At 70.1% G+C, this 461,373-nt stretch carries 409 protein-coding genes, 1 tRNA gene, 11 pseudogenes and 1 riboswitch (2 of these 422 cut by a window edge); of the genes and pseudogenes, 210 read left to right on the top strand and 211 right to left on the bottom strand.

The features are described 5' to 3' along the window. The 8 genes from ACFMRZ_RS06640 to ACFMRZ_RS06605 all read right to left on the bottom strand — a co-directional run. Positions 1–2,931, bottom strand: partial view of a carboxyl transferase domain-containing protein gene (locus ACFMRZ_RS06640; RefSeq protein WP_400178335.1) — the 5' portion only. The gene continues 2,529 nt to the left of window position 1, outside the view; the window shows 2,931 of its 5,460 coding nt (coding positions 1–2,931); the start codon lies at positions 2,929–2,931; the stop codon falls past the left edge of the window. 148 nt (positions 2,932–3,079) lie between these two features. After that, a complete protein-coding gene (locus ACFMRZ_RS06635) occupies positions 3,080–3,754 on the bottom strand; it encodes a class I SAM-dependent methyltransferase (protein ID WP_400178334.1) in 675 nt (224 codons plus the stop codon). Between the two features lie 9 nt (positions 3,755–3,763). Continuing rightward, the gene (locus ACFMRZ_RS06630; protein ID WP_400178333.1) at positions 3,764–4,540 is read right to left on the bottom strand and encodes an ATP-binding protein; all 777 of its coding nucleotides are present in this window, start codon (positions 4,538–4,540) and stop codon (positions 3,764–3,766) included. Positions 4,541–4,573: 33 nt separating this feature from the next. After that, positions 4,574–5,536: an AvrD family protein gene (locus ACFMRZ_RS06625; protein WP_400178331.1), complete on the bottom strand. Its 963-nt coding sequence runs from the start codon at positions 5,534–5,536 to the stop codon at positions 4,574–4,576. Positions 5,537–5,546: 10 nt separating this feature from the next. Beyond that, positions 5,547–11,825, bottom strand: coding sequence for an SDR family NAD(P)-dependent oxidoreductase (locus tag ACFMRZ_RS06620; protein ID WP_400178330.1), 6,279 nt, complete (start codon positions 11,823–11,825; stop codon positions 5,547–5,549). A gap of 128 nt (positions 11,826–11,953) precedes the next feature. Then, on the bottom strand, positions 11,954–13,099 hold the full coding sequence (locus tag ACFMRZ_RS06615) for an LLM class flavin-dependent oxidoreductase (protein WP_400178329.1): 1,146 nt from the start codon (positions 13,097–13,099) through the stop codon (positions 11,954–11,956). Positions 13,100–13,104: 5 nt separating this feature from the next. Then, positions 13,105–15,330 carry an MMPL family transporter gene (locus ACFMRZ_RS06610; protein WP_400178328.1) on the bottom strand — a complete coding sequence of 742 codons (2,226 nt, stop codon included), beginning with the start codon at positions 15,328–15,330 and terminating at the stop codon, positions 13,105–13,107. An 11-nt stretch (positions 15,331–15,341) separates the two neighbouring features. Beyond that, complete coding sequence (locus ACFMRZ_RS06605; protein WP_400178327.1) at positions 15,342–16,310, bottom strand: ParB/RepB/Spo0J family partition protein; 969 nt, start codon at positions 16,308–16,310, stop codon at positions 15,342–15,344. Positions 16,311–16,467: 157 nt separating this feature from the next. On the opposite strand from ACFMRZ_RS06605, the gene ACFMRZ_RS06600 reads away from it, so the two are divergent. Beyond that, positions 16,468–17,040 carry a helix-turn-helix domain-containing protein gene (locus ACFMRZ_RS06600; protein ID WP_280271744.1) on the top strand — a complete coding sequence of 191 codons (573 nt, stop codon included), beginning with the start codon at positions 16,468–16,470 and terminating at the stop codon, positions 17,038–17,040. A gap of 73 nt (positions 17,041–17,113) precedes the next feature. Here ACFMRZ_RS06600 and mftE read toward each other — a convergent pair whose 3' ends face one another. The 7 genes from mftE to mftA form a co-directional block, all read right to left on the bottom strand. Next, complete coding sequence (gene mftE / locus ACFMRZ_RS06595) at positions 17,114–17,812, bottom strand: mycofactocin biosynthesis peptidyl-dipeptidase MftE (protein WP_400178326.1); 699 nt, start codon at positions 17,810–17,812, stop codon at positions 17,114–17,116. Between the two features lie 196 nt (positions 17,813–18,008). Next, on the bottom strand, positions 18,009–19,340 hold the full coding sequence (gene mftF, locus ACFMRZ_RS06590; RefSeq protein WP_400178325.1) for a mycofactocin biosynthesis glycosyltransferase MftF: 1,332 nt from the start codon (positions 19,338–19,340) through the stop codon (positions 18,009–18,011). After that, the gene (locus tag ACFMRZ_RS06585; RefSeq protein ID WP_400178323.1) at positions 19,337–20,128 is read right to left on the bottom strand and encodes a mycofactocin-coupled SDR family oxidoreductase; all 792 of its coding nucleotides are present in this window, start codon (positions 20,126–20,128) and stop codon (positions 19,337–19,339) included. The genes mftF and ACFMRZ_RS06585 overlap by 4 nt, the downstream gene beginning before the upstream one ends. Continuing rightward, positions 20,128–21,300: a pre-mycofactocin synthase MftD gene (mftD, locus tag ACFMRZ_RS06580; protein WP_280369166.1), complete on the bottom strand. Its 1,173-nt coding sequence runs from the start codon at positions 21,298–21,300 to the stop codon at positions 20,128–20,130. Before mftD ends, ACFMRZ_RS06585 begins: the two co-directional genes overlap by 1 nt. A 26-nt stretch (positions 21,301–21,326) precedes the next feature. Beyond that, positions 21,327–22,505, bottom strand: a complete 1,179-nt coding sequence (gene mftC, locus ACFMRZ_RS06575) for a mycofactocin radical SAM maturase (RefSeq protein WP_400178322.1) — start codon at positions 22,503–22,505, stop codon at positions 21,327–21,329. Between the two features lie 18 nt (positions 22,506–22,523). After that, the gene (gene mftB, locus ACFMRZ_RS06570; RefSeq protein ID WP_040753321.1) at positions 22,524–22,814 is read right to left on the bottom strand and encodes a mycofactocin biosynthesis chaperone MftB; all 291 of its coding nucleotides are present in this window, start codon (positions 22,812–22,814) and stop codon (positions 22,524–22,526) included. Then, on the bottom strand, positions 22,804–22,914 hold the full coding sequence (mftA, locus tag ACFMRZ_RS06565; RefSeq protein WP_280275547.1) for a mycofactocin precursor MftA: 111 nt from the start codon (positions 22,912–22,914) through the stop codon (positions 22,804–22,806). The genes mftB and mftA overlap by 11 nt, the downstream gene beginning before the upstream one ends. A 75-nt stretch (positions 22,915–22,989) precedes the next feature. Between mftA and mftR the strand changes: the two genes are divergently transcribed. Further along, positions 22,990–23,616, top strand: coding sequence for a mycofactocin system transcriptional regulator (gene mftR, locus ACFMRZ_RS06560; RefSeq protein WP_400178321.1), 627 nt, complete (start codon positions 22,990–22,992; stop codon positions 23,614–23,616). 3 nt (positions 23,617–23,619) lie between these two features. Here the strand turns inward: mftR and ACFMRZ_RS06555 are convergent, their stop codons facing one another. From ACFMRZ_RS06555 to ACFMRZ_RS06515, 9 genes are all read right to left on the bottom strand, one after another. Beyond that, a complete protein-coding gene (locus ACFMRZ_RS06555; protein WP_400178320.1) occupies positions 23,620–24,780 on the bottom strand; it encodes a phosphotransferase family protein in 1,161 nt (386 codons plus the stop codon). Positions 24,781–24,847: 67 nt separating this feature from the next. After that, the gene (locus tag ACFMRZ_RS06550; protein WP_400178319.1) at positions 24,848–25,282 is read right to left on the bottom strand and encodes a hypothetical protein; all 435 of its coding nucleotides are present in this window, start codon (positions 25,280–25,282) and stop codon (positions 24,848–24,850) included. A 37-nt stretch (positions 25,283–25,319) separates the two neighbouring features. Then, positions 25,320–26,000 (bottom strand): hypothetical protein, encoded by a 681-nt coding sequence (locus tag ACFMRZ_RS06545; protein ID WP_400182788.1) that lies wholly within the window; start codon positions 25,998–26,000, stop codon positions 25,320–25,322. A gap of 152 nt (positions 26,001–26,152) precedes the next feature. Continuing rightward, positions 26,153–26,950, bottom strand: coding sequence for a CbbQ/NirQ/NorQ/GpvN family protein (locus ACFMRZ_RS06540; protein WP_280369181.1), 798 nt, complete (start codon positions 26,948–26,950; stop codon positions 26,153–26,155). 22 nt (positions 26,951–26,972) lie between these two features. Further along, positions 26,973–28,496: a nitric oxide reductase activation protein NorD gene (locus tag ACFMRZ_RS06535; RefSeq protein ID WP_400178318.1), complete on the bottom strand. Its 1,524-nt coding sequence runs from the start codon at positions 28,494–28,496 to the stop codon at positions 26,973–26,975. Positions 28,497–28,665: 169 nt separating this feature from the next. Continuing rightward, on the bottom strand, positions 28,666–29,274 hold the full coding sequence (locus tag ACFMRZ_RS06530; RefSeq protein WP_400178317.1) for a TetR/AcrR family transcriptional regulator: 609 nt from the start codon (positions 29,272–29,274) through the stop codon (positions 28,666–28,668). A gap of 278 nt (positions 29,275–29,552) precedes the next feature. Beyond that, positions 29,553–29,999 (bottom strand): hypothetical protein, encoded by a 447-nt coding sequence (locus tag ACFMRZ_RS06525; protein WP_400178316.1) that lies wholly within the window; start codon positions 29,997–29,999, stop codon positions 29,553–29,555. 140 nt (positions 30,000–30,139) lie between these two features. Beyond that, a complete protein-coding gene (fabG, locus tag ACFMRZ_RS06520) occupies positions 30,140–30,868 on the bottom strand; it encodes a 3-oxoacyl-ACP reductase FabG (RefSeq protein WP_400178315.1) in 729 nt (242 codons plus the stop codon). Positions 30,869–30,880: 12 nt separating this feature from the next. Beyond that, positions 30,881–31,702 carry a mycofactocin-coupled SDR family oxidoreductase gene (locus ACFMRZ_RS06515; RefSeq protein WP_400182787.1) on the bottom strand — a complete coding sequence of 274 codons (822 nt, stop codon included), beginning with the start codon at positions 31,700–31,702 and terminating at the stop codon, positions 30,881–30,883. A 373-nt stretch (positions 31,703–32,075) separates the two neighbouring features. Between ACFMRZ_RS06515 and ACFMRZ_RS06510 the strand changes: the two are divergent. Next, positions 32,076–32,929 (top strand): annotated as a pseudogene (locus ACFMRZ_RS06510) (bifunctional 5,10-methylenetetrahydrofolate dehydrogenase/5,10-methenyltetrahydrofolate cyclohydrolase). Positions 32,930–33,016: 87 nt separating this feature from the next. Then, on the top strand, positions 33,017–34,090 hold the full coding sequence (locus ACFMRZ_RS06505) for a hypothetical protein (RefSeq protein WP_400178314.1): 1,074 nt from the start codon (positions 33,017–33,019) through the stop codon (positions 34,088–34,090). Positions 34,091–34,124: 34 nt separating this feature from the next. Here ACFMRZ_RS06505 and ACFMRZ_RS06500 read toward each other — a convergent pair whose 3' ends face one another. Next, positions 34,125–34,865, bottom strand: coding sequence for a L,D-transpeptidase family protein (locus ACFMRZ_RS06500; RefSeq protein ID WP_400178312.1), 741 nt, complete (start codon positions 34,863–34,865; stop codon positions 34,125–34,127). Positions 34,866–35,166: 301 nt separating this feature from the next. Between ACFMRZ_RS06500 and ACFMRZ_RS06495 the strand changes: the two genes are divergently transcribed. Continuing rightward, positions 35,167–36,345: an alpha/beta hydrolase fold domain-containing protein gene (locus ACFMRZ_RS06495; protein WP_400178311.1), complete on the top strand. Its 1,179-nt coding sequence runs from the start codon at positions 35,167–35,169 to the stop codon at positions 36,343–36,345. A 324-nt stretch (positions 36,346–36,669) separates the two neighbouring features. On the opposite strand, the gene ACFMRZ_RS06490 is transcribed toward ACFMRZ_RS06495, so the two are convergent. Then, a complete protein-coding gene (locus ACFMRZ_RS06490) occupies positions 36,670–37,326 on the bottom strand; it encodes a cyclodeaminase/cyclohydrolase family protein (RefSeq protein WP_400178310.1) in 657 nt (218 codons plus the stop codon). Positions 37,327–37,483: 157 nt separating this feature from the next. On the opposite strand from ACFMRZ_RS06490, the gene ACFMRZ_RS06485 reads away from it, so the two are divergent. Beyond that, a complete protein-coding gene (locus ACFMRZ_RS06485; protein WP_400178309.1) occupies positions 37,484–38,521 on the top strand; it encodes an LLM class F420-dependent oxidoreductase in 1,038 nt (345 codons plus the stop codon). Between the two features lie 28 nt (positions 38,522–38,549). On the opposite strand, the gene ACFMRZ_RS06480 is transcribed toward ACFMRZ_RS06485, so the two are convergent. The 7 genes from ACFMRZ_RS06480 to ACFMRZ_RS06450 form a co-directional block, all read right to left on the bottom strand. Beyond that, complete coding sequence (locus tag ACFMRZ_RS06480) at positions 38,550–38,888, bottom strand: STAS domain-containing protein (RefSeq protein WP_280273492.1); 339 nt, start codon at positions 38,886–38,888, stop codon at positions 38,550–38,552. A 202-nt stretch (positions 38,889–39,090) separates the two neighbouring features. Next, on the bottom strand, positions 39,091–41,391 hold the full coding sequence (locus ACFMRZ_RS06475; RefSeq protein ID WP_400178308.1) for a SpoIIE family protein phosphatase: 2,301 nt from the start codon (positions 41,389–41,391) through the stop codon (positions 39,091–39,093). Next, positions 41,388–42,020: a SpoIIE family protein phosphatase gene (locus ACFMRZ_RS06470; RefSeq protein ID WP_400178307.1), complete on the bottom strand. Its 633-nt coding sequence runs from the start codon at positions 42,018–42,020 to the stop codon at positions 41,388–41,390. Before ACFMRZ_RS06470 ends, ACFMRZ_RS06475 begins: the two co-directional genes overlap by 4 nt. Next, complete coding sequence (locus tag ACFMRZ_RS06465; protein ID WP_280273491.1) at positions 42,013–42,393, bottom strand: ATP-binding protein; 381 nt, start codon at positions 42,391–42,393, stop codon at positions 42,013–42,015. Before ACFMRZ_RS06465 ends, ACFMRZ_RS06470 begins: the two co-directional genes overlap by 8 nt. A 35-nt stretch (positions 42,394–42,428) precedes the next feature. Continuing rightward, entirely contained in the window at positions 42,429–42,803 is a 375-nt protein-coding gene (locus ACFMRZ_RS06460) for an STAS domain-containing protein (RefSeq protein WP_187688501.1), read from the bottom strand. 14 nt (positions 42,804–42,817) lie between these two features. Beyond that, a complete protein-coding gene (locus ACFMRZ_RS06455; RefSeq protein WP_280273487.1) occupies positions 42,818–43,711 on the bottom strand; it encodes an STAS domain-containing protein in 894 nt (297 codons plus the stop codon). Between the two features lie 140 nt (positions 43,712–43,851). Continuing rightward, positions 43,852–44,352, bottom strand: coding sequence for a MarR family winged helix-turn-helix transcriptional regulator (locus tag ACFMRZ_RS06450; RefSeq protein WP_400178306.1), 501 nt, complete (start codon positions 44,350–44,352; stop codon positions 43,852–43,854). Positions 44,353–44,586: 234 nt separating this feature from the next. Here ACFMRZ_RS06450 and ACFMRZ_RS06445 point away from each other — a divergent pair, with 234 nt between their 5' ends. After that, positions 44,587–46,263, top strand: a complete 1,677-nt coding sequence (locus ACFMRZ_RS06445) for a fumarate hydratase (protein WP_280370384.1) — start codon at positions 44,587–44,589, stop codon at positions 46,261–46,263. A gap of 7 nt (positions 46,264–46,270) precedes the next feature. On the opposite strand, the gene ACFMRZ_RS06440 is transcribed toward ACFMRZ_RS06445, so the two are convergent. After that, positions 46,271–46,423 (bottom strand): hypothetical protein, encoded by a 153-nt coding sequence (locus tag ACFMRZ_RS06440; protein WP_400178305.1) that lies wholly within the window; start codon positions 46,421–46,423, stop codon positions 46,271–46,273. Between the two features lie 177 nt (positions 46,424–46,600). Here ACFMRZ_RS06440 and ACFMRZ_RS06435 point away from each other — a divergent pair, with 177 nt between their 5' ends. The 3 genes from ACFMRZ_RS06435 to ACFMRZ_RS06425 all read left to right on the top strand — a co-directional run bounded on the left by ACFMRZ_RS06435 (position 46,601) and on the right by ACFMRZ_RS06425 (position 48,638). After that, on the top strand, positions 46,601–47,083 hold the full coding sequence (locus ACFMRZ_RS06435; RefSeq protein ID WP_400178304.1) for a M15 family metallopeptidase: 483 nt from the start codon (positions 46,601–46,603) through the stop codon (positions 47,081–47,083). A 196-nt stretch (positions 47,084–47,279) separates the two neighbouring features. Then, the gene (locus ACFMRZ_RS06430) at positions 47,280–47,537 is read left to right on the top strand and encodes a hypothetical protein (protein WP_400178303.1); all 258 of its coding nucleotides are present in this window, start codon (positions 47,280–47,282) and stop codon (positions 47,535–47,537) included. Positions 47,538–47,672: 135 nt separating this feature from the next. Further along, positions 47,673–48,638 (top strand): helix-turn-helix transcriptional regulator, encoded by a 966-nt coding sequence (locus ACFMRZ_RS06425; RefSeq protein WP_400178302.1) that lies wholly within the window; start codon positions 47,673–47,675, stop codon positions 48,636–48,638. Positions 48,639–48,651: 13 nt separating this feature from the next. On the opposite strand, the gene ACFMRZ_RS06420 is transcribed toward ACFMRZ_RS06425, so the two are convergent. The 5 genes from ACFMRZ_RS06420 to ACFMRZ_RS06400 form a co-directional block, all read right to left on the bottom strand. Then, positions 48,652–49,656, bottom strand: a complete 1,005-nt coding sequence (locus tag ACFMRZ_RS06420; RefSeq protein WP_400178301.1) for a hypothetical protein — start codon at positions 49,654–49,656, stop codon at positions 48,652–48,654. Then, the gene (locus ACFMRZ_RS06415) at positions 49,653–50,042 is read right to left on the bottom strand and encodes a RidA family protein (RefSeq protein WP_400178300.1); all 390 of its coding nucleotides are present in this window, start codon (positions 50,040–50,042) and stop codon (positions 49,653–49,655) included. The genes ACFMRZ_RS06420 and ACFMRZ_RS06415 overlap by 4 nt, the downstream gene beginning before the upstream one ends. Then, entirely contained in the window at positions 50,039–51,136 is a 1,098-nt protein-coding gene (locus ACFMRZ_RS06410) for an alpha-hydroxy acid oxidase (protein ID WP_400178299.1), read from the bottom strand. The genes ACFMRZ_RS06415 and ACFMRZ_RS06410 overlap by 4 nt, the downstream gene beginning before the upstream one ends. After that, entirely contained in the window at positions 51,133–52,569 is a 1,437-nt protein-coding gene (locus ACFMRZ_RS06405; protein WP_400178298.1) for an amino acid permease, read from the bottom strand. Before ACFMRZ_RS06405 ends, ACFMRZ_RS06410 begins: the two co-directional genes overlap by 4 nt. A gap of 297 nt (positions 52,570–52,866) precedes the next feature. Beyond that, positions 52,867–54,036: a hypothetical protein gene (locus ACFMRZ_RS06400; protein WP_400178297.1), complete on the bottom strand. Its 1,170-nt coding sequence runs from the start codon at positions 54,034–54,036 to the stop codon at positions 52,867–52,869. 143 nt (positions 54,037–54,179) lie between these two features. On the opposite strand from ACFMRZ_RS06400, the gene ACFMRZ_RS06395 reads away from it, so the two are divergent. After that, positions 54,180–54,767 carry a TetR/AcrR family transcriptional regulator gene (locus ACFMRZ_RS06395; RefSeq protein WP_400178296.1) on the top strand — a complete coding sequence of 196 codons (588 nt, stop codon included), beginning with the start codon at positions 54,180–54,182 and terminating at the stop codon, positions 54,765–54,767. A gap of 6 nt (positions 54,768–54,773) precedes the next feature. On the opposite strand, the gene ACFMRZ_RS06390 is transcribed toward ACFMRZ_RS06395, so the two are convergent. The 4 genes from ACFMRZ_RS06390 to ACFMRZ_RS06375 form a co-directional block, all read right to left on the bottom strand. Then, a complete protein-coding gene (locus ACFMRZ_RS06390; RefSeq protein WP_400178295.1) occupies positions 54,774–58,976 on the bottom strand; it encodes a TIGR02680 family protein in 4,203 nt (1,400 codons plus the stop codon). A gap of 46 nt (positions 58,977–59,022) precedes the next feature. After that, the gene (locus ACFMRZ_RS06385; protein ID WP_400182786.1) at positions 59,023–60,447 is read right to left on the bottom strand and encodes a TIGR02678 family protein; all 1,425 of its coding nucleotides are present in this window, start codon (positions 60,445–60,447) and stop codon (positions 59,023–59,025) included. After that, positions 60,447–61,949, bottom strand: coding sequence for a TIGR02677 family protein (locus ACFMRZ_RS06380; RefSeq protein WP_280362559.1), 1,503 nt, complete (start codon positions 61,947–61,949; stop codon positions 60,447–60,449). Before ACFMRZ_RS06380 ends, ACFMRZ_RS06385 begins: the two co-directional genes overlap by 1 nt. Positions 61,950–62,234: 285 nt before the next feature. Further along, complete coding sequence (locus ACFMRZ_RS06375; RefSeq protein ID WP_280271600.1) at positions 62,235–63,425, bottom strand: XRE family transcriptional regulator; 1,191 nt, start codon at positions 63,423–63,425, stop codon at positions 62,235–62,237. Between the two features lie 281 nt (positions 63,426–63,706). Between ACFMRZ_RS06375 and ACFMRZ_RS06370 the strand changes: the two genes are divergently transcribed. After that, positions 63,707–63,988, top strand: a complete 282-nt coding sequence (locus ACFMRZ_RS06370; RefSeq protein ID WP_280271601.1) for a hypothetical protein — start codon at positions 63,707–63,709, stop codon at positions 63,986–63,988. A 41-nt stretch (positions 63,989–64,029) separates the two neighbouring features. Here the strand turns inward: ACFMRZ_RS06370 and ACFMRZ_RS06365 are convergent, their stop codons facing one another. Beyond that, positions 64,030–64,914, bottom strand: a complete 885-nt coding sequence (locus ACFMRZ_RS06365) for a PAC2 family protein (protein ID WP_280271602.1) — start codon at positions 64,912–64,914, stop codon at positions 64,030–64,032. Positions 64,915–65,161: 247 nt separating this feature from the next. On the opposite strand from ACFMRZ_RS06365, the gene metH reads away from it, so the two are divergent. The 9 genes from metH (at position 65,162) to hisG (ending at position 76,940) form a co-directional block, all read left to right on the top strand. After that, a complete protein-coding gene (metH, locus tag ACFMRZ_RS06360) occupies positions 65,162–68,740 on the top strand; it encodes a methionine synthase (RefSeq protein WP_400178294.1) in 3,579 nt (1,192 codons plus the stop codon). A 141-nt stretch (positions 68,741–68,881) separates the two neighbouring features. Beyond that, positions 68,882–70,531 (top strand): serine/threonine-protein kinase, encoded by a 1,650-nt coding sequence (locus ACFMRZ_RS06355; protein WP_400178293.1) that lies wholly within the window; start codon positions 68,882–68,884, stop codon positions 70,529–70,531. 81 nt (positions 70,532–70,612) lie between these two features. Further along, the gene (locus ACFMRZ_RS06350) at positions 70,613–71,284 is read left to right on the top strand and encodes an HAD family hydrolase (RefSeq protein WP_400178292.1); all 672 of its coding nucleotides are present in this window, start codon (positions 70,613–70,615) and stop codon (positions 71,282–71,284) included. 303 nt (positions 71,285–71,587) lie between these two features. Next, entirely contained in the window at positions 71,588–72,364 is a 777-nt protein-coding gene (locus ACFMRZ_RS06345) for an arpA protein (RefSeq protein ID WP_400178291.1), read from the top strand. A gap of 12 nt (positions 72,365–72,376) precedes the next feature. Next, the gene (locus ACFMRZ_RS06340; protein ID WP_400178290.1) at positions 72,377–73,201 is read left to right on the top strand and encodes a class I SAM-dependent methyltransferase; all 825 of its coding nucleotides are present in this window, start codon (positions 72,377–72,379) and stop codon (positions 73,199–73,201) included. Beyond that, a complete protein-coding gene (locus ACFMRZ_RS06335) occupies positions 73,198–75,015 on the top strand; it encodes a choline/carnitine O-acyltransferase (RefSeq protein WP_400178289.1) in 1,818 nt (605 codons plus the stop codon). The genes ACFMRZ_RS06340 and ACFMRZ_RS06335 overlap by 4 nt, the downstream gene beginning before the upstream one ends. Before the next feature lie 114 nt (positions 75,016–75,129). Continuing rightward, positions 75,130–75,696, top strand: a complete 567-nt coding sequence (locus ACFMRZ_RS06330) for a GNAT family N-acetyltransferase (RefSeq protein ID WP_400178288.1) — start codon at positions 75,130–75,132, stop codon at positions 75,694–75,696. A gap of 46 nt (positions 75,697–75,742) precedes the next feature. Further along, complete coding sequence (locus ACFMRZ_RS06325) at positions 75,743–76,024, top strand: phosphoribosyl-ATP diphosphatase (RefSeq protein WP_187689188.1); 282 nt, start codon at positions 75,743–75,745, stop codon at positions 76,022–76,024. A 64-nt stretch (positions 76,025–76,088) separates the two neighbouring features. Further along, on the top strand, positions 76,089–76,940 hold the full coding sequence (hisG, locus tag ACFMRZ_RS06320) for an ATP phosphoribosyltransferase (RefSeq protein WP_280272058.1): 852 nt from the start codon (positions 76,089–76,091) through the stop codon (positions 76,938–76,940). Positions 76,941–77,051: 111 nt separating this feature from the next. Here hisG and ACFMRZ_RS06315 read toward each other — a convergent pair whose 3' ends face one another. Then, positions 77,052–77,942: a RecB family exonuclease gene (locus ACFMRZ_RS06315; RefSeq protein ID WP_400178287.1), complete on the bottom strand. Its 891-nt coding sequence runs from the start codon at positions 77,940–77,942 to the stop codon at positions 77,052–77,054. 52 nt (positions 77,943–77,994) lie between these two features. Between ACFMRZ_RS06315 and ACFMRZ_RS06310 the strand changes: the two genes are divergently transcribed. Then, entirely contained in the window at positions 77,995–78,828 is an 834-nt protein-coding gene (locus ACFMRZ_RS06310) for a tRNA (adenine-N1)-methyltransferase (protein ID WP_280272056.1), read from the top strand. A 70-nt stretch (positions 78,829–78,898) separates the two neighbouring features. Here the strand turns inward: ACFMRZ_RS06310 and ACFMRZ_RS06305 are convergent, their stop codons facing one another. Next, positions 78,899–79,384, bottom strand: a complete 486-nt coding sequence (locus tag ACFMRZ_RS06305; RefSeq protein ID WP_280272055.1) for a hypothetical protein — start codon at positions 79,382–79,384, stop codon at positions 78,899–78,901. Between the two features lie 270 nt (positions 79,385–79,654). Here ACFMRZ_RS06305 and arc point away from each other — a divergent pair, with 270 nt between their 5' ends. The 9 genes from arc (at position 79,655) to ACFMRZ_RS06260 (ending at position 92,292) form a co-directional block, all read left to right on the top strand. Beyond that, positions 79,655–81,415, top strand: a complete 1,761-nt coding sequence (gene arc, locus ACFMRZ_RS06300) for a proteasome ATPase (RefSeq protein WP_280272054.1) — start codon at positions 79,655–79,657, stop codon at positions 81,413–81,415. Positions 81,416–81,622: 207 nt separating this feature from the next. Beyond that, complete coding sequence (locus ACFMRZ_RS06295; RefSeq protein ID WP_400178286.1) at positions 81,623–83,101, top strand: serine/threonine-protein kinase; 1,479 nt, start codon at positions 81,623–81,625, stop codon at positions 83,099–83,101. Continuing rightward, the gene (locus ACFMRZ_RS06290; protein WP_400178285.1) at positions 83,098–84,324 is read left to right on the top strand and encodes a hypothetical protein; all 1,227 of its coding nucleotides are present in this window, start codon (positions 83,098–83,100) and stop codon (positions 84,322–84,324) included. Before ACFMRZ_RS06295 ends, ACFMRZ_RS06290 begins: the two co-directional genes overlap by 4 nt. A 3-nt stretch (positions 84,325–84,327) precedes the next feature. Then, positions 84,328–85,866, top strand: coding sequence for a protein kinase (locus ACFMRZ_RS06285; RefSeq protein WP_400178284.1), 1,539 nt, complete (start codon positions 84,328–84,330; stop codon positions 85,864–85,866). 30 nt (positions 85,867–85,896) lie between these two features. After that, the gene (locus tag ACFMRZ_RS06280) at positions 85,897–87,282 is read left to right on the top strand and encodes a serine/threonine-protein kinase (RefSeq protein ID WP_400178283.1); all 1,386 of its coding nucleotides are present in this window, start codon (positions 85,897–85,899) and stop codon (positions 87,280–87,282) included. A 35-nt stretch (positions 87,283–87,317) separates the two neighbouring features. Further along, complete coding sequence (locus ACFMRZ_RS06275) at positions 87,318–88,565, top strand: hypothetical protein (protein WP_400178282.1); 1,248 nt, start codon at positions 87,318–87,320, stop codon at positions 88,563–88,565. Then, on the top strand, positions 88,565–90,085 hold the full coding sequence (locus ACFMRZ_RS06270) for a serine/threonine-protein kinase (protein ID WP_400178281.1): 1,521 nt from the start codon (positions 88,565–88,567) through the stop codon (positions 90,083–90,085). The genes ACFMRZ_RS06275 and ACFMRZ_RS06270 overlap by 1 nt, the downstream gene beginning before the upstream one ends. A 54-nt stretch (positions 90,086–90,139) precedes the next feature. Further along, positions 90,140–90,772, top strand: coding sequence for a TetR/AcrR family transcriptional regulator (locus tag ACFMRZ_RS06265; RefSeq protein WP_400178280.1), 633 nt, complete (start codon positions 90,140–90,142; stop codon positions 90,770–90,772). After that, positions 90,769–92,292, top strand: a complete 1,524-nt coding sequence (locus ACFMRZ_RS06260; protein ID WP_400178279.1) for an ArnT family glycosyltransferase — start codon at positions 90,769–90,771, stop codon at positions 92,290–92,292. Before ACFMRZ_RS06265 ends, ACFMRZ_RS06260 begins: the two co-directional genes overlap by 4 nt. 41 nt (positions 92,293–92,333) lie before the next feature. On the opposite strand, the gene ACFMRZ_RS06255 is transcribed toward ACFMRZ_RS06260, so the two are convergent. Next, positions 92,334–93,062, bottom strand: a complete 729-nt coding sequence (locus tag ACFMRZ_RS06255) for a peptidylprolyl isomerase (RefSeq protein ID WP_400178278.1) — start codon at positions 93,060–93,062, stop codon at positions 92,334–92,336. 199 nt (positions 93,063–93,261) lie between these two features. Here ACFMRZ_RS06255 and ACFMRZ_RS06250 point away from each other — a divergent pair, with 199 nt between their 5' ends. Further along, positions 93,262–93,537 carry a hypothetical protein gene (locus ACFMRZ_RS06250; protein ID WP_400178277.1) on the top strand — a complete coding sequence of 92 codons (276 nt, stop codon included), beginning with the start codon at positions 93,262–93,264 and terminating at the stop codon, positions 93,535–93,537. A gap of 57 nt (positions 93,538–93,594) precedes the next feature. Here ACFMRZ_RS06250 and ACFMRZ_RS06245 read toward each other — a convergent pair whose 3' ends face one another. Further along, positions 93,595–94,113 (bottom strand): NUDIX domain-containing protein, encoded by a 519-nt coding sequence (locus ACFMRZ_RS06245; RefSeq protein ID WP_400178276.1) that lies wholly within the window; start codon positions 94,111–94,113, stop codon positions 93,595–93,597. Positions 94,114–94,120: 7 nt separating this feature from the next. Continuing rightward, entirely contained in the window at positions 94,121–94,825 is a 705-nt protein-coding gene (locus tag ACFMRZ_RS06240; RefSeq protein ID WP_400178275.1) for a GntR family transcriptional regulator, read from the bottom strand. A 167-nt stretch (positions 94,826–94,992) separates the two neighbouring features. Here ACFMRZ_RS06240 and ACFMRZ_RS06235 point away from each other — a divergent pair, with 167 nt between their 5' ends. From ACFMRZ_RS06235 to ACFMRZ_RS06215, 5 genes are all read left to right on the top strand, one after another. Then, positions 94,993–96,255 (top strand): MFS transporter, encoded by a 1,263-nt coding sequence (locus ACFMRZ_RS06235; protein WP_400178274.1) that lies wholly within the window; start codon positions 94,993–94,995, stop codon positions 96,253–96,255. Positions 96,256–96,280: 25 nt separating this feature from the next. Then, positions 96,281–97,030, top strand: a complete 750-nt coding sequence (locus tag ACFMRZ_RS06230) for a LamB/YcsF family protein (RefSeq protein ID WP_400178273.1) — start codon at positions 96,281–96,283, stop codon at positions 97,028–97,030. Continuing rightward, complete coding sequence (locus ACFMRZ_RS06225) at positions 97,027–97,659, top strand: allophanate hydrolase subunit 1 (RefSeq protein ID WP_400178272.1); 633 nt, start codon at positions 97,027–97,029, stop codon at positions 97,657–97,659. Before ACFMRZ_RS06230 ends, ACFMRZ_RS06225 begins: the two co-directional genes overlap by 4 nt. Positions 97,660–97,697: 38 nt before the next feature. After that, positions 97,698–98,570: a biotin-dependent carboxyltransferase family protein gene (locus ACFMRZ_RS06220; RefSeq protein WP_400182785.1), complete on the top strand. Its 873-nt coding sequence runs from the start codon at positions 97,698–97,700 to the stop codon at positions 98,568–98,570. A 116-nt stretch (positions 98,571–98,686) separates the two neighbouring features. Beyond that, the gene (locus tag ACFMRZ_RS06215) at positions 98,687–99,064 is read left to right on the top strand and encodes a nitroreductase family deazaflavin-dependent oxidoreductase (protein ID WP_400178271.1); all 378 of its coding nucleotides are present in this window, start codon (positions 98,687–98,689) and stop codon (positions 99,062–99,064) included. Positions 99,065–99,080: 16 nt separating this feature from the next. On the opposite strand, the gene ACFMRZ_RS06210 is transcribed toward ACFMRZ_RS06215, so the two are convergent. From ACFMRZ_RS06210 to ACFMRZ_RS06185, 6 genes are all read right to left on the bottom strand, one after another. Beyond that, positions 99,081–100,586 carry an alpha/beta fold hydrolase gene (locus tag ACFMRZ_RS06210; RefSeq protein WP_400178270.1) on the bottom strand — a complete coding sequence of 502 codons (1,506 nt, stop codon included), beginning with the start codon at positions 100,584–100,586 and terminating at the stop codon, positions 99,081–99,083. 98 nt (positions 100,587–100,684) lie between these two features. Continuing rightward, positions 100,685–102,058 carry a condensation domain-containing protein gene (locus tag ACFMRZ_RS06205; RefSeq protein ID WP_400178269.1) on the bottom strand — a complete coding sequence of 458 codons (1,374 nt, stop codon included), beginning with the start codon at positions 102,056–102,058 and terminating at the stop codon, positions 100,685–100,687. Beyond that, a complete protein-coding gene (locus ACFMRZ_RS06200) occupies positions 102,058–103,512 on the bottom strand; it encodes a condensation domain-containing protein (RefSeq protein ID WP_400178268.1) in 1,455 nt (484 codons plus the stop codon). Before ACFMRZ_RS06200 ends, ACFMRZ_RS06205 begins: the two co-directional genes overlap by 1 nt. Continuing rightward, positions 103,503–105,005, bottom strand: a complete 1,503-nt coding sequence (locus ACFMRZ_RS06195; protein ID WP_400178267.1) for a condensation domain-containing protein — start codon at positions 105,003–105,005, stop codon at positions 103,503–103,505. The genes ACFMRZ_RS06200 and ACFMRZ_RS06195 overlap by 10 nt, the downstream gene beginning before the upstream one ends. A 374-nt stretch (positions 105,006–105,379) precedes the next feature. Then, positions 105,380–106,561 carry a PucR family transcriptional regulator gene (locus ACFMRZ_RS06190; RefSeq protein WP_400178266.1) on the bottom strand — a complete coding sequence of 394 codons (1,182 nt, stop codon included), beginning with the start codon at positions 106,559–106,561 and terminating at the stop codon, positions 105,380–105,382. A gap of 18 nt (positions 106,562–106,579) precedes the next feature. After that, the gene (locus ACFMRZ_RS06185; RefSeq protein WP_400178265.1) at positions 106,580–108,391 is read right to left on the bottom strand and encodes an AMP-dependent synthetase/ligase; all 1,812 of its coding nucleotides are present in this window, start codon (positions 108,389–108,391) and stop codon (positions 106,580–106,582) included. 667 nt (positions 108,392–109,058) lie between these two features. On the opposite strand from ACFMRZ_RS06185, the gene ACFMRZ_RS06180 reads away from it, so the two are divergent. From ACFMRZ_RS06180 to ACFMRZ_RS06170, 3 genes are all read left to right on the top strand, one after another. Further along, positions 109,059–110,840, top strand: coding sequence for a DEAD/DEAH box helicase (locus tag ACFMRZ_RS06180; protein WP_400182784.1), 1,782 nt, complete (start codon positions 109,059–109,061; stop codon positions 110,838–110,840). A gap of 438 nt (positions 110,841–111,278) precedes the next feature. After that, on the top strand, positions 111,279–111,647 hold the full coding sequence (locus tag ACFMRZ_RS06175) for an arsenate reductase family protein (protein WP_400178264.1): 369 nt from the start codon (positions 111,279–111,281) through the stop codon (positions 111,645–111,647). Between the two features lie 94 nt (positions 111,648–111,741). After that, positions 111,742–112,116: a nuclear transport factor 2 family protein gene (locus ACFMRZ_RS06170; protein WP_280360719.1), complete on the top strand. Its 375-nt coding sequence runs from the start codon at positions 111,742–111,744 to the stop codon at positions 112,114–112,116. A 100-nt stretch (positions 112,117–112,216) separates the two neighbouring features. On the opposite strand, the gene ACFMRZ_RS06165 is transcribed toward ACFMRZ_RS06170, so the two are convergent. Together ACFMRZ_RS06165 and ACFMRZ_RS06160 are read right to left on the bottom strand one after the other, a co-directional pair. Continuing rightward, entirely contained in the window at positions 112,217–113,329 is a 1,113-nt protein-coding gene (locus ACFMRZ_RS06165) for an FAD-dependent oxidoreductase (protein WP_400178263.1), read from the bottom strand. Beyond that, positions 113,326–114,240, bottom strand: a complete 915-nt coding sequence (locus tag ACFMRZ_RS06160; protein ID WP_280270574.1) for a diiron oxygenase — start codon at positions 114,238–114,240, stop codon at positions 113,326–113,328. Before ACFMRZ_RS06160 ends, ACFMRZ_RS06165 begins: the two co-directional genes overlap by 4 nt. Before the next feature lie 99 nt (positions 114,241–114,339). On the opposite strand from ACFMRZ_RS06160, the gene ACFMRZ_RS06155 reads away from it, so the two are divergent. Next, entirely contained in the window at positions 114,340–115,077 is a 738-nt protein-coding gene (locus ACFMRZ_RS06155) for a TetR/AcrR family transcriptional regulator (RefSeq protein WP_280270573.1), read from the top strand. Positions 115,078–115,132: 55 nt separating this feature from the next. Beyond that, complete coding sequence (locus ACFMRZ_RS06150) at positions 115,133–115,849, top strand: DUF6882 domain-containing protein (protein ID WP_280270572.1); 717 nt, start codon at positions 115,133–115,135, stop codon at positions 115,847–115,849. 22 nt (positions 115,850–115,871) lie between these two features. Here the strand turns inward: ACFMRZ_RS06150 and ACFMRZ_RS06145 are convergent, their stop codons facing one another. The 3 genes from ACFMRZ_RS06145 to ACFMRZ_RS06135 form a co-directional block, all read right to left on the bottom strand. Then, positions 115,872–116,609 carry a TIGR03943 family putative permease subunit gene (locus ACFMRZ_RS06145; RefSeq protein ID WP_400178262.1) on the bottom strand — a complete coding sequence of 246 codons (738 nt, stop codon included), beginning with the start codon at positions 116,607–116,609 and terminating at the stop codon, positions 115,872–115,874. Between the two features lie 5 nt (positions 116,610–116,614). Next, the gene (locus tag ACFMRZ_RS06140; RefSeq protein WP_400178261.1) at positions 116,615–117,577 is read right to left on the bottom strand and encodes a permease; all 963 of its coding nucleotides are present in this window, start codon (positions 117,575–117,577) and stop codon (positions 116,615–116,617) included. Positions 117,578–117,897: 320 nt separating this feature from the next. Continuing rightward, positions 117,898–119,106: a DUF418 domain-containing protein gene (locus tag ACFMRZ_RS06135; protein ID WP_400178260.1), complete on the bottom strand. Its 1,209-nt coding sequence runs from the start codon at positions 119,104–119,106 to the stop codon at positions 117,898–117,900. Between the two features lie 141 nt (positions 119,107–119,247). Here ACFMRZ_RS06135 and dop point away from each other — a divergent pair, with 141 nt between their 5' ends. From dop to ACFMRZ_RS06075, 12 genes are all read left to right on the top strand, one after another. Next, on the top strand, positions 119,248–120,747 hold the full coding sequence (gene dop, locus ACFMRZ_RS06130; protein WP_400178259.1) for a depupylase/deamidase Dop: 1,500 nt from the start codon (positions 119,248–119,250) through the stop codon (positions 120,745–120,747). Positions 120,748–120,907: 160 nt separating this feature from the next. Continuing rightward, positions 120,908–121,102 (top strand): ubiquitin-like protein Pup, encoded by a 195-nt coding sequence (locus ACFMRZ_RS06125; RefSeq protein WP_187688556.1) that lies wholly within the window; start codon positions 120,908–120,910, stop codon positions 121,100–121,102. Next, entirely contained in the window at positions 121,078–121,959 is an 882-nt protein-coding gene (gene prcB / locus ACFMRZ_RS06120; RefSeq protein WP_400182783.1) for a proteasome subunit beta, read from the top strand. Before ACFMRZ_RS06125 ends, prcB begins: the two co-directional genes overlap by 25 nt. Continuing rightward, a complete protein-coding gene (gene prcA / locus ACFMRZ_RS06115) occupies positions 121,956–122,741 on the top strand; it encodes a proteasome subunit alpha (protein WP_280270566.1) in 786 nt (261 codons plus the stop codon). Before prcB ends, prcA begins: the two co-directional genes overlap by 4 nt. Before the next feature lie 298 nt (positions 122,742–123,039). Next, on the top strand, positions 123,040–124,398 hold the full coding sequence (pafA, locus tag ACFMRZ_RS06110; RefSeq protein ID WP_280276214.1) for a Pup--protein ligase: 1,359 nt from the start codon (positions 123,040–123,042) through the stop codon (positions 124,396–124,398). 67 nt (positions 124,399–124,465) lie between these two features. Continuing rightward, positions 124,466–125,464, top strand: coding sequence for a helix-turn-helix transcriptional regulator (locus ACFMRZ_RS06105; RefSeq protein ID WP_400178258.1), 999 nt, complete (start codon positions 124,466–124,468; stop codon positions 125,462–125,464). Next, complete coding sequence (locus ACFMRZ_RS06100; RefSeq protein ID WP_280276212.1) at positions 125,461–126,474, top strand: YafY family protein; 1,014 nt, start codon at positions 125,461–125,463, stop codon at positions 126,472–126,474. Before ACFMRZ_RS06105 ends, ACFMRZ_RS06100 begins: the two co-directional genes overlap by 4 nt. Then, positions 126,471–127,517, top strand: a complete 1,047-nt coding sequence (locus ACFMRZ_RS06095; protein ID WP_400178257.1) for a 2-dehydropantoate 2-reductase — start codon at positions 126,471–126,473, stop codon at positions 127,515–127,517. Before ACFMRZ_RS06100 ends, ACFMRZ_RS06095 begins: the two co-directional genes overlap by 4 nt. Positions 127,518–127,581: 64 nt before the next feature. Beyond that, positions 127,582–127,836 carry a Sec-independent protein translocase subunit TatA gene (gene tatA / locus ACFMRZ_RS06090; RefSeq protein ID WP_400178256.1) on the top strand — a complete coding sequence of 85 codons (255 nt, stop codon included), beginning with the start codon at positions 127,582–127,584 and terminating at the stop codon, positions 127,834–127,836. An 89-nt stretch (positions 127,837–127,925) separates the two neighbouring features. Then, the gene (gene tatC, locus ACFMRZ_RS06085) at positions 127,926–128,912 is read left to right on the top strand and encodes a twin-arginine translocase subunit TatC (RefSeq protein ID WP_400178255.1); all 987 of its coding nucleotides are present in this window, start codon (positions 127,926–127,928) and stop codon (positions 128,910–128,912) included. Between the two features lie 2 nt (positions 128,913–128,914). Beyond that, a complete protein-coding gene (locus tag ACFMRZ_RS06080; protein ID WP_400178254.1) occupies positions 128,915–131,608 on the top strand; it encodes a DEAD/DEAH box helicase in 2,694 nt (897 codons plus the stop codon). A gap of 164 nt (positions 131,609–131,772) precedes the next feature. After that, on the top strand, positions 131,773–132,540 hold the full coding sequence (locus tag ACFMRZ_RS06075; protein ID WP_400178253.1) for a DUF4333 domain-containing protein: 768 nt from the start codon (positions 131,773–131,775) through the stop codon (positions 132,538–132,540). Positions 132,541–132,906: 366 nt separating this feature from the next. Here ACFMRZ_RS06075 and ACFMRZ_RS06070 read toward each other — a convergent pair whose 3' ends face one another. Further along, positions 132,907–133,872, bottom strand: a complete 966-nt coding sequence (locus tag ACFMRZ_RS06070; protein WP_280275056.1) for a 5'-3' exonuclease — start codon at positions 133,870–133,872, stop codon at positions 132,907–132,909. A 112-nt stretch (positions 133,873–133,984) separates the two neighbouring features. Between ACFMRZ_RS06070 and ACFMRZ_RS06065 the strand changes: the two genes are divergently transcribed. Then, the gene (locus tag ACFMRZ_RS06065; RefSeq protein ID WP_400178252.1) at positions 133,985–135,112 is read left to right on the top strand and encodes a M24 family metallopeptidase; all 1,128 of its coding nucleotides are present in this window, start codon (positions 133,985–133,987) and stop codon (positions 135,110–135,112) included. 193 nt (positions 135,113–135,305) lie between these two features. Here ACFMRZ_RS06065 and ACFMRZ_RS06060 read toward each other — a convergent pair whose 3' ends face one another. Continuing rightward, entirely contained in the window at positions 135,306–135,713 is a 408-nt protein-coding gene (locus tag ACFMRZ_RS06060) for a pyridoxamine 5'-phosphate oxidase family protein (RefSeq protein WP_400178251.1), read from the bottom strand. A gap of 70 nt (positions 135,714–135,783) precedes the next feature. Here ACFMRZ_RS06060 and ACFMRZ_RS06055 point away from each other — a divergent pair, with 70 nt between their 5' ends. The 4 genes from ACFMRZ_RS06055 to ACFMRZ_RS06040 all read left to right on the top strand — a co-directional run bounded on the left by ACFMRZ_RS06055 (position 135,784) and on the right by ACFMRZ_RS06040 (position 139,526). Continuing rightward, on the top strand, positions 135,784–136,545 hold the full coding sequence (locus ACFMRZ_RS06055; protein WP_400178250.1) for an SDR family NAD(P)-dependent oxidoreductase: 762 nt from the start codon (positions 135,784–135,786) through the stop codon (positions 136,543–136,545). Between the two features lie 295 nt (positions 136,546–136,840). Then, on the top strand, positions 136,841–138,073 hold the full coding sequence (gene cbiE / locus ACFMRZ_RS06050) for a precorrin-6y C5,15-methyltransferase (decarboxylating) subunit CbiE (RefSeq protein ID WP_400182782.1): 1,233 nt from the start codon (positions 136,841–136,843) through the stop codon (positions 138,071–138,073). Positions 138,074–138,183: 110 nt separating this feature from the next. Then, positions 138,184–138,786: a DUF456 domain-containing protein gene (locus ACFMRZ_RS06045; protein WP_280275052.1), complete on the top strand. Its 603-nt coding sequence runs from the start codon at positions 138,184–138,186 to the stop codon at positions 138,784–138,786. Between the two features lie 2 nt (positions 138,787–138,788). Next, a complete protein-coding gene (locus ACFMRZ_RS06040) occupies positions 138,789–139,526 on the top strand; it encodes a cobalt-precorrin-6A reductase (protein WP_400182781.1) in 738 nt (245 codons plus the stop codon). Here the strand turns inward: ACFMRZ_RS06040 and ACFMRZ_RS06035 are convergent. From ACFMRZ_RS06035 to ACFMRZ_RS06015, 5 genes are all read right to left on the bottom strand, one after another. Then, a complete protein-coding gene (locus ACFMRZ_RS06035) occupies positions 139,517–140,059 on the bottom strand; it encodes a PadR family transcriptional regulator (RefSeq protein ID WP_280275051.1) in 543 nt (180 codons plus the stop codon). The two genes, ACFMRZ_RS06040 and ACFMRZ_RS06035, sit on opposite strands and share 10 nt — an antisense overlap. A gap of 414 nt (positions 140,060–140,473) precedes the next feature. Continuing rightward, positions 140,474–142,267 (bottom strand): precorrin-2 C(20)-methyltransferase, encoded by a 1,794-nt coding sequence (locus ACFMRZ_RS06030; protein ID WP_400178249.1) that lies wholly within the window; start codon positions 142,265–142,267, stop codon positions 140,474–140,476. After that, entirely contained in the window at positions 142,264–142,899 is a 636-nt protein-coding gene (locus ACFMRZ_RS06025; protein ID WP_400178248.1) for a precorrin-8X methylmutase, read from the bottom strand. Before ACFMRZ_RS06025 ends, ACFMRZ_RS06030 begins: the two co-directional genes overlap by 4 nt. Before the next feature lie 60 nt (positions 142,900–142,959). Beyond that, a complete protein-coding gene (cobG, locus tag ACFMRZ_RS06020) occupies positions 142,960–144,150 on the bottom strand; it encodes a precorrin-3B synthase (protein WP_400178247.1) in 1,191 nt (396 codons plus the stop codon). 125 nt (positions 144,151–144,275) lie between these two features. Continuing rightward, complete coding sequence (locus tag ACFMRZ_RS06015; RefSeq protein ID WP_280364813.1) at positions 144,276–144,512, bottom strand: hypothetical protein; 237 nt, start codon at positions 144,510–144,512, stop codon at positions 144,276–144,278. A gap of 229 nt (positions 144,513–144,741) precedes the next feature. Beyond that, positions 144,742–144,848: riboswitch (cobalamin riboswitch) on the top strand. Positions 144,849–144,880: 32 nt separating this feature from the next. On the opposite strand from ACFMRZ_RS06015, the gene ACFMRZ_RS06010 reads away from it, so the two are divergent. Together ACFMRZ_RS06010 and ACFMRZ_RS06005 are read left to right on the top strand one after the other, a co-directional pair. After that, positions 144,881–148,822, top strand: a complete 3,942-nt coding sequence (locus ACFMRZ_RS06010; RefSeq protein WP_400178246.1) for a cobaltochelatase subunit CobN — start codon at positions 144,881–144,883, stop codon at positions 148,820–148,822. A gap of 124 nt (positions 148,823–148,946) precedes the next feature. Further along, a complete protein-coding gene (locus tag ACFMRZ_RS06005) occupies positions 148,947–149,336 on the top strand; it encodes a PPOX class F420-dependent oxidoreductase (protein ID WP_280275045.1) in 390 nt (129 codons plus the stop codon). Between the two features lie 15 nt (positions 149,337–149,351). On the opposite strand, the gene ACFMRZ_RS06000 is transcribed toward ACFMRZ_RS06005, so the two are convergent. Both ACFMRZ_RS06000 and ACFMRZ_RS05995 read right to left on the bottom strand, forming a co-directional pair. Further along, complete coding sequence (locus tag ACFMRZ_RS06000; RefSeq protein ID WP_280275044.1) at positions 149,352–149,735, bottom strand: PPOX class F420-dependent oxidoreductase; 384 nt, start codon at positions 149,733–149,735, stop codon at positions 149,352–149,354. 9 nt (positions 149,736–149,744) lie between these two features. After that, positions 149,745–150,335, bottom strand: coding sequence for a PadR family transcriptional regulator (locus ACFMRZ_RS05995; RefSeq protein ID WP_400178245.1), 591 nt, complete (start codon positions 150,333–150,335; stop codon positions 149,745–149,747). Between the two features lie 107 nt (positions 150,336–150,442). On the opposite strand from ACFMRZ_RS05995, the gene ACFMRZ_RS05990 reads away from it, so the two are divergent. Then, positions 150,443–151,138: a glyoxalase gene (locus ACFMRZ_RS05990; RefSeq protein ID WP_400178244.1), complete on the top strand. Its 696-nt coding sequence runs from the start codon at positions 150,443–150,445 to the stop codon at positions 151,136–151,138. A gap of 11 nt (positions 151,139–151,149) precedes the next feature. Here the strand turns inward: ACFMRZ_RS05990 and map are convergent, their stop codons facing one another. After that, positions 151,150–151,917, bottom strand: a complete 768-nt coding sequence (gene map / locus ACFMRZ_RS05985) for a type I methionyl aminopeptidase (RefSeq protein ID WP_400178243.1) — start codon at positions 151,915–151,917, stop codon at positions 151,150–151,152. A gap of 76 nt (positions 151,918–151,993) precedes the next feature. Between map and ACFMRZ_RS05980 the strand changes: the two genes are divergently transcribed. Next, a complete protein-coding gene (locus ACFMRZ_RS05980) occupies positions 151,994–152,257 on the top strand; it encodes a helix-turn-helix domain-containing protein (protein ID WP_400178242.1) in 264 nt (87 codons plus the stop codon). 28 nt (positions 152,258–152,285) lie between these two features. Here ACFMRZ_RS05980 and ACFMRZ_RS05975 read toward each other — a convergent pair whose 3' ends face one another. The 6 genes from ACFMRZ_RS05975 to ACFMRZ_RS05950 form a co-directional block, all read right to left on the bottom strand. Further along, positions 152,286–153,326, bottom strand: a complete 1,041-nt coding sequence (locus ACFMRZ_RS05975; protein WP_400178241.1) for a S1C family serine protease — start codon at positions 153,324–153,326, stop codon at positions 152,286–152,288. 315 nt (positions 153,327–153,641) lie between these two features. After that, positions 153,642–154,466: an ESX secretion-associated protein EspG gene (locus tag ACFMRZ_RS05970; protein WP_400178240.1), complete on the bottom strand. Its 825-nt coding sequence runs from the start codon at positions 154,464–154,466 to the stop codon at positions 153,642–153,644. After that, positions 154,466–156,883 (bottom strand): hypothetical protein, encoded by a 2,418-nt coding sequence (locus ACFMRZ_RS05965; RefSeq protein ID WP_400178239.1) that lies wholly within the window; start codon positions 156,881–156,883, stop codon positions 154,466–154,468. The genes ACFMRZ_RS05970 and ACFMRZ_RS05965 overlap by 1 nt, the downstream gene beginning before the upstream one ends. Continuing rightward, the gene (locus ACFMRZ_RS05960) at positions 156,880–157,302 is read right to left on the bottom strand and encodes a hypothetical protein (protein ID WP_400178238.1); all 423 of its coding nucleotides are present in this window, start codon (positions 157,300–157,302) and stop codon (positions 156,880–156,882) included. The genes ACFMRZ_RS05965 and ACFMRZ_RS05960 overlap by 4 nt, the downstream gene beginning before the upstream one ends. 147 nt (positions 157,303–157,449) lie before the next feature. After that, positions 157,450–158,862: a metallopeptidase TldD-related protein gene (locus ACFMRZ_RS05955; protein WP_400178237.1), complete on the bottom strand. Its 1,413-nt coding sequence runs from the start codon at positions 158,860–158,862 to the stop codon at positions 157,450–157,452. Positions 158,863–158,917: 55 nt separating this feature from the next. Beyond that, the gene (locus ACFMRZ_RS05950) at positions 158,918–160,447 is read right to left on the bottom strand and encodes a TldD/PmbA family protein (protein ID WP_400178236.1); all 1,530 of its coding nucleotides are present in this window, start codon (positions 160,445–160,447) and stop codon (positions 158,918–158,920) included. Between the two features lie 196 nt (positions 160,448–160,643). Here ACFMRZ_RS05950 and ACFMRZ_RS05945 point away from each other — a divergent pair, with 196 nt between their 5' ends. Beyond that, complete coding sequence (locus ACFMRZ_RS05945) at positions 160,644–161,324, top strand: helix-turn-helix domain-containing protein (RefSeq protein WP_280371692.1); 681 nt, start codon at positions 160,644–160,646, stop codon at positions 161,322–161,324. 15 nt (positions 161,325–161,339) lie between these two features. Here the strand turns inward: ACFMRZ_RS05945 and ACFMRZ_RS05940 are convergent, their stop codons facing one another. Beyond that, complete coding sequence (locus ACFMRZ_RS05940) at positions 161,340–162,107, bottom strand: TSUP family transporter (RefSeq protein WP_280371690.1); 768 nt, start codon at positions 162,105–162,107, stop codon at positions 161,340–161,342. Between the two features lie 61 nt (positions 162,108–162,168). Here ACFMRZ_RS05940 and ACFMRZ_RS05935 point away from each other — a divergent pair, with 61 nt between their 5' ends. From ACFMRZ_RS05935 to ACFMRZ_RS05900, 8 genes are all read left to right on the top strand, one after another. Next, on the top strand, positions 162,169–163,377 hold the full coding sequence (locus ACFMRZ_RS05935) for a sensor histidine kinase (RefSeq protein ID WP_280275031.1): 1,209 nt from the start codon (positions 162,169–162,171) through the stop codon (positions 163,375–163,377). A 28-nt stretch (positions 163,378–163,405) separates the two neighbouring features. Next, positions 163,406–164,065: a response regulator transcription factor gene (locus ACFMRZ_RS05930; protein ID WP_280371688.1), complete on the top strand. Its 660-nt coding sequence runs from the start codon at positions 163,406–163,408 to the stop codon at positions 164,063–164,065. 97 nt (positions 164,066–164,162) lie between these two features. After that, positions 164,163–164,645 (top strand): FxsA family protein, encoded by a 483-nt coding sequence (locus ACFMRZ_RS05925; RefSeq protein ID WP_280275029.1) that lies wholly within the window; start codon positions 164,163–164,165, stop codon positions 164,643–164,645. Positions 164,646–164,702: 57 nt separating this feature from the next. Then, positions 164,703–166,298: an amidohydrolase gene (locus ACFMRZ_RS05920; protein ID WP_400178235.1), complete on the top strand. Its 1,596-nt coding sequence runs from the start codon at positions 164,703–164,705 to the stop codon at positions 166,296–166,298. A gap of 445 nt (positions 166,299–166,743) precedes the next feature. Beyond that, on the top strand, positions 166,744–168,447 hold the full coding sequence (gene lnt / locus ACFMRZ_RS05915) for an apolipoprotein N-acyltransferase (RefSeq protein WP_400182780.1): 1,704 nt from the start codon (positions 166,744–166,746) through the stop codon (positions 168,445–168,447). 350 nt (positions 168,448–168,797) lie between these two features. Next, entirely contained in the window at positions 168,798–182,462 is a 13,665-nt protein-coding gene (locus ACFMRZ_RS05910; protein ID WP_400178234.1) for an amino acid adenylation domain-containing protein, read from the top strand. Further along, positions 182,459–183,448: an ATP-binding cassette domain-containing protein gene (locus tag ACFMRZ_RS05905; RefSeq protein ID WP_400178233.1), complete on the top strand. Its 990-nt coding sequence runs from the start codon at positions 182,459–182,461 to the stop codon at positions 183,446–183,448. Before ACFMRZ_RS05910 ends, ACFMRZ_RS05905 begins: the two co-directional genes overlap by 4 nt. 113 nt (positions 183,449–183,561) lie before the next feature. Next, positions 183,562–184,344 (top strand): ABC transporter permease, encoded by a 783-nt coding sequence (locus ACFMRZ_RS05900; RefSeq protein ID WP_280272945.1) that lies wholly within the window; start codon positions 183,562–183,564, stop codon positions 184,342–184,344. Between the two features lie 65 nt (positions 184,345–184,409). Here the strand turns inward: ACFMRZ_RS05900 and ACFMRZ_RS05895 are convergent. Beyond that, positions 184,410–184,746, bottom strand: a pseudogene (locus ACFMRZ_RS05895) (RNA polymerase-binding protein RbpA). Between the two features lie 279 nt (positions 184,747–185,025). On the opposite strand from ACFMRZ_RS05895, the gene ACFMRZ_RS05890 reads away from it, so the two are divergent. Then, a complete protein-coding gene (locus tag ACFMRZ_RS05890) occupies positions 185,026–185,334 on the top strand; it encodes a hypothetical protein (RefSeq protein WP_280272941.1) in 309 nt (102 codons plus the stop codon). A 54-nt stretch (positions 185,335–185,388) separates the two neighbouring features. Here ACFMRZ_RS05890 and ACFMRZ_RS05885 read toward each other — a convergent pair whose 3' ends face one another. Continuing rightward, positions 185,389–186,435: a hypothetical protein gene (locus ACFMRZ_RS05885; RefSeq protein WP_400178232.1), complete on the bottom strand. Its 1,047-nt coding sequence runs from the start codon at positions 186,433–186,435 to the stop codon at positions 185,389–185,391. 202 nt (positions 186,436–186,637) lie between these two features. After that, positions 186,638–187,303, bottom strand: a complete 666-nt coding sequence (locus tag ACFMRZ_RS05880; RefSeq protein WP_400178231.1) for a M23 family metallopeptidase — start codon at positions 187,301–187,303, stop codon at positions 186,638–186,640. 182 nt (positions 187,304–187,485) lie between these two features. Between ACFMRZ_RS05880 and ACFMRZ_RS05875 the strand changes: the two genes are divergently transcribed. Next, complete coding sequence (locus tag ACFMRZ_RS05875) at positions 187,486–187,815, top strand: ArsR/SmtB family transcription factor (RefSeq protein ID WP_400178230.1); 330 nt, start codon at positions 187,486–187,488, stop codon at positions 187,813–187,815. On the opposite strand, the gene ACFMRZ_RS05870 is transcribed toward ACFMRZ_RS05875, so the two are convergent. Further along, entirely contained in the window at positions 187,797–188,783 is a 987-nt protein-coding gene (locus tag ACFMRZ_RS05870) for a glycosyltransferase family 9 protein (protein ID WP_280272938.1), read from the bottom strand. The two genes, ACFMRZ_RS05875 and ACFMRZ_RS05870, sit on opposite strands and share 19 nt — an antisense overlap. Before the next feature lie 342 nt (positions 188,784–189,125). On the opposite strand from ACFMRZ_RS05870, the gene ACFMRZ_RS05865 reads away from it, so the two are divergent. Both ACFMRZ_RS05865 and ACFMRZ_RS05860 read left to right on the top strand, forming a co-directional pair. Continuing rightward, positions 189,126–189,476, top strand: coding sequence for a hypothetical protein (locus tag ACFMRZ_RS05865; RefSeq protein ID WP_400178229.1), 351 nt, complete (start codon positions 189,126–189,128; stop codon positions 189,474–189,476). A gap of 187 nt (positions 189,477–189,663) precedes the next feature. Further along, on the top strand, positions 189,664–190,341 hold the full coding sequence (locus ACFMRZ_RS05860) for a diiron oxygenase (RefSeq protein ID WP_400178228.1): 678 nt from the start codon (positions 189,664–189,666) through the stop codon (positions 190,339–190,341). On the opposite strand, the gene ACFMRZ_RS05855 is transcribed toward ACFMRZ_RS05860, so the two are convergent. Further along, entirely contained in the window at positions 190,288–192,180 is a 1,893-nt protein-coding gene (locus tag ACFMRZ_RS05855) for a glycoside hydrolase family 15 protein (RefSeq protein WP_400178227.1), read from the bottom strand. The two genes, ACFMRZ_RS05860 and ACFMRZ_RS05855, sit on opposite strands and share 54 nt — an antisense overlap. 286 nt (positions 192,181–192,466) lie before the next feature. Here ACFMRZ_RS05855 and ACFMRZ_RS05850 point away from each other — a divergent pair, with 286 nt between their 5' ends. Beyond that, the gene (locus ACFMRZ_RS05850; protein WP_400182779.1) at positions 192,467–192,886 is read left to right on the top strand and encodes a hypothetical protein; all 420 of its coding nucleotides are present in this window, start codon (positions 192,467–192,469) and stop codon (positions 192,884–192,886) included. A gap of 5 nt (positions 192,887–192,891) precedes the next feature. Here ACFMRZ_RS05850 and ACFMRZ_RS05845 read toward each other — a convergent pair whose 3' ends face one another. Both ACFMRZ_RS05845 and ACFMRZ_RS05840 read right to left on the bottom strand, forming a co-directional pair. Continuing rightward, positions 192,892–195,447: a LuxR C-terminal-related transcriptional regulator gene (locus ACFMRZ_RS05845; RefSeq protein WP_400178226.1), complete on the bottom strand. Its 2,556-nt coding sequence runs from the start codon at positions 195,445–195,447 to the stop codon at positions 192,892–192,894. A 119-nt stretch (positions 195,448–195,566) separates the two neighbouring features. Next, complete coding sequence (locus ACFMRZ_RS05840; RefSeq protein ID WP_280360597.1) at positions 195,567–195,893, bottom strand: hypothetical protein; 327 nt, start codon at positions 195,891–195,893, stop codon at positions 195,567–195,569. Between the two features lie 160 nt (positions 195,894–196,053). Between ACFMRZ_RS05840 and ACFMRZ_RS05835 the strand changes: the two genes are divergently transcribed. The 3 genes and pseudogenes from ACFMRZ_RS05835 to ACFMRZ_RS05825 all read left to right on the top strand — a co-directional run bounded on the left by ACFMRZ_RS05835 (position 196,054) and on the right by ACFMRZ_RS05825 (position 200,038). Next, on the top strand, positions 196,054–196,476 hold the full coding sequence (locus tag ACFMRZ_RS05835) for a WhiB family transcriptional regulator (RefSeq protein WP_400178225.1): 423 nt from the start codon (positions 196,054–196,056) through the stop codon (positions 196,474–196,476). Positions 196,477–196,623: 147 nt separating this feature from the next. Next, positions 196,624–197,160 (top strand): annotated as a pseudogene (locus ACFMRZ_RS05830) (winged helix-turn-helix domain-containing protein); the annotation flags it as partial. Next, the gene (locus tag ACFMRZ_RS05825) at positions 197,126–200,038 is read left to right on the top strand and encodes an ATP-binding protein (protein ID WP_400182778.1); all 2,913 of its coding nucleotides are present in this window, start codon (positions 197,126–197,128) and stop codon (positions 200,036–200,038) included. The pseudogene ACFMRZ_RS05830 and the gene ACFMRZ_RS05825, both read left to right, overlap by 35 nt. A gap of 13 nt (positions 200,039–200,051) precedes the next feature. Here the strand turns inward: ACFMRZ_RS05825 and ACFMRZ_RS05820 are convergent, their stop codons facing one another. Continuing rightward, positions 200,052–200,510, bottom strand: a complete 459-nt coding sequence (locus tag ACFMRZ_RS05820; RefSeq protein ID WP_400178224.1) for a DUF1348 family protein — start codon at positions 200,508–200,510, stop codon at positions 200,052–200,054. A 135-nt stretch (positions 200,511–200,645) separates the two neighbouring features. Here ACFMRZ_RS05820 and ACFMRZ_RS05815 point away from each other — a divergent pair, with 135 nt between their 5' ends. Further along, on the top strand, positions 200,646–201,608 hold the full coding sequence (locus tag ACFMRZ_RS05815) for a GlxA family transcriptional regulator (protein WP_400178223.1): 963 nt from the start codon (positions 200,646–200,648) through the stop codon (positions 201,606–201,608). Positions 201,609–201,611: 3 nt separating this feature from the next. Here ACFMRZ_RS05815 and ACFMRZ_RS05810 read toward each other — a convergent pair whose 3' ends face one another. The 9 genes from ACFMRZ_RS05810 to ACFMRZ_RS05770 all read right to left on the bottom strand — a co-directional run bounded on the left by ACFMRZ_RS05810 (position 201,612) and on the right by ACFMRZ_RS05770 (position 207,971). Beyond that, positions 201,612–202,328 (bottom strand): 5-formyltetrahydrofolate cyclo-ligase, encoded by a 717-nt coding sequence (locus ACFMRZ_RS05810; protein ID WP_400178222.1) that lies wholly within the window; start codon positions 202,326–202,328, stop codon positions 201,612–201,614. 88 nt (positions 202,329–202,416) lie between these two features. Further along, complete coding sequence (locus ACFMRZ_RS05805; RefSeq protein WP_280270920.1) at positions 202,417–202,746, bottom strand: hypothetical protein; 330 nt, start codon at positions 202,744–202,746, stop codon at positions 202,417–202,419. Further along, entirely contained in the window at positions 202,746–203,021 is a 276-nt protein-coding gene (locus ACFMRZ_RS05800; protein WP_280270919.1) for a hypothetical protein, read from the bottom strand. Before ACFMRZ_RS05800 ends, ACFMRZ_RS05805 begins: the two co-directional genes overlap by 1 nt. A gap of 115 nt (positions 203,022–203,136) precedes the next feature. Next, a complete protein-coding gene (locus ACFMRZ_RS05795; RefSeq protein ID WP_400178221.1) occupies positions 203,137–204,336 on the bottom strand; it encodes a Dyp-type peroxidase in 1,200 nt (399 codons plus the stop codon). Next, on the bottom strand, positions 204,329–204,859 hold the full coding sequence (locus ACFMRZ_RS05790) for a copper chaperone PCu(A)C (protein WP_400178220.1): 531 nt from the start codon (positions 204,857–204,859) through the stop codon (positions 204,329–204,331). Before ACFMRZ_RS05790 ends, ACFMRZ_RS05795 begins: the two co-directional genes overlap by 8 nt. A gap of 185 nt (positions 204,860–205,044) precedes the next feature. Further along, positions 205,045–205,590 (bottom strand): hypothetical protein, encoded by a 546-nt coding sequence (locus ACFMRZ_RS05785; RefSeq protein ID WP_400178219.1) that lies wholly within the window; start codon positions 205,588–205,590, stop codon positions 205,045–205,047. 61 nt (positions 205,591–205,651) lie between these two features. After that, positions 205,652–206,440, bottom strand: coding sequence for an SGNH/GDSL hydrolase family protein (locus tag ACFMRZ_RS05780; protein ID WP_400178218.1), 789 nt, complete (start codon positions 206,438–206,440; stop codon positions 205,652–205,654). A gap of 94 nt (positions 206,441–206,534) precedes the next feature. Next, positions 206,535–207,047 (bottom strand): GtrA family protein, encoded by a 513-nt coding sequence (locus ACFMRZ_RS05775; RefSeq protein WP_280365709.1) that lies wholly within the window; start codon positions 207,045–207,047, stop codon positions 206,535–206,537. Between the two features lie 72 nt (positions 207,048–207,119). After that, positions 207,120–207,971, bottom strand: coding sequence for an SDR family oxidoreductase (locus ACFMRZ_RS05770; RefSeq protein ID WP_400178217.1), 852 nt, complete (start codon positions 207,969–207,971; stop codon positions 207,120–207,122). A gap of 119 nt (positions 207,972–208,090) precedes the next feature. Here ACFMRZ_RS05770 and ACFMRZ_RS05765 point away from each other — a divergent pair, with 119 nt between their 5' ends. The 5 genes from ACFMRZ_RS05765 (at position 208,091) to ACFMRZ_RS05745 (ending at position 212,004) form a co-directional block, all read left to right on the top strand. Next, positions 208,091–208,954 (top strand): NAD(P)H-binding protein, encoded by an 864-nt coding sequence (locus ACFMRZ_RS05765; RefSeq protein ID WP_400178216.1) that lies wholly within the window; start codon positions 208,091–208,093, stop codon positions 208,952–208,954. Positions 208,955–209,017: 63 nt separating this feature from the next. Continuing rightward, entirely contained in the window at positions 209,018–209,803 is a 786-nt protein-coding gene (locus tag ACFMRZ_RS05760) for a helix-turn-helix domain-containing protein (RefSeq protein ID WP_400178215.1), read from the top strand. 27 nt (positions 209,804–209,830) lie between these two features. Then, on the top strand, positions 209,831–210,697 hold the full coding sequence (locus ACFMRZ_RS05755) for a fructosamine kinase family protein (RefSeq protein WP_400178214.1): 867 nt from the start codon (positions 209,831–209,833) through the stop codon (positions 210,695–210,697). Between the two features lie 185 nt (positions 210,698–210,882). Continuing rightward, on the top strand, positions 210,883–211,281 hold the full coding sequence (locus ACFMRZ_RS05750; protein WP_400178213.1) for a VOC family protein: 399 nt from the start codon (positions 210,883–210,885) through the stop codon (positions 211,279–211,281). Between the two features lie 231 nt (positions 211,282–211,512). Then, the gene (locus ACFMRZ_RS05745) at positions 211,513–212,004 is read left to right on the top strand and encodes a peptidylprolyl isomerase (RefSeq protein ID WP_400178212.1); all 492 of its coding nucleotides are present in this window, start codon (positions 211,513–211,515) and stop codon (positions 212,002–212,004) included. A 69-nt stretch (positions 212,005–212,073) separates the two neighbouring features. Here ACFMRZ_RS05745 and ACFMRZ_RS05740 read toward each other — a convergent pair whose 3' ends face one another. Both ACFMRZ_RS05740 and ACFMRZ_RS05735 read right to left on the bottom strand, forming a co-directional pair. Then, positions 212,074–212,568, bottom strand: coding sequence for a phosphoribosyltransferase (locus ACFMRZ_RS05740; RefSeq protein ID WP_400178211.1), 495 nt, complete (start codon positions 212,566–212,568; stop codon positions 212,074–212,076). Between the two features lie 72 nt (positions 212,569–212,640). Further along, positions 212,641–213,351, bottom strand: a complete 711-nt coding sequence (locus tag ACFMRZ_RS05735; RefSeq protein ID WP_400178210.1) for an SDR family oxidoreductase — start codon at positions 213,349–213,351, stop codon at positions 212,641–212,643. 102 nt (positions 213,352–213,453) lie between these two features. Between ACFMRZ_RS05735 and ACFMRZ_RS05730 the strand changes: the two genes are divergently transcribed. Next, complete coding sequence (locus ACFMRZ_RS05730; protein ID WP_400178209.1) at positions 213,454–214,326, top strand: helix-turn-helix transcriptional regulator; 873 nt, start codon at positions 213,454–213,456, stop codon at positions 214,324–214,326. Here the strand turns inward: ACFMRZ_RS05730 and ACFMRZ_RS05725 are convergent. Both ACFMRZ_RS05725 and ACFMRZ_RS05720 read right to left on the bottom strand, forming a co-directional pair. Continuing rightward, positions 214,264–214,977, bottom strand: coding sequence for a metal-dependent hydrolase (locus tag ACFMRZ_RS05725; RefSeq protein ID WP_280275019.1), 714 nt, complete (start codon positions 214,975–214,977; stop codon positions 214,264–214,266). The genes ACFMRZ_RS05730 and ACFMRZ_RS05725 overlap by 63 nt on opposite strands. A 30-nt stretch (positions 214,978–215,007) precedes the next feature. Then, positions 215,008–217,257: a serine/threonine-protein kinase gene (locus ACFMRZ_RS05720; protein ID WP_400178208.1), complete on the bottom strand. Its 2,250-nt coding sequence runs from the start codon at positions 217,255–217,257 to the stop codon at positions 215,008–215,010. Between the two features lie 237 nt (positions 217,258–217,494). Here ACFMRZ_RS05720 and ACFMRZ_RS05715 point away from each other — a divergent pair, with 237 nt between their 5' ends. Then, a complete protein-coding gene (locus ACFMRZ_RS05715; protein WP_400178207.1) occupies positions 217,495–218,238 on the top strand; it encodes a hypothetical protein in 744 nt (247 codons plus the stop codon). A gap of 286 nt (positions 218,239–218,524) precedes the next feature. Then, a complete protein-coding gene (locus tag ACFMRZ_RS05710) occupies positions 218,525–219,382 on the top strand; it encodes a P1 family peptidase (RefSeq protein ID WP_400178206.1) in 858 nt (285 codons plus the stop codon). Between the two features lie 146 nt (positions 219,383–219,528). Here ACFMRZ_RS05710 and ACFMRZ_RS05705 read toward each other — a convergent pair whose 3' ends face one another. Beyond that, positions 219,529–220,827 carry an FAD-binding oxidoreductase gene (locus ACFMRZ_RS05705; RefSeq protein ID WP_400178205.1) on the bottom strand — a complete coding sequence of 433 codons (1,299 nt, stop codon included), beginning with the start codon at positions 220,825–220,827 and terminating at the stop codon, positions 219,529–219,531. A gap of 762 nt (positions 220,828–221,589) precedes the next feature. Here ACFMRZ_RS05705 and ACFMRZ_RS05700 point away from each other — a divergent pair. Beyond that, complete coding sequence (locus ACFMRZ_RS05700; protein ID WP_280367838.1) at positions 221,590–222,111, top strand: L,D-transpeptidase; 522 nt, start codon at positions 221,590–221,592, stop codon at positions 222,109–222,111. An 11-nt stretch (positions 222,112–222,122) separates the two neighbouring features. Here ACFMRZ_RS05700 and ACFMRZ_RS05695 read toward each other — a convergent pair whose 3' ends face one another. From ACFMRZ_RS05695 to ACFMRZ_RS05670, 6 genes are all read right to left on the bottom strand, one after another. Then, on the bottom strand, positions 222,123–223,793 hold the full coding sequence (locus ACFMRZ_RS05695) for a protein kinase (RefSeq protein ID WP_400178204.1): 1,671 nt from the start codon (positions 223,791–223,793) through the stop codon (positions 222,123–222,125). Between the two features lie 210 nt (positions 223,794–224,003). Next, the gene (locus ACFMRZ_RS05690; protein ID WP_400178203.1) at positions 224,004–224,918 is read right to left on the bottom strand and encodes a TAXI family TRAP transporter solute-binding subunit; all 915 of its coding nucleotides are present in this window, start codon (positions 224,916–224,918) and stop codon (positions 224,004–224,006) included. Next, positions 224,915–226,327 (bottom strand): sensor histidine kinase, encoded by a 1,413-nt coding sequence (locus ACFMRZ_RS05685; protein ID WP_400178202.1) that lies wholly within the window; start codon positions 226,325–226,327, stop codon positions 224,915–224,917. The genes ACFMRZ_RS05690 and ACFMRZ_RS05685 overlap by 4 nt, the downstream gene beginning before the upstream one ends. Before the next feature lie 4 nt (positions 226,328–226,331). Further along, complete coding sequence (locus ACFMRZ_RS05680) at positions 226,332–226,991, bottom strand: response regulator transcription factor (RefSeq protein WP_280275009.1); 660 nt, start codon at positions 226,989–226,991, stop codon at positions 226,332–226,334. Between the two features lie 90 nt (positions 226,992–227,081). After that, positions 227,082–228,452, bottom strand: coding sequence for an MFS transporter (locus tag ACFMRZ_RS05675; protein ID WP_400178201.1), 1,371 nt, complete (start codon positions 228,450–228,452; stop codon positions 227,082–227,084). A gap of 100 nt (positions 228,453–228,552) precedes the next feature. After that, the gene (locus tag ACFMRZ_RS05670; protein WP_400182777.1) at positions 228,553–229,821 is read right to left on the bottom strand and encodes an MFS transporter; all 1,269 of its coding nucleotides are present in this window, start codon (positions 229,819–229,821) and stop codon (positions 228,553–228,555) included. Between the two features lie 365 nt (positions 229,822–230,186). Here ACFMRZ_RS05670 and fadD11 point away from each other — a divergent pair. The 3 genes and pseudogenes from fadD11 (at position 230,187) to ACFMRZ_RS05655 (ending at position 233,653) form a co-directional block, all read left to right on the top strand. After that, positions 230,187–231,994, top strand: a pseudogene (gene fadD11 / locus ACFMRZ_RS05665) (fatty acid--CoA ligase FadD11). 193 nt (positions 231,995–232,187) lie between these two features. Next, the gene (locus ACFMRZ_RS05660; RefSeq protein WP_280275006.1) at positions 232,188–232,685 is read left to right on the top strand and encodes a DUF6069 family protein; all 498 of its coding nucleotides are present in this window, start codon (positions 232,188–232,190) and stop codon (positions 232,683–232,685) included. Between the two features lie 272 nt (positions 232,686–232,957). Then, positions 232,958–233,653: a Pr6Pr family membrane protein gene (locus ACFMRZ_RS05655; RefSeq protein ID WP_400178200.1), complete on the top strand. Its 696-nt coding sequence runs from the start codon at positions 232,958–232,960 to the stop codon at positions 233,651–233,653. Here the strand turns inward: ACFMRZ_RS05655 and ACFMRZ_RS05650 are convergent. After that, positions 233,584–234,426, bottom strand: a complete 843-nt coding sequence (locus ACFMRZ_RS05650; RefSeq protein ID WP_400178199.1) for a patatin-like phospholipase family protein — start codon at positions 234,424–234,426, stop codon at positions 233,584–233,586. The genes ACFMRZ_RS05655 and ACFMRZ_RS05650 overlap by 70 nt on opposite strands. Before the next feature lie 218 nt (positions 234,427–234,644). On the opposite strand from ACFMRZ_RS05650, the gene ACFMRZ_RS05645 reads away from it, so the two are divergent. Beyond that, positions 234,645–235,739, top strand: coding sequence for a methyltransferase (locus ACFMRZ_RS05645; RefSeq protein WP_400178198.1), 1,095 nt, complete (start codon positions 234,645–234,647; stop codon positions 235,737–235,739). Positions 235,740–235,812: 73 nt separating this feature from the next. On the opposite strand, the gene ACFMRZ_RS05640 is transcribed toward ACFMRZ_RS05645, so the two are convergent. From ACFMRZ_RS05640 to ACFMRZ_RS05615, 6 genes are all read right to left on the bottom strand, one after another. Next, positions 235,813–238,770, bottom strand: coding sequence for a crotonase/enoyl-CoA hydratase family protein (locus ACFMRZ_RS05640; protein WP_400178197.1), 2,958 nt, complete (start codon positions 238,768–238,770; stop codon positions 235,813–235,815). Positions 238,771–238,882: 112 nt separating this feature from the next. Continuing rightward, positions 238,883–240,121: a cysteine--1-D-myo-inosityl 2-amino-2-deoxy-alpha-D-glucopyranoside ligase gene (gene mshC / locus ACFMRZ_RS05635; protein ID WP_400178196.1), complete on the bottom strand. Its 1,239-nt coding sequence runs from the start codon at positions 240,119–240,121 to the stop codon at positions 238,883–238,885. A gap of 149 nt (positions 240,122–240,270) precedes the next feature. Further along, positions 240,271–241,131: an SCO1664 family protein gene (locus ACFMRZ_RS05630; protein WP_280275000.1), complete on the bottom strand. Its 861-nt coding sequence runs from the start codon at positions 241,129–241,131 to the stop codon at positions 240,271–240,273. A 4-nt stretch (positions 241,132–241,135) separates the two neighbouring features. Further along, entirely contained in the window at positions 241,136–241,720 is a 585-nt protein-coding gene (locus ACFMRZ_RS05625) for a DUF3090 domain-containing protein (RefSeq protein WP_280274999.1), read from the bottom strand. A 24-nt stretch (positions 241,721–241,744) separates the two neighbouring features. Next, positions 241,745–242,506 carry a histidine phosphatase family protein gene (locus tag ACFMRZ_RS05620; protein WP_280274998.1) on the bottom strand — a complete coding sequence of 254 codons (762 nt, stop codon included), beginning with the start codon at positions 242,504–242,506 and terminating at the stop codon, positions 241,745–241,747. A 52-nt stretch (positions 242,507–242,558) separates the two neighbouring features. After that, the gene (locus ACFMRZ_RS05615) at positions 242,559–243,506 is read right to left on the bottom strand and encodes an undecaprenyl-diphosphate phosphatase (RefSeq protein WP_280274997.1); all 948 of its coding nucleotides are present in this window, start codon (positions 243,504–243,506) and stop codon (positions 242,559–242,561) included. A 224-nt stretch (positions 243,507–243,730) separates the two neighbouring features. Between ACFMRZ_RS05615 and ACFMRZ_RS05610 the strand changes: the two genes are divergently transcribed. The 4 genes from ACFMRZ_RS05610 (at position 243,731) to ACFMRZ_RS05595 (ending at position 248,204) form a co-directional block, all read left to right on the top strand. After that, positions 243,731–244,693: an aldo/keto reductase gene (locus ACFMRZ_RS05610; protein ID WP_280364593.1), complete on the top strand. Its 963-nt coding sequence runs from the start codon at positions 243,731–243,733 to the stop codon at positions 244,691–244,693. A gap of 49 nt (positions 244,694–244,742) precedes the next feature. Next, on the top strand, positions 244,743–245,834 hold the full coding sequence (locus ACFMRZ_RS05605; RefSeq protein ID WP_400178195.1) for a hemin ABC transporter substrate-binding protein: 1,092 nt from the start codon (positions 244,743–244,745) through the stop codon (positions 245,832–245,834). 434 nt (positions 245,835–246,268) lie between these two features. Beyond that, positions 246,269–247,243 (top strand): FecCD family ABC transporter permease, encoded by a 975-nt coding sequence (locus tag ACFMRZ_RS05600; protein ID WP_400182776.1) that lies wholly within the window; start codon positions 246,269–246,271, stop codon positions 247,241–247,243. 112 nt (positions 247,244–247,355) lie between these two features. Beyond that, the gene (locus tag ACFMRZ_RS05595) at positions 247,356–248,204 is read left to right on the top strand and encodes a heme ABC transporter ATP-binding protein (RefSeq protein WP_400178194.1); all 849 of its coding nucleotides are present in this window, start codon (positions 247,356–247,358) and stop codon (positions 248,202–248,204) included. Between the two features lie 3 nt (positions 248,205–248,207). Here ACFMRZ_RS05595 and ACFMRZ_RS05590 read toward each other — a convergent pair whose 3' ends face one another. The 5 genes from ACFMRZ_RS05590 to ACFMRZ_RS05570 form a co-directional block, all read right to left on the bottom strand. After that, entirely contained in the window at positions 248,208–249,257 is a 1,050-nt protein-coding gene (locus ACFMRZ_RS05590) for a hypothetical protein (RefSeq protein WP_400178193.1), read from the bottom strand. Positions 249,258–249,425: 168 nt separating this feature from the next. Beyond that, the gene (locus ACFMRZ_RS05585; protein ID WP_280274993.1) at positions 249,426–249,587 is read right to left on the bottom strand and encodes a hypothetical protein; all 162 of its coding nucleotides are present in this window, start codon (positions 249,585–249,587) and stop codon (positions 249,426–249,428) included. 50 nt (positions 249,588–249,637) lie between these two features. Continuing rightward, complete coding sequence (locus tag ACFMRZ_RS05580) at positions 249,638–251,713, bottom strand: MMPL family transporter (RefSeq protein ID WP_400182775.1); 2,076 nt, start codon at positions 251,711–251,713, stop codon at positions 249,638–249,640. 26 nt (positions 251,714–251,739) lie between these two features. Next, the gene (locus ACFMRZ_RS05575; RefSeq protein ID WP_280274991.1) at positions 251,740–252,273 is read right to left on the bottom strand and encodes a hypothetical protein; all 534 of its coding nucleotides are present in this window, start codon (positions 252,271–252,273) and stop codon (positions 251,740–251,742) included. A 114-nt stretch (positions 252,274–252,387) separates the two neighbouring features. Next, the gene (locus ACFMRZ_RS05570; RefSeq protein WP_280364604.1) at positions 252,388–252,732 is read right to left on the bottom strand and encodes a hypothetical protein; all 345 of its coding nucleotides are present in this window, start codon (positions 252,730–252,732) and stop codon (positions 252,388–252,390) included. Positions 252,733–252,997: 265 nt separating this feature from the next. Here ACFMRZ_RS05570 and ACFMRZ_RS05565 point away from each other — a divergent pair, with 265 nt between their 5' ends. From ACFMRZ_RS05565 to ACFMRZ_RS05555, 3 genes and pseudogenes are all read left to right on the top strand, one after another. Then, positions 252,998–253,987 (top strand): YncE family protein, encoded by a 990-nt coding sequence (locus tag ACFMRZ_RS05565; protein ID WP_400178192.1) that lies wholly within the window; start codon positions 252,998–253,000, stop codon positions 253,985–253,987. Beyond that, positions 253,987–254,240: pseudogene (locus tag ACFMRZ_RS05560) on the top strand (DUF5703 family protein). The gene ACFMRZ_RS05565 and the pseudogene ACFMRZ_RS05560 overlap by 1 nt, the downstream one beginning before the upstream one ends. Positions 254,241–254,245: 5 nt before the next feature. After that, on the top strand, positions 254,246–255,325 hold the full coding sequence (locus ACFMRZ_RS05555; protein ID WP_400178191.1) for a quinone-dependent dihydroorotate dehydrogenase: 1,080 nt from the start codon (positions 254,246–254,248) through the stop codon (positions 255,323–255,325). Positions 255,326–255,343: 18 nt separating this feature from the next. On the opposite strand, the gene ACFMRZ_RS05550 is transcribed toward ACFMRZ_RS05555, so the two are convergent. After that, positions 255,344–255,742 carry a hypothetical protein gene (locus ACFMRZ_RS05550; RefSeq protein ID WP_400178190.1) on the bottom strand — a complete coding sequence of 133 codons (399 nt, stop codon included), beginning with the start codon at positions 255,740–255,742 and terminating at the stop codon, positions 255,344–255,346. Positions 255,743–256,328: 586 nt separating this feature from the next. Between ACFMRZ_RS05550 and ACFMRZ_RS05545 the strand changes: the two genes are divergently transcribed. The 3 genes from ACFMRZ_RS05545 (at position 256,329) to ACFMRZ_RS05535 (ending at position 260,771) form a co-directional block, all read left to right on the top strand. Further along, the gene (locus ACFMRZ_RS05545) at positions 256,329–257,834 is read left to right on the top strand and encodes a PfkB family carbohydrate kinase (RefSeq protein ID WP_400178189.1); all 1,506 of its coding nucleotides are present in this window, start codon (positions 256,329–256,331) and stop codon (positions 257,832–257,834) included. Between the two features lie 169 nt (positions 257,835–258,003). Next, positions 258,004–258,759, top strand: coding sequence for a GTP cyclohydrolase (locus ACFMRZ_RS05540; protein WP_400178188.1), 756 nt, complete (start codon positions 258,004–258,006; stop codon positions 258,757–258,759). Between the two features lie 179 nt (positions 258,760–258,938). Continuing rightward, positions 258,939–260,771 carry an AMP-dependent synthetase/ligase gene (locus tag ACFMRZ_RS05535; protein WP_400178187.1) on the top strand — a complete coding sequence of 611 codons (1,833 nt, stop codon included), beginning with the start codon at positions 258,939–258,941 and terminating at the stop codon, positions 260,769–260,771. Positions 260,772–260,874: 103 nt separating this feature from the next. On the opposite strand, the gene ACFMRZ_RS05530 is transcribed toward ACFMRZ_RS05535, so the two are convergent. From ACFMRZ_RS05530 to ACFMRZ_RS05520, 3 genes are all read right to left on the bottom strand, one after another. Further along, complete coding sequence (locus tag ACFMRZ_RS05530) at positions 260,875–261,411, bottom strand: YbhB/YbcL family Raf kinase inhibitor-like protein (RefSeq protein WP_400178186.1); 537 nt, start codon at positions 261,409–261,411, stop codon at positions 260,875–260,877. 21 nt (positions 261,412–261,432) lie between these two features. Beyond that, entirely contained in the window at positions 261,433–262,746 is a 1,314-nt protein-coding gene (locus tag ACFMRZ_RS05525) for a M20/M25/M40 family metallo-hydrolase (protein WP_400182774.1), read from the bottom strand. A 119-nt stretch (positions 262,747–262,865) separates the two neighbouring features. Continuing rightward, a complete protein-coding gene (locus ACFMRZ_RS05520) occupies positions 262,866–263,222 on the bottom strand; it encodes a winged helix-turn-helix transcriptional regulator (protein ID WP_400178185.1) in 357 nt (118 codons plus the stop codon). Positions 263,223–263,440: 218 nt separating this feature from the next. Between ACFMRZ_RS05520 and ACFMRZ_RS05515 the strand changes: the two genes are divergently transcribed. The 7 genes from ACFMRZ_RS05515 to ACFMRZ_RS05485 all read left to right on the top strand — a co-directional run bounded on the left by ACFMRZ_RS05515 (position 263,441) and on the right by ACFMRZ_RS05485 (position 271,211). Beyond that, the gene (locus tag ACFMRZ_RS05515) at positions 263,441–264,535 is read left to right on the top strand and encodes an alpha/beta hydrolase (protein WP_400178184.1); all 1,095 of its coding nucleotides are present in this window, start codon (positions 263,441–263,443) and stop codon (positions 264,533–264,535) included. Between the two features lie 193 nt (positions 264,536–264,728). Next, on the top strand, positions 264,729–265,346 hold the full coding sequence (locus ACFMRZ_RS05510) for a chemotaxis protein CheB (RefSeq protein WP_280276051.1): 618 nt from the start codon (positions 264,729–264,731) through the stop codon (positions 265,344–265,346). Beyond that, positions 265,343–267,217: a CheR family methyltransferase gene (locus tag ACFMRZ_RS05505; RefSeq protein WP_400178183.1), complete on the top strand. Its 1,875-nt coding sequence runs from the start codon at positions 265,343–265,345 to the stop codon at positions 267,215–267,217. Before ACFMRZ_RS05510 ends, ACFMRZ_RS05505 begins: the two co-directional genes overlap by 4 nt. A 50-nt stretch (positions 267,218–267,267) precedes the next feature. Next, complete coding sequence (locus tag ACFMRZ_RS05500; protein ID WP_400178182.1) at positions 267,268–268,158, top strand: GAF and ANTAR domain-containing protein; 891 nt, start codon at positions 267,268–267,270, stop codon at positions 268,156–268,158. Positions 268,159–268,195: 37 nt separating this feature from the next. Further along, positions 268,196–268,951, top strand: a complete 756-nt coding sequence (locus ACFMRZ_RS05495; protein WP_400178181.1) for a GAF and ANTAR domain-containing protein — start codon at positions 268,196–268,198, stop codon at positions 268,949–268,951. Positions 268,952–269,015: 64 nt separating this feature from the next. Next, positions 269,016–270,434 (top strand): amidase, encoded by a 1,419-nt coding sequence (locus ACFMRZ_RS05490; RefSeq protein WP_400178180.1) that lies wholly within the window; start codon positions 269,016–269,018, stop codon positions 270,432–270,434. Between the two features lie 27 nt (positions 270,435–270,461). Continuing rightward, positions 270,462–271,211 carry a glutamine amidotransferase gene (locus ACFMRZ_RS05485; protein ID WP_400178179.1) on the top strand — a complete coding sequence of 250 codons (750 nt, stop codon included), beginning with the start codon at positions 270,462–270,464 and terminating at the stop codon, positions 271,209–271,211. Between the two features lie 12 nt (positions 271,212–271,223). Here the strand turns inward: ACFMRZ_RS05485 and ACFMRZ_RS05480 are convergent, their stop codons facing one another. Beyond that, positions 271,224–271,520, bottom strand: a complete 297-nt coding sequence (locus tag ACFMRZ_RS05480; RefSeq protein WP_400178178.1) for a hypothetical protein — start codon at positions 271,518–271,520, stop codon at positions 271,224–271,226. Positions 271,521–271,765: 245 nt separating this feature from the next. Between ACFMRZ_RS05480 and ACFMRZ_RS05475 the strand changes: the two genes are divergently transcribed. Further along, complete coding sequence (locus tag ACFMRZ_RS05475; RefSeq protein WP_280272502.1) at positions 271,766–272,413, top strand: response regulator transcription factor; 648 nt, start codon at positions 271,766–271,768, stop codon at positions 272,411–272,413. Between the two features lie 16 nt (positions 272,414–272,429). On the opposite strand, the gene ACFMRZ_RS05470 is transcribed toward ACFMRZ_RS05475, so the two are convergent. Both ACFMRZ_RS05470 and ACFMRZ_RS05465 read right to left on the bottom strand, forming a co-directional pair. Beyond that, on the bottom strand, positions 272,430–273,797 hold the full coding sequence (locus tag ACFMRZ_RS05470) for an NtaA/DmoA family FMN-dependent monooxygenase (protein ID WP_400178177.1): 1,368 nt from the start codon (positions 273,795–273,797) through the stop codon (positions 272,430–272,432). An 11-nt stretch (positions 273,798–273,808) separates the two neighbouring features. Then, on the bottom strand, positions 273,809–275,023 hold the full coding sequence (locus tag ACFMRZ_RS05465; RefSeq protein WP_400178176.1) for an LLM class flavin-dependent oxidoreductase: 1,215 nt from the start codon (positions 275,021–275,023) through the stop codon (positions 273,809–273,811). A 350-nt stretch (positions 275,024–275,373) separates the two neighbouring features. On the opposite strand from ACFMRZ_RS05465, the gene ACFMRZ_RS05460 reads away from it, so the two are divergent. Further along, entirely contained in the window at positions 275,374–276,090 is a 717-nt protein-coding gene (locus ACFMRZ_RS05460; RefSeq protein WP_400178175.1) for a GNAT family N-acetyltransferase, read from the top strand. 180 nt (positions 276,091–276,270) lie between these two features. Here ACFMRZ_RS05460 and ACFMRZ_RS05455 read toward each other — a convergent pair whose 3' ends face one another. The 3 genes from ACFMRZ_RS05455 to ACFMRZ_RS05445 form a co-directional block, all read right to left on the bottom strand. Continuing rightward, positions 276,271–276,636: a metalloregulator ArsR/SmtB family transcription factor gene (locus ACFMRZ_RS05455; RefSeq protein WP_280272498.1), complete on the bottom strand. Its 366-nt coding sequence runs from the start codon at positions 276,634–276,636 to the stop codon at positions 276,271–276,273. Positions 276,637–276,640: 4 nt separating this feature from the next. After that, positions 276,641–277,885 carry an MFS transporter gene (locus ACFMRZ_RS05450; protein ID WP_400178174.1) on the bottom strand — a complete coding sequence of 415 codons (1,245 nt, stop codon included), beginning with the start codon at positions 277,883–277,885 and terminating at the stop codon, positions 276,641–276,643. Positions 277,886–278,197: 312 nt separating this feature from the next. Then, on the bottom strand, positions 278,198–278,833 hold the full coding sequence (locus tag ACFMRZ_RS05445) for a TetR/AcrR family transcriptional regulator (RefSeq protein WP_400178173.1): 636 nt from the start codon (positions 278,831–278,833) through the stop codon (positions 278,198–278,200). A gap of 146 nt (positions 278,834–278,979) precedes the next feature. On the opposite strand from ACFMRZ_RS05445, the gene ACFMRZ_RS05440 reads away from it, so the two are divergent. After that, the gene (locus tag ACFMRZ_RS05440; protein ID WP_400178172.1) at positions 278,980–279,738 is read left to right on the top strand and encodes an SDR family NAD(P)-dependent oxidoreductase; all 759 of its coding nucleotides are present in this window, start codon (positions 278,980–278,982) and stop codon (positions 279,736–279,738) included. A gap of 58 nt (positions 279,739–279,796) precedes the next feature. Here ACFMRZ_RS05440 and ACFMRZ_RS05435 read toward each other — a convergent pair whose 3' ends face one another. Next, the gene (locus tag ACFMRZ_RS05435; protein WP_400178171.1) at positions 279,797–280,159 is read right to left on the bottom strand and encodes an ArsR/SmtB family transcription factor; all 363 of its coding nucleotides are present in this window, start codon (positions 280,157–280,159) and stop codon (positions 279,797–279,799) included. 80 nt (positions 280,160–280,239) lie between these two features. Between ACFMRZ_RS05435 and ACFMRZ_RS05430 the strand changes: the two genes are divergently transcribed. Continuing rightward, positions 280,240–282,291: a heavy metal translocating P-type ATPase gene (locus ACFMRZ_RS05430; protein WP_400178170.1), complete on the top strand. Its 2,052-nt coding sequence runs from the start codon at positions 280,240–280,242 to the stop codon at positions 282,289–282,291. Here ACFMRZ_RS05430 and ACFMRZ_RS05425 read toward each other — a convergent pair. Together ACFMRZ_RS05425 and ACFMRZ_RS05420 are read right to left on the bottom strand one after the other, a co-directional pair. Further along, positions 282,276–283,142, bottom strand: a complete 867-nt coding sequence (locus ACFMRZ_RS05425; RefSeq protein WP_400178169.1) for an SGNH/GDSL hydrolase family protein — start codon at positions 283,140–283,142, stop codon at positions 282,276–282,278. The genes ACFMRZ_RS05430 and ACFMRZ_RS05425 overlap by 16 nt on opposite strands. Positions 283,143–283,449: 307 nt before the next feature. Then, a complete protein-coding gene (locus ACFMRZ_RS05420; protein ID WP_280272493.1) occupies positions 283,450–283,866 on the bottom strand; it encodes a TY-Chap domain-containing protein in 417 nt (138 codons plus the stop codon). A gap of 237 nt (positions 283,867–284,103) precedes the next feature. Here ACFMRZ_RS05420 and ACFMRZ_RS05415 point away from each other — a divergent pair, with 237 nt between their 5' ends. After that, positions 284,104–285,069 (top strand): TIGR03557 family F420-dependent LLM class oxidoreductase, encoded by a 966-nt coding sequence (locus ACFMRZ_RS05415; RefSeq protein WP_400178168.1) that lies wholly within the window; start codon positions 284,104–284,106, stop codon positions 285,067–285,069. Between the two features lie 21 nt (positions 285,070–285,090). Here ACFMRZ_RS05415 and ACFMRZ_RS05410 read toward each other — a convergent pair whose 3' ends face one another. From ACFMRZ_RS05410 to ACFMRZ_RS05400, 3 genes are read right to left on the bottom strand one after another with little or no spacing between them, the layout of a single operon-like run. Then, positions 285,091–285,918, bottom strand: coding sequence for an SDR family oxidoreductase (locus tag ACFMRZ_RS05410; RefSeq protein ID WP_400178167.1), 828 nt, complete (start codon positions 285,916–285,918; stop codon positions 285,091–285,093). 49 nt (positions 285,919–285,967) lie between these two features. After that, a complete protein-coding gene (locus ACFMRZ_RS05405; protein WP_400178166.1) occupies positions 285,968–286,969 on the bottom strand; it encodes a chemotaxis protein CheB in 1,002 nt (333 codons plus the stop codon). Then, positions 286,966–287,730, bottom strand: coding sequence for an ATP-binding protein (locus tag ACFMRZ_RS05400; RefSeq protein ID WP_400178165.1), 765 nt, complete (start codon positions 287,728–287,730; stop codon positions 286,966–286,968). The genes ACFMRZ_RS05405 and ACFMRZ_RS05400 overlap by 4 nt, the downstream gene beginning before the upstream one ends. 129 nt (positions 287,731–287,859) lie before the next feature. Between ACFMRZ_RS05400 and ACFMRZ_RS05395 the strand changes: the two genes are divergently transcribed. Continuing rightward, positions 287,860–288,075: a hypothetical protein gene (locus ACFMRZ_RS05395; protein ID WP_400178164.1), complete on the top strand. Its 216-nt coding sequence runs from the start codon at positions 287,860–287,862 to the stop codon at positions 288,073–288,075. 379 nt (positions 288,076–288,454) lie between these two features. Continuing rightward, positions 288,455–288,853: a hypothetical protein gene (locus ACFMRZ_RS05390; protein ID WP_400178163.1), complete on the top strand. Its 399-nt coding sequence runs from the start codon at positions 288,455–288,457 to the stop codon at positions 288,851–288,853. Positions 288,854–288,896: 43 nt separating this feature from the next. On the opposite strand, the gene ACFMRZ_RS05385 is transcribed toward ACFMRZ_RS05390, so the two are convergent. After that, entirely contained in the window at positions 288,897–289,835 is a 939-nt protein-coding gene (locus ACFMRZ_RS05385) for a TIGR03620 family F420-dependent LLM class oxidoreductase (protein WP_400178162.1), read from the bottom strand. Positions 289,836–289,907: 72 nt separating this feature from the next. On the opposite strand from ACFMRZ_RS05385, the gene ACFMRZ_RS05380 reads away from it, so the two are divergent. From ACFMRZ_RS05380 to ACFMRZ_RS05370, 3 genes are all read left to right on the top strand, one after another. Beyond that, positions 289,908–290,465 carry a TetR/AcrR family transcriptional regulator gene (locus ACFMRZ_RS05380; RefSeq protein WP_400178161.1) on the top strand — a complete coding sequence of 186 codons (558 nt, stop codon included), beginning with the start codon at positions 289,908–289,910 and terminating at the stop codon, positions 290,463–290,465. 54 nt (positions 290,466–290,519) lie between these two features. Further along, complete coding sequence (locus tag ACFMRZ_RS05375; protein WP_400178160.1) at positions 290,520–291,974, top strand: amidase; 1,455 nt, start codon at positions 290,520–290,522, stop codon at positions 291,972–291,974. Positions 291,975–292,163: 189 nt separating this feature from the next. Next, on the top strand, positions 292,164–292,682 hold the full coding sequence (locus tag ACFMRZ_RS05370; protein WP_400178159.1) for an RICIN domain-containing protein: 519 nt from the start codon (positions 292,164–292,166) through the stop codon (positions 292,680–292,682). A gap of 118 nt (positions 292,683–292,800) precedes the next feature. Here the strand turns inward: ACFMRZ_RS05370 and ACFMRZ_RS05365 are convergent, their stop codons facing one another. From ACFMRZ_RS05365 to ACFMRZ_RS05325, 9 genes are all read right to left on the bottom strand, one after another. Next, the gene (locus ACFMRZ_RS05365; RefSeq protein WP_400178158.1) at positions 292,801–292,980 is read right to left on the bottom strand and encodes a hypothetical protein; all 180 of its coding nucleotides are present in this window, start codon (positions 292,978–292,980) and stop codon (positions 292,801–292,803) included. A gap of 11 nt (positions 292,981–292,991) precedes the next feature. After that, positions 292,992–293,300, bottom strand: a complete 309-nt coding sequence (locus ACFMRZ_RS05360; RefSeq protein ID WP_280271645.1) for a DUF3467 domain-containing protein — start codon at positions 293,298–293,300, stop codon at positions 292,992–292,994. A gap of 72 nt (positions 293,301–293,372) precedes the next feature. Next, positions 293,373–293,867: a hypothetical protein gene (locus ACFMRZ_RS05355; protein ID WP_400178157.1), complete on the bottom strand. Its 495-nt coding sequence runs from the start codon at positions 293,865–293,867 to the stop codon at positions 293,373–293,375. A gap of 492 nt (positions 293,868–294,359) precedes the next feature. After that, on the bottom strand, positions 294,360–295,217 hold the full coding sequence (locus ACFMRZ_RS05350; RefSeq protein ID WP_400178156.1) for an alpha/beta fold hydrolase: 858 nt from the start codon (positions 295,215–295,217) through the stop codon (positions 294,360–294,362). Positions 295,218–295,317: 100 nt separating this feature from the next. Next, positions 295,318–295,695, bottom strand: a complete 378-nt coding sequence (locus tag ACFMRZ_RS05345; protein ID WP_400178155.1) for a hypothetical protein — start codon at positions 295,693–295,695, stop codon at positions 295,318–295,320. A gap of 71 nt (positions 295,696–295,766) precedes the next feature. After that, positions 295,767–296,309 carry a hypothetical protein gene (locus ACFMRZ_RS05340; protein ID WP_400178154.1) on the bottom strand — a complete coding sequence of 181 codons (543 nt, stop codon included), beginning with the start codon at positions 296,307–296,309 and terminating at the stop codon, positions 295,767–295,769. A gap of 687 nt (positions 296,310–296,996) precedes the next feature. Next, positions 296,997–297,203, bottom strand: coding sequence for a hypothetical protein (locus tag ACFMRZ_RS05335; RefSeq protein ID WP_400178153.1), 207 nt, complete (start codon positions 297,201–297,203; stop codon positions 296,997–296,999). A 340-nt stretch (positions 297,204–297,543) separates the two neighbouring features. Then, complete coding sequence (locus ACFMRZ_RS05330) at positions 297,544–297,987, bottom strand: hypothetical protein (protein WP_400178152.1); 444 nt, start codon at positions 297,985–297,987, stop codon at positions 297,544–297,546. Positions 297,988–298,042: 55 nt separating this feature from the next. Next, positions 298,043–298,324: a hypothetical protein gene (locus ACFMRZ_RS05325; protein WP_400178151.1), complete on the bottom strand. Its 282-nt coding sequence runs from the start codon at positions 298,322–298,324 to the stop codon at positions 298,043–298,045. 251 nt (positions 298,325–298,575) lie between these two features. On the opposite strand from ACFMRZ_RS05325, the gene ACFMRZ_RS05320 reads away from it, so the two are divergent. Genes ACFMRZ_RS05320 through ACFMRZ_RS05310 form a run of 3 tightly spaced genes read left to right on the top strand, consistent with a single transcriptional unit; the run spans position 298,576 to position 300,262 of the window. Further along, a complete protein-coding gene (locus ACFMRZ_RS05320; protein ID WP_280362154.1) occupies positions 298,576–298,890 on the top strand; it encodes a hypothetical protein in 315 nt (104 codons plus the stop codon). A gap of 2 nt (positions 298,891–298,892) precedes the next feature. Next, positions 298,893–299,423, top strand: coding sequence for a DUF6879 family protein (locus tag ACFMRZ_RS05315; RefSeq protein ID WP_400178150.1), 531 nt, complete (start codon positions 298,893–298,895; stop codon positions 299,421–299,423). Beyond that, complete coding sequence (locus ACFMRZ_RS05310; protein ID WP_400178149.1) at positions 299,420–300,262, top strand: helix-turn-helix domain-containing protein; 843 nt, start codon at positions 299,420–299,422, stop codon at positions 300,260–300,262. The genes ACFMRZ_RS05315 and ACFMRZ_RS05310 overlap by 4 nt, the downstream gene beginning before the upstream one ends. A 24-nt stretch (positions 300,263–300,286) precedes the next feature. On the opposite strand, the gene ACFMRZ_RS05305 is transcribed toward ACFMRZ_RS05310, so the two are convergent. Continuing rightward, positions 300,287–301,582, bottom strand: coding sequence for a helix-turn-helix domain-containing protein (locus tag ACFMRZ_RS05305; RefSeq protein ID WP_400178148.1), 1,296 nt, complete (start codon positions 301,580–301,582; stop codon positions 300,287–300,289). Positions 301,583–301,798: 216 nt separating this feature from the next. Between ACFMRZ_RS05305 and ACFMRZ_RS05300 the strand changes: the two genes are divergently transcribed. Genes ACFMRZ_RS05300 through ACFMRZ_RS05290 form a run of 3 tightly spaced genes read left to right on the top strand, consistent with a single transcriptional unit; the run spans position 301,799 to position 302,716 of the window. Further along, positions 301,799–302,008 (top strand): hypothetical protein, encoded by a 210-nt coding sequence (locus ACFMRZ_RS05300; protein WP_400178147.1) that lies wholly within the window; start codon positions 301,799–301,801, stop codon positions 302,006–302,008. A gap of 8 nt (positions 302,009–302,016) precedes the next feature. Next, a complete protein-coding gene (locus ACFMRZ_RS05295) occupies positions 302,017–302,484 on the top strand; it encodes a hypothetical protein (protein WP_400178146.1) in 468 nt (155 codons plus the stop codon). Positions 302,485–302,494: 10 nt separating this feature from the next. Continuing rightward, entirely contained in the window at positions 302,495–302,716 is a 222-nt protein-coding gene (locus tag ACFMRZ_RS05290; RefSeq protein ID WP_400178145.1) for a hypothetical protein, read from the top strand. Positions 302,717–302,804: 88 nt separating this feature from the next. Here the strand turns inward: ACFMRZ_RS05290 and ACFMRZ_RS05285 are convergent. Together ACFMRZ_RS05285 and mihF are read right to left on the bottom strand one after the other, a co-directional pair. Next, positions 302,805–302,890, bottom strand: a tRNA-Leu gene (locus ACFMRZ_RS05285). A gap of 101 nt (positions 302,891–302,991) precedes the next feature. Then, positions 302,992–303,306, bottom strand: a complete 315-nt coding sequence (gene mihF, locus ACFMRZ_RS05280) for an integration host factor, actinobacterial type (protein ID WP_187688667.1) — start codon at positions 303,304–303,306, stop codon at positions 302,992–302,994. 296 nt (positions 303,307–303,602) lie between these two features. On the opposite strand from mihF, the gene ACFMRZ_RS05275 reads away from it, so the two are divergent. Both ACFMRZ_RS05275 and ACFMRZ_RS05270 read left to right on the top strand, forming a co-directional pair. Beyond that, positions 303,603–304,595, top strand: a complete 993-nt coding sequence (locus tag ACFMRZ_RS05275; RefSeq protein ID WP_400178144.1) for an LLM class F420-dependent oxidoreductase — start codon at positions 303,603–303,605, stop codon at positions 304,593–304,595. A 41-nt stretch (positions 304,596–304,636) separates the two neighbouring features. Continuing rightward, positions 304,637–304,831 carry a hypothetical protein gene (locus ACFMRZ_RS05270; RefSeq protein ID WP_280276503.1) on the top strand — a complete coding sequence of 65 codons (195 nt, stop codon included), beginning with the start codon at positions 304,637–304,639 and terminating at the stop codon, positions 304,829–304,831. Positions 304,832–304,835: 4 nt separating this feature from the next. Here ACFMRZ_RS05270 and ACFMRZ_RS05265 read toward each other — a convergent pair whose 3' ends face one another. Next, positions 304,836–306,353 (bottom strand): FAD-dependent monooxygenase, encoded by a 1,518-nt coding sequence (locus ACFMRZ_RS05265; protein ID WP_400178143.1) that lies wholly within the window; start codon positions 306,351–306,353, stop codon positions 304,836–304,838. Positions 306,354–306,518: 165 nt separating this feature from the next. Between ACFMRZ_RS05265 and ACFMRZ_RS05260 the strand changes: the two genes are divergently transcribed. After that, a complete protein-coding gene (locus tag ACFMRZ_RS05260) occupies positions 306,519–307,331 on the top strand; it encodes a tetratricopeptide repeat protein (RefSeq protein WP_400178142.1) in 813 nt (270 codons plus the stop codon). Between the two features lie 35 nt (positions 307,332–307,366). Here ACFMRZ_RS05260 and ACFMRZ_RS05255 read toward each other — a convergent pair whose 3' ends face one another. The 3 genes from ACFMRZ_RS05255 to ACFMRZ_RS05245 form a co-directional block, all read right to left on the bottom strand. Next, complete coding sequence (locus ACFMRZ_RS05255) at positions 307,367–308,107, bottom strand: M50 family metallopeptidase (protein WP_280276500.1); 741 nt, start codon at positions 308,105–308,107, stop codon at positions 307,367–307,369. A gap of 52 nt (positions 308,108–308,159) precedes the next feature. Continuing rightward, positions 308,160–309,191, bottom strand: coding sequence for an aldo/keto reductase (locus ACFMRZ_RS05250; protein WP_400178141.1), 1,032 nt, complete (start codon positions 309,189–309,191; stop codon positions 308,160–308,162). Positions 309,192–309,487: 296 nt separating this feature from the next. After that, a complete protein-coding gene (locus tag ACFMRZ_RS05245) occupies positions 309,488–310,501 on the bottom strand; it encodes an NAD-dependent epimerase/dehydratase family protein (RefSeq protein ID WP_400178140.1) in 1,014 nt (337 codons plus the stop codon). Positions 310,502–310,586: 85 nt separating this feature from the next. Here ACFMRZ_RS05245 and ACFMRZ_RS05240 point away from each other — a divergent pair, with 85 nt between their 5' ends. Both ACFMRZ_RS05240 and ACFMRZ_RS05235 read left to right on the top strand, forming a co-directional pair. Then, positions 310,587–311,219 (top strand): TetR/AcrR family transcriptional regulator, encoded by a 633-nt coding sequence (locus tag ACFMRZ_RS05240; RefSeq protein WP_400178139.1) that lies wholly within the window; start codon positions 310,587–310,589, stop codon positions 311,217–311,219. Positions 311,220–311,347: 128 nt separating this feature from the next. Next, positions 311,348–311,668, top strand: a complete 321-nt coding sequence (locus ACFMRZ_RS05235; RefSeq protein WP_400178138.1) for a hypothetical protein — start codon at positions 311,348–311,350, stop codon at positions 311,666–311,668. 22 nt (positions 311,669–311,690) lie between these two features. Here ACFMRZ_RS05235 and ACFMRZ_RS05230 read toward each other — a convergent pair whose 3' ends face one another. Together ACFMRZ_RS05230 and ACFMRZ_RS05225 are read right to left on the bottom strand one after the other, a co-directional pair. Then, positions 311,691–311,945 carry a hypothetical protein gene (locus ACFMRZ_RS05230; protein WP_400178137.1) on the bottom strand — a complete coding sequence of 85 codons (255 nt, stop codon included), beginning with the start codon at positions 311,943–311,945 and terminating at the stop codon, positions 311,691–311,693. Between the two features lie 129 nt (positions 311,946–312,074). Then, positions 312,075–312,950 carry an LLM class F420-dependent oxidoreductase gene (locus ACFMRZ_RS05225; protein ID WP_400178136.1) on the bottom strand — a complete coding sequence of 292 codons (876 nt, stop codon included), beginning with the start codon at positions 312,948–312,950 and terminating at the stop codon, positions 312,075–312,077. A gap of 101 nt (positions 312,951–313,051) precedes the next feature. Between ACFMRZ_RS05225 and ACFMRZ_RS05220 the strand changes: the two genes are divergently transcribed. The 3 genes from ACFMRZ_RS05220 to ACFMRZ_RS05210 all read left to right on the top strand — a co-directional run bounded on the left by ACFMRZ_RS05220 (position 313,052) and on the right by ACFMRZ_RS05210 (position 316,379). Further along, entirely contained in the window at positions 313,052–314,266 is a 1,215-nt protein-coding gene (locus ACFMRZ_RS05220) for a transcriptional regulator (protein ID WP_400178135.1), read from the top strand. A 191-nt stretch (positions 314,267–314,457) separates the two neighbouring features. After that, complete coding sequence (locus ACFMRZ_RS05215) at positions 314,458–315,978, top strand: aldehyde dehydrogenase family protein (RefSeq protein ID WP_400182773.1); 1,521 nt, start codon at positions 314,458–314,460, stop codon at positions 315,976–315,978. Beyond that, on the top strand, positions 315,978–316,379 hold the full coding sequence (locus ACFMRZ_RS05210; RefSeq protein ID WP_400178134.1) for a DUF779 domain-containing protein: 402 nt from the start codon (positions 315,978–315,980) through the stop codon (positions 316,377–316,379). Before ACFMRZ_RS05215 ends, ACFMRZ_RS05210 begins: the two co-directional genes overlap by 1 nt. A 27-nt stretch (positions 316,380–316,406) precedes the next feature. Here ACFMRZ_RS05210 and ACFMRZ_RS05205 read toward each other — a convergent pair whose 3' ends face one another. Then, positions 316,407–317,219, bottom strand: coding sequence for an SDR family NAD(P)-dependent oxidoreductase (locus ACFMRZ_RS05205; protein WP_400182772.1), 813 nt, complete (start codon positions 317,217–317,219; stop codon positions 316,407–316,409). Positions 317,220–317,319: 100 nt separating this feature from the next. On the opposite strand from ACFMRZ_RS05205, the gene ACFMRZ_RS05200 reads away from it, so the two are divergent. Further along, positions 317,320–317,892 carry a TetR/AcrR family transcriptional regulator gene (locus ACFMRZ_RS05200; RefSeq protein ID WP_400178133.1) on the top strand — a complete coding sequence of 191 codons (573 nt, stop codon included), beginning with the start codon at positions 317,320–317,322 and terminating at the stop codon, positions 317,890–317,892. 27 nt (positions 317,893–317,919) lie between these two features. On the opposite strand, the gene ACFMRZ_RS05195 is transcribed toward ACFMRZ_RS05200, so the two are convergent. Then, positions 317,920–319,521: a putative glycoside hydrolase gene (locus ACFMRZ_RS05195; RefSeq protein WP_400178132.1), complete on the bottom strand. Its 1,602-nt coding sequence runs from the start codon at positions 319,519–319,521 to the stop codon at positions 317,920–317,922. A gap of 112 nt (positions 319,522–319,633) precedes the next feature. Between ACFMRZ_RS05195 and ACFMRZ_RS05190 the strand changes: the two genes are divergently transcribed. After that, a complete protein-coding gene (locus tag ACFMRZ_RS05190) occupies positions 319,634–320,623 on the top strand; it encodes a polysaccharide deacetylase family protein (protein ID WP_400178131.1) in 990 nt (329 codons plus the stop codon). A gap of 15 nt (positions 320,624–320,638) precedes the next feature. On the opposite strand, the gene ACFMRZ_RS05185 is transcribed toward ACFMRZ_RS05190, so the two are convergent. Further along, complete coding sequence (locus ACFMRZ_RS05185) at positions 320,639–322,192, bottom strand: succinic semialdehyde dehydrogenase (protein ID WP_400178130.1); 1,554 nt, start codon at positions 322,190–322,192, stop codon at positions 320,639–320,641. A gap of 343 nt (positions 322,193–322,535) precedes the next feature. On the opposite strand from ACFMRZ_RS05185, the gene ACFMRZ_RS05180 reads away from it, so the two are divergent. Genes ACFMRZ_RS05180 through ACFMRZ_RS05165 form a run of 4 tightly spaced genes read left to right on the top strand, consistent with a single transcriptional unit; the run spans position 322,536 to position 326,201 of the window. After that, positions 322,536–324,839 carry a nitrate- and nitrite sensing domain-containing protein gene (locus ACFMRZ_RS05180; protein ID WP_400178129.1) on the top strand — a complete coding sequence of 768 codons (2,304 nt, stop codon included), beginning with the start codon at positions 322,536–322,538 and terminating at the stop codon, positions 324,837–324,839. Continuing rightward, positions 324,817–325,233 carry a roadblock/LC7 domain-containing protein gene (locus ACFMRZ_RS05175; protein ID WP_280273539.1) on the top strand — a complete coding sequence of 139 codons (417 nt, stop codon included), beginning with the start codon at positions 324,817–324,819 and terminating at the stop codon, positions 325,231–325,233. The genes ACFMRZ_RS05180 and ACFMRZ_RS05175 overlap by 23 nt, the downstream gene beginning before the upstream one ends. Before the next feature lie 2 nt (positions 325,234–325,235). Continuing rightward, positions 325,236–325,610 (top strand): DUF742 domain-containing protein, encoded by a 375-nt coding sequence (locus tag ACFMRZ_RS05170; protein ID WP_400178128.1) that lies wholly within the window; start codon positions 325,236–325,238, stop codon positions 325,608–325,610. Between the two features lie 21 nt (positions 325,611–325,631). Continuing rightward, a complete protein-coding gene (locus ACFMRZ_RS05165; RefSeq protein ID WP_280273555.1) occupies positions 325,632–326,201 on the top strand; it encodes an ATP/GTP-binding protein in 570 nt (189 codons plus the stop codon). A 47-nt stretch (positions 326,202–326,248) separates the two neighbouring features. Here the strand turns inward: ACFMRZ_RS05165 and mtnC are convergent, their stop codons facing one another. The 3 genes from mtnC to mtnA are packed head-to-tail and all read right to left on the bottom strand — an operon-like array spanning position 326,249 to position 329,138. Next, the gene (gene mtnC / locus ACFMRZ_RS05160; protein WP_400178127.1) at positions 326,249–326,932 is read right to left on the bottom strand and encodes an acireductone synthase; all 684 of its coding nucleotides are present in this window, start codon (positions 326,930–326,932) and stop codon (positions 326,249–326,251) included. Between the two features lie 23 nt (positions 326,933–326,955). Next, positions 326,956–327,531 carry a 1,2-dihydroxy-3-keto-5-methylthiopentene dioxygenase gene (locus ACFMRZ_RS05155; RefSeq protein ID WP_400178126.1) on the bottom strand — a complete coding sequence of 192 codons (576 nt, stop codon included), beginning with the start codon at positions 327,529–327,531 and terminating at the stop codon, positions 326,956–326,958. A gap of 32 nt (positions 327,532–327,563) precedes the next feature. Then, positions 327,564–329,138 carry an S-methyl-5-thioribose-1-phosphate isomerase gene (gene mtnA / locus ACFMRZ_RS05150; RefSeq protein ID WP_400178125.1) on the bottom strand — a complete coding sequence of 525 codons (1,575 nt, stop codon included), beginning with the start codon at positions 329,136–329,138 and terminating at the stop codon, positions 327,564–327,566. Positions 329,139–329,445: 307 nt separating this feature from the next. Between mtnA and ACFMRZ_RS05145 the strand changes: the two genes are divergently transcribed. Together ACFMRZ_RS05145 and ACFMRZ_RS05140 are read left to right on the top strand one after the other, a co-directional pair. Then, positions 329,446–330,684 carry a DUF418 domain-containing protein gene (locus ACFMRZ_RS05145; RefSeq protein WP_400178124.1) on the top strand — a complete coding sequence of 413 codons (1,239 nt, stop codon included), beginning with the start codon at positions 329,446–329,448 and terminating at the stop codon, positions 330,682–330,684. 33 nt (positions 330,685–330,717) lie between these two features. Then, on the top strand, positions 330,718–331,566 hold the full coding sequence (locus ACFMRZ_RS05140) for an LLM class F420-dependent oxidoreductase (RefSeq protein ID WP_400178123.1): 849 nt from the start codon (positions 330,718–330,720) through the stop codon (positions 331,564–331,566). Positions 331,567–331,572: 6 nt separating this feature from the next. On the opposite strand, the gene ACFMRZ_RS05135 is transcribed toward ACFMRZ_RS05140, so the two are convergent. Next, positions 331,573–332,154: a TetR/AcrR family transcriptional regulator gene (locus tag ACFMRZ_RS05135; RefSeq protein WP_400178122.1), complete on the bottom strand. Its 582-nt coding sequence runs from the start codon at positions 332,152–332,154 to the stop codon at positions 331,573–331,575. A 40-nt stretch (positions 332,155–332,194) separates the two neighbouring features. Here ACFMRZ_RS05135 and ACFMRZ_RS05130 point away from each other — a divergent pair, with 40 nt between their 5' ends. Next, on the top strand, positions 332,195–333,439 hold the full coding sequence (locus ACFMRZ_RS05130; RefSeq protein WP_400178121.1) for a KasA/KasB family beta-ketoacyl-ACP synthase: 1,245 nt from the start codon (positions 332,195–332,197) through the stop codon (positions 333,437–333,439). A gap of 52 nt (positions 333,440–333,491) precedes the next feature. Here the strand turns inward: ACFMRZ_RS05130 and ACFMRZ_RS05125 are convergent, their stop codons facing one another. Genes ACFMRZ_RS05125 through ACFMRZ_RS05115 form a run of 3 tightly spaced genes read right to left on the bottom strand, consistent with a single transcriptional unit; the run spans position 333,492 to position 336,396 of the window. Then, positions 333,492–333,866, bottom strand: a complete 375-nt coding sequence (locus ACFMRZ_RS05125) for a hypothetical protein (protein ID WP_400178120.1) — start codon at positions 333,864–333,866, stop codon at positions 333,492–333,494. Between the two features lie 2 nt (positions 333,867–333,868). Then, positions 333,869–334,366 carry a hypothetical protein gene (locus tag ACFMRZ_RS05120; protein WP_400178119.1) on the bottom strand — a complete coding sequence of 166 codons (498 nt, stop codon included), beginning with the start codon at positions 334,364–334,366 and terminating at the stop codon, positions 333,869–333,871. Then, positions 334,366–336,396, bottom strand: coding sequence for a PEP/pyruvate-binding domain-containing protein (locus ACFMRZ_RS05115; protein WP_400178118.1), 2,031 nt, complete (start codon positions 336,394–336,396; stop codon positions 334,366–334,368). The genes ACFMRZ_RS05120 and ACFMRZ_RS05115 overlap by 1 nt, the downstream gene beginning before the upstream one ends. 275 nt (positions 336,397–336,671) lie before the next feature. On the opposite strand from ACFMRZ_RS05115, the gene ACFMRZ_RS05110 reads away from it, so the two are divergent. Continuing rightward, a complete protein-coding gene (locus ACFMRZ_RS05110; RefSeq protein WP_400178117.1) occupies positions 336,672–337,112 on the top strand; it encodes an SRPBCC family protein in 441 nt (146 codons plus the stop codon). A gap of 11 nt (positions 337,113–337,123) precedes the next feature. On the opposite strand, the gene ACFMRZ_RS05105 is transcribed toward ACFMRZ_RS05110, so the two are convergent. Both ACFMRZ_RS05105 and ACFMRZ_RS05100 read right to left on the bottom strand, forming a co-directional pair. Next, positions 337,124–337,348 carry a hypothetical protein gene (locus ACFMRZ_RS05105; RefSeq protein WP_280273552.1) on the bottom strand — a complete coding sequence of 75 codons (225 nt, stop codon included), beginning with the start codon at positions 337,346–337,348 and terminating at the stop codon, positions 337,124–337,126. 35 nt (positions 337,349–337,383) lie between these two features. Continuing rightward, positions 337,384–338,172 carry an HNH endonuclease family protein gene (locus ACFMRZ_RS05100; RefSeq protein WP_400178115.1) on the bottom strand — a complete coding sequence of 263 codons (789 nt, stop codon included), beginning with the start codon at positions 338,170–338,172 and terminating at the stop codon, positions 337,384–337,386. 400 nt (positions 338,173–338,572) lie between these two features. Here ACFMRZ_RS05100 and ACFMRZ_RS05095 point away from each other — a divergent pair, with 400 nt between their 5' ends. Continuing rightward, complete coding sequence (locus tag ACFMRZ_RS05095; protein WP_400178114.1) at positions 338,573–339,091, top strand: LppP/LprE family lipoprotein; 519 nt, start codon at positions 338,573–338,575, stop codon at positions 339,089–339,091. Positions 339,092–339,137: 46 nt separating this feature from the next. Here ACFMRZ_RS05095 and ACFMRZ_RS05090 read toward each other — a convergent pair whose 3' ends face one another. Next, positions 339,138–340,259 carry a nitronate monooxygenase family protein gene (locus tag ACFMRZ_RS05090; RefSeq protein WP_280275750.1) on the bottom strand — a complete coding sequence of 374 codons (1,122 nt, stop codon included), beginning with the start codon at positions 340,257–340,259 and terminating at the stop codon, positions 339,138–339,140. Between the two features lie 367 nt (positions 340,260–340,626). Here ACFMRZ_RS05090 and ACFMRZ_RS05085 point away from each other — a divergent pair, with 367 nt between their 5' ends. After that, positions 340,627–341,667, top strand: coding sequence for an NAD(P)-dependent alcohol dehydrogenase (locus ACFMRZ_RS05085; protein ID WP_400178113.1), 1,041 nt, complete (start codon positions 340,627–340,629; stop codon positions 341,665–341,667). Positions 341,668–341,673: 6 nt separating this feature from the next. Here ACFMRZ_RS05085 and ACFMRZ_RS05080 read toward each other — a convergent pair whose 3' ends face one another. Further along, the gene (locus ACFMRZ_RS05080; protein WP_400178112.1) at positions 341,674–342,117 is read right to left on the bottom strand and encodes a phage tail protein; all 444 of its coding nucleotides are present in this window, start codon (positions 342,115–342,117) and stop codon (positions 341,674–341,676) included. A 136-nt stretch (positions 342,118–342,253) separates the two neighbouring features. Here ACFMRZ_RS05080 and ACFMRZ_RS05075 point away from each other — a divergent pair, with 136 nt between their 5' ends. Further along, positions 342,254–343,435, top strand: coding sequence for an MFS transporter (locus ACFMRZ_RS05075; protein ID WP_400178111.1), 1,182 nt, complete (start codon positions 342,254–342,256; stop codon positions 343,433–343,435). Here ACFMRZ_RS05075 and ACFMRZ_RS05070 read toward each other — a convergent pair. Continuing rightward, complete coding sequence (locus tag ACFMRZ_RS05070) at positions 343,428–344,012, bottom strand: TetR/AcrR family transcriptional regulator (RefSeq protein WP_400178110.1); 585 nt, start codon at positions 344,010–344,012, stop codon at positions 343,428–343,430. The genes ACFMRZ_RS05075 and ACFMRZ_RS05070 overlap by 8 nt on opposite strands. Positions 344,013–344,097: 85 nt before the next feature. On the opposite strand from ACFMRZ_RS05070, the gene ACFMRZ_RS05065 reads away from it, so the two are divergent. Together ACFMRZ_RS05065 and ACFMRZ_RS05060 are read left to right on the top strand one after the other, a co-directional pair. Beyond that, complete coding sequence (locus tag ACFMRZ_RS05065) at positions 344,098–344,592, top strand: anthrone oxygenase family protein (protein ID WP_400178109.1); 495 nt, start codon at positions 344,098–344,100, stop codon at positions 344,590–344,592. 87 nt (positions 344,593–344,679) lie between these two features. After that, positions 344,680–345,225 (top strand): STAS domain-containing protein, encoded by a 546-nt coding sequence (locus ACFMRZ_RS05060; protein ID WP_400178108.1) that lies wholly within the window; start codon positions 344,680–344,682, stop codon positions 345,223–345,225. Here the strand turns inward: ACFMRZ_RS05060 and ACFMRZ_RS05055 are convergent. Then, complete coding sequence (locus tag ACFMRZ_RS05055) at positions 345,222–346,130, bottom strand: oxidoreductase (protein ID WP_400178107.1); 909 nt, start codon at positions 346,128–346,130, stop codon at positions 345,222–345,224. The genes ACFMRZ_RS05060 and ACFMRZ_RS05055 overlap by 4 nt on opposite strands. Positions 346,131–346,228: 98 nt before the next feature. Between ACFMRZ_RS05055 and ACFMRZ_RS05050 the strand changes: the two genes are divergently transcribed. Continuing rightward, complete coding sequence (locus tag ACFMRZ_RS05050; RefSeq protein ID WP_400178106.1) at positions 346,229–346,783, top strand: TetR family transcriptional regulator; 555 nt, start codon at positions 346,229–346,231, stop codon at positions 346,781–346,783. Here the strand turns inward: ACFMRZ_RS05050 and ACFMRZ_RS05045 are convergent. Beyond that, complete coding sequence (locus ACFMRZ_RS05045; RefSeq protein WP_400182771.1) at positions 346,780–347,472, bottom strand: MerR family transcriptional regulator; 693 nt, start codon at positions 347,470–347,472, stop codon at positions 346,780–346,782. The two genes, ACFMRZ_RS05050 and ACFMRZ_RS05045, sit on opposite strands and share 4 nt — an antisense overlap. Before the next feature lie 113 nt (positions 347,473–347,585). On the opposite strand from ACFMRZ_RS05045, the gene ACFMRZ_RS05040 reads away from it, so the two are divergent. Both ACFMRZ_RS05040 and ACFMRZ_RS05035 read left to right on the top strand, forming a co-directional pair. Beyond that, positions 347,586–348,785: an erythromycin esterase family protein gene (locus ACFMRZ_RS05040; protein ID WP_400178105.1), complete on the top strand. Its 1,200-nt coding sequence runs from the start codon at positions 347,586–347,588 to the stop codon at positions 348,783–348,785. A gap of 90 nt (positions 348,786–348,875) precedes the next feature. Next, a complete protein-coding gene (locus ACFMRZ_RS05035; protein ID WP_400178104.1) occupies positions 348,876–349,739 on the top strand; it encodes a helix-turn-helix domain-containing protein in 864 nt (287 codons plus the stop codon). Here the strand turns inward: ACFMRZ_RS05035 and ACFMRZ_RS05030 are convergent. Further along, positions 349,733–350,377, bottom strand: coding sequence for a nuclear transport factor 2 family protein (locus ACFMRZ_RS05030; protein ID WP_400178103.1), 645 nt, complete (start codon positions 350,375–350,377; stop codon positions 349,733–349,735). The genes ACFMRZ_RS05035 and ACFMRZ_RS05030 overlap by 7 nt on opposite strands. Before the next feature lie 137 nt (positions 350,378–350,514). Here ACFMRZ_RS05030 and dinB point away from each other — a divergent pair. Beyond that, a pseudogene (gene dinB, locus ACFMRZ_RS05025) lies at positions 350,515–351,771 on the top strand (DNA polymerase IV); the annotation flags it as partial. A 218-nt stretch (positions 351,772–351,989) separates the two neighbouring features. On the opposite strand, the gene ACFMRZ_RS05020 reads toward dinB, so the two are convergent. After that, complete coding sequence (locus ACFMRZ_RS05020; RefSeq protein ID WP_400178102.1) at positions 351,990–352,427, bottom strand: NUDIX domain-containing protein; 438 nt, start codon at positions 352,425–352,427, stop codon at positions 351,990–351,992. A gap of 212 nt (positions 352,428–352,639) precedes the next feature. Here ACFMRZ_RS05020 and ACFMRZ_RS05015 point away from each other — a divergent pair, with 212 nt between their 5' ends. Then, entirely contained in the window at positions 352,640–353,593 is a 954-nt protein-coding gene (locus ACFMRZ_RS05015) for a patatin family protein (RefSeq protein WP_400178101.1), read from the top strand. A gap of 7 nt (positions 353,594–353,600) precedes the next feature. Here the strand turns inward: ACFMRZ_RS05015 and ACFMRZ_RS05010 are convergent, their stop codons facing one another. After that, the gene (locus ACFMRZ_RS05010; protein WP_400178100.1) at positions 353,601–354,728 is read right to left on the bottom strand and encodes a DNA glycosylase AlkZ-like family protein; all 1,128 of its coding nucleotides are present in this window, start codon (positions 354,726–354,728) and stop codon (positions 353,601–353,603) included. A gap of 131 nt (positions 354,729–354,859) precedes the next feature. Here ACFMRZ_RS05010 and ACFMRZ_RS05005 point away from each other — a divergent pair, with 131 nt between their 5' ends. After that, the gene (locus ACFMRZ_RS05005) at positions 354,860–355,597 is read left to right on the top strand and encodes a YoaK family protein (RefSeq protein WP_400178099.1); all 738 of its coding nucleotides are present in this window, start codon (positions 354,860–354,862) and stop codon (positions 355,595–355,597) included. On the opposite strand, the gene ACFMRZ_RS05000 is transcribed toward ACFMRZ_RS05005, so the two are convergent. The 6 genes and pseudogenes from ACFMRZ_RS05000 to ACFMRZ_RS04975 form a co-directional block, all read right to left on the bottom strand. Further along, a complete protein-coding gene (locus tag ACFMRZ_RS05000; protein WP_400178098.1) occupies positions 355,598–356,476 on the bottom strand; it encodes a phosphoribulokinase in 879 nt (292 codons plus the stop codon). It lies immediately after the preceding gene. A gap of 41 nt (positions 356,477–356,517) precedes the next feature. Next, entirely contained in the window at positions 356,518–357,594 is a 1,077-nt protein-coding gene (locus ACFMRZ_RS04995) for a class 1 fructose-bisphosphatase (RefSeq protein ID WP_280275768.1), read from the bottom strand. Positions 357,595–357,610: 16 nt separating this feature from the next. After that, entirely contained in the window at positions 357,611–358,624 is a 1,014-nt protein-coding gene (locus ACFMRZ_RS04990; protein ID WP_400178097.1) for an AAA family ATPase, read from the bottom strand. A 10-nt stretch (positions 358,625–358,634) separates the two neighbouring features. After that, positions 358,635–358,871: a ribulose bisphosphate carboxylase small subunit gene (locus tag ACFMRZ_RS04985; RefSeq protein ID WP_400178096.1), complete on the bottom strand. Its 237-nt coding sequence runs from the start codon at positions 358,869–358,871 to the stop codon at positions 358,635–358,637. Positions 358,872–358,920: 49 nt separating this feature from the next. Beyond that, positions 358,921–359,058, bottom strand: a pseudogene (locus ACFMRZ_RS04980) (ribulose bisphosphate carboxylase small subunit); the annotation flags it as partial. Positions 359,059–359,072: 14 nt separating this feature from the next. Then, a complete protein-coding gene (locus ACFMRZ_RS04975; protein ID WP_280369558.1) occupies positions 359,073–360,515 on the bottom strand; it encodes a form I ribulose bisphosphate carboxylase large subunit in 1,443 nt (480 codons plus the stop codon). 124 nt (positions 360,516–360,639) lie between these two features. Between ACFMRZ_RS04975 and ACFMRZ_RS04970 the strand changes: the two genes are divergently transcribed. The 5 genes from ACFMRZ_RS04970 to ACFMRZ_RS04950 all read left to right on the top strand — a co-directional run bounded on the left by ACFMRZ_RS04970 (position 360,640) and on the right by ACFMRZ_RS04950 (position 365,453). Beyond that, positions 360,640–361,512 (top strand): LysR family transcriptional regulator, encoded by an 873-nt coding sequence (locus ACFMRZ_RS04970; protein WP_280369556.1) that lies wholly within the window; start codon positions 360,640–360,642, stop codon positions 361,510–361,512. A gap of 93 nt (positions 361,513–361,605) precedes the next feature. Then, complete coding sequence (locus ACFMRZ_RS04965) at positions 361,606–363,447, top strand: MFS transporter (protein ID WP_400178095.1); 1,842 nt, start codon at positions 361,606–361,608, stop codon at positions 363,445–363,447. Next, the gene (locus tag ACFMRZ_RS04960; RefSeq protein WP_280270159.1) at positions 363,444–363,890 is read left to right on the top strand and encodes a MarR family winged helix-turn-helix transcriptional regulator; all 447 of its coding nucleotides are present in this window, start codon (positions 363,444–363,446) and stop codon (positions 363,888–363,890) included. The genes ACFMRZ_RS04965 and ACFMRZ_RS04960 overlap by 4 nt, the downstream gene beginning before the upstream one ends. Before the next feature lie 192 nt (positions 363,891–364,082). Beyond that, positions 364,083–364,244 carry a hypothetical protein gene (locus ACFMRZ_RS04955; RefSeq protein WP_280270158.1) on the top strand — a complete coding sequence of 54 codons (162 nt, stop codon included), beginning with the start codon at positions 364,083–364,085 and terminating at the stop codon, positions 364,242–364,244. Positions 364,245–364,469: 225 nt separating this feature from the next. Further along, a complete protein-coding gene (locus ACFMRZ_RS04950; RefSeq protein ID WP_400178094.1) occupies positions 364,470–365,453 on the top strand; it encodes an aldo/keto reductase in 984 nt (327 codons plus the stop codon). 4 nt (positions 365,454–365,457) lie between these two features. On the opposite strand, the gene ACFMRZ_RS04945 is transcribed toward ACFMRZ_RS04950, so the two are convergent. Next, positions 365,458–366,576, bottom strand: coding sequence for a hypothetical protein (locus ACFMRZ_RS04945; protein WP_400178093.1), 1,119 nt, complete (start codon positions 366,574–366,576; stop codon positions 365,458–365,460). A gap of 109 nt (positions 366,577–366,685) precedes the next feature. Further along, on the bottom strand, positions 366,686–367,048 hold the full coding sequence (locus tag ACFMRZ_RS04940) for a PepSY domain-containing protein (RefSeq protein WP_400178092.1): 363 nt from the start codon (positions 367,046–367,048) through the stop codon (positions 366,686–366,688). A 121-nt stretch (positions 367,049–367,169) separates the two neighbouring features. Between ACFMRZ_RS04940 and ACFMRZ_RS04935 the strand changes: the two genes are divergently transcribed. Both ACFMRZ_RS04935 and ACFMRZ_RS04930 read left to right on the top strand, forming a co-directional pair. Next, entirely contained in the window at positions 367,170–367,847 is a 678-nt protein-coding gene (locus ACFMRZ_RS04935) for a response regulator transcription factor (protein ID WP_280276892.1), read from the top strand. Next, positions 367,840–369,327: an ATP-binding protein gene (locus ACFMRZ_RS04930; protein WP_400178091.1), complete on the top strand. Its 1,488-nt coding sequence runs from the start codon at positions 367,840–367,842 to the stop codon at positions 369,325–369,327. Before ACFMRZ_RS04935 ends, ACFMRZ_RS04930 begins: the two co-directional genes overlap by 8 nt. Positions 369,328–369,342: 15 nt before the next feature. On the opposite strand, the gene ACFMRZ_RS04925 is transcribed toward ACFMRZ_RS04930, so the two are convergent. Further along, positions 369,343–369,741: a PASTA domain-containing protein gene (locus tag ACFMRZ_RS04925; protein ID WP_280276894.1), complete on the bottom strand. Its 399-nt coding sequence runs from the start codon at positions 369,739–369,741 to the stop codon at positions 369,343–369,345. Positions 369,742–370,563: 822 nt separating this feature from the next. On the opposite strand from ACFMRZ_RS04925, the gene ACFMRZ_RS04920 reads away from it, so the two are divergent. Next, positions 370,564–370,926, top strand: coding sequence for a hypothetical protein (locus tag ACFMRZ_RS04920; protein WP_280371227.1), 363 nt, complete (start codon positions 370,564–370,566; stop codon positions 370,924–370,926). A gap of 3 nt (positions 370,927–370,929) precedes the next feature. Here ACFMRZ_RS04920 and ACFMRZ_RS04915 read toward each other — a convergent pair whose 3' ends face one another. Next, positions 370,930–371,358 carry a CBS domain-containing protein gene (locus ACFMRZ_RS04915; RefSeq protein ID WP_400178090.1) on the bottom strand — a complete coding sequence of 143 codons (429 nt, stop codon included), beginning with the start codon at positions 371,356–371,358 and terminating at the stop codon, positions 370,930–370,932. A gap of 169 nt (positions 371,359–371,527) precedes the next feature. Here ACFMRZ_RS04915 and ACFMRZ_RS04910 point away from each other — a divergent pair, with 169 nt between their 5' ends. Next, positions 371,528–371,947 (top strand): hypothetical protein, encoded by a 420-nt coding sequence (locus ACFMRZ_RS04910; RefSeq protein ID WP_400178089.1) that lies wholly within the window; start codon positions 371,528–371,530, stop codon positions 371,945–371,947. 9 nt (positions 371,948–371,956) lie between these two features. Here ACFMRZ_RS04910 and ACFMRZ_RS04905 read toward each other — a convergent pair whose 3' ends face one another. Beyond that, positions 371,957–373,153, bottom strand: coding sequence for an MFS transporter (locus ACFMRZ_RS04905; protein WP_400178088.1), 1,197 nt, complete (start codon positions 373,151–373,153; stop codon positions 371,957–371,959). A gap of 98 nt (positions 373,154–373,251) precedes the next feature. Between ACFMRZ_RS04905 and ACFMRZ_RS04900 the strand changes: the two are divergent. The 14 genes and pseudogenes from ACFMRZ_RS04900 to nuoN all read left to right on the top strand — a co-directional run. Beyond that, positions 373,252–374,094, top strand: a pseudogene (locus ACFMRZ_RS04900) (LysR family transcriptional regulator); the annotation flags it as partial. 303 nt (positions 374,095–374,397) lie between these two features. Then, positions 374,398–374,778, top strand: a complete 381-nt coding sequence (locus ACFMRZ_RS04895) for an NADH-quinone oxidoreductase subunit A (RefSeq protein ID WP_187688723.1) — start codon at positions 374,398–374,400, stop codon at positions 374,776–374,778. A gap of 38 nt (positions 374,779–374,816) precedes the next feature. Continuing rightward, a complete protein-coding gene (locus ACFMRZ_RS04890; RefSeq protein WP_280276900.1) occupies positions 374,817–375,371 on the top strand; it encodes an NADH-quinone oxidoreductase subunit B family protein in 555 nt (184 codons plus the stop codon). Next, complete coding sequence (locus tag ACFMRZ_RS04885; protein ID WP_400178087.1) at positions 375,368–376,144, top strand: NADH-quinone oxidoreductase subunit C; 777 nt, start codon at positions 375,368–375,370, stop codon at positions 376,142–376,144. The genes ACFMRZ_RS04890 and ACFMRZ_RS04885 overlap by 4 nt, the downstream gene beginning before the upstream one ends. Beyond that, positions 376,144–377,487, top strand: coding sequence for an NADH dehydrogenase (quinone) subunit D (nuoD, locus tag ACFMRZ_RS04880; protein ID WP_280371023.1), 1,344 nt, complete (start codon positions 376,144–376,146; stop codon positions 377,485–377,487). The genes ACFMRZ_RS04885 and nuoD overlap by 1 nt, the downstream gene beginning before the upstream one ends. Next, complete coding sequence (nuoE, locus tag ACFMRZ_RS04875; RefSeq protein ID WP_400178086.1) at positions 377,484–378,203, top strand: NADH-quinone oxidoreductase subunit NuoE; 720 nt, start codon at positions 377,484–377,486, stop codon at positions 378,201–378,203. Before nuoD ends, nuoE begins: the two co-directional genes overlap by 4 nt. Beyond that, entirely contained in the window at positions 378,200–379,522 is a 1,323-nt protein-coding gene (gene nuoF / locus ACFMRZ_RS04870) for an NADH-quinone oxidoreductase subunit NuoF (protein WP_400178085.1), read from the top strand. The genes nuoE and nuoF overlap by 4 nt, the downstream gene beginning before the upstream one ends. Before the next feature lie 31 nt (positions 379,523–379,553). Beyond that, complete coding sequence (locus ACFMRZ_RS04865; protein ID WP_400178084.1) at positions 379,554–382,016, top strand: NADH-quinone oxidoreductase subunit G; 2,463 nt, start codon at positions 379,554–379,556, stop codon at positions 382,014–382,016. Between the two features lie 7 nt (positions 382,017–382,023). After that, positions 382,024–383,859, top strand: a complete 1,836-nt coding sequence (nuoH, locus tag ACFMRZ_RS04860; protein ID WP_400182770.1) for an NADH-quinone oxidoreductase subunit NuoH — start codon at positions 382,024–382,026, stop codon at positions 383,857–383,859. Next, positions 383,856–384,668: an NADH-quinone oxidoreductase subunit J gene (locus ACFMRZ_RS04855; RefSeq protein WP_400178083.1), complete on the top strand. Its 813-nt coding sequence runs from the start codon at positions 383,856–383,858 to the stop codon at positions 384,666–384,668. Before nuoH ends, ACFMRZ_RS04855 begins: the two co-directional genes overlap by 4 nt. Positions 384,669–384,683: 15 nt before the next feature. Beyond that, a complete protein-coding gene (gene nuoK, locus ACFMRZ_RS04850; RefSeq protein WP_040748232.1) occupies positions 384,684–384,983 on the top strand; it encodes an NADH-quinone oxidoreductase subunit NuoK in 300 nt (99 codons plus the stop codon). A 1-nt stretch (position 384,984) separates the two neighbouring features. Next, positions 384,985–386,868, top strand: coding sequence for an NADH-quinone oxidoreductase subunit L (nuoL, locus tag ACFMRZ_RS04845; protein WP_400178082.1), 1,884 nt, complete (start codon positions 384,985–384,987; stop codon positions 386,866–386,868). After that, complete coding sequence (locus ACFMRZ_RS04840) at positions 386,865–388,484, top strand: NADH-quinone oxidoreductase subunit M (RefSeq protein WP_400178081.1); 1,620 nt, start codon at positions 386,865–386,867, stop codon at positions 388,482–388,484. The genes nuoL and ACFMRZ_RS04840 overlap by 4 nt, the downstream gene beginning before the upstream one ends. A 50-nt stretch (positions 388,485–388,534) precedes the next feature. Continuing rightward, complete coding sequence (gene nuoN / locus ACFMRZ_RS04835) at positions 388,535–390,154, top strand: NADH-quinone oxidoreductase subunit NuoN (protein WP_400178080.1); 1,620 nt, start codon at positions 388,535–388,537, stop codon at positions 390,152–390,154. 9 nt (positions 390,155–390,163) lie between these two features. Here the strand turns inward: nuoN and ACFMRZ_RS04830 are convergent, their stop codons facing one another. Then, positions 390,164–391,300 carry an epoxide hydrolase family protein gene (locus ACFMRZ_RS04830; RefSeq protein WP_400178079.1) on the bottom strand — a complete coding sequence of 379 codons (1,137 nt, stop codon included), beginning with the start codon at positions 391,298–391,300 and terminating at the stop codon, positions 390,164–390,166. A gap of 62 nt (positions 391,301–391,362) precedes the next feature. On the opposite strand from ACFMRZ_RS04830, the gene ACFMRZ_RS04825 reads away from it, so the two are divergent. The 4 genes from ACFMRZ_RS04825 (at position 391,363) to ACFMRZ_RS04810 (ending at position 394,549) form a co-directional block, all read left to right on the top strand. Next, positions 391,363–392,316 (top strand): helix-turn-helix transcriptional regulator, encoded by a 954-nt coding sequence (locus tag ACFMRZ_RS04825; RefSeq protein WP_400182769.1) that lies wholly within the window; start codon positions 391,363–391,365, stop codon positions 392,314–392,316. A gap of 101 nt (positions 392,317–392,417) precedes the next feature. Beyond that, a complete protein-coding gene (locus ACFMRZ_RS04820) occupies positions 392,418–393,242 on the top strand; it encodes an SAM-dependent methyltransferase (protein ID WP_400178078.1) in 825 nt (274 codons plus the stop codon). Positions 393,243–393,251: 9 nt separating this feature from the next. Then, positions 393,252–393,611, top strand: a complete 360-nt coding sequence (locus tag ACFMRZ_RS04815) for a VOC family protein (RefSeq protein ID WP_400178077.1) — start codon at positions 393,252–393,254, stop codon at positions 393,609–393,611. A gap of 224 nt (positions 393,612–393,835) precedes the next feature. After that, complete coding sequence (locus ACFMRZ_RS04810; protein ID WP_400178076.1) at positions 393,836–394,549, top strand: hypothetical protein; 714 nt, start codon at positions 393,836–393,838, stop codon at positions 394,547–394,549. A gap of 58 nt (positions 394,550–394,607) precedes the next feature. Here the strand turns inward: ACFMRZ_RS04810 and ACFMRZ_RS04805 are convergent, their stop codons facing one another. Next, on the bottom strand, positions 394,608–395,102 hold the full coding sequence (locus ACFMRZ_RS04805; protein ID WP_400178075.1) for a hypothetical protein: 495 nt from the start codon (positions 395,100–395,102) through the stop codon (positions 394,608–394,610). A 241-nt stretch (positions 395,103–395,343) separates the two neighbouring features. Continuing rightward, positions 395,344–396,297 (bottom strand): NADP-dependent oxidoreductase, encoded by a 954-nt coding sequence (locus ACFMRZ_RS04800; RefSeq protein ID WP_400178074.1) that lies wholly within the window; start codon positions 396,295–396,297, stop codon positions 395,344–395,346. Positions 396,298–396,425: 128 nt separating this feature from the next. Between ACFMRZ_RS04800 and ACFMRZ_RS04795 the strand changes: the two genes are divergently transcribed. Then, entirely contained in the window at positions 396,426–396,998 is a 573-nt protein-coding gene (locus ACFMRZ_RS04795; protein WP_400178073.1) for a TetR/AcrR family transcriptional regulator, read from the top strand. Here ACFMRZ_RS04795 and ACFMRZ_RS04790 read toward each other — a convergent pair. The 4 genes from ACFMRZ_RS04790 to ACFMRZ_RS04775 form a co-directional block, all read right to left on the bottom strand. After that, the gene (locus tag ACFMRZ_RS04790) at positions 396,981–397,580 is read right to left on the bottom strand and encodes a dihydrofolate reductase family protein (protein WP_400178072.1); all 600 of its coding nucleotides are present in this window, start codon (positions 397,578–397,580) and stop codon (positions 396,981–396,983) included. The two genes, ACFMRZ_RS04795 and ACFMRZ_RS04790, sit on opposite strands and share 18 nt — an antisense overlap. Positions 397,581–397,634: 54 nt before the next feature. After that, positions 397,635–398,372, bottom strand: a complete 738-nt coding sequence (locus ACFMRZ_RS04785; protein WP_400178071.1) for a sigma factor-like helix-turn-helix DNA-binding protein — start codon at positions 398,370–398,372, stop codon at positions 397,635–397,637. Positions 398,373–398,624: 252 nt separating this feature from the next. Next, positions 398,625–399,245, bottom strand: a complete 621-nt coding sequence (locus tag ACFMRZ_RS04780; protein WP_400178070.1) for a hypothetical protein — start codon at positions 399,243–399,245, stop codon at positions 398,625–398,627. A gap of 398 nt (positions 399,246–399,643) precedes the next feature. Next, positions 399,644–400,366, bottom strand: coding sequence for a 3-keto-5-aminohexanoate cleavage protein (locus ACFMRZ_RS04775; protein WP_400178069.1), 723 nt, complete (start codon positions 400,364–400,366; stop codon positions 399,644–399,646). A 234-nt stretch (positions 400,367–400,600) separates the two neighbouring features. Here ACFMRZ_RS04775 and ACFMRZ_RS04770 point away from each other — a divergent pair, with 234 nt between their 5' ends. Next, on the top strand, positions 400,601–401,230 hold the full coding sequence (locus ACFMRZ_RS04770; protein ID WP_400178068.1) for a hypothetical protein: 630 nt from the start codon (positions 400,601–400,603) through the stop codon (positions 401,228–401,230). A 50-nt stretch (positions 401,231–401,280) separates the two neighbouring features. After that, positions 401,281–402,066: an NAD(P)H-binding protein gene (locus ACFMRZ_RS04765; protein WP_400178067.1), complete on the top strand. Its 786-nt coding sequence runs from the start codon at positions 401,281–401,283 to the stop codon at positions 402,064–402,066. Between the two features lie 60 nt (positions 402,067–402,126). On the opposite strand, the gene ACFMRZ_RS04760 is transcribed toward ACFMRZ_RS04765, so the two are convergent. From ACFMRZ_RS04760 to ACFMRZ_RS04735, 6 genes are all read right to left on the bottom strand, one after another. Then, the gene (locus ACFMRZ_RS04760) at positions 402,127–403,695 is read right to left on the bottom strand and encodes an FAD-binding oxidoreductase (protein ID WP_400178066.1); all 1,569 of its coding nucleotides are present in this window, start codon (positions 403,693–403,695) and stop codon (positions 402,127–402,129) included. Positions 403,696–403,860: 165 nt separating this feature from the next. Then, complete coding sequence (narI, locus tag ACFMRZ_RS04755; protein ID WP_400178065.1) at positions 403,861–404,598, bottom strand: respiratory nitrate reductase subunit gamma; 738 nt, start codon at positions 404,596–404,598, stop codon at positions 403,861–403,863. Continuing rightward, entirely contained in the window at positions 404,595–405,233 is a 639-nt protein-coding gene (narJ, locus tag ACFMRZ_RS04750) for a nitrate reductase molybdenum cofactor assembly chaperone (RefSeq protein ID WP_400178064.1), read from the bottom strand. The genes narI and narJ overlap by 4 nt, the downstream gene beginning before the upstream one ends. Further along, a complete protein-coding gene (gene narH / locus ACFMRZ_RS04745) occupies positions 405,230–406,897 on the bottom strand; it encodes a nitrate reductase subunit beta (RefSeq protein WP_400178063.1) in 1,668 nt (555 codons plus the stop codon). The genes narJ and narH overlap by 4 nt, the downstream gene beginning before the upstream one ends. Before the next feature lie 43 nt (positions 406,898–406,940). Beyond that, on the bottom strand, positions 406,941–410,609 hold the full coding sequence (locus tag ACFMRZ_RS04740) for a nitrate reductase subunit alpha (RefSeq protein WP_400178062.1): 3,669 nt from the start codon (positions 410,607–410,609) through the stop codon (positions 406,941–406,943). A 144-nt stretch (positions 410,610–410,753) separates the two neighbouring features. After that, complete coding sequence (locus ACFMRZ_RS04735) at positions 410,754–411,365, bottom strand: HdeD family acid-resistance protein (protein ID WP_280276923.1); 612 nt, start codon at positions 411,363–411,365, stop codon at positions 410,754–410,756. A 164-nt stretch (positions 411,366–411,529) separates the two neighbouring features. Here ACFMRZ_RS04735 and ACFMRZ_RS04730 point away from each other — a divergent pair, with 164 nt between their 5' ends. Both ACFMRZ_RS04730 and ACFMRZ_RS04725 read left to right on the top strand, forming a co-directional pair. Beyond that, entirely contained in the window at positions 411,530–412,654 is a 1,125-nt protein-coding gene (locus tag ACFMRZ_RS04730; protein WP_400178061.1) for a serine hydrolase domain-containing protein, read from the top strand. A gap of 54 nt (positions 412,655–412,708) precedes the next feature. Continuing rightward, complete coding sequence (locus ACFMRZ_RS04725; protein ID WP_400178060.1) at positions 412,709–414,058, top strand: cytochrome P450; 1,350 nt, start codon at positions 412,709–412,711, stop codon at positions 414,056–414,058. Positions 414,059–414,247: 189 nt separating this feature from the next. Here the strand turns inward: ACFMRZ_RS04725 and ACFMRZ_RS04720 are convergent, their stop codons facing one another. Next, complete coding sequence (locus tag ACFMRZ_RS04720; protein ID WP_400178059.1) at positions 414,248–415,138, bottom strand: site-specific integrase; 891 nt, start codon at positions 415,136–415,138, stop codon at positions 414,248–414,250. A gap of 214 nt (positions 415,139–415,352) precedes the next feature. After that, the gene (locus ACFMRZ_RS04715) at positions 415,353–415,922 is read right to left on the bottom strand and encodes a TetR/AcrR family transcriptional regulator (RefSeq protein WP_400178058.1); all 570 of its coding nucleotides are present in this window, start codon (positions 415,920–415,922) and stop codon (positions 415,353–415,355) included. A gap of 59 nt (positions 415,923–415,981) precedes the next feature. On the opposite strand from ACFMRZ_RS04715, the gene ACFMRZ_RS04710 reads away from it, so the two are divergent. After that, positions 415,982–416,722: an SDR family oxidoreductase gene (locus tag ACFMRZ_RS04710; protein WP_400178057.1), complete on the top strand. Its 741-nt coding sequence runs from the start codon at positions 415,982–415,984 to the stop codon at positions 416,720–416,722. Positions 416,723–416,965: 243 nt separating this feature from the next. On the opposite strand, the pseudogene ACFMRZ_RS04705 reads toward ACFMRZ_RS04710, so the two are convergent. Then, positions 416,966–419,727 (bottom strand): annotated as a pseudogene (locus tag ACFMRZ_RS04705) (Tn3 family transposase). 392 nt (positions 419,728–420,119) lie between these two features. On the opposite strand from ACFMRZ_RS04705, the gene ACFMRZ_RS04700 reads away from it, so the two are divergent. Beyond that, on the top strand, positions 420,120–421,196 hold the full coding sequence (locus tag ACFMRZ_RS04700) for an esterase-like activity of phytase family protein (RefSeq protein ID WP_400178056.1): 1,077 nt from the start codon (positions 420,120–420,122) through the stop codon (positions 421,194–421,196). Positions 421,197–421,211: 15 nt separating this feature from the next. Here ACFMRZ_RS04700 and ACFMRZ_RS04695 read toward each other — a convergent pair whose 3' ends face one another. After that, a complete protein-coding gene (locus ACFMRZ_RS04695; RefSeq protein ID WP_400178055.1) occupies positions 421,212–421,730 on the bottom strand; it encodes a hypothetical protein in 519 nt (172 codons plus the stop codon). Between the two features lie 41 nt (positions 421,731–421,771). Between ACFMRZ_RS04695 and ACFMRZ_RS04690 the strand changes: the two are divergent. After that, positions 421,772–421,996 (top strand): annotated as a pseudogene (locus ACFMRZ_RS04690) (TetR/AcrR family transcriptional regulator C-terminal domain-containing protein); the annotation flags it as partial. A gap of 149 nt (positions 421,997–422,145) precedes the next feature. After that, the gene (locus ACFMRZ_RS04685) at positions 422,146–422,583 is read left to right on the top strand and encodes a VOC family protein (protein WP_400178054.1); all 438 of its coding nucleotides are present in this window, start codon (positions 422,146–422,148) and stop codon (positions 422,581–422,583) included. A gap of 94 nt (positions 422,584–422,677) precedes the next feature. Here ACFMRZ_RS04685 and ACFMRZ_RS04680 read toward each other — a convergent pair whose 3' ends face one another. Both ACFMRZ_RS04680 and ACFMRZ_RS04675 read right to left on the bottom strand, forming a co-directional pair. After that, positions 422,678–424,147, bottom strand: a complete 1,470-nt coding sequence (locus ACFMRZ_RS04680) for a S8 family peptidase (RefSeq protein WP_400178053.1) — start codon at positions 424,145–424,147, stop codon at positions 422,678–422,680. 43 nt (positions 424,148–424,190) lie between these two features. Beyond that, entirely contained in the window at positions 424,191–425,117 is a 927-nt protein-coding gene (locus tag ACFMRZ_RS04675) for a hypothetical protein (RefSeq protein ID WP_400178052.1), read from the bottom strand. A 493-nt stretch (positions 425,118–425,610) separates the two neighbouring features. On the opposite strand from ACFMRZ_RS04675, the gene ACFMRZ_RS04670 reads away from it, so the two are divergent. The 6 genes and pseudogenes from ACFMRZ_RS04670 to ACFMRZ_RS04645 all read left to right on the top strand — a co-directional run bounded on the left by ACFMRZ_RS04670 (position 425,611) and on the right by ACFMRZ_RS04645 (position 431,257). Further along, a complete protein-coding gene (locus ACFMRZ_RS04670) occupies positions 425,611–427,044 on the top strand; it encodes a carboxylesterase/lipase family protein (RefSeq protein WP_400178051.1) in 1,434 nt (477 codons plus the stop codon). A gap of 144 nt (positions 427,045–427,188) precedes the next feature. Continuing rightward, complete coding sequence (locus ACFMRZ_RS04665; RefSeq protein WP_400182768.1) at positions 427,189–427,917, top strand: MerR family transcriptional regulator; 729 nt, start codon at positions 427,189–427,191, stop codon at positions 427,915–427,917. Positions 427,918–427,933: 16 nt separating this feature from the next. Beyond that, positions 427,934–429,847, top strand: a pseudogene (locus ACFMRZ_RS04660) (S9 family peptidase). A 42-nt stretch (positions 429,848–429,889) separates the two neighbouring features. Next, positions 429,890–430,060: a CopG family transcriptional regulator gene (locus tag ACFMRZ_RS04655; protein WP_400178050.1), complete on the top strand. Its 171-nt coding sequence runs from the start codon at positions 429,890–429,892 to the stop codon at positions 430,058–430,060. 1 nt (position 430,061) lies between these two features. Beyond that, on the top strand, positions 430,062–430,403 hold the full coding sequence (locus ACFMRZ_RS04650; protein WP_400178049.1) for a VOC family protein: 342 nt from the start codon (positions 430,062–430,064) through the stop codon (positions 430,401–430,403). A gap of 38 nt (positions 430,404–430,441) precedes the next feature. Continuing rightward, the gene (locus ACFMRZ_RS04645; RefSeq protein WP_400182767.1) at positions 430,442–431,257 is read left to right on the top strand and encodes a class I SAM-dependent methyltransferase; all 816 of its coding nucleotides are present in this window, start codon (positions 430,442–430,444) and stop codon (positions 431,255–431,257) included. A 2-nt stretch (positions 431,258–431,259) separates the two neighbouring features. Here ACFMRZ_RS04645 and ACFMRZ_RS04640 read toward each other — a convergent pair whose 3' ends face one another. After that, positions 431,260–431,715 (bottom strand): PaaI family thioesterase, encoded by a 456-nt coding sequence (locus ACFMRZ_RS04640; RefSeq protein WP_400178048.1) that lies wholly within the window; start codon positions 431,713–431,715, stop codon positions 431,260–431,262. 182 nt (positions 431,716–431,897) lie between these two features. Here ACFMRZ_RS04640 and ACFMRZ_RS04635 point away from each other — a divergent pair, with 182 nt between their 5' ends. Together ACFMRZ_RS04635 and ACFMRZ_RS04630 are read left to right on the top strand one after the other, a co-directional pair. After that, positions 431,898–433,124, top strand: a complete 1,227-nt coding sequence (locus ACFMRZ_RS04635; RefSeq protein ID WP_280370605.1) for a site-specific integrase — start codon at positions 431,898–431,900, stop codon at positions 433,122–433,124. A 99-nt stretch (positions 433,125–433,223) separates the two neighbouring features. After that, positions 433,224–433,700 carry an SRPBCC family protein gene (locus ACFMRZ_RS04630; protein ID WP_400178047.1) on the top strand — a complete coding sequence of 159 codons (477 nt, stop codon included), beginning with the start codon at positions 433,224–433,226 and terminating at the stop codon, positions 433,698–433,700. Here ACFMRZ_RS04630 and ACFMRZ_RS04625 read toward each other — a convergent pair. From ACFMRZ_RS04625 to ACFMRZ_RS04615, 3 genes are all read right to left on the bottom strand, one after another. Then, entirely contained in the window at positions 433,697–434,698 is a 1,002-nt protein-coding gene (locus tag ACFMRZ_RS04625) for a hypothetical protein (RefSeq protein ID WP_400178046.1), read from the bottom strand. The genes ACFMRZ_RS04630 and ACFMRZ_RS04625 overlap by 4 nt on opposite strands. 136 nt (positions 434,699–434,834) lie before the next feature. Next, positions 434,835–436,322, bottom strand: coding sequence for an AMP nucleosidase (locus tag ACFMRZ_RS04620; RefSeq protein ID WP_400178045.1), 1,488 nt, complete (start codon positions 436,320–436,322; stop codon positions 434,835–434,837). Then, entirely contained in the window at positions 436,319–438,613 is a 2,295-nt protein-coding gene (locus ACFMRZ_RS04615; protein WP_400178044.1) for a molybdopterin guanine dinucleotide-containing S/N-oxide reductase, read from the bottom strand. The genes ACFMRZ_RS04620 and ACFMRZ_RS04615 overlap by 4 nt, the downstream gene beginning before the upstream one ends. 168 nt (positions 438,614–438,781) lie before the next feature. On the opposite strand from ACFMRZ_RS04615, the gene ACFMRZ_RS04610 reads away from it, so the two are divergent. Then, entirely contained in the window at positions 438,782–440,116 is a 1,335-nt protein-coding gene (locus tag ACFMRZ_RS04610) for a family 1 glycosylhydrolase (RefSeq protein WP_400178043.1), read from the top strand. Here the strand turns inward: ACFMRZ_RS04610 and ACFMRZ_RS04605 are convergent. Continuing rightward, positions 440,100–441,014 carry an SDR family NAD(P)-dependent oxidoreductase gene (locus tag ACFMRZ_RS04605; RefSeq protein ID WP_400178042.1) on the bottom strand — a complete coding sequence of 305 codons (915 nt, stop codon included), beginning with the start codon at positions 441,012–441,014 and terminating at the stop codon, positions 440,100–440,102. The genes ACFMRZ_RS04610 and ACFMRZ_RS04605 overlap by 17 nt on opposite strands. A gap of 153 nt (positions 441,015–441,167) precedes the next feature. Here ACFMRZ_RS04605 and ACFMRZ_RS04600 point away from each other — a divergent pair, with 153 nt between their 5' ends. Next, positions 441,168–442,259 (top strand): sigma-70 family RNA polymerase sigma factor, encoded by a 1,092-nt coding sequence (locus tag ACFMRZ_RS04600; protein WP_400178041.1) that lies wholly within the window; start codon positions 441,168–441,170, stop codon positions 442,257–442,259. Between the two features lie 36 nt (positions 442,260–442,295). Here the strand turns inward: ACFMRZ_RS04600 and ACFMRZ_RS04595 are convergent, their stop codons facing one another. Beyond that, a complete protein-coding gene (locus ACFMRZ_RS04595) occupies positions 442,296–443,795 on the bottom strand; it encodes a flavin-containing monooxygenase (RefSeq protein ID WP_400178040.1) in 1,500 nt (499 codons plus the stop codon). A gap of 155 nt (positions 443,796–443,950) precedes the next feature. Here ACFMRZ_RS04595 and ACFMRZ_RS04590 point away from each other — a divergent pair, with 155 nt between their 5' ends. After that, complete coding sequence (locus ACFMRZ_RS04590) at positions 443,951–444,553, top strand: UdgX family uracil-DNA binding protein (RefSeq protein WP_400178039.1); 603 nt, start codon at positions 443,951–443,953, stop codon at positions 444,551–444,553. Between the two features lie 11 nt (positions 444,554–444,564). On the opposite strand, the gene ACFMRZ_RS04585 is transcribed toward ACFMRZ_RS04590, so the two are convergent. Further along, positions 444,565–444,846, bottom strand: coding sequence for a hypothetical protein (locus tag ACFMRZ_RS04585; protein ID WP_280276950.1), 282 nt, complete (start codon positions 444,844–444,846; stop codon positions 444,565–444,567). Between the two features lie 318 nt (positions 444,847–445,164). Between ACFMRZ_RS04585 and ACFMRZ_RS04580 the strand changes: the two genes are divergently transcribed. Then, on the top strand, positions 445,165–446,424 hold the full coding sequence (locus ACFMRZ_RS04580) for a KasA/KasB family beta-ketoacyl-ACP synthase (RefSeq protein WP_280276993.1): 1,260 nt from the start codon (positions 445,165–445,167) through the stop codon (positions 446,422–446,424). A gap of 31 nt (positions 446,425–446,455) precedes the next feature. On the opposite strand, the gene ACFMRZ_RS04575 is transcribed toward ACFMRZ_RS04580, so the two are convergent. Continuing rightward, positions 446,456–447,856, bottom strand: a complete 1,401-nt coding sequence (locus ACFMRZ_RS04575; protein ID WP_400178038.1) for an ABC1 kinase family protein — start codon at positions 447,854–447,856, stop codon at positions 446,456–446,458. Between the two features lie 243 nt (positions 447,857–448,099). Between ACFMRZ_RS04575 and ACFMRZ_RS04570 the strand changes: the two genes are divergently transcribed. The 3 genes from ACFMRZ_RS04570 (at position 448,100) to ACFMRZ_RS04560 (ending at position 450,870) form a co-directional block, all read left to right on the top strand. Beyond that, the gene (locus tag ACFMRZ_RS04570) at positions 448,100–448,864 is read left to right on the top strand and encodes a GntR family transcriptional regulator (protein ID WP_400178037.1); all 765 of its coding nucleotides are present in this window, start codon (positions 448,100–448,102) and stop codon (positions 448,862–448,864) included. Positions 448,865–449,073: 209 nt separating this feature from the next. Continuing rightward, on the top strand, positions 449,074–449,985 hold the full coding sequence (locus tag ACFMRZ_RS04565; RefSeq protein ID WP_400178036.1) for a cutinase family protein: 912 nt from the start codon (positions 449,074–449,076) through the stop codon (positions 449,983–449,985). 174 nt (positions 449,986–450,159) lie between these two features. After that, on the top strand, positions 450,160–450,870 hold the full coding sequence (locus ACFMRZ_RS04560; protein WP_400178035.1) for a TetR/AcrR family transcriptional regulator: 711 nt from the start codon (positions 450,160–450,162) through the stop codon (positions 450,868–450,870). Positions 450,871–450,881: 11 nt separating this feature from the next. Here the strand turns inward: ACFMRZ_RS04560 and ACFMRZ_RS04555 are convergent, their stop codons facing one another. Continuing rightward, positions 450,882–451,427, bottom strand: coding sequence for a nuclear transport factor 2 family protein (locus tag ACFMRZ_RS04555; RefSeq protein ID WP_280276954.1), 546 nt, complete (start codon positions 451,425–451,427; stop codon positions 450,882–450,884). A 336-nt stretch (positions 451,428–451,763) separates the two neighbouring features. Here ACFMRZ_RS04555 and ACFMRZ_RS04550 point away from each other — a divergent pair, with 336 nt between their 5' ends. The 3 genes in view from ACFMRZ_RS04550 to ACFMRZ_RS04540 are tightly spaced (at most 10 nt apart) and all read left to right on the top strand, a layout consistent with a single transcriptional unit that may run on beyond the window. Beyond that, a complete protein-coding gene (locus ACFMRZ_RS04550; protein ID WP_400178034.1) occupies positions 451,764–458,171 on the top strand; it encodes an SDR family NAD(P)-dependent oxidoreductase in 6,408 nt (2,135 codons plus the stop codon). A 10-nt stretch (positions 458,172–458,181) separates the two neighbouring features. Next, positions 458,182–459,546 carry an aminotransferase class I/II-fold pyridoxal phosphate-dependent enzyme gene (locus tag ACFMRZ_RS04545; protein WP_400178033.1) on the top strand — a complete coding sequence of 455 codons (1,365 nt, stop codon included), beginning with the start codon at positions 458,182–458,184 and terminating at the stop codon, positions 459,544–459,546. Continuing rightward, a protein-coding gene (locus tag ACFMRZ_RS04540; RefSeq protein ID WP_400178032.1) for an ASPIC/UnbV domain-containing protein crosses the window boundary here: on the top strand, positions 459,543–461,373 show its 5' portion. Its footprint extends 170 nt past the window's final position; the window shows 1,831 of its 2,001 coding nt (coding positions 1–1,831); it begins with the start codon at positions 459,543–459,545; its stop codon lies off the right edge, out of view. The genes ACFMRZ_RS04545 and ACFMRZ_RS04540 overlap by 4 nt, the downstream gene beginning before the upstream one ends.

The raw sequence follows: 461,373 nt of genomic DNA, 5'->3' as shown, positions 1-461,373 counted from the left end.
TTCGGCGATGACGAAGCTGCAGCCGCCCGCCTCCCGGGCGCGCACGTCGGTGAGCCCCTTGTTGCCGTAGTACCGCCGGGTCAGCACCTCCAGCATCACCGTGTTGTCGGCGCTGCCGCGCACCAGCCGCTGGCCGAGCAGCCGCACCAGCGGCTCGGTGCTGCGCACCATCTCGGCGACGCGGTCGGTGCGGTCGGCGGCGTCCGGGTGAGTGTCCAAGTGCCGCAGGTGCTTTCGCACGGTGGTGTAGACCCGGGCGCGGTTGCGCCGCAGCAGCGGCTGGCCGAACCAGGCGTACACCACGCCGCGGGTGAGATCGGCGATCACGGGGAAGCGCACCTGGGTCGCCGCCACCAGCCGCTCCAGCGCCAGGCCGACGGGCTCGCGCAGGGCGCGGTCCGGCAGCGGCTCGCGCAGCCACTCGCGCAGCAGCGTCGTGACCACCGTGACGGTGTCGGACGGCCGCTGCTGGGCGAGGAAGATGCGGAACACCGCGGCCTCGAGGTCCGGGGTGCGGTCCAGTTCGGTGACGCCGTAGTGCTCGAGCGCCTTGGCCAGCTTGCCCTGGTACGACTCCGACAGCCCGGCCCGCTCCACGTCGAGGCTCTGCAGGTAGGTGTGGAAGTACTCGCGGGCGCTGTGCACGTGGCCGCGGCCGCCGTCGTCCTCCCACGAGCGGTTGTGGCTCAGTTCGGCGAGATCGGCGAAGACCTGCAGCAGTTCGAGTTCCTCGGCCAGCGGCCGCCGGTTGTCGGCGATGGCCGCCCGGCGGGCGGTGAGGTAGTCGTCGAGCACGCGGCGTTCGTCGTGCGGGTCGACGTCGAATCCGAGCAGCAGGCTGCGCAGATCCTGCAGCCCGCGAGTCAGCCGCACGTGCGACTGCACCTGGGCCTGCTCCCCGGGCAGGTCGAGTTCGACCGTCTCGACCGGGGCGGCGGCCGCCTCCTCGGTGTCGTCGGTGATCGGCTCCAGGCGCAGCAGCGGCGCGCCCGTCTCCACCTGGGTGCCGACCGAGACGCCGCATTCCTTGAGCCGGGCCCGGAACGGCGCGCGCAGCACCGTTTCCATCTTCATGCTCTCCAGCACCAGGACCGGCGCGCCGGCCTCGACCTCGGCGCCCACCTCCAGCGGAGTGGCGACGACCAGCGCGGGGGCGGGGGAGCGGACCACGCCGCCCTCGTCCCGGCTGATCCGATGCGTCACGCCGTCGACGTCGACGACGTGGATCGGGCCGTGCGTGCCCGTGGTCAGCCGGTACCGCAGGCCGTTGACCACGATCTGCCCCGTGTGGCGGTCGAACCGCTCCAGGTCGACATCGGCGGTGCGCAGGTCGGCGCCCGCCTCGATGCCGATGCGGAACCGGTGCGCGCCGATGCGGGCGACCCGCACCCGATAACCGACGCCGCGCAGCTTCAGATCCAGCGGCCGGCCGCTCTCGTGCTGTACCTGCGGGCGCCCGCCGGACGCCGTGGACAGCAGCCGCTGCCGCTCGACGTGCTCTTCTTCCTCGTAGGCGTCGATGGCCGCGGCGGCCAGCGCGATCGCCGAATGACGGTGCGAGACAAGGCGACCCTCGGCGCGCACCCGGTCGATCCAGCCCGTGTCCGCACTGGCGTCGATGACCTCGGGCTGGTTGAGCAGGTCCAGGACGAAGCTCTTGTTCGTCGCGCCGCCCTCGATGACCACCCGGGTCTGGGCCACGGCCCGGCGCAGGCGGCCCAGCGCCTGGTCCCGGTCGCGGCCGTAGGCGATGATCTTGGCGATCATCGAGTCGAAGTCGGCGGGGATGGTGTCGCCCTCGCTGACGCCCGTGTCGATGCGGATACCCGGACCGGCGGGCAGATCCAGCCGTGCGATGCGGCCGGGCGCCGGCGCGAAATCGCGATCGGGGTCCTCGGCGTTGAGCCGGGCCTCGATGGCGTGCCCGCGCTCCACCGGCGGCTCACCCTCCAGCCGGCCGCCCGAGGCCACGTGCAGCTGCGCCCGGACCAGGTCGAAACCGGTGGTGCACTCCGTGATCGGGTGCTCGACCTGCAGTCGCGTGTTGACCTCGAGGAAGGCGAACAACTCGTCACCGGGGTGGTACAGGAATTCGACCGTCGCCGCGCCGCGATAACCGACCGCGACCGCAAGCCGCTCCGCCGACGCCTTGAGCTCGCCGGCCTGCTCGGGCCGCAGCACGGGCGAGGCCGATTCCTCGATGATCTTCTGATTGCGCCGCTGCACCGAGCAGTCGCGGACGCCGAGCGCCCACGCGGTGCCCTGGCCGTCGGCGATCACCTGGACCTCGACGTGCCGGGCGCCGGTCACCAGCCGCTCCAGGAAGACCACGCCGCTGCCGAACGCGCGCGCGGCCTCCTGGCGGGTGCGCTCGTAGGCGTCGACCAGCTCGTCGGCGTTGGTGACCACGCGGATACCGCGCCCGCCGCCGCCCGCGGTCGCCTTGAGCATCAGCGGATAGCCGATCTCGGCCGCGGCCGCCAGCGCCGCCTCGACGGTCTCGACCGCGCCGCGGCTCCACGGCGCGACCGGCACGCCGACCTCCTCGGCGAGCAGCTTCGCGCCGATCTTGTCGCCGAGCTTGCGCATGGCCTCCGGGTCGGGGCCGATGAAGGTGATGCCGATCTGCTCGCAGAGTTCGGCGAACGCCGGATCCTCCGCGACGAAACCCCAACCGACCCAGGCGGCGTCGGCCTCCGTGGTCACCAGAGCCTGCTCGAGCGCCTTGAGATCCAGATACGGGCGGGCGGACGCCGGACCGAGGTCGTAGGCGATGTCGGCCTCCCGCACGAACGTCGCGTTCCGATCGACATCGGTGTGCAGGGCGACGGTTTCGATCCGCTGCCCGGTCTCCGCGGCCAGATCTCGGACGGCGTGGATGAGGCGCATGGCAGCCTCTCCCCGGTTCACGACGGCGATGCGGCTGAACACTCGCCAGCTCCTTTCACTTCTTTGCTAGGGCCCGGTCGGGCGCGGGGTTACGACTGCCGGTCCCGCGTAGTCTGCACCTATATCACGCCCAGGTACACAGCGTGGGCGGGTTACTCATGCGTAGTGCGGATTACGGCGGCGCGAAGTGTCAGTCCGCCTTCCGTGCGGTGATGCGAATTCCGGGTTCCCCCTCGATGCGTTCGACCGTCGCGCCGGTGAGCGCGAGGTCCTCGACCAGGCGACGGCCGTCGTCGAGATCGATGCCGTAGCCCGCGATGTAGGTGCGGAAGAACGGCAGGCAGAGCCGGGGCACCGGCTGCGGCAGCCGCCAGCGGTCGACGAAGGTTTGCGCGTCCTCGAACGTGCAGCCGCGGTCGGCCTCGATGATCACCAGCAGCCCGCCGGGCCGCAGCACGCGGATCATCTCCGCCAGGCCCCGGCGCTGATCGGGCCAGTGCTTGATGGAGCCGGAGCTGACGACGGCGTCGAAGGTGTCGTTCGGGAACGGCAGATCCATCGCCGAGCCCTCCCGGAACCGCACTCGATCGCCCAGCGGGGCGCCGCGTCTGCGGGCGCGCCGGACCTGCTGGGGCGACAGGTCGATGCCGGTCAGCCGCAGCTGCGCACCGGCGCTCGCCAGCCCGACGGCGAGTTGTCCACCGCCGCAACCGACATCGAGCACCTCGGCGTCGGGGTCGAGCAGCCCGGCGATGTCGTCGAACAGGGTGGGAGTCATCTCCCGCACCGCGTCGGAGATGAAGTTGTCGTAGAACCACGAGTCGATCGGGTTGTAGCGCTTCGTCTTGTCCAGCAGGACGGTCATGGCAGTCTCCTACACGCGGGTCGCGAACTTGATCTTGCGGGCCAGGGTGTGCGGCTGCTGCTGGGCGACGATCGCCTCCTGCACCCGCTCGCGGCTGGTGCGCACGATGTCCGCCGCCTTCCGCACCGCCACGTCGATGTCCATCACGGTCGGGATGTCGAGCATGTTCACGATCGCCTCCAGCCGCTCCTCGGGCGTGCCGCGCACGGTGACCACCGGCTGCCCGAGCTCGCTGATCGCGTGCAGCAGTTTTCGATCGGAGATCTGCCGGTACCGCTCGTCGACCGGGCGGTGCCCGTCGGGATCCATCGGAATCTCGACGGGCAGGTGGAAGAAGATGTCGTAGCCGTGCCGCGCCCGCTGGCGCGCCATGTCGCCGTAGGCGTTGAGATAGCGGCGATAGAAGGGCCGGCCGGGCAGGGTGAGGGTGTTCTTCAGCGCCTTGTGCCAGCGCGAGGAACCCGGGTTCGGCCCCGTGATCAGCCGGGTGACGCCGTAGATCCATTCGTTGAGCACGGACCCGTCGGCGACGAATCCGCCTTGTGCGTCCAGGATCGCCTCGGCCTGGACGCGCAGTTCCAGCCGGCGGAAGCCGAGCGCCATGAGTTCGGTGGTGCTCAGATCCTGGAACCGCATCCCTGGATACAGTTCGGTGACTACTTCCCGCGCGGACGACGCGTCGACGCGCGGCACCCCGGTCAGCAGCGACAGCGCGGTCGAGGTGGTGGTCTTCCCGGTGGAGTAGGTCCCGGAGACGCAGATGCGTCGAAAATCGTTTCCCGGCATGGATATGCCTTTCGGTAGCTGTTGTCGCGTGGATTACGTGGGAAGCCGGTGCGCCAGGTCGTAGGTGACCGTGCACCCGGCGAAGTCCGACGCCCAGCTGGAGATGCGCCAGTCGCCGCCGCCGAAGGTGAGGATCATCGACCGCACGATGCGCGTGGACACCGTGCCCGGGGCGTAGCGGGCCGGGGGAGCGGTGGCGCGCGTGGCCATCCGCCGCATCCACAGGGTCTCGCTGTCCGCGCGGGCGATGTTGTCCAGCTCGTACAGCACCACCTGGGACAGCTGCGCCAGCAGCACCGTCGCGTCGACCAGCGAGATCGACGGCTGGTAGGCGTCGGCCACGCCCTCCCCGGCGGCGGCTGTATCCAGGTGTGCCAGTTCGTATTCGGCCGTCGCGCCGGTGCCGTCGGCGGTGACGACGACATTGCGCAGGTATTGGGCGCGGCGGTACACCGCGTCGTGGAAGAAGCCGCCGCCGCGCTCGGTGGCGGTGGCGCGTTCGAGGTCGCGCGGCGCCGCGGGCACCGGCAGCGCGACGGTCGCCTCCAGCGTCATGCCGTGGCCCAATTCGCCGGTGACCGTGAGGGTGTGGCCCTCGAACGAGGTGACCCGCGCGGTCACCGGGAACCGGTCCAGCGATTCGGTCGCGGCGGTCCCGCTGCTGAACCGGATGGACGGCAGCCACGCCGAGCGGATGTCGTGCGCGGACAGCCCGAAGAACTCGCGCAGCACCACGTCGAGTAGGCGATGGCCGAAGATCGCGGCGTCGAGACTGCTCAGGTGCGGTTCCAGCACCCGGCTGCGCTTGCGCGACCAGTCGGCCGGATAGCGCACGCCCGCCGTGGCGGTCGCCCGCGGGCGACCCTGCTCGTCGTGGTCCAGGACGATCTCGTCCAAGTGATGGGTGAGGCGTTTGTAGCCCTCGCCGAAGAAACGTCCGGCGCGGTCGCCGAGCACCTCGTCGATGTCGGCGTAGGCGATCAGTTCGGTGGTCATGCGGTTCCTCTCAGGCGGCGGCGGGGGCGTCGTCGGCGACGGCCAGCTGGCCGGCGACCTTGCTGCCCAGTCCGCGCAGGGACAGTCCCCGGCCGAGTTCGAGTGCGGAGATCTTGATGTCCAGCGCCTTCTCGGTGCGGGCGCCGAACTCCATGGCCATCAGCGAGTCCATGCCGAGATCGGTGACCGGCTCGTCGATGTTGATGGTCTCGGCCGCCACCCCGAGCACCACCGCGAGCTGGTCGGCGAGGCGCTGGGCGACGAAGTCGGCGCGCTGTTCGGCGGGCAGGGCGAGGATGTCGTGGCGCAGGGTGCTACCCCCGCCGCCGCCGACCCCGGCCGCCGCGAGCAGTTCCCGGAAGCGCACCGTCTCGACCGACGGCCGGGCCCCGCGCGACCACACCTCCCAGTCGATGTCGGCGATCACCGCCTGGGCAGTGTCCAGCGACAGGCATTCCCGCAGCAGCGCGGTCGCCCGGTCCATGTCCAAGGGCAGGAAGCCGAGCATCTTGACGTAGTCGACCAGCGCCTCGCTGCCGTCGGCCATGCCGCCGCCGCTCATGAAACCCCAGTTCACCGCCAGCCCCGCGAGGCCGCGCCGGTGGCGGTCGGCCGCGAGCGCGTCGAGCGCGGAATTGGCTGCGGCATAACCGATCTGCGGCGTGATGCAGCCCAGCGCGCTGATCGAGGAGTAGAGCACGAACAGGTCCAGTTCGATGCCCGCGGCCGCGGTGGCCCGGTCGAGATTCTCCGCGCCCCGCACCTTCGTGAACAGGGCGCGCAACGAGTCGCGGGTGATCTGCGGGACGGGCAGGTTGTCGACCACACCGGCCGCGTGGAAGATGCCGCGCAGCGGCGCCGGTCCGGACTGACAGCGGGCGACCAGGTCGGCGACGGCGGCGTAATCGGAGATGTCCAGCCGTTCCGGCACGACGTCGACACCGGCCGCGGCGAATTCGGCGAGCTGCGCGCGGGCCCGGGACGTCGTCGCGCCGCCGCGCCCGGCGAGAATCAGCCGCCGTGCTCCCGCCCGCACCAGCCAGCGCGCCGTCGCGAGACCGAAACCGCCGAACCCGCCGGTGACCAGATAGCTCGCGCCGGGATCGATGCGCGGATGGTCGATGCGCGGCCGCACCCGGGGACGTTGCTCGCGCAGGTCCAGCACCACCCGCCCGATCTGGTCGGCCCGGGCCACCGCTTCGAAGGCCGCGGCCAGTTCGGACACCGGATACGCCTGGTACGGCAGGTAGCGGTAGGTGCCCTCGCGCAGCCGCTGCTGCGCGATGCGCAAGGGGGCGCGCAGGATTTCGGGATCGTGGGCCATGGCGCGGTCCATGTCCACGGCGAAGAAGGTGAGGTTGTGGTCGAACGGGCCCAGGTCGAGGACGCCGCCGTCGTAGATGTCGGCCTTGCCGATGTCGACGATGCGGCCGAACTCCGCCGCCACCCGGAAGTTCTGCTGCAGGATCTCGCCCGGCGCGGAGCTGTAGACGACGTCCACGCCGCGCCCGCCGGTGAGCCGGGCGATGTCGTCGACGAATCCGGCAGACCGCGAATTCAGCACGTCGCGCACGCCGAGCTGCCGCACGAATTCGCGCCGCTGCTCGGTACCGGCCGTGGCGATCACCTCGGCCCCGATGTCCAGCGCCACCTGCACCGCCGCCATGCCCATGCCGCCGGCCGCGCCGTGGATCAGCACGGTCTCGCCGGGCCGCAGCCGAGCGAGCGTGCGCAGCCCGAATTCGGCCGTCAGATACGGCAATCCGGAGCCGCAGGTGAGCGGGTCGTACGGTTCGTCCGGTCGCAGCGGGTGCGGGAGGGTGGCGCCGGCGTCCACCGGCATCGTCACGTACCGGCGCAGGATGTCACGGGCGCACACCATCATCCGATCGCCGACGGCCACCTGTGTCACACCCGGCCCGACGCGCGCGACGATCCCGGAGCCCTCCATGCCGACGGTCATCCCGAAATACGTGTCGCCCAGCTCCTTTTCGGTGAGGACGCCGATGACCTTCATGGCGTCCTTGTAGTTGAGCCCGACCGTCTCCATCCGGAGTTCGACCTCGCCCGGACCGGGCGCGACCCGATCGGTCTCGCGCAGGCCCAGATCCGATATCAGCCGCGACTGCGGGACCTCGAGTTCGAAGGAGCGCTCCGGATCGCGCAGCGGTGCGGCCTGCGCGCGCCGGTCCAGATGGGACCGCAGGCCCTGATCGATCCGCACGGCCCAGTGCTGCTCGCCCCGGACGGCGATCTCGTCGGCCGCATCGTCGGCGAAAAGTATTGCGACATCCGGCATTTCGCCGGTATCGCGGAGATCCACCAGCCGCCACGCGACGGCGGGTTGCTCGTTGCGCAGCGCCCGGCGGGCACCGATCAGCGCGGCGTGCGACGCCCGGACCGCGGAGTCGCCGGGCGGGCACAGCGCGTGCTCGGTGACGACGACGCCCCGGACCTGTGCCGCCGGATGGTCGGCGCGTAGCTCGTCGACGGCGTGAGCGACCCGCACCAGGCCGTAGACGTTGTCGGCGTCGCCGAAGTCGTCGCCCAGCACCACCAGCACCCGGATCCGCTCGCCCGCCGGTGCGTCCGCGCCGGAACGCAATGCCCGGCGCAGCATCTCGTCGGTGGCGGGCGCTGCCGGATCGGCCAGCGCCACCGGTCGGTAATCCAGGTCGCCGAGCAGCTCGGCAGCGCGCTCGGTCGCGCCGGAGCCCACGGCGACCGCCACGATCGCCTCGTCCGGCCGGGCCGCGGTGTCCGGCCGGGCGTCCAGGGTCTGCCAGACCTGTTGGTAGAACACTCGATCCAGCTGCCTGGTGATATCCGTCGCCGCGGCCACCGGCCGGAATTCGACCCCGAGCAGCCGCAGGGCCACCGCGCCGTGCTCGTCGACGAGTGCGATATCCGCGCGCAGCGGATCGGTGCCGCGCCGGGTCACCAGGGCCCGCGGGCGCGCCGGGAGCGGTCCGAGCAGGCGGACGCCCGCGATGGCGGCGGGCACCACCGCGGCCTCGCCGTCCGCTCCGGCGGCGAGGGCCGCGACGCATTGCAGCGCGGCGTCCACCAGCGCCGGATGGGCCAGGTGCCGGTGCCCCGGCTGGTCGGCCGCCGACAGTGACGCCAGCACGGCCTCGTCGCCCACCACCGCCGAGACGATGCGCTGGAAGGCCGGTCCGTACTCGAGTCCGCGAGCGGCCAAGGCGCGGTACAGGTCCGGGCCCGCGACCGCGGCGGCGTCCGGCGGTGCGGACACCTCCTCGACCGCGGGTTCGAACCCGGCCTCGATCAGCCGCCCGCGCGCGTTGAGGGTCCAGTTCTCGGCCGTGGCGGAGCGGGAGCGGATCAGGAACCGGCGAGTCGACTCCTCGACGGTGATCCGCAGTACCGGCACGTCGTGCTCGTCGACGACCAGCGGCGCGACGAACTCCACCGACTCCAGCCCGACGCTGGCGCGGCCGGTGCGCTGCACCGCGGCGCTGAGCGCGGCGTCGAGGTAGGCGGCCCCGGGGAGGACGACGTGGCCCTCCACCACATGGTCACGCAGCCACGGGAAGCTCGAAATCGACAGCTGCACTTCCCATTCCGACGATGCCGAGGATGTCGCGTCGCCCAGCATCGCGGGTCCGTCCGGCGTGCCGATCCGGTCGAGCACGGTGATCGGCTCGTCCTGCCAGAGGTACCGGCGCTGCCAGGGGTAGGCCGGGAGGTCCAGGTGCGGCGCCACCGATTCCGAGCGTCCGGGTATGCCGGTCCCGCCCAGAGCGCCGGCGGCGTACAGATCCGCCACGGCGCGCCGCACATTGTGGTGGTCGCGCAGATCCCGCGACAATGTGGCGACCGAGGTGCCGATCACTCCCCGTTGGATCAGCATCTCGCGAATGTTGCCGCCCAGCACCGGATGCGGGCCCACCTCGAGGAACACCCGGTGCCCGGCGTCGACCAGGGCGCCGATGGCGTCGGCGAAACGGACCGGCTCGCGCACGTTGCGGCACCAGTAGTCGCCGGTCCAGGTCTGGCCCGGGATCTCCGACGCGGTCACGGTGGAGTAGGTGGTGAGCTTCGCGTCGCGCGGGGCGAGATCGGCCAGTGCGCCGCGCAATTCGCCGAGGATCGGGTCCATGAGATGGCTGTGGTAGGGCACCTCCACCCGCAGTGCGCGCGCGAAGGTCCCGGTCGAGGCCAGGAGGTCACGCAGCATCTCGAGGTCGTCGCGGTCACCGGCCAGGGTGACCGAACTCGGGCTGTTGATCGCGGCGACCGAGATGCCCGCGGTGTTCGCGAGCATGGCGCGGGCGTCGGCCTCGGACATGCCGACGGCGAGCATCCCGCCGGTCCCCGCGGTGGTGGCCTGCAGCCGGGCGCGGTGATAGGCGACGGTGAGCGCGTCGCGCAGCGACAGCGCGCCGGAGACGTAGGCCGCCGCGACCTCGCCGACGCTGTGGCCGACGACCGCCGCCGGATGAATCCCGTATTCGGCCAGCTCGGCGGTGAGCGCCACCTGCACCAGGAAGTTGGCCGGCTGTGCGTAGGCGGTCCGCATGATCCGGGACTCGGCCTCGTCGGCCAGCAGCTCCGCCACGATCGACCAGCCGGCGATGGTGGTGAACTCCTGGTCTACCTCGCGCGCCACCCGCGCGAAAGTGCTGTCGCTGGTGAGCAGTTCGCGTCCCATGCCCCACCACTGCGGGCCCATGCCGCTGAAGACGAACACCGGCTCCGCCGCGCCCTCCCCGATGATCCGGCTCGGCGCCCGGCCGTCGCCGGCGGCGTAGGCGGTCAGTTGCGCCCGCAGGTCGGCGTCGTCCTCGTAGGCGAATCCGGCGCGCAGCGGGTGGTGGGCGCGGCGCGTCCACGCCGCGGCCGTCACCGTCGCGGCGGAGTGCTCGTCCAGCGTGGCGGCGAACCGGCCGGCCAGTTCGCGGACCGCGGCCTCGCTGCGACCGGAGACGGGCAGCATTCGCGGCGCCGGGCGCTGCTCGGGCACGGCCGCCGGGCGCGGCGCCTCGACCAGGATGGCGTGGGCATTGGTGCCGCCGTAGCCGAATCCGTTGATGGCCACCACGCCGGTGCCGGGCTCCCCGGGCAGCGGCTCCGGCCGCAGCGGCACCCGTAGTCGGAGATCGTCGAACGCGATGGCGGGATTCGGCGTCTCCAGCGAACTCTGCGGCGCCACGGTGCGGTGGTGCAGCGTGAGCGCCGCCTTGATGAGCCCCGCGACCCCGGCCGCGGCCTCGGTGTGGCCGAAGTTGTTCTTCACCGAGCCGACCGCCACCGGCTCGGTGCGCCCGTCCACGGCGCCGTACACCGCGCCCAGCGCCGCCAGCTCGATCGGGTCGCCGACGGCGGTGCCGGTGCCGTGCGCCTCCAGGTAGCTCACCTCGTGCCCGGCGATGCCCGCGTCCTCCCGCACCTGCCGCGCGAGTTGTTCCTGCGCAACAGGATTGGGGACCGGGATGGCCGCGGTGCGCCCGTCCTGGTTCACGCCGGTGGCCCGGATGACCGCGTAGATGCGGTCGCCGTCGCGCAGCGCCAGGTCCACCGGCTTGAGCAGCACGGCGCCCGCGCCCTCGGCCCGGCCGTAACCGTCGGCGGTGGCGTCGAACGACTTGCAGCGCCCGTCGGCCGAGAGGAACCGGCCCTTGCACATGGAGATGAACGTCTCCGGCTGCAGCAGCGCGTTGGCGCCCCCGGCCACCGCCATCTCGCACTCCCCGTGGGTGATGGCCTGTACGGCCAGATGCGTGGCGACCAGCGACGACGAGCACGCCGTGTCGACGGTCAGGCTGGGGCCGTGCAGGTCCAGCAGGTAGGAGATGCGGTTGGACAGCAGCGTGTGCGAGGAACTCATCGCGGTGTGGCTGGTGATGGCCGGCCGGACCAGTGGCCCGCTGCGGCCGAGCGCGTTGTCGAGAATGAACCCGCCGATGTAGACGCCGACCGCGTGCCCGGCCACCCGGCCCGCCATCCCCGCGTCGTCGAGCGCCTCCCAGGTCACCTCGAGCAGCAGCCGCTGCTGCGGATCCAGGATGGCGGCCTCGCGCTGTGCGATCCCGAAGAAGTCGGCATCGAAGTCCCACAGGGACTGGGTGAGGAAGCCGCCGCGGCGGGTGTACATGCGGCCCGGCGCGTCCGGGTCGGGGTCGTAGTACTTCTCGATGCTCCAGCGATCCGCGGGCACGTCCACGATGCCGTCGCCCTTGTCCAGCAGGAATTTCCAGTAACCGTCGGGGTCCGAAATGCCACCGGGAAAACGGCAGCCGATACCCACGATTGCAATGTCGACCATTGTTTCTCCTGGTCAGCCGAAATGCGAAAGACTGTGCCGGAAATATTTCCGGTACCATCGAATTCAAAGCATCGATGCTTTCCGGAACAGCCTATTGTGAACTCGGTGAGAACGTCAATTGTTGTGTGTCACAACCGCTTCGCGCGGCGTAGTACGGAAATCAGGGCGGCATTCGAGAACATGCCGTTCAATAATTTCGGGTGAATTGCGCTGAGGTTCATGAGAACCGCATAGCGCAGCCCGTGGTCCCGCCATTCCGCGAGCTGATCCACAATTTCGTCCGGTGTGCCGACGAGACAGAATTCGCGCACCAGCGACCGGGGGACACGATCGATGTATTCCAGCGTGGTGCGCTCGTCGAGCACCTGCGGCAGCAGGTCCTGCAACCCCGTGAATCCGGCGCCCATCGGGTGATCCACGCCGTGCCGCGCCCACATCTCCGCGGGCGCGCACAGCGTGAGCGCGCGGGCGCCCACGCTGTCGGTGAGCGCGTCCACGTCGGCGGCGCGCGTGGCGGTCAGGACGCTGAATACCGCGGCCGCGCCGACCGCCGCCGGATCGCGGCCCGCGTCCGAGGCCGCCGATCGCACGGTCTCCAGGCGTTGCCGATACTCCTTGGGGCGCTGGGCGAAACCCGGGAACCACACGTCGGCGTAGCGACCGGCTGCGCGCAGCATACGCGGGCCGCCCGCGGCCACCCAGATCTCCGGCCGGGTGCCCCGATACGGCGGGATGTCGAACACGGCGTCGCGCAGCGGGAAATGCGCCGAGTCCCGAGACACCAAGCGGCCGTGCGAATCCCACAGCGCCCGGATGGTGGCCAGCGCCTCCTCGAACCGCGCGACCGGCGTGCGCCAGTCGACGCCGTAGGGCTCGTTGTTGTCGCGGATGCCCGTGCCGATCCCGAGAATCGCGCGGCCGTGGCTCAAATGCTGCAGCGTGGCCGCGGCCTGCGCGGTGACCGCCGGATTGCGGCGACCGGCATCGGTGACCCCGACCCCGAGCCGCAGCCGGGCGAACCGGTTCTGCGCGGCCAGATAGCCCAGCGCGGTCCACGGTTCGTAGATGCCGTCCGCGTGCGGCGCGAGCCGGGTGATGCCGACATGCTCCGGCCGCCAGATCGACGCCGGGAGGATCGACGGCAGGTGATCGGTCACCCACAGCGAATCCGCCCCGCCCGCCACCGCGACCGAGCGGCTGCCGCGGAACTGCAGATCGGGCGAGAATCGGGTGTACACACCGGAATCCATGACGCCGGTTCGGAATTTCACCATGTCGCCTACTTCGCTCGGTCGGGTACGGGCACGGGTGGGGCGCTGTCCTCGGGCAGGCCGATGCGCCGGTGCAGGCGGGCGAGCCGGGGTGGCGCCCACCAGTTCGCGGCGCCCAGCAGCCGCATCAGCGCGGGCGCGAGCACGCCGCGAATGAGGGTGGCGTCGGTCAGCACCGCCAGGGCCAGGCCGAGCCCGAACAGCTGAATGAACGACACGTGCGCGGTCACCATGCCGGCGAAGGCGATCGCCATCAGGCACGCGGCCGCGGTGAACACCCGGGCAGTGCGCGCCACCCCGAGCGCGACGGCGCGGGTGTTGTCGCCGCGGTCCAGCCACTCCTCGCGAATCCGGGACAGCAGGAACACCTCGTAGTCCATCGAGACGCCGAAGGCCAGGCAGAACATCAGGATCGGCATAGTCGGCACCAGGTATCCGGTCGGGGTGAAGCCGAACAGCCCGGACAGATGACCCTCCTGGAAGATCCACACCATGGCCCCGAACGTCGCCGCCAGGGACAGCACGTTGAGCAGCAGCGCCTTGAGCGGCAGCAGCAAGCTCCCGGTGAAGACGAACAGCACCACCAGCGTGGCCAGGGCGATCACCGCCGCCGCGAACGGCAGCCGGGCCGAAAGCGCGTGCAGCGCATCGACATTCTCGGCCGCCGCGCCGCCGAACCGCGCCGGTCCGGGCGCCGCCACCGCGCGGACCCGATCCAGCTGGTCGATACCGGCGCCGCTGTACGGGTCGAGTCGGGTGCCGATCCGCAGATACGTTCCGGCCTCGGTGGCCGTGCCGGGCAGGGCCGACGCGACCCGGCTGCCGTTGGCGTAGGTGCCCGCGGCCGAGGCGACCGTGGTGACGTCGCCGACGCGGGACAGCCGGGCGGCGTACTCGCCGAGCGGTGCGCCGGAACCGGGAAAGCCGGGGAGCACCACGATGATCGCGGCGGTCGCGTCCTCCGCGAAATCGGTCCGCAGCGCGTCGCCGACGGTATGGCTGGACGCACCGGCGATGACCCGGTCGTCGGCGGCTCCGAACCGGATCGACAGGAACGGCCAGCCCAGCACCAGCAGCAGCGCGATCACGGCGGTCGCGGCGAGCACCGGGCGGCGCATGACCGCGCGGGTCAGCCGGTACCACCCGGTGTCGGCCGGATCGGGCACGATCGGCAGCGGACGGCGCGACAGGCGGCGCAGCGGGGCCCGCACATCCAGCAGATCGACCCGCGGGCCGAGCAGGGTGAGCGCGGCGGGCACCAGCAGCAGGGTCGTGAACACCGCGGCGGCGAGCACCGCCAGCCCGGCGTAGGCCAGCGAGCGCAGGAAATACAGCGGGAAGACCAGCAGCGTCGAGAGTGACAGCGCCACAACGACACCGGAGAACAGGACGGTCCGGCCCGCGGTCCGCGCGGTGCGCAGCACGGCCGCGGCGGTGTCGTGCCCGGCGGCGAGTTCCTCGCGGAACCGGCTGACCATGAACAGGCTCGAGTCGATGGCGACGGCGAAGCCGAGCGCGGTCATCATATTCAGCGCGAAGATCGACACCTCGCCCGTCTCGGCCAGCAGCCGCAGGATGGGCAGCGTCGCGAAGATGGTGAACACGCCCACGGCCAGCGGGATCAGCGACGCGACCACGCTGCCGAACACGACCATCAGGGCAAGCGCGGTGAGCGGCACGGCGATCGCCTCCGTGACGAGGAGATCCTTCACGATCACATCGCTCATCTGGTCCAGCGCCACGGCCTGGCCACCGGCCTCGACCGTGACGCCGTCGCGCTCGCCGATCAGCGGCTCGGTGATCTCGCCCGCCCGCCGCGGCGCCTCGGTGTCGTCGCCGGTGACGTGGGCCAGGATCAGCCCGCTGTGCCCGTCTCCACCGCGCAGCGCCTGCTTCAGATCGGCCGGCACCGTCCAGTACGACTCGACGGCGTCGATGTCGTGCCGGGCGCGCAGTTCGCCGGTCAGCCGGGCGCCGGCCGAACGCGCCGCGGGACTTTCGATTCCCTCCGGTGCGTCGATCAGCAGCACGATATTCGGCGCCGCGCTCGGAAAGCTTTTGTTCAGCAGCGCGGAAACCTCGGCCGATTCGGTGCCGGGTGGTGCGAAGCCGCCGGTTTTCAAATGCGCGGGCGCGGACCAGCCGACAGCGATGCAGAGAATTCCGATGAGCAATGCGCCGTACAGCACAGCCCTCGGCCGATTCGACGCGAATCGCGCAACACCAGCAAGCATGAGCGAATACCTTAGGCCCAATGGGCGGTCGGGCGAATTGTGTTCGGCGGCACCGGGTCTGCCGCGGCGGCGTCGATCCGGCCGGCCAGGATGCGCCATTCCTGTGCATTGCGATTCGCCAATTCCGCGACCGCGGCCGTGAGATGCGGAGGGACCGTGGTGGCGAGCGTCGTCCAGACCTCGCGCTGGATGGAATGGGTGTGCAGCCAGCGCAGCAGGGCCCGGCCCTGCTGGCTGAGCCGCATGGCCGGATCGCGGGTGAGCTGCTGCAGGATCGCCGCGGTGCCGTCCGCCTGCGCCGCAATGTCGGCGTCGTCGCCGATCGCGTTCTCGCGCAACTTCTTCCGGATGGCGTGCGCGGTGCTGATCGACACCTCGGCGGCTGCGGCGAGCGAGCGCAGCGGCATGTCGGGGGAGTCGGCGAGCAGGTCGGCGACCCGCTGCCGCCGCTGGGCGGAATCGAGCGGGCGGCGGCGGCCGTCGGCCCCGACCCGGGTGTTCGACTGCGGAAGTTCGGCGGTCGAACGATGGCGGATGCTCGCGACGGTCTTGGCGGCCAGTCCGGTGGTGTGCGCGATGGCCCGGTCGGACAGGTCCGGCATCGTCTCGATGAGGCGCTCGGCGGCGGCCTTCCGATCCGACAGCGTCAGGGGCAGGCCGTGGGCGGTGTTCAGCTCGACGCCGCGGCGGAAGGCCTCGGCGGTGCTGCCGTCGAAGAAGACGACCTCGATCCACTCCCGCCCCTGCGCCCGCGCCGCGCGCAGCCGGTGCATGCCGTCGATGACGCGCATTGTGCTGCGGTGCACCAGGATCGGCGGCAACGGCGATTCGCTCTCGGCCAACCGCGCGATATGCTGACGATCCTCCCCGTTCGAGCGCGGCGAATCCGCCGGCAGCAGCTGATCGATCGGAACCTGGTAGTGCGCGTTCGACGAGAGTGGAACTACTTCACCCTGTGCGACTGTGCGTTCGGCGGACATGAGACACCCCCACGGGTCGTCATGAATCGGACCGGTCCTCGATGACCGACGGTCGAATCGGAGGCGCTCGAGCGCCTGGTGACCGATCGGTCACAGCGTAGGCGGGTGGGATTGATGACACTAGGCTTTTCAGGTCGAGTGGGGAGAATGAGACACCATGGGAGTCATTACCGAGGCCGGCCGTACCGCCTTGCTCATCGCGGGCACTGTGGTGGCCGAACGTGAAGGGCTGCACCGTCTCTCGATCAACGCGGTGGTCGAAGAGGCGGGCATGGCGAAGGGCACCTTCTACAACCATTTCGTCAATCGCCGCAGCTATGTCATCGCCCTGCACCGCCGGTTCTTCGACGGCCTGGCGCAGCAGGTGGGTGCGGCCCTGGCGGGCGCCGCGCCGGGCGTGGAGCGGATCGCTCCGAGCATCGACGCCTTCCTGGACGCGTGCCTGACCGCGCGCGGCACGGAGGCGTTCATGGTGCAGGCGCGCACGGATCCGGATCTGCGCGAGGAGATCCGGGTCCGGCACGAGCGATTCATCGCGGTCGGGGTGCCCGATATGGCGGCCGCCGGATGGCCCGACCCGGCGGCCGTGGCCCGGATGAAGGTCGCCATGGTCTCCGAGATCTGCCTCGCCGAGATCGGCGAGCGCCGCCCCCGCCGCGACCTGCGCGCCGCCGCCGTCCGGCTGCTCACCGCCAACGCGGGCCGCGCGCTGGACAGCGCGAGTACCTGACGCGCGCTAGCTCGCCGGCAGGACCAGGCCGGCCGAGCCGGTCATGCGAGGCCGGGACGTGCAGGGCCGAAAGTCATTTCGTGGCAGCCGCCGGGGGTGGAAAACGCTGCGCCACATAGTCGATGAGGGAGGCGGCCCAGGCGTCGAGTTGCCGGTCACCGTCCGCGGCGGTGGCCGCTGTGGGGTCGCCGAGCACGCCGTCGGCGCTGACGGACGCCACGCCGCCACGACGCAAGCGGTCGATGAGGTTCGGCAGTGGATCGGTGTTGCCGCGCGCCGCGTGCCGCATGGACACGGCGTCGGGCCGGAGCCGGAGCATGACGGAGGTCTCCGCGTGCCCGGCGTGGCTGTCGTCCGCTCGGCCCGAGGGTGACCAGGCAAGTACGTGACGCCCCTCCGAACGCAACGTCCGCACGGCAGCACGCAGCGGAACCAGATTGCCGCCGTGCCCGTTGACCAGCACCACCCCGGCGAAACGATCGGCCCCACGGACGAGTTCGACCACCAGCAGCTCGAGCGCCGCCTGCCCGATCGACAGGGTCCCGGCGAAATCGGCATGCTCCCCACTGGACCCGTACGGGACCGCGGGACCGACCACCACCTCCGGCACGGCCTCCGCCAGCCGACGGCACAACTCGCTCGCGATCGCCGTATCGGTCCCCAACGGCAGATGCGGCCCGTGCTGCTCGGTCGCCCCCAACGGCACCGCCAACAGCATGCGACCCGCCCGCTCGGCCAGCACCGGCGACCGAAGATCCGCCAGATTCGTCACAACCGCCCCGCCCGTTCACAACGAATCCAGAGCAGCAGCACCGGGTTTCGGCGTGTGTCCCCAGCGAGCGTGCAACTGATGCCGTCGAGGTTGATCATCGCGTTGCCAACCGTTTGCGCCGGGGTTCGAAGCGGCCCGGGGCACAAGGATGTGGTGTGTAGTTTGGGTTCGGGGTGGAGTGGGTCGTGGGGGAACGTCATGGCTGGGCTGTCTGTGTGCGGCGGATTCGTGGCAGCAGGGGGATGAGGGTGCGGTGTCGTAGGCAACCTGCCCAGACGCCGAGACCGTAGGCGAGGTCGTCCGCCAAACGTAGTGTGACGTCGGTGTTTTCGAGGAGGGATGCGGCGGCGGCGAGGGCGGCGGCGGCGCGTAGTACGCGCCTGCCGCGTGCGGTGCAGAGTGCGAGCGGCCACCAGGTGCGGCGCACGGTGTCGGCGAGCTGTCGGGCGAGCCGCAGTTGGCCCGTGGCGGCGAGTGACACGGCCGCCGCCATCGGTACGTCGCGGCGTCGTAGCCGGTGCGCCGAGCGCGCGACATTCAGCGCCGCCGGGACGACCGCCGCCGCGAAATGGCCGGAGAGCAGCAACGCGGCCGCTGCGGCAGCGTCGGCCGGAAGTTGTGCCGCCGGAAGCAGTTCGGGATGCCTGCGCGCGAGCAGAGCGGCCGAGGTGCCGTAGGAGAAGCGCTGGCGCAGAAACGCGCCGAAGCTGCCGCGGGGCTCGTGGTGCACGATCGACAGCGGTTGATACCGCACCGAGTGGCCCGCCGCGACCAACCGCCAGATCAGGTCGACATCCTCGCCGAACCGCAGTGACTCGTCGAAACCGCCCACCGCGCACAGTGTCTCGGTCCGCACGACGAGCGCCGCGGTGGGAACGTACCGGACCCGCCCATCCGGCCGGACCGCCGCCGGATCGGGTCCCATATCGAGCGCCGAGCGCCGCGCCTCGTAGTGCCCGACCGGACCGCCCCGCAGCGACCGCACACGCGGCGCGACGGCCGCCACGGCCGGGTCCTCGAACAACGGGACGATACGGTCCAGCCACCCCGGCGCGGGAACGACATCGGAGTCGAGAAAAGCCACCAACGGTGTCGTAGCCCGCCGCCACCCCGCATTACGCGCAGCGGCCGGACCACGCGCGTGCTCATGGCGAACCAGCGTCATCCCCTTGCCGGTGGTGATCGGCGTGTGGGAGCCGTCGTCGACGACGATCCGGGTGGCGATTTCACTGGTCGCGGCGAGCAGCCGGGTCAGGCCGTGCGAGTTATTGCGGACCGGAACGACCAGTGTCACAACGGATGTGGAGGAGGAGGTGGGGTCGGTGGTGGGGTGCACGATTCCGGCGTCGAGGAGTTTGCGGGCCAGCGCGCGGGCGGGGGCGGCGGGTGGGACGGGTTCGCCGGTGAGCCAGGTATCGAGCAGCCGGGTGCCCGCGGCGCCCAGTCGCAGCAGCCGGGTCGGTGACCCGCCGAGCAGGAGCCGGCCGTCCGCGAAGCGCCGGACACCGGGATCCAGCCGCACCCTCATGGCATGAATCCCCCGTCGGCATGAACGACACTGCCTGTGACACAGGCGGATTCGGGTGCGCAGAGCCAGGCGACCACGGCCGCCACCTCCCGCGGCTCCAGAATCCGGTCGAGCAATTGGTGCCCGGCGAAGTCGTCGACGCTGTCGAGGTCGTAGAGCCGCGCGGATTCGGCCAGCAGATCGGTGCGAGTCGAACCGGGGGAGACGGCGACCGCGGTGACCCCGGTGCCTCGCAGATCGTGGGCGAGCCCCTTGACCAGCCCGACCACCGCGTGCTTGGCGGCGTTGTACCCCGCCAGCTGCCACATGCCGTGATGCGCCGCCGCCGAGGCGAGCGCGACGAATCGGCCCGTCCGCGGCGCGGGCCGCCGCAACAGCGCGGGCACCACGGCCCGAGCGAGATTCGCGACTCCGTGCACCCCGACCTCGAACATCGGCTCGAAGTCGCGACCGCCGGTCTCCCACAGCGGCCGCCCACCGCCGGTGACTACCGCCGCCGCCGCGACGGCCGCGTCGACGCGCCCGAACTCTTCTTCCGCCCGCCGCACGATCTCGATCAACGCGGCCCCGTCCCGCACGTCGGCCACCTCTTCGACCACGGCTCCGGAATGCGCTCCCGCCACCGCGCGCAACTGTTCCCGGGTGCCGAGCGGGTACGGCACCAGTGGATCGTCGGCACAGCGGTCGATCGCCACGACCCGCCAGCCCGCGCCCGCGAGCCGGTGCACGGTCGCCGCGCCGATCCCGCGAGCGGCGCCGGTGACGAGGGCGACGGGCGCGTCGGACATCAGAGTCCCCGGGTGAACCCGTCGGGAATCACGACGTCGTCCGGACCCAGGTCGTGTATCGACGAGTGCCCGAGGCCGTAGAGCGTCGAGTCGATGCCCTGGCGCAGCACCTCCAGCACGTTGTGCACCCCGTGCGACCCGGCAGCGGCCATGCCCCACAGGTAGGGACGGCCGATCATCACGGCGCGCGCGCCCAGGGCGAGCGCCTTGACGACGTCACCGCCGCGCCGGACGCCGCCGTCGAGCAGCACCTCCACCTGATCGCCGACGGCCCCGGCGATCCCGGGCAGCAGCCGGATGGTCGCGGGCGTGGAGTCGAGATTGTTGCCCCCGTGATTGGAGACCGAAATCGCGGTGGCGCCGATGTCGACGGCGCGCTTCGCGTCGTCGGGCCGGCCGATGCCCTTGACCAGGAACGGCCCGTCCCACTGCTGCCGCAGCCAGGCGAGGTCGTTCCAGGTGGGCGGCGGGGTGCCCATCCATTCGCCGTACGCGCCGAAGAAGGTCGGGCCCTGCTCACCGCGCGGCACCAGGTTCGGGGTGGTCAGATCGGGCAGACGCCCGGAGCGCGCGAACCGCCACAGCCAGCCGGGTCGCGCCAGTACCTGCGGTGCGAAGCTCAGCGCGGTCTTGACGTCGATCCGTTCCGGCAGCGCCGGGCTGCCCCAGTCGCGGGCCGAGGCGAAGACCCAGTCCAGGGTCACGATGACGCCCTTGGCTCCGGCCGCGCGGGCACGCTCGAGACGCGCGGTCATCGCGTCCTTGTCGCCGAGCCAGTACACCTGGAAGAACGTCTTGTCGTTGGCGGCGACGACCTCCTCCACCGGCTTGGAACCGAACGAGGACAGCCCCAGCGCGGTGCCCGACTGCGCCGCGCCGCGCGCCACGCCGACCTCGCCCTCCGGGTCGACGGCCTGCACGCCGGTCGGCGAGCAGATCACCGGCAGCGAGATCTCCTGTCCCAGTACGGTGGTGGACAGGTCGCGAGTGGCGGGCAGGTCGGCGATATGCGGCCGGAAGCCGAGTTCGGTGAAGGCCGCGGCATTGTCGTCGAGCGTGACGCCGGCCTCGGAACCCGCCAGCAGCGCCAGATATACCGATTTGGGGACGCGTTTCTTCGCCCGCCGCTGCGCCTCGGCAACGGACTCGAACCAGTCTTTCGTGCTTGCCATCGTGAAAGTCCTTGTCTGATAACGGCTTACCGGAGCCCGGCCAGCGGGCTGGTGTCGCAGGCCCGGTCGGGGGTAGCGACGGGACGAGTCGAGGGCATGCCGAGGGTGACCGCCCGCCGGGCGCCCGTGCGGGAGTGGTCCTTGTCGGGTTCGGGCCGCGCGCCGACCGCCGCGAGCGCGGATTCCGCGTTGCCGCGCACACATTCGGGGTCCGGGCCGTCGAGCGGGAGGCCGGTGAAGAATTTCGCGGCCATGCAGCCGCCGCGGCAGGAGTCGTAGGCCGAACACGACGCGCAGCTCCCGCCGGTCTGCGGGGCGCGCAGCCGGGTGAACAGTTCCGAGGTCCGCCAGACGCTCTCGAAACCGCCTGTGTCGCGGACATTTCCGGCGAGGAACTCGTCGTGGATGGCGAACGGGCAGGCGTAGACGTCGCCGACCGGGTCGATCAGGCAGACCACGCGGCCCGCGCCGCACAGGTTCAGACCCGGCAGCGGATCGGAGCCCAGCGCGTTGAGGTGGAAGAAGGAGTCCCCGGTGAGTACGCCCTCGCCGTTGGCGACCAGCCAGTCGTAGAGCTGCAACTGCTGTTCGGCGGTGGGGTGCAGATCGTTCCAGACGTCGGCGCCGCGTCCGGACGGGCGCAGGCGGGTGATGCGCAGCTGCGCGCCGAAACGGTCGGCGATGGCCTTGAATTCGTCCAGCTGGCCCACGTTGTGGCGGGTCATGACGACCGAGATCTTGAAGTTCTCGAATCCGGCGGCGGCGAGGTTCTCCATCGCGCGATAGGCCGTGGCGAACGATCCCGGCCCGCGGACCGCGTCGTTGACCTCGGCGGTCGCGCCGTCGATGGAGATCTGCACATCGATGTAGTCGGACCCGGCCAGCTTCCGCGCGCGCTCGGGGGTGAGGCGAACACCGTTGGTGGAGAACTTGACTCCGACCTGATGAGCGACGGCGTAGTCCACCAGTTCCCAGAAGTCCGAGCGGACGGTGGGCTCACCGCCGCCGATGTTGACGTAGAAGACCTGCATCCGCTGGAACTCGTCGATGACCGCCTTGCATTCGGCCGTGGTCAGCTCGCGCGGGTCGCGGCGGCCCGACGACGACAGGCAGTGTTCGCAGGCCAGGTTGCAGGCGTAGGTCAACTCCCACGTCAGGCAGATCGGTGAGTCGAGGCCGTATTCGAAGTGTTCCACCAGTTTCATGGGTCGTCCTGTTCGCGTTCAGCGGGCGGTACGGGAGCGGAGGATGCCCGATTCGCACAGACCGGCGAGGGCACGCAGATAGCGGTCGCGGTCGGCGGCGGGGACCTCGGCCGCGTCCAGGGTGCTCAGCACGTCGGGGTGCCGGTCGAGTTCGCGCACCACCGTGACCAGCAGTGGCGTCTTCAGAAAAGAGAGTCGCCGGGTCTCGAAGTCGTAGACCAGCGCTCCGAAGGGTTCGGGCCGCAGCGACACCGACCCCGCCAGACGGTAAGGCAGGGCCGGGTCGAACGCCGCCGGGTCAGTAGACACCGCACATGCCGTCGATCGAGACATCCTCGACGAGCAGGTCTTCCTCGACGAGGGCGTCGTTGTCGGCGACTACTGTTCGGTGGGCGGTCTGGTCGCTCATGGCTCCTCCTGTGGAGTCGGGTCGGACGGGTGTGACCGCCAGCATAATGACACCGGGTGACAAATTGGAAGGGTGATGGCGGAAAAAAGATCGGCCGGAAGCGGCGCACCCGCCAACCGCCCAGGTCGGCGGCGCTCGACGAATGCCGTCGAGCTGGAGCGGGCGGCCTTCGAGCTGTTCGAACGCGACGGGTTCGAGGCGACCACCGTGGAGGACATCGCGGCGGCGGTGGGCATCAGCAAGCGCACCTTCTTCCGCTACTTCGAGTCCAAGAACGACGTCGTGTGGGGCGACTTCGGCGGGCAATTGGAGGTGATGCGCGCCCATTTCGCGCGCTGCGCGGAGGAGCAGCCGCTCATGGAGGCGGTGCGGACGGTGGTCGTGGAGTTCAACCGGTTCGACCCCGCGCAGGTGCCCTGGCATCGCAAGCGGATGGAACTGATCCTGAAGGTCCCTGCCCTGCAAGCACATTCGACGTTGCGCTTCCGGGAGTGGGGCGAGGTGGTGGCGGATTTCGCCGCGGCGCGGCTCGGGGTGCCCGCGCGCGAACTGATTCCGCAGTCGATCGCGCACGTCGCTCTCGGGGTGGCGATCGCGGCGTACGAGTACTGGCTGACGCGGCCAGGGGCGGAACTCGCCGACATCATGGATCAGGCGTTCCGCGACCTGGCCGCGGGATTCGACGTGGGGGAGCGTCGTTAGCGATCAGCCGCGGGCGCCCTCGATCAGTGTGGTGAGCACCTCGAAACTGTCGTGCGCGGCGACACCGGCGACGGCCCGCTCCACGCCGACCCGCGACACCTCGAACGGCTGCATCCGGTCACCGGCCTCGGCGGTGCAGACGGCCGCCAGATAGAACTCGGTGATCGCGGCCCGGTACAGCGTCCAGAGCCGTTCGCCGTCGACGGCGACACCGGCGGCCTCGAGCCGGGACACGTACCGCCGCACCAGATCTCGCTCGATCGTGCGGAGCAGGCCGGGTTCCACCGAGGCCGTCGCGAAGTAGGCGACATCGCGGATTCCCGCGCCCGCCGTCGCGATCTGCCAGTCCAGGAACCCGGGGCCGTCGTCGGTGAAGAACAGGTTGCCCAGATGTGGGTCGGCGTGGATCAGCGTCCGTGGCTGCGCGGCCCAGAAGGCGTCGATGTCGGCGCTGCGCTGATAGAAGATCCGGCACTGGCGGCGCATCTCCGCCGGGACGAGATCGGCGCTGTGCCCGGTGATCTCGGCCAGGAACCGGCGGCGGATGAGGTCGCCGAGGCGGATGTCGGCGGTCGTGCGGGTGGCGAGCGGCCGCAGATCGCCTGCGAATCGGTCGGTGTCCCAGAACGCGGCGTGCAGATCGGCCAGCGCATCGATGACGGCCTCCGCCTCGGCCCGGGTGACGGTGTCGACGACCGTGCGGAACCGGGCCGTGGCCGAGAGGTCCTCGAGTACCAGGACGGTGCGCCGCCGGAACCGGTCGGACTGCGCGACATAGCATTTCGGGACCCGCACGGGCGGCTGTTCGCCCAGGGCGCGATAGGCCAGGATCTCGTGCAGCCCGAGACCGAAGACGTTCATCAGGACGTGCTGCAGATAGTTGCTGGGCGGCAGCTTCACGAACAGGTGCGCCGGGATATCGCCGGACTCGCTCTTGACTGCGATCCGGGCGCGCGCGGCCGTGCCGGAGTGCGCGTCGAGTACCTGCACCGAGGTGAGTGCGCCCGGCGGCAGGCCGAGCGCGTCGCCGAGCCAGCGCTCGGTCACCTCGTCGATGCGCAGCGGGATGGTCCCGCCGGGCAGGACGCGGTCGAGCCCGGCCCGGACCGCCTCCCGGGTAGCCATGCCCAGTGCGGACGCCGTCGCGAATACCTGCGAGACCACAATCCAGCCTTTCCGTGGTGCGGCACAACCGGTTCCGGTCGCGGCCGCGTGGATGTGATCCTCAGTTCTACCGCCCGCCGGTGTTCTGCGCTTGCTGACGGGCGATCCGCTCGTCGTGATTGCGGACCAATTCGCGGAATCCGATCCGCTTCCATTCCGGTTTCGGCTGCACGCCCCACTGGTCGCGGGCGGTGGTCTGGCCCGCGGCCTCGGGCTCGCCGCCCAGGGGTGGTGCGGTGAAATCGCCCCGTTCGCATTCGAGGGTGTCGTCGGAATAGCGGACCTTCATCATCTCGTCGCAGATCTCGCTGATCGACAGCGTCGGCCAGCCGTACCAGAGCGCGAGAGCGGGCACGGTCAGCGAGCCCTCGATGACGAGTGCGATCAGGCAGACGAGAATGCCGCGCCGCAGCCAGGTGTGCATGCGCGCGAACGGCGCCGTCGTCCCCAGCGGCAATTCCCGCTCCGCTGCCGTGTCGTCGGCCGGTGTCTGTTTACTCATGATGTTCTCCTGGAACACGGAGGATGCCGAAATTCGGTCAGTCGGAGAAGATTTCGCGATTGACGGTGTGGAGATAGGGAATCGCCAGGAACGGCGTGATGTAGAAGATGTCGTACAGCCACCAGCCGGTCACCGGCAGCACGACGCCGTGGAATCGCACGTCGGCGTACATGGTCATGTTCACGACGTAGCCGATCCAGATCACCACCCCGAACCAGCAGGTGAGGATCAGCCACTGATGTCCCCACCGCTTCATCTGCAGGAAGGCGATGGCCGCGGCGATGCGCATCGGGAAGACCGTGAGTATCAGCGCGACCTCCCACCCCTTCTCGCCCGGTGCGCCCGCGCCGCCGATGGCCAATTCGTTGTAGTGCCAGAAATATCCGGCGTCGACGAAATTGCCCCACGCGGTGAAGAACACGCGAGTCACCAGGGTGTGGTTGGCGAACAGATCCAGCACCCAGCCGATGCTGTTGAGAAAGGCGTCGAGAATGACGAGATAACCGATCAGGGTGACGATGATCGGCCGCACGGAGAGCCCCGCCCGCTGCGCCTTGCGTTGCAGCCACACGCCGCGCAGAAAGAACGGCAGGCCGATGAATCCGAAGATGAACGTCCCCATCAGCGCGGTGCCCGCGGTGAGCCATTGGTCGGCCCGGCGCTGGGCGCGGCGGCTCTCGTCGTGGTGTTCGTCGTAACCGACGGTGAATGCCGGCATATTCATGGCGCACCTACCAATCCCGGGTCATGTACATCTGCAATTGGATGAGGAACATCGCGAGCAGGAATCCGTAGATGACGATCTGGAAGACGATCAGGGCCCGGCGACGCCGGCGATCTTGTTCGTTCATGGGGACCTCCTGTGCTGAGTTACACCGGCGACTCGTCCGCGGCGGGCAGGGTGGCCGCCGCGATCTCCCGCAGGCCTTCATGGATGGCGCCGTCGCTGCTCAGCGGCGCCAGGACGCAGGCTTCGGCGGCCTCGCGCTCGCCGGCGCCGGCGGTGATCAGGCGCGCGGCGGCGACCAGCACGCGCGTGGACGGCGGTTCGAAGTGGAAGACGGCGTCCGCCTCGCGAATCATGGTGGCGCAGTGGACGAGTCGCCGCGCGACGGCGGAGTCGACGCCGGACTCCGCGACGACCACCTCGGCCTCCCGGTCCGGCGGCAGGTAGTTCATCGCGAGGGTGACGAACCGCTGCCGGAACGACGGCTTCAGCTCCTTGAGCGAGCCGCGGTAGGCCGGATTGTAGGAGCAGACCAGCTGGAACGGCTCGGGCGCGGGCACCACCTCGTCGGCGCGATCGAGGTACAGGGTGCGCCGGTGATCGGTGAGCGAGTGCAGGATCGCCAGCGAATCGTGGCGGGCCTCCGCGACCTCGTCGAGATAGCAGATCGCCCCGGCCTTGACCGCGCGGGTCAGCGGACCGTCGCGCCAGGCGACATCGCCGCCGGAGACCAGGAACCGGCCGACCAGATCCGAGCTGGTGAGGTCGTCGTGGCAGCTGATGGTGACCACCGGCCGGCCGAGTAGCCGGCCCATGTGCTCGACCAGGCGGGTCTTCCCGCAGCCGGTCGGTCCGGTGAGCATGACCGGCAGGCGCCTGCGATAGGCCTGTTCGAACAGCCGCACCTCGGTGCCGCCGGAGTAGTAGAGATCGGTGGCCATCTGCTCTCCTCGGTCGGTGTCGTCAGGGCGCGATCAGTTCGCGGTGGAGGTGCGCGAGCGCACGGGGTAGTTCCTCCACCCGCCGGATCCGGCGTGATCGGCGCGGCCCGAACACCTCGGGGAGCGGATCGACGCGGGTGGGTCCCACGCCCAGGTAGTAGATCGACACCCCGGCGTCGGCGGCCTCGGTCACGGCGTGCGCGACGTCGGCCCAGGCGTAGCGGCCCTCGTATCCTTCGTCGGACATCAGGCCGTCCCCGATCACCAGCAGCAGGCGGCGTTCGGCGGGCTGGTCGCGCAGGCGGTGGGTGAGGTGCCGCAGGGGTGCGCCGAGCCGGGTGTAGCCGCCGGTGCTCAGTCCCAGGCTGCCCGGGTCCACGAAGCCGGTGTCGTCGAAGTCCCGCAGGCAGCGCACCTCGACCCGGTGCCGGGTGTTACCGGTGAAGACGAACAGGCCGTGGGGTTCTCGCGCGAGGGTCATGGCGCGCGACAGGGCGTCCGCGCAGTCCAGTTCCAGCCGGAAGATCCGGCCCCCGTGCACGCCGAGGGAGGAACTGCCGTCCAGCAGCACGGCCGTGGCGACGTCGCGGAATCCCGGCAGCAGATCGCGGAACACGCGCGGCTCCGGGACCGGGCCGCAGCGGGCGTCGGCGAAATGCGTGACGTAGCGGTCGATGTCGAGATCGCAGCCGTCCTCCAGGCCGCCGCGCACGACGCGGTGCGTGCGCTGTTCGAACCAGCGGCGGATGTCGGGGGACACCGGCGCCACCGGCCGCGGCCGGGTGGGATGCCGCCGCTCCAACACGGCGACGTGATCACGCAGGAAGGTCTCGGTCCACAGATTCCATTCCGGATAGGGCAGCCCGGCGCGCTGGTCGGCGCGGATCTCCAGGTCCTCGTTCTCCGGCCGGCTCGGCGGGGGCAGGTTGGTGTTGCGGCTGCCGCCGTCGCCGCCGACGGGGACCGACATGACGCGGTAGGAGTCGCTGCGCGCGGAGGTCCACGGCATCCGGGCGTAGGTGCGCCGCGCGGCTACCGCCAGGGCGCCGCGGCCGGGCGCGGCCAGCGGCAGCGTGCCCAGCAGCGGGTCGCCGGGCAGCGGATCGCGAGATCGCGCCAGAACCATTGCGCGGTCCAGCATTTCGGAGCCGTCCAGGTCGCGCTCGGCGATCTCGAGGCGGGGCAGGCGGCGGCGCAGTTCGGGCAGCAGGCCCGGCAGCCGGTCGGCGATCCACGCCGCGGCCACCCCGCCCTCGACGAGTGACAGCGCGCTCAGTTCGCGCGGCGACAGCTCGTGCAGGCGGAACCGCGCGACGCGGTCCTTCGACGGCGCGCATTGCAGTGCCACACCGCAGGTCAGCGTCGTGCGGGTCCAGTCGGCCGCGACGGGCGGATAGGGAACGTGCACGACGCGCCGGGTCGAGTTCAGGCCGAACCCGCGACGTGCACCGGTGACGAGCCGGACGCCTTCGCGTCGACGTGCGGAGAAGGCGACAGCAGTCAGGGCGCAACTGCGTTCGATCCTCGCCCCGCCGCCCGCGGTCATCGCGTGCTCCGGGGCGCGGGAGAGCAGCGGATGTTCAGAAGGTGTTGATGTTCTTCATGACCCAATACCAGAAGGCGATGATCAGCAGTACCGCGCCCCACGCGAGGGCGATGCGAACGAGGTCGACGAGCATGGTGATGTCTCCGTGACTGTCGGTGTGCGGCGCGGCTCATCGGGGCTCCAGGCTGCGCAGCACGGTGATGAGATAATTGTCGAGCGCGTTGTCGCGCAACGACTTCGAGCCCGACGTGGTGGTCAGCATGGCGTAGAGGCCGAGCAGGAAGAACACGGCGCTGTGGAAGGGGTCGACGGCGATCTCGGCCTCGCCGGCGGCACGGGCGCGCTGGATCTCCTCGACCACCAGCACGATCACCCGGTGCCCGCGCCACTCGTCGTCCAGCGGCCGGCTGGGAGAGAAGTGGACCGCGAGGATCTCCTTGAACAGCACGCTGCCCAGCCGGCGCTCCAGCCCCAGGACCAGCTGAATCGTCTTCTCCAGCGCGGCTTTCAGATCGTGCGGCCCGGCCAGGAAGTCCGACAGTTCGTCGGCGATGCGGGCCTCCTCGCGCGCCTCCAGCTCCAGCAGCGCGTGCTCCTTGCTGGGGAAGTGGAAGTAGAAGGTGCCCCGCGCGACACCGGCCGCCTCGACGATCGCGCCGATATCGGCCTCGGCCACCCCGACGCTCTGGAACTCCGCGATGGCGGCGTCGAATACGCGGCGGCGGGTGCGCAGGCGCTGGGCCTCGCGGCCACGGGGCGCGTCCGATAGCTCGCTCATGAGCAGATTCCCATTCGATGGGCCGGAATCGATTCTCCGGCTTGGGGTTTCGATGCCGCGAGCGGAATTCGCGGCGCTGTACAGAACATACTGACAGATGTCACTGAACCGCGTCAACGAAATTCGCTAATCAGCTCACCGTGAGTTGCTGTAGCGGAGAATGGCATTTCCGCTCGTTGTCCGGCATGGTCCGCGCCACCCGCAGGCGGTGCCGGACATGGCACGACACCGCGCGACGATCGTCGCGCGGTGTGATCGGGGAATGCTCGCGAGGAGCCTCAGGCGACCAGGTCGTCCCGGCCCAAGGGGGCGAAGAAGGCGTTCACGCCGGGCCCTGTCAGCACGTCGGAGAGCGCGACGAAATCGTAGCGCGTGCCGGAATCGGCCGGGACACGGCCGATCTGGGCGAGTTCCTCGTGTGCGCGGCCGGGCAGCAGTGCGCGGTGCAGCCGGATCAGGTCGGGGTCGAGCGTCCCGCCGGTCTGCTCGGCGTGTGTGATCATCAGGTGCAGGCACAGTTGCTGCGCCGGGGTGGTCGGGCGGGGATCGAGACCGAGCGAGAACGTCCGCACCAGGGTGTCGAAGGTCTGCTCGACGTAGTGCAGGAACACCGGTCGCGGGCTGTGCAGCATCTTCCCCCGCACTTCGCGCGCGAGCTCGCCACCCGCCGTGACCAGCGCATCTACCGTTCGAGGGGTGAGACCGGCGATTTCGAGGCCACTCATGACGTCTCCTAGCGCGAAAAACTCCGAACGGTGACACGAATCCGGGCCCACGGAGTCCGTGCGCCCGGAAACGGCATTCTTGTCCTTGTAACTGTAATTTATTCAGTATTCGGCCACAAGGGTTCGCGTCGATTCCGGCCTCACATGAAGCGTCCGCCGGTGACCTCGAGCGTGGCGCCGGTCATGTACGACGACAGGTCGGAGGCCAGGAACAGCGCGACGCTCGCCACCTCTTCCGGCTCCCCGGCGCGCGCCATGGGAATCTCCGACATCTTCTGCTCCCAGACGGCGGCCGGCATGGCGGTGGTCATCGGCGTGCGGATCAGGCCGGGCTGGATCGCGTTGACCCGCACGCCGTGCCGGGCCGTCTCCTTCGCCGCGGCCTTGGTCAGCCCGACGATCCCGGCCTTGGCGGCCGAATAGTTGGTCTGGCCCGCCATCCCCACCTTGCCCGAGAGCGAGGAGAGGTTGACGATGCTGCCGCGCCCGCGTTCGCGCATGATGGCCGCCGCCAGCCGGGTGCCGTGCCAGGCGCCCTTCAGGTGCACGGCGATGACCTGGTCGAACTCGTCCTCGGTCATCGTGCGCAGGCCGGCGTCGCGGGTGATCCCGGCGTTGTTCACCATGATGTCGAGCGCGCCGAACTCGGTGACCGCCGTGGCCAGCAGCGCCTCGACGTCCGCGGCGCGGGTGACGTCGCAGCGCACCGCCCGTGCCACCTCCGGCCCGAGCTTGTCCCGCACGCCACCGGGCGTCAGGTCCCCGACGACGACCCGCGCGCCCGCGCGCACGAACGTCTCGGCGATGGCGAACCCGATGCCCTGGGCCCCGCCGGTGACGGCGGCGACCCGCCCGGTCAGTAGCGACACGGTGAATCCTCTTCAGTACTGGGTGGATCCGAGATCGACCGCGATCTGCGCGGCCGTGATGGACCGGGCGTCGTCACCGGCCAGCCAGCACACGGTCGCGGCCACGTCCTCCACCTGCGCGATGCCCTCGGGCAGGAACGGCGTGGTCATATGCGCCAGTTGCGGATTCGACTCGTACCCGCGGGTCAGCGCGGCCACCATCTCGCCGGTGCCCATCGGGGTCGCGACCGCGCCGGGATGCACGCTGTTGACCCGGATCGAGTGCTTGCCCAGTTCGGCGGCCAGCGCCCGGGCCATGCCGGTGAGGGCGTGCTTGCTGGCCGTGTAGTGCACCATGAACGGTTGCATCTTGATGCCCGCGGCCGAGCTGATCAGGATGATCGAGCCGCCGCGGCCGCCGTCGATGATGTGCCGGGCGCCCGCGACCACGGTGTTCCAGGTCCCGGTCACGTTGATGTCCATGACATCCCGGAACGAGTCGGGGGTAATGGCGTCCCAGGGCTCGGGGACGCAGATGCCGGCGTTGGCCACGATTGTGTCGAGTCGGCCCAGCGTCGCGACGCCGTCGTCCACCACCTTGCGCAGGCCGTCCAGGTCGCGGGTGTCGACGGCGGCGGCGAGGATGCGGCGGCCGGTCTGCTCGACCAGCCGCACCGTCTCGGCGAGGTCGTCGGGTGTCGCGGAATCGTAGGGCACCGACGGGGGCAGCGGCCCCGCCACGTCGATGGCGATGATGTCGGCGCCCTCGCTCGCCAGGCGCACGGCGTGCGCCCGCCCCTGCCCTCGCGCCGCGCCGGTGATGAATGCGACTTTGCCGGTGAGTCGGCCGCTCACGTGCCCCTCCTCGTATCGCCGTGCGCCGGAGCCGAGTCCCGCGCCCGTGGCCGGGCCGATGGGAGGCACTGTCGTACGGTATATCGTAAGCACAACGGTAGTTGTCTGTGAGTCACTCTATGGCCGCCGCGCCCCGCGCGCAAGAGCACTGTCTCGCATGCGCCGCCCGCCCGGTCCTCAAGGCGGACAACGTTATCGGGCACGGAGGAGTGGGCGCGCCGGCCGGGCGGCGGCTCACCTACCTCGGCGAGGGCGCCAACTCGCCCTGAGTTGTGAGTGGTCGGCATGGCCCACCCGGTATGAGCGAGGAAAGCGGGGACGCGCGGAACTGCCGCTGCGAGGCTCCGTCCGCCGACCGTTAAGGTGGGCATTCGTGGACACGACTTCGCTGACCGGCAAGGAACTCGCCGCCGCACTCAACGCCGACACCAAGCAGCGCGCCGCCGCGCTCACCGAGCGCGGGAGTGCGCCGCGGCTGGTGCTGGTGGTGGCCAACGACGATCCGGCCAGCGGCTGGTATGTGGGGTCCCTGCGGCGCGCCGCGGATCGCCTCGGAATCGCCTGCGACACCGTCGATCTCGGCGCCGACGCCACCGAGGACGCGATCCGGGCCGAACTGACGAAGCTGAGCGGCGATCCCGCCGTCGACGCGGTCATGCTGCAGACGCCCCTGCCCGCCGGGGTGGCCCTGGACGACGTCAGCTCCGCCATCGCCGCGGCCAAGGACGTCGACGGGGTGAGCCCGCTGTCGCTGGGCCTGCTCGCGGCCGGTCTGCCGACCTTCCCCCGGCCACGGCCGAGGCGGTCGTCGAACTGGCCAAGCACCACGAGATTCCGCTCGCCGGCCGGCACGTCGCGGTCGTGGGCCGCTCGAACGTGGTCGGTAAACCGCTGGCGCAGTTGCTGCTGGCCGAGAACGCGACCGTGACCGTATGCCATTCGCGCACGGTGGACCTGCCGTCGATCACCTCCGCCGCGGACATCGTGGTCGCGGCCGTCGGCCACGCGGGTCTGATCACCGGCGAGCACGTGCGCGAGGGCGCGGTGGTGATCGACGTCGGCACCAACGAAGGCCCGGACGGCGGCATCGTGGGCGATGTGGACGCGGCGTCGGTGCGGGGCCGAGCCGGTGCGCTGAGCCCGGTGCCGGGTGGTGTCGGGCCGGTGACCACGGCCGTGCTCATGCGGCACGTGGTGCGGGCGGCGGAGTCCGGGCGCGCGGAGTAGTCCGCGCGGCGCGGTCGGAAGGGCGGTATCCTCCGGTGGAATGAGGGCGAAAGTCCTTGCGCGCCGGTGTGATCCGAGGGGGAGCCGATGACCTTGCAGCAGTCTCGTCGCGGGTGGTTGCGCCGCGCGGCGCTCGTCACCGTGGTGATCGTGCTCGCGGTCGCCGGCGGCGTGGCGGGGGCCTCGCTCGGCGGTACGACGGCGGGCCGCGCGCAGCCGGTCGGGGCGGGCCACGACATCGACGGTGACAATTTCGACTGGGATCCGTGCGGTTACCTGAGCGCCGAGATGTACGGCGACCTGGCCGAGCGCGACAAGACCGGCCGGCCGCGCATCCAGATCAAGCCGCACAACTTCGACACCTGCGAGGCGTCGATCGACCTGCCCGACAGCCCGCGGCTGCTGACCGTGGTGGTGACCAAGCTTCAGCGCGGCACGGGCAACGATTTCGAACGCGACGACGAATACACCGTGCGCGCCGAGGGCGACTGGAAGGTGGCCGTGCAGCGCGCGCCGCAGCGCGGTGAGTGCGCGCGTGTGGTGTATTCGGCGGACACCTCGTTCTCGATCCGATCCCACGCCGACCGCCCCGCCGGCGACCGCGTCGACCCGTGCGCCGCCGCCGAGCGCGCTACCCGGTCGCTGCTGACCGTGCTGCACACCGGAGTCGTCGGCACACTGGATTTCCCGCCGCAATCGCAAGGCCACGGCGACCTGTGCGGCGCACTGACCGAGGCCGACGTCACCGCCGCCGTCGAGTTCCCCGGCGGGCGGTCACAGCGGCCGGGCCGCCGGGCGGCACACGAATGCGCGTGGCGATCCACCGCCGAGGACGGCCGGACCGCCGAGGTCCTGTTGCTGACCCATCTCGACGTGTCGCCACCGCGCGCGCTGGGCCCCACCTATACGCGCACGACGATCGCGGGCCGCGACACCCTCATACACCGGGTCACGACCGTAGGGACGTCCTGCGTCGCCGTGCTGGAGGGCTGGACCTGGCCGTCGTGGCCCGGCAACCAGCTGTTCCAACTGGACTATCCGGCGCCGAAAGCGTTGGTGGAGAACACTACTCTGCTGGTGCGCCCCGCGAACGGGAACATCGATGACGCCTGCCGCGCGGCCGAGGCGCTGGCCGCGAAGGCCTGGCCTCGGATGCCGTGACCCGGGCGGGCCAGGGCATCCGGCGGCCGGTCGATTACCAGTGCACCGTCACCGGGTCGCCCACGGCGACAGTGTTGTAGTACCACTGGGCGTCGTCGGGCGGCAGGTTGATGCAGCCGTGGCTGACATTGGAATTACCCTGCGAGTCCACCGACCACGGCGCCGAGTGGACGAAGACGCCGCCCCAGGTCAGCCGCTCCGCGAACTCACCTTTGAGCAGATAGCCGTCCGGATCGCTGAGCGGGATCCCGATGGTGCGGGAGTCGAAGGTGATACTCCGGAACTTCTCCATCACCGGGAACGTGCCGACGGGTGTCTCGTGACCGGGCTTGCCCATCGACGCGGGCATCACCCGCGGCGGTTGACCGGGCACGTACACGGTGAAGGTGTGCGCGGACATGTCGGCGTCGGCGGTGGTGCCGCCGCCGGTACGGAAGTCCGTGCGGGCGTTGCCGACGGTGACCGTCAGCGGAGTGTTAGCGGGCAGGAATCCGGCGGGATGCCAGACCAGCTCGCTGTCACCGTTCCATGTGAACGAGCCGTCCAGGCTGTCGACCCGAACCGCGTGCTCGGCGCGTGCTCGATCGGCGACCGGTGCGGCGAAACGCACGGTGACCGGATGCGCGATGCCGACGACCGCGCCGTCGGCCGGTGTAATGGATTGCACGGGTGTGAGCTGCGGTGCCACCCTCACCGCCGCCGCCGTACCGGATGTGATCGCGGCGAGCGCCGCGATCGTGATCGCCAGGAACAGATGCCTGATCATGTTCCGCATGGCTCCACCCCCTCAGGTGGTGTGGTTATGAGACGTTCATCCTAGATCTCCATGATCATGTTTGCCTCCGGAAGGTGTTCGGTTCGTAATCAAAACGCGGCCTGTCGCAACATGTCTCGCAGCGGACCGGATGTTATGGGCGTACCCGTTGTCCGGCTCGGTAACCGGACATAACAGACGGTTGCGCGGCGTGCGGCCGACCCGCTCCGTAGCATCGGGGATCGTGCTGCGAGGCGAGGCGGAGGCCGCAAGTGAGGGAACGGCGGAGGGGCCGCGGCCGCCGCGGCGGTGGTGGACGCCGGTGCGTGGCCTGTTGTTGTCCGTCGCGGTCCTGCTGGGTCTCTACACGCTGCTCGCACAGCTGTTCGCCCTGCTGCCGGTGCCGTGGACGCGCCCGCTACTGCGGGCGGGGTTCGCGCAGGTCTTCGTGCTGGGTCTGGGCTGGTTCCGCGACTGGCTCGGGTCGTGGAACGTCGTGCTCGCCGGCGCCGCGGTGCTCGCCGCGCTGCTGGCCGTCCGGCTGCGGGGGACGTGGCCGTCGGGGACGATCACCGCGATGACGGCCGTGGGAATGGTGATGTGCCTGGTCACTGCCGTCGGGCTGGCGTTGTCGGCGCACGCGGCGACCGGCAGATGGGTGCTTTTCGCGCCGATTCCGCTGGTTACGGCCGGAAAGTCGCCGAACGAGACGGTTACTTACGCGACTATCGACGGTGCGGCGTTGCGGGCGGATCTGTATTTGCCCGCCGGGCGGGCGGATCCGGCGCCGCTGGTGGTGAGCATTCACGGCGGGGGATTCGTGGGTGGTAGCAGGGGGCCGAGTCCCTATAATTACTGGCTCGCCGAGCAGGGGTACGCGGTTCTCGATGTGGATTACCGGCTGTCGGACGTGGATCATCCGCGCTGGGATACCGAGGATGCCGATGTCGGTTGCGCGTTGACCTGGGCGGTGGGGCATGCCCGGAAATACCGGTGGGATCCGGATCGGGTTGCGACGTTCGGGGGGTCGGCGGGGGGCAATCTTGCTGTCAATGTGGCGTTCAAGGCTAATGCGGGGCGGTTGCGGCCTAGTTGTGGGACTGCTGGGGAGGTGCCGAAGGTGCGGGCGGTGGTTGCTGTGTATCCGGCGGTGGATTTGAGTGGGTCTGCGGGGGATACCGCTCAGGGGGAATCGCTTTCTCGGCGGTATTTGGGTGGGCCTGTGGGGACGTATCCGGAGCGGTATGCTGCGACCGACTCCGGGGCGCAGATTACGCCGGGTGGTCCGCCTACTCTGCTGTTTCAGGGGCGGGGGGATCATCTTGTGTTCGCTTCGCGGACAAGGGGATTCGCGGATGAGTTGAGGGGGGCGGGGGTTGCGCATCGGTATGTTGAGCTGCCGTATCTTGACCATGGGTTTGATGCGGAGGTTCTCAATACCGGGGCTTTGGTTGGGCGTGTGATTGCGCTTGAATGGCTGGACCGCTATGTGAGGGGCTGAATTTTTGGGCTGTGTTTTTGGCCTCCGCTTCGCTCCGGCGGGTTTTCGGCGCCCTTGGTCTCGGTTTTCGGGTGCCGCTGCTGGCTCCTTCGTCGCTTCGCAGCGGCACCCGAAAACCGAGACGCGCCGAAAACCGTTGTTGTTGCGTGGGGAGGGATGGGTTAGCACCCCTGGTCGGCGGTCGGCGGTCGGCGGTCGGCGGTCGGCGGTCGGCGGTCGGCGGTCGGCGGTCAGCGATCAGCGGTCAGCGATCAGCCGTCAGTGGTCGGCGGTCAGCCGTCTGTGGTCAGCCGTCAGTGGTCGGCGGTCAGCCGTCATCAGCCGTCAGCGGGTTATGGCGGCGATGACGTCGGCGTGTAGGGCGTCGGCTCGGGCGATTAGTTCTTCGATGGTGCGTAGGGCGGGGGCGAACTCGGCGCCGTGGTTTTCTTGGAGGGAAGCCACGTTGATGGCGATGTTCAGTTGGGAGGTGGTGGCGGCGGCTCGGGCTGCTGCTGCGGCGGCGCCTATGTCGGTCACCACGTTGGGGTTGCCGATGGGGAGTAGATCGGTTGCGAGGGAGAGGATTTCGTCTGCTTCGGTGACTACGGCGGCGGGTACTCGGGCGGCCTGTAGCAGTGCGGCTGTGATCGCCTCGGTGCGGGCGGCGGTCTCGGTGTCGGTCGTCTTGGGCAGTTTGTAGGCCGCGCCGACTGCGGTGAATGCGGCTGCGTCGGCCTCGGCCAGGGCCAGTGCGCGGTCGCGGGCCGCGTCGGCGGCGGCGATGATGCGGTCGACGACGGGACGGTTGTCGGCGTCCTTGGCTCGGGTGGTGTAGCGCGCGACCATGGCCACCAGGGCGGCCCCTTGCGCGGCGTGCAGGGCGGCCACCGCGCCGCCGCCGGGCGCGGGGATCTTGGCCGCCAGATCCTCGAGATACCGCCCGATCGCCGCCTCCCCGAACGTCGTGGACTGCGGCGACGACGTGGTGTCCTGAGACATGCTGCGGGGCCTCCCGTTTCGAAGATCGGCATGCGGTTCGCCGACCACCGTACCGGGCGCGGCGGGTCCGGCCGACGCGAGCCCGGTGCGGGGGCGCGTCCGCCGCCATGACGGGCGGCCCGCGAGTGGTGCGGGGAGACTGGGTAGGTTCGGATCCATGCGTATCGGACTGGGCATCAACTATGCGGGCGGCTTCAAAGAGGTGGCGGCGGAGGTCGCCGATCTGGAGCGGGCGGGCCTCGACATCGCCTTCGTGCCCGAGGCGTACTCCTACGACGCCGTCAGCGGGCTGGGCTACCTCGCCGCCAAGACCGACCGCGTGCAGCTGGCGTCCGGCATCCTGCAGCTCTACACCCGCACCCCCACGCTGACCGCCATGACCGCCGCCGGACTGGACTACGTGTCCGACGGCCGCTACATCCTCGGCCTGGGCGCGTCCGGCCCGCAGGTGATCGAGGGCTTCCACGGCGTGCCCTACGACGCGCCGATCGGCCGCACCCGCGAGGTCGTCGAGATCTGCCGCCGGGTGTGGCGGCGCGAGCGCCTGGAATTCGAGGGCAAGTACTACACGATCCCGCTGCCCGCCGATCGGGGCACCGGACTCGGCAAGCCGCTCAAGCTGATCAATCACCCTGTGCGGGACCGGATTCCGGTGCTGCTGGCCGCGCTCGGCCCGAAGAACGTGGAACTCGCGGCCGAGATCGCCGAGGGCTGGCAGCCGATCTTCTTCCTGCCGGAGAAGGCACACGACGTCTGGGGTGACGCGCTGGCGGCCGGGAAGGCCAAGCGCGACCCGGCGCTGGGCGAGCTGGACGTGTACGCCGGCCCCGCCCTGGCCATCGGCGACAATGTCGAGGGCCTGCGCGAGTTCGTCAAGCCGCACCTGGCGCTGTACATCGGCGGCATGGGCGCCAAGGGCAAGAACTTCTACCACGCCCTCGCCACCAAGTACGGCTACGGCGCCGAGGCCGACCGCATCCAGGAGCTGTACCTGGCCGGTGAGAAGGACGCGGCGGCCGCGACGGTGCCCGACGAACTGGTCCGCGACATCTCCCTGATCGGTCCCGCCGGATTCGTCAAGGAACGCGTCGCGGCCTTCCGCGAGGCCGGTGTCACGGTGCTGAACGTGGTCCCGCTGGCGGGCACCCCCGCCGAGCGGGTCAAGCTGATCGAGCAGCTGCGCGAACTGGTCTGAGCCGCCGCGGGCCGGGCGGTGCGGGGCGTCAGCCTTCGCGCAGCCCGGCCAGGGCTTGGTCCAGGGTCGGATGCATTGCGAAGACCTGGTCCAGGTTGGTCATCTTGAGCTGGCGTCCCGTGGCGGGACCGTCGGCGACCACCGCGATGCGGGTCGCTTGCCCGGCTCGCTGGTGCGCGCCGACGAGCGCCGCCATGCCGGCGGAGGCCAGGAACGTCACCTGCAGCAGGTCGATGATCAAGGCCGCCGGGCTGCCGCTCAGCGCCGCCTCGATCGCGTTCTCCAGCGCGGGTGCGGTCGCCAGGTCGACCTCACCGGCCACCGTGAGGACGGTCGCTTCGTCGTGCACCGAGACCGAGGTGGTCATCGCGTCGGCGAGGGGATACGCGTCTCCGGAAGTGTTGGTCACATCAAGACAATCTGCCATGAACCCGCTCTCCGCGCTGCATCGTTGTCGTATTGGCCGGTGTTTCGTAGTTTTGCCCGCCGCGAAAACCGCAGGTGTACGGGTGTTCCGGACGTTGCGGAGCGGTCGCTGGCGGGAATGCGCCCCGTGTCACCTTCGCGCATCAGATCCGGCTGGCGGCCGAGAAGGTGACCGCGGGTAGCGTCACGACCATCCGCACCGAGGTACCCGCCCCGGTGTTGTCGATGACGAGTTCGTCGGTCAGCGCGCGCATCATGGCGATGCCGCGCCCGCGCGGGCCCGGATCCTCCGGCAGCGGCCGCCAGACGCCGGTATCGGTGACCTCAATGGTGACCTGATTGATCGCGCAGTCGGCGGTGAGCACCATGCGGCCCGGCGCACCGCCCAGATAGGCATGCTCGATGCTGTTGCTGCACGCCTCGTTGGCGGCGGCGACGAGATCGGCGGCCAGTTCCTGCGGGACCGCGGCCGCGCTCAGCCACGCCGCCAGTTCGCGGCGCACAGCGGCCAGCCGCCCCGCCTCGGCCGGCACGTCCACCCGCAGCGGCCGCGGCGGCTGCCGGTAGACCACCATGGCGACGTCGTCGTCGTAACCGCCGGCCGGGCGCAGCCGCGACAGCACCGCGTCGGCGACCTCGCGGGGCGGGTCGTCCGCGGCGCCGGACAATTCGTCGGCGAGTTCGTCGAAACGCATATTGATGTCGACGCCGCGCTGTTCGACGAGCCCGTCGGTGAACAGCACGAGGGTAGATCCGGGGGCGAGCGGCGTGGTGGCCTCCGGGCGCTGGGGCGGATCGAACGTGGCCAGCGGCACCGCGCGCCCGCCCTCGAGTAGTCGGCCCTTGCCGCCCGGATCGGCCAGCACCGGGGGCATGTGCCCGGCGCTGGAATAGCGGATCAGGCCACGCTCGGGATCGAGGATGGCCGCGCACACCGTCGTGCACATCGCGCCGGGGATGCTGGCGGCGACGGTGTCGAGTTCGCCGAGCAGCTGTGCCGGACCCGCGCCGCGCAGCAGCAGAGCCCGTGCGGCCGTGCGCAATTGACCCATCACCACCGCGGCCGACAGCCCACGCCCGACGCAGTCGCCGACGACGAGGCCGATGGTGCCGTTGCGCAGCGGCACCACGTCGTACCAGTCGCCGCCGATCTCCAACGGCGGCAGCGCCGGTTCGTAGTGCACCGAGAACCGCGGCGGCAGCTCGATCGGGCCGAGCATCGCGCGCTGCAGCGTGAGCGAGGTGGAGCGGGCCTGGTCGAAGTTCCGGGCGCGCTGCACGGCCAGGCTCAGATGCCCGACCAGCAGCGAGAACAGGGCCCAGTCACCGGAGCTGATGGCCCGCGGCGCGGCGAAGCGCAACCACAGCGCGGCATCGCCGGTCTCGCCCAGCGGGGCCACGATGCCCTCCGAGGTCGAGGCGCCCTCCGGGATCGCGAACATCGTCCGGCCCGGACGCATCCGGGCGCGGTCCAGCAGGGCCCTGGCCCGGGCGTCGAGCACCTGGCGGGAGACCGCCGCCTCGGATTCCGTTGTGGCGGCGGATTTTTCGCTGCCTTCCGGCTCGGCATCGCCGGTGCTCGCCACCGGCCCGGACACATACAGTTCGGGTCCGGTCTGGCGGTTCGGCCACACCGAGACCACCGCCGTCTCGGCGCCGATCGCGCGCCGCAGTTCCTCGAGCCCGACGGTCAGCACCTCGACGACGCTGGTGCCGCCCGCCACGGCGGTGGCCAGTCGCGACACCGCTTGATCGCGGGCCTGCGCGTCGTGTTCGGCGGTGACATCGCGGACCGTGCCGACGAAGATGCGCTCGTCGTCCTCCGGTTTCACCAGCGACGAGGTGCTCACCGCCAGCCACAGCCGCCGGCCGTCGCGGTGGCACACCGGCATCACGAACCGGGCGGCCTCGGTGCCCAGATCCGGATACTTCCCGCCGTCGTCGGCCGCCCACGGGTGCGGCAGCGGATAGGGCGCGCCGTCGGGTCCGTAGCCGGTGATGGCGCCGAAGGCGGAATTGACCTCGGTCAGGGTGCCGCGCGAATCGGCGACGAAGAAGCCGTCCTGCAGCGATTCGACCAGCGCCGTACGGAACGCGTCGCGTCCCTCCAGATCCTCGGTGCGCAGGCGCTGCAATTCGTAGCTGCGGTTGATGTCGAGGAAGCCGCGGGTCGCCACGTCCAGCGCGGCGAGGGTCTGCAGCAGGAATTCCAGTGCGGCCTCGGCGCGAGTGCCCGTCTCGGTGCCCTTGGCGGTGTCGACCAGACCGGCGCGGTCGAGCAGCCGGAAGTGATGTTCGGTGAGGTCGAGGATGCTCACGCCCTCGACCAGGGCGCGGCGGCCCAGCTCGTACCCCTCGGCGAGGGTGTTCTGGGTGGGCGAATCCAGGTGCAGCCGAAGGGCATTCGCGTAGGCGTCCCGAAATGCCGCGAGTACGGCGCTCACGGCGCCGGGTCCGTGTGCCCGCGGTGCCGGGCCGCCAGCACCAGCGCGTCGTCGGTGTCCTTGGCGTGGCGGCCGAGGATGTCGGCGGTGATGTCGGCGGTGGATTTGGCCAGATCGATGGCGTCGACGAAGTCGTCGACGATGCCGTCGGTGGACATCAGCAGCAGGTCGCCGGGGCGCACCGCGACGGTCTGGGTCTGCAGGTTGGGGGGCAGTAGATAGCCGACGATGCCGCCGGTCAGCAGGGCGGTCGCGCGCAGGGCTGGTTTCCCGGGCCCGGCGGTCACCACCCGCGACTCCACATTGCCGACGCCGAGCCAGTGCAGCCGGTCCTCGGAACTGAACAGCGCCAGGGACACCGCGGCCCCGCGGGTGTCGGCCATGGCGCGATGGCACAGCACCATCAGCACGTCGAGCGGTTCGGCACGATTTTCCGACAGCACCTGCCCGGCCCGGTCGGCGGCCTCGCCGGCCGCGGCGCCGTGGCCCAGCCCGTCGAGCACCGCGAACAGCACCGCGCCGCCCCCGGCGTCCAGCACGACCGATCGATCCCCCGACACCTTCTGCCCGGGTAGGGCACGACCCGCGACCGCCCACTCGACCGCGCCGATGTAGCCGTCCTCATACACCGGTGGGTACCCACTTCCACATCTCCACCAGCGTCCCCTGCCCGGGCGCGGACTCCACCAGCAGCCGGTCCATCAGCCGCTTGGCGCCCGGCAGGCCGAGACCCAGACCCCGCCCGGTGGAATAGCCGTCCTCCAGGGCGCGGGCGATATCGGGAATGCCGGGCCCCTGGTCCTGGGCCTGCACGACGAGCGCGCGGCGGCCCTCCCGCTCTTCCACGGTCACGCGGATCTCACCGGTGCCCGCATAGCTGGTGATATTGCGGGCCACCTCCGAGATGGCCGTGGAGATCATGGTGATGTCGGTCAGTGTGAAGCCCAGCTTGGCAGCCAGCTCACGCCCGGCCTGACGTGCGGTCACGATGTCGTTGGACATCTTGACCGCGATCACCACGTTGTCAGCGGTCACGGTCACGAACCATCTCGCTGGAAGGTGGCGAACTTTCTGTTGAGCCAGGCCAGCCCTTCCTCGAGGTCGAGCGCGGTATGCATGTCTTCGAACGTGAGGCCCAGTTGCACCATGGCGAACGCGACCTCCGGCTGCAGGCCGACGATCACCGTCTGGGCGCCGCGCAGTTTGGTCATGTGCACGATGGTGCGCAACGAGCGGGCGGCGAAGGAGTCCATCACATCGATCGCGGTGACGTCGACGATGATGCCTTTCGCGCGGTATTTGCTGACGTACTTCATCAAGTCGTCCTGCAGCCGCTCGGTATCGGCATCGGTCAGTGCCGACTGCACGGACGCGATGAGGTAGGTGCCCTGTTTCAGAATGGGTACCGGCATGGGGGCGCCCCGCGTCAGCGTCCGTGTCGATCGGTCACACGGGAGACTTCGTAGCCGAGCAGCCGCTCCGCCTCCTCGATGCCGCCCTGCAGGTCGCCGACCGCCTTTATCTTCGAGAGGTCGAGGCCTATGGTCACCAGGACCAGGGCGATCTCCGAGGACAGGCCGGTGATGATCACGCTGGCGCCCATCAGGCCCGACGCGTCGACCGTCTGCACCAGGTGATTGGCGACCGTGGAGTCGATCGAGGGCACACCGGTGATGTCGATGACGACCAGCTTCGCGCGGTTGGCGCGAATGGCCCGCAGCAGCTGCTCGGTGAGCTGCCGCGCCCGCTGGCTGTCCAGCACGCCGATGATCGGCAGAATGAGCAGCTGTTCGCGCACCTGAAGGACCGGCGTGGATAGCTCGCGGATAGCCTCCTGCTGCTGCCGGATAACGCGCTCGCGCTCCTGCACGAAGGACACGGCCACCGTGTTGGCGATGCGGTTGGCGGCCGGCTCGTACGCGTCGAGCACGCGTTTGAGCAGGTCGAAATTGGATTGGTACTTCTCGAACAGGCTGCGCGCCAGCACATCTCGCAGCAGGAGCACGATGCCGATGACCTCGTCGGTCTCGACGCCACGGGGAATGATGCGCTCGGACAGGTCGCGGGCGTAAGCCTGCAGCGCCTCGACGCTACCGGTTTCCAACACCTCGACGTAGTTGTCGTAGACCGAGGTCGCCTCGGAGAAGATCTCCTCCGGCGTCATGGCGGTCAGCAGCTGGGCATCCGTAATGCGGCGCGCCCATTCCTCGCGGAGCTCTGTGCGGTTCTGACGCAGGTGTTCGACCAACTCCGGGAGGAGGTTGTCGACCTGGCCGGTCGGCCGGGTATCCGGCGACAGACCGATGGACACGTCGGACATTGGAAACTCCTGCCCCTTTCGAAGGGTAGGTGGCTACTCGTCAGGTGGCTCGCACGGCTGCAATCCAGCATGCCACTACGAGCCTAGTCTTACCCGATACCCGCTGGGACACAAAACAAACATCCCCGTCAGGGGACGTTTCAGCCCTCCGGCGGGGCAGGGGCGGCGGCGTGCGGGGCCTCACCGGGTCTTCGGTGATGGGCCAGCAGGGTGTCGTAGATGTCCGCGAGGGCGGTGAGCTGGTCACGGTCGAGCACGTCGATCATGTTCCTGCGCACGCTGGCGACATGTGCGGGAGCGGCGGTATCGAGCACCTCGGCGCCCTTACCGGTCAGCACGGCCGCGGTGCGGCGGGCGTCGTCGGGGATGGACTCGCGGGCCACCAGGCCGCGCTTCTCCATCCGGGTGATCTGATGCGACAGCCGGCTCTGCGACCACTCCAGCACGGCGGCCAGTTCGGCGAAGCTGCGCCGGTGGTCGGGGGCGTCGGCCAGCCGGGCCAGCACCGTGTACTCGACGTAGGTGAGATTCGAGGCGCGCAGCGAATCGCGCCCGACCGCCGCGGCGATGAGATCGCGCGTGAACACGAAACCGAGCCACGCGCGTTTCTCGAGATCGTCGAGCCAACGGGGTTCGGTCACGATTCCTCTCCAGGTCCCTGATACGTCATGCTATTGCCTCCGCTGCCTCGGCCACCACTCCTGACGACAGGTACACCCCGACTGTTGAAGGTGCAACCTTTGTGACTGCTGATGAAGATTAGGGTTGCCTGAGATCGGGCCGTCATCGGGTGCTGGCTAGAGTCGAAGCGCTTGGATTCACCCGGCTGCCCGTGCGCCCTGCGCCGCAGCCCCTCGTCGAGGAGTGTGCGAAACGTGTCCGCGCCTGACTTCCTGTATTCGGATCTGCTGCCGACCGGTGCCGACGAGACGCCGTACCGGCTGCTGACCACGGAGGGTGTGCACACGTTCGAGGCGGGCGGGCGGACCTTCCTGCAGGTCGATCCCGACGTGCTGCGCATGCTCACCGCCGAGGCCATGCACGACATCAGCCATTACCTGCGCCCGGCGCACCTGGCACAGCTGCGCCGGATCATCGACGATCCGGAGTCCTCCGGCAACGACCGCTTCGTGGCGCTGGACCTGCTGAAGAACGTCAACATCTCCGCCGGCGGCATCCTGCCGATGTGCCAGGACACCGGCACGGCGATCGTGATGGGCAAGAAGTCCGAGGGCGTGCTCACCGGCGCCGACGACGCGGAGTGGATCAGCCGCGGCGTGTACGACGCGTACACGAAACTGAATCTGCGGTACTCACAGCTGGCGCCGCTGACCATGTGGGACGAGAAGAACACCGGCTCGAACCTGCCCGCGCAGGTCGAATTGTATTCGGCGGCGGGCGATCCCGCGCATCCGGCGTACAAGTTCCTGTTCATGGCCAAGGGCGGCGGCTCGGCGAACAAGTCGTTCCTGTACCAGGAGACCAAGGCCATCCTGAACCCCGAGCGGATGCTGGAGTTCCTGGACGAGAAGATCCGCTCGCTCGGCACCGCGGCCTGCCCGCCCTATCACCTGGCGGTCGTGATCGGCGGCACCAGTGCGGAATTCGCGCTCAAGACCGCGAAATACGCCTCGGCGCACTACCTCGACAACCTGCCGACCGAGGGATCGATGGCCGCGCACGGCTTCCGGGATCTGGCGCTGGAGGAGGAGGTCTTCAAGCTGACCCAGTCCTTCGGTATCGGCGCGCAGTTCGGCGGCAAGTACTTCTGCCACGACGTGCGGGTGATCCGATTGCCGCGGCACGGCGCCAGCTGTCCGGTGGCGATCGCGGTGTCCTGCTCGGCCGACCGGCAGGCGCTGGCCAAGATCACCCCCGAGGGCGTGTTCCTCGAACAGCTGGAACGCGAACCGGCGCAATACCTTCCGGAGCAGACCGAGGCCATCCTCGGCGGCGACGTGGTGCAGGTCGACCTGAACCGCCCGATGTCGGAGATCCGCGCCGAGCTGTCGAAGTACCCGGTGAAGACCCGGCTGTCGCTGACCGGGCCGCTGGTGGTGGCCCGCGACATCGCGCACGCCAAGATCAAGGAGCGCCTGGACGCGGGCGAGCCGATGCCGGAGTACCTGCGCGAGATGGCCGTCTATTACGCCGGTCCGGCCAAGACGCCCGACGGTTACGCGTCCGGTTCGTTCGGGCCGACGACGGCCGGGCGGATGGATTCCTATGTCGACCAGTTCCAGGCGGCGGGCGGCTCGTTCGTCATGCTGGCCAAGGGCAATCGCTCGGCCCAGGTGACCAGGGCGTGCAAGGAGCACGGCGGGTTCTACCTCGGCTCGATCGGCGGCCCGGCGGCCCGGCTGGCGCTGGACTGCATCAAGAATGTCGAGGTCCTCGAATATCCCGAACTCGGCATGGAAGCCGTGTGGAAGATCGAGGTCGAGGATTTCCCGGCGTTCATCGTGGTCGACGACAAGGGCAACGACTTCTTCGCCGAGACGCAGAAACCGATCGCGCTGCGGGTGCGCACCCGGTCCAAGGAACGGGTCTGAGCGCCGCTCACGTCGTGCGAGTGCGCACCGCCGTCGCGTAGTTGTCGCGGGCGCCGGAATCGGTTCTCGTCGGTGCGCGGGTCGTGAGCGCCACGAGCGCGGTCGCGCCGAGCCCGGCCGCCAGCGACACCAGCACGTGCGCCGTCATCGGAAGTGCCATGACACCCTCCTCACCGTGGGGCCGACAGACCACCGACCGCCTGTAAAGGTAGCCGGTCGGTCGCGATTCCGGCTGCGGACACGCAGATTCGTATCGATACCCAGGTGATGGGCATGAAATGGCCGAATCGTCTGGTTTGCTGATGGGTAGCGATTTCGCCTGGATAGGATCTTTCGCATGCTGCGCGGAGTTGTGGGGTCGGTGTTGGTGATCGGGGTCGGGATTGTTGGCTGGGTAGCGCCCGCCGGGCAGGCCGCGCCCGTGTCCGTCGAATCCGCCGAGGGCACAGCGGGTCTCGATCCGGCCCTGGCCGCCGCGTACACCCTCGCCGAGCAGCAGGCGCACGCCGAAGGGGTGCCGCTGTCGATCACCTCCGGCTATCGCACGCCAGAGCAGCAGCAGGAGTTGTGGCAGGACGGCCTGGCGACCTATGGGAGCCCGGACGCGGCGCGGCGCTGGGTGCTGCCGCCCGAGGAATCCACCCACGTCCAGGGCCGGGCCGTCGATGTCGGACCCGAAGAAGGCGCCCGCTGGCTCGAGGCCAACGGTAACCGCTGGGGACTCTGCCGCACCTATGCCAACGAGTATTGGCACTTCGAGTTGGCGACCGTGCCGGGCGGTGTGTGCCCGCCCGCCATTCCCGACGCCAGCGAGCGCTGACTCGCCGGTTCGGCGGTTCCCGGCGCGAGTCGCGCCCAGTGTGGCAACTGTCCAGTTGAACGAGAGTTCTCGAAAGACACGCCGATTGTCCTGTGCATTACCGGTGTGGCGAACGCCAGGATCGGCAATCCTGGTGTGCTGGCGGGTTTCCGGCAAACGGCCGGAGGACCCGGACGATCGAAACGATGGAGGTTCGGTGACAGGTCGGGTGCACGGCGCGGACTATTGGTCGGTACCGATCCAGCGGCGCGAGGATCTCGCCGAGCGCCCCCGGCACACGGCCCCCGCCTACACTCCCGGCTGGCTGTTACTGGACCTCCCCACCGCGCTGCTGGTCGCCGTCTTCGTCGGCACCGGCTGGCTCGGCTACGCCCAGGCGGGCCCCGCCGAGGCGGACGGACCGACCCCGACCATGGTGATCCCCGCCGAGTCGACTCGCCCGCCCACCCCCTGACCGCACGGAATCTCGACGGCCGAACGCTGCTGCGGCCCAAGGCTGTTGCCTCCCGCGCCGACGCACGGCCCGTTCGTCTGGGTACTGCCACATCTAGGACAGCTCTCGTCCTGGTTGTGCGGCAGGATGCACCGTATGACCGATACTCCCGCGCGTTTGCTCCGGCTGCTGTCGCTGTTGCAGACCCCGCGCGACTGGCCCGGTAGTGAACTGGCCGAGCGGCTTCGGGTGACCGACCGCACGGTGCGCCGCGATATCGAGCGGTTGCGGGAGCTGGGGTATCCGATCGAGGCGACGCTGGGCGCGGCGGGGGGCTACCGGTTGGTGGCGGGTGCGGCGATGCCGCCGCTGCTGCTCGACGACGAGGAGGCCGTGGCGGTCGCGGTCGGGCTGCGCGCGGCGGCGGGTCAGGCGGTGGCCGGTATCGAGGAGGCGTCGGTGCGGGCGCTGGCGAAGCTGGAGCAGGTGCTACCCGCGCGCCTGCGCCGCCGGGTCCGCGTGGTGAGCACCGCGACCGCGGCCGCCGCCGGCGACGGTCCGAACGCCGATCCCGAGGTGCTCAGCGCGCTCGCCGCCGCCGTGACGAACAAGGAACGGGTCCGTTTCACCTACCGCGACGGCGCCGGGACCGAGAGTCGCCGCCACGGCGAGCCCGCGGGCCTGGCGGTGCGGGGCAGGCGCTGGTACGCGGTGATCTACGACCTCGACCGCGACGACTGGCGCAGCTTCCGCGTGGACCGCGTCGAACACGTGCAGCCGACCGGCGCCCGCCGCACCTCCCGAACCCTGCCCGCCGCCGACGCCGCGGCCTACGTGGCAGGTGACCGAACCGACTGGGGCACACCGCGTTACCACGTGGACATCACGATTCACGCTCCGGCACACCAGATCACGGGCCGCCTCGGCGAGACGACAGACACCCTCGAACCGACCGGGGAGCACACCTGCCGCCTGCGTACCGACCGCGACGACGACCCCCGGTGGCTCGCCACCCGATTACTCACCCTGGGAACCGATTTCGACATCCGCGAATCCCCCGAACTGGAACGGGAACTGCGCGCCCTGCGAACCCTCATCGGCCGCGCCCTCCGCCCGGCCTGACCGTGGAACGTCGTCACCCGCGCTCCAGGATCGTGGTCACCAGCATCGTGTGGTCTTCCATGCGCCGGGTCACCGACCACCCCAGCGCGGCGAAGGCGTCCTCGTACTCCTGTCGCGTCCACAGCCGCACGCCCGTAATCGCGTGGTAGATCTCGTAGGTCGGGGAGAACCAGGGCTGTTGCGTCCAGTGCGGCGCCTCCAGCAGGTATCCGTCGCCGATCACCAGTCGGCGCACATTGGGGAACCAGTCCATCCAGCCGCGCAGCACCGCGGCGATCCCGGCGCCGTCGCTGGCGAGCTGATGCAGCAGGAAGAACGACATGGCGGTGGTGACCGACTTCCGGTCGACGGCGTCGAGCCAGGCGGGCGGCCGCGATCCGGGCTGCACCGAACCGGCCAGCAGCGTGACCCGGTCGGCGATCCCCAGTTCGGTGAGTTCCGCACGCGCCGAGGCGATCACACCGGCCTCGATGTCGACGCCGAGGAACCGTTCCCGCGGCGCCAGGCCCGCGAGCGCCTTGACCCGGCCCGCGTCGGCGCACCCGAGGTCGACGGTGCAGCCCGGTCGGTCGGCGTCGAGGGATCGGCCGATGGTTTCGAAGATCTCCGGCCGCCGGCGGCCGATGTCGGAACAGCCGCGAGCCACCTCACCGGGGGCGGTGGCCGCGGGAATGTGGCCGCGGTGCGGGCTGCCCGACAGCTGCCGGAAGGTGGGCTCCCAGCCCCGCACGGCGACCCGGACGAAGCCGCGGTTCTTGCCGACGTCGTGGCCGGTGTGGGTGAGCTGGTAGCGGCGCCCGCGCCGGTGCAGGAAGCCGGCGCGGATCAGCCCGTCGGCGACGGTCTGCTGGATTCCGGTGGCGGGCACGATGGTCTCGCCGGCGAGAAGTGTTGTCCACCAGCCCCAGTCGTCGGCGGCGACGATGAGCTGTCCGGCGGTCTGGCCCTCGATGACATCGCGGATGGTGAAGTCACCGACGGCGGAGTGCGGGGCTACGAGCGGTGTCACTGCGGTCATGATCGATCTTCCTGGTGCGTGGCGACGGCGATCGCCTGGATTTCGATGAGCAGCCCGTCGATGGGCAGGGTGGTGACGAGGGTGGTCCGCGCCGGTGCGGCCGTGGCGAAATACTCGGAGAAGGCGGTGTTCCACGCCGGGAACCACCGCCGATCGGACAGGTAGCAGTCGATCCGCAGCACCTGCTCGCGGGTGCTGCCCGCGGCTGCCAGTGCGGTGTCGAGCTGCCGGAACACCTCGGCGGCCTGGTCGTCGAACGAGGTCGCCGAGACGGTCATGGTGGCGGGATCGACGGCCGCCAGGCCGGAGCTGAACATCAGCCCGGAACCGTTGCGCACCAAGGGAAACGGGGCGGTCCCCGGCCGTGCGCCCGGTGCCGTGCTCACAGCTCGGCCCGCACGATCCGGTGCCGGTCGATGTCGGCGAGGGTCCGGGCGCCCGCCAGGATCATCAGCGTGCGCAGCTCCTCGGTGAGCAGCTCCAGCACCCGGCCCACGCCGGGCGCACCGGCCGCGGCCAGCCCGTAGATCGCCGAGCGGCCGATCACGACCGCGTCGGCGCCCAGCGCCAGGGCGAGGAAGATATCGCTCCCGGTACGGACTCCGCTGTCGAAGAGGATGGGCAGCGCCGGGCCGACCGCCGCGCGCACGCCCGGCAGCATGGTGAGGCTCGCGGGGGCCGGATCGACCTGGCGCCCACCGTGATTGGATACCACGACGGCCGCGGCTCCGAGCGCGGCGGCGCGTTCGGCGGCGTCGGGGGTCAGCACGCCCTTCGCGATCCACGGCAGCCCGAAACCGGCCGCCGCGTCGGCGAGCTGATCCCAGTTCCACACGGTGCCGCCGTGCCGGAGCAGCTGCCCGAACACCTCGGCGACGCCCGGTGCGCCGTTCTCGCCGGTGAGATTGCCCGCGAAATACCGCAGTTCGGGGTCGAAACGGTTGCCCATGTTGCGAGTCCGGAAGCCGCCGACCGGACAGTCGACGGTGACGCACAGCGCCTCGAACCCGGCGCGCCGCACCCGCTCGGCCACCGCCTCGGCATGCGCGAAGGGGTGCAGTTGCGCGATGCGGGCCGCGGTGGGGCCCGCATCGCGCACCTGCTCGTAGGAGAAACTGCCGGCCTCCGGCACGATCGACAGCGCTCCGTGCTGTTGGGCGGCCCGGGCGACCGCCAGATGTCCGTCGGGGTGAAACAGGGCGTCGCCGCCGAACGGCGCGGTGAGGATGGGCGTCGCCAGCGGCAGGCCGAGCAGGTCGGTGCGCGTCGAAGGAGCGCCGACGCCGCTCATCGGCCGCGGCAGAATCCGCCAGCGGTCGAACGCCTCTCGATTGGCGCGCAGCGTGATCTCCCGGCCCGCGCCGCCCTCCACGAAGTCCCACACGTCGGCGGGCAGGGCCGCCCCGGCGGCGCGGTGGATCTCCTCGTGGGTGCCGAAATCGACCCGGGTGGGGTAGAAGCTGTCCAGTCGAGTGGTCATGCGGTGCCTCCGGTGACGGCGATGTCGCGGCCGGCGACCGAATGGCGGCGACCGTAGGTGAGGTAGAGCGTGGCGCCGGCCGCGGACCAGATCAGGAAGCGCAGCCAGGTCAGCGCCTGGAAGGTGGTCGCGAGCCAGACACAGCCCGCGATGGCGGCGATCGGGACCAGCGGCATGAGCGGCACTCGGAACGGCCGCGGGCGGCCCGGGTCGGTGCGGCGCAGCAGCATGACCCCGAGCGCCACGATGACGAACGCGAACAGCGCGCCGATGTTCACCAGCTCGGCCACGGTGTCGATCGGCAACAGGCCCGCCACCACCGCGACCACCGCTCCGAGCGCCAGGCTCAGCCGCACGGGCACGTGCCGGATACCGGTGTGGCACAGCGCCTTCGGCATCAGGCCGTCCCGGCTCATCGCGAACACCAGCCGGGTCTGGCCGTAGAACAGCATGAGCAGGCCCTTGGTGAGCGCGACCACCGAGGCCACGAGAATGACCTTGCCGATCCAGCCCGCGCCGATCGCGGCCAGCGCAGTCGCCACCGGCGCGGCGTTGTTCAGCGTGGAATACGGTGCGACGCCGGTCAATACGGCACTGACCGCCACGTAGAGCACCGTCGCCACCACGACCGACCCGATGATTCCCCACGGCAGATCACGGCGCGGATCGCGAGTTTCCTCCGCGGACGTCGCGACGATATCGAAACCGAGATAGGCGAAGAATGCCAGCGCCGCACCGGCGGCGACGCCATGGACGCCGAACGGTGTGAATGGCGTCCAATTCCCGGCGTCGAGATGGGGTGCGCCCACCGCGACGACGAGGATCAGCACGCCGATCGTGACCACCACGAGAGTTTTGACGACTGCGGCGGCTACCTTTACCTCGAATACCAGCACCGCGACCAGTGCCGCGACGACGAGTACGGCGGGCAGATCGATGATTCCGCCGCTACCCGGTCCGGCCGTGATCGCGTCCGGCAGCGTCACGCCGAACAGCGAATCCATTGTCGCGGTGAATAATCCGGACCAGCCGATTGCCACGGCCGCGGCGGCGACGGCGTATTCCAGGAGTAGATTCCAGCCCACGAGGAATGCGGGCACCTCACCCATGGTGGCGTAGGTGTAGGTATAGGCGCTGCCGGAAGCCGGTGTCATGGCGGCCAATTCGCTGTAGCACAGCGCCACCAGCACGCAGATCGCTCCTGCCAGCACGAACGACAGCATGATCGCGGGACCGGCCTTGGTCGCGGCCGCGACGCCGGTGGTGACGAAGATACCGGCGCCGACGATGGCGCCCACGCCCATCGCGATCAGATCGACGCGCCCGAGACTGCGGACCAGAGTGCCGTCTGCGGCCGCCGGAGTATCGGCACTGCGCAGGCGGAATACGGCGGTCCGGCGCAGCGCGGAAACGGCGTGAGGTGGTGCTGCCATGATGGGAATCCATTCGCTGGGAATGTATTTCGAGTCGTGCACATCAAGTGAAGCAACCGGATTTTGTGTCCGGGTGAACTCGTGTAACGGGTTAGTTTCAAGCTATCGGATGAATTGCCTTGTGGGGCTGGGTATTACGCGCATGTCTGGGCGGCGCGGGAGTTGCCCAGCGCCTCTTCTCGCTATATGCGTTTCCGCCGCCGGAATGACGGGGTAGATGAATTCGGTTGTCAGTCGGTGGATATCGTCGAAAGGTTGTCGAATGGCCGTCGCCGAACGCGGTATTACGTCGAATACCTAAGCGATCGAGGACGTTTCGCGGGGAAACGGGGAGTCCGCGGCCCGCGCCGTTGCGCGCCGGCGGACGAGCGCGGTGGCAGCGGCGATCGCGACCAGCACGACCACCGCGGCCACCACGGCATCCCGCATCCCTCCGGCCGTCGCGATGCCGCCGAAGCCGACCGTCGCCACCGCGGCACACAGATAGGCGACCGTCGCGTACCGGGTCGCGGCCCGCGCGTGACCGTCGGGCGGCGTTGCGGCACTGACGATCCGGAGCCCGCTGCGATAGGCGATGCCTTGACCGAACCCGGCCACGATCCCGCCGCACAGCAGCAGGGCGAGATTCGGCACCCACGACACGACGGCGGCGATCGCGACACCGGCGATGATGATCACCTGCGCACCGACCGGCTCGGCGGGCAGCGCGCCCGGAGCCAGCACGCGCTGCGCGATCCAGGCACTGATCAGATACACCGTCACCGGCAACGCGAGCAGCGCCAGATCGGACGTGCCGAGCAACTCGGCGCCGTAGCTGGGCAGCAGCGCGACCACGAGCCCGGCCGACACCCACGCCGCAATGCCGCTGAGGTAACCGGCGAGAGGCGACTCCACACCGCCGACCGGGGCGGCGGCACCGGCGGCGACCGCGCGCACCGGCAGGTCGCGATCGGCGAGCACGGCTACCGCGACCAACGTAAGGAGGACCGCGTGCAGCAGGTATACCGTCACGCCGGGCGCCGGAAGATACTGTGCCACAGACGCGGCGGCGATCGTGCCGAGCGCCGACCCGAACACTGTCGCGCTCGCCATGGCGGTGCGGCCCCCTTCGCCGCGCCGCTCCAGGATCAGTCCCGCCAGGGAGCCGGTGATCAGCCCGACCGACAGGCCCGCGCCGATCCGCGCCAGGCACGCGGGCCATGCCGAATGTGCCACGGCCATCGCGAGATCCGCGGCGATGCCGCAGGCCGTGCCCGCGCCGATCCGCCACCACCAGCCCGCGCGGCCCGGCGGCGTCCCGAGCATCGACAGCGTCGGCGTCAACGCGAACAGGTACGCCGCGAAGATCACGGTGATGAGCAGTGGCGCCAGCGCCCAGGCGTGCCGGTAGTACGGCATCATCCCGGTCGCCAGGTTGGGTTGCGCCATGATCAGCACGAACAGCGCACCCGGAGCCACAGACCGCATCACACCCCCTAGTTGAGGAGATCTTCTCGTTTGAAGAATAGACAATTGAGAAGAAGTTCTCTACTCGAACCGAGTTGCCCTGTTCCACGGCGATTTTCGGCCCCTCGGGCCCCGGGCGGCGACGGTCTGTGCAGGATGGTGAGGTGCCCGTGAACACTCGCAGCGACGCCCAGCGCAGCCGGCTGCTGCTCATCGACGCGGTCCGCAGCCTGCTGCAGTCCGGCCGGGTCGGCTTCTCGATGCCCGAACTGGCCGCGGCGGCCGGCGTCGGGGTGGCGACCGCGTATCGGCACTTTCCGACGCCGCAGGACGCCATGCAGGCGTTTCATCGGCGGGCCATCGAACAGCTCATCGCGGCGCTCGACGCGGTCGATCCCGGCCTGGAGCCGGTGCAGCGGTTCCATCGCTGCTGCCAGACCTGGGTGGAGCAGGCCATGCAGTGGGGCCCGGCGGTGCGTTATGTGCGCAGCAGCAAGGGTTTCGTCGAACGACTCGCCGACGGCGACGAATCCATCACCGCCCTGCACGACCACCTCACGGGCGTGCTGGACGCGCTGGCGCGCGCGGGCCAGACCACCGAGTACGACCTCACCTACGCGGTCCTGCTGTGGATCACCATCTTCGACGAGCGCGTCGTCTACGACCTCACCGAACACCGGCGCTGGTCCCCGGCCGAGGTGACCGACCACCTCACCCGCGCGGTGGCGGGAGCGCTGGGCATCGCGGTGTGAGCGCGGTCAGGAACTCGGCGCCAGCGCCTCGTCGAAGGTGATGCCGCCCTCGACGGTGTGCGGGGTGCGGCGGCGGTTCGGCGAGCCCAGGGCCGCGGTGAGATCGGAGCCGTCGTGTTCGGCCAGCAGGTCCTTCGAGTCCCACACCAGCAGCGTCGCGCTGACGGTGTTCTCGGCCGCCGAATGCGCCAGGTCGTAGTGCGCGCAGGCGGGTACGTGGTCGTAGGTGATCCACAGGTCGTAGCCCGTCATGAACAGATCGAGGTCGAAATCGACCGACAGGCCCAGCAATTCGCTGCGGCCGTTGTCGTCGACACCGGCGAACGCCTCGTCCAGCGCCAGCAGGCGCGGGGCCTGCGGGTCGGCGGAATCCAGCATGACGTGTGCCGCGGCGAACAGGGGAAGGTGCAGCGACACCGACTGCTCGCCACCCGACAGGGCGCTGTGCCGGGCCACCGTGAGCCGGTCCTCGGTCCCGTCGGCGGTGATCAGCGTGAACGAGAACACCCGCCAGGTGCGGTAATCCAGTGTGGTGGCGAGGATTTCGGGATACGAGCGCTCCGGGTGCGCGGCGCGGGCGGCGCGGATCTCGGCGGCGAAATGCGCGCGGATCGTCGCCAGATCCTCGGGGGCGAGGTCGGAGGCGTCGCGGTCGAGCAGTTTGCATACCGCGCGGGCGGATTCGGACAGGTTGTCGGCGAGCACCCAGTGCACGCCGATGGTGTTGCCCGACGACATCCGGCGCTGCTTCATCTCGGTACCCATCCGGGTGATGAGATCGCGTGCGTCGCTGGTGCGTTCGTGGATCTGCTGGGCCAGGCCGGTCAGCAGGGCGTCCTCCAGGATGCGGCGCTCGGCGTCGGTCAGCAGTAGTTCCTGATCCGACCGCGCGCGGGCGATGCGATCGGCGAAGTCGGCGAGCGCGGCGGCGCCCTGATCGTCGTGCACCTGGACCACGGTGAGGCCGTCGGCGGCGTCCCATTGCAGCCGGTAGTCCTGGCGGGCGGCGGCCAGCGCGGCGTCGAATTCCTGGAGGGCGGCGGTGACCGCGCTGCGCGTCGACTTGCGGGCCGCCTCGCCCGCGCGCACCGCGGCGGTGGCGGCGGAGAGGTTCTCGAACAGCTCGTGCACCTCGTCGGGTAGCACCCGCGGTTCCTGGCCCCCGGGACCGGTCGTCTCGATGCGGTACAGCAGCTGCTCCGGGGTGGACCAGGCCGCGTCACTGCTGGGCCAGCGGCTGTTCTCGGGCGCCCCGAGCAGGCTCAGCAGGTCCGGACGGGCGTACGGCGCAAGCTGTTTCACGTCGGCGAGCAGCTCGGTGAGGGCAGTGCCGAGCGCATCGTGGGCCGCCCGGTAGGCGCCCTCGGCGGTGCCCACGCCCTCGATCGCGTCGGCGGCGGCCTTGCGCGCCGCCTTCTGCTCCGCGCGCGCGGCATCGATGCGTTCGCGGGCCTGCTCGAGTTCGCGGTCGATGTCCGCGGCGCCGGCGCCCAGCGCCTCGCGCAGCGTTTCGAGCTTCCGCAGCTGTTCCTCGTAGCCGGTGCGGGCGGCCTCGGCCTCCTCGGCGAATGCCTCGGCCAGGTCGCGTGATTCGGCGAGGCGGTCGTCGGCCTCGCGGGCGCGTTCGTGCTCGCGCTGATGGTCGCCACGCAGCCGCAGCAGGGCGGTGCCGGTGTTCTCGAAGTGCCGGATCGCGGCGGCGAGGGCGTCGAGTTCGGCCGGGTCGCGCGGCGTTCGATGGGTGGCGGCGACCGAACGCGCCTTCTTGTCCGCGGCGCCGAACTCCGCCACCGCCTGATCGAGATCGCGTTCGGCCTGCGCCGCGGTCTCCGAGCGGGAGCGCAGCATGCCCGCGGCCTCGGAGACCGCCCGCAGCGCCGTGGTGACGCCGTGCGTGCGGGGAAGGGCCTTGGCGGCGGCGGAGATTCGCGCGAGTTCCGCGGTGGCGGCATCCTCCTCGGCGCGGGCTGCGGCCTCGGCCTGCTCGGCGGCCTCGGCCGCGGCGGTGAGTTCGGCCAGCCGCAGTGCGCGCCGCCGGGCGCGGGCGGTGGCGCCGATGAATTCGGCGTGCGCCTTGGTGTGGCGACCCACCTGCACGCCTTGGCGGAACCGGCCGTCGGCCCCGATCGCCGTTCGCGTGGCCGGGTCGGACGCGGTGTCGCCGAACGCGATCGAGGCCAGCACGTCCGCGACGATCTGACGAGGCACGGCGAGGCCGGAATCCTCTTCTACCGCAAGCACATCCGCGAGGGTGCGACCCTCGGGGCGGGCCTGCGGGGGCAGCGGCACCAGGAACTGATCCGATTCGTGCGGCGGCAGTTCGGCCTCGGCGCTCACCCAGCCGTCCAGCAGGTTCGCGCCCTGCAGCGCGGCCTCGACAGCGGCGGCCTGCTCGGGACCGACCTCGTCGGCGAAGCGCACCAGGCGCCACAGCGGTGCGCCCGCGCGGCCGTCACGGGTATCGGTGCGCGCGGCGAAAAGCGGTGGGGCATCGTCTTGTTCGGCCGCTACCTGCTGGTGTTCGGCGCGCAGCGCGGCCGCGCGCTCGGCCGCCTGCGCGGCGGCGGCACGCGCCTGCTGACGGCGGCCACGGACCTCTTCGGTCAGCGGTTCGGTGCGTTCGGCCAGCACCTCGGGGAGAGTCGTCGCGGCGTCGGATCCGGCCTCGGCCAGGGCGGCGTCCAGCGCCTCGAACAGGCCGGACCGGACGGGTGTCAGCACCTCGCGGTGTTCCTCCCACCATTCCCGCAGCGCGGCGGCGGTATTCGAGCGGGCCAGGGTCACCGCCGCCTCCGCCTCGGCCAGGGCGGCGGCGGCCGCGTCGCGCTGCTCCCCGGCGCGCTGCGCGGCGCGCTCGGTGCGGGCCCGGTCGGCGGCGGCCGTGTCGACCAGCGTGAGGGCCTGCCGGACGGTGCGCACGTCGGCGTCGCGCTCCTCGGCGTGGCTGCGCACGGTGGTGGTGAGCTGTTCGGCGCGGGCCTGTTCCGGCAGTGCGGCCCAGGAGATTCCGGCCTCCTCGGCGGCGGCGCGCAACTCGTCCTCGCCGCGCGACAGGGCCGCCGCGGCGGATTCGACGGCGGCCCGGCCGCGTTCGGCCTCTGCGGCGCGCTGGTCGACGGCCTGCTGGGCCTTGGTGGCCTTGTCGCGGTGCACGGCGGCGGAGGTCTCCAGGCGGCGCACGGCGTCGGCCAGGTCGTCGAGCTGTTGTTTGCCCTCGTAGGCGCTGGAACGCTGTAAGGTCTCGCGGTCGGCGAGAGCCTGCTCGTAGGCGCGGTCGGCCTCCTCGGCGCGGGTCTCGGCGGCGGCGCGCTCGGTCTCGCGGCGTTCGCGCAGCGCGGTGGCGGCGAACAGGGCGGTGCTGGTGTGGGTGACCGTCTCCAGCCGCCCGCGCACCTGCTCGACATCCGACTTCGCCTGTACGCCCAGGTATTTGCGGTAGACGTCGACGAACGTGCGGGTCGCCGTGTCGGCCTGGACGAGGCCCTCCAGCGTCCGGCCGACCTCCTCCATATCGCTGAACGAGCGGGCCGCGTCGAGGATGAGCTGATCGTCGAGCGGGCGCAGGCCGTCGGTGAGGGCCTGCGACAGCCCGCGCGGATCGAGATTCTTGGCCAGCTGCGGGCGGCGCAGCGTGAGGATCAAATTGATCAACTGGTCGTACCGCTGCAGCCCGAGGCCGAACATGCGGGCGTCGATGGCCGCGCGATAGTCGACCGGCCGGTCTGTGATGGCGTCGGTGCCGATCTGCTCGGCGAGCTGCTTGCGGGTCAGCGGCCGGTCGTCGGGGCCGATGAGCGAGAAGTCCACGCCCACTCGGCCGTCGGCGACGAAGTACCAGCGGGTGACCTTGTCCGAGGAGCGGGTGGCGCGCATGCCGATGCCGACGGTGACGACCTCCGGGTCGGTCCATTGCCCGCGCGCGAACTCCATCCACACATACGAGTACGCCGATTCCTGCTTGCGGTACAGCAGGTTCGACTTCATCGTCCGCTCCTCACCGGCGAACGGGTTGAGCCGGCGGGGCTCGATCCGCCCGTCGAATACGAAGGGGAACAGCACCTCCAGGGCCTTGGTCTTGCCGGACCCGTTCGGCCCGCGCAGCACCAGCCGCCCGTCGGCGAAGCAGAACTCCTGGTCGCGGTAGTCCCACAGATTGACGATTCCCGCCCGGGTGGGAACGAACCGCACGCCACCATGAATGGACTCCATCAGCTACGCCGTCCCTTCCCTCGTTCGGTACTCGCCCGTGTCGTGCTCATGGGTGCCCGTCCGGTGCGGCGGCCGCGGCCGGTTCCGGCTGCGCGTGCGCGCCGAGTTTCCGTGCCGAGGCGAACAATTCGGATTCCGCGCGGGTGCGCACGGTGACGACGGCGCCGCGGTATCGCGCCAGCGCGGGCAGGACGAGCAGCCCTTCGTCGAGGACCTCGACCAGATGCAAGCGCTCCAGCAGGGCGACCACCTCCCGCGTGAGCCCGGGCGGGTCGGCCTGCCACTGGGCGGCGAAGGTGGAGCCGTAGCGCTCGGTGAGGGCCTGCACGGTCTCGCGCACCCACGCGAGGCCGACGACCGGATGCTCGGGAATCTCGGTCTCCTCGGCGGCCCGGTCCGAATCCGCCTCGGCGGCATCGGGTTCGGGCTCGACGACCAGCGGCGTGAACACGGTCGACGCCGGAATGGCGGCGTCGAGCTGAGTGGCCGGCGCGGTGCCGGGCGGCGGCAGCGGACGGCGGGGCACCGGATTGTCGATGTCCAGCACCAGATCCGCGATCTCGCCGATCAGCAGCAGCGCCACCTGGGCCAGCGTGCCGGTGCCGGGAAAACGGACATCGGAGAAACGGCCCGAAACGTCGATCAGCGCCACACCCTCGGCCCGGCGCTCGGCCCGCAGGCCGGTCAGCAACTCGACCTCGGTCACCAGTTTCTCCGTACCGAGCAGCGTGCGCTCGTCGTCGGGCAACCTCTCGGCATACACCACCGGCAGCTCCACCAAGGCGCGGCGCACCCGGCGCGCGGCGGCGGCCCGGGCCTGCGGCGCGGGACCGCCCGGGGCGGTGTCGGATTCGTCGGCGAGCAGGCCGCGCACGCTGTGCAGGTGCTGTAATACTCGCGGGGGCCGGAAGATCGCGAACACCACCGAGCGGTCGATGTCGTAGAGCGCCTCGCCCGCCTCGGGATCGGCGGCCCAGCCGCTCGCGTCGCCGTCGGCCAATGTCAGCGCGCCGCGCGCGGCCAGCCAGGCGATGGCGTCGACGAACGCGTCCCGGTCGGCGGCGCGGTCGGTGGTCAGCTCCAGGCCCTCGACCCTGGTGGCGTAGGACGCGACCTGATCCGCCAGCTCCGAGAGCGTGATCTGATCGCCCGCGCGGCCGAGCGCGGCCAGCGCCAAGGCGAGATAGGCGTAGCGGCGCCGATCGAAGACCCGCTCGGCCGGGGTGCGCGCGGGGCGCCCGGCATCGAGGCGGTCGTGCACCGGGAACAGCCGCGCGGTGGTCTCGGTGACCTCCAGCCGATATCCGAACAGCTCGGCCAGGTCCTCGCGCAGCTCGGTGGCCCAGCGCCGGATCAGCGGTAGCGCAATCCGATCGGGGAAGCCGCGGGTGACCAGATGGTTGGCCAGGATCACCCGGGCGGCGCGCTGATAGCTGTCCAGGGCGAGCGGATCGATGGTGCGCGCGTGCATCACGCCCGCCCGGATCCGCTACGGGCGCGGGTGTTCTCGCGCACTTCGAGGCGGCGGTTGTTCAGGTGCAGCAGGCCGCGGGCGGTGCGCACCACGGTGGATCCGGCGTGTTCGCGGACCGTCAGCGTCACCCCGCTGTCGGACCCGGTGGTGCCGCTGACCCGGCCGCTGACCGGCACCCACGCCGTGGACGCCGCGTCCAGCAGCCGCAGCAGCACCTCGGTCTCGCGCTCGTCGAGCCGCCGCTCGTGCACATCGGCGGAGGCCAGGGAGCGGGCGGCGGCGGCGCGGGCCTGCTGCGCGTCGAGCTGTTCCTGGCGCAGGCGGCGGACACCGGCGTCGTTGCGCTGGATGCGGGACGGAGCGCCGGGGGAGGGCGGCCGACCGGTCTCGGCGAGGGTACGGGCGATCTCCAAAGGCGGTGCGTCCCACCAGGATCGGTTGGGCGGGATGATGTCGGCGTCGGGATGTTCCATGGCCAGGTGGCGTGGGCGGCCGAGCCCGAACACGGCGTCGAACAGCGCGTGCGCGCTCTCCGCGGTGGGCGCGGCGGTGAACCAGCCCGCCAGGTGACGCAGCGCCGACTCCCGGCTCACCCCGCCCTTGCGGGTCTCGGTGACCCGCCGCAACAGCGACAGCACCGCGGCGATCGCGCTCATCGTGGCCTCGCGCAACCGCTCCGCCTCGGTGCCCGGCGCGCCGTCGCCGGCGGCGGCCTCCGCGGCCGTGGCGACGAACCAGCCCCGCAGGCCCTGCCATCGGGCCCGCCAATCCGCCTCGCGCTCGGGCACACTCAGCAGCACCCGCTCGTCGCAGGCGCCGGCCCGGGCGATCAGCTCCTCGACGCCGGAGTCCTCCACCTCGGCGATGGCCGCGGCCAGCCGCGGGGCGAAGCGCGCGAGATCCATACTGAACTCGCGCATGTGGGCCAGCAGCGCATCCTTGTGCGCGAGAAACGATTCCGGGGTGGCCTCGGTGGTGCGGACGAGATCGCCGAGCGTCAGATAGAAGTGCGCGGCGCGGTCGGCCAGCTCCGACAGCGCGGTGTCGAGTCGTTTCAGGATGCGGTACACCCGTTCGGCGTCGCCGGTGCGGTTGGCGCGGGCCAGCGCCTCGAGATCGGCCAGCAACTCCGGCAGCACCAGGCGCGACAGCGAGGCCTCGTCCAGCCGCGCCCCCAGCACCTCCGCGACCGCGCGATACGCCTGATACCCGGAGCGGGAGAACTGATAGACGAAGTGCCGGTTGCGATATTCGGCGAGGGTGGCCGCGCGGCTGCCGTCGTAGCTGCGCTCCAGCACGCCCCACTGGTGCAGTTGCTCGAGCAGCGGGCCCACCTCGGTGGCGGTGAGCCGCGGTGCTTCCGGGAACCGGGTCAGCGTCTCGGCGACGTCGCTGGCGTGCAGCAGTACCACGTACGCGGCGCGGGCGTGGTCGAAAGCGCGCAGCACCCACAGGTATTCGCCGCGCTTCTCGGCGGTGGCGAAGGAGAACAGCCGCAGCCGGTCGCCGAGGACGGACCCGTCGAGCGGGACGGGCTCGGTCGAGCCGTCGAGCCCGAGCGGCGCGAACAGGACGCGGCCCCGTTCCAGGGCGGCGCCGTCGAACAGGGGAGCGGGCTCGGGCGCGGTCTTCGGGGCAGCCGCCGGAGAGCCCTCGGACGCGGCGGTGGCGTCGGGCAGCAATCCTTCAGCGGACTCGGTCACCGGGATGAGAGTAGTACCGGCCACCGACACCGCGCCGCCGTCCCCGGCCTCGGCGCGCCGCCGCCGGCCGACACGCCGCGCTCAGCTCGCCAGCGAACGCAATTGGTCCAGGTACATGTGGGTGCGCGGATCACCGGGATACCGTTCGATCATCTCCCGCGCCGCCTCCCCGGCGATCCACAGCAGCGACGGCAGCGACCGGCGCTTCCCGGTGAATGCCCGCATGCCCGCGTCCACGGCCAGCTCCAGATCCCGGTCGCGCACGGCCACCACGGCGAGGGTCAGATGTGCCTCCGAAACCCGCATCGGCCTGCGCGGGGCGCCGTCCGGACCGGTCGAACTCCGGATGACCTGCTGCGCATAGGCTTCCGCGAGCCGATCGTCTCCGGCGACCCGCGAGCAATCCATGGCATAGAAGTCGAACTTCTGCGGATCGACGACGAAATGGTTGTCCAGATCGGCGGGATGGTCGAGTTGCTCCAAGATCGCTCGGCCCTGTTTGAGGCTGGCATCCATCTGTGCGCGATCACCGAGCCGGGCATACGCTTTGGCTTGCTGCGCGGCGAGCTGCACACCGACACCGAGGTGCTGAGAGGTAGCCAGTGCGGCGTCGGCGGCCTCGATCGCGCCGCGGTAATTGCCCTGGGTCAGCGCGAACCACGCCGCCATTTCGGCTCCCCACCCGATGATTTCGGCGTTCTCGGCCTCCTGTCCCAGCGACAGCGCGGCCCGCCGGGTGGCCTCCGCGGCGGTCCGCCGGCCCAGGTCGTAGTCCGCGCAACCGACCAGCAGCGCCACCCAGCCCGCGAGCACCAGCACCTCGCGGTGCTGCGCCAGCGTCAGCCGGCCGTCCAGCAACGAGGTGATGCGGCGCAGCCACGCGGTGCCCTCGGCGTGCAGTTCGTGCGGGTCGGTACAGGGATATTCGCTGCACAGCCGCTCGGCGGTGATGCGGATGGCATCCAAAGTGGCAGAAGAGACATCGGACATGCGCAGCCGGCCGATGAACTCCAGCGTGTCCATCCCCGTCGAGGACAGCAGCTCGTCGTCGCGGTTGGGCCGGGCCTTGGGGAAGAAGGCCGCGGTCACCGTGTCGAAGGCCGCGGCGATGATCGGCGCGTAGAAATCGTCGGGCCGCGATTCGCCCGATTCCCAACGGCGCCAGTTGCGCAGCAACGTACTGTCGGTCGGCAGATTGTGAGACGACTTGGCGCGCATGGCGCGTACGGCTTCGGCCTGTGACCACCCCCTGGCGTCGCGTTCGGAACGCATCCTGACAGCCCAGACGGGTCGATCGTCACCAACGGCCACGTATGTAGTATCCCACCAGTTAACGCGAGATGGCCCGGATAGGGCATACAGATGTCACCGGATTGACATCTGCAATTGCATTTGTACGAGGCGCATGCTCGATGTGGGCGATTTGCCGGCCCGATGCCGTACCGGTCGGTATGGCATCAGCTCTACCGAACAACGCAGTACCGACAAGAGAACAGCGAGTCCCTGTCCACATCCAAACGGAGGTTCGGGTGCAAGCGTTGATCTATGGATACGTGCGTGACGATCTGGCCGACGGCCACAGCGACGAGCTCGAGGACGCGATGTGCGTCCTCGCCGCCAACGAAGGCTTCTGCTTCGCCGCGACGTTCCATGAATCGACCCAGGGTGACGGCGCCGCGTTCGCGGAGCTGACGGCCGAACTCAAGCGTGCCGACGCCCACCACGTGGTGGTGCCGTCACTCGATCACTTTGCCGGCCAGACGATTCCGCGTGAGTTGCTGATCGCGAAGCTGGCCCAGGAGGCGGAGGCGCGGGTGTGGACCATGGAGTGCTGACACCGGCGGCAGTGTCCGCCCCCCGGAGATCGCCGCCGGATTCAGAGGCTGAAACCGCCCGGGCCGCGCCGCCGCAGATACTTCTCGAACTCCGCGGCGATGGCGTCGCCGTCGATCTTGGCCATCGCCTCGTTGAGATCGATGGCGGCGTCGCCGCGTTCCTCCAGCGATCGGACGTACTCGGTGACCTCTTCGTCGCCGGCGGTCATCTCGTCGACGGCGGCCTCCCAGTCCTCGGCCTGCGCGGGTAACTCGCCGAGCGGGACCTCGATGTCGAGGACATCCTCCACGCGACGGAGCAGAGCGATGGTGGCCTTGGGGTTCGGCGGCTGGGAGACGTAGTGGGGCACCGCGGCCCAGAACGAGACGGCCGGGACGCCCGCGCGCACACAGGCATCCTGCAGTACGCCGGTAATTCCGGTCGGGCCCTCGTAGCGGGTCTGCTCGAGGTTGAACCGCTCGGCCGCCTCCTTGCTGTAGGCGGTGCCGGTGACGGGCACGGGCCGGGTGTGCGGGGTGTCGGCGAGCAGCGCGCCGAGAATGACGACGGTCGAGACCTTCAGTTGCTCGGTCAGCTCCAGGATGTCGTGGCAGAAGCTGCGCCAGCGCATGTTGGGCTCGATGCCGTGCAGCAGCACGATGTCGCGGCTGCTCCCGGGCGGCGAGCACACCGACAGCGTGGTCGAGGGCCACTGGATCTCGCGCGTGACACCGTCGACCTGCCGGACGGTCGGCCGGTTCACCTGGTAGTCGTAGTAGTCCTCGGAGTCGAGTTCGGCCAGTGGTTCGGCGTCCCAGATCAGTTCCAGATGTTCCACGGCGCCGCTGGCGGCATCGGCCGCGTCGTTCCAGCCCTCGAAGGCGGCCACGAGCACCGGATCACGCAGCGTCGGCAGTTCCGGATCGGATGATGCACTGGGGTTCACCCGGTCAGCCTACGGCGTGAGCCCCTCACCCTTCACGGCATACAAGCCAATACGCGCGTGTCTGTGTTTGATGGCGCCGCCTTCGGCGTCGCGGGTTCGCGGCCCCTGAGGCTCGATTCTTCCCTCCTCCACTCCTCCGCTTCGCTCCCCCGCTCCGTCAGTCCAGAATCGAGCCGGGCCGCGAACGGGGGAGATGCCGAAGGTGGCGCAAAGATCACTGTCGGGGGGTCCCACTACCCTGGAGTACATGTCTTTGTCCTCACGCGCCGAGTTCGATACTACTTTGCTCGACACGCTGACCCGGCGTGTCGTGGTCGGCGACGGTGCGATGGGCACCATGTTGCAGGCTGCGGACCTGTCTCTGGACGACTTCCGGGGGCTGGAGGGCTGTAACGAGATCCTCAACGACACCCGTCCCGACGTGCTGCGCGAGATCCACCGCGCGTACTTCGAGGCGGGGGCGGACGCGGTGGAGACGAACACGTTCGGCTGCAATCTGCCGAACCTGGCCGACTACGACATCGCCGACCGCATCCGGGATCTGTCCGAGCGCGGCACCAGGCTGGCCCGCGAGGTCGCCGACGAGATGGGACCCGCGGCGGACGGCACCGCCCGGTTCGTGCTGGGTTCGATGGGTCCGGGCACCAAGCTGCCCACGCTGGGGCACGCGCCGTTCGCGGCGCTGCGCGACGCCTACACCGAGGCCGCGCTCGGCATGCTCGACGGCGGCGCCGACGCCGTGCTGATCGAGACCTGCCAGGACCTGTTGCAGGTCAAGGCGGCGGTGACGGGCAGCCGGCGGGCGATGGAGCGGGCCGGGCGCCGCATCCCGATCATCACGCACGTCACCGTCGAGACCACCGGCACGATGCTGGTCGGCAGCGAGATCGGGGCCGCGCTGACGGCGATCGAGCCGCTGGGCGTGGACATGATCGGTCTCAATTGCGCCACCGGCCCGGCCGAGATGAGCGAACATCTGCGTCACCTGTCCAAGCACGCGCGGGTGCCGGTGTCGGTGATGCCGAACGCCGGGCTGCCCGTGCTGGGTGCGCACGGCGCCGAATATCCGCTCACCCCTGAGGAATTGGCGGCGGCGCTGCACGGCTTCGTCACCGAGTTCGGGCTGGCGCTGGTGGGCGGCTGCTGTGGCACCACCCCCGAGCACATCCGGCAGGTGGCCGAGGCGGTGGCGCAGGTGTCGCCCGCGCCGCGCGAGCCGCGGCACGAGCCGAGCGTGTCGTCGATGTACACCGCGGTGCCGTTCGAGCAGGACGCCTCGATCCTGATGATCGGCGAGCGCACGAATGCCAACGGCTCCAAGGCGTTCCGCGATGCCATGCTGGCGGGCGACTGGCAGAAGTGCCTGGACATCGCCAAGGACCAGACCCGCGACGGCGCGCACATGCTGGACCTGTGCGTGGACTACGTGGGCCGCGACGGCGCCGCCGACATGTCGGAGCTGGCCAGCCGGCTGGCGACGGCCTCGACGCTGCCGATCATGCTGGACTCGACCGAAACACCCGTGCTGCGCGCGGGTTTGGAGCATCTGGGCGGCCGCTGCGCGGTCAACTCGGTGAACTACGAGGACGGCGCCGGCCCGGATTCGCGCTTCCAGCAGACGATGCGGCTGGTAGCCGAGCACGGCGCGGCCGTGGTCGCGCTGACCATCGACGAGGAGGGCCAGGCCCGCACGGCCGCGAAGAAGGTCGAGATCGCCGAGCGGCTGATCGCCGACATCACCGGCAACTGGGGCCTGGACGAGGGCGACATCATCATCGACACGCTCACCTTCACCCTGGGCACGGGTCAGGAGGAGTCGCGCCGCGACGGTATCGAAACCATCGAGGGCATCCGGGAATTGAAGCGCCGCCACCCGGATGTGCAGACCACCCTGGGCCTGTCGAATATCTCGTTCGGCCTGAACCCCGCCGCGCGGCAGGTGCTGAACTCGGTGTTCATGCACGAATGTGTGCAGGCCGGGCTGGATTCGGCGATCGTGCACGCATCGAAGATCCTGCCCATCGCGCGCATTCCCGAGGAGCAGCGCGAAACGGCGCTCGACCTGGTGTACGACCGCCGCAGCGAGGGCTATGACCCGCTGCAGAAGCTGATGGCGCTGTTCGAGGGCGTGTCGACGGCCTCGTCGAAGGCGTCGCGGGCCGAGGAGCTGGCGGCGCTGCCGCTGTTCGAGCGGTTGGAGCGGCGCATCGTGGACGGCGAGAAGGCCGGCATGGAGGCCGATCTGGACGCGGCGATGGCCGAGGTGCCGCCGCTGAAGATCATCAACGAGACGCTGCTGTCGGGCATGAAGACCGTCGGCGAGCTGTTCGGATCCGGGCAGATGCAGCTGCCGTTCGTGCTGCAGTCCGCCGAGGTGATGAAGGCGGCCGTGGCGTATCTGGAACCGCACATGGAGGCCACCGACGACTCCGGCAAGGGCCGGATCGTGCTGGCCACCGTGAAGGGCGACGTGCACGACATCGGCAAGAACCTGGTCGACATCATCCTGTCCAACAACGGCTACGAGGTGGTGAACCTCGGCATCAAGCAGCCGATCGCGACGATCCTGGACGCCGCGGTCGACAAGAAGGCCGATGTGATCGGCATGTCGGGGCTGCTGGTGAAGTCGACGGTGGTCATGAAGGAGAACCTCGAGGAGATGAACACCCGGGGCATGGCCGACCAGTTCCCCGTTCTCCTCGGCGGCGCCGCGCTGACCAGGTCGTACGTCGAGAACGACCTGACCGACGTGTACGCGGGCGACGTGCACTACGCGCGCGACGCGTTCGAGGGCCTGCGCCTGATGGACGACATCATGACCCGCAAGCGTGGCGGCGCGATCGTGGACGACAGCCCGGCGGCGGTCGCGGAGCGGGAGAAGGCCGCCGAGCGCAAGGCGCGCCACGAGCGCTCGCGGCGGATCGCGGCCGAGCGCCGGGCCAAGGAGACTCCGGTCGAGGTGCCCGAGCGGTCGGACGTGGCGGCCGACCTACCGGTCGCGGTGCCGCCGTTCTGGGGCACGCGCGTGGTGAAAGGCCTTGCGATAGGCGAGTATTCGGGTCTGCTCGACGAGCGTGCCCTGTTCCTGGGGCAGTGGGGCCTGCGCGGGCAGCGCGGCGGCGAAGGGCCCAGCTACGAGGAACTGGTCGAGTCCGACGGGCGTCCCCGGCTGCGGTACTGGCTGGACCGGCTGACCGCGGAGGGCGTGTTGCAGCACGCCGCGGTCGTCTACGGATATTTCCCCGCCGTCTCCGAGGGCGACGACGTGATCGTGCTGGAGGCCCCGGATCCCGCCGCGCCGGAACGCTATCGGTTCACCTTCCCGCGCCAGCAACGCGACCGGTTCCTGTGCATCGCTGATTTCCTCCGCTCCCGGGAACTCGCGGCGCACATGGGACAGGTCGACGTGCTGCCGTTCCAGTTGGTCACCATGGGCCAGCCGATCGCGGATTTCGCCAACGAGCTGTTCGCCCAGGACAATTACCGCGACTATCTCGAGGTGCACGGCATCGGCGTGCAGCTGACCGAGGCGCTGGCCGAGTACTGGCACCGGCGCGTCCGCGAAGAACTTGTGCTGGAAGGGCATTCGGTGTCCGAGGAGGATCCGGCCGATGTGCAGGACTACTTCAAGCTCGGCTATCGCGGCGCCCGGTACTCCTTCGGCTACGGCGCCTGCCCCGACCTGGAGGACCGCGCGAAACTGGTGTCGCTACTGGAGGCCGAGCGCATCGGTGTGACATTGTCGGAGGAGTTGCAGCTGCACCCGGAGCAGTCCACGGATGCGTTCGTCCTGTTGCATCCGGAAGCAAAGTACTTCAACGCGTAGACTTTTCGAGGTTTCCGGGCTTCACGCGTCGTGGCGGAGGCCCGACACGAGCGGCCCGGGGACAGCAGCGGAGCGTCACCACGCAGGACGCCGCTCGTGGCGTGCATGGATTCTGCGTGAGCGTGTAAGGGGTACGACAACATGACGTCAGATCGGCTGATCGCGGGGCGGTACCGCCTGGGGGATCCCATCGGTACGGGGGCGATGGGGGTCGTCTGGCGGGCCACCGACGTGCGGCTGCGGCGCACGGTCGCGGTCAAGCAGCTGTTACTGGCGCCCGGCCTGACGCGCTCGCAGGCGCTCGAGGCGAAGCTGCGGGCCATGCGGGAGGGGCGGATCGCGGCCCGGCTGCACCATCAGAACGCGGTGACCGTGTTCGACGTGGCCGAGGAGGACGGCCAGCCGTGGCTGGTCATGGAGTTCGTCGACGCGCAGAGCCTGGCGACGGTTATGCGGGAGCAGGGCCCGCTGGATCCGCAGCGGGTGGCGCGGATCGGGGCGAAGGTGGCGGCCGCGCTGGCCGTCGCGCACGACGCGGGCATCGTGCACCGGGACGTGAAACCGGCCAACATCCTGGTCGCCGACAACGGCACCGTGAAGATCACCGATTTCGGTATCTCCCGTGCGGTCGGCGACGTCACGGTGACCTCGACCGGATTCCTCGCCGGGACGCCCGCATACCTGGCGCCGGAGGTGGCGCGCGGCGAGGATCCCGAACCGGCGTCCGATGTGTTCGCCTTGGGGTCGACACTGTACGCGGCGGTCGAGGGCGCGCCGCCGTTCGGTGAGGGTGAAAACCCCTTGGCTGTCCTGCATTCGGTGGTTCGCGCACAGGTGCCGCCGCCGCGTCGCGCCGCGACGCTGGGCCCGGTGCTGATGGAACTGCTGGCCGCCGACGCCGGAAACCGGCCCAATATGCGAGAGGCCCAGACCGCGCTGGCGGCCGTGGCCGACGGCCGCGCGACGCCGCCACCCAAATCGGCGACCAAGATCCTGCCCAAACCCGGAGCCCCACTGGACGCGGCGGCCACGACCGTCCTCTCCGGAGACGCGGCGGGCAACGCCGAGGATCCGACCGCGCACGTGGCGACCGCGGCAATGCCGAGCGGCAGCACCGTGCCCGCGGGAACGCCTGCGCCGCAACGCAAGTCGGTCCTGACCGACCAGAACCGGCGAATACTTGCCTGGGCCGCGGCGGGCGCGGTGGGGCTGCTCGTGCTCGTCGGCCTGATCTTCGCGCTGAACGGCAACGACAACGGCGGCGAGCGGACCACCGCGGGCGGCGGGTCGTCGCAGGCGGTTCCCCCCGCGCCGTCCGCCGCCGCGGTGCCGCCGCCGGCGGAGGAGGGACAGCCGACCCGGCCTCCGGCCGCCACGAGCACGACCGCGGCGCCGTCGTCCAGCGCCGCGCCGTCCAGCACGCCGAGCGCGACCTCGTCCGCGCCGCGCAGCAGCGCGCCGCCGCCGAGCACGACCCCGGCGCCGGCCCCGCCGGTCAGCGCCGCGGCGTTCGTGTCGAGCTACTACGGCACGCTGCCGGGCAACACCAGCGCCGCGTGGTCGATGCTGTCGCCGTCGTATCAGGCGCAGACCGGCGGGTACGACTCGTATGTGCGGTTTTGGAGCCAGTTCAGCGGCGTGAGTGTGTCGAATGTCGTGCAGAACGGCGACCGGGCGTCCGCCACGATCACCTACCGGTATCGCAACGGCGGGCAGGAATCCGAGCAGCGATGGTTCCGCGTGACGAACGAGGGCGGCAGATCGCTGATCGTCGACTCCCAGCGCGGGTGAGCCGCCGCCGGGATGCCCGGGGTTTGCCGATGATCAACTAAACTGGCGTCGCCGTACGTCGACGAATGGAGCAGCCACCCCGTGCCAGCCCTCGCCGCCGTCCTGTGGGACATGGACGGGACCCTGCTGGATTCGGAGAAGCTCTGGGACATCGGGGTGCGTGAGCTGTCGGTCGAACTGGGCGGCGAGATGACCGACGCGACCCGCCACGCCCTCATCGGCGCCGCCGCCGACGACGCGCTGCGGATCATCTTCGCCGGTCTGGGGCTGTATCCCGATCCCGCGGGGATGGCCGAGGCTGGGGAGTGGCTGCACCGGCGCGTGACCGATCTCATGGCCGGGCCCATCCCGTGGCGGCCCGGCGCGCAGGACGCGCTGGCCGCGGTGCGGGCCTCCGGCCTGCGGACCGCGCTGGTCACCAACACCACCCGCGCCCTCACCGAGCTGTGCCTGGACACCCTCGGCCGCGACCACTTCGACATCACGGTCTGCGGCGACGAGGTCCCGCGCGGCAAACCGGCCCCCGACCCCTACCTGCGCGGCGCCGACCTGCTGGGCGTCGAACCGGAAGACTGTGTGGCCGTGGAGGACTCGCCGACCGGCTCGCACTCCGCCGCGACCGCGGGCTGCGCCGTGCTCGTCGTCCCCTGCGAAATCCCGGTCCCCGAACGGCCCGGCCTGATCTTCCGCGAATCGCTCGTCGGCCTCACGCCCGCCGACCTCTCCGCTGTCCACGCGGCGATACGGCCCTAGCCGCACACCCGTCCATTTCCCTCGCGAAGCCCACCGCTGTGGAGGGGAATAGCTGTGGCGCACACTGTTACTCGCGAGTTTGTGAGCTTTGACAGTGATCTTGGTGAATCCCGGGCGTGTTCTCGGACGGCAGTACAGAATGGCTGCATGACTTCGACCGGGGAGCGGGCCGATGGACGCCGGGTGGCCGGGAACGGCGCCGAAGATGCTGGGCCACAGGGCGGTTGGTCGGCACTTCACAAAACAGTAGACACCGGTCGGTATCCTTTGGATGAGCCCGGTAGCGCCGACTGGGATCGCATCGTGGCGCAGGCCCGTGCCGAGCTGGCCTCCGACGGCTGCTGTGTGCTGGCGGGTTTCATCCGCCCGGAGCTGCTGGAGACGCTGCGCGCCGAGGGCGACGCGCTCGCCCCGCACGCGTACTACACGGTCGAGAAGGTCAACGCCTACAACATCCCGCTCGATGCCGACCTGCCCCCCGACCATCCGGGCAATATCGTGCTCGAACGCGGAAACGCCTTCGTCGCACGGGATCTCGTTCCGGCCGAGGCCTTGATCCAGCGGCTCTACTCCAGCCCGGATTTCCAGCGCTTCCTCGCCGACTGCTTCGGCCTGCCCGAACTGCACGAATTCGCGGACCCGCTGGCGGGCCTGTGCCTGAATGTGGTGGCGCCCGGCATGTCGCACCCGTGGCACTTCGACACCAACGCGTTCACGGTCTCCATGCTGACCCGCGCGCCGGAGGCCGGCGGGGTGTTCGAATACTGCCCGGCGATCCGCTCGCCGCAGGCCGAGAATCTCGAGGATGTGCGCGCCGTACTGACCGGCGGCGGCGAACGGCTGATCCGCCGGCTGCACCTGCGGCCCGGCGATCTGCAGCTGTTCCAGGGCCGGTTCTCGCTGCACCGGGTCTCGCCCGTGGAGGGCGCCACGCAGCGGCACACCGCGATCTTCGCCTACAGCGAGCAGCCCGGCGTCGTCGGCAATGTCGAACGCACCCGGCAACTGTTCGGACGGGTCCTTCCGGACCATCTAGCCGCGGCCGGCAACGCCGTCCGCGGGGACCGACTACTCGACTGAGAGGAATCGCCCGTGCAGGTTTCGCTGGACAACACCGGAAAAGCGTCGTTCGACGACATCTACGACCGCCCCGATCCATCCGCCTACTACCGCCGGATGGCCGATCTGGACTACTGCATTCCGGAACTGGCGAAACCACATTTCGAACGGATCATCGCGGACCGCCGCGCCGCGATCGGCGCCGCGCCCACGGTGCTCGACATCGGCTGCTCCTACGGCGTGAACGCCGCACTGCTGCGCCTGGACACCACCGTGGCCGAACTGGCCGAACACTATCGCGAGGGCGACACCGCGGCGCGCATCGCGCGCGATCGGGCCCGGCTGGCCGCCGCCGACCCGGAGCCGGGGGTGCGCTTCATCGGCATGGACGCCGCCGCACCGGCGCTGTCCTACGCCGCCGAGGCGGGCTTGCTGGACGACGTCGTGCATGCCGACCTGGAAGCGGCCGACCCCACCGAGCCGCAGCGCCGCCTGCTCGCCACCGCCGATCTGGTGATCTCTACCGGCTGCGTCGGCTACGTCACCGACCGCACCCTCCTGCGGGTGGCACGTGCCCACGGCACGCGGCTGCCCTGGATGGCACACTTCGTGCTGCGGATGTTCGACTTCGAGCCGATCGCGAAGCAGTTGGCAGATCTCGGGTACCGGATCGAGCAGGTACCGGGCACCTTCCGGCAGCGCCGCTTCGCCTCCGAGGCCGAACAGACCCAAGTGCTGAACACCCTGTCCGCCAACGGTATCGACCCCACCGGCATGGAGGCGGACGGGTGGCTGCACGCCCAGTTGCACCTCTGTATTCCCGAAGACCGACCGACCACAGACGAGGACCGCCCGTGACCGACCGCACCTTCGCCTTCGACGACCAGCTGCCGCGCGTGCCGCTGCCCACCCTCGAGGACAGCTGCGCGCGATTCCTGGAATGGAGCGCGCCGCTGCTGACCGAGGACGAGCGCGCCGCGACCGAGCGCGCGGTCGCCGACCTGTTGCGTGCCGACGGCCCGGCCCGCATCCTGCACGCCGACCTGGAGCGTTTCGACGCCGAGCCGGGCGTGCAGAGCTGGCTGGACGAGTTCTGGCCCGCGCGGTACCTGGGCCGGCGGGACCGAATCGCGTTGAACGCCAACTTCTTCTTCCTCTTCCGCGACGACACCGCCCTGGCGCGGTCGACCTCCGGCCAGCAGGCCGACCGCGCCGCCGCGATCATCACCGCGGCAGTGGATTACAAGGTGCGGTTGGACGCCGAGGCGATCCCGCCGGTCACTCAGCGCGGCCAGCATCTGTCGATGGCGCAGAACAAGTTCCTGTTCGCCGAGACCCGCATCCCGGGCGACCCGCAGGACACCGTCCGGGTGCCCTACAGCGCGGAGTGGCCCGGGCCGTCGCAGGCGCGGCACATCGTGGTGTTCTACCGCGGCAACATGTTCCGGATGGATGTGATCGGCCCCGGCGGCACGCCCTACGGCCAGGACGATCTGGTCGACGGCCTGCGCGCGGTCATGAAGGCGGGCACGCGCCGCGCGCCCACCGACACCGCCGCCGGGCACCTGACCACCCTGCCCCGTGCCGAATGGGCCGATGTCCGTACCGCGTTGCGCGCCGAACCGGCCAATGTCGCCGCGCTGGAGGCCATCGAGACCGCGCTGTTCTGCGTCTGCCTGGAGGACTTCGCGCCGCGCGACACCCAGCACGCGTGCGACCAACTGCTGCACGGCGACAGCGGCAACCGGTGGTTCGACAAGGCGGTGTCGTTCATCGTGTTCGGGGACGGCAGCGCGGGCATCAATGTCGAGCACTGCGGGCTGGACGGCACCACCATCCTGTCGTTCGTCGACGCTCTGCTCGAGGCGCCCGTCGCGGAGCACGCGGAGCGGTCCGGCGCGCAACCGCAGGGGCTGCCCGGTGTCGAGCCGATCGAGTTCGTCCTCGACGGCCGCTTGCGCGGCGAGATCTCCGGCGCGGCAGCGGCATTCGCCCAGTTCGCCGCCGACAACGCGACTCTGACGGTGTCGTTCGAGGAGTTCGGCGCCAACCGGGCCAAGCAGCTCGGGATGTCGCCGGACGCGTTCGCGCAGCTGAGCTACCAGCTTGCCCACCGGCGCAGCAAGGGGCTCACCGGCGCTACTTACGAGTCCATCGCCACTCGCCAGTACCGCAACGGCCGCACCGAGGCGATGCGGGTGATCACGCCCGAGATGCTGGAATTCGTTGCCGCCATGGACGATCCGCAGGCCGATGCCGAGGAGAAGCGGGAGCGCCTGCGCGCGGCCGCCGCGGCGCACGTCAACCGCGCCAAGGACTGCCAGCGCGGCGCCGCGCCGGAACAGCACCTGTGGGAGTTGCAACTGATCCAGCGCCGCCGCGGCGAACAGCTCGGCGCCACCGAGCCGATGCCGTTCTACGACAGCCCCGGCTGGATCATCACCCGCGACGACTACCTGAGCACCAGCTCCGCCCCCTCCGCCAATATCGAGTACTTCGGCTTCGGCTGCACCAGCCAGAAGTGCATCGGCGTCGCGTACGTACTCCTGCCCGACCGCTGGAACCTCTACCTCGCCACCCCCAAATCCGTTGCGGCGCAAATGCACGACTTCGCCGCCCACCTCCGCGCCGCCGTAGCCGAACTGGAGGAACTGCTCACCCCCGCGGGGTAGCGACGCCAAGGGGTGCGGTGTTCCCGCACCCTTGGGCGTGCCCCGCGCGAGGAAGCGCTGTGACCGGCGAAAACGGGAGGCGGCCGGGAGCGGTGGTTGCTAGCGTGGTCGGCTGTGAACGACACGCGCGCACCGGAGTTCAGCTGGCGGCGGCTCGCGGCCGCGGACTTCCCGTTGCTCGCGGGGTGGCTCGCGCAACCGCATGTGCGGCGCTGGTGGAATCACGAGTTCACGCCGGAGGCGGTGGAGCGCGATTTCGGGCCGGGGGTGCGCGGCGCCGAGCCGGGGGAGGATCTGCTGGTATCGGCCGACGGTGAGCCGGTCGGTCTGGTCCAGCGGTGTCGCTTGGCCGACTACCCGGAGTACCTCGACGAGCTGGCGCCGCTGATCGAGGTTCCGGCGGGCGCGGCGTCGCTGGACTACCTCGTGGGCGATCCGGACCGGGTGGGCCGCGGGCTCGGCTCGGCCATGCTGCGCGCGATCATCGCGGGGACCTGGACCGACTATCCGGGCACCGGCTGCGTGCTCGTGCCCGTCGCCGCCGCCAACCCGGCGTCCTGGCGGGCACTGGAGAAGGCGGGTATGCACCGCATCGCCGAGGGCTACCTCACTCCCGACAACCCGGCCGACGACGGGAACCACTACGTCTACCGCATCGATCGCCCGCGGCCCGCGGTGTGATCGCGCGCCGTCACCCGATAACCGATTGCGGAGGGTACGCGGGCGTCTGAAACAATGGCTCCCCGTGAAGACTTTCGAAACCCTGTTCGCCGAGCTGCAGGATCGTGCGGTCAACCGCCCCGAGGGGTCCGGGACCGTGGCGGCATTGGACGCGGGCGTGCATGCGCAGGGCAAGAAGGTTCTGGAGGAGGCCGGTGAGGTCTGGCTCGCCGCCGAGCACGAGAGCGACGAGGCCCTGTCCGAGGAGATCTCGCAGCTGCTGTATTGGGTTCAGGTGCTGATGGTGGGCCGCGGGCTGCGGCTCGAGGACGTGTACCGACATCTGTGACGGATAACCCGCCGGATGCCCGGCGGGACGCCACCGTCCGTCACGAGTCCCGAAAGGACACCCCATGCTCCGCGTCGCAGTCCCCAACAAAGGCGCCCTCTCCGAATCCGCGGTCGAGATCCTCAGCGAGGCCGGCTACCGCAAGCGCACCGACTCCCGCGACCTGTCCGTGCTCGACAACGCCAATCAGGTCGAGTTCTTCTTCCTGCGCCCCAAGGACATTGCCATCTACGTGGGTTCGGGCGAACTGGATCTGGGTATTACCGGACGAGACTTGGCGCTGGATTCGGGTGCGCCGGTGCAGGAGCGGCTGAGCCTCGGGTTCGGCCGCTCCACTTTCCGGTACGCGGCCCCCGCCGGGCGCGAGTGGAAGGTGCAGGACCTCTACGACAAGCGCATCGCCACCTCCTACCCCAACCTCGTGCTGCGCGATCTGCAGCGTTACGGCATCGAGGCCGAGGTGATCCGCCTCGACGGCGCCGTCGAGATCTCCATCCAGCTGGGCGTGGCCGACGCCATCGCCGACGTGGTCGGCTCCGGGCGGACGCTGCGCCAGCACAATCTGGTGGCGTTCGGCGAGTCGCTGTGCGATTCGGAGGCGGTGCTGATCGAGGGCGCCGGATCCGATCGCCGTGACAAGACCCGTAATCAGCTCGTCGCACGCGTACAGGGCGTGGTGTTCGCGCAGCAGTACCTGATGCTGGACTACGACTGCCCCAAGGAGCTGCTCGACGCCGCCGCGCGGATCACTCCGGGTCTGGAGTCGCCGACGGTCTCCCCGCTGGCGGACGAGGGCTGGGTCGCTGTGCGTGCGCTGGTGCCGCGCGGTCAGGGCAACGACCTGATGGACCAGCTCGCCGAACTCGGCGCCAAGGCCATCCTCGCGACCGACATCCGCTCCTGTCGCGCCTTCTGAAGGACTCTGTGATGCTGCCTGTGCTCGTTCCCGCCAAGGTGCCGACGAACCTCCTCGAGTGGATCGCTCAGCTGCTCTGCCATCTCGGCGGCGGCATGTGCATCGCGTGATTCACGGCCGCGCCGGATCGGGTGTGCTCGCCGCTCCGGTGGCGAGTTCCGGCGCGGCGGCGGGCCAGCCGGGGTAAGGCGGCGGCGTGCCGCCGAAGGCCGGGCACAGCGGTTGGTAGTCGCAGTAGGCGCACAACCGGTTGCGGTTCGGCGGGAATTCGCCCGTGCGCCCGGCGGCGCTGATGGCCGCCCACAGCGCCGAGAGGATGCGCTCGAAGCGCAGCAACTCGGCCTCGTCGGGGGCGTAGGTGAGGATCTGGCCGTCCGCCAGGTAGATCAGGCGCAGCTGGGCCGGGACGATGCCGCGGGTGCGCAACACGATCAACGCGTAGAACTTGAGCTGGAACAGGGCCCGCTGCTCGCCCATCGGACCGGGGGAGCGGCCGGTCTTGTAATCGACCACGCGCAGCTGGCCGGTGGCGGCGACGTCGATGCGGTCGACATAGCCGCGCAGCGGGGAGCCGTCGTCCAGGCACACCTCGATCAGCGACTCACAGGACTCCGGCTCGAACGCCGTCGGATCCTCGAGGCCGTAATACGCCTGGACGAGCCGGTTCACCTCGTCGAGAAACTCGCCCGGCCCGGCCTCCTCGACCAGCGCACCGACCTCCGGGCGTTCGGCCAGCAAACGCTGCCACGCGGGTGTGACCAACGCGGCCGCGCGCTCCGGGAGACGTTCACCGCTCGGTAACCCGTACAGCGATTCCAGTACCGAATGAACTACGGTGCCGCGCACCGCATGCCGCGCGGGCGGTTCCGGAATGCGGTCGATGGCACGCAATCGGTATTTCAACGGACATTGTTTGAAATCCATTGCCCGCGACGGCGACAGCGCCGGCCGGGGTGATACCTGAGGTGCCGGGTCCGGGGTCGTCGTCGGTGGCGCTGCCATACCTGGCAGGCTATCCGGGGGCACCGACAAAAACATCGAAGAACGGAGATCCATGACGGCCAGACGGACCGGTCCATTCACCAGCGGTGACCGGGTGCAGCTGACCGACGCCAAGGGCCGTCAGCACACCGTGGTGCTGGAACCCGGCAAGGAGTTCCACACCCACAAGGGGCCGATCCGGCACGACGAGCTGATCGGCGCCGACGAGGGCTGCGTGGTCCAATCCGCCAACGGCACACCGTATCTCGCGCTGCGCCCGCTGCTGGTGGACTACGTGCTGTCGATGCCGCGCGGCGCCGCGGTGATCTATCCGAAGGACGCCGCGCAGATCGTGCACGAGGGGGATATGTTCCCCGGCGCCCGGGTGCTCGAGGCGGGCGCCGGCTCGGGCGCGCTGACCTGCTCGCTGCTGCGGGCGGTCGGACCGGAGGGCCGGGTGCTGTCCTACGAGATCCGCGACGACCACGCCGAGCACGCGGTCCGCAATGTCGAGCGGTTCTTCGGCGAACGTCCGGCTAACTGGGAGTTGACCATCGGCGACGTCATCGAATACGACGGCGGGCAGGTCGACCGGGTGGTCCTGGACATGCTCAAGCCGTGGGACGCGTTGCCCGCGGTATCCCGGGCCCTGATCCCCGGCGGCGTGCTGATCGTCTACGTCGCCACCGTCACGCAGCTCTCGGAGGTGGTGGAGGCGCTGCGGCAGCAGCAGTGCTGGACCGAACCGCGCTCCTGGGAGTCGCTGGTGCGGCCCTGGCACGCGGTGGGCCTGGCCGTCCGCCCCGAACACCGCATGCAGGGGCACACGGCGTTCCTGATCAGCGCGCGCCGCCTGGCCGACGGCGTCACTCCGCCCAAGCCGCAGCGCCGCCCCTCGAAGGGCTGAGGACCCCGTACGCACGACAGTGGCCTTCACCCACAGCGGGGTGAAGGCCACCGGTCGTTCAGGGATCGGGCTACGCCTGGCAGGGCGCCTTGCCCATGGCGAGGATCTGGCAGGCGGAGGCGTCGGACAGCTGCCAGCCCGCGTCGGAGTGCTGCCAGGTCATCGGCATCGCGGGAGCCGGGCCGTGCGGCGAGGTGATGACGACCTGCGCGGTGGCGTCCTCGTCGTCGGTCTTCACCTCCGACACCGCGAAGGTGATCTTGCCGTAGTTGGCCAGCCCCTGGGTCATGGTGTCGATGTTGGCCGTGCGCTTCTCACCGTCGACGATCAATTTCGCTTTGTCGGCGGTCGGTTTCGCGGGGTCGACGAAACCGTCGAGGGTGGCCTGCAGGGCCTCCGGCGTGGGCGCGGCGGCGTCGCCGTGCTCGTGGGCCGAACTGCCGCTCGCCGCGCTGGTGGCGGCAGCGGCGCTGGTGGTGCTGGTCGCGGCCGCCGAATCGTCGGACGTGTCGGACCCGCATGCTGTGATACCGGTAACGGCGAGGGCCGCGAACACGGTAGCCGTGACAAGACGAATGCGGGAAACACGAACGGAGTGTGCGACGTTGCCACTACAACGGGTACCACCGGTGGGAAGGAGCATCGAGTAACACACCTTTCGGCTCGGTCCGGCGAATGTGCTCACCGGAATAGGTTAGGGCAGGCTAACATGGTCCCCCGGCCGTCGGCCGCGGCTGAAGATGTGATCACGACGAAACCATGTCGGAAAGCGAGAACGGTTCGCGCCCGGTAGCGTTGATAGACCGGGACTGGGAGGAGCAGCATCATGAGCCCCATCGAGAATTCGGATTCGGCGGCCTGGAGGGAACTCGAGGTAGTACGCGCCGAGGCGGCTGCACTCCGAAGGCAACTCGCCGACGCCCCTGATCGTTCGCGGGAATTGGAAGCGCGCATCGATTCGCTGACAATTCGCAACACCAAGCTGATGGACACGCTGAAGGAAGCCCGCCAGCAACTCGTCGCCCTGCGCGAGGAGGTAGACCGGCTCGGCCAGCCGCCGAGTGGCTACGGCGTGCTGATCGGTGTCTACGACGATCAGACCGTCGACGTGTTTACCTCGGGGCGCAAGATGCGCCTGACGTGCTCACCGAATATCGACACGTCGACGCTGCACTACGGGCAGACAGTCCGCCTCAACGAGGCGCTGACCGTGGTCGAGGCCGGTGTGTTCGATCAGACCGGCGAGATCGGCACCCTGCGCGAGATCCTCGATGACGGGCGCAGGGCGCTGGTGGTCGGTCATGCCGACGAGGAGCGCGTGGTCTGGCTGTCGGGCCCGCTGACCAGGCTGGTCGACATCGACGACCTCGAGGATCCGGATCAGCCGATTCGCAAACTGCGGCCGGGTGATTCGCTGCTGGTCGACACCAAGGCCGGCTTCGCCTTCGAGCGCATCCCCAAGGCGGAGGTTGAGGACCTGGTCCTCGAGGAAGTTCCCGATGTCGACTACGAGGACATCGGCGGCCTGACGCGTCAGATCGAGCAGATCCGCGACGCGGTGGAACTGCCGTTCCTGCACAAGGACCTGTTCCGCGAGTACGCGCTGCGCCCGCCCAAGGGCGTGCTGCTCTACGGTCCGCCCGGTTGCGGTAAGACGCTGATCGCCAAGGCGGTGGCCAACTCCCTGGCGAAGAAGATCGCCGAGGCGCGCGGAGAGGATGCCAAGGAGGCCAAGTCCTTCTTCCTCAACATCAAGGGTCCCGAGCTGCTGAACAAGTTCGTGGGCGAGACCGAGCGTCACATCCGGATCATCTTCCAGCGCGCCCGGGAGAAGGCGTCCGAGGGCACGCCGGTGATCGTGTTCTTCGACGAGATGGACTCGATCTTCCGCACCCGCGGCTCGGGCGTCTCGTCCGATGTGGAGACCACGGTGGTCCCGCAGCTGCTGTCGGAGATCGACGGCGTCGAGGGCTTGGAGAACGTCATCGTGATCGGCGCCTCCAACCGTGAGGACATGATCGATCCGGCCATCCTGCGGCCCGGCCGCCTCGATGTGAAGATCAAGATCGAGCGCCCGGACGCCGAAGCGGCCCAGGACATCTTCTCCAAGTACCTCACCGAGGGCCTGCCGCTGCACGCCGACGACATCGCCGAGTTCGGCGGCGACCGGACCAAGTGCATCCAGGCGATGATCGAACGGGTCGTCGACCGGATGTACGCCGAGAGCGAGGACAACCGCTTCCTGGAGGTCACCTACGCCAACGGTGACAAGGAGGTCCTGTACTTCAAGGACTTCAACTCCGGCGCCATGATCCAGAACATCGTGGACCGGTCCAAGAAGTACGCGATCAAGTCCGTGCTCGAGACCGGCAACCCCGGTCTGCGCATCCAGCATCTGTTCGATTCGATCGTGGACGAGTTCTCCGAGAACGAGGACCTGCCCAACACCACGAATCCCGATGACTGGGCACGTATCTCGGGCAAGAAGGGCGAGCGGATCGTCTACATTCGCACCCTGGTCACCGGCAAGAACGCCAGTGCCAGCCGCGCGATCGACACGGAGTCGAACACGGGCCAGTACCTGTAGTACCTGGCAGACCACAGGGCCGCGCTTCCCGCAGGAAGCGCGGCCCTTCGTGTTGCCGGTGCTGGTGAAAATGGGGTGGGGCGAAAACTCGGATTGCAAGGTATCGTGCCCGCAGAAGAATCGGACGGGGCGGGGGCAACTGCGCCGCAACACCTTTCGGGTTGCGGCTGGGTTGCCCACAACTGGATCACGGGGAGGGGAGGCTCGATGGACGTCGCCGAGCACGCGTCCTTCGCGGGGTATCGCATCGAGCGCAAGCTGGGCTCGGGCGCGATGGGCACGGTCTATCTGGCCCAGCATCCGCGGCTGCCGCGCAAGGACGCGGTGAAGGTGCTGGCGGAATCGCATGCCGACGATGCCGCTTTTCGCGCGCGTTTCCTGCGCGAGGCCGAGATCGCGGCGGGATTGCAGCATCCGAACCTGGTGGCGGTCCGCGACCGCGGCGAGGACGAGGGCCGGCTGTGGATCGCGATGCAGTATGTCGACGGCGGCGATCTGGGCGATCTGATCCGCCGCGGCCCGGCCGTGCTGGACGTGGCCCGCGTGGTGCGCATCCTGTCCGAGGCGGCCGAGGGGCTCGACGAGATCCATCGGGCAGGGCTGCTGCACCGCGACGTGAAGCCCGCCAACATCCTGGTCGCCGAGCAACCCGGCGGCGCGGACCGCGTACTGGTCACCGATTTCGGCATCGCGCGCCCGGCCGACGACTCGACGACGCTCGCCGGTCCCGGCGGGCTGTCGGCCACGCTGGCCTATGCCGCGCCGGAGCAACTCAGCGGCGAACCGGTGGATCACCGCGCAGACATCTACGCGCTGGGCTGCACGCTGTACCAGATGCTCACCGGCTCGGTCCCGTTCCCGCGCCACAGCCCGGGTTCGGTGATGTACGCGCACCTGCACGAACCGCCCCCGCGCCCGTCCGAACGCAACCCGCGGATCCCGGCGGCATTCGACCCTGTCGTCGCCAAGGCGATGGCGAAGAAACCCGGCGACCGGTTCGCCACCTGCGGCGAGCTCGCGGCCGCCGCGCGGGCGGCGGCGGCCGGGCACGGAACGGCCGGGCGGCGACCGGGCCGGATGGTCGCGCTCGCCGCGGTGGTCGCGCTCGTCGTCGTGGTCGCGGCCGTGGTGTACGGGCTGCGGAGTTCCGAGTCCGGCGTACCGTCCCGCGCGGACCACCGTCCGGTGACGGGGACGATCGAGCCGAGCCAGTGGGGCACGTACGCGTATATCCCGCAGACGTTTCCGGATCTGCTGCCGCCGAGCCCGTACGGCGTGGGCTATCAGGAACTGACCAGCTGCACGCCGATCCTCGCGGGTGGCGAGGTCGGCGATCTCGACGCCGCGGTGCCGGTGGGTCATCTGCTGTGCCTGGGCAATCTGGATCCGGCCCTGCAGGTGGATGTCACCTGCAACGCCGACCGGTCGCCGATCGCGCCGAACCGCTCGTTCGCCGCCGTCGAGGGCGACGAGGCCTGGGCTCGCCCGACGGGGACGGGCCACTTGTTCTGGGGCACCGAGAATTTCACCGGCTCCCCGGCGGAGCGCCTGAACCGGCCCGCGGTGGGCGTGCTCGACGTGTACTTCGACGATCCGGACCGCAACTTCTGCCGGATGCATGTGCTCGGCGACGTGACCACCGGCGCCGAACTGCGCCGCCTCTGGTGGCCGGAGGCGCCGCTGTGAGGGCCGGAATCGTCTTGTTCACGCTGCTGCTCGTCGCGGGTTGCGCGACCGACGGGCGTCCGCACGCGGCGTACCCCGATCCGCGATCGCTCGACGCCGGCGCCTACAGCGTCGAACCGCTCGACGAACCGGCCAACGGCAACGAGCACTACGGCCGCGTGCTGGAATCGATGCGGATGGCCGAGGTGCTCATCGACCCGGCCGAAGCCGATGCGGCGCTGACCCACCTGCTGGGCGCCTCGCCGATGATGCCGCTGCCCGCACCGGCCAATGCGGCAGTGCTGCTGGCCAATCCGGTGCGCCCGGTGCTCGAGCGCGACGGCATGCTGGCCGGCGCCGCGGCCGCGGGGGCCGACGTCGATATCCCGTCGGGCCGTCCGGTGGTGGGTCGTTCGCGCCTGCTGACCACGATCGTGCTGCGCTTCCCGGACGCGGCCGCGGCGCAGCGCGCGGCGGGCGACATCGACGCGGTCGACGCCGCCGTCAATCCCGAGAACGTGCCGGTGCCGATTCCGGGACACCCTGCGGCACATGCCCATTGGCGGCCGACCGTACCGACCCTGGCGGCCACGATCGCGCAGGGCGACTACGTCGTCAGTGTGCTCGCCGGTCACACCGCACCGGACGCGGCGGTCCTGACCGGTCTGGCGGCGAAGGCGTTCGACGCGCAGTTCGCCCGCCTGCGCGACTTCGTGGCCACCCCGCGCGACCGGTTGGCGGCGCTGCCGCTGGACCGTGACGGCATGGTCCGCCGGATGGTGCCCGACGCGCCGGGCCGGTGGTCGTATCCGGCCGTGATGAGCACGAGCAAGGATCTCGACGCGGGCTGGAACGCACTGGTGCTGGGCCGGGGCGTGGTCTACGGGACGCGCGCGGCGTGGTTGTGGGGCGGCCGCAAGCAGCACGATCACCCGGTCGAGCTGATGGCGAACAACGGCTTCAACGCGCTCATGCGGTACGCGGACCCCGCGGCGGCCCGGCGCGCCTTCGACGAGTCGAGGCGCAAGGACATCGCGCAGACCGACCTGCGGCCCGCGCCCGCTCCCGGCGGCGTACCCGACTCGGTGTGCTGGGAGAGCGCGCAACCGGACGCCCTGAAGATGACGAGGTTCGTCTGCCGATTGGTGCACGACCGGTACACCGCGGCGATCGTCGGCCGGGAGTTGAAGACGACACAGCAGAAGACGGCGGCACAATACGGACTGTTGGTGAACGGCGGCTAGCTGATGTCCGAAACATTGCCTCCCGGAGTGGTTTTCGCCGGGTACCGGATCGAGCGAACTCTCGGTTCCGGCGGAATGGGGACGGTCTACCTGGCCGCGCACCCGCGACTGCCCCGCTTCGACGCCGTGAAGGTGCTGCCGGGAGAACTCGGCAAGGACCCCGAATACCGCGCTCGGTTCGCCCGCGAGGCGGAATTGGCCGCGCGCCTGGACCATCCGAATATCGTGGCGGTGCGCGACCGGGGCGTCGAGCACGGTTACCTCTGGATCGCCATGCAACTCGTCGACGGCATCGACGCCGCGGAGGCGTTGCGCCGCACACCCGGCGGGCTCGAGCCACGGCTCGCGGCGCACATCGTCACCGAGGCGGCCCGCGGCCTGGACGAGGCCCACCGCGCGGGCCTGCTGCACCGCGACGTGAAACCGGCGAATCTGCTGCTCGAGCCGCGCGGTGCGGAGCAGTTGCCCCGGGTGTACGTATCGGACTTCGGTATCGCTCGGGGCGCCACCGACACCGCCGGGCTGACCGAGACGGGTTCGGTGCTGGCGACGGTGGCCTACGCCGCGCCCGAGCAGATCACCGGCGCGGCCGTCGACCACCGGGCCGACGTATATGCGCTCGGCTGCACGCTGTACGAATTGCTCACCGGCACAAAGCCGTTCCCGCGCCCGACCCCGGCGGCGGTGCTGCACGCCCATCTCGCCGATCCGCCGCCGCGCCCGACCGTGCACATGCCCGGCCTGCCGCCGGTGTTCGACGCGATCGTGGCGCGGGCGCTGGCGAAGAATCCGGCCGACCGCTACCCGAGCTGCGGCGCGCTGGCGGCCGATGTGGCGTCGGCCGCCGGTGGCGGGGCGCCCCGGTACGCCCCGGTTCCCGTCCCGGTTGCGGCGTCGCGCGGGCCGGTGCGGCGGCGGCTGTACTGGGCGATGGCGTTGTTCGCCGTCGTCGTCACGGCGGCGGCCGCGGGTGTGGTCGCGGCGACGAGAGACACGACCGCGCCGCCCGTCGCGGTCCCGGCGTCCGATACCGCGGTGACCTCGGTGCGCGCCACGTCCGAGCGCCCGCCGCCGACCGGGAACAGCCCGTTGTCGTGGGGCGACTACGACTACATCGTGCAGCCCTTCCCGAATCTGTTGCCCGCCAGTCCCGTTGCGGGTGGATATCAAGGGCTCCGGTGCGTGGTGGTCGACGAGCAGATGAAGCAGGTGCCTCTCGTCGGCAAGCCGTACAACGGCCGGGCCATGCTGTCGTGCCAGGGGAACAAGAATCCGGTCGACTCGGTGGGGGTCATGTGCAATGCGAATCGCACGCCCACGACGGTGCACGCGTATACGGACGTGGCGGTCGTGGGTGACGAACGCTGGGAGCGCCCCACGGGCACGGGCCGGGTCATGTGGTCGGATGTGGCCGATCCGCGGCAGGGTGTCGTACAGATCCAATTCGACGATCCGGCACGTAATTACTGTCAGATCCATGTCTGGGGCGGGGCCTCCGGGCAGGAGGTCATGGACCGGTGGTGGCGCGATGCACCGCTGTGACGATGGCGGATTTCCCGGGACGGAGGGCGCATGACGCTCGATGAGGGCACGGTCATCGGCGGGTACCGGCTGGGTCGCCGGCTCGGCGACCGCGGCGGCGCAACGGTTTTCGAGGCGCGCGACCAGAGCACCGGCCGGCTGGACGAGATCACCCTCCGCGCCAGCGGCCACGACGACGAATTCCGGGACCGATACCGGCGCACGGCCGAGCGGGCGGCGGCGGTCCGGCACCCGAACCTGGCCGCCGTGTTCGACGCCGGTGTCTACGACGGCCGCTTGTGGATCGCCGCGCAGTACGTCGACGGAGTCGACGCCACGGCGATGACCGACAGTGCGGGCGTGGACATCACGCGGGCGGCGCGCGTCGTGGCGGCGGTGGCCCGCGGGCTCGGCGAGGCGCACCGGGCCGGGCTGCGGCACGGCGATGTGCGGCCCTCCGACATCCGGGTCGTCGAGCGGCCCGGGGCCCCGGATCACGTCGTCCTCACCGGTTACGGGATCGCCCGCGCCGCAACCGATCCCGTGGCGTTCCCGGCGCCCGAGCAGCGTTCCGGTGGCGCGGTGGACCACCGCGCCGACGTGTACGCGCTGGGCTGCACGCTGTATTCGATGCTGACCGGTGCGCCGCCGGATCCCGTTGCGCCCGTGCCGCCCCCGTCGCGGGCGAACCCCTGGGTACCCGCCGCGCTGGACGCGGTGGTGGCGCGAGCGACGGCGGACCGCCCGGAGGATCGGTATCCCGACGGCGGCGCGCTGGCCGCCGCGCTCGAGGCCGCGGTCGAGACGAGCGCGGCAGCGCCGCCGCCCCGGCCGTCTCGGCGGCTGCTGTGGTCCGCGGCCGTTGCTGTCACGGTGCTGCTGGTGGCGGTGGCCGTGACCGTGTGGGCGGTGACCGGACCCGACGAGCAGTCCACGGCCGGGCCCGCCACCTCCACGGCGGCGCGATCGCCGGAACTGAAGGCGGCGCTATGGGGCGCGTACGCGTATGTGGCGGATGCCTTTCCGCAGCTGCTGCCGGTCTCGGTGGACGGAATCGGATTCGACGAACTCACCCACTGCACGCCCGTGGACGACGGCCTGCACCTGGTGTCGCTGTACGAACCGGCGCGCATCGGCCGCGTGATGTGCGGTGGAAACAACGAACCGATAGTCGGAATCGTCATCGAATGTATGGCCGATCGGTCCCGGGTGAGCCCTCGTCCGGCGGACTGGGCCGTCGGCGGTGAGCGGTGGTCCCGGCCGACCGGATCGGGCCAGGTGCGCTGGGGCGACTACCAGAACACCGAAGGCGCGCGTGTCGGCAGGGTCGAGGTGTTCTTCGACGACGCGGCCCGCAACTTCTGCAAGCTGCAGATCAGCGGGCGGGTCTCGGGGGCCGAGCTGCACGCGCGCTGGTGGCCGGGAGTGCCGGTATGACCGGGCGCGCGGGGGCGGGGAAGAGGGGAGACACGGTGCCACGTGTGCACGCGCGCTACCGGGCGGTCGTCTCGGCGCTGGGTGCGGTACTGCTGCTGGCGACCGGTTGCACCGTCGCGGGCAGCCCCGCCCGCATGGCGCCCGATCGCGCGGCCGTCGATATCGGTCCCTACGGTGTCACGCCACTGGTCGCGCCGCCCAACGACAACGAGAAGTACGGGCGGGTACTGGAATCGGTCCGGATGGGTGAGGCCGTGATCGACCCGGTGGAGATCGATCCGGCGCTCACCTTCGGGGTGGGCATCGCCGCCTCGGTGCCGATCCCGACACCCGCGAAGGCGGGATTCCTCGCGCAGCCGGTCCGCGCGGTGCTCGAACGGCGCGGCATGCTGGCCGGATTCTCCGTGGGCGGCATGGACACCGGGATTCCCGCGGAGGTGGCGGTAGGCCGGGCGCGGCTGCTGACCGTGCTGCTGTTGCGGTTCCCCGACGACGCCGCGGCCCGGTCGGCGGCCACCGAGATCGACGCCGTCGACGCCGCCGTCAGCCCGGAGAACGTCCCGGTGCCGATTCCCGAACACCCTGAGGCACACGGGCATTGGCGGCCGACCGCGCCGACGCTGGCCGCGACCACGGCAGTGGGGCCGTTCGTGATCAGCGTGCTGGCGGGGGAGCGGTCCACCGACCTGGAGGCGTTGCGCCGGATGGCGGGCACGGCGTTCACCGCGCAGCGCGCGCGGCTGGCCGACTTCCGGCCCACGCCGCCGGACCGGTTCGCCACGCTGCCCCTCGACACCGACGGCATGCTCGCCCGGCTGCTGCCGGAGGCGCCCGGGGTGTGGCCGTGGCCCGCGGTGATCACCCGGCGCAACGATCCGAACGCGGGGTGGCTGACCAGTGTCACCGCGTCCGGCATCGTGCTGGGACCGCGGGCCTCGCACCGGTGGGGCAGCTGGCAGCGGCCCGCCGAGGGCATCGGCATGGTCCTCGCGCTCAACGGGCAGCACACCCTGTTGCGCCTGGCCGACGCGGTCGCCGCGCGCCGGGAGTACGACGACGCGGTCGATGAGCTGACCGAACCCGGCCAGCGGCAGACCGCCTCGCCCGCAGGCGTTCCGGACGCACGGTGCATGGAGTCGTTGTCCGGCTTGCAGTTCGGGCCGCGGTTCGCGTGCCGGATGCTCTACGGCAGGTACGAGGCGGTCGTGTTCGCCCGCACCCTCGCCGACGCCCACCACAAGATCTCGGCGCAGTACCTGCTGCTGGCGCGAAGCGAGCAGTGATGCGGGACAGGCTGATTCCCGGCACGGTCTTCGCGGGGTACGTGATCGAGCGGGTGCTCGGCGGCGGCGGAATGGGCACGGTGTACGTGGCCCGGCATCCGCGGCTGCCGCGCCGCGACGCGGTGAAGGTGCTGTCGGCCGACCACAGCGCCGACGCGGAGTACCGGGCCCGGTTCGTGCGCGAGGCCGAACTGGTGGCGCGGCTGAACCATCCGAATATCGTGGCCGTGCACGATCGCGGCGTCGAGGACGGCCGGCTCTGGATCGCCATGCAGTATGTCGAGGGCGGCGACGCAGCGGGCCTGGTGCGCGGCGGCGCGATGCTTGCGCCCTGGCGCGCGGTGTCGATCGTGGAACAGGCGGCGCGCGGCCTGGACGAGGCGCACCGGGCCGGTCTGGTGCACCGTGACGTGAAGCCGGGCAATATCCTGATCGGCTCCCGCGCCGGTCAGCCGGACCGAGTCCTGGTGTCCGACTTCGGCATCGGCCGCTCCGTGGGCGACCCCACCGTGCTCACCGAGACCGGCGCGGTGGTGGCGACCATCGCCTACGCCGCGCCGGAACAACTCATGGCGGACCGGGTGGATCACCGCGCCGACGTCTACGCGCTCGGCTGCACGCTCTACGAGCTGCTCACCGGCGCGAAGCCGTTTCCGCGCGCCACCGCGGCGGCCGTGCTGCACGCGCACCTCGAGGACCCGCCGCCGCGCCCCACGGCGATCCGGCCCGAACTCCCGCCCGCGATCGACGCGGTCGTCGCCCGGGCGCTGGCGAAGCATCCCGACCAGCGGTACCCGAGCTGTGGTGCGCTCGCCGCCGACGCGGCGGCCGCGTTCGGCGCGCCGCGTGCCCCGGTTCCGCCCGCTCCGCCGCCCGCGGCCGCGCGGGGACGACGGCGCGGGCTACTGGTCGCGGGCGCCCTGCTGCTGGCGCTTGTCGCGGTGGTGGCGAGTGTCGTTGCGCTGAACCGGAATTCCACCGACGAGACCGTGGCGGCGGCGTCCACGACCACCACCTCGCCGCCGCGCCCGGCAGCGACGACGACGGCAGCGGCACGCAACACATGGGGCAGTCACGCCTATATGACGCTGGCCTTCCCCGGTCTGCTGCCGCCGACCCCCGATGCCGCCGGGTACCAGGGCATCCGGTGCGTGGCGCTGGGTGAGGACCAGCGCCCGGCCGACGTCACCGTTCCCGTGACCGGCGACACCCGGCTGAACTGCAACGGCGACAAGAATCCGATCGAAGTCCTGGTCGTGCGCTGCAATTCCGAACGTGTGCGCGTGCAAGACCCGGTCTACCAGCGCGGCACCACCTTTCGAGGCGACGAGCGCTGGCAGCGGCTGTCGGGCGCGGGTCGCATCGAGTGGGGCGACCTGGTCAACCCGCGCGGCGAACCCGCCGGCGCCCTCACCGTGACCTTCGAGGACCCCGGCCGGGATTTCTGTCAGCTGCTGGCGCTGGGCGGGCATTCCGGCCGCGACCTGCTCGATCGCTGGTGGGCGGGCGCACCGGTCTGAGCCACCGGAAGTATGGGGATGACACCGTCTGGCCGCTCGCGCTAAAATTTGGCCATGCGGCCAGAAAATAGTCCGGATGGCCAACAGCGGACGTTCATCGAGGAGGCGCGGCGGCGGCAGATCATCGCCGCCGCGGTCGAGGTGATCTCCGAATTCGGTTACGGCAACGCCTCGCTCGCGCGCATCGCCAAGCAGGCGGGGATCTCCAAGGGCGTCATCTCCTACCACTTCGACGGCAAGGACGACCTGATGGCGCAGCTGGTGGTCCAGTTGTACGTCTTGGGCGCCGAGCGGATCGCGCCGGCGGTGGAGGCCGCCGAGGGGCCCCGGGACAAGCTGCTCGCCTATATCCGAGCGAATCTGGCGTTCATCGACGACAACCGCACCTACGTTGCCGCGCTGATGGATGTCGTGCTCAACCTGCGCGACGCGGACGGGCGGCCGCGGTTCGCCGGTGGCGAGGGCGAGCAGGAGATCATGCAACCGCTGGTGGACCTGATGGTCGAGGGTCAGCGGTCTGGGGTGTTCGGCGAATTCGATCCCGTCGCCATGGCCGCCTCGATCCGCGACTCCATCGACGGCGCGGCCGGGCGGGCGATCCACTCAGCGGATTTCGATATGACGAGTTACTCGGCACACGTGCGCCGGCTCTACGATCTGGCCACCCGGAAGGAGGCCCGACAATGACGACCACGGTGAATACCGCCGCGCCACAGTCGGTTTCGCGAGACGATCGACCACCCTTCGCGACCGTGCCGATCACGCTGGTGGTCGCGGCCGCCGCGGTGGCGCTGCTGCTGTCCATCGGCCGGTACGGCTTCTTCGGCGACGAACTGTACTTCCTCTCCGCCGGGCGGCGGCTCGCGGCGAGCTACGCCGACCAGGGCCCGGCGCTGCCCGCGATCGCCCGGCTGATGGACCTGATAGCGCCGGGTTCGCTGGTGGCGCAACGCATTCCGGCCGTCCTGGTGACCCTCGCGGCGATCGTGGTGTGCGCGCAACTCGCGCGCGAGTTCGGCGGGTCCCGCGGCGCGCAGACGCTGTCCGCCATCGCCTACGCCGGATCGCCGTTCCTGTTGGTACAGGGCACGCAGCTGTCCACCAATGCCATCGACACCGCGCTGTGGGTGGTCATCGGCTGGCTGGTGGTGCGGTGGGCCCGTACCCGCCGCGACCACCTGCTGCTGTGGGCCGCGGTGGTGACGGCGATCGATATGCAGGTGAAGTGGCTGGCGCCGTTCCTCTGGGCCGCGATCGCGGTCGGGGCGCTGGTGTTCGGCCCCCGGGAACTGCTGCGCCGCCCGGCGCTGTGGTGGGGCGCCGCGCTCGTCACGGTGACGATGGCGCCCAGCCTGGTGTGGCAGGCGCGGCACGGTTGGCCGCAGCTCGGCATGGGCGCCCAGGTCGCGGCGGAGCAGGGTACCGTCGGCGGCCGGTGGACGTTCGTCCCGCTCGCCCTGCTGCTGGCCGGTGTGCTCGGCGTGTTGTTCGTCGTGGGTGGCAGCTGGGCTCTGCTGCGCTGGGAACCGTTGCGCCCGTATCGTTTTCTGGGCGTGGTGTTGCCGCTGCTGACCCTGACCTTCGTGGCGATGAACGGGCGGCCCTACTACGTCGTCGGGGCGTATGCCGTCGTGATGAGCGCCGGGGCGGTGTGGTGGACGAGCCGTCCGGGCCGGTGGCGGCGGGTGCTCGCGGTATCGCTCGCGGTGGCCTCGGCGCTCGTGGTGGTGTGGTCGCTGCCGTGGCAGCCGGAGTCGGAGATCACCCCGGCCGGTGACGACGCGTCGGCGGGGCTGGCCATCGGGCTGTACGGGAAATTCGGCTGGCCGGAACTGCGCGCGGGGGTGCGCGACGCCTACCGATCCCTCCCGGACCCGCAGCGATCCCATGTCGTCGTGGTCGGCGACGGTTACTGGCAGGCCGCCGCGCTCGATGTCGACCGGGACGAGACGGGCCTGCCCGCCGTGTACAGCCCGAACCGCGGTTTCGGCTACTTCGGCGCCCCGCCGGACGACGCGACGACGGTGCTCTGGGTCGGCGGCGACGAGTCCGATCTGCGGTCGCGGTTCGCCGAGGTGCGTCCGGTCGGCCGCGTGGATGCCCGGCTGGGTATGCCCGGCGTCACCCGCGACGTGACCATCTGGCGCTGCGACGGCCCGCGCGAACCCTGGTCGCGGGCCTGGGACGGCATGCTGCGCCTGGGCTGACCGGTGTGGCGGAAGGCGGCACTGCCGCCTCCCGCGTCGACTCAATTGTGCTGCGCCGTCACGCTTTCGAAGACGACATCGGTGGACGGCGCGCCGTCGCCGGAGCCGTCCTTGGTGCCGCCCGCGGCGATGTTCTGCAGCACGTCCATCCCGGCGCTCACCCGGCCGAACGGGGTGTAGTTCGCGGGCAGGCGGCTGTCGGAATAGACCAGGAAGAACTGGCTGCCATTGGTGTTCGGCCCGGCGTTGGCCATCGCCACGGTGCCGGCGGGATAGGTGGCCCCGGCCAGGTTCTCGTCGTCGAAGCGGTAGCCCGGGCCGCCGCTGCCGGTGCCGGTGGGATCGCCGCACTGCAGCACGAAGATGCCCTCGGTGGTGAGGCGGTGGCAGCGGGTGTGATCGAAATACTGCTCGCCGGAAAGGAAGACGAAGGAGTTGACCGTGCGCGGGGCGCGCGCGGCGTCGAGATCGACGGCGATGGCGCCGCAGTTCGTCTGCAGCGTGGCCGCGTACGGATAGCCCGGATCGATCGTCAGCGCGGGCTCGGCGGGCCACTGCTTGCCGTTGGGCTGTGCGCCGGAGGAGGTCATGCAGCCGGGTGCGGTGGTGTGCAGCGGCTCGGGCGCCGCGGCGGCCCGCCCGGTGACGAGGATCGCGATCGCCACGCCCGCCGCGACGAGGCCCGCCCGCCGCAACGCCTTGCGCTGCTTGCGAACCGGGGTGCTGTTTCGGTCGGTCTCGGGCTGTGGGAATTGCGGAACACTACTCACCGGGGCGGTTCTCCTTGGAGTCGGAACGCGGGGACGATTTCGCCCGGCATCATTCCACGATGTCGCCGCGGTGGGGGAGGAAGCGCGGAATCGATCGTGTCGCCGGTGCCGCGCCCCGGATCGGGGTTAGAGTATCCGGCACGTTGCTCGTCGGTGACCACCGATCCGGCGCCGGGCGCCGGTCCAGAACGGAGCAGGGATGAAACGCATCGCATTCGGTGTGGCCGGGCTGTGTACCGCGATCGCGGGGGTGGGCGCGGCGGCCGGGGGACCGGCCGCGGCGGCGATTCCCGACGGCGTCTACTGCGCGCAGTCGGTGTGCTACAACAGCACGCCGGAGACCCAGACGGTGACCGGCACGGTGGTGTGCCCGTGGATCGAGATGCCGGTCAGCTGGGCCATCGCGCCGCAGAGCGCCGCCGCCGTGGACGCGGGCTGCCCGGACGGAATGCGTTCGGAGGCAGTCCGTCTCTGAGCGCCCGGCGCCGACCGGATCGATATCCGGCGGTGCTGTTCGAGGGCGGATTCGGGGTCAGCGCAGCAGATCGGGAACCAGCACCCGGGTGTCGGGCACGAACGGCCAGTCCGGGTCGCGGAGGCGGTCCCGCAGTTCGGCGTCGGTCCACCACCAGCCGTCGGCGATCTCCTCCGGTTGATGCCGGACGGGCCCGTCGTGGCGCAGTTCGTAGGCGAACAGGTGGCAGCGCATGGGCGCGCCCAGCCACTCGCCGTCCCAGGACGCGCTCGCCAGCGGCAACGGGCCGTCGTCGCCGGGGCCGGGCGTGATGCCCAGTTCCTCGGCCAGTTCCCGCACGGCGGCCGCGGCCGGCTCCTCGCCCGGTGCCAGCACGCCGCCGGCCAGGCAGTCGTGCATACCCGCGAACACCGCCTTGGTGTCGGTGCGCCGATGCACGTACAGCCGTTCGCCGTCGCGCGAGCGCACCAGCACGCCCGCGCTGGCGTGCCAGAGTCCCTCGGCGTAGACGACCGCGCGCTCCGCGCTGCCGATCTCGCGCCCGGCCGGATCGTAGACCGCGATGATCTCGCCCATGCCCGCCTCAGTACTCCCGGTCGAGTTCGGCGTAGGCGGCGAGAATCTGGGCCTGGGCGTCGCCGAGATAGTCGGCGAGCATGTCGGCCGCGGCCGCGGCGTCCCCGCCCGCGAGGGTGTCGAAGACCTCGTGGTTGCGGCGCAGGTAGGGCTCGTGGAAGGTGGTCGGGTCGGACACCACGTGGAAGATCAGGCGCAGTTCGTTCCACACGTTCGACATCAGCGCGTCGAGCAGGCGGCTGTCGTTGAGCGCGGTGACGGCGCGGTGGAACTCGACGTCCGCGGTACCGGCGCCGGTCCAATCCCCTTCCGCCGCACACCGATCCGCGCTCGCCAGCACGGCGGCCACCGGCCCGAGGTCGGCGCGAGTGCGCGGATGGTCGCGCAGGGCGGCACATTCCACGATGCGGCGGCACTTGTAGACCTCGGCGACATCCTCGGCGCTCGGAATCCGCACGAACACACCGCGGTTGAGTTCGTGCACGACCAGCCGCTCCTCGATCAGCGTCCGGAACGCCTCCCGCAGCGTATTGCGCGAAACCTTCAGCGCCGCACAGATATCGGGCTCCGACAGCCGCGTGCCGGGCCGGAACGCACCGTCCAGGATGCCCTCGCGGACGATATCGGCGACCTGGGCGCTGCGGCTGGCGCGATCCAGCCGATCGCGGTGCGCGGCCAGGGCGGTGTAGCTCCCGGCGGGGGCCGACGTCATCGGGTGGGTCCTCCTCGTCCAGCGGCCGACTGTGCGAGACCGAGATTACCCGTCCGCCGAAGGATTCCGGAACGATCCGTTCGTGGTATTGCAGGATCGTTGAACGATTTCCTACGATAGAGATCTGAGCCACACCCTCCCGACTCCGAGGGGTCATCATGACGAACATGCCCACCGTTCCCACCGCCCGCCCGGGCACCGGAGCCTTCGCCTGGTTCCGCAGCCTGAGCGGCGTCGGTAAGCGCGCCTTCTTCGGCGCGTTCGGCGGCTACGGACTGGACTCCTACGACTTCCAGGTGCTGCCGCTGTCGCTGGGGGCGATCGCCTCCTACTTCGCCATCGGCACCGGCCAATCCGGTCTGCTGACCACCGTCACCCTCGTGGTGTCGGCGGCGGGCGGCGCCCTGGCCGGCGTGCTCGCCGACCGGATCGGCCGGGTGCGCACACTCCAGCTCACCATCGCGGTGTACGCCCTGTTCACGGTGCTGTGCGGGCTGGCCTGGAACTTCGAGTCGCTGTTGGTGTTCCGCGCGCTGCAGGGCCTGGGCTTCGGCGGGGAATGGGCGGCGGGGGCCATCCTGGTCGCCGAGTACGCCAAGCCCGAGTACCGCGGCCGCGCGGTCGCCTTCGTGCAGAGCGCGTGGGCTGTCGGCTGGGGACTGGCCGTGTGCGTGTACACCGTCGTGTTCGAGGTGTTCGACGAGGTGGTGGCCTGGCGGGTGCTGTTCTTCACCGGCGCCCTGCCCGCGCTGCTGATCGTCTGGGTGCGGCGCAGCGTCACCGACGCCGAGGCGGTCACCGAGCAGCGCGAGCGGACGGTCGCGCCCGGTGGGTTCGGCGCAGTCTTCGGGCCGCGGCTGTTGCGCACCACGGTCTTCGCGTCGCTGCTCGCGACCGGTGTGCAGGGCGGCTACTACACGCTCGCGACCTGGCTGCCCACCTATCTGAAGAACAGCCGCGAGCTGGATGTGGTCGGCACGGGCGGCTATCTGTTCTTCCTGATCGGCGGGGCGTTCGTCGGCTATGTCACCGGCGGGGTGCTCACCGACCGGCTCGGCCGCAAGCGCACCATCCAGCTGTTCGCGGTGCTGTCGGTGGTGTTCATGGTCGCCTACACCCGGATTCCCGCGGGCGCGAACACGCTGGTGCTGGTGCTGGGCGTCCCGCTGGGTTTCTCGACCTCGGCCATCTTCTCCGGCTTCGGGTCATACTCGGCGGAGCTGTACCCGACCGAGTCCCGCGGCACGGGCCAGGGCTTCACCTACAACTTCGGCCGCGGCGTGGGCGCGGTGTTCCCGACGGTGGTCGGCTACCTGGCCTCGACGACGCTCGGACTGGCCGGTGCCATGCTGTTCGGAGCGCTCGGTTACGCGCTGGCGGTCCTGGCCCTGTTCGGACTGCCGGAGACCCGCGGCCGGGAACTATTGTGACACAACCGATCCGAGGCGGGTGAGGATGATGACCGATCTGAACAGCGATCTGGGCGAGGGCTTCGGCGCCTGGTCGATGGGTGACGACGCGGCCCTGCTGGACATCGTCACCAGCGCCAACATCGCCTGCGGCTTCCACGCGGGCGATCCGGCGATCATGCGGCGCACCTGCGAGCTGGCCGTGGCCCGCGGGGTGCGGATCGGCGCGCACATCTCCTACCGGGACCTGGCCGGGTTCGGCCGGCGCGCGATGGCGGTGCCACCGGACGAGCTGGCCGACGAATGCCTGTACCAGATCGGCGCGCTGGACGCGTTCGCGCGGGCCGCGGGCGACCGGGTCCGCTACGTCAAGCCGCACGGCGCGCTGTACCACGCGGCGTCGGCGGATCGGGAGGTTGCCGACGCGGTGGTGCGGGCGTTGACCCGCTACGGCGGGCTCGGCCTGCTGGGCCTGCCCGGGTCGCAGCTGGCCGCGGCCGCGGCGGCGGCCGGAATCGCTTTCCACGCCGAGGGTTTCGCCGACCGGGCCTACACACCTTCCGGTACCTTGGTCGCGCGCGGCACTCCGGGCAGCGTCCTCGGCGAGGAAGCCGCACTGGCACAGGCGATCTCGATCGCGGTGCGCGGCGAGGCCCGCGATGTGGACGGCGCAGCGGTGGCGGTCCCCGCCGCGAGCCTGTGCGTGCACGGTGACTCGCCGGGCGCGGTCGCGATGGCCCGATCCATCCGGGATGCGCTGGCCGCCAAGGGCATCGAGGTAGAGGCGTTCTCGTGAGCGGACTGCACATCCGGCCCGCCGGCGACCGGGCGCTGCTGCTGATCCCCGCGCCGGGCACGCTGGCCGGGCTGGTGGACGAGCTGCGCCGCCACCCGGTCGAGGGTGTGCGCGACCACGTGCCCGCGGCCGAAACCGTGCTGGTCACCCTCGATCCGCGGGCGCGGGTGGAGGCGGTCGAGGCGCGGCTGCGGCAGCTGGCCGAGGCCGTGGCGACGGGGGATGCCGAACCCGCCGACGATCTCGAGCCGGTGCTCGTCCCCGTCCGCTACGACGGCGCCGACCTGGCGGAAACCGCTGGGCTGCTGGGTATTTCGGAGGACGAGCTGATCGCCCGGCACACCGGCGCGGTGTGGCGGTGCGCGTTTCTCGGATTCGCTCCCGGATTCGGATACCTGGAGTCGGCGGAGTCGGGTCTGTCGGTGCCGCGGCGAGACCGTTCCCGCACGGCCGTGCCCGCCGGGTCGGTCGCGCTCGCCGGGGGCTACAGCGCCGTCTATCCGCGCAGGACGCCCGGCGGCTGGCGCCTCATCGGCGCCACCGACGTGCGGATGTGGGATCCGCGGCGACCGGAACCGGCGCTGCTGCGCCCCGGCGCGCGCGTCCGATTCGTTCGGGAGGACGCGTGAAAGACACTGTGGCAGTGCCGATCCGGCGTCGCAGCGCGGTGAGCGGTGCGGCCCTGCGGGTAATCGCGCCGGGGCCGCTGAGCACGATTCAGGACCTCGGCCGCCCGGGCTGGTTCCATGCCGGGGTCGGGGTGTCGGGCGCGGCGGACCGGCGATCGTTCGCGCTGGCTAACCGGCTGGTCGGCAACCCGGAGTCGGCGGCGGCGATCGAATGCGCGCTGGGCGGGCTGCGGGTGGAGTTCCCCGAGCCCGCGGTGATCGCGGTGACCGGTGCACCCGCGCCGCTGACCGTCGACGGCCGCCCGGAGGCGCACGCGTCGGTGCTGTTCCTCGCGGAGGGGCAGCGGCTGGAGCTGGGTCTCGCGACGGCCGGGCTGCGGTGCTACGTGGCGGTGCGCGGCGGTCTCGAGGTGCCGCCGGTGCTCGGGTCGCGCAGCCGCGACACGCTGGCCGGTCTGGGGCCGGAGCCGCTAGCCGCCGGTGACGTGCTGCCGGTCGGCCCGCCGCCGCGGGAGTGGCCGTCGGTCGAGGTGGCGCCGGTCGCCCCGATGACCACCGGTCCGATCACCGCGCGGGTGCGGCTCGGCCCCCGCGACGACTGGTTCCGCCGCCCCGCCGATCTGTTCGCGGGATGGTGGCAGGTCTCCAGTGACACCGACCGGGTCGGCGTGCGGCTCGACCGCGCCGGTGGCCCGCCGCTGACCCGCGCCGACACCGCCGAACTGCCCACGGAGGGCATGGCGCTGGGCGCGATCCAGGTCCCGCCGTCGGGGCAGCCGGTGGTGTTCCTCGCCGACCACCCCATCACCGGCGGCTACCCGGTGGTGGGCACGGTGATCGACGCGGATGTGGATCTGCTGGCGCAGGTGCGGCCGGGGCAGCGGGTGCGGCTGCGGCCGTGGACACCGTAGCCGGTGCCCGAATGTGCTTGCGGGACAAGACCGTGCCGGGTGCCCGGTCCCGATCCGGCGCGCGGGCGCGGCGGCGGGCGTAGCCTGTGCCGCAGGGATCGTCGAGAGGGGTAGTCATGCCGTTTCCGCACGCGCTCGCGAAATTCAACCGGCGGGTCACCAACCGGGTCGCGGGCCTGGTCGCCGGGCGCGCGCCCGGTCTGGCCGTCGTCGTGCATCGCGGGCGGAGTTCGGGGCGGCAGTACCGGACCCCGGTCACCGTGTTCTCGCAGGACGGCGTCTACCGCGTCGCGCTCACCTACGGCCGCGAGGTGGACTGGCTGAAGAACATCCTGGCCGCGGGGGAGTTCGAGCTGGAGATCAACGGCCGCACCGAGACCGTGCGCGCTCCGGTGGTGCGGCACGACCCGAAGGTGAGCTGGGCGCCGACGGGTGTCCGGCAGGCGCTCAGCGCGCTCGGGGCCGAATTCTATGTCGAGGCGCCGCGCGCCTGACCGCGCCGCGGCGGGGCTACGGGTTCGCCCGGTCCGCCTGGCACACGAGGTCGGTGGCCGGTAGCACGCCGGTGGCGTAGTAGGTGTTGACGGCGTCGCCGAGGCAGCGGCTCAGGTCCGGCCGGAAGGTCATGTGAATGCGGACGTCCCGCAGCGTGGCCAGCCGGGACGCGGTCAGGTCGCCGTGCAGCCGGACGCCGTGCGCGTACGGGGTGCGGGGGTCGCCGGTGGCCTGCAGAATCAGCGCGGGCACCGCGTTGCGTACCGTGGTCGCGGGTTCGGCGGGACGGGGCCAGAACGCGCACGGCTGAATATTGTTGGCCAGGGCGCCGAACACCGGCTGCGTCGCGCGGGTGGATTCGATGCCCTCCCAATACCATCCGGGGTCCGTGGGTGCGGGGGCGTCGCCGCAGGCGATGAAGGCCAGTTCGGAATTCTCGCCCTCGCGCAGCGCGGACAGCACCGCCGCCAGCCGCGTGCCGCGGGCGGCGGCGGGCGGACCCGTTGCGGCGTCGGCGATCTCGCGCACCGTGTCGGCGAGTGCCTCGTTCGACCGGAAGCTGTTGAGCAGGTTGTGCAGGATGAACGGCAGCCAATGGTCATCGATGCGGAAGTTGTCGAGGACGATCGGTTGCCGGGCCGCGGTCGCGAGCAGGTCCTCGACGGTCGCTCGGACCAGTTGCGGGGAGTTCCCGAGCCGGTACACGTCGTCGCGAGTGGCGGCCCACGCCGCCCAGTCGTCGAGCGCGGCTTCGTCGGCGGGGCCCCAATCCTGTACCAGCCCCGCCCAATACCGGCCGGGATCGATAGCGCTGTCGAGCACGACGCGATCGCTGTGCTGCGGGAACAGCTGGGTGTAGACCGCGCCGAGATAGGTGCCGTAGGAGACGCCGAAATAGCTGATGGCTCGCTCGCCGAGCGCGGCCCGCAGGACGTCCATGTCCCGGGCGGTGTTGCGAGTGGTGAGCTGCCGGGCCCGCTCGGGATCGTCGGTCACGCAGTCCGCGGCCATGGCCGCCGCGACGCCGGTGTCGTGCAGGAAACCCGCGAGAGTCGCGCCCGCCGAACGCACCATCTCGCCGACCTGCCAGCCGCACGGACGTCCGCCGTCGGAGCGGCCCACGCCGCGCGGATCCATCCCGATCAGGTCGAAACTCGCCCGCACGTCCGGGCTGAGTACATCGCCGAGCAGGCCCACCGAATCCAGCCCGGCCGCCCCGGGGCCGCCCGGGTTCGACACCAGCACGCCGCGGCGCCGGTCCGGATCGGTGGCCGGGACGCGGGAGACGGCGATCGACAGTGTGCGCCCGAACGGCCGCGTGTAGTCTAGCGGCACCCGCACGGTCGCACACCGCGTCCCGGTCGCGTCGAGGTCCGCGCGCTCGCAGTCCCGCCAGGCCAAGCGCTGATGGTAGAACCAGTCCGGCGTGTCGAAACCCGGTGCGAACCCCGCACCCGGCACCGCTGCCAGGACCGCCACCACCGCAATGCCGACCACCCACCGAAACAGCCTCGCCGCCAACCACTTCGCCTCTCACCGCGGAAATCCGGCCGCCACCGTAGCCGGTCGCGGCGGGTACCGCCGAGGTTGGGAGCACGGGCTTTCCACCGGGATACTGCTCAGCCGCGGGCGGCGGTGTGGACCAGATCGGTGAGTACATCGAGGAATTCGGAGACGACTGCCCGCGCGGCGGGGGTGTCCGGGAATCGCGTGCGCAGCCGGAGTCCGTCGTCGGTGCGGGCGAACCACAACTGCACATCGTCGACGGGCATGGACCGGCTCAGCTGAGTGGCCTGCCGGGGCAGCGCACGCCCGAACTCGCTGCGGGAGCCGCCGGGCAGCAGCCGGTAGTCGGTGTAGGACACGCTGAACAGGCCGCGGCGATCCCGGCGGAGCGCGGGCTCCATCGCCTCGAACACGGTGACGGCCGGTAGCCGCGCCAGCCGCTGCCCGGCGCGGATCGCCGCGGCCGCACCGGGAATCGTTGTGGCGAGGTCGTCACCGGCCCGGATGCGAGCGGGCGCGTTGGCCACCAGCCATCCGAAAGTGTTGTGGTGGCGTGGTTCTCGCCGGGTGTGCACCGGGAACACCAGGTCGGTGTGGCCGCCGCCGCCGAGTTTCGCCACGGTGTGGGCGACGGCCGCCAGCACGACCGCGAAGATCGAGTGGCCGCCCTCGCGCGCGGTCCGGTGCAGCGCCGCGGCCGCGCCGGGCGTGAGGACCGTACGGACCTCGCTGCCCGGCTCGGCGGTCGCGCCCGCGGGCACACCGAGATCGAAAGGGAAGTGCGGCAGGTCGTTCCCGGCCGCACGGAGGAACTCGTGCCATTCCCGCAGCAGCGCCGCGCTGTCCGGCGGCGGATTCGCCGCCGCCTTGGTGCAGTAGGACAGGAAGCTCCCCGCCTCGGGCAGCCGCGCGACGGCGGCCGGGAGCGCGGCCGGACCGTCGTCGCAGGCGGTCCGATACAACTCGTCGAGTTCGGTGACGGCGAGCGTGATCGACCACGCGTCACAGACGGCATGGTCGAATCCGCAGACGATCGTGGATACTCCCGGGCGGCTGACCGCGCCGAGAAAGTACGGCGGAAACGTGAACGGCGCGCACGCCGCGTCGAGCCGCTCGCCGAGCATCCGGCGCAGCTCGTCCGCCGATTCCGAGCGCACCGGCGGACGGGGCTCGAGCCGAATGTCGTTGTCGGACACCAGCCGCAGCCCCGCTCCCGTCGCCGCCCGGGGTGCGGTGAAACAGCAGTGCAGCGCGTCGTGACGGGGCAGCCAGGCGGCGAAGGCGGCCCGCAGCGCCGCTTCGTCGATCGGACCGGGCACGTCGAAGGTGGCGGCGAGCCAGGCCGTCGGGGGTGTGGCGGACAGGTGCAGGAGCTGGTTCGAGGTGGGCGGAGTCGGATCGGGAACCGGGCCGGGATCCGCCGAGACCGCCCACTCGAGCAGCGTGCCGGGTGGCACCGTGAGCCGATCGAGGAACGTGAGCCGCATCAGGTCACCTCGGAACCCGGTGCGGCCGTGGCGTATTCACCGGTGGCCGCGACCGCACACACCACCGCGCGCAGCCGCTCCAGATACGCGGTGACCGAGGCATGCGCCCGCGCGGTGTCCGGGAACATCACCGCCACGTGCACGCGATCGGCCTCCCGGTTGAACCACAGCGGCGACGGCTGGCCGATCCGGGAGGACGAGCCGAGCCCGCGGATGCCGTGCAGGCCGGGCATCGAGCGTTCCAGCAGATCTCCGGAGATCGGGCGCATATCCATGTAGGACACCCACGGCCAGTCCCGGACCTGCGGCAGCGCGCGCCCGGCGAGCTCGGCGGCGCGGGGGAGCGCGGCGAGCAGCGGAATACCGGTGAGCGGCTTGATCTCGTGCAGCGCGGCGCGGGCGCGCCCGGCGAGTTCGCCGAATCGCGCGGCCGGGCCGACATCGAACGCGACGGGCAGCAGGTTGACGAACCAGCCCTGGGTGAGCCGGAAACGCGGATCGGTGCGCGTGCCCAGCACGTTGAGGCCCAGATAGCCGGTGCGCCCGGCGATTTCGAGTTCGGTCAGCGCGATCGCCGCGTACAGCCCGGCGGTGAACGAGCCGCCGGCCGCCGTGCACGCGGCGGCAAACTCGTCGCACTGCGCGCCGGTGAGCAGGTCGAACCGCAGGCCGGTGCTGTCGCCGAACTCGCCGGGCGCCAGACCGAGGTCCCAGGGTGTGGGCCGGATGCGGTCGGCGTTGTCGGCGAGCAGGCGGGCCAGGCGCTCCAGCTCCGGTGGCCGCGCGGCGATGGCGTCGCGTTCCTCCCGGGCGTACTCGGCGTAGTCGGTGGCCGGGGGGAGCGCGGGCGCGGTGCCCCCGGCGTGGGCGGTGTAGAGGTGGTGCAGTTCGGCGATCGCCGCGACGAGCGAGGTGCCGTCGGAGAAGGCGTGGTCGAGGCTGAGATACACGGTGAAGCCGTCGGTGCCGTGATCGATCGCGCCGCAGGCGAACGCGGGCCACACGGTCGGGTCCGGCGCCTGGAAGCGGGTCGCGAGCCGGTCGCGCAGGGCTTCGCCCGATGCATAGGAACCGTGGACCACCGTCTCCAGCGCCACGTCGCCGGGAGCCAGGACGTGCCGGGTCAGGGTGGCCCCGGTGTCGTCGAACCGGCAGCGCAGACTGTCGTGCCGGCGCAGGAAGTCGGCGCATGCCCGGCGCAGCGCCTCGCGATCGAGCGGTGCGGCGATGCTGAAGCACATCGACAATTCGGTCCGCACCTCGCGGGCGACGTCGGCCGGGTTCGATTCGCGACGCCGCCGCTGCCAGTATCGGATGTGGAACTCCTGGATGTAGGACGGCGGTATCGGCGCGGGCGGCGCCGCGGCCGCGGCGGTCACCGCGGCGGGAGTGGGCACGAATTCGAGCAGTTCGCCGGGCTTGGGCAGCCAGTCGGTGAGGTGGATCATCTCCATGTCGATGCTCCTTGTCCGAGGGGGAGGGTGGTTGCGGCGGCGCGGTGCAGCGGTACGTGCCCGTCGCGGGAGTAGCCGTCGAGCAGTCGGCGCAGTCGCAGCGCGTGGCGGTGCACCGCCCGGGTGGCCCGCGTGGTGCCGGGATAACGCATGTTGAGCGTCACCCCGGCGGGGGTGCGCAGGAACCAGTAGAAGAACTCGTCGGCCGAGCGGGTGCGGCTACGCAGCCAGCGGGTATCGGATTCGAGCCAGCGGTCCGCGCCGTACATCGCGCGAATATCCATGTAGGACACCATGAACGACACCCGCGGGCGCATGTCCAGGAGTTCGCACACCCGTCCGAAGGGCACCGTGGCCGCGCCGCGCACCCGGCGCAGCTCGGTACCGGACCGGACCACCAGGTCGGCGAGAGTGCCTGCGTCACAGTCGATCCGGTACGGCGCCAGGCCGACGAACCAGCCGAGGGTGTCCGCCCACCGGGGCTCGTCGCGGGTGTGCATGGGCACGACGGTGCGGAATTCGCGGGCGCCGGTCAGTTCGGCGTGCGCGGCGGCGAAGGCGGCCGTCAGCACCGCGGCCAGCCCCTGGCCCTGTGCGCGGGCGGTGGCGGCGGTGCGATCGGCCGCCGCGGCGTCGAGGACCTCGATCGCGAGGGTGCGCTGCGGCGCGGCGCTTGCCACCTCCGCCGCGGCACCGGCCCTGTCCGGCCGCGCCGCCGTCGGGTGCCGGAGGTCCGTGACCGGTCGTGTGGCGGCCTCGGCTAGTTCGCCCGGTGTCGGCACGTAACCGGCTGCGCCGGTGAGGAATTCGCGCCAGAGTGTCACGGCCGGGTGGTCCGCGTCGGCCGCCTCTGCGCGTTCCCGCTCCAGGTGACAGAAATCGAGATAACTGGCCGTCGGCGGGAGTTCGGCCCGGTGCCCGGTGCGGGCGGCGTCGTAGCGGGCGCGCAGCTCGCCGCCGATGGAGGTCGTCGAGTATCCGTCCATCATCGCGTGGTCCGCGGCCACGATCGCGGTGAACGAGTCGCCGTGGTCGATCGTCACACACAGGTGCGACGGCCAGTCCAGCGGCGAGGTGCGGTCGTCGAGCAACTGGTGCACGAGGCGGTAGGCCGACATCGCCGAGGCGGGGCGCCCCGCATCGCCCGCCCGGATCACGGCGCGTCCCGGCGGCAGGGTGTAGCGCGCGGCCCGCCCGCCCTCCACCGCGACGTGACTGCGCAACACCTCGTGCCGGTCGACCCAGGCCGCCAGGGCGGCGGTCCAGGCGCGGGCGTCCAGAGGGCCGTCGATCCGCAGCGCCTGACCGAGCCAGCAGTGCCGCCGGGTGCGAATCCGATTGTGCTCGAGCGCCTCTCGCAGATGTTGCTGATGGTTGTAGGACACCGCGCGGGCATCGCGGGGCCAGTCGGCCCAGTGCGTGTCCGCGGTGGCCAGCCATTCCGTCACCCGACCGGCGCGCAGGGGATAATCGGCCAGTTCGATGAATTCCATGAACATCCCTCATCTGATGTGTCAGAAAATTTCGAACGGAAGTTATTTTCCGGTTCGTCGCGGGAAATACCGGCACGCGCGCCATGGCGTGCTCCGATTGTTGGAAAATCCCGGTGACCTCGTCGTTCGCCGGAATGCGGATGACTCTAGGACATTCGCCCAGCGGAAGTGTCCGTGACGTCTGTCACCGTAAATAAACGACCGGCCGAAAATGACTGGTTATCTTCTGGCGAACTCCGGACATGCGACCATTGTTCTGCTGATATGACACGTCATGTACATGACTCGGAGTTGCACTCACGTGATTCCACGCCTGGCCGACAGACGGAATTCACGTGGGCTTCGCCGAACTTTTACGGCCGCCGGGCGACGGGCTAAGGCGCGAACGCGGCGGATTCGAGCTTGCGGGCGATCCGGGCGGCGGACAAGGTCATGGCATCGGTGGGGCGGTGCGGGTCGAGACCGGTCAGTTCATGGACCCGGGCCAGCCGATAGGTGACCGTATTGCGATGGATGTTCAGCTGCCGCGCGGTGGCGAGCTGATTGAAGCCGCTGTCGACGAACACCTCCAGCGTCTCGGCGAGCAGCGGTTGGGCGTCGAGCGGCGCGAGCACCGTCGCCAAACCCGGCCGGGCCGCGGCCCCGGCCGCCACCATGTACTCGAACTGCAAATTCTCCCGGCGGCACACCAACTCCGGCCGATCCAGGCAGCGGCCCAGTTCGGCGAGGGCACGGGCCTCGGTGAACACCGCCGGGACCGCGGCACGGCCGTGGGCCGCGCCGACCCCCACCCAGAACCGTGGCGAGTGGCCGGCGGTGCGCGGTGGCAGACGACCCGACAGCCGCGCGATCGCGGCCGAGCCGTCGTCTCCCGCCTGCAACGGCACCAGTGCGGTCCAGCCGCCGCTGTCCAGGCGCAGGAACACACCCGGGATGGACTCGATGCAGTGCCGCAGATCGCTGGTGCCGGAACCGGGCCGACCGCCGGCGCCGAGCCGGAACACGGCCACCAGGAACGCGTCGGGCACCGCGATGACCGGCTCGTCGGCCCATTCCGCCGGATCGCGGCCGGTGAGCAGCGCGTCGGCCAGGGTGCGACGGCGTTCGAGCAACTCCCAGCGCGGGTCGTGGGCCCGCCGGACACAGGCCGCCGCGATGCGTTCCACGACCAGCGTCACGTACCGCAACAACGGCAGCGCGGCATCGGCGAGCAACTCGCGTTCGGCGCCCGTGGTCGCCGCGCACAGCCGGTCGTAGATGAATTCCGCGCCCTCCCGGTAGCGGCCCAGCACTTCTTCCAGCGGCTCGCCGTCGCGGACGCGGCCCACGGCCAGCTCCACCAGCTCGCGGGTGGCCTCTTCGCCGGGCGCCCGGCCGCGCTGCAGGAAGTCGAAGAACAACTCGATGTTCAGGGTCGTGCCGCGCTCCCAGCCGGGCAGCACCAGCGAGCGCGGGATGCTGCGGTACGGCGGGATCGACTCGGAGAACTCTCGCATCAGCGCACCGGCCCGCAGGTAGAGGGCTTCGAGGGCGCGGTCCCGGGTCGGCGACTCCACGGTTTCCTCCGTCCGGGGTTACGTGGCGTACAGGGATTCGATGGTATCGGCATACGCTGCGGCGATGGGCTTGCGCCGCAGTTTGCCCGTGGGGGTGAGGCAGTCGCCGCCGGGCTGCCAGACCTCGGACAGCAGTGCGAACTTCTTGATCTGTTCCACCCGCGACAGCCTGGCGTTGGCCTCGGCCACGCCCGCCTCGATCGCGGCGCGGACCCGCGGATCCCTGGCGAGTGCGGCGATGTCGGTGTCGGGCAGGCCGTGGCGTGCGGCGAAGGCGGCGGCCAGCTCGGGATCCAGGCAGATCAGCGCCGTGTTGTACGGGCGACCCTCGCCGATCACTGCGACGATTCCGGCCAGCGGGGTGTGCTCGGTGATCGCGTTCTCGATGGTGGTCGGCGACATGTTCTTGCCGGCCGCGTTGATGATGAGTTCCTTCTTGCGGTCGACGATCCGCAGGCACCCGTCGGGATCCAGTGCGCCGATGTCGCCGGTGTGCAGCCAGCCCGCGGCATCGAGGGCGGCGGCCGTGCTCTCGGGATCCTTGCGATAGCCGCGCATCACCAGCGCGCCGCGGATCAGCACCTCCCCGTCGTCCGCGAGCCGGATCTCGGCGCCGGGCAGCGGCGTGCCCACCGTGCCGATCCGGATGCGCTCGGGACGCGTCACGGTGGCGCCCGCGGTGCATTCGGTGAGGCCGTATCCTTCGCACAGCGGCAGGCCCAGTGCCAGGAAGAATTCGTGGGTGTCGCCGGGAATCCGGGCCGCACCCGTCACGGCGATGCGCACCTGGTCCAGACCGAGCCGGGCACGGATGGTGGACAGCACGAGCCGGTCGGCGAGCCGAAAGCGCGCGCTGTCCCACGGCGACCGGTCGCGGCCGTCGGAAATGGCCCGCGCGCGGTCCCGGCCCACCCCGATCGCCCAGCGGGCCAGTGCGCGGCGGATCGCGCGGGGCTCGGCGGCGAGCCGGTCCTCCAGGGCCGCTTTGACTTTCACCCAGACACGCGGCACCCCCAGGAACACCGTCGGCCGGACCTCGAGCAGTGCCTCGGCGACCTCCCGCAGTTCGGGCACCGTGGTGATCCGGGCGGCCTCCAGCAGGTTGAGGTAGTGCGCGAACCAGCGATTGGCCGCGTGCGCGTCGGGCAGATACGACACCACCCGGTCCTCGATGCCGCCGCCGCCGAGTTCGTCGACGATGCGGGCGTTCTCGATGAAGTTGGTGTGGGTGAGTTCGACGCCTTTGGGTCGTCCGGTGGTGCCGGAGGTGTACACGATGGTCAGCAGGTCTTCGGGACCCACTGCGCGCCACGCGGATTCGAAGTCGAATTCCGGAGCGTCGGTGCGCTCGACCTCGGCGAGGCCGATGGTGCCCGGCGGCGTGCCGTCGACGCAGATCACGTGCTCCACCCGGTGGCCCGCGGCGGCCGCCTGCCGCACCGCCGTCAGCACCCGCGGCGCGAACTGCTCCTCGCAGATCACCACGGTGTTCCCGGCATTGCCGAACTGGTAGGCCAGCAGGTCCGGCGGATTGGTGTTGTACACCGAGAACGGGGTGGCGCCGGTGTGCAGGACGGCGGTGTCGCACAGGTGGAACTCCGGGCGGTTGGTGAGCATCAGCGCCACCGTGCCGCCGCGCCCGACGCCCAGCGCGGCCAGCCCGGTGGCGAGGGCGCGCACGCGGGAGCCGTACTCACGCCACGTGATTCGCACCGCGCCGCCGCGACTGCGGACGGCGACCGCCTCGGGATAGCGGGCGACATTGCGCTGGAACGCCTCGCACAGGGTGCGCGGGCGGGTCGCGTCGCCCGCCACCGTCGATGAACTCACAACACACCTCTGGCTCGCGTAGGGCTCGCGGTCACGACGGCGACCGCGATGTCGATCTCCAGCACAGCGCGGACCGGGGCGGGCCGGTACCGGCAATCGGTGGCCCGTCCGCGGCGGGGTTTGTGCACTGTGCACGGACGGAGCCGCGGCGGTTGCGTACGCCCGGCGCGTGGCAGGGCGTCGCGAAACTCGCCGGGGCCGCTTCCGGCCCGCGCTCGCCATCGCCATGTAATCTCTGGAATCCCATCGGGACCTCGACCGCACGGCCCGCGGTAGGTCACCTCGACCCCTCGCAGCGGCCCGTCGCTCGGCACCCCAATGTGGCGAAAGTTGTTGTGCCACAATGGTTTCACGTGAAACAAGATCGGGTACCGAGCGGGCGGCGCGCGATACCCCGGATCGCCCCGACGTGACGATGACGACACCCGGTCGTAGTTCCGGCAATGCTCGAGCTACACTATGGGCCAGGGTGTGACTCACACCCGGCGTCGTAGATTGCTATCCCTACGCACCAGCGCCCAGCTGTGTGGCACCGGCTTTCCTTGCGGCGATACCGATATTGCCCATCGGCAATTTCGCCACCGAGTGCCCCGGCGCGGATCTTCATCACGCTGCGCGACGCGGGCACCCTTGTCCGAAAGACACTGCAATTCCTGTGAATTCATCGATGGTCCCGGGCGGATCGACCGCCCCCTCCTTCGCCGCGCTCGGCGTGCGTGACCCGCTGGTCCGGGCGCTGCACCGGGCCGGTATCACCGAACCGTTCCCGATCCAGGCGGATACCCTGCCCGACACCCTCGCCGGCCGCGACGTGCTCGGCCGGGGCAAGACCGGCAGCGGCAAGACCCTGGCCTTCGCGATTCCGACGGTCGCGCGGTTGGCCGGCGAACTCGCCGGGCGTCGCCGCCCGAACACCCCGCTCGGCCTGATCCTGGCCCCGACCAGGGAACTGGCCACCCAGATCGCCGCCGCGATGGAGCCGTTGACGGCGCCGTACTCGATGCGAGTGACCACCGTGTTCGGCGGTGTCCCGCAGAATCGGCAGGTGCGCGCGCTGCAGGCGGGCGTCGATATCGTCGTCGCCTGCCCCGGTCGGCTCGAGGATCTGATGCGGCAGCGGCTCATCGCCCTCGACGCCGTCGAGATCACCGTGATCGACGAGGCGGACCACATGGCCGACCTCGGCTTCCTGCCCTCGGTGACCCGCATTCTCGCCGCGACTCCGGCGGGCGGGCAGCGGTTGCTGTTCTCGGCGACCCTCGACAACGGGGTCGACAAGCTGGTCGCGCGGTTCCTGCCGAAGGCGGTGCTGCACTCGGTGGACGAGGCCAATTCGCCCGTCGCCGCCATGACCCACCACGTGTTCGAGGTGGGCAACCAGGATGTCAAGAAGGACCTCGTGCAGAAGCTGGCGTCCGGCACCGGCCGCCGAATCCTGTTCATGCGCACCAAACATCAGGCGCGCAGGCTCGCCAAGACCCTGACCGCCGCCGGTATCCCCGCGGTCGACCTGCACGGCAACCTCGCTCAGGCGGCGCGCGATCGTAACCTCGCGGTCTTCGCGTCGGGTGACGCCAGGGTCCTGGTCGCCACCGACGTGGCCGCCCGTGGCGTGCACGTCGACGACGTCGAACTCGTCGTGCATGTGGACCCGCCGGCGGAGCACAAGGCGTACCTGCATCGCTCGGGCCGCACCGCCCGCGCCGGAAGCGCCGGCGACGTGGTCACCATCGTGCTGCCCGAACAGCGCAAGGACATGGCGGCCCTGATGCGCAAGGCCACCATCTCCGTGCAGCCGCAACGGGTTACGGCCGACTCGGCCGCCGTGGCCGGGCTGGTCGGCGCGGTTGCCCCGCTCGTCACCGCCGCGGCACCGCAGCAGGTCTCCGGCCAGCAGAGCGGACAAGGCGCGGGCCGCGGGTCTCGCGGTGACAGTGGGCAGGGCCGCCGCCGCGGTCCCGCCACCTGGGAGCGCACCGCCGGTTCGGAGCAGCGTGGCCGCCGTGGTTCGGCACCGAGGGGTGACCGGCGCGCCGACGCGCAGGATGACAGCCGCGGCAACGGGCGACCGACCGGTCGCGGCACCGGCGCACCGGTAGCGGGGGAGAGGCGCGGCGCAGCCCGCAACGGCCGCGGTGCCGAGGCTCCCGCCCGAGGCCGCGGCAACGCGGGCGCACCGTCCGACTACCGCCACGGCTCCATGTCGGACCACGGACGCAACGGCGATGTCTCGCAGCGGCATTCGGGCCGCCGGAGCGAGCACGCCACCGGGTCCGCCCCGGCCGGGAGCAGCCACGGCAGCCGTCGCCAGGCCCAGCCCAGCGGCAGCACCCCGCAAGCCCGCGCCACAACCCGAGGCACCGGCCGCGGCGCATCGCCCGCGGGCAGCACCGGCGGCCTCGCCGGATTCTCCCGCGCCAGCGGCGGCCCCCGCCGCCGTCGCGGCTGACACCGCACACACGCCAGCCCTTCGCGGCCGGAGCCGGGTCCCCCGGCTCCGGCCGCGTTGTTGTTTGGTGTCGGGGCGTGTTGCCAGTGTCCGGCCGTGTTGCCAATGTGTGTGGTGCGGCCGTGTTGCCAGCGCGTGGCCGGGGCGCGTTGGCGGTGCCTCGGCAAGGTGGCGACCGCGTGGATATGTGTCGGGCGGAAGGCTGGCGGATTCGCTGTGCGTTCTGCCCGTTGTAGTGCGTGGCAGCCAGGTCGACCCTCAATCGGTGCGGGGTGCGGGGTGCGGGGTGCGGGGTGCGGGGTGCGGGGTGCGGGGTGCGGGATGCGGGATGCGGGATGCGGAGTGCGGAGTGCGGAGTGGGGGTGCGGGGCGTTGTGGTGGACCAGTGGTCGCGTATGGGCGTGTCGTGGACCGCGCGCTGCTCGGTATCGTTCGGGCATGGCTGGAGAGCAGATGGAGATTTGGCACAACCCGCGGTGTACGAAGAGTCGGGCGGCCAAGGCGGCTTTGGATGAGGCGGGGATCGCGTATACCGAGCGGCGGTATCTCGAGGAACCGCCGGGGGTTGAGGAACTGCGGGCCGTGCTGAGCAAGTTGGGGCTGGAGCCGTGGGATATCACCCGCACGGGCGAGGCCGAGGCGAAGGAGCTGGGTATGTCCGGCTGGTCGCGGACGCCCGCCGACCGCGATCACTGGATCGAGGCACTGGCCCACCATCCCAAGCTCATTCAGCGGCCGATCATCGCCACCCCGGACGGGCACGCGGTGGTGGCGCGCGACGAGCAGGCGCTGAAGTCGGTGCTCTAGTTCGCGAGCACGGTTGCGCCGCACCGGAATCGGTGTCGCTAGCATTACCTGACGCGTAATCGACTCCGGGCATCCGGTCGCAGATGCTGGTCTCATGAGCGAATACGAAATCACCGAATACGAAACCATCGCACAGCGCTACATCGACTCCTGGAACGAGCAGGACGCGGACAAGCGGCGCGCCCTGCTCGCGGAGGTGTACACGCCGGACGCCACTTACACCGACCCGCTCGCCGCGGTGACCGGGCTCGACGCCATCGACCAGGTGGTGTCCGGCGCGCAGCAGCAGTTCGCGGGCCTGCGGTTCACCCTGGGCGAGCGGGTCGACGGCCATCACGGCATCGCACGGTTCACCTGGAATCTGGGCGCGCCCGGGGCCGAGGCGCTGGTGGTGGGCTTCGACGTGATCACCCTCGACGAGGGCCGCATCTCGCAGGTGCACGGCTTCCTGGACAAGGTGCCCGCCTGAGACATCGGTGCGCACGGGGATCCCTCAGCGGTTCGCCGCTCTCCGTGCGCACCGAGTTGCCTTGCGGCCGAACATGTTCCGAGCCGCAACACGATGCACTTCACCGCATCGGCGCCGACTCCAGCGGAAACGGGGGAGTGCCCACCCCGGCGATTCGCAGACCGCCCCAGGGGTCGCGCTCCTGCAGTGTCGCGTCCGCCGCGACACCGCCGGGCAGGGTGAGACGGACGTGTCCGCGCCGGGGCTCGGGGAGATCGGCGGGGTTCGCGGCGGACACCCGGCCGTACCAGTGGTAACGGCCATCGATCGGATCGGGATGGCCGCTCAGGGTGACCGTCACCGGCAACTCGGCGCCGGGTGCGTCCAGCATGGCCGGACCCGAATACTCGTGTGCCGCCTCCCGTTCCGCGGATACGGTCAGATCGAAATGCCGGGGCTCGGGGCGGCGGACCGCGCGCCGGTACGACGCGCTGGATCCGGGCCGGACGACCCGGTCGACGCCGGAACCACCACTCGACACCGCGGCCGATCTCGCCCGCAGCCGCCGAATGAACTCGTGTTGTGTCGCCGCCCGCACCTCGATCCGATCGGCCGCCGCACGCCGCATGAGCTGTACGCATTGCCGGATGTACGCGGCCTGCGCCTCGATCACCGGACCGGTGGACCGGTGCCCGCCGAGCGAATTCGGTCCCGCCACGAGGAACAGGTTCGGGAAGCCGTGCACCGCCACACCGAGAAATGCTTCCGGCCCGGCCCGCCACGATTCCTCGAGCGTCCGCCCGCCCCGGCCCGTGATGGACTGCCGGGCGAACCGCGCCGGATCATGCAGCGGCCCCACCGCCGACACCACCAGTCGTGGCCGCCAGTGCCGTCCGTCGGCGGCGCGGACGTCCCAGCGGTCGGCGTCGTCGTCGAACTCCAGGGCCACGACCTTCGAGCGCATCCGGAGATGACGCCGCAGGCCGCTGCGCTCGACCGTGCGGCGCAGGTCTTCACGAGCTGCCGCCCGTGCGAACAGCCGCGCCCCGAACGACGCCGCGAACCGCGGCGCGATCTCCCGGCCGCAGTGCGAGCAGCGCCCCTCCCGCCCGGATTGGGCGATGTCGTCGCCCGGATCCAGCACGGCGAAGTCCTCGATACCCGCCCGGCGTAACTCCCGCGCGATCGCTATACCGCCGAAACCTGCTCCTACGACGACGATTTCGGCATTCACAGCAGCCCTTGCCGCCGCCACAGCCACTTACCGGCCGGACCGATAAGCCCCTGCTTGTCCAGGAACGCACCGAGATTCGCCGCACCGGTACCGAGAGCCCGCTTGGCATAAGGATTCCCGCGCGCCACCCGCCGCGCCGTCCGCCCGTCCAGCCCCGCCCGGTCGTACATGTGCCGGTTGGTCATCAGATGGACGAACAGGGGCGCCGCGATCGCGACACACAAACGCGTATAAGCCAATTCGGCCCGCGACAGGGTCGGCGCCCGCCGCGCCAGCGCGTCCCGGGCGAACCCGATATGGCGCGCCTCCTCCGTGACGTGGATGCGCATCACCCGCGACACCAGTGGCTGCAACTGCGGATCGTCGAGGGTGCGGCGCTGCAGGGCGTCGAAGATCTCCTCGCCGACCAGCGCGCCCACCCAGGTCATCGACCCGCGCAGGAACAGTTGCAACGACGAGATGCCCAGCCGCGCGGGTGCTTTCGGCCAGTAGGGCCGTGCCTCGATCCGGTCGATGAGCTTGCCGAACATCATCATGTGCCGGCATTCGTCGCCCATCTCGGTGAGCGTGTAGTGCGAATGGCGCGTGGTCGGGTCGCCGCTCATCAATTCGCGCAGCAGCAGGCGGTTGAGCAGGTTCTCGAACCAGATCCCGACCGACAGCACATTCGCCAGCTCCTGCCGCGACAGCTCGCGGCGCTGCTGCGGCGTCATCGACTCCCACAGCGCCGTGCCGTAGAGCGAGACCACCTCCGGCGGCAGGAACAGCTTCTCCGGATCCAGCGGCGCGTCCCAGTCCAGATCGACCACCGGGTCGTAGGACTTCCGCACCGAGCCGGTGAGCAGGCGTTGCGCGAAGGACTCCGCGGGGAGCGACGCGGTACCGCGAGGCGGCACGACGGCATTGTCCATGACGGCTCTCTCATTCGCTCGTTTACTGATACATGCTGTAACACTCAGATTAGTGAGACAGTCTGTATCGGTCAATAGCCCGGCGGGTATCGTTGCGGTGTGACCAAGACCAGCGGAAAGTCCGGAGCGCGGCAGCCCGGAGCCGCCGTCGACGGCCGGAGCACACGCTGGAGCGGCCACAAGCGGCAGCGCCGGGCCGACGTTCTCGATGCCGCGGTCGCGGTGATCGAGGAGCACGGCGTCGAGGTGTCGGTCCAGCAGATCGCCGACCGCCTGCGGCTGCCGCGCCCGGTGGTGTACCGGCATTTCGACGGCCGCGCCGATCTGGACGAGCAGATCCGGCGGCGCATTCTGGAATCGCTGCTGGCGGAACTGATGCCGACGCTGCGGGCGGACGGCACGGTGAAGGACGCCGTGCGCGGCGCGGTGGGCACCTATGTCGGCTGGGTGGCCCGGCATCCCCAGCTGCACCGGTTCCTGGCCGGCGCTGCGCCGCAGGGCGATTCGTCGCAGGCGCTGGCCGGCGCCCGCGATCGGATCGGCGGGCAGCTGTCGGACCTGTTCGCTACCACGCTGGCGCGCTTCGGGATCGAGACCGACCGGGCGCGGCCGATGGCGCTGGGCATCATCGGCTTCGTCGACGGCGTGGTCGAGGGCTGGCGCGCGGATCCGGCGACCTCGCTCACCTCCGAGCAGGTGGAGGGCATCCTGTCGGCGTCGGTGCTGGCGCTGTTCGAGGGCAACGCGCGGAGTCTCGGCGTTCCGCTGCAGCGCGACACGATGGTCGCGGACCTGCTGGAACGGGTGGATGCCCCGCGCGTGCAGCAGGTTTCGTGACTCGATCGCCTGGCTCGTGTGGTGCTGGGCGGTCGGTTTCACTAATCTCCCAGCGGTGCCCCTGTCACCGACCCTGATCGATCTGCTCGACGACGCCGCGCTGCTGTCGCTGGAGCATCAGATGCATCTGACCGACCTGCTCGGCGAACATGCCTGGCGGTGCGACGTGTCCGGCGGCCGGCTCGAGTTCGTCGGCGCCGACGCGACATTCGTGTGCTCGGAGTTCCATCTGCTCGGGACGGCCGTGCCCGAGGCCGGGTCCTGGTTGTGGTCGTGGGCGAATCCGCGAGGCTTTCCGGCGCCGGTGACCGAGGTGGCGGAAGCGGTGCGCTACTTCGGGGTTCAGCACCGGATCGCCGAACTGGCCACCGCGGAGCTGCCGTTCGCCACGATGTTCGGGGTGAGCCCGGCGCCGTCGCAGGTGGTCGGGGTGCTGATGGAGGCCGCGAAGATCATCACCGGACGCTGGAGCGGGTACAGCGCGGTGGTCGGGGACGACGGCGCCCGCGCGGCGTTCCTGGTGGAACACCCCGAATTCCGCCTGCCCCGACCGGAACCGGCCCGCCTCGCCGCGATCCTGACCAAGGCCGCGACCAGTCTGGCGGTCTCGGATTGCCGCCGCGCGGTGCGCAGTTATCTGCGCCGCCGTGGCCTCGTCGCCGACCTCGACGCGACTCGCCGCCACCTGACCTTCACCGGTCCGGACATCTTCGGCACCGTGGATTTCGACGCCTACGGCCGGATCAGCACGGTGCACGCGAAATCGGCGTAGCGCCCGGACCCGATACGCAGGGTCAGCCGTAGACGCGGGCCGGGGTGCGGACCGGATGCCATTCGGTGACGTGGAACGTCGGCGTCATCTGGGTCTCGAGGCGGGCGCTGTCCGGTTCGACCTTGCCGCGCACCGAGACCCAGGTGTCGTCCGGCGGTGGATCGTCGAGGCCGGTGAGGTGGACGCGGAGCAGTTGGGCATCCGCGACGCAGCAGGTGATCACCAGCCGCGCCAGGTCGACGCCCGCGCGGGTGCCGTCGGGACGGGGCGCGCCGTCGTTCTCGGTGCGCACGATGAACCCGATGACGGTGACCTCGCGGCGATCGAGTTCGCCGCTGGAATCGTAGGAGGCGCGGTCGATCAGGTCGTACATGCGGATTGTCGGGGCCTCGCCCGCGGGCAGCGGGCCGAAGGGGAATTTCCCGTCGTCGGTGCCCGCGGGCGCGCCGACGCTCGCCTGCGCGGTGCTCCCGGACTGCACCGAGCCCGCGCCCAGCGCGGGTGGCACCACGATCAGCAGGGCCGTGATCGGCGCCAGCAGCAGCCATGGGGAACGGCCCGGGTGATGGTCGGAATCGGCTGCGGCCCATCCGGTTCGGATGTCGCGGCCGATGACGACCAGCGCCAGGAGCGTCAATGCCGCGCCGCTGACGATCAGATACGGTTGCAGGCCGGGTTTGACGTATCGCAGATAGGTGTCGTCGAGCGCGATCTTCAGCACCGCGCCGCCGATCAACAGCAGGACGAAGTTCTGTGTCACCCGGTTCATCGCGCCCCCAGGAAGATCAGTCCGGCCAGGGCGCCGCAGCCGGTCGCCACGGCGAAGGTCGCCGGTGCGAACCGCAGGGCGAATCGGCGGCCGAAGGTTCCGGCCTGCATCGCGAAGAGTTTCACGTCCACCGCGGGGCCGACGACGAGGAATACCAGCCGGGGCAGCAGCGGCAGGCTGGACATGCTCGCCGCCACGAAGGCGTCGGCCTCCGAGCAGAGCGCCAGCACCACCGCCAGCAGTGCCAGCACCAGGATGGACACCAGCATCTGCCCGGCCAGGCTCCGATACCAGTCGGCCGGGACCAGCACGTGCAGTGCGGCCGCCGCGGCGGCGCCGACCACCAGGAAGGCGGCGGCCTGCAGGAAGTCGTGCCGTGCGGCCTCGGTGAACACCTGCCACCGCGAACGCCCGGGCACCCAGTGCTCGTGCCCGCGCGGTTGCGTGGTGAACCACTCCGGCCGCCCGAACCGGGCCCAGAGGAACCCCATCACGAGCGCGGTGGCGAGGGAGCCGGTGAACCGCGCCGCGACCATGCCCGGCTCGCCGGGGAAGGCCACCGCCGTCGCGATCAGCACGACGGGATTGACCGCGGGCGCCGACAGCAGGAAGGCGAACGCCGCGGCGCCGGGCGCCCCCTGATCCATCAGCCTGCGCGAGACGGGTACGGCGCCGCATTCGCACCCCGGCAACGCGATGCCCGCCAGCCCCGCCACACCGATGGCCGCGGATTCGTTGCGCGGCAGCAGCTTCCGCAGCAGATCGGGGGAGACGAAGGCCGCGATCCCCCCGCTCACCACCACGCCGAGCACCAGAAACGGCACGGCCTGCACGAATATCCCGGTGAATACCGTTGCCCCGGTCTGCAATTCGGCACTGGACCCGAACCAGCCCGCGATCGGCCCGGCGAACACCAAACCGAGCGCCAGTAACCCGGCCAGCACGTACGTCGACGACATCCGCGCACCCGACCGAGAAGTAGGTTCCGTGCTTGGTCGGTGTGGCGCCACGCCGCCGAGAATAGCCGCGGGGACCTGTTCCGCCGCTGTTTCCGGCTGCTCGCCCGGCATCGATCGCGCCCCTGGCATCGACACTGTTCAACCCCCGTTCGCTGGCGACGTTCCGACCGATCCCGCGCGTCCGCTCGCCTCTCGCCGAGAGATCCGATGCGGTGCGATCTCGCCGGAAGCGAACAAAACGCATGATCGCATACGCTGGTGACAAGTAGCTGCCCATGCCTGGCGGCCCGGCCGTGTCGGCGGTGTCGGACCGATGTCCGCTACGCCGCCCGTGCCCGCGTGATCGCCCGATAGCTGTTGTGCCACAACCATTCCACCGGCCCGCGCTGGAACCGGCGCAGCCAGAGATGCGCGAACACCACCATGATCACGCACACCGTCAGGTAGACCGCGATCGTGAACGGCGCGCGGTCGCCGGGGGAGACGCGCGCCGCCAGCCCGAGACCCCAGCCGTAGCACAGCGCCGAAGCCACCAGATTCTGAAGGATGTAGCAGCTCAATGCCATTCGCCCGACCTCACTGAAGCGGCGACCGGTGAACCCGGTAGTGCTGCGGCCGATGTAGAACTGCGCGACCAGGGCGAGGATGCCCAGCGAGACCAACGGCGCTGTCCCGTATCGGGTGAACAGCACCAGATCCCCGTCCCACAGACCCAGACCCAGATCCAGCGGAGCGGCGACACCGAAGCCGAGCACCATCAGGCGCTGCCGCAACCGCCGCCCCGACGGCTCGAACAGCCCCGCCCGGAACAGTCGGGCACCGAGCAGGAACAGCGCGACGGACATCGGGAACACGAAAACCGGTTCCAGCCGGAACATCCCGGCGTTCTCCACGCGGAACAGCACCAGGTCCCAGAACGAGCCCTCGGCATACGGATTCGGATCGAGCGGGCGAACCTCGCCCGAATCCGATTGCGCGAGAAGGGCCATCGCCGCCGCGAGGGCCGTCAGCATGAGCACGTGCACCGCGGCCGCGACGAGTAGCCACCGGCGCTGGGCCCGCTCGCTGGTGGCGAGCAGGTACGCCACCACCGCACCGGTGACCGCGTACCCCATCAGCACATCGAATTCGGCGACGAACAGGAAATTCAGCAATCCGTCGAGGAACAGCAGCGCTGCCCGCCACGGATATGCGCCCGGCCAGGCCCGTCCGCCCCGCACCGCGGACCGCTGCTGAATAGCCAGCCCGATCCCGAACATGATGGTCAGCAGGCCGAGGAACTTGCCCTGTGCCAGCTGCTGCAATACCCGTTCGGTCCAGCCCCAGGCGCCGGTCGGCCCGCCGAGGTCCTGGAGGTAGCCGATGAGGCCCGCCGGATCGGTGAGGATCCAGATGTTGGTCCCCAGCGTGCCCAGGATGGCGATGCCGCGCAGGACGTCGAGGGCGGGCAGCCGGGTGGGCCGGGGACCGGCGGGCGGCGCGGTGAGATCGGAGCCGGGCGTGTCGCGCCGGGCGAGCGATTCGGTCATGCCGACCATTCTCATACGACTGTATAGCGCTGGTCGTCCGCCATCCGGAGGACATCGGCCTACGACCTCGGGCCGACGCCGGCGGGCCACACCCGCACCCGGGATCGCGCCGAGCGCCCGCCGGTCGCCTAGGCTCGGGTCATGCAGCGCATCATCGGAATCGAGGTCGAGTACGGCATCTCCACGCCTACCGAGCCGTCGGCCAACCCGATTCTCACCTCCACCCAGGCGGTGCTGGCGTACGCGGCGGCGGAGGGCGTGCCGCGCGCGAAGCGCACCCGCTGGGACTACGAGGTGGAATCGCCGCTGCGCGATGCTCGCGGTTTCGATCTGGGCCGGCTCAACGGACCCGCCCCCGTGATCGACGCCGACGAGGTCGGCGCGGCCAACATGATTCTCACCAACGGGGCCCGGCTCTACGTCGACCACGCCCACCCGGAATACTCCGCGCCCGAGGTGACCGACCCGCTGGACGCGGTGATCTGGGACAAGGCCGGTGAACGCGTGATGGAGGCCGCCGCCCGCTACGCCTCCAGCGTGCCGAACGCGCCCCGCATGCAGCTGTACAAGAACAATGTCGACGGCAAGGGCGCCTCGTACGGCACCCACGAGAACTACCTGATGAACCGCGACACGCCGTTCAATCAGATCATCGTCGGCCTCACCCCGTTCTTCGTGTCCCGGCAGGTGGTGACCGGGTCCGGGCGCGTCGGCCTCGGGCAGTCCGGCGACCAGGCCGGTTTCCAGCTGTCGCAGCGGTCGGACTACATCGAGGTCGAGGTCGGCCTGGAGACCACACTCAAGCGCGGCATCATCAACACCCGCGACGAGCCGCACGCCGACGCCGACAAGTACCGCCGCCTGCACGTCATCATCGGCGACGCGAATCTGGCCGAATGGTCGACGTATCTGAAGGTCGGCACCACGGCGCTGGTGCTGGACCTGATCGAGGCGGGGGAGGACCTGTCGGATCTGCAGCTGGCCCGCCCGGTCACGGCCGTGCACACGATCAGCCACGACCCGACGCTGCGCGCCACGGTGGCGCTGACCGACGGCCGCGAGCTGACCGGCCTTGCGCTGCAACGGATCTACCTGGACCGGGCGGAGAAGTTCCACGGCCGCGAGGGCACCGACGACGCCCGCGTCACCGACATCCTGGAGAAGTGGGCGCACGTGCTGGACCTGCTCGAGCGCGATCCGATGGAGACCGCCGACCTGCTGGACTGGACCGCGAAACTGCGCCTGTTCGAGGGCATGCGCAGCCGCGAGGGCCTGGGCTGGGCCGCGCCGAAGCTGCACCTGATGGATCTGCAGTACTCCGACGTGCGGCTGGACAAGGGCCTGTACAACCGCCTCGTCGCACGCGGCTCCATGCAACGGCTGGTGTCCGAGCAGCAGGTCGTCGACGCGATGACCGCCCCGCCGACCGACACGCGCGCCTATTTCCGCGGGGAATGCCTGCGCCGCTTCGGCGCCGACATCGCCGCCGCCAGCTGGGATTCGGTGATCTTCGACCTGGGCGGCGACTCGCTGGTCCGCATTCCCACCCTGGAACCCCGCCGCGGCACCAAGTCGCATGTCGGGAAGCTGCTCGACGGCGTGGACACCGCCGCCGAACTGGTCGAACAGCTCACCACCTAGGGTGCCCGCGGCCGGGCGCGCCGGACCGGAACGCCGGTCGCGGGCGGGGCACATTGCGAGGTAATCCGGCAAGTTGTCCCCGACGCTGGGTAGTGTTGAGGCACGAGCATCGGATTTTCTCCGATGCTCGCCGATATCAGTACAGAGGAGGTCGGCTGCTATGGCACAAGAGCAGACCAAGCGCGCCGGTGGCGGCGACGAGGATGACGAGGCGGTCGGCGCGGAAGCGGCCGGACAGGAGCGTCGCGAGAAGCTGGCGGAGGACACCGACGACCTGCTCGACGAGATCGATGATGTGCTCGAGGAGAACGCGGAGGACTTCGTGCGTGCATATGTTCAGAAAGGCGGCCAGTGACATCAGGTGACCCCTTGCGGCTCCACACGGGGTACGCCCTGTCCTCCTTCTCCGAATACCTGCGTGAGGTCGCGCCGGAACTGTTGCCCGGCAACGGTTTCGGTCGCGCCGGCGCGGGCCCGGCCGGGGCGTCGTCGCAGGACATCGCCCCGCACGGCACCACCATCGTCGCGGTCAGCTACCGCGGCGGGGTGCTGATCGCCGGCGACCGGCGCGCCACCCAGGGCAACCTGCTGGCCAGCCGGGACATGGAGAAGGTGTACATCACCGACACGTTCTCCGCGGCCGGCATCGCCGGTACCGCGGGCGTGGCGGTGGAGATGATCCGGCTGTTCGCCGTGGAGCTCGAGTACTACGAGAAGATCGAGGGCGTCCCGCTGACCTTCGACGGTAAGGCCAACAAGCTGTCGAAGATGGTGCGCGACAACCTGCCCGCGGCCATGCAGGGTCTCGCGGTGGTGCCCATCCTGGTCGGCTTCGATCTGGAGGCCACCGACCCGGCTCGGGCCGGGCGCATCGTGTCCTACGACGTGGTCGGCGGACGCAGTGAGGAGCGCTTCGGCTACACCGCCGTCGGCTCGGGGTCGATGTTCGCCAAGTCGTCGCTGAAGAAGACGTACCACCGCGACATCGACGAGGACAACGCGCTGCGTATCGCCGTCGAATCGCTGTTGGACGCCTCCGACGACGACACCGCCACCGGCGGGCCCGACCTGATGCGCAACATCTTCCCCACGGCGGTCACCATCAATGCCGAAGGGGCGGACGAGGTTTCGGACGAGCGGCTGGAGGAGGTCGCCCGGGCGATCGTCGAGCGGCGTGGGGCGTCGGATCGGGAAGGGAGCGCCACAGCATGACACTGCCGTACTACGCGTCGGCCGAACAGATCATGCGCGACAAGACCGAACTTGCGCGCAAAGGCATCGCACGAGGCCGCAGTGTCGTGGTGTTGGTGTACGACAAGGGCGTGTTGTTCGTCGCCGAGAATCCGTCGGCGACGCTGCACAAGGTGAGTGAGCTGTACGACCGGGTGGGGTTCGCCGCGGTCGGCAAGTACAACGAGTTCGAGAACCTGCGCCGGCACGGGATCCTGCAGGCCGACCTGCGCGGCTACCAGTACGACCGCCGCGACGTGACGGGCCGGGCGCTGGCGAACATGTTCGCGTCCCTGCTCGGCTCGATCTTCACCGATCAGCTCAAGCCGTTCGAGGTGGAGATCTGCATCGGTGAGGTGGGTTATCCGGAGCAGGCGCAGAACGCGGTCCTGTACCGGGTCAATTTCGACGGCTCGATAGTCGACGAGCGGGACTACGTGGTGATGGGCGGCAATACCGAGCCCATCATCAGCGCGCTCAAGGAGACCTATCAGCCCGGCCTGGACCTCCACGCGGCGATCAAGCTGGCGCTGGAGGCCCTGCAGAAGGCCACCCCCGAGGGCGACAAGGACAAGCGGGTGCTCGGCGTCGGAACGCTCGAGGTGGCAACCCTGGAGCAGGCCCGGCCGCGACGGTCCTTCCGCCGCATCGCGGGCCCGCAACTGGAGGCCCTGCTCACCGACGAGAAAACCGGCAAGAGCAAGGCCAAGCCCAAGGACTCCACCCCCGAAACCCCCAGCGCGGGAGACCCTTCCAACGCCTGACGTGTTTCGTGACATGCCCCCCGCATCCCCACGGATGCAGGGGGCATCCTCATTCCCCAGGGAAAGCGACACAGCCTCCCCTCACCCCGGTTTGTGGTCCGGCTCGGTTTTCAGGGGTCGCTGCGCAAGCGACGAAGGAGCAAGCAGCGACCCCTGAAAACCGAGCCACAGGGGACCACAAACCCGCGGCGCCGAAGGCGACGCCAAAGACCCCGCCAATGTAACTGTTGCGAACCCGTTTGCATCCGCTTGCGCGCACAGCCCATTTCGGGCAGGGCATGGCTGTAATGTCGATAGTGTGCAGCGACGAATCATGGGGATCGAGACCGAGTTCGGGGTGACGTGCACTTTCCACGGACACCGTCGGTTGAGCCCTGACGAGGTGGCCCGGTATTTGTTCCGCCGGGTGGTGTCCTGGGGCCGTAGTTCGAACGTGTTCCTCCGCAACGGTGCCCGTCTGTACCTCGACGTCGGCTCCCACCCGGAGTACGCGACGGCCGAATGCGACTCCCTGGTGCAGCTGGTCACCCACGACCGCGCCGGTGAGCGGGTGCTCGAGGAACTGCTGATCGACGCCGAGCAGCGCTTGGCGGAGGAGGGTATCGGCGGCGACATCTATTTGTTCAAGAACAACACCGACTCGGCGGGCAACTCCTACGGCTGCCACGAGAACTTCCTGGTCGTGCGGGCCGGCGAGTTCTCCCGCATCTCCGACGTGCTGCTGCCGTTCCTGGTCACCCGCCAGTTGATCTGCGGCGCCGGCAAGGTGCTGCAGACACCGAAGGCGGCCACGTTCTGCCTGTCGCAGCGCGCCGAGCACATCTGGGAGGGCGTCTCCTCGGCGACCACGCGTTCGCGCCCGATCATCAACACCCGCGACGAGCCGCACGCCGACGCCGAGAAGTACCGGCGCCTGCACGTCATCGTCGGCGACTCGAACATGGCCGAGACCACGACGATGCTGAAGGTCGGCACGGCGGCGCTGGTGCTGGAGATGATCGAGGCCGGGGTGTCGTTCCGCGATTTCGCTCTCGACAACCCGATCCGCGCCATCCGCGAGGTGAGTCACGACCTGACCGGCCGCCGCCCGGTGCGACTGGCCGGAGGCCGTCAGGCCAGCGCCCTGGACATCCAGCGCGAGTACTACGCCCGCGCGGTCGACCACTTGCGCAACCGCGACCGCGACCCGCAGGTCGACGCGGTGGTGGATCTGTGGGGCCGCACGCTCGACGCGGTGGAGGCGCAGGATTTCGCGAAGGTCGACACCGAGATCGACTGGGTGATCAAGCGCAAGCTGTTCCAGCGCTACCAGGACCGCTACAACATGGACCTGTCCGATCCCAAGATCGCCCAGCTGGATCTGGCCTACCACGACATCAAGCGCGGCCGCGGCGTGTTCGACCTGCTGCAGCGCAAGGGCTTGGCCAAGCGGATCACCGAGGACGAGTCGGTGGACGCCGCGGTCACCACGCCGCCGCAGACGACTCGCGCCAAGCTGCGCGGCGATTTCATCACCGCCGCGCAGGAGGCGGGCCGCGACTTCACCGTCGACTGGGTCCACCTGAAGCTGAACGATCAGGCGCAGCGCACGGTGCTGTGCAAGGACCCGTTCCGTTCGGTCGATGAGCGGGTGGATCGGCTGATCGCGTCGATGTAAGGCGAATCCATGGCCTAATCGTGCGCCGAGGCGCATGTGTGGGCGCGGGCCGATTACTCTGTGTCGCGTGGCGATATCCAAGGTCGAGCGGCTGATGAATCTGGTCATCGCGCTGTTGTCGACCCGGCAGTTCCTGACCGCGGAGCGCATCCGCGACAGCGTCGCCGGATACGAGGACTCCGCCAGCGACGAGGCGTTCAGCCGGATGTTCGAGCGCGACAAGAACGAATTGCGCGATCTCGGCATCCCGCTGGAGGTCGGCCCGGTCAGTCGCTACTCCTCGCAGGAGGGCTACCGGATCAACCGCGACGCCTACGAGCTGCCCGATATCGATCTGACCAGCGAGGAGACGGCGGCGGTAGCGGTCGCCGTGCAGCTGTGGGAATCTCCGGAACTCGCGACCGCGGCCGAAGGGGCCCTGCTCAAGTTGCGGGCGGCCGGGATTCATGTCGAATCGGACGCGGCGCTGTCGTCGGTCCCGGCGGTTCCGGCGCGTACGCGCGGGTCGGAGGCGGCGCTGGGCAGGTTGCTGGCGGCGGTCGACGCCGGGCGCGCTGTCCGCTTCGAGCACCGCATGTCGCACAACGCCCCGTATCTGATGCGCGATGTGGAGCCGTGGGGTGTGGTCACCCATCACGGTCGGTGGTATCTGGTCGGGCACGATCGCGATCGTGACGCCACCCGCACCTTCCGGTTGTCGCGCATCGGCGACGACGTCACCGCGTACGGGCCGGAGAATGCCGTGCACAAACCGGAGGACGTGGATCTGCGGGCGATCGTCGCCCGGGTGACCGGCGCGACGCAGGTGACCGGTACCGCCACGGTGTGGGTCGCCGAGGGCCGCGGCCAGGACGTCCGGCGGCTGGGCGCGGCTGTGGAGGAACGCGGACTCGGCGGCCGTCCGGGCACGATCGTGGAGGTCCCGGTCCGCTCGCGGGACTGGCTGGCACGCCTGATCACCGGACTCGGCCCGGACGCGCTCGTCCTGGCCCCGGCCGACCTGCGGGAGGATGTCGTCGCCCGGCTGCGGTCGGTGCGCGAGGGGACGGAAGTGGGGGCGACGTGAGCAGTCGGTTGTCGACGCGGCTGTCGCGGCTGCTGAACATGGTGCCGTACTTCCTGGCCAACCCCGGAATCAGCGCCGCGGATGCCGCCGCCGAACTCGGCGTCACCACGAAACAGCTGATGAACGACCTGAACCAGCTGTGGATGTGCGGCCTGCCCGGCTACGGGCCCGGCGATCTCATCGACCTGTCGTTCTCCGAGGAGAGCATCGAGGTCACCTTCTCCGCCGGCATCGACCGCCCGCTGCGGCTGACCTCGACCGAGGCCACGGCCGTCCTGGTGGCGCTGCGTTCGATCGCCGATCTGCCCGGCATGGTCGATCCGACGGCCGCGCGCTCGGCGATGGCGAAGATCGAGTCGGCCATCGCCGGCGACCCCGGACGTTCGGCCGGGCCCGAACCGGCCGCACCCGTGGAGGCCCCGGCGGTGACGACGGTGCGCTCCGCGCTGGCCCGCGGCCGCGCGCTGCGCCTGGTGTACTACTCGGCCAGCCGCGACGTGGTGTCCGAGCGGGTGGTCGACCCGATCCGGATCGTGCTGGTGGACAACAACTCCTACCTGCAGGCCTGGTGCCGGGAGGCGGAGGGGGTGCGGCTGTTCCGGTTCGACCGCCTCGAGCAGGCCACCGAACTGGACGAGCCCGCGCGTCCGCCCAGCCACGCCACCGACGAGTCCGCGGCGCTGGACCTGTTCTCCGACGATCCCGCCATTCCGCTCGCGCGCCTGCTGGTCCATGCCGACTACGGCTGGGTGCTGGACCAGTACCCGATGCACCGGGTGGCCGTGCACCAGGACGGCAGCGTGGAGGCGACGATGCGGTTCGCCACGCTGGACTGGATGGCGCGGCTGCTGCTGGGCTTCGGCTCGGGCGTGACCGTGCTGGGCCCGGCGGAACTGGTGAGCGCGGTGCGCGAGCGGTCCGGCGCGGCGCTGGCCGCGTACGCCGCTCTGGCCGATTCCGGTGGCGCGGGCTACGACCGCGCCGTGACCGAGGAGGTCGGTCCCGCGTGACCTTTCGCGTGACCGTGCTCGGCGCCGGCAGCATCGGCGTCTTCGTGGGCGGGAAGCTGGCCGCGGCGGGCGCGGACGTCACCTTCGTGGGACGGCCCCGGCTGCTCGACGAGATCTCGACCGCCGGACTGCGGCTCACCGACCTCGACGGCGGCGACGACCGCGTGGCGCCCTCGGCGTTCCGCACGGCGACTACCCCCCACGACGCCGACTCGGCGGACCTGGTGCTGATCACCGTGAAATCGGCCCAGACCGTAGCGGCCGCAGAGCAACTCGCCGAGCACGTCCGTCCCGGGACGGTCGTGCTGAGCCTGCAGAACGGGATCGGCAACGACACCGCGATCCGGGAGTCGCTGCCGTCGTGCGTGGTGCTGGCCGGAATGGTGATGTTCAACGTCGTGCACCACGACGGCGGCCGCTTCCATCGCGGCACCGAGGGCGGGCTGGCCGTCGCCGACGACGCGGCGCTGGAACGGTTCGCGCCGCTGTTCCGCCGCGGCGGTCTGGAACTGGCACGCCATGCCGATCTGCGGCCGGTGCAATGGGCGAAACTGCTTCTGAACCTGAACAATCCGATCAACGCGCTGTCCGGACGGCCGCTGCGAGAGGAGCTGGCCGAGCGTGACTATCGCCGCTGCCTCGCGCTCGCGCAGACCGAGGCCCTGGCCGTGATGGGGCGCGCGCGAATCCGCCCGGCCCGGCTCACCGTCCTGCCGCCGGCACTGATGGCACGGTTGCTCACGGTGCCGGACACGCTGTTCGCGCGGGTCGCGGGCAGTGTGCTGGCGGTGGATCCGATGGCCCGCTCATCGATGGCCGACGACCTGGCCCGCGGCCGCCGCACCGAGATCCGGTGGCTGTGCGGGGAGATCGTGAACCTGGGCCGGATGGTGGGGTCGCCGACCCCGGTGAATGCCCGCCTGGCCGAACTGATCGAGGCCGCCGAGCACGGCGACACCCGGACGTGGCCGGGTCCGGAGCTACTGGCACAGTTGCGGGAGGCCCGCGACCACGCCGCCCGCCACCCGGCGACCGAGAGCTGACGAGCGGCTTCGCGTATCGGAGGTCCGGTAGCATCGGACGTACCACAGTCTTTGGAGGTTATCAATGGGTTCACTCAGCCCGACGCACTGGCTGATCATCGCGGTGCTGGTGCTGGTCCTGTTCGGCGCCAAGCGGCTGCCGGACGCGGCCCGGGGCCTGGGGCGCTCGCTGCGCATCTTCAAGAGCGAGATGAGCGAGATGCAATCCGACGGCACACCCAAGCCGGAGCAGCCCGCCAAGGCCCCGACGCAGGAACTGCCCCCGGCCCAGCCGTCGACGCCGGCGCCCGCGCCGAATCCGGAAACGCACAAGGCGTAGCAGTTTCGTCGATCCCGGGATGAGCCGATCATCCCGGGTCGCGTTGTGTCCGGATCCGGTGACAGGCGATCAGCGAGGCAGCCACATCCATGCGCATTCCGTTCGACCCCCGGCGCAGCCGGCGCAGGACGAATCCCGACGGCACCATGTCGTTGGTCGAGCACCTGCACGAGCTGCGGTCGCGGCTGCTGAAGTCGCTGCTGGCCGTCGCGCTCACCACGGTGCTCGGATTCCTCTGGTACCAGCACGGCTTCCTCGGCATCGAGAGCCTCGGCGACATCCTGCGCGGCCCGTACTGTGACCTGCCCGCCTCGCAGCGCGCCGCGCTGAGCCCGGACGGCGCCTGCCGGCTGCTCGCGACCGCGCCCTTCGAGCAGTTCATGCTGCGGTTCAAGGTCGGGCTGACCGCCGGTGTCGTGATGGCCTGCCCGGTGTGGCTGTATCAGCTGTGGGCGTTCATCACGCCGGGCCTGTACGCCAAGGAGCGCAAGTACGCGCTGAGCTTCGTCGGCACCGGCGCGCTGCTGTTCGTGACCGGCGCGCTGCTGGCGTACTGGGTCGTCGCGCACGCCCTGAGCTTCCTGATGGGCATCGGCAGCAATGTGCAGATCACGGCGCTGAGCGGTTCGCAGTACTTCAGCTTCATCATCCAGTTGCTGATCATCTTCGGCGTGAGCTTCGAGACACCGCTGCTCATCGTGGGCCTCAACATGATCGGCGTGCTCAGCTACGAGAAGCTGAAGAAGTGGCGGCGCGGGCTGATCTTCGGGCTGTTCGTGTTCGCGGCGGTCGTCACCCCGCAGGACCCGTTCTCGATGCTGGCGCTGGCCCTCGCGCTGACGCTGTTGTTCGAGGTGGCGGTGCAGATCGCGCGGCTCAACGACCGGCGGCGCGCCCGCAAGGACGACTGGAGCAAGCTGTCCGACGACGAGGCCTCGCCGCTGGACGAGCGGCCCGGCGGCGTCGAGGGCGCGGCGCCGGTCGAGCCGCCCGCGCCGGTGTCCGCGGCGGAGCCGGTCGGGGCGACGCCGGACAAAACCCCACGCCCCGTGTCGGACTACTCCGATACCCTCTGACGGTGACACTACGGTCGCTTTCCGGCGAACTCGCGGCATTCGCCGCGGAGCTGAGATTCACCCTCGATCCCTTCCAGCAGCAGGCGTGCGAGTCCTTACAGGGCGGGCACAGCGTGCTGGTGTGCGCGCCGACCGGTGCGGGAAAGACAGTGGTCGGCGAGTTCGCGGTGCACCTTGCGCTGGCCGCGGGCGGCAAATGCTTCTACACCACGCCCATCAAGGCACTGTCCAACCAGAAGTACGCCGACCTCGTCGAACGCTACGGCCGCGGCGCGGTGGGGTTGCTCACCGGTGACCAGTCGCTACACCCCGACGCGCCCGTCGTGGTGATGACGACCGAGGTGCTGCGCAACATGCTCTACGCGGGTTCGGATGCGCTGCAAGGCCTTTCGTACGTGGTGATGGACGAGGTGCACTACCTCGCCGACCGGTTCCGCGGCGCGGTGTGGGAGGAGGTCATCCTGCACCTGCCGCCGGACGTGCGCCTGGTCAGCCTGTCGGCGACGGTCAGCAACGCCGAGGAGTTCGGCGCGTGGATGGAGACGGTGCGCGGGGACACGGCGGTGATCGTGGACGAGACCCGCCCGGTGCCGCTGTGGCAGCACGTCCTGGTCGGCCGCCGGATGTTCGACCTGTTCGATCAGAAGTCCAACGACCAGAAGATCCTCGTCGACGAGGACCTGGTGCGCTACATCAAGCATCGCGAGCAGGCCGACCGGATGGAGAGCTGGGGCGGCCCGCGCGGGCGCGGCGGCGGGCGCCGGTTCTATCGACCGCTGCCGCGCCCGGAGATGCTGGCCGTGCTCGACCACGAGGGCCTGCTGCCCGCCATCACGTTCATCTTCAGCCGCGCCGGATGCGACGGCGCGCTGGCGCAATGCCTGCGCTCCCGGCTGGATCTGAGCCGCGAGGACGACCGCGAGGTGATCGACGCGATCATCGAGAAGCACACCGGCGATCTGCCGAAGGCCGACCTCGAGGTGCTGGGTTACTGGGAGTGGCGCGAGGCGCTGTATCGCGGGCTGGCCGCCCACCACGCCGGGATGCTGCCCGCCTTCCGGCACACGGTGGAGGAGCTGTTCGTGCGCGGTCTGGTGCGGGCCGTATTCGCCACGGAGACACTGGCACTGGGCATCAACATGCCCGCGCGCACGGTGGTGCTGGAGCGGCTGGTGAAATTCAACGGCGAGACCCATGCCGAGCTGACCCCCGGCGAGTACACGCAGCTGACCGGCCGCGCGGGCCGGCGCGGGATCGATGTCGAGGGACACGCGGTGGTGGTGTGGCACCCCGATGTCGACACCAGCGCGGTCGCCGGCCTGGCGTCCACCCGCACCTATCCGCTGCGCAGTTCGTTCCGGCCCGGCTACAACATGTCGATCAACCTGATCGACCGGATGGGCGCGGCCGAATCGCGGGCGCTGCTGGAGCGGTCCTTCGCGCAGTTCCAGGCCGACCGTTCGGTGGTGGGCCTGGTGCGCGGCATCGAGCGCAACGAGGGGCAGGTGCGCAAGCTGCGCTCGCAGATCGGGGACGAGGGCTTCATGGAGTACCTGTCGCTGCGCGAGCGGGTGAAGCAGCGCGAGCGGGATCTGGAGCGGCAGGGCCGCGCCGATCGGCGCGGGGCCGCCGTGGCGTCGCTGACCGCGCTGCGCCGCGGGGACGTGGTGGCCATCCCGTCGGGCCGCCGTCAGGGCCTAGCGGTGATCCTGGAAGCCGATGCGTCCCCGGGTGATCCGCGTCCACTGGTCCTGACCGAGGACAAGTGGGCCGGGCGGGTCTCGGCGGCCGATTTCCCGACCCCGGCGCAGCCGCTGGGCCATATGCGGCTGCCGCGCCATGTCGACCACCGCACCGCGCGCACCCGCCGCGATCTCGCCTCGGCGTTGCGCAGCACCGGCATCAGCGCGCCGGGGCGGCAGCGCCGCGGGACGCGGTCCAAGGGCGGCGACGACCGGGAGCTGCAGAGCCTGCGGCGAGCGCTGCGCTCGCACCCCGCCCACACCCGGCCGGACCGGGAACAGCTGGCGCGCATCGGCGAGCGGTACAACCGGCTGCAGCGCGAGACGGAGTCGATGCGCCAGCAGGTGGCGACCACGACCAATTCGCTGGCCCGCACCTTCGATCGCATCGTCGGGTTGCTCGAGGAGCGCGGTTACGTCGACGGCGGCGAGGTGACGGCCGACGGCCGCCGCTTGGCGCGTATCTACACCGAGGCGGATCTCGTTGTCGCCGAATGCCTCCGGGAGGGGCTGTGGCGCGGCTTGGGCGCCGCCGAACTGGCGGCGGTGGTGTCGATCCTGGTATACGAATCGCGCCAGGAGACCGGCGGGTTCCTCGGACCGGCCGGGCCGACCCCGCCGATCCGGCGGGCCGTAGGAGCCACGGTCGGGGTGTGGAGCCAAGTGCGCACCGACGAGGCCCGCCACAAGCTGGCGCCCACCCGCGAACCGGATCTCGGCTTCGTCACCGGCGTGCACAAGTGGGCCCGCGGCGAGAGCCTGGCCGAATCCCTGCTCGCCAGTGGGGAACAGGGCAGTCCGCTCTCGGCCGGTGATTTCGTGCGCTGGTGCCGTCAGGTCATCGACCTGCTCGACCAGATCCATCAGACCGCCGACGACACGGAGGTCGCGGCCACCGCGGCCAAGGCGGTGAAGGCGATCCGGCGTGGCGTGGTGGCCGTCGACGCGGCCTAGTGGAGTAGCCGCGCCGCGATCGGGGAACACCGCGAACGACGCCAATCCGGACGCGGCGCAATCGACTGTGATTGGATGCTTGCGTGTACCGACCGTGGTGAGGCAGTGACGACCTCACTCGGGGGGCAAGCGTGAGTACGACGAGTGCGAGTGGAGGCAGGCAGATGAGCGGCCCGTACGGACCGAGCGACACCCCTGGTCCAGGGGAGGGACGCCCGAATGATCCGACCCAGCAGTGGAGCGGCGGGCAGCAGCAGCCCCCCGGCCAGTCCGGCCCCACTCAGCAGTGGGGTCAGCAGCCCGGCGGAGCCCAGCCTACCCAGCAGTGGGGAGGACAGCAGGGCGGGGGACCGTGGAGTCAGCAGCAGCCCGGTCAGCAGCCACCCGGCCAGCAGCCCGGTCAGACCGGTCAGCAGTGGGGCCAGCCGCCGCAGCAGCCGCAGTGGGGTCAGCAGAGCCAGCCGTCGTGGCCGCAGCAGCAGCCCCCGCAGCAGCAGGGCTGGGAGCCGACGCAGCAGCAGTGGAACCAGCCGCAGGGCGCGCAGCAGTGGGGTCAGCAGCAGACCGGTCAGCAGTGGGGGCAGCAGCCCCAGCAGCAGGGCTTGCAGTCCTCCGGTGCGAAGAAGTCGAAGAAGGGTCCGCTGATCGGCGGCGTGATCGCGCTGGTCGTGATCGTCGTCGCGGTTGTGCTGGGCTTCGTCTTCCTCTCCAGCGACAAGCTGGACAACAAGGCCGTGCAGGACGGCGTGCAGAAGGTGCTGAAGGATTCCTACGGCATCGACGACGTCCAGAACGTTAGCTGCCCGTCCGGACAGAAGGTCGAGGTCGGCAAGTCCTTCGACTGCACGTTGAAGGTGGGCGGCGAGCAGAAGAAGGTCACCGTCAAGATCACCAAGGACGACGGCACCTATGAGGTGGGCCGCCCGAACTGAGCCGCCGTCGCGCCCCGGCCGGAGCCGGGGCGCGAACTGTCATGAGCCCCTTGCCCTTTCCCGATCCGCCGCTGACCGACGGCACGGTGACGCTGCGCCCGTGGCGCGCCGCGGACCTGCCCTGGCGATTCGAGTCGTTCTCCGATCCGCAGTGCCTGCGCTTCTCCTGGCCGCTGACACGGGTCATAGCCTGGCCGTCGTGCGGGATGGGGTGCGACGACGTTTGTGTTCGGGCGCGCAGGATGGTGGCGAGTAGCCGCTCCGTGCAGAGCGCGGTCGGAGCGAGCGACGCAAAGAGGTTGCGGGGACCGGGTATTCAGGCCGGTGCGGCGGGCGATGACCTTCGCGGGTGTGGGCGGGAGACTGTCACACGGGGCGGGTCTCCAAGGCTTTGACGAGGCGCTTGATCGGGCTTTCGGCGTTGTAGGCGGCGGCCAGGGTGTGCAGGCCCTCGGGGTCGGCGGGGGCGGTGGGGAGCAGGTCGGAGCCGGAGAGGTGGACATCCGCGTCGCGGACGACACGGACGACCGGCGCCGCGGCCTTCAGGTAGTCGTCGGCGGCGCGGAGTTTGGCCCGGATTCCCTGTGCCAGATCGGCATTCGGGTCGTGGACGGCGGCTATCAGGGCGTCGAGGCTGCCGAAGCGGGAGATCAGGGTGGCGGCGGACTTGTCGCCGATGCCCGCGACACCGGGCAGGCCGTCGGACGCGTCGCCGCGCAGGGTCGCCATATCGGCGTAGGCGGGACCGGCATTCTGTTGCGGCACACCGTACTTCGCCGCCACCTCGGCCGGACCCCACAGCTCCGCCTTGGCCAGGCCGCGGCCGACATAGAACACCCGGACCGGCGGTGCGGGCTCGTCGCGGACCAGCTGCAGCAGGTCGCGGTCGCCGCTGACCACGATGGTCGGGTCGGTGCGCTCGCGGCTGGCGAGGGTGCCGATCACGTCGTCGGCCTCCAGCCCGTCGGCGCCGCCGGTCGCGATGCCCGCCGCCGCGAGCACGCCGAGGATCATGTCCACCTGCGGGGTGAGGGTGTCGGGCACCTCCTCCGCGCCGGGCTCGGCATCGTCCGCGGCGTCGAGGCGGTGCGCCTTGTACGACGGCAGCAGGTCGACCCGGAACTGTGGCCGCCAGTCCAGATCCAGGCATACCACCAGCCGTGCCGGGCGGTGCCGGGTGATCAGCGCCGCGACCATATCGGTGAATCCGCGCAGCGCGTTGACCGGCTGCCCGTCGGGCGCGGTGATCTTCTCCGGGATGGCGTGGAAGGCCCGGAACCAGAGGCTGGCCCCGTCGAGCAGCAGCAGCGGACCGGCGGCAGGTGAGCTCATGCCCGAGACGCTAGCCGATCGCCCCGACATACCGGCGCGAACTCCGCGGACCATGCGTTGGGTGCGGCGGACGGTGGGGAACGGTAGTGGTTTTGGCGTACCGTCGAGGACTATGAGCGCGCAATCGGAGGCACGGTTCACGGCGGACGTCTACGGGAAACGGCTCGAGCGGGCGGCGGAGCTGACACGGGCCGCGAAGCTGGACGCACTGCTCATCACGCCGGGCCCCGACCTGCGGTATCTGCTCGGGTCGCGGGCACAGTCGTTCGAACGGCTGACCTGTCTGGTGATTCCGGCCAGCGGGGAGACGCCCTCGGTGGTGGTTCCGAAGCTGGAGTTGGCGTCGCTGTCCGGGTCGGCGGCGGGCGAACTGGGGTTGCAGGTGCTCGACTGGACCGACGGCGTGAACCCATACCGGGTGGTGAAGTCGGCGCTGAACGCCGGCGCCCGGGTGGCGGTGGACGACACCATGCCCGCGTTGCACCTGCTGCCGATCGCCGACACCCTGAACGCGCTGCCGGTGTCGGCCACTCCGGTGCTGCGGCGGCTGCGAATGCGCAAGGACGCCAGCGAGATCGAGGCGCTGCGCCGCGCGGGCGAGGCCATCGACCGCGTGCACGCGCGGGTGGGCGAGTGGCTGCGTCCGGGCCGGACGGAGGCCGAGGTGGCCGCCGACATCACCGCGGCGATCGTGGCGGAGGGTCATACCGGCGCCGAGTTCGTGATCGTCGGCAGCGGCCCGCACGGCGCCGACCCGCACCACGCGGTGTCCGATCGCCGCATCGAGGCCGGTGACGTGGTGGTCGTCGACATCGGCGGCCCGGTCGAGCCGGGCTACTTCTCCGACTCCACCCGCACCTATGTCCTGGGCGAGCCGGATCCCGAGATCGCTGCCCGCTGCGCGGTGCTGGAGCAGGCCCAGGCCGCCGCGGTGGCCGCGGTGCGCCCGGGCGTGACCGCCGAATCCATCGACGCCGCGGCGCGAAACCCCTTGGCGGAGGCCGGTTTCGGCGACAACTTCATCCATCGCACCGGCCACGGCATCGGCCTGTCGGTGCACGAGGAGCCCTACATCGTCGCGGGCAACGACATCGTGCTGGAGCCCGGCATGGCCTTCAGCATCGAGCCCGGCATCTACTTCCGCGGCGAATGGGGCGCCCGCATCGAGGACATCGTCGTCGTCACCGAAGACGGCTGCGAGTCCATGAACAACCGCCCGCACGGGTTGACGGTGGTGTGAGCCGCAGCAGGGACAGGTTGACCACGGTGTAGGCCGCGGCTCGGATGGGCCTGACCGTGGTGTGCGCTACGGCTCGGACGGGCCGGGGTGATATCTGGCCGGACGATATCGCCCGCCGAGGTTTGTCCCGGAGGGTCGTTCGACCATGGCTGCGTTGCCGGGATCGTGCGTCTCAGGGGGCGGTGAGCGCCCGTCAGTCGCGCAGCCTGCTGCTGGTGAGAGCGCGCGTCGCTCGGATGGCGATGACGACTCGCTGCGGATTTTCGCGCGGGGTTCGGTAGCGCAGGGCGTAGCGGCGTTCGCCTTCGGTGACGTCGGCGGGGTCGGTGAGCACCTCCGCCGGGCCCTCCAGGGTGAGCCAGCGGGCGCCGTCCACCTGGCTGACGGCGGCGTAGCCGCCGCGCCGCGCGTTGCGGGCCTTGACCGTGTCGCCGGACGTGATGACGCGCGCTATTCCCGCCTCGGGGTCCCAGGTGAAGCCGACGGCGACCACGTGTGGCGTGCCGTCGGCCCGCAGCGTGGTCAGGGTCGCGAGGTGCCGCTCGGTCACGAACTCGAGGGCGGTGGGGGACAGTTCGATCCGGGTGTCGGCGCTCGTCATGACCGCGACGCTAGCAAGCGCGAGGGCGGGTGCGGACGGCCGGATCGCCCGGTTTGGCAGACTGTGGCCCATGAGTGCGCGCGGACGCGAAGTCGACGAGGGTGCGGTGCTGCTGCTGGGCGGCCGCAGTGAGATGGGACTCGAGATCGCGGAGCGACTGGCGCCCGGCCGGGTGGTGATCCTGGCGGCGCGGCGCAGCGGTGACCTCGCGGAGCCGCGGTCGCGGCTGGAACGCGCCGGTGCCGCCGCGGTGCACCAGGTCGAATTCGACGCCGACGAGGTGGCGAGCCACGGACCGCTGCTGGAGAAGATCGCCGCCGAACACGGGCTCCTCGGCGTGGCGGTGCTGGCGTTCGGCATCCTGGGCGACCAAGCCCGTGCCGAGGCCGATCCGGCGGCGGCCGTCGCCGTGGCGCAAACCGACTACGTGGCGCAGATCAGCGTGCTCACCACGCTGGCGAATCTGCTGCGCGCGCAGGGCAGCGGCCAGATCGTGGTGTTCAGCTCGGTCGCCGGGATCCGGGTGCGGCGCGCCAACTACGTGTACGGCTCGGCCAAGGCCGGACTCGACGGTTTCGCCAGCGGCCTCGCGGATGCCTTGCACGGCACCGGAGTTCATCTGTTGCTCGTCCGTTCCGGGTTCGTCATCGGCAAGATGACCGAGGGCATGAAACCGGCCCCGTTCTCCAGCACCCCGGTGCAGGTGGCGGAGGCCGTCGTCGCGGGCCTGCGCCGCCGCGCCGAACGCCTCTGGGTCCCGGGCATCCTGCGCCCGGCTTTTGCCGTCGCGCGCTTTGTCCCGCAGACGATTTGGCGGCGGCTACCCCGGTGATCACGGCATTCGCGCAGGCGAACAATGGCCGAGCGAGCCGGCTCGATACCGTGACGGCCCGAGGCGGCTGGCTGGCACGCGCCCACAATCCGCAACGCGCGCCGGACTATGCCGACCCGACCCGGCGTGTGGATCCGATATCGGATGCGGCCCGGGTGACACCGTCACGACATGCGCTGTCCGGTAGCCGGAGTAGTGGGCGAACTCCACGGTCACGGCTGGTCGCCGAGTCTCTCGGGGATCGATCGTCGACGCTGCGACTGCGCGGGGTTCGGCGGTGACCGCACCCGCGACGATGTCCTGGCCCGCGGAGACGCCGATCGCCGTGGTGGGGATCGGGGCCGACGGCTGGCGTGGGCTCGGTGAGGTGAGCCGCGAGGCGGTCGCGGACGCCGAAGTGCTGTTCGGGTCGGCACGACAGCTGGACCTGGTGCCGGACGAGGTAGCGCGTCCGCATCGCGTGACATGGCCGTCGCCCCTGCTGCCCGCGTTGCCGGAATTGCTCGCGGCACACCGGGATTCGCGGGTCTGCGTGCTGGCCAGCGGGGATCCGATGTTCTACGGGATCGGCGTGACGCTGGCGAAACTCTTGGGGCCCCAGGCACTCCGGGTGCTGCCGCAGCCGTCGTCGGCGTCACTGGCGTGCGCCCGGCTGGGCTGGAACTTGGCGGAGACGCCGGTGGTCAGCGTCGTCGGCAGACCTCTCGAAACGGTGCTGCCGGAACTGGCGAGCGCACGCCGGATCCTGGTACTCGCCTCGGACGAAACCACCCCGCCGCGGCTGGCGGATCTCCTGGGCCGCAACGGATTCGGTCCGTCGCGGCTCACGGTGCTCGAACAACTCGGTGGCCGGGCCGAGCGGACCGTCTCCGGCATCGCCGCGTCGTGGGCAGAACCACCGGGCGACCCCCTGAACATCGTCGCCGTCGAATGCGCCGCCGACCCCGCGGCCCCGCGACTGACCAGGGTGCCCGGACTGCCGGACGCGGTCTACGGCGGCGACGGCCAGCTCACCAAGGCGGAGGTGCGGGCTCTGGCCTTGTCCGCGTTGGCCCCCGCGCCCGGCGAACTGCTGTGGGATGTCGGCGGCGGCTCGGGCACCATCGCCATCGAGTGGTGCCGCACGCATCCGGCCTGCCGCGCGGTGAGTTTCGAACGGTCCGAGCAGCGCCGCCGCCAGATCGCCGAAAACGCCGCCGCCCTGGGCGTTCCGGGAATCGACGTCCGCGGCGAGGTGCTCGGCGCACTACGCGCCGCCGACCTCCCGGCCCCCGACGCGATCTTCCTCGGCGGCGGCCTGACGCAGCCGGAGTTGTTCGAAAGCTGTTGGGACCGTTTGCCGTCCGGTGGTCGGCTGGTGGCCGACGCCGTCACGGTGGAATCGGAAGCCCTGTTGGTGCGTTGGTCGGCCCGCCACGGCGGCGCGCTGCGCAAGATCCAGATCCAACGCGCCGAACCCTTGGGCGGCTTCACAGCGTGGCGCCCGCAGCTGCCGGTCACCCAGTGGTCGGTGACAAAGAACCGATGAACCGGCACCCGCCCCCAAACCTGGGGGTGAACGGTCAACTGTCCAACAGGTATTGTCGGTCTCCGGATTCCGATTCTTTATCGGAAGTTGTTTTCCTGATGGGGAGATAGATGAAGTACAAGAAGTTCGCCGCCACCGCGCTGATCGCCATCGCGTCCACGGGTATCGCGGCCGGCACCAGCTACGCGCAGCCCGCCGCTCCGGCTCCGGGCCAGGTCGAGCAGTCCGCACCGGCGGTGCGGGGCGAGGACCGTGGCGTCGGCTACACCACCCAGCTCGATGCCGCCGCCAAGTCCGTGGTGACCACGGTGACCGGTGGCGCCTTCACCGTCGACCACGACGCCAAGGTGGTCAGCCTGACCAACGGTGCGGGCGAGAAGATCATGGAGTACCCGCTGGCGGTGCAGTCCGGCGACCAGAAGACCGAGGTCGCCGCGGCGATCGACGAGGACGGCCGCCGCCTCACCCTGACCCCCACCGCGGGCTCGGTGGCCCAGGTCAAGGACATCTCCGCGCAGGACTGGTTCTTCGCGGAGCTGCAGCACGCGTCGCTGGGCGCGGCCGTCGGCGCCGTGATCGGCGCCCTCATCGGCTTCTTCTTCCTCGGGTTCGGCCTCATCCCCGGCGCGCTGATCGGCGCCGTCATCGGCCTGCTCGTGGCGGGCGGCCCGTCGCTCATCGACGCGGGCCAGGCCTACTTCGCGGGGCAGTAGTTCTGAAGGTCCTGATTCTCGGCGGCACCCGCGAGGCGCGGGAGCTGGCCGAGATCACCACCGGCGAGCGAGGATTCGAGATCGTCTCCTCGCTCGCTGGTCGCGTTCGCGCACCGGTGCTGCCCGCCGGTGCGGTGCGGATAGGGGGTTTCGGGGGCGCCGAGGGCCTGCGAGCCTGGCTGGCGGACAACGACATTCACGCGGTCGTGGACGCGACGCATCCGTTCGCGGGCACGATGTCCGGCCACGCGGCCGCTGCCGCCGCGGCCGCGGGCGTCCCGATCGTGCACCTGCGCCGCCCCGGCTGGCGGGAATCGCCCGGCGACCGGTGGACGCGCGTGCCGGACCTGGACGCCGCCGCGAAAACCGTTGCGGCACCGGGCCGGCGAGTATTCCTCACCATCGGCCGCCAAGGCGCGGGCGCCTTCGCGCAGGTCACCGGCTCGTGGTTCCTGATTCGCGCCATCGACCCGCCCGACGGCCCGCTGCCGCCCGATCACGAGATCCTGCTCGCCCGCGGCCCGTTCACCGCCGACGACGAACTGCGGCTGCTGACCGACCGGCGCATCGACGTACTGGTCACCAAGGACAGCGGGGGAGACCTCACGGCCGCCAAACTCACCGCCGCCCGCGCCCGCGAGATCCCGGTCGTGATGATCGACCGCCCACCACTGCCGCCCGGCGCGGCGACGGTGGAAACCATTGCCGCGGTCAGGGATTGGCTGCGCGCTCAGGCCTGACGGACCGGCCGGTCCAGCAGCGCGGGCAGCCGGTCGAACCATTCCAGAACGGCTCGTTCGTAGCCGATGCCGAAATCCAGCGTCGCCCGCTCGCACCGCGACATCTCCTCGTCGGTGCTCTCGAGGTATCCGGCCAGGCGCTGCTCGTGGATGCGGCGATTGGCGGCGATGATCCGGTCCAGGCGCTCGGGCTCCACGAACTCCCCGAACGACAGCGTCAGCAACAGTGGCACCCGGATGGTTTCGGCGCCCGGATCGCGAGCGATCCACTCCGCGAACGCCTCCCGGCCCGCGTCGGTGAGATGGTAGGGAGTGCGGTCGCGCGCGCCCGGCTCACCCTTCTCGACCAAGCCCGCCTTGTCCATCGAGCCCAGCTCCCGGTACACCTGGCTCTGCGTGATCGTCCAGAAATCCCCGATCCGCTCCTGGGCGAGGTTCACCAGATCCCATCCCGACATCGGCCCCTCGTGCAGAAACCCCAGCAGCGATGCCGCGGTCGAGTTCAGCCCCCGCTTCGACGAACTCTCGGCCACACCAGCCCCTTCCCACGACAACCTTCTACATTGGAATATTAGCCGTGCGTAAGCCGGGCTGCAGCGTACCCGGTGCACTGCGTGACGGTGTACCCGTTACGAGCGGTGCCGGAACCCGCGCGGCTCCGGCCCGGCCGTTGGCGCGGGTGGGTGTGGTCGGCGTGCCTGGGGGTAGCCCGTGCGCGCGGGTGTGGTCGGCGTGCCTGGGGGTAGCCCGTGCGCGCGGGTGCAGTCGGCGTGCCTGGGGGTAGCCCGTGCGCGCGGGTGCAGTCTGCGTGCCCGGGGATAGCCCGTGCGCGCGGGTCGGTGCGGTCGGCGCGCCCGGGCTCGGCCGGTGGTGGCGGCGCGGCGGCGGGTTTGCTCCCGGCGCGGGCCACGGTACCGGACGTGTCCGGCGCGGGTACTGGGCGGTGCTCAGTGTGTGCCGTAGCGGCGTGAGGTGTAGACGCGGGTGCCGGTCGGGGTGTCGAACGCGGTGGTGGTGGAGGCGCCGACGATGAGCAGCGTGCGCATGTCGACCTGGGCCGGATCGAGGTCGGCGAGTGGCACCACACGGACCGATTCGGCGGGCCCGCCGACATCCCGGCCGACGATCACGGGGGTGTCCGGCTTGCGGTGTTCGAGCAGCAGGTCACGCATGGCCGCCACCTGCCAGGTGCGCTGGGTGGAGGCCGGGTTGTAGACGGCCAGGGCCATATCGGCGGCGGCGACGGCCGAAATGCGTTGTGCCACCACCTCCCACGGCTTGAGCCGGTCCGACAGCGAGATCATCGCGAAGTCGTGGCCGAGCGGTGCGCCGACCCGGGCGGCGACCGCGCCGGCCGCCGTCATGCCCGGCAGCACGCGCACCCGGACGCCGCGCCACCGCGGGTCCGCGGACTCCTCCACGACCGCCGCGGCCATGGCGAACACACCCGGATCACCGGAGGACACCACCGCCACCCGGCCGCCGCGCGCGGCCAGATCCAGTGCCATGGCGGCGCGTTCGGACTCCACCCGGTTGTCGCTGGCGTGCCGCCGCTGCCCGGGGCGCACGGGTACCCGGTCGATGTAGGTCGTGTAGCCGACGAGGTCGGTCGCCTGTGCCAGCGCCTCGGTCACCTCGGGCGTGGTCCACTCCGCCGCGCCCGGCCCCAAACCCACGACAACGACCTCGCCCGAGGCTCCGAACGGTGCCTCGGCCGCGTCCGGCGAATCCGGAAGCGTGCCAAGGCGCTGCGTGCCGGAGCCCGAATTGTCCTGCGCGGTCGCGACATCGGAAGCTATGGCGTTGTCGGTACGGGGTAGCGCGATATGTCCGGCAGCCGTTGTGGCGTCGGTGCCTGGCGGCGTGGCATGTTCAGCGGTTACGGCTCGCGGGGAACGCGGGTGGGACTCGGCTGCCGGACTGCTCGCCGCGGGGACCTGCGCCGTCTTGTGCGGTGTGCGGCTCGCCGCGAGGGTGGCGGCGGGCGCGGGGGACAGGGGGATCTCGGTGGTCGGCGCGGGGCCGGGCACGACGGCGATGGCGAAGTAGGGCACCTCGGCGTCGTCGACCTCGGCGGCGCGCAGCACCCGCTGGCGTCCGCTGCTGGCACGTTCCACGTAGTAGGCGTCGGCCAGCCGGCCGGAGTCGGAAAGAGCTTGGCGCACACCGGGATACGTACGGCCGAGCTTCATGATGGCGGCGGCGTCGGTGCCGGCGAGGCGGCGGGTGAGTTCGTCGGCGGGGAGCGTGCCGGGCAGCACGGTCAGTACCTGTTCGCCCTCGACCAGCGGCGTGCCCAGCGCGGCGGACGCGGCGCTGACCGAGGTGATGCCGGGCACGATCTCGGCCTCGAAACGGTCCGCCAGCCGTCGGTGCATATGCATGTAGGAGCTGTAGAACAGCGGATCACCGGCCGCCAGCAGCGCGACCGTGCGCCCCGCGTCGAGATGGGCGGCGAGCAGCGCGGCCGAGCGTTCGTAGAACTCGTCGATGGCGCCCTGATAGCCGCCGGGATGGTCGGTGGTCTCCGTGGTGACCGGGTAGATCAGGTGCTCCTCGAGCTGCCCGGGGCGCAGATAGGGCGCGGCGATCCCGCGGGAGATGCTGCGGCCGTGCCGGGCGCTGTGGAACGCGACCACGTCGGCCGCGCCGATGAGCCGCGCCGCCTTCACCGTCACCAGTTCCGGATCGCCGGGGCCCAGGCCGATACCCCACAGTTTGCCCTTGGCCGTGTCGCTCATTCCTGTTCGCTCGCAATCGCATTGAGCGCCGCCGCGGTGATGGCGCTGCCGCCGCGGCGGCCGTGCACGGTCAGGAAGTCCGGGCCGCCGTACTCGGCGAGGGCCTGCTTGGATTCCGCCGCGCCGATGAAGCCGACCGGAATACCGAGCACCGCGGCCGGCCGTGGCGCACCCGCGTCGAGCAGGTCGAGCAGGTGGAACAGGGCGGTCGGGGCATTGCCGATCGCGACCACCGCGCCGTCGAGGCGGTCGCGCCAGAGTTCCAGCGCCGCGGCCGATCTCGTGGTGTGCAGCGATCGCGCCAGGTCGGGCACCCGGGGATCGGCGAGCAGGCAGAGCACCTCGTTGTCGGCGGGCAGGCGCTTGCGGGTGACGCCCGACGCGACCATGGTCGCGTCGCACAGGATCGGCGCCCCGACCCGCAGCGCCGCGCGCGCCTTCGCCACCACGTCCGGGCTGTGCGCCACATCGGCGGCGAGATCGACCTGCCCGCACGCGTGAATCATCCGCACCACGACCTGGGCGACATCGGCCGGGAACCGGGCCAGATCGGCCTCGGCCCGGATCGTCGCGAACGAGCGCCGGTAGATCTCGGCCCCGTCGGTGAGGTAGCTGGTGCGTACATCGGACATGGCGACCAGCCTAAGCGGCGGCCCACCGGCACCGACGCGCCGCCCTGAGCCCGGTCGAGTTCAGCGCGCTGTGCCGGGTGGGGTGCGGCGGTAGCCGCCGGGTTCGGCGACGATATCGGTGACGGGACCGCGGGGGCGGCCGCAGCGGCGGTCGCAACCCGACCAGTGCTGGCGGCCCGAGACCAGGAGGTCGCGGGCGGCGAGTCCGGCGGCCGGGGCGGCGGGCGCACCGGGCCGGACCCGATTCTCGGCGATCGCGGCCGCGGCGTCGGCGCGGATGTCGGTGCGTGACTTGGCGCAACCGGGCTGCCCGGCGCAGGCGGTCACCAGCAGCCAGGGGGAGTTCGCGTCGAAGATCAGCCCCATCGGCGCGAGGACCCGCAGCACCTGATCGGCGGCCCACTCGTCGAGGTCGGCGAGTATCAGGCTGCGCCACGGCGTCACGTGGATCGGCCGCTCCACCGCGGCGAGGAATTCCGCGGTCCGCGCGGGCAGGCTGCCGAGCGGCACGCCCGCGCCGAGCGCCACCCGGTCGTCGGACTGGACGAACCAGCCGATCGGAACCTCGTGGCGCGCACCGAGTTCCAGAGGTTCGGCGGTGGCCTCGAGACCGAGACGCCCCGCGACCCGGGCGGGGCCGTCCTCGATCTCGTGCAATCGCCAGCGTTCCCCGCGCAGCTCCTGAAAACCGTGTGCTGCCGCCAGCAGCACCTCGACCGCGTCGGTGACGGGGAGCCGGATGCCGGAGTCACGGCCGCCCAGGACCAGCGCGTAGTGCTGGTCGGAGACCGCGTGGACGCCGAGGTCGCCACCGAGACCGCTGACATCGCCGCGCCCGTCGTCCAGCGTGAACAGCACCCGCCCCGGCAACTCGGCCAGCGCGGGACTCGACCGCAGCCCCTCGTCGAGCGCCGGAACCAGCGCACGCACATCGGTCCGGCCGCCCACCCGTCCCGACAGCGGCGACGCGACGATATTGCGCACCCGCTCATGGGTGGGAGCGGGCAGCAGCCCGGCGGCGTCGAGGCGATCGGCGAGTGCGGCGGCATCGCGCACCCGCCGCAACTGCACATTGCCGCGCGAGGTGAGCTCCAGATGATCGTCGCCGAGTTCCCGCGCCGCCGCGGCGAGCGTCCGCAACTGATCGGGCCGCACCGCGCCGCCGGGCAGCCGGATGCGGGCCAGTGGCCCGTCGGCGGCCTGATGCAGCCGCAACACACCGGGGCAGGAATCAGGCGCGGAGCGAGTCATGATCCACCCAGCCTACGATCCGCGCCGCTGGACGGAATCGGGTGGCGGGTCCGGGGCACTCGCGCGTTCGGGCAAATAGGTGCCGCGGCCGGGCGGGCGGCCCGGCCGAAGTATCCGGCCGACGGTCAGCGTGGACTCTCGTCGTCCTCTTCCCGGGCAGGAATCTTCCAGGGCGGCTGCGGAGCGAAGCAGTCGTCGAGTAGATGTGGCCGTTCGTGGTGGTCGAGACGGTCTCGGCGAGAGGTGGACTGGAAGGACAGCAGACCGAAGATCGCCACCGCCGCACACATTCCCGCGGCGATCAGCAGCAGATCGCCTCGATTCCCGGCCGCGGCCGCCAATGCCATTGCCAGCAATGCCACGGCAACCATCATGCAAACAATTCCTGACCAGGCGGCGAAGCGATTCCGCCTGACCCATCCTGGTGAGTTCGGCATATATCGAGCGTACGCCGCCGCACCTGCGTGTGACACAGATGAACCCCAGGTCGTTGCCGGTTCGATGCAGAGTTCGCCGCCGCGGTGGATTGCCAACGCGCCGAAGCGCGTCCGCGCATCCGTTCGCATGCCCCGGCGTGCAGGCCGCGCGACACCCACGCGGTAGCATCCGGGGGCTCGCTCAGCATGAGGAAACCGGTGCAATTCCGGTGCGGTCGCGCCACTGTGACAGTCAGACCCTCCTGCCGGGCGCCAACTGCCGCATGGGCGCGTCACCCGAGGAAGGCCGAACCGTGATTCTGCTGCTGTCCACCTCCGATACCGATCTACTGTCCGCGCGTGCCAGCGGCGCCGACTACCGGCTGGCCAACCCGGCGCGGTTGCTGGCCGACGATCTCCCGGCGCTGCTCGACGGCGCGGACCTCGTGGTCGTGCGCATTCTCGGCGGCCGCCGGGCCTGGGAGGAGGGCCTGGACACGTTGCGCGCGAGCGGAATTCCGATGGTGGCGCTGGGCGGCGAGATGGCCCCGGACGCCGAGCTGATGGAGTGCTCGACGGTACCCGGCGGCGTGGCGGCCGACGCGCACAACTATCTGGCCGCGGGCGGGGCCGACAACCTGCGGCAACTGCACCACTTCCTGTCCGACACCGTGCTGCTCACCGGGCACGGCTTCGAGCCGCCGGTGCACCTGCCCAACTGGGGTGAACTGCGGCGATCGGCTCGCGAGGTGGACGGCCCGACGGTCGCCGTGCTCTACTACCGCGCTCAGCAGCTGGCGGGCAACACCGCCTACGTCGACGCGCTGTGCACCGCGATCGAGGACGCGGGCGCGCGCCCGCTGCCGCTGTACTGCGCGTCGCTGCGCACGGCCGAACCGGAGCTGATCGAGACTTTGCGGGCCGCCGACGCCCTGGTGGTGACCGTTCTCGCCGCGGGCGGCAGCAAGCCCGCCGCGGCGTCGGCCGGGGGTGACGACGAGGCCTGGGACATCGGCGCACTCGCCGACCTGGACGTGCCCATCCTGCAAGGGCTGTGCCTGACCAGCGGCCGCGCGCAATGGTCGGACAACGACGACGGCCTGTCCCCGCTGGACGTCGCCACCCAGGTCGCGGTGCCGGAATTCGACGGCCGCATCATCACGGTGCCGTTCTCGTTCAAGGAGTTCGACGCCGACGGCCTGGCCGCCTACGTGCCGGATCCCGAACGCGCCGCGCGGGTGGCGGGCATTGCGGTGCGCCACGCCCGGCTGCGGCACATCCCGGCCGGGCAGCGCCGCATCGCGCTCATGCTGTCGGCGTATCCCACCAAGCACGCGCGCATCGGCAACGCCGTCGGGCTGGACACGCCCGCCAGCGCCATCCGCTTGCTGACCGAGATGCGTGCGGCCGGTTACGATCTCGGCGCTCCTGGTGAAATCCCGGGGCTGGCGGAACGCGACGGCGACGCACTCATCCACGCGCTCATCGCCGCGGGCGGCCAAGACCCCGACTGGCTCACCGCGGAACAGTTGGAGGGCAACCCGATTCGCATCGGCGCGCAACAGTACGCCGCGTGGTTCGAGACGCTCCCGGCCGCACTGCGCGACGCCGTGATCGAGGCCTGGGGACCGCCGCCGGGCGAACTGTACGTCGACCGGTCGGCGGATCCGGCCGGTGAGATCGTCATCGCCGCACTGCGTTTCGGCAACGTGGTGCTGATGGTGCAGCCGCCGCGCGGGTTCGGCGAGAATCCTGTCGCGATCTACCACGACCCCGATCTGCCGCCGAGTCACCATTATCTGGCCGCGTACCGCTGGCTCTCGGCGGACGAGACCGCCGGAGGCTTCGGCGCGGACGCCATGGTGCATCTGGGCAAGCACGGCAACCTGGAGTGGCTGCCGGGCAAGACGCTCGGCATGTCCGCGGCGTGCGCCACCGACGCCGCGCTCGGCGACCTGCCGCTGATCTACCCGTTCCTGGTCAACGACCCCGGCGAGGGCACGCAGGCCAAGCGGCGCGCGCATGCCACCCTGGTCGACCACCTGATTCCGCCGATGGCCCGCGCGGAGACCTACGGCGACATCTCCCGGCTCGAGCAGTTGCTCGACGAGCACGCCAATATCTCCGCGCTGGATCCGGCGAAGCTGCCCGCGGTCCGCCAGCAGATCTGGACGCTGATGCGGGCCGCGAAGATGGACCACGACCTGGGCCTGACCGAGCGGCCGGACGAGGACTCCTTCGACGACATGCTGCTGCACGTCGACGGCTGGCTGTGCGAGATCAAGGACGTGCAGATCCGCGACGGCCTGCACGTGCTGGGCCAGGCGCCCGCCGGTGCGGGCGAGCTGGATCTGGTGCTCGCGATGTTGCGGGCCCGGCAGCTGTGGGGCGGCGAGATCGCGGTCCCCGGCCTGCGGGAAGCGTTGGGGCTCAGCGAATCCGGGGACGAATCGCGGGAACGGGTGGACGCCGTGGAGTCCCGCGCTCGCGCCCTGCTCGCCGCGCTGCAAGCGGCGGACTGGGCGCCCGGGGCGGTCGACGAGGTGCTGGCGGAACTCGTCACGGTCGAGGAGTTCACGCACTCCGCCCACGGCGTCGCGGCGGACATCGCCTCCGCGGCGGACAATGCCGGTGCGCCGGGAGATGTTGTCGGGCGTGGCGCCGACAAGGCCGTGGTGCCGGGAGACGTTGCGCCCGTGGCTGGGCGTGCTGCGGACGAAGCCGTGGTGTCGGGGGATGTTGCATCGGTGGCTGGGCGTGCTGTGGGGGAGGCCGTGATGTCGAGTGACGTTGCGTCTGCCGGGCGCAGTGCCGACGAAGTCGTGGTTTCCGGAGGCGTTGCGCCCGTGGCTGGTTCGGCGCTGGTGGAGGATGGCCCCGGGAGTGCGCGGATCGTGGTCCCGGCTGATCGGGTCGACACTCTGCGGGCCGTATTGCGTTTCGCCGCAACGGAAGTGGTGCCGCGCCTGCGGGAGACCGGCGTCGAGATCGACCGCATCCTGCACGCTCTGGACGGCGGCTTCATTCCCGCGGGGCCGAGTGGCTCTCCGCTGCGCGGGCTGATCAATGTGCTGCCGACGGGGCGCAACTTCTATTCGGTCGACCCGAAGGCGGTGCCGTCGCGGCTGGCGTGGGAAACCGGCCAGGCCATGGCGGATTCGCTGCTGCAGCGCTATCTGTCCGACCACGGCGAGTATCCGCGGTCGGTCGGACTGTCGGTGTGGGGCACCTCGGCGATGCGGACCTCCGGCGACGACATCGCGGAAGTCTTCGCGCTGCTGGGCGTGCGGCCGGTCTGGGACGAGGCGAGCCGCCGCGTCACCGGCCTCGAGCCGATCGCACTCGCGGAGCTGGGCCGCCCGCGCATCGACGTGACCGTGCGCATCTCCGGATTCTTCCGCGACGCGTTCCCGCACGTGCTGGCGCTGCTCGACGACGCCGTGCGCCTGGTCGCCGGACTGGACGAACCCGCCGACTCGAATTACGTTCGCGCGCACGCCCAGTCGGATCTGGCGGGGCACGGCGACGAACGGCGCGCCACCACCCGCATCTTCGGCTCCAAGCCCGGCACCTACGGGGCGGGACTGCTACAGCTGATCGACTCCAAGAGCTGGCGCACCGACGACGATCTGGCCGAGGTGTACACGGCCTGGGGCGGTTTCGCCTACGGCCGGGGTCTGGACGGCATCCCGGCGGCCGACGACATGCGCACGGCGTACCGGCGAATCACGGTGGCGGCCAAGAACACCGACACCCGCGAGCACGACATCGCCGACTCCGACGACTACTTCCAGTACCACGGCGGCATGGTGGCGGCGGTGCGGGCGCTCACCGGCAGCAACCCCGAGGCCTACATCGGCGACAGCACCCGCCCCGATTCGGTGCGCACCCGCACACTCTCGGAGGAGACCACCCGCGTATTCCGCGCCCGCGTGGTCAACCCGCGATGGCTCGAGGCGATGCGCCGGCACGGGTACAAGGGCGCCTTCGAGATGGCGGCGACCGTCGACTACCTGTTCGGCTACGACGCCACCACCAATGTCGTCGCCGACTGGATGTACGAGAAGCTCTCGGAGAGTTACCTTTTCGACGACGTGAACCGCAAGTTCATGGAGCAGTCGAATCCCTGGGCGCTGCACGGCATCGCCGAACGCCTGCTCGAGGCCGCCGAGCGCAAGCTGTGGGAGCATCCCGAACCGGAGACGCTGGAGCGGCTGCGGCAGGTCTACCTGGAAACCGAGGGCGAACTCGAGTAATTCGCGCTCATGTCGACCGTCGGCGGTCGGCCTTTGCCGGGCGTCCGCCTACGCGCGCAGGCGTAGGGGTCCGTGCGTCCGGGGACGGATGTGGCCGGGGCCGCACCGCCGTAGTGTCTTGTCCATGACCTGGAACGATCTCGCGCAATCCAAGTACGCGCTGCTGACGACCTACAAGAAGGACGGCACCGCGGTCGGCACCCCGGTCTGGGTGGCGCCCGACGGTGACCGCATCGTGGTGTGGACCAACCCCAAGACCTGGAAGGTGAAGCGGATTCGCCGCAATCCGTCGGTCACGCTGCAGGCGTGCGACAACCGCGGCCGGGTCCAAGACGGGGAGGTCGTGGCGGGCACCGCGGAGGTACTCGACGCGGCGGGCACCGACCGGATACGGGGGGTGATCGGGCGCAAGTACGGCGTGCTCGGCACCCTGGCCGTGCAGGGGCACAAGCTGATTCTGGGCAAGGACCGCTCGGTCGGGCTGTCGATCAGCCGGGAGGTTCCGCCCGAGTAGCCTGCCCCGCTCCGCTCAACTACCGGTGGCGATCTCGATACCGACGGTGCCGCGCCGCCCCCGTCGCAGCACACTGCCGGTGACGACCAGCCAGCCCTGCACGGAGTACTTGCGCTTGATCAGCTTGCGCACCCGCTCGCTGCCTTCGTCGTCGAGAATGCTTGCGGTGCCTTCGATTACGTCGCCGCGCGGCGTACCGGTGGCGCTGCACGGTTGCAGCGTCACCGCGGGATTGCGGCGGATGCGCTTCACCTTCCAGCTGTCGGCGACCGTCCAGACGTACAGCTTGCCGTCGTCGAGCGCCGCCCACAGCGGTGTCCCGACGGGGGTGCCGTCCTTCTTGTAGGTCGTCAGCAGAACGTAATTGGCGGTACCGACGGGGCCGAAGGGATTGTCCACCGGGAGAGCCTAACCGGCCGTGTCCGGGTCGTCGCCCGCCGGCCGCGGGGGATCGTCGGCCATGCGGTACTCGCCCGCCGCCAGGCGTCGCAGCAGCCGGTCGGTCCATCCGGTGAAGTTGTCGAAGACGCCGCTCCAGAGTTCGAGCAGGTCGGGCGAGTAGGGCGCGTCGTAGCGGCTGGGAAACTCGGACCGCATCGTCAGCAGGCCGTCGCGGATCTCGGCGGTGGCCCGCTGCTGCGTGGTGAGCAGGTCGACAACCTGCTGCCGCGGCAGCGCGTCCATGAACGCGATGCCCGCGCCGAGTTCCTCCATGTCGACGCTGACCAGCGCGGCCCGCAGGCTCGCGAAGAACTCGTCGTCGCCGGCCGCGGTCAGCTCGAACAAGGTGCGGCCGGGGCCCTGGTCGCTGTCCTCGGTCCGCACCGCGCGCAGCTTGTCCTCCGCGGTGAGCTGTTTGAGGGCATGGTAGATCGACCCGGGCCGCACATTGGTCCAGGTCTCGGCTCGCCACGACAGCAGTTCCCGGCGCACCGCGTACCCGTAGGTGGGCTGATGCAGCCGGATGATTCCCAATACGAGCAGGCGCACGGCGGACACGAGGCTCCTTTCGGTCGACCACCATGCTAGTCAAATTTGACTTCCCTCCGCCAACCGGCCTACCGTGAGCTAGTCAAATTTGAATACAGGAGGAAGGGAGGGGATGGGTGGCCATCTCGATTCCGGTGCTCTGGAGCGGCGATCTACCGGTCACGCTCGAGTTCTATCGCGCGCTCGGGTACAAGGTGACCGACGAGCAGTCCAGGCCCTATGCCTACGCCGTGCTGCATCGTGACGGATATCAGATCCATCTGGGACCGACGCCGCCGCAGGCCGGGAGCGCCGAGGAAGCGCACGTGGGCTGCCTCGTGCTGATCGATGACGCCGCGCACCGGCATGCGGAATTCAGCGCGGCCCTGCGCGAGCATTACGGCCGGGTCCCGGCGCGCGGCGCGCCGCGGATCACCCGGTTCCGGCCGGGGCAGACGCGGTTCACCGTCGTGGACCCCGCCGGCAATTCGATCATCTACATCGAGCACGACGAACCCGATATCGAGTACGGCGGCTCGCGCGAACTCACGGAGCTCGCCCGGGTGCTCGACAACGCTCGGATCCTGCGGGACTTCAAGACCAACGAGGCCGAGGCGATCCGGGTGCTGGAGGTGGGACTGCGGCGGTTCGACCGATCCGCCACGCCGCTCGAGCGCGGCCGCGCCCTCGCGATGCTGGCCGATATGCACTCGGCCGCAGGCGATGTGGAGCGGGCGGCCGAGCGGCGGCGGGAACTCGCGGCCCTGCGGTTGGCCGCCGACGATCTCGACGCGCTGCGCGCCGAGTATCCCGGCGTTCGCGAACCGGGCTGAGATCCCGTGGTTCAGGCGGCGAGGGTCAGCACGCGCGGGCCGTCGTCGGTGACGGCGATGGTGTGCTCGGAGTGGGCGGTGCGGGAACCGTCGGCCGAACGGAGCGTCCATCCGTCCGGGTCGGTCACGATGCGGTCGGTGCCCGCGGCGAGCCACGGTTCCAGGGCGAGGGTCAGGCCCGGGCGCAGGAGCATGCCGCGACCGGGGCGCCCGGCGTTGGACACGTGCGGGTCCTCGTGCATGGTGCGACCCAGGCCGTGACCGCCGAATTCGGTGTTGACCCGGTAGCCGTAACCGTGGGCGACCTCGGCGATGGTGGCGGAGATGTCGCCGATCCGATTGCCCGGCAGGGCCACCTCGATCGCGGCGGCCAGCGCCTCCTCGGTCGCGCGGACCAGGCGACGATCCGGTTCGGCGGCGGTGCCCACGATGACCGTGATCGCCGAGTCGGCCACCCAGCCGTCGATGCTCACCGCGAGGTCGATGCTCAGGACGTCGCCGTCGCGCAGTGTGTAGTCGAACGGAAGCCCGTGCAGCACAGCGTCATTGACCGACAGGCAGACGGTGTTGCGGAACGGTCCGCGTCCGAAGGAGGGTGCGTAGTCCCAATAGCAGGAGGTGGCGCCGCGTTCGCGGATGCGGTCGCGCACGTGCCGCTCCAGGTCCAGCAGATTGACTCCCACCTGTGCGCGTTCGCGGAGTTCGGCCAGGACTTCGGCAACGAATCGGCCGGTCACCCGCATCCGTTCGATCTCGGCGGGTGTTTTCAGTTCGACCACGAGCATCCTCCAGTTCGGTATTTAAATACCACCGTAGCGTTTGCGGTATTTGAATACCAACCCGTAGGGTAGCCGCATGGTTCGCCTACCCCTTACCCCCGCTCAGGTCGAGGCCGGTCGACGGCTCGGCGCCTACCTGCGCGCGGCGCGGGCGCAGCGAGACCCGGCCGTCGTGGCACGCGAGGCGGGCATCTCCCCGGAGACGCTCCGCAAGATCGAGTCGGGCCGCTTGCCCAGCCCGGCCTTCGGCACGGTGGTCGGTTTGAGCCGCGCCCTGGACATTCCGCTACAGGAGCTGGCGGAGGTCTGGCAGTCGGCGGCCTTGGCCGAATCGGCCTAGCGCCGGCGGTTTTCGGCAGGCGTGCCACTCATTCGGCGGTGAGTTCGGTCGGTATGGCGATCACGTCCACCATCGCGCCGTTGCGCAGCACCGTGACGGGGAGGGCGCGGCCGATGGCGTCGGCGAACAGGTGGCGTTGAATGCCTTGGGCGTCACGGATTTCCGCGCGGTCCACGGTGAGGACCAGATCGCCGCGGCGTAGACCGGCGCGATCGGCGGGGCCGTCGCGCACCACTTCCACCACGCGCAGCGCGGCGCGGCGTCCGACGCGGGCGGCGAGCGCGGCGGGCAGTGGGGCGGGAGCGCCCACCACGCCGAGGTAGGCGCGCCGCACCCGGCCGTCGGTGCGCAGGGCGTCGACGATCCGTCGGGTGGTGGAATTGATCGGGATCGCCAAGCCCAGTCCGATGCCGGCGACGGCGGTGTTCACCCCGACCACGTGCCCGGACGAATCCGCCAGCGCGCCACCGGAATTGCCGGGATTCAGCGCGGCGTCGGTCTGAACGACATCCTCGATCACCCTGGTGCTGCGCCCGGCGCCGACCGGGACGGCCCGGCCGAGCGCGCTCACCACACCCGCGGTCACCGACCCCGCCAGTCCGAGCGGGCTACCCACCGCCACCACGAGTTGACCGACAACCAGCCGGTCGGCATCGCCGAGCGTGGCCGCGTCGGGTGCGTCGCCCCGGGCGTACAGCACGGCCAGGTCCGACAACGGGTCCACCCCGGTCACGTCGAACGGCGCGGCGCTACCGTCGGCGAACTCGACGGTTCCCGCCCGCGCCGACCCCACCACGTGAGCGTTGGTGAGCAGGTATCCGTCCCCGCTGACCACCACCGCGGAACCACCACCGCGACGGGTCTGCACGCTCGCGACGTGCGGAGTGACCTGCCGGGCGACCGCAACCACCGTGCGTGAATACGCGTCGAGGGCCACCGCTTCCGCCTCATCGGTGCCCCGGTGCACAACCGGATCGCTCTCCGGACCGGCCTGCCCGTCCGAGTCGGCGCCGCCGCCGAGCATCCCCGCGATCGCATCCTCGTCCACGACGATCACCATCCCGCTCACATGATTACACCGCTATCCCTCCAGCATCCGCCGAATCCAGGTCCCCGCCCAGCTGTTCGCCCCAGGCGCAATCTGCCTGCCGAACACGAGACGTTGACAGTGCTCGCGCAATCCGAAATCACCCGCGCTCGGCGAAGCGACCAGTGCCTGACCTCGAGAGGGTTCGTCCATACGGAGCGGCACGCCCCGGCGGCTCTGGAGACCGTATGCGCTTCACCGCCATGGCGATTCAACCCGTTCAGTTGCCCGGACGCTGCCCACTCCCTGACGCGAGGCACTTGTTCGGTCGGTGGAGTAGGTGGTCGGGCAGGAAGCTCAGGGACGGAGGTGTGGGGTGGCGGGTGGGGCGTCGATGACTCGTTGGGGGGCCAGTTCGGCGGAGTCCTCTACGTAGTCGCGGAATTCGAGTAGGGCGTGGTCGAGTAGGCGGGTGACCGCGCCGCGGAGGGTGGAGGTGTCGGCGGGGCGGACGGTGATGGTGCGGCTACCCGTCTCCATGTAGCGGCCGTCGTCTTCGATGTCGTACCAGCGCACGGTGCCGACCTTGCGGGGTGGGCGGAGGCCCTGGCGGCGGGGGCCGCGGAAGATGGTGACCACTCCGGCGCCGGTGGCGGGGCGGCGGATGAGTTCGCGGTAGCGCTGGAGCGGGGTGGATTCGCCGGTGTAGCGGAGGATCGGCTGGCGTTCGGGGTAGAGGTCGGCGGCGACGAAGGCCTGGGCGGGGCGGGTGCCGGGCGGCTGTTCCGGGAGGAGCATGGTCAGACGGTCGGGTAGTCGGTCGGCGGCGGTGATGGAGAGTTCGATGCGGCCGCGGCGGGTGAACTGCATGGCCAGTGCGGCGTGGCGGTCGTGCCGGGCGGCGGCGACGCGGATCGGGCCCGCTTGGTCGGACACTCCGTGGATCTCCGCCCACACCTCCGGCTCGGTGAGCACTGTGAAGGCGCGGCGCAGCAGGTCGGCCTCGTTCCAGTTCAACCGGCCGCGTTCGGAGTACTCCTGCCGCACTCGGGCCCAGAATCGGTCGCGCTCGTTGACGTGCCCGAACCGGGACAGGTAGTCGAGCGGGTACAGCATGCGGTCGTTGGCCGGCCCGAACCACAGGGCCGCGAACTCCTCTTCATCGAACGACCAGGACGCCATTACTCACCTATCACGGGTGGAACATTGCGGTAGTTGTCCGGGGCGGTTGCGGTGCTGCGGGGATGAACGGTCTCCACCGGTACGGATCCGATAGTGCCGGAACGGGTTTGGTCACCGCCAGAGTCCGGCGCGCGGTCGTGCGTGTGAGATTCCTCGCCCTCGGCGACCGCCGTATCCCCGGCGGGCCGTGATTCGGCGGTACCGGAATCCGCCTCGCCCGCGGCCGGGGCGGGCAGGTCGGTGGCGGATGTCGGCTGCGAGCTGGGCGGTGTTTCGGCTGTGCCCGAACGGGTTTCGGGGACGCCGTTGTCGTCGGGCGGTGCTGGGGGTGCCGTGATGAGGCCCTCGGGAGTGCCGGACGCGTTGTTGTGGGAGGGCGACGTGCCGGGTTGTGGCGCACTGGTAATGACCGAATCGTCTTCGCCGCTCGACTGTGTGCTCGAGTCCTTGGCGAGGTCGCTTGCGCCCGCGGTGGGATGGTGTTCTCCCGTGCCTGTTGCGGACGCGCGCGGGTCGTTACCCGCATCGGCCGACTCGGCATCAGTGGAAGGGGCCTCCGCGTCGATGGCGGCGGGATCGGCTTCGTCGGTGTCGGTTTCGTGGTGTTTGTCGAATCGGAGGCCGTAGCGTTCTCGGTCACCCGCGTAGCGGCGCACGCGGGGCATCCGGTGCACCGGATCGTCGGCGGTCTGCGCGAGTTCCGCGGCAGCCGTGCCGCTGATCGCGGTCGCGCCCGCCGCGGTGTACGGCGTGAGGTCCGGGGTCGCATTCGGGACGGCCGGGCCCGCGAAGCCCGGAATTTTCGGTGTCGGCGCGGGCGGAAGCGGGGGCGGGGCAGGTGGATTGGGCATCGGAGCGGGCGGCGGTACCGGCTTGCCCAACGGTGCGCCCGGCGGCGAACCCGGAGCACCTGGCTGCGGAGACGGCGGAACATTCGGTGCGGGAGCAGGTACACCGGAGCCCGGTGCCGGAGGGTTCGCTGGCGCATTCGGCACCGAGGGACTCGTGGGCGCGTTCGGCACCGGGGGACTCATGGGCGTGTTCGGCGGAGGCGCGGGAATGGGCGGGCTGGGAGGGGGCGGAGGCACGGGAACCGGCGGCACTCCCGGTGCGCTCGGGACGGGGACCGAGGACAGCGGGCCGGGTGCGGCGGGGATCGGCGCGGAGGGCGCGGACAACGGGCCGGGGGCTGCCGGCGCGGACGGTGGTGGCGTGGGCGCCGTCGGCGCACCGGGAGACTGTGGCGACGAATGCGACCCGGGCACAGAAGGATTCGACGACTGCCCCGGCTGTGCGCCCGACCCACCGGCCGCTCCCGCACCACCGTTACCGGTAGCCCCCGCGGTACCCGTATGCGAGCTGCTTGTAGTGGCCGGACCATTGGAACCGTCGTGCACCGAATCACCTTGTGTCACAACCGTTCCCGGCCCTGGAGCCGGACCCGGACGCGGATTCTCGGAGACGGCATGCTCGACCGGTTTCGGCTCGCTCGTCTCCGACGGCCCCGCGGGACCGGGCCGCGGCTTCTCCTCACCCACCGGCCGTTCGGGCCGTGGCGGCGGAGCATCGTGCCCGTTGTGACTACCGGCCGTCCCCGATGGCCGACTACTGGAGTTCGGAGTCCCCAGCCCGCTGCCCACCGGTCCGTGATGGTTCGGTTTCGGCCGCGTACCCGGCGAACCGAAAAGCGACGAGCCGGCCTCGGGATCCGCCGAGGCGCCACTCGACAGCCCCGGCACACCGCTGAGCAGCGAACTGACCGGTCCGGTATTCGTCGCGGCCGTGGCGCCGTTGACGGGTATGCCGCTCGACGCCGCCGTCGTCGCGCTGCCGGTGAGCGACCACCCACTGCCGGACAACAAGTTGTCGAGGGGCCCCGACGACGCATCCGCGCCGGCGAGCGACACCGCGGCGGGGAAGGCGGGCAGTCGCGCGTCCTGATCGAGGAACGGCAGCACGTACCGCTGCTGCATCACCTGGCGGGCGTCGTCCTGCGCCTGCTGTGCCGCGCGAGACTGGCCGTCGTAGCCGGTGGGGTCCTCGGTCTGGTCGGCCGTCACCGGAACCGGTGCGGGCACATAGGCTTTGGTGGTGACCGCGGCCAAGGCCGTGTTGGCGACGACCTGGCCGGTCTGCTCGAACAGGTCGGCCAACTGCCCGGCCCGGGTGCCGTAGTCGGACAGGGCCTGCACCGCGGTGTCGGCGGCCACCCCCGTCCATCGGCCGTCGACGGCCGTGCGGACGGCCTGGACCAACCGGCCGGTGGATTCGCGCCACTGGTCGCGCGCCTGCTGCCAGGTCGTGACGACCTCGGCGGTCTGATCGTTCACGGTCTGGAAGGCGTCGTAGATCTGCTGGTGGGTCAGCGCGTCCACGTTCTCCGGGTTGGTGATGCCCGGCTGGTCGTATCCGGTCACTGCGCGCCCCCGGTCGTCGGTCCCGGTGTGATCGCCTGGAATTTCGCGGCGAACTCGCTGTCGGTCTGCTGTAGTCGCTCGCGGATGGTGCGGAACAGGCTCTGCACTTCGTCGGCGACCTGCCAGTGGCCTTCGAGCGCGTCGTAGGCGCTGGTTTCGCCGCCGGCGCCCTTTCCACGCAAGCGCCCCACGAGGGTCTGGGCCGAGGTGAGGACGGCGGATTGCTCGCCGACGCCCCACGATTCGTGCTGGTTGACCTGCTGCACCAGCTGCTGGATGGCGCGGATCTCGGTCTTGCGCTGCTCCATCGCCTGATCGAGCGCCACGAACGCCTGCGGGTCCACGTGCAGCGCCACCGCACCCGTCCTGGCCTGCTCGATCAGCGGGCCGAAGACCTCGTGACCGCTGTCATCTACCATGCTGCCCCCGTACGACTGCGTGCGTGCCTGTGCTGAATTCGACGCAGCCGCACTCGTTTCGGTTCCCTCGATCTCGGCTGCGGCGTTCGGACCGGCCCTCCGGTGGGGCGATTGTGCCACACCCGTCCGGGTGCGGACAGGGTATCGCTAGGTGGCCCGGCTCACCGAGGACATGTGGAAGTCGGGAATCCGCAACGGCGGCATGGCGGTTCGGGTGAACCAGTCCTTCCACTCGCGGGGCAGGGTGATCTCGGTGCGGCCCGCCTCGCTGACCCGGCGCAGCAGATCCAGCGGGCTCTCGTTGAAGCGGAAGTTGTTGACCGCCGCGGTGACCGCGCCGTTCTCCACCAGATACACCCCGTCCCGGGTGAGGCCGGTGAGCAGCAGCGTCGCCGGATCCACCTCGCGGATGTACCACAGGCAGGTGAGCAGCAGCCCGCGCTCGGTGCGCGCGATCATCTCGTCCAGCGTCGCGCCGGAACCGCCTGTCATGAGCAGGTTCTCGCCGGGCACCGTGACCGGGGCGTCGAATTCCGCGGCGGTGGCGCGCGGGTAGACCAGCGATTCGACGACGCCGTCGCGGACCCAGTCCGCCCGGCGCGCGGTGAGGCCGTTGTCGAACACCGACATCGCCTCCGAGGACGCCGGAGTCGCCACGAACGGGCGGTACTCCAGTCCCGTGGCGTCCGGGTCCGAGTACAGGGTGAGTGGAATGTCGGTGAGCCGCTCGCCGATTCGGGTGCCGCCCGCGCGGGCGAACGCGGTGTGGCCCTCGTGGGCGCCGCGGCCCTCCATGGCCCACATCATGTAGATCATCAGATCGGCGACCGCCGACGGCGGCAGCAGTGTCTCGTAGCGACCGGCGGGCAGCTCCACGCGGCGGCCGGACCAGTCGAGGCGGCGCGCCAGCTCGGCCAGCAGCGCGGGCACCTCGACATCGGTGAAATCGGTGGTGCCGGTGCCGACCCAGGCGCTCGCCAGGTCCGCGCCGGCGCCGCGCTTGCCGTTGATCTCCACGGAGCCGGTCGGCTGCACCCAGCGGCGGCGCACCCCCGTGGAGGTGCCCAGCCAGGTGGAATGCAGCTGGTGGTGGGCGAACCCGTAGAGCCGGTCGGCGCCGTCGAATCCGGTGGCCAGGTCGCGGGCGAGCGGCTCGAAGACCTCGATGCCGGTGGTTCCGGGAGCACCGGTCCACGGCAGTTCGCGGTCCGCGCCCGCGGGGCCGAGGGCGTCGGGATCCAGCAGTGGCACGGCGTCCGCGGCGGGCTCGGCGGTGCGCGCGGCCTCCTCGCTCGCGCGCACCACGGCCTCGATGTCGGCGGGATCGACGCTGGTGGAGGCAACGCTGCCGACTCGCGCGGACCGCGGCCCGTCCCGGAAGATCGAGACGACCGCCCAGTCCCGCGCCACCGACGATCCGTTGGTGGTCATGGAGTTCCCGGCCCAGCGCAGCGACGTGTCGTAGGCGTCGGTGACGAGGACGATGGTCTCGTCGGCGCGGGCGGCCCGCAGCGCGCGGTCGACGACCTCGGCCGCGGGGATGACTTCGGCTGCGCTCACGGCATTACCTCGGTGGCGGTCGGCGGGGCGGGCTGGATCCTCGTTGTGCGGCCGTTCACGACTGCCCGGCCTCGGAGCGAGTGTTGAGCACGTTCACCCCGCGCACCAGCACCGACGGGCAACCGTGGCTGACCGCCGCCACCTGGCCGGGCTGGGCCTTGCCGCAGTTGAACGCGCCGCCGAGTACCCAGGTCGACGGCCCGCCGACCGCTTCCATCGCGCCCCAGAATTCGGTGGTGGTGGCCTGGTAGGCGACATCGCGCAGCTGTCCCGCCAGCTCACCGTCGCGGATGCGGAAGAATCGCTGCCCGGTGAACTGGAAGTTGTAGCGCTGCATATCGATCGACCACGACTTGTCGCCGACGATGTAGATGCCGTTCTCGACGCGGGAGATGAGGTCGGCGGTCGTGGTGTCGCGCACCGGGTCCGGTTGCAGCGAGACGTTCGCCATCCGCTGGATCGGGACGTGGTGCGGGGAGTCGGCGTAGGAACAGCCGTTGGAGCGGTCCAGCCCGAGGCGCGGGGCGAATACCCGGTCGAGCTGGTAGCCGACCAGGACGCCGTCGCGTACGAGGTCCCAGCGCTGACCCGCGACGCCCTCGTCGTCGTAGCCGACCGTCGCCAGCCCGTATTCCTGGGTGCGGTCGCCGGTCACGTGCATGACCGGGGTGCCGTAGCGCAGCGTGCCGAGCAGGTCGGGGGTCGCGAAAGAGGTTCCGGCGTAGGCGGATTCGTAGCCGATGGCACGGTCGTACTCGGTGGCGTGGCCGATCGACTCGTGAATGGTCAGCCACAGGTTGGTGGGGTCGATGACGAGGTCGGTGGGCCCCGCGACGACACTGGGCGCCTTCACCTTCTCGGCGAGCCACTCGGGGATCCGCGCGAGTTCACCGTGCCAGTCCCACACGCCGTCGCTCCCCGCGACGTACTCCCAGCCGCGCCCGGCGGGGGCGGCCAGCGTGCGCATGGTCTCGAAGACGCCCGCGGCGGGATCGACGGTGATCGCCTCCAGATGCGGGTGCAGCCGCACCCGCTGCTGGGTGATCGCCGAGCCCGCGGTATCGGCGTAGTAGATCTGCTCCTTGACCTGGAGGACGGCCGCGGTGACGTGGTCGACCCCGTCGGCGGCCGCCAGCCGCCCCGAATACTCCTGCAGCAGCGCCACTTTCTCCGGAGTCGGCACCGTGAACGGGTCGATCTCGTAGGACGAGACCCAGGTGGCGTCGCTGTACACCGGTTCGGGCGCGAGTTCGACGCGTTCGCGGTTGAGTGACCGCAGTGTGGTCGCGACCGTCACCGCGCGGCGCGCCACCTCGGCGGCGGTCGCGGGGGAGAGGTCGGCGTGGGAGGCGAAACCCCAGGTTCCGTCGACGACGACGCGGACCGCGATACCGAGATCGGTGGAATTGCCGACGGCCTCGACCCGGCCGTCGCGCAACCGGATCGACTGCGTCACCAGCCGGTGCACGCGCAGATCGGCATGCGTGGCGCCGGCGGCGCGGGCCGCGGTCAGCGCCGCGTCGGCCAGCGCGGCCAGCGGCAGGGCGCGGAACTCCTCGTCCACCACCCGGTTTGCGATACTCACCCCCGACACGCTAATCGGTTGCCGACCGGTCGTTCAACCGCCGCGCCCGGAATGCCGTGCGGCCCAACGCGACACGCCGTGCAACTCTGCATCGAGTGCAAACACGCACGACATGCGGGGTGGCACCGGGTGCAGCGCACGCGCCGACGCGCAGCCTGCCGGGTGTTTCGTGATCTATGCCGTACCGTGTGCCCGCGTGCCGCCATCCGCACTCCGTGACCGCAAGCGGGAACGCACCCGCCGTGCCCTCCTCGAGGCCGCCGTCGACCTGTTCGAAACCCGTGGCTACGAGTCGACCACCGTCGCCGACATCGCCGCGACGGCCGAGGTGGGTACGAGAACCTTCTTCAACTATTTCGAGAGCAAGGAGGAATTGCTCTTTCCCGAGCCCGACGAACGCGTGCGCGCCGCCGTGCACGCCATCGCCACCCGGCGTCCGGACGAACGGCCCGTCGAGGTGTTGTTACGGGCGTTACGCGCGGCCGGGGACAACCCCGGCGACCATCTGGGCGACGACCTCGCCGCCCGCATCTCGGTTCTGCGCGCCCAGGTTTCGCGCACGGTGCCCGCGGTCAGCGGCCGCGCCGCGCACGCCCAACTCGCCGCGCAGCAGGAGATCGCCCGGCAGCTGCGGGCCGCGTTCCCCGAGGAACTCGACGAGGTCGGGGCCGCCGCGCTGGTGGGCGCCGTCGTCGGCGCCGTCTCCGGGGCGCTGACCGTGCTGTTCTCCGGCCGCCACGCGCTCGAGGACGGCGAGCGGCTGCACCGCAAGATCCGGGAGACCACCTCGAAGGTGCTGGCGCCGTGGCTGGCCGAGCCCGCGCCCGCCGCCGAGGCCCGCTCGATCCGGCACATGATGGCCGAGGCGCGCTGCTGACCCCGCGCGCCGCGCTCAGCCGAACTGCTGCCAGCCCAGGCGGATCACCATCGCGACCACCACGACCAGCAGCACCACGCGGACGAAGCCGGCGCCGCGGGCCAGCGCCATGCGCGAGCCGACGACCGCCCCGGCGATATTGGCCGCCGCCATCGCCAGGCCCAGCGTCCAGATGACGTGCCCGGTGGCGCCGAGGAAGATCAGCGAGCCGAGATTCGATCCGCAGTTGATCACCTTCGCCATCGCCGCCGCGCGGACGAACTCGGTGCCCAGCAGCGTGGCGAAGGTGATGATGAGGAACGTCCCGGTGCCCGGCCCGAGCAGCCCGTCGTAGCAGCCGATCAGACCCGCCGCCAGCGCGACGACCAGGATCGTCTTGCGCCGGGTGGGCGGATCGGTGGCCAGGGTGACGCCGATCGAGGGCCGGGCCGTGACGAACAGCGCGACGCCGATCAGCACGACCATCACGATCGGGATGAAGTAGTCGCGGTCGATCAGCGCGACCGCCGCGGAACCGGCCGCCGCCGCCACCGCGGCGATCACCGCGCCCGGCAGCAGCAGCCGCCAGCGAATCGGCACCTTGCGCGCGAAGGTCACCACCGCGGCGGTGGTGCCGGAGAACGCGGCGATCTTGTTGGTGCCCAAGGCGGTCTGCGGCGCGATGGCCGGAGCGACCAGGAACAGGATCGGCAGGATGATCAGCCCGCCGCCGCCGACCACGGCATCGACCCAGCCCGCCACCGCGGCCGCGGGGAGCAATACCGCCCAGTCTGCGAGTTCCACGGGCCGAGACAACCAGACGTCGGATGATCCGGCAAATCCGATCCACACCTAGGCTGAGCAGGTGCGTCGATTCAGTCTGTGGCTGCGCGGGAAGCCGATGGTGGCCGACTCGATGCTCGCCCTCGCCCTGCTGCTGCTCGACCTCGCGGTGATTCGCGACAAAGAGCAACTCCCGCTGCACCTGACACTGGCGCTACTGGTCCCACTGCCGGTGGTGTGGCGGCGGGCCTACCCGCGCGCGAGCGCCGCCGCTCTGCTGGCGCTGGCGATCGCCACCACCGCGATCAGTCACGTGACCCACGTCGATCTGGCGCCGCCCGCGCTGCTCGCGGTGGGCATCATGCTCTACACCCTGGTCGCCTACGTCGGCCGGCGCGAAGGATTCCTTTATCTGGCGGCACTGGCCGTCGACGGCACACTGTCGATCACCGTGCTGCACCAGACCGTCTGGTCGACGGCCGGATTCCTGGTCATGTACTACGCGCTGTGCTGGACGCTGGCCGAATTCCTCGGCGCCCGCCACGCCTACGACCGGGAGGTGGCCGCCCGCCTCGCCGTCGCCGACTACGACCGGGACCGCAGCGCGCACGAGGCCGTCTCCATCGAACGCACCCGCATCGCCCGCGAACTGCACGACGTCGTCGCGCACGCGGTGAGCGTGATCATCGTGCAGGCCGACGGCGCCAAATACGCCCTGCGCCGCGACCCCGACGCCGCCGAACAGGCGCTGAGCACCATCGCCGCCACCGGCCGGGACGCCCTGCGCGAACTGCGCCGCACCGTCGCGCTGCTGCGCACCGAGCACGCGCCCGAGCAGCTGCCCCAGCACGGCACCGCGGGACTGGCGAAGGTGGTCGGAATGATGCGCAGCGCGGGGCTGGCGGTGGAACTGGAGCTGACCGGCGAACTCGACGACGTCGCGCCGGAGGTGAGCCTCGGTGTCCATCGCATCGTGCAGGAGTCGCTGACCAATACCTTCCGCCACGCCGGGCCCGATCCGAAGGCGTGGGTCCGGGTGCGCCGCCGCGACGAGGATGTCCTGGTCGAGGTCGACGATCTCGGTCACGCCGCCGAGGCCGCCCATGCCACCGGCGCCGCGCGCACCGCCGATCCCGCTGTCCGCGCGGCACTGACCGGCAGCGGCCTCGGCCTGGTCGGCATGCGCGAGCGGGTCGCGGTCCTCGGCGGCACTCTCGAGGCGGGCCGCCGCGCCTCGGGCGGGTGGCGGGTGCGAGCCACCATCCCCCTGGAACGTGAGCCGATGGAGTAGGGCGGGCGGCGGCCGATAGATTGGGGGCGTGCCGATCACCGTTCTCGTCGTCGATGACCAGGAACTCATGCGAGCCGGACTGAAAATGGTGCTCGGCGCCCACCCCGATGTGGAGGTGGTGGGGGAGGCCGACAACGGCGCCGCCGCGGTGACCCGGACCCGGGAGCTGCGCCCCGACGTGGTGCTCATGGATGTGCGGATGCCGGTCGTCGACGGCGTCACCGCCACCGGCCAGATCCTCGAATCCGGTTGCGGCAGCAGGGTTCTGGTGATGACGACCTTCGACCTGGACGAACACGCGCTGGGCGCGCTGCGGGCCGGGGCGAGCGGGTTCCTGCTCAAGGACACCCCGCCGGAGGACCTCATCTCCGCCATCCGCAGCGTCGCCGCCGGGGACGCGGTGGTATCGCCGAAGGTCACCAAGCGGCTGCTGGACCGGCTCATCGCCGACGACCCGGCACACATGCGCGACCCGGCGGTGCTGGACGTGCTCACCGCCCGCGAACGGGAGGTGCTCGGCCAGATCGCCGCCGGGCGCTCCAATGCCGAGATCGCCGCCGCGCTGTTCCTCTCCGAGGCGACGGTGAAGACACACGTCGGCCGCGTACTGACCAAGCTCGACCTGCGCGACCGGGTCCAGGCGGTGGTGCTGGCCTACGAGACGGGACTGGTCCGGCCCGGAGCGTGACACCCGGATCCGCCTTTCTCAGCAGGAATTCAGTGTCGGCGGGAGAAATCCGGGCGCGCCGGACGTTGCACGGGTAGATCGTTTCGAAAGGATCGCCATGCCCGCCCTCTTGTTCGCGCTCTACCTCGTCGCCGAGATCGCCGCACTGGTCGTGGTCGGCCACCTGATCGGCGTTGTGCCGACGATCCTGCTGCTGATCGCCGGGTCCGGACTGGGCATGATCCTGGTGCGCTCGCAGGGCCGCCGGGTCTTCGACCAGTTCCGCCGCGCCGGTCGCGGGGAGATCGCGCCCGGCACCGCCGTGGCCGACGGTGCGCTGGTCGCCCTCGGCGGCGTCCTGATGTTCGTGCCGGGCCTGATCACGTCGCTGTTCGGCCTGCTCCTGCTGCTACCCACCCGCGCGCTGCTGCGCCCGGTGGTGTCGGCCTTCGCCACCCGCCGCATCGATCGGCTGTCGATGGCGACCGGCTATCACGGCGTGGTCGTCGAACCCAGCGGCGACGTCGTCGACGGGACGGTCGTGCACCAGTACTACGACGACGGCCAGGGCGAGGCCCGCCCGATGCTCGACGGGCGCTGACACTTCTCGCTCGGCCCGGGCAAACCCCCGTTCCGGTATGCGGCACACTGGACTGCCGTGAGTACCCAGTTGCTGGTCGGCGGACGCATCTACAGTTCCAGTTCACCCGACGCCACGGCGATGGCGGTGACCGACGGCACGGTGGTGTGGCTGGGCGCGGACCGGCCCGGACGGGCGCTCTATCCGGATGCCGAGATCATCGAACTGGACGGGACATTCGTGGCGCCGGCGTTCGTCGACCCGCATGTGCACGTCACCGCGCTCGGCCTGCAACTGACCGGACTGGATCTGTCGCGGGCCACCTCGCTGGCACACTGCCTGGCACTCGTGCGCGACTACGCCCTGGAACATCCGGGCGCCGTGCTCGGCGACGGCTGGGACGAGACCCGCTGGCCCGAGGGCAGACCGCCGACGGCCGCGGAGATCGACGCCGCCGCCGGACCGGGCCGCTCGGTGTATCTCGTTCGGGTGGACGCACATTCGGCCGTCGCGTCCACCGCGCTGCTGGACGCCGTGCCCGCGGTCACCGCGGCGGCCGGATTCACCCCGGGCGAGCCGTTGCGCGCCGAGGCCCATCACCTGGTCCGTGCCAGCGCCCTCGGCGGACTGGATCGCCCGCAACGCGACCGCGCCCGCCGCGCCGCGCTCGACCACGCGGCCGCGCACGGCATCGCGGCCGTGCACGAATGCGCCGGACCGCAGATCTCCGGCCGCGCGGACGTCACCGAACTCCTCGAATTCACCCACGGCGTGCAGGTGCGGGCCTACTGGGGCGAGGCCGTCCGCAGCGCCGACGAGGCGCGCTCGCTGATCGAGGAACTCGGGGTGCACGGACTCGCCGGAGATCTGTTCGTGGACGGTTCGATCGGCTCGCACACCGCGTGGCTGCGCGCCCCCTACGCCGACCGCGACACCACCGGCGTCGGCTATCTCGACGCCGACGCGGTCGCCGCGCACGTGCGTGCCTGCACCGAAGCGGGCGTCCAGGCCGGTTTCCACGCCATCGGCGACGGGGCGCTCGAGGCGGTGGCGCAAGGGTTTTCGCGGGTCGCCGCCGAACTGGGCGGCCCGGCCGTCGCGGCTCGCGGGCATCGCGTCGAGCACGCCGAACTGCTCGACGCCGCACAGATCTCGGCGCTGGCGGCCTGCGGCGTGATCGCCAGCGTGCAACCGGGATTCGACGCCGAGTGGGGCGGCCCGGACGGCATGTACGCCGCGCGGCTGGGCGCCGAGCGCGCCGCCGCCCTGAACCCGTACGCCGCGATGGCCGCCGCCGGTATCTCCCTCGCGATCGGGTCCGACGCCCCTGTGACCGCCCTGAATCCGTGGGAGGCCGTCCGCGCGGCGGCCCACCACCGCACCCCCGGCTACCAGATCTCCCCGCGCGCCGCGTTCGCCGCCGCCACCCGCGGCGCGTGGCGCGCGGGCGGCGTCCGCGACGGCGTCGCGGGCACCCTGGTCCCCGGCGCCCCCGCCTCCTACGCCCTGTGGGACGCCGCCGACCTGGTGGTCGCCGCCGCCTCCGACAAGGTCCAGCGCTGGTCCACCGACCCACGCTCCCGAGTCCCCGGCCTCCCCCCACTCGACCCGGGCGCCACACCCCCGCGCTGCCTCCGCACAGTCCACCGCGGCACCACCATCTACGAAGCCTGACCAATCCGACGGACCGGCGGCCGCGTCACCGGAGTCCGGCACGGCGTGGTTCGCTCGGCCCGCGTCCGCGCTGCGTGCGCACCATCCACTGCGGCGGCACCGACCACGTGGCTGACCGGTTCGCCGGTCCGGTCGGCGCGTCGCTGTAGGCAGGTATGGCTTGTCGCCGCTTCGCCCGCGTACCGGACCCTCACGCTGCCTGCACCGTCCACTGCGTTCCACCCTGTGGGCCTGGCCGCCGATTCGATCGGTCGGTCGCAGAGGCCCGGTATGGCGGCCCCGGCGGAGGGTGGGTGGGTCGCGGCCGTAGCATCGACGCGGTGTCGAGCAGGACGTCGTGGGCCGTGCGTGGGGTCTTTGGTGCCGGTGGGCGTTCGGAGTTCGCGGGCGTTGTGGTGTTCGCGGAGGAAGCGTGAGCGGACGGTGGGGGGCGCGCCTCGCGACAATGGTGTCCGGGTCTGCTCGCGAACCGCGGGCCGGTGTCGGCGACGCCGCGACGGGAGGTCCGGAGCGGACGGGTCTGCGGGGCTGGGTCGCGGGGCATCCGGTGTGGTGGCGGGTCGGCGGGGCCGTCATTGCGGGGTTGCTGATCTATGCGAGCTTCCCGCCGCGTACCTGCTGGTATCTCGCCCCGTTCGGGATCGGCGTGCTGACACTGGTGGTGCGCGGATCCCGCCGTCTGCGCGGCGGATTCGGGTACGGGCTGGTGGCGGGGCTGGCGTTCTTCGTGCCGTTGCTGCCGTGGACCGGGATCTATGTCGGCCCGGTGCCGTGGCTGGCGCTGTCGGCGGCGTGCGCGGTCTACGTGGGCCTGTTCGGGCTGCTGGCGCGGCTGGTCGGTACGGTTCCGGGCTGGCCGCTGTGGATCGCGGCGATGTGGACACTCACCGAATGGGGTCGCTCGAGTTTCCCGTTCGGCGGATTCCCTTGGGGCCGTCTGGCATTCGGCCAGGGCGACGGCTGGTATCTGCCGCTCGCGGCGGTGGCCGGGGCGCCCGGCGTGAGCTTCGCGGTGGCATTCACCGGAACGCTGCTGGCGGCCTTGGCGCTACGCGCCGCCGACCACCGAAAGCCCAGGTGGCTACCCGGAATTATCACTGTCGCAACGGCTGTGGCTATCATCCCGTGTACCGGAGTGATCCTCCGGACCGCGCTGCCCGCCCCGGACGACGGTGACCGGCCGATCACGGTCGCCGCGATCCAGGGCAGCGTGCCGCGGCTGGGACTGGACTTCAACGCGCAGCGCCGCGCCGTCCTCGACAATCACGTCCGCCGCACCGAGGAACTGGCCCGCGCCGTCGCCGCCGGGCAGGCCCGGCAGCCGGATGTGGTGATCTGGCCGGAGAATTCGTCCGATATCGACCCGCTGCGCAACGCCGACGCCGCCCGCGAGATCGGCGCGGTGTCCGCCGCGATCCACGCGCCCATTCTGGTCGGCGCGGTACTGGTGAACTCCGACGACACCACCACGAACTCGGTGCTGGTGTGGAACGGCCTCGCCGGACCGGGGGAGCGGCACGACAAGCGGATCATCCAGCCGTTCGGCGAGTATCTGCCGATGCGCGGGTTCTTCCGGCACTTCTCCGAATACGCCGACCGGGCAGGCTATTTCGTGCCCGGCCATGGCGACGGCGTGGTGCACGCGCACCCCGCGGGCGGGGGACCGCCGGTCGCGATCGGCGTCGCCACCTGTTACGAGGTGGCCTTCGACCGCGCCTTCGAGGATTCCCTGCGCGCCGGCGCCCAACTGCTGACCGTGCCCACCAACAACGCCACCTTCGGCGACACCGAGATGACCTACCAGCAGCTGGCCATGTCCCGGGTGCGCGCCGTCGAACACGGCCGCGCCCTGGTGGTGGCGGCCACCAGTGGGGTCAGCGCGATCGTCACCGCGGACGGCGCGGTGGCCGAGCAGACCCCGAAATTCGTGCCCGCCGCGCTGGAGGCGACGCTGCCGCTGCGCACCGCCACCACACCGGCGACACTGCTGGGCCCGCTGCCCGAACGCGTGTTGTGTATCCTTGCCGCGGCTGTTGTTGTGGCTGTGGCTATTCGGCGGCGAATTTCGCCGCCGGAGCATCCGGTGGATGCGGGCGCGCTCGGCGGCCGAGTGCGCCGCCGGTCGGCCGCACCGGCTCCCGCCGAGTAGCGAACACCTGGGCCACGGCCGGGCCGGTGCGGGCGTCACGCATCGGTTCGCGTTGCCGCACACTATTCGCCGAGTTATTGCGAGACACGACTTCCCTTGTCGGGGGAAGTGCTTGAACTGCGTTTTCTAAACATCTTTGTGGTTTGCGAAGAGGTAGCTGACCGAAGTTCCTCTCCGCCAATGTGGTTTGAAGTGCAACATCTCGAGATCGCTACCGATCCGCCCGACGCCATGCTCCGAATCATAGGGCGTGGATCACGTCCTACGGCGGGTGCGTGCGCGCACCCGCCGCAGCGTCGTTCTCGAGGGCTTGGGGGAGTTGCGTCAACAGCGGCAGAACGGAGTGATTGATGAGTTCATTGGCCACCGATCGCGTAGTCCAATGCACTTCCGGCGAATTCTCAGCACAGCCCTTTGATCTGTCGCCCGCGCAGACCGCGATCTGGTACGCGCAGCAGCTGGAACCGGACGTTCCGCTGACCGTCGCGCAGTACGTGGAGATCCACGGCGACCTCGACGTCGGCCGGCTGCTGTACGCCGTCGAGCGGTTCGGCGCGGAGGCTCAGGTCGGGCAGGTGCGGCTGCTGGAGGTCGACGGCATTCCGCAGCAGGTGGTCGATCCCGCGCGGCGGCCGGGCTGGGCGCGCGTCGACCTGCGGCACGAGCCGGACCCGAAGGCGGCGGCGCTGCGCTGGATGAACGAGCACGCCGGCAGCCCCATGGATCTCGAGCGCGACCCGCTGACCACCAACGTCGTGCTGCGCCTCGGCGCCCGCGACTACATCTGGTACTCCCGCGGCCATCACATCGTCATCGACGGATACGGCGCGATGAACGCGCTCACCCGCACCGCGGAGATATATACAGCCCTGGAGAACCACACCGAGCCGGTCGCCTCGCGCGCCACCGCGCTGGCCGATCTCTACGCCGGTGAGTCGAGTTACCGTGAGACCAGCCGCTTCCGGGCCGATCGCGAGTACTGGACCGAGCAGCTGGCGGGCGTCGGCGCGCCGATGAGCCTGTCCACCACGAGCGTCGCCGCGCCGCCCGTGACCGGCCGCCGTATCGCCGCCGCGATGCTGCCCGCCTCGGTCGAGGCCGACCTGGCCGCGGCCACCGGCACGTTCGCGACCCAGAACTCCACCCTGTTCGTCGCGGCCCTGGCCTGCTACGTGCGAGCCGCCACCGGAAACCCCGATGTGGTGCTGAGCCTGCCGGTGTCGGCGCGCACCACGGTCGCGCTGCGCCGCTCGGCAGGTGTGGTGTCGAACGTGGTGCCGATCCGCATCCGTTTCGACCCCGGCACCACCGTGCGCGATGTGGTCAAGGCGGCCGAGTTGCAGATCACCGGCGCGCTGCGGCACCAGCGCTACCGGCACGACGACATCCGCCGCGACTGCGGCTATTCGCGCGACTCCCGGGGCTTCTTCGGCCCGATGGTCAACATCATGCTGTTTCACAGCGAGTTGCGTTTCGGCAGCCTGGTGGGCTCGCTGAACGTGCTGTCCACCGGACCGGTGGAGGATCTGTCGATCAACCTCTACAACGGCGCGGGCAACCGCATCCACGTCGATTTCGAGGCCAACCCCCAGCTGTACGGGAGCGCGGAGCTGGAGAGCCACCACGGCCGGTTCCTGGACTTCCTGGCCCGGCTCCTCGCCGCCGACCCCACCACGCCCGCCGCCGCGGTGCCCGTGATCACCGCGGCCGAGCGCGAACTGGTTGTGCGGGAATGGAATTCGACGACTGTCGCGCGGCAGGAAGGCACGCTGGCGAGCCTGTTCGCGGCGCGCGCCACCGCGTGCCCGCAGGCCACGGCCCTCGAATTCGGCGACGAGACCGTGTCGTACGGCGCACTGCACGAGCGCGCCAACCGGTTGGCGCGCGTGCTCATCGAGCGCGGCGCCGGTCCGGACACGGTGGTCGGGCTGGCCCTGCGGCGCGGTATCGACCTGGTGGTCGGCATGTACGCGATCGTGCAGTCGGGCGCCGCGTACCTGCCGATCGACCCCGATCACCCGGCCGAGCGCATCGGGCACATGCTCGAGCAGGCCCGACCGCTGTGCGTGCTCGCCGTGTCCGGCGACGACTGCGCGCTGCCGCCTTCCGCCGCGCGCTTCGACATCGATACCGCCGACACGGCCGCGGTCAGCCCGCTCCCCGTGACCGACGCCGAGCGCCGCACGCCGCTGCGGCCGGATCATCTGGCCTACGTGATCTTCACCTCCGGCTCCACTGGCAGGCCGAAGGGCGTCGGCGTCTCGCATGCCGCGATCGTCAACCGGCTGCGCTGGATGCAGCACGCCTATCCGCTGGACGAGACCGACGTGGTGCTGCAGAAGACGCCCGCCACCTTCGACGTCTCGGTGTGGGAGTTCTTCTGGCCCTTGCAGATCGGCGCGCGCCTGGTGATCGCCGCCCCGGACGGGCACCGCGATCCCGCCTACCTGGCCGCGCTGATCGCCGAGAAGGGCGTCACCACAGCGCATTTCGTGCCGTCGATGCTGTCGGTGTTCGTCAGCGACACCGACGTGCGCGGCTGCACCGGTCTGCGCCGGGTGTTCTGCAGTGGTGAGGCGCTGCCCGCCGCCACGGTGCGCGAGTTCCGCGCCGCCCTGCCCGCCGCCACGGTGGAGCTGCACAACCTGTACGGCCCGACCGAGGCGGCCGTCGACGTCACCGCGTGGCAGTGCGCGGGGGCCGAGGACAGCGTGCCGATCGGCGCACCCGTCTGGAACACGCGCACCTATGTGCTCGACGAGTACCTGCGGCCGGTCCCGCCGGGGGTGACCGGCGAGCTGTATCTGGCGGGCGTCCAACTGGCCCGCGGATACCTCTCCCGGCCGGGACTCAGCGCCGAACGATTCGTCGCCGACCCGTTCGCGGCCGGCACTGCGGGCCGCATGTACCGCACCGGCGACCTGGTCCGCTGGCGGCACGCGGAAGGCACGGGTGTGCTGGAGTACCTGGGGCGCAGCGACTTCCAGGTCAAGATACGCGGCGTCCGCATCGAACTCGGTGAGATCGAGGCGGCCCTGGCGGCCGACGACCGGGTGGCCCGCGCGGTCTGCGTGGCCCACCGCGCCCCCGGCGGCGACGAACTGGTCGCCTACGCGGTCGCCGTCCCCGCCGCCACGGTGCGGGCCGCCGACCTGCTGTCCGCGCTGCGCCGCCGGCTGCCGGGCTATCTGGTGCCCGCGCACCTGATCCTGCTCGACGAACTGCCACTGAGCCCCAACGGCAAGGTGGACCGGAAGGCCCTGCCCGCACCGGAATCCGGCCCGCGCCGGGGCCCCGGCCCGGCGACCGGACCGCGCACGGCGCTGGAGCGGCAGCTCGCGGCGATCGTCACCGAGGTCCTCGGCGGCGACGAGATCGGCGTCGAGGACAGCTTCTTCGACCTCGGCGGCAACTCGCTGTCGGCGGCTCGCGTGGTCGCCCGCGTCAACAGCGGTCTCGGCGCCGCCCTGACCATCCGGGATCTGTTCGAGTCGCCGACGATCGCGGCGCTCGCCCTCCGGCTGGACGCGCACGGCCCGGACACCGCCTCACCGGCCCTCGGCGCCGCGCCGCGGCCCGAGCACATCCCGCTCTCGCTGGCCCAGCAGCGGCTGTGGATCCTGAACCGGTTCGCCGAGCATCCGGCGGCGTACAACATGCCGCTGGCCGTCGAACTCACCGGCCCGCTGGACCTCGAGGCGCTGCGCGCCGGACTCGTCGACGTGCTGGAACGGCACGAAAGCCTGCGCACCACCTTCCCCGATGCCCCGACCTCCGGCACAGCCGCCGCGGTCCGAGGCCCGGTGCAGGTGGTGCATCCCGCCGCGGAGATCCCGCTGGCACTGGAGCCGATCGACGCCACCGGCACCGACGCGCTCGCCTTGGCGACCGAATACGCGGGCTACGGGTTCGACCTGCGCAGCCAGGCCCCCATCCGGGTGGCGCTGTACGCCACCGGTCCCCAGTCGCACGTGTTTCTCGTTGTGCTGCACCACATTTGCGGCGACGGCTGGTCCATCGCGCCGCTGGCCCGCGACCTGATGACGGCCGTCGCCGCCCGCGCGGCGGGATCGGCCCCGCGCTGGCTGCCGCTTCCGGTGCAATACGCCGACTTCGCCCTGTGGCAGCGCGAACTGCTCGGCGACGAAGACGATCCCGCGAGCGCGCTGTCGCGGCAGCTGGCGTACTGGCGGGGCGCGCTCGCCGGTCTGCCCGATCAGCTCGACCTGCCGATGGACCGGCCGCGGCCGATGCGGCGCGACGCGGCGGGCGCCACCGTCGAGTTCGCCATTCCGGCCGCCACCCGCCGCGACATCGCGGAGCTGGCCGCCGAGCGCGGCGTGAGCACCTTCATGGTGCTGCACGCGGCACTGGCCACCCTGCTCGCGCGGCTGTGCCACAGCACCGACATCGCGATCGGCACACCCATCGCGGGCCGCTCCGATCCGGCGCTCGACGACCTGGTCGGCATGTTCGTCAACACCCTGGTGCTGCGCACCGCGGTCGACCCGGCCGCCGGCTTCGACCGCATGCTCGACCGGGTCCGCGAAACCGACCTGGACGCCTTCGCCAATTCGGACGTGCCGTTCGAGCGGCTGGTCGAGGTGGTGAACCCGGCGCGCGACGCCGGGCGCCACCCGCTGTTCCAGGTGATGCTCTCCTACGAGAAGACCCCGGAGCTGCGCATCGATCTGCCCGGCGTCGCGGCCCGGGTGCTGCCGATGGACATCTCGGTCGCCAAATTCGATCTGCAACTGACCGTGCACGAGCCCGCGGGCGACGACGGCCCGCTGACCGCCGAATTCGGTTACGCCACCGATGTTTTCGACGCGGACACGGTCTCGGCGCTGGCCCGGCGGTTCGTCCGGCTGATCACCGCCGCGGTGGCCGCGCCCGAGACCCCGGTGGGCGATCTGGCCCTCCTCGACGCCCGCGAGCACGGCAAGCTGGTGCCGATCCAGGGCGCGCCCGGCGTGCCGCCGATCACGCTGGCGCGGCTGCTCACCGAGACCGCCGAGCGACTGCCCGACGCGGTGGCCGTGCGTCACCTCGGCCGTGACACCACCTACCGGGAACTGGACGAGGCATCGAACCGGCTGGCGCGGGTGCTGATCGAGAACGGCGCCGGCCCGGAGATGGTGGTGGCGATCGCGCTGCCGCGCGGACTGGACGCGATCACCGCCGTCTGGGCGGTCGCCAAGACCGGCGCGGCCTACGTGCCGGTCGACCCCGGCTACCCCACCGACCGGATCGCGCACATGCTCGCCGACTCCGGCGCCATGCTCGGCCTGACCGACGCCGAATGCGTTGCCGCCATGCCGGATTGGCCGGTGCGCCGCGGCCGGCACCGCAAGCAGTATGTGGACTGGCTGCTGCTGGACTCGCCGGAGCTGGCGGCCGCGGTCGACCGGTGCCCGCCCACCCCGGTCACCGATGCCGACCGGTATCACCCGCTGCGTGTCACGCACCCGGCCTACCTCATCTACACCTCCGGGTCGACGGGCACACCGAAGGCGGTGGTGGTGACGCACGCCGGGCTGGCCTCGCTCGCCCACGAGCAGATGCACCTGTTCGGGGTCACCGATTCCGCACGCACACTGCACTTCTCGTCGCCGTCGTTCGACGCCTCGGTGCTGGAACTGCTGCTCGGCTTCGCCGCCGGGGCCACCGTCGTCGTCGCGCCCGCGGGCCTGTACGGCGGTGCGGAACTGGCGCGGCTGCTGCGCGCGGAGCGGGTGACGCACGCCTTCATCACCCCGGCCGCGCTGGCCACCGTCCCGCCCGAGGGCCTCGACGAGTTGCAGGCGGTCATCGTCGGCGGCGACGCCTGCCCGGAGGAACTGGTGCGGACCTGGACCGCCGGGCGCCGCATGCACAATATGTACGGCCCGTCCGAGGCCACCGTCGCGGCCACCGCGACCGGCCCGATGTCCGCGGACGCCGCCGTCCCGATCGGCCTGCCGGTGCGCGGCATGCGGCTGTTCGTGCTCGACGCCCGCCTGCACCCGGTGCCGCCCGGCATCCCCGGCGAACTGTATCTGTCCGGCCCGGGCCTGGCCCGCGGCTACCTCGGGCGCCGCGGACTGACCGCGCAGCGCTTCCTCGCCAACCCGCACGGCCGCCGCGGCGAGCGCATGTACCGCACCGGCGACCTGGTGGTCGCCGACCGGACCGGGCAGCTGCGCTTCCTCGGCCGCGCCGACGACCAGGTGAAGATCCGCGGCTTCCGCATCGAACTGCGCGAGATCGACCACGTGCTGCGTGCGCACCCCGGAGTGCGGTTCGCGCTCACCGTCGTCCATCACGGCGAGCACGGAAACGCCCGTCTCGCTTCGTATCTCACCGCCGATGGCGCGCTCGACCCGGCCGCGGTGCTGGAGACCGCGCGGCAGCGGCTGCCCGGCTACATGGTGCCCGCCGCGATCACGGTGCTCGACCAGGTGCCGATCGGCCCGTCGGGCAAGCTGGACCGCAAGGCGCTGCCCGAACCGGAATTCACCACCGCGGGCCCGTCGCGGGCGCCGGGCACCGACCTCGAACGCCGCGTCGCCGACGTGTTCGCGACGGTGCTGGGGCATCCGGTGCCCGGCGCCGAGGACAGCTTCTTCGACGCGGGCGGCAACTCGCTGCTGGCCACCCGCCTGACCGCGGCGCTGCACGCGGAGTTCGGCGTCGACCTGCCGGTGCGGGTGATCTTCGAGGCGCCGACGGTCGCGGGCGTCGCCGCGCAGCTGGCGCGGGCTCCGCGCACCCGCCGGACGCCGCTGGCGGTGCGGACGCCGCGCCCGGACCGGGTGCCGCTGTCGCTGCCGCAGCAGCGGGTCTGGTTCCTCAACCGCTACGCGCCCGAATCCAGCGCCTACAACATCGCTTTCGTGCTCCGCATCGACGGCGAACCCGACGTGGGCGCGCTGCGCGCGGCAGTGGGCGACCTGATGGTCCGGCACGAGGTGTTGCGCACGGTCTTCCCCGAGGACTCGGCCACACCCGCGGGAACCGGCGCGTACCAGCGCGTCCTGGAACTCGACCGGTGCCTGCCGGCGCTGGACTCGATCACCACCGACGAGCCGGGCGCCGACACGGCGCTGCGCGAGCTGGCGCAACGCGGATTCGACCTGACCCGCGAGATCCCGCTGCGGGCCACGCTGCTGCGCACGGGCCCGCGCCGCCACCTGCTCGGCATCGTGCTGCACCACATCGCCGCCGACGGCTGGTCGCTGATCCCGCTGACCCGGGACCTGGCCGTCGCCTACACCGCCCGCCGCGGCGGCGTCGCTCCGGCCTGGCCGCCGCTGCCCGTCCAATACGCCGATTTCAGCCTGTGGCAACGGGATTGCCTCGGCGACGAATCCGACCCGACCAGCTCCGCCGCCGCCCAACTGTGGTTCTGGCGGGAGACGCTGGCGGATCTGCCGGAGGAGCTGCCGCTGCCCTACGACCGTCCGCGTCCGGCGCAGCCCACGCAGCGCGCCGGGACGATCCGATTCGAGGTGCCCGGCGACCTGCAGCGCGCGCTGGAGGAACTCGCCCGCGGCCAGGGCGTCAGCCTGTTCATGGTGCTGCGCTCGGCGCTGGCCGTCCTGCTGCGCCGCACCACCGGCAGCCGCGACATCGTCATCGGCACCCCGGTCGCGGGGCGCACCGATCCGCAGTTGGACGACCTGGTCGGCATGTTCGTCAACACGCTGATGCTGCGCTCGGACGTCGACCCGGACCGCGACTTCCTCGAACAGCTGCGGGTGGATCGCGACGGCGAACTGGCGGCGATGGCGCACGCCGAACTGCCCTTCGAACGCATCGTGCAGGAATTGGGGCACGGCGCCGGCGCCCTGCGCCCGCTGCTGCAGGTCGCGCTCACCGTGGAGGACGGCAGGGTTCCGGCACTGGAACTGCCGGGCCTGCGGTTACACGCCGAGGAACTCGACATCGCCACCGCCAAGTTCGATCTGGAGCTGCGGGTGCGGCCCGATCCCGACACACCGGACCGGGTGTTCGAATTCGTCTACGCCGCAGAACTTTTCGACGCGGAGACGGTACGCACCCTGGCCGACCGGTTCGGCATGGTGCTGGCCGCCGTGGCCGCGGACCCGCGGATCCGGGTGCGCGATGTCGATGCCCGCACCGAGCGCGAGCGCACACTGCTCACCCCCGCGTACGGGCCGGTGCCGACCCCGCAGTGCAGCCTGGCGAACTACTTCACCGCCACCGCGCACCTGCACCCGCACCGCGTCGCCCTGCGCTTCGGCGAGGTCGAACTCACCTACGCGGAGGTCGACCAGTACTCCAATCGCCTGGCGCGGGCGCTGATCGGGCGCGGCCTCGGCGCCGGTGACCGGGTGGCGATGGGCCTGACCCGGTCCATCGAGTCGGTGGTGACGATGGTGGCGGTGGCGAAGTCGGGCGCGGCGTTCGTCCCGGTGGACCCGAACTACCCGACCGACCGGGTCCGGCACATGCTGACCGACTCCGGTTGCGCGACCGGCATCACCCTGGCCACGCACCGGGACCGGCTGCGGGCGGCCGCGGCGGCCGGGCGCGACACCCACTGGCTGCTGCTCGACGATCCGGACATGATGGCCGAGATCGAGCGCCAGGATCCGGCCACCGTCACCGACGCCGACCGCGTCCGCACGGTCTGGACCTCCGATCTGGCGTACCTGGTCTACACCTCCGGATCCACCGGCAAGCCGAAGGGCGTGGCCGTCACCCACGCCGGGCTGTCCAATTTCGCCGACGAGGTCCGCGACCGGATGCGCGTCGAACGCGATTCGCGCACATTGCATTTCGCCACTCCGAGTTTCGACGCGGCGATCTTCGACCTGCTGCTGGCCGTCGGATCGGGCGCCACCATGATCATCTGCCCGCCCGACGTCTACGGCGGCGACGAGCTGGCCGAACTGATGGACCGCGAACGGGTCAGTCACACCTTCCTGACCCCCGCCGCGCTGGCCACCATCGACCACGAGCGCTGGCCGCTGCCGCACCTGAAGTCGCTCGTGGTCGGCGGCGAGGCGCTGAGCGCGGAACTGGTGTCGCGCTGGGCGCCCGGCCGCTCGATGTGCAACGGCTACGGCCCGACCGAGACCACCGTGGTCATCACCGGGACCGACCCGCTGCGCGCGGGCGAGCCGATCACGATCGGCACCCTGTTCCGGGGAGCCCGCGCGCTGGTGCTCGACGAACGGCTGCGGCCGGTGCCGGTGGGTGTGCCGGGTGAGTTGTATCTGGGCGGCCAGGCGCTGGCCCGCGGCTACTTCGACCGGTTCGGGCTCACCGCCGCGCGTTTCGTCGCCGACCCCTACGGACCCGAGGGCGCCCGCGTGTACCGCACCGGCGACGTGGTGCGCTGGAACGAGCGCGGCGAGATCGTGTATCTGGGCCGCACCGATCACCAGGTCAAGATGCGCGGCTTCCGGATCGAACTGGGCGAGATCAGCGAGGTGCTCACCGGGCATCCCGCGATCCGGTTCGCGCACACCGAGGTTCGCGAGATCGCGGGCACCGACCGGATCGTGTCGTTCGTGCAGCCGGTCGACGCCGCCGCGCTGGACCTCGACCGGATCCGCGAGCACGTCGCGGAACGCCTTCCCGCGCATATGGTTCCGAGCAGTCTCACCGTGCTCGACACCATCCCGCTCACCCCGGTCGGCAAACTGGACCGCGCCGCCCTGCCGTCACCGCGGCTGCTGGGCACCGCGTCCCGCGAACCGGCGACCGCCACCGAACGCCTGGTCGCCCGGGTGGTGGCGGAGCTGGTCGGCGCCGAATCGGTCGGCGCGGACGACAATTTCTTCGAGGTCGGCGGCAACTCGCTGCTCGCGACCCAGCTGGTGGCGCGGCTGGCCGCGGCCACCGGGACGCGGCTGGAGGTCCGCGCGGTGTTCGCCACCCCGACCGTGGCGGCGCTCGCGGCCCGGCTGGACAGCGGCGCCGGCGCGGACGGCACACCCGAACTGGCCCGGCGCGCCCGGCCGCAGCGGGTGCCGCTGTCGGCGGCGCAGCGGCGGCTGTGGTTCCTCGAGCGGTTCAACGCCTCCGGCGGCGACGAGATCGCGGGCGTCTACAACGTTCCCGTGGCGCTGCGGCTGCGCGGCGCGCTCGACAGCGAGGCGCTCGAGGCCGCACTGCACGCGGTGCAGCGGCGGCACGAGACCCTGCGCACCGTGTTCCCCGAACTCGAGGGCGAGCCGTTCCAGCGGGTCCTCGACCCGGCCGCGGCGGCCGCGCCGCTGCCCGTCACCGCGATCGCCGAGGCGGACGTGGCGACCGAGGTCCGGCGTTTCGCCGCGGCCGGATTCGACCTCGCGACCACGGTCCCGGTACGGGCGCAACTGCTGCGCCTCGCCGCCGCCGACCACGTCCTGGTGCTGGTGGTCCATCACATCGCCATGGACGGCTGGTCGCTGGAACCACTGGCCGCCGACGTCGCCACCGCCTACCGCGCGCACGCCGCGGGCACGCCGCCGCAGTGGGCGGAACTGCCGGTCCAGTACGCGGATTACACACTGTGGCAAGGCGATACGCTCGGCAGCGAGGACGACCCCGACTCGACGGCGAGCCGCCAGCTCGACTACTGGCGCCGCACCCTCGACGGACTGCCCGAACTGCTGAGCGTGCCCGCCGACCGCCCCCGGCCGCCCGTCCCCACCTATCGCGGGGGCACGGTCGACTGCGAGATCGACGCACGGACGCACCGGGAACTGCACGCGGTGGCCGGACAGCACGGCGTCACCATGTTCATGGTGCTGCACGCGGCGCTGGCGACCCTGCTGCACCGGCTGACCGCGGTCGACGACATCGCCGTCGGCACCCCCATCGCCGGGCGCGGTCACCCCGCGCTGGATCCGATGGTCGGCATGTTCGTGGGCACCCTGGTGCTGCGCACCCGCATCGACGGCGGCGCCTCGTTCACCGACCTGCTGCACGCGGTGCGCGACACCGACCTGGAGGCGTTCGCGCACGCCGACGTGCCGTTCGAGCGGCTGGTGGAGGTGCTCAATCCGGCTCGCTCGCAATCGCATCACCCGATGTTCCAGGTCATGCTGTCGGTGCGGAACCAGCCGGTGCGCGTGCTGGAACTGCCCGGCCTGCGCATCGAGGCCGCCGACGCCGACCCGGGCATCGCCAAATTCGATCTGCAGTTCACCCTCACCGAATCGTGGCGGTCCGGGGCCGCGGCGGGCGAGCGGGAACCGGGCGGCATCACGGTCTCGGTGAACTTTGCCCGCGACCTGTTCGACGACGCGACGGCCGCCGCACTGGGCCGCAGGTTCGCGCGGCTGCTGACCGCCGCGGCCGCCAATCCGGCACTGCCCGTGGGTGATCTGGAACTGCTCGACGCCGCGGAGTGGTCCGGCCTGGCGCCGGTGCGCGGCCCTGCCGCCGATCGTCCCCGCACCTTCCCGGAGGTCTTCGATGCGGCCGTCGCGGCCAACCGCCGGTCGGTGGCCGTGCGGGCGGGCGACACGCAGATCACCTACGACGCCCTCGATCGGTGGACCAACCGGCTCGCCCGGGTGCTCATCGGACTGGGCGTCGGGCCGGAAACTCTGGTGGCCCTGGGCATTCCGCGCTCCGCGGAGTCGGTGGCGGTCACCCTGGCCGTCGCCAAGGCGGGCGCGGCGTTCGTGCCGGTCGACCCGAACTACCCGGAGCACCGCATCCGCCACATGCTCACCGATTCCGGTGCGGCGCTGGGCATTACGCTGTCGGCGCACCGGGAGCGGATGCCCGACGGCACGCGGTGGACGGTGCTCGACGCCCCGGCGTTCCGGCGGCGGGTGCTGCGCGCCTCGGACGCGCCGATCACGGCGGACGAGCGACTCGGCGTGCTGCGCACCGACAATCCGGCGTACGTCATCTACACCTCCGGGTCGACCGGCGTCCCCAAGGGCGTGGTCGTCACCCACGGCGGCCTGTCCAACTTCGCCGCCGAGACCGCGCAGCGCTTCGACGTGCGGCCCGGCTGCCGCATCCTGCACTTCGCCACGCCGAGTTTCGACGCGGCGATGCTGGACCTGCTGTTCGCGCTGGGCGGCGCCGCGACCGTGGTGATCACCCCGCCCGGCGTGTACGGCGGCGCCGACCTGACCCGGGTACTGACCGAGGAACGCATCACCCACGCGTTCATCACCACCTCCGCCCTGGGCACGGCCGACCCGGCCGGAGTCACCGACCTGCGGCACGTGCTGGTCGGCGGCGAGGCCCTGCCGCCGGATCTGGTGACCCGGTGGGCGCCGGGCCGCAACCTGCACAACGTCTACGGCCCGACGGAGACCACCATCGTCACCGTCATCTCGCAGCCGATGACGCCCGGCGGGCCCATCACCATCGGCGGGCCGATCCGGGGTGTGCACGCGGCGGTGCTGGATTCCCGCCTGCACCCGGCGCCGGCCGGCGTCACCGGCGAGCTGTATCTGGCCGGTCCGGCGCTGGCCCGCGGCTACCTGCGACGGCCGGGCCTGACCGCACAGCGGTTCGTGGCCAACCCGTTCGGCAAGCCGGGCGAACGCATGTACCGCACCGGCGACCTGGTCCGGTGGACCGACCGCGACGGGCATCGGGAGCTGGAATACGTCGGCCGCACCGACCACCAGGTGAAGATCCGCGGCTTCCGCATCGAACTCGGCGAGATCGACGCGGCCCTGTCCCGGCACCCGGACGTCGAGTTCGCCACCACCCTCGGTCACCGCACCCCGGCCGGAGCGACCGCGCTGGTGTCCTACGTCAAGCCGTACCCGGGCCGCACACCGACTCCGGCCGCGCTGCACGCGCACGCCGCCGAGCTGGTGCCGAATTACATGGTCCCGCAGTCGATCATGCTGCTGGACCGGCTGCCGCTCACCCCGGTCGGCAAGCTCGACCGCGCCGCGCTGCCGGAGCCGGTCTTCGGTGCTCGCACCGGGTACCGGGCGCCGGCCACGGCGACCGAGGCGGCCCTGTGCAAGGCGTTCGCCGACGTGCTCGGGGTGGACACCGTGGGCGCCGACGACGGATTCTTCGAACTCGGCGGCAACTCGCTGCTGGCCACCAAGGTGGTCGCGCAGATGCGGGCGGCGGGCATCGAACTGCCGGTGCAGGTGATGTTCGGCGAATCGACACCGGCGGCGGTCGCGCGCCGGCTGGAGGCCTCGGCGGGCGACGCCCTGGCGCTGGCGCTCGAGCCGCTGCTGCCGATCCGGCCGGTCACCGATTCCGGTGTGGCGCCGCTGTTCTGCGTGCATCCGGCGATCGGGCTGGCCTGGTGCTATTCGGGTCTGCTCGCGCACCTGCCCGCCGACCGCCCGGTGTACGGCTTGCAAGCGCCGCACGTCAGCGGCGGCGACGACCACAACTCGCTGGTCGAGGCCGCGAAACACTATGTGGCACAGATCAGGTCGATCCAGCCGCAGGGGCCGTACCACTTACTGGGCTGGTCGCTGGGCGGCCTGATCGCCCAGGAGATGGCGGTGCAGTTGCAGAGTGCGGGGGAGCGGGTGGCGCTACTGGCCATGATGGACAGCTACCGGCTGTCCGACGAGTGGCTCGAGCACGCCATCCCGGGCGTCGCCGACATCATCGGCGAGTTCGGCAGCGACCTGCTCGGCGGCGACCACGCGGTCGACCCGCGGCTCACGCTGCACGACGCGGCCGACCTGCTGCGCAACCGGCCGGGCCCGTTCGCGGCGCTCACCGTCGACCACCTGCAGCGCCTCTACAACGGGTACGCCAACGGCGCGGTGCTGGCGCACGGCTTCCGGCCCCGGGTCTTCGACGGCGATCTGCTGTTCTTCACCGCCGCCGACGACGAGATCAACCGCGCCGACCCGGCCCGCCGCGCCGAGGCCTGGCAGCCGTTCGTCACCGGGACGGTCGAGGACGTGAAGGTGCGCTGCCGCCACTCCGGGATGACCACCCCGGAGGCCCTCGCGATCATCGGCCCGGCACTGCGGGAACGACTGGGCGGCAGCACTTTCGGCGGCGGGGCGGCGCCGCACGACGCACGAGCCGACGACGCGAAGGAGAAACGGGTATGAGTCTGGCGGTGGAGGTCGGCGGCCTGGTCAAGTACTACGGCCGGGTGCGCGTCCTCGACGGGATCGATATGGACATACCGTCGGGCACCGTCATGGGCCTGCTCGGCCCCAACGGCGCCGGTAAGACGACGACCGTGCGGATCGTGACCACGCTGCTCGCGCCGAGCGCGGGCACCGTGCGGGTGGCGGGGGTGGACGTGCTGCGCGACCCGGCCCGCGCCCGCACTCGGATCGGGTTGTCGGGGCAGTACGCGGCGGTCGACGCGAACCTGTCCGGCTTCGAGAACCTGCGCATGGTGGCCCGCCTGTACGGCATGTCGCACCGGCAGGCGGCCGTACGCGCCACCGAACTGCTGTCGGCGCTGGGTCTCGATCATGCCGCGGACCGTCGCGCGGGCACCTACTCCGGCGGCATGGCCCGGCGTCTGGATCTCGCGGGTGCGCTGGTGGCGCGGCCGGCGGTGGTGGTGCTGGACGAGCCGACCACCGGCCTGGATCCCCGGGGACGGCTGGACATGTGGCGGGTCATCGGGGATCTCGTCGACGACGGCACGACCGTGCTGCTCACCACGCAGTATCTGGAGGAAGCGGATCTGCTGGCCGACCGCATCACCGTCATCGATCGCGGTCGGGTGATCGCGCGCGGTTCCGCCGACGAGCTGAAGACCTCGATCGGCGGTGACCGGCTCACGGTGACGCTGGCCGCCGGTCAGGATCCGCAGCCGGCGCTGTCGGTGCTGGCCCAGATCAGTGTCGGCGAGCCCGCGCACGAGCCGGGCAGCGAGCAGGTGTCGATCGTGGTGGGTGCGGGCTCCCGCACCATGGTCGAGGCGCTGCGCCGCCTCGACGACGCCGGGGTGTGCGTGGTCGACGCGGACGTGCACCGGCCCACCCTCGACGACGTGTTCCTGTCGCTGACCGGCACGCCCGCCGCGCCCGCCGCCGAATCCGAGAACGACGATGTAGCAGAGGAGATCATGTCGTGAAGACCGCCCAGCTCGACGCGGATTCCATTGCGGGACAAGCCGAGTCGGCGACGCCGGAACAGGCCGACCGGGCGCCCGAGCGGGGTGTCGCCGATATCGCCGCGCCGGTGCGGGTGTTCCGCGACAGCGCGATCGTCGCCTACCGCAACCTGGTGACGATCCTGCGCGTGCCGACGCTGCTGGTGACGGCGACCATTCAGCCGCTGATGTTCGTGTTCCTGTTCGCCTACATCTTCGGCGCGTCGCTGGGCGGCGGCCAGTATCGCGAATTCCTGCTGGCGGGCATCTTCACCCAGACCGTCGCCTTCAACGCGGCGTTCACCACCGTCGGCCTGGCCAACGATCTGCAGAAGGGCATCATCGACCGGATGCGGACGCTGCCCATGTCGCGGCTGGCGGTGCTGATGGGCCGCACCCTGTCCGACCTGATGGTGAACGTGCTGGCGCTGGCGGTGATGGTCGGCTGCGGCTATGTGGTCGGGTGGCGCATTCACGGCGGAATCGTGGACGCCGCACTGGCTTTCGGGGTGATTCTGCTGTTCGCGTTCGCGATGTCGTGGGTGGGCGCGCTGACCGGTCTGCTGTCACCGAGTGTGGAGGTGGCGCAGAGCGCGGGGCTGATCTGGCTGTTCCCGCTGACCTTCGTCTCCTCGGCGTTCATCTCGAGCGAGACGCTGCCCGGTCCGCTGCGCACGATCGCGGCGTGGAATCCGATCACCGCGGTGGCCGCCGCGGGCCGGGAGCTGTTCGACAACGGCGCGCCGCCGTCGTTCACGCCGCCGCACGGCTGGCCCGCCGAGCATTGCGTCGCCTACGCGGTCGCCTGTTCGCTGGCCATCCTCGCGGTGGCCGTGCCGCTGGCGCTGTTGCAGTACCGCAAGGTCGCCAGTCACTGACCCGCCGTACGACAATGCCCCCTCGATCGAAAGATCGAGGGGGCATTGGTCGTTCGTCGCGGAATTCAGCGCCCGCGGCGGGTCTTGAGCAGTTCCAGACGCTCCTGCAACAGCTCCTCGAAGCTCATCCTTGGACCGGCGCTCCAGCAGCATGTCCCAGTGGGTGCGCGGGGGCTTGGTCTTCTTGGGCTCCTGGGTGGTGCCTTCGATCAGGATGCCTTCCTGGCCGTTACGGCACAGCCAGGTGGGCGGGATCTCGGCGTCGTCGGCGAAGGGAACATCGAACTCCTCGCCGTTGTCGGTCCGGTACCGCGCCACCCGACGCGGCGCCAGGTCGTGGTCGCGGTCGGTCTCGTAGCTCACCGCTCCGAGCCGGCTGCCTCGGAGTACGCGATCTGCCATGGTGTGCGGTCCTCTCTAGCCTGTCGGCAACGCTCCTACATCTGTACGAACGCGCGACGGCATACTTCAGTTCCCGGCGACGGTCAACCCTAACATTCTAGTAGTTTCCCCCGCGCCACGTCATCGGGGTGCCGCGAGCGGCCGTCGTGCCGCCGGTGCGGGTGGTACGGGCGTGCGGCGGGTTGGCCCGGCGAGTCGTTTGCGTTCGGCTCGCGCGCGGCTATCGTGTCCGGCGTGCTTTGTACGCCCAGGCAAGGTCGTAATGTCCCCGATCGCCGAATGTCGTGTCTGTGGTGCGGGCGTGAGATCGCGGAATCGGAGGTGGGGCGGCGGCGCCGGTACTGCCGCCAGTCCTGCCGGCAGCGGGCCTACGAGCACCGGAAAGGCTTGGAGGGCACCGGGATTCCGGAGGATTCGGTGGTCCTCAGCGCCCAGGAGGCCGCCGATCTCGCCGACCGCTGGTTCGCCGCCCGCTGCGCCGCCGAGGACGTCGCGACGGCCGTCGCCGAAGGCGCCGACGCCGCCGAATTGGCCGATTTGGCCGCTACTCTCGTTGCCCTCACCAAGGACGCCGAGCGCCTGCGGTGATCGAATCACGGAACGGTTCGGACCTACCGGCCTGATCGGCGTCGCGGGCGAGGGTCACCGCGACCGCGTCGACAGCGGCAGGCGGTCCGGTTGCGCAGTGGTCTCCCCGGAATGAAGGAGCACGGTGCCGGTGTGCGCCTCGCGGTGCGCCCGCAGCGTGATGACCAGGGCCGCGGCCGTGGTGAGCGCGACCAGTGCGGCGGCGGTGAGGGCGGTGGTCCGATCGGGGTGCAGCAGCGGCTGGGCGTGCAGGGCTTGCCGCAGCAGGACCGCGAGCAGCCCGGCGTAGCCGATGGCGAGCACGCCGACGAGCCGGGCGCGGATCCGCTCGGTGAGCCACGGGTGCCGCCGCGCCAGCCAGGCCAGCGCGACCGCCGCGGCGAGGAGCGCCTGGATCCCGTGCAGACCGGCGAAGTGGGGGACGCGCAGGTCGCCGCCGGTGGTGCTCCAATGGGTGATCGGCATGGTGTCGCCGCCGTCGCGCAGCGGGTCGGGGGTATCGGTCACGGTGTGCCCGGCGGCGAGCGGGACCGGGTGGCCGCCGGCGTCGCGGGCGGTCTGCTCGCCGGTGAATCCCATCAGGTATCCCAGCGCCATGCCGGCGACGGCGAGCGCCAGACCGGCGTGGATGGCGCGCGTGGTGGGGCGGTCGAGGATCCGCTGCCAGGCGAGTACGAGCACGATCACCAGATTCGCCACGAACAGCCCCGGCACCCCGGACGCGAAGACCAGCTGCCCGATGTCGTTCACGCGGTCGGTGTGGTCGGCGTTGAAATGGCTGAACGTCCCGCGCGCGGCCTGCAACACGATGAACCCGACATCCACGAACCCGGTCACCGCGAACACCGTGCCCATCCACCAGGTGGCCCGGGATCCCTTGTGCGGCAACGATAACAGCCATGCCAGCGTGCCGGAGTAGAGCGCGAACGCCAGCCCGAACTTGAACGGTTTCAGCCACACCGACTCACCGAGCAACTGCCGCTCGTCGACGGCCATGGCCGCGAGCGAGAACACCGCCAGCACACCCATGATCCCGGTGGCCACGAGCAGCGGCCGATGCCAACGCCGCAGGGGCGGAACGAAAACAGCGGTGGAATCCATGCCCCGACGCTAGGAATCACGACCCCGCGCCCACGTCCCCCGCGGGTGCTGTCCGCACCCGCTACCCGGGTATGAGGACTCGTTCCCGGGCCCTACCGCTGCGGGACTCTCCGGCGAGGACCGAATGTCGCTGTCCGACAGTACGGTTGGGCAGGAGAGCGGTGCCCGGGTGTGTCCGCAGCATGGCTCGCGGCCTGGTGCGTCAGTCCTGTAGACCGCCGAGTTCGATGCCGCGAGCGATGAGCCAGGGGATGGGATCGATCTTCTCGCCGTGGTCGTGGGTCCATACCTCGTAGTGCAGGTGCGGGCCGGTGGAGAAGCCGCGATCGCCGACGGTGGCGATGACGTCCCCGGCGCGGACCTGCTGGCCGACCGTGGCCAGGATGTCGTTGACGTGGCCGTAGACGCCGACGGTGCCGTCGTCCTGCTGGACCCGCACCCACATGCCGAAACCGGACGCGGGCCCGGCCTCGATGACCACGCCGTCGGTGACGGCGGCGATCGGTGCGCCGAGCGGCTCGGCGAAATCGATCCCGGCGTGCAGGGCGCCCCACCGCATGCCGAACGGCGAGCTGAGCGCGCCCGCCACCGGACGCACGGTGCGCGGCCGGGTGTCCATGGCGGCCTTGGCCATCGCCCACTCCGCGGGCGGTTGTGGTGCGGCGGCGGGCTGGTCCCGCAGGATCGGCGCGGCGGCGGGCGAGGGCGGCAGGGCGCGCTGTACGGCGGCCAGCCCCGCGGCCGAGCTCTCACCGTGGCTGTCGACGACGGCGAAGGCCCCGGCCGAGGCGCCGACGACGGCGGTGAGCGCGACGGCCCGGGCAGCGCGCCGGACCCTGTGCAAAGGTAACGGAACGGTCACGGGCATGGCTGGAACCTACGACAGATCGCGCGCGGTTCCCTACTCCTGTCGTGACCGTCACAGCGCGGCAAAGTCCCCGCTGATCTATCACGTTCCGATAACGAACGCAGGTGAGGCCGCCGCGACCGGGGTGGATCGGCGACGCCGCCGCCTTGACCGGAGAGTGCCGGAACCAGCACTCTGTTTTAGTGCCCACTAACGGAGTCAGGGCCCTGGTGGCCCTGGCGGATCCGACCCGGCGAGCGATCTTCGAGGCGTTGCCGCAGTCGCCGCGCGCGGTCGGGGAGCTGGCCACGACGGTCGGCGTCAGCAGCTCGGCGGTGTCGCAGCATCTGCGGGTGCTGCGCGAGGCGCGGCTGGTGATGGTCCGCCCGCACGGCACGCGGCGGCTGTACTCCCTGGATCCCCGCGGCCTGGCCGACGCACGCGACTATCTGGAACAGTTCTGGCCGAGCGCGCTCGCGGCCTATTCGGCGGCGCTGTCGGAAGCCGGTGACCGCTATCCGACGCGGCGGTAGGCGGCGCCCGGGCGGTCGGTGTCGGCGCCGGGCCAGGGGCGTTTGCGCAGTTGCTTGTCGAGCGCGTCGATCACCTCGGCGACGCTGATCTCGAGCAGGCCCGGGTCGGGGGTGTCGGCGTGGTGGTCGCCGGTGCGACCGGCCCAGAGCACGACGTGGCGGCCCAGCAGGTGCGGTGGCGGGCCGCTGTGGCTGGGGGCGGTGGGCCCGAACAGCAGGACCGTCCGGGTGCCGAAGGCCGTGGCGAGGTGGGCGACGCCGGTGTCGCCGCAGACCACCAGCGCGGCCTCGGCCACGGTGGCCGACAGCTCGATGAGGTTCTGCTGCCCGGCGAGGACGTGCCGGTGCGGCAGCCCGGCGCGGGCGGCGATGTTCAGCGCGATCTCGCGTTCGAATTCGTCGCCGGTCAGCACCACCTCGCGGCCCTGCACCAGCAGGTGCCGGACCACGGCGGCGAAACGTTCCGGGGGCCAGCGCCGCGCGGGCGAACCGGCGCCGATGTGCACGACCACGCAGTCGCGGTGACTGGTGGTGGCCACCGGCGGCACGAGCCCGAGGTTGCGGCGGTCGGCGGCGATGCCGTCGGCTTCCAGCAGATGGCACCAGCGGTCGACGTCGTGCATGTCCTGCTGCCAGGCCGGTCCGGCCAGCTCGGGGAAGGCGGGATTGCGGTAGGTGAGGATGCGCGCGGGGTTGGTCTTGGCCAGTTCCACGATGCCTTCGGTGCCGGCGCCGTGCAGGTTGACCGCCAGTGCGGGCGCCTCGCCGTCGTAGCGCAGGCTTTCCGGGTCCGGGGTCGGCACCATCGCGTCGACGGACGCGATGAGATCCACGATCGGCTTCAGCCGATGCGGCGCGGCCAACGCGATGTGATCGTGTGGCCTGGCCCGGCGCAGCGCGCGGAGAGCCGGGACCGCGGTGAGTAGATCACCCAGCCCGCGTGCGCGCAGCACGAGTACAACCGCCACCCTCTTCTCCTAGCCATCCACCAAGCGACCCACGACAACCCGACCCACTTCGCCCCCGCGCCGGGAGGGCGCGGCATGGACTTGAGAGAGCCACTTGGGGAGGACTACCCGAGTGTTGCGAACGTGAAACGCGTAATCGCAGCGAGATGTGCCGCATCCGTCCGTCCGCCGGGACGGCCTCCGCGAGGTGGTTGCGACACGCCTTCGCCAACCGGTTTCCCGCTCGGCGGCGATTCAATCGGGGTACGGCGAGACGGGTCCGGGCGCATCGTCCGAACGGTCCGCGATTTTCCTACTACCGCGTGTCGTTGACGGGGGTTCGATCAACTACGCTGTGCAGTCATGACATTCGTCTACAACCTGGTGGTCGTGACCCACGTGCTCGGTCTGGCCGCGGTCATCGGCGGGTACGCGTCGGCCCGGCCGAAGGTGAACGAGGTGATGGTCTGGGGCGCGCGGGCGCAGATCGTCACCGGTCTGATCCTGGTCGGCATGGCCGACGGCATCGACTCGCTGGACAAGGATCTGGTGCTGGCCAAGGTGATCGTGAAGCTGGTGATCGCGGTGGCGGTCGCGGGCCTGGCCGAGGTCGCGCACGCGGATGTCAAGCGCGGCAAGGTGGTCGCGTGGATGGCGGACGTCGCGGGTGGTCTGGCGATCGTGAATGTCCTCGTGGCGCTGCTGTGGACGTGATCGCGCCGCGGCCATAGCGCGTTGACTTCCGCTGAGACGGCGGTCACACTCGTTTCTGTATTCGGGCCCGCCGGTCGGCGTGCGGTTCCGGTCGTCCGGCGAGAGTGCGTGAGGGACAACGATGTCCAGCGGAGACCACGATCATCTCCCTGTCACCGCGATGGCGCGTGTACCGGCGTGCCGATTGATGAGCCTGCCGTCCCCCGGATTCCGGGCTCCCGCGGCGGAGCTGGATCGCTTTCCCCGGCACCGGTTGTCGCTGTACGGCAACTGGCTGTGGTGGCGGCTGGACCGCTCGCAACGCCACGGCCTGAGCCGCCGCGAACTCGTGCGGGTACTCACCGCGGGCATGTGCGCGCAGTCGGTGCTGTCGCTGCTGCCGGGGCATGGCGCGGCGTCGGGTCCCGCCCGGCCGCTGTCCGGAAGCGTTGATACACACCGCAATTCGTCGTTGTTCCTGCGGCTGGCCGCGGCGACCGGCGTGGTGCCGTACCGGCCGCCGCTGGCGGTGCGGCTGGCCGCCCGGGCCTCGGCCTGGCTGCCGCCGGGCCCGATGGATCCCGGCGTGCTGGTGTTGGCCGAGCAGGTCGCCGCGCAGCTGGCGGGCGCGCTCGCCGACGACCCGCAACGGCAGGCGCACGTCCGGCGAGTCGCGGGCCTGCGGCTGTGTACCGGGCTCCGGCATCTGGAACACGCCCGGGAGGACCTCGTCGCCGCGGTGAGTTCCCGTGCGCCGGTGGCGAATTCGCTGCGCCGATGGGCGCTGGCCGCGACGACGGCGGCCGCGCAGGCCCTCGTGATCCACCCGGAGCTACGGCATGCGGGCCGCGGCGAACTCGACGAGTTCGCCGCTGCCTGGTTCTGACCCGGGCCGCGCGGTGGCGTCGTCCGAGCCGTCGAGGGCGGCGTCGAGGGCGAGGGCGGCGTCGATCAGAGCCAGATGGGTGAAGGCCTGCGGGAAGTTGCCGAGCTGCTCGCCGGTGAGGGCGATCTCCTCGGCGTACAGGCCGACGTGGTTGGCGTAGGTCAGCATCTTCTCGAAGACCAGCCGGGCTTGGCCCAGGTTCCCGGCCCGCGCCAGCGCGGTGACATAGGTGAAGCTGCACAGCGAGAAGGTGCCCTCGGTGCCGCGCAACCCGTCCGGGCTGGCCTCGGGGTCGTAGCGGTGGACGAGGCTGTCGGCGACCAGTTCGTGTCGCATCGCGGCCAGGGTGGACAGCCACCGCGGATCGCGCGGCGCGACGAACCCGACCTGCACCATCCGCAGCAGCGACGAGTCGAGCACCTCGGTGTCGTAGTGCTGGACGAAGGCGTGCCGCCGCGAGTTCCAGCCCCGCGACCACAGCTGGTCGTGGATCCGGTCGCGCTGTATCCGCCACTGGTCCACGGGGCCGGGCAGGCTGTGGCGGTCGGCCAGGCGCAGTGCGCGGTCGAACGCCACCCAGCTCATCACCCGGCCGTAGGTGTAGTCGGCGCGCCCGCCGCGGGTCTCCCAGATGCCTTCCTCCGGCTCGTCCCAGTGTTCGGTGAGCCATGCCAGCAGGCCGAGGATCGACTGCCAGCCGTCGTGGCCGACGCGCAGGCCGTGCCGGTCGGCCTGGTCGATGCTGTCGAGCAGTTCGCCGTAGATGTCGAGTTGCCGCTGGCCGGAGGCGTCGTTGCCGATGCGCACCGGGCTGGATCGGCGGTAGCCCTCGAAGTGGTCGAGGATTTCCTCCCGCAGCTGTGCGGTGCCGTCGACGCGGTACATGATCTGCAGCGGTTCGCCGGTGTCGCGGTAGCGGGCGCGCAGCCACTGCGCGAATTCGGCGGCCTCGTCGGTGAATCCGAGTGCCAGCAGCGACGAGATGGAGAAGGAGGCGTCGCGGATCCAGGTGTAGCGGTAGTCCCAGTTGCGTTCGCCGCCGAGCTGTTCGGGCAGGCCCGCGGTGGGTGCGGCGATCAGGGCGCCGGTCGGCGCGTAGGTGAGCAGTTTGAGGGTGATGGCCGAGCGGTGCACCATTTCCCGCCAGCGGCCCCGGTAGTGGGAGCGGGCCAGCCAGGTGTGCCAGAAGTGGACGGTCTCGTCGAAGACCTCCTCGATGTCGGCCACCCGGACGGGGCGCGGCGGCTGCGGCGCGCCGGTGTCGAGGACGAAGCCGCGGACCTGTCCGGCGCTGAGCGGCAGCAGTCCGTGCAGATCGCCGTCCTCGGTGAGTTGCACCTGCGCGAGCCGGGCGTCGCCGGGTTCGCGGACCGCGTGCAGGGTCAGGCCGAGGTCGCCGGCGTCGAAGGTCGCGCCGTCGGCGGTCGTGGTGGTGACGTGAGTGCGGCGGCCGTAGTCGAAGCGGGGCGCGACGTCGATCTCGAAGGTGATCCGGCCGCGGACGCAGCGCAGCATGCGCACCAGCCGGTGGTCGTCGGTGGAGTCGCGGCCGGCGGGCGGCATGAAGTCGATCACCTCGCCGGTGCCGATGTCGGTGCTGAAGCGGGTGATCAGGATGGCGGTGTCGGGGAAATACATCTGGCTGCTGCGGAACGGCCGCTGGGCGGGGCGGATCCGGCAGTGCCCGCCGCGGCGGTGGTCGAGCAGCGCGGCGAACACGCTCGGCGAGTCGAAGCGCGGGCTGCAGAACCAGTCGACGGTGCCGTCGAGGGTCACCAGTGCGGCGGTGTGCAGGTCGCCGATCAGTCCGTGGTCGGCGATCGGGGGGTAGTCGGTCACGCGAACCTCCTGGGTTGCGGGCGGATTCCTCGTCGGTGATCCCGGCGGGCGGGTCCGTGGTGCGGACCGGTCGTATGCCTCGTGGCAGCGGGCGGGCCCGGATCGCCGAGTGTGGCGGACTACGACTGTGCCGCTCGCCGGGTGCGGGTTCCTCGTTCGCGGCGAATGAATTCCGGGCGGCGAGAAGGGGTTTCGCGGTTGTTCATCCGGCGCGGGGGAGGCCGGGCGCCGGTGTGGTGCGGCAGTGTCCTGGGTCGTCCCATCACTGTTCTGGAAGGGGTTGGCCATGCTGGAGTCGGTGGAGTTCGAGCCGAGTGCGGAGGGCGGTGCGCCGCCCGGCGGCGTGCTCGCGGCGACGATACTGCTGGTGACCGTCGGCGTGCTGGACATCCTGCAAGGGATCTCCGCGGTCGGCGCCGACCAGCTGTACGTCGTGGGGGTCGAGTACATGTACCGGTTCGACACCACGGCGTGGGGGTGGATCCACATCGTCGTCGGGATCACTCTGGTGCTGATCGGTATCGGTTTGATGAGCAGCACGCGATGGGCCCGGATCGCGACGATGGTGGTGGCGGCGCTGTCGATCGTCGCGAATTTCATGTCCCTGCCGTACTTTCCGGCCTGGTCGTTCCTGGTCATCCTGCTGGATGTGGTGGTGATCTGGGCGGTCGCGACCTGGCACGTCCAGTCGGTGCGGGCGCGGTGATCCGGTCACAGCAGCCCGCTGCGGCGGGCGAGGTCGAGGGCGTCGGCACGGGTGCTGCTGCCGAGTTTGGCGTGGATGCCGCGCAGGTGGGTCTTCACGGTATTGATCGAGACACCGAGGACGTCGGCGATCTGCTGCGCGGTGCGCCCGGACGGCAGCTGATCGAGCACGGTCCGCTCGGTGGGCGTCAGGCGCGGCGGCCGGTGCCGGCGGGCGAGCGCGGGATGGTGGCGCACGAGGGCGGCGAAATCGTTGTCGTGGCCGAAGGTTCCGGTGTGCGCGTCGAGGAGTTCGCGGGTGCCGGGCACGTCGAGGAACGGCCGCACCAGGCGTTGCGGTGCGGCGTGGTGCACGGCGGCGGCGATCGCGCGGCGTGCCTGGGGCGGATTGCCGAGCGCGGTGTGCGCGGCGGCCGCGAGCAGCCACGCGGAGACGATCCCCGGCGTGGTCCCGGAGGTCGTCAGCAGCGGCTCGACCAGGGTGTGTGTGGTGCCCGGGTGCTGTTCGAGCGCGACGGCCGCGCGCGCGAGGGTGAGGTCGGGGCTGTCGCCGAGCACCGTGGCGGCCTGATCCACGAGCAGTCGCGCGGAGTGGACGGCGGCGACGCCGAGCAGCACCGACACCACGTGCGGGAGGAGCCGCCCCGCGACGGTGGGCAGGGGCAGCGGCCGGCGCAGCAGGACGACGGTGCTGCGCCGCACCGCTTCGGCGGCGGTGTACCGGTCCTCGGCGGTGTCGAAGGCGAGCAGCCGGGTGACGACCTCGAGGTGCCGTTCGCGGCCGGCGGCGGGGGCGGTGCGCGCGGGCGGTGGTTCGACCGGTTCGCCGCGCAGGTATCCGGCGAATGCCGCGAGGGTGCAGGCCCGGTCCACCTCGAGGTGGTCGCCGAGGCCGTGGCGGGCGGCGACGGTGACCGCGTGTGCGGCGTGGTCGTGCATGCGGGCGATGGCGCCGCGCACGCCCGCGGCGATCGCGAGCCGCACCGAGGCGCGGACGCTCAGGGCCGCGTTGCCCGCGGCGTCGGCCAAGGCCAGGCCGTGGCGCAGGTGCTGTTCGGCGGTGCGCAGGTCGTCGTGGGCGAGGGCGACGGTGCCGAAGCGGACGGCCGCGTAGGCGTCGAGGTCGGGTTGCCCGGTGGCGGGCAGGCGGTCGGGCAGCCGGAATTCGGCGAGTCCGACGCCGGTCCGCAGGGCGACTCCCGCGCTCGCGGCGGCGGTCAGTAGCCGGATCCAGGTTTCGGGGGCGAGGGTGCCGGTGTCGGCGGGCCGGCGGTGCAGCAGGTCGAGTCGGATGACGGCCTCGGCGGTGTCGTCGTGTTCGACCGCGTCGACCGCGCGCAGCGCGTGCAGCAGCGGGTCGTCGGCCGGGACCGGGCCGCCGTGCTCGAGTTGCCGGAACAGGGCCGGGCCGTGCCCGTCGAGCACCATGCGCATCGCGGTGTCGCGCAGGAATCCGGGCAGCCGCGGGGAGCTCGGCACGCGCAGCAGGTGGTGCAGTGCCGACTGCGGCATGCGCGCGCGGCGGTACCAGTCGGCGGCGCGCACATGCAGTGCGGGCAGGTCGTGGTGGTCGCGCGCCTCGGTGAGCAGGTGGGCGCGCAGCAGCGGGTGGTAGGTGAACCAGAGGTCGCCGTCGCGGGCGTGCCGGGTCGCGGGGAAACCGGCGCGGACCAGTTCGCGCAGCACGGGAACGGCGCTGTCGCCGGTGAGTTGTTCGGCGAGTCCGGCGGTGAAAGCGCCCGGGACACTGGTGATTCGGGCGAACTGCCGCTGCGGGCCGGACAGGGGTGCGAGGACCTCGTCGGTGAAGAATTCCGCGATCGATGCGGGCGGCTCGGCCAGCGCGGCGAGCGCGGTCGCGGTGTCGGCGTGCCCGGCGAGGTGTCCGGCGGCGAGGGTGATCAGCGCGGGCCAGCCGCGGGTCAGGCCCATCAGCATGGCCAGTTCCGGGTCCGAGAGGTCGTGGTGGCGTCCGCGGCACAGTTGCGCGGCACGGACCTCGCCGAACGCCAGATCGGCCGCGTGCATGCGGATCATGCGCTGTCGCAGTTCCACGGTGTGCCAGCGCAGGGCGGGTGCGTGGCGCGCGGCGAGGACGGTGGTGAGATTCGGGGGCGCGTCGGTGAGCAGTTGCCGCAGGTAGCTGAGGTCCGCGGGCCCGGCGGTCAGGTGGGCGTCGTCGAGGATCAGCACGGTCGGGCGGGAGTCCGCGCGCAGGGTGGCGGTCAGCTGGGCGGCGTCGGCGGCCGGGTCGGCGCGGACGGTGTCGTCGGTCGGCACGGCGTGGACGCCGAGCGCGGCCGCGACCGCCGGGGCCAGCGGGCCGCCGGGGGTCGCGGTGACCCAGCCGATCCGGAGTCCGGGCCGGGTGCGGCACAGGTGCTCGCGGGCCCACTGGGTGACGAGGACCGTCTTGCCGGTGCCCGCCGGGGCGGTGATCAGCAGGACCCGGCCGCGCGCGGCGAGGGCGGTGTCGAGGCGGACGTACAATTCCGGCCGCGCGACGGGCGCGAATGCGAATTGCGGGAACGTCGTGCCGGTCGAAATGGATGAATCGGGCATATGCCTCTCCTGGATTCGGCTCGCCACGCGGGCGTATTTCTTCCGTTCGTTCCGCCGCCGAATTCCGGTTCGGGGGAAATCGGCGGCGGAAACGCGGTGCTCCGGGGTGTCGTGACGGTTCAGCGGGCGGCGACGGGGACGAACGGCGCGTAGTCGCGGACGTGCCCGTCGGTCCAGCCCCAGGCGATGGTGCCGTCGGCGGGGGCGCCGTGCTGCAGGTGCAGCTGCCAGCCGGACGGCGTCTTCCGCCAGATATCGCCGTCCCGGTCGCGGTACCAGCCGAATTCGGGCGGCTCGGGCGCGGCGCCGGGGGCCGGTCGCGCCAGCAGCTGGCCGGCGAGTTCCATCACGCGGTCGGCCACCGCGAGCAATCCGACGAGCACGGCGCCGGGCGCCGGGTCCGCGGCCGGTGTGGTGTGCGCTTCCACTGTCATCGGAATATTCATGTCGTTGCACTCCTACGGTTGTGAAGACATATTCCGAAGGATTGTCCGACCGGCGACTTCCATATTTCTTCCGCTGCAATTCCGTATTACTTACCGGCGACTTCGGACCTGATTCGTTGTCATTTCGTAATTCATATGACGGGCGATATCCGGGGCTTTAATGAATACAGTGTCGGAATTCCGGGCGATCGTCCGGACGGTGACCGGGCCGCGGTGCGGTCCGGTCGAACGAGCAGGAGGCGATCGAGTGAACTGGCGAAAAGATGCGGCCTGCCGCGAGGCGGCGCCGGGGCTCTTTCATCCGCCACCGCCGCCGCGCGGCGATCCGGGGCAAGCGCTCGCATACTGCCGGCGTTGTTCGGTGGTGGCCGACTGCGCCAGGCATTCGCTCACCATCGGAGTACCCGGTGGGATAGCGGCCGGAGTATGGCCTGCCGGTGACCGCGACAGCGTTGCGCAATTACGCGTGATCGCTACCGGACGCGGCGCGCCGCGGCGCTGTGTGCGCTGCTGGAGGCTCATTCCGGGGTCGTCCGGGGATCGGCTCTGCGGCCGCTGCGGGTTCGCGGAGATTCCCGTGTGAATCGCGGATGTTGTTGGCTCCCAGCGTGTTTGCTGGACTATCTCGGCAAGGGTGGATTTGTCACCGCGCGAAGTCGGATGTAATTTACCGAAAGACTTTGCAGATAATTCGTGCTTTGCCAGCCCGACAGTCGGAGGGCGTCGAGTGATGATGTCGGATCTACAGGTTCAAGTGTTCGGTCCATTGCAGGTCTTGCTGGGTGGCCGGATCGCTCGCATCGGCGCGGGCAGGCAACGAGCGATACTCGGCAGGCTGGTCCTGGCCGGGGGAAAATCACTGGGTGCGGAGCGGTTGGTCGAAGATGTGTGGGAGGGATCCCCGCCGCCGCACGCCCCCTCGGTACTCCAGGTGCAAATCCACAATCTGCGCCGAATCCTGGAACCGACCCGAAGACCCCGGACACCGGCCCGGATTCTGGTCTCCGAGGGCAGCGGGTATGCGCTGCGATTGGATTCCGGAAATGTCGACGCGTGGCGGTTCGAGGAACTGCTCCAGGAATATGAGGATCGGGTGCATGCGCCGGCCGGTCCGCCCGGTCCGCTGGAGCGTTATCGAATGCTCGACACCGCATTGTCGTGCTGGCGCGGCGCGGCGTTCGAATCGTTCGCCGACGCCTCGTGGGCCGGTGCGGAATCGGCGCGGCTGACCGATCTGCGCGCCACCGCGATCGAGATGCGCGCGCAGGCCGCCCTCGAAGCTCGACCGGGTCGGCGAGGTCGTGGCGGTGCTGCGGCGCCAGGTCGAGGAATTCCCCGGCCGCGAGGAGAGCGCCCGCCTACTCGCCCTGGCCCAGTACCGGCAGGGTCAGCAGGTGGAAGCGCTGGCGACGGTCCGCCGGGTCCGCGAACATCTGCGCTCCGAGTACGGGATCGACCCCGGCCCCCGCCTCGCCGAACTGGAGTCGGCGTTCCTCAACCACACGGTGGTGCCCGACCGCGCACCGGACGAACCGCGCACGGCCCCCGTGCTGCCGGTCCCCGCCCAGCCCCCACCGCTGCCCACCGCCCGCTCCGGGCACCCGGAAAGCGGTGCGGCACAGGAGGTCTCGGAGGATCGCGTGTGCTACCCGGCCCAGTACACCGCGATCCTGGCGGCGGCGGGGGAGGCCCGCGCGTCGGGCGCGCGCCTGGTGTGGGTCCTCGGTGACGTCGGCGCCGGGAAGACCACCCTGGTCTGCGCCGCGGTGGCCGACCTCGCCGACGCGGGCTGGTTCGCCACCTACGCCAAGGCCCCGGAGGTCGACGGCGCGCCCGAGGCGTGGATGTGGCGCGAGATCCTGGCCGAACTGGGCGGAGAGTCGGTGCTGTCGGAGGACGTCGCCGCGCCGGTCGACCCGTTCACCGTCGTGCGGGCGGTGGCCCGGCGCTGCCGCGACCTGGCGGGCAAGGGACCGGTCGTCATCGTCCTGGACGACATGCACCGCTGCGACGCCGCGAGCCTGCAAGTGCTGCGGCAACTGGTGAGCTGGCTGCACCGCGAGCCGGTACTCGTCGTGGTGACCGCGCGCGGACCCGAACTGCCACCGGTGCTGCGCGCCACGGAAGCGGCACTGGCCGACCGGGTCGCCGCCCGCCTCGAACTCGCCGGGCTGGACCTGACCGGGACGCGGGCCATCGCCCGGGACGCCGGCCTGGTCGCGGTGGACTCCGACACCGTGGACTCGCTGCACCGGCGCACCGGCGGCAACCCGCTGTTCGTCCGGGAACTCTCGAAATACATGGCGGCGCAAGGAGAATCGCCGGTCCTGCCGCAGAGCATCCGGGCGGTGCTCAGCGAACGGATCGAACGGCTGCCCCCGGACGCGCTCGCCGTGCTGCAACACCTGGCGGTGTGGGGCCGCGCGATCGACCTGGACGCACTGACCGCACTCGCCTGCGCCGAGGAGAGCGAGGTGGTCGACGGCATCGACACGGCGGCCGCCGCGGGCCTGGTCGGATTCGACCCCTTCGGCCGGATCGAACTGGACCACGCGCTGATCCGCGACACCGTCTACGACGGCATCCCGACCCTGCGACGGCGCCGGATGCATTGGGGCGCCGTCGAATTCCTGGAACGGCGCGCGGCCGACCGGACCGCCGACGCCGCCGACATCGCGAGCCTGGCCCACCACGCCGCGCGCGGCGCCACCCGCACCACGGCCGCGCACGCACTCGGATACGTCGCCGCCGCCGCGCGCCGCTGCGACGACAGCGGCGCCCGCGCGGCCGCCGCCGAACAGTGGCAGGCCGCGGTCGCCCTGCACGAACTGGCCGGGCACAGCGGCGACGCGGCCGAGCCCGCCGACCGGGCGGCGATGGTGCGGACCCTGTGCGCGCTCACCGGCGCCCTGGCCTACTTCGGCCGCAACAGCGCCGCCCGCGCGGCGCGGGCACGGGCGGTGCAACTGGCCGAACCGTTGGGCGATCGCCCCCTGCTCGTGCGGGCGCTGACCTGCTGGCGGGCCCCGGTGATCTGGGGCATCCGAGATTGGCGCACGCCCGAGCCGGAACTGACGGCGAAACTGGATGCCGCGCTGGCACAGACGGATTCACCCGCGGAGCAGGCCTGGCTGCTCGTCACGTCCGTGCTCGAGTCCGAGGCCGTCGGCGACGTCGACCAGGTGTACCGCCGGGCGCGCCGCGCGGTGGCCGCGGCCGAACAGATGCGAGACACCGAACTGCGGTGCGCCGCGCTCAACGCGCTCGGCTCCGCGATCACCGGACCCGCGATGCTGGCGGGCTGGGGCCGGGTGGCCGACCAGTTGCTACGCACCGCCCGCACCGCGCGCCTGCCCGAATATCAGGCCGTCGCCCACTACCTGCGATTCCGGACCGCGTGCCGGGCCACCGATCTGCGTGCCGCGGCCCGGCACGCCGCCCGCGCGATCGAATACGCCTCGGCCGGGCAACTGCGCCCGCTCCTGGACACCCTGCAGGCGTTCTCGGCCGTCACCGCGGTACTGCGCGGCGACCTGGCCACCGCCGAGGCGGAGTACCGGTCCTTCGATGCCCGGATGCGGCAATCCGGCGTCGCCAACGAGGACGAGACACTGCTCACCGGCGCGCTGACGCTGGCGTGGGCACGCGGTGATCTGTCGGGACTGCGGGAGCGGGTGGGCGCGCTGTATGCCGCGGAACCCGACCTGGTGGCGCAGCTGTACGTGCTGGTACTGCTGCACGCCGGCGACCGCGACCGGGCCCGCGCGCTGTTCCGCCACCACGCCACCGTGCGGCGCGACTTCTACTGGTCGGTGACGACGGTGTTCCGCGCGCACGCCGCGGTGGCGCTGGGGGAGACCGAGGCCGCGGGGGAACTGCTCGACGCGCTGCGCGACTGCTCCGGCACCATGGCCGGGCTGGCCGGTGGCGCAACGGTTTTCGGCCCGGTCGACGCGGTCCTCGCCGACCTGGCCGACCTGATCGGCGATACCGCCGCGGCCGCCGCCTTCCGCTCCCGCGCGGCGGCACTGCTGCGCCGCATCCTCGCCGAACTGGACACCCTGGGGCCCGCTCCCGCACCCCAGCCCCGCGTCGACCACACCGACACCGCCGAGAACCCCGACCCGGAGCTGGTCTGTGGCTGACCCCGCCACGCGCTCACCACAGCGGCAGCGGCGCACCACGTTCCCCGGGCGGGCGGGGACCGAGGATGCGGCGATCGGCCGCGGTGATCGCGGTGTCGTTGATGCTCGCCTCGCGGCGGCGCATCAGGCCCGCGTCGTCGAACTCCCACAGCTCGTTGCCGTAGCTGCGCCACCACTGCCCCTGCGCGTCGTGCCATTCGTACTGGAACCGCACGGCCATGCGATGGCCGCGGAATCCCCACAGTTCCTTGCGCAGCGCGTAGTCGTGCTCGCGCGCCCACTTGCGGGTGAGGAAGGCGACGATCTCCTCGCGCCCGGTGACGAACTCGCCACGATTGCGCCACACCGAGTCCGGGGTGTAGGCGAGCGCGACGCGCTGCGGATCGCGAGTGTTCCAGGCGTCCTCGGCCAGCTGCACCTTCTCGCGGGCGGCGGCCTCGTCGGTGAACGGCGGCACGGGCGGGCGGGTCATGTCCGGTGATTCCTTTGCGGTCGGCGGGCGGGAGTTTTCCCGCATTCAGCGTCGCGTGTCCGTCATCGACCGGGCCATGTCCATCGAGACATGAATCCCACACATCCGGACACGCCGGGTTGCTACCGTCGGCGCATGGCGCACAGACAGATCGCGGTCCTGGCCTTCGACGGGGTCCGGCTCCTGGACGTGACCGCGGTGCTGGAGGTGTTCGGCACCGCCGCCACCCTCGGCGGCCGCTACGAGACCGTGCTCTGCTCACCCACCGGCGAACCCGTCACCACCGCCTCGGGCACCCGCCTCCTGGCCGACACCGCCTACGACCGGATCACCAGCCCCCACACCGTGCTCGTCCCCGGCGCGCCGGGACTGCCACACGCGCCCGTCCCCGCGGCACTGCTGGAAACCGTGACCAGACTCTCCGGCTCCGCGCGCCGGATGGCGTCGGTGTGCACCGGCGCGTTCGCCCTCGCCCAGGCGGGCGTGTTGGACGGCCGCCGCGCCACCACCCACTGGCGGCACACCGGCAAGCTTGCCCGCGCCTACCCGTCGGTCACCGTCGAACCCGACGCCATCTACGTCCGCGACGGCACGGTCACGACCTCGGCGGGCGTCAGCGCCGCCCTCGACCTGACCCTGGCCCTGGTGGAGGAGGACGAGGGCACGGCACTGGCCCGGGAGGTCGCGCGAGACCTCGTGGTATTCCTCCAGCGACCCGGCGGCCAGTCACAGTTCTCCGTGGCGTCACGCACCCTGCGACCGCGCCGCGACGAACTACGCACGGTGCTGGAATCGGTGCTCGCCGACCCGGCGGGCCACCACTCCCTGACCGCCATGGCGGCCCGCGCCGGGGTCAGTGCCCGGCACCTCACACGCCTGTTCCGCGACGAATTGTCCACCACACCAGCGGCTTTCGTGGAATCGGCCCGGATCGAGGCGGCTCAGGCGATGCTGGAATCCGGCGAATCGGTCACCGCGGCGGCCCACCGCTCCGGCCTGGGCAGCGACGAGTCCCTGCGCCGCGCCTTCCTCCGCCACCTCGGCGTCACCCCCTCGGCATACCGCGCACGATTCCGCACCGCGGCACGCTCCGCGTAACCCTCAGCGCAGCGCGTAGCGCGCGGCCAGCGCCGGAATGGCGGCGATCTTGTCCCGCGGCAACCTGTCCCACTGCAGCCCCGCGGGACGATACGGCTCGACGCAGCGAATCACCGCCTCCGGCGTCACGATCAGATCGAGCCGGCAATCGTGCTCGGCCTCGGGCAACTCCCCGTCCACCACCTGCAACCGGTGCACCGTCGTCGCGATGACCGTGCGCTCATCGATCAACCCGACCTCCTGCAGCAACGCGATCTCGATATCGGAGTAACCCGCCCCCTTGCCCAGCCGCGCCCCCCGCCGATTCACCGCCACACTGCCCAGCACGATCAGATCGATCGGCAGCATCTCGTCGACCTCCACATTGCGCGCCACCACCGCCGCGGTGTCCTTACGCGCCGCCTCGGCGGCAGACACCGGCAACCGCGCGGGATCGAGCAGATAGAACGGCTTCGGCGCGGCCAGCCGCGGACACGCCATATAGATCATCTTCCCCGCCTCCAGCGCCCGCAGCCGCACCGGGAACTGCGCGGTGTCGGGCACCGTGGTCAGCACCCGCGCCGACGACCACTCGGGCACCCCGGCCAGCCGATCGGCGGCGGCCTCGGCCCCCTCGAACTCGGGGATGTTGTACGGCGCCTCCGGCGGGATCACCCGCTCCCGCTCCAGCAACGACCAGATACGTTCGCGCACGGCCTGTTTCGCCTGATCGACACTCACTGCGCCACTCCTCGTCTGCTAGCCGTCGACACCCCGCGGCGGTCCGCTGATCGACCGCCCGCGAGGGCCGCAGCGGCACGCGGATGGCTCAGCCCGCTCGCCGCGCCGCGTGTAACCGGGCCAGCGCCATGCGGGCCTCGGCGCGGGAGATGAGCTGATCGTCGTCGAGTTCGGCGATGGCCGCCTCCAGCCATTCCCGCACCAGGGTCGACAGTCCGATACCGCGTTCGCCCGCGAGTTCCTTGAGACGGGCGTGCAGACGCAGCGGCAGCCGGATCGAACTGGTGATCATGATGTCCTCGTCCGGCCGCAGCGGCGGCGGCACCTGCTGCGCGGGCACCGGGCCGTCACCGAAGGTCAGCCGGTCCATGAACGCCGTGACCTCCTGCGGGGTGGATGGTAAGTCCTTGTCGCTCATCACCGGTTCTCCTGTTCCCACTGTTCGAACACCCTCAACTCGTCGGCACGCATCTCGCGCGCGCCGATGATCAGCCACGTCCAGCTGTCCTGCCGGCGGGCGGCGACGATGAGCGGGCGACCGGCGTCGGTGCGGCCCCACAGGGTGAGGACCGCGACGCTGCCGTCGGCGGCCTGCCGCGGCCATCGCCGCGTGCTCGCGAGAATCTGCCGAACCTCGGAGGTCTCGATCCCGATCAGGTGAGCCATCGCCCAATCGGGCCACTCGAAACCCATGCCGCCATACTACGCGCGTAGTAACCCCAGTTCGAGCGGTCGCACACCGCCGCCGAGACGCACCCGCCGCATTCCCGCGGCCGATGCGCCCCGGCAGCCCACGCCACCCTCGCGGTCAGCCCTCGAACAGCGACTGCCCCACATAGCCGCTCGCATCCGCCACCCCCGGCGGCACCACGAACACCGCGGACCCCACCGGCGTCGTCCACGTATTGAGCGCGTCGAACTCGGCCAGCCGCCGCTGCACCGGCAAGAACTGGGCCTCGACATCACGCTGATAGGCCGCGAACAACAACCCCGAATTCGAGACAGCCCCCGGCGCCGGCGGATCGTCGTAGTTGTAACCGCGCCGCAGGAACCGCTCGCCGTCGCTCGTGTGATGCGCCCGCGCGATATGCGCCGACGGCGGAATCACCGGAATACCGAACCGGTCCACCGCCGCGAAATCCGGCTCGTCGAACTCCCGGCCGCCCGTCAGCGGCGCACCCGTCGCGATCCGGCGCCCCACACTCAACTCCCGCCCGTCGGCATCGAGCTCGTCCCACGTGTCCAGATTCATCGCGATCCGCCGCAACACCAGCGACGTACCACCGGCCAGCCACGACCGCGTCCCGCCGTCGTCCCACACCAGCCGATCGAACTCCGCGTTGCCCGGCGCGAGATTCACCGTCCCGTCCACCTGACCCATCAAATTGCGCATCGTCTGCCCGCGCGGCGCATCGCGGAACCCACGCTGCACCCACCGCACCGACACCAGCGAGGCCACGCTCCTACACAACACCCGCACCGCATGCGACACCGTCGTCACCTCGTCCGCGCAGACCTGCACCAACAGATCACCCGCACACCACGCCGGATCCAGGCGATCGATCGCGAAACCCGGCAGCGGCCGCAACCACGGCGGCCGCGCCGACGCCAGCCCCGCGACCGCGAACAAACCCGGACCGAAGCCGATCGTCACCGTCAGCCGCGCCGGCCGCGCCGCCAACTCCGGCTCGGTATCGGCGAGCGCGGGCCGCCCCGCGGTCAACCGTCCGGCATCACCGGTCCAGATCCGCAGCAACCCGGCAATGTCGGCACGCCCGGTACCCGGCCTCAGATCGAACCCGACGAACGCCGCGTGCCGCTGCGGCACGGTCGCGACCCCGCCCTGATGCGGACCGTAGAACGGCTCGACCGCAACACCCGAATCCGCCTCGGACACATCCCGTCCCGACCGCGCCACACCCCAGCCGACCCCGGCGACACCCGCGGCCCCCGCCGCGGCGGCGCCCCCACCGAGCAGACGCCGCCGCGACAATCTCGGCTCAGCCACCGTGCACGGCAGGGGTCGCGTCGCCCGCGGGCACGTAGTTCTCCCTGTTACCCGGGAAATCACGCACCCGAGCGGTGAACGTCGTGCTGGACCCATCCGCGAACTTCACCGTCACCGGCACCTCCGCACCCGTCCGCAACGGCCCCGTCAAATCCATGAACATCAGATGATCCGCACCCGGCGCCAGCGCCACCCGCCCGTGCGCGGGCACCACCAGACCACCGGCCTTGGGCCGCATCATCTTCTGACCGTCCAGACCCACCGTCTCGTGAATCTCCATCCGCGCCGACGCCGGACTGGTCGCGTCGACGATGCGCGCCTCGACGTCCGACGAATTGGCGATCTCGGCGAACGCCGCCGACATCCCCTGATCGGCCGCCTTCACCCACTGATCGGTAACCGCCACCGCCGCCGCCTGCGACACCGGCGCCGCGCCGCCACCGGACGAACACCCGCCCAGCAACACCGGAACCGTGAGCGCGACCACGACACCGGCCACGCGCGAAAACGTAAGAGCAGACATGGGAAATCTCCTAGTCGAGATATGAGGGAAGATCACCGTCCGCAACGGACACGCCCGACGCCACAACCGCATGCCCTGCCGACACGCATCGAATGCACCCGAAGAGCACCAGACCGCCTGCGCCCGCACAGCATCGGACCGCGCACGAATGCCAGACCACACGCACCACACAGTGCGTCAGGCAGCTACGCCGCGAAACGGTGAGAGAAAAGCGAAATGCCCACACCCCGTGGCGGCCCCCGCCGCCCGATCCCCGAACTCAGCAGCAGCCGCCACAGCGAGACAACGCCGGCACCCTCGACCACCCGCCACACCGCCGCCGGAACGGCCGGAACCACCCCCAGCGCCACCACCATCCGCCGCACGCTCGACAGCACCCGGCCCAGCGCCACCTCGGCCCCACGAACCAGCAACGCCCCCACCGGAATCGCCACCAGATGAGCGACCACCATCGCCGCAGTGAACACCGGCGGATGACAATGCCCCGGCGCCACCGACAACGCCGCATGCCCGACCGCCTGCCCCGCCGCCAGCAACACCATCAACCGCGCCAACCCGGTGCCCACCGACGCCACCAGCACCCCCGTCAGCGCACACGCCGCCACGAGCAACGACACCGCGGCCGAACCCAACCCCACCGAACCCCCGCCCAAGGCATGCGCCGCAACACTCACCGCCCCCGCCGCGGCACCGACGGACGCACCGCGCAACCGCGCCGCAGGATCCGTCATCGACCGCACCCGCTCATCCTAAAGTCCCGGACCGGCCCACACCGCCGCCACCCGACCCGCATCACTCCGAAACCGGCAGCAACAGCGGCCGTTTCGCCGTCAGATCCGTCCCCGACGACACCCCACGCAACCGCCGCCCGATCCACGGCGCCATATGAAACGCCACCCACCGCAACTCCGCCGCCACCGACGCCGACAACTCCCGCCGCACCGGCGGCAACGGCCGCCGCCACCCACCATCGGCCCCCGGCAACCCCAGCGTGTCCGCCACCGCCCGCGCCACCAGATCATGACCCAGCGGATTGAGATGCAACCGATCCTCCGCCCACACCCGCCGATCCGTCGTCGCGGCCACCGGCTCGAAATCCACCAGCAGCACCCCCGGCCGCCGCGCCAACTCCCGCATCCGCGCATTCATCGCCCGCACCCGCGCCGACAACGGCCGCACGATCGGCGCCACCCCACCGATATCCGGAAACGTGAACGTCACCACCCGCGCACCCACACCCGTGAGCGCCGCGAACATCGCATTGATATCCGCCAGCACCGCATCCTGATCGAAACGCGGCCGAATCAGATCATTCATCCCGGCCACCACCGCCGCCAGATCCGGCGCCAACGCCACCGCCGGCGCCAACTGCTCCGCCCGGATCTGCGCCGCCCGGCGACCCCGCACCGCCAGATTCGCGTACACCAACTCCGGGCACGACCCCGCCAGCAGATCCGCCAGCCGATCCGCCCAGCCCCGATGCCCACCCCGGCCGTCCGGATCACCGATACCCTCGGTCTGACTGTCACCCAACGCGACGAAACGACCGACCGGCCGCGCCACTGCGATATCCGACGTCACCTTCACCTCCCGCGGAACCCTGCGGCACGACATCGTACGACCGCCGCGCGAACAACGCGGATACACCGGCACACCATCGCGTGACGGAGACGAATCAGAGCAACTCCAACTCCGCCGCCGCCCGCAGATCCTCCGGGAACACGTACCGCCGCAGCGCCCAGAACCGGAACGCCATCGCCAACAGCACACCCAGAATCTGCCCGGTCACGAAATTGGCCACCGCCTGCGTCGCCGCACTCACATGCGGCACCCGGATATCGAACAGATACAGCGAAATCGCCTGCGGAACCAACGTCACCGCGATACCCAACGCGCTCACCGCGAAGAACAACGCCGCCTCGTGATGCCGCTGCCGCCCACCCCGCGCGCTGAACGACCACTCCCGATTCAGAATGTAGGACACGATCGTGGCGATCAGCACGCCGAACGCCCGCGCCGTCAACGGCTTGTCCTGCAGCACAGTCAATTTCAGCGTGTACACCACACCGGTATCGACGAACCACGTGACCGCGCCGACCACCGCGAACTTCATCAACTCTTGATGCCGGACGAGGGCAGCGCGATAGGCTTCCGGCAGCCGATCGAGGACGGGTTGTACCAGCGACACGGCACCCACCTTAACCGCGCCCGCCGCCGCGCGCCGACCAGCCGACCACCCACCCCGTACGGCCCCCGCACCTCACCGCGGCGACGACGGCTCCGGCAACCCCACCAACCCCGCGCACACCGCCGTCAAACGATCCCCGAGCGCATCGTCCTGCGCCACCCGCGACGGCGCCTTCACCCGATCCTTCTGGAAATAACACCCGGTGACCGCCGCCAGATCCGGCGCCGAGGCCAGATACGCCAACCGCCGCCCACCCTCCTCCGCGGACACCATGAACACCCGCTTGAACACCTCCATCACCGGCTTGGCGAACCACGGCGCGGCATCCCAGATCCCCGTCGACACCGCCCCCGGATGAAACGCGTTCACCGTCACCCCCGTCCCCGCCCACCGCCGCGACAACTCCCGCACATACAACACATTCGCCAGCTTCGAACGGCTGTACGCCCGCTGCCCCGAATATCCACGCGCACAACCCAAATCGTCCAAATCCAACGACACCCCGTAATGCATCACCGACGACGTGAACACCACCCGCGCCGGCGCACTGCGCACCAACCGCTCCGACAACAACTCCGTCAGCAGAAAACCACCGAGATGATTGGTCGCGAACGTCGACTCCACCCCCGCCGCGGTCTCCGTCCGCCGGAAGAAGAAACCGCCCGCATTATTGGCCAGCACATCCAGCCGCGGACACGTCTCCAGCACGGCGGCCGCCAGCCGCCGCACCGAATCCTGCGACGACACATCACATTCCAGCGTCTCCACCGCACCGGCCCCGGCCGCACGCACCTGTTCCGCCGTCGCCGCGAGCTTGTCCGCATTGCGCCCCACCAGCACCAGCCGATCGCCCCCTGCGGCGAGCTGCCGCGCGGCCGCCAACCCGATGCCTGATGTCGCCCCCGTAATCAGGATCGTCTTCATACCCGTCAACCATGCCAGAACCCACCGCCCCTGTCCCGCACTCCGCAACCACCCCCTACCGGCGCCGACTACCCGCCGAAACACCGTGCGCCGCAGCCACCGACCGGTACTGTGATCGAATGGAGCCGGTACTCGTCACAGGCGCCGCCGGAGGCCCGCAGGGCTCGACCGGCCGCCACCTCACCGCCCTCCTGCTCGGCCGCGGCATCCCGGTACGCGCCCTCGTCCACACCGACGACGAACGCGCCGCCCCCCTGCGCGCCCTCGGCGCCGAGGTCGTCGTCGGCGACCTGCGCGACATCGCCATCACCCGCGCCGCCCTCGACGGCATCCACCACGCCTACTTCACCTACCCCGTCATCGACGGACTGGTCGACGCCGCAGGCGCATTCGCCGTCGCCGCCCGCGACGCCGGAGTCCGACGCGTCGTCGCCGTCTCCCAACTCGCCGCCGGCCCACAAGCCCTCACACCCCGCATGCGCCAGCACTGGGTCGCCGAACAAGTCCTCGACTGGGCCGGCATCGGCGCGATTCACCTGCGCGCCGCCGTCTTCCACGAAAACCTCGCCCTCCTCGCCGACACCGGCGACGGCACCCGCCTCACCATGCCGATGGGCCCACCCACCACCGTCCTGCCACTCATCGCCGCCGCCGACGTCGCCCGCGTCGCCGCCGGACTACTCGCCGACCCCGACCGCCCCGCCGAGCCCGTACTCCTCCTCACCGGCGACGTCCAACCCATCGGCGAAGCCGCCCGCCTGCTCGGCCGCACCTACACAGACACACCCCCGGACCGCTGGCGCCACTGGGCCCTGGAGTTCTACTGCTCCGCCCACGCCGCCGAACACCTGTCGAAACTGTGGGAGATCTTCCGCCTCCTCGGCGAAGGCACCGGCCTCTACCAGGTCACCCCCGAAATCGAGAAATACGGCGGCCACCCGCCGACCACCCTCGCGCGCTTCGCCGCCCACCGCTCGCGATAACCGCACCCCGGCTTACCTCACAGGTAATCGGCAGCACGCACCCGTCTCCGTACGATCGAGCACGTGCAAACCCAGACCGCAGGCGACCTGCTCCGGCATTGGCGAGTCACCCGCCGCCTCAGCCAGCTGGAACTGGCCGGCCGTGCCGAAACCTCCGCCCGGCACCTCAGCTTCATCGAAACCGGTCGCGCCACTCCGAGCCGCCAGATGATCCTGCACCTGTCGGAGGAACTGGAAATCCCACTGCGCGAACGCAACCGCGTCCTGCTCGCCGCCGGCTTCGCACCCGTATACGCCGAACCCGGATTGGACACCCCGCAGATGGAGCCGGTCCGCACCGCCATGCGCCAGATCCTCGTCGGCCACGAACCACACCCCGCACTCGCGGTCGACATGCACTGGAACATGGTCGACGCCAACGCCAGCGCCGGCCTCTTCCTCGCCGACGTCGCGCCCGAACTGCTCACCCCACCGGTCAACGCACTGCGCCTCAGCCTGCACCCCGACGGCCTCGCCCCGCGGATCATCAACCTCGCCGAATGGCGCGGACACCTGTTCGAACGCCTGCAGCGCCAGATCGAGATCACCGGCTCCGCGCACCTCACCGCCCTCTCCACCGAACTGCGCGCATACCCGGGCGGCGAGCATCCGCCCGGCCTGCCCGAACCCGAACAGGCCGTAGTCCCGCTCCGCCTCCGCCACAACGGCGCCGACCTGGCCTTCCTCAGCGCCATGACCGTCTTCGGCACGCCCATGAATGTGACGGTCGCCGAACTGGCCATCGAATCCTTCTTTCCCGCCGACCCCGCCACGGCCCAATACCTGCGCGACAACTCGCCGGTCGGCTAGCGCCCGGCCGCGTGCACAATCGAGCCCATGAGCGAAGCCGCGGCCCGCGTACACGACCTGCTGGGTGTCGAGGTGGCCGACATCGCGGACCTCGGCCACCGGCACGCGTGGACACTGCACCGAGCCCGCCTCGCCGACGGCCGGACCGTCTTCGTGAAAGCGGTGACCGGCGCACCGGATTCCACTGCCGGACAAGCACTACGCGCGGAAGCGGACAGCCTGCGCTGGCTGGGGGAGGGCGCCCGCGACGGCCTGGTGCCGCCGGTGCTGGGGGAGGACGGGCGGACCCTCGTGCTGCCCTGGCTGGACGAGACCACACCCGACCCGGCCGCGGCCGAGGAGCTCGGCCGCGCCCTCGCCGCGCTGCACGACTCCCGTCCCGAAACCTTCGGCGCACCGTGGCCGGGCTTCATCGCCACTGTGCCGCAAGACAATTCACCGACGACGGGGGAGTGGGGGCGGTGGTATGCCGAACGCAGGCTGGCGCCGCTGCTCCCGGCCGCCGCACCCGTGCTGGGCGATCCGGGCCTGCGCCTGCTCGAGCGCGTCATCACCGACATCGACCGCCTGGCCGGTGATCCGGAGCCGCCCAGTCGCATTCACGGCGACCTCTGGTCCGGAAATCTTCTGTGGACCGCCGACGGTGTACGGCTGATCGATCCGTCGGCACACGGCGGTCACCGGGAGACCGATCTCGCCATGCTGGCCCTGTTCGGCGCTGCGCACCTGGACCGGATCCGCTCCGCCTACCAGGAGGCGAGTCCGCTGAAACCGGGTTGGCGGCAACGCATTCCGCTGCATCAGCTGTATCCGCTGCTCGTGCATGTTGTGCTGTTCGGCGGCTCGTACCGGGGGATGACCTTGGAGGCCGCCGAGTCGACGCTGCGAATCTGACCGGCCGGAGTGACCGCAGGATCGGCATTTATCGACTCCTTTAAAAAATACCTAAATGGGCATATGCGCATCTATGCATTAAAAGCGCTCACAGCCATGTCACCCGACAACGTGCTCACTTTCAAAGCAGCACCGACGAGGGGGAGGGGAGCATGGTGCGTCCGGGCGTGGGTTAGCGTCGGCGCATGGACCTGCTGCGGATCCACCATGTGGCGATCATCGCCTCCGACTACGAGCGATCGAAGTCGTTCTACACCGAAGTCCTGGGCCTGCGGGTGCTGGCGGAGAACTATCGGGCCGAACGTCGTTCGTACAAACTGGATCTCGCGTTGCCGGACGGTGGGCAGTTGGAGTTGTTCTCGTTCCCCGACCCGCCGGCACGGCCGTCGCGGCCGGAGGCGCGCGGGCTGCGGCACCTGGCCTTCGCGGTGCCCGATGTGGCGGCGGCGCTGGCGGAGTTGCGGGGTAGGGGAGTGGCGACCGAGGACGTGCGGGTCGACGAGTACACGGGGAAGCGGTTCGCCTTCTTCTTCGATCCGGACGAGCTGCCGCTGGAGCTGTACGAGGTCGTACCAGGCGCCTGAGCGGCGGCAAGGCGTTAAATCATACCTAGATGTAGACATGCGAATTTAGGCATGTATACCCGTCTTGTACCCACTCATGCAGTCACGACCGCGAAAAGCTCACCAATGCACACATCACCACCTGCCCAGACGAGAAAGCGGGTCTGGTTGGTCGCCGGGCCGAACCGGCTGGCGGGGAACAGGATCGTGGGTGGGCGCTCGGGGCGAGGACGGCTCCCATACGATGGCCGGATGACCAAAGTGCTGCTGAATACCTCAGCCGGGGACATCACGCTCGAACTCGACGAGACGAGGGCGCCGAAGACGGTCGCCAACTTCGTGGATTACGTGAAGGCCGGTCACTACGACGGGACGATTTTCCACCGGGTCATTTCCGGCTTCATGGTGCAGGGCGGCGGTATGACCGCGGACATGCAGCAGAAGCCGGCGCCCAACCGGGTGGAGAACGAGGCGAGCAACGGGTTGCGCAACGATAAGTACACGGTGGCGATGGCCCGCACTTCCGATCCGCATTCGGCGAGTGCGCAGTTCTTCATCAACACCTCGAACAACGACTTCCTCAACCATCCGGGTCAGGACGGCTGGGGTTACGCGGTGTTCGGCAAGGTCGTGGACGGTACGGACGTAGTGGACTCCATCAACGATGTCCGGACCGGTTCGCGGTCGGGCCACCAGGATGTGCCGGTGGAGCCGATCACGATCGTGTCGGCTCAGCTGGCCTGAGGCTGTTGTCGGACGAGGGCGGCCGTCGCACCACGGTGCGGCGGCCGCCCTCGGTGTGTCCGGGGGTGGTCAGGCGTCGAGCACGCGGGCGGTGCGGGCCACGACGGGGGGCTGGACGGACCAGGGGAAGTTGATCCAGCGGTTGGTACGCCGCCACACGTACTGGCAGTCGACCTCCGAGCGGGGCTTCTGGTAGATAACCGCGCAGCGGACCTCGGCGACCTTGTCGGCGCAGAAGTCGCGCACGAGTTTCAGGGTGGCGCCGGTGTCGGCGACGTCGTCGGCGACGAGGACGCGCGCGCCGGCCAGGTCGACGGCCTGCGGGACGGGCGGGAGCATGACGGGCAGGTCGAGGCGCTGGTCGACGCCGGTGTAGAACTCGACGTTCATGACGTGCAGGTTCTTCACATCGAGGGCGTAGCCGAGGGCGCCGGCGACGAAGAGTCCGCCGCGGGCGATGGACAGGATGAGGTCGGGTTCGAAGCCGTCGGCGGCGACCTGTTCGGCGAGTTCGCGGCTCGCCGAGCCGAACAGGTCCCAGGTGAGTTCTTCCCGATCCGGCACGGGCGGCCCCTTTCGGTGGTCGATGGCACGAACTTAGACCACGCGGGCCGCGGGTGTGCCGTGATCGCGGCGCTACACGAGGCGGTGTCCGCCGTCGACGTGGAGGACGGTGCCGGTGAGGAATTCGTTGGTCATGACGGCGAGGAAGGCGCCGGCGAGGTCGTCGGGGCGGCCGACGCGTTTGCCGGGGAGTCGTCGGGCCATGGCGGTGAGTCGTTCGTCTTTGGCGTCGCCGGCGAATTGTGTCCAGATGGGGGTGTCGACCCAGCCGGGGGAGACGGCGTTGACGCGGACCGGGGCGAGTTCGAGGGCGAGGGCGCGGACTAGTCCTTCCAGTGCGGCGTTGGCGGTGGCGACCATGGAGCCGCCGACGGCGGGCCGGTAGGCGGCGATGCCGGAGGTGACGGTGAGCGATCCGGTGAGCAGTGGTGCGGCGTGTTTGGCGACGAGCCAGGGGCCGAGCACCTTGATGTCCACGACGGTGCGGGCGTCGGTGAGCGCGAATCGGCGGAGTGGGCCGTAGCCGGTGCTCATGTCGGCGGCGGTGACGACGACGTGGTCGAGGGTGGTGCGGTCGGCGAAGAGGTGTTCGACGGAGCTTTCGTCGGCGATGTCGACTTGCCTGTGGTGCAGGCGGTTTCCGCCGTCGAGGGTGGTGGCGGCGTCGGCGAGGCGGGTGGTGGAGCGTCCGGCGATGGTGACGTCGTGTCCTTCGGTGAGTAGCCGGGCCGCGAGGGCGAGGCCCATGCCGGAGCCGCCGCCGATGATGAGGGTGTGGGTCATGGCGTCGACTGTGGCGGCTGCGGGCAGGTGCGGGGAGGCCGTGTGTGGCCTGGCCCTGGCGGGGCCACCCCGGGGAGCATGGTCCGGGGGCAGACTGGTCGGGTGAGTGAACGTCGTGTGCTGGGGGATTTCCTGCGGGCCCGCCGGGGACGGGTGCGGCCGGAGCAGGTGGGGTTGCCGGTGGGGACGGGCCGGCGGCAAACGCCGGGGTTGCGGCGTGAGGAGGTGGCGTCGCTGGCGGGTTTGAGTGTCGACTATTACGTCCGGTTGGAGCAGGGGCGGGATACGAATCCGAGTCTGGCGGTGCTGGACGGGCTGGCGGTGGCGCTGCGGCTGGACGAGGACGAGCGCGCGCATCTGTACCGGTTGGCGCGGGTGGTGGCGGATCGTCGGGGGCGGCCGGTGCCGGTGCCGGTGGCGGCGCGGCCGGGTTTGGTGGCGTTGCTGGAGTCGGTGTGTCCGACGCCGTCGTTCGTGCTCGATCGGTGGAGCAATGTGCTGGCGGCGAATCCGGAAGGGCTGCGGCTGCTGTCGGGTATCACCGAGTGGGAGCCGGTGCGGCGCAACCTGGTTCGGTACGTGTTCGCGCATCCGGCGGCGCGGGCGGTGTTCGAGGACTGGGAGGCGATGGCGAAAGACTGTGTGGCGCATCTGCGGACGGTGCAGGGTGAGGATCCGTCGTCGCCGGGACTGGCGGTGTTGACGGCGGAATTGTCTGCCGCGAGTGCCGAATTCGCGGAGCTGTGGGCGCATTACGACGTGCGTACGAAGCGGGGTTCGCGGCGGGTGTTCCGGCATCCGGCGGTGGGGCGGTTCGCGTTGACGTCGGAGATTCTCACCGCGCCGGACGGTCAGCGGTTCGTCGCGTTCCAGGCCGCGCCGGACGGCCCGGACCGCGACGCGGTGGCTCTGCTAGGGCTGGTGGGTGACGATGTACCAGAGCACGGCGAGCGTGCCGAGCACGAACAGTGGTGAGATCACCCAGGTTTCGACCTTGTTGCCGGTGCGGTCGATGATGGGCACGCTGAAGCGTGGTTTGAACGGCCACAGCAGTCGGCAGCCGCGGTCGGTGAGGCAGTCGCCGAGCAGGTGGGCCAGTGCGCCGAGGCCGACGGAGAACGGCAGCCAGGACGGTTTGTCGGAGATCCAGTGGTCCATGGCGAAGGTGCCGGCGACGGCGAGCACGGTGACGGAGAAGTAGGAGCGGAAGCCTTCGCCTGGCGGGCACAGGTTGAGGGCGCGCAGGGCGAGGGCGAGCAGGAAGAAGACGAGTCCGAGGGTGAACCAGCGGCCGATCCAGTGTTCGCCGGCCCAGGTGCCGAAGGCGGCGGCGACGACGAAGGCCAGGGAGTGGGTGGCGTGGCGGTGTCCGCCGGAGATGGCGGAGATGAGTCGGCAGGCGGTGTGCGAGATCGGGCCGAGCACATGCGAAATGGTGCCGTTGGGGTGGTCGGCGTCGGGAAGCAGGGCGGCGCCGGCGGTGAGGAAGGTGCCCATGAGCAGGTCGACGGTGCGGAGTTGCTGGCCGCTCTGCAGTACGGGGTAGGTGAGAATCGAAAGTGGCAGCACCGCAGCGGCTCCCGCCCAGGCCAGTGCGCCACTGGTCGCATGTGAATGTCCTAGCACCGTGGCAGGTTAGCCGATCTTGATCGGTGGTCAGCCGTGGGTGCGGGGGTCGACGATGCGGTCGAGTGCGTGGAGGTCGGATTCGAGTGCGTAGAAGGCGCGCAGTGCGATGGCGAACGCGAAAAGTCCACCGACACAGAGGCCTACGATCGTGCCGAGGACCAGTTGCTGCTGGTGCGGGGTGAGGAAGACGAGTCCGGCGGGGACGCCGACGAGTGGAACCGTCGCGGCCACACCGAGATACACGCGGCTGCGGCGGACGAGGCGGTGCAGTCGGGTGACGTCGTCGGTGGTGGTGTGTCCGGCGGCGACGAGGCCGGGGTAGTACCAGCGCAGCATGAAGAAGGTGACGGGGAAGTAGGTGTAGACGACGGCGACCGCGGCGGCGACGAGGTTGGAGGCGATGAGGTTGACGGTGAGCCCGGCCGGGAGGGTGCCGAGGGAGTGCAGTTTCACCAGGAAGACGCCCATGGCGGCGATCCATCCGGCGAAGGTGACCACGGCGATGCGGTCGCCGCAGGCCAGGGTGTCGCCGCGGGCCTTGGCGAGGGTGGGCGGGTCGAATTGTCTGCCGCGGCGCAGGCCGACGGGTACCAGCAGCACCAGCCGGCACCAGTAGAGCAGGAAGGCGATGGCGAGCGGGTAGGCGATGACGATGAGCAGGTAGCCGAGGCGGGTGATCTGGGCGGCGGCGTCGGCGCCGAGTTCGTGGCGGATGAGTCCGATGTTGTGTGCGGCCAGGTACATGCCGCCGAGTAGCTGTCCGAGCAGGCTGGACAGGGTGACCACGGGCATGGGGCGCATTTTGAGGCGGGCGCGCAGGCTGTGGGCGGGTGGGTCGACGAGGTCGCGGGCGGCACGGTCCTGGCTGAGTTCGAGTTGGTGGGCGAGTTCGAGGCCGTTGGCGTAGCGGTCGGCGGGGTCGGGGGCGAGGCAGGTGAGCAGGGCGTGGCGGAGCACTGCGGGGCAGTCGTCGGGCAGGGTGGCCTCGGTGGCCGGTGCGATGGGCCGGCGGCGGCGTTCGATCATGGCGTGCAGTGAGTGTTCGGTTTCGCCGGCGCCGTGTTCGTCGTCGAAGGGGAGGTGTCCGGTGAGGAGTTCCCAGAGCACGACGGCGAGGGCGTAGAGGTCGCTGCGGGTGTCGAGGTCGGCGGCGGTGGTGGAGCTTTGCGGGTGGCAGGCCTCGAGTTGTTCGGGCGCCATGTAGGGCAGGGAGCCGCCGAAGTAGGCGACGGGGTTGGCGCCGGGCAGGTGGCGGCTGAAGCTGATGTTGAAGTCGGCGAGTTTGGGGAGGCCGTCGGCGGTGAGCAGGACGTTGGCGGGTTTGATGTCGCGGTGCAGGACGCCGCGGTGGTTGGCGTAGTCGAGGGCGGCGGCGAGGCGGCTGCCGAGCCAGGCGACGGTTTCGGGCCAGGTGAGTCGCTGGAGTTCGGCGCGGGTGGCGGAGGGTTGGGGTTCGAGGACGCCGCCGGTGGTGGCGGCGGCGTCGACGGCCTCGAGCAGCAGTCGGCCGGAGCGGCGTTCGGGTGGGGTGCGGCGTAGCAGTCGCAGCACGCCGAGCAGGGTGCCGCCGGGCACGTACTGCATGTACATGAGTTTGAGGTGCTGGTCGGTGATCTGGCGCTGGTCGAAGACGCGCACGATGTGGTCGTGGTCGAGCTGGGCGAGGGTTTGGGGTTCGGTGCCGCGGTCGTGGGAGATCTTGACCGCGACGAGGCGGCCGAGGGTGCGCTGGCGGGCGAGGAAGACGCGGGCGAAGGCGCCGTGGCCGAGGGGGAGCAGCAGGTCGAAGTCGTCGATGGTGGCGCCGGGGTTGATGGTGTCGAGCGCGTCGAGGGCGGTGGGGTCGGCGAGCATGGTGGTGCGCAGGCCGTCGACGTCGAATCCCTCGGTGATGCGGGCCATTTGGGTGGGGTAGTCCTGCTCGTATTCGCGCAGGTCGATGTCGGTGCGGCGGCTGCGGGCGCTGATTTCCTCGTAGATCAGGTCCGGGGGCAGGGGTGCGGCGGCCAGTTCGGGGTAGCGGTCGCGGTAGTCGGCCAGGCGTGGGGCGTCGTCGTCGCGTTGCCAGCGTTCTTGCAGGTCGACCTTGATCAGTTCGATGAGGGCGGTGCGGCGCAGGGCGGGTTCGGCGGGCAGGTGCGCGGACAGGTCGGGGGGTGTGCCGGTGGATTGCCATTGTTCGGAGAACAGGGCAACCAGGCTCGTCAACGCGGTCTGTGTTGCCGTAGCGCGGTCGGCACCGGGGTCGGGTGCGGTCGCGCCGAGGTCGTCATCCATCGTCGCTCGCTTCGAAGTGGAAGTTCCCGGGCCCGGCCCCGAGAGTATTCGATCACTCGTCGCGGTCATCGGCGGTGTGCCGATTCCGTGACGTGGTGCCGGATATCGCACGTCATCATCCGGTGGGTTGCGGGCGGTGTGCAAGCCCCTTGTTCCCGGGCACAGCGGCTCTGGCCGCAGTGGACCATAGCGAGATATGCTGCGGCGGGTCGGTTTTCCGGAGGAAGGGGTGGGCGCGTGACGGTCGCCGCCGCGGTGAAAGAGCAGATTCAGCAGGTCGGTGGGGGATTCATGTTCTCTCGCGAGGCGAAGGCGTTCGGCGCCGCGACCGGTGTCGACGGGTTCCTCGGGCCTTATACGCGCGGGCGCGGGGGTGTGCTGGGTGAGGTGGACGCCGATGTCGTCGCGGCGGCGTTCGGGTTCTTCCGGCCCGAAACCGTCCGCGCCGCATGGGAATCGGTCCGGCTGCCCGCCGCCGAGGCCGCGGCCGGCTATCTCGCGGCATGCCAGGAGTTCGGTCGCCGGAAGCTGGCGGACTTCGACGGCGCGGCGCCGTTGGCGGAGCTGCTGGAGGCGGTGGCCGACACGGCCGATCCGGCCGGGGTGCCGTTGTTCGCGGGATGGCGGGCGCTGCCCCGGGCCGCCGACGCGCCGGCGCGGGCTCTGCAGCTGATCCACGTGCTGCGCGAGTTGCGCGGCGGCCTGCATCTGCTCGCGGTGCGCGCACAGCTGCTCAGCCCGCAGGCCGCGGTTCTGATCTCCGGTTCGCCGCGCCACAGCGGCCCCGACCAGGCGCGCCTGTTCGGGTGGCCGGAGCCCTTCGCGGAGATCACCGACGACCAGCGGCAGCGCTGGGCAGCGGCCGAGGCATTGACCGAGGAGCTGATTGCCCCCGCCTTCGCGGTCCTGGACGAGAAGGCCTCCGACGAGCTGGTCCGGCTCCTGAACGAGGCGCACGCGACCGTCTTCGGCCGCCGCTGAACCCTGCCGGGCGGGCCTGGGTACGCGAGTGCATGCCCGTGACGACGCGACCTACGTCGATGTCCTGGTCGAGAACGACGCAGAACCTGCCGGGCGGTGCTGGAGAGTGCCGAACCTGTCGGGACGCGGCAGGGGGTGTTGGCCTTGTCGGGCCGTGCCGGTGATGTCCGGGGTGCCGGTGGTGGAAGGATCGAGCACGTACTGCGCTGGTTGTGGTGCGTGTCGGGCCGTGCGCGACGTGCCCGTGTCCGATGACTGTGGGCTGCGGCCGGGAACGGAGGATGGCGTGGGGATCGGCATAGCTGGTGTGCGCGTGGGACATTGGACCGATACGAGGGGTGCGACCGGATGCACCGCCGTGGTGCTGCCCCCGGGCACGGTCGCCTCTTGCGAGGTGCGTGGCGGGGCGCCCGCCTCGCGGGAACTGGATGCGCTGGCACCGGACAAGTCGGTGCTCGCCGTGGACGCGATCGTGCTGACCGGAGGGTCGGCGTTCGGCCTGGCCGCCGCCGACGGCGTCCTGCGTTACCTCGAGGAACAGGATCGCGGCGTCCCGACTCCCGCGGGTCCCGTCCCGGTGGTCCCGACCCTGGCGCTGTTCGACCTGGCCGCCGGAGACCCTGCGGCCCGGCCCACCGCCGACTCGGGATATGCGGCGGCACAGGCGGTTTCGGGTGAACAGGTACTGCACGGCCGGATCGGCGCGGGTACCGGCGCGTACACCTCCCAGTGGCGCGGCCCGGACGGTCGCCGCCCCGGCGGGCTGGCCTACAGCGAACACCGGCACGGAGATCTGGTGGTCGGCGCGCTGTGCGCGGTCAACGCGTTCGGCGACATCGACGACGGCGTCGCGCCGATCTCGCTGGATTCGGTCGCGGTCTTCGACCAGGTCTTCGATTTCGCCCGCACCCACACCACGATCGGCGCGGTCCTCACCAACGCCCGCCTGGACAAACCGTCGTGCCGCATCGTCGCCCAGGGCGCCCACGACGGCCTGTCCCGCGCGCTCACCCCGCCGCACACCCGCTTCGACGGCGATGGCTTCATCGCCGCGGCGACCGGCGAGATCCCCGCCCACGTCGACACCGTCCGCCTGATGGCCTTGGCGGCCGTCACCGACGCCATCCGCTCTCTCGCTCGCTGAGCGATCCAGCGATGCGCGCAGGTCATCGCGCTCGACGCAGCGGGCCATGTACTCGTAGATCTCGACGTGTACGCCGAACCGCCACGCACGCAGCCGAATTCGGTGCCTGTCGGCCTGGAGGACGAGCGAGCACGGAGAGCGGTGGATCAGACCGCCGGGGGGATGTTGGCGTTGTGGTGGAAGACGTTGCGGGGATCCCACGCCGCCTTCACCGCGGCGAGGCGGTCGTATTTCGCGCCGTAGGAGCGCCGGATACGGTCCGGGTCGTTCTCGACCAGGAAATTGACGTAGGTGGCGTCGTCACGGGCATGTACTCGCAGCGTGTCCCACAGCTCGCGCACCCAGGCCCGTTCGGCGTCGAACGTCGCCGGGTCGGGGCAGGCGGCGGAGATGTTGATGGCCCAGCCGGGGGAGCGCGGCCCGGAGAATGCCGTGGCGTCCTCGGGCACCTCGCAGTACGCGCCGTCGAGCGGGAAGATCGGTACGAGGGTCAGCGGGGAGCCCTTGCGCGGTACGGCCGCGGCGATCGCCTCGAGCACGGCGTCCCCGAGATCGTCCACATAGAGCGACTTTTCGTAGGAACGCATGCCCCACGGGGCCGCCGCATCGAACATCTGCTGCAACGCCAGGTAGGGGATCGGCGTCACCAGCTCCCACGCCGGTGCGGGCGCGGCGGCCCGCAGCGGGGCCAGTGCGGCCGTCAGCCGGTAGGGCTCGTCCCAGCCCGCGATCCCGACCGCGCACCCCGGGCGGCCCCGGAAGTGTTCCGGCACGAATTCCTCCGGTGGCGCCGACAGCCCGAAAATCGCCACCCCGTACGTGCGTGGCAGCCGGTACATGGTGTCGCGGACCGCCGCCAGCCCGGCCGCGGCCTGCTCCGGTGTCCAGAACAGCATGGCCAGCTGCACCATCGGCGGCACCGGATGCAGCCGGAACTCGAACTCGGTCACGATGCCGAAATTGCCGCCCCCGCCGCACAGCGCCCAATGCAGGTCGGGATGGGACCGGGCGGACGCGGTGACGATCTGCCCGGTCGCGGTCACCACCTGCGCGGAAACCAGGTTGTCGCAAGTCAATCCGGCGCGGCGGGTCAGCCAGCCCAGTCCGCCGCCGAGCGTCAGCCCGCCGACCCCGGTGTCGCTGATGAATCCGCCGGTCACCGCCAGGCCGTGTACCTGCGTAGCCGCGTCCAACTGCGCCCAGGTGGCGCCGCCGCCACATCGGGCGCGCTGCGAATCCGGTTCCACCACAACGGAATCGAGCATCGACAGGTCGAGCATTACCGCGCCGTCGGCGACCGCGTGCCCGGCATAGTTGTGGGCGCCGCCGCGGACGGTGAAATCCGTGCCGGAGCCCGCCAGCCGGCGCACGCACACCGCTACCTCGCGCGCCGACACCGGTCGCACCACCAGCGACGGCGTCCGGTGGATATCGCCGTTCCACACTCGGCGTGCCTCGTCGAATCCGGCGTCGCCGGGGAGAGCACGGCTCCGTCGATCTCCGCGCGGATCGCGTCGGCCTCGAACCCCAGAGTGGTCATATGCTGTGCCTCTTCCGATCGGCCGAGCACCCTCGAATCCACGATAGGAATCGGCTACCGCGTCACGTCAGGGCCGAAGGTCCTCGCCGCGATGGTCAGCGCACGTCGAACCGGTCCAGGTTCATCATCTCCTTCGGGGAGGCCGCTCTGCCTCTTACTTGACATAATGTCGATTATCGGCGCAACAACGGGGCTTGTGCGGCGGGGTGAATGTGTTGTGTTGCAGCATGTTCTGGCTTGCTGGCCGCCGCCCTGGGTCTGCCGCTCTGTTCTCGTCCATGGCCGCTCGGGTGTTTGCGTGGCGTGATTCGGCGGATTTCGGCCTAGCCACGATTCAAGATCTTTTCGGTGAACCTGTGCTTCGGTAGGAAATCTTCCGATGCGACGGAAACCTCTCTCGATACCCCGATCCCCTGCGATTTCCACCCTTCCATTAATTCGTCACTGTGACGTAATCGGATGGGGAATCTCGGTAATTGTCGTTGCCGGGCGGTCTGTGTCGTTCTCGGAAATCGGCGCGCTCGCGAAGGTCTCGGGTGGGTATCAATTGTGATCGGGTGCCGGTGGTAGCGGATTAGTATTGCGCTCAACGGATTGTTTGTGATGCTCGAGAGATCCTGCCACCTGCCAGGCGGCGGGTTTTATGGCTAGAGAGGTCGGTGACTCGATGAGCGGCAAGCGTTACCTCGGATGGACGGCACGATCGGCGATGTGTGTCGGTGTCGGTGTGGCCTCGGCGGGCCTGATGCTCGCCGGACCCGCGCAGGCAGCCCCGCTGTGGCCCGGCGGGCCCGATATCCCCGGGGTCGAGCCGCTGGTTCCACCCGCTCCCGTGGTCGCGCCGTGCACCCAGGCCGGCGCCAAGGTGTGCATGCGCCTGTCCACGAACGAGGCCTGGCTGCTCGACAGTGACGGCAAGGTGGTTTTCGGCCCCACCCCGATCTCGCACGGCCGCCCGGGATATGAGACTCCCCCGGGCGTATTCCGCGCCGCATTCAAGAAGATCTACCACTGGAGCACCATGCACAACGCGGAAATGCGTTTCGCGGTGTTCTTCAACGGCGACATAGCCACCCACATCGGCCCCATCGAAGAACAATCCCACGGCTGCATCCGCATGACCCCCGACGGCGCCGAAGCCCTCTACAACCACGTCAACCCGGGCGATATCTTCGAACTGGTGGTGTGAGCGGAAAATGGCTAATTCTTGCGGAGAGTCCCGGCGATATCGCCGATGATGCCCTGCATGCGGTAACGGACACTGCCGTCGGCCGCGAGGCTCAGCTTCGACCAGTTTCCGTCGTCCTGGCAGCCGAGAGCCGACGTGTTGCCGGCCGTCAGCCTGGCCTGCAACGCGATCTCGTCCGCGGTGGCGGCGGTCAGGGTTTCGGCGCGTTCGCAGGTGTCGCCGCTGTTGCGGCTGGTGTTGCTGGCGGTGCCCAGCTCGTCGCCGACGCTGCCGTCGTGCAGTTGGACGACGATGTTGTAGGTGACGATCCCGTCGGTCGCGGTCCCTTTCCAGGTGCCGACATAGGTGCTCGGCAGGGTCGTGGAAGGCGTTGCCGTGCTGGAGGTTTCGGGCGCGCTGGTGGAGTCGGCGGCTGAGGTTTCGGCTTCGGCGGAGTCGAGGGGCGGGCTGTCGGGTGCTGCGGTGGAGGCGTCGGTGGTGTGGGTGGTGTTGTGGTTGTAGGCGAGGATGCCGCTGACGGTGCCCGCGGCGGCCAGGACGGCGGCGGCGATGGCGGCGAGGAGTGCGGTGCGTTTGGGGCGGTGTGCGGGTGGTGGCGGGAGGTCGCGGCGGATGGTGGTGCCGGGGTGTGCGGGTCCGCCGGGTGGATGCCATTGGGTCGCAGCGGGATTCGGCGCAGGTGGGTACGTGTCGGGGTGCGGGGGTGCGGTGGGGTTCGAGGTGGGCTGGTGCGGGCCGCCGCCCCGAGGCTGGGTGAAGAGCGGGGCCGGTGGGGCGTCGACGGCCGGCGCCAGGATCTCGAGGTCGAGCAGGGCGATGGCGCGGCGGCTGATGTCCTCGAGAATCGGGGCGGGCAGCCAGCCGCGGGTGTCGGGGGTGCCGAGCGGGGCGAGGCGGGCGGCGAGATCGGTGGGGGTGGGGCGGTTTCCGGGTTCCTTGTCGAGGCAGGCCGCTACCAGGGTGCGGAGGCTGTCGGGGACGCCGTCGAGGCGGGGTTGTTCCTGGACGACGCGCCACAGCATGGCGACCGAGTCGCCGCTGCCGAACGGGCCGGTGCCGGTGGCGGCGTAGACGAGCAGGCCGCCGAGGGCGAACACGTCGGCCGCGGGTCCGGCGGGTGCCGTGCCGGTGATCTGTTCGGGGCACATGTAGCCCGGTGAGCCGATGATCTTGCCGGTGGTGGTGAGTGCGGTGTCGTCGGCGGCGCGGGCGATGCCGAAATCGATGACGCGCGGGCCGTCCACGGCGAGCAGCACATTGGATGGTTTCAGGTCCCGGTGGACCAGTCCGGTGGCGTGCACGTCGACCAGTGCGCGGGCGAGGCCGGTGGCGAGGGTGATCAGTGCGGGTTCGGGCAGGGGTCCGTAGCCGTCGACGGCGTCGCTGAGCGAGAGGCCCGAGACGAAGCCGGTGGCGAGCCAGGGGCGGTGGGTGTCGAGGTCGGCGTCGAGGACGGGGACCGTATAGGGTCCGGCGACGCGGCGGGCGGCGGCGACCTCGCGGCGGAAGCGGGTGCGGAATTCGGTGTCGTCGGACAGGTCGGGGCGGACCACTTTGACCGCGACGGTGCGGCCGCCGCTGTTGCGTCCGAGGTAGACGCGTCCCATGCCGCCGGATCCGAGGACGCCGAGTAGCCGGTACTGCCCGATGGTGGTCGGGTCATCGGGTCCCAGTGGGCGCATCTGTGAAGGTTTCCTTCCCCGGTCCTGCTGCCGGTGCGTGGCCGGCGTGCACCTGATCCCACACGAGCGCACGGGTGTCGCGCAACTCCGGCGGACGCTACTCCCCCTCGGCACGGTTCAGCTCACCATCCACAAAACGTCACAGTGACGGTTCTGGAATGGGTTGCGCCTCATGCCAACTGCGCGCATTCAACGCGCCATGGAGCATGCTCACCCGTGATGGCGGCGGTACACCGGTACCGCGCCCGGATGCAACGGCACGCCGTCGGTCCCGATCAGCGACCGCACATCCAGGAACTGTGTCCCCGCCGCCTCCGCGGGAACCAGGTCCTCGGGCCGGGTGATGAGCAGTTCGGTGAGCGCCGCGGCGGCTTGTCCGGGCAGCGATCCGGTGGTGACGAGCAGATTGGCGACCCCGATGGTCCGCACGGCCGCCGCGCCCGGATACGCGTCGGCGGGGATGGCGACGCGGTCGTAGAGATAGCCGAACCGGTCCCGCATGGGCTTTGCGAGATCGCCGAGGTCGAGTAGCCGCAGCGCGTGCGGCACATCGAGCGCCGGTGTCGGGACGCCTCCGGCCCACAGCAGCGCATTGATGAAGCCGTCGTCGAGGGAGGTGACGGCGTCGCGCAACGCCAGGTGGGTGATCTCGACGTCGCGCCCGGGCTCGAGTCCGGCGGCCCGCAGCAGCCTGTCACCGGTGAATGTCGCGCCGGAGCCGGGAGCGCCCAGGCTGATACGCGCGCCGCGCAGATCCGCCGTAGTGCGGATCCGGCCGGTATCGCGGACGACGAACTGCAGGTAGTTCTCGTAGACGCGTCCGAGGGCCAGCAGCCGCTCCCGGTCGGGGTCGGCGTCGATCGAGTCGGCCAGTGCCAGTGCCGCGTCGACCTCGCCGCGGTCGAGCATGGCGAGGTTGGCGAAGGATCCGGTCGTGGTGACCGGTTCGATGCGGACGGTGCCGGTGGTGGCGGCGGCGCGGGCGAGCAGTTCGGCGAACGCGTGGTAGAAGCCGCCCACCTCCCCCGCGGCCACCCGCACGGTGGGTGTCGGGTTCCCGCCGCAGCCGGTGAGCGCGGCCGCGGTGAGAGCGCCGGTGGCGCACAGGAATCCGCGCCGGTTCACGACGGCGCCGCCGCGGGCAGTTCGATGGTCACCGTCAGCCCGTGCGGGTGGACCGGTTCGATGCGCAGGCTGCCGTGGCGGGCCTTGACCAGTGCGGCGGCGATCGGCAGTCCGAGGCCCGATCCGCCGGCGGTGGCGGTGGAGCTGCGGAAGAAGCGGGTGGTGAGCCGGTCCAGTTCGCCGGCGGGCACTCCGATGCCGTCATCGGTCACGGTCACGGTCACCGTGCCACTGTTGCCGGTGACCGTCAGGCGGGTGTGTGCGCCGGTTCCGGCGTATCGGCACGAATTGCTCAGCGTCACATCGAGTATCTGGGCGAGGACGGCGGCGTCGGCGGCGGTGTCGAGGTGTCCGGCGGCGTCGAGGGTGAGGGTGAGTCCGGCGTGGTCGAAGGCGCTGCGCCAGGCGTCGGCGCGGTCCTGGGCGACCTGGACGGCGTCGCAGGTGGCGGTGGGGGCGCCGGCGGGGTCGAAGTCGGTGGTGGCTTCGGCGACGGCGAGGGTGAGCAGGCCGTCGAGCAGTCCGGTGAGGCGTTCCACTTCGGCGGTGGCGCCGCGGAAGGTGGTGGTGGCGTGGGCGGGGATGGCGGGTTCGAGTGAGTCGAGGCGGATGGTCAACGCGGCGAGCGGGTTTCGCATGGCGTGCGCGGTGTCGGCGACGAGCTGGCGTTGCGCCGCGGCGGAGTCGGCGACGGCCAGCGCCATCGTGTCGAAGGATTCGGCGACGGCGCGGATTTCCGGTGGGCCGCCGTGGCGGCGGGTGATGCTGGTCTGGTCGACGGCTTCGGGGCGTGGTTTGGGCAGGGTGGCGGTGAGTTTCTCCACGGCGCCGGACAATTCGGCGAGCGGGCGCAGTACCCAGCGTGACAGCGCCAAGGCCAGCACCATGAACAGTGCCATCGCGGCGAGGGCGCCGCCGGCGACGATGCCCCAGGTGCGCAGGATGTCGGTGCGGGCGCGGGCGGTGGAGGCCTGGATGAGGACGGCGCCGTTGACCTGGACGCCGGTGCCGATGGGGCGGGCGATGTGCACGGTGGCGGGACTCCACGGCATGAGTTGTGCGACCGGTACGGGGCGCTGGTTGCGGCGCGCGGCGGCCAGGGCGGCGACGACGGCGGGGCTGGCGGGGTCGACGCCCGCGCCGGCGAGGGTGGCGCCGCGGGCGTCGACGACGAGGACGTTCTCGCCGTAGAGCTGGTGGTAGCGGCCGGTTTCGGCGGTGAGGGCGCGGGTGTCGCCGGTGGTGGCCGCGGCGTCGGCGAGGGCGGCGAACCATTCGGCGTCGCCGGTGCGGCCGAGGACGAGTTGCTGGGTGCGGCTGGTGGCGGCGGTCAGGCACAGCGGCACGGCGAAGGCGAGGACCGCGAGGGTGGCGAAGACGGTGAGGGCGGTGAGGACGCGTCGCCGCATGTGGTCACTCGCCCCAGCGGTAGCCGTAGCCGCGGATGGTGGTGATCAGTCCGGGCCGGTCGAGTTTCTGGCGCAGTCCGGTCATGTGCACGTCGAGGCTGCGGGAGACGGCGACGAACGCGTCGCCCCAGATGCGGTCCATCAGTTGCTGGCGGCTGACGGCGGCGCCGGGGCGTTCCACGAGGGCTTGGACGAGTTCGAATTCCTTGGCGGTCAGCGAGATCGGTTGTCCGGCGACGTCGACGCGGTGGGCGGCGAGGTCGACGCGGACGTCGCCGGTGGTGACGACGCGGGCGGCGGGTGCGGTGGCCGCGGCGGCGCGGCGGGTGACGTTGTCGATGCGGGCGAGCAGTTCGGCGATGCGGGGTGGTTTGACGAGGTAGTCGTCGGCGCCGCCGCGCAGGCCGCGCACGATGGAGCGTTCGTCGCTGCGGGCGGTGAGGATGACGACGGGGACGGTGCTGACCTCGCGCAGCCGGCGCAGGACCTGCAGGCCGTCGGCGTCGGGCAGGCCGAGGTCGAGGATGACGGCGTCGTAGCCGCGGTGGGCGATGAGCAGGTCGGCGCCGCGGCGCAGCCGGTGGGCGTGGTGCCCGCGGGCGGTGAGCGCCTCCACCAGGGCGTCACCGACTCCGTCGTCGTCTTCGACCACTGCCAACTGCACGGTGTGATTCTCCCGTAAACGGTTCGGCCCGGCGCACCGGGTCCGGTCGCGGCTGCCTGGCCGAGGCGGGCAGCGCGCGGGTGACTGGGTTTATCTGGTGGTGACCGGGTCGGCGGCCGGGCTGGTTTCCTCTGTGGCGTCGATGGGTGAGTCGGTGGAGGTTTCGCGCATGAACCAGTAGGTGATCAGGGAGATGAGGATGGTGGCCGAGACGTACCAGAAGAAGACCGATTCGTGGCCGATCTTCTTGAGCCACAGGGCGAGTGATTCGGCGGTGCCGCCGAACAGGGCCGCGGTGAGGGCGTAGGGCAGGCCGACGCCGAGGGCGCGGACCTTGGTCGGGAACAGTTCGGCTTTGACGATGGCGTTGATCGAGGTGTAGCCGGTGATGATCAGCAGCGCGGCCATCATCAGCGCCCAGGCGGCGACGGGGTCGGTGGTGTGGCCGAGGACGGTCATGATCGGGACGGTCCCGACGGTTCCGGCGACGCCGAAGAACACCAGCAGTTTGCGGCGCCCGATGCGGTCGGACAGGGCGCCCGCGATCGGTTGCAGTACCACGAACACCAGCAGGGCGCAGAAGTTGATCCAGGCCACCGTCGATTTGCCGATGCCCGAGGTGTTGATCATGTATTTCTGCATGTAGGTGGTGTAGGTGTAGAACGCGATGGTGCCGCCGAGGGTGAGTCCGACGACGAGCAGGCATTCGCGGGGGTATTGCAGCAGGACGCGCAGCGAGCCGCGGCCGGAGTCGGTGGCGGGTGTGTTGTCGCGGGTGGTGGCGGCGGCGCGGAAGGCGGCCGATTCGTCCATGCCGCGGCGCAGGATCATGACGATGATCGCGCCGGCCGCGCCGATGACGAACGGGATGCGCCAGCCCCAGTTGTCCAGTTGCGCGGTGGTGAGGAACTGTTGCAGCACGATCTGCACGGCGAGGGCGACCAGTTGCCCGCCGACGAGGGTGACGTACTGGAAGCTCGAGTAGAAGCCGCGCTTGCCCTGGGAGGCGACCTCGGACAGGTAGGTGGCGCTGGTGGCGTATTCGCCGCCGACCGACAGGCCCTGGAGCAGCCGGGCGATCAGCAGCAGTGCGGGGGCGGCGACGCCGATGGTCTGGTAGCCGGGGGTGGCGGCGATGAGTAGTGAGCCGGCGGCCATCACGGTCACCGACAGGGTGAGGGCGGCGCGGCGGCCGAAACGGTCGGCGTAGCGGCCCAGTGCCCAGCCGCCGAGGGGGCGCATCAGGAAACCGACGGCGAACACCGCCGCGGTCGACAGCAGTTGCGCGGTCGGATCCCCTTGGGGGAAGAAGGTTTTGGCGAAGTAGACGCTGAACGCCGCGTAGACGTACCAGTCGTACCATTCGACGAGGTTGCCGATGGAGCCGCGCAGGACGTTGGCGACGACTCGGCGTTCACCACTACGGCCCGGTACACCGGGGCTCGGCTGTGTCGTTGTCACAGGGGGTCTCCTTCCCGACGCGGCTTCGCATCGTTCGCAGACCACTGTGGCGGCAGTCACAGGCCTCGCGACAGTGTCCGGGCCGTTTTCTAACAGTCGCTTAGGACGTTTCGAGCTTGGGGACCTTCGGGATCTCGTCGGTGCGCGGGACCTCGGTGCCGCGCAGTGAGGCGCCGACGGTTTCGCGCAGGAACAACCAGGCGACCAGGCCGATCAGGCAGGCGCCGACCATGTAGTAGGCGGGGAACAGGTGCCAGTCGGTTTCGTCGATGATCCATTCGTTGATCAGCGGCGCGGTGCCGCCGAACGCGGCGGTGGACACGTTGTAGGCCAGCGCGAAGCCGGCGTAGCGGACCTGGGTGGGGAAGATCGCGGGGAAGGTCGCGGAAATGGTCGACAGCTGCGGCACATACAGCAGGCCGAGGACCACGAACCCGAGGATCGCCCAGCCGAGCCCCTGGCCCATCAGCCAGTACAGCGGCACCGCCAGGACCGCGAGCGCGATCAGCGAGAACAGCCACATGGGGCGTCGTCCCCACAGGTCGGACAGGCCGCCGCACAGCGGCAGCACCAGCGCCATCACCAGCTGTCCGATGAGGACCATGGCGGTGGTCTGGGAGTCGCCCAGGCCGATGGTCTTGTTCAGGTAGGTGGGCATGTATGCCAGCAGTGTGTAGTTGACGACGTTGAGGGCGATGACCAGGCCGCCGAGGGTGAGCAGTTCGCGGCGGTACTTGGTGATCAGTTCGATCAGGCCGGTCTTGGGGTGTTGCTGCTCGGCGACCTCGGTGAACACCGGGGATTCGTCGAGCTTGTTGCGCAGGTACCAGCCGACCAGGCCCAGCGGCACGGCCAGCAGGAACGGGATGCGCCAGCCCCACTGGTCCATCTGGGTGTCGTTGAGCAGCACCTGCATCAGCAGCACCACCGCGGAGCCGCCGATGAAGCCGGACAGGGTGCCGAATTCCAGGAAGCTGCCCATGAAGCCGCGGCGGCGGTCGTCGACGGATTCGGCGAGATAGGTGGCGGCGCCGCCGTATTCGCCGCCGGTGGAGAAGCCCTGGACGACGCGCAACGCGATCAGCAGGATGGGGGCGGCGACGCCGATGCTGGCGTGGCTGGGCAGCAGGCCGATCAGGCCGGTGGCGCCGGCCATGAGCAGGATGGTGGTGGCGAGGACGGCTTTGCGGCCGATCTTGTCGCCGAGCGGTCCCCACACCATGCCGCCGAGGGGGCGCAGGACGAACGAGATCGCGAAACCGAGCAGGGTGCCCAGGGTGCCGAGGCTGCCGGGGAAGAATGCGTCGGTGAGGTATCCGGCGGTGGCGGCGTAGGCACCGTAGTCGTACCACTCGGTGGCGTTTCCCATCGCCGCGGCGGCTACGGATCGGCGTTGCTGTGGTTGCGGGTCGGCGCTCGTCACGCGCGCTCCTCTCCCCTGTTTATGGTTGTTGCCGGCTCGTTCCGCGTCGGTGGACACGAGCGCGAAGTCCGGGGATACCCGATTGCAGCTGCGGGCAAACGGGGCGTTATTGATGCGGGCCGGTGAGGGATGCGGGCTGAACTGCATGGACGAATATCAATGTGATTGGTAACACATTGTTTTCGGGTGGGCAACTGTGCGTGTGCGACGCGCCGGGGGTGATGCCACCGAAATCACCGATTCGGCCCGCCCGCACCGCCGCGCGTTCTACCGTCGGAGCAACTGCTGCGGTCGGCGGAACGAGGCCTGTGATGAGCGAACCGATCACCTCCTGTGCCGCGTTCCAGCGCGTCGCCGCGCTCGACCCCGACGCGGTCGCGGTGCGTTCGGTCGGCGGCGCCCGCTCGCTGACGTGGCGCGAATACGCCGGGCAGGTGCGGGCGGTGGCGGCGGGGCTGGCCGCGCTGGGGGTGGGGCGCGGGGACACCGTGGCGCTGATGATGGCCAACCGGGTCGAGTTCTATCCGCTCGAGGTCGGCGTGCAGCACACCGGCGCCACCTCGTTCTCGGTGTACAACACGCTCTCGGCCGAGCAGCTCCGCTACGTGTTCACCAATGCGGGGAACCGGGTGGTGATCTGTGAGGCGCAGTACGTCGACACCGTGCGCGCGGCCGGGGTGGCGATGGACACCATCGTGTGCCTCGACGGCCCGGTGCCCGGCACGGTCGCCGTCGCGGAACTGATCTCGCTGGGGCGCCCCGATTTCGACTTCGCCGCGAGCTGGCAGGCGGTACGCGCCGAGGATGTCGTCACCCTCTGCTACACCTCCGGTACCACCGGCAACCCCAAAGGCGTCGAGCTCACCCACGCCAATCTCGCCGCCGAGGTGTACTCCTACGCGTCGGTGATGCCGGTGGCGTTCGGCGACCGGCAGACCTCCTACCTGCCCAGCGCGCACATGGCCGACCGGCTCACCGCCCTGTATCTGCACGAATACTTCGGCACCCAGATCACCGCGGTGCCCGACCGCGCGCACCTGCCCGCGGCGCTGGTGGATGTGCATCCCACCGTCTGGGGTGCGGTGCCGCGGGTGTGGGAGAAGTTCAAGGCCGCCATCGAGTTCTCGGTCACCGCCGAACCCGACCCGGGGCGGCGCGCGGCACTGGAATGGGCGCTGGAGGTGGCGCGGCGTAAGGCCGCGGCGCAGCTGGCCGGGCAGTCGCCGAGCCCGGAGCTGGCCGCCGAATGGGCGCGCGCCGACGCGACGGTGCTCTCGGCGCTGCGCACGAAAATCGGCCTGGACCAACTGAAGTGGGCGCTGTCGGGGGCGGCGCCGATCCCGCCGGAGACCCTCGGTTTCTTCTCGGTCTCGGCATCCCGATCTCCGAGGTGTGGGGCATGTCGGAGCTGACGTGCGTGGCCAGTGTCAGCCCGCCCGGGCAGGCGCGGCTGGGCACGGTGGGGCGGCTGCTGCCCGGGCTGGAGGGCCGCATCGCCGACGACGGCGAATACCTGGTGCGCGGCCCGCTGGTGATGCGCGGCTACCGCGGCGAACCGGACAAGACCGCCGCCGCGGTCGACGCGCAGGGCTGGCTGCACACCGGTGACATCCTCACCTGCGACGAGGACGGCTACCTGCGGGTGATCGACCGCAAGAAGGAGCTGATCATCTCCAGCGGCGGTAAGAACATGTCGCCGGCCAACATCGAGAACGCGGTCAAGGCCGCCACCCCGCTGATCGGGGCGCTGGCCACCATCGGCGACAACCGCCCCTACAACACGGCGCTGATCGTGCTCGACGCCGAATCCGCCGCACCGTATGCCGCCCAGCGCGGACTGCCCGACGCCTCCGCCGCCGCGCTCGCCGCCGACCCCGGCGTGCTGGACGCGATCGCCGCCGGGGTCGCCGCGGGCAACGCCACCCTGTCGCGGGTCGAGCAGATCAAACGGTTCACCGTGCTGCCGGTGTTCTGGGAGCCCGGCGGCGACGAGGTGACGTTGACGATGAAGCTGCGCCGCAAACCCATCGCGGCCAAGTACGCCGCCGAGATCGAGGCCCTCTACGCCGAACACCCCGGCGCCACCGTGCGCGAGCCGGCCGCCATCATCACCGCCTGAACGAGGGCAGGGCTACCGCGCGGCAGCCGAGAGTTGCGCTGACACGAAATAGTCAGGGGGACAACGGTTCGGCGTGCGTCGGACGGGGTCCCGGCCGGTCGCGTGCCCCGCACCGGGACGCGCAAGCCGGTACCCGCGACGGAGGCGCGTGTTCCGCGACCGGAATCGAGGACGGCGGGAGTACCGTCGGGGTATGGGCGGCTACCATGAGCCAGGTCGCGACCACTACCCGCAGCAGCCCGATCCGCGGCAGCGGTCAGCGCGCGGCCCCCGGGTCGACTTCGCCAGACTGTGGGCCGGTGGCGTCGGCGCCGCGATCGTGGTGGCCCTGGTCATCCTCGTCGGGGTCCTGCTGGTGCGCGGCGTGCTCGGCTACGGACTGCTCGCTCCCGAAGGCGACGGCACCTACGGCAACGCCAGTACCACCGGATACGCGCTCGGCGGCGCCGCTGTCGCACTGCTCGCCACGGCGCTGCTGACCGTGCTGCTGTTGTTCATGCCCAACCCGCTGACCCTGTTCTCCTGGATCGGCGCCCTGTGCACCGCCGTCGCGGTCCTGCTGCCGTTCACCCTCACCGCCGACCACGGCGCCCAATTCGCCACTGCCGCCATCAATCTCGTCGCCGGCGTCGCGCTCACCTCGGTACTCGGCTCCGCCGCCCGCGCCTCCATCGACGGCTCCGCGCGCTGACCCGAGCGTCGGCCGCGAGACGTGCCGGACACGTCAGGAACCGCGGCAGTCTCCTGCGAGTCCCCGCCATGACGACTCCATCCCGACAATGATCCCGCCGAAACTGCACAGCACGAGCACCACGCCGACGGTGCCGCCGCCGACGATCAGCGACGGGCCGCACCACAAGACTCGGTGTGCGGGCCGACCGCGCGGCAACGGCGTGTTCGCGTGGATCGCCGCCGCATGGGTAGGTTCTGCAGCGGTACCGACGAACGGAGGTGGGCTGGGCCGTGTGGACCCGACCGGCATGGTGGTGGCGTGCGCTGATCGTGCTCTCGGCTTGGGCGGGGCTCGCGACGGGGACGAGTTCGCTGGTGTACTTCACCGTCGACAGCAACGTTCTCGCGCTCGGCTACTACCTCGGCGCCGTCTACTGGATGACCCGCCGCGCCACCACCGACGCGCCCGCGCCACGGCTGCGCGGCGCGGTCGTGCTGTACACCACCATCACCGGCCTGGTCGCGCACTTCGTGCTGCAGCACGGCGCCAGCCCGTTGCCGGGCCTGGTCGCCGGACCTGATCGGCTGAGCCACTGGTCGGACTTCCTGCTGCACTACCTCACCCCTGCGCTGGTCCTGCTGGACTGGGTGCTGTTCGCGCCCCGTAACGCCGCACGATGGCGTGACGTGCCGCTGTGGCTGTGCTTCCCGATCGGATACACCGCGGTCGTGCTGGCACGCGGGGCGCTGTTCCCGCACTTCCCCCACCGCTACCCGTACCCTTTCCTCGACCCGACCGGCCACGGCTACGGCGCGGTGGCACGCGAAACACTCGTGCTCACAGTCGAATTCGTGATACTGGGTCTCGTGGTCGTCGCCGCTGACCGGCTCGCCGCCCGCCTGCGCCCGCGGCGCGATCAGGACGCGGGCCAGAACTCCCGCAGCGACACCGCCGCGGCCGCGGACTGCCGCACCCCCGCCTCGTAAGCGGGCGCCAGCGCGGCGCGATCGAACACGTCGGCGCCGAACGCGGCGATCGCGTCCGCGTCGGGAACGATCGACACCACGGTGGCCGAACCCAGCTCACCGTCGGCGCGGGTGCGGGGGAACATGTGCGCCAGCGGTTCCACGATCACCACCACCTCGGCGCCCGCGGCCAGATCGGCGTTGATCGACGAACGCATCCCGCCGTCGATGTAGCGGCCGTCGCCGATCGGGATCGGCGGGAACACGCCCGGCACCGCGGTACTCGCGGCCAGCGCCTGCGTCAGCGTGGCCTCGTCCGCGCGGGTCCACGTGCGCAGGTCCCCGCTGCCGATATCGATCGAGGTGATCACCAGATCGCGCCGCGGCCACCGGGTGAGGCCCACCAGCGCCGCCATCCGCGCCACATGCTCCTGCGGATCGCCCGCCTGGGCCGCGATCGCCAGCTCGCCCACGCGGCGGCGTGCCTGCGCGGGCGCCAGTGCCCGGTCGGCGAGGGTCGCGAAGATCTGCGCCAGTTTCGCCGCGTCCACCCGCAGCGGCGGCGTGCCGTCGCGGGGCGGGGTCAGCAACCGGGCGATATCGCCGTCTCCGGCGAGGACCGCGCCCACCACCGCACCGGCCGACGTGCCGACGAACCGGTCCGCCCGCCCCGGATCCACCCCGGCCGCCCGCACTCCCGTCACCAATCCCGCCATCCACGAGATCCCCACCGGGCCGCCGCCACCGAGTACCAGAGCGGAACGGAAACCGTTGGGCGACAACGCAGCAGCCATACCCACACCCTAGCCGACCCCCGCCCGGGACCGGCACGGTAAGCTCGGCGGACGCATCCGGACGAAAGGCACGCCGATGACAGTCGGCATGGTTCTGTGGGACCACCGCCCGCGCTTCGACGCGGGCACCGTCACCCGGCACTGACGCCGGCCGCCTTTCCCGCTCCTCGTCGAAGCGCTCACCGTCCCCGTCACGGTCGATCGCGAGGAGTTCCGTCGTGTCCACCCGGACCGCACACATCACCGAAACCGCTGCGCCCCCGCCGGTGCGGCTCGTCATTACCGACGACCGGACCAGCGCCGACACCGCGCTGCGGCACGCCCGCTCCGGCAGCACACTGCTGTGGCGCGGCGACTACCACAACGCCCGCCATCTCCTGGCGGCCATGCGCCGCCGGCTCGACCGCCCCCGGCGCGGCACCCCGCCCGCCGACCCGGCGCACGCCTTCCACCGCTACCGGCAGGCCCGCGCCCGGCGCGCGCGACTGCTGTCGTGCCTGGTCGTCGAACTAGGCGCCGACTACACCCTCGCCCTGCGCCGCGCCCCGGACGTGAGCGCCGCCTGCACTGCGGCCTACGGTCGCGCGACCGGAGACCGGCTGGTGCCACTCACCGAACTGCTCGGTGTCCTGAGCGCCCATCAATGGCGGATCAACGGTGTCGAGGTCCCCGCGCTCGATGCCCGGATTCATCCGCACTACGGTGTCTTCGCCCCGACCCGGAACGAATACACCGACCTCGTCGCCCGCGCGCCGGTGCCCGACGGCACCCGATTCGCCGTCGACCTCGGCACCGGAACCGGCGTCCTCGCCGCGCTGCTGGCCCGTCGCGGCGTGCCCCGCGTGCTCGGCACCGACCTGTCACCGCAAGCAGTCGCCTGCGCGCGCGAGAACCTGCGGCGGCTCGGGCTCGGTGACGTCGAGATCCGCCACGGCGATCTGTTCCCCGACGTGCGCGCCGACCTGATCGTCTGCAATCCGCCCTGGCTGCCCGGCACACCGGTGGCCGCGCTCGACCACGGCGTCTACGACCCGCACAGCGCCATGCTGCACGGCTACCTCGACGGCCTCGCCGACCATCTGACACCGGGCGGCGAAGGCTGGCTCATCTTCTCCGACCTCTCCGAACACCTCGGCCTGCGCGCCCCAGGCGACCTCGGCACCAGAATCGCCGCCGCGGGCCTACAGATACTCGGCCGCCTGGACACCCGCCCCCGCCACCGCCGCGCCGCCGACCCCACCGACCCGCTACACACCGCCCGCGCCGCCGAAACCGTCACCCTCTGGCGTCTGGCCCCTCGGTCGAGTCGGTGACGAGCCCGCTGCCGTGAGACCCGTTGTGCCCCAGCCCAATTCGAGGTCGGGGGACGCACGTGTGGACCGGGAATCAGCGGCCCTTCCACACCGGGTCGCGTTTCTGCGCGAAGGCCTGCACCCCTTCGGCGGCGTCCTGGGACGACAGCGCTGGGCCCGCCAGTTCGCCCTGCCGGGTGAACGCCTCCTCGACCGACCAATCCGGGGACTCGTCGACGATGCGTTTGCTCGCCGCGACGCTCAGCGGGGCGTTCACCGCGATCCGCTGTGCCAGCGCCAGCGCCCCCGCGAGTGCTTCGCCCGGTGCGGTCAGTTCGTTGACCAGGCCCAGTTCGGCGGCGCGGGCCGCGGTGATCGGGTCACCGGTCAACGCCAGCTCCAGCGCGATCGCGCGTGGGAGCCGCTGTGCCAGCCGCAGCACTCCGCCGCCTACGGCGACCAGGCCGCGTTTGACCTCCGGGATCCCGAACGTCGAATCGGACGCCGCCACCACGAGATCCGCCGACAGCGCCAGCTCGCAGCCACCGGCCAGCGCCGGGCCCTCCACCGCGGCGATCAGTGGTTTGCGGGGCGGTTTCGCGGTGATCCCCAGCGGGCCGCGGCCCTCGGTCATGGGCAGTTCGCCGCGCGCGGCGGCCTTGAGATCCATTCCGGCACTGAAGTATCCGCCCGCGCCGGTGAGGATGGCGACCCGCGTGGCCGGATCGGCGTCGAAGGCGTCCAGGGCCCGTTCGATGCCCACCGCCGTGGCATGGTTGATCGCGTTGCGGACCTCGGGCCGGTTCACGGTGATGATCGTGACCGGTCCGCGGCGTTCCACCAGCACCGGCGGCGCGGGCGGGGCGGGCAGCGGCACTCGGTCGCGGCCCTCGACACGGATCTGCCCGCCGGTCACCGTCACCGGCACCCCGAGCAGATCGCCGTCGAGCAGTTCCGCTCGCAGCTCGGACTGGTTGCTGCGCAACAGGATCCGGGCGCCGTCCGCGGTGATCAGGCTCAGCACCGCCGGTTCGGGGTCGCCGGTGCGGGTGAACGGCACCGTGTAGGCCTCGATCACCGCGGGTCCCTCGTGCTGGTCGCGGGCCGGGCGCGGCGGCGGCGTGTCGATGATCGGCCGCAGATGCCGGTAGGCGGCGCGCGGCGGGCGCGCCGAGTACACGCCGAGTGCGTGTTTGGTGACATACCAGCCCAGCGACGTCGCGAGCCCGTAACTGTCCGGAGCGGCGCGCAGCCGCTCGACCAGCGACGCCACCGCGTGCCCGCCGTAGTTGTTGCCCGGGCCGCCGCCGAAGGTCAGCCCGCCGGTCACCGAGGGTGTGCGCGCCGGATCGTCGACCGCCAACCCCAGCTCCCGCGCCGCGATCTGCACCGCCACCGGGAAACACGCGTACAGGTCGACGTGCGCGACGTCCTCGATGCCGATCCCGGCGTGGTCGAGCGCCGCCGCGCCCAGCGCCCGGATCGCCGGGGACGCCGCCAGCTCGGCGCGTTCACTGGTGAACCACTCGTCGTGCCCGGACGCGCCGGCGTGCAGGAACACCCACTTGTCCTGCGCGATCCCCGCGGCCTGCGCGGCGGCCGCGCTGCACACGATGATGCCGCTGGCCATGTCCACGGTCAGGTTGGCGCATTCGAGTTTGGTGTAGGGGGTGGACACCATCCGGTTGTCCGCCGACACCGCCGCGATCTGCTCGGCGCTGAATCGCTCTGGCTGCCAGGCGTATTCGTTGTCCGCGGCGACCGCCGAGAGCCGCGACCACAGGTCCGCGATCGCCTGGGAATGCTCGTCGGGGGTGCGGCCGAGGCGATGGCGGTTGGCCGACTCCAGCAGCGCGTACATGTTGATCGGCGCGATCAGGCCCGCCGCGGTCTCGGCGGCGTTGTTGGCGGCCTTGTCGATGCCCACCGTCCGCGTCGGCGTCACCCCCGGCGCCTGCTCCGGCCACGACAACTCGACCCCCGCCCGCTGCGCGGCCGCCTGCGTGGCACCCGCTTCGGCGCCGGTGACCAGCACGATCTCGTACTCCCCGGCGGCCACCGCCGCGGCGGCCTCGTTGATCGCCAGCTGCCCGCCGTCCCCGCCGAACGGACTGGTCTGCACCGTGTCCACACCGGACGCGCCGACCCGTTCGGCGACCACCGCGCCCAGATCCCGGTACTGCCACGACGTGCACGCCACCGCGAACACCGCCTCCGCTGCGCGCAGCAGCGACTCCCCGGCGCCGGCGTCCTGCGCCGCGCGGCGCAACGCCCGCACCGCCAGCCCCGCCGGATCACCGTAGGCCGGGTCGGGGGTGCGCTGCACCACCTGCCCGACACCCACCAGCACCGGCGTGCGCGGGTCCAGCTCCACCCCGGAAGCGGTGTGCGGCACCGGGTTACGGACCGGACGGGTGCGCAGCGGGCCCGCGGCGGCGAGCGCGGCGGGCAGCTTCGCCAGCGAATCGCGCATCGCGTCGCCGAGACTGCGCGCGACCGACCCGCCCAGCGGGCCCTCGATCGGCGGCCCGGCCACCCCGGCGTCGAAACGCACCGTCGACCGCGATTCCGTGCCCGACACGCTGATCCAATACCCGATGCGCACCTGCTGCGGCGCCTCACCACGCAGCTCGAACCCCGACGCGCCGGCCGCGGCCACCGTCCACCGGATCTCGGCGGGCAACCCCATCACCAGCGCCTGCTGGGTGAAGGTCAGGCCCTCGCGCAGCGGGCCCGGCGCGCCGTCGCGCCACCCGGTGTGCAGGGTGAACCAGTCGCCGAGCCGATCCAGATCCGACAGATACGCGACCACCGACTCACGCGGCGCCTCGACCTCCTGGGAGGCGTGCGCGGTCTTGGTGAACTCCGCCAGCCCCGGCGGCGCCAGGCGTTCCTCCCCGGCCACCGCCTCGGCCCGGGGCGCGTCGTGGCGGCCGCGCAATCCGGCGACCAGGTCGCGGGCCAGGCGCGGATCGCGGCGTATCGCGCCGAGCAGGGCGCTCCCGGCCCGGAGCTGTGTGCGTACCGCACGAATCCGATCGCGTCCAGGCACAGGTGCCACCGTCCAACCTCCTCGTCGAGCCTGAGACCATTAATGACCATTTATCTCGCCGAGTCAAAGCCCGGGCCCGGGAGTACGGCCCCGCCGCGCGCAGCGGGGCGGATCAGAGACGGATGCCCAGCAGCGCGTCCACCGCCGCGGCCACCAGACCCGGCGCCGCGGCGTCCGGGCCGCCGTAATCCAACGCCTGCTGCGCCCAACTGTCCACCGCGGCAAGGGCTTTCGGGGTATCGAGGTCGTCGGCCAGATGCCGGCGCAGCCGCGCCACCGTGTCCTGCGCGGCCGGGCCCGACGCCAGCGCCACCGCGCGCTGCCAGCGGTCCAGCCGCGCCAGCGCCTCGGCCAGCACCTGATCGTTCCACTCCCGGTCCTGCCGGTAGTGCCCGGCGAACAAGCCCAGCCGGATCGCCGCGGGATCCACCCCCGCACGCCGCAGCCGCGACACGAACACCAGATTGCCGCGCGACTTCGACATCTTCTCCCCGTCCAGCGCGATCAGGCCCGCATGCACGTAATGGCGCGCGAATCGCCGGCCCGCCACCAGCGCCTCGGCGTGCGCGGCCGAATACTCGTGATGCGGATACATCAGGTCGCTGCCGCCGCCCTGGATGTCGAACTCCGGCCCGATCCGGTTCAGCGCGATCGCCGCGCACTCGATATGCCAGCCCGGCCGCCCCGCCCCGAACGGCGCCGGCCACGACGGCTCACCCGGGCGCGCCATCCGCCACAACAGGGCATCGATCGGATCGCGTTTGCCCGGCCGCGCCGGATCACCGCCGCGCTCGGCGAACAACCGCGCCATCGTCTCCCGGTCGTAGCCCGACTCGTAGCCGAACTGCTCGGTCGCGTCGTGACGGAAATACACATCCGGATATTCGGCGTCCTCGACCACATACGCCGCCCCCGACGCGAGCAGCTTGTCCACCAGCTCCACCACTTCGCCGATCGACTCCACCGCACCGATGTAGTCGCGCGGCGGCACCACCCGCAGCGCCGCCATGTCCTCGCGGAACAACGCGATCTCGCGAGCGCCCAGCTCCCGCCAGTCCAGGCCGTCGCGGTCGGCGCGCTCGAACAACGGATCGTCCACATCGGTGATGTTCTGCACGTAATGCACCCGATGCCCGCTATCGCGCAGCACCCGGTGCACCAGATCGAACGTCAGATACGTCGCCGCGTGACCGAGATGGGTCGCGTCATAGGGCGTGATGCCGCAGACATACATGGTGGCGGTCGCGCCCGGCGTCACCGGGCGCACCTGCCGATCGGCGGTGTCGAACAACCGCAACGGCGGTCCGGATCCGGGAACGGCGGGCACATCGATATCGGACCAGGACTGCATGATTCGAGAGTAAAGGTGCCCGCCCCCGGCCCCGGCGGCGACCCCGCGCCGAGCTCGCCCGCGACACCCCCGCACACCCGGCACGACCTGCGCCGACGCGGCCGCTGCCAAAAGTCAACGGTTGCAATGAGGCAGCGTGGAACGCGCGCTCAGAACGCCGGCCATGGAATCGGGCGCGCGCTCACCGGCAACGGCATCACCGGATCGGTCAGCAACCGCCGCCCGCGCGCGGCCAGCGCCTCGATCTCCGCGTCGGTCAGATGCGCCGACAGCTCATCGCCCAGCTCACCCGGCAGCGCCTTGACGAACGTGCCGATATCGTCCAGCAACTCCGCCTCCACCGGCTCCCCGGCCCACCCCCACAGCACCGTGCGCAACTTCGGCTCGGCGTGCAGGCAGATCCCGTGATCGACCCCGTACACGCCGCCGTCGACCCCCTCGAGGGCGTGCCCGCCCTTGCGGTCGGCGTTGTTGAGCAGCACATCCAGCACCGCCATGCGCCGCAGCCGCGGATCGTCGGCATGCACCAGCGACACCTCCTCGCCGGTGCCGTCGACCGCGCGCAACACCTCCCGGAACCCGGCGGGCACCGCGTCCGGCGGCACCAGATCCACCAGATCCGGCCGCCCCGACCCGCCGTACTGGGTATCCACCGACTCCACCCAGCGCTGCACCATGCCCGGACCCAGCGGGCCCTCCCGCAGAATCGTCTCCGGGATCACCCCCCAGCCCAGCGCCTGCGACACCCGATACGACGCCACCTCGCGCCCGGCCAGCGTGCCGTCCGGGAAATCCCACAGCGGCCGCTCCCCGCGCACCGGTTTGTACACCACGCGCAACGACGCATCGACTGCCGCGAGATGCTCTGAGGCCGTGCGCCCGTCGGTGCGCACCGAGCCGTCGGCGCCGATCTCGCACACCAGGGTCAGATTGCTGGCGGTGCTCACCCGCCCCAGTACCGACAGATCACCGGTGTGGAACGGGTCGCCGGCGCCACCGTCGGTACTCACCGGCTCATTCCTCCAGATCCGCCGCGCCGAAGATGTCGCCGCGCTTGTAGCCGTTGGTGCGCACGCACATGTGCCCCTTGGTCGACAGCGGCTCCCCGCACAGCGGGCACGGCGGCCGGCCCGCGGCGATCACCTTCGTCGACCGCAACGCGAATTCCCGCGCCTGGGAAGGCGTGAGGAATACCCGCACCGCGTCCGGGCCCTCCTCGGTGTCGTCGAGCACCACCGACTCGTCGACCTCGGTCTCGGTGATCGCCAGCAACTCCACCACCACCGCGCCCGCGTCGGCGTCCCAGCCCAGACCCATTGTGCCGACCCGGAATTCGGCGTCCAGCGGCATCTGCAACGGGTCGGTGTCGTTGACCTCGGCCGCCTGCGGCGGCACCTCGGCGCCGAACCGCCGCGCCACCTCGTCCAGTAACAGCCCCATCCGATCGGCGAGCACCTTGACCTGCTGCTTCTCCAGCAGCACGCTCACCACCCGGGGCTCCTCCACGGCTTGCAGGTAGAAGGAGCGATCGCCTGGCTCACCGACTGTTCCGGCCACGAAACGGTCGGGGGTGCGAAACACATGGATTGCTCGGGCCATCTGCACCTCCTGAAACCGACTGCACTACTCACTACGAGAATCGGGGGCTCCCGCATTCCCATTATCCGTACTCGCCGCGGTCGCGCCCGTCGCGTCGACGGGCCCGACCTCGCCGCCGGGCACCGGACCCGCCCGCTCACTCGCTCGTTGCTCCACAGTTGCCGCCAGCGCCGACAGATCGGTGCCGGTGTCGTTGACCCGCCACACGTAGGGCGCGGCCGGCGTATAGCGCACCACGCTCAGCGACGCGGGTTCGACCACGATGCGCTGGAACCCGTCCAGATGGATCCCGAACGCGTCGGCCAGCACCGACTTGATCACGTCGCCGTGCGTGCACGCCACCCACAGCACGTCGCGCCCGTGTTGCTCGGCGAGGGCGCGGTCGTGCTCGCGAACGGCGGCCACGGCACGATACTGCACCTGCGCCAGCCCCTCTCCGGCGGGGAACACCGCGCCGGAGGCATGCCGCTGCACCACCTTCCACAGCGGCTCGGACACCAGCTCGGCGATCTTGCGGCCGGTCCACTCGCCGTAATCGACCTCGAGCAGCCGCGGCTCGGCCACCGGCTCCAGGCCCAGCTTCTCCGCCAGCGGCGCCACCGTCCGCTCACAGCGCAACAGCGGCGAATGCACCACGCGGGCGATCGGCAGCGCCGCCAGCCGCTGCGCCACGCCCTGCGCCTGCTCGCGGCCCCGGTCGGTGAGATCGACACCCGGGCTGCGACCGGCCAGGGTCGCGGCGGTATTCGAGGTCGACACGCCGTGCCGCAGCAGGATCACCGTCATGTAATCCAGCCTAGTGGTGCGCGCGGGCGGGCCGCGCGCGGTGAGCGGACGGTCACGTCGCCGACACCACGCCCCCGGCCAGCAGGCCCAGCAGCACCAGCCCCAGCACGATCCGGTAACCGACGAACCAGTTCAGCGAATGCCGGGCCACGAACTTCAGCAGCCACGCCACCGACGCGTAGCCCAGCACGAACGACACCACCGTCGCCACCAGCAACTGCGGGCCCGACGCGGTGAGTCCCTCCCCGGCCGGCTCGAACGCGTCGGGCAGGCTGAACAACCCCGACGCCACCACCGCCGGAATCGCCAGCAGGAACGAGAACCGCACCGCCGCCTCCCGGGTCAGGCCGATGAACAGCCCCGCCGAGGACGTCGCCCCCGACCGCGACACCCCCGGGATCAGCGCCAGGCACTGCGCGAAACCCATCACCAGCCCGTCGCGGGTGGTGAGCTGCTCGAGCGGGCGGCGCTGGCTGCTGTAGTACTCCGCGGCCGCGATCACCAGCGCGAACACGATCAGCATCGTCGAGATCAGCCACAGGTTGCGCGCGCCGGTGCGGATCGCGTCCTTGAACACGAAACCCAGCACCCCGATCGGGATCGTCGCGATGATCACATACCAGCCGATGCGGTAGTCCAGTTCGCGCTGCGCGTCCGGATCGAGCACCGGCGCGGGCGGCGGCCCTCCGGCGTAGACCGGCAGCTGCGTGGTGACCTGCTCGGCCAGCGGCACCCGCTGCTCGGCGCGGCCGGTGACCCGCAGATACACCGTGCCGAACCAGGCGCACAGGATGCGCCAGATGTCCTTGGCGAAATACACCAGCACCGCGGCCTCGGTGCCCAGCTGGGTCACCGCGGTGAACGACGCGCCCGCGTCGTCGCCGAAGAACACCCCCGACACGATGCGCATATGCGCCGACGACGAGATCGGCAGGAACTCCGTCAGCCCCTGCACCGCGCCCAGTATCAGCGCCTGCACCCACGTCATCGACGCGCCCACGCCACCTCCATCACGACCGGATCCGTTGCCGCCGGGCGTGATCGGTGCCCGGCGAAGTCCGGCAGCGACCCTACCCCCCGCCGCGCCCGCTGTCCGAGCTGGTGTCGTGCGCGCTGCTCGCGGCCGGTGCCCGCGGCACGGCGCGGCGGTTCGGGGTGCCGTACCCGGACTCGAAGCGGTTGGGGCCCTAGGCTCTTGCGTGTGACGGAAGCACGGGCACTGTGATGGAACAGCGGGCGGTGGGGCGCAGCGGCTTACGGGTCTCCCGGATGGGACTGGCCACGCACACCTGGGGCAAGGAGACCGACGCCGACGAGGCGGCGGTGCAGCTGGTGGCGTTCGTCGAGGCGGGCGGCACCCTCGTCGACACCTCACCGGCCTACCACGGCGGCGGCGCGCAACGCGTCCTCGGCGGGCTCGTCGGCGAACTGGTCCCGCGCGACGACCTGGTCCTGAGCGGCTGTGCCGGGCTGGCCGCGGTGACCGGCGCGACCGACCCCGCCGGCGCGCCCGCCACCGAGGTGCGCTGGACCGTCGACGCGTCGCGGCGCACCCTCATGCGCCAGCTCGACCGCACCCTCGCCGACCTCGGCACCGACTACCTCGACCTGTGGAGCGTCGCGGCCTGGGACCCGCGCACCCCGCTCGAGGAGATCGCCGCCACCGTCGAATACGCGGTGCGTTCCGGGCGGGTGCGCTACGCCGGAGTGCGCGGCCACAACGCCTGGCAGCTCGCCACCCTGGCGTCGGCGGCGCCGATCACCGCCGCGCAACTGCCGTACTCGCTGCTGGCCCGCGGCCTCGAACACGACGTCGTGCCCGCCGCCGGACATCACGGGATCGGGCTGATCGCGTCCGCGCCGCTGGCCGGGGGCATCCTCACCGGCAAATACCGCGACGGCGTGCCCGCCGACTCGCGCGGCGCCGACGAGGACACCGCCGCGGAGATCCGCGAACGTCTCGACGACCACGCCGCCCGCGTCGTCGACGCCCTCGTCACCGCCGGCGACGGGCTGGGCACCTCGCCGCTGGCGGTGGCGCTGGCCTGGATCCGCGACCGGCCCGGCGTCGCCAGCATGGTCGTCGGCGCCCGCGACATCGCCCAGCTCACCGGCATTCTCGCCGCCGAGACCCTGGAACTGCCGCGCGCAATCGCCGCGGCCCTCGACGACGTCAGCGGCGGCTGAGCGGCGGCCCGATCACACCCGCCGCCCGGCACCTCTTAGGCTTGCCTACATGAGCAGCCCCGACCGACCGGCTCGCACCACCGCCGCCCGCGCGGCGGCATTCACCGGTGCGCCGCGGCTCCCCGCGCGGCGCGCTCCGGCGGCCCGGATCCTGCTGGCCGTGCTCGCCCTCGCGCTGACCGCCGGGGTCACCGCGTGCGCGGGCACCACCACCGGCACCGGGCACGGCCCCGCCACCGCGACCCTGGACCAGCTGGACCCCGTGCCGGTCGGGCCCGCGCCCGCCCCCGTCCTGCCCGCGACGGTGCGGTCGTTCGACGGCAGCGACGTGACCGTCACCGACGCCTCCCGCATCGTCGCCGTCGACCGTTACGGCACCCTCGCCCAGACCGTGTGGGCGCTGGGACTGGGCGCGAATCTGGTCGGGCGCTCCACCACCGCGTCGTTCCCCGCCGTGCGGCAGGTGCCCAACGTCGCCGGCGGCAGCGGCAGCATCAACGTGGAAGCCGTTGCCGCACAACGGCCCACGGTGTTTCTCACCGACACCGTCAGCGCCACGCCCACCATGCGTGATCAGCTCAAAGCGCTCGGCATCACCGTCGTCTACTTCGACCCCGACCGCGGCCTCGACGATGTCGGGCCGCAGATCGAGGCCGTCGCCGCCGCGCTCGGCGTCCCGGAGCAAGGCCGCCGGCTCGCCCAGCGCACCGCCGCCGAGATCGCCGCCGCCACCGCGTCGGTGCCGCACCAGGATCCGCCGCTGAAAATGGCGTTCCTGTATCTGCGCAGCACCGCGATCACCATGATGGCCGGGCCCGGGTCGGGCGCCGACACGCTGGTCACCGCACTGGGCGGCACAGACGCCGGGACCGCCGCGGGGCTGACCGAACCCTTCACCGCCATCACCAGCGAGGCCATGATCGCCGCCTCGCCCGACGTGTTCCTGGTCATGACCGACGGGCTGAAATCCATCGGCGGCGTCGACGGGCTCACCAAGCTCCCCGGCGTCGCCCAGACCCCCGCCGGCCGCGACCAGCGCGTCGTCGACATGTCCGACGCCGCCCTGCTCAGCTTCGGGCCCAACACCGGCCACGTCCTCGCCGCCCTGCGCGACGCGATCTACTCCCCGCACGCCGCATGAGCGGCTCTGGCACACCGGCTGGCGAGGGGTCGGACGAGCCGGACAATCCCGCCGCCAACTTGCCGGACACGCCCGCCCAGGACATGAACGCGCGTGCCCAGGACCCGACCGACCGCAGCCGTGCCGCCGGAATCGCTGCGCCAGCGAGCAATTCGAACGGCACCGTCTCCGGTGCTCCACCGGCTACAGCGCGCGCTGTACCCGCGGCACCGGCACCGGACATCGCGGACCGCGACGCCGAGTCAACGACCGGACGCCAACCGGGCACCGCAGTGCCAGCCAGCACCGCAGCGGCGGCCGGAGCCGGGGCGACGGGCGGAACTGGAGCAGCGGGCGGAACTGGGGCGACGGGCGGAGCCAGGCCTCGCCCGCGACGATGGTCGAAGATCTCGATCGTGTTCACCGTGTCGGTAGTGCTGCTGGTCCTGCTCGCCATGTACTCCGCGGCGGTCGGGCAGGTGCCGACCACACCCCTGGAAGTCGCGGGCAGCGTCCTGCACAAGATCGGCCTGGAGTGGGGCCCGCTCCCGGCGCATCCCGCCGGTGAGGTCACGCTGTGGCAGGTGCGGTTCCCGCGCGTGGTGATGGCCGCGCTCGTCGGGGCCGCGCTGGCCACCGCCGGGGCGCTACTCCAGGGAGTGTTCGCCAACCCGCTCGCCGAACCCGGCGTGATCGGGGTGTCGGCCGGTGCGGCGGTCGGGGCGGGCATCGTCATCGTCGCGGGCGGGGCGTTCGCGGCGGCGTGGTCGGTGGCCGGGGGTGCGTTCGTCGCCGGGCTGGGCACGACACTGCTGGTGTATCTGCTGTCGCGGTCGGGCGGGCGCACCGAGACCGTCACCCTCGTGCTCACCGGAGTCGCGGTCAACGCGTTCGCCGGTGGACTGATGGCCTTTCTGCTGTTCACCGCCTCCCCGCAGGCACGAGACCAGATCGTGTTCTGGCAATTGGGCAGCCTCAACGGCGCCACCTGGCAGTCGGTGGCCGTGGTCGCGCCGCTCACCGCGCTCGGTCTCGCCGCCGCCGTGGTGCTGGCGCCCCGGCTGGACCTGCTCGCACTCGGCGAATCCGCCGCCCGCCACCTCGGCGTGGACGTGGAACGGCTGCGCCGCAACGTCATCGTCGCCGTCGCGATCCTCGCCACCGCCGGCGTCGCGTTCACCGGCATCATCCTGTTCGTCGGCCTCATCGTGCCGCACCTGGTCCGCATGCTCGTCGGCCCCGCCCACCGCGTCCTGATCCCCCTGTCCGCGCTGATCGGCGCGATCATCCTGCTGGCCGCCGACGTCGGCGCCCGCACCCTCGTCACCAACGCCGACCTCCCCCTGGGCATCCTCACCTCCCTCATCGGCGGCCCCTTCTTCTTCTGGCTCCTACGCCGCACCCGCGCCCGCGCAGGAGGCTGGGCATGAACACCATCGACGCGTCGAGTGGGCGCGGGGTCGTCGGCACACCCACCACCGTCAGCGCACTGGACCCGACCCTTGCGCTCGGGGCAGCCGGCAAGTGGGCGGGAGGGGTGCTGTGACCGGGGTAATGCGCAGTGTGGCAAAGGTTTTCGTGCGGGAGCATGGGGTGCCGGAGGTGCCGGGAGCTGGGGCGGTCACGCTGCGGGCGCGGCAGGTCGGTGTCGAGCGCGGGAGTGGGCGGCGCGTGCTCGACGAGGTGGATCTGGATGTGGTGGCCGGGCAGATCCTGGCGTTGGTCGGGCCGAACGGGGCGGGGAAGTCGACGTTGCTCGGGGCATTGTCCGGGGAACTCGAACTCGCCAGCGGCACTGTGGAACTCGACGGGCGGCCGGTCGCGCGCTGGGCGCCGGTCGACATGGCCCGCCGCCGCGCCGTGCTGCCGCAGACCCACACCGTGGGCTTCCCGTTCACCGCCCGCGAGGTCGTCGCCATGGGCCGGGCCCCGTGGGCGCGCACCCTCCGCCAGGACGACGACGAGGCCGCGATCACCGCCGCACTGGCCGCCACCGACACCGAACACCTTGCCGCACGGCCCTTCCCGGCCCTGTCCGGCGGCGAACGCGCCCGCGTCGCGCTGGCCCGCGTCCTGGCCCAGGACACCCCCACCCTGCTGCTCGACGAACCCACCGCGGCCCTGGACCTCGGCCACCAGGAACAGGTCCTGCGCCTGGCCCGCACCCGCGCCCGCGACGGCGCCGCGGTCGTGATCGTCCTGCACGACCTCGGCATCGCCGCCGCCTACGCCGACCGCGTCGCCGTCCTGGAATCCGGCCGCCTCGCCGCCTGCGGCCCCCCACGCGACATCCTCACCACCCCCCTGCTCTCCCGCGTCTACCAACACCCGGTCGAAGTCTTCGACCACCCCCGCACCGGCGCCCAGCTAGTCCTACCCGCCCGCGGCTGACCTCTATCCCGCGCGCCGACCGGTCTCCGGCGCTGCCCCGTACGGGTGGATTCGTCTGCGAAGCCACAGGTAGCCGACGGCCACGGCGGCGAGAACGACGAAATGGGACACAACGTCGTCGGTCCGTCCGCCATTGGCGACGAGGAAGAGGCCGAACAGCCACAACGCCAGCACGGCCCCGAGACAACCGTTCAACTGATGCCGTCGACTCCAGCCCGGTCGCGCCACCCACCGGCGCATGATCCCGGCGACAGCGGCGGCGAACACCAGTGCGGCAAGCGTCCACACCACAAACGGGGCCGGGCTCCCGATGAAAGCGACCACATACAGCATCAGCCACGCCAATCCCGCGCCGAATCCGACCACGCCGACAGTCGCAGGTTCGGGGCACCGACCCCTCGACGTGGTGGCCCACGGTCGCCGGCAGCCGGCGGCCGACCAGACCAGGACGATCACCGCTACGACAGCGCCGATGATCTGCACGGCAGAGAGGCGGAAGTCGGATCGAACGAGCGAGAGGAAGACGAACAACACAAAGCCGACGGCGAAGACACCCCCGAAGACGCCCAGCATCGGACCCGACAGCCAGACAATGTGTCGCTTCGCGGGAAAGAGCAGGTGCGTCAGCACAATCGGTATGACGATGCTCCACACCGCGTGGTACCCGGTGACCACGACCGCCCACATCCAGTTCACTTCGAATGCCCGCCCGTACACGGTCTCGCCGTCCATGCCTTGCGGATTGAAGATGGTCTGTAGCCCGAGCCCTTCCTCTAGTACGGCGAAGGCGAGGGCGAGCAACAGCAGTCCCCAGCCGTTGAGGCCACGGCGTTGCACCGCTTCCCGCACCAGCACCGCACCCGCACCGTAGAAACAGAGGATCGCAGCGACCCGCAGCGGCTGGGTGAGATAGCTGAATCGCAGTGCCGCCCCGACGATTTCGCCGATCAGCGGTGACAACACGAACAGCACCGAGACCGGCCCCGCTGTCCCCGCTACCTCGGATGAGGGCCGGGGGTGGGCACGCTGGTCCGCGGATCGGCCACTACTCATCACCCTGATCGTCACCCTTGCATCGTCAGAATTTCAATCGAAGCATCAGGATTGGCGTGATCGAGTCCTTCCGCCGTCCGGCCGGTGACAGCACTGTGGGCGGGGCATGGGGCTGCCCCGCCCACAGGCGGCGTGTAAAGGGTTGTGCGGCTGGGTGTTTCGGCTCGCCTACTGGTCGGGCTGGTCGTCTTCCTCGTCCGGGCGGGCATGATCGGCGACGCCGGGGTTCGGATCCCGGGCGAGATCGATCAGCGGATGCACGCCGGCGCCCTCCGGCGCCGCGTGTTTGCCCTGGCTCGTCGGCTGCTGCGTATCCCCGTCGTTGGTCACGCTGTTCAGGTTAACGGAGCACCGTGCTCCGGTTGCAACACGCCACGCGATCATCGCCACACCAGCTTGAGCACCGCCGGGGTCAGCAGCATGCGAATCACGGTGGCGTCCAGCACCAATGCCGCGATCATCCCGTAGGCGATGTATTTCATCAGCACCAGATCCGAGAACCCGAACGCCCCGGTGACCACGATCAGGATCGCCGCGGCCGAGGTGATCACCCCGCCGGTGTGGGCGATGCCGTACCGGATCGCCTCCGCCGGCGCCGCGCCGTTGGCCCGCGCCTCGGCCATCCGCGACTGCAGGAACACCTCGTAGTCGGTGGACAGCCCGAACAGCACCGTCACGATCAGCACCAGCACCGCGAACATCAGCGGCCCGGGCGTGAAATGAAACAGCCCCGCCCCGTGCCCCTCCACGAAGATCCACGTCAAAATGCCCAGGGTCGCCCCGAGACTCAGCGCGCTGAGCACCACCGCCTTCACCGCCAGCACCAGCGACCGGAACGCCGCGTACATCAGCGCCACCGCGGCGAGCACCAGAATCGCCGCCAGCAGCGGCAGGCCGTCGATGAGACCGCGGATGGCGTCGCGTTCCAGCGCCGGCACGCCCGCGACCATCACCCGCACCCCCGGCGGTTCGTCGATCGCGCGCAGCGCCGCGATCGCCGCGTCGGCGTCGCGCTCGTCCACCAGCCCGGTGGCCAGCACGTTCACCCCGTTGGTGGTCGGCGCGGTCGCCTCGAACGGCCCGGTCAGGCCCGGCACGAAATTGGCCTGGAACCGGATATCGGACAGCTGCTGGGCATCGGCGCCCACCACCACCAATTTCAGTGGCTCGGTACGGAATTCGGGGAACAGGGCATCGAACTTCTCCTGCGCCACCCGTGCCGGGGCGTCCTCGGCCAGATAGCGTTCGCTCAACCCGCCGAAGGCGATGTGGCGGAACGGGATCAGCAGCGCGAGCAGTGCCAGCACCACCGGCACGATCACCCGCGCCGGGCGGCGCATCGCGAAACTCGCCAGCCGCGAGAAGAATCCGTCGTCGACCTGCTCGGCGGTGCGGATGCCGGCGAACCGGCCCCACCCCCACAGATCAATGCGCCGCCCCACGATGCTCAGCGCCGCCGGCAGCGCCGTCACCGACAGCAGCGCCGCCAGCAGCACCGAGCTGATGCCGCCGTAGGGCACCGAGCGCAGCACCCCGTTCGGGTAGATGAACAGCGCGCCCAGGCTCACCGCGATGATCGCCGCCGAGAACAGCACCGTGCGTCCCGCGGTGGCGACCGTGCGGGCGGTGGCGTCCTCCACGCTGCGGCCCGCCGCCAGCTCCTCCCGGAACCGGGTCACCGCGAACAGCCCGTAATCGATGGCCAGGCCCAGGCTGACCAGGGTCACCACCGCGCTGGCGAACACGTTGACGTCGATGTAGCCGGTCAGCAGCCGCATCATGCCCTGGCTGCCCAGGATCGTCATGCCGCCGATCAGCACCGGCAGCAGCGCCCCCACCACGCCGCCGAACACGAAATACAGCAGCACCGCCACCAGCGGCAGCGCGATCAGCTCGGCGCGGTGGATGTCGCGCTGCATGCCGATATTGATGCCCTCCACCACCGGTTGCAGGCCCGCCAGCTGCACCGTCGTCCCGCCCGGTCCGCCGCCGTCGACCCCGGCCGCCAGATCGTCCTGGACGGCGAGATAGTTGTTCACCGATTCGGTGTCCTCGCCGCGCAGCCCGATGCTGGCGAAGGCGTGCGTGCGCGAGGCGTCGGCGAACTGGCCCATCATCGAGCCGTCGAAGTAGCTGTCGATCTTCTGGATGCGGTCGGGGTAGGTCGCCTGCAGCCGCGCGAGCGCCGTCGTGACCGCGGCGCGCACCGGCGGGTCGTCGACGGTGTGGCCGGGCGGGGCGGTGTAGAGGACGATGATGTCGGCGTCGCGGTCGCGGCCGAAGGTCTCGTCGGCGATCTTGGAGGCCACCACCGACTCGCTGTGCTCGTCGAACCAGCCGCCCTGGGTCAGCCGCTCGCCCAGGTCGCGGCCGAACCACCCCGACAGCGCGACCACGATGATCGCGACCGCCAGCACCACATACCGGTGACGGTGCACGAACCGGCCCCACCGCATCGAGAACTGCTGCGCCACAGCCGAACTCAGCCGCAGGCCGCGGTCTTGTAGTCCGCCGAGCGCAGGATGCCGCACAGGTCGGTGCGGGAGATCTTCCAGGCGCCGTCCTTGTCGACGAAATGCACGATGGTGGTGCGCACGTTGGCGCCGGTGCCGTCCTTGTCCAAGCGCATGGTGGCGGTGAGGGTGCCGTCGCGGTTGTCGAACACCGGGTCGGTGACGCCGTAGACGGCGTGCGGGTTGTCCTGCATCGCGCGGTACATGTCGGGGATGGCGTCCTTGAACGCCTCGCCGTCCTCGATCAGGGCGGTGCGGTCGCTGTCGGGCAGTGACGGGTCCAGCGCGCGTTTGATCTGCGTGTCGAGTTCGGCGGCGGTGGGGATCGGCGGGCGCAGGGCACGGCTGGTCGCGGCGGCCTGCGACGACGAGGTCAGGGCGGCGTAGGCGGAGGACCGGGCCGCGGCGACCGAGTCCTCGTCCGTGTCGTTGCCGCACGCCCCCGCCAGCACGGTCAGTGCCACCAGCGGCAGCAGCGCCGCTGCCGATCGTCGCAATGCCATCTGCATCCTCACCGTCGTCGAAAGTTACCGGTAGTTCTCCTACAGTCTGTCATGCGCCGCGCCGGGCACCGCGCATCTCGAGCCCGCCGGCGGAAGGTGTTGGCGCGCAAGGAGTTACCGGCCGTCGAGGGCGGCGCCGAGGCGGCCGAGCAGCGCGCGGACGGTGGTGGCGTCGCGGTCGGCGGCGGGTGCCGGGGTGGCGGTGGCGATCAGGTCGCGCACCGCGGCGACGACGCTGCGTTCGTCACCGAGGTCGATATCGGTGACGCCCGCCGCGGCGACGGCCACCACGTCCTCCGGGCCGGGAACCGCGGTGGCGCGGGCGGAGTCGGCGCGGTAGATCTCGAGAGACAGGGTGGCCCCGACCGTGCGGAAGGCGAACGAGCGCCCGTCGCCGGTCACGCCGAACCCGTGCGCGAACGGACCGACGGTAACGTCTTCGACGATGAATCCAGACATATGGTCTGTTTTCAACGCGGTCTCCCTGGCTCGGCGGCGATGCACCGTCCACGGTAACCCGCCGGTACGACAGAATGGCACGGCCGTCCCTGACGTGTCGCCGAAACGCGATGCCCGGGAAAGACCCCGGCGCGCGGCGGCCGTCCGCGACCATGGTCAGATGAGGACGCACGCATGAATCGTCGGTAGTCGGTGCGAGTGAGGAGTTCGGGGCATGGGTGGTGGCGGCAACCGGCCGGCCGGTGGGATGTGGCGGGGGGGGCCCGTGGCGCTCGCCGCCGCCGTCGCGGTGGCCGCCGCTGCGGGCTGCTCGTCCGCGGGCGAGGACAAGGCCGCCACCCCGGCGGCCGCCCCCGCCACGGCCGCGGTCGCGCCCCCCGCCGCCGCGCCCGCCGGAACGGTGACCCCCGCCGGGCCCGTCGCGGCACTGCTGGCCGAGCCCGCGACCGGGCGTGTCGCGGTCCTGGACGCCGACCGCGTGACACTGCGGCTGCTCGACCCCGCCGCCACGCCCGCCCGCACCCTGACCCTGCCCGCCCCCGCCACCACTCTCGCCGCCGGCGCTCCGGGACAGCTCCTCGCCACCGCGGGCCGCCAGCTGGTGCGCGTCGACACCGCCACCGGCGAGCTGCGCAGCACCCCGCTCGACGGCGAGGCCCGCGCCGCGGCCCGGCGCGCCGACGGCACCGTCGCGGTCGGCCTGGCCGGGGGACGCGTGGTGATCCTCACCGCGGACGGGCAAGTGGCACAGACGATCTCGGACCTGCCGGCCATCGACGCGCTCGCCGCCGCCGGCGACGCCGTGGCCGTGCTCGACCGCGCCCAGACCAGCGTCACCCAGCTCGACCTCGGCGCTGGCGCCCCCGGCCTGGCCCTGCGCGCCGGACTCGGCGCCACCCACCTGGCCTCCGACCACTTCGGGCGGCTGCTGGTCACCGACACCGCCGGCGGCGCGCTGCTGGTCTACACCGCCGATCCGCTCGTACTGCACCAGTACTTCCCGGTAGGCTCTTCGCCCTATGCGATCGCCTACGATCAGCGGTCCGAGACCGTGTGGGTGACGCTGACCGCGAGCAACGAAGTGGCCGGCTTCGACCTGTCGACAGGTATACCGGAGGAAGTGGGACGCTTCGCGACGGTACGCCAGCCCGACACGCTGACCATCGACGAGCGCACCGGCGACATGTTCGTGGGATCCGCCACCGGCGACGGCCTGCAGCGGATCGGCGCGGACGAGAGGAAGAGAGGGCAGTGATGACTCGGGCCTCGGCGCACCGCAGGTCGATCCCCGCGGACTGGGAGGAGACCAGCGAAGAGGGGGAATACGAATACGTCCCGCTACGACTACCCCCGAGGTCACCCGGGTGACCGCCTCGATGCGGCTGGCGATCCAGGCCGAATTCGGCGGCTGGGAGTTGTCGCGGGTCCGCGCCTACACCGACGGCAGCCGCAAGGTGCTGCTGCGCCGCCGCAAAACCACCTTCCCCGTCGCCGAAACGGGGATGTGACACCCATGTACTCCTTACTGCTGCGGCTGATGTTCCTGCTGCCCCCCGAACGCATCCACCACCTGGTCTTCACGGCGCTGCGGCTCGCCACCCGGTTCGCCCCGCTGCGCGCGCTGCTGGCCCGGGTGACCGTGGTCGGCGACCCGATCCTGCGCACCACCGCCTTCGGCGTGGAATTCCCCGCGCCGCTGGGCCTGGCCGCCGGATTCGACAAGGACGCCGCCGGGGTGGACGCCTGGGGCCCACTGGGTTTCGGCTACGCCGAGATCGGGACCGTCACCGCGCAGGCACAGCCGGGCAACCCGGCGCCGCGGCTGTTCCGGCTGCCGCCGGACCGGGCGCTGATCAACCGGATGGGATTCAACAACCAGGGCGCCGCCGCGGCCGCCGAACGGCTGCGCGCCCGCCGCCCCGGCGGCGTCCCCCTGGGCGCCAACATCGGCAAGACCAAGGTGACCCCCGCCGAGCAGGCCGCCGCCGACTACGCCACCAGCGCCACCCTGCTCGGCCCGCTCGCCGACTTCGTCGTCGTCAACGTCAGCTCCCCCAACACCCCGGGCCTGCGCGACCTGCAGGCCGTCGAATCGCTGCGGCCGCTGCTGCGCGCGGTGCTGGACTGCGTGCAGGTGCCGGTCCTGGTCAAGATCGCGCCCGATCTGTCCGACGACGACATCGACGCCGCCGCGGACCTGGCCGTCGAACTCGGCCTGGCCGGGATCGTCGCCACCAACACCACCATCCGCCGCGACGGCCTGGCCACCCCCGCCGCCGAGGTCACCGCGCTGGGCGCCGGCGGGCTGTCCGGGCCGCCGGTCGCCGAACGCTCCCTCGAGGTGCTGCGCCGGCTCTACGCGCGCGTCGGCGACAAACTGGTGCTGATCTCGGTGGGCGGCATCGAGACCGCCGACCAGGCCTACGAGCGCATCCTCGCCGGCGCGACCCTGCTGCAGGGCTACACCGGCTTCATCTACGGCGGTCTGCTGTGGACCCGCCGCATCCATCGCGGCCTGGCCCAGCGCCTGCGCGCCGACGGCTACGCCACGCTGGCCGAGGCCGTCGGCGCCGCGCACAAAGCCCGCGCCTGAGCGCCACGCCCGCGCCGCTCAGCCCGACAGCCGCGGCGGCTCCTCGGCGAACGCCCCGGGGCGGCGGACCGACCGGCCCGACAGCACGGGCCCGGCCTCCCGGCGGGTGCGGCCGCCGGAATGCCGGCGCAGTCGCTCGATCATGCGGCGCGACAACAGGATCACCGCCTGCTCGTAGCGCACTCCCAGCGCGGCGGCGCGGTCGGCGACGCCGCGCTGCGCGGACTCGTCGTGCACGGCCGCGGGATCGCTGAGCAACTCGTCGAGTTCCATACCGGCCAATGCCTGGTCGCGGGTCAGCCGATGCTCGGGGAGCCAGCTCAGCCGCCACACCGCCGCCCCGGCGCCGTCCACGCGGAAGGCGTGCTCGGGGGTGCGGTCACTGATCATGGCCCAGTCGGTCGTTTCGATCGTCACGGCTGTCTCCTCTCGAGTCGCCGCGCCCTGCCCCGCGGTGTCACCGCGGTGTCCGGGCGGCTACCCAGTACATCGGCGCCAGTAGCCGAAGGGTTGCGGAAGTGTCGCCTTCGTCGGCGATGTCGGGGTTGCGTCAGGTGTCGGGAGCCTCCCCGCCGGCGAATGCCGGCGGTGCCGTGGCCCCGCGGCGGGTGCGCGGTCCGGACGTCAGGCCGGGTCCGCGCGGCCGGCGATACGCACGGCCCGTGCGGCGCGGTGGCGGTGCGGGCGCCGTGCCCGGCAGCGGTGCCGGTGCGGGCCGCTAGCCGCGGTGTGCGGTCGCGTCGGCGTCGCGCTCGGCGGATTCGGGCATCCGGCGTCGGTGGATGCGTCGTTCGAGCGGAGTTGCTCCCACCATCAGAACCTCCTGGAGGCGCCGACGACAGAACGCCGACCCCTGAGCGTCACTTGCCGGTTCCATTCGGGCAAATGCCGCGATAGGTTATAGATAGCCGGAAACGCCGCCCGCTAAACCGCGCGATGTCCGGCCGTTTGGCTTATCGTCTCCACGAAGATCACCGCGCACCAGACGGAGGTGGCTGCCCCGATGGCGGGACAGGACGATGCGGTCGCCGCCGTGCGCACCGTGCTCGCCCGTTTGTGCAAGCGGGCGGGACTGAGCCCGAAACGCTTGCGCAGCACCGAGATCGACGTCCGGCCCCTGCTCGGGCTGTACGCGATCGACCAGCACGCCCGGCTGTCGCGCACCGACCCCGCCGAGGCCGTGCTGCCCGTCGTCGCCGACCTCGCCCGGCAATTGCCGCCACCGCACCGGCTCATCGTCGACGTCGGCCTGGCGCTGGGCCTGCTGCGCGGCCACCTGCCCGACGCACTCGACGCCGCCCAGCTCTACGCCCCCGATCTGGGCCGCCGCCGCGACTACCTCAGCGCCCACTGGCCCGCCCTGCTGCGCGCCGCCGGCGCCGAGCCCACCGCCGCGCCCACCCCCACCACCCGGCAATTGCGCGGCCGCCTCGAACACGAGGCGTTCACCCTGCTGGCCCAGCGGCTCGTCACCGCCTCGGGCTACGCCTCGGTGCTGCCCACGCGGCAGGCCGCCGCGGCGGGCGACGGCCGCGCCGGCACCGTGACCGTCATCGGCGACGCCGTCCTGGACAACATCTGCAGCATCATCGACCACTTCCCCGGACCCGACGACCCGGCCACCGGCACCTTCCGGGACCGGCCCGGCGGCAAGGGCCTCAACCGGGCGGTCGCCGCCGCCCGCCTCGGCCTGCACGTGCGCCTGATCTCCGTGGTCGGCGACGACCTGCGCGGCCGCCGCATCCTCGACCACCTGCGCGCCGCGGGCGTCGACACCGACCTCGTGCGCGTCGTGCCGGGCGCCGACACCCCCGTGGCCGTCGTGCTGGTGACCAGCACCGGCGAACCGCTCAACATCGCCTGCCCCAACGAACGGGTCCGGCTGACCCCCGAGGACCTGCACACCACCGCCGCCCGCCACGCCATCGCCGACGCCGACGCGGTCCTGCTCACCTTCGAACCGCCCCCCGCCGTGATCGAGACCGCCCTGGAACTCGCCGCCCGCGCCCCGCGCCCCCGCCTGCTCGTGCAACCCGTGCCGTCGGCCAGCGGCCCGCAGCGGTTCTACCGCTACTTCGGCGCCATCGACTACCTCATCGGCACCCGCCGCGAACTCACCGCCCTGGCCCCGGCCGGGGAATCCGGCGACCTCGACGACGCCGAACTGTGCCGCCGCCTGCGCGTGCTCGGCGCCCGCACGGTGTGCATCGCCGAGGGCTTCGCCGCGCACGTCCGCTCCGACGACCTCGAGGTCGACATCGGCCGATTCCCGGTCGTGCTCGAGGACTCTCCCGGCGCGCCCGCCGCCTTCGTCGCCGCGCTGGCCCGCCGCATCGTCGCCGCCGCCGGCCACCGCGCCGGACCCGAGGACTTCCGCTGGGCCACCGCCGCGATGGCCGCGACCCAGTCGACCGGCGACATCTCCGCCGCCATGCCCACCGCCGACGCCGTGGACCGCATGGTCGAACTGGCCGCCGAAGCGAGCGCGGACGGCGCGGGCAACCGGTGAGCCGAGTGTTTGCCGGCCTGCCGCGTCCCGGTTGACGGGGTCGTGTGCGGGCACTCCCGGAAGGGAGCTATCGTCTGCTGCCATCGTGCTCGACCCCCCATCGTCGCCGGGGACGCGGACACCGCGCCCGGCTGCCCGAGGTACGACCTGCGATCCTTCGGAGGAGCATTTGACAGCCCAGCTGGACGAGACCGGACACGGTACGGACGATCCGGGATACCACCCGGACGACACCGAGCACCGCCTCCGCCGCAAGGGCGGCGAGCTCACCGTCCGCGTCCGCCAACTCCACGACACCGCCGACGGCGGCACGATGCTGCTGTTCGGCCCGGTTGCCGATGGTTGCCTGGTACGCATCCACTCCCGCTGCCTCTACGGCGACGTGCTCCAGAGCGACGACTGCGACTGCGGCCCCGAACTGGACAAGGCCATGGACCTGATCCAGGCCGAGGGCGCCGGCGTGCTGATCTACCTCGAGCAGGAGGGCCGCGGTTCCGGGCTGATCGCCAAGGCCCGCGGGCTGCGCTACAGCGAGTGCCACGGCGTGGACACCTTCACCAGCTACCGCGACCTGAACTATCCCCCCGACTGCCGCTCCTACGCCCCCGTCGCCGCCGCCCTGTACGAGCTGGGCCTGCGGTCGGTGCGGCTGCTGACCAACAACCCGGAGAAGATGGCCGCGGTGGCGCAGGCCGGGATCGCGGTCGAGCCCGTGCAGCTGATCACCGCGCCGCGCAGCGAACGCGCCCGCGCCTACATGCAATCCAAACGCGAGTTCCGCGGCCACTGGCTGCCGGAATTCCGGGCCGACCCCGCTACAGCGCTGCCGTCCGACGCGCTGCCCGTCACCGCGCCGCGAATGCCGGTCCCCGCACCGGCCGAGAGCTGTCCGCGCCCAGCCACCGCGCTCCCCGCCACCGGGTAGACCGGCCGGTGTCGGATACGTCACATTTCCGGCATCGCACCGATAGGATGGGTGAGCCGCGTCACCCGGTGACGCGACGCCAGCCGTGCGTTTTCGATCTCCGCCCCGCCGAGTTCGCGCCGTCGCCTCTGGCGGAGCGTCCCGAGGCTCGGTTCGTCCACCGATCGGGAACAAGGGAAATGACGACAGACATCGGCTACACACACCAATCCGGCGTCACGGTCCGCACCGTGCCGGAGGCCTTCCAGCAGACCCTGACCCTGCGCCCGCATCAGGTGGCGTTGCGCACGGTCGGCGGCACCCAGCAGATCACCTGGACCGACTACGACCGCCGGGTGCGGGCGATCGCCGCGGGCTTGGCGAAATTGGGCGTCGGCCGCGGCGACACCGTCGGACTCATGCTGACCAACCAGCCCGAGTTCAACCTCGTCGACACCGCGGCGCTGCACCTGGGCGCGGCGCCGTTCTCGGTCTACAACACCAGCTCCCCCGAACAACTGGCGCATGTGTTCGCCAACGCGGGCAACGCCCTCGTCGTCACCGAGCGCGCGTTCCTCGACGCCGTGCAGAGGTGCGGGACCGAGTTCGCGCACATCGTGCTCGTCGACGGCCAGGCCGCCGGCACCGTCTCCCTCGCCGAGGTGGAGGCCGATCCGGCCGAGGACTTCGACTTCGACGCCGCCTGGCAGGCGGTGGAACCCGGCGACCTGGCCACCCTCATCTACACCTCCGGCACCACCGGCCCCTCCAAAGGCGTGGAGATCACCCACGCCAACATCGTCGCCCAGATCGCCGGACTCACCCAGGACGGCCCGCTGGTGGTCGGCATCGACGACCGCGCGGTGTCCTACCTGCCCGCCGCGCACGTCGCCGACCGCATCTCCGGGCACTGCGCCAACCTGTTCACCGGCGTCGCCATCACCTGCGTGCCCGATCCGCGCGAGATCGCCGCCGCGCTGCCCGACGCCCGGCCCACCGCCTTCTTCGGCGTCCCGCGGGTGTGGCAGAAGATCAAGGCTGGTATCGACGCGAAGCTGGCCACCGAGGCCAGTCCCGTGAAGAAGGCCCTCGCCGGGTGGGCCATCGGCACCGGTGTCGCCGCCGCCCGTGCCGGGCTCGCCGGTGGCACGGTGAGCCCCGTGTTGCGCGCGCAGCACAAACTCGCCGACGCGCTGGTGCTGTCGAAACTGCGCGCCGCGCTCGGCCTGGACGAATTGAAGGTCGCCGCGTCCGGCGCCGCCGCGATCCCCCCGGAAACCCTGGAATACCTGCTGGGCCTCGGATTCACCGTGACCGAGGTGTGGGGCATGTCCGAAACCACCGGCGTGGGTACATTCACCGAACTCGACAGTCCCCGCCCCGGCTCGGTCGGGCGCGCCCTCGACGGTGTCGAGCTGCGCCTGGACAGCGACGGTGAACTGCTCGTCCGCGGCGCCATCGTCACCCCCGGCTACCGCGGCATGCCCGACAAGACCGCCGAAGCCCTCGACGACGACGGCTGGCTGCACACCGGCGACGTCGCCACCATCGACGGCGACGGCTACGTCACCATCGTCGACCGTAAGAAGGAACTCCTTATCAGCGAGGCCGGGAAGAACCTCTCGCCCACCAACATCGAGAACGCGGTCAAAGCGGCGTCCTCGCTCGTCGGGCAGGTGGTCGCGATCGGCGACGGCAAGCCCTACATCACCGCCCTGCTCGTGCTCGACCCCGACACCGCCGCGGTGCGCGCCAAAGCCCTCGGCACCCCCGACGCCGACGTCGCCGCCCTGGCCGCCCGCCCCGAGATCGTCGAGGAGATCCGCGCGGCCGTGGCGTCGGGCAACACCCGGCTCTCCCGCGTCGAGCAGATCAAACGCTTCCGCATCATCGCGCAGGCCTGGGAACCCGGCGGCGAGGAGATCACCCCCACCCTCAAACTCAAGCGCAGCCCGATCGCCACCAAATACGCCGCCGAGATCGCCGAACTGTACGGCGACCCGGTCCCCGAGGGCGTCATCGACCTGCGCTAGCGCCCGCCCTGCGGAACAGCACCGCACGCACATTTGCACGCGAGGCAAAAAGGCTGTGGCCCGGACACATTCGGACCGGGCCACAGGACAAGAAAGCGTGCGCCTACTTCACCTCGTAGGTCGCGGTGAGCTGCGCGCGGGCGATGGCGTGCGAGAACAGGTTGAAGCCCAGGAACGCCGGCGTGGCGTTCTCGTCGAGGCCCAGCGATTCCACGTCCACCGCGTGCACGGTGATGAAATACCGGTGGTAGCCGTGCCCGGCGGGCGGGGCGGCGCCGACGTATCCGGCGAATCCGCCGTCGTTGCGCAACTGGACCACCCCGGCGGGCAGCACCCCGCCCTCGCTGCCGGTGCCGCGTCCCAGTGTCGTGATCGCCGCCGGGATGTCGGCCAGCGCCCAATGCCAGAACCCCGACGCCGTCGGCGCGTCGGGATCGAACACGGTGACCGCGAAACTGCGTGTCTGCGCCGGGAACCCCGACCACGACAGGTGCGGCGAGATGTCCTTGCCGCCCGCCCCGAACACGCCACTGACCTGGTCGTTGCCGAACGGCTGACCGTCGGTGACATCCTCGGAGGTCACGGTGAACGCCGGCAGCTGCGGCAGCGGCGCGTAGGGGTTGTAGGAGTAGTCGGGCACGAGACCGTCCTTTCGAGATCGTCAGCTGTGCAGGAGGAAATGCTCCAGGACCCGGGTGCCGAATTCCAGCGCGTCGACCGGGACGCGCTCGTCGACGCCGTGGAACAGCGCCGAGAAGTCCAGATCCGGCGGCAGCCGCAGCGGCGCGAAGCCGAAGCAGCGAATCCCCAAGCGGGCGAACGCCTTCGCGTCCGTGCCGCCGGAGAGCATATAGGGCACGGTACGCCCCTGCGGATCGTGTGCGAGGACGGCGTCGTTCATCGCGTCGACCAGATGCCCGTCGAAGGTGGTCTCGTAGGAGTCGAGCTTGGTGATCCACTCCCGCTCCACATCCGGCCCGATCAGCTCGTCCACCTCGCGCTCGAACGCCGCTTGGCGCCCCGGCACCACCCGGCAGTCCACCACCGCCTCGGCGGTCTGCGGGATCACGTTGGCCTTGTAGCCCGCGCGCAGCATCGTCGGGTTGGCGGTGTCGCGCAGGGTGGCGCCGATGATGCGGGAGATGGTGCCCAGCTTCGCCAACTGGCCCTCGATGTCGGGGCCCGTCGGATCGAACGCGATACCGGTCTCCTCGCTCACCGCCGCCAGGAACTCCGCCACCGAATCCGACAGCACCAGCGGGAAGGTGTGGGTGCCCAGCCGCGCCACCGCTCGGGCCAGAATGGTCACCGCGTTGTCGTCGTGCAGGAACGAGCCGTGCCCGGCGCGGGCCTTGGCGCGCAACCGCATCCAGCCCAGGCCCTTCTCCGCGGTCTCCACCAGATACAGCCGTCGCTCGGTGCCGTCGCGGCGCGGCACGGTCAGCGAGAAACCGCCCACCTCGCCGACCGCCTCGGTGACACCCTCGAACAGATCCGGGCGATTGTCGGCCAGCCACTGCGAACCCCAGCGGCCGCCGTTCTCCTCGTCGGCCAGGAACGCGAACACCAGATCGCGCGGCGGCACCGTGCCCTCGATCTTGAACTGGCGGGCCACCGCCAGCATCATGCCGACCATGTCCTTCATATCGATCGCGCCGCGGCCCCACACGTAGCCGTCGCGCACCGCGCCGGAGAACGGGTGCACGCTCCAGTCCGACGCCTCCGCGGGCACCACGTCCAGATGCCCGTGCAGCATCAGCGCGCCGCGGCTGCGGTCGGCGCCGGGCAGTCGCGCGAACACGTTGCCGCGGCCCGGCGCTCCCGATTCGACGTATTCGGTGGTGTATCCGGCCTGCTGCAACTGGTCGGCCACCCACTGCGCGCATTCACGCTCGCCCTTGGTGGTTTCCAGTTCGCCGGTGTTGGAGGTGTCGAACCGGATCAGCGTGCTGACCAGATCCACCACCTCCGACACGGCGCGGGACACGGGTTCGGCTCGGGACTCGTCACCAGGTGCAGACACGTTCCCCTTCCTACCATCGCGGCGGCCCGGCACCATGCGTTGGCCGCAGCGTGCGCGCAATACGGTGGCCCTCAGCCCGGCGCGGCGACCTTGCGCGCGCCGATGCGCGCCATGCGCTCACGCCCCCACACCCCCAGCGGCGCCAGCGCGCGATCGAGTTCGCGGCCCAGCTCGGTCAGCGAGTACTCCACCCGCGGCGGCACCTCCCGGTACACCTCGCGGTGCACGATGGCGTCCTCCTCGAGTTCGCGCAGCTGCTGGATCAGCATCTTCTCCGACACGCCGGGCAGGTTGCGGCGCAGCTCACCGAACCGGCGCACCCCGTTGTTCTCCAGCTCCCACAGGATCAGCACCTTCCACTTGCCGCCCACGACATCCATCGCCGCATCAATACCGCAGAAATACGGCCCGGATCTGTTCGCGCCCATCGGCCCAGCCTAGAGACCGCCGCGCCGTTGTGGCCGATACCAGCGCGACCGCGCCGCCCCGGCCGCAAGTCCCAGACCTGCCCGCCGCGTCTTGCCCGGCCGGGCGCGGCGGTCCTAGCGTCGGCGCAGGTGATCCCTACCAGAGCTGCCCGCCGCTTTTTCCCGGCCGCCGCGGCGGTCTCGGCGTCGGTGCAGGCGAACCCGAAGGGAGGCGGCGCGTGAGAGTCCGTGCCCGGCAACGCCTTCGGCGCCGCACTGTCCGTCTTCCGTGCGCGGCCGCGCTCGTCGCGCTCGTGGCCGTGGTGTGCTCGACCGGACCGGCCGCCGCCGAACCGCCCGCGATGTCGGAGGCCTCGGCGCGGGCGCTGGCCGCGGCCCGGCCCGCCGCCGACGGCTCCCGCCTGGTGGCCGCCGTCGCCGGTCCCGGCCGCGTGGTCGAGCTGACGGTGCACTCCGCGGCGATGGGCCGCACGGTGTCGGTCGCGGTCGCCCCGGCCGCCGACCCCGCGCGGCCCGCGCCGGTGCTGTATCTGCTCAACGGTTTCGACGGCGGCGCCGGCTCCGGCGACTGGCGCGCGGGCAAGAACTGGTTCACCCAGACCGACGCCGTCGAGTTCTTCGCCCACCGGCAGGTGACCGTGGTGATGCCGGTCGGCGGGGCGGGCAGTTTCTTCACCGACTGGCGCGCCGACGACCCCGTGCACGGGCGGCAGCGCTGGACCACGTTCCTGGCCCGCGAACTGCCCGCCGTGATCGACTCCGCGTTCGCCGGCACCGGCGCCAACGCCATCGCCGGTCCGTCGATGGCGAGCATCGCGGTGCTGCAACTGGCCATCGCCGCGCCCGGGGTGTTCCGCGCGCTCGGCTCCTACAGCGGCTGCGCCCGCACCAGCGACCCCTTCGGCCAGGTCATGGTCGACACCATCGTCACCGGCACCCAGGGCAACACACTCAACATGTGGGGACCGCCGACCGACCCCGCGTGGGCGGCCAACGACCCCTACCTGCACGCCGAGGAACTGCGCGGCACCGCGGTCTACCTGGCCTCGGGCAACGGCGCGCCCGGCCCGCTGGACACCCTCGGCGGGCCCGGCATCCACGACAACCCGGCGACACTGCTCGACCAGCTCGTCATCGGCGGACTGCTCGACGCGGTGGCCGGACGCTGCACCCTGCAGGTGCGAGATCGGTTGCGGGAGTTGAACATTCCCGCCACCGTCGATCTGCGCCCGAACGGCACCCACTCGTGGGGCTACTGGCAGCAGGATCTGCGCAACTCGTGGCCGATGTTCTCTACGGCGCTCGGGCTGTGAGCGGCTCCGCGCCCCGCCCGTACCCGAACCCCTTGGCGGGCTTGGCATTCCGCGCTTTCCGCGAAGCCGGTCGGCAGGCGCGCCGCGCCGCGCCGCCGCGTGCGGGATCGGCGGCGCACTACCGCTAGGCTGACCCTGTGCTCGAATCTTCCGCTCCCCGCCGCCGGTTCGCCTGCCGCGGCACAGTTTCGACATGACCGTCGCGGGCGACCGGCCCGCCGACGCGGCGCCGGGCGGCGACTTCGAGATCGTGGCGATCGCGTCGTCGGCGGGCGGCATCACCGCGCTCAGCCGGGTGCTGGGCGGGCTGCCCGCGCACTTTCCGGTGCCGGTGCTGGTGGTGCAGCATCTGGACCCCCGCCACGAGACCATTCTCGCCGACGTCCTGGGCCGCCGGACCGCGCTGCCCGTGCGGCTCGCGGCCGCCGACGAGCACGTCGAACCCGGCGTCGTCTACATCGCCCCGCCGAACTTCCACCTGCTGGTCGGGGCCGGTGGCCGGCTCGCGCTGTCGAGCAGCGAACTCGTCCACTTCGTCCGGCCCTCGGCGGATCTGCTGTTCGAATCCGTCGCGGGCGCCTACGGCCGTGGCGCGATCGCGTGCGTGCTCACCGGTTCGGGCAGCGACGGCGCGATGGGCGCGAGCGCGGTGAAATCCCGCGGCGGCACGGTGATCGTGCAGGATCCCCAGGAAGCGGAGTTCACCGGCATGCCCGAGGCGGCGATCCGGGCCGGCGCGAGCGACTTCGTGCTGTCGCTGGCCGAGATCGCGGGCGTGATCCGCGGCCTGGTGGAGCGGACGGCGTCATGACCGATCGCACCGAGGCCGACGCGGCCCTGGAAGACCTGCTGCTGTTCATCCGCGACTCCCGCGGTTTCGACTTCACCGGATACAAGCGCTCCTCGCTGGCCCGGCGCATCCGCAAACGGATGACCGAGGTGCGCATCGGCGACTACGGCGACTACCGCGACTACCTGGAAACCAACGCCGACGAGTTCCGCTCGCTGTTCAACACCATCCTCATCAACGTCACCAGCTTCTTCCGCGACCTCGAGGCGTGGCACTTCCTGCAACGGGAGGTCCTGCCCGAACTGCTCGCCGGGCTCGAACCCGGCCAGGAGATCCGCATCTGGAGCGCCGGCTGCTCGAGCGGCGAGGAAGCGTACTCGCCGGCGATCGCGCTGGCCGAGGTGCTGGGCATCGACGAGGCCGTCGAACGGGTCAAGATCTACGGCACCGACGTCGACGAGGAGGCGTTGCGCGACGCCCGCACCGGCATGTACAGCGCCAAGGCGCTCGAGCCGCTGTCGGAGGAACTGCGAGACCGCTACTTCGAGCCCAACGGCGACAAGTTCGTCTTCCGCCAGGACCTGCGCCGCCGGGTGATCTTCGGCCGCCACGACATCACCCGCGACGCCCCCATCTCGCGGCTGGACCTGCTGATCTGCCGCAACACCCTGATGTATTTCAACGTCGAGGCCCAGGCCCAGATCCTGGACCGCTTCCATTTCGCGCTGCGCGAAGGCGGATTCCTGTTCCTGGGCAAGGCCGAGATGCTGCTGTCGGACGGCGAACGTTTCGAGGTCGCCAACATGCGCCAGCGGATCTTCCGCCGCCGCGCCGGGGAAACCGGCGCCATGCACACCCCCGGCCAGCCGCGGCTGGACATCGGTCTCGGCGAGGAGGTGCAGGGCTTCGTGAAGCGCCGGCTGCTCACCGAACTGGCGCTGGAATCCGCGCCGTTCGCGGCCGTGGGGCTCGACACCGAAGGCAAGGTGACCGTCCTCAACGCCCAGATGCGCAACCAGTTCGGACTGACCCCGCACGACGTCGGCCGCCCGCTCAGCGACCTCGAACTGTCCTACCGCCCGATCGAACTGCGCTCGCTGATCGACCAGGCCCTCGCCGAGCACCGCAGCATCCGCGTCAACTCCGTGGAACGCCGGCTCGGCCCCGAGGACCCGCAGTACTTCGACGTGCACGTGCAGCCGATGTGGAACGGCAACGGCCCCCACACGGGTGTGGTCATCACCTTCGTCGACACCACCGTCGCCACCCGGCTCTCGCACGAGGTGAAGGTCAAGCGCGAGGAACTCGAGACCGCCTACGAGGAACTCCAGTCCACCAACGAAGAACTCGAAACCACCAACGAAGAACTGCAATCCAGCATCGAGGAACTCGAGACCACCAACGAGGAACTCCAGTCCACCAACGAAGAACTCGAAACCACCAACGAGGAACTCCAGTCCGGCAACGAAGAACTCGAGACGATGAACGAGGAGATGCGCATCCGCAGCAGCGAGCTGGACGAGACCCGCGCGTTCCTCGAGGGCATCCTGTCCAGTATCGCCGCCGGAGTGGTCGTGCTCGACGGTGAGCAGCGGGTGCGCAGCTGGAACCGCGGCGCCGAGGAACTGTGGGGCCTGCGCGCCGAAGAGGTCTACCAGCAGTACTTCGCCGTCCTGGACTTCGGCCTGCCGACCGAGTCGGTGCACGACGCCATCGCCGACTGCCTGCGGACCGGAAAACGCACCGCCGCGGTCGACGTTCCGGCCGTCAACCGCATCGGCCGCTCGATCACCTGCTCGGTGACGTGTACCCCTATGGACGGCCTGCGCCACGCCGTAGTGCTGCTCATGGAGGAATCCCCGGCGATTCCCCCTGGGGCGCAAGGAAATTAATGTACGCGGGAGTTGTCGCGGCCCGACACGGACAGGGCTAGGCTGAGCGGATGTCGTCCGGTACGCCTCCGCACGACGACGCGCACGAGTGGCGTAACTACCTGCGGGAAATGCAGCGTGCCGATCGCGCCGCCGCCGTCGCGGCGCGTTATGAACTCCAGTCGGGGCAGCCGCCGGAGTCCACGCGGCCGTTCCGGGAACGGATGGCCGCCCTGCATCGCCAGATGGAGCGGCGCCACCGCGCCTGCGCCCGGCTCTACCGGCTGCACAACCAGCGCCTGCAGCGCTGGTCCGACGAGGGCGCCGAGGCGGAGCGGCCGCCGTTCATGTCGGCGGTCGCCGACGATCTGGGCCTGGACAGCGCCGCGGTGATCCTGTTCGACGAGCAATGGCAGGAAGTGCTCACCGCCGCCTCCGACGCCCGCTCGCGCGCCGCCTACGACCTCGAGGCCACCGTCGGGTGCGGCCCGTCCCGCGACGTCTTGGGCGGACTGGACTACGTCCTCGTCGGCGAAGCCGAACTGACCGACCGGTGGCCCGAATACGGTAGCGCCGCATGGGATCTCGGGATCCGCTCGGTGCTGGCCGTTCCGCTGGAGGTCGGCCCCGGCCGACTGGGCGCGCTGTGCGCCTACTCCGAGCACGCCCGGCTGCCCGAGAGCGCCGTCCCGGCCGCCGGCCACCTCGCCGACGTCCTGGCCAACGAGGTACTACTACACACCGACCGCACCGACACCGACGGCGCCACGCCGCGCGGGGCGCTGTACGACGACGCGGACTACTGGGCCACCGTGAACCAGGCCGTCGGCATGGTCGCGGTGCAGGGCTCGTGTTCGGTCGACACCGCACTGCTGCTGATCCGGGCGCGCGCCTTCGCCGAAGGCGTACCGCTGCCGGAACTGGCGCGCCGCATCGTGGAAGAGAGATATCTGCTGTGCTGATCTCCGAGTCCGATCCACGCATTCCGGGAGGCGCCCGATGACCGACGAACTGGCCACGGGAGTGGCACAACTGACCGGGCTGCTGCTCGCCGACGACACCATCCTCGCCCGCCCGCAGGACATCGCCGACATCGTCGCCGCCATGCTGCCGGACAGCCCCCTGATCGGGGTGACGCTGGTCTCGGACACCACCGTGAGCGGCAGCTGCGCGGCGGCGACCGCGCTGCTGCCCGAAGAGTCCCGCCACGTCGACGACCCGGGCCCGTACCAGACCGCGGTCCGCACCGCCCGGCCGGTGTCGGTGCCGGACCTGGCCGACGAACCGCGCTGGCCCGGCTACGCCGCGCGGCTGCTCGCCCACGGCCTGCGCTCCCACGACGTCTGGCCGCTGTCCAGCGACGACGACGTGATCGGCACACTGAGCATCTACGGACGCGAGCGCGGCGGCGTGGACCCGGCCGCGCGGGACACGGTCACCTTGATCGCCGGCCACCTCAGCGTGCTGCTGCAACTGGCGATCGACGCCAACCGGCAGAGCGCCCTGACCGATCAGCTGCGCGCCGCGCTGGGCTCGCGGTCGGTCATCGATCAGGCGCTGGGAATCCTCATGGGCCAGCACAATTGCGATCGCGACAGCGCCTTCGGCATCCTGCGCACCGTGTCCAACCGCCGCAACGTCAAACTGGCCGCCGTGGCCGCCGATCTGGTGCGGTCGATCGACGGCGCCGCCTCGGTCACCGCGCACTTCGACGAGCCCGTGCCGGCCCGGCGGCAATCCGGGCGCGTGCGCTAGGCGGCGCGACCCTGTGCCTATTGTCGAGACGGCACCACGCCGTCACCGGAGAGGCACCCAGCACATGACCGACACCGTCCACACCTTCACCGACGACGCCCTGGGCACCCTGGACGCCGTCGCACTCGCCGCCGAACTCCGCGCCGGGCGCCGCGGCCCCGGCGAGGTGCTCGAGGCGGCCATCGACCGTGTGCGGCAAGCCGATTCGCGACTCGACGCCGTGCAGGCCGAATGTTTCGACCGCGCCCGCCACGCCACCCCCGGCACCGGCGTCTTCGCCGGGGTGCCCGCCGTGATCAAGGACAACACCGACGTCGCCGGCCTGCCCACCTGCCACGGCTCGGCGGCGTTCGTCCCGCGCCCCGCCCGCCGCAGCAGCGGACCGGCCACCCAATTCCTCGCCCAGGGATTCGCCCTGCTCGGCAAGTCCACCCTGCCCGAATTCGGGCTCACCGCCAGCACCGAATACGTCGACCGGCCCGCCACCCGCAACCCGTGGAACACCGAGCATTCCGCCGGCGCCTCCTCCGGCGGCTCGGCCGCCCTGGTCGCCTCGGGCGCGGTGCCGATCGCGCACGCCAACGACGGCGGCGGCTCCATCCGGATCCCCGCCGCGGTCAACGGCCTCGTCGGCCTCAAACCCACCCGCTGCCGGCTGCTCGACCAGCCCGGCGTGCGGCAGCTACCGGTCCACCTGGTCGCCGAGGGCGTGCTCACCCGCACCGTCCGCGACACCGCCCACTACCTCGCCGCCGCCGAACGCTTCCGGCCCCACCCCGCGCTCCCGCCGATCGGCCTGGTCGAAGGACCCACCGACCGGCCGATGCGGATCGGGATCGTGCGCCACGACATCCTCGGGCGCGCCGTCCACCCCGAGACCGAGGCCGTACTCGACTCCGCCGCACGCACTCTCGCCGCCGCGGGCCACGACCTCAGCGAGACCCGCCTCGCGGTCGACCCCGGATTCGCCGAGGACTTCAAGACCTACTGGGCGCTGTTCGCGGTCATCATGTCCGCCTCCTTCACCGCCACCCACCCCGCCTCGTTCCGGCCCTGGAAACTGGACCCGTTCACCCGCGGACTGGCCCGCAAGGTGTTGCGCGACCCGCGCGCCGTGCCCCCGGCGGTGCGGCGGCTGCGCACCGGCACCGCCCTCTACGACGCGCATTTCACCGACTTCGACGCCCTGCTGTCGCCGGTGCTGTCCCATCCCGCGCCGCGCCTGGGCGAGCACTCCCCCGACCAGCCCTTCGAGCAGCTGTTCGACAAGCTGATCGACTACGTCGGCTTCACCCCGTTCAACAATGTCGGCGGCGGCCCGGCCATCGCGGTGCCGCACACGCTGATGAGCGCCAACCTGCCCGGCTCGGTGCAACTGTCCGCGCCCCGCGGACAGGAACGGGATCTGCTCGACCTGGCCTACCAGCTGGAACAGGCCAGCCCCTTCCCGAAGATCACCACCGGCGTGGACACCGCGGCCTGAACCCGCCCGCGGCCGATAATCGCAGACATGCCCCTACCGTTCCTGCTGTTGCAGCTGCGGCCCGAACACTCCGCGGCCGACGACGAGTTCCGAGCCGTCGAACGCATCTCCGGACTGGCCCCGGGCCGGCTGGTGCGCATCCAGATGGACCGCGGGCTGCCCGAGCTGGAACTCGACGAGTTCGCCGCCGTGATCGTCGGCGGCGGACCCAGCAACGTCAGCAACCCCGACGACCACAAATACGAGTACCAGCGGCGATTCGAGCCGACCCTGCGCGAACTGATCGCCGAGATCGTCCGCCGCGACTTCCCCTACCTGGGCGCCTGCTACGGACTGGGTATCCTCGCCGACGTCCTCGGCGGCCGCGTCGGCCGCGAGCGCTACGCCGAGACCGTCGGCGCCCAGACCATCCAACTGACCCCGGACGCGGCGGCCGATCCGCTACTGCAAGGCCTGCCGCGCTCGTTCCGCGCGTTCGTCGGCCACAAGGAATCCTGCCAGGACGTCCCGCCCGGCGCGGTACTGCTGGGCACCTCACCCGGCTGCCCGGTGCAGATGGTGCGCGCCGGCCGGCACGTCTACGCCACCCAGTTCCATCCCGAACTGGACGGCGACGGCCTCGCCCTGCGTATCGAAACATACCGGCATGCGGGATATTTCGACCCGGACGAGGCCGACTACCTGATAGCGCTGGGCCACCGCGAGACGATCACGGTGCCCGGTGAAATTCTGCGCCGGTTCGTCGCCCGCTACGGCGACGACCGGCTCGGAAACTGAAGCGCGGCAGCCTTATTCGGCCGCCGGGGCGCCCTGGGTCCCCAGCACGAAGCTGCTCTGCCCGTTGCCGTCCACGCCGGCATCGAGGATCTTGTCGTCGAGGAACGCCGCGGCCTGCTGGTCCAGGAAGATACGCGAGCCCTCGGCGGTCATCACCTGGTCGTCGGCCGCCGGTTCGGCGGCCAGCGCCAGCTGCAGCGTCTCGGCGCCGTCATCGGTGAAAATGCGCAGGCCCGCGTCCTGCGGGGTGCCCTCCGCCGAGGTAATCGTGCGAACGACGTCGATGGCGGTGGGAGTAAGCATCAGCATTGTCGGGTTTCCTTCCCGCGGTTGTGGGAGTTCTCGGTCGGCAGTGCGTTCTCCTCCGAGTAGCCAGCGAGTCGGAGATGAAACACACCTGTCGCGATCCATGACAGATCCCCAGCTCGAGCCGATAGCCGACACGCCGCCGGGCGCGCCGCCGCCACACCCCTGCTCTACCGCGGCCGCGACGCCGGGCGCACACTGGACGGACACAGCGCTGCGGGGACTTCCACAGAAGGTGAAGGCACAGCATGATCAAGGTGTTCCTGGTCGACGACCACGAGATCGTCCGGCGCGGACTGGTCGACCTGCTGTCGGAGGATCCGGAGCTGACCATCGTCGGCGAGGCCGGTGACGTGGCCCACGCACTGGCCCGCATCCCCGCGCTGCGCCCCGACGTCGCCGTGCTCGATGTCCGGCTGCCCGACGGCAACGGCATCGAACTGTGCCGCGACCTGCTCTCCCGCATGGACGAGCTGCGCTGCCTGATCCTCACCTCGTTCACCGACGAGCAGGCCATGCTCGACGCCATCCTCGCCGGCGCCAGCGGCTACGTCGTCAAGGACATCAAGGGCATGGAACTGGCGGCGGCGGTGAAGGCGGTCGGTTCGGGCCGGTCGCTGCTGGACAATCGCGCCGCCGCGGCCCTGATGGATCGCCTGCGCCGCAGCACCGAACCCGACGGCCCCCTGGCCACCCTCACCGACCAGGAACGCAAACTGCTCGACCTGCTCGGCGACGGGCTCACCAACCGCCAGATCGCCGAACGCATGTTCCTCGCCGAGAAGACCGTCAAGAACTACGTCTCCCGGCTGCTGGCCAAACTCGGCATGGAACGCCGCACCCAGGCCGCCGTCTACGCCTCCAAACTCCGCACCGGGCAGACACCGCCGCACTGACCCGGGCACGCGGCGATCAGGACCCGGTGGCGACCGCCGTCGCGGAATGCGCCTGCGGCAGACCGAGATTGTCGCGCAGCGTCGTGCCCGCGTACTCCGCGCGCAGCACCCCGCGGTCCTGCAGCAAAGGCACCACCTGGTCCACGAATTCGTCGAGGCCCCACGGCACCAGATGCGAGCCGAGAATGAACCCGTCCGAGCCGTCCTGCTGCACGAACGCGTCGATCTGCGCGGCCACCTGCGCGGGCGTGCCGACCAGCGGCCCGCGCTCGAATTGATCGATCACCACCTCGCGCAGCGAGAGCCGCTTGGCCGCGGCCACCTCGCGCAGCCTCGCCGCCGTCGCGAAACGGTCCTGGTGCACGAAGGCGCGGCCCTGGATGAACGGCGGCGCCTCGGGATCGGGATCGATATCGGGCACCGGGCCGTCGGGATCGTAGCCCGACAGATCGCGATTCCAGATCTGCTCCAGCAGGATTACCGCGGTCTGGCCGGTGACCTGCTCGCGGCTGATCGTACGGAACTTCTCGACCGCCTCCGCCTCGGTGTCACCGAGCACGAAACTCGCCGACGGCAGAATCTTGATGTCGCCCGGCGCCCGGCCCGCCGCGACCGCACGGGACTTGATGTCGCGGTAGAACTCGACCGCCTCGGGCAGCTTGCCGTACGGGGAGAAGATGGCATCGGCGTTCGCGGCCGCGAAATCGCGGCCCTGCGGCGACACCCCGGCCTGCAGGAGCACCGGCCGTCCCTGCGGGCTGCGGGGCACGGTGAACCGGCCGGAGATGTCGAACTGGCTGCCATGCACCGCGAACGCGCCGGCGTCGGGGCGAGCCAGGAACCGGCCCGCGGCCCGGTCGGCCACCACATCGCCGGCGTCCCACGAATCCCACAGGGCGCGCACGGCATTCACCGTCTCCTCGGCCCGCACATAACGGTCGGCCGGATCGAGGAACCCGCCGCGGCGGAAATTCTGGCCGGTGAACGCGTCGAACGAGGTCACTACGTTCCAGGCCGCGCGGCCACCGGACAGATGGTCCAGGCTCGCGAACCGGCGGGCCAGTTCGTAGGGTTCGTTGAAGGTGGCGTTGATCGTGCCCGCCAGCCCCAGATGCTCGGTCACCGCGGCGATCGAGGCGAGCACGGTGAAGGTGTCGGGCCGCCCGATGATGTCCTGGTCGAAGATCTTGCCCGCGCGCTCGCGCAGGATCAGTCCCTCGGCGAGGAAGAAGAAGTCGAACCGGCCGCGTTCGGCGGTGCGCGCGGTGTGCTCGAACGTCGTGAAGTCGATCTGGCTGCCCGCCCGCGGATGCCACCAGGCGGTGTGATGATTGACGCCGCCGAGATAGGCGCCCAGGATGACCTGCTTACGGGAAGTACTCACGAGAACCTCGCTCACGCGGTCGCGTAACGGTTGGGGACAGTGGTCGGCAGGCCCAGCAGCCCGCGCAGCGAGCCGTCCGGATAGCCGGTGCGGAACAGGCCGCGGCGCTGCAACGCGGGCACGAGCCGGTCGGCCACGGCGGCCAGATCGTCGACAGCGACACCCGGCCGCAACCGGAATCCGTCGATCCCCTGTCCGCTCCAGGCGGTCAGCAGATCCGCGAGTTCGTCCGCGCTGCCCGCGAAAACCGCGGCGTCGGAATCGAATTCGGACCCGGCCGTCTCGTTCAACCGCGCCAGGCGCTGAGGTCCGGATTCGGCGTCGGTGTCGAGGAACACGACGAGATCGGCGTAGACGCGCAACCGTTCCCCGGTCCGGCCCACCCGGTCGGCGGCGGCCGCGACCTGTGCCAGGATCGGTGCCGGGCCCGCGGCGCGGCCGGGCGTGACGAAGACCAGATCCGCTGCGCGCGCGGCGAATTCATAGATCAGCGGGGCGTGCGCGAGCGCGGTCACCACGGGCTGGCCCTGCGGCGGGCGCGGCGTGATCGAGGGCCCCCGGACGCTGAAGAAGCGGCCCTCGAAGTCGATGTAGTGCAGCTTGTCGCGATCGATGAACCGGCGGGTGGGCACCTCCCGGATCTCCGCGTCATCCTCCCAGCTGTCCCACAGCCGCCGCGCCACCTCCACGGCGTCGGCGGCCTCGTCGAACAGCTCGCGCACGTGCTCGGGGAAGGTGCCCGACGCCGCGGCCGCCGCGATCTCCGCGACGGTCAGCTCCGGCGCCACCCGGCGGCCGAAGTGGGCGGCCTCGGCGGCGGTCGCCGATACCCGCACCTGCCAGCCCGCGCGGCCCCGCGAGGTGTAGTCCAGCGTGGCGATCGCGGTGGACACGTGGAACGGTTCGGTATGGGTGGTCGTCACCGTCGGAATCAGCCCGATATGGCGGGTCACCGGTGCGACGCGGGCCGCGATCAGATGCGCGTCGATCCGCGCGCGCACCTGATCGACGGCCCCGTCGTCCCGGCCGTGCCGTGGGCCCGGCACGGCCAGGCTGTCGTCGAGGGTGACGAAGTCCAGCAGCCCGCGTTGCGCGGTGGTGACCAGATCCGTCCAGTAGGCGGGTCCGAACAGCTCGGCGGGCCGGGAATTCGGCTCCCGCCACGCGGCCGGATGCCAGCCCGCGCCGTCCAGCGCGACGCCGAGGTGCAGTGGGTTCGGTGCCATCGTCTCCCGTTTCTGTGCAGGCGCGAGTTGTCCTGCGGGACAACGCGCGAAGCACCCGCCGCCGCCACCGACCGGCGACCGCGAGCGCGGCCGCGGACCGTTCGGCCCGGCCGCCACCGACCGCATAGGGCGTGCTCACCGCGCATTCCCCCGCCGGACGCCGGGGCGGAACCTGCGCTGTCAACGATTCCGATCAGCTCGAGCGAGGGGAAATAGGCTGTCGGCGAAGGGGTTTGCGGGAATACAGTGTTCGCCGGGTTGTCCGAATCGTGGTGAGCGCAACCACTGCCGCCGGTCGTGCGCGCCGCTACCGTGCTCTCGTCGAAGACTGCTGCGGAGGAGTGTGTGTGGTGACCACTGAGTCGACCATCGACGCCGGAACCACGCTGCACCCCTTGGACGATCCGGTCCGGGGATCGCTGCGCGGCGCGCACCGCCGGTTCGCCACCTGGGCGGGCCGCATCGGACGCTACGACCCCGAGGTCGCCGGATTCATCGGCCACCCGCCCGTCCTGAGCGACCAGGACTGGGCCGATCTGGCCACCCTGCTCGGACCCGGCGGCAGCGCCGGACTGCGCGGCGGCGACCATGCCCCGCCACCCGGCTGGACCGTGCTGGATCGCCTCGCATCGGTACAGATGGACGGCTCGGCGCTGCGCGTCGCCGACGACCCGGACCTCGAGGTGCTCACCGCGGCCGACGTCCCCGAGATCCTGGCGCTGATCGCCCGCACCCAGCCCGGCCCGTACGCGCCGCGCACCATCGAAATGGGCACCTACCTCGGTTTACGGATGGACGGCCGACTAATCGCGATGGCGGGCGAACGGCTGCATCCGCCGGGCTGGACCGAGATCAGCGCGGTGTGCACCGACGCGGAATTCCGGGGCCGGGGCATCGGCTCCCGCCTGGTCCGTGCCGTCGGCGCCCGCATCCGCGCCCGCGGGGAGACACCGTTCCTGCACGCCCTCGCCCGCAACACCACCGCGATCGGCCTGTACGAGACGCTCGGATTCACGCTGCGGCAGCGCTCGGCGCTCACCCTCGTCCAAGCCCCCGCACGTCCTTGACCCGGATGCCGCCGATCAGGCCGCGCTGCCGCTGAACACGGCCGTCATCGTGCTGAAAATCCCCGCGACCACTTCCAGAAGCTCCATGGATACGCCTGACCTTTCGATTCGTCGGAAGGCGCAAGCATGCGCGGCCGATATGACCGGCACGTTATGTGCGGGTGAAACCGCCGCGCCCGGTCAGCCGTGCGGAGGCTCGCCGGTGACGACATGGTCGGCGTGGTTGAGCCCTTCCCGGACCAGGCGGGCCAAATGACCGTCGCGAATGCGGTAGATGACCCGCCTGCCCTCGCGGCGGGTTTCCACCAGCCCGGTGAAACGCAGTTTCGCCAGATGCTGGCTGACCGCGGTACGCGACGCCCCGCACGCCTCGGTCAACGCGCTGACATCGGCCTCGGTCTGCGCCAGCATCCACAGGATGTGCAGCCGGGTCGGATCCGACAGCATCCGGAAGGTCGCCGTGGCAGCGTCGAGATGGCTCTGATCCGGTGCGACCGGGTGCACCAGGCTCGGCGCCGGTGATCGATCCGCGGGCGCGCCGTCCATCTGGTCACCGCCCTCTCGCCACCGCCATGCCGGTCCCTGCCGCGACGACCGCGGGCCACACCCGCGCCGCCGCACTGGCTGCCAGTGTAGCGACGCAGGCCAGCGCGACCGCCGCGACCGCCTGCCCGGCGGCCGCGCCCACCCAGCCCGCGACGGGATAGGTCAGCAGGAAACCCGCGTGCGACAACGAGAACTGAGCGGTGAACACCGCCGCCCGCGTCTCGGGAACCGAGTGAGCGCGCAACAGCCGCGCCGAAGGCGTGTTCACCATCGACGTCCCCGCCCCCAGCACGATCCACGCGACCGCCAGCAACACCCACTCGAGCCCGGGGCCGGGCCGCAGCGCCGCGAGCGTGGCGGCGATCAGCAAGCCGATCGGCAGCACGGCACACCCGGCGAGCATGAGCCGCCGATCCGCCACGACCGCCAGCAGCCGCGGCACGGACAGGGCCACCACCATCGACCCGCCGCCGAAACAACCCAGCGCCACGGCCACCGCGGACCCGGACGCGCCCAGCAGATCCCGCACGTACACAACGGTATTCACCACCACCAGCGCCGTCGCCGCGGCGACCGCGAGATTCATCGCCAGCAGACCACGTAACACGGGGTGGCCCAGCATGATCCGGGCGCCCCGGGTGATCCGGTCGGTCAACGCCCCGGAGTCGTCGGCGGCCACCGTCCGCGGCAGCCGCGTACGGATCACCAGCGCCGCCGACGCGACGAAACCCGCTGCGGTGCCGACGAACAGCACGTGATACCCGGCGACGGCGAGCACCGCCGCGGCCACGGCCGGACTCAGCAGCGATTCCAGATCGTAGGCCAGCCGCGACAGCGACAATCCGCGCGTGTAGTCCTCCTGGTCGACCAGTACCGCCGGGATCACCGACTGGAACAACGGCGTGAACGTTGCCGACGCCGACTGCAACACGAAGACCAGCACATACACCTGCCACACCGCGTCGACCCACGGCAGCGACAGCGCGACAACCGCCCGCACCACATCCGCCGACACCAGCACCCGCCGCCGCGGCAGCCGCTCCGCCAACGCCGAAATCACCGGCGCCACAGCAACATACGCGACCATCTTGATAGCCAGCGCCGTACCGAGCACCGCCCCCGCCGCACCCCCGGCCAGATCATAGGCCAGCAGCCCCAACGCCACCGTCAACAACCCGGTCCCCACCAGAGCCACCACCTGCGCGGTGAACAGCCGCCGAAATTCCCGATACCGCAGCACCCCGATCACACGCCACCCCTTCTCCGAGCCGCACCGACACACCCACGCTACATCAGGTGCGCACTTGCGCACATAACGTCCGGAGTGCTCGGCAGCCGCGACAGGTCATCCGGCGGTCAGTCGAGAGTCGTTGCCGGCCGACCTGGTCAACCCGCAGGCCCGCAACGCTCGCATGGCCAAACGATCAGGCACCCTCGAACGGCTCCAGCGCCGCATCACCGAACTCGAACAGACCAACCTCGATCGGAAGGCTGTGACTACCGGTAACCGGCTCGGAACCCCTCCAGCACCCGGTGCCGGTGTACGAATGCCGGTTTCGGATCAGGCTGGTCGATCGGTGGTGTAGCGGGCGAGCATGGTTTCTACGGCCTGCTCGACGGCGTAGCGGATGTCAGCGGCTGTGGGGTTCCAGTCGGTCAGCAGCATGCGGGGCCACAGGACGTAGTTGGCGATCATCCCGAGGAACTGGTTGGCGGCGCTCTCGGCGTCCGGGACGTCGGCGTTACCGGCCTCGTGCTCCGACTCCAGGTAGTGCTGGACCGAGGTGAAGTAGGGCAGCTTGCCGAGCTGGAACTGCATCCGCCCCAGTTCGGGGAAGCGGGGCAGCTCGGCGATGACGATGCGGAACAGGGCTGTCATGCCGGGCCGGCCGATCAGGTCGGCGTAGCGATGGCCGATGGAGGTCAGGCCGGAACGCAGGTCTCCGGCCTGAGGCCGTGCGACAGCGCCTCCGGCGTCGCGCTGCCAGGACTCGGTGACGATGGCCTCGAAAAGGGCTGCCTTGGTGGGGAACTGCTTGAACAGGGTGGACTTCGAGACTGCCGCCCCTTCGGCAATGCGGGCGAGGGAAGTGCCGTCGTAACCGCGGTGCAGGAAGAGGTCCGTGGCTGCGGAGATGATCGCCTCACGCTTTTGCTGGGCGAGGCGGCGGTGATGTGTGGAGAGCTCTGCTGCCATGCGTGCAGTATGCCCTAGCTCCGAGGCGAGTCACTTGACTCGCCTCCTTTGTTCTGCCTACAGTGCGATGAAAGGCGAGTCGATCGACTCGCATCTGATTGTGGCGCCCGCCGTCTCTCGGGTGTCGTGCAATGAGGGAACAGCTGATGACAGTCGACAGGATCGCTGTGGTGACCGGTGCGAACCGCGGCCTGGGCCGGAGTACGGCTCTTGCCTTGGCGGCGCGCGGAGTGCGGGTCGTGGTCACCCATCGCGGTGATGCGGCCGGGGCCGAGGAGACGGCGCGGCAAGTGCAAGCTGCGGGCGGGACTGCCGCTGTCGTGCGTCTCGACATCAGCGACGTCTCCTCTTTCGGAGCCTTCACTTCCGAGTTGAGCGGACTGCTCGAGCGGTGGGGGGTTTCGCGGCTCGATATCGTGGTCAACAACGCGGGGGTGGGTATCTTCGGCCCGCTGGAAACGGTCACAGCCGACGACTTCGACGCGGTGTTCGCCACGAACGTGCGGGGCACGTTCTTCCTCATCCAATCGCTTGTGCCGTTGCTGGCGCAGGGGGCCCGGGTCATCAACGTCTCGTCGTCGTTGACTCGCCACACCAGTCCCGCGACCTCGGTCTACTCCGCCTCGAAGGCCGCCGTCGAGGCCCTGAGCCGCACCCTGGCCGCAGAACTCGGCCCCCGCGGCATCCGAGTCAACTCCATTGCCCCGGGGCCGACCGCCACCGACTTCAACGGCGGTGCCATGCGCGATGACGCCCAGATGCGCCAGGGTCTCGCCGGGCAGACCGCGCTCGGCCGCGTCGGCGAACCCGAGGAGATCGGCGACGCCATCGCCACGCTGGCGTCCGAGGGCCTGCGCTGGATGACCGCCCAACGCATCGAGGTCTCCGGCGGCGCCCTCCTCTGACGGGGCCGCGGTGTTCGCGAGGGAGCACGGCCTGCTGCCGGAATAAGCGGGTTCGGTGTCAGGCCGAGTCGGCGGGTTCGTCGGTGATGGCCAAACCGAGGTGTTCGATGTGGTAGACCGCCTCGTCGAGCAGCATGGCGACGTGATTGTCGTACAGGCTGTAGATCATGCTGCGCCCCTGCCGGGTGGCGGTCACCAGACCCAGCGCGCGCAGCAGGCGCAGCTGGTGAGAGACCGCCGACTGTTCCATCTCGACCGCCTCCACCAGGTCACCGACGGAGCAGGCGCCGTGCCGTAGGCGCGTGAGAATGCGCAGGCGGCTCGGCGTGGCCAAGGCCTGCAGGGTGGCCGCGACGGTGGCGGCCGAGTCGGCATCCAGCTGTGCCGGGGGCGTCGTTCTGCCCTGGACTCCGTGTCCCACAGGCGTTACTGTACCGCCCGGGGTTCACATGAAGACGTCTTCATGTATTCCTGTATGGTCGGATCGAGGACGGAGTAGGTATGACGACATCGCTGCTGGACCGCTCGCACGCCGACCGCGTGCGCCCCGGGCACGGTTCGCGGACTCGCGTCCTGGCGCTGCCCGAGGCGCGCTGGGCCGCGATCGCGACCGCGTTGTTCGTCGCCGGGGCGGTGGCGCAGGCGACCGGTATGCCGCCCTGGCTGTGGTGGGCGCTGTACCTGTCCTGCTATGTCAGCGGCGGCTGGGAGCCGGCGCTTGCGGGCCTGAAAGCGTTGCGGGACAAGACTCTTGACGTGGATCTGCTGATGATCGTCGCCGCGCTCGGCGCCGCGGCGATCGGCCAGGTCTTCGACGGCGCGCTGCTGATCGTCATCTTCGCGACCTCCGGCGCGCTCGAGGCGGTACTCACCCAGCGCACCGCCGACTCGGTGCGCAGCCTGCTCGACCTGGCCCCCGACCGCGCGACCGTCCTCGACGACGGGCGCGAGCGGCTCGTCGACGCGGCCGACCTGATCCCGGGCCAGGTCCTGCTGGTGCGTCCCGGCGAGCGCATCGGCGCCGACGGCACGGTGCTCTCCGGCGACAGCGACGTCGACCAGGCCTCCATCACCGGTGAGCCGCTGCCGGTCGCCAAACACACGGGCGACGAGGTGTTCGCCGGAACCGTCAACGGCACCGGAGTCCTGCGGGTGCGGGTGGACCGCGCGGCCGCCGACTCGGTCGTCGCCCGCATCGTCGCCATGGTCGAGCAGGCCTCGGCGACGAAGGCCGGGGCGCAGCTGTTCATCGAGAAGGTCGAGCAGTGGTATTCGGCCGGGGTCGTCGCGGCCACCCTCGCGGTGCTGTTGGTGCCCTTGGCATTCGGCGCGGAATTGCGGTCCGCGCTGCTGCGTGCGATGACGTTCATGATCGTGGCCTCGCCGTGTGCCGTGGTCCTGGCGACCATGCCGCCGCTGCTCGCCGCGATGGCCAATGCCGGAAGGCACGGCGTCCTGGTCAAATCGGCGGTCGTCATGGAGCGACTCGCCACCGTCACCACCGTGGCATTCGACAAGACGGGAACCCTCACCCGAGGCACTCCCGAACTCCACGACATCCACTGCCTGCACCCGGACATCGACGCCGACCACCTCCTCACCTTGGCTGCCGCGGCCGAACACCCCAGCGAGCACCCACTGGCCCGCGCCATCGTCACCGCGGCCGGCCGCCGAGGCCTGATCCTGCCCGCCCCAACGCATTTCGACTCGATGCCCGGCCGCGGCGTCCGCGCCACGATCGACGACCACGACATCCGAGTGGGCAATCCGGCCCGTCTCCTGCCCGCCCCGGCACCCGCGCTCTCGAGCCCCGCCGATTCGGCTCATGAAGTCGGCTCCGCGGGCCGCACCACCGAAGGGGCCGAGGCGGTCGCGACCACGGAAGCCGAGCACATCACCGCACTGGTGGCGGCAGCGGAGTCGGCGGGCCGGACCGCCGTGGTAGTCCTCATGGACGGCACACCCGTCGGCGTGCTGACCGTCGCCGACCAATTGCGTTCTGCCGCTACCGATATCGTGCCCGCTCTCACCACCCTCACCGGGACCCCTCCGATTCTGCTGACCGGCGACAATCCCCGCGCGGCACAGGCACTCGCCGACCGGGTGGGCATGACCGATGTGCGGGCGGGCCTGCTGCCCGAGGACAAGGTCGCCGCGGTGCGGGAACTCGAAACCGCTGGGCACCGGGTGGCGCTGGTCGGCGACGGGGTCAACGACGCACCCGCCCTGGCCGCCGCACACACCGGAATCGCCATGGGCCGCACGGGATCCGACCTCGCCCTCGACACCGCCGACGCGGTGATCGTGCGCGACGACCTGACCACCGTCCCCGCCGTCCTCACCTTGGCGCGTCGCGCGAAACGAGTGGTGGTGGCGAACCTGACCATCGCCGCGGCCTTCATCACCGTCCTCGTGGTCTGGGACCTCGCCGGGAATCTGCCCCTCCCCCTCGGCGTCGCCGGTCACGAGGGCTCCACCGTCATCGTCGGCCTCAACGGCATGCGCCTGCTGGCCGCCCGCGCCTGGGCCGCTCGGCCCTACACCCCCAGCTGAGCGACGATCCGCTCGGCGACCTTCTCGGTCCCCACCGCGTTCGGATGGTAGAGGCCCGCCACGGCCGTCGGATCGGTGCGTTGCGGCAGGTGCTGGAAATCGAAGACCCAAGGATCATCGGTGCAGGCGGTGTGGTCCGCGGCGGCGGGGACGGTCACGGTTTCCGCGCCGGTGGCCCGGGCGGCGCGCTCCGTGGCGGCGACGAGGCCGTCGTAGGTGCGGCGGGCGGCGACGGCCTGTTCCGGTGTCATCGGCGCCGCGGCGCAGGTAGTCGCATCGGCGGGGAGCACCGGCAGGTACTGAACCAGCAGCACCCGCGCCTGCGGTGCCCGATCATGGACCGCCGCAACGATATCGGCCAGGGATTGGGCAACCGCGTCGAACGCGTCCGGGGTAGCCGGAGCCGCCCGGGTCACCCGGTCGCACAGACCCGACACACCGCCCGCCAGCAACTCGCAACCGCTGCCGGCCAGCATCGAGCCGACCAGATTCAGGTCGTTACCACCCACGGTGACGGTGACCAGTCGCGTGTAGGAGGTGACCGCGCCGATCTGCGGCGGCATGACCGTGCCCGCGACGGTCTGCGACCGATTCAGGACATCGGCCGTGGTCGCCCCCGAGCAGCTGACATCGACCAGGTCCAGGCCCGCGGCGACGGCAACCCGATGGGCGTAGTTCAGCCCGGACCGTGCACATGGGCCATCCTCCACGGGCTCCAGGCCCGGCCCCGCGGCATACGAACTCCCCAGTGCCACATAGCGTTCCCCGGCCGGTACCGTCACTGCCTGAGCCGTCCCGCCGCACAGCGCCACCGCCGACACCGCGGCCGCCAACCATCGAGATCTCACCATGAACCTCCGCACCAATCCCCACACGCCGCCGAGTTGGCACGAGCGTACCCGTCGATCCGAGCGGGACAACAGCTCGCCGCGGCCAGGTCCTCGGCCATTGCCGGTGGGGCGTCGAAAGCCTTGTCCCGCAACGAAAAATGCCCCCGGAAGCCACCGGGAAGTATCTGTAACTCAGAGTTACAGATACTTTGTTTCCGATTGAATCCAGAGGAATTGCGACGGACCGATCACGCGCGACACAAGGAAATCATCCGGGCGCGGAAGCCATCGAAAGCCACGATAGCACGCGCTCGCTCGACCCGCGTCCTCAGTACACCTCGACCGTCACCTGCACCGGATGCGACACATCGAGCACCTCGTACAGCAAGATCACCAGAAGGTCGGCGACCTCCCCGTGATCGCTCACCCGCACGCCCACCTCGCACCGGTAATTCGGTCTCCCCCTGCGGAATCCGAGCTGGGCGAGCGTCGCCACCTGCCCCTCGGTGAACGGCAGCGCGGGCAGCGAGTTGCCGTCGGCCCGCCGTCGCCACCATCGCGTCCTCGACAGCCGCCCCGGATCGGAGACCTCCACCGAGATCCCGTCGGGCACCTCGGTCCTGCCGAATGTCCGCCATTGCACATACTGGCTGGGCGTGTCCACGCTCGCGATCACCGCCCGCCGGTCATGACTGGCCAAGGTGCGCGTGAGCGCCTGCTCGACCAATGTCCCCAGTGAATCCACGGCTGCTCCCCATGCCGGGTTGTGTTCCGCTCCCTTGTGAGGTATTCGGCCGCGGGCCTCGATGTGTTATCCGTCACTGCGGTTCACGGCGTGGCGAAGACGGACGCGCCCTGGTTCCTGCCGTTTGCCGACCAGGAGGTCGGGTAGCACCGGGTGTAGTAGGCCAACCGAACATCTTTCGCGATCCGCGAGACGACCAGGCGCATCCGCCACGGTCGGCGACAGGAGGAGGTTGCGGTGCAGATCGGATACAAGCTGGCGGCAGAAGCTTTCGGACCCACGGAACTGATTCGGCAGGCGGTGCGCGCCGAGGCGGCCGGTTTCGACTTCGTCGAGATCAGCGACCACTACCATCCCTGGCTGGACAATCAGGGCCACTCCCCGTTCGCGTGGACGGTGCTCGGCGCGATCGCCGCGCGCACCGAACGCATCGGGCTGGCCACGGGCGTCACCTGCCCGACCGTCCGCTACCACCCCGCGATCATCGCCCAGGCCGCGGCCACACTGGCGTTGGTCTCCGAGGGGCGCTTCACCCTCGGCGTCGGCTCCGGCGAGCGGCTGAACGAGCACGTGGTCGGCACGGGGTTCCCGGAATCGGTGCACGAACGGCATCGGCGGTTGCGCGAAGCCCTCGAGATCATCCGGCTGCTGTGGCGCGGCGGCTACCAGTCCTACCGCGGCGAATACCTGCAACTGTCGGACGCGCGCGTGTTCGACCTGCCCGACGAACCACCGGTGATCGCGGTGGCGGCGGGCGGCCGCGCCGCGGCTCATCTCGCCGCGGAACTCGGGGACGGCCTGTTCGCCACCGAGCCGAAGGCCGAGATCGTCGAGCACTATCACGGCTCCGGCGGAAAGGGACCCCGCTACGCGGAGGTGCCGATGGCATGGGCCGAGGATCCGCACACCGCGGCGCAGGCGGCCCTGGACACCTCGCGCTGGGCGCTGACGGGCTGGAAGGTGATGAGCGAGTTGCCCAATCCGGTGAACTTCGCCGCGGCCACCACCACCGTGCGGGAGGAAGACATCCGCAAGCAGTTCGCCTGTGGCTCGGATCCCGAGGACTACCTGAACGCGGCGCGCCCCTACCTCGACGCGGGCTTCGATCACCTGGTCATGCAGAACGCCGGGCCCGACCCGGACGGCTTCATCGACTTCTTCCGCGACGACCTCGCCGACCGGCTCCGAGCCCTCGACGCCTGACCCGCACGGGCCGGTGGGCCGTTACCCCTTCCGCCATCCGTCGTCGGGGAGCCGCTCACTGGCCTGCGGTCCCATCAGCATCATGCCGCCGTCGACCACATACGACGCACCGGTGACGTAACCGGCCGCCGGCGTCGCCAGGAACGCCACCACCGCGGCGACCTCCCGCGCGTCACCCGGACGGCCCAGCGGATAGCCCGGCCGGGCCTGCGTCTGCGGGTCGACATCGCCCTGACCGGTCATCGGCGTCGAAATCTCCCCCGGCGCAACCGAATTCACCGTGATGTCGTATTCGGCCAGCTCCAGCGCCAGCACCTTGGTCAGCGCACCCAGACCCGCCTTCGCGGCACAGTAGGGCGCCGCGCCGACACGCGGGACGTGCTCGTGCACGCTGGTGATATTGATGATCCGGCCCCCGGCGCCCGCCTCGATCATGTGCTTGGCGGCGCGCTGCGCGCACAGGAACGCGCCGTCCAGATCCACCGACAGCACCTGCCGCCAGGTGTCGAAGTCCATATCCATGACGCGCTGGGCACTGCCGGTGCCCGCACAGTTCACCAGCACGTCGATACCGCCCAATTCCTCGGCCAAGTCGTCGATGACCGCCGCCGCGGTGGGCAGATCGCCGAGATCCAGCCGCCGCACGGCCGCCCGGACCCCTTCCGCACGCGCCTTCTCGGCGGTGTCGTGCGCCCCCGATTCGTCGCTGTGGTAAGTGATTCCGACGTCGACGCCGCCGCCCGCGAGAGCCACGGCGATCGCCTCGCCGATACCCGAGTCCGACCCGGTCACGACCGCCCGGACCGGGGCGCCGGCGCGTTCCTGTGTTGAGCGAGCAATAGTGGTCATGTCCGGCGACTACCCGGGCCGCACGAGTGTATGCCGGACCGGGCGTGGTTCACGATTCGTCGGGGCCCGGCCCATCGGATTGATACAGCAGCCGCCGCAATACGTCGGCGGCGCGGGCGTTCTCGTCGCTGTACTCGGCGTAGCGCCGGGCGAGGCGATCCTGTCCCCGCTGCGCGGCGGCGGCGCTCATCCGCTCGGCGAGCTGCTGCTTCTCCGCCAGCGCCCGCAGCGCCGTCCACAACGACTTCTGCACCTCGACATCCTGTTCGACCAGCAGCGCACTGCTGGTCCACGCGTGCCCGACCCGGCAGCGGTAGCGCTCGGTCTCGGCGACGGTGAAAAGCACACCGCCACAATCCGGACAGGCCAGCCCCGAGGGCTGCATCATCTCCGACACCTCCTCGGAACCGCGTTGCTCCCCGGCGTCGATCCGCGCCTCGAGCCGGTCGAGCCCGGAAACCGGGGGTGTCGACCCCGTCTCCCGGTTCAGCATCTCCGCCTGGATCGCGGCGCCGATCTTGGCGGCAGGCAGCACATGGTCGACCACCGTGGCGGCCAGGGCACTGTCGGGCATGCTCCGGTAATCGGCTTCCTCCGGATCCTGGACGATGGCCACGCCGCCGCGCGCCTTGATCAGAGCCAGACCGGCCGCCCCGTCGTCGAGCGCGCCCGACAGCACGACGCCCATCGCCCGCGGTCCCCATTCGATCGCGGCCGACCGGAACAACGCGTCGATTCCGGGGCGATGACGATTCTCGGTCGGCCCGCGCGACAACCGGAACCGGCTGTCGGACACCAGCAGATGATGATCGGGCACGGCCGTGTACACCGTGCCTTCCGACAGCGCCTCCTCGCGGGCGGCCGTCGCCGGCAGGGGCCCCGCGCGGTCGAGGATGGCCGACAGCACACTACTGCCGCTCGGGGGCAGATGCAGGACGACCAGCACAGCCGCCGACAGATCGACCGGCAGACCGGCGACGAATTCGCGCAGCGCCCCGACGCCTCCCGCGGAGGCGCCCACCACGATCAGATGCGAGGGTTGCGTAGTCATCTCCCGCCGCCGCGTAATTCCTTGGTACGCAAGGTCGCCCATACCACTTTGCCTTGCGGCCAGCGCGGTGCACAGCCCCAGGCGCGGGTGATCTCGGCCACGACGTGCAGCCCGCCGGAGAAGTCCGCGCCGGGACCGGGCTCGCGCAGCACGGCCTCGCGCGGATCGCTGTCGGAGACCCCGACGGTGAGCAGATTCCGGCGCAGTTCGAGCCGGATCTCCATGTCGTCGTGACTGTTCGCGTGGATCAGCGAGTTCTCCACCAGTTCCGTCGCGACCAGGCAGGCATCGCCGCGAAGTTCGGGGATCGACCAGCGTTCGCAGGTCTCGGTGACCAATCGCCGCGCGCGCCGCCCGCATGCGGGGTTGCGAGCCAGCGACAGCGAGGTGCGCCGCCGACTGGGCTGTTCGACCAGGCTGTCCAGCGCCGCCGCGACCGTCGTGAAGACCGGGAGGAATCGATCCACACAGCTGGAGCGGAATCGGTGACGTTGCGGTTCGGACTGCGCCACCAGCAACAGCGGTACGGTCGGCCAGGTGTCGATGCGCATCGAGGCGCTCGTGAACGCCGTCAGCAGCGGGTCGGCGGGGATGGCCAAGTCGTCCACCGCGACGATGACGGCCCGCGGCTGGTCCACCGCGTACTTCACGAGATCGTCCCGGAGCCGCCGATAGGTAACCTCGGTCAATTCTCCGCGGGGCCGGACGATCGAACAGTTCTCGAAATCCGTTCGAGTCCAGTTGATTCCAGCGTTTCCCATGCGACCTCCGTGTCACCGCGGCGCCCCCGGCCCCCGCGTCGTCGTATCCGGCCCGCACATGACGGTCGGCAATGGGGGCCTGCCATACGCTTGCGAGCTACCCAGCCGCGATCGTCGCAAACGACCGAGTTGCGCGACACCGACTTCTTCCGCCGGGCGAAGCTGCTGGCGAGCCGGATCGGGCAGGGACCCAAGGAAAGTCCCGCCGATGTCGCCCGCCAAGGTATCGACGCGCTGCTGGACGACGAGCAGAAGGTGGTCGCGGGCCTCGTCACTCGCGTACTTCCCGATACCGTGAAAGCCGAAGCGCACCAACTCGTTTCGTCGCCGACGCGCGGCCGGTAGCGCTCGATGTCCCTAGGTCCCGGCACGGTAGATGGCCGGGACCTCCGACTGTGTCGCACGCTGATCACCGGCCGCGGACCGACTGCGCGGGGGCAATACACCGCGCGACAAGCGACAGTGCCACCTCGCGCCGTCCCTGGCAACTCACTCGCAACAAAACGAATTTCCGCCCGTTTACCTGCTCTGACCAGCTGAGTAGAAATTTTCGAGGCAGGACTGAGCAACGGCGGGTTTTCCCTCCGCAACCCCGGGTAGGCGTTCGCATGCCAGGAATTGCCAAGGCACATCCCACTCCAACGGGATCAATGGAGATCGAAAAGGAGAGGATTCACATGGCAAGATCCGCGAAAATCGGTATCGTCGCCGCGGCGGCGGGGACATGGGATTCAGCAGCAACCCGCTGGGCATGAACACCGTGCCAGTCCGCGCGGCATTCGACGCCGACGTCGGCGGCTGCGTGGGCCTGCCCACGACCGAGGTCTCCCTCCACGGCGACTTCACCGGCAACGGCAGCTGCAACGACGCCCTCGGCTACCTCGACGGCGTGCTGCGCTGGACCAACGGGGAGGTCAGCCGCGTCGCCGGCCAATGGCACGTCCCCGGCGGCAACCCCGCCGCCCCGGTGACCAACATTCTCGACATCACCGACGGCCCCGGCGCCGGCGGCAAACTGCATGTCGATCAAGCCCCGGTCGACAGTCAGCCCTTGGCGAACGCCTGCATGAACGGCACCGCCGACCGCGGCCGAATCCCCATCAACACCCTGCACTTCAGCTGACCCCCGACAGGTGCCCGGCGCGGAGGCCCGCGCCGGGCACACCTCATCCCGCGACCGCCTCGGATCGACTGAACAACGTTGCGAGCGTTGCCAGTTCACGCCATTCGGCGGTCGGCGCGATGTCCGCCCGGGCGGTGAGAACCTGCAGGCAGACATGGTCGGCGCCCGCGTCGAAATGGGCTTGCACGCGCTCGGCGACGGCCTCGAGCGCCCCGGGTCCGCCGCCCGCGACGAGCGCGTCGACGACCCGATCGGCCGGGGTGCCGGACAGCTCGTCGGTGGTGTAGCCGAACCGCCGCATGTCTTTCACGTGCGCGGCACCGTGCGCCAGATAGCCGCCGACATGAGCGCGGGCCAGATCGCGGGCCGTCACCGGGTCGGGGTCGAGCACGACAGCCTGCTCGACGGCCAGCAGCGCGTCGGGCCCGAGCCGGGTGCGGGCGTCTGCGGTATGGGCGACCGGTACGAGGTACGGCAGCGCACCATTCGTCCGCTCGGCCGCCAAGCGCAGCATCTTGGGCCCGAGCGCGCCGAGGACTCGCAGGCCGGGAACGGGCGGCGGCGGGCTCTGCAGCGGCACCGCGTCCATCGCCTCCAGATAGTCGGTCATCGTCGCGACCGCGTGCCCGCCCGACGGGACCCGATGCCCCAGGTAGGTCAGCGGGCGATCGTCGACCCGATGTCCGCCGAGGCCCAGGACGAACCGGCCCGGATATGCCTCGGCGAGTGCGCGTTCCGCGGTGGCCATCGCGATCGGATCGCGAAAGTACACGTTCGCTATCCCCGGGCCGATCACCAGTCCGCTCGTCGCGCCGAGCAGGATTCCCGCCTGCGTCAACACATTGCGGCCGAATCCCTCCCCGATCCACAGCGTGCCGAAGCCGAGTTCCTCGATCTCGGCGGCGATTTCGCGCACGCGCCCGGCGGGCTGCGCGTCCAGGGCAAGGGTCCACAGGCCGAGGCGGCCCACCGTCGTGTTCATCCGTCCTCCAATATAATGAGATCCTCTCACCTTAACGATAGTGAGGGGTTCTCACCTTGTCGAGGAGGTTACGTGCCGAGACCCGCAGCGAGGCGTGCCGACGCCCGCCATAACCGCGAGCTGATCCTCGAGGCCGCCGACGCGGCCTTCCGCCGGGACGGGGTACGGGCCTCGCTGGCGGAGATCGCGCGTACCTGCGGAATCGCCATAGGCACGCTCTACAAGCATTTTTCGACCCGCGAGGCGCTCCTGGAGGCGTTGATCCACGACCAAGTGGCCGGCCTGCGGGAACACGCCGAACGTCGCACCGGCTCCGACACCCCCTACGAGGCGTTGATCGAGTGGTTGCAGGAGTTCGGCCGCTGCGCCTCCGCCTACCAGGGTTTGGCGGAATCGATCCTGTCCGCCGCCGTGACCGACGGCTCGGACATGCACGCCGCCGTCCAGTGCATGCGCACGGCCGCCGGTTCGCTCCTGACCGAGGCGCAGCGGTCGGGGGCCATCCGGCTCGACGTGACTCCCGCCGAAGTCTTCGCGCTGGCCTGCGGAGCGGGCACCGCGAGCCGATACACCACCACCGACCCCGACCGTCTCCTCCGGCTCGTGGTCGACGGCCTGGCACCCCGCTAACGAACCCGCCCATCGCCCTTACGCAGACCCCGGCGGGCCGATAGCGTCGGGTTCATGGAGTGGAGTTATCGGTCGGCCGAGGAACTTTCGGCCGCGTTGCGTGCCGGTGCGCTGAGTTCGATGGAACTGACCGAGGAGGCGATCGCCCGGATCGAGCGGGACGACAAGGCGATCAACGCGATCTGCGTGCCCGACTTCGACCGCGCGCGCGACGCCGCACGCCGGGCCGACGAGGCGCTCGCCCGCGGCGAGGACCGGCCGCTACTCGGAATCCCGGTGACGGTCAAAGAGTCCTACAACATCGCCGGGCTGCCCACGACCTGGGGTATGCCACGGTTCGAGAACTATGTGCCGACAGAGGACGCGGTACAGGTGGCGCGGGTGCGGGCGGCCGGGGCGGTGGTGCTCGGGAAGACGAATGTGCCGCTGATGCTGAAGGATTGGCAGAGCTTCAACGAGATCTACGGCACCACCGGCAACCCGTGGGATCTCGGCCGCACACCGGGCGGGTCGTCCGGCGGATCGGCGGCGGCCCTGGCGGCCGGCTTCGGTGCGCTGTCCCTCGGCTCCGACCTCGCCGGTTCGTTGCGCGTGCCCGCGCATTTCTGCGGCGTCTACGCGCACAAGCCGTCGTTCGGACTGGTGGCGGCACGCGGCATGGTCCCGCCACCCGCGCCCGCGTTGCCGAGCGAGGGCGACCTCGCCGTCGTCGGCCCCATGGCCCGGACCGCCCGCGACCTCGCGCTGCTGCTGGACGTGATGGCGGGCCCGGATCCCCTGACGCTCGGCGTCGCGTTCGATGTGGCGCTACCGCCCGCGCGCCATCAGCGGCTCGGTGACTTCCGGGTCCTGGTTCTCGAGGAGCACCCGCTCCTGCCCACCGGGGCGGCCGTGCGGGCCGCGGTGAACCGCGTCGCCGAGGCCCTCGCCGCCGACGGCGCCCGCGTCGAACGGCACAGTCCGCTGCTGCCCGATCCGACCGAAGCCGCCACGCTCTACGCCCAGTTGATGGTGTCGAACGTCGCCGCGAGTTTCCCCGCGGAGAGGTACGAGCAGCTGCGGGCCGCCGCGGCGGCACTGGGCGCCGACGACCACAGTCGCGACGCGGCATGGTTGCGTGGCGCGGTGTTCAGCCACCGCGAGTGGATCGAGGCGAACAACCGCCGCGAGCAGCACCGCCACGGCTGGCGGCAACTCTTCACCGAGTTCGACGCCGTGGTATGCCCGATCACGCCGACTCCCGCATTCCCCCACGACCACAACCCCGATGCGCGGGAACAGCGAATCGACATCGACGGCGTCGCGTACCCCTACGGCGACCAGATGATCTGGCCCGGTGTGGCGACCATGCCCGGCCTCCCCGCCACCGCCATACCCGCGGGCCGATCACCCGAGGGCCTGCCGGTCGGCGTGCAACTGATCGGCCCGATGTTCGAGGACCGCACACCCCTGCGGCTGGCCGAACTGCTCGAGCAGAAGATCGGCGGTTTCGAGGAGCCGCGCCGGTAGCTCCGTCTCCGGTGAGATCGGTGGTCCGGCCAGCAAACCCGAGAGGACAGGTGGGTGTCCGGTCCATACCGGAGTGCACATTCCTGCCCACGGTCCATGGTTACACTCGCTGCCGCTCGGCATGAGCGACGAATACCATCGAGGCGGCGGTCCGCGGGCGCGGCCATTGAGAGACAAGGGGATTCACGGTTGCTGGTCAGGCTTCTCGTCGCGGCAGGCATGATCGCCGCCCTCGTCACCGTGTCGGTGCCCGCCTCCGCCGAGCCGATCCGACCGGGCAGATACCGTGTGTTCTGGGAACCGCTGCCGAGCACGCCGATACTTCCCCAGCCCACCGACGTATCCCTGCCGCGGCACGGCGCCGACGACACCCTCGACGTCCACCAGTGGGAGTTCGTGGCGATCGACTACCGCCCGGCCGGGCCGGTCTTCCAGATACGTAACGCCGCGAGCCGTTTGTGCCTGCGCCCGGGCCGCTTGCCCGCCGATTCCGCCCCGGCCCGGCAGGACGTGTGCGGCATCTCCGACACCGAGACCTGGACCGTCAGCCCGGCCGACGGCAACTATCGCCTCACGCTGGCCGCCGATCACCGAATCGCCTTGTACGGCAGCGCAACCGGTGCCTCGGCGCCGACCGCTCTGGTCGGCCCCGTCGACAACCGCTCCGTCGCCCGCTGGATTCTGAAACCGCTGTCCACCCGGCCCTGACCCGGACAGGTTCGAGGGAGGCACCCTGCGGCGGTCGAGTTGTCCGCGGGTGTCCCCTCTCGAATTCCCCGACCGCACACCGCCGGTCGACGTCGAAGGCCGGATCACCTCCGTGCGTTCACCGGCCGGCTTCGGGTGAGGACGCGACGGAACCGCTGCCGGGCCGCGGCATCGAGGTCGTGACGAGGTAGCGGCGGCCAGCGACCCGGTCGGGCCGGTAGTGCACGACCGGGTCGGTCACCACGATCCACTCGTGGGGACTGCCCGCGAGAATTCTGATCGCACTCGATTCGAGCATTTCATTTTCTCCTATTCACCCAGCGGCACGATCGGGCCGAATTGTTGCTCGTAATTGCTCATGCTGTCGTTCAAGGTCTGCATGAGGCGAAAGATCATCGACGGCGGGAACTTCACTCGGGCAACTACTTGGACCGGCTGACGTAATACAGGTTCGCCCGCCTCGTCGAGTCCGGGGTCGGCCGGCAGGTGCACGAGAAAATCCAGGGTGAAATCGGTGCGGTTGTACCAGCAGGTGAAACCATTGGCGTAGGCACCGATGCTCATTGCCTCGGGCACGATCACTTCGACGTTCACGGGCGGCGGACCGATTTCGCTCATGGGCACCCCTGACGACGCGGCGCCGAATGGGTCGCCCGCAGCGGCGACTCATCCGGCACCGACTCATATCTCCTATCGGGACTGGCTCATCCGCGTCTGCTGCCGGAGCTGCTGCAGTTGCATCTCCCAGCGGCCGGTGTTGTCCTGGGTGCGGTTGGCTTGGTCGTCGGCCTGCTGGGCCAGCTGATTGGCCTGGTCGGCCTGATCCTGGGCGGTCTGCGCGCGCTGCTGGGACTGGCCGGCCTCGCCCTGCGCCTGCTGCGCCTGGCTCTGGGCCCGGTCGGCGTCGTTCTGTGCCTGCTGCGCCTGGTTCTGCGCCTGCACGGCCTGCTGGCGGGCCTGTTGTGCCTGCTGACTGGCCTGGTTGGCCTCGTTCTGCGCGGTACTCGCCTGATGCTGAACCTGACGGGCCTGCTGCTGCGCCTGTCTCGCCAGCGTTTGGGCCTGCTGCGCGTACTGGCGTGCGTTCTGGGCCTCTTGCCGAGCTTGATCGACATTTGCGCGGAGTTCCTCGATCTCCCGCACGGTGAGCATGTCGGTACGCGTCTCGGGAGCTTCTTGTGTCATATCGAAATCTCCTGTGCTACCGGTTTTTCGGATGATCCCCCTGCGTCGATGAAGCGGGCAAAAGGATTATGCGCTCCGGTCGGCACGCAAACACAATGAATAGGAAATATCCGTGTAACAACTAGGGGGGTTCGTCAAGAGTCCTCGACTTTGCGTCGGGTGGTAGCGCATTTCCGGCGCTGCCTTTTCCGCACTCCCCCGGCGTCCCTCGCTACGCAGCGGCTATTTCTGCGATGTGGTTCGTCGATATGACGCCGTCAGGTCCGAAAAGGCGTGGAGTGGCCGTAGCAATATCTCCGCGGTTATCCCAGGACCGCGGGCGGTCGCGGCCAGGCCTCCTGGACCGCGTCATCCGGCTTCGACGAGTGAGCCGAGCATCCGGTAGGCGACCGACCATGAGGGGCGTGGTGCTCCCCGAACCGCTCGGCCAGCAACTGCTCACCGTGCACGGAAGCGTCTTCGATCGGGCGTGCTGTCAGCGATATTCGCTGTCTAGGACCGGAGAAAATCCGCAAGCAAACGTGTCGTCTCCTCGGGTGCTTCCTCCGCGAGGAAGTGACCCGACCTGACCGGGGCGCCGGTGACGTGCCGTGCCCAGCCGCGCCAGACCTCGAGCGGGTCGTACCAGTGCGCGACGGCTCCACTGTCGCTCCAGAGAACCAGGACGGGGCAGGCCAAGCCGCGGTCACGGTCGGCTTCGTCGTGGGCGATGTCGTGTATGGCGGCGGCCCGGTACTGCTCGCAGATGGCGTGTACCCGCTCGGGGTCGTGGAACTGCTCCCGATACGCCGCTCTGATGTCATCGGTGAAAACCTCGGGGCTGTCGGACCATTCATCGAGCATGTGGTCGACGAAGGTATCGGGTGCCCCGAGGATGAGGCGCTCCGGAATCGGTGCGGGAGCGGCAAGAAACGACCACACCCAATATCCGAGGGCGAATTCGCGGTCCGCACGGGCGAATGCGTCGGCCGTGGGAATGATGTCCAGCACCGCCAGCGCGTCGACTCGTTCCGGATGATCCAGGGCGGCGCGGTAGGCGCACCGCGCGCCGCGATCGTGCCCGACCACCGAGAATCGCTCGTACCCGAGCCGGTCCATCACCTCGATCTGGTCGCGAGCCAGCTCACGCATCGCGTGTCCGCCGCCGCCCGGACTGGACGCGCCGTATCCACGAAGGTCTGTGACCACGACGGTGAACTCCCGTGCCAGCACCGGAGCGACCAGTCGCCACATCAGATGAGTTTGCGGAATCCCGTGCAGGAGTAGCACTGCCGGGCCCGAGCCGCCCCGCCGCCCGAAGACCGTGCCGCGACCGGTTGTGATGGTGAACTCGTCGAAGTCGTCGAACATCGTGCCTCCGTCGCGGTGGACGAGGCCGCACAGGAGTAACACAAGGACGCGGCGCCCGGCGCGCCCGAAGACAAGCCTACCGGTTCGGCGAACCGACCAGCTAGGCCGCCAGCATCCAGACCACCAGCGCCGCGAGCGCGACGAGATAGGCTGCGCCGGTGAGGATTCCGAGACGGTGCACCCAGTCGCCCGTGCGCGAGCCGGCAGCCTTGTCATCGAGGATCGGGATCAGTGGCCCGTTGTCGCCGCCATCGGCCAGGGTCAGCGCGGCGACCACCAGCAGCACGTCGGCAACTATGAGCAGGGGCCGGGCGTCGTGTGGCGCGCAGAATCCGGCGAACACCAACGGCCCGAACAGGATCAACGGCGCCAGCCCCAGCGAGCCCAGGACGCCGATCAGCAAAAACCAGCCCGCCGAGGTCCAGCGCGCCAGAACGGCGAAGGCGACCACACCGAGCTGGACCAATCCCATGATCATGCCGAATTCATACCAGCAGAGCCCGACAGTCCGGAAGGTCGTTACGTCGGCTCGCCTCGCGACTCATCGGGTCAGCAGATGCTCGGGCCTGCAGCAACGTCGACCCGCGGCCAGTCGTTGTGGATCTGGTAGTAGATCGGGCCGATGAGACAGGAATGTGACGGGCCGATATCGACGAGCGCCCGCATCCCCTTACCGATGTAGAAACCGTCGGAGTCTTGGAATTCGGGGCCGAGAGATTGGGACGCGGCACCCGGCGGCAACAGCGCGGCCGTCATTCCGTCCTTATGGTCGGGCTCGGACTCGTTCTCGGGGTCGGACCAGTAGTCCCAGATCGCCGAGGCTGTCTGCGGATGACTCTGGGCGTACTGATTCCAGTTGTCCGTATCCGGTCGGCCGGGAACCGGCCGGTCCCAGTTGTTGAATATCCCGATCGGCATCGCGCCGGAATTATTGATGATCCCGCACGCCAAGACGCCGAACGCGGGGCTCAGACATTCACCGGGATTGCCCGCCGATGCCGGTGCGGCCATGACCGCGACGGCCGCACCGGCGGCAGCGAAAGCTGTACATATAGAAGTGATTCGGCGACGGACGACTGAGTGACTGTTCATGGCGGACAGTAGACGACACCTCGTGCGGGACCGGTCCCGCACGAGGTGCGACCTATTCGCGATCCCGGTTCAGGGCACCATGTACCAGGTGTAGATACCGGCGTCAGGATCGCCATCACACTCCCAGAGGTGGCCCTGCGAAGTGAGTCGCTTTCCGACAGTGGCTTCGGTACACGGCGTCGATGGGGGCGTGGGCGTCGCCGGAGTCCGCAGGGTAACTACGGTGTCGGACCACGCGGCTGTTGCCTCGGCTCCCGCAGCGGCCGAGGTCGTGCTCGAAAAGGCGAGACCGGCAATGGACAGAAATACGCCGATGGCAATGGATCGCATAGTCATGTGATGCTCCTCGAATTGCGAACGGGCAGCTCCGTGTGTGGTGCTCGGACGGTGATGGGAACCGCCCACGGAGCAGTGTCACCGGCAGAGCACGGGACCCCACCCGGCGTCTCCTTGCGACACTCGGCGAGTTCGCCAGTGCGAGCATTCGCCCTGGGATCCGCGGGAACCACATCGGCGCGACCCAGCAACTTGCACGGCCCCTTCACAACCCCGCAGAACTGCGAAGCACAACGCTCCTCCTACAGCAATGCCGATCACTGCCACGAGAGCAACGGGAAGTGGTACTTCCAGTCGTGGGGGTAGGGAGCCTGGGGTCCCAGCGTTCACGACTCCGACGTTGGCCGAGGGTCAGGATTGAGTGGGAAAAGCCTCCGCCCCGGCCACGTCTCTCTCCACCGCCTCGAAGATTCCGATATCCGTCCTCTGCTGCCACTCCGGCAGCTGCTCCCACGGCGTGATGAAGCTGTCCTTCGGTGTACCCGCATAGTGCGTGGTGACGCCCTCGATCCACGCCTCACGAAAGACCTTGCCGCCTTGTTCACGATCGATGCTCACGACAATTCCCGTTCGTGCTGACTCCCGATACGGAATGCGGCCCGCGCCGTCACAAGCCCAACGTCCGTGCCATCCAGTCGAGCGCAGCCTCCCGATCTCCATTGGGCACTCCCCTCGTCGCATAAGGCGGCACCGTCACCCAGCGCCATGACCGCCGGCCGCTGACCGGGCGGAGTGTCCACCAGCCCCACTCACGGTGCATGGTGTAGCCGCCACCGAGGTCCCCCGGGTGTAGGCGAGGCGTCCGCAGCCGACGCCACCGCCGGCGGACGAACGCTGTGGCAGCAGCACGGCGCGGGATGGAACCGGCTGGCACTTCGGCATAGCGTCCCAATGAATTTCATCCTCTCGGGCATTCGGATGCGCTACCGGTCACGTGGGCAGTGATCCGCCATAACCCAGGTGAGCATTCAGCACTTACCTGATAGTTCAGCCGGGGAGCCGGAATCCGTCGGTCGGTGATGGTTGCCATGGTGATCCACATGCCGTTGGTGTCGCGGCGGGCCAAGCTCAGCTCCATCCGGTGGCTGGCTGGTGGTGCTGCGCAGTCCGCCCAGGCGTCACCGAGGATCAGCGGGGCCAACACCGTTGGCTGGCTGAAGGTGAAGCCGAGGTCGCAGGACTTCGCCACGCCCACCGGAACGATGGCGTCAGCCTCAGCGCTGGTAGACAATGCGGCAGTCGCGAGGGCAGCCACTGTAACCATGCAGCCGAGCCGAAACACGAGCGTAAGCATGAAATCCCCCAGAGTGAATATGGCGTCCGACCAAGAGACAGACGCCATGAGGTTATGGTTCAGTTGTGGCCTAACGCTTTTCGGGCGAGCGGGACTCGAACCTCTACGCCGCATCCGACGGACCCACGACCGGCGGCCCATTCCAGCGTTGCAGAGTGGTGGCGGTCGCCGTGTACTCAGGGAGGCTGGTGATGACTCGGTCCTCGATGAGATCGACGCCGAAGGAATCGGCGACGGTTCCGGTGACCGCAGTGATCATCACCTTGGCTGTGTCGGCGATGGCGTTCTTCTCATCGACCGGCGTCCAGCGCGCAAGTGCCGGCACTTCGATCAGCCACCGGCTGCCGCAACAATGCACCTTCACCAGGTACCGACGCAATGCCATTCACTCCCCCTCATCGCAGTGGTGGGGCGACTCGGCGCCGGGGAGAAAGAATCCTGTAGTGCTGTCCCGAGCGGGCTTTCGCCGGTGCCGAGCGCCTGGTCATCGACGCTAGAGCGGCAGGTCGGTACGATGCCATGTCTTTGCTCGGATTTGCTTCGGGCATCCCCGGACCATTGACCGCCAGTCCGACTACGAGCCACGATGACGACGTTCAAGCAAATCCGTGCGTCATGAGATCCAGGACGGTCGCCATGCGTTTACGATTCCTCGGTACTGATAGCCAGAACGGCACTTGCCCAACACTTTTCGCCTCGGACAGCGGGACTTACGTCGTCCAGGGGTGGCGCACCGGACTCGACGGATCCGCGATCGAGATCCCCCACGCCCTGCTGAAATTTCTGGAACCAGGGACCTTCCTCGGCGCCCAGCTGACCGATACCGGCCGCGGTACCTTTACGCTCAGCGGTACGCCGGTCACCGATGCGGAAGCCCTCCGGCAACTGGACCTGCCCAACCACGAGAGCGGCATCGAGGTGCCGATGGGAAAGGAAATCCGCCCGGTATGAAGTTGATCCAGGACGAGGAGTTCATCGAACTCTTCCACGGAAGGTGGAAGCGGGCCTTTCACCTGGAGACTCAGGACGAGTATCTCGTCGCCGAGGAACACGAGCCTTTCCGCAAGTTCCTGGCCGGAGAACCCGACGACTACGAGTGGTGCCGTTCCTGGGATGAACTGATCAAGGAGGAAACATCGACAGGCAAGCAGGTCCATCGGTTGCGGGTGATCAGCGTGCCGCACGTGGACTACACCCGGTTCGGCCTCACCATCGCCCCGCTGAATATCGAAGCGGGCGAAGAGATCAGGTGGCTGCCGCGGTCACTGATCGACGCGACCGAGCTGGCCGGTGACGATTACTGGTTGTTCGATGATCGCTTGGTCGTCTTCGTCGCTTTCCGTCGAGATGGTGATTTCGGCGGGTTCGCGGTGACCGAGGACCCGGTGATCGCTGCTCACTGCGTCGCCGTTCGAAACAAGGTGTGGGAGCTTGGTATCCCGCACGCTGAGTACGCAGAGAGCGACTACGCTGCTGCCAAGTGACCAGCTCCAGCGTTCGTGATGCCAGGGAGGCGTTAGGCGGTCGTCTACGCGACATCCGCAAAGATGCGGGTCTCTCTGGCATCCAGCTGGCCGAGTTTACCGGGTGGCACTCGTCGAAGGTCTCGAAGATCGAAAACGGCAAGCAGACGCCCTCCGAGGCCGACATCCGCATCTGGTGTCGCCACTGCAAGACCAACCAGCAAGTACCTGATCTCATCGCAACGCTGCGTAACGTCGAGGCCGCCTATGTCGAATGGAAACGCATCGCCGGCATCAGGCGCAAGCAGCAGCAACTGCACGCACTGGAAGACGGCACGCGGTTGACCCGCTGGTTCGAACCGGTGATCATGCCGGGACTGGTGCAAACCCTGGACTACATGCGTGCGATGCTCGGCCGGGTGTCGGCCTTCTACGGCCACGACGAACCGGTCGATGAAGGTATCGCAGCCCGGCTCGAACGGCAGCAGGTGCTCCGTCACGGCAACCATCGGTTCAATTTTGTTCTGGCCGAACAGGTTCTCTACACCACCGTGGGATCTGACGACATCATGATCGACCAGCTCGATCACTTACTGAACGTGATGCGTCTACCGAACGTGGTGGTGAGTGTCATCCCGCAGATGTCGGACTATGAGGTACCGACGACGAACTTCGCCATCTTCGACCGCAAAGTCGCCCACGTCGAGACAATCTCGGCGGAACTGACGATCACGCAACCGCGGGAGCTGATGCTGTACGAGCAAGTATTCCAGACGCTTCTCGGGCAGGCCGTGGTCGGCGAAGCGGCGCGGGTGCTGATCGGCAAGGCGATGGATAGACGGCGACCGCACGCCAAGTAGAGGTGCGGTTTCTCTGCGTCCAGCTCAGTTCGCCGCCCACGTTCCCAAGAACTCACGTACCTCCGGTACCCCGGTATGCGGCCGAACCGTTGTGGCGACGCCATCGAGCTTCTGGCGAATACGCGTCGACCCGATCTGCCGGATTGTCTCGAAGTTCTCGGTGAGAACTTGGCACCCCTCGGCAATCTCGCCGGCCCGCACCAGGTTGCGACCACACTGGACGTACCATTCGGCTTGCTCACGCGGCCAAGCCGCCGACCCGTCAATTGCTACCTGAATCTTGTCCGACGCCGCCTTATGTTCGCCGACGTACATGTGCATGATGCCGGTCATACCGCTCAGCAAGGCATCGGGCAGATAGACCCATTCCGGATCGAATCCTCGGCTGGATTCATATGCCCGATATGCCCGGCTCAAGGCATCGGTGACCGCAGACTTGTTGCCGCTCGGGTCTTGCATTCCCAGGGCATCGGCTTCGCGAATGGCCATGAGCGCACGCAGCTTTGGGCCGCCATGGCTCATGGCGGCTCGGGAGGCGGTTTGGGCATACTGCACCGCTTGCCTGGTACCGGCAGGCGTACCGCCGTTCCATTCGGTCAACAGTGAACTGGCGTTGCCGAGGGCATGTGCCACCGCAATGCCATCACCGGCCGCGGTGGCGGCTTGGGCGGCATCGGCGTAGTAGCGTCGGCACTGGTCCAAACGACCGGCGTCGTAGTGGACCCAGCCCGCGGCAGTCATCATCTCAGCAGCGGCGCTGGTCAGGGTACGGCCGACTTCATCGGTATAGGTAGCGGTGTCGAGCAGCTGCTCGACGTAGCGCACCTCGTTGGCAGCCACCCGGCAGAGCCGATCACCACCGACGATCAGGTCGAGTTCGTGAATCTGGTTGGCACTGGCGTTGATCTCGGCCACATCACTGGCACCGACCCGGATTCCTCCGGCTGATGAGCCGGTGGCCATTGCGCGCCCGGCAGCACCGGCCGTAACGGCGGCACCAGCGCCGATGGTCCCGGTTCGCAGGAAGTTGCGACGGTTCACATCCGCCTCCTCATCTGACTCCACTACCAGTATGGCAAGCGGTACGTGAAGAGCCCTGGCTACGCGGCGCAGTACCCGCACATCGTGCACAAGGGCACCGCCACGTTCGAGCTGTGAAATCGCGGGCTGGGTGTAACCGAGAACGGCTCCCAGTTCGGTTTGTGTCATGCCGAGCGACTTACGTATTCGGCGGATGATCTCGCCGGTCGTCAGATGCATCCCGCTGTCTCCGCTCTTCGGATGAACGTGCATTGCAAGATCGATGGTTCGCTCAGACATGTTGCACCGCAAGGGCGTTCGTCCCTAGGTTCACTCTATACGTGTCTCGTTATATTTCTACGACTTTGGGCTATTCAGGCCGGTGAACGGCCTTGCAACCGCCTTACGGTCGGGTCGGTGCCTCGGTACCGGGCCCTACCCCGCAGAGGCCGTACCGGCTCCCGAGAGCCGGGCACCCCAGATTTCACGGTAAGCCGACACGAAAGGTGTTCGCCCATGCATTCACTCGCCATTCACCAGTTGAACACGCTGATCGACCAGGAAACCCACCACGCATCGAATACCCCCTTCGCCGTGCCGCAGGCGCACACCATTACCCAGTTCCACACTGCCTGCCGGGTCAGACCATGTCCTGGAAAGGCAGCGGCGCTGCGGGCACTCGCCGAGGCCGACGCCCTGAGGCCATCCACCATCCATCCGCGGTGATACGAGCAATGACCGACGAGCCGTTCCTCCCGGACGCCGCAAACCTGCACAAAGCCTTCCGTGGCGAGGTAAAGGCTATCCACTCCATGGGCATCATCGACGCTGCCGCCCGCATGATCCCGATTCAGGACAAGCGCCGGGAGGCCATTCGGCGGATGCGCGAACAGGACGGGTTGTCCAGCGGGGAATTGCGCCGAGCTGTTGGGGATTTCACGGCGGCAGAGGTTTCGCTGGCCGCGTTGGTATCAATCGTCGACGACAGCGTGTCCCGGGCGCTCCGGGGCCGGAACCATGTGTCCGGCGTATGGCACACGGAGACAGTCGGTTTGGTCGTGTCGCGCATGGCGGAGTTGTGGCTCGACTACCTCGACAGCCAGAACCACGAAGGCGCGCACCGGGTGGCCCGAATGAGTGATGCCTACAACTGCTTGGTGGTGGAGCTGGCGACGGGCCGGCGCTTGCCGCCGGATATGTGAGAGGAGAGCGATGTCGAAATACATCCCGGATCCCGCGCCTCACAGAACCTTTGTGCACGCCGATGGCAAGCTCGCCGAATTCATGTGCCAGGTGTACCTGATGGATCTGACACCGGCGCGGGCGTGGGAGCTTAGGCGTATCCACCGATCTCATCATCCGGATGAGTGCATGGTGCACCTCGAAGCGGCATCCCTTTTGCTGATGGACGAGAGTGGCGGCATGATCCCCTGACGGACCGGCGACCCCAGCTGCTGCCGGAAACGAGAAAACCTCCGACCGAGGTCGGAGGTTTATCTGTAACTCTGAGTCACAAACACTGTGTCCGGAGGGGGACTTGAACCCCCACGCCCATTAATAGGGCACTAGCACCTCAAGCTAGCGCGTCTGCCATTCCGCCACCCGGACCGGTGGTGCTCAGCAAGGTTATCGGATCCGGTCGCGAGGTCCAAATCACGGTTGTTCGTGCAGGTCCTCGGGGATTCGATTGCTGAGCGCCGCCGCGAGTTCTAGTTCTTGACGGCCTCGAGCAGCGCGGCCCGCTGGCGCGAGCCCAGTCCGCCGATCCGACGGTCGGCGGGGATCTCCGCTTCGTCCATCAGCTTGGCGGCCTTCACGGGGCCGATGCCGGGCAGCGCCTTGATCACGGCCGCGACCTTGGTCTTCTTGACCAGATCTTCCTTGTCGGCGCGCTCGAGCACCTTCGACAGCGAGATCTTGCCCTTGCGGACCTCCTCGATCAGTTCCGACCGGGCCTTGCGGACCGCGGCCGCCTTGGCCAGCGCAGCGTTGCGTTGCTCGGCGGTCATGGTGGGAAGTGCCATGTCTACTACCTTTCGCTCGTTCGCTGGAACCTCAACGGCACCGATTGAACATCACCGAAGCCCCGGTGGCGGTTCGACACACCGCGAGGAAGATCGCGGTCGCGCGGGTTTTGCGGCCGCGAACCACGGTGGATGCGGGCAATTTGCCAGCCTCGCGCGGCGGCGCGCTCGGCACGGCCGCCGATTGGACGCGCCGAGCGCACAACGGTTGCCGCCGCGCCGATCGGCCGCGACAGTGGACAGCGGTGTCGCGGCCGTACCCGGCCGCGGCCTGTCGACATGTGAAGGAGACGTCCGTGCGCTTCGGCATTTTCATCCCGCAGGGCTGGCGGCTGGACCTGGTCGGCATCGACCCCGCGGCGCAGTGGGGAGTGATGCGGGACCTGGCTCAGCGCGTCGACGCGGGAGACGCCTGGGAGTCGCTGTGGGTGTACGACCACTTCCACACGGTGCCGGTGCCGACCGAGGAGGCCACCCACGAGGCGTGGACGCTGATGTCGGCGTTCGCGGCGGTGACCTCCCGGATTCGCCTGGGGCAGATGTGTACCGCGATCAGCTACCGCAATCCGGCCTATCTGGCGAAGGTGGCCGCCACCGTGGACCTCATCTCGGCCGGGCGGGTCGAGATGGGCATCGGCGGCGGCTGGTACGAGCACGAGTGGCGCGCCTACGGATACGGATTCCCTTCCGCCGGTGATCGTTTGGCGCGTCTGGACGAGGGCGTTCAGATCTTCCGGCAGGCGTGGACCACCGGCTCGGCCACCCTCGACGGCAAGCACTATCAGGTGAACGGCGCCATCGTGCGCCCGCTGCCCGCGCAACCGGGCGGCATCCCGCTGTGGATCGCCGGCGGCGGCGAGAAGAAGACGCTGCGCATCGCGGCGAAGTACGCCGCCTACACCAACTTCAGCGGCGACCCTGAGGGTTTCGCGCACAAGTCGGAGATTCTGCGCGGGCACTGCGCCGATGTCGGCACCGATTTCGACGCGATCGTGCGCTCCTCGAATTTCAACGTCGCGATCGGCCGCACCGAGGCCGAGGTGGAGGACCGCCTCGCGGCCCATATCGCCCGCCTGGCCCCGTTCGTCGGCGCCGAGCAGGCCGAGGCTCAGATCAATCAGCTGTTCCGCGGCACCGCGGCGGTCGGGACGCCCGAGCAGATCATCGAAAACCTCAGTCGCGTCCGCGATCTCGGCCTCGGCTACGCGATCCTGAACTTCCCGGAGGCGGCCTACGACACCACCGGTATCGAACTGTTCGAACGCGAGGTGATTCCGGCGCTGCGCTGACCCGGATTCGGGACAGGGATTCGCCGAAGGAAGGGAGACCCGTGGCCGAGGACGCCGTGGCCGTGCTGGAGCGCTGGACCGGCTCCGGCGGCATCTGGCGGGTGCTGAGCCGCAGATCCGGGCAGATCGTGGTGGGCCTGTACGACTGCGCCGGTGGCACGGAGGTCGATCGCCTGGTCTCCGCCGACCCGGCCCTGCCGCGCTATCTGGGAGACCGGGCGAGCAGCGAGGACTGAACCCCTACAGCGCCCGATCCGGGCCGCCGAACCACCGCGACAATGCGTCCCCGAGCCCATCGGTCCCGGTATCGGCGGCCCAGGCGACGAACCCGTCGGGCCGCACCAGCAGCGCCGAAAGTTCGCGCGGCTGAGCCGGTTTCGCGGTGACCACCCGCACGCGCGAGGACCAGGGCGCGGCGAGCGCGCGCAGGCCCGGGTCATCGGTGAGGTCGAGCAGCAGCGCGCGGCCGTCGCCGCAATGCTCGCCCAGCCGGGTGCCGTCGGACAGTTCGATATCGGGTGCGACCGCGCCGACCAGTTCGTGTCCGCCACCGAGGTCGTAGCGGTGCAGGATGCCGGAGATCTTCTTGAACACCGCCGTCGCACCGTCGCGGGTGTCCATCATCTCCCGCATCACCTTGCGCATCGCGCGACTGCGATCGTCCGGCCGCATCACCGCGACCTGCGCACGAGTCCACTCCAGCACCCATTCCCCGATCGGATGCCGCTCGGCGGTATAGGTGTCCAGCAGTCCGGCCGGCGCCCAGCCCGCGACCACCGCCGCCAGCTTCCAGCCGAGATTCATCGCGTCCCCGATGCCCAGGTTCAGTCCCTGCCCGCCGAACGGCGAATGCACGTGCGCCGCATCGCCGGCGAGCAGCACCCGTCCGCGGCGGTAGTCGGTGGCCTGGCGGGTGTTGTCGCTGAATCGGGTGGCCGAGCGCAGGGCCGTAATCCGTACCGGGACACCGGATACCTTGTGCAGGCTCGCCTCCAGTTCGGCGGCGGTGACGGGGGCGGTGCGGTCGCGCGGCGGCCCGTCGACCTCGATGGTGAGAAAGCGGCCCGGCATCGGGCCGTAGGCGTAGACGCCGGTGTCGGTCGTGTTCCAGCCGAGACGCAGGTCCTCGGCGCCGGTCATCTCCGCCACCGCCTGATACCCGGTGACGACCGGATCGAGACCGGGGAACTCGAAGCCGGCGAGCTTGCGCACCAGGCTGCGGCCGCCGTCGCAGCCGACCAGCCAGCCGGCGCGAATCACGGTGTCGCCCAGCCAAATCGTGACACAGTCACCGTCGTCGGTGAATCCGGTCAGCTCGACCTGCCGCCGGACCTCGACCCCCAGTTCGGCCGCCCGGCCGCCGAGGATCTCCTCCACGTCCTGCTGCGGGACGAACGGCGACCCGTCGACCGGGCCGAGTTCGGCGAAGGCGGGATCGTCGATGTCGATGAGCGAGCCGTCCAGGAACATTCCGGCGAAATGCCCGCCGAAGCGCCGCGGTTGCTCGCCCGCCTTTCCCGGCAGGAGCGGCAGGCTCGCGACGTGCGCGGCCCGCCGTTCGTTCAGTCGCGGCAGCAGTCCCCGCCGATAGAACGACTGCACGGTGGGGACGTTGATGCCGCCCGCCTTGAGGGTCTGGTCGATCTCGGCCAGCCGCTCCACCACCAGTACGTCCACTCCCGCCAGCCGCAACTCGCATGCCAGCATCAGTCCCACGGGCCCGGCCCCGGCCACCACCACATCGAATGTCTCGGTCATGGAATCGAGCGTGCCGCGCGCCGATTGCGCCGGACTTGCGCGCGGCTTGCGTCGCGCTCGCAAACCGGTCGGCCGCAGACGTTCTCGGTTGTTCGGGGGCGGAATTCTCTGGCAGACTCCGTATGCCCGACTCCACCCGAGCAGTTCCGGCGAAAGGCGGACACGATGACCGGGCCGTCTGCTTACGATGCGTCCGACCACGCGCTGCCGCTGGCCGAGCGGTACGCCGGTGCCGAGGCGGTCGATCTCGACGGCACGCGAGTCCATCCGCTGTATTCCGAACCGCTGGGCGCCGATCCCGTGGCGATCACCCTGACCCTGCATGCCGCCGCTCCCCCGGCCGGGCTGCTCGGTCTGGGCATCGGGTTGTCGGTGCTGGGTGGGCACGTCGCCCTGCAGGGCCGGCGGCTGCGCGGGGTGGATGTGTGGACCGACGCGATGGCCGGCGGCGTCCGGCTGGAGGTGTGCGCCGCCGCTCCGGACGCATCTTTCACCCTGACCCCGGTGTGGATGGACGCCGCCGGCGCCACCGAGTCGTGGACCGGCAACTACGGCCTGCTCATCGACCGCACCGCCAGCGGGCATCCGCTGCTGCGCTGCAGCGCGGGCATCGGGCCGCCGGATTTCGGCGAGATGGTGGTGGAGGTCGACACGGTCGCCGCGCCGACCGACCAGAGCCGCTACCGCAGATCGCTCTACGAGCTGGGGGTGGCGATGCACGGCCGTGGCGATGTCGAGCAGGCGTGTGCGCTGTGGAGCCAGGCGGCCGGTTTCGGGCACGCCGGCGCGGCCTACGACCTCGGCGTGGTGCGATTCCGGCAGGGCGATCTCATCGACGCCGAGCGCTGGTGGCGGGCCGCCGCCGATCACGGCGACACCCGTGCCATGGCCGGACTCGCCGAAGTGCTGGACCGGCAAGGCAATTCGGGCGAGGCGCAACGGTGGCGGGACTACGCGGACGGCTCCGCCATCGGCTAGAGAGGCATACCAGGCTGATCGGCTGCGGAGGCGGATCAGGCGGTGTGCAGTTCAGGTAGCGGGCCGAGCAGGAGGCTGCCCCCGGCGACGAGCGCGGCGAGGCACGCGGCCGCGAACACCAGCACCCACAGCAGCGAGGGCAGCTTGGTCAGGTGGGCCAGCTGGTCGGCGTCCGAGCCGTCGCCGCGCACGCGCACGCGCTGCAACTCCACCACGGCGCGCAGCCCGCCGATGAGCAGGAACCACGCGACCGCGTATCCGAACACGCCCTGCCACACCACGGTTCCGTACCAGGACACCGCCAGCGTGACCGCCCCGGTCACCACCACCGCCAGAAAACCGAACAGGTTCCGGATCACCAGCAGCAGCACCACGAGCGCGGCCACCACCAGCCACAGCATCAGCGTCAACCGGCCCATCCCGAGCAGCGCCGCGCAGCCCAGCCCGACCACCGACGGCGCGGGATATCCGGCCAGAGTCGTCAAAACCATGCCGAGGCCGTAGGGCTTCCCGCGCGACACCGTCACCCCCGAGGTGTCCGAGTGCAGCCGGATGCCGCGCAGCGTCCGGCCGGTCAGCACCGCCACCACCGCGTGCCCGACCTCGTGGGCGATCGTCACCACGGTCCGCAGCACCCGCCACACCGGCGGATACATCACCAGGACCAGTGCCGCCACCCCGGTCGCCACCACGACCCACAGCGGCGGATGCGGCGAGACATCGCCCAACCGATCCGTCACCGACGACACCGAACTGCTCAACTCCGACAGATCCACCGCCGCAGACTAGCGGCGCACCGGCCCACCCGCACCCCCGGCCGCCCGGCGTTCAGCCGCGGCCCAGTGCCTCGGTCGCCGGTTGGTCCCGCATGTTCTCGATGAACCAGTTCGGGTACACCGGCGCGGGCGGCATGGCGTCGCTCAGGTCGGTGATTTCGTCGGCACTCAGCCGCACGTCGAGGGCGCCGAGATTGTCCTCGAGCTGATGCAGTTTGCTCGCGCCGAGCAGCACACTGGTGACCGCGGGCTGGGCCAGCAGCCACGCCAGCGCGACCTGGGCCACGCTCGCGTTGTGCTTGTCGGCGATCACGCGCATGCGCTCCACCAGCACGAAGCCCTGTTCCTTGTCGAAGGGCAGGATGTCGAATCCGGCCAGCCGGTTGTCCGGGTCGCGCAACGACTCCCGGGTGTACTTGCCGCTGAGGAAGCCGGAGGCAAGCGGGCTCCACACCGTCAAGCCCAGGCCGTAGCGGCGCATCATCGGAATCACGTCGCGTTCCACGTCGCGGCCGACGAGCGAGTAGTTCATCTGCCCGTGGGTGAACGGCGCAAATCCGTTGGCGCGCTGGATTTCCGCCGCGGCGGCCACCTTCCACGGCGACCAGTTGGAGAAGCCGAGGTAGCGCGCTTTGCCCGAGCGCACCACGTCGTCGAGCGCGGCCAAGGTCTCCTCGAGCGGCGTGAACGGATCCTCCCGGTGCACGATGTAGACGTCGACCCAGTCCGTGCCGAGCCGCCGCAGGCTCTGGTCGATGGACCACTGGATGTGCCGCCGCGACAGGCCCGCCTGCGTCAGCGGCTCCCCCGTCCGGAAACCGACCTTGGTCGCGATGACCACCTCGTCGCGGCGCGCACTGAGCGCCCGGCCGAGCAGTACCTCCGACTCGCCGCCCGCGTAGCCGTCGGCGGTGTCGAAGAAGTTGATGCCCGCCTCGAGCGCGCGGCCGACCAATTCGTCCGCGAGTTCGGCGCCCACCTTGTACACCGCGTCGATATCGCTGTTGCCCGCGGTGAATGTCATGGCGCCGAACGCCATTCGGGAAACGATCAAACCGGTCTTGCCGAGCGTGCTGAACTCCATGGTGGCAGACATTATCGGGCGCGGATGCGGCAAGCCAGGCGCGAGGCGATCGCTCGTAGCGGAATGGCCGTCACAATGCGCACGGCACCATCAGTAATGCCGTGCTCATCAACGCGATCGCCCCGGCGCCCGCTGCCAGTCCGCGCGGGGCTCCGGCCACCCAGCGGCGCACGGACTGCCACAGTGCCCTCGCTCTCGGAAGCAGTCGTCGCCGACCAGTGTCCGGCGCGGATCTCCACCGACGCACCAGAGCGACGAGCGCGATGACCGCGGCTGTGATCAACATGCCCGCCGCCTCACGCCGCGACCGGTTCCCGGCGCGATCCCCGCGGCCGACCGGGATCGTCCACCAGACCGAACTCGATGAGACTCGCGGCGGTATCGAGCAGCGTCTCCTCGATCGGGCGCATGGTCCAGCCCAGTTCCCGCCGCGCCTTGTCCGCACTGACCCGCTCGCGGCGGCCCAGATACCGGGCCGCCGTCCGCGCGGACGCGTCGAAACGGGCCGCCAGCCGCACCAGCAGCCCCGGCATCGTGCGGGTCGACACCCGATACCGGGTGGCGAGCACCCGCGCCATCTCGGTCATCGAAACCTGTTCTCCGGCACAGATATACCGGTTCCCGGCGGCCTCCGGAGTCTCCAGCGCCAGCCGGTGCGCGGCCGCCGCGTCACGCACGTCGACGGTCGCGAACCCGATCGGCGGCACCCCGGGCATGGCCCCCGACAACACCATCTGCACCGCGGCCACCGACGTGCCGACGGCCGGATGCCGCACCGGGCCCAGGATCATGCCCGGATTGATCGCGACCAGTTCGAATCCTCCGGTCTCCCGCGCGAACTCCCAGGCCGCTCGCTCGGCGAGGGTCTTACTCTTCTCGTAGGCGCCGCAGGCCTCGACCTGTGACCAGTCCGCCTCGGTGCACACCCGATCGGGATGACCGACCCGGACCGCGGCGATCGAGGAGGTCAGCACGACACGCTCCACGGTCCCGGCCGCCGCGGCGGCGCGCAGCACCCGCAACGTGCCGTCCACGGCGGGCCGCACCAGCTCGTCTTCGTGGTCGGGCGCGTCGGGCGGGAACGGCGAGGCGGTGTGCACCACGTACCGGCAGCCCGCCACGGCCTGCGCCCAGCCCGCGTCGTCGGCGAGGTCCGCGGCCACCAGCTCCACCTCGGGCAGCCGATCCGCCAGCTCGGTGGTGACCGCGCGGGCCGTGCCACGCACCCGGTAGCCGTGCGCGAGCAGGTCCGCGACGACGTGACCCGCCAGGTACCCCGAAACCCCCGTCACCAGAACGCGATCCGGCATGACCTCTCCGATCTAAGCAGTGTTTAGAATGTAATCACTGTATAGATTCCCGGAGGTGCTCCTGTCAACCCCGTACGCTCGGCACATGCCGTCGACCAAGGACCGCTACCACCACGGAGCGCTGCGCGAGGAGCTGCTGCGCGCATGCTTGCAGCTGATCGACACCGAGGGACTGGCCGCGGTGAGCTTGCGGCGGGTCGCGCGCGAGGCGGGCGTGAGCCCCGGTGCGCCGTACCACCACTTCGCCGATCGCGCCGCGCTCCTGGCCGCCCTGTCCGCCCGCGGATTCGACCTGCTGACAGCGCAATTGGTGGCCGCGCGGGCCACCGCGCCGACCCCCATCGGCAGTCTCACGGCGCTGGCCGACGCCTACGTGCGCTTCGCGCAGGAGCAGCCCGCCTACTTCCGGCTGATGTTCCGGCCCGAGCTGTCGCAACCGGACAAGAATCCCGAGGCGCGCGCCGCCGGTGACGCCGCCTTCGCGGTACTGGCCGACACCATCGCCGAGATCGTCGCCGACGGCGCGTTCCCCGCCGACGAGGCGGACGCCGTCGCCGTCGCCGTATGGAGCATGGGGCACGGACTGGCCGCGCTGGCCCTCGACGGCCAGCTCGCCAAGCGCGCCGACCAGCTCGGCACCACCGCTCCCGACCTGGGCAGTCGCATCACCCGCCTGCTCGCCGACCTGATCGACGCACGAGCGCGGGACCGAACCTGATTAGGGCCGCATCGCCGGGCTATTTCTCCACCGTGGGTGGGCGGAGCAGGATCGCCCACCCTCTAGGCTGTGCAGCGCACGCCTTCCACCGCCGGACAGCCCGGCACGACCCCACGAGGAGAAGCCAGATGAAATCCCCGCGATGGCCTGCCGCAGCCGCCGTCGGATTGGCTGTCGCCACAGCGCTTCTCACCGGATGCAGCGATGTCGAGAAGGCACTCAACAAGGGTGGCGACACCTCGTGCAGCGAGTACGTGAAACAGGATCAGAACACCAAGCGCACGACGGTCACGAAGTTCGTCAAGCAGCAGACCGGCGACGAGAACGAGCCGGCGGGCACCCAGGTCGACCTCACGATGGCCGCGGTGGAATTCCTGTGCGGCAATCAGCGCAACGGCGACACCCCGATCAAGAACGCCGACGTGGCGGGCATCTTCTTCAACAAGTAGGCCCGCCGCGAAAGGCTCGGAACTATTGCGCCAGACCAGGTTCCGAGCCTTCGGCGTCGCGCTCCCGATACCCGCCCGACAGCTTGTGCTGCGCCTCCGGCTCGCGGGCGCCGGGTTCGTCGCTCTCGCCTCCCCCGTGGCGGCAATCGGGTTCGGCCACGGTGTCGGTGACCCGCACCTGCTCCCACTTCAGCCCGACGGCCAGCACCGCCGAAGTCGCACCCAGCACCGCGGCGGCCGCCAGCGCGACACCGGCCAGGGTTCGGCACACACGCACCAAGACACAACTCCTTCGGTCGGATGGATCGATCGAGCGATCATTTGCGCGCAGCGATAGCAGACAACCATCACCGCGGCTCCGGACCCGGGCAATGCCCTCGGCGTGTCGCGATTGCCGGCGGGCGGCTCAGCGCAGCAGTTCGATCACCTCGGCGAAGCGCTCCATGGCCGGCTCCAGCACGGTGATGTAGTTGAAGCCGTAACGCTTGCGGCGCTCGCGCAACCGGTCGGCCAGTTCGTCGGGCGAGCCGACCAGCAGCACCGGAATATCCTCGAGCAGATCCGACGCGTCGTCGGGCAGGTTGGCCGCGTAGCGTTCGAGGATCGCGCCACGTTCGCTGCCCGGCGCCACGGCCTGGACCAGGATGTTGTACTCGACGCTGTCCGCGCGCTCGCCGAGCAGGCCACGCACGTACTCGACGCGCCGCGCCGTCGCGTCGGGGGTCGCGACGGTGATGTGCCCGCCGTCGGTGGCCGTGCCGCCCGTGAAGGCGACGATATCGGCGTGCTCGGCGGCCACCCGCAGCAACTTGTCACCCCACCCCGCGATCAGCAGCGGCGGGCCACCGGCCTGCGCGGGCCGCGGCTGGTAGTCCGGGTCCGCGTACAGCCGCCGCAGCGTCGCCGCCGTCTCCGCGAGCTGGTCGACCCGGCGGCCCCCGCTGGGGAACGGCAGTCCCGCGGCCTCGAATTCGGCCTGCACGTAACCGGCGCCGAGGCCGAGTTCGATCCGGCCGTCACTGAGCAGGTCCACGGTCGCGACCTCGCGCGCCAGCAGCACCGGGTTGTAGAAGGGCACGTTGAGGACGAAGGTGTTGATGCGAACACGCTCGGTCACCTCCGCGGCCTGCAGCATCGCCGGGAACGGCGCCGGAAATCCGAGGTGGTCGGGTACGCCGAGTACATCGAAGCCGAGTTGTTCTGCCTTGCGGCACTTTTCGACCCACTCGGCCCGGGAGGCGGGGTGGAACAGGTTCACGCCGAAGCGGAAAGGAGCGCTCATGACTCCTGTCTACAAGTATCGGAGCACGGAAATTCCCGCGGGGCGCGGCCCGGTACGCAATCATGAGAGCGCAGGTACATCCCCGATGCGAGGTCGTAGCGATGCCCCAGATTCGCGCCCTGTCCCAGCGGCGCGCCGCCCTGGAACAGGAGTGGGCCCGCTGGGCACCGGTGCACGCGGTGCCCGCCGGGCAAACCGTGCTCCGCAGTGAGGTCGTGCAGTCGTGGCGGCGTTCGCTGCCCACCGTGGACCCCGCCTGCCCCGCCGCGCCCGCCGACGACGGTGAACTGGGTTCCCGATGGTCGCAGTCGCCGCTGCGCACCCCCGTCACCGAGCTGGCCGACGAATTGCGCAGCATCGCAGACGATTCCGGCTTCGTCGCCGCGGTCACCGACGAACGCGGCACCATCCTGTGGTCGTGCGGTGGGCGCGTGATGCGCCGGCGCGCCGAGCAGGTCAACTTCGCTCCCGGCGGCCGCTGGGACGAGACGCACATGGGTACCAACGCCCTGTCCCTGGCGCTGCGCACCGGCGAACCGAGTGTCGTGTTCTCCGCCGAGCACCTGGTCGCCGCCCTGCACGGCTGGGTCTGCTACTGCGCCCCCATCCATGCCCCCGACGGCCGCCGTCTCGGCGTGCTCGACCTGTCCACGACCTGGGACCGATCGCATCCGCTGGCCATGTCGACGGTGCGGGCGCTGGTGTCCGCGATCGAATCCCGGCTACCGGCCGCACCCGGCGACGCCGCGCCACCGGAGCTACGGCTGCGATGCCTCGGCGCGGCCGCCCTCATCCGCTCGGGGATGCCGATCCGCTTGCGGCCCAGGCAGCTCGAGATCCTGGCGCTGCTCGCCCTGGAACCCGACGGCTATACGCCGCAGCGCCTGCACGCGGCCGTCTACGGTGACCGCCCGGTCTCGGCATCGACACTGAAGGCCGATGTCTCCCATCTGCGCAATGCCACCGGCGGCGACATCACCAGCCGCCGCTACACGCTGGCCCGCCCGATCTCCTGCGACGCGGTCGACCTGCTCGCCGCCGTCGCCGCCGGAGACGTCGCCACCGCACTGCGGCTCTATCGAGGTCCACTGCTGCCCGGCTCCGACACCCCCGGCATCGCGCAGTGGCGCGAATACCTCGACGTCAGCCTGCGCACCGCCGTCCTGAACAGCCGAACCGCCACGCACGCAGTCGAATTCGGCGCCCGCTGCCCCGAAGACGCCCAACTCCACGAACACGCCCTGCGCCTCCTCCCACCGGACGACCCCCGCCGCGCCCTCGTAACCGCCCGCCTGCACGCCGCCCTGCACGGCTGAGCAGGGCAGGCCGCCAGCGGGGCAGCAGGTTACGTGCGTGCTCACCGCGCCAACCTCGCGCCAACCGGACGGCCGCATAGTGAGCCCTGTCACCACGGATCAGTCGGCGGCACGAGCCTCGTCGCCCGCGGGCATCGATGCTCGGTGTGCCGGGACGGACGGCTCGTCCGCCGACCGCACAGGAAGCGAGCATCATGATCTACGCCAAGCCCGGCACGGACGGCAGCCTCGTCGACTTCGCCCGGCGCTACGACAACTTCATCGGTGGGGACTGGAAGGCTCCGGTCGAGGGACGGTACTTCGACAACCCGTCACCCGTCGACGGCGAAACATTCTGCGAGGTGGCCCGTTCCACGGCCGCCGACATCGATCTCGCGCTCGACGCCGCGCACGCCGCCGCCGACAGCTGGGGCGCCACCGCCCCGACCGAGCGCGCCAACCTGCTCAACAAGATCGCCGACCGCATCGAGGCCAACCTGGAGCGGCTGGCCGTCGCCGAGACCTGGGAGAACGGCAAACCGGTCCGCGAAACCCTGGCCGCCGACATCCCGCTGGCCGTCGACCACTTCCGCTATTTCGCGGGAGCCATCCGCGCGCAGGAAGGCGGGCTGTCCGAACTCGACGCCGACACGGTGGCCTACCACTTCCACGAGCCGCTCGGCGTGGTCGGCCAGATCATCCCCTGGAACTTCCCGATCCTCATGGCCGCGTGGAAGCTCGCGCCCGCGCTGGCGGCGGGCAACTGCGTGATCATCAAGCCGGCCGAGCAGACCCCGGCGTCGCTGCTGCTGGTGGTGGAGCTGATCGCCGACCTGCTGCCGCCCGGAGTTCTCAACGTGGTCAACGGATTCGGCGTGGAGGCCGGCAAGCCACTGGCCTCCAGTCCCCGGGTGGCGAAGGTGGCGTTCACCGGCGAGACCACCACCGGCCGCCTGATCATGCAGTACGCCAGCGAGAACATCATCCCGGTGACCCTGGAGCTGGGCGGCAAGAGCCCCAATATCTTCCTGCCCGACGTCACCGCCGCCGACGACGAGTTCCTCGACAAGGCGGTCGAGGGTTTCGTGATGTTCGCGCTGAACCAGGGCGAGGTGTGCACCTGTCCGTCGCGGGCTCTCGTGCACGCCGAGATCTACGACGAGTTCATGGCCCGCTGCGTCGAGCGCACCCGCAACATCAAGGGCGGCAACCCGCTCGACGAGGCCACCATGATCGGCGCCCAGGCCAGCAACGACCAGTACGAGAAGATCCGCTCCTACATCGACATCGGCCGGAAGGAAGGGGCGCGAGTACTCACCGGCGGCGAGATACGCAAGGTCGACGGCTACCCCAACGGCTACTACGTCGAGCCGACGATCTTCGAGGGCCGCAACGACATGCGCATCTTCCAGGAGGAGATCTTCGGGCCGGTGGTCTCGGTGACCAAGTTCGAATCCGTGCCGGAGGCGATCGGCATCGCCAACGACACGCTGTACGGGCTCGGCGCCGGCGTGTGGACCCGGGACATGAACACCGCCTACCGGCTCGGCCGCGCCATCAAGGCCGGACGGGTGTGGACCAACTGCTATCACGCCTACCCCGCGCACGCCGCGTTCGGCGGCTACAAGAAGTCCGGCATCGGCCGGGAGAACCACAAGATGATGCTCGACCACTACCAGAACACCAAGAACCTGCTGGTCAGCTACTCGCCCAAGAAGCTCGGATTCTTCTGATGACCGACCGCCCCGCGCGCATCGGGATCACCGAGGCGGCGTCGCTGCTGCTCGACCGGCTGGTCGAGCAGCACGGGCCGGTGATGTTCCACCAGTCCGGCGGATGCTGCGACGGCAGTTCGCCGATGTGCTACCCACGCAACGAGTTCCGGGTCGGCGCCGCGGATGTCCTGCTCGGCAGCCTGCCGGGCGACACACCGTTCTGGATGAGCGCGGACCAGTTCGAGTACTGGCGGCACACCCATCTCACCGTGGACGTGGTGCCCGGGCGCGGCAGCGGATTCTCGCTCGAGGCGCCGGAAGGGGTGCGCTTCCTGATCCGTTCCCGGCTGCTGTCGGACTCGGAAGTCGAAGCGCTCGAAGCTCATCCGCCGCGCACGGGAGCCGACCTGGAAGCCTGACGGCACGAGTCGGCCCGGACGGCGCGGTCACCCTGCGGCGACGTCGGCGACTGCCGCCGCCAGGCGCGTGGCGTCCTCGTGGTCGCGGTCGCTGTCGGTGAGCGTGAGTTGTTTTGCGCCACGGTAAGCGGCCCTGCCCGGGGTCGGCGTGTCGATGAGGTCGATGATCGGGCGGACCGCGGCGTCCGGGTGCTGGCCCGCCAGCGTCCCGAGAATCGTGGCGGCGATTGTCATGGTCTTCCCGACTTCACCGGCGAAGCTGGAGCGGACGAGCCGGGCCGGACCCCAGGTGACGTAGGAGAGGCCGGGGTTGTGGTTCGTGGCGAGGATGCCGAGCAACTCGTTGGCGCGACGCTGCTGCGCGTTGGACCTGGCAAAGCTGAACCCCTTGCCCATCTCGAGGTCATCGAAGGTGATGGCATCGGCCCGCGCGCCGGGAACAGCCGTGTTCACGATGACCGGTCTGTCGACTGCGCCGAGAAGCGTGTGGAGCCCGGTGACGAACAAGTATTTGGAGAGGAAGAACAGCGCCCAGGACGCCTCATGTCCCTCGGCGGTGAGGTGTCTGCGTTGCCGTATGAACGAGGCCGCCAGAACCAGCGCATCGATCCGCTCATGATTCGCCCGCAGGTGTGCGACCACGCGACGGCTGTCTGCGACCAGCGACAGATCCGCCGCGACGAACTCCGCCCGCGACCCCACGGGCTGGTCGCTCGTCACAGTCGTGAGCAGCGCCTCGAACTTGGCGCGGCTGCGCCCGATCACGACGACGCGATCTCCCGCATTCAGGAAGTGCCGTGCCAGTGCGGCTCCCATGCCGTCGGTACCTCCGGTGACCACGATCGTCCTCACCGCTCAACCTCCCAATATTCGGAACATGTGTTCCGGATCAGGCTAGCATTGTTCCGGAACACATGTTCCGAATAGCTATAGTGTGGTGGTGGCAGATGATCGCAAGCAGCGGCGCGATGCCGTCGCCAACCGGGATCGGATCCTGACGGCCGCGGCCGCCGCCTTCCGGGAGAACGGCATGGCCGTCGACATGCGCGCCGTCGCCGCGGCGGCCGGTGTCGGAGTCGGCACCCTCTACCGGCACTTCCCCACCCGCGAGCACCTCGTGCACGCCGTGACGGGGACCGACCTCACCGACCTCGCCGGGGCGACCCTTCCGGAACGAATGTCCGCGATTGCCGGTCTTCGCGAGTTCTTCGGCGCGACGATGGCTCAACTCGCCGGCAACAAGGCAATGATCGATCTGCTCACTGCCGGATCGCCCTCCGATGCCGATCTCCGGCGATGCCTCTCGCACCTCACCGAGATCGGGCAGGCGGCCGTCGATCGATCCCGCGCCGACCACACCCTGGCCACCGACGTGACCGCTCGCGACATCGCCTACCAACTCCTCGGACTCATCCGCATCGCGCAACTGATCCCCGACTCCGAACCGGACACGATCGGACATCATGTCGAACTCGCGCTACGCGGTCTGGCCGCTGAAGGCCGGACCGCATGAGCGATTCCGGGGCCGTGCCACGCCGGGTCAGTGGTCAGGGGCGAGCGCCCCGGCGTGGTATCGGCTCGCGGCATTCCACAGCAGGAAGCTGTCGACGCCGTTGGCGGCCGCCGCATCGATCTGGGCGCGCACCTCGCCGTCCCCGTAGTTCACGCCGAGACTGAAATCCTGCAGCCACGGGATCACCTTCGCGCCGGTGCCCGCGGTCTGTGTGCGGAAGTCCTGGAGCGAGCGGGCGATGATGTCGTAGGGCTGGGCATTGGGATCGGCCACCCCGTACTCCCCGGCGCCCCAGTGCGACGGATACAGCATCGGCGCTACGTAATCCACGTTCGCCGCCATCATCGGAATGTCCTGCGCGATCTGGCCGGGCCGGGTGGCGGCGATGCCGAATACCGCCGCGCTCAGGGCGGCGCCGCCGTCGCGCACGGGATCGCGGCTGTCCCGGAGGAAGTGCGCGATCGAGTCGGTCGGCGGCTCGGCCAGTCCGGCGAAGCGCATGCCGTCCAGTGGGCCGTCCGGGCGGCGCACGTAGTCGTACATGACTCCGTCGAAGCCGAGCCGAGCCGCCTCGGCCGCGAGATCGATGTTGTACCTTCGGATTTCGGGATGGGCGAAGTTGGTGAAGGCGATGGCGCCGTATCCGCTGGAATAGGGCAGGCCCGCCGGGTCCTGCACCACCCAGTCCGGATGGCCGCTGCGCCACGCCCAGCCCGCCAGCGTCGGGTCCCGGAAGGCCACGATGCGGCCTTCGACTCGGATCCCCATGTCGTGCAACGTCTTCAGGGCCGCTCGGGCATCGTAGATCCGCGTCGACGCCCCGGATTCCCGGGCGAGCGGCACGTCCGAGGCGTAGCCGATCATTCCGTCCTCGTCCTTGATGTCGAGTTCGACGGTGTTGATGCGCCCCTCGCGCGCCATGGCCAGCACGCCGGATCGCAGCCCCTCGTCGGCCCAGCCGTAGGCGGTGACGTGGACCGCCTTCATGGGCGGCAGCGCGACCGCCGCGGACAGCGGCCGGGTCGTCGTATTGCCCGCCGCGTCGACCGCGGTGACGGCAGCGCCCACCGGGGCACGCGGCAGGGCGATCTCGAAATCTCCCGACGAGTCCGGAGTCGCGGCTCCGGCGCCGACCGTGACGCGATCGGCACCAATCGCCTTGCCGCGCACGGTAACCGGCTGACGGTACGACGACACCGGCGGCAGCGCCGCCACCTCGAGATCCGGGGCCGTGGTGTCGACGGTGAACGTCCGCGAGACGCCGGGGCCGGTGCGCATCCAGCCGAACAGGCCGCCCGGGCGGATCTCGGCGGTGACGGTGTGGTCGCCCTCGGACAGCCCGGCGGGGCGGTACCGCACCGTGGTCCCCGAGATCGCGCCGGACACCTCCCGCCCGTCGACAGTGAGCCGCAACGCCCGGCGATCGTGATCGCCGATGTCCACCGACAGCTCCAGCGAACCCAGCGCAGCCGCGCCCACCGGACCGGCCGGGAGACCGTTCATGATCAGGCCCGTCGGTTCGGCCCGGACCGCGCCGAGGGCCGAACCCGCCACCAGCAGCACCGCGACCACCAGCACCGAGACGATCGCCAGCCGTCGGCGATCCTGTGTCGGGACACGTTTCAGCAACGTACACACCAGCTTTCGGTCGACGTCTCCCTAATATCCATGCCGGTAACGCGATTCGTCGCGACTTCCGAGCGCATCACGAAAATCGTTGGCGGTACGTAATATCGGCGTGATGGTGAGGATGTGCCGCATCGTCCTGTCCGCCCTGATCCTGCTGGCGGCGGCCGCGTGCGGCGCGCCCCGGCCGGTCACGCCCGCCGCCGCTCCCCCGCCGCAACCACCGGCGCCCGCGCCCGACCCGGCGGCCGTCGCGGCCGACGAACTGGGCCTGGTGCCGATCTTGATGTACCACCAGCTGAGCCCCGCCCCGGCCGGCGAGTACGACCAGACGCCCGCGGAGTTCCGCGCCGAGCTGGAGCGGCTGTACCGCGAGGGCTACCGTCCGGTCACCGCCGCGAAATACGTTGCGGGCGAGATAGATATCCCCGCCGGAACCCATCCCGCGGTGCTGACCTTCGACGACTCCACGGTCAGTCAGGTGGCCTTCGCCCCGGACGGAAATCCCGTGCCCGACAGCGCGGTCGGCATCCTCGCCGATTTCGCGGCACAGCACCCGGACTTCCCGGCCGTCGCGACCTTCTACGTCACCGACGACCTGTTCGGCGACGATCCCCGCGCGCTGCCGTGGCTCGCCGCACACGGATACGACCTCGGCGCACACACCGCCACCCACGCCAACCTGGGCAACCTGGACGCCGCCGGGGTACAGCGCGAACTCGCGCTCAACGTGCGCACGATCCAGCAGGCCGTCCCGGGCGCGCCCGTACGCACGATGGCGCTACCCCTGGGCGTCGCTCCCGACGACCCCGCATCCGCCCGCGCGGGCAGCTGGGACGGCACGTCCTACACGTTCGACGCGGTCATGCTGGTCGGCTCGGAATCCGCGCCCTCCCCCTACGGCTCGATCGACCCCGCCGCCGTACCCCGCATCCGGTCGGGCCGAGGCGAGGTCCCCTTCGACTCGGCCTACTGGCTGGACCGCCTCGCCGAACACCCCGAACGCCGCTACACCTCCGACGGCGACCCACAGCGAATCGCGTTCCCCGTCACCAGGTCCGAGGCCCTGGCCGCCCGATGGTCCGCCCGCGCCCACCCCTACTGAGCGCGGCGGCCCTCCTCAGCGTCCCGGCAGGAACCTGATCGCCCGCGCCACGCCCATCAGGAACGGCTGCCACTTGCTCTGCGGAACGCCCCAGGGCGCATCGAGATTCAGGAAGCGCGTCACTACCACCGTCTGCGGCTCGGTGAACTTCAGCAGCCCGTCGGGACCGTGGCGGCGACCGACACCGGAGATGCCCATGCCGCCCATCGGCGCGCCGGTGCTGCCCCAGGCCGGGGCGTAACCCTCGTCCACGCATACCGTTCCGGCGTGCAGGCGGGCGGCGATGCGCTCGCCCTCGGTCTTGCTCGCCGCCCACACGCTCGCGTTCAGGCCGTATTCGGTGTCGTTGGCGAGCGTGATCGCCTCCTCCACGTCGGCGACCGGATAGATCGACACCAGCGGGCCGAACGTCTCGTTGCGGCCGCATTCCATCGCGTCGGTGACCTCGGCCAGCACCGTGGGCTCGAAGAACAGCGGGCCGATATCGGGCCGGGCATTCCCGCCCGCGAGCACCGCGGCGCCCTTGGAGGTGGCGTCGGCGACATGCTTGGTGACCGTTTCCAGCTGCGCCTCGGAGATCAGCGAGCCGATATCGGCCGAATAGTCGTAGGCCGCGCCCAGCTTCGCCGCCTCCACCGCGGCCACGAACTTCCGGGTGAACGGCTCGGCCACGGCTTTCTCCACATACAGCCGCTCGATCGAGATGCAGAGCTGGCCCGCGTTCGAGAAGCAGGCCCGCACAGCGGCTTTCGCCGCCTTGTCCAGATCGGCGCCGCGCGTGACGATCATCGGGTTCTTGCCGCCGAGTTCGGCGGAGAAGCCGATCAGCCGCTTGCCGCACTGCTGCGCCAGCGTGCTGCCGGTGGACGAGGAACCGGTGAACATCAGATAGTCGCAGGAATCCACGATGGCCGTGCCGACGACCGTGCCGGGTCCGGGCACCACCTGCAGCAGATCCCGCGGCAGTCCGGCACGCCACAGCAGTTCCACGTTCGCCAGCGAGGAGTACGGCGTCTGGCTGTCCGGCTTCACGATCACCGCGTTGCCGGCCAGCAGGGCCGGGATCGAATCGCCGATCGACAGCAGCATCGGGTAGTTCCACGGCGCGATCACGCCGACCACGCCCTTGGGCTGGGTGCGCACGGAGGCGCGGTTCAGCACCGGGAACGCGCCCGGCGCCTGGTGCGGCGCGAGCAGCCGCGGCGCCATGCGGGCGAAGTACCGGGCCGCGAACATCAGGCCCATGATCTCTTCCTGGGCCGCCCAGCGGGCCTTGCCGGTCTCGGCCTGGATGACATCCATCAGGTACTCGCGGTTCTGCACCACGAGCTCGCGGTAGCGCTCGAGCACGGCCGCGCGCTCCTTGGGCGGCCGCGCGGCCCAGCGCTGCTGTACGGCACGGGCCTTCTCGAACGCCGCGGCGACATCCTCGGCCGTCCCGACCGGCACCTCTCCCAAAGCGCGACCGGTGAACACCTCCGTAATGGTGCGCGTCGTGTGTTCGGCGGCGGCGTCGACGGCCGCGAACTCCCGCAGACGCTCGAATACGGCGGCTTCCGGCACGGGCATCATCGTCTCCTACTTGTCAGTAACCACGCGATACACACAATCTACCGCGCGGGCCGGATCGCGCCTACCACCTCGGGTAGGACCGTCGATATTCACAAGCGGCAGCCCCGAAATACTCCGCGATTCCAGTGGTCGCCGCGACGTGCGCGGGAGGAAAGTGGCACGCCGAAATCGGGAGGGTAGACACGGACGTTATCGGGTATTCCGACGAGAACCCGAGACTCCCTGAGCACGCTCCCGAACCCACAGTGGCACAAGCACACTCGATGCCGCTGTGTCAAAACATGTCTCGTTCAACGGGAATGCGCCGCCGCCGACCCCTACCGCCGGTTACGTTGTGGCGATGTTGAGAGCGAGGCTCGGTGTCCGGACCCGCATTCTCGCGATCGCACTGGTGCCGAGCTTGGCCCTGCTCGTGATCGGTGTGGGCGCGGCGGGCTACCTGGTACGGGATGCGCAGCGCGCCGAGGACTGGGCGAGCGCGATGGAGAGCAGCAACGGCCCGGTGCGCGAGATGATCGCGGCGGTGGAACAGGAGCGGCTGCTGTCGCTGTGGCAGCTTGCCGGGGAACAGCCCGATCCGGTGGCCCTCGGGTCGGCGCGGCAGAATCTCGATCACGCCATCAACGGCCTGATCCCGGTCCGTGACGCCGTCGTCAGCAAGTCCGACGCGATGGAGAACGTCGGCGGGTTCGACACATTGCAGAAGCAGCTGCCGGTCATTCGTGGCGCCATCGACTCCGGCGCGATGCCGGTGCCGGACGCGTACGGCATCTACACCCAATTGCTGCACGCGGTCGCCGTGGGCACCCAGATGATCATCGATACCGCGCCCAACGCCACGGTGGCCACGGAATTCGCCGACGCGCTGCGGATCGTGCGCGTGATGGAGGCGATCTCGCGCACCACCGCGCTCACCGCTCCGGCGCTCGGCGGCCAGGGCCTCGCTCCCCAGCTCTCCGCCGAGTACCGCAACCTGGTGGGCTACTACCACACCGAAATGCAGCAACTCCTCGACGATCTCAGCACCGAGCAGCAGACCCGCGCGCGGACCATCGTCGAGTCGGCCAGCTGGCAACAGCTCGCGGCGATGGAGGAATTCGTCCTCCGCCTGCAGCCGACGAGCAGATCGGGCAGCGCCCCCGCACCCCCGACACCGCTGCCGACCTGGCGGACGGCCGCCGAGCAGACCAACCACCAGATGCTCGAGCTGTGGAAGGTTCAGAACGACCACGGCAATCGGCTCGCGGTCCAGGACGCCGCCGACACCAGCCGCAACTCGCTGCTCGCCGGCGCGGCGGTCCTGGCGATCGCGGTGCTGGCCTTCCTCGGATCGCTGTGGCTGGCCAACCGGCTCATCGGACGGCTCAAGCGGCTGCGGACCGAAACACTCACCCTCGCCGAGAAGAGCCTGCCGGAGACCATGCGCAAGCTCTCCGAAGGCGAGCAGGTCGATCCCGAGACCGAGGCCGCGCGTTTGGATTTCGGCCACGACGAGATCGGCTCGGTCGCACAGGCGTTCAACCGCGCCCACACCGCGGCGGTCGCGGCCGCGGTCACCGAGGCCCGCACCCGCGAGGGCGTGCGCGCGGTGTTCCTCAACATCGCTCACCGCAGCCAGATCGTGGTGCACCGGCAGCTGGAGATCCTCGACGAGGCCGAGCAGCGGCAGGAGGATCCGGCCCTGCTGGACACCCTGTTCCGCCTGGACCACCTGGCCACCCGGGAACGCCGCAATGCCGAGAACCTCGTCATCCTCGGCGGCGGGGAGCCGGGGCGGCAGTGGCGGCGGCCGGTGCCGCTGGTGGAGCTGGTGCGCAGCGCGGTCGGCGAGACCCTCGACTACACCCGGGTGCGCATTCAGCGGCTGCCGCAGGTGTTCGTCATCGGCGGCGTGGTCGCCGACCTCATCCACCTCACGGCCGAACTGGTCGACAACGCCACCTCCTTCTCGCCGCCGCAGTCCCGCGTCGATATCACCGGGAACCTGGTCGGCAAGGGCGTCATCGTGGAGATCAGCGACCAGGGCGTGGGCATGTCGGCCGAGGACCTGGAGCGCACCAACGAGATGCTGCGCCACCCACCGGATTTCGGTGTGGCGACACTGTCGGCGGACTCCCGGCTCGGGCTGTTCGTGGTCGCCCAGCTGGGCCTGCGGCACGGCGTCTCGGTGCGGCTGGCCGAATCCGACTACGGCGGCACCCGGGCCATCGTGCTCATCCCGACCGCGATCATCACCCCCGACGCCCCGCTGGCCGACCATCTGCCCGAACGCGCGGCCGTGCGGCGGCCCGAACGCACCGAAACGGGCGAACTACCCGTCGCCTCGCCCGAGCCCGTCCCCACCGCCGTCGCCACCCTGCCGCCCCCGCGTCCCCGCACCGAGGAGGCCCGCCCCGCGCCCTCGCGCTACACCGGCAGCGACGCGCGGCCGCCGCTCCCCCGCCGGCGCCGCCAGGCCAGCCTGGCGCCCGAACTGGCGGAGCAGTCGGGCGCCGAAAGCGGCCCGCAGCGCGCCCGTTCGGCGGAGCAGGCCCGAGATGTCATGTCTGCCATAGAGAATGGCACCAGACAAGGGCGGCAGGCCTCACCGCCCGCCGCCCCGGAGGAACAGGAAGGCGAAGGTGACCTCTTCCAACACAGGTGATCTGAACTGGTTGCTCGACGATCTCGTCGAGCGCCTCGCCGGCGTGCGTTACGCGGTGGTGCATTCCACCGATGGGCTGCTGCTCGGCCGATCCAACACCATGAACCGCGAGGACGCCGAGCACTTCGGCGCCATGTCGGCGACCTTGTACGGGCTGGCCCGTAGCGCCGGCAGCCGCTTCGACGGCGGCGGCGTCCGGCAGGCCGTCATCGAACTCGACCGCGCGGTGCTGTTCGTCACCGCCGCCGGCGACAACGCGTGTCTCGCATTGCAGGCCAGCGAGAGCGCGAATCTGGGTATGGTCGCCTACGAGATGAACCTGACCGTGCAACGGGTCGGCAGCTACCTGTCCACCCATCCCCGCAACGGCCTGGAACAGGTGGAGCATAGATAGTCATGACGCGCTTCGGGCAACCGTGGTTCGACGACGAGGCGGGCCCGCTGGTCCGCCCGTACGCCGTGACGCGGGGCCGCACCATGGGAGCCGGACACGATCTGGATATGCTCACCCTGGTGGTCACGGTCGACCCGGCCCCGCCGCTGCGGCGGCCGGAGCCGGAATATGCGGAAATCGTTCGGCGCTGCCGGATTCCGCAGTCGGTCGCCGAGGTATCGGCAACCCTGAGACTGCCCCTGGCTGTCACCAAGATCTTGGTTGGTGATTTGATCAGCGAGGGGCATCTGAACTTCCGGGTGCCCGCCCGCACCGACGCGGGCCCCGGCGACCTCAATGTCTTGCGAGCAGTACTCGACGGAATCCGAAAGCTGTAGAAACACACCGTGCCTGAAACGATGTCCGCGGCGCCGCTCGCCGCATCGGTCAAAATCCTCGTCGCCGGCGGCTTCGGCGTCGGCAAGACCACGATGGTGTCCTCGATCAGCGAGATCCCCCCGCTACGCACCGAGGAACTCATCACCGAACTCTCCTCCGGCATCGACGACATGTCGGGCGTGGAGAGCAAGAAAACCACCACGGTGGCACTGGACTTCGGCCGCATCACCATCGACCAGAACCTGGTGCTGTACCTGTTCGGCACGCCCGGCCAGGACCGGTTCTGGTTCCTGTGGGACGAACTCGCCCGCGGCGCCCTCGGCGCGATCGTCATCGCAGATACCCGGCGATTGGAAAGCTCTTTCGCCGGTATTGATTACTTCGAGCGTCGTGGACTGCTGTTCACGGTGGCGGTGAACTGCTTCGAGGACGCGCCGGTCTACACCACGGACGAGGTGCGTGATGCCCTGGATCTCGACCCGACCGTGCCGGTGGTGCTGTGCGATGCCCGCGACCGGGCCTCCTGCCGCACCGTGCTGATGACCTTGGTGGAGCACCTGATCACCCGCGCGACCGCCTCGGCCGTGTGAAACGGAATGGCACACGGTGTAATTCGGCATCGCGTGCCGTTCCGGGGTCAGTCCGGCTCGATCTCCGCGAACGATCCGACCCAACGGTGCGGGGGCCGTGGGGCGTTCGGTTCGCCGGGACGGCTGACGCCGAGCGCCTGCCAGCCCGCGGTGACGGCGGCATCGAGTTCGTCCGGGTGATCGGACAAGAACAGAATGCGTTCCGCCGGTACGCCGATCGCGCCGGCAATCTTCTCGTAGGAGCCCGCCTCCCGCTTGTTTCCGGCATTGGCCAGATCGAACCAACCGCTGATCAGCGTCGCCAGCTCGCCGTCGCGAGCGAACGCGAACCAATCCCGTTGATTGCGCACCGAACCCGACGAGTACACGTACAGCGTGATTCCGGCGGCGTGCCAGGCCCGCAGCGCCGGTGGCGCGTCCGGGAAGAATTCGCCGTGCAGAGCGCCGTCGCGGAAGCCCTCCGCGCAGATCAACCCCTGTGCGACCTTGAGCGGTTCGGCCTTCACATCCGAATCCAGCCAGCCGCGTAGGATCTCGGCGGCCTCGGCCGGGCCCGCGTCGGGCCGCCCGGCCAGCGCCCGGGTCGCCGTCAGTACCGCGTCCGCGGCGCCGCCGCTGTTGTCGGTCAGCCACCGCGGAAGCCGTTGCCGGGTATAGCCGTACAGGTCCTCGCGCACCGCGGACGTCGGGCTGGTGGTGCCCTCGATGTCGACGACGATCGCCGTGATCATGTGCTCTCTTCCGCCGGAGGCGTTCAGGCCGTGACGAGTTCGTCGAGAGTGGGGAACCGCGCGCCGATCTCGTCGCCGGTGAAGTCGCCGACCCAGCCGTCCTCCTCCTCGAAGAACCGGACGGCCACGAAATCGGGACGAGTGCCCATGTCGAACCAGTGCCGGGTACCGGCGGGGACCGACACCAGGTCGCCGCCCTCGCACACCACCGCCATCACTTCGGGCTCCAGGTGCAGGTAGAAGCAGCCGCGCCCGGCGGCGAAGAAGCGGACCTCGTCCTCGGCGTGGCGGTGCTCGGACAGGAACTTCCCGCGCGCCGCGGCGGCCTTGGCGGGCCACTGCGGGTCGCTGTCGTCGGGTTGCAGGCGGGCCAGGTCGATGTGCCGGTAGCGGCCGTCGGCGTTGAGTTCGCCGATGCGGTCGTCGTAGTGGGCGAGAATTCGATCGCCGGTCGTCGTGGCGTCCAGTCCGGGCAGGGTGGGCCAGCGGTCGAAAACGATACCGCGCTTTGCCAATTCGGCGCCGATGACCTCGGGATCGCCGGTCCGCAGCCGCACCTGCGCGGCATCGCCGTCGGCCATGATCTGCAGGATGGTCATTGCGGTTTCTCCTCGGAACTCGGTGTGGGTGATCAGATTTCGCGGCGGCCGGTCAGCGCCGCCAACTCGCACATCGCCGCCAGGCATTCCGCGCGGTCGCGGGCCTGCGCCAGGGTCTCGCCCCAGGCGGTGATGCCGTGGCCGGCGATGACCAGCACCGGCGGCGCGTCCGGATGCTCGGCGAGATGGCGCTCGATGTCCGCGCCGATGCGCGGGACGTCGGCATGATTCGCGAACACCGGGATATTGATCGTATCCGCCCGGCCCAGTCCCTTGAGGAGTTCGTACCCGGTGAACCGCAGCGACTCCGGCGCGCCGACCGACTGTGCGGTGGCATGCGGCGGGTGGACGTGCACGACGGCTCGGGCGTCGGTCGCGCGATAGACGGCGGTGTGGATGGCAGTCTCCGCGGAGGGTCGCCGCGTGCCCGAAACCGGTTGGGAGTCGGCGATATTCACCGTCACCATGTCCGCGGCCGTCAGCTCGCCCTTGGACAGACCGCTTCCCGTGATCAGCGCCGAATCCCCCACTCGCGCGGAGATGTTGCCCGCCGTGCCCGGCATCCAGCCGCGTGCGTACAGGGAGTGCGCGAGGGCGGCGATGCTGTCGGCGGCCGCGGACGCGTCGTCGCCCGCCACGATCCCGTTCTCGGTCACCACCGCGGTGACCAGGTCGGGTGGCGTCACGTCGAACGCCGGATTGAAGACCGCGGTGCCTTCGGGCGCGGTGGCGACCCCGCCGACGTGGGTGATCTCTGCCGCGGCGCGCTCCTCCACGACGATCCCGCCTCCGGTGGCGGTCCGGAGATCGCGGGTGGATTCGGGTGCGACCACGATGAACGGGATCCCGTGGCGATGTGCGGCGAGGGCCAGGCCGTAGGTGCCGATCTTGTTGGCCACCGAGCCGTCCGCGGTGATCCGATCCGCCCCGACCAGCACGCAGTCCACCTGCCCGGTCGCCATCGCCCACGCCGCGGCCGCATCGATGGTCAGCCGATGCGGGATCCCGGCCTCGGCCAGTTCCCACGCGGTGAGGCGCGCGCCTTGCAGCAGCGGCCGGGTCTCGTCGACGAGCACGTTCTCCACCGCGCCGCGCTCCGACAGCACCCGGATCGCGCCCAATGCCGTGCCGAAGGCGGTGGTGGCGAGGCGGCCCGTGTTGCAGTGGGTGAGCAGCCGCAGCGGCCGGTCCGGGCAGAGCCGCTGCACGAGATCCGCGGCGTGGGTCGCGGCGGCACGATTGACGCGACCGTCCTCCGCGAGCATCGCCGTAGCCTCGTCGAGGACGGCCTGCGGCCCGAGGGGCAGCTTCGCCAGCACCCGCCGCACACCCCAGGCCAGATTCACCGCCGTGGGACGCGCGGCGGCGATGCGCGCGGCTTCGGACTCCACCTTCGCGGTGTCACCGGGATGCGCCAGCGCGGCCAGCGCCACCCCGAACGCCCCCGTCACGCCGATCGCCGGCGCCCCGCGCACGGCCAGCGTCGCGATCGCGTCGATGACCTGGTCGACCGTCGTGAGCCGCAGCTCCCGCACCGCGTGCGGCAGCGCCCGCTGATCGAGGGTCACCACCGCACCGTCGACCCACGCGATCGAACTGTCACCCATCCGCGCAACCCTCACATCTCACCCCGGCAACCAGCCGCCGGGCGGACCGACAGACCCCTCGAAACCGTATCGAACCAGCGTCCCACCGCCCGCACCAGGTTTCCGCTCGCGGTGATCGGCGACGGGTGGCAGCGCGATCCGAGCAGCACCGGGAGCCGGACTCCGAAGTGCTCGATGTTCGTGAGGTCAATACTGCGGAGGTCTCGTCCCCGTGCTGTCCGGGTCCGTCCGCCGGAGTACCTGTCGGGCGGGGTAATCGCCACGGTGGGCGACGCGCAGCGGCTGGCGCACGGCATAGCGTGAGCGCATGTCCGGTCCGATCGAGTCGACGCGCACCGCGGGGGTTCGGCGGATCGCCGAGGTCGACATCCTGCGCGGGTTCGCCTTGTTCGGCATCCTCGTCACCAATGTCGTGGTGGTGACATCGCTGCTGAATCTCGTTGGGCCGCCCGATGATCCGAGCCCCCGCTTCGACGGGCGCCTGGATACCTTCGCCACGGGGCTGGTGGACGGGCTGTTCCTCGGGCGGTTCTACCTGCTGTTCGCGTTCCTGTTCGGTTACTCGTTCACGCTGCAGATCGCGGCCGCCGAGCGGGTAGGGGCGTCGCTGCGGGCCCGGCTGCTCCGGCGCTGCGCCGCGCTGTTCGCGATCGGACTCGCGCACGTGCTGCTGCTGTGGATCGGCGACATCCTCGCGCTGTACGCGGTCCTGTGCCTGATCCTCATCCTGCTGCGCAATCTCCGCCCGCGCACCGCCGTCATCACCGGCGCGGTTCTCTACGGGTTGTTCACACTTCCGGCGCTGCTGCTCCCGGGATCCGACACCGGCGGCGGACAGATCGCCGATCTGGCCCAGGTCTTCGACTTGCAGCGCCTCTCCGAGGGATTCACCGGAGGCTTCACCGAAACGCTGCGGACACAGCTGTTCTTCGGACCGCTGTTCCTGCTGTTCACCTGGATCGGCCAGGGCATACCGAGCCTGGCGATGTTTCTGTTCGGCATGGCGGCGGGCAAGCGCCGGATCTTCGAGGACGACGAGCTGATCCGCCGCTGGACCCCGCGCGTGCTGTGGGCGGGATTGGGTGCGGGACTGCCCATTTCGGCCGTCACCTGGGCCGACGGCGCCGGGCTGCTGCGTGCGCCCGCCTGCTGGTTCGGCGTGCAGGAACTGGTGAATCCGCTGATGACCTTCGCCTACATGGCGCTGGTGCTGCGGCTCGCCCGCTCGCGGTGGGCCCCCGCGGTCGCCGGGCTGGCGCCGGCCGGGCGGATGGCCGCGACCAACTACATCGGCCAGTCGGTCGTGTTCATGTGCGTCTACACCGGCTACGGGGCAGCGCTCGCCGACGACGTGGCACCGCCCGCGGTGATCGGCATCGCCGTGGTCACCTTCGCGGCCCAATTGTGGTTCAGCGCATGGTGGTTGCGCGGGCACGCCTACGGCCCGGTGGAATGGGTGCTGCGCGCGGCCACCTATCGCGCCCGGCCGCGGTGGCGCGTGACCGCTCCTCCTCGCAGGGTCTTGTCCACAGGCGAAGGCACTTGACCTGGAGTGTGCTCCAACTCCTAGCCTGTGACTATGCGATTCGCGTTCAAGACCTCGCCGCAGGACACCAGGTGGGCCGACATGCTGGCGGTCTGGCGGGCCGCCGACGACATCAATGTCTACGAGTCGGGGTGGACCTTCGACCACTTCTACCCGATCTTCTCCGATTCCACCGGCCCGTGCATGGAGGGCTGGACCACCCTCACCGCGCTGGCGCAGGCTACCCAGCGCTTGCGGCTCGGCACGATGGTGACCGGTGTGCACTACCGGCATCCCGCGGTGCTCGCGAATATGGCCGCCACCCTCGACATCATCTCCGGTGGCCGCCTCGAACTCGGCATCGGCGCCGGGTGGAACGAAGAGGAGTCCGGCGCCTACGGCATTCCGCTGGGCACCATCACCGAACGCCTCGACCGGTTCGAAGAGGCCTGCCAGGTGCTCATCGGCCTATTGAGCCAGGAGACAACGGATTTCGACGGCAAGTTCTATCAACTGAGCGCCGCCCGCAACGAGCCCAAGGGCCCGCAGCGTCCCCATCCCCCGATCTGCATCGGCGGCAATGGCGAGAAGCGCACCCTCCGCATCACCGCCCGCTACGCCCAGCACTGGAACTTCGTCACCGGGACCGTCGAGGAATTCGCCCGCAAGCGCGACGTTCTCGCCGCCCACTGCGCCGACATCGGCCGCGACCCGAAGGAAATCCTGCTCTCGGCGCAGAAGCGCCTCGATCCCGGACTCGGCTACGCCGAGATCGTCGATTGGGCGGCCGCCTTGGATGCCGAAGGCCTCGATCTCGCCATCATCTATCTTCCCCCGCCGCACACCCCGGCCGTCCTCGAACCTCTCGCCGAGGTCCTCCGCGACTCCGGCCTCGCCACCTGACGGGCGCTATCCGTCCGTCGTCCGGGGCGCCTCCAGCGTCCGCGTGATGAGCAACCGCGCCGCCTTCGACACCCGAGTGTTGTCACCGGTGACGAGCCGGTCCTGGAGCAGACCGCGGATACCGGAAACCAGCACGGTGGCAGTCGATTCCGGGTCGGTGAGCTCCGGCGCGGTGCGGCGCAGGACCTCGGTCAGGGCGTCGACCAGTACGTGCACGGTGTCCTCGGCGTAGGCGCGGAACGGGCTGCCCGGCACCGCCGCCACGCCGAGGACCTGTAGCAGCACCCGGGTGCTGTGCAGCCAGTCGCCGGTGGTGTTCACGCGGAACGACTCGATGAGCCGCCGCCGCAGGGCCGCGAGATCCGAGACGTCGGCGAACATCGCCGGGATATCGGGGCGCTGGGTTTCCAAGGCCGCCACCAGCATCTGCTCCTTGGTGCCGAAATAGTGGATCAGCATGCGCGAACTGGTGCCGAGGTAGTCGGCGAGCGGGCGTAGCGACAGTTCGGTCAGGCCGTGATCGCCGATATAGGCGATCACGCCGGACAGCAGTTCGGCGCGGCGCGCCTGGTCGAGAGGTCTGGGCACGAGTTGACTGTAGCGGTCGCTACAGGTATCCATGACACCCATGGATGTACCGACTGCTACACAAACGACCCGGAACGTGGTCGTCACCGGCATGGCCGCCACCACGTGCCTGGCCCCCGACCTGGAGACGACGTGGACGGAGCTGCTCGCCGGCGCCAGTGGCATCGGCCCGCTCGACGACGACTTCGTCACCGAGTACGACCTGCCGGTCCGCATCGGCGGCAAGCTCAAACAACGGCCGCAGGAGCACCTGAGCCGCCTCGAACAGCGCCGCCACTCCTACGTGCAGCAACTGGCGCTTGTACTCGCCCGCCAGGTCTGGGAGGACGCGGGCAAGCCCGACGTCGACGGTGAGCGGCTCGGCGTGGCCGTGGGCACCGGGCTCGGCGGCGGCGACGCCTTCATCACCGCGGTCGACGCCATGCGCGCCGGCGGCTACCGCAAGGTGCCCCCGCTGACGGTGCCGATGGTGATGCCCAACGGCGCCGCGGCCCGGGTCGGACTCGAATTCGGCGCCAAGGCGGGCGTATACGCCCCGACCTCGGCGTGTTCGTCGGGCGCGGAGGCGATCGCACACGCCTGGCGACTGATCGCGACCGGCGAGGCGGACGTCGTGATCGCGGGTGGCGTCGAGGGCTACATCGAGGCGGTGCCCATCGCCAGTTTCGCCATGATGCGCGCCATGAGCACCCGCAACGACGAACCCGCCCGCGCCTCACGGCCTTTCGATCGCGACCGGGACGGCTTCGTCTTCGGCGAGGCCGGGGCGCTGCTGGTGCTCGAATCCGAGGAGTTCGCTCGCGCCCGCCGCGCCCGGATCGAGGGCCGGGTGCTGGGGGCCGGAATCAGTTCCGACGGATACCACATCACCGGCACCGAGCCCGATGGCGCGGGCGCGGCGCGGGCCATGCGCAAGGCCATCGCCGCCGCGGGTCTCACCGCCGCCGACATAGACCACGTGAACGCCCACGCCACCGCGACACCGGTCGGCGACGCGTCGGAGGCCAATGCCATTGCCGCCGTTGCCCGGCAGGCCTCGGTGTACGCGCCGAAGTCCGCGCTGGGGCATTCCATCGGTGCGGTGGGTGCGCTGGAGGCGCTGCTCACCGTGTGCACGCTGCGCGACCGGATCGTGCCGCCCACACTCAATTTCGAGACCGCCGACGAGGGCGTGGAACTGGACATCGTGCACGCGCGGGCGCGTTCCCAGCGAATCTCACACGCGCTCAGCAACTCCTTCGGCTTCGGCGGGCACAATGTCACGCTCGCGTTCGGACCCGCCTGAAACGGTTTGTCCCCAGGTCTGTCCCGAGTATCCGGATCGAGAGTTGTTCACCTCATCCGGTGCGCCGAAGGTCCACCAGACGACCCGTGACGCCGTCCACGCCGAGATCGCGCAGGCAGCCGACGAATCGGCGCTCGGTATGCGTACCGAGCGCCGGTTCCAGCGTGACGGTCCAGCTGCCCTCGTGTTCGACCGGGCCGTCCACCACCCGCACGTGACTCACGATGCTGCGGCACTGTTTCCACACCGTCACGGCCGGATCCTCCGCCGGTGCGCGGAATCTCGCGCGCGCGTCGAACGTGATCACCGAACGGCTGCCGTCGCCGCCGCTGTCGGTGTGAAATTGCATCTGCTGCGCCAACGCGGTCACTGCCATTACGCCCGCCGCCGCGAGGACGGCCACCAGCAGCACAGTCCGGATCCGCACGGCTACCTCACCAGTGGCCCGCGCAGCAGCCGCGTGCTGTCGTCGACGGGAGCGAGAAATCCGTCCGGCGGCAATGCCAGCCGATCCAGCCGGGCGACGATCCGCTGCGTGGCAACCGGTCTCGCGGTCATCCGCGCGACCCGCTCGACCACCCAGGCGACCCCGGTGAGCAGTACGCCACCGGCGAGCAGCACCGGCACGAAGACGTTCAGCCGGTCCGGCCGGGCCAGCCAGGCGAAGCTCACCCGCGACGGCGGCGTCGCCTCGCGCACGATGCGCGCGGTCTGCCGGTCCGGTGCCGCGACGCGCACGGGGCGCGATTGCAGTGCGCGCAGCCGATTGGTGAGCAGCATGGCCACCAGCGCGATCTCGGCGGCGAGGAACAGCGTCGCCGACATGATGGCCCGATTCCATTCCCACCGATACAGATAGACGAATACGTAAGCGCCCGTGGCCAGCACCGTTCCCACCGCGAGCAGCACGCCCAGCTTGCGCACCATCACCGCACCTCCATCGATTCGGGCACGATCCGCACCGCGCCGGTGCGGCCGTCGAGTTCGACCTCGGCTCCGTCGGGCAGCCGCCGGGTGGCGTCGGGATAGCCGACCACCACGGGTACGCCGTGCTCGCGGGCGAGGATCGCCAGATGGCTGAGCGGGCTGCCGGTTTCGGCGATCAGCCCGGCCAGCCGCGGCACCTCGGCCGCCAGTCGGGGGTCGAGATGCCGGACGACGAGCACCGATCCGGGCGGCGGCCGGTGCCCGATGTGCACTACGCCGCGCCCGCTGCCGCCGCACGCTCCGACACCGTGGTCGGCGGACCGCGCGGCGCGGGCCACCGCCACCGGAACACCGTCGGCGAAACGGAATTCGGTCGGCACGGCGAGGGGTTCGGGCGCTGTGCGGTCGGTGAAGTCGGCGGGCAGGGCGCGGTGGGTGGCGGCCCGGCGGAGTTCGGCGAGGCGCAGCAGCGCGACCGCCTCCGGTTCGGGCAGCAGACCCGCGGACGTCAGCCGTTCGCCGATTTCGAGGGCGGCGCGGGCGGCGAGTTCCTGAATCCAGCGCGCCCGCAACCGCAGTGCCTCGCGCGCCACGGCCAGTTCGGCGAATTCGCCCTCCGGAGCGGTTGATTCGAGCACGGCCCCGGGCAGCGCCGCGGGTGGACCGATGCGCGGCGGGGTCAGGGCCAGCACCACCGGATACTCCTCCGCGATCCGGTCGTCGGCGAGTCCGGCGGCGCGGGCCTCGGCCAGCGCGGCCAGCGCTATGGCCGCCGCGGTGGGGGCGGGACGGTCGTCGCGCAGGAGCATGCCCGCGAGCGCCTCGTATCCGTGCACGGCCGTCAGCGCGGTCGCGGTGTGGTGCAGGACATCCAGCAGGCCGCTGGTGCCGAGGTGCCGCAGCGGCGGCACCTCCGCCAGGTCGCTGTCCACGCGGGCACAGGTGTGGCGCGCGAGTTCCGGAAGCGCGGCGGCCAGTCTGCCCACCCGCGCCGCCGCCCCCAGACGGCGGGCGCCGGGCCGGGGATCCAGCCATCGCAGCAGCGCGTTCCGCGGCGGAATCACGCCCAGCAGTTCGAGATCGGCGACCGCGATGCCACCGGCCGCCGTCGCCACGGGCGAGGAGCGCAGGCGGCGCGCGGGCGCGGCGCCGGTGAGTTCCAGTGCCACCCGCAATCCCTCGGCCAGTGGAGACAGCCACAGATCCTGTTCCAGCGGACGCAACGGCTCCGGGAACGTCTCGGCCAGCGGGCCGGGACCGAAGATCGGGCCGGAACCGGGCCGCCGCAGCGCCGTGATGGGGCGGGCCTGCAGCAACACCGCGTGACCGGCTTCATCGACCGCCCATTCGATGTCCAGCGGCCCGCCGAAGACCGCGGTGGCCCGGCTCGCGAGCCGAATCACCTTGCGCCGCACGCGGGCCGGCAACTCCGGCCCGTCGGCGGTGAGTACCGTCCGGATGCGTCCGCGGCGGGTGAGCGAGGCGGTCCACCCGGCGGCGCTGCCGTCGACCACCTCGCTAGGGCCGCCGCGGACCGCGGTCAGCACCATGCGGTCGCGGCGCCCGCTCATCGGGTCGGCGGTGAACAGCACCCCGCCCCACGCGGCGGCGAGGAATGGCTGCACGAGCACCGCCATGGCCGCACCCGTCGCGGTCGGCGAATGCGCGGCGACCGCGGTTCCGGACGCCCGCACGCGGCCGACCGCGTCGGTGAAACCGGTCCAGTCCCGCACGTCGAGGATCGAGGTGAACAGCCCGGCCATCGACTGCTCGGCGCCGTCCTCGGCCATGGACGAGGATCGCACCACCAGCGGGCGTCTGCCCCCGGTGGACAACCGGCGCCATTCGATCTCCGGTAACCGGCCCTGCTCGGTCCAGGCGGTGGTGAGGACGAATCCGTCGAGGACGGGCAGCCCGTGACCGGCCGCGCGGGCCAGCGCCGCCGCCTTGGCGCCGGTGAGCGCCGGGTCCTGGGCGCGGGGATCACGAAGCGAGACGACGGTGGGTTGCTGAGTCGTGGTGGTGGTCATCGCACACTGCTTTCAGGAGAGAAACGGCATTGTTTCGTCCGGATCGGCGCGGCGGACCGTGCGCGGCAATGTGTCTGTGCGACACCGCGATTGCGGTCTTGACCGAGAACGTGTCGAGAGTCGGCACGACGACCTCCTAAGAGGAGATGTGTACTCCACTTAATGCATCTCAGTGTTCACCCGGCGTTCGCGACTTGTCAAGAATGAACGTTCGTCTTGTTTGACTGTCGGATCACATCGACGCGAACTAGAACCGGTTTCAGTATTGTCGTCGCATGACCTTCACGATCGACGACAGTGTGGACATCGACGCGCCCGCCGAGGTGGTGTGGACAGTGCTCACCGACTTCCCCGCGTACGGCGACTGGAATCCGTTCGTCGCCGACTGCCGCTCCACCCTCGAACCGGGTGCGCCGATCGACATGCGGGTGCGGCTGATGGGCCCGCGGCCCATGGCGCAGCGCGAATGGATCCGGTCGAACACCCCGGGCGCCGGATTCAGTTACACGATGAAGCCGGTGCCGCTGGGCGCGCTGCGCAGTCTGCGCTCACACACCCTCACCCCGCTGGACGACGGCCGCTGCCGCTACACCTCGCACTTCGAACTCGGTGGCTGGCTGCGGCCGGTGGTCACCGCGATTCTCGGCGGGCCGCTGCGCCGCGGGTTCGGCGGCATGACCGTCGCGGTGAAGCAGCGCGCCGAACAGCTCGCCTAGCCGCGCGGGAACTACGCCTCGAAGGGGATCACATTGCCCGCCGCGTCCCGCTCGCCGCGACTCGCCTCGATCGCGGCGGCGAGATCGGCGACCGAGGACCAGGTGCGCGGCGGCTCGGCCTCCAGATTGCCGATGGTGTACCAGGTGTCGGTGTCGCGGTATCGCACCTGCCCGCGGCCCGAATCATCGACGCGGACATCGAGATCACCGGACACCGTCCCCTCCTCGTCGGTCATGACGGCGGCCTTGGCGGAAATCTCGATGATGTCGCTTATCTGAATTCTCCTCGCTGCACGCAGTCGTCCACCGCGGTACGCAGTGCGGACTGCTCGTCGGGATCGACAGTCAGCGCGTATTTTATCTTGACCTTGATGTAGTGGTCGATATAGGCGCACCGGTAAGTTCCGGGCGGCAGGTAATCGGAGGGATCCTGGTCGCCTTTCGAGCGATTCGCCGACGGGTCGGCGGCTACCAGATTCTCCGCGTCGTTGGCGATATTGCGGCGGGTGGCCTCGTCCTTGTCCGCGGCGCCCGAGCGCCAGGCCTCGGCCAATGCGACGATGTGGTCGGCGTCCATACCGGACGGGTCGGTGGTGACCTTGTAATCCTTGAGCTTGCCCGTCTTCCGATCGAGAATTCCGTACCGATCGTGCCAGCCGCCGCCCTTGCCGACGGTGAATTTGCACGTCTTGGCGTCGAGGGTCACCGGCGGCGTGGCGTCGCGCAGCAGCATCACGTCGCGGGTTTCGCATTTCGCGTATTGCGTGTAGTCGGGGCCGAAACCGTGTTCGGGCGTGTTGGAGTCCCAATGCGGGAACTTCTCGCGGCTGTAGCCGCTCATCGGGGCCTCCGGCGCGACAACGAGTTTCGTCAGCGACTCCGGAACATCCTTGCCCGCCACCGCGGTCGAGCCGGCGGGCGCGGGTTTGCTGTCGGTGTTCTTGTTGCCCAGCTCGTCGATGAGGACGTAGCCGCCGGCCAGCACGACGGCCACGAGCACCGGTGCGACCAAGGTGATGGTGCGGCGCAGCGCGCCGCCCCGCCGGGAGCCTCGCTTCACCACGACTCCCCCTGGTGCTTCATGACGACCTTGTCACTGTTTCCGCTCACCACACACCGTCCCGAGAACGTCTGCACTCCTGGGGAAATCATGCGCTATCTCCCTGATTCGCGCAGCATTCACAGGATGCGTGATCGCCGCGCGACCACGCAGCAAAGGCTCGGGCGCCGAAGGCCGCAGCCAGCACCACGTACACAATGACCAAGGGCAGGATGACTTTTCGGCCGCGTCCGGACGGCTCACCGTATGCGCTTCTCATCTCGATGAGACACAGTGTCAACGGTTCGAGCAAACAGCAAGCCTGACACCGGATTCAGTAATCGGAGTCACATACCCGCCCGATTCCCACTGCCCGGAACATGATTCGATAGCGGTACCGATCCCCGGAGGTGCGTGAGCAGTGTTGCGAACCATCGTCGTCGCCACGACGACCGCCGCCGCGGTCTGTGCGCTCACCGGTTGCGGGCCCGCGACCGACTCGAAAATCACGACGGCCGAGCGAAGTCCGAATTCGGCGCCCGCGTGCGGTGTCGACCTCGCGTCGCCGGTGGTCCGGGCCGCCGTCGCCGAGTTGCCGCGCGAGCCGCGGACACAGGCGGGGTGGGCGACGGATCCCGCGACCTTCCAAGGCAATTTCGATCCGTGCGCCACGCTGTCCGCCGCGATCGTCACCATCGAAGGCGCGACCGGCAGCTCCCCCGAGCAGGCGCTGCTGTTCCATCGCGGTGAATACGTGGGCACGGCGACGCCCGAGGCGCACGGCTTCACCACCCTCGCCGCGGCGACCACCGACGACACGGTCGTGCTCGACTACAAGACGCCCGGGAGCTGCAACGCGTGCCCGGACGCCACCCACACCCAGGTCGGATTTCATTGGGACGGACAACGTGTCGTCGTGAACGGGACGCCGCCCGCCTGAGACGCCTTGTGCCGGGCGCGGTCTCGCGCCCGGCACCGACAGCGGGTCAGATGTTGTTGAGCTTGTTCAGCCGCTCGCAGGACTCCAGGTACTCCTCGATGAGCCGCTGCATGACATCGGAGGTGCGCTCGACCTTCGTCATCATGCCGACGATCTGCCCGACCGGATTGAAGTTGACGTCCTTGGCCGCCTCCGGGTACCGGTGGCCCCGCTTGACGCCGTCGAGGGCGACCATCATCTGCAGCGGCATCGGCAGCGGGTCCGGGTTGTCGGCCGACTCCCACGCATCGGTCCAGTCGTTGCGCAGCATGCGGGCCGGCTTGCCGGTCCACGCCCGCGACCGGATGGTGTCGTGGCTGGTCGCGTCGATGTAGCTCTGCATCTGCGCGGGCGGCACATTGGCCTCCTCGACCGTCAGCCAGATCGACCCGGTCCAGGCTCCCGCCGCGCCCATCGCCATCGCGGCCGCGACCTGGCGGCCGCTGCCGATGCCACCGGCCGCGAGCACCGGCAGGTCGCCGACGGCGTCGATCACCTGCGGCCACAGCACCAGCGAGGACACCTCGCCGCAGTGCCCGCCGCCCTCGGTGCCCTGGCAGACGACGAAATCCAGGCCCGCGCGCTTGTGGTTGAGGGCGTGCTTGACCGACCCGCACAGCGCGCCGATCAACCGGCCGGAGTCCTGCACCTGCTTGACGATGTCGTCGGGCGGGGTGCCGAGCGCGTTGGCGACCAGCTTGGCCTTCGGGTGCTTCAGGATGACCTCGACCTGCGGACCGGCGGTGGTGGCCGTCCAGCCGAGCAGCTGGTTGTGGTGCTCGCCCTCGGGCAGCTTCGGCACGCCGTGGTCGGCGAGGAGCTTCTCGGCGAAGTCGCGATGGCCCTGCGGAACCAGTTCGGCCAGTTTGGCTTCCAGCTCCGCGGGGCTCAGCCCGTCGATGCCCTTGCCCTCGTACTTGGACGGGATGACCAGGTCCACGCCGTAGACGCCCTGCACATGGTCGTCCAGCCAGGCCAGCTCGACCTCGAGCTCCTCGGCGGTGAATCCCACCGCGCCCAGCACACCGATGCCGCCGGCGTTGCTGACCGCGGCGGCGACGTCGCGGCAATGGGTGAAAGCGAAGATGGGGACGTCGATACCCAGTCGTTCGCAGATCTCGGTACGCATGGCCTGGTGGACTCCTCTTGTCTTCCGGCGCTGGAAAGCCTCGCCGCACACACTAGAACACGTTTCAGAATTAGCCTAGCGCCTCGGTGTCGTCAAATCGAGTGTCGGCGATGAAAGTGATCGAACCGCTGGGTATGAAGCATGGTTGCCGGACGAACCGCGGCCACGGCGCGGTCGGGTCGGACCTCGCAACGCGTTCTAGTTAGTGGCGGCGGAGGCAATCACGCACCACTGCGCGAATCGCTACATTCCGATCAAAGCAGGCGTGGATGCCGCAGGGTAGCCATTACGCTCGGAGGTGGCCGGACACGGCCGGCGGGGCGAATCGACCGATCCGATCGAGAACTCGACAACGGAGGGTATCGCGATGCAGGCTCTGCAGTATCGAACCATCGGCGCGGCACCGGAACTGGTCACGGTGCCCGATCCCGAGCCCGGACCGGGCCAGGTGCTGTTACGGGTGTCGGCGGCGGGCGTCTGCCATTCCGACATCGCGGTGATGTCCTGGCCGGAGAGTGAATTCCCCTACCGGTTGCCGCTGACGCTCGGGCACGAGGGGGCCGGGACGATCGCCGCCCTCGGTGCGGGGGTCACCGGGTTCTCGGTCGGCGATGCGGTCGCCGTCTACGGACCCTGGGGTTGCGGCGCGTGCCCGCCCTGCGCCGCGGGCCGGGAGAACTACTGCCTGCGCGCGACCGAACTGGGCATCTTCCCGCCCGGCCTGGGCGCGCCGGGCGCCATCGCCGAGTACCTGATCGTCGACGACGCCAGGCACTTGGAACCGCTCGACGGTCTCGACCCGGTACAGACGGTGCCGCTGACCGATGCCGGGCTCACGCCGTACCACGCCGTCAAACGGTCGCTGCCGAAGCTGGTGCCGGGGTCGACGGCGGTGGTCATCGGCGCGGGCGGACTCGGGCACGTGGCCATTCAGTTGCTGCGCGCGGTGAGTCCCGCCCGCGTGATCGCGTTGGACGTCAACGCCGACAAGCTCGAACTGGCGCGCACGGTCGGCGCCCACGAGGTGGTGACCTCCGACGAGAAGGCCGCCGGACGCGTGCGCGAACTCACCGGCGGCCGCGGTGCGACGGCCGTGTTCGATTTCGTGGGCGCCGCACCGACCACGGCCACGGCCGCCGCATGCGTCGCGATGGAGGGCGATGTGACGATCGTCGGCATCGGCGGCGGCACCATCCCCGTCGGCTTCGGGGTACTGCCCTTCGAGGTCTCGGTGACCGCTCCGTACTGGGGCAGCCGCGGCGAACTGCGCGAAGTACTGGACCTGGCCCGAGCCGGAGCGATCGACGTGCACGTCGAGACGTTCGCGATGGAGGAGGCGCCGCTCGCCTACGAACGGCTGCACGCCGGAAAGATCAACGGGCGCGCGGTGATTCTGCCCAACGGCTAGCCCGCGCTACTCGATCTCGAGATTTTCGTAGGTGACGATCAGCTTCTCGGTGAGTACGCCGGAGTCGCCCGCGCGCACGGTGCCGACCTCGAATGCCCTCGGCGACATGCCGGTCAGCTCGTAGCGGCGTACCACCCGGCCGGTGAGGTCGTAGATGATGACGGCGCCGTTCTTGCGGGCGGCGGCCGGATCGCCGGAGCGGCTCTCGGTGATCCACTTCTCGAAGCTCTTGTCGTCGGTCACCGCGCGAGTCAGCGTGACCTCGCCCGCCTTGGGACGGCCGGGCAGCTTCCGCACCAGGTACTTGCCGTCGGGGGTGTTCTGTTTCAGCTCGATCACGTCCTGGCCGAAGCCGAGGCCGGACACCTCCGAGATCGGCGTGATCAACACGCTGTCGATCTCCAGTGCGAGCGAGTGAACGGCCGTGGTATCGAAGTCCGGAAGCGCCATGATGCCCTACCTTCTGTGGGGTCATTGCACGAGGTGAACTGGTACTCGGCAGCTTACGGCGGCGCGGCTGGGCGTAGCGACGGTATCGTCCGTTTCCCGCCGGAATCGGCGTCGCGGCGTTCCTACTGTCGACGCCATGCAACTCGAGACGACTCCGGACATTCGCGCCACGGCATTGCGGACACCCGTGGTGTGGTTCATGGCGCTGGCGGCGGCGTTCGGCACCGCCGCGGTCTATCCGCTGCAACCGGCGGTGGCGCAGGTCGCCGGATCACTGCACACCACACCGGCGGCGATCGGTGCGGCGCTGGCGGGCGGTCCGATCGGCTACCTGCTGGGCCTGGCGCTGCTGGTGCCGCTCGTCGACCGGTACCCGCCGCGCCACGTGCTGTCGCTCCAATTCGGCGGGCTCGCAACCGCTTCCGCCGCGAGTGCGGTGGCGCAATCACCGTGGGCGCTCGCCCTGGTGACCGGACTGGTCGGCGCTTGCTCCTCGGTGGGCGCCCAATTGAGTTCGGTCGCAGGGCGTTTCGCGGAGCCCGGGCGGCGGTCGACCGTGCTGGGGATCGTGACCGCCGGAATCTCGGCGGGCATTCTCGCGGGACGGATCGCGGGCGGCTGGCTGGCGGACGTCATCGGCTGGCGCGCAATGCTTCTGGTCTTCGCGGCGGCGTGCGCGGCCCTCGCCGTGGCCGCCCGGCTCGTGCTACCCGCCGCGAAGGGGACGGCGACGACGGGCTACCTGGCGACGCTGCGCGGCATCCCCAGCCTGTACGCGCGGTACCCGCTGCTGCGGCTGGCGGCCGGCCGGGGCGCCCTGTGGTTCTTCGCATTCTGCGCGATTTGGGCCGGGCTCGCGGTCGCATTGTCCGGCCCGCCGTTCTCGTACTCGCCCGAGCGCATCGGCCTGTATGCCGTCGCGGGCCTGCTGGGCATCCTCGCCACCCGGATCTCCGGGGCGTGGACCGATCGGGTCGGTGCCCGCCGGGTCATCCTGCTCGGGCTGGCGCTGTCCGGGCTCGGCGCGGCGATTCTCGCTGTCTCGCTGTCGAATACCGTGGTGACGCTGCTGTGCCTGGGCTTGTTCGACGCCGGTCTGTTCGCGGCGCAGGTCGCCAATCAGAGCACGGTCCTCGGCATCGATCCCTCCGCACCCGCCCGATTCAACAGCGCCTACATGGTGATCTACTTCGTCGGCGGCAGCGCCGGCACCGCTTTCGGCGCCGCAGCGGTCGGCTGGTTCGGTTGGACCCCAACAGTTTCCGTCGCCGTCGCATTGATAGCGGTGGCCGCCACACAGGTTCGCCGGATCAGCTGAACAGACCGGCGCGGGCGGCGGTCAGCGCCACCGCGGCGGCCGCGTCGGCGGTGTCCTCGGTCACCCGTTCGCGCGGAATCAGGACGCGGAAATATATCGGCGCCACAAGGGTTTTGATCAGTTCGGCCGGATCGGTGCCGACGGGGATCTCGCCGCGCGCGATCGCCCGCGGCACGATCGGCAGTGCCCGGCGGATCCGGTCACGGAAGGCGTGCCGCATGACATCGGGCGGCGCCGGTGAGCCCGCGGCGGGCACCATGACCGCGAGGACCGCACGGCCGGACGGACTGTTGATCCACGCGACCAGGCTGCGGGCCAGCGCCCGCAGGTCCGCCTCGACCGAACCCGTATCGGGGATGGGCAATTCCGCCGCGACGCTGTCGGCCAAGGCATCGGCGATCAAGGCGTCGCGGTCGGGCCAACGCCGGTAGACGGTGGTCTTGTGCACTCCGGCACGCTGGGCGACCTCCTCGACGGTGAATGCGGCGTAGCCCCGTTCGCCCAACTCGGCTACCGCCGCGGCGAGCACGGCGGCACGAACCTTCGGCCCGCGGCCGGGCGGTGCGACAGAACCCATTGCAACTCCTTGTTGCGATATTGACAACGGTCGGGCACGCTGACTCTATCGCAACACGAAGTTGCGATGAGGGATGGGAGTTCCGATGTTGTCGAAGACGGTCTGGGCGGCGGCCCTGTTGTTTCCCGGTCTGCTGGCCGGGGCCTTCGGGTACGGCGCGGTGAATGTGCTGTACGCGTTTCGCGAAGTGCCCCTTGATGTTCGGTTCACATTCCACACCGCTCTGATGCGGGTCAACGGCCCGGTGATGCAGATTCTGATGGGGTTGGCCGTGTTGAGCACTCTGCTGCTGGCGGTCCGCTCGACGTCCTGGGCGCGGCGGGTGGCGGCGAGCGCCTCGGCGCTGACGGTCGCGTCGTTCCTCGTGACCCGGTTCGGGAATGTGCCGATCAATCAGCAGATCAAACGCTGGGCAACGGGCACGCCGCCCAGCGACTACGCCGACATCCTGCGGCGCTGGGAGCTGTTCCATTTCACTCGGACCGGATGCGCTGTTCTGGCATTCGTTCTGGCCATTACGGCTTGTTATACCTCTGTGACGAGTTCGCGGGAGGCTCGTCGGCGGGGGCGCGTATTCTGAGCTACACGAGCACGCGGGTTCGCCTTGAGAATGCAGGGTCGGCCTGACCACGATGCCGCAGGCATTCATCCCGATTCGGGGAAGATCATGACTCCCAGTGCCGGCTCTTACTCCATTTCCACCACTCCTCCGACCTGGTTCGCCAGATCGCCCGAGGATCAGCTGTTCTTCCGGCTTCGGCGGCGCGGCGACATCGTGGTGCTGTCGGTGCGCGGCGAAGCCGACGCGTACACGCTGGCACTGTGGCGACAGCGAGTCCGGGAGGCCGCCGAGACCGCGCGAGCCGCGGGCGGCGCCCTCATCGTCGATGCCACCACACTCGATTTCATGTCGCTGCGCACGCTGGCCGCGCTGGCCGAGGACGCCGCGGCGTACCACCGCGAGGGCGTCGAAATATGCCTGGTGACAACCAACCTGCGGATAGCGCGCCTGGCCTGTTCCGACTCGCGCACCGCCCGCCTGGCGATCCGCTCGACGGTGGTGAGCGCGTTGACGGCGTTCGAACTGCGCAGGCGTCCCGGCCTCGCGACGGCACGGCCGTATCGGGCACCGCAGATCACGGATGAACCAGGGGCCGAACAGCTCCGGCATCTCGGTTCGTCGCGTCGGCACGGTTCCGACTCACCCCGCTAGGTCGCGAAGGTGATTCCGGTGAGTCGTTCGCTCTCGGCCCACAATCGCGCGCCCAGCTCGGGATCGTCGGCGCCTTTCGGAAGTTTCGCGGGTCCGGGGGTGCCGGAGGTCTGGTCGCGTCCGGCCGGACCGATGAATTCTCCGCTGGTGACATCGGGGCTGGTGGCGGCGTAGAGCGAGGGCCAGGCGGCTCCGATGGCGGAACCCATCAGCAAGCGCGCCGCGAGCGGAGTGAACAGGCGTGTCAGCGGTCGGGTGCCGTGTTGCTGGAGGCCGGTCATCGCCGCACCGGGGTGCACGACGAAGGCTTCGACGGTGGTGTGGGCGGTACGGCGGGCGAGTTCGAGGGTGTAGATAATGTTGGCGCGCTTGGACTTCGCGTATGCGGTCATGCCGCGGTAGCTGTTCTCGCTCATCAGGTCGTCGAGCTTGCCGATGGGCCAGCGTGCGGCGATCGCGCTGACGGTGACCACGCGAGCTCCGGCCGAGCGGCACAGCGCGGGCCAGACCTGAGCATTGAAGGCGAAGTGCCCGAGGTGGTTGGTACCCACGGTCATCTCGAACCCGTCGCGAGTGGTCAGGCGTGTAGGCAGGTTCATCACCCCGGCATTGTTGAACAGCAGGTCGATGGTCTCGGTTGCGGCGATTCGCTCGGCCGCACCGCGCACCGAGGCGAGGTCGGACAGATTCAGGAGCAGGGTGTCGGTCTTTGCCTGCGGCGCCGCGGCGCGCACGACATTGATCGCCTCGTCCAGCTTGGCCTGGTTACGACCGGCGAGGATCACCCGCGCTCCGCAAGTGGCCAGAACGCGGGCCGTTTCCAGGCCGATCCCGCTGTTGGCACCGGTGACCAGGGCGGTGCGGCCGGTCTGGTCAGGGATGTCGGCCGGTGTCCAATGCGCCATGCGGATCACGTCTCTCTTGTTGAATGAATGTTCATTAGCAGACTGCGGGATCGGACGCCGCTTTGTCAAATGAACGTTCAATAACTAACGTGAGGGCTGTGCCCACCAGGAATCCCGAAGCGAAACGACAGCAGCTGTTCGACGCCGCGCTGGCCGAGTTCGCCGAGTTCGGCCTGGCCGGAGCGCGCATTGATCGGCTGGCCAAGCGCGCGGGAATCAGCGCGGGTTTGGTGTATTCGTTCTACAAGGGCAAAGACGAACTGTTCGACGCCGTCTTCGACATGATCGTGGACACGACGGTGGCGACCGTACCGCTGGATGCCGACCGGCTACCCGAATACGCGGGTCAGCTCTACGACGCCGGACGGGCCCACCCGGAGGTCATGCGGTTCCTGATGTGGTACCACCTGCTGCGTGGCGACTCCGCGCAGCGCGCCTCGGCGGCCGAGTCGATGCAGGCCAAAGTCGAGGCGATCGAACAGGCACAGCACCGCGGGACGGTGACCACCACACAACCCGCCGCGCACATCCTGGCCCTGGTGCTGACGATCGCGAACATGTGGCATCAACCCGCGGAAGACATCGCGCGATTGGTACCCGAACCTCAACGCCGCAGCCTTGTGCTGCACGCGGTCACCACCCTGATCTCCTAGGGCTCGAGCATCGTCAGGTAGGCATCGAGTTGAGCCGCGCCCGCGAGGAGGTCGCGGCTGCGGACGGTGATCCGGGTCTGCCACGAGTCGAGGAAGGCGCGGGAGGCCTCCGTTCCACCCGCCTCGCGCAGCGATTCGAGGAACCGCGCGACTTGGCGCAGCGGGTGGCCGCCGCGGCGAAGCCGGCGGGCGATCTCGGCGTCGCGCACGTCGTCGGCTCCGTAGGTGCGATAGCCCGTCGCGCGGTCGCGGACGGGGCGCAGAATGCCCTCGGTTTCCCAGGCGCGCAAGGTCGCCGGATGGATGTCGAGGCGGCGCGCGAGTTCCCCGATGGTCAGGGGTCGGCCGTGTAGTGGAGTCGGCGATGGGCCGGACAGGCTGCCCAGAGCCGTCGCGACCTCGGCCCGGGTGGTGCGTTCGGCGACCAGGTCGACGTGCGCGGCGTCGATGAGCCGGTATACGGATTCGGTATCACCCCGGTTGGCCGCGCGCAGGATCTCCATCGCCGGTTCATGTCCGTGGCCGCGGCGCAGTGCGAGGAACGCGCGCAAGGCCTGCGCGTGCAGCGGTGTGTAGCGACGATAGCCGGACTCGCTGCGCTCGGTCGGCGGGAGGATGCCCGCCTCGTCGTAGTTGCGGATCGCCTGGGCCGACAATCCGTGCTCGCGGGCGAGATCGATGGGTCGCAGGGTAGACCTCCGATTGAAGCTTTTTCTGTTGTATGCCAGGCAATTTGCGCTGAAGTTTCACTCGAATCTTCAACGATACTGTCGAAGGCAGTTCCTTCGACAAAGGGGTTTTCATGTCCACTGCCACCGCACTGCGTGGGATCGGCCGCCAACTCGACGACGCGGCGGACCTGGGCCGCGCCGTCGATGAGCTGCTCGCCGCGCGCACCGAGCCACCGGCCCTGTTCGCCCTCGGCGAGCCGACGCACGGGATCGAGGCATTCCCGTTGCTGCGCAACGAGCTTCTCGCCCATCTCGTCGAGCGCGGCTACCGATCGATCCTGCTGGAGATCAATATCTTCGCCGCGTCCGTTGTCGATGATTACGTGGCCGGCGCCGCGGGGGACATCGAGACGGTGCTCGCGACCGGATTCAGCCACGGGTTCGGGGCCGTCCCGGGCAACAAGGCGCTCGTGGAATGGCTCCGCGCGTACAACGCCGGACGCGGACCGCAGGATCGGATTCGCTTCCACGGCTTCGATGCACCGCTGGAGACCGCCGCCGCGCCGAGCCCGCGGCACGCGCTGTCCGCACTCGCCGACTATCTGCCCGCGGCACTGCGGCCCGCGTCGGCCCGCGACCTCGAGGAACTGCTCGGCGCGGACGCGGACTGGACGAACGAGGCGGCCGCCTTCGACGCGACCGCCTCCATCGGCGACTCCGACCGCGCTCGCGCCCTCCGCATCGTCGCGGACGACCTCGCCAGCGCAGTGCACCGCGCCGCCGCGGGCCTGCGGGCCGCCGACCCGGACGGTTACGACCGCGCCGTCGCGCACGCGCGCACAGCCCAGGGCCTGCTGCGCTTTCACGCCGCCATGGCCGATCCCGCACCCGACCGCGTCGCGACCATGTTCAGCATGCGCACCGAGATGATGGCCGAGAACCTGCTCGCGATCGTCACCGAGGAGCGTCGCCGCGGACCGAGTCTGGTGTTCGCCCACAACATGCACCTGCAACCCGCGCCGGCCGGTGCGGCGAGCTGGGACAGCGCCGGCGCGATAGTCCGCCTCAGTCTGGGCGAGCGCTACCTGTTCGTGGCCACCGATGCCAACCCGCACAGCGAATCCGGCACTCTCCAAGGCATTTTGGCCGAGGCGACCACCCGCCGCGCCCTGTTCCCCGCACGAGAACTGCGCGCGGCGCTGCCATCCGCGGCGGCAGCGGGCGAGCCGATCGTGCGCGGCCACATCCCACTGCGCCCGGCGGATCTCGACGCCGCCGACGCGGTGGTCTTCATCGGTGACACCGACGGGAAACGGCATCAATACTGGTAGCGCCTGAATCCTTGCGAATATCGAATATTCGTCATAGTGTGAGCGGAATTTCGTGACGCGGATGTAGGTGCCGGGCGGAGGGAGTCGAGGGTGCGGGGTTCTGGTTCGGCGCCGACGGAGCGGGTGGTCGAGGTGGTCGAGCTGCTGTCGCGTCCGGGCGGAAATCGGTTGCGCTACAGCGATATCGCGCGGGAGTTGGAGCTGACGCTGGCGACCACGCACTCGATTCTCAAGACGCTGTGCGATCGGGGCTGGGTCAGCCGCGATCCGGCGACCAAGACCTTCGCGCTGGGTCCGGGGCTGGCGCCGGTGGCGGCGGCGGTGCACACCCGCCCGTTCGTCGCGGGCGCGCGGGCTGCGGCGAACGAGCTGGCCGCCGAGTTCGGCTACGCGGCCTCGGTGACCGAGAAGCTGAGCGAGGACTCGCTCGTGATCACCGCATTCGTCGGCGGCGAACGGCTCTGGCCCGGCGACCGCATTCCCTACGCGCCGCCCTTCGGCGCCGCGTTCGCGGCCTGGGACACCGAACCGGGCCGGCGTGCCTGGATCACCCGGGCGGCGCCGGCGGGCAGCGAGGTCGCCGGGCAGTTGGCCGAGGCACTGCGCGCGGCGCGCGATCGCGGATTCGATGTGGACCGCACCTCTCCGGCGCTGGGCCGGGCGGCGAGCCTGCTGAGCACCCTCGACAGTGGCGCCATCGCCTTGCCGCCGAACATTCGCGAGACCCTCGACCAATTGCGCGCGGACTTCATCACCCTCGGTTCGCCCTCCGCTCCCCCGGCCCCGGCCCAGCAGGTCGCGGCCATCACCGCTCCGGTGCTCGACCGCGGCGGTCACGCCGCGCTGCTGCTGTCGGTGCATCCGTTGATCGGGCTCGGACCCGAGCGCGTCGAGGCCATCGGCCGCCATGTGGCCAAGAAGGCCGCGGCGGTCACCGAGCCGGGCTCCTACTGACCGGTGGCCTGCTGCACCAATTCGATGATCCGCTCTAGCGGGACATCGGTGTCGATCACCGTGCCGTCGGGCTTGATCAGGTCCAGGCGGGTGCGGGTGAGCTTGGAGTACACCAGCACCCAACGGCCGTCGGCCTTTTCGTAGCGATCGGCGTATTGGCCGTAGCCGTGCACGCCGAGGGTCCCGCCGAAGATCAGCACGTCCTCCATTCGCCACACCGCCTCCGCGGTCGTCGCGGAGGTCACCGTGATCCGGGGGTCGAATCCCTGATGGTGGGTCTCGGCGGCGCCGAGCGTGAGCTTCAGGAACGCGATGAAGTTGTCCCTGCCGACGATGACGGGACCGCCGCTGCCCGTGGTGTCGACCACGACATCCGGGGCCAGCAATTCGCGTAGACCGGCCCAGTTCTTCGCGTCGATGTTCTGGAAGTAGCTGGCTTTGAGTTGCTCGATCGCGCCGGTTTCGGTGCTCGAGTCGGCCGTTGAGAAGGCGCCCGGAGGCGGTGTCGCGGGGTCGGCGGTCGCGGTGGAGATACCACCGACGCCGAGAATCCCGGCGATGGCCATCGCTATCGCGGCGCGTAGGGCAGGTCGCCTGCCCGCTTCGGTCCGGACTCGACCCCGATCAGATGTGGGCATGTTCTCTTCTCCTCTTCGCCCGCCATATTTATCGCTTATTCGATAATTTGTGACGGATAATCGGGACGAAGATAGCTTCGCGGCCGATCTGGGTCAAGACATGCCGCATGCGGTGACGATCCCGGCCATGCGAACATATGTTCGTGTCCGGTGTCGCAGAGTTCTCGAACCGCGGGGATTCCGCCGCTCGGCGGCCGCGGATGGCGGCGCGGGCGGAGTCCTCGATCCTGCATGCGGATCTGGACTCGTTCTATGCCGCGGTCGAGCAGCGGGACACGCCCGCACTGCGCGGCAAACCGGTGATCGTGGGCGGCGGGGTGGTGCTGGCGGCCAGCTACGAGGCCAAGGCGCTCGGGGTGCGGACACCGATGAACGCCGGGCAGGCGCTGCGGCTATGCCCGCACGCGATCGTGGTGCCGCCGCGTATGTCGGCGTACGCGCAGGCCAGCCGGGCCGTGTTCGAGATCTTCCGCGACACCACACCGGAGGTGGAGGGCATCTCCATCGATGAGGCGTTTCTCGATGTCGGCGGGTTGCGGCGGATCGCGGGAGCGCCCGTCGACATCGCCCGCAAACTTCGCGCCGATGTCCGGGATCAGGTCGGGCTGCCGATCTCGGTCGGGGTGGCCCGGACCAAATTTCTCGCCAAGGTCGCCAGCGCCGTGTCCAAGCCCGACGGCCTGCTGGAGGTGCCGCCGGACGCCGAACTCGACTTCCTGCATCCGCTGCCGATCGAAAGACTTTGGGGCGTAGGCGATGTCACCGCCGCCAAGCTCCACCACCACGGCATCACCCGGATCGGACAGCTCGCCGAACTCGGCGAACGCTCGCTGTCCTCGATCCTCGGCCCGGCCGCCGGCCGGCACCTCTACGTCCTGTCCTGGGCCCGCGACCCGCGCCGCGTCGAGACCGGGCGCCGCCGGCGGTCGATCGGCGCACAGCGCGCCCTCGGACGCCGGCCGCGCACGCCCGCCGAAATCGAGGCCTACCTGCACGGCCTGGCCGACCGCCTCGGGCACCGCTTGCGTGCGGCGGACCGACTGTGCCGAACCGTGGTGCTGTGCTTGCGATTCGACGATTTCAGCCGCGCCACCCGCTCGCACACCCTGCCGGAGGCGACCGACCACGGGGTGGTCATCGTCCGCACCGCCCGCGCGCTGCTGTCGGCGGCGCTGCCGATGATCCGCGAACGCGGCCTCACCCTGGTCGGCCTGTCGCTGACCAATCTCGAGGACGCGGACCCGCGCCAGCTCACCCTGCCTCTCGACACCCGGCCCGGCGCGGCCCTCGACGAGACCCTCGATCGGCTCCGCGACCGGTTCGGCGCCGGTACCGTGACCCGCGCCGCGCTGCTCGGCCGAGGCGAGGGCCTGTCGGTGCCGCTGCTCCCGGACTGCAGCTGCAGTGATCACCTCCACACAGGTCAGGACCACGTTCGCCCACAGGCACTCGCTGACCCCGCGCATAGTGACCACGCTGACCAGCACCATGAACGCCACCGCGACGAGCGTGATCCCGACCCCCGCACCGAGATCCAGATGAAACGCCTCGGCGAAATTGGCGGCGACTGGCAAAGTACCCATTCCGGGCCGGGACCAGTCCCCCCGCGGCGTTATCCCGCGGCGGGTGCGCCGCCACCGGGCAGCAGGCCGGCCGCCGCGAGATCGTCGAACAGCAGTTGATCGACCGGGGGCACCAGGGCGCGGTCGGCGTAGTCGAACCAGGCGATCTCGGCGATCTCGCTGCTGGGTTCGAGGGTGCCGGTGTAGTCGGCGGTGTAGCAGGCCATCCGCACCGAACCGCCGGGGCCGCCGGGCAATTCGGCCTCGTAGGTGCCCACGTGGGCGACGGTGCCGGGCAGCAGCGCGACCGTCAGCTCCTCGGCGATCTCGCGCAGCAGGGTCTGCAGGTCGCTCTCCGCGCCTTCGCGCTTGCCGCCCGGGATGAAGAAGACGTCTTTTCCGCGCGGTCGCGCGCACAGGATGCGCCCGTCCTCGATCAGCACCCACGCCACCGTGTCGATCAGCCGCTCGCCCGGTTCGGTCAGCATGCAGGCAGGCTACCGGCCGCCACGAACGGCCTTCCGGCCACCGGGTAGAGGACGAAAGTCCCTGGGGTTGCCGCGCGGTGACACGGCATTGTTGATCGGGCGGGCCGCCCGACCCCATCCCCCTGGGGGCGGCCCGCACCGAACCCTTCCGCCCCGCTGCCTCCGCATCGCGTGTGCTAAACAGAAACGCGATTGTTTCCAGGAGGCTGCCGGTGCCGAACAGCGATACCCGATCAGCGGTCGGCGAGTTGGTCGCGCGGCGGCACGCCGAGGGCAGCGCACCCGGACGCCGCGCCGACGACGCCAGGCTGGCCCTGGTCATCGAGGGCGGGTCGGCGCGCGGGGTGTATTCGCACGGCATGGTCGCCGCCTTGGAGGACTCGGGCCTGCTGCCCTGTTTCGATGCCGTGTACGGGTCGTCGGCCGGTGCGCTGAACGGGGCCTGGCTGCTGTGCGGGCGGGCGAACCGGGCGCGGCGGGCCTGGCACGGGGATGTGGTGCGGCGGGTCATCTCGCCGGCACGGGCGTTGCGGGGCGGTTGCGTGGTCGACACCCGGTATCTGGTACACGCGGTGTACGAGCGGATCGTGCCGATGGACTTCGCGGCCATCCTCGCCAACCCGGTCACCTTCCACCCGATCGGCACCGACGCCGCCGACGGCGCCGCCGTGGACCTGCATCCGTATCTCACCGATGTCGCGTCGCTGCAGCGCGCGCTGCGGGCCAGTACCTGCATGCCCGTCCTCGCGGGGCCGCCGGTGAGTCTCGCCGGGCGCCGCTACGTGGACGCGGGAATGTCGGAGTCGGTGCCCATCCGCACCGCATTGGCCCAGGGCGCTACCCACGCACTCGTGCTGCGGACGCGCCGTGCCGACGAAATACCCAGCGTCCCTTCCGAACTGGAGCGCCGAGTGGTCACCCGCTTCCTCGCCCGGAACGCGCCCGGCGTCGTAGACGGCTGGCTGGCCCGCGCCGAGCAGCACCATCGCGACGAGCGGGCCATGGCCGAGCACGCCGCCATCCTGCAAATCCGCCCGCCCGCGGGTTCCCCCACCGTGGGGCGGGTGGCCCGCGATGAACGGCTGCTCCTGCGGGCGCTCGAGCTGGGCCGCGCTGCCACCACCGCGGCACTGGCGTCCTACCTCACGCCGACCCGCCAGTCCTGACCGCGGTTCAGGCGGTACGCAGCTCCAACCCGACCGGTCCGGGTTGGGCGGTAGCACGGGCTACCGCGGTGATCTCTTCGCGCAGCAACCGAGTGGCTGGGAGTTCGCCGGAGAACATGGTGACGGTGAGGGTGTCGTCGCCGGTTTCCCAGGTGCCGGTGATGCGGCCGTCGGTGAGGACCAGTGGCGAGATCCACCCGGCGGTGCGGCTCACCTTGGCGCGGTGTTCGGCGGGGAGGAGGGCGGTGTCGTTGGTGCCGGGGCCGAGGATGTACTGGTCGAACGGGCCCAGCAGGTGAACCGACGACTCGGGGGTGGTGGTGGCCAGGTCCTCGGCGTCGACAGTGCGCAGCCAGGCGCGGCGGCCCTCGATATCCACCTCGGTCAGCGCGTCGCCGAGGTCGGCGAACCATTGGCGCACAGCGGTTTTGCCGAATGCTCCGCGCATCAGCCAGGCGTTGAACGCCTCCTGGGTGGCGGGGCCGTAGGCGCCGAGGTAGGTGGTGATCACCCGCGCCGCGGCGGCGTCGGGGGCGAGCAGCGGGCCCCATTCCCGGGCGGCCCGGGCGGCCCGGGCGGGACTGGTGAAGGTGATGTTGGCGCCCCGCGCCGGGCCGTGGCACAGCACGCCCTGCCAGGCCAGTGGCTTGAGCACCGCACCCCAGCCGGAGCCCAGCTGCTCACCCAGCGCGTGGAACCGGGAATCGGCCAGCAAGGCCGTCACCAGCTCCGCGCGGGTGAGCACGGCGTCGTCGAGCACGGTGCCGACCGCGTCGGCCAGCGCCGCGACCTGTGCGGGACTGGCGCCGAAGTTCTTCTGCCAGCTCGGCTTCTCCCAGATCCGCGCGGAGGCGAGCAGGGGCAGCACCGCCCGCGCGAAACCGGGCGTGATCGCGTGCAGGGTGCCACGCACGGCCCAGGTCTTGATCAGCGCGCCGGACTCCAGCGCCGCGGCCACTCCACCGGGCTCCGCCGACGGAAGACGCAGGGCGGCAGCGGTTTCCGCGGCGGAAGTCACCTGCGCCTGGATGCCACCCAGCCGTTCGGCGACGGCCACCACGTCGGCGGCGGCCCGTGGGCGCACGAACTGCCGGCGTAGCCGCCAGGCGAACACCTGATCCCATGTGACCCGCACCGGCACCTCCTTCTCGCGCCGCATCCGTGCGCGGCCCGCCGCTCACGATAGGGTGCGTCGGTAGACTCGCTTCACACGAGTGGGAAAGCACGATCCATGCATGGTCATGCATATGTTGCTAGCCTGTCGCTGTGACCTCGAAACCGGACGTTTCCTCTACACCGTTCTGGGACCTGGAGACGCGGCTTTCCGCCGTGCTCTCGACGCTGGCGGGCTTCGTCGGCGCCGCCGCGTACACCCATTCCGCGGGCTACTTCGTGACCTTCATGACGGGAAACACCGAGCGCGCCATCCTCGGCAACTTCCTCGGTGACTACACCCTCGCGGGCGGCGCGCTTGCGCTGATCGGTTGCTTCGTCGTCGGTGTCATCGTCGCCTCCGTCTGCCGGCGGCACCTGTGGCGCAATCATCCGCACGGCGCCACGGTCCTCGCCACGATCGCGCTGCTGCTGGCGGCCGTGATCGACCGCGTGCTGACCCACCACGACCGGAACCTGGGGCTGACGCCGATCCTGTTCGTGGCGTTCGGCATGGGCGCGCTCAACACCTCTTTCGTGAAGAACGGCGAGGTGTCGATCCCCCTCACCTACGTCACCGGCACCCTGGTGAAGCTGGCGCAGGGCATCGAACGCCATCTGGCCGGCGGCACCGCCCGCGATTGGCTCGGTTACGCGGTGCTGTACTTCTCCTTCGCGCTCGGCGGTGTCATCGGCGGCCTGGTCAGCCTGGTCGTGGACGGCCGCGACATGCTCTACACGGCCGTGGTCGCCTCGGCCCTGGTCTCCGCCTACACCTGGTTCGCCGATCCGCGCTGGGTCCACGACCATCCCGACGCCATCGAGGCGGCCGCCGTCGCCGAACGCAAGTGATCAGGCCAGGCGCTTGGGCCGCTTGTCCATCAGGCGCAGGATCAGCGGCGTGAAGATGAGCTGCATGGCCAGGTCCATCTTGCCGCCCGGCACCACGATGCAGTTGGGGCGCGACATGAACGAGTCGTGCAGCATCGACAGCAGATACGGGAAGTCGATCACCTTGGGATCGGCGAAGCGGATCACCACGAAACTCTCGTCCGCGGTCGGAATGGTCCGCGCGATAAAGGGATTGGAGGTGTCGACCGTCGGCACCCGCTGGAAATTGACGTAGGTCCGGGAGAACTGCGGGCAGATGTACTTCACGTAGTCGGGCATGCGGCGCAGGATGGTGTCGATCACGGCCTCGCTGGAGTACCCGCGATCGGTCTTGTCGCGGATCACCTTCTGAATCCACTCCAGATTGATGATCGGCACCACACCCACCAACAGATCGGTGTATTTCGCGACATCCACCACGCCGGTCACCGCGGCGCCGTGCAGGCCCTCGTAGAACAGCAGATCGCTACCCGGCGTCAGCTCCTCCCACGGGGTGAAGGTGCCCGGCTCCTGGCCGTAGGGTTTGGCCTCGCCCTCGTCGTGCAGGTAGCGCCGCGCCAGTCCCACCCCCGTCTCGCCGTAGTCCCGGAACAGCGTCTCCAATTCCTCGAGCAGATTCGCCTCCGGCCCGAAATGCGAGAAGTGCAGATTACGGTTCTGTTCGGCCTCGGCCATCGCCAGCTTCATCTCGTGACGGTCGAACCGGTGGAACGAATCCCCCTCCACGATGGCTGCCGTGATGCCCTCGCGCCGGAAGATCTCCTGGAAGGTCCTGGTGACACTGGTGGTTCCGGCACCGGAGGACCCGGTGATGGCGACCACGGGATGCTTCAGCGACATGGCCTCTCCCTGCGGTGGAACTCGTTGGCGCGCAGCGGGTCTCAGTGCGGCGCGGGACGGAACAGCGAGCGCGTGCCGAACAGTGAGGCATCGAAGCTCGGCCCCGCCTCCGGTTCGCGGTGATAGCCCACGATCCGCTCGACCTCCCGCCGCGAGCCGAAGATGATCGGCACCTGCTGATGCAGTGCCCGCGGCGCCACCTCGAGCACCCGGTCGCCGCCGGTGGTGGCGGCCCCACCGGCCTGCTCCACGACGAAGGCGATCGGATTGGCCCCGTACAGCAGCGACACCCGGCCGGGTCGCTCGGGATCGCGAGTGTCGTAGGGGTACAGGTAGATTCCGCCGCGGGTGAGGATGTGGAAGGTGTCGGCGACCAGCGACGCCACCCAGCGCATGTTGAAGTCGCGGCCGCGCGGGCCGTCCACGCCCTCGAGGCATTCGTGGACGTAGCGCCGCACCGGCCGCTCCCAGAACCGCTCGTTGGCGGCGTTGATGGCGAATCCCGAAGTGTCCTGCGGGATTCGCATGCGCGGGTGGGTGAGCACGAACGCGCCGATCTCCCGGTCCAGGGTGAAGCCGTCCACGCCGCTGCCGGTGGTGAGCACCAGCATCGTGGCCGGGCCGTACAGGGTGAAACCGGCGCACACCTGGCGCACGCCGGGCTGCAGGAAGTCCTCGGCCGCGGGCACGCGGTCCTCCTCGGGTGCGCGCAGCACGCTGAAAATCGTTCCGACGGGCAGATTCACGTCGATGTTGGACGAGCCGTCGAGCGGATCGAAGGCGAGCAGGTACTTCCCGCGCCGGTATTCGGCGGGGCCCGGGTGGAATTCGGCCGTCTGCTCCGACAGCAGCGCCGAGAGCAGTCCGGTCCACTGGGATTCGGCGACCATGATGTCGTTGGCGATCGCGTCGAGTCGCCGGTGCACCGTCGGCGGCAGGCTGTCGGCGGTCTGCGCGCCCAGCGAACCGACGATGCGGCCCCGGGTGACCTGATTGGCGATGATCTTCGTCGCGGTGGCCAGCACGTTCACCAGCGCGGAGAACTCGCCGGAGGAGCCGGGGTGGCGGTGCTCCTGCTCGATCGTGTACCGGGTGAGCGTCTGTAGTCCCTCGGGCATGACGCCGGTCAACTCCTCACGGGGATCGGTCGTGTGTGTCGGCGAAGACGCTGCTGCCGTAGACGTCCGCGGCCGTGAGCGTCACCAGATCGGCGCGGCCCAGCGGCCGGTGCAGCTCCACCAGCCGCTTGGCCTGCCGCAGGCGGCACCGGTCCAGCGCGTTGCGCACGCTGCGCGCGTTCGCGAAACGTGGTCGCGCCATACGCAATTCGAGGTACTTCGCGAACGCCGCCCGCCCGTCGGCGTCGAATGCGAAATTCAGCTCCGCCGTCATCAGCTCCGCGATAGACAGCAGTTCGTCGTGGCTGTAGTCGGGGAATTCGAGGTGGTGCGCGACGCGCGAGGACAGCCCCGGATTGGCCGAGAAGAACGTCTCCATCCGATCCGGGTAACCCGCGAAGATCACCACCAGGCCGGCGCGTTCGGCCTCCATCTCCTGCAGCAGGATCTCGATGACCTCCTGGCCGTAGTCGCGCTCGTTCTCCGGCCGGAACAGGTAGTAGGCCTCGTCGATGAACAGCACTCCCCCGGCGGCGCGGTTCAGCGCCTCCTTCGTCTTGGGTGCGGTGTGGCCGATGAACTGGCCCACCAGGTCGTCGCGAGTCACGCTGTGCACCTTCGGTTTCCGGATGTAGCCGAGGGTGTGCAGGAGTTCGGCCATGCGCAGCGCCACCGTCGTCTTGCCGGTGCCCGGACCGCCGGTGAAGCTCATGTGCATGGTCGGGCGGGCGGACTCCAGCCCGAACCGCTCGCGAGCCCGCTCCACCAGCAGCAGCGCCGCGATCTCACGCACCCGACCTTTCACGGCCGCCAGGCCCACCAGTTCGGCGTCCAGCCGCGCCAGTGTGCTGTCGACCAGATCCGCCGAAAGGTCCAGGAGCGCATCGTCTTCCAGCACCGGGCCGGACGGCGGGGCTGCCGCCGATGCCCCGCCGTCCGGGTCTCGGGGGCTCGCCGAGCCGTTCGCGGCGCCCGGCCGGTACATCCGGAACCCGCCGGGCGAGGTGTCCCGGCTGCCTTCGGTGACCATCCGCGCCGCCTCAGGCGCCGTAGCGGCGGCCGGACGGGGATCCGGTCGCGTACGGCTGCCAGCCGTACCGCTGGCGGCGGTCGTCGGATTCGACCCGGGTCAGCAGGAACCCCGGCTCCTCGGCCGGACGCTGCACCAGGAAGCTCAGGGCGGTCGTCTGCCTGCCGTAGCTCGCGTCGTAGGCGGTGACGCGAATGTAGTGGCGCGGGAACGTGGTCCGGCACGCCTCGAAGCTCGGCGAGCACACCGTCGGGCTCGTCCAGGTCGAACAGCGGCAGGCCCCACATCTCCCAGTACACGTTGCGTGGATGCGGGTCGTCGGTGTACTCGATCGATACCGGCCAGTTGTTGAGCAGCGCGTACCGCACCTGGGCGGCGATGTCGGCGTCGGTCGGGGCGGGCAGGTGGGAGAACGTTCCCTGACGCAAATACATGAGGACCTCGGCTTTCAGCGGCTGGCGGTGGGTACGGCGTCGGGCGCGTCGGTGGAGGTGTAGTCGAAGGTGACATCGCCCCACGTGGTGAGCGCGGCGTCGAGCGGGCGGCACAGCTCCGCCGCCCGGCGCAGCACATCCGGCCCTTCTTTCAGCAGGTCGCGACCCTCGTTGCGCGCCTTGACAACTGCCTCCAGCGCCACCCGGTTCGCCTCGGCGCCCGCGGCGATTCCCATCGGATGCCCGATCGTGCCGCCCCCGAATTGCAGCACCACGTCGTCGCCGAACAGATCCAGCAACTGATGCATCTGCCCGGCATGGATGCCCCCGGACGCGACCGGCATCACGCCGGGCAGGCTCGCCCAGTGCTGGTCGAAGAAGATGCCGTTGCGCGGATTCGCCGGAATGTGGTTGTCGCGCAAGGTGTCGTAGAACCCCTTGACCGTGTGCGGGTCGCCCTCGAGCTTGCCGATCACCGTGCCCGCGTGCAGATGGTCGACGCCGATCAGCCGGCACCACTTGGCCAGCACCCGGAAGCTGACGCCGTGCGTCTTCTGCCGGGTATAGGTGGAGTGCCCGGCGCGGTGCAGGTGCAGCAGCATGCCGTTGCGGCGCGCCCAATTCGACATCGACTGCATCGCGGTGTATCCGACGGTGAGATCCATCATGACGATGACGCTGCCGAGCGATTTCGCGAACTCCGCGCGCTCGTACATGTCCTCCATCGTCGCGGCCGTGACATTGAGATAATGTCCCTTCAGCTCACCGGTTTCCGCGATAGCCCGGTTTACGCCCTCCATCGCGAAAAGGTAACGATCACGCCATCGCATGAACGGCTGCGAGTTGATGTTCTCGTCGTCCTTGGTGAAATCGAGACCGCCCCGGCAGGCCTCGTACACCACCCGGCCGTAGTTGCGTGCCGAGAGACCGAGTTTCGGTTTCACCGTGGCGCCCAGCAGCGGCCGCCCGTACTTGTTCAGATACTCCCGTTCCATCACGGTGCCGTGCGGCGGACCCGGAAAGGTCTTGACGTATGCCACCGGAATACGCATGTCCTCCAACCGCAATGCTTTCAGCGGTTTGAAACCGAAGACGTTGCCGATCACCGAGGAGGTCAGATTCGTGATCGAACCCTCTTCGAAGAGATCCAGATCGTAGGCGACATACGCGAAGTACTCCCCCGGTCGGCCCGGCACCTCGTCCACCCGGTAGCACTTGCCGCGGTACCGATCGTTCGCCGTGAGGCGGTCGGTCCACACGACCGTCCAAGTGGCGGTGGAGGATTCGCCCGCCACGGCCGCCGACGCCTCGACCGGGTCGACGCCCGGCTGCGGCGTCACCCGGAACACCGCGAGCACATCGGTGTCGCTCGGTTCGTATCCGGGGTCGTAGTAACCCATCGAGGCATAGGACTGAACGCCCGGATCCCAGCGGTCGCGTGCTGATTCGTCGGCCATCGTTCCTCCTGTTGGTCCCGGGTGGCACCGTGCAGCTCAAGCATGAACTCCGCCGGTGTGGCCGAACAATTCGATTGTTTCTCGTCTCGCTCAATCGAATCGTTGAGTTTGCTACCGTCTGACGATGGGGACGGTGAGTGCGATCCGAATGGAAACCTTTCTCGCCGTGGCTCGTCACAACAGCATCCGGCGCGCCGCTGCGCAACTGCACATCACCGAGGCGGCCGCCTCCGCCGCCGTCGCGCACATCGAAAAACAGCTCGGCGCGAAATTGATCGCGAAATCCGGGCGCGGCATCACATTGACCGAGGCCGGCCGGGTTTACGCCGAATACTGCCGCAGCATCCTGGGTTTGATCAACGAGGCCCAGGCCGCGGTCCGCCGGGCCGAGACCGGGCGCCTGCGCATCGGCGTCGTCGCCACCGCGGGCGAGTACGTGCTGCTGCGCCCGCTCGTGTCGTTCCGGGACCGCTACCCCGACATCGAGGTCGGCCTCTCGATCCAGCCCCGCGATGTGCTGTTCCTCGAATTGCTGCACCACGAGGCGGATCTCGTCATCGCGGGCCGCCCGCCGCGCGACACGGGCCTGGTCGTCCGCGCCCGGCGGCCCAGCTGCCTGGTCGTGGTCGGCGCGCCCGGCCACTGCCCGAACCCGCTGACCGCCACCTGGCTGCTGCGCGGCCACGGCTCGGGCACCCGCGAAACCACCCTCGCCCTGCTCGACCGCCTGCAGATCCGCCCGCCGACGCTGACCCTCGGCTCGCACGGCGCGGTGCTCGCCGCCGCCCGGGAAGGCTTGGGCATCACGCTGATTCACAGCGACGCCATCGAGAACGATGTCGCGAGCGGGCGACTGGAGGTGCTGGCGGTCGACGGCACGCCGCTGGATCGGCCCTGGCATGCGGTCACCACCCGGACCCCGACCCCGGCCGCGCGCCTGTTCGTCGCCCATCTCACCGATGCCGAGCAGGTGGGGGCCGCGGTCTTCCGGCTGTGACATATTCCATTCGCCGCCGTATTTATTTAGTTAGCGGCCTACAACTATATTGACAAGAGGTTCCGTCCACTCGATTTACCTGGAAGGACGCTCTTGACTTTCGCTCAACCCCCCGGCGGCGTCGACGTCGGCGACGTCCGGACCATCCGCCGCCGGCTGCGCGTGGATCACGACCACCCGCACTACAAGTGGGTGGCGCTGTCGAACACGACGCTGGGCATGCTGATGGTCACCATCAACTCCTCGATCGTGATCATCTCGCTGCCGGCGATCTTCCGTGGCATCCACCTCAACCCGCTCTCGCCCGGCAACGTCAGTTACCTGCTGTGGCTCATCATGGGCTTCCTGCTGACCTCCGCGGTGCTGGTCGTGATGTTCGGACGCCTCGGCGACATGTTCGGCCGGGTGCGCATCTACAACCTCGGCTTCGTCGTCTTCACGCTGTCGGCGATCGCGCTGTCGTTCGATCCCTTCGACCTCGGCGGCGGCGCGATGTGGCTGATCGTGTGGCGGGTCATCCAGGGCGTCGGCGGCGCCATGCTGATGGCCAACTCCTCGGCGATCCTCACCGACGCCTTCCCCTCCCGGCAGCGCGGCGTGGCGCTGGGCATCAACCAGGTCGCGGCCGTCGCCGGGTCGTTCCTCGGCCTGCTGATCGGCGGCCTGCTCGCCGAATGGGACTGGAAGGCCGTGTTCTGGGTGAGTGTGCCGTTCGGCATCATCGGGACCGTCTGGTCCTACCGGTCGCTGCACGACAACGGCGTGCGCACGCCCGGCTCGCTCGATCTGCCCGGCACCCTGACCTTCGCACTGGGTCTGACCGCCCTGCTGACCGGCATCACCTACGGCATCCAGCCGCACGGCAGCTCCAAGACCGGCTGGACCAATCCGTGGGTCCTGGGAGCCGTATTCGGCGGCATCGCACTACTGGCGGCGTTCTGCTACATCGAGACCAAGGTGAAGCAGCCGATGTTCCAGATGTCGCTGCTGCGCAACCGCACCTTCGCGCTGGGCAACTTCGCCAGCCTGATGTCCTCGGTCGGGCGCGGCGGGCTGCAGTTCATGCTCATCATCTGGTTGCAGGGCATCTGGCTGCCGCTGCACGGCTTCGACTACGAGTCCACGCCGCTGTGGGCGGGCATCTACATGCTGCCGCTCACCGTGGGTTTCCTTGCGGCGGGGCCGGTTTCGGGCTGGCTGTCGGATCGCTACGGCGCGCGGCCGTTCGCCGCGGGCGGGCTCGCGATCGTGGCCGTCACCTTCGTGTTGCTGGTGGTGATCCCGGTCGACTTCAACTATTGGGTGTTCGCGCTGGTCATCCTGTTCAACGGGCTCGGCTCGGGCATGTTCGCCTCGCCCAATACCGCGGAGGTGATGTCGGCGGTGCCGGCCTCGCAGCGCGGCGTCGCCTCCGGCATGCGGGCGACCCTGATGAACGGCGGCATGGCGCTGTCGATCGGCATCTTCTTCTCGCTGATGATCGTCGGCCTGTCCGGCACTCTGCCGGGCGCGATGGACTCCGGGCTGCGCAGCCAGGGCGTATCCGCCGACGTGGCCGGTCAGGTGGCCGACATGCCGCCCGTGGGCAGCCTGTTCGCCACCTTCCTCGGGTACAACCCCTTCAAGGAATTGCTCGGCCCCACCGGGACGCTCGACCAGCCCGGCGTGCACGCCGACGTGCTCACCGGTCAGGAGTTCTTCCCGAACCTGATCTCGGGCCCGTTCCACTCCGGACTCGTGGTGGTCTTCCTCGGCGCCGCGCTCATGATGCTGATCGGCGCGATCGCGTCCTGGTTCGCGGGCGGGCGATACGTCGTGGACGAGCGGGAGGAACTCGCCGAAGCGGAGCGTGCGGGCATACTTGCGGAAACAGACCGCGCCGAATCGGGCAATACCGGCACGGCCTCGACTCGGGTAGGAGCGAAGTCAGGATGATTCAGCAGGAGCGCACGCGCAGCGCCGAGCAGCTCGCCGAGGCGGCCGATCTCTATCTGTCGCTGGGCCGGATCAATCGGCTGCTGCGCCGCGCCGGCGACCTGGGATCGCTCAGCCCCGGATCGGCCTCCGCGCTGGCGTCGCTGGTGCGCACCGGCCCGATGCGACTGGGCGACCTGGCCGCGGCCGAACGCGTCACCGCGCCGACCATGTCACGGATCGTGTCGGGCCTGGAGAAGGTCGGCTATATCGAACGCACGGCCGATCCCGTGGACGGCCGCGCACAGCTGCTGACGGCGACCGAACCCGCACACGCCCTGGTCAACGGCCTGACCTCGGCCCGCATCCAGCGCTTCGCGGCCGCGCTGGACGATCTGGAACCCGGCGAGCGAGCACTGCTCACCACCGCCATGACCAGGCTGGTCGATCTGCTCGACGAGTAACTCTGCTCACTTTTCTCGGTCACGTATGCCGTTGTGGCTGCGCAATATTGCGAAATCTGATAGAAAAAGATCACTTCTGCTGACAAAGATCTGGGTTGCTCACACCGTGGTGAGCCGGAGGTTCGAGCTTCCGAAACCCTCTGTAGCAGCGCGGCTTCCGGAGCTCGTCACTGTTTCCGGAGGAGAACCGTGATGACTGTCCGCTCCAATATCACTCCGACCGTCTCGCCCGAGAACGACGAGGCGGCGCCGGACGAGGCCGTAGTCTGGCCCGAACCGAGTCCACTCTCGTCGTGGTGGCAGCAGGTGATGCAAGCGCCCGCGGAACGCCGCCCGGCACCGGGCGCCCTCTAGTACGCCACTCCGGCCGGTTCTTGGCCGGAATCTCGCACGTAGATTCCGGCCAAGAACACGCCGGAATGGTGATAGCCGAACCAGTTCGCCGGAATGGGTGATAGGCGAACCAGTTCGCCGGAATGGTGGACGGCTCTTGACTTGGAGTTCGCTCCGGGTCGTAGCGTCGGTGAGGGGTGGGCGCGTGCTCACCAGGATCCGGTGTAACCAAGGAGGACCGTCCGCATGATCGCGACCAGGAAACTCGGTGAGCTGACCGTCGGTGCGCAAGGGCTCGGGTGCATGGGCATGAGCCAGGCCTACGGCGTGCGTGACAACGACGCCGAGTCGATCGCCACCATCCATCGCGCGCTGGATCTCGGTGTCACGCTGCTCGATACCGCCGACGTGTACGGCGCCGGCGTCAACGAGGAACTCGTCGGCCGGGCCATCACGGACCGGCGCGACCAGGTGGTGCTGGCGACCAAGTTCGGCATCGTGTGGGGCGAGGGCGGGTCGATGGGCGCGCGCGGCGACGCCGCCTACGTGCGGCAGTCCGCCGATGCGTCGCTGGCCCGGCTCGGCGTCGACCACATCGACCTGTTCTATCAGCATCGCGTCGATCCGAACGTGCCGATCGAGGAGACCTGGGGCGCGCTGTCGGAGCTGGTGACCGCCGGCAAGGTGCGCTACCTCGGCATCTCCGAGGCATCCGCGGCCACCATCCGCCGCGCGCACGCCGTGCACCCGGTCACCGCGCTGCAGAGCGAGTGGTCGCTGTGGACCCGCGAGATCGAGGCCGAAGTGGTGCCGGCCTGCCGCGAACTGGGCATCGGCATCGTGCCGTTCTCCCCGCTGGGCCGCGGTTTCCTCACCGGCGCCATCACCTCCACCGACGATCTGCCCGCCGACGATATGCGCCGCCGCCTGCCCCGGTTCGCCGACGGCAATATCGACAGCAACCTGGCGATCGTCACCGCGTTGCGGGAGCTGGCCCAGGAGAAGGGCGTCACCGCAGGGCAATTGGCGCTGGCATGGGTGCAGAGCCGAGGCGCGGACGTCGTGCCGATCCCGGGGACCAAGCGCCGCACCTATCTCGAGCAGAACGTGGCGGCCGTCGACATCGAGCTGAGCGCCGACGACGTGGCACGCATCGAGGCCGCCGCGCCCGCGGACGCCGTCGCCGGTGCGCGCTACCCGGAGGAACTGGCCCGCGCCGCCGGGAAGTGAACCGTCACCGATTCGGGTGCAGCGTGCCCGAACGGTCCCAGTGGCCCCGCTCCCCCGTCCGGTACATCCGGGTGCCGGGCGGGCCGAACGGGCAGGCGACGAGATGTGCGGCCGTCCGCGCGGCGTGCTCGTCGTTCGCGAATTGGTCGGAGCACACGTAGATCTCGCCCGGCACCAGCGGCGGGGACGGGCGCAACATGGGGTCCAGGACGAAGATTCTCCGCTCGCTCCAGCTCAGCACCGTGCGCCGTTCGTCCCCGGGGAGCAGGTCGGTGGCCGCGACCGTCCGCCCGGGGACGTCGGTGAGCGCGGTGCAGGCGGCGTAGAACCGGTCCCACCATCGCTCCGCGTACCCGAACCGGGCCACGTGGGCCGGGTGCACGACGAGCCGGAAGGACGGCCGCCCGGCGCGCGGCCGCACCACCACCAGCGTGGTGTGGCTGTCGAGGAAAGCGGTAGTGCCCGAGTGGATTTCGGTCCCGTGCTCGCTCGGATCGTCGGCATCGGGCGGGACGTCCACGAAAAGCACCGCGGTATCCGATGTTTCGGCCGGGGCGGTCTGTATTCCGGCGGCCAGCTCGGCGAGTGTCTGCCGGGGGCGCAGCCGGGCACGCACGGTCGCGGTGTCGAACAGCCGCACCGTGCGCGCCGCGCCCGAACCGGTCGCGCAGAGCGCCGAGGCGATGCCGAAAACCACGTCGTCGCTGCCCGTTACGTGCGCCAGCACCAGCGCCCACGCCGTGGTCACCAGGGTGTCGAACGTCAGCCCGGCGCGGGAGGCGCCTGCCAGCAGCCGGTCGACCACCGGCACGGGCAGGGTGAAGGCTTGGGCGACTGCGCTTTCCGGCCGGGACACCCGGCCGCTTCGGGTCGCGACCGCCTCCCGTCGCGTGCTCGGCGCGGTGCGCTCGCACCCGAGCCGCCGCGGCGCGCACTCCGAAAAGCGCCGCGCCGGTGAGGGTTCCGACGACTCGCCGAATTCGGCGGCGATCCGGCTCAATGCCGGTGCCGTGCCGTTCGCGCAGGGGTCGAATCCGGGTGGGAACAGCTCGAATTCGGCGTGATCGTGCTCATCGAACTCCCTCCCGCTACGGAAACCGCGTCCGGCCACGGTTCCCGTCACACCCGCGCTCGAACACACCGTAACCGGTGCGCGCCGACCTCGCACGGGATGCTCGCGAGACAGCGCGGCGGGCCGGGTATCTCACCCGACCCGCCGCGCTGTCTGGGGCTCAGTCGTCGTCGCGATCGTGGCTCAGCACCGCGCCGGAGCCCGCGTCCACGCGCACCTCGTAGTCGATGCCGTCGGTGCCGCGCACATCCACCTCCCACACCGTCACGTTGCGGTCGGTGTCCAGTTCGGCGGACTGCACCGTGCCGCCGGGCACCGCCTCGACAGCCTTGGCGGTCGCCTGCTCCCGCGTGACCGCCGGATTCCCTTGCGTGTGAGCCTGATCCGGACGCACGGCGGCGGCCGCGGTGCCGCCCGAACCGAACGATGCCAGCACCACACCGCCCCCGATGACAGCGACGGCGACAGCGCCGACGAGCATCCAGCGCAGACCGTGCATGATCCGGCGAAGAAAGAGTTCCATGGTCGAACCTCCTGGGGCGGTGATGATCTCCAACGTGGCCCTCACCCTCCCAACCCGGCCCTGAAGCCAACCTGAACGGACCTGAAACCGCCTTCAGGATGCATCTGTCAGGCTAGGAGCCATGCGTTTGCTGATCGTGGAGGATGAGAAGCGTCTCGCCGACACCCTCGCCAAGGGCCTGGAGGCGGAAGGCTTCGCCGTGGATGTCGCCTACGACGGCACCGACGGCCTGCATCTGGCCACCACCGGCGCCCACGATGTGATCATCCTCGACATCATGCTGCCCGGCCGCAACGGCTATCAGGTGTGCGCCGCTCTCCGCGCGGCGGGCCACGAGACGCCGGTGCTGATGCTGACCGCGAAGGACGGCGAGTACGACGAGGCCGAGGGCCTGGATACCGGCGCCGACGACTACCTCCGCAAACCGTTCTCCTACGTGGTGCTGCTGGCCCGCATCCGGGCCCTGCTGCGCCGGCGCACCCGCGGCGGCGTGCCGGTGCTGAACGTCGGCGATCTGAGTCTGGATCCCAACACGCACCGCTGCTGCCGCGGCGCGGAGGAGGTGGTGCTGACCGCCAAGGAGTTCGCGGTGCTCGAGCAGCTCGCGGTGCGCGCCGGTGAGATCGTGTCGAAAGCCGAAATCCTGGAACATGTCTGGGATTTCGCCTACGACGGCGACCCGAACATCGTCGAGGTGTACATCAGTACGTTGCGCCGCAAGATCGACGCGCCGTTCGGCCGGCGGTCGATCACCACCGTGCGCGGCGCGGGCTACCGCTTGGTGGCCGATCGTGCCTGAGTTACGACGCGTGCCGGGTTGGTCGGTCCTGCGGCGGCGACCGCGGTGGTTGAGTTCGGTCCGCGCGCGCACCACGGCGGCCGCCACCGCGGTCGTCGCGGTCGGGCTAGTCGCCGCGGGCGCGGCCGTACTGGCGGTGTTGCGGCACAACCTGATCGACAGCGCGAGCCTGCAGGCGGAGATGACCGCACGCAACGTCGAGGCGCAACTCGTCCGCGGCATCGATCCGGCGCAACTCAAGCTGCCCGACGCGGACAATCAACCGGTGCAGGTGGTTTCGGCCGCCGGTCGGGTGCTGGCCGCCGAGGACGACAAGCTGCGCGGCGAGCCGTCGATGGCCACCGGCTTCTCCGGCGCCGCGGAGCAGGCCGAGGAGGAAGACGACGATGACGACGAGCAGGGCGACGAGCCCGGCACCGCGGAGCTGGCGAACTCCTCCTCGGCGAAGGCGCTCGAGCTGCGGAACATGCGGCTCCCGATCGCCGACGACGAGACCGGCAGCCACGACTTCCGGGTCGCCGCCCTGCCCGCGACCGCGTCGGGGCAGCCCGTCACGATCTACGCCGGTGCGTCGCTCGCGACCGCCGACAAGGCCGTCTCCGGCGCCCGCAACGCCATGCTGCTCGGCCTGCCGCCCTTACTCGTGCTGGTCGGTGGCGTCACCTGGCTGGTCACCCGTCGCGCGCTGCGCCCGGTGGAGGCGATCCGCCGCGAACTCGCCGAAATCATGGGTGGTGACCTGACCCGCCGTGTCCCCGAACCGGATTCGCACGACGAGATCGCCCGGCTGGCGGCGACGACCAACGCCACCCTCGCCGCCCTGGAGCAGTCCTCGGAACGTCAGCGCCGGTTCGTCGCCGACGCCGCGCACGAGTTGCGCAGTCCCATCGCCAGCCTGCGCACCCAGCTCGAGGTCGCCCAGGCGCATCCGCACCTGCTCGAGGTGGACGGGTTGATCGCCGACTCGGTGCGGCTCGAACATCTCGCCGCGGACTTGCTGCTGCTGGCCCGCCTGGACGCCGGCGAGCGGCCCCGCCGCGAGCCGGTGGACTTGGCGGAGCTGGTGCGAGAGGAACTCGGGCACCGCGCCGCGGACCCGCATCCGGTGCTGGCCGACCTGCCGGATCTCCCCGCGCCCCTGCTCGGCAGCCGCATCCAGATCGCTCGGGTGCTGGGCAACCTCGTCGACAACGCGCAGCGTCACGCGGCCACCGCCGTGCGGGTCACCGTGCGCCGGACGGACGGCGCGGTGGCGCTGGAGGTCAGCGACGACGGGCGCGGCATCGCGCCCGCCGACCGGGAGCGCGTGTTCCAGCGCTTCGTCCGGCTCGACGATGCGCGCAGCCGCGACGAGGGCGGTGCGGGCCTAGGGCTCGCCATCGTGCGCGATGTGGTCGACCGCCACGGTGGCGAGATCCGGGTGGACGACGGCCCGGCGGGCGGCGCGCGTTTCACCGTCGTGTTCCCCGCCGCGCCGTAGGCGGCCGCCGCGAACTCAGTTGGGCTGCGCCGCATCCACCTTCAGCGTGATCGGGGTGTCCGCCGATACCGAGGTGCCCGCGGCGGGTGACTGGTCGGTAATCGTCCAGGCGGTGGTGTGGCTGGACGAATCGTTCATCACGTCCCGCCCGTCGGCCGCGGTGATGGAGCTGATCGCGAAGCACAGGCCCGCGCCGACGACGGTCTCGCCGAGCTGCTTGCCGCGGAAGTCGGGCACCGCCTGCGGCCACGACTGCTCGTTGCAAGGTTTGGCCGCGGGCTGCGCCGCACCGCTCGATGTGGTGGCCGGGGTGGACCCACCGGCCGTCGTGTCCTGCCCGCCGTCCGAGGACCCGCACGCCCCGCAGGCGAGCGCGACGGTCAGGGTGAACACGGATATCGCGATGCGACGCATACGTTTTCCTCTACGTCCACGGACCGGCGCCCGGCCCTCGAGTTGCGTCACGCACCCTAATAGGGGCGGCCGCCACGGCCCGCAGGGGGTAGGAGGAATCATCGCCTGCCGCGGCCGGGCCCGGGGGCCCGGCGCGCAGTGCGTTGGTCGGCGGACCTACGCGGCCGACGGTCGATGCCGGGCGGTGAGGTCCGAGGGCCGCAGCACATCTCGGACCCCACCCGATCGGCGGTGCGATAGACCGCGAGCCGGTGGATTCGTAAGATCCGCCCGCCGAGAATTGTGCCTCCGAAACTTCCGCCCGGCAGTGGTTTTCGCTGTTACGACCTGATGAAAATCCGATAGCGGCATGTTGCGCACCGTGTTCGTTCCGCCACCCGCGACGCTCGATACCCCCGGTGATCGCGGCCACAACCGTGCCGAAACAGTGAAATCCGCCATGGGCGACATCCGAGACAATTCGCTCGCATTAGTACAGAACTCCCGAAAACAATTGCGGCAGAACGTATCAGCGGGACAACACGCGGTATTCGGGCACCGCCGGCGCCCCGCACTGCCGGTTGCCGGGCGATTGCGGCGCGACCTACCGTGAATGCGCTGATTACCGAAGAATGGAGAGATTTCCGTGCCGATCATCGACCTCGGGTCGTCCGCCCTGAACCTGGCCAACGTCGTCACCTCGATCGCCGCCAACGTCACCTATATCCTGCAGGCCTGGGGTCTGGCCTAGTTCCGCCCCGCGCGTTTGCCGGGTATTCGTCGCAGCATCCCCGCGGGCCGCTATCCTGGACGCGGGGCCAACGGCACGGGAGGGGATGTTGAATGCCAAGTCTTTCCGCGCGTTTGCAGGACATGATCACTATCGCGAGCCAGTGCGACACCACGGCGGAGGCCGTGGAACTGGCGGAAGTACTGGATCGGCTGGTGCGTGAATTCCGCGTCGGTGTGGACACCGGCGAGGACCGCGTCCGGCTGGTCAGGCTGTGCGCCGAGGCGGGTGTGGCGGTGCGCGACGCCCTGTCACGCACCGGTCCCGCCGACTACGACGAGCCGGAACCGCCGCCGCAACCCGCGCGGGTCTCCGAAGAGGAGCCCGTGATCAGTATCGATGGTCCGTTCGGACTGTCGCCGCAGCGGGTCCGGCTGCAATCCCGCGACGCGGCGTACGACCGCCGCCCGCGGTGACGATCAGCCGAGCAGATACTGTTCCAGGTGCTCACGCTCGGTCTCCAGCTCGGAGATCGCGCTCTTGACCACGTCACCGATGCTGACGATGCCGACCATCCGGCCGTCGCGCAGCACGGGAAGGTGCCGGATCCGGTGATCGGTCATCGTGGTGCGCAGCGTCTCCACGCGGTCGTCGGGCGAGCAGGTGTGCACCACCGTCGTCATGATCTCGGTGACCGGCCGGTCGAGCAGGTCCGGCCCCACCACGTGCAGGCGGCGGACGATGTCTCGCTCGGAGACGATGCCGTCCAGCGCGACGCCGTCCGCCGACACCACCACCGCGCCCACATTCCGCTCGGCCAGCACCGCGAGCAACTCTCGCACCGGCGTCCGCGGTGCGATCGTGACCACGTCGGTCCCCTTCTTACGCAGGATCTCGGAAATTCGCATAGGTTGCCACCATCCGTCCTTGCCCTTCGGTGCTTCTCAGGATCTCGCGTTTCGGCCGTGACGACCAGCAAAGATTCCGCGCGGGACGATCAACCGGACGGTCAGGTCCCCCGACGCGACCCAGCGCAGTCGGCGAACCTGCCCCGGCGCCGGGCACCGCGGACGTAGCATGCGAAAGGTGGCCGATGCGAACCGTCCCGCCGTGCTGCGGGTGCTCGTGTACTCGAGCGAATCCGACACCCGCCGCCAGGTGATGCTGGCGCTGGGCAAACATCCCCATCCCGAGCTGCCACCGGTCGAGTACGTCGAGGTGGCGACCGCGCCCGTACTCGTCCAGCACATGGATGCCGGCGGTATCGACCTGGCGATCCTCGACGGTGAGGCGGCGCCGACCGGCGGGATGGGCCTGGCCAAGCAGCTCAAGGACGAACTCGATAGTTGTCCGCCGATCGTGGTGCTCACCGGCCGCGCCGACGACGCCTGGCTGGCGAACTGGTCCCGCGCCGAGGCCGCGGTGCCGCACCCGATCGACCCGTTCCAACTCACCGAGGCGGTGACGGGTCTCCTGCGCAGCCGCTCGGCGGCCTGACGGAAACCCTCAGCTTCCCCGCGGCGCTTTCCCGAGGGCGGCCGCCGCTGCCGCGACGATGACCAGCCCCGCGCCGAGCCACAGGGCAGCGGCCGGACCTCCACCGTCGACGGCACGGCCCCCGCCGAGCGCGCCGACCGCGATGGCGGCATTGAACACCGCGACGAGGATTGCCGAGGCGGCCTCACGGGCGCCGGGCGCCGCCATCAAGGTCCACGACTGCGTGCTCACCGAGACGCCGCCATAGGCGACACCCCACACCAGCAGCAGCGCGCCCGCCCACACCGGTGAGCCGCCCGCACACGCCAGCACGGCCACCGCGGCGGCCAGTCCCGCGCAGATGATCAGCACAGCGCGCCGCGGTGCACGCGATGCAATCCTGCCGAACAGGAAAGTACCCAGTACACCGGCGAATCCGTAGCCGAGCAGTAGTGCGCTCACCGTGGCGGCGTCGGCGTGCGTCCGCTGTTCGAGCACCGGCCGGATATAGGTGTAGGCGGCGAAATGACCGGCGACGAGCAGCGCCACCACGATCATGCCGGTGCGCAAGCGGGTGTCGGCCAGCAGCCGCGGCAGTTCGGTCAGTGAGACGCCGCGCTCGGGCGGCAGCGCGGGCAGGATCGCGGCCGCTGTCACGGCGACCAGCAGTGCCAGGACCGCGGCCGCGGCGAAGGCCGTCCGCCAGCCCGCGAGCGCCCCGAGATACGTGCCTGCCGGGACGCCCAGCACCGAGGCGACGGCGATCCCGCTGAAGATCACCGCGGTGGCCGCCCCGACCGATCGCGGCGGCACCAGCCGCACCCCGAGACTGCCCGAGATCGCCCACACCCCGCCCATGCCGACGCCGACCAGCACCCGGCCCGCCACCAGCACCGCGAAATTCGGGGCCACCGCGCACAGCAGATTGCCCGCCGCCACCACGAGCAGCAGCACCGGCAGGGATCGCCGCCGATCGACCCGGCCCAGTGCCGCCATCAGCAACGGCGCGGTCATCGCCAGCAGTCCGGTGATCGTCAGCGCGAGTCCGGCCAGTCCCCCGGAGACGCGCAGCGCCTCGCTCATCGGCGTGAGCAGGCCGACGGGGAGCATCTCCGAGGTCACCACGGTGAAGGTGCCTACCGCCACCACTGCCACCGCGGACCACCCGCGCGCCGAAAGATGGTGCGGTGGAGCGCTTTCCGTATCGATCGTGTCGATTTCCGTCATAGCACCAGCCAACCGGCCGCACCCGCGCGGAACAACGGCGATGTGCTCATCCTTCTATTAGCCGGACTCATCGACCGAGAGAGAGGGCGCTCGACGGCATGGACCTGCGCGAACTGGAGGCCTTCCTGGCCGTGGCCGAGGAACTGCACTTCGGCCGGGCCGGGGCCCGGCTGTACGTGTCACAGAGCCGGGTGTCGCAGCTGCTGCGGTCGCTGGAGCACCGCATCGGCGGGCGGCTGGTCGAGCGCACCAGCCGCCGGGTGAGCCTCACTCCGCTGGGGCGGCAACTGTTTCCGGAGTTGCGCACCGCCTACGACCGATTGCGCGCCACCCTCGATTCGGCCTGCGCGACGGCGCAGGGCGTGCGCGGTGTGCTGCGGGTCGGTTTCCAGGGCAGCGCGGACGAACGAATTCTGGCCGCCGTCGCCACGTTCCGGGACACGCACGTCGAATGCACCGTCGAGTTGGTGGAGATTCCGTACGCCGATCCGTTCGGTCCGGTGCGACGCCACGAGGTGGACACCGCTCTCGCGCTGCTGCCGATCGCCGAGGCCGATCTCGTCATCGGGCCGGTGCTGCCGGCCCGGCCGCAGGTGCTCGTGCTTCCCGTCGGGCACCCGCTCGCGTCGCGGGAGACCCTGGCCGCCGCGGAACTCGCCGAGTGCCCGCTGATCGGGATCGCCGACACCGCGCCGCGGTACTGGCGCGACGCCCACGCCCCGCGCCGCACGCCCGACGGCCGCGAGATACCCGCCGGGCCCGCGGTATTCACGACCCAGGAGGCGATCGCCGCCGTCGCGGCCGGGCGCGGCGGACTGTTGCTGTGCGACACCACGGCGGCCTATCATCGGCGGCCGGACCTCACCTGTGTTCCGGTGCACGGCATCCCGGACTCCCGGGTCGCGCTGATTTGGCATCGCGATCGAGACAGCGGACGCGTGCACGCTTTCGCGCGCTCTCGCTGTCACCTGACGGCCTCATTCTGCCGGTTCAGTCATAAGTGCCAGTTCCGAATTCGATCAAAGAGCGCCCGCAAACGGCACGCATTCAGAAAGATCAGTTGTAGGCTGTGCCCTAGCTCACACCAGTGCGGGCGTCGATATGAGCCCCGTTTGTCCGGTTCTCCCCTATCGTCCGCACCCCCGCTGAGCCATGCCCTGGGGCGCGACTGGCCCGGCAGACGACGATGTCAGCCCGCCTCGGCAACTGCCGGCTGTGTCCGCAAGGGAAGGGGTAGTGCAGTTGTGAACACCGAGGTACCAACCCTTGTGCTGGGCGCGATCGCGGCGGCGTTCGCGGTCATCTCCGTCCTGCTGGCCGCGGTGATCGGCCCCAAGCGCTACAACCGCGCCAAACTCGAGGCCTACGAGTGCGGTATCGAGCCGACGCCGCATGCCGTCGGCGGCGGACCGGGAAATGCTGCGGGGCAGCGGTTTCCGGTGAAGTACTACCTCACCGCGATGCTGTTCATCATCTTCGACATCGAGATCGTGTTCCTGTACCCGTGGGCGGTCCACTTCGACGCGCTCGGGGTCTTCGGTCTCGCCGCCATGGCCCTGTTCATCTTCAACGTCTCGGTCGCCTACGCCTACGAGTGGCGTCGCGGCGGATTGAGCTGGGACTGAGAAGCACCCACCCCGTACACGGAAGCGAGTCAGTCCGAATGGGTCTCGAGGAGAAGTTGCCCAGCGGGTTTCTGCTGAGCACGGTCGAACAGTTCGCCGGTTTCATGCGTAAGGGCTCGCTGTGGCCCGCCACGTTCGGGCTGGCCTGCTGCGCGATCGAGATGATGGCCACCGGCGGCGGGCGCTTCGACAGCGCCCGCTTCGGCATGGAGGTGTTCCGCGCCTCGCCGCGCCAGGCCGATCTGATGATCGTGGCGGGCCGGGTGAGCCAGAAGATGGCCCCGGTGCTGCGCCAGGTCTACGACCAGATGACCGAGCCGAAATGGGTGCTGGCCATGGGCGTGTGCGCCTCCTCCGGCGGCATGTTCAACAACTACGCCATCGTGCAGGGCGTGGATCACGTTGTGCCCGTGGACATCTACCTGCCCGGCTGCCCGCCCCGCCCGGAGATGCTGCTGCACGCGATCTTGAAACTGCACGAGAAGATCCAGGAGATGCCGCTCGGGGTGAATCGCGAGGAGGCCGTGCGCGCGGCCGAGCAGGCCGCGCTGGCCGTCACCCCGACCATCCAGATGACGGGACTGCTGCGATGACATTCGATTCTCCCCGGGGCGCCGAGGACCCGCCGGACACCCCCGCCGCCGCCACTCCCGACGGCACCGTTCAGGACCAGGCACAACTCGCCGAACAGGACCAGCGCGCCGAACCCGGCGACGAGGTGGTCGGCGTGCGCCGCGGCATGTTCGGCGTCACCGGCACCGGCGACACCTCCGGCTACGGACGGTTGGTGCGCTCGGTCGGCCTGCCCGGAGGCACCCCGCCCCCGTACGGCGGCTACTTCGACGAGCTGGTCGACACACTGCGGGAAGCCTTGCCGGACAACGGGTTCACCGAATCGATCGAGAAGATCGTGGTGTTCCGCGGCGAGCTGACCCTGCACGTGCGGCGCGAACACCTGCCGCGGGTCGCTCAGGCCCTGCGCGACGACGCTGCGCTGCGCTTCGAACTGTGCCTCGGCGTGAGCGGCGTGCACTACCCCGAGGACACGGAGCGCGAACTGCACGCCGTCTACCCACTCATGTCGATCACTCATAACCGGCGACTACGACTCGAGGTGTCGGCGCCCGACGCCGATCCGCACATCCCCTCGCTCTACTCCGTGTACCCCACCACGGATTGGCACGAGCGCGAAACCTACGACTTCTTCGGCATCCTGTTCGACGGTCACCCCGCCCTGACCCGGATCACGATGCCCGACGACTGGCGCGGACACCCCCAGCGCAAGGACTACCCGCTCGGCGGCATCCCGGTCGAGTACAAGGGCGCCCGCATCCCGGCGCCGGACCAGCGGAGGGCGTACAGCTGATGAACGACATCGACACCCGGCGCGAGGGCGCCGACACCTACACGCGCCCAACGCCTCCCGAGCGGGTCGTCACGGTCGCGGGCCAGGACTGGGACGACGTGCGCGAGGCCCTCGGCGGCGCCGCCGAGGAACGCATCGTCGTCAATATGGGCCCCCAGCATCCCTCCACCCACGGCGTGCTGCGGCTGATCCTGGAGATCGAGGGCGAGACGGTCACCGAGGCCCGGTGCGGCATCGGCTACCTGCACACCGGCATCGAGAAGAATCTCGAGTTCCGCAATTGGGTGCAGGGCGTCACCTTCGTCACCCGGATGGACTACCTCTCGCCGTTCTTCAACGAGACGGCCTACTGCCTGAGCGTGGAGAAGCTGCTCGACATCACCGACGCGATTCCCGAGCGCGCCACCGTGATCCGCGTGCTGCTGATGGAACTCAACCGGATCTCCTCGCATCTGGTCGCGCTGGCCACCGGTGGCATGGAACTGGGCGCGCTGACCCCGATGCTGTTCGGGTTCCGTGAGCGCGAGTTGATCCTCGACGTCTTCGAGACCATCACCGGCCTGCGCATGAATCACGCCTACATCCGGCCCGGCGGCGTCGCCCAGGATCTACCCGACAACGGCGTGCAGAAGGTCCGGGAGTTGCTGGCGCTGTTGCCTAAACGGCTGCGCGACATGGAATTGCTGCTGAACGAGAACCCGATCTGGAAGGCCCGCACCCGCGGCGTCGGCTATCTGGATCTGGCCGGTTGCATGGCCCTGGGGATCACCGGTCCGGTGCTGCGCTCCACCGGCCTGCCGCACGATCTCCGCAAGTCCCAGCCCTACTGCGGCTACGAGAACTACGAGTTCGACGTCATGACCGACACCGGCGCCGACTGCTACGGCCGCTACCTCATCCGGGTCAACGAGATGAAGGAGTCGGTGAAGATCGTCGAACAGTGCCTCGACAAGCTGCGGCCCGGCCCGGTCATGGTGGACGACAAGAAGATCGCCTGGCCCGCCGACCTGAAACTGGGCCCCGACGGGCTCGGCAACTCCGCCCAGCACATCGGCAAGATCATGGGCACCTCCATGGAGGCGCTGATCCATCACTTCAAGCTCGTCACCGAGGGCATGCGAGTGCCGCCCGGCCAGGTGTACACCGCGGTCGAGTCGCCGCGCGGCGAGCTCGGCGTGCACATGGTCTCCGACGGCGGCACCCGGCCGTTCCGGGTGCACTACCGCGATCCCTCGTTCACGAATCTGCAGGCCGTCGCGGCGATGTGTGAGGGCGGCATGGTCGCCGACGTCATCGCCGCCGTCGCCAGCATCGACCCGGTGATGGGTGGTGTCGATCGATGACCGAAGTCCTGCTGCAACTGACCACGCGGCCGGCCCCGTATCCCGCGGAGGTGCACGACCGCCTCGAGCTGGAGGCCAAGCAGATCATCGACTGCTACCCGCAGCCGCGGTCGGCGCTGCTGCCGCTGCTGCATCTGGTGCAGAGCGTGGAGGGCTACGTCTCCGGCACCGGCATCGGATTCTGCGCCGGGCAACTGGGTCTCACCGACGCCGAGGTGACCGCGGTCGCCACCTTCTACTCCATGTACCGCCGCACCCCGACCGGGAACTTCCACGTCGGAGTCTGCACCAACACGCTGTGCGCGGTCATGGGCGGCGACGAGATCTTCGCGGACCTGCAGGCGCACTTGGGTATTCGGCACGGCGAGACCACCTCCGACGGCGCCGTCACCCTCGAGCACATCGAATGCAACGCCGCCTGCGACTACGCCCCCGTGGTGATGGTCAACTGGGAGTTCTTCGACAACCAGACCCCGGAGTCGGCCCGCGCGCTGGTGGACGCGCTGCGCAACGGCGAACAGGTCACGGCCGCGCGCAGCGGCGCGCCCCTGTGTACCTTCCGCGAAACCGCCCGCATCCTGGCCGGTTTCCCCGACGACCGGCCGGGCGCCAACGACGGCGAGCCCGGGGAGGCCACTCTCGCGGGCCTGCGCGTTGCCCGCGAGGCCGCCACGGCGGAGCAGCCCGCGCCCGGTGATTCCGGAGGTGCGCGGTGACCCTCGCTCCCGTCCTCACCCGGTACTGGGACGCACCGCAGTCCTGGACGCTGGACACCTATCGCCGCCACGACGGCTACCGCGCCCTGCCCAAGGCTCTGGGGCTCCAGCCGGACGAGGTCATCGCCACCGTGAAGGACGCGGGCCTGCGCGGCCGCGGCGGCGCGGGCTTCCCCACCGGCATGAAATGGGGTTTCATCCCCCAGGGCCCCGGCCCCGACGGCACCATCAAACCGCACTACCTGGTGGTCAACGCCGACGAGTCGGAACCGGGTACCTGCAAGGACATTCCGCTCATGCTGGCCACCCCGCACGTGCTCGTCGAGGGCGTCATCATCGCGGCCTACGCCATCCGGGCCTCGCACGCGTTCATCTACGTGCGCGGCGAGGTGCTCCCGGTGCTGCGACGGCTGCGGGCGGCGGCGCAGGAGGCCTACGACGCCGGCTATCTGGGCCACGACATCCTCGGCTCCGGATACGACCTGGAACTGATCGTGCACGCCGGTGCGGGCGCCTACATCTGCGGCGAGGAGACCGCGCTGCTCGATTCCCTGGAGGGCCGCCGCGGCCAGCCCCGGCTGCGCCCGCCCTTCCCGGCCGTCGCCGGTCTCTACGCCTGCCCGACCGTGGTCAACAATGTCGAATCCATTGCCAGCGTGCCGCCGATCATCCTCAACGGCATCGACTGGTTTCGTTCCATGGGCAGCGAGAAGTCGCCCGGCTTCACGCTCTACTCGCTGTCGGGGCATGTCGCCCGGCCGGGACAGTACGAGGCGCCGCTCGGCGTCACCCTGCGTGAGCTGCTCGGCTACGCCGGTGGCGTGCGGCGCGGGCATCGACTGAAGTTCTGGACGCCCGGCGGCTCGTCCACTCCGCTGTTCACCGACGAGCATCTCGACGTGCCGCTGGACTACGAGAACGTGGCCGCGGCCGGATCCATGCTGGGCACCAAGGCATTACAGATCTTCGACGACACCACCTGCGTGGTGCGCGCGGTACTGCGCTGGACCGAGTTCTACGCCCACGAATCCTGCGGGAAGTGCACGCCGTGCCGGGAGGGCACCTACTGGCTGGTGCAGTTGCTGCAACGGCTGGAGGCCGGTGGCGGCACCGCGGCCGACCTCGACAAGCTGCTCGACATCGCCGACAACATCAACGGCAAGTCGTTCTGCGCGCTCGGCGACGGCGCGGCCAGCCCGATCGTGTCGTCGCTGAAGTACTTCCGCGCCGAATACGAGGAGCATCTGCGCCTGGGCGCCTGCCCGTTCGATCCGGCTCGATCGACGGCCTGGGCGGACGCCGCGGAGAGCGCGCGATGAACCGAGTCCCGTCATTCCCAGGAGGCCTGCCATGACCGCGACTGTCTCGAACAGCGACAGCGATGTGGTGCCCCAGGATCTGGTGAGCGTCACCATCGACGGCACCACCGTCAGCGTGCCCGCCGGCACGCTGCTGATCCGCGCCGCCGAACTCGTCGGCATCCAGATCCCGCGCTTCTGCGACCATCCGCTGCTCGACCCGGTCGGCGCCTGCCGGCAGTGCCTGGTGGAGGTCGAGGGCCAGCGCAAGCCCGTGGCCTCCTGCACGATGGCGGTCACCGACGGCATGGTGGCGCACACCCAGCTCAGCTCGCCCGCGGCCGAGAAGGCGCAGGAGGGCGTGATGGAGCTGCTGCTGATCAATCATCCGCTGGACTGCCCGGTGTGCGACAAGGGCGGCGAATGCCCGCTGCAGAACCAGGCGATGTCCAACGGGCGCGCCGAATCCCGCTTCGAAGGCGTGAAACGCACCTACCCCAAACCGCTTCCGCTGTCGGCCGCGGTCTTGCTGGACCGGGAGCGCTGCGTGCTGTGCGCGCGCTGCACCCGCTTCTCCCAGCAGGTCGCGGGCGACCCGTTCATCGAATTGATGGATCGCGGGGCGCTCGAGCAGGTCGGCGTCGCCGAGGGCCAGCCGATGGACTCCTACTTCTCCGGCAACACCGTGCAGATCTGCCCGGTCGGGGCGCTCACCGGCACCGCCTACCGGTTCCGCGCCCGCCCCTTCGACCTGGTGTCCAGCCCCGCCGTGTGCGAGCACTGCGCGTCCGGCTGCGCACAGCGCACCGACCACCGTCGCGGAAAGGTGCTGCGCCGCTTGGCCGGTGACGATCCGCAGGTGAACGAGGAGTGGAACTGCGACAAGGGCCGCTGGGCATTCGCCTACGCCACCGAGCCCGACCGGATCACCACACCCCTGATACGCGACTGGGACGGCACCCTGGCCCCGGCGTCCTGGTCCGAGGCACTCGCGCGCGCGGCCGAAGGGCTCGCGGCGGCCCGGGGCAACGCCGGCGTCCTGGTCGGTGGCCGCGCCACGCTCGAAGACGCCTACGCCTACACCAAGTTCGCGCGGATCGCGCTGGGCACCAACGACATCGACTTCCGCGCCCGCGGCCACTCGGCGGAGGAGGCCGACTTCCTGGCCGCCCGTGTCGCGGGCCGCGGCATGGCGGTCGACTACGCGGCGCTGGAGACCGCGCCGGTGGTGCTGCTGGCCGGGTTCGAGCCGGAAGAGGAATCGCCGATCGTGTACCTGCGGCTGCGCAAGGCGGCCCGCAAGCACGGTCTGCGGGTGTATTCCGTTGCGCCGTACGCGAGTAGGGGTCTGGAGCGGATGTCGGGCACACTGCTCCCGGCCGCACCCGGACGCGAAGCGCACGTGCTCGACACGCTCGCCTCCCTCCGGCCGGCCGCACCGGATGTGCCCGATCAGGTCTCGGAACTCGGCCGACTGCTCCGCACACCCGGCGCCGTGATCCTGGTCGGCGAACGGCTCGCCACCGCACCGGGCGCCCTCTCCGCCGCACTCCGCCTGGCCGAGGCCACGGGCGCGGCGACGGCCTGGGTCCCGCGCCGCGCGGGCGAACGCGGCGCCGTCGAGGCGGGCGCGCTGCCCGGCCTGCTGCCCGGCGGCCGCCCTGTCGCCGATGCCCGCGCGCGCCAGCAGCTTCGCACCGCTTGGAACGTCGACGATCTCCCGGCCGAGCCGGGCCGCGACACCTCTGAAATACTCGCCGCCGCAGCGCATCTCGGCGCGCTGGTGATCGGCGGGGTGGAGGTCGCCGACCTGCCCGACCCGGCGGCCGCCCTCGCCGCGCTCGATGCCGCGCGTTTCGTGGTCAGCCTCGAACTGCGGCGCAGCGCGGTCACCGATCGCGCCGACGTCGTCTTCCCGGTGGCGTCCACGATGGAGAAGGCGGGCACCTTCCTCACCTGGGAGGGGCGCAACCGCCAGTTCGACGCCGCCCTCGCCGACCCCACCGTCCGCCGCGCGGCCGCGCCGCTCGCCGACCACCGGGTGCTGCACGCGATCGCCGACGAGATGGGCATCCCGATCGGCCTGCCCGACATCACCTCGGCCCGAGCCGAACTCGCCGATCTCGGGGTCTGGGACGGCGAGCCGGTCCCCGCGCCCACCCGGCCGCCGCAGGCCGCCCCGCACACCGCACCCGGCACCGCCGTTCTCGCGGGCTGGCGCATGCTGCTGGACCGTGGCCGCCTGCAGGACGGCGAACCGAACCTGGCCGCCACCGCCCACCCGCCCGTGGTGCGCCTGTCGCGCGAGACCGCCGACGAGATCGGCGCGGCCGCAGGCGATCCGGTGCGGGTGAGCACCGACCACGGCCACATCACCCTGCCGCTGGCGATCACCGAGATGCCCGGCCGCGTCGTGTGGCTGCCGCTCAACTCCCCCGGGTCGGTGGTGTCCGAGCAACTCGCCGCCATCCCCGGCCACCTCGTGCGCATCCGACGGGAGGACCACCGTGAGTGATCTGAGTATGTTCGGCCACGACCCGTGGTGGCTGATCCTGCTGAAATCCGTCGGCATCTTCGTCTTCCTGCTGAGCATCCCGCTGCTGGGCGTGCTCATCGAGCGCAAGGTGGTCGCCTGGATGCAGATGCGGGTCGGCCCCAATCGGGTGGGCCCGCGCGGCACCCTGCAGTCGCTGGCCGACGGCGCGAAGATGCTCCTCAAAGAGGACATCATCCCCACCATCGTGGACCGGCCGATCTACATCCTGGCGCCGATCATCGCGCTGATCCCGTCGGTCATGGCGTTCGCGGTGATCCCGCTGGGACCCGAGGTGTCGATCTTCGGCACGCGAACTCCGTTGCAGCTCACCGACATGCCGGTCGGCGTGCTGTACATCCTGGCGATGGCCTCGGTCGGGGTCTACGGCATCGTGCTCGCGGGCTGGGCCTCGGGCTCGACCTACCCGCTGCTCGGCGGCCTGCGCTCGACCGCGCAGGTCATCTCCTACGAGATCGCGATGGCCGCCTGCTTCGCCGCGGTGTTCCTGCTGGCCGGAACGATGTCCACCTCGGGCATCGTCGAAAGCCAGTGGGGCACCTGGAACGTCTTCCTGCTGCTGCCGTCGTTCCTGATCTACGCGGTGTCGATGGTCGGCGAGACCAACCGGGCGCCGTTCGATCTGCCCGAGGCCGAGGGCGAGCTGGTCGGCGGCTTCCACACCGAGTACTCCTCGCTGAAGTTCGCCATGTTCATGATGGCCGAGTACATCAACATGGGCACGGTGTCGGCGCTGGCCACCACGCTGTTCTTCGGCGGCTGGCACGCGCCGTTCCCGCTGAGCCTGTGGGCGGGCGCCAATTCCGGCTGGTGGCCGATCCTGTGGTTCACCGCCAAGGTGTGGACCTTCCTGTTCGTGTTCATCTGGCTGCGGGGCACGCTGCCCCGGCTGCGCTACGACCAGTTCATGAACCTGGGCTGGAAGCTGCTGATCCCGGTGTCGCTGCTCTGGGTGATGATCGTGGCGACGCTCAAGGTGTTGCAGGACAACGGCACCCACATCGAGACCGCCGGCCTGGTGATCGGCGGGATCGTGCTGTCGCTGCTGCTGATCGGCGTCATGCTGCGCGCCGGGCACAAGGGCGACGACCGCGCTGCCGAGGGCGAACCCGCCGCGGCCGAGGCATACGCGGGCTTCCCCGTGCCGCCGATGCCGCCCCCGCCCGAACGCCAGGGGCCCAAGCCCGGCCTGCTCGAACCGCTCGCCGGATTCGCCGTCACCTTCGGGACCATGTTCAAGGAGAAGAACACCGAGTTCTATCCCGAGGAGAAGGTCCCGACCGCGCCGCGCTACCACGGCCGCCACCAGCTCAACCGGCACCCGGACGGGCTGGAGAAATGCATCGGCTGCGAACTGTGCGCCTGGGCCTGCCCCGCCGACGCCATCTACGTCGAGGGCGCCGACAACACCGAGGGCGAGCGCTTCTCCCCCGGCGAGCGGTACGGGCGGGTCTACCAGATCAACTACCTGCGCTGCATCGGCTGCGGACTGTGCATCGAGGCGTGCCCCACCCGCGCGCTGACCATGACCAACGAGTACGAACTCGCCGACGCCAGCCGCGCGGACCTCATCTACGAGAAGAACCGCCTGCTCGCCCCGCTGGAACCGGGAATGCAACCGGCGCCGCACCCGGCCTATCCGGGCGCGACGGACGAGGACTACTACCTCGGCAACGTCCCGGCCGCGCCGGGCACGCCGCAGGACACCGGGCTGCGCCGCACCGACCTCGGTATGCCCGCCGTCCCGCCCGCCGGCGCCGCCGCGCCCGAGCCCGCCGCGGCCGGTGCGGAAGGAGCGTCATGATGAATACCCTTGCCGCCGAGGCGATCACACGCACCACCACCGGCGAGGCCGTGACGTTCTGGATCCTTGCCGTCGTCGCGGTCGTCGGCGCACTGGGCATGGTGTGCGCACGCAAGGCGGTGCATTCGGCGCTGTGCCTGGCGGCCACCATGATCACGCTGTCGGTCTTCTACATCGCCCAGAACGCGCTGTTCCTGGGCGTGGTGCAGATCGTGGTCTACACCGGCGCGGTGATGATGCTGTTCCTGTTCGTGCTGATGCTCGTCGGCGTCGACTCCTCGGAGTCGCTGCGGGAGACGCTGCGCGGGCATCGCGTCGCGGCCGTCGTGGTGGGCCTCGGCTTCGGGGCGCTGCTGATCGCCGCCATCGCCCGCGGCGTGCACGACGATGCGGCCGCGCCGGTGGGGCCCGGTTTCGGCCGCGACACCATCGCGGCGCTGGCCGAGCTGATCTTCGTGCGCTACGTGTGGGCCTTCGAACTGACCGGCGCACTGCTGATCACCGCGACCATCGGCGCCATGGTGCTGGCGCACCGCGAGCGTTTCGGCCCGCGCACCGATCAGCGGGAGCTGTCGAAACGCCGGGTGCGCGAGGGGAAGCAGGTCACGCCGCTGCCCACGCCCGGTGTCTACGCCCGGCACAACGCGGTCGACGTGCCCGCCCGCCTGCCGGACGGCTCGTTCGCCGCCCTGTCGGTCAGCACGATCCTGCGGCACCGCCGCCACCGCGCGCATACCGAGGCCGCGGCCATCGGCGTGCGGAACGCGAACGGCGACAACGGTTCCGACGACAACCCCACGCACGGCTGAGAGAGAGGCTCTGCGGTGAATCCGGACAACTACCTGTATCTGTCCGCGCTGCTGTTCACCATCGGCGCGGCCGGTGTACTGGTGCGGCGCAACGCGATCGTGGTGTTCATGTGCATCGAGTTGATGCTGAACGCGGTCAATCTGGCCTTCGTGACCTTCGCCCGGGAACGCGCGAACCTGGACGGCCAGGTGTACGCGTTCTTCACGATGGTGGTCGCCGCCGCCGAGGTCGTGGTCGGCCTGGCCATCATCATGACCATCTTCCGCGCCCGCCGCTCGACCTCGGTCGACGACGCCAACCTGCTGAAGTACTGACGTGGATACGACACTGACGCTCTGGTTGCTGCCGGCCCTGCCGCTGGCCGGTGCGGTGCTGTTGCTGCTCGCGGGCCGGGCGAGCAACGCCTGGGGACACTGGCTGGGCTGCCTGACGGCGCTGGCCTCGTTCGCGGTGGCGGGGTGGGCGTTCTTCGACATGCTCGGCCGCGCGGCCGACGACCGGCCCGTCTCGCACGCCTTCTTCAGCTGGGTCCCGGTGGCCGGGCTGCAGGCCGATTTCGCGCTGGGGCTCGATCAGCTGTCGATGTGCTTCGTGCTGCTGATCACCGGGGTCGGCTCGCTGATCCACATCTACTCGGTCGGCTACATGAGCCACGATCCCGGCCGCCGCCGGTTCTTCGCCTACCTGAATCTGTTCCTGGCGGCCATGCTCGTGCTGGTCCTGGCGGACAACTACCTGGTGCTGTATCTGGGCTGGGAGGGCGTCGGCCTGGCGTCCTACCTGCTGATCGGCTTCTGGCACGAGAAGCCTTCCGCCGCAACGGCGGCCAAGAAGGCGTTCGTGGTGAACCGGGTCGGCGACATGGGGCTGGCGATCGCCCTGTTCGTCATGTTCGCCACCTTCGGGTCGGTCGACTTCGGCCAGGTGTTCGCCGGGGCTCCGCAGGCGGGCGAGGGCACCCTCACGGCCATCGGATTGCTGTTGCTGCTCGGCGCGTGCGGCAAGTCCGCCCAGGTGCCGCTGCAGTCCTGGCTCGGGGACGCGATGGAGGGCCCGACCCCGGTGTCGGCGCTGATCCACGCCGCCACCATGGTGACCGCGGGTGTGTATCTCATCGCCCGCTCCGGCCCGATCTTCGATCTCGCGCCGGGCGCGCGGGCCGCGGTGATGACCGTCGGCGCGGTGACGCTGCTGTTCGGCGCGATCATCGGCTGCGCCAAGGACGACATCAAGAAGGCGCTCGCCGCCTCCACCATGAGCCAGATCGGATACATGGTGCTCGCGGCCGGGCTCGGGCCGATCGGCTACGCGGCCGCCATCATGCACCTGCTGACGCACGGCTTCTTCAAGGCCGGGCTGTTCCTCGGAGCGGGCTCGGTGATGCACGGCATGAACGACGAGACCGATATGCGCCGCTACGGCGGACTGCGCAAGGTCATGCCGATCACCTACGCCACCTTCGGGCTCGGCTACCTCGCGATCATCGGCGTGCCCCCGTTCTCCGGATTCTTCTCCAAAGACCGAATCATCGAGTCCGCCTTCGCCTTCGGCGGCGCGGGCGGGATCGTGACCGGTCTCGCGGCGCTGGCGGGCGCCGGGATCACCGCCTTCTATATGACCCGGGTGATGATCATGACCTTCTTCGGCGAGCGGCGCTGGCGCGAGGACGCCCACCCGCACGAATCGCCCGCGGTGATGACCGGGCCGATGATCCTGCTGGCCCTCGGTTCGATCGGCGCGGGCGGGCTGCTGGTGCTCGGGTCGTCGCTGCAGGATTGGCTGGCACCGGTGGTCGGCGCGCATCACGGTGAACCCGCGATTCCGGCGTGGGCGATCACCGTCCTCGCGCTGGCGGTCGTGGCGGCCGGGGTGTGGGTCGCCTACAACCGGTACGCCCGCACCGTGCCGGAGACGGCGCCCGCCGCCTCCGCGCTCACCCTCGCCGCCCGCCGCGACCTGTACGGCGACGCCGTCAACGAGGCGGCCTTCATGCGCCCCGGGCAGCACCTGACCCGGTCCCTGGTATTCGTCGACAACCGCGGCATCGACGGCCTGGTCAACACCACGGCCGCGATCATCGGCGGCCTGTCGGCCCGAATCCGGCGCGTGCAAACAGGTTTCGTCCGGTCCTACGCCCTGTCCATGTTCACCGGCGCGGCCCTGGTGGTCGCCGCCCTGCTGGCGGTGAGGTTGCTGTGAACTCTTTCCCGTGGCTCACGACGCTGTGGGTGCTGCCCATGGCGGGCGCGGTGCTGGTGCTCATCCTGCCCGGCGCGTGGCGCACCGCGGCCCGGTCGGCGGGCCTGGTCGTCGCGCTCGCGACCCTGGCGGCCGGGATCGTGGTGGCGGTGCGGTTCGAACCCGGCGGGGCGCAGTTCCAGTTCGTCGAATCGCACCGCTGGATACCGGCTTTCGGAGCCGGGTACACCCTCGGCGTCGACGGGATCGCGCTGGTGCTGGTGCTGCTGACGGCCGCGCTGGTGCCACTGCTGATCCTCGCCGGGTGGAAGGACGATCGGGAGGTCGGCACCGGCCGGCGGGTGGCGCACATCTACGTGGCGCTGACGCTGATCGTCGAATCCATGGTGCTGATCTCGTTCACCTCGCTGGACATCCTGCTGTTCTACGTGTTCTTCGAGGTGATGCTGATTCCGATGTACTTCCTCATCGGCGGATTCGGCCCGCGCAGCGACGATGCGGCGCAGCGGCAGCAGCGGTCCCGCGCGGCGGTGAAGTTCCTGCTGTACAACCTGTTCGGCGGGCTCATCATGCTGGCCGCGGTGATCGGGTTGTACGTGCTCACCGCGCGCGAGCAGCTCGGCGCCGACGGCGGCGGGACGTTCGATTTCCGCGCGGTCGTGGCCGCGGCCAACTCCGGCCAACTCGGTGCGGGGCCCGCGGTACTCAACGCCCTCTTCCTCGGCTTCATGTTCGCGTTCGCGGTGAAGGCGCCGCTGTGGCCGCTGCACACCTGGCTGCCCGGCGCCGCGGTCTCCGCCACCCCGGCCAGCGCGGTGCTCATGATGGCGGTGGTCGACAAGGTGGGCACCTTCGGCATGCTGCGCTACTGCCTGCTGCTGTTCCCCTCGGCGTCCACCACCTACGCGCCCTTGATCAGCACGCTGGCGGTGATCGGCATCGTGTACGGGGCGCTGCTGGCCATCGGGCAGACCGACGTCATGCGGCTGATCGCCTACACCTCGATCTCGCACTTCGGCTTCATCATCCTGGGCATCTTCGCCATGACCAACCAGGGTGGCGCGGGGGCGACGCTCTATATGGTCAACCACGGCATCTCGACCGCCGCGCTGTTCCTGATCGCCGGATTCCTGGTGTCGCGCCGCGGAACTCGCGTCATCGCCGAGTTCGGCGGCGTGCAGAAGGTGGCGCCCGTCCTGGCCGGGACGTTCCTCATCGCCGGTCTCGCGACGCTGTCGTTGCCGGGCCTCGCGCCGTTCGTCAGCGAATTCCTGGTGCTCGCCGGAACTTTCACGCGCTACCCGGTGGCCGCCGTGTGCGCGACCAGCGCGCTGGTGCTGGCGGCGCTGTACGTGCTGTGGCTGTACCAGCGGATGATGACGGGTCCGGTGAAGAAGGGCAACGAGCGCCTGCGCGACCTGCTGCCGCGCGAACTGGTCGTGGTGACGCCGCTGCTGGTGGCGTTGCTGCTGCTGGGCGCCTACCCGAAACCGCTGCTGGACCGCATCAATCCGGCCGTGGCGAGCACGCTCACCACCATCGGCAAGCACGACCCGGCACCGGACGTGCCCCAGCAGGAGGCCGCCGTCGCACCGCACGGAGGTGCGCACAAGTGACTCGCGCGCACACCGTCCGGCCTTTCTCCCCGCAGCGGAGGTACAGACCAGTGAATCAGCTTCTCGCCGCAACGGTTCCGGCTCCCTCGATCGAATACAGCGAGCTGTCGCCGATGCTGATCGTGTTCGGCGCGGCCGTCGCCGGCGTGATCGTGGAGGCGTTCGCCCCGCGCGGCTGGCGTTACCGGCTGCAACTGGTGCTCGGCTTCGCCGGTCTCGCGGTGGCGCTGGGCGCGGTGATCGCGCTGGCCGGGACCACCTCGACCGCCGTGGTCGACGCGGTCGCCGTCGACAATGTGGCGCTGTTCCTGCAGGGCGCCATTCTCGTGGTCGCCATTCTCGGGCTGATGTTGATGGCCGAGCGCGGGATCGAGCCCCGGCTGCGCACACGCCGGGAAGGGCCCGGCACCTGGAGCCGCGCGGTCGCCGTGGCCACCGCCGCCGCACCGGTCGACGCGTTCACCCCGCAGGCCGCCGCCATGCCGGGCAGCCCCGACGAGATCGCCGCGGCCCGAGCGGGTTTCAGCACCACCGAGGTGTTCCCGCTAACCATGTTCGTGGTCGGCGGGCTGCTGTTGTTTCCCGCCTCCAACGATCTGCTGACCATGTTCGTGGCGCTAGAGGTGCTGTCGCTGCCGCTGTATCTGCTGTGCGGGCTGGCGCGCCGTCGGCGGCTGCTGTCGCAGGAGGCGGCGCTGAAGTACTTCCTGCTCGGCGCGTTCTCCTCGGCGTTCTTCCTCTACGGCATGGCGCTGCTGTACGGGTACGCGGGCACGGTCCGCTTCGCGGGCATCGCCGAGGTGGCGGCCGGGGACTCCGGCTCGAAAACCCTTGCGGTGCTGGGCCTGGCCATGCTCGCGGTCGGACTGCTGTTCAAGATCGGCGCGGTGCCGTTCCAGTCCTGGGTGCCCGACGTGTACCAGGGCGCCCCGACTCCGGTGACCGCGTTCATGGCGGCCGGGACGAAGATCGCCGCCGTCGGCGCGCTGCTGCGACTGCTCCAGGTGGGCGTGCCGAGCCTGCGCGACGACTGGCGGCCGATCCTCGCGGCGATCGCCATCGCGACGATGGCGGTCGGTGCGATCATGGCGGTGACCCAGACCGACATGAAGCGCATCCTGGCGTATTCCTCGGTGGCGCACGCCGGGTTCATTCTCACCGCGCTGGTGGCCGACAACGCCTCCGGCACCTCGTCGGTGTTGTTCTACCTGGCCGCGTACGGCATCACGACGGTCGGCGCGTTCGCGGCGGTGACGCTGGTGCGTGACGGCGACGGAGACGAGGCCACCGCCCTGCCCGCCTGGGCCGGGCTGGGCCGCCGGTCCCCTTGGCTGGCAACGATTGTCGCCCTGTTCCTGCTCTCGATGGCCGGTATCCCGCTCACCAGCGGCTTCGTCAGCAAGTTCGCCGTGTTCTCGGCGGCGGCCGAGGGCCGCGCCCCGGTGCTGGTGATCGTCGGCGTCGTCGCCAGCGCGATCGCGGCGTTCTTCTACATCCGCGTCATCGTGCTGATGTTCTTCACCGACCCGCCCGAGGACGCGCCGCGGATCGTCACCCCGCCGGTGACCACGGCGGTAATCACGGTGTCGGCGGCGGCGACGCTGGTGCTCGGCATCCTGCCGCAACCGGTGCTCGACATGGCCGAGCGCGCAACGGTTTTCGTACGCTGAGCCGGAACCTCAACGGACCGTCCGGAAGAACACGCGCAGATCCTCGAGCAGCAGATCCGGCGCCTCCATCGACGCGAAGTGCCCGCCGCGCTCGAAGCGCGACCAGTGCACGACGGAATTCTGCTTCTCGGCGATCCCCCGGATGGTCCCCGCGCCCGGGAATACCGCGACGCCGGTCGGCACCCCGGAACTCGGCAGGTCCGCGCCCCACTGCCGAGATTCCTTGTACAGCAGCATGGACGAGCCGATGGTTCCGGTGAACCAGAGGATGCTGACGTCGGTGAGCAGCAGGTCTCGATCGATCGCCTCGTCGGGCAGGTCCTTGGCCGGGTCCATGTAGGTATGCACGACGTCGAGCACCCAGGCCAGCAGGCCCGCGGGCGAATCGTTGACGGCCGGGGCCAAGGTCTGCGGGCGGGTGGCGTGGATGCCCGCGTAGCCGGAGGTCTGCGAGCTGTTCCAGTCCTGCAGCTCGGCCAGTTTCGCCTGATCGTCCGCGCTGTAGCCGGAGCCGTCGTCGTCCCAGGACGGAATGGTGATCGGGTCGTTGAGGTGCACGCCCGCGACGTGTTCGCCGTCGATGCGGCCGAGTTGCGGTGCGACGAACGATCCGGCGTCGCCGCCCTGCGCGCCGTAGCGGGCGTAACCGAGTCGCGCCATCAGCTTCGCGATCAGTTCGGCGGAGCGTTCCGTCGCGGCCTCCCCCGGTGCCCGGGTGGGGCCGGAGAATCCGAATCCCGGCAGGGTCGGGATGACCAGATCGAACGCGTCGGCGGGGTCGCCGCCGTGCGCGGCGGGATCGGTGAGCGGACCGATCAGCGCCCGAAAGTCGGCGAAGGGCCAGCCGTGCACCAGTACCAGCGGCAGGGCGTCCGGGACGGCGGATCGCACGTGCGTGAAATGTAGGCGCTGCCCGTCGATATCGGTGACGAACTGGGGGTGGACGTTCAGCGCCGCCTCCTGCCGCCGCCAATCGAAATCGTTGCGCCAGTAGTCCGCCAGCCCGCGCACGTAACCGGTCGGGATGCCGTACTCCCATCCGACGCCGGGCAGTTCCGCGGGCCACCGGGTGGCGGCGAGGCGGGTGACGAGATCGTCGATGTCGTGCTGTGGGATATCGATCCGGAAAGGCTGGGGATTCGTCATACCTGAACGCTACGACTCGGTTAGGTCGGTTCCGGTCCTAACCGTGCGGCATGCTGGAGACCATGTTGGACACCTCCGCACGGCTGCTGCGCCTGCTGTCGCTGTTGCAGGAACACCGGAGCCGATCCGGCGCGGAACTGGCCGAGCAACTCGGGGTCGGCGTCCGCACCCTGCGTCGCGATATCGATCGGCTGCGGGAACTCGGCTATCCGGTGCACGCCGAACGCGGCACCGCGGGCTATCGGCTGGGCGCGGGGTCGGCGCTGCCGCCGTTGCTGCTCGACGACGAGGAGGCCCTGGCCGTCACGGTCGGGCTGCGCACGGTCGCCGGCGGGACGGTCGAGGGTATCGAGCAGGCGTCGCTGCGGTCGCTGGCCAAACTGGAGCAACTGCTGCCGTCGCGGCTGCGGCATCGGCTCGCCGCGCTGCAGCGGTCCGTCGTGCGGGTGGGCGGGGCCGCGCCGCGGGTCGATCCCGATGTCCTGATCGCCTTGTCGGAGGCGTGTGACCGGCGCGAGCGGATCCGGTTCGACTACACCGATCACGGTGGGCGGCAGTCGATCCGGGACACCGAGCCGGTCGCGGTCGTCAACTTCAGCAGGCATTGGTATCTGGTCGCGTGGGATGTCGGGCGGCACGACTGGCGATCGTTCCGGATCGATCGGCTGCGGCCCAAGATCCCGACCGGCCCCCGGTTCACGCCGCGGGAGCTACCCGGCGGCGACGTCGTCGCCTATCTGGCCGGGCGGCTGTCGGACGCGGCGTGGTCGTGGCGGGCGACGGTCGTGCTGCACCGATCGGCCGACGACCTCGCCGACCGGATCTGGCCGGGCATGGGCGTGCTGGAGGCCGTGGACGACACGTCGTGCCTGCTGCACCTCGGCGCCGACACACCGTGGTCGCTGACCTGGATGATCACCTCGCTCGATGTCGACTTCACCGTCACCGGGCCGCCCGAACTCGCCGAAGCCGTTCGCGCACTGGGTGATCGGTGCCGAGCCGCCGTGCCCGACTGACAGATCCCTTGGCAGGCAACAGTATGCCCGGAAGCGTTCACCCGGATACGCCGGGTCTCCTACGATGCAATCGACAGCAGCATCGGACAGGGGTGAGTCGGATGACCGAGAGCGTCACGGGTGTGGACCAGTCGACACCGAGCATTGCTCGGGTCTACGACTACCTGCTCGGCGGCCGCGACAACTACGAGGCCGATCGACGGATCGGCGACTACTTCATCAAGGACCTGCCGGGTTCGGTCGCCATCGCCTACGCCAACCGGCAGGCCCTCATCCGGGCCGTCGGCGACATGGCGCGCGACGGCATCAGGCAGTTCGTCGACATGGGCAGCGGGCTGCCCACCGCCGACAATGTGCACCAGGTGGCGCAGCACCACGCGCCCGAGGCGCGGGTCGCCTACATCGACAACGACCCGATCGTGCTGGCGCACGGCCGGGCACTGCTGGAGACCGACGACAACACCACGGTGATCCAGGCCGATCTACGTGCGCCGCAGGACATTCGAGAGCACCCCGACGTGCGGCGGCTGATCGATTTCGACCAGCCGGTCGGTGTCATCTTCAGCGCGATCCTGCACCACCTCAACGACGACGAGGACCCGGGCGAGCTGGTGCAGTGGTGGGTCGATCGGGTGCCGTCGGGCAGCGAGGTCTACATCTCGCACTTCCGGTCCGGCCACAACGAGGAGACCAAGGTCGCCGAGAGCAAACTGCAGGAGACCTTCGGCCGCGGCCGATGGCGCACCGACGACGAGATCCTGTCCCTGTTCGGCGACGACATGGAGATCCTGGAGCCCGGCCTGGCCTTCTGCCCCCAGTGGCGCCCGGCCGCCCCCGCCGAGGGCGTCGACACGATCGGAGTGACCGAACGCGAGCTGACCATCTGGGAGCACCTGATCTCCTGCGCCCTGGCCCGCAAGAAGTAGCCTGAACCCATGATCACCGGTGCGCACACCATCATCCACGCCACCGACCCCGACCGAGCGCGGGCCTTCTTCCGTGACGTCCTCGGCCTTCCCAACGTCGACGCCGGCAACGGCTGGCTGATCTTCCGATCACCACCCGCCGAACTCGCCGTACACCCAGCCGCCGAATCCGACAGCGGGCGACTGGACCTCTACCTGATGTGCGACGACCTGACCGCCACCGTCGCGGAGCTGACAGCCAAGGGCGTCGAATTCACCGGCGACACCACCGAGGCGGGGTGGGGCACGGTCACCGCATTGCGAGTACCGGGGGCCGGTGAAATCGGGCTGTACCAGCCCCACCACCCCATAGCCCACGGCCTGGATTAGGCGGAATTGCAAGGGATTCCATGGTCAGCCAGTGTTGGCGGGAGTAGGCGCTTTCCACCTGTTGGCCCCTCGTATACCGGAGCGCGGGTCAGGTGACAGCGAACCCGGGGGCAACGCGTCGTGTCGGTAGTTGACGGCCGTGGCAAGATTGTTGGGCCATAGCCAGGGTGGCTGAACGAGAGCAACGATTACACCGCCACATCAACCGTACTGAGGATTTTGCGATGAACGCCATTAACGATGGCCGATACATGCTCCTGTTGTGGCGCGCTATCGGAATGCTGATGAACCCGCCTGGGCCCACACCCGATACATTGACTCACCTTCGTGGTGTGGTACGGCCAGCTCTCGATTGTGCGCGCCTGGTGCTCAGCGAGGAAAATCGCCATACAGCGGGGGTTGGGATTGACTATGCCCTCGACGCTGATCAGGGGCTGAATGTCGCCGCGGCGCTGGATCATGCCCGGTTCACCGTCGGTCCGCAGGCATCCGAACTTCTGGAACGCTCATCAGCGCGCGCGCGGGATAGCTATGGCAATATTGTCTATCCTGCGGATGAACTAGGTTTCGATAACGGTGCGGATAACACGGAATGGGATCAAAACATCTTTTCGGTGTTTACCCTGTTCTTGGGAGCGGGCATCCCATCGTTCGAACAGGATTATACTTTCGCCGGGTTCTTGTTCACCGACTCGAATGCATGCCGCGTCTACATCCGCAGCACACGCTCGCGACTCACGTACGGCATCGACTTGCCTCTCGTCCGACCCGACGGCGGTCCGTTCAAGGGATACGCGTATCTGCCGAGTGAACTCGCCCCACTCGTGCGTACCGGCGATATAGATAGCCATCGGGTTGAGGGGGCGGAGGATGAATACTGTACGGCAGTCGCGGATCTGCGTGCTTGGCTCGGGCCCGCTAAGCCTGTGCAGCCTTGACAATTGCGCGCACCCGCAGTGGCTGGGCACTGCAGGTGTGCAACTTCGTAGTTTAGATTCAGCGCAATCGGTCGATCGAGTTGGGGCACCGTTGCATGCCTTCGCAGAATGCGGTGATCACACCGATGTAATCATCATTTACGGCGTATTGCCGGTCATCGGTCTGCGAAGCGGCCTGTACAACGACTCGGACCCGGACATACACCCGCCCGGTCTTGCTGTCCTTGAAATCGGCGACGTATTCCCGATGCGCCCCTTGATCGACAATAAGGCTGCCCTTCAGCACGTATTTGATCGCGGCAGTGGAGTGGAGATTATGGTTGTCAGCATAGTGCCGATAACCCAGGTTTTCGTCCCCCTTGCGCAAAGCGATATCGTAACCGTGCGCGTCGGTCTGGCGCACCATGACGTCAGACCAATCGGCCGGCTGCGCAGTCACGCTCGTCGACAGCGCGGCGGTCCCCACCAGGGCTATCGTGAGAAACACCAAGGTCATGCTTACAGACATCCGGTGGAAACGCTGAATACTCCCGTTGCGGAACGATTTTCGCATGAACTCTCCTGTTCGTTTCGGCCCGAGTCGGCGCCGTTGCATGAGCGAGCAGTGATGCACAACTTGAATCGCTAACCCCACTCGATGTCTTGGACGCAGCCGGGACCGTGGAGGTTCCCACGGAGTTCGTCGGCCAGCGCGGACACGGAAATTGTTGCAAGACAGGGGAATCCGCGCAGTTCAGGCGTGGCGCGGTCGGGCATCGACAGTGCCAGTAGCCGAGGTCGCCTCTCGGCCAACGCTAGGTGGTGAGGAGGCGCTTGCCGCGGGCGTGTCCTGTTTCGACCAGCGTGTGGACTTTCGCGATGTCGTCCAAGGGATATACGTCTTCGATTACCGGGCGGAGCTGGCCGGAGTCAACGTATTTCGCGAGGTCGGCCAGGTCCTTGCGGTGGGGTTGGACGACGATGAGGCGCACCCTGGGACCGGGTAGCGCCGCGCTGAGTAGCGCATAACCCATGCCGCTTGGGGCTACGGTCAGGATGCGGCCGCGGCGGCGCAGCAGGCGGCGATAGCGGCCGAGTGCGGTGCCGTGGCAATCCAGGATTGCGTCGAATCTACCTGTGGCAGTGGCGGGTTCGGCGTAGTCGAAGGTCTGGGTCGCGCCGAGGTCTCTGCACAGTTCGTGGTTGGCGGGACCGGCGACTGCGCTCACTTTCGCCCCCATGGCCACACCCAATTGCACCGCGGCGCTACCGACTCCGCCCGCGGCGCCGATGATCAGCAGGTCTTGTCCGGCCGCCAGCTTCAGCGTGTCGCGCAATCCGCGAAGCGCGGTCACGCCGCCGGTGGGCAAGGCCGCGGCACGCGACAATTCGATACTCGCCGGTGCGGGGCCGACCGCCTTGGCGTCGACAGCGACGTATTCGGCTGCGGCGCCGGACTTTCCGGCGACATCACCGATACTCCCCCAAACCTGTTCCCCCACTGCGATACCCGTGACCCTCGGTCCGGCCGCCACGACGGTACCCGAGAATTCGATACCCGTCCGTTTCGGAAAACGCCGTCCCGACAGCAAACGCATTGCGCCGGAACGTATCTTGACGTCTGCCGGATTCACCGCCGCCGCACGTACCCGGACCAAGACCTGGCGCGGGCCGGGCTCGGGGCGCGGGACCGTACGGACTGTCAGTACCTCCGGCTCGCCGTAGCGGTCGTATTCCACCGCGCGCATGGACGGGATCGGCTGACTCATGGTTCTCCTTCTGCGAGACACTGTGTCCGGAACTGGGCATACTGTCCGGTGACCATGCTCACGGCAGAGACGGCTCGGCGGCAGTCACAGCCGCGCCGAACCGTCTCCATCGAGACAGGGAGCCGAAATTGTCTCGCTCACCGGAGAATGTCCGTGTCCGGCGGACGCGGACATTGCTGCGGCAAGCACTGGTCGAACTCATCGAGGAACGCGGATTCGACCGGGTGACCGTCGGGCAGATCACCGAGCGCGCGATGGTGAGCCGCGCCGCCTTCTACCGCAACTACCGCGACAAGTACCGACTCGTCGAGGAGATCTTCGACGAAGCCGCCGCCGCGCTGATCGACAAGACCGGCGGCGATTCCGACGCCGACCGCATCCGCAGACTGGAGGCCTTCTACGACGGCGTCGCACGCTACGACCGCCTCTACCGCGCCCTCCTGGGCCGCAAAGGCAGCCCGTGGTTCGCCGCCCGCATCCAAGACACCGTCACCTCGATGACCGCGACCCACCTCCCCCTGCCCGCACCCGTCGACGACCTGATCGCCACCCTCCTCGGCGGCATGTTCCTCAACTCGGTCACCTGGTGGCTGACCCACGACCGCCCCGTCCCCGCCCGAGACATGGCCACCCACTACGCCCGCCTGGCCGCCGCATTGATCAGCGAGGCCAACACCCCTCCCTCACAGCCGAATTCGTGACCGCGGAGTGTCCACTTCCTGGGATCGTGGCGACTCTACGTCTCCGAAAAAGTAGGTCAGTTTGACGATCTTCGAGAAGGTCTTGACGCTTGCGAGCCTGAGTTCGGCACTCTGTCCTTGCCTGAAGAACTGCTTGCCGGTGCCGGAGATGAGCGGGAAGACGGTGAGGTCGATGACGTCGATCAGCCCCTCGCGCAGCAGACTCTCCCCGAACCGGCCGTGGCCGAGAAGCAGGAGGCTACCGCCGTCTTGTTGTTTGAGACTTCGCACTTCGGCGACGCCTTCGCCTCGAACGATGACCGTGTTGTTCCAGTCCGCATGCATCAGTGTCGAACTGAACACGTACTTCGGGATTGCCGTGAGCCGGTCGGCCCACATCGGTTTGTGGTCTGAGCGACCGTCATACAGGTCCGCGAACGCCTCGTAGGTGGCCCGGCCGAACAGGATCGCGTCGCAGGCCGTCAACAGACCCAGACCGTCCCGCAGGTACGCATCGTCCTGGTATCGGCCCACTCCCATTCCGACGGGATCTTCGATGACACCATCTGCCGAGGTGAGGACGTACTCGATCAGTGTTCGCATAGCGTGTGCCTTTCCGATTCGGTTACCGCTACCTACGAACGACGACCCCCGAACTCATCGCGTTCGCTCGAACAGGGCGAACAGATCCGGATCCTGGTAGACGAGAAGGTGGGACAGCAGCCCGTCCGCTCCTCCGGTGACGACATGGAGGGTGTGCGGCTGAACCCCGCCGTCCGTGACGCGGTACAGCAGCAGCCCCGGTTGGTGATTCGCCGAGATGCGACGTGTCTGCCAGCGGTCGCCGCGTCGGCGGAACAGGTCGGCCATGAACGTCCGGTACAAGGCACGACCGCGCAACCAGTGCGGCAGCGGAGGCATCTCCAGCACGACATCCTCGGTCACCAACTGCGCGAGCGCCGGCGCGTCTCCCGCTTCGAGGGCGCGGGCGTACTGCTCCACGCGTCCGGCCTCGTCGGCTCTCCGCGCGATCGGGGGATCGGCCGAGGCCCCGGCGAGGGCGGCGCGGGCCCGCTGGAACGCGGAGTTGATGGCGGGCACCGACGTACCCAGCACGGCGGCGGCCTCGGACGACGAGTACCCGAGCACCTCGCGCAATACGAAGACCGCTCGTTGCCGCGCAGGCAGCACCTGCAGGAGAGCCGTCACGGCCAATCTGATGTCGCTCCTGCGCAGCACGGCATCGGCGGTGCGGTCCTCGCCGAGCCAGCTCGACGGCGCTGGCTGCAACCACCGGGTATCCAATCGGGGCACCAGGGGCGCTCCCACCTCGAATTCCGGATCGCCGAGATCGCGAGGCAGCGTGCGCCGGCCGGCGCTCCGCAACCGATCCATGCACACATTTCGAGCGATCCGAAACATCCACCCGGACAGGCTTCCCGTTCGGCATCGAAGCGGTCCTGCGCCCGCCATACTCGCTCGAGCACATCCTGAACGGCGTCCTCGGCATCGAACGGCGAGCCGAGCATGTGATAGCAGAACGCCCACAACTCCCGGCGCTTCTCGTCGAAGAACGCGTCGAAGACGGTCGGCCGTCCCTCATCCATGGATGAGAGTATTACCGGCCGCCGGATGTCGGGCCGATTGTCATCGTGTCCGAGTCGATAGCGCCTCCAGCCACGGGTGGCCCGGGTGCACTCGGGACAGCCAGTCGGACAGGCGGGATCGTTGGGGTCGGTTCAGGGCGGGTAGGGCGCGCAGGAAGTCGGATTCGTCCTTGGGGCGGCGGGCTTTTGCCTTGAACAGGAGTACGGCTTCGGGGATTGTGTAGGGGATGCCGTCGGCGGTGTGGCGGATCAGTTCGTCGAAGGGCAGGGTGATCGAGGGGTCGCGGCGGCACACCCAGCTATCCCCGTGGTGCGGCTCACGAAAGACGTCCAGGCGATACAGCCCACTCTCCGGCTCACGCAACCACGTCTGATGTTGATTGTCCGCTTCCTCGGGAAACGGCCAGACCTGCCCATCGCCGACGACATCCCATTCGAAGCCGGGAAACGCACCCACAATCTCCCCGAATCGCCCACGCGGAACCCCGATTTCGAGATCGGAGTGCGCCCGCCCGAGCCCGCCGACGAACAGATCCAACGCCCACCCGGCCGCCACATACCAGCACGACGCAACACCCAACAGCCGTTCTGCCACCTCGGCAGGAGTCCACGCCCGCCAAAGCCGATCACATTCCTCCACGGACAGTTGACGTCCCGCCATTGAGGCCTCCTTCACTCTGAGCGACTACCACAATCTGTACTCTGAGACAGCCCTGGTTTCGTAGGACTACATCAGGTCATCGAATTCTCCCGCGGCGCAACCTCTGATCCACGCGCAGAATTCCGCTCGTGTAAACGCCAGGGTCCCAGCATTACGAGCGTTGGAGTTGCGTATCAGTACGCCGCGCATGACTTCCGAAGTCCCTATTCGCATTCTGAATGCTCTCCAGCGTTCTCATTTGCCGACCGTGGTGCGGTCGTCCTGTCTCGCCACGAATGTCCTTCGCCCGACGGACATCCCATTCATTACCATGCTGGGCTGCGTTCTCGCAGGCGCAATCCCAGAGCTAGTTCTACTTGTGGGCCGAGAGGTTCACACACAGGCAAGTCGGCCGAGCCTCAAGGCTGCGCGGTCAGCGCTTCTCGGGCGACCCGGACCAGGGTTGCGTTGTCCTGCACCGGTTTTCCGTCGGGGTCGTGTAGGACGTCTTCCAGGCCGATGCGGGTGTCGAGGCCTAGGCGGGCGGCCAGGTGTAGGACGGGCCAGGCGCTGTTGTTCTCGCCGTGCAGGAGGATGGGGGCGGGGAGGTCGGGGCCTAGTTGGGCGAGGAGGGCGCGGGCGGCTGCGGGGGCGGTGTCGGGGTCGGTGTCGATGACCTCGGCGAGGATGCGTAGGACGTGGGGGGCGTGGGGTGAGCGGCGGAAGCGGTCGGCGCCGTCGGTGCCGGAGTACAGGCCCGCCTCGATGCCGACGCCCATGTCGAGCAGCGCCGCCGCGACCAGGTCCGCGCCGGGCTCGTGCCAATTCACCGACGCGTGGTCGGGCAGCACCGTCCAGGCCCGGACGGCGTCGGCGCGGCGCTGCGGGTCCGGCTCGGCCCAGACGCCGGTGGTGACGCCGACGGGGATTCCCGGCACCGCGGCACGCACCCGGTCGAGCACGTCGGCGACGACGCTCGCGTGCAGGGTGTCTCGGCCGTCGGGACGCTTCGGATGCAGGTGGATATCTTCGGCACCGGCCTCAACGGCCTCACGGGCAGCGACGGCGAGTTCTGCCGCGGACATCGGAAGCCCGGCGCACTCCGAACGCCGGCGCGCACCATTGGGGCAGACCTGCAGCACAGCGCGATCGTAGCGCGGCGGGTGGCCGAACTCGCGCTGATCGAGCGTGCCGCGAACCGGAATTCAACGCGCCCGCGGACGACCACCCCGGCACCACGCAGCCCTCGGTGACAGCGACGGCCACGCACACCGACAGCGTGGGCTGCCGGCGCCCCGATCCGGCTTACCCCGCCCCGAACGCCGGAATCGCATAGTCTGCTTCGAGTTACCGTACAGCGAGGGGAGTTCGACGTAATGGGCCAACCGTTCCCGCCCGGACCACCACAGCACAATCCGCCGGGTCCGGGATGGGGCGCACCGGCGGGGAGTCCGGTGTGGCAGCCGGGTCCACCCCAGCGCCCCGGCGGCCGGAGCGGCGCCGATGTGCTGGCCGTCGTCTTCCTGCTCCTCACCTCGCTCCTGCACGCGGTGCGGATCATCTGGCTTTCCGCCCATTACGGCGAATTCCTCTGGGGCAACGCCACTTTCATCCTGGCCGTCATCGCCGCCATCGCGGCGGCGATCCTGATCCTCGCCGGTGGCAAGGCGATGCCCGGCCGAGTCCTCGGCGCGGTCGCGGCGGGCATGGTCTTCACCCCGGCCTTCGGCTACATCCTCACGGCCCTGGACAAGAGCACCCGCCGCTTCGGCGGACTGTGGGCGCACGGCGGCTGGCTGACGATCCCGGCCGCGCTCACCGCCCTCGTCGCCATCATCGCGCTCGTCCTGGCCGCGACGTCCGGCGGCGGACAACAGCAACCCGCCGCAGGCGCCTGGCCGCAACAGCCACCGAACGCCTGGCCCCAGCCGCCGATGGGCGGACAGCCACCCGCCGGTTATCCAGGTCAGCATCAGCCGCCTCCGCCGCAGTGGCCGCAACAATGACGAAGGGACAGTCATGTATCTGGTGACCGGTGCGACCGGCAATATCGGTGGTGAGTTGGTCACCGCGCTGGCCGCGGCGGGTGAATCGGTCCGTGCCCCTGGTGCGCGACCCGGCACGCGCCACGCTGCCCGCCGGGGTCGAGGCCGTGGCCGGAGACCTCACCGCGCCGGACACGCTCGGCCCGGTGTTCGACGGTGTGCGGGCGGCGTTCGTACTGCCGGGCTACCCGGGAGCCGTTGCGGCAGCGGCCAAGTCGGGAGTGGAGCACGTGGTGCTGCTGTCGGGCACGTCGGCGGGCACCGGCAATCTCGGCAACGCCGTCACCCGCTACATGGCCGCCTCCGAGGAGGAAGTGACCGGCTCCGGCCCGACCTGGACGATCCTGCGCCCGTCGGCCTTCATGTCCAACGCCCTGCGTTGGCTCCCCCAGTTGCGCGCCGGAGACGTGGTTCGCGCCCAGTTCCCCACCGCCGCCGTGGCCGCCCTCGATCCGGCCGACCTGGCCGCGGTCGCCGCACGGGCATTGCTGACCGACCGCCATCACGGCGAGATCCTGTGGCCCACCGGGCCGGAGGCGCTGCGTCCGGCCGAGCAGATCGCGGTGCTCGGGAATGTCCTGTCCCGCGATCTGACCTGCGTCGAACTCAGCAACGAGGAGACGCGCGCCGAACTGCTGCAGACCACCCCGCCCGAGTACGTGGACGCCTTCTTCGACTTCTACGTCGAGGGCGCGATCGATGAATCCGTCGTCCGCGACACCGTGGAACGAGTCACGGGCCGCCCTCCACGCACCTTCACCGAGTGGGCCGCGGCCCACGCCGACCTGTTCCGCTGAGCGGATTCCGTCCTGTGGCATGCCGGAATGCCGACCGCGCGATGCCCGGGTATACCGTGCTCACCCGCCGCCCGCAGGCAACTCCACCGAAAGCTGGTGGCGGAACAGGTTTTTCGGGTCCCACTCCGCCTTCACCCGCTGCAGCCGCGCGTAGTTCGGTCCATAGTAGAAGGCGGGCCACGGAACACCGGACCTGTTCCAGCGCGGGTCGGCGAGATCGGGATCCGGATAGTTGATGTAGCTGCCGCCGTTACGTTCGTCGGGGACCGGCACACCACCCGTGCCCGCGTACAGATCGCGATACATTTCCCGAGCCCAGGCGAGCTGCCGCTGATCGTCGGCGGGCAACCGCCAAGCCGCATGGATGAGTACCTTCATGAACGAATCCCGCGCCGCCATCGCGGTGGCCTCGGGCGCGACGGCGTTGATCGCGCCGCCGAAGGGCAGGAACTCGAGGACGGATTCGCCGAAGCAGCGCGGATCGGCCATGCGGCGGTAGCAGATTCGCAGTTGCTCGGCGGTGTACGGCTGGCGCAGATACGCGGCCTTGATCTTCACCCGCGGCGGCTCCGGCGCCCTGGCGTAGTACGACTTCTCGGCCGTCTCCGGGTAACTCGCGACGGTGGCCGGTTCCAGCATCGGGCGAGGCCGCACACCGTCGCCGACGACCGCGACGAACTCCTCCAGCCGCGCGGACGCGTCCGGCGCGTCCGCGTCCATCAGCAGAAGGATCTCGGTATACGCGGCCGGTAGCGGGTGCACGCTCAGCGGCGCGTAGAGATCTGCGAACCGATTGCCCGGATCGCGGTGTCGCGCATGGAAATCCAGGTAGTTCCCGAGGAACCGGACGAACGATTCCTCGGTGGTCGCCGGAAGCACCAGCCGCGCGGTCGTCATGGCCGCGGGCGGCCTGGGCAGTGCGCGTTCCGGCTCCCCGCCACCCTCCGGCGACCGCAACAGGAATCGAGTCACCACGCCGAAATTGCCCCCGCCACCGCCGGTGTGCGCCCACCACAGTTCGGGGTGCGGGCCGTCCCGGGTCGCCACCACCGGCCGGATCGTCCCGTCCGCCGTCACCGTGACGATCTCCACGCCGTACAGGTGATCGGCGACCAGACCCAGCCGCCGCGACAGCGGACCGTATCCGCCGCCGCTGATATGGCCGCCCACGCCCACGCCCTTGCAGATGCCCGCGGGCACGGTGACGCCCCACCGCGCGAGCGCCGGATACACCGCGCTCAATTCCGCTCCCGCGCCGAGGGAGAAGGCGCGATACCGTGCGTCCCAGCGGATCTCGTTCATCCGCCCCAGATCGATCAACCCCTGCGTCCCCGGGTCGTCGACGAAGCCATCGAAACAGTGCCCGCCGGACCGCACCGCAATCCGCAGCCCGCCGTGCACACACCGCGCCACCGCGTCCGCGACCTGGTCGGTTGTCTCCGGTACGTAGATCCGTTGCGGCCGCGCCACGAACCGCCGGTTGTATCCACGCAGGGTCAGCGCGGCATACTCCGGGTCGCCCGGCAGCACCGTGCGAGGTTCGGCCGCTCGCGTCGTCGGCGCCCCGGCGAGTGCGGCAAGACCGCCCACGGCGGCAGCACCGACGAACCCACGACGCGACAATGACATGCAACGCCCCCTTTGCGCGACAACCTTCCAGCAACTACGTCGAGCAGACGTGCAACCGACTCAGCCATCCCGCAAGGCGTGCCCGGCTCCGCGCACCCACAAACCTCTCACCATCGTTCCGGCACCCCGCGCTATGTTGCAGCGACTGCACCGACCATGTAATCGCTACGGCCCCACCCGTTCCCAGCCGCGCGGCGGCCGGTGCGTCCCCAGCGCCTCGTCGCGGCTGCGATACACGAGGTAAGGCCGGGTCAGATAGCCCACCGGGGCCGACCACACATGCACCAGACGACTGAACGGCCAGAACGCGAACAGCGCGCACGCCGCCAGCGCATGCAACCGGAAGCCCAGCGGCGCGCCGGCCATGAGTTCGGGTTCGGGCCGGAAAGTGAAGATGGACCGGAACCAGGGCGCCACATCCTGCCGGTAATCGTGCACCTGCCCGCTGAGTGTGTAGTACAGCGTGGTCCCCAGCCCAAGCGCCAGGCTCAGCCCGAGCAGCAGATACATGATCTTGTCGTTGCGCGTGGTAGCCGAGAACACCGGCCCGACCGTGCGCCGCCGATAGATCAGAATCGCCAGCCCCAGCACGGTCGCCACACCCGCGACGGTCCCCAGCGTGAACGACACCGCGTGATACAGGCCCTCGCTCACCCCGATCGCCTCGGTCCACGACTCCGGAAGCACCAGCCCCAGCACATGCCCGAGGACGACGAGCACGATCCCGTAGTGGAACAGCGGGCTGCCCAGCCGCAACAACCGGTTCTCGTACAGCTGCGACGAACGCGTGGTCCAGCCGAACTTGTCGTACCGATACCGCCAGACGTGCCCGACCAGGCAGATACCCAGCGCCGCATAGGGCACGGCGACCCACAGCAGAATGTCGGTGGCGCTCGGCGTCATCGGCGTCCTCCGATCGGCGCGGGCATGTACGACGGCGGCGCGAACGGCTCGAGCCCGACCTCCTCCCCCGGCGGGCCCTCGGCGATCAGGCGGGCGAGCACGTCCCGGTCGTGTCCGGGCAGCGACGGCAAGGTGGCAGCGACGGAATCGAGCACCGCCGCCCACGGCGATCCGGCCTCGCGCAGGCCGAGCCGCATCAGCTCCACCCCCACCCGGTACTCGATCAGGAGTTCCAGTCCCGCTTCGATATTCGCGGCGGCGAACTCCAGCACCACGGCGAGGTGGTCGGGCAGTTCGGCATCGTCGAGGACCATGCCCGCCGCCCGGTACGCCTGCTTGAACCGCAGCAGCGCCATCCCGCGCTTGCGGGTATCGCCGTACAGGAAGTAGGTCAGGTAGGGGCTGAACCGTTTGCGATGGTCGAAGGTGTCGACGTATTCGATGGCCAGCGCGAGCGGTTCGGTGCTGTCGAGATGGTTCAGCAGCGACTGCAACGGCGCACCGACCGCGGGTGGCAGCGCGTCCGCCGCCCGCCGGACGAGGGAACGCCGCGCGAGCAGCGTCTCGTCGGGGTAGCCCAGCAGCAGCGACTGCACCTGCCACGCGGCGGCGCGCTCCGTGGTGCGGAGGTTCACTTGCGGTGTCTCCCTCCGGTTCTGGGCGGCAGCAGCCCCTCGGGCGTGCCGCGTCCGTCCCAGCTGAGCAGGTTGATCCGGCCGGACTTGCCGACCGGCGCGGATTCGGTGTCGCTGGTCTGCCGATCGCGCAACATGCGGAAGTTCTCCACCGCGACCGGCGTCGTGGCGCCGGAACTCTCGCCGAACGGCCCCCACCCGTCCATGCCCGGACCGCCGTCGTAGTCCAGACTGCACCCGGTGGCCGACTCCTCCAGGCCCTGCGCCTGTTCCGCGTGCGCGGCCGGGATCACGTACCGCTCGTCGTACTTGGCCAGTGCCAGCAGGCGATACATGTCGTAGAGCTGTTCGGCGCTCATGCCCACCCGCTCGGCGATCTCGGGCCGGGTCTCGCGGCCGAGGTTGATGTCACGCATGTAGCTGCGCATGGCGGCGAGCCTGCGCAGCACCGCCTCGACCGGGGCGACGTCACCGGCGGTGAACAGTTCCGCCAGGTACTCGACCGGAATCCGCAGCGCCTCGATCGCGGCGAACAGGTTGCGGTGTTCCTCCGCGTCGTGCCCGGTCTCGCGCAGCGCGTCGACCACCGGCGACAACGGCGGGATGTACCAGACCATCGGCACCGTGCGGTATTCCGGATGCAGCGGCAGCGCCACGCGGTACGTGTTGATCAGCGCGTACACCGGCGAACGCTGCGCGGCCTGGATCCAGTCGCGCGGGATGCCCGCCCGCTCGCACGCGGCGATCACCTCCGGATCGTTCGGATCGAGGAAGGCATCGCGCTGTGCCGCGTACAGATCGTGCTCGTCGGGTGTGCTCGCGATGTCGAGCACCTTGTCGGCGTCGTAGAGCATGAGCCCGATGTAGCGCAGCCGCCCCACACAGGTCTCCGCGCATACCGTCGGCAACCCGACCTCGGTGCGCGGAAAGCAGAACGTGCACTTCTCCGCCTTGCCGGTGCGGTGATTGAAGTACACCTTCTTGTACGGGCAACCCGACACGCACATCCGCCAGCCCCGGCACCGGTCCTGATCGACCAGCACGATGCCGTCCTCGCTGCGCTTGTAGATCGCACCGGACGGGCACGACGCCACACACGAGGGATTGAGGCAGTGCTCGCAGATGCGCGGCAGATAGAACATGAAGGTGTGCTCGAACTCGAAGCGCACCTGCTCGCTCAGCGCCGCCAGCAGCGGGTCGCGGCGCGCGAGTTCCGGTGCGCCGCCGAGGTTGTCGTCCCAGTTGGCCGACCAGGTGACCTTGGTGTCCTTCCCGGTGATGAGCGACTTGGGCCGCGCCACCGGCGTGTGCTGCTGCACGGGGGCGGAGGTGAGGGTGTCGTAGTCGTAGGTCCACGGCTCGTAGTAGTCGGCGAGTTCGGGCAGGATCGGATTGTCGAAGATGGTGAGCAGCTTGCGCAGCCGGCCCCCGCCGCGCAATCGCAACCGCCCGCGCCGATCCAGCGTCCAGCCGCCCCGCCACCGCCCCTGATCTTCGTAGGTGCGCGGATATCCCTGTCCCGGACGGGTTTCCACGTTGTTGAACCAGACGTACTCTACGCCCGCACGGTTGGTCCAGGTCTGCTTGCAGGTCACCGAGCAGGTGTGGCAGCCGATGCATTTGTCGAGGTTCATCACCATCGCCAGCTGCGCCATGGGTTTCATCGCACGCACCTCCTGGTCTGCCGGGACGCGACGGTGGCCGGCATCAGTACCGCACCTCCTGGCCACGGCGGCGGATGACGGTGATCTCGTCGCGCTGGTTGCCGGTCGGGCCGAGATAGTTGAACGCGTAGGACAATTGGGCGTACCCGCCGATGAGATGGGTGGGTTTGATCAGCAGCCGGGTCAGCGAATTGTGGATGCCGCCGCGCTGCCCGGAGGTCTCCGCGATCGGCACGTCCACCACCCGGTCCTGGGCGTGGTGCATGTACACGGTGCCCTCGGGCATCCGGTGCGACACGACCGCCCGCGCCACCACCACCCCGTTGCGGTTCACCGCCTCGATCCAATCATTGTCCGCGACACCGATTTTCGCGGCGTCGCGATCGGACATCCAGATGGTGGGGCCGCCGCGGGACAGGCTCAGCATGAACAGGTTGTCCTGGTACTCGGAGTGGATCGACCACTTCGAATGCGGCGTCAGGTAGCGCAGGGTGAGGCCGTGCTCCCCGGTGGAGCCCAGCGTGGGCTCGGAGAACAGCGCGGTCATGTTCAGCGGCGGCCGGAACACCGGAAGCTGCTCCCCCACCTCGGCCATCCAGTCGTGGTCGAGGTAGAAGTGCTGGCGCCCGGTGAGGGTGTGCCAGGGCTTGTGCCGCTCCACGTTGAGCGTGAACGGCGAGTAGCGGCGGCCGCCGGACTCCGAGCCCGACCACTCCGGTGAGGTGAGCACCGGCACCGGCGCGGACTGGGTGTCGGCGAAGGAGATCCGGGTGCCCTCGTGCTCGGCGGCGAGGTCGGCCAGCCGGGTTCCGGTGCGCTGCTCCAGGGTTCGGAAGCCCTGGGTGGCCAGTCGCCCGTTGGTGGTGCCGGACAGGGCGAGGATCGCCTCGCAGGCGTCGACATCGCGCACCAGGCGGGGCCGACCGTCGGCGAGACCTCCACGCACCGAACCATTCTTGTCGATCAGGTATTCGATCTCGTGCCGCACATCGAAGGTGACGCCCTTGGTAGCGGCGCCCAGCGTATCCAGCAGCGGGCCCAGCGCCGCCATCTTCGTCGCCACCGCCGGATAGTCGCGTTCCACCGCGATCAGCTTCGGCATGGTCCGGCCCGGAATCGGTGCGCACTCACCGGCTTTCCAGTCCCGGACCACGCCGTGCGGGGTGGCCAGCTCGTCGGGGGTGTCGTGCTGCAGCGGCGCCGCCACCACGTCGGTGCGTTTGCCGAGATGGTCGAAGGCCAAGCGGCTGAAGGCTTTTCCGATGCCCTGGAAGGCGTCCCAATCCGTGCGGGCCTGCCACGGCGGCGCGATCGCCGGGGAGAACGAGTGCACGAAGGGGTGCATGTCGGTGGTCGACAGGTCGTGTTTCTCGTACCAGGTCGCCGCGGGCAGCACCACATCGGAGTACAGGGTGGTGCTGGTCATCCGGAAGTCCAGGGTCAGCAGCAGGTCCAGCTTGCCGACCGGCGCCTGCTCGTGCCATCGCACGTCGCGCGGCCGGGCGTGCGGCGGCGCTTCCTCCGCGCGCAGCGATGACTGCGCGCCCAGCAGATGGCGGAGAAAGTACTCGTCCCCCTTCGCCGACGACCCCAGCAGGTTCGACCGCCACACGCTGAGCACCCGCGGAAAATTCCGCGGCGAGTCCGGGTCCTCGCACGCGAAACGCAGCCGCCCCGAGGTCAATTCGGATACCACGTGGTCGGCGACCGGCACGCCCGCTGCCGCCGCCTCGTCGGCCAGATCCAGGGGGTTGCGGTCGAAGGTCGGATACGACGGCATCCAGCCCAGCCGAGCCGACAGCGCGATCAGATCGGCGGTGGACTTGCCCGCGAGCCGACCGCCCGCCGCGGCGCCGGCGAGGGTGTCGGCGGCGAACGGGTCGTAGCGGAACTGGTCGGTGTGCAGGTACCAGTAGGCGGTCTGGATCATCTGCCGAGGCGGGCGCGACCAGTCCAGCGCGTTCGCGACCTGCGCCCAGCCGGTCACCGGACGGCACTTCTCCTGCCCGACGTAATGCGCCCAGCCACCGCCGTTCACGCCCTGGCAGCCGGTGAGGGTGGTCAGCGCCAGGAAGGTGCGGTAGATGGTGTCGGAGTGGAACCAGTGGTTGGTGCCCGCGCCGAGGATGATCATCGACCGGCCCTGGGATTCGGCGGCGTTGGCGGCGAATTCGCGGCCGATGCGGGCGGCGGCCGCCGCTGGGACCCCCGTGATCGTCTCCTGCCAGGCGGGTGTGCCCGGCTGCCCGGCGTCGTCGTAATCGGCCGGCCAGTCGCCGGGCAGCCCCGGGCGGTGGACGCCGTACTGGGCGAGCATCAGGTCATAGACGGTGGTCACCAGGTGGCCGCCGACGGTCCGGACGGGCACTCCACGCCGCAGGGGCTGGGCGGTGCCGTCGGGCGCGTCGAATCGGGACAGCCGCACCGCGACCGTGTCTCCGCCATAGACGGTCAGTAGCGGATCGGCTTGTCCCAGTTCGAGATTCCAGCGCCCCGTGCCCTCGTCGCCGTAGCGGAAGCCGAGAGAGCCGTTGGGCGCGAGCGGGTTTCCGTCGCCGTCGAGCAGTACCGTCTTGAACTCGGCGTGTTCCTGGTCGGCGAACTGCGCGAGATCGGCTGCGGTGAGGAACTTTCCGGGCCGGTAGTCGTCGCCGTCGGCGTCTAGTCGCACCAGGAACGGCAGGTCGGTGAACTGCTTCACGTAGTCGCGGAAGTACGGTTCGGTGCGATCGACGAAGAACTCGCGCAGGATGACGTGGCCCATCGCCAGCGCCAGCGCGCCGTCGGTGCCCGGGTGCGGGGCCAGCCATTCGTCGGCGAACTTCACATTGTCGGCGTAGTCGGGCGCGACCGCGATCACCTTCTGCCCCCGGTAGCGCGCCTCGGCCATCCAGTGCGCGTCCGGGGTGCGGGTGACCGGCACGTTGGAGCCCCACATGATCAGATATCCGGCGTCCCACCAGTCCCCGGATTCCGGCACGTCGGTCTGGTCGCCGAACACCTGCGGCGAGGCCACCGGCAGGTCGGCGTACCAGTCGTAGAACGACAGCATCACCCCGCCGAGCAGCGACACGAATCGCGACCCGGCCGCGTAGGACACCATCGACATCGCCGGAATCGGGGAGAAGCCCGCGATCCGGTCCGGTCCGTAGGTCTTGACGGTGTGCACGTGCGCGGCGGCGATCAGTTCGGTGGCCTCGTCCCAGGTGGCGCGGACCAGGCCGCCGCGCCCACGCAGGCTCTTGTAGCGCCGCGCCGCCTCGGGGTCCTCGACCACGGCCGCCCACGCGTCGACCGGGTTTCCCGTGCGCGCCTTGGCCTCCCGGTACATCTCCAGCAGCACGCCGCGGATGTACGGATACCGCACCCGGGTCGGCGAGTAGGTGTACCAGGAGAACGCCGCGCCCCGCGGGCAGCCGCGCGGCTCGTATTCCGGCCGGTCCGGTCCGACCGAGGGATAGTCGGTCTGCTGGGTCTCCCAGGTGATGATGCCGTCCTTGACATACACCTTCCAGGAACAGGACCCGGTGCAGTTCACCCCGTGCGTGGAGCGCACCACCTTGTCGTGTGACCAGCGATCGCGGTAGAACTCGTCGGCCTGCCGTCCGCCGATCCGGTAGAGCGTCCGCTTGTCCGGTGACACCTCGGCCCGGGTGAAGAACCGGCGCGCACCGATCAGGGCGTCGGTGAGTTCGCCGTCCAGTCGCACCATGCGCACGCCTCCCTCGAGGACTGCCGACCGGGCGACGCCGCAACGCGCGCGATCGAACACCAACCGCACGAACTCCGCGAACGTTACCCGCGCCCCGCGGGCCGGAGCGGCATTTGCGGGACGACTTCCGGCGAGCGCCGGGAATCAGCCGGTCTTCGGCTCGGTGCGCAGTAGGCCGTGAATGCCGACGGTCTCCTCGTGTACCGCGGCCCGTTCCAGGCGCACCGCCGCCTGAATCTGGATGGCGCCCAAGGCGATCTGGCCCAGCCCCACGGGCACCGACAGCGCGGCGAGGGTTTCGATGGGCCAGATCAGCAGCAGTACCCCGGCCACCACGATGAGCACACCGTAGAGCTCGAAGCGCCCGCGGCGTGGCATGTCGTCGGTCCAGACCGCGACGACGGCCTGCACGACGCCGTGCACGATCCAGCCCAATCCGACGGCCAGCGCCAGCACCGAGGGCCAGTCGCCGCTCTGCAGGCACCACATCGCCAGCAGCGACGCCAACAGCGCCGTGCCGAATTCGAGCAACCGCAGCCCGCCCGCGATGCGCGCCCGGAACGCCACCGTGAGCTGCCACAGCGCAGACAGCACCAGGCAGGCCCCGAACAGCGCGCCGGCCACCGGCACCGATTTGCCGGGCCAGACGAGAATCATCACCCCCAGCACCACCGATCCCATGCCGATCGCCAGTGCCACCGGCCACGCATCGCCGGCGAACATGTCGGTACGCCCCGCGGCTCGGAGAGTGGGCATAGCGCAATGGTATGACCGCGCCGATCGAGTAGCCGAGTATTTGCGATATTGCTGTCCGATCGGCGCTCGCGGCGGTGTCCGGCCGGAAGAAGACAGGGCGTATAGGGGAAGAATTCGGGGTTCTACCGGATGTGCTCGGGCGCGATCGTTCCTACCGTCTGCTCATGCGCTCGAGTCTCCTGCTGCTCGGTGTGGCGGCACTGGCCGTGGCCGGTTGTTCCGGCGACACCACCACCGAGTCCACGCCCTCTCCTGTTCCCGTCGCTCGCGTGGACGCCGTCCGCGGCGATCTCGACGCACTGATCGAGGCCGGGGCGGTCGGGGTGATCGCCACTGTCACCGACCACGGGCAGTCGGTGACGCTGACCGCGGGCGCCGCGAATGCCGAGACCGGGCAACCCATTCCGACCGACCCGCCGCAGCACGTCCGGGTCGGCAGCATCGCGAAATCGTTCGTCGCCGCCCTCGTGCTGCACCTGGTCGACGCCGGACGGGTGGACCTCGACGCACCGGTCGACACCTACCTGCCCGGTGTGCTCACCGGCGACGGAATCGACGGCCGGGTCATCACCGTGCGCCAGATCCTCCAGCACCGCAGCGGACTGCCCGAATTGACCGAGAATCCGGAAATAGACGAGGACCTGGCCGCGCGCACCGGACGCACCTTTACTCCCGGCGAGGAGATTGCCATCGCTTTGCGGCGGCCCGCCGATTTCGCGCCCGGCAGCCGATACGACTACAGCAACACCAATTTCATCGTCGCCGGAATGTTGGTCGAGCGTGTGACCGGGCGGCCCTACACCGATCAACTGCGCGACCGGATCCTGGATCCGCTGCGGCTGACCGGCACGTATCTGCCGCCCACCGGGGAGCTGGAGCTGCGCGAACCGCATCCGAACGGCTACACTACCGTCGACGGTAAACGCGTCGACGCCTCCCGTATCGAACCGTCGGTGCCGTGGGCGGCGGGTGGTCTGGTGTCCACGGGCGCCGACCTCAATCGCTTCTACTCGGAGCTGGCCGCCGGGCGGGTGGTGCCGCCCGCGCGACTGCGGGAGATGCTCGACGGCGGGCCCACCGGTCCGGGTAAGCCGGACTACGGCCTCGGTGTCATGTACGGCCCGTTGCCCTGCGGCGCGGAATTCGTCGGGCACAGCGGGGGAATCCACGGGTTCTCGGCGATCTCGGGCGCCACCCGTGACGGTCGCGCGGTGACCGTGTCGATCACCGGTCAGGTGCCCAAGGAGAAGGCCGATTCGCAACGCATCCTGGCGCACGGCCTGTGCTAGGGAGCGTCCGGGCGGGTTACGGTGGTAGCCACAGCGTTTCGGAAGGACTGCCTCGTGACCAGCACGTACCCGCCGGGCCCTCGGCTTCCCAGGACGATTCAGACCGTGCTGTACACGCGCCGGCGCGGCCCCTACGTGTCCGCTCTGGCCCGTCGCTACGGCGAGGTCTTCACGGTGCGGATGGTTCCGCCGTATGCCGAGCGGCTCGTGGTGTTCTCGCGGCCCGAGCACATCCGGGAAATCTTCGCGGGCGATCCGGCGGATCTGCATGCGGGCGAGGGCAATCGGGTGCTCGGCGCGATCATGGGCGAACACTCACTGCTGCTGACCGACGAGGCCGAGCACGCCCGCGCCCGGCGGTTGCTGATGCCCGCCTTCACCGGGTCGGCGCTGCGCGGCTACCGATCTCTGGTGGAAGCCATCACCAAGTCGCAGGTCGACGGCTGGGCCACCGGGACGACGCTGCCCACGCTGGACCGGATGAACCAGCTCACCCTCGAGGTGATCATGCAGGTGGTGTTCGGGATGACCGACCAGCATCGCCGCGACGAACTCGCGCCCCTGCTGCGCCACATCATCGACATCAACCCGATCGTGTTCTTCGGCTGGAAGTACCCGCGGCTGCAGCGCTTCGGACCGTGGAAACGCTTCCGCGACAACCAGAACGCCATCGACGAACTGCTCTACGCCGAGATCAGCCGCCGTCGCGGCCACCCCGACCTGGATCAGCGGGCCGATGTGCTGTCGCGGCTGCTCGCGGTCGGTTCCGGTGACGACTCGGCCGACGCGCCGCTCACCGACGCCGAACTGCGCGACCAGCTCATCACCCTGCTGCTGGCCGGCCACGAGACGACCGCGTCGGCGCTGTCGTGGGCAATGCACGAACTCGCCGCCGACCCCCGGACACAGGAGCTGGCACGCCGGGCGGCCGCCGAGGGTGACGACAAGTACCTGGAAGCGGTGCTGAAGGAGGCGATGCGGTTGCGGCCGGTCATCGGCGGCGCGGTACGGCGGCTCACCCGCGACATGACCATCGCCGGGCTGGACCTGCCGCGCGGCACCGTCGTCTCCACCTCCATCGTGCTGGCCCATCAACGGCCCGACAACTACCCCGACGCCGCCCGCTTCCGCCCCGAGCGTTTCCTCGACGGCAGTGTCGCCCCGCACACCTGGCTCCCGTTCGGCGGCGGCGTGCGCCGCTGCATCGGCGCGGGATTCTCGCTCATGGAAGGCACCGTCGTTCTCCGCGAAGTACTTTCGCGCTACACCCTGTCGCTTCCCCCGGGCGCCACCACCGAGCGCGGCCGAATCCGCAACATCACCAACGTCCCCGCGGGCGGCGCCCCCGTCGTGCTCACCGCGGACGACACTCGCTCCGAGCCCACCACTCCCGCTCACATCTGAAACGCAGGGCCGCAACCGGATCCGGCACGCTCGGCCCCCTCACTGGTCCGGGACCGCAAGGCGGGAAAACAGCGCCTGTACGGCCTCGACGCCCGCGGGCTGCGACCGGTCCGCGAGTGGACCGGCTGGACGAGTACGGACTTCCCGTAGCAATCGCCGAAAAAACAACGGATATGGAAACGCCGCAGCTCAGCGTCGGCGGTCGGCACCCGGACCGAGCAGCGCGGTGAGATCGCGCATCGCCTGCGGCGACGGTTTGAAGTAGCGGCGCAGGTTCTCGGCCTTGCGATGCCGGGATTTCGCCATCAGTTCCAGCAGACCGGCCCCGGCTTCCCCGAGATGCGTCAGGCCCGAATGCCGGAGTTCGTGCAGATCCCAGCCGGTTCCGGGCCCGTCGATCGCGGTGGCGGCGTCGAGCAGATCGCGGGCCTGATCGTAGGACAGCCGTGCCAGCCCGGTGCCGCGGCAGATATCGCGGTCGGCGAGGTACTTGCCGGGCCCGGGCCGGCGGTGGGTGACGAACACAGGTCCGTGCGTGCGGCCGCGCAGCAGCCTCGGTAGCAGCCGGGCGGCGCCCGCGTCCCAGTACACGATCTCGAGGACATGTTCGTGGTGGGCGGGCCCGCAGCGGCGGGTGCGAGGTTTGGCGCCCTTGGACTTCACCCCGGCGCATCGGCCCGCCTGGTCGAGGTCTTCGATGTTGAGTTGCAGCAGTTCCTCTGCGCGAGCGCACGTTTCGTAGAGCATCCGCCACAGCGTCTTCTCCCGCACATGGACCTCGCGGCGGGCGATGAGCTGGTCGATCGCGGTGCGCGAGCGCACCGGTGTCTCGGAATCAGGCGGTGTCGACCGCGCGGCCGAGGCAGGCAGTGCCTCGGCGTCGGTGATCGAGTTCAGGGCGCGCGAGCGCCCGATCAGTCCGTCGGGGCCGGGCCCGTCGAGGGCGTCGACGGTCTTGACGATCGCGATGCCGTAGGCGTCGCGGGTGTTGGGTGATCCGATGGTGTCGAGGAACGCCTCGGCCGCCGAGCGCAGAGTCCGCGCTGGCGGGGTGCGCAGCCGGGTCACCTTCGCGGCCATCGTCCCGCATCTCCCGGCTTGCCCCGGGATAATGGGGTCGGTTCGTGTTGCGCGGCATCGCGATCGCCGCAGCATGACTCCGATGGTAACTCCGGATAACAGGCCGTTATCCGGGGTTACGAAGGCATTCGGGCAAAGCTGTCGAACACGTGGTATGCGGCAATACAGGAGGTTCGTAACCGGCCGCAGCTGCTGCCTCCACGGCGTATTCGCCTCAGCGGCGGCGCGCGCGGAGACCGTCGACGAGGATCGACAGCAACCGCGGCCCGCGCGCGTCGAGTTCGGCGTCGTCGAGCCGCGAGAGCCAGCTGAGGAGCACGATGACGTCGCGGGCTTCGGCGTCGGCTCGGACGCTGCCATCGGAGCGACCGGCGGCCAGCAGCATTTCTACCGCCTCGCCGATCGGGCCGAGGCTGTGGGCGGCGAGGTCGCGCCACGTCGCTGCCTCGAAGGCGGCGAATACGTCGCGCTTGACCCGGGCGTAGGCGGCGACCCGGTCGAACCACGCTGCCAGCGCATCTAGCGGCCGGTGCGTTGCCAGCATGCGCGGAGCTGCGGCGACCAGCTCTTCCACCTCGTGGCGGTACACCTCGGCGAGCAGGTCCTCGCGTGTCGGGAAGTGCCGGTACAGCGTGCCCTGTCCGATGCCGCAGGCCTTCGCGACCGCGTTGAGTTTCAATTCTCCCGGCTCGTGCACGAGATCGCGTGCCGCTTGCAGGATCAGTTCGCGGTTGCGTTGTGCGTCTGCACGCCGCGTTCCGCCGTTCTTGACAGAAGCGGACACATGTCCGCTAAGGTCGTCTGGGTAACCGGACATGTGTCCACTCTAGACGGAGGATCCTCATGACCATTCAGGGCAAGGTCGTCGCCATCACCGGTGCCAGCAGCGGAATCGGTGAAGCAACTGCCCGTCACCTCTCCGCGCTCGGTGCGGCAGTCGTGCTCGGCGCTCGCCGTACCGACCGACTGGACCGGTTGGTCGCCGAGATCGAAGCCGCCGGCGGGCGAGCGGCCGCCACGCGCGCGGACGTCACCGATCCCGAAGACCTCCGATCGCTCGTTGCCGTCGCCGTCGACCATTTCGGACGCCTGGATGTCTTGGTGGGCAACGCCGGGGTCAGCAGAATCAGCCCCGTTGCCGACTTGGACGTCGAGGGCTGGTCGGCGATGGTCGACGTGAACATCAAGGGGATCCTGAACGGGATCGCCGCGGCGATCCCGGTGTTCCGTCGTCAGGGCAGTGGCCACCTCGTCACCGTCGTCTCGACCTCCGGCCTGAAGATCGTCCCCACCCAAGCGGTGTACGCGGGAACGAAGAACGCGGTACGCACCCTCCTGGAGGGCCTACGACAGGAGAGCACCGACGGAGTTCTGCGGACGACGTCGATCTCCCCAGGCTACGTCCGCACCGAACTGATCGACAACGCTGTCGACGACCCGGCCGTGCGCGAGCAGATGAGTCGGAACATGGCCGATCTCGGTATCGACCCCCTGGCGGTGGCTCGGGCGATTGCCTTCGCGATCGACCAACCCGACGACGTCGAAATCGGGGACCTGACCATTCGACCGACCCGTCAGGGATGAGCAACCCAGTCCTGGCCATGCGCGGGTTCTGGCAAGCCGGGATAGATTGTGCGGCAACTGGATCCGCCTGATCGCAGGTCGTCGCTTTTAGCCTTGACGGCTGACGATGTTCGCCTCGTCGAGGCAGCGGAGGAAACCTTCGCTGAGCGTAGTCGCTTTCGCAGCTGCGTAGTCCTCAGCAAACGCGCGCAAATCGGCTACTTACAGGATGTCGATGAGAAGGTCTGGAGCGCTGGGGCCAGGTCAGAAGAGGGTGTCGCGGACCCGCAGCGGCCGGTAACCGGTCGGGCCGAGCTGGGCGAGTTCAGCGTCGATGTCGACCTCGATCGCGCCGAAGAAGTTGATGTTGGCGCTGTGCGCCGGGGAGATGTGGGCCAGGACCGCGTCGTCGATACGCTGCCCGGCCCGGCGCATCTGCTCCACGGCAAGCCCGTAATACTCTGTGGTCCAAGCGATTACCGCGTTGGTGACCAGGGTCAGGCACCATGCTTGTTCGGCCTGCTGCTCGAGGTGGCGCGCCCGGATCATGCCCTCGTGGGCGTAGAGCAGGTCGCGGCGCAGCGCGTGCAGCGATTCGCCCTTGTTGAGCTGACGCGAGATCTTGCGCCGATAGTCCGGGTCGGAGAGGTATTTGGCGGCGTAGATCGTGCGGCGCAGCGCGCCGTACTCTTTCAGCGCGGCCGCGAGGGTGTTCTGGCGCCCCGAGGCCGAGAGCTTGCCGACCAGCAGGGAGGCGGTGGCGTGCCAGAACTTCAGCGAGCCGGCCAACCTGAGCAGGTCGTCCAGTGCCCGGCGATCAACTCCAGGTTCAGCTTGCGGGTCAGCAAAGGCCCCACCTGCGCGAACCGCGCCTCGGCGTCGGCGCGGGGCTCGCACCGATACAAGGTGATCCGGCCCAGGTCCCGGATCCGCGGTGAGAGCTGCATCCCCAGCAGATCGAACAGGCCGAAGTTGACCAGCGTGACCCCGTGGGTGTCGGTGGCGTGCTCGGTGATGGGCAGATCCGTGGCGTTGCCCAGGATCTCGTCGAGCACGTAGTGGGCTTCGCGTTTGGTGGCGACGATGACCTTGGTGCCGTAGGTGGCGTGGGTGTCGGTGACATGGGTGTAGGTCGACAGGCCCTGATCGGCGAAGTAGCGGCTCAGCGGCCGCGACGTGGTCGATTTCCCGCGCGTCGGGAAGCGTCGCCCGTCACTGGAAGACAGCGTGCCCGCCCCGAACACCGAGGTCAGTGGCAGACGCTGGTGATAGTCGATCAACACCACATTCGCTGCGCGCAACGTTTCCTCGCGCACATACCATTCGTTGGTCCAGGACAGGATGTCGTAGGTGATGCCGCATGCCTCGGCCATCCGCGTCAATCCCAGGTTCGTCGAATGCGCCAGCAGCACCGCGATCAGGTTGCGTTTCAACTCCGGGCTGCGGGTGGCTTGGCCACCGCGGTGGGTGAAGCAGTCCAGGTAGCCGGTGCGTTTGTCCAGCTCGATCAGCAGCGACACGATCGGCGCGAAGGGCAGCATCTCGGTCAGCTCGGCCTTGAGCGAGACCGCCTCGGCCGGAACATCTTCCGCGGTCAACGGCGAGATGATCAGATCCCCGGACTCCTCGTCCAGGCGTACCGGCCCTTCCCCTTCGGCCAGCACGGTCTCCAGCTCGCCGAGCGTGGCATGCAGCTCGGCGACCACGGCGGCGCCGGTCTTTCGAGCCTGGTCGAGGTAGCCGCGCCATTTCGTCGGCACAAACCCGGCCGGGGCGTCGTCGAAGACCTTGCGCCGACCGGTGGCGTTGAGTTCGCGCAGCATCGCGACCGCGATCAGCAGCTCGGTCGCCGCGGTCCCGCCGGCGAACCTGACCATCTCGAGCACCGCCGGGGTGAACTGGCGCAGATAGTTGTAGCTGGAATCCAGGGCGGCCAGATGCCCGTGATCGCGGGGAAGGCGCGGCTTGGCTTGGGCGAGCGCGGCGCGCAGGCGTTCCCAGCCGATCTTCTCGCCGCGGATCAGCGCGCCGATCTCCTCATCGGCCACCGCCGGGTCGGTGACGATCGCCAAGAGGTCATCGAGCAGCGCTTGGCGGTCCTCGCCGGATTTGCCGCGCTCGGCCAGTTCCTGCTGCATCTCGCGTTCGGCGGCACCGAATTTCGCCGAGATCGCCTGATCGAACAACGCGACCACTTCATCGAGCACGTCGGTGCCGGACTGGGCGAGCACGGTGAGCAGAATCGGATACCGGCGCTGCGGATCGCGGCGCTCGAGGGCTTGCGGAGTCAGCCGACGGCCCATGCCCGCCAGGAACCGGCGCCGCTCGGTCGGCAGCACCGACATATCCAGGCGATCAGCACCCAGCCCGCGCAGGAACGCCAGCTTGTCGACCTCGGCGCGCACCGCCGCGGCTGACGCCTCGACTGGCCCGGTCGCCAGCCACCGCAACCGTGAAACTCCCAGCGAGGCATCGGTGACCAGCAGCGCGTCCAGCTCGACGCAGCGCGCCGCGAGCATGGGCGATACGTTCGACCATACTCACCGGGCCCGGCCGGATCACCCGCGCCGAGATCAGATACTCACACCCCAGCCGGAACAGCAGCGTCGGGGAATCGTGCTCCATCGCCCGCGCCAGCAGGAACTCGTCGAGTTCCTTGAACTCCATCGCCCTCGCCGAGCGCCAGCCCAGGTACCGAGCGACCAGCCGCAGATGCTCGGTGCGGGTCTGCGCGCGCCGTCCGTAGGAACCGATCTCGGTGGGATCGACCTTCAGCTGCTCGGCCAGCCGCGCCACCGCCACCGGCGGGGCGCTCACCACGCGATCGGGCACGAACCCAACCACGGCATCGTGCACAACGCGATCGCAATCCCGAGCCGATCGGCCGGACCTCGCCCGCGCCCGGGATCGATGAACGCAGCATCGGCCGGGCTCAGCGTGAAGTACCGGAACAACTCCTCGCGGCTGATCTCCGGGAACTCCCGCAGCCGCGCCAAATCCCCATCCGCGAACACTCGCGTTGCCACGAACCTGACCTCCGGCACCAACCAATAGCGTTGGGAGCCAAGCCAACCAGCTACCGGCGATCGCCGCAGGCCGAACCCGTGATTCAGCCCCGCCTCGCCGCAGCGACGGGATATCCGTTGTTTTTTCGGCGGTTGCTACCGGAACCCCAGTACGTGCGGGATCTCCGGCAGGCACGGCAGGAGGAAGAAGTGACCCCGGCATCTGTCGCGGTGGTGGGGACCGGAGGGGTCGGTCCTCACGTTCGCGCCCGACGGCGCGGCGACCCCGATCGACATGCTCACGGTGTTCGCCACCAAGGCGCTGCGCGACGAGGCGGTCGAGAAGTACCGCGCGGTCGAAGGCGGGTGACCCATCTGACCTACGCAGTCCGGGAGAGGTAACTTCTTCCACTATGGCTCGGTCCGGATACGCGCTGTTGTTCACGTTGTGCGCCTTTGCGTCCAGTGCCATTCCCGCGCATGCGGATTCGGGGGCGCCGACGGTGCGGTTGCTGGGGGAACAGGTGCTGCCGCACGGGCTGGAGTTCGCGGGTACCACGGTCGGCGGGCTGTCGGGCGTGGACTACTCCGCGCGTTCCGGGGAGTATGTGCTGATCAGCGATGATCGGTCGGCGAAGAATCCGGCGCGGTTCTATACGGCGCGAATTCCGGTGGACGGCAACGGGGTGGGCCCGGTCGAGTTCATCGACACCCATCCGCTCCGGACGCCCGATGGCGGCACGTATCCGGTCGGCGGTGTCGATCCCGAGGACCTCCGGGTCGATCCCTGGACCGGCGACTACGTCTGGAGTCAGGAGGGCGAGCGCACCGACACCGTGCTCGCCGATCCCTCCCTCCGCATCGCCCACCCCGACGGCGCCTTCGCCGGCGAGCTGCCGATCCCGGACAACGAACGCGTGCGGCCGGATTCGGGTCCGCGGACCAACGACGTGCTCGAGGGCGTCACCTTCGCGGCGGGCGGTGCGCTGCTGGTGAGTTCGGTGGAGGGTCCGCTGCTGCAGGACGGTCCCGGCCCCACGGCGGCCACCGGCGCGTTGACTCGGATCACGGTGCAGGCGCGCACCGGTCCGTTGCTCGCTCAGTACGCCTACCCGCTGGATCCGGTATTCGCCGAGGGGTCCGGCTCCAACGGCATCGCCGCGATCCTCGCCGCCGACCCGGTCGATCCGACGAAATACCTTGTGCTGGAACGCTCGTACGTCGAGAGGGCAGGCAACAAGATCCGCATCTACGAGATGGACACCGCCGGGGCGACCGATGTTCTCGACGCGCCGTTGGGACAGGCTCGTCCGGTGAGCAAGCGGCTGCTGGTCGATCTCGCCGATGTCGGCCTCGCCGGGATCGACAATATCGAGGGCATGACGTGGGGTCCGCAGTTGGCTTCCGGTGAGCGCACGCTCGTTCTCGTCAGCGACGACAACTTCTCCGGCAGTCAGATCACGCAGGTCGTCGCTCTCGCCGTGCGTTGAGGTCGGCGAGCGGCATCAGGCGAACGCGAGTACGGCGAGGCCGAGCAGCGCTCCCCCTAACACGAGGGTGTTGCGTACGGTCTGCAAGGTCCAAGTCCACCGGGGGAAGCCGGATTCGGCGATCCGGAGCAGGGCGGGGACGTCGATGCGGGCCAGTTCGGGATCGTTCTTCCTGCCGAAGGCCGCTCGCACCGACCGTTCCGCCGTCAGGTTGCTGTAGACGATGGCGCAGTTGCCGAGGAACAACAGCGACAGGACGACCCAATTGACCGGGCGCATCCAGCCGAAGCCGGCGAGGCCGAGGCCCGCGGCGAGTACGAGCAGAGCGGCGATGCCGCCGGGCGCCCACCATTCGTGGCCGCTGGCGTCGAAGCGCATGCCGTTCTCGCGCAGCGCGGTGGTCCGGACGCCTTGCCGGGCCAACTCCCCCTCGGCCTGAGCCATGGCTGCGGTGCCGTAGCGATTGCGCACGATCGGCATGCTGAGGAAAGCGGCGGCGGCAATGACCTCGACGGCGGCGATCACGGCGTTCATTTCGATTCTCCTGCTTCTCGGGCCGTCATCCCGGCGACCCGATGGACTGGCGCACCGCCGCCGAGGCGATGGCCACCGGCATGTACGCGATGCTCACTCGGCACCCGTGGGTCGTGCAGGCGCAGGCGGGATATCTTCTGTACGGCCCCAACACTTCTCGCCATCACGAGCACGTACTCGGCGTCTACGAGAAGGCCGGTTTCGACGAGGCAGACGCCGATCGGGCCGCCGCCGCGGTGTTCATGTTCGTGCTCGGCAATGCCGTCGGCGCGTCCGCCGACATCGCCGTCAAACGGCGGCTCACCCAGGGCGGTGACAATGCCGAAGCTCAACTCGCCCAAGCCGTGTCGGAAGCGACAGATATCGCCGCGCGGGAACCGCGACCGCCTAGGGCGTGCTCTGTAGCATGCAGCAGATGGCCATCAAACTCGAGAACGTCGGCATCACCGTACGTGACCTCGAAGCAGCGATCTCCTTCTTCACAGACCTCGGCCTCACGGTCGTCGGCCGTGACACGGTCAGTGGTGAGTGGACCGACACTGCCGTCGGCCTCGATGGCAACCACGCCAACATTGCGATGCTCCAGACGCCAGACGGTGATGGCCGCCTCGAACTCTTCGAGTACATCCATCCCCAGGCGATCGACTCGGAGCCCACTCGCCCCAACGAGATCGGCATGCACCGCGTCGCCTTCTCGGTCGACGACATCGACAAAGCCCTCGAGGTAGCCGCGAAACACGGATGCCACCCGCTGCGCGCCGTGGCCACCTACGAGGACATCTACAAGCTCACGTACGTCCGCGGTCCCAGTGGCATCATCGTGATGCTCGCCCAAGAGCTGAAGAAGAACTGAGGCCCGATCAGGCTGTGGCGCCGACCCACTGATTACCCGAGCGTCCACTTCGGCGTCTCCCGGCAGCGTCAGGATTCCTGGGCGAACCGTCGAGCTAGCCGGATCCTCCGATGAGCGCACGCAGGTCCGGGAGCGCGCCGATCCGCTGCGAGGCGGGACGGTTCGGTGCGTCGGTCTGCGGAGAGCCGGTTTCCCGCAGTTTGGTGCGGATCTGGGCCGGAGTGAGCCGGGCGCCGGCCGCCGCGGCCGCGCCCTGGCAGCTCGCGACGGCGCCGACCACGATCGGGGAGGCGCTGGAGGTGCCGCTGAAAATGTCTGTGTACCAATAATCTTCGTTCCGGCCGCCCTGCAGGTCGCCGTATCCCGTGGTGGTGACCTCGCGGCCCCAGCCGTGCGTGTCCAGCCGGGCGCCGAAGTTCGAGAACGCCAGGCGCGATCGTCCGGGGCCGTGGTCGCGGCCGTGCGTGCCCGGCGGCGGTGCGCCCGCCCCGACCAGCACCGCTCCGGAGTCCGCGGCACCGCCCCGGAACGGGTTGCTCCATGAGTCGGGGAAGTCCGCGGGCCGCGTGTCGTACAGGGCGTCGTCCAGATCCTCGCCGCCGTTGCCACCTGCCTCGACCACGATCACGCCTCGGTCCACCGCGTAGCGGATCGCCGCGAAATCGTCGGGCCACCATTCGACGGGGATGTACCCGCGCTGATCCGGCCGGCCGGCGTAGTCGAAACGCGGTCCCGGCCGGTGCAATTCGAGCAGGATGAGGTCGCCCGCGCCGAGTGCGTCCGCGGCGATCCGGGTCGCCGACGCCGATCCCGGGCCGAAGAAGGACACGGCCCGGATCGAGGCCTCCGGCGCGATCCCGGTGATGCCGAACGTATTGACGTCCCCGCTGATCACGCCCGCCACCGCGGTGCCGTGGTCGCGCCAGCCCAGATCGGTCGACGGGACGCCGCCGATCACGCCGCCCTGATTCTCGCGCAGATCTTCATGAGTGAACCGCCACGCGCCCTCCACGTCTACCACTCGCACCCCAGTGCCTCGGCCGCCTGTCCGCGTCCAGGCCCAGCGCGCGTCGATACCGTTCGGTGCGGCATCGAGATAGCCTTGGCGGACGGTGAATTCGGGTGTCACCGGCGGGGCGTCGGATTGCGCGCGGACCACCGAGACCAGGGGATCGATCGGGGGTTCGGCGGGCGGTTTCACGTAGGCGGCCGCCACCGCGTCGTCGGCGCGCAATCGTTCGGCCAGTGTCGTCAGGTCGGCGGTCGGCACCCGCGCCGCGCCGCGGACGAAGAAGTAGTTCAGGTATCGGGCGCCGGTCGACTCCGCCGGCGTTCCGTACACGCTCTGCTGCAGGCGGTCGCCGGCACCGAAGATCCGGACGAGTTCCAAATCGTCGGGAAGCAGTGTGGCCACGTGGTCTTCGGCTGAGCGGGTGGCGTTCAGGGCGACGAGGTCGATGGACGCGGCGGCGCCGTGCGTGACCACGATCAGCTCGTGCGGCGAGCGAATGTCGCCGGTCGACGCCGATCGTTCCGAACTGCTGTTCCGGTGTGCCGATGTCATGGTGACAGTCAACCTGGTCACGTTGGACCGCCGCTACCGGTCATCATGCGGTCGTCGCGACCCCTTCCCCGGCTTCTCGGCGGTTGGCCGACAGCAGTTCGTCCAATTGCCGCTCGGCGCGTTCGGCGCGGGCGAGGGTTTGAGCGCGGGCGTCGTCGAGAGCGGCGAGACGTTCGGCTGTCTCCGTGCGGGACTTCTCCAGTGCTGCCGCATGCTCGGACCGTAGTGCCGCGGCGTGCTCCGACGCGGTGCGGCGAGTGTCGGCGAGTTCGGTTCGGACCGCGGTGAGTTCGTCGCGCACGCGGTTCAGTTCGTCACGGGTTTCACTCAGCGCCTGGTTACGTTCGCCGACTGCGGCCTCCGCTCGCTCGATGGCGCGCTCGGCATCGGCCGCGCGTTGTACCGCGAGGTCCCGCTCCGCCGCCGAGGCGGTGACCTGTTGGGCCGCCTCCCGTTTGGCCCGTTCGATATCGGCGCTCGCCTTCCGGCGCGCCAGTGCGATCTCTTCGGCCGCTTGCTCGCGGGCGCGCTCGATGTCGGCGGTGGCCTCGCGGCGAGCGGTCCGCACCTCGGCCTCGGCTTCCGTGCGGGCGGTGAACACGTCGTCGGCCGCTTGTTTGGTGACGCGGCCGACCTCGGCCAGCGCGTCGTCGCGGGCGGCCAGTGCCTCGGCGATGCGGGCCTCCGCCTGCTCGGCCGCGGTGGCGGCGTCCTCGGCGGCGAATTCGGCCGCGGCTCTTGCCTCTTCGGCCTCGCGGCGGGCCTGTTCGGCCGCGACGGTCGCCATCTCCGCCTCGGCGATGCGCCGCGCGGCGTCCGCCTGAACGGCCTGGACCTGGGATTCCGCGACGGAGGGGTCCGCGAGGGTGGACAGTTCGGCAACGGCCGCGTTGAGTGTGCCGTTCAGCTGATCAGCCAGCGTGCGGAACTGTCCGAGCAGCTCATCGGCACGTAGCCGAGCCGTGGTCACCGGACCCTGTTGCGTCACAGTGACGTTCGCTGCGGGTACCTCGACCTCCTGCTGAAGACGCTGACGCTCCCGCCATGCGCGCCAACGAGTGTGCTCAGGGTGGTCGCAGTATTCCGATGGTCTGCCGGGCCCGCCGTTGCGGGTGATGGAGCGCGCGCATCCCGGATAGCTACATACGTTCGACACCGGGAAATCGTAGCGTTGGTTTCGTTGGATCTAACGTATCGACACGAAACGAAAACCGTTGGGAAGCAATTCGACCCATGAGGCCCTAACCCCCGATAAGTGAACCTTATCGGGTGTTAGACCGCGCGGGCCCCTTTGGCGACATTGATCAAATTCCGTTTCCGTTTGGTTGCTGCCAACGAAACGTAACTGCGACGAAAGGCATCGAAAACTGTGCTCGGTAGTACCGTCGTACCAACGGAAGAGAGCGAGTGCCGGTGAGTTTCGAGGCGGAGATCCGTACGACCGCAGGAGTAGTGCGTGGGAGGTGGCAGGCGCGGTCGCGGTGTTCAGAGGCATCCCCTATGCCCAGCCGCCAGTCGGGCCCCGCCGCTTCGCGGCTCCTGTCGCGGCGCGGGCGTGGGACGGAGTGCGGGATGCGTTCGAGTTCGGGCCGCCCGCGCCACAGGCAGGGTCGACGGTCGCGCATGACGGGAATTGCTTGACCCTGAATGTCTGGTCCCCCGACCTCGGTCCGGCCGGATTGCCGGTAATGGTGTGGATTCACGGCGGCGCGTACCGGGAGGGCAGCTCCGGCAATCCGCACTACGACGGCGCCACGCTCGCCGCGGCCGGGGTGGTCATGGTCAGCCTGAACTATCGCGTCGGTGTGGAGGGCTTCGCGCACATAGCCGGTGCCCCGGACAACCGCGGCATTCTCGATCAAGCCCTGGCGCTGCGCTGGGTGCAGGACAATGTCGCCGCGTTCGGTGGGGATCCGGGGCGGGTGACCGTGTTCGGCCAGTCGGCAGGCGCGGGGTGCGTTGCGGCGCTGCTCGCAATGCCCAAGGCGCAGGGGCTGTTTCAGCGTGCGATCGCGCAGAGTGTTCCGGGCACGTACTTCTCCACGGGGCTGGCCGCAGCGATCTCGACAAGGATCGCCGAGGAGGCGGGTGCGCGCGCGACCGTCGACGACCTGGCACGCGTGGACTCACATACGCTGGTCGGCGCGTCGGATGCGGTGCTCCGGCGAATGCCGTCGCTGGTCGACTCGTGGGGTCCCATGGCGCTGACACCGACGCCGTTCTCCCCCGTGGTCGACGGAGAAGATGTGCTTCCCTGCGCGCCGTGGCGGGCGCTGGCGAACGGCAGCGCGCGAGGCGTCGAACTGCTCGTCGGTCACACCCGCGACGAATACCGGTTGTTCAATCCTCTGCGTGGCCGGGAGGTTACCGACGACCAGGTGACCACTGCCCTGCGGCATCTCGCTCCTCGGCCGGACGGGCCTGGCGACTACCGTGCCGTCTACGCCGAATCCACTCCCGCGCAGCTGTACGAAACCGTCCATGCCGACTGGCTGTTTCGTATGCCGAGCCTGCACCTGGCCGACGCCCATGCCACCGGCGGCGGGCCGACCTGGGACTACGAACTCTGCTGGAGCTTCAACGAGGTGGAGGGCTCCTCGCACTGCCTCGATTTTCTCCTGGTGTTCGGCACACTCACCCCGGCCGAGGTCCGAACTCATCCCGCTGCCCATCCGACCGCGGCCGGCGAAATCCGTCAGGTCGCCCATGCCATGCGCACCGACTGGCTGTCTTTCGCTACGACGGGCAACCCCGGGTGGACGCCCTACGACCCTGACGTCCGCGCGACCCGCGTGTACGCCGCCACTTCGACCACCGCGCCCTACCCCGAGGAACGTTCCCGGTTCGTTTGGGCCACATACCGATTCGACACCCTCGACCTTCCGGGCGCCGGGTAGGGCTCGGGTCGGCATCGGGGCACCGCGACCGGCTCGCCGAGCGGGTGGCGTGCCGGGGAGTTGACTGTGCCGCGAGGGCATAGTTTCCACTGGTGGGGCGGCGAAGGAGTTGTGGGGCCGCGGAGCGCACGGGAAGGGTGGATGATGGCCTGGAGTACGCGGCAGCTCGCCGCACTGGCCGGGACGACGCTGAGGGCGGTCCGGCACTATCACGAGGTGGGCCTGCTCGACGAACCCGAGCGTGCTTCGAACGGGTACAAGCAGTACCGGACCGAGCATCTGCTGCGGCTGTTGCAGATCAAGCGGCTCAGCGATCTCGGGGTGCCGTTGGCGCAGATCGCGGCGATGGGGCGCGCGGACGAGGACCCCGATGAGGCGATCCGGGTATTGGACGCCGAGCTGGCGGCGACCATCGAGCGGCTGCAGCGGATTCGTGCGGAACTGGCGGTCATCCTGCGGGATCGGGCACCGGCCGATGTTCCGGCCGGGTTCGGCCACCTCGCCCGGGAGCTGTCCGAATCGGACCGGTCGATGATCATGATCTACTCCCGGCTCTTCACCCCGGAGGCGATGGCGCAGCTGACCGACATGGTGGCGCACCGGCATCCCACCGATGACGAGTTCGATGAGCTACCCGCCGACGCCGACGCGGCCGCGATCGGAGATCTGGCCGCGCGGATGGCGCCGGTGGTCCGGGAACTCCAGCGGCGGCACCCGTGGGCCGCCGATCCGGCCGCCTATTCCCAACGGAGCGTCGAGGTCACCGAAGACGCGGTGGTGCAGGCGCTTCGCGACCTCTACAACCCGGCGCAGTTGCAGGTGCTGCGGCGCGTCGATGCCCTCATCGCCGAATCGGCCGACGACCATCGCTGACCCGGAGGAGCCGGACATGACGACATCGAAGAGTAGAGCCCTGCCCGAGCTGGTCGCCGTCGAGGAGTTCTTCGCCGATCCGGAGTTCTCCGGGGCGTCGATCTCACCGGACGGCACCCGCATCGCCTACCGCGCCCCCGCGCACGGGCGGCGGAATGTGTGGGTGCGTGGGATCGACGAGGACCACGAGGACGCCGTCTGCGTCACCCACGATGCGCGGCGCGGCATCACCAGTTACTACTGGACCGACGATCCGCGCTGGCTGCTGTACCTGCAGGACACCGACGGCAACGAGGATTGGCATCTGTACCGGGTGGACCTCGAAGCGCCGGATGAACTTGCCGTGGACCTGACGCCCCTGGCACCCGGCTCGCGCGTGTTCGGCGCCGAGCCGTCCGCCGCGGTCCCGGGGACCGTGCTCGTGTGGATGAACAAGCGCCCCCACTTCATCGATGCGTTCCGTATCAATGTCGCCCGCGGGACGACCACGCCGCACCTCGAACAGAGCGAACCGGGTGCGACCGTCCTGCTGGACCGTAGCGATCGACCGGCCTTCGCTTCGCAGCTGGCCGAAGACGGTGTCTTTCAGTTCTTTACGATCGACCCGAGCACCGGCGAGAAGCACCCGCTACTCCGTGTCGGGGGCGCTGAGCATCCGATGGGTGCGCAGCCACAGCTGGTGACGCCGGACGGACAAGGCCTGCTGCTCGGCGCCTATCAGGATTCCGACGATCTGCGGCTGATCCGCGTCGACCGCGAGACCGGGCAGCAGACCGTTGTCGCGGCCGTTCCGGGGCACAGTCTCGACATCACCGGCATGATGGCTCCGGACGTACTGCCGCCCACCGTATTCCTCAGTCGTCGGACCGGAGAGGTCCTCGCGGCGCGTTTCGTCGGCGACCGGCCCCGGATCGAGGTGGTGGACCCGCACTTCGCCGAGGTCTACGCCGCTCTCGCGCAACTCTCCGACGGCGTGCTCGGCACATTGTCGTCGGACGAGTCCGAACAACGCTGGGTGGCGACCTTCATCCATGACCGCGACCCGGCGGTGACCTGGTTCTATGACCACACGACGGGACGGAGCCGGCAGCTGTTCCGTGCCTATCCGCGGCTGGACCCGGCGGTGCTGGCACCGATGACCTCGGTCGAATTCCCGGCGCGAGACGGGTTGCCGCTGCACGCTTTCCGCACCCTGCCGGTCGGTGTCGAACCCCGGAACCTGCCGCTGGTGTTGCTCGTACACGGCGGGCCCTGGGCACACGACACGTGGGGCTACGACCCGCTGGTGCAGTTTCTCGCCAACCGCGGCTACGCGGTGCTGCAGGTCAACTTCCGCGGCTCGACCGGCTACGGGAAGCGGCACACCACCGCCGCGATCGGTGAGTTCGCCGGGGCCATGCACGACGACCTCATCGATGCCGCCGACTGGGCGGTGGCCGAGGGGTTCGCCGACCCGCAGCGGATCGGCATCATGGGCGGCTCCTACGGTGGCTACGCCGCCCTCGTCGGCGTCACCGTCACCCCCGGCTACTTCGCCGCCGCCGTCGACTACGTGGGTATCTCCGATCTGGCGAATTTTCTGCGGACACTTCCGCCGTTCACCCGGCCCTACAACGTCAACAGCTGGTACCGCTACGTCGGCGACCCCGAGAACCCCGACCAGGAAGCCGATATGCGCGCCCGCTCTCCCCTCACCATGGCGGATCGGATTCGTACGCCGCTACTGGTTGCCTAGGGCGCCAACGACGTTCGTGTGGTGCAGGCCGAATCCGACAATATCGTTGCCTCGCTGCGCGACCGCGGTATCCCGGTCGAATATCTCGTCGCCGAGGACGAGGGCCACGGTTTCGCGAATCCGGAGAACCAGATCCGGCTCTACCGTGCCGTCGAGCGGCACTTCGCCCGGCACCTGGGCGGCCGCGCGGAATGATCATGCTCGACCCTAGATTGCTAGCATGCTAGCATCGGCAGGGTGGGCGACGAGGATGTGAAGCAGTTCAACGTCTACCTGCCGATCGGATTGATCAAGCAGGTGAAGATTCGGGCCATCGAATCGGGGATGTCGCTGTCGGCGCTGGTCGCCGCGGCGCTGCGGGCCTATCTCGACGATTCCCACCAGCAGCCGGAGACGGGGAAGGATTGATATGACGACCGAAGGCATCGAGGCCGTGTTCCTGGAGACCCATAACTGGGGGAAGACCGCGAGGTTCCTCCAAGGATTGGGGTTCGAGGTCGAATTCGAGACCGACCACAACTCGGGCCAGTTTCGTAACAGTGACGGTCCCTACGTGTTCGTGGCGGAGGTGGCGCCCACTCAGGAGCCGCGCGTGCAGTTGGTGTTGAAGGCCGAAAGCACCGATCAGCGGCCGGGCGGTGATGTCGAGATCGTCTCCGAGTTCGAGCAGACCCATTTCGGGACTCAGGAGATGACGGTGCGGGATCCGGACGGCCGCCTGTGGAGCCTGCAGGCTCCGGGGAAGCAGTGACCGCCGTGCCCGCCGACGCTCAGCCCGACCACACAGCCGTGCGCACCGCGCTGTGGCGTGCGGTGCACCTCCGAAGTGATTCGCCGCCTTATGTTTTCGAGGACGAGGTCGGGCTGCGCCTGGCCGAGCCCGAGGACGGCTGGCAGGAGCGCCCCGACATGGATCCGGTGCTGACCGCCCCGATGCGGGCGGGGATCCTGTCCCGCGCTCGTTTCATCGAGGACCTCGTCGCCACACAAGCCGACCTCGGGGTCGATCAGTACGTGCTGCTCGGCGCGGGTCTGGACACCTTCGCGCAGCGCCGTCCCGCACTGGCCGAACGTCTTACGGTGTTCGAGGTCGATCAGCCGGGTCCGCAGGCGTGGAAGCGGCGGCGGCTCGGGGAACTCGGCTTCGCGATACCGCCGTGGCTGCGGCTGGTGCCGGTGGATTTCGAGACGGACTCCTGGTGGGATCGGCTGACCGACGCGGGTTTCGATCCGGGGCGACCGGCGGTCGTCGCGTCCACCGGCGTCAGCATGTACCTCACGCGGGACGCGAATATCGCTACGCTGCGGGAGATTTCACGGCTGGCCCCGGGATCCACGCTGGCCACGACGTTCATGGTGCCGATCGACCTCGTCGGCCCGGACGAGCAGCGGCTGCGTGGGTTCGCCGAACAGGGCGCCCGTTCCTCCGGCACACCGTTCATCAGCTTCTTCACGCCCGCGGAGATGCTGGACCTGGCCAAGGAAGCGGGTTTTCCCGCCGCCCGCCACGTCGCGCCGGACGAGCTGATCGACCGCTATTTCGCCGATCGGCCCGACGGCCTGCGGCCCGCGCAGTCCGAGCAGATCCTGGTGGCCACCACCTGAATTCACCGGTCCGGGGTGTCGGTCAAGCAGATCACGGTCTGCTGGCCGGTGGCGACGAGTGCCCGCCGATCCTCCTGCACGCCGTACACCTCCAACCGGCACACGGTCAGAGTGCGGCCCGATTTCACGACCTCGCCGTCCGCCGCGAGGTACTCGCCCGCGGCGGGCGCCAGCAGGTTGATCTTGTACTCCACTGTGAGCACCGACGCGTTCTCGGGGAACAGGGTGAAGGCCGCGTAGCCGCCCGCGCTGTCGGCGATGGCGCTGGTGGCGCCCGCGTGCACGTAGCCGTGCTGCTGACTCACCTCGGGCCGGTTCGGCAACGCGATATGGACGCGGCCCGGCGCGATGTGCGTGAGCCGGGCACCGAGATGGCGCATGAGTCCCTGGCGTTCGAAGCTTTCGCGGATGCGCGCCCGCACTTCGGGATCGGCCTGTGTCCCGGCTGTGTCGTCCATTGCTCTCCTCGTACGGCCCGGGTCGTCGTGAGCTTCGATGGTGCCTTGTCGGCGGCGAATCCACGGCAGGCTGGGTGCCGTGTCGCGCACACCGGTCCCGATGCGTCGGTGCTGTGGCGAATAGGTAAACGCCGCATGCGGTTTCGCCGCCGGATGCCCTATGCGCGGTACTGTGACCGACGATGAACCCACCACTCGATTCCCTCGCCGCCGAGAGCGCGGCCGTGGCCGTGCCCGAGGCCGTGCACACCGAACTCCGCCGCGGCGTGCGCAGCGTGCTCGTGGATATCGCGGCGTTGCGGCTGGTGCGGGAGCGGTTCGACGACGAGCAGGCCGGCGCGCTGCGACGGTATCTGGAGGCGTCGCAGTCGCCGAATACGGTGCGCGCCTATCGGTCCGACTGGATCGGGTGGTCGGCCTGGTGCGCGGCCGAGGAACGGCAGGCGTTGCCCGCGGACCCGCTGGATGTGGCGGTGTATCTCGCGGCCGCGGCCGATACCCGCAAGCCGGGCGGCGAGTGGGCGTTCAGCGCCGCGACCCTGGAGCGCAAGAGTGCCGCGATCGCGGCCGTGCACGCCGCGAACGGCTTGCCCTCCCCCACCCGCACCGACGTCGTCCGCCTGACTCTGCGCGGCATCCGGCGGACCCGCCGCACTCAGCCCAATCGCAAACGGCCTGTCCTGCTGCACACTCTGGAGCAGCTCCTCGACGGCCTGCCCACACCCGGCTGGCCGACCGAACCGGCCCGTCGCCGCGATGCCCTGGTGCTGCTCGTCGGTTTCGCGGGAGCGTTGCGGCGCAGCGAGATCGCCGGGTTGCGCCTCTGCGATGTCCGCGTCGACCTCGACCACGCCAGCGGCGAACCGGTGCTGCTGATTCAGTTGCCCGCCACCAAGACCGACCCGACCGGTGCGGCGGCGCAGCGGGTGGCGCTGCCGCGCGGCAGCCGGCCGCGCACCTGCCCCGTCTGCGCCTTCGCCGACTGGACCCGGTTGCGGGAGACGCACTTTCGCCACGGCACCGGGGGTTTGCGCGCCTGGCTGGACGACCGGATGGTCACCGACAGCGGCATCCACCGCTGCCACGCCTTCACCGGAACCACTCTCACCGACCCCGACCTGCCGCTGTTTCCGACCATCTCACGGCACGGCGGCATCGGCGACGACGCCATGTCCGGCCGTGCCGTCGCCGAACTGGTGAAACGCTACGCCGCCCGAGCCGGCCTGGACCCCGCCCTGTTCTCCGGCCACTCCCTGCGCGCCGGTTTCGCCACCCAAGCCGCCCTCGGCGGCGCCAGCGACCGCGAGATCATGCGCCAGGGCCGCTGGTCCAACCCCCGCACCGTGCACGGCTACATCCGCACCGCGAACCCGTTGGAGGACAACGCCGTGACGAAGCTGGGGCTGTAGTCGCTCATCGGGCGGAGACGGTTTCCCTGGTGCCGAACCCTTACGGTGGCGCGGGCAAAGGGCTACTATCGTCTGTAGTAGACCATGGGAGGGTATCGGATGCACACCATTACAGTCGACCGGGTGATCGCGGCGCCGATCGGTGAGGTCTTCGACTGGTTCGCCGATTCACGCAACTACGCCCGCTCGCGGTTCGTGCTGCGCAACCGCTGGGCCCGGCTCGGGGACGACGCACCGTACGGGGTCGGCGCGGTGCGGATCCACCTGTGGCTGATCGGATGGTTCCGCGAACGCGTCACCGCGTACAACCCGCCGTACGGCTTCGACTACCTCGTCGAGCGCAGTTTTCCTCCCGCGCGCCACGAAGGCGGCAGCATGACCTTCACCGAGGCGGGCGGCGGCACGCGCATCGTGTGGAGTACCACTTCCGAACTGCCGCTTCCCTTTCCGGCCCTGAACGCAGCCGCGATGAAACTCTTCGGCCCGGTGATCGCCAAGGCGTTCGGCACAATCGTCGACACCGCCGAAGCCGCCCTCGCCGATCCGCGATCCGCAGCGACCTCACCACCGGGCTAGGGTGTGCCGCCCGGGGGTGCGGGGGCGAAAGTGTTGGGCAGGCTGCCGTCGCGGCCGCCCGGCGGCAGGTCCGGAACGTCGCCGGAAGTCGGTGGGGGCGAGCTGGTTCCGCTGGGGTCCTGCGGATCCGGTAACCGGTCGGTCTGCTGGTCCGTTCCGGCGGCGTTGCCCTGATTCCGGGTCCCGGCGCGTTCCAGCATCTGCTCGCTGTCCTGGATGGCGCGCTGGGCGACACCCAGGTAGTAGCTGTTGATGTCGAGACCGTCGGGCACAGTGGCCGCGGCTTTCGTGTTGATCTCACCGATCGCCCGCCGGATGGCGTCGCGGCCCTGCCGGGAGTTCTCGCCGGTGCTGTCGATGAGGCGTACCAGGTCCTGTTCCGTCGCCGCGAAGACCTTTGCCGTGTCGACGAGCAAGGAGGCCTTGCCCTCGTAGGAGCCTATGCCGCTCATTCCGGGCGGGACCGTGAGTGTCGGCGGCGCGGGTGCCGGACCGGTCTTCCCGGCCTGGGGCGGGTCGCCGAGTGTCTGCCACATCCCGCACAGAAACCCCGGAAGCTGCTCGAACAGGTCATCGACCTCCGCGTTCAGGCCGACCGGCTTCAGCACGCTCGGCATCTCCGTGCACTCACCGCATCCGATGTCCACCGGCTGCTTCGGCCGCATGTCACCGAAGAGGGCCGACAAGCCACCACCGACCGAGGCCCCGCTGGCCTGCGTCGTAATACGTTGGCCGGTCGTATATTTCAGCAGACCGGCCCTACCGAAGCCGAACAAGCTGCCCGCGCCGCCGGCCACAGCGCCCAGGCCCGCGTCGACCACGATATCGCCGAGGGACTCTCCGCGCAGCACACCGTCGAGCGCGCCGCCGACCAGGCCGCCGATCGCGCCTCCGGCGATACTGCCGACCGGGCCCCACGCCTTACCGACCAGCGCGCCGACACCGGGCAGCACGACCTCCGCCGCATTGCCCAGAAATGTGGGCACCTTGCCGGACATCACCGATCCTTCACCTGCCGCGCCGAGGAGGGCGAGTGGTCAGCTCTCCCGATACCGCAAGTGTGGTTGCCTAGGTATCGAATTCCGCATCGGTAGCGGCGCGAGAATCCGGTTGTGCTCCAAAGCGGCGGGACCGCTAGCGGAATGGGGGCTCGTTGAAAGTGCGGAGTTTGCGGGAGTGCAGGCTGTCGCCTTCGGCGCGAAGGAGTTCCACGGCGCGGATGCCGATTTGTAAGTGTTCGGAGACCGTGCCCTCGTAGAAGCGGTTGGCCTGGCCGGGGAGTTTGATCTCGCCGTGGAGTGGCTTGTCGGAGACGCACAGCAGGGTGCCGTAGGGGACGCGGAAGCGGTAGCCCTGGGCAGCGATCGTGGCGCTTTCCATGTCGACGGCGACGGCCCGGCTCAGGTTGAACCGCAGGGCCGAGGCCGAGTAGCGCAGTTCCCAGTTGCGGTCGTCGGTGGTGACGACGGTGCCGGTGCGCAGGCGCTGCTTCACCGCCTCGCCGGGCATGCCGCTCACCTGCTCGGTCGCGTCGTACAGCGCGCGCTGGACCTCGGCGATGCTGGGGATCGGGATGTTCGGCGGCAGTACGGGATCCAGGACGTGGTCGTCGCGCAGGTAGGCGTGGGCCAGGACGTAGTCGCCGATCTCCTGGCTCTCCCGCAGCCCGCCGCAGTGGCCGATCATCAGCCACGCGTGCGGGCGCAGCACCGCGAGGTGGTCGCACATGTTCTTGGCGTTGGCGGGACCGACGCCGATGTTCACCAGCGTGATGCCCTGCCCGGTGGACGACATCAGATGCCACGCCGGCATCTGATGCTTCTTCCACGCCTCGTCGGCCACCATCGAATCGTGGTCCCCGGTCCCGGCGGTGATCACCGTGCCGCCGGCGCAGGACAGCGCCTCGAAAGGCGTTGCGGGGTCGGCGATCAGGTCGCGGGCCCAGCGCACGAATTCATCGACGTAGCGGCTGTAGTTGGTGAACAGCACGAACGGCTGGAAGTGCTCGACCGGCGTGCCGGTGTAGTGCCGCAGCCGCGCCAGCGAGAAGTCGGTGCGCAAAGCGTCGAAGTGGCTCAACGGCAGTGGGCCGCTGGTGTCGATGAGACCGTCGGCGATCTCGTCGCCGACCTCGGCCAGGTCGGTGGTCGGGAAGTAACGGGCCAGGTCGGCGCTCATCGACCGGTCCAGCCCCAGTTCGGCGGCGTCGATGACGTACGGGAACGGGATCTCCTGCCGGGAGGGCCCGACCTCGATCCGGATGTCGTAGTCGTCCGTGATCACCGTCAGCTGTTCGGTCAGGTAGCGGCGCAGCAGGGCCGGGCGGGTGATCGTCGTCCGGTAGCTGCCCGGCCGGGTGAGCCGTCCCCACGCACGCGACCGGTTCTTCGGCTCGGCGCGGCCGTCCCAGCTGATCCGCAGCTCGGGATATACGAACGCGCCCGCGGCCCGGACTTCGGCGGCGGGCACGACTCCGCTGTCGACGAAGTCCTTCACCGCCGCGCGCAGCGTGGCGACCGAGCGGTCGTAGCGGGCCTGTAGATCGTCGAGGGTCGCCGCTACGGCCACCTCGGTGACGGTCGGGCGCTCGGGCATTCCGGTGTTCGCCATGGCGTCGCTCACCCCCGTTCCGTCACGATGGCAGGCGGTGCGGTCACCGAAAGATCCGGCGGCACTTCGCGATACGCCTCGATCTGCACCAGTGCCAGTTGGCCGGTGGTGCCCTGGCTCAGCGTCGAGGAGGGCCGGTCGGCGGTCAGCACGTTCGGGTTGCCGTGGCGGCAGTGGCTCGGGTCGGCCGGGTCGGGGTCGTACCAGGCGCCGGTGGACAGCTGCGCGACACCCGGCCGCACCCCGGCATCGACCACCAGACCCGCCAGGCAGGAACCGCGGTCGTTGAACAGGCGCACGATCTCGCCGCCGCGCAGGCCGCGCGCCGCCGCCTCGTCCGGGTGCAGCCGGACCGGTTCGCGCTCGGCGATTTTCACCGAGCGGCTGTGCGAACCGACATCGAGCTGGCTGTGCAGCTTGGTGCGCGGCTGGTTGGCGACCAGCTGGAGCGGGAACCGGGCGGCGGCGGGGCCGCCGAGCCACTCCTCCGGCTCGAGCCACACCGGGTGGCCCGGGCAGTCCGGATAGCCGTACCCGGCGATGGTGTCGGAGAAGATCTCGATGCGGCCCGTCGGAGTCGGCAGCGGGTGGGCGTCGGGGTCGGCGCGGAAATCGGCGAAGGCCACCTGCGCCGGTTCGGCCACCGGCAGCTCCAGACCCGCGCCGGCCCAGAACTCGTCGAATCCGGGCAAATCCCGGCCGCGCTCCCCCAGCCCGTCTCGCCACTGCTCGTACAGGTGCCGCAGCCACTCGCCGGTGGTGCGGCCCTCGGTGAATTCCTTGGCGACGCCGAGCCTTTCGGACAGTTCGGCGAGGATGGCGTAATCGTCGCGCGCCTGGCCGTGTGGGCGGGTCAGCGCGGGCATCGGGAAGAACATGCGGTCGTTGTCGCCGGCGCCGAAGTCGTCGCGTTCGATGGTCATGGTGGCCGGCAGCACGATGTCGGCGTGCCGGGCGGTCGCCGTCCAGAACGCGTCGTGCACGACGATGGTGTCGGGCCGGGCGAACGCCTCGCGCAGCCGCGCGAGGTCCTGATGGTGGTGGAACGGGTTGCCGCCCGCCCAGTAGACCAGCCGGATGTCGGGATACGTGAGGTCCTGTCCGTTGTAGCGGTAGGGCGCACCGGGATTCAGCAGCATGTCGGCGATGCGGGCGACGGGGATGAAGGTGTCGACGCCGTTCTCACCCTGCGACAGATACGGCACCCGCAGCTGCCGCGTCGGTTCCCCCACATTGGCCGCCGAACCGTAGCCGTGGCCGAAACCGCCTCCGGGCAGCCCGATCTGGCCCAGCATGGCCGCCAGCACCACCCCCAGCCACAGCGGCTGCTCACCGTAGCGCGCCCGCTGCAGCGACCAGCTGACCGTCACGAAGGTGCGCGACCCGGCCATCTCGCGGGCGAGCGCGCGAATCCGGTCGGCCGGGATGCCCGTGATCGCCTCGGCCCAGGGCGGATCCTTCACCACCCCGTCCGCCTCGCCGCGCAGGTACCGGGCGAACCGTTCGTATCCGACGGTGTAGCGATCCAGGAAGGTGGTGTCGGCCGCGCCTTCGGCGTCGAGCACCTGGGCCAGCGCCAGCATCAGCGCGGCGTCGGTATTCGGCCGCGGCGCAAGCCATTCCGCCTGCGCCTCCTCCGGTGTGTCGTCGCGCAGCGGGGCGACCGTCACGAATCGGCAGCCGCGCTCGCGTGCCGCCGCGACCCAGCCCCGCGCGTTGTGCCGTGACACCCCGCCGGGACTGACCGCGGCGTTCTTCGGCGACAACCCGCCGAAGGCGACCACCAGCTCGGTGTGCTCGCTGATCACCGACTTCGCCGTGCTGTGGCCCAGTAGCCAGTACAGGTCGCACAGCACGTAGGGCAGCAGCACCGCCGAGGTGCCGAGGCTGTAGCTGTTGACGTGCCGGACGTAGCCGCCCAGGCAGTTGAGGAAGCGGTGCACCTGACTCTGCGCGTGATGGAAGCGCCCGGCGCTGGCCCAGCCGTAGGACCCGCCGAATACCGATTCCGCCCCGAATTCGCCGTAGACCCGGCGCAATTCGGCCGACAGCAGCTCGACGGCGCGGTCCCAGGACACCGGCACGAACGGCTCGTCCCCGCGCCGGGCCGCCCCCGGGCCGCGCTCGAGCCAGCTCTGCCGTACATAGGGGCGATCGATGCGCGTGGGGTGGTGCTGCGCGGAGGCGACGTTCTCGATCAGGGGCAGCGGTTCGGGATCACCGCGCCACGGCCGCACCTCGGTCAGCCGCTCGCCGTCGGTGGCGGCCTCGAACGCTCCCCAGTGCGTCAGATGCGTCGTCATGGTGTCCACCGTAGCCGGGCCCACCGACACCGCCGCCGGGCCGCCATCGAGATGGACAGGCGACCAGTTACCGGACAGAATGACGACATTCCCGCGCGGTCCGCGGCCGGGCCCGTGGCCCCGGCTAGCCTGCCGGAAAGTCATCCGCTGTCGATGTAGAGGAGTCCGATGCGCCCGTTCAGCCGCCGTCACGCTCTCGGCCTGTTCGCGGCCGGCACCGCCGCCGCGCTCGCCGGTCCGGCACCGTCGGCCGGTGCCCGCCCGGCCGCGCCGCCGACCGTGCCGGCCCTGGGATCGGACTTCCTCTGGGGCGTGGCCAGCGCCGGGTTCCAGTGCGAAGGCCATGCGCCGGACAGCAATTGGACGCGCTACATCGACGCGCACCCCGCCTACGACCGCTACCGCGACGCGGTCGACTTCTACACCCGCTACGCCTCCGACATCGACCTGGCGGCCGGGCTGGGCGTGGGCGTCTACCGCATCAGCGTCGAATGGGCCCGGGTGCAGCCGCGGCCGGGCGAGTGGTCCGAGGACGAATTCGCCTTCTACGACAGCGTTCTCGACACCATGGCCGCCGCGGGCATCCGCCCGATGCTCACCCTCGACCACTGGGTGTATCCGGGCTGGGCGGCCGAGCGCGGCGGCTGGGGTCACCCCGCCATGCTCGACGACTGGCTGGCCAACGCCCGGAAAGTGGTGGACCGCTACGCCTCTCGCAATCCGCTGTGGGTCACCTTCAACGAGCCGACGTTCTATCTGGTGAACGAGACCCGCAACGGCGGCCTGTCCCCGGCCGGACTGCCGGCCATGCAGCAGGCATTGGTGCAGGCGCACAACACGATCTACGACCACATCCACCGCGCGCAGCCCGGCGCGCAGGTCACCAGCAACGTGGCCTACTCCGTCGGCGCCGCGGAAGGCCCGGTCAACGGCGGGATCATCGACCCGATCTCCGACCGGCTGGACTACGTGGGCATCGACTACTACTACGGCTACACCCTGCAGTCGCTGCTGAACAGCGCGCCGCCCAACCCCGATGCGCTGTGGACCATGCCGCTGCAGCCCGAGGGCATCTACTACGCGCTGGAACACTACGCCCGCCGCTTCCCGGGCAAACCCCTGTACATCGTCGAGAACGGCATACCCACCGAGAACGGCGCGCCGCGCGCGGACGGCTACACCCGCGCCGACGACCTGCGCGACACCGTCTACTGGATTCAGCGCGCCCGCGCCGACGGCATGAACGTCATGGGCTACAACTACTGGAGCATCACCGACAACTACGAATGGGGCAGCTACACACCACGTTTCGGCCTCTACACCGTCGACGTGACGACCGATCCGAGCCTCACCCGCCGACCGACCGACGCGGTCGCCGCCTACAGCGCGATCACCCGGGCGGGCGGGGTGCCGGGCGACTACCGCCCGACCCGCGCGCCGGGCGCCTGCTCGCTGGTCGACACACCCGGCAGCTGCACCGATCCGGTCACCGTGCCGCGGTAACCGGAAGGACCTTCGGCACCTCGACTGCCGACGTTCGGCCCGCCCGCCACCGCGCGCGGGCGGAGGATGCTGGTCTGGTCGGGCTGCCCCCCGGCGCTCTGCCCGAGGTGGTGAACTCGCCGGTGCCAGGCCGGAAGCCTGCCCGCCTGCCCGTTGTGCGGCGGTTCACCACCTCGGGCAACATCTGTGCCGCGGAAATCAGCGCCGCGTTCTCACGTTCGAGCGCCTTGACCGTGCCGCCGTTCCAGCCGACGGCGAACGCCTGTGAGAACGGGTCGGGGAAGATGTCGTCGTGGCCCTGCACAATTCCGTCGAAGATGGCTCGGGCAACCGACGGCGGTGACGCCTTCGGGATCGGGAGCTCGCGCACCATGTCGGTGTCCACGGGTCCGGCCAGCACGGCGTGCACATGGATGCCCTGACCGGCGAGGGTGGCTCGCAGGGACTGTGTCATGGACAGCGTGGCGGCCTTGGAGATCGAGTAGCCGGGACTGACCGGCAATGCCGCCAGCGCCGCCATCGACACCACGTTGACTATCGCGCCCCGCGACTCGATGAGCCGGGGCAGGAGGGCCTGCGTGACGCCGTACGGGCCGAAAAGGTTGACCGCGAGATACCGTTCCAGCGCGGCGCGATCGGCGAGGTCCTCATAGCCTCCCAGGCCCGCGTTGTTGACAAGGACATCGAGCGAAGCGACGGCCTCGCCGGCGGCGGCGATCTGTTCGGCGTCGGTCACGTCCAGGGCCAGGGGCGTGACGCGCGCGTCGGGGTGCATCAGGGGCTGCCGCGTGCCTGCGTAGACCCGGGTCGCGCCTCGGCTCAGAGCCTCGTCGACCAAAGCCCGTCCGAGGCCTCGATCGGCTCCGGTCACCAGAACCGTTTTGTCCGCGAGAGTCATGCGTTCTCCTATCAGGCGAATATGAACCGTCGATGGTGCAGACACCCCGACCTCGAGAAATTGGGCGGAGCATGCAGCGCCCAGTTCGAGGCCCGGGCGGTGTCAGCACACAGAGAAGACCGACGAGCCGACACCAGGTAGGGGTGATGACACATGACCGCGAGCGACCTGATCGCGAGGGCGCGAGCCGGGGACGGCGAGGCGTTCCGGCAGCTGACCGAGCCGCACCGCCGGGAACTGCACCGACACTGCTACCTGATCGCGAGGGCGCGAGCCGGGGACGGCGAGGCGTTCCGGCAGCTGACCGAGCCGCACCGCCGGGAACTGCACCGACACTGCTATCGGATGCTCGGCTCGTTCCAGGACGCCGAGGACGTCCTCCAGGACACGCTGCTCGCGGCGTGGCGCGGTCTCGACCGCTTCCAAGGGCGTTCCTCGATCCGCACCTGGCTGTATCGGATCGCCACCAATCACTGTCTCAACGCGCTTCGCTCGGCCGCCCGGCGCCCGGCAAAGGAGTGGGATGTGCCCGAAATCGACCCCCCGGAGCCGACCCGGCGCGGCGAGGTGGTGTGGCTGGAGCCGTATCCCGACGCGCTCCTCGACCCCGCGATCGCCATGCCGCTCGGCCCGGAAGCCCGCTATGAGCAAGCCGAGTCGATCTCGTTGGCTTTTATCACCGCGCTGCAGATCCTCCCCGCGCGCCAGCGCGCCGTTCTGATCCTGCGCGAGGTGCTCGGATACCCGGCAGCCGAGGTCGCGGACATGCTCGAAGCGACGGTCGAATCGGTCAACAGCGCTCTGAAACGAGCGCGCGCCACGCTGCAACGGCGACTCCCGTCGAGTACGGACGCCGATTCGCCTCCCTCGCCCGCCCAGCAGGCACTCGTGGCGAGGTTCGCCCGCGCCTACGAATCCGGTGATATAGACGCCTTGGTCGCCCTACTCACCGACGACGTTCGCATCTCCATGCCGCCTATGCCCCTCGAATATGTCGGCCGCGACGCCGTCGCCGGCTTCTACGCCGCGCTGATGAGCGGCGACCGGAGCTACCACATGGTGCCTACGCGAGCCAACGGCCAACCGGCATTCGGAACCTATTTGCGCTCGGCGACCGACGGAATCCGGCGCGGGACCGGACTTCTCGTCCTCACGCTGGCCGGCAACCGGATCAGTGCCGTGACCCGTTTCGACAACAGCGTGCTCCCGTGGTTCGGGCTCCCCCGCTCCCTTCCCCGCCGCTGATTTCCTCGGAGAGCAACCCACCGAACCGAAAACCGCTCAGGCAGAACGGCTTTCCGGCACGGCGCGCAGGTCCGCGGTCTCGCGGGAGAAGCGCAGCACGCCGTCTTCGAGCGGTCCCTTGCGCAGCAGGGCGCGGTCGCGGAAGTAGTTGTTGATCACCTTCCAGGGTCCGCGGGTGCCGTGGCGCGGCATCACCGCGTCGCCGCGGGTGATGTAGCCGGAGGTCAGCGCCCCGCCCATGAGCGAATCGCCGGAGATGTCGCCGGGCTCGGGCACCGCGACGAACCGGGTCAGCCCGTGGTCGCGCAGATGGTTGAGCAGGCGGCAGAAGTACTCGGCGGCCAGGTCCGCCTTCAGCGTCCAGGAGGCGTTGGTGTAGCCGAGCACGATCATGGCGTTGGGGATGCCGCCGAGCAGTGCGCCCTTGTAGGCGACCAGATCGCGCACCGAGACCGGCTCGTCGTCCAGTTCGAGGGTGGCGCCGCCCAGCATCTGCACGGTGAGGCCGGTCGCGCTGATGACGATGTCGGCGGGCAGTTCGTCCCCCGACTCCAGCCGGATGCCGGTCTCGGTGAACGCGGCGATGCGGTCGGTCACGATCGAGGCCCGCCCGCTGCGCAGCACCTTGAACAGATCACCGTTGGGCACCACGCACAGGCGCTGGTCCCACGGGTTGTAGGCGGGGCTGAAGTGCCGCATGTCGATCCGCGGTCCGACCTGTGCCCGCACCGCGGCCAGCAGGAGCTTGCGCGAGAGCTTCGGATTGGTCCGAGACAGTTGGAAACTGGCCCGCTGCAAGGCGATATTGCGGGCCCGGCCCGCCTTGTAGGCGAGGGCGGCGGGCACTCGCGCGAATTTCATGCCGACCGCCACCGGGTCGTCGGCGGGCAGCGCGGTGATGTAGGTGGGCGAGCGCTGCAGCATGGTCACGTGCGCGGCGTCGGCGCTCATCGCCGGGACCAGGGTGATCGCGGTGGCGCCGCTGCCGATCACCACGACCCGCTTGCCGCGATAGTCGAGGTCCTCGGGCCAGTGCTGCGGGTGCACGATGGGCCCGCGGAAGTTCTCCTCGCCGGGGAACGACGGGCGGTAGCCGTTGTCGTAGTCGTAGTAGCCGGTGCATCCGATGAGGAAGTTGCTGGTGTAGGTCTCGGTCTCGCCGGTCTGCTCGTCGCGGGCGGTCACCGTCCAGATGCCTTGTGCGCTGGACCAATTGGCCCGCGTGACCTTGCGGCCGAACCGGATGTGCGGCGTGACGCCGTACTCGTCGGCGGTGTCGGCGATATAGCGGCGGATGTGCGGGCCGTCGGCGAGCACCTTGGTGCCGTGCCAGGGCCGGAAGCCGAACCCGAAGGTCAGCATGTCGGAGTCGGAGCGGATGCCCGGATAGCGGAACAGGTCCCAGGTGCCGCCGATGGCGGTGCGCCGCTCCAGGATCGCGTAGCTGCGCCCGGTCTGCTCGCGGGTCAGGTGGCAGGCCATTCCGATGCCGGACAGGCCCGCGCCGATGATCAGTACGTCGACATGCCGCGCCATTGAGGTACTCGTTTCGTGTGATCCGCGCCCGGACGTCCGTGACCGGGCCTACCCGCAGGGTACGTGTGATTGCAGGTTACGTCTAGCGCGTGGGCCGCCGTTTCTCCCGGCCCGACCCGGGTATCGCCGCAGCAGCCGACAAGGGAGGACAGGACATGAGCGCCAGTGAATTCATTCCCGAGGGTGCGGATCTGGCGACCCTGCGCGCGGCGTCCTGCCGGTGCCATGGCTGTGAGCTGTACAAGCACGCCACTCAGACCGTCTTCGGCGCGGGACCGGAGAGCGCGAGCGTCGTGCTCGTCGGCGAGCAGCCCGGCGATCGGGAGGATGTGGCGGACAGCCCGTTCGTCGGGCCCGCCGGGCGCCTGCTGGACCGCGCGCTGACCGAGGCGGGGATCGACCGCGAGACGGTGTATCTGACCAACGCGGTCAAGCACTTCAAGTTCACCGAGCGGGGCAAGCGCCGCATCCACCAGCAGCCCGGCAAGACCGAGATCACCGCCTGCCGCCCCTGGCTCGAGGCCGAGCTGGACCGGATCGAGCCGGACCTGGTGGTGTGCCTGGGCGCCATCGCGGCGCAGTCGGTCATCGACCCGTCGTTCCGCGTGAGCAAGCAGCGCGGTCAGGTGGTAGCGCTGGGCGCGGGCCGCGCGGTGGCGACGGTGCACCCGTCGGCGGTGCTGCGCTCTCCGGACCGCGACGCCGCCTACGCGGAGTTCCTCGCGGACCTGCGTATCGCACGGGCCGCCATGGGATGACGGCCCGCCGCCTATTCCAGCGCGGCTCCCAGCAGCAGCCCCGCGCCCGCGGACGACAGTCCCAGCAGGATGGCCAGCATCGCCACGTGCACCGCGCGCAATCGCCCGTCCCCGCGGGTGCGCGCCAGATGCACCCACCAGATCGTGGCGATCGCGGTGGCCGCCAGATGCAGCCAGACAAGGTGCCGCAACAACGAGGCCGACGCGCCCGATCCGGGCGGGGCTTCCGGGTGTGGATTTTCCAGCTGGCTGCGAACCAGCTCCGACATCGCCGTCATCACCATCTCGGGCACGCCCCTTCCGTTGCCCGTGCGGGCCTGCTTCGGCCCGGTGGTATCGGGAGGGTTCCACGGTCCGGCCAGGGCAAACATCGAGCATCACGATCCGGCCGGAACAGCCCGAGGGAACGCGGTGACCGTTTCCCGGCAGGGGGCGTTTCGCCGACCGGAGCGACCGGCCCGCACGCTGTAGGCTGACCCGAGCACGCGATCCGTTCACCTGCACCGGCGGGTTGGGCGCCGGTGTCGTACGCCTTCGACAATGACGTCATCGCGTCCGCCGATGCCGCCGTATTCGCGTCCGCAGGGACCGACAGTGAGGATTACCAGAACGTGGGCAAGCTCGAGAACTTCTCCACTCGCAACGGGGGTTTCCGCGACATCGTGGTCACCGCGGTGGAGATCACGACGTCGATCGGCGCCGATACCGACAGCAGCTGGCAAGGCCTGCTCTCGGGTGCGAGCGGGATCAAGACGCTGACCGACCCGGAGATCACCGAGGCCGGCCTGCCGAACACGATCGGCGGCAAGCTCGTCCACGACCCGACCGCCGATCTCGACCGGGTCCGCAAACGCCGGATGTGCTACGTGCAGCAGATGGCCTACGCCATGGGCAAGCGCCTGTGGGCGACCGTCGGGGAACCGGAGGTCGACAAGGACCGCCTGGGCGTCTGCATCGGCACCGGCCTCGGCGGCGCCGACACCATCGTCGACGCCAACGACGCGATGCGCGCCGGCGGCTACCGCAAGGTGTCGCCGTTCGCCGTGCCGATGAGCATGCCCAACGGCGTATCCGGCGTCGTCGGCCTGGACATCGGGGCGCGGGCCTGTGTGGTCACCCCGGTCTCGGCGTGCGCGTCGGGCAACGAGGCGCTCGTGCACGCGTGGCGCACGATGATCCTGGGCGAGGCCGACATGATGGTGGCCGGTGGCGTCGAGGGCTATATCAACCCGATGGCGATCGCCGGATTCACCATGGCGCGCGCGCTGAGTTCGCGGGTCGACGAGCCCGAGCGCGCCTCGCGTCCCTTCGACCGCGACCGCGACGGTTTCGTCTTCGGCGAGGCGGCGGCGCTGTTGGTGCTCGAGACCGAGGAGCACGCGCTGGCCCGCGGCGCCAAGCCGCTGGCCCGCCTGCTCGGCGCCGGACTGACCGCCGACGGCTACCACATGGTCGCGCCGGACCCCGAGGGTCTGGGGTGTGCGCGCGCGATGCGCCGGGCCATCGAGACCGCGGGCGTCACCGCCGCCGACATCGATCACGTCAACGCCCACGCCACCGGCACCTCGATCGGCGACCTGTCCGAGGCCAAGGGCATCGCGGCCGCGATCGGCAGCCACCCCGCCGTGTACGCGCCCAAGTCGGCGCTGGGTCATTCGGTGGGCGCGGTCGGCGCGCTGGAGGCGGCCATCTCGGTGCTGACGCTGCGCGATCAGGTCATCCCGCCGACGCTCAACCTCGAGAATCAGGACCCGGAGGTCGACCTCGACGTGGTCCGGGACAAGCCCCGCTACACCAATGTCGAGTTCGCGATGAACAATTCGTTCGGCTTCGGCGGGCACAACGCCGCGGTGCTGTTCGGCAAGTACTGAGTTCGGAGTACCGGTTCCGCTCGCCCCGCCGTCAGCCGGCGGCCTCCGCCGAGGAGGCCGCGCGGGCCCGGCGGCGGCGAGCGGCGTCGAGGTCGGCCGGCTCGTCAAGATCGGCCTGCTCGGGGGCGCGGGCTCGGTAGCGGGCCACCACCTCGGCCAATTCCGGTGACCAGCGCTGGATTTCGGCGCCGATCGGGCCCTCGACGTGCAGCTGGCACATCAGCCCGGCCGCGGTCAGCACGCAGCGGGCGAACGGGGTGTAGTCCGCGGGCATGGTGAGTTCGCGATTGACATTGGTCAGCCGCAGGTCCAGGGCGCGCAGCACGCGCTTGCGCAACCATCGCGTCGACAGCTGGAAGGTCGGCGCCAGCAGCGGCTCGACGAACGGCTCGAGCTGTTTGCCGAGCGCGTCCACGTCGAAATCCCGGTCCGGATCGACGAATCCGTGCGCGCGGATCGCGTCGCGCAGTTCGGGGCCGCCGCCGTTGACGAGCGCCTCGCCGATGCCCGACACGGCGTCGAGGAAACCCTCCGGCGGAAACGGTGTGCAGGCGCCGAAATCGACCACACCCAAGCGGCCGTCGGGCAATACACGGAAATTGCCGGGGTGCGGGTCGCAGTACAGCATGCCCGTCCGCTGCCAGGTCGACAGCGTGAACCGCAGCACCAGCATCCCGGCCCGGTCCCGCTCGGACTGGGAGCCGGAGGCGATCAGGCGCGACAGCGGCACGCCGTCGAGCCACTCCGAGACCACCACGTCGCCCTGCTGGGCTACCACCCGCGGGATCAGGAAGTCCGGCTCGTCGGCGTAGGCGGCGGCGAAGACGCGCTGGTTGTCGGCCTCGGCCGCGTAGTCGAGTTCGGCGCGCACCGATCCCGCCAGCGCCTCGGTCAGCGATTTGATGTCCGCGCCCGGTGCGAAAACCGGTGCGAGCGCGGAGATCCGGCGCAGTTCGTCGAGATCGCCGAGGACGGCGGCGCGGGCGCCGGGGTACATGACCTTCACCGCGACCGGGCGGCCGTCGTGCCAGACAGCCCGGTGCACCTGCCCGATGCTGGCCGCCGCGGCGCGGCGATCGTCGAAGTCGGCGAACCGATCCCGCCAATTCGCGCCGAGACTCTCGGCCACGGCGGCATGCACCGTGCGCGGCAGCATCGGCGGCGCGGAGTCCTGCAACCGGCTCAGCGCGGTGCGGTACGGCTCGGCCAGCGCGGGCGGCAGCGCCAGCTCGTAGATGGCAAGAAGCTGACCCAGTTTGGCCGCGCACCCTTTCAGTTCACCGAGCACCTCGAAGATGTGCTGGGCGGTGCGGACCTGGATCTCGTGCTCGATCTCGGCGGGCGAACGTCCCAGCGCCCGTTTGCCGACGCCGGCGGCCCGCCGCCCGGCGAACGCCACCGGCAGGGCGGCCAGCTTCGCGTTGCGAACCATCCTGTGCCCCGGCGGATTTCCGTCCCGACGGGCACGGCCCCACGCGCGACCGGCGCCGGTGCGTTCGTTCTCCGGCCGGTCGCCGACGCGACGAAAAGACATCGATCACCCCATCGTGTGCACAGCCCGCAACCCATGCACGTGCAGTTCGGCTCAGCACAGCTTAGACTGTCTGGGACGTAGCCGAAAAGTGTTCGTGGGTCAACCACATCGGTCAACCACATCGAAAGGGTTGAGAGATCAATGGGAGCGCAGACGGTCGTCGCCGATGTCGCCGACGAGTTGGCGCGCCGGGTGGCGGCGGGTGAGTACACTCCCGGCGACCTGATGCCCTCCGTTCGCCAGGTCGCCGAGGAGTTCGCGATGAATCGCGCGACGGCGCAACTCATCCTGGGCCGCCTGGAGTCGCACGGGTTCGTGGAGGCGCATCGCGGCAAGGGTTTCACCATCCGCGATGTCCGCGAGCACGGCGGAGTCGAGGTGTACCGCAGGCTGTTCCGGCTCTCGCTGCCGCAGCCCGAGGTCGCGGTCGAGATGTTCCGCGATATCGTCACCATGCAGCGGCAGATCGTGATGGACGCGTTACTGGTCTACACCGCCGAGCCGCACGGCGCGGATACCGCGCTGCTGGAGCGGTCCATCGACGACCTGGAAACCCTGGCCCGCCAGCCCAATCCGAACCTGTCGGCGCTGTTCTCCGGTGAGCTGGCCCTGGTCCGCACGCTGCTGTCGGCGCTCGGCCACAGCATGCAGCGCGCGGTGCTCAACTCCATCGGCGAGATGATCCTCGAGGTGCCCGCCGCCGTCGAGTCCTATTACTCAGTGGGCCCGGATCTACACGTGCTGATGTGGCGGGCGCTGGCGGCGGTGTGGGATTCCGAGTCCGGCCCGTCGGACGCGCAGGTGGCGCTGTTCGAGGACCTGTTCGGGATGTTCCACGACCGTGTCGTGGCGCATTTCGAGCAGGTGATGAGCCCCGCGGAGGCGCCGGCCGCGGCCACCGCCTGACCTCACCGCGGCTTCCCGCCGTTGGTAAGGGTTCAGGCACGGTTCACCTACATCTTGGCCTAACCTCGCGCGCGGGACCGCCGGTCTCGGTTACCGTCGAGTCGGCAGGGGGTTCGCGAGCACGTCCTCGAGGTATTCGCGCACCGCGAATATCGCGCGCTCGGCGGCCGTCTCACCGGGAAAGGTTCTGCGGCGCAAGGAGTTCGGTCGTGTCTGTTCGAAAAAGTTGTGGTGCCCTCGCGTCCGCGGCGGCGATAGCGGCGGCGCTGGTGTCGGCGGCCGGAACGCCGGTGGCGCAGGCCGCGCCCGGCGGCTGCCCGGACCTGTACGTGGTCGCCGTGCCCGGTACCTGGGAGACCTCGCGCGAGGAACCCCGGGAAGGCATGCTGTCCGCCGTCACCGACGGCCTGCCCGGCAATATCCGCACCGACTACGTCAGCTACGCGGCGACCGCGATGCCGTGGGAGGGCGAGGTGTACGGCCGGTCCAAGCAGGAGGGTATCGACAACGCGCGAAACCTGGTCGCGGACATGGGACGCGCCTGCGCGGCCACCCGGATCGCCCTGCTGGGCTACAGCCAGGGCGCCGACGCCGCCGGTGACCTGGCCGCCCAGATCGGTACGGGCCTCGGGGTGGTGCCGCCGGACCGGGTGGCGGCGGTGGGCCTGCTCGCCGACCCGCGCCGCTCCCCGACCGATCCGATGGTCGGCCCGCCGGTGCCCGGCGCCGGCGCGGGCGGGCCGCGGATCGGCGGATTCGGCTGGCTGACACCGCGAGTGCGCAGCATCTGCGCCGTCGGCGACCTGTACTGCTCCACGCCCGACGACGATTACGCCACCCGGATCGCCGGCTTCTTCGCACAGCTCTCCGCGCCCGATCCGGGCCTGGCGAACCGGTACCAGCAGGAGGCGCAGTCGATCATCAACGATCTGATGGCCGCGGGCGGGCTCCCGATGTTGCAGAGCCAGTTCAGCGATTCCGCCAACGAGCAGCGCCGGCAGGAGCTCGAGGAGTTCTACAGCTCCAAGGTGCATCAGGAGTACGCGTCGTACGTCGTCGACGGTAACGGCGCCACCGCGACCGGCTGGCTGCGCAACTGGCTGCGCGACGCGGCACGCTGAGCCGCCGGCCTCCGATACTCCTGAAATTCGCCAAACGGTCCTTCTCCCGACCCGATATCTCGTACGCTACCGACCGGTAACGGGTAGTTGGGGGCGGGTTTGCGAATGAGGGCTCGGTGCGGCAGCGGATAGGTGGCGACGCCGGCCGAGGCCGACGAATTGCAGGTGGCTGGCATGAGTGGACCAAGCACGGCAACCGATACGGTGTCGTCGCTTCGAGAACGACTGATAGATGCGACAATCCAACTCCTCTCGACGGAGGGGCTCGCGGCGCTGACGGTGCGACGGGTCTCCCGGATATGTGATGTATCGACCATGGCGATCTATTCGAATTTCAGCGGCATGCCCGGATTGCTGCGGGCGGTCGGCTCGGTCGGCTTCGCGCAGCTCAACACCCGCCTGTCCGAGTGCGCGATCAGCGATGATCCGATTACCGACATTCTGGTGCTGGGCTTCATCTTCCGCGACGAGGCGCTGCACAAGCCGGAGCTGTTCCGGCTGATGTACGCCACCGAGTCGCCGAAGGCGGAGGTCAAGCTCAACCGGGGCAATATCCTGTCCGGCTCGGGCGACTCCGATTTCGAGAACTTCGCCGAGAGCTTCGACCACGTGGTGCGGGCGACCCAGCGCGCGCTGGACGCCGGGCTGATCCGGGCGACGAACGCGCGGGCCGCGGCCGCCCAATTCTGGACGGGCCTATACGGGTTCATCCAGCTGGACATGGCCGGGCTCTACGGCGACGAGGGGCTCACCGAGGTATTGCTGCCCTCGATCGTCAACATCCTGATCGGGATGGGCGCCGAACCGGCGCGCGTGCAGCAGTCGGTGACGCGGGTCGCGCAACTGGTGCTGTCGCCCAGCCAGGATCCCGTCACCCTGACCTGAGCGTTCGGTCCTCAGCGGGGCGGGCGCAGCTTCGCTCCGGCTCGCTGCGCCCGGGCCATGAAGCGTTCGGCGAAGCCGTTGCGCTTGGGCAGCAGTCCCAATTGCAGCAGCAGTTCGTTGAGGTCCCAGGTGGCCTTGCTGCGCCAGATCAGCCCCGACCGGAACTGCCAGATGTCGACCACCAGCAGGTCGAATTTCTTTCCCGTGGCGGCGAATCCGGGCGGGTCGATGGGTCCGAGATGGGTGCCGCTCATCCGCCACGGCACGATCGCGGCGCGCTCGTCGGCGGTGATCGTGGGTTCGAAGACCAGGTCGTAGGAGACGTCGGGGAACGATCGCACGGTGTCGCCGACGAATTTCGCCACGGCCGCGCGGCCGATGATCAGTCCCTCCTCCGAGGGGTCCAGCCAGCGCGTGTCGGTGCTGACGCAGGCGGCGACGGCGGCCGGGTCGCCGGTGTTCCACCCGGCGATGTAGCGATCGACGAAGGCCCGCAACCAATCCCGGCCGGCGATCGGCTCGGCGTCCGGGTCGAGCGTGAATTCACCGGAGTGCATGGGCGCGAAAGTACACCCATAACATTGTCACGGTGTTGATAACGATGTAATCGGTGGCAATGACGATGTTATCGGAAATCCCGTTCTCGAAAACTCTCCGGCGACGCTCTGGACAAATAACGATGTCAGCGCGCAATAACAACGTCAGGGCGCTGCCCCGGCACATCGCAATTCACGTTTGTCATGCCTACTTGCACTGCGCCGCAAGGACTTTCACCGAAGTCGACCACTCGCATCGATTATCGAAACTATGCTGTCCAACTGGCCCGGGAAATACTCGGCCGCACAGTCTTACCGCCGCGCACCGGTCGGTGCAGATATTCAGAGGAACGCGCCATGTCCGATGCAGCAATCGTCGGGATCGGCTGCCGCTTTCCCGGTGGCATCGAAGATCCCGCTTCCTTCTGGGATTTTCTGATCCGGCGGGGTGACGGCATCGTCGAGGTCCCGCCGGACCGGTGGAGCCTGGACAAGTTCTACGACCCCGACCCGGAGGCGCCGGGCCGCATGTACACCCGCCACGGCGGGTTCCTCGGCCGATCGCTGTGGGAGTTCGACGCGGACTTCTTCGGCATCTCCCAGCGCGAGGCGTCGATCATGGACCCGCAACAGCGGCTGCTGCTCGAAGTGGCGTGGGAGGCGCTCGACGACGGCGGCATGGCCGGGCGCATCGGCGGGCGCGACGTCGGCGTCTTCGTCGGCGGGTTCATGATGGACAATGCCGTGGGGCGCAACGTGGTCCGGCACGCGATCAACAGTCACACCCCCACCAGTTCCTCGCATACCCTGCTGTCGGCGCGTATCGCGTTCCTGCTCGATCTGCACGGCCCGACCATGACGATCAATACCGCCTGTTCCTCCTCGCTGGTGGCATTGCATCAGGCGGTACAGGCGCTGGCGGCCGGCGAATGCGAGTCGGTCATCGTCGGCGGCACCAACGCCATGCTGCAGCCGGAGACCTTCATCTCGATGTGCAAGGGCCGGTTCCTCGCGGTCGACGGGCACTGCAAGTCGTTCGACGCCGCCGCCGACGGTTACGGGCGCGGCGAGGGCGCGGGCGCGGTGATCCTCAAGCCGCTGGCGGCCGCGCGGCGCGACGGCGACCGCGTCTACGCGGTGGTGCGCGGCAGCGGCGTGAACCAGGACGGCCGCACCCTCGCCATCCCGGTGCCGAATCCTGTTGCGCAGGAACAGCTCGCGCGCCGCGTGCACACGCGGGCCGGGATCTCCCCGGCGGAGATCGGGTTCGTCGAGGCGCACGGGACGGGCACGCCGGTCGGTGATCCGATCGAGCTGACGGCGCTGGGCCACGTGTACGGCGCGGTCGACGGGCGTACCGAGCCGCTGCCGGTGGGCTCGCTGAAGAACAATATCGGGCACACCGAGGCGGCGGCGGGCGTGGCCGGGGTGATCAAGGCGGCGCTGACGGTCTACCACGGAACCGTCGCCCCGCAGGTGCGCCTGGACAATCCCAACCCCGAGATCGACTTCGACGGCCTGCGGCTGCGCGTGCCGGTGGCTCCCGAGCCGCTGCGCCGACCCCTGGTCGCGGTCAACAGTTTCGGCTACGGCGGCACCAACGCTCACGTAATCATCGGCCCCGCAACGGATTCCACCGTGACCGCGGGCCGCCGCCCGGATACGGCCATCGTGACGGGACAGGCCGCGACGGCCTCGCTCGAACCCCAACCCGCCGCGATTGTCGTGCGGGACAACCACCCAGGGCTACCGATCTTCCCGCTCTCCGCGCGGAGCGAGACGGCATTGCGGTCGCTGGCCGCGGAGCTGGCGGTCGACGCCGAGCCCGTGGACCGGCTCACCGCCGCGGCCTGGGTGCGGCGCGCGCATCATCCGCTGCGGGCGGCGTTCCGCTACACCGACTCCGACGACCTCCGCGCCCAGCTGGCCGAATTCGCCGCGGGCGGTGGGCAGGCGCCCGCTCGCGCGGTGACCGAGGGCGGTACCGATCCGGTGTTCGTCTACAGCGGCATGGGCCCGCAGTGGTGGGGCATGGGGCGCGAGCTGCTGCGCGGCGACGGCCCGGCCGCCGCGGTGGCGCGCGAGGTCGACCGGGAGTTCGGCAAGCTCGCGGGCTGGTCGATTCTCGATGAGATGCTGCGTGCCGAGGCGGATTCCCGCATCACCCGCACCGAGGTCGCCCAGCCCGCGAACTTCCTGCTGCAAGCCGCGCTGACCGCCGAACTCGCCGAGCGCGGCATCCGGCCCGCCGTGGTCGTGGGCCACAGCGTCGGCGAGGTCACCGCCGCGTATGTGTCGGGGGCGCTGACCCTCGCCGAAGCCGTGACGGTCAGCTACCACCGCTCCCGTCTGCAGGCCACCACCGCCGGCAGCGGCGCGATGCTCGCGGTCGGGCTGCCCGCGGCCGAGGCCCGCGACCTGCTGGCCGACCTCGACGGCGTGGACGTCGCCGCGATCAACAGCCCGTCGGCGGTGACCCTCGCGGGCCCCGCGCCGATCCTGCACGACCTCGCCGAAAAGCTCACCGCCGACGGTGTTTTCGCTCGCATGCTGCGCGTGGAGGTGCCCTACCACAGCCGGTTGATGGATCCGATCCTCGACGAGCTGCGCACGGCGCTGGCCGCGCTCGCGGCCCGCGACACGTCGGTCACCGTGTACTCCACGGTCACCGCGGCGCGGGCGACACCACAGGATTGGGACGCCCAGTACTGGTGCCGCAACGTGCGCGAGTCGGTCCGCTTCGCCGACACCGTCGAGACCCTGCTCGGTGACGGGCACCGGATCTTCCTCGAGGTCGGACCGCATCCGGTACTGAGCGGCAGCATCCGGGAGATCCTGATGCAACAGGGCGGCGCCGGCGCCGCGGTGCCGACCCTCGCCCGCGGCGGCGCCGACCACGACAATCTGCTCACCGCCGTCGCCGAGCTGTACCGCGCCGGAGCCCTCGACAGCGAACGGCTCCCCCGCCCGATCGACCGCACCGCGCCGCACGCCGCGCTGCCGCCCTACCCGTGGCAGCGGCGGCACGTGTGGACGCAGGAGCCCGAGACCCGGCTCGACCGCCTCGGCACCCCGGACGGCTACGCCATGCTCGGGGACCGGATCGCGGCGGCCGCGCCGGAATGGGAAGTGGCGCTGTCGGTGACGAACCTGCCGTGGCTGCGCGACCACGTGGTCGCGGGGGCCGTGGTGCTGCCCGGCGCCGCCTACCTCGACGCCGCGCTGAGCGCGATCGCCGCCCGCACCGGCCGCGAGAGCTTCGGGCTCGAGTCCGTCGAGTTCGTGAACCCGCTGGTGGTGGACGAACACGACGTGCCGGTGCTGCGGATCGGGGTGGAGGAGACGACGCGGCGCTTCACGGTGCGGTCCCGCCCGGCGACCGGCGCGGACTGGACCGTCAACGCCTACGGACGCCTGGTCGAGGCCGACGTCGACCCCGGCAGCGTCGACCTCACCGTCGCGGCCGGCGCCGCGGAGGTCCCGGCCGACGCGCTCTACGACAGCATGGCCGCGCACGGGCTCGCCTACGGCCCGGCCTTCCGGCTGCTGCGCACGGTGCATGTCGGGCTCGACAGTGTTGTCGCGCAGGTGAATACGCCGCCGGCCGACGCCACCCACCGGCACCTGGCCCACCCCGCGGTACTCGACGCCGCCCTGCAGTGCTTCGCCGCCCTCTACGCGGCGACCGTCGCCCAGGACGGCGCGGTCGACCCGGACGTGGTGGTGCCCGCCGCGATCGACAGGGTGCGGTGGACCGGCCCGCTCCCGGTCGACCCGGTGGTCGTCGTCACCCGTGATCCCGCCGATCCGCTGCGCGCCGACATCCGGATCGCCTCCGCGGTGGGTGCGGTGGCGCTGACCCTGACCGGCGTGCGGTTCGGCACCCTCACTCCGCGCCGCCCGCTGTCGGATCAACTCGACGAGCTGTACTACGAGCCGGTGTGGGAAATCGTCTCCGACACCGCCGACGCCACCCCGCCGCCGGCCCTGGACGAGGGGGCGCTGGTGGTGGTCAACCTCGGCGCCGAGATCTCGCAGCGCGCCAAGGAGATCGCCAGCACCCGCCCCAGCGACCTGGTCACCGTCGGCGATCACGCCTCGGCGCTCGGTATGCCGCAATTGGTCGATCTGCTGCGCGGCGGCCTCACCCGCGCGGGCGCCGAACGGCTGCGCCTGGTCGTCGTCGCCGGATCCGATCTCGACGCCGTGCACAATGTCGACGGCCTGGCGCAGGTCGCGCAGGCGGTGAAACAGGCGCTGGCACTGGACGATACGTCGCCCGAGGCCGTGCCGGGCGGTCCGCGGGAGATTCGCGGCGTCGTCGTCACGGAGAACGCGCTGTGCCTGCCGATCGACCGCTTCGCCCGCATCGAACACGCCCCGCTCGCCGGTGGCCGCCGCGAACTGCTCAACGAACTGCCCGCCGCGCAGTGGCGGCTGGTGGACACCGAGCCCGCCACGGCCGCCGCCGACGTCCTGGAACAGGTCTACGCCGACACCCTCACCGACGAGGTGGCATTGCGCGCCGGGGCGTGCTGGACCATCCGCTGGCGGCACACCCTCGCCGCGCATCTGGCCCGCTGGGCGGTCCCGGCCCCGCTCACCGATCCCGAACGGTCCTACTGCCTCGACATTCCGCGCTCGCGGCTGCTGCCGGAGCTGGCGCTGCGCACCGCGGAACGGGTCGCGCCGGGCCCCGAGGAGATCGAGATCCGCATGCAGGCGGTCGGTCTCAACTACAAGGACACTCTGAAGGTTCTCGGCGTGCTCACCGACAAGGAGCTGGCCGGAACGTTTTTCGGCACCGAGATCGGCATGGACGGCTACGGCGTCGTGGAACGCGTCGGCAGCGCCGTCACCGGTATCGCGCCCGGCGACGAGATCTCGGTGGTGGCGCCGGGCATCGTGCGCCGCTTCGTGACGCTGCGCCCGGACACCGGCGCCACCACCGCGATGGACATCTTCCCGCCCGGCGCCTTCGACCCGCTGCACTGCACCTCGGTGATGCCGCTGTTCACCGCCGAGATCGGGCTGGGTGAACTGGCGCGGGTGCGGCCTGGCGAGACGGTGCTGGTGCACGGCGCCGCGGGCGGCATGGGCATGGCGGCGGTGCAGGTGGCGCTGCGCATGGGCGCGACGGTGATCGCCACGGCGGGCACTCCCGAGCGCCGCGCGCAGGTGCGGGCGCTGGGCGCGCACGAGGTGCTGAATTCCCGCTCGGTCACCTTCGTCGACGAGGTGCTGCGCCTGACCGGCGGCGCCGGGGCGGATGTCGTCTACAGTTCCGCGCCGGGTGAGATCCTGCAGCAGAACTTCAGGGTCGCAGGCGAATTCGGCCGCATCGTCGACATCGGCAAGGCCGACATCTACGGTTCGGGCGCCATCGACCTGCGGCCGTTCGACCGCAACCTGTCGTTCTTCGCCGTCGATATCGACCGCATCCTGGCCCATCGTCCCGAGCAGGTGCGCCATGCCGCCCGGCGCGTGGTGGACGCGATGTACCACGGCGAGTACCGGCCGCTGCCCAATATGGTGTTCGGGCTCGACCGGCTCACCGAGGCATTCGAGACCGTCGCCCGCTCGGCCCAGGTCGGCCGCGTCGTCCTCGACCTGCGCGAAGAACGGCCCGCGGTGCGTCACATTCCCCGCGAGACCGACATCGACCCGGACGCGAGCTATCTCGTCACCGGCGGATTCGGAGCCTTCGGCCTGGCCACCGCACGGCACCTCGTGCGCCGCGGCGTCCGGCACCTGGTGCTGGCCGGTCGGCGCGGCGCCACCACCGCGGCCGCGCGCACCCAGCTCACCGAATTCGCTTGCGCCGGAATAGATGTGCGCGAGGAGCGGGTGGACGTCGCCGACTACGACGCGGTGGCCGCCCTGATCGCCCGCATTCAGGCGAGCGGTGCGCCGCTGCGCGGTGTCGTCCACGCGGCGGGGGTGGTCAACAACACCGAGATCCCCGAGGTCACCCTCGACTCGCTGCGCGAGATCTTCGAACCGAAGGTGCACGGCGCGCTGCACCTGGACCGCGCGACCACCGCGGCGGGCGTGGAGCTGGACTTCTTCGTGCTGTACTCCTCCGCCAGCGGCATCGCCGGGCTCTCGCCCCAATTGGGGTACGCCTCGGCCAATTCCGCGCTCGACGCGCTCGCCTGGACGCGGCGCGCCCAGGGGCGGCCCGCGGTGTCGGTGGACTGGGGCTTCATGCGCGGCGACGGCGGCATGGCCGACTCGCAGGCGGTGTCGCGGTACGCGGAGATGACCGGATACGGCTCGCTGGACATGGATTTCGCGTCCGTGCTGCTGTGGGAATGCCTGCGGCTGGACGTGCCGCAGTGCGCGGTGCTCGACATCGACTGGGCGCAGTGGGCGCTGGCGCACCGCTCCTCGGCGCGGTCCCCGCGGTTCGTGGAACTGGTCACCGCGGCGGGCGGCGGCGCGGGCGGCACCGCCGCGTTGCGCGCGGAGATCCTCACCATCGACGCCGAGCAGCGCGGCGAGGTGGTGGCCTGGCTGCTCGCCGAACAACTCGCCATCGTCCTCGGTGTCGACGCCGACACCGTCGATCTCGACACTCCCACCAGCGAACTCGGCCTCGATTCGCTGATGGCGATGGAATTCGGCGCCCGGGTGGTCAAGAGCCTGGGCGTGAAGATGTCCGTGCTGTCCATCGGCGCCGGACTGTCGCTGGGCGGGCTCGGCGCCAAGATCGCCGCGCAGATCGCTCAGGAAGAAGCTACGACCGAACCGACGGCACCGTGAGGAATCGCCCATGACGACCGATGCGCGCGCATTGGCGCGCTCCCTGATGTCCAAGCACGACCCGGGCGGCAACGGCGCCACCACCGCGGCCACACCGGCGGCCACGGCCGACACTCCCGCGACGGCGCGGCCCGTGCTGCGCACCGACTTCCGCGACCATCCGGGTGTGGTGGAGGCCACCGAGAAATGGGCGCGGTTCGACACCTGGGCGCGCGGCGCGGGCGTGATCAACCCGTACTATCTGCCGCACGAGGGCGTCAGCGGCCCGGTGACCCGCTTCGCGGGCCGGGACATGTTGAACTTCAGCAGCTTCGGCTATCTGGACCTGGCCGCGGAACCGCGGGTGCACGCCGCCGCGGCCGACGCCATCACCCGCTACGGCACCTCCGCGGCGGCGGTGCGGCTGGTCGCGGGCGAGCTGCCGCTGTACGGGGAGCTGGAGTCGGAGATCGCCCGCATCTACGACACCGACGCCGCGATCGTCACCTCGAGCGGATTCCTCACCAACGCTGCGGCCGTGGCGTTCCTGCTCGGCAAACGCGATATCGCCGTGTGTGATTCGCTGATCCACAACAGCATCGTCTCGGGCACCGAATGGGCCGGATGCAAGCGAGTCACGTTCCGGCACAACGATCCCGAGTCGCTCGAGGCGATCCTGTCGATGTCGCGGCGCAGCTTCGAACGGGCCATGGTGCTCGTCGAGGGCGTCTACAGCATGGACGGCGACATCGTCCGGCTGCCCGAGATCATCGAGGTGGCACGGAAATACGACTGCTCGATCATGATCGACGAGGCGCATTCGTTCGGCGTCCTCGGCGAACGCGGCCTGGGCGTGCGCGAGCATTTCGACCTGCCCGGCGACGCGGTCGACGTCTGGATGGGCACCCTGTCCAAGGCGCTGGGCAGCGTCGGCGGATATCTGGCGGCCAACCGCGAACTCGTCGACGGCTTCAAGTACTCGGCCTCGGGCCTGAGCATGTACACCGCCTCGCCCGCGCCGTCGGCCGCGGCGGCCGCGCTCGAGGGGCTCGCCGTGCTGCACGACCAACCCGACCGTGTCGCGGCGCTGCGGCACAACGCGCAATATTTCCATCGGCGGGCCGGTGAGCTCGGCTTCGACACCGGCAACGGGCAGGGCACGCCGATCACCCCGATCATCACCGGCGCCGACGAGCCCGCCGTCCGCGCCTCGATGGACCTGCTGGAACACAACGTGATGGCCAACGCCATCGGACATCCGGTGGTGCCGTCCGGCGAGGCCCGGCTGCGGTTCTTCGTCAACTGCCGGCACACCGAACAACAGCTCGACCACGCGTTGGACACCGTGCGGCAGGTGTTCGACGGCATGACCACGGAAGAAGGGCCCCAGTCGTGAAGCTACCACCGAATCTGCTGCGAAAAGCGCTGGTGCCCTTGGCATCACTGGGCATGATGGTCGCACTGTTCGTACCCGCGCACTCCACCATGATCGCCCCGGTGGAAAAAGACGGCAACGCGCCGCTGGCGAGCAAGTTCAAGTTCACCGAGATGCCGATCGCGCTGCCGCCCGGCCTGCCCGAACGCAAGATCCGCAATATCGAGCCCCGCTACGAGCACGTGGTGGCCTGGATGTCGTCGGTGAACTCGGCGGTGGCCATCAACGACATCGACGGCAACGGCAAATCCGACGACCTGTGCCTGGTCGACTCCCGCTCCGACAGCGTGATCGTCACCCCCGCACCCGACAGCGACACCAGCCGCTACCAGCCGTTCGTGCTCGATCCGGCGCCACTGCCGACAGACGACGAGATGGCGCCCACCGGTTGCATTCCCGGCGATTTCGACCACTCCGGGCGCATCGGGCTGATGGTCTACTACGGTGGCCGCACGCCGATCGTGTTCCTGCCCCGCGCCGGCGCCAAGCAGCTGAACAATGCCGCGTTCCGGCCGGTGGAGACCGTGCAGCCGCCCGCCACCCCCGACGGCAGCTATCAGGGGGCGCGCTGGTTCACCCTGGCGTCCTCGGTCGCCGATTTCGACGGCGACGGCAATCTCGACATCTTCATCGGCAACTACTTCCCCGACAGCGATTTCATCGGCACCACCGGCGAGCACAGCCTGACGCTCAACGAATCGTTCTCCAAGGCCACCAATGCCGGTGGCGCGCACCTGCTCTCGCTGCAGCGCAGCACTGGCGGCGCCGAACCGACCGCGGACTTCCGCGAGGTGTTCGACGCCTTCCCCGAGCACGCGAAGAACGGCTGGACCATCGCCTCCGCGCCGCAGGACCTCACCGGTGACCAGCTGCCGGAACTGTATGTCGCCAACGACATGGGCCCGGACCGGCTGTTCGTGAACAAGTCCACCCCCGGGCATTTCGAGTTCGGGCTGGCCGAGGGGCAGCGCGGGCCGACCGACCCCAAGTCGTTCGTACTGGGCCACGACTCGTTCAAGGGGATGGGCGTCGACTTCGGTGACCTCAGCGGACGCGGCATGCCCGACATGTTCGTCAGCAATATCGCCCAGCGCTGGGGCATCATCGAGGGCAACCTGGCGTTCTACAACACCGCCAAGGACACGAAAGACGCCGCCGCACAGCTCAATTCGGGTGTGGCGCCGTTCGAGAACCGCGCCGTGAGCCAGGGCCTGGCCTGGAGCGGCTGGTGCTGGGACACCAAGATCGCCGACTTCGACAACAGCGGCCGTCCGCAGATCGTGCAGGCCAACGGCATGTTCAAGGGCGACACCACGCGCTGGCCGCAGGTGCAGGAAATGGCCACCATGAACGACCTGCTCGCCCGATACCCGTGGGCCTGGCCGAATTTCACCGCGCACGGCGACCTGGCCGGGAACAACCGGATGGCGTTCTTCGCCCAGAACGACAGCGGCAAGTTCACCAACATCTCCCCCGCCCTCGACATCTTCGCGTCCGTCCCCACCCGGGGCATCGCGGTCGGTGACCCCACCGGCACCGGCAAACTCAGCTTCGCGGTCGCCCGCCAGTGGGACACCCCGGTCTACTACCGCAACGATTCACCGAACCCGGGCCGGTACCTCGGGCTGCAACTGTTCACCCCGCCGACGAACTCGGCGCCAGGCGACACCACCCTGGCGGGCAAACCGATCCTCGGCTCACCGGCCGTCGGCGCCCAGGTCACCGTCACCACCCCGGACGGCACGCCGCACATCGCCCAGCTCGACGGCGGCAGCGGACACGCCGGAA

Source organism: Nocardia sp. N2S4-5 (assembly GCF_044628355.1).
GTDB classification, from domain to species: domain Bacteria; phylum Actinomycetota; class Actinomycetes; order Mycobacteriales; family Mycobacteriaceae; genus Nocardia; species Nocardia wallacei_B.
The sequence above is the reverse complement of the archived record's forward strand: the minus strand, read 5'-3'. Positions and strand labels throughout refer to the sequence as shown.

Coding starts and splice junctions, on each gene's coding strand:
- ACFMRZ_RS05350 (WP_400178156.1), bottom strand. CDS start 295,217: ATGTTCGACGACTTCGACGAGTTCACCATCACAACCGGTCGCGGCACG.
- tatC (WP_400178255.1), top strand. CDS start 127,926: ATGCGCATTCCGTTCGACCCCCGGCGCAGCCGGCGCAGGACGAATCCC.
- ACFMRZ_RS06435 (WP_400178304.1), top strand. CDS start 46,601: ATGCTGCGCGGAGTTGTGGGGTCGGTGTTGGTGATCGGGGTCGGGATT.
- ACFMRZ_RS05300 (WP_400178147.1), top strand. CDS start 301,799: ATGCATTCACTCGCCATTCACCAGTTGAACACGCTGATCGACCAGGAA.
- ACFMRZ_RS05805 (WP_280270920.1), bottom strand. CDS start 202,746: ATGAGCGACAAGGACTTACCATCCACCCCGCAGGAGGTCACGGCGTTC.
- ACFMRZ_RS06310 (WP_280272056.1), top strand. CDS start 77,995: ATGACGGCCAGACGGACCGGTCCATTCACCAGCGGTGACCGGGTGCAG.
- ACFMRZ_RS05070 (WP_400178110.1), bottom strand. CDS start 344,012: ATGGGTTCTGTCGCACCGCCCGGCCGCGGGCCGAAGGTTCGTGCCGCC.
- ACFMRZ_RS06525 (WP_400178316.1), bottom strand. CDS start 29,999: ATGAGTGGCCTCGAAATCGCCGGTCTCACCCCTCGAACGGTAGATGCG.
- ACFMRZ_RS05820 (WP_400178224.1), bottom strand. CDS start 200,510: ATGACCCGCCCGCCCGTGCCGCCGTTCACCGACGAGGCCGCCGCCCGC.
- ACFMRZ_RS04605 (WP_400178042.1), bottom strand. CDS start 441,014: ATGACTCTCGCGGACAAAACGGTTCTGGTGACCGGAGCCGATCGAGGC.
- ACFMRZ_RS04680 (WP_400178053.1), bottom strand. CDS start 424,147: ATGACATCGGCACACCGGAACAGCAGTTCGGAACGATCGGCGTCGACC.
- ACFMRZ_RS05365 (WP_400178158.1), bottom strand. CDS start 292,980: ATGCTCGAATCGAGTGCGATCAGAATTCTCGCGGGCAGTCCCCACGAG.
- ACFMRZ_RS05355 (WP_400178157.1), bottom strand. CDS start 293,867: ATGACACAAGAAGCTCCCGAGACGCGTACCGACATGCTCACCGTGCGG.
- mihF (WP_187688667.1), bottom strand. CDS start 303,306: ATGGCACTTCCCACCATGACCGCCGAGCAACGCAACGCTGCGCTGGCC.
- ACFMRZ_RS05110 (WP_400178117.1), top strand. CDS start 336,672: ATGACCTTCACGATCGACGACAGTGTGGACATCGACGCGCCCGCCGAG.
- prcA (WP_280270566.1), top strand. CDS start 121,956: ATGACACTGCCGTACTACGCGTCGGCCGAACAGATCATGCGCGACAAG.
- ACFMRZ_RS06355 (WP_400178293.1), top strand. CDS start 68,882: ATGACGTCAGATCGGCTGATCGCGGGGCGGTACCGCCTGGGGGATCCC.
- ACFMRZ_RS06125 (WP_187688556.1), top strand. CDS start 120,908: ATGGCACAAGAGCAGACCAAGCGCGCCGGTGGCGGCGACGAGGATGAC.
- ACFMRZ_RS05265 (WP_400178143.1), bottom strand. CDS start 306,353: ATGACCGAGACATTCGATGTGGTGGTGGCCGGGGCCGGGCCCGTGGGA.
- ACFMRZ_RS06065 (WP_400178252.1), top strand. CDS start 133,985: ATGAGCGCGCAATCGGAGGCACGGTTCACGGCGGACGTCTACGGGAAA.
- ACFMRZ_RS06550 (WP_400178319.1), bottom strand. CDS start 25,282: ATGAGTAAACAGACACCGGCCGACGACACGGCAGCGGAGCGGGAATTG.
- ACFMRZ_RS05115 (WP_400178118.1), bottom strand. CDS start 336,396: ATGACCACCACCACGACTCAGCAACCCACCGTCGTCTCGCTTCGTGAT.
- ACFMRZ_RS05330 (WP_400178152.1), bottom strand. CDS start 297,987: ATGGCGTCTGTCTCTTGGTCGGACGCCATATTCACTCTGGGGGATTTC.
- ACFMRZ_RS04935 (WP_280276892.1), top strand. CDS start 367,170: ATGCGTTTGCTGATCGTGGAGGATGAGAAGCGTCTCGCCGACACCCTC.
- ACFMRZ_RS06425 (WP_400178302.1), top strand. CDS start 47,673: ATGACCGATACTCCCGCGCGTTTGCTCCGGCTGCTGTCGCTGTTGCAG.
- ACFMRZ_RS05475 (WP_280272502.1), top strand. CDS start 271,766: ATGATCAAGGTGTTCCTGGTCGACGACCACGAGATCGTCCGGCGCGGA.
- ACFMRZ_RS06075 (WP_400178253.1), top strand. CDS start 131,773: ATGAGCGGCCCGTACGGACCGAGCGACACCCCTGGTCCAGGGGAGGGA.
- ACFMRZ_RS04730 (WP_400178061.1), top strand. CDS start 411,530: ATGCGCTCGAGTCTCCTGCTGCTCGGTGTGGCGGCACTGGCCGTGGCC.
- ACFMRZ_RS06460 (WP_187688501.1), bottom strand. CDS start 42,803: ATGCCGGTACCCATTCTGAAACAGGGCACCTACCTCATCGCGTCCGTG.
- ACFMRZ_RS05445 (WP_400178173.1), bottom strand. CDS start 278,833: ATGGCAGCAGAGCTCTCCACACATCACCGCCGCCTCGCCCAGCAAAAG.
- ACFMRZ_RS04610 (WP_400178043.1), top strand. CDS start 438,782: ATGCGCCCGTTCAGCCGCCGTCACGCTCTCGGCCTGTTCGCGGCCGGC.
- ACFMRZ_RS06025 (WP_400178248.1), bottom strand. CDS start 142,899: ATGTCCGATGTACGCACCAGCTACCTCACCGACGGGGCCGAGATCTAC.
- ACFMRZ_RS04595 (WP_400178040.1), bottom strand. CDS start 443,795: ATGGCGCGGCATGTCGACGTACTGATCATCGGCGCGGGCCTGTCCGGC.
- ACFMRZ_RS05480 (WP_400178178.1), bottom strand. CDS start 271,520: ATGCTGATGCTTACTCCCACCGCCATCGACGTCGTTCGCACGATTACC.
- ACFMRZ_RS05670 (WP_400182777.1), bottom strand. CDS start 229,821: ATGGGAAACGCCACCGAGTGGTACGACTACGGTGCCTACGCCGCCACC.
- ACFMRZ_RS04590 (WP_400178039.1), top strand. CDS start 443,951: ATGAGCGCCAGTGAATTCATTCCCGAGGGTGCGGATCTGGCGACCCTG.
- ACFMRZ_RS06230 (WP_400178273.1), top strand. CDS start 96,281: ATGATGACCGATCTGAACAGCGATCTGGGCGAGGGCTTCGGCGCCTGG.
- ACFMRZ_RS05700 (WP_280367838.1), top strand. CDS start 221,590: ATGAGCGGCAAGCGTTACCTCGGATGGACGGCACGATCGGCGATGTGT.
- ACFMRZ_RS05500 (WP_400178182.1), top strand. CDS start 267,268: ATGTCGTCCGGTACGCCTCCGCACGACGACGCGCACGAGTGGCGTAAC.
- ACFMRZ_RS05390 (WP_400178163.1), top strand. CDS start 288,455: ATGGGATTCAGCAGCAACCCGCTGGGCATGAACACCGTGCCAGTCCGC.
- ACFMRZ_RS06175 (WP_400178264.1), top strand. CDS start 111,279: ATGGCTGGAGAGCAGATGGAGATTTGGCACAACCCGCGGTGTACGAAG.
- ACFMRZ_RS05625 (WP_280274999.1), bottom strand. CDS start 241,720: ATGGCCCGAGCAATCCATGTGTTTCGCACCCCCGACCGTTTCGTGGCC.
- ACFMRZ_RS04630 (WP_400178047.1), top strand. CDS start 433,224: ATGCACACCATTACAGTCGACCGGGTGATCGCGGCGCCGATCGGTGAG.
- ACFMRZ_RS05535 (WP_400178187.1), top strand. CDS start 258,939: ATGACGACAGACATCGGCTACACACACCAATCCGGCGTCACGGTCCGC.
- ACFMRZ_RS05240 (WP_400178139.1), top strand. CDS start 310,587: ATGCCGTCGACCAAGGACCGCTACCACCACGGAGCGCTGCGCGAGGAG.
- ACFMRZ_RS06385 (WP_400182786.1), bottom strand. CDS start 60,447: ATGCACGCGCGCACCATCGATCCGCTCGCCCTGGACAGCTATCAGCGC.
- ACFMRZ_RS05075 (WP_400178111.1), top strand. CDS start 342,254: ATGCAACTCGAGACGACTCCGGACATTCGCGCCACGGCATTGCGGACA.
- mftR (WP_400178321.1), top strand. CDS start 22,990: ATGGCGGAAAAAAGATCGGCCGGAAGCGGCGCACCCGCCAACCGCCCA.
- ACFMRZ_RS04790 (WP_400178072.1), bottom strand. CDS start 397,580: ATGCGAACACTGATCGAGTACGTCCTCACCTCGGCAGATGGTGTCATC.
- ACFMRZ_RS05490 (WP_400178180.1), top strand. CDS start 269,016: ATGACCGACACCGTCCACACCTTCACCGACGACGCCCTGGGCACCCTG.
- ACFMRZ_RS05600 (WP_400182776.1), top strand. CDS start 246,269: ATGTACTCCGCGGCGGTCGGGCAGGTGCCGACCACACCCCTGGAAGTC.
- ACFMRZ_RS06375 (WP_280271600.1), bottom strand. CDS start 63,425: ATGCGTTCCGAACGCGACGCCAGGGGGTGGTCACAGGCCGAAGCCGTA.
- ACFMRZ_RS05320 (WP_280362154.1), top strand. CDS start 298,576: ATGCGTTTACGATTCCTCGGTACTGATAGCCAGAACGGCACTTGCCCA.
- ACFMRZ_RS05120 (WP_400178119.1), bottom strand. CDS start 334,366: ATGGTGCGCAAGCTGGGCGTGCTGCTCGCGGTGGGAACGGTGCTGGCC.
- ACFMRZ_RS05000 (WP_400178098.1), bottom strand. CDS start 356,476: ATGTCGCTGAAGCATCCCGTGGTCGCCATCACCGGGTCCTCCGGTGCC.
- ACFMRZ_RS04570 (WP_400178037.1), top strand. CDS start 448,100: ATGGGAGCGCAGACGGTCGTCGCCGATGTCGCCGACGAGTTGGCGCGC.
- ACFMRZ_RS06420 (WP_400178301.1), bottom strand. CDS start 49,656: ATGACCGCAGTGACACCGCTCGTAGCCCCGCACTCCGCCGTCGGTGAC.
- ACFMRZ_RS05290 (WP_400178145.1), top strand. CDS start 302,495: ATGTCGAAATACATCCCGGATCCCGCGCCTCACAGAACCTTTGTGCAC.
- ACFMRZ_RS05980 (WP_400178242.1), top strand. CDS start 151,994: ATGGTTCGCCTACCCCTTACCCCCGCTCAGGTCGAGGCCGGTCGACGG.
- ACFMRZ_RS05570 (WP_280364604.1), bottom strand. CDS start 252,732: ATGTCTGGATTCATCGTCGAAGACGTTACCGTCGGTCCGTTCGCGCAC.
- ACFMRZ_RS06405 (WP_400178298.1), bottom strand. CDS start 52,569: ATGGCAGCACCACCTCACGCCGTTTCCGCGCTGCGCCGGACCGCCGTA.
- ACFMRZ_RS05685 (WP_400178202.1), bottom strand. CDS start 226,327: ATGCGGCGACGCGTCCTCACCGCCCTCACCGTCTTCGCCACCCTCGCG.
- cbiE (WP_400182782.1), top strand. CDS start 136,841: ATGTCCTGGCCCGCGGAGACGCCGATCGCCGTGGTGGGGATCGGGGCC.
- ACFMRZ_RS05755 (WP_400178214.1), top strand. CDS start 209,831: ATGAGCGAAGCCGCGGCCCGCGTACACGACCTGCTGGGTGTCGAGGTG.
- mshC (WP_400178196.1), bottom strand. CDS start 240,121: ATGCAGTCCTGGTCCGATATCGATGTGCCCGCCGTTCCCGGATCCGGA.
- ACFMRZ_RS04650 (WP_400178049.1), top strand. CDS start 430,062: ATGACGACCGAAGGCATCGAGGCCGTGTTCCTGGAGACCCATAACTGG.
- ACFMRZ_RS06485 (WP_400178309.1), top strand. CDS start 37,484: ATGCGTATCGGACTGGGCATCAACTATGCGGGCGGCTTCAAAGAGGTG.
- mftA (WP_280275547.1), bottom strand. CDS start 22,914: ATGAGCGACCAGACCGCCCACCGAACAGTAGTCGCCGACAACGACGCC.
- ACFMRZ_RS06195 (WP_400178267.1), bottom strand. CDS start 105,005: ATGGAATTCATCGAACTGGCCGATTATCCCCTGCGCGCCGGTCGGGTG.
- ACFMRZ_RS05505 (WP_400178183.1), top strand. CDS start 265,343: ATGACCGATCGCACCGAGGCCGACGCGGCCCTGGAAGACCTGCTGCTG.
- ACFMRZ_RS05145 (WP_400178124.1), top strand. CDS start 329,446: ATGTCCGGTCCGATCGAGTCGACGCGCACCGCGGGGGTTCGGCGGATC.
- ACFMRZ_RS05590 (WP_400178193.1), bottom strand. CDS start 249,257: ATGAGTAGTGGCCGATCCGCGGACCAGCGTGCCCACCCCCGGCCCTCA.
- ACFMRZ_RS06605 (WP_400178327.1), bottom strand. CDS start 16,310: ATGTCCGCCGAACGCACAGTCGCACAGGGTGAAGTAGTTCCACTCTCG.
- ACFMRZ_RS05905 (WP_400178233.1), top strand. CDS start 182,459: ATGAGTCTGGCGGTGGAGGTCGGCGGCCTGGTCAAGTACTACGGCCGG.
- ACFMRZ_RS05155 (WP_400178126.1), bottom strand. CDS start 327,531: ATGACCATCCTGCAGATCATGGCCGACGGCGATGCCGCGCAGGTGCGG.
- arc (WP_280272054.1), top strand. CDS start 79,655: ATGAGCCCCATCGAGAATTCGGATTCGGCGGCCTGGAGGGAACTCGAG.
- ACFMRZ_RS06530 (WP_400178317.1), bottom strand. CDS start 29,274: ATGAGCGAGCTATCGGACGCGCCCCGTGGCCGCGAGGCCCAGCGCCTG.
- ACFMRZ_RS06055 (WP_400178250.1), top strand. CDS start 135,784: ATGAGTGCGCGCGGACGCGAAGTCGACGAGGGTGCGGTGCTGCTGCTG.
- ACFMRZ_RS04995 (WP_280275768.1), bottom strand. CDS start 357,594: ATGCCCGAGGGACTACAGACGCTCACCCGGTACACGATCGAGCAGGAG.
- ACFMRZ_RS04990 (WP_400178097.1), bottom strand. CDS start 358,624: ATGGTCACCGAAGGCAGCCGGGACACCTCGCCCGGCGGGTTCCGGATG.
- ACFMRZ_RS06045 (WP_280275052.1), top strand. CDS start 138,184: ATGAAGTACAAGAAGTTCGCCGCCACCGCGCTGATCGCCATCGCGTCC.
- ACFMRZ_RS06235 (WP_400178274.1), top strand. CDS start 94,993: ATGCCCACCGTTCCCACCGCCCGCCCGGGCACCGGAGCCTTCGCCTGG.
- ACFMRZ_RS05130 (WP_400178121.1), top strand. CDS start 332,195: ATGGATGTACCGACTGCTACACAAACGACCCGGAACGTGGTCGTCACC.
- ACFMRZ_RS05235 (WP_400178138.1), top strand. CDS start 311,348: ATGAAATCCCCGCGATGGCCTGCCGCAGCCGCCGTCGGATTGGCTGTC.
- ACFMRZ_RS05090 (WP_280275750.1), bottom strand. CDS start 340,259: ATGCGTACCGAGATCTGCGAACGACTGGGTATCGACGTCCCCATCTTC.
- ACFMRZ_RS04545 (WP_400178033.1), top strand. CDS start 458,182: ATGACGACCGATGCGCGCGCATTGGCGCGCTCCCTGATGTCCAAGCAC.
- ACFMRZ_RS06005 (WP_280275045.1), top strand. CDS start 148,947: ATGACCTGGAACGATCTCGCGCAATCCAAGTACGCGCTGCTGACGACC.
- ACFMRZ_RS04770 (WP_400178068.1), top strand. CDS start 400,601: ATGGGCCAACCGTTCCCGCCCGGACCACCACAGCACAATCCGCCGGGT.
- ACFMRZ_RS04825 (WP_400182769.1), top strand. CDS start 391,363: ATGTTGGACACCTCCGCACGGCTGCTGCGCCTGCTGTCGCTGTTGCAG.
- ACFMRZ_RS06600 (WP_280271744.1), top strand. CDS start 16,468: ATGGGAGTCATTACCGAGGCCGGCCGTACCGCCTTGCTCATCGCGGGC.
- ACFMRZ_RS04865 (WP_400178084.1), top strand. CDS start 379,554: ATGACCGCGACTGTCTCGAACAGCGACAGCGATGTGGTGCCCCAGGAT.
- ACFMRZ_RS04910 (WP_400178089.1), top strand. CDS start 371,528: ATGCGAAAGGTGGCCGATGCGAACCGTCCCGCCGTGCTGCGGGTGCTC.
- ACFMRZ_RS04885 (WP_400178087.1), top strand. CDS start 375,368: ATGACATTCGATTCTCCCCGGGGCGCCGAGGACCCGCCGGACACCCCC.
- ACFMRZ_RS05345 (WP_400178155.1), bottom strand. CDS start 295,695: ATGATCATGGGATTGGTCCAGCTCGGTGTGGTCGCCTTCGCCGTTCTG.
- ACFMRZ_RS04905 (WP_400178088.1), bottom strand. CDS start 373,153: ATGACGGAAATCGACACGATCGATACGGAAAGCGCTCCACCGCACCAT.
- ACFMRZ_RS05790 (WP_400178220.1), bottom strand. CDS start 204,859: ATGTCTGCTCTTACGTTTTCGCGCGTGGCCGGTGTCGTGGTCGCGCTC.
- ACFMRZ_RS06240 (WP_400178275.1), bottom strand. CDS start 94,825: ATGACGTCGGCCCCCGCCGGGAGCTACACCGCCCTGGCCGCGCACCGC.
- ACFMRZ_RS05375 (WP_400178160.1), top strand. CDS start 290,520: ATGGAGTGGAGTTATCGGTCGGCCGAGGAACTTTCGGCCGCGTTGCGT.
- nuoE (WP_400178086.1), top strand. CDS start 377,484: ATGACCGAAGTCCTGCTGCAACTGACCACGCGGCCGGCCCCGTATCCC.
- ACFMRZ_RS05970 (WP_400178240.1), bottom strand. CDS start 154,466: ATGGCGTCCTGGTCGTTCGATGAAGAGGAGTTCGCGGCCCTGTGGTTC.
- narH (WP_400178063.1), bottom strand. CDS start 406,897: ATGAAACCCATGGCGCAGCTGGCGATGGTGATGAACCTCGACAAATGC.
- ACFMRZ_RS05510 (WP_280276051.1), top strand. CDS start 264,729: ATGACCGTCGCGGGCGACCGGCCCGCCGACGCGGCGCCGGGCGGCGAC.
- ACFMRZ_RS05520 (WP_400178185.1), bottom strand. CDS start 263,222: ATGGGCGCGAACAGATCCGGGCCGTATTTCTGCGGTATTGATGCGGCG.
- ACFMRZ_RS05405 (WP_400178166.1), bottom strand. CDS start 286,969: ATGACTACGCAACCCTCGCATCTGATCGTGGTGGGCGCCTCCGCGGGA.
- ACFMRZ_RS05085 (WP_400178113.1), top strand. CDS start 340,627: ATGCAGGCTCTGCAGTATCGAACCATCGGCGCGGCACCGGAACTGGTC.
- ACFMRZ_RS05455 (WP_280272498.1), bottom strand. CDS start 276,636: ATGGACGGCGCGCCCGCGGATCGATCACCGGCGCCGAGCCTGGTGCAC.
- ACFMRZ_RS05185 (WP_400178130.1), bottom strand. CDS start 322,192: ATGCCCGTGCCGGAAGCCGCCGTATTCGAGCGTCTGCGGGAGTTCGCG.
- nuoH (WP_400182770.1), top strand. CDS start 382,024: ATGTTCGGCCACGACCCGTGGTGGCTGATCCTGCTGAAATCCGTCGGC.
- ACFMRZ_RS04805 (WP_400178075.1), bottom strand. CDS start 395,102: ATGCGAAAATCGTTCCGCAACGGGAGTATTCAGCGTTTCCACCGGATG.
- ACFMRZ_RS06535 (WP_400178318.1), bottom strand. CDS start 28,496: ATGACCGCGGGCGGCGGGGCGAGGATCGAACGCAGTTGCGCCCTGACT.
- ACFMRZ_RS04830 (WP_400178079.1), bottom strand. CDS start 391,300: ATGACGAATCCCCAGCCTTTCCGGATCGATATCCCACAGCACGACATC.
- ACFMRZ_RS06315 (WP_400178287.1), bottom strand. CDS start 77,942: ATGGCAGCGCCACCGACGACGACCCCGGACCCGGCACCTCAGGTATCA.
- ACFMRZ_RS04950 (WP_400178094.1), top strand. CDS start 364,470: ATGATCGCGACCAGGAAACTCGGTGAGCTGACCGTCGGTGCGCAAGGG.
- ACFMRZ_RS05860 (WP_400178228.1), top strand. CDS start 189,664: ATGAGCCTGCCGTCCCCCGGATTCCGGGCTCCCGCGGCGGAGCTGGAT.
- ACFMRZ_RS05060 (WP_400178108.1), top strand. CDS start 344,680: ATGACTCCCAGTGCCGGCTCTTACTCCATTTCCACCACTCCTCCGACC.
- ACFMRZ_RS04785 (WP_400178071.1), bottom strand. CDS start 398,372: ATGGATCGGTTGCGGAGCGCCGGCCGGCGCACGCTGCCTCGCGATCTC.
- ACFMRZ_RS04760 (WP_400178066.1), bottom strand. CDS start 403,695: ATGTCATTGTCGCGTCGTGGGTTCGTCGGTGCTGCCGCCGTGGGCGGT.
- ACFMRZ_RS05030 (WP_400178103.1), bottom strand. CDS start 350,377: ATGCCCACATCTGATCGGGGTCGAGTCCGGACCGAAGCGGGCAGGCGA.
- ACFMRZ_RS06160 (WP_280270574.1), bottom strand. CDS start 114,240: ATGGACAATGCCGTCGTGCCGCCTCGCGGTACCGCGTCGCTCCCCGCG.
- ACFMRZ_RS05785 (WP_400178219.1), bottom strand. CDS start 205,590: ATGACGGATCCTGCGGCGCGGTTGCGCGGTGCGTCCGTCGGTGCCGCG.
- tatA (WP_400178256.1), top strand. CDS start 127,582: ATGGGTTCACTCAGCCCGACGCACTGGCTGATCATCGCGGTGCTGGTG.
- ACFMRZ_RS06260 (WP_400178279.1), top strand. CDS start 90,769: ATGACGACCACGGTGAATACCGCCGCGCCACAGTCGGTTTCGCGAGAC.
- ACFMRZ_RS05620 (WP_280274998.1), bottom strand. CDS start 242,506: ATGACGGTGATCCTGCTGCGGCACGGCGTGTCGACCTCGAATACCGCC.
- ACFMRZ_RS06285 (WP_400178284.1), top strand. CDS start 84,328: ATGTCCGAAACATTGCCTCCCGGAGTGGTTTTCGCCGGGTACCGGATC.
- ACFMRZ_RS05890 (WP_280272941.1), top strand. CDS start 185,026: ATGTCGTGTCTGTGGTGCGGGCGTGAGATCGCGGAATCGGAGGTGGGG.
- ACFMRZ_RS05840 (WP_280360597.1), bottom strand. CDS start 195,893: ATGAATATTCCGATGACAGTGGAAGCGCACACCACACCGGCCGCGGAC.
- ACFMRZ_RS05495 (WP_400178181.1), top strand. CDS start 268,196: ATGACCGACGAACTGGCCACGGGAGTGGCACAACTGACCGGGCTGCTG.
- ACFMRZ_RS05960 (WP_400178238.1), bottom strand. CDS start 157,302: ATGGTAGATGACAGCGGTCACGAGGTCTTCGGCCCGCTGATCGAGCAG.
- ACFMRZ_RS04955 (WP_280270158.1), top strand. CDS start 364,083: ATGACTGTCCGCTCCAATATCACTCCGACCGTCTCGCCCGAGAACGAC.
- ACFMRZ_RS06215 (WP_400178271.1), top strand. CDS start 98,687: ATGCCGTTTCCGCACGCGCTCGCGAAATTCAACCGGCGGGTCACCAAC.
- ACFMRZ_RS05835 (WP_400178225.1), top strand. CDS start 196,054: ATGAATACAGTGTCGGAATTCCGGGCGATCGTCCGGACGGTGACCGGG.
- ACFMRZ_RS05555 (WP_400178191.1), top strand. CDS start 254,246: ATGTACTCCTTACTGCTGCGGCTGATGTTCCTGCTGCCCCCCGAACGC.
- ACFMRZ_RS04970 (WP_280369556.1), top strand. CDS start 360,640: ATGGGGACGGTGAGTGCGATCCGAATGGAAACCTTTCTCGCCGTGGCT.
- narI (WP_400178065.1), bottom strand. CDS start 404,598: ATGACGCCGAGCGCCACCGACATTCTGCTGTGGGTCGCCGTGCCCTAT.
- ACFMRZ_RS06280 (WP_400178283.1), top strand. CDS start 85,897: ATGACGCTCGATGAGGGCACGGTCATCGGCGGGTACCGGCTGGGTCGC.
- ACFMRZ_RS06200 (WP_400178268.1), bottom strand. CDS start 103,512: ATGGAGATGATCCACCTCACCGACTGGCTGCCCAAGCCCGGCGAACTG.
- ACFMRZ_RS04940 (WP_400178092.1), bottom strand. CDS start 367,048: ATGGAACTCTTTCTTCGCCGGATCATGCACGGTCTGCGCTGGATGCTC.
- ACFMRZ_RS04550 (WP_400178034.1), top strand. CDS start 451,764: ATGTCCGATGCAGCAATCGTCGGGATCGGCTGCCGCTTTCCCGGTGGC.
- ACFMRZ_RS04555 (WP_280276954.1), bottom strand. CDS start 451,427: ATGCACTCCGGTGAATTCACGCTCGACCCGGACGCCGAGCCGATCGCC.
- ACFMRZ_RS06615 (WP_400178329.1), bottom strand. CDS start 13,099: ATGGTGAAATTCCGAACCGGCGTCATGGATTCCGGTGTGTACACCCGA.
- ACFMRZ_RS06410 (WP_400178299.1), bottom strand. CDS start 51,136: ATGACCACTCGACTGGACAGCTTCTACCCCACCCGGGTCGATTTCGGC.
- metH (WP_400178294.1), top strand. CDS start 65,162: ATGTCTTTGTCCTCACGCGCCGAGTTCGATACTACTTTGCTCGACACG.
- ACFMRZ_RS06610 (WP_400178328.1), bottom strand. CDS start 15,330: ATGCTTGCTGGTGTTGCGCGATTCGCGTCGAATCGGCCGAGGGCTGTG.
- nuoD (WP_280371023.1), top strand. CDS start 376,144: ATGAACGACATCGACACCCGGCGCGAGGGCGCCGACACCTACACGCGC.
- ACFMRZ_RS05040 (WP_400178105.1), top strand. CDS start 347,586: ATGTCCACTGCCACCGCACTGCGTGGGATCGGCCGCCAACTCGACGAC.
- ACFMRZ_RS05910 (WP_400178234.1), top strand. CDS start 168,798: ATGAGTTCATTGGCCACCGATCGCGTAGTCCAATGCACTTCCGGCGAA.
- ACFMRZ_RS05850 (WP_400182779.1), top strand. CDS start 192,467: ATGCTGGAGTCGGTGGAGTTCGAGCCGAGTGCGGAGGGCGGTGCGCCG.
- ACFMRZ_RS06060 (WP_400178251.1), bottom strand. CDS start 135,713: ATGACGAGCGCCGACACCCGGATCGAACTGTCCCCCACCGCCCTCGAG.
- ACFMRZ_RS05660 (WP_280275006.1), top strand. CDS start 232,188: ATGGGCGGCTACCATGAGCCAGGTCGCGACCACTACCCGCAGCAGCCC.
- ACFMRZ_RS06270 (WP_400178281.1), top strand. CDS start 88,565: ATGCGGGACAGGCTGATTCCCGGCACGGTCTTCGCGGGGTACGTGATC.
- ACFMRZ_RS06245 (WP_400178276.1), bottom strand. CDS start 94,113: ATGGGCGAGATCATCGCGGTCTACGATCCGGCCGGGCGCGAGATCGGC.
- ACFMRZ_RS06400 (WP_400178297.1), bottom strand. CDS start 54,036: ATGCGGTCTGTGGCTCCGGGTGCGCTGTTCGTGCTGATCATGGCGCAA.
- ACFMRZ_RS06135 (WP_400178260.1), bottom strand. CDS start 119,106: ATGACCGAATCGCTCGCCCGGCGCGACACGCCCGGCTCCGATCTCACC.
- ACFMRZ_RS04810 (WP_400178076.1), top strand. CDS start 393,836: ATGAACGCCATTAACGATGGCCGATACATGCTCCTGTTGTGGCGCGCT.
- ACFMRZ_RS06250 (WP_400178277.1), top strand. CDS start 93,262: ATGAAACGCATCGCATTCGGTGTGGCCGGGCTGTGTACCGCGATCGCG.
- ACFMRZ_RS06505 (WP_400178314.1), top strand. CDS start 33,017: ATGACCTTGCAGCAGTCTCGTCGCGGGTGGTTGCGCCGCGCGGCGCTC.
- ACFMRZ_RS04740 (WP_400178062.1), bottom strand. CDS start 410,609: ATGGTGCGACTGGACGGCGAACTCACCGACGCCCTGATCGGTGCGCGC.
- ACFMRZ_RS05880 (WP_400178231.1), bottom strand. CDS start 187,303: ATGCCCGTGACCGTTCCGTTACCTTTGCACAGGGTCCGGCGCGCTGCC.
- ACFMRZ_RS06180 (WP_400182784.1), top strand. CDS start 109,059: ATGGTCCCGGGCGGATCGACCGCCCCCTCCTTCGCCGCGCTCGGCGTG.
- ACFMRZ_RS05170 (WP_400178128.1), top strand. CDS start 325,236: ATGACGCGCTTCGGGCAACCGTGGTTCGACGACGAGGCGGGCCCGCTG.
- ACFMRZ_RS06585 (WP_400178323.1), bottom strand. CDS start 20,128: ATGTCCGACGCGCCCGTCGCCCTCGTCACCGGCGCCGCTCGCGGGATC.
- ACFMRZ_RS05800 (WP_280270919.1), bottom strand. CDS start 203,021: ATGGGTTTCGAGTGGCCCGATTGGGCGATGGCTCACCTGATCGGGATC.
- ACFMRZ_RS06455 (WP_280273487.1), bottom strand. CDS start 43,711: ATGTCCGACGTGTCCATCGGTCTGTCGCCGGATACCCGGCCGACCGGC.
- ACFMRZ_RS05065 (WP_400178109.1), top strand. CDS start 344,098: ATGTTGTCGAAGACGGTCTGGGCGGCGGCCCTGTTGTTTCCCGGTCTG.
- ACFMRZ_RS05580 (WP_400182775.1), bottom strand. CDS start 251,713: ATGCGGTGGGGCCGGTTCGTGCACCGTCACCGGTATGTGGTGCTGGCG.
- ACFMRZ_RS04975 (WP_280369558.1), bottom strand. CDS start 360,515: ATGGCCGACGAATCAGCACGCGACCGCTGGGATCCGGGCGTTCAGTCC.
- ACFMRZ_RS04925 (WP_280276894.1), bottom strand. CDS start 369,741: ATGCGTCGCATCGCGATATCCGTGTTCACCCTGACCGTCGCGCTCGCC.
- ACFMRZ_RS05180 (WP_400178129.1), top strand. CDS start 322,536: ATGTTGAGAGCGAGGCTCGGTGTCCGGACCCGCATTCTCGCGATCGCA.
- ACFMRZ_RS05250 (WP_400178141.1), bottom strand. CDS start 309,191: ATGGAGTTCAGCACGCTCGGCAAGACCGGTTTGATCGTTTCCCGAATG.
- ACFMRZ_RS05260 (WP_400178142.1), top strand. CDS start 306,519: ATGACCGGGCCGTCTGCTTACGATGCGTCCGACCACGCGCTGCCGCTG.
- ACFMRZ_RS06635 (WP_400178334.1), bottom strand. CDS start 3,754: ATGACCGTCCTGCTGGACAAGACGAAGCGCTACAACCCGATCGACTCG.
- ACFMRZ_RS04575 (WP_400178038.1), bottom strand. CDS start 447,856: ATGGTTCGCAACGCGAAGCTGGCCGCCCTGCCGGTGGCGTTCGCCGGG.
- ACFMRZ_RS04735 (WP_280276923.1), bottom strand. CDS start 411,365: ATGCCCACTCTCCGAGCCGCGGGGCGTACCGACATGTTCGCCGGCGAT.
- ACFMRZ_RS04710 (WP_400178057.1), top strand. CDS start 415,982: ATGACCATTCAGGGCAAGGTCGTCGCCATCACCGGTGCCAGCAGCGGA.
- ACFMRZ_RS04615 (WP_400178044.1), bottom strand. CDS start 438,613: ATGACGACGCATCTGACGCACTGGGGAGCGTTCGAGGCCGCCACCGAC.
- ACFMRZ_RS05020 (WP_400178102.1), bottom strand. CDS start 352,427: ATGCTGACCGAACCGGGCGAGCGGCTGATCGACACGGTGGCGTGGGTG.
- ACFMRZ_RS05650 (WP_400178199.1), bottom strand. CDS start 234,426: ATGGCTGCTGCGTTGTCGCCCAACGGTTTCCGTTCCGCTCTGGTACTC.
- ACFMRZ_RS05410 (WP_400178167.1), bottom strand. CDS start 285,918: ATGACCACTATTGCTCGCTCAACACAGGAACGCGCCGGCGCCCCGGTC.
- ACFMRZ_RS05295 (WP_400178146.1), top strand. CDS start 302,017: ATGACCGACGAGCCGTTCCTCCCGGACGCCGCAAACCTGCACAAAGCC.
- ACFMRZ_RS06625 (WP_400178331.1), bottom strand. CDS start 5,536: ATGACCACCGAACTGATCGCCTACGCCGACATCGACGAGGTGCTCGGC.
- ACFMRZ_RS05360 (WP_280271645.1), bottom strand. CDS start 293,300: ATGAGCGAAATCGGTCCGCCGCCCGTGAACGTCGAAGTGATCGTGCCC.
- ACFMRZ_RS04920 (WP_280371227.1), top strand. CDS start 370,564: ATGCCAAGTCTTTCCGCGCGTTTGCAGGACATGATCACTATCGCGAGC.
- ACFMRZ_RS04855 (WP_400178083.1), top strand. CDS start 383,856: ATGATGAATACCCTTGCCGCCGAGGCGATCACACGCACCACCACCGGC.
- ACFMRZ_RS04890 (WP_280276900.1), top strand. CDS start 374,817: ATGGGTCTCGAGGAGAAGTTGCCCAGCGGGTTTCTGCTGAGCACGGTC.
- ACFMRZ_RS05245 (WP_400178140.1), bottom strand. CDS start 310,501: ATGCCGGATCGCGTTCTGGTGACGGGGGTTTCGGGGTACCTGGCGGGT.
- mftF (WP_400178325.1), bottom strand. CDS start 19,340: ATGAGGGTGCGGCTGGATCCCGGTGTCCGGCGCTTCGCGGACGGCCGG.
- mftC (WP_400178322.1), bottom strand. CDS start 22,505: ATGAAACTGGTGGAACACTTCGAATACGGCCTCGACTCACCGATCTGC.
- ACFMRZ_RS04560 (WP_400178035.1), top strand. CDS start 450,160: ATGAGTGGACCAAGCACGGCAACCGATACGGTGTCGTCGCTTCGAGAA.
- ACFMRZ_RS05865 (WP_400178229.1), top strand. CDS start 189,126: ATGACATTCGTCTACAACCTGGTGGTCGTGACCCACGTGCTCGGTCTG.
- ACFMRZ_RS05225 (WP_400178136.1), bottom strand. CDS start 312,950: ATGAGCGCTCCTTTCCGCTTCGGCGTGAACCTGTTCCACCCCGCCTCC.
- ACFMRZ_RS05735 (WP_400178210.1), bottom strand. CDS start 213,351: ATGACCCACACCCTCATCATCGGCGGCGGCTCCGGCATGGGCCTCGCC.
- ACFMRZ_RS04820 (WP_400178078.1), top strand. CDS start 392,418: ATGACCGAGAGCGTCACGGGTGTGGACCAGTCGACACCGAGCATTGCT.
- ACFMRZ_RS06030 (WP_400178249.1), bottom strand. CDS start 142,267: ATGAGCGACACGGCCAAGGGCAAACTGTGGGGTATCGGCCTGGGCCCC.
- ACFMRZ_RS06295 (WP_400178286.1), top strand. CDS start 81,623: ATGGACGTCGCCGAGCACGCGTCCTTCGCGGGGTATCGCATCGAGCGC.
- ACFMRZ_RS04665 (WP_400182768.1), top strand. CDS start 427,189: ATGGCCTGGAGTACGCGGCAGCTCGCCGCACTGGCCGGGACGACGCTG.
- ACFMRZ_RS06390 (WP_400178295.1), bottom strand. CDS start 58,976: ATGGAGTCCATTCATGGTGGCGTGCGGTTCGTTCCCACCCGGGCGGGA.
- mtnC (WP_400178127.1), bottom strand. CDS start 326,932: ATGATCACGGCGATCGTCGTCGACATCGAGGGCACCACCAGCCCGACG.
- ACFMRZ_RS04695 (WP_400178055.1), bottom strand. CDS start 421,730: ATGAACGCCGTGATCGCCGCCGTCGAGGTCATTGCCGCCGCCGCTTTC.
- ACFMRZ_RS06500 (WP_400178312.1), bottom strand. CDS start 34,865: ATGCGGAACATGATCAGGCATCTGTTCCTGGCGATCACGATCGCGGCG.
- ACFMRZ_RS05080 (WP_400178112.1), bottom strand. CDS start 342,117: ATGGCGCTTCCGGACTTCGATACCACGGCCGTTCACTCGCTCGCACTG.
- ACFMRZ_RS05305 (WP_400178148.1), bottom strand. CDS start 301,582: ATGTCTGAGCGAACCATCGATCTTGCAATGCACGTTCATCCGAAGAGC.
- ACFMRZ_RS05340 (WP_400178154.1), bottom strand. CDS start 296,309: ATGAACAGTCACTCAGTCGTCCGTCGCCGAATCACTTCTATATGTACA.
- ACFMRZ_RS04700 (WP_400178056.1), top strand. CDS start 420,120: ATGGCTCGGTCCGGATACGCGCTGTTGTTCACGTTGTGCGCCTTTGCG.
- ACFMRZ_RS06070 (WP_280275056.1), bottom strand. CDS start 133,872: ATGAGCTCACCTGCCGCCGGTCCGCTGCTGCTGCTCGACGGGGCCAGC.
- ACFMRZ_RS06540 (WP_280369181.1), bottom strand. CDS start 26,950: ATGGCCACCGATCTCTACTACTCCGGCGGCACCGAGGTGCGGCTGTTC.
- lnt (WP_400182780.1), top strand. CDS start 166,744: ATGGTGTCCGGGTCTGCTCGCGAACCGCGGGCCGGTGTCGGCGACGCC.
- ACFMRZ_RS05745 (WP_400178212.1), top strand. CDS start 211,513: ATGACCAAAGTGCTGCTGAATACCTCAGCCGGGGACATCACGCTCGAA.
- ACFMRZ_RS05190 (WP_400178131.1), top strand. CDS start 319,634: ATGGTGAGGATGTGCCGCATCGTCCTGTCCGCCCTGATCCTGCTGGCG.
- ACFMRZ_RS05465 (WP_400178176.1), bottom strand. CDS start 275,023: ATGGCACCGAACCCACTGCACCTCGGCGTCGCGCTGGACGGCGCGGGC.
- ACFMRZ_RS05720 (WP_400178208.1), bottom strand. CDS start 217,257: ATGGATGACGACCTCGGCGCGACCGCACCCGACCCCGGTGCCGACCGC.
- ACFMRZ_RS05575 (WP_280274991.1), bottom strand. CDS start 252,273: ATGGCATTGCGACGATCGGCAGCGGCGCTGCTGCCGCTGGTGGCACTG.
- ACFMRZ_RS05425 (WP_400178169.1), bottom strand. CDS start 283,142: ATGGTGAGATCTCGATGGTTGGCGGCCGCGGTGTCGGCGGTGGCGCTG.
- ACFMRZ_RS05400 (WP_400178165.1), bottom strand. CDS start 287,730: ATGGGAAACGCTGGAATCAACTGGACTCGAACGGATTTCGAGAACTGT.
- ACFMRZ_RS05105 (WP_280273552.1), bottom strand. CDS start 337,348: ATGACCGACGAGGAGGGGACGGTGTCCGGTGATCTCGATGTCCGCGTC.
- ACFMRZ_RS06630 (WP_400178333.1), bottom strand. CDS start 4,540: ATGCCGGGAAACGATTTTCGACGCATCTGCGTCTCCGGGACCTACTCC.
- ACFMRZ_RS05605 (WP_400178195.1), top strand. CDS start 244,743: ATGAGCAGCCCCGACCGACCGGCTCGCACCACCGCCGCCCGCGCGGCG.
- ACFMRZ_RS04815 (WP_400178077.1), top strand. CDS start 393,252: ATGATCACCGGTGCGCACACCATCATCCACGCCACCGACCCCGACCGA.
- dop (WP_400178259.1), top strand. CDS start 119,248: ATGCAGCGCATCATCGGAATCGAGGTCGAGTACGGCATCTCCACGCCT.
- ACFMRZ_RS04640 (WP_400178048.1), bottom strand. CDS start 431,715: ATGGACGACACAGCCGGGACACAGGCCGATCCCGAAGTGCGGGCGCGC.
- ACFMRZ_RS05140 (WP_400178123.1), top strand. CDS start 330,718: ATGCGATTCGCGTTCAAGACCTCGCCGCAGGACACCAGGTGGGCCGAC.
- ACFMRZ_RS04915 (WP_400178090.1), bottom strand. CDS start 371,358: ATGCGAATTTCCGAGATCCTGCGTAAGAAGGGGACCGACGTGGTCACG.
- ACFMRZ_RS06620 (WP_400178330.1), bottom strand. CDS start 11,825: ATGGTCGACATTGCAATCGTGGGTATCGGCTGCCGTTTTCCCGGTGGC.
- mftD (WP_280369166.1), bottom strand. CDS start 21,300: ATGGCAAGCACGAAAGACTGGTTCGAGTCCGTTGCCGAGGCGCAGCGG.
- hisG (WP_280272058.1), top strand. CDS start 76,089: ATGCTCCGCGTCGCAGTCCCCAACAAAGGCGCCCTCTCCGAATCCGCG.
- ACFMRZ_RS04600 (WP_400178041.1), top strand. CDS start 441,168: ATGACCGCGAGCGACCTGATCGCGAGGGCGCGAGCCGGGGACGGCGAG.
- ACFMRZ_RS04780 (WP_400178070.1), bottom strand. CDS start 399,245: ATGGCGGGACGTCAACTGTCCGTGGAGGAATGTGATCGGCTTTGGCGG.
- ACFMRZ_RS05845 (WP_400178226.1), bottom strand. CDS start 195,447: ATGCCCGATTCATCCATTTCGACCGGCACGACGTTCCCGCAATTCGCA.
- ACFMRZ_RS05055 (WP_400178107.1), bottom strand. CDS start 346,130: ATGGCGCATTGGACACCGGCCGACATCCCTGACCAGACCGGCCGCACC.
- ACFMRZ_RS06170 (WP_280360719.1), top strand. CDS start 111,742: ATGAGCGAATACGAAATCACCGAATACGAAACCATCGCACAGCGCTAC.
- ACFMRZ_RS06205 (WP_400178269.1), bottom strand. CDS start 102,058: ATGCGGCTCACGTTCCTCGATCGGCTCACGGTGCCACCCGGCACGCTG.
- mtnA (WP_400178125.1), bottom strand. CDS start 329,138: ATGGGTGACAGTTCGATCGCGTGGGTCGACGGTGCGGTGGTGACCCTC.
- ACFMRZ_RS05325 (WP_400178151.1), bottom strand. CDS start 298,324: ATGGCATTGCGTCGGTACCTGGTGAAGGTGCATTGTTGCGGCAGCCGG.
- ACFMRZ_RS06265 (WP_400178280.1), top strand. CDS start 90,140: ATGCGGCCAGAAAATAGTCCGGATGGCCAACAGCGGACGTTCATCGAG.
- ACFMRZ_RS04685 (WP_400178054.1), top strand. CDS start 422,146: ATGGCCATCAAACTCGAGAACGTCGGCATCACCGTACGTGACCTCGAA.
- ACFMRZ_RS05770 (WP_400178217.1), bottom strand. CDS start 207,971: ATGAAGACGATCCTGATTACGGGGGCGACATCAGGCATCGGGTTGGCG.
- cobG (WP_400178247.1), bottom strand. CDS start 144,150: ATGACTCGCTCCGCGCCTGATTCCTGCCCCGGTGTGTTGCGGCTGCAT.
- ACFMRZ_RS04960 (WP_280270159.1), top strand. CDS start 363,444: ATGATTCAGCAGGAGCGCACGCGCAGCGCCGAGCAGCTCGCCGAGGCG.
- ACFMRZ_RS05485 (WP_400178179.1), top strand. CDS start 270,462: ATGCCCCTACCGTTCCTGCTGTTGCAGCTGCGGCCCGAACACTCCGCG.
- ACFMRZ_RS05220 (WP_400178135.1), top strand. CDS start 313,052: ATGCCCCAGATTCGCGCCCTGTCCCAGCGGCGCGCCGCCCTGGAACAG.
- ACFMRZ_RS05430 (WP_400178170.1), top strand. CDS start 280,240: ATGACGACATCGCTGCTGGACCGCTCGCACGCCGACCGCGTGCGCCCC.
- ACFMRZ_RS05815 (WP_400178223.1), top strand. CDS start 200,646: ATGGCGCACAGACAGATCGCGGTCCTGGCCTTCGACGGGGTCCGGCTC.
- ACFMRZ_RS06440 (WP_400178305.1), bottom strand. CDS start 46,423: ATGGCACTTCCGATGACGGCGCACGTGCTGGTGTCGCTGGCGGCCGGG.
- ACFMRZ_RS05750 (WP_400178213.1), top strand. CDS start 210,883: ATGGACCTGCTGCGGATCCACCATGTGGCGATCATCGCCTCCGACTAC.
- ACFMRZ_RS04625 (WP_400178046.1), bottom strand. CDS start 434,698: ATGTCCGGCAAGGTGCCCACATTTCTGGGCAATGCGGCGGAGGTCGTG.
- ACFMRZ_RS06140 (WP_400178261.1), bottom strand. CDS start 117,577: ATGTCGTCGACGTACGTGCTGGCCGGGTTACTGGCGCTCGGTTTGGTG.
- ACFMRZ_RS05695 (WP_400178204.1), bottom strand. CDS start 223,793: ATGCGCCCACTGGGACCCGATGACCCGACCACCATCGGGCAGTACCGG.
- ACFMRZ_RS05210 (WP_400178134.1), top strand. CDS start 315,978: ATGACCGACCGCCCCGCGCGCATCGGGATCACCGAGGCGGCGTCGCTG.
- ACFMRZ_RS06545 (WP_400182788.1), bottom strand. CDS start 26,000: ATGCCGGCATTCACCGTCGGTTACGACGAACACCACGACGAGAGCCGC.
- ACFMRZ_RS06480 (WP_280273492.1), bottom strand. CDS start 38,888: ATGACCACCTCGGTCTCGGTGCACGACGAAGCGACCGTCCTCACGGTG.
- ACFMRZ_RS04720 (WP_400178059.1), bottom strand. CDS start 415,138: ATGGCCGCGAAGGTGACCCGGCTGCGCACCCCGCCAGCGCGGACTCTG.
- ACFMRZ_RS06465 (WP_280273491.1), bottom strand. CDS start 42,393: ATGTCCAACGACATCGTGACCGCACGTCAGGCCGGGCGTGAGCTGGCT.
- ACFMRZ_RS04635 (WP_280370605.1), top strand. CDS start 431,898: ATGAACCCACCACTCGATTCCCTCGCCGCCGAGAGCGCGGCCGTGGCC.
- ACFMRZ_RS06490 (WP_400178310.1), bottom strand. CDS start 37,326: ATGTCTCAGGACACCACGTCGTCGCCGCAGTCCACGACGTTCGGGGAG.
- ACFMRZ_RS05765 (WP_400178216.1), top strand. CDS start 208,091: ATGGAGCCGGTACTCGTCACAGGCGCCGCCGGAGGCCCGCAGGGCTCG.
- ACFMRZ_RS04800 (WP_400178074.1), bottom strand. CDS start 396,297: ATGAGTCAGCCGATCCCGTCCATGCGCGCGGTGGAATACGACCGCTAC.
- ACFMRZ_RS05165 (WP_280273555.1), top strand. CDS start 325,632: ATGTCCGCGGCGCCGCTCGCCGCATCGGTCAAAATCCTCGTCGCCGGC.
- ACFMRZ_RS05885 (WP_400178232.1), bottom strand. CDS start 186,435: ATGGATTCCACCGCTGTTTTCGTTCCGCCCCTGCGGCGTTGGCATCGG.
- ACFMRZ_RS05440 (WP_400178172.1), top strand. CDS start 278,980: ATGACAGTCGACAGGATCGCTGTGGTGACCGGTGCGAACCGCGGCCTG.
- ACFMRZ_RS05545 (WP_400178189.1), top strand. CDS start 256,329: ATGGCGGGACAGGACGATGCGGTCGCCGCCGTGCGCACCGTGCTCGCC.
- ACFMRZ_RS05385 (WP_400178162.1), bottom strand. CDS start 289,835: ATGAACACGACGGTGGGCCGCCTCGGCCTGTGGACCCTTGCCCTGGAC.
- ACFMRZ_RS05925 (WP_280275029.1), top strand. CDS start 164,163: ATGCCCGCCCTCTTGTTCGCGCTCTACCTCGTCGCCGAGATCGCCGCA.
- ACFMRZ_RS05610 (WP_280364593.1), top strand. CDS start 243,731: ATGGAACAGCGGGCGGTGGGGCGCAGCGGCTTACGGGTCTCCCGGATG.